This is a genomic window from Herbaspirillum sp. LeCh32-8 (assembly GCF_017814915.1).
Taxonomy (GTDB): Bacteria; Pseudomonadota; Gammaproteobacteria; order Burkholderiales; family Burkholderiaceae_D; genus Herbaspirillum.
Genome location: NZ_JAGIPZ010000002.1, coordinates 155,084 through 591,199 on the forward strand (window position 1 = coordinate 155,084; position 436,116 = coordinate 591,199).

Sequence of the window (436,116 nt, forward strand, 5' to 3'; positions counted from 1 at the left end):
TCGCAACGACAGACTCCCATCCCATTTAATCCGTCATCCCTGCGAAGGCAGGGATCCAGCGTCGTTCGTTGTGCGGCGATAGTGGTTGACCACCATCGCCGCCAGCCGCGATTTCGCGTATCCTGCTCCGCTCCCATTGCAATCAACACGGAACCCCGCATGACCTCGCAACCTCGCATCTACATGGCCGGCCCGGATGTCTTTCAGCGCGACTATGCGCAGCACAAGGCGCGCATCAAGGAGTGGTGCGCCGAGCTGGGGTTGGTGGCATTGTGTCCGGGGGATGACGAGGTGACGGGCGAAGGCAAGGCGGAGGTGTCGCGCGCGATCTTTGAGGTCAACATGGCGCTGATCGAGTCGGCCGATTACGTGGTGGCGAACGTCTGCAATTTCCGCGGACATGAGCCGGATTCGGGGACGGTGTTCGAGATCGGTTATGCGGTCGGGCGCGGCAAGAAGGTGTGGTGCTACAACACCCCGGAGCATGATCTGCTGGCGCAGGTGCCGCAGGTGGAGCCGGGCTTTTGTCGCGACGGCATGCTGATCGAGGACTTCGGCCTGCCGCGCAACCTGATGCTGGCGCATGCCTGCGAACTGGTGCGCGGTGACCTGCGCGCATGCCTGGAGCTGGCGGCCCGCTGGCACGCGGCGCAAGGGTGAGCGCTTACTGCAGCGGCGCCCGGCCCATCATGTAGAACTCATCATTGGGCCGCATGCTGGTCACGTTGGCCAGGCGGTTCGACATGCCGAAGAAGGCCGCGATGGCGGCGATGTCCCAGGCTTCCTCCTCTTCCAGACCGTGCTGCTTGAGCACGGCGAAATCCGTTTCATTGACCGCCCAGGCGCTGGTCGAGACCTTCATGGCGAAGTCCAGCATGGCCTTTTGCCGCTCGGTGATGTCGGCCTTGCGGTAGTTGATCGCGACCTGGTCGGCGACCAGCGGGTCGTTGGCGCGGATGCGCAGGATCGCGCCGTGCGCGACCACGCAGTACTGGCATTGATTGGCGTTGCTGGTGGCGACCACGATCATCTCGCGCTCGGCCTTGGTCAGCTTGCCGGGTTTGTCCATCAGGGCGTCATGGTAGGCAAAGAAGGCGCGGAACTCGTCGGGGCGGTGCGCCAGCACCAGGAACACGTTGGGGATGAAGCCGGATTTTTCCTGCACCGCCAGGATCCGCGCGCGGATGTCCTCGGGCAGATCGTGCAGCTCGGGAATGGGGAAACGGCCGATGGGCGGCTGGGGCATGAGGGTCTCCTTGACAGGTATCTGCCGGCGTCGTTGATGCGCCGGCTTGCCGTCAAGTTACCACTTCCCGACGTCCTGCAATGTCGCGGGGGTGACGTTGGCTGTTCTTTTTTTACCTGTGCCATTCCGGCAATCAATGCCGTTCTTTCGTGCGTTACGAAAGGCACTGGGTCCCTGCTTTTGCAGGGACGACAAGTTAACTGAAATTTATCCAATGTCGCCCCTGCGAAAGCAGGGGCCCAGTGTCGTTCAGCGCACCACCAGCCGCCATCACATGTTGGACGGCGCGATCATCTCCGCATAGTCGTACAGCGCGCCCAGGATGTCCTGGGTGCGTTCGTCGTCGTGCTGCTCCTGCAGGGCATCGATCTGTTCAAACAGCTGGGCCACGGTGCGGGCGCCGCCTGCGCCTTCGAACAGGCGCGCGGCGCGGTGTTCTTCCCAGTGCTGCGCTTCCTCGGCGCTGAGCGTGTCGGGGAAGTTGCGTGCGCGGTAGCGGAACAGGATTTCATTCAGGCGCGCATCGTCGAAGGCGACGCTGGCGCGCGCCAGTTCCTGCGCAGGCAGGGCGCGCAGCTGCGTCAGCTGGCGACGGTCGCCGTTGCCGATGAAGCCGCCGTAGAGGTCTTCGTCGACGTCGGCCGGGCCTTCCGGCTCGCGCTGATAGACCTCGCGCCACAGCATGGAGAGATCGGGCAGGGCGGCCGCAATCTCGGCGTGGCGCAGCGCGCCTTCCACGTCCACGCCCAGTTCGGCGGCGCGCGCGGCGGAGAGGGTCTTCAGGCTGCCGACCACCATCGGCGACTTGTTCAGGTGGATGCTCTTGACCGGCAGGCGGGTGACGCCCTCGGGCAACTCATCGCGCTTGCTGAACATGCGCAGGCGCACGGTGGCCGCGTCCAGCGTGGCCAGTTCGGCCGGATCGGCCGAGAGGTCCCAGGCGATCACTTCGTTCTTGTTGGTCGGGTGCATGGCCAGCGGCCACATCAGCGCCAGGCAGCCGTTGACCGCCGGGAACATGCCCGAGACGTGGATGAAGGGGCGGTTGGTCGGCAGGCCGATCTCGGAGGCGGCCTTGTCCTTCTTGTGCAGCGCCAGCGCGAAGTCGAACAGGCGCGGGTTCTTTTCGCGGATCAGGCGCGCCAGCGCGATGGTGGCGCGCACGTCGGAGAGCGCGTCGTGCGCCGCCTCGTGCACCAGGCCGTTGGCCTTGGACAGGTGCTCCAGCTTGAAGCTGACGCTGCCGTCTTCCTTGGTCGGCCAGTTGATGCCTTCCGGGCGCAGCGCGTAGCACAGGCGCACCACATCCAGCAGGTCCCAGCGGCCGCAGCCGTTTTGCCACTCGCGCGCATACGGATCGATCAGGTTGCGCCAGAACATGAAACGGGTCACTTCATCGTCGAAGCGGATGGTGTTGTAGCCCACGCCGATGGTGCCGGGTTCAGCCATGGCCTGTTCGATCTGCGCGGCGAACTCGTGCTCGGGCAGGCCCTGCTCCAGGCAGTGCTGCGGCGTGATGCCGGTGATCAAGCAGGACACCGGGTCGGGCAGGTAGTCGGGGGCCGGCTTGCAGTAGATCATGATCGGCTCGCCGATCTCGTTCAACTCGGCATCGGTGCGTACCGCAGCGAACTGGGCCGGGCGGTCGCGGCGCGGGACCACGCCGAAGGTTTCGTAGTCGTGCCAGAGGAAGGTGTGGTTGGACATCGCGGAGTCTGTGAAAGTCGATCGCGCGATTATAGAGGGTTCGCAGCCGCGCGCCTGCTCCCAAAGGGCGGCAGGCGGCGATGGACGGGATTATTCGAAGACGGTGGAGGCGGGCCCGGGCGGCGTGCGCCGGGCGCGGGGCTTACTGCAGCGGCGGCGTGTCGCGCTTGAGAAGCTTGCGCAGCGTTTCCTGCAGGTTGCCGCTGCGCAGGGGCGCGGCGCCGCCGGCGTACTCGATGTTGTCGATCACCCAGCCGCGGGCGTCGCGCGTCATCTGTACCTTGTCGACCCACTTGGCGGGCGACTTGAGCTTGGCGTCGCTGAAGATCAGCTCCACCGAGCAGCTGCTTTCGCGCTCCTGCATGTCGCACTGGACGATGCGGAAGGTGGAGGCGCCGGCCGGGTAGGCGGTGAAGATGTCGCCCTCGAACAGCGGCGGCAGCGGATCGGCGGCCGACTGGGCCACGCGGGTTTCTTCGGCGGCCGAGACATCCTTGAGCAGGTCAAACAGCGGCACCGACAGGAAACGGCGGAAGGTAATCAGTTCTTTCAGCGTCAGCGCGCCGGAGGGGTGGGCGGTCTGGTGCGCCTGGTAGAAATCCTTGAGCAGCTCTTTCGCCTTGCCCTCGTCATTGCCCGAGCAGGCTGCCAGCAGCAGGCCTGCCGCGACGATGAGAATGTTGCCGATGCGCTTCACTATCCGTTCTCCCTGGCGCCGCGCCCAGCCCGATGCGGGGTGCGGCATGCATTGCTTGTCATGTCCGGCGCGCGAACGCGCAAGCGGACGCCCGGCGTTGGTGCCGGACGTCCGCCATCTGGTTGATTGCTGAGGGTGCCGCGACGACGCGTCCGGCGTATCCCCTTGCCGGAGTGCGGCGTGGCAAAACAACAAGTATTCCTTGCGGCAAGCTTACCCCGGCCGGTCTGCCGATCAGGCCGAGAACACATCGCCAAAATCCCGCCAATTCCCGCTGCGGGCCGCGGTGAGACGGGGCGGTTCGCCTGAGGGAGTGGCGAGTTGCTGAAAAGTAAATGCCGGAGGTGAAGACCGATGCCGCGCTTCTGCTTATTGCGTTTCCTTGATGGCGTCGGTCAGCGTGTCGGTCAGGTATTCGCGCTGCGAGGACTGGTCGTTGCCGATGAACTCGATGTCGTCGACGCGCCAGTGCTGCTCCTCGCGCACCAGCAGGATCTTGTCGTTCCAGGATTCGGAGGCGCCGTCCTTGCTGTACTTGAAGGCCACCTGGCAGGAGGCGCGCTGGCCGTCCTGCCGGTTGCTGCGCTCGTCACCGCGGTCGTCCCCCGTCTCGCAGGAGTCGACCGAGAACGAGGTCGCGCCCTCGTAGAGCGAAGTGAACAGGTCGCCTTCGACGATCGGCGGCGCCTGGGGGCCGGCCAGCGCGTGGTAGCGGGCGTCGGCGGCCTCGGCCTGGGTCAGCAGGGTGAACAGCGCCCGGCTGACCAGCGGCTGGAACTCGCGCAGCTCCTCGGCCGACGGCAGTCCGGGCGCGTTGTTCTTGATGTGGATACGGTAGAAGTTGCCGATCACCTCGGCCTGGCTTTTCTCGTCGCCGCTGAAGTTGTTGCAGCCCGCCAGCGCCAGCGCGGCGGTGAGCGAGCAGGCGCCGGCCAGCAGGCGGGCAGGTCGGGAGCGAGAGGAGCGGGTGGAGGGGAAGCGGGGCTGCATGATCATCCGGTGGTTCCTGGCGCGCGGCGAGGCGGCGCTCTTGTTGTGGCTGGGGGCGGCGTGCGGGTGTGTCCCGGCCCGGCTTGTCATTCAGGCAAGGGCGGGCAGGGCTTGCAACGCCGGTTAGTCCGGACGCCGCCGCAATCGTTCAATATCGTCCTGCCTGGCGCCGCAGGCCCCGGCGACGGGCGTGCCTGCGGATACGCGTGAGGATATCAGGCCGATTCGGTCAGCAGCGAGAAATGCTCGACATTGGGTGCGCCGGCGAAGAAGGGGCCGACGATGCCGCGCCATTCGGTGAAGGCGGGCGACTCGCGGAAGTCGACGGTGTGGTTTTCCAGCGTGGCCCAGTGCACCATCAGCAGATAGCGTTCGGGCGACTCCACGCCCTTTTGCACCTTGTGGCCGAGGTAGCCTTTGGACTTGGCGATGGTCTGCGCGATGCCGCGCTGGATGGCTTCGTCGAATTCGGCCTGCTTGCCGGGTTGGATGCGGATGTCCGCCAGTTCCAGAATCATGTGTGTCTCCATTGTCGAGGGTGGGCCTGGCCGCGCAGCGTGGCGCTGCGGGCAAGACCGGTCGATTATCACATTTTCGCCGGGCGGCCGCGTTCAAGAAAATTCGCGGCCCGATGAAAACGCTTCATTCGGACGGGCGACGCAGCGGCTTGGCGGTCGACAGTTTTTGCGCCATGTCTTCCAGGGTGATCTCGATGGCGCGGGTGCTGATCATGATTTCCCACAGCGACACCAGCAGCGAGAGCACCAGCAGGAACAGGCTCAGGCCGAAGAACAGCTCGGCCAGGTGGTCACGCTCGACAAAGATCAGGAACATCGACACCGCGCACATGATGAAGCTGGACACGCCCAGCGCCTGCATGTAGCGCGTGAGCACGATGCGCTTGCGCAGGTTGAGGATCTGGCGGATCACCAGGTCGCGGCCGTCGTCCTTGTCCTGCGTCTGCAGGTTGCGGATCAGCTGGGCCAGCACCAGGAAGCGGTTGGTATAGGCCAACAGCAGCAGCGAGGTGGCGGGAAACAGCAGGGCGGGGGTGGTGAGGTTCATCATTTGCATCTTTTCTGTGGCTCTTTGGTACGGCGTGCGGCGGCGTGATTCTAACCTCTCCGCAGGCGCAAGAAACATGCCCATGCGGGGCGCGCGACAGGTTCTTGCGCACATCGTCGCCCACGTCTTTTTTGGGGCGACGGCATGCACCACGCCTGCTTTTTGCACCGCCGGGCAGCACGCTGCGGGCGCCGGGAAATCTTTTTCATCTTTTTTATGGCGCCGGCCGCCAGACCAATTGTTATTTGGCTTGGCGCTCAATACACTAGCCCCCGTTCAAGCAAAATCCAATAATCCATAACGAAAGGGATATCCATGTCGGGTTCTTATTTCCCCCAATGGCGGCTGCGCAGCGGCACCAACGACGGTCAGGGGACCGTCATCGCCGCCGATGAGCGCCTGCCGGCGCCGCAGACGCTGGCCATGGGCGTGCAGCACGTGGTGGCCATGTTCGGCTCGACCGTGCTGGCGCCGCTGCTGATGGGTTTCGATCCCAACCTGGCGATCCTGATGTCGGGCGTGGGCACGCTGCTGTTCTTCCTGCTGGTGGGCGGCCGCGTGCCGAGCTACCTGGGCTCCAGCTTCTCCTTCATCGGCCTGGTGATCGCCGTGACCGGCTATGCCGGCTCGGGCGCCAACGCCAACCTGGGCGTGGCGCTGGGCGGCATCATCGCCTGCGGCGCGGCCTATACCGTGATCGGCCTGATCGTCTCCGGCGTGGGCACGCGCTGGATCGAAAGCCTGATGCCGCCGGTGGTGACCGGCGCGGTGGTGGCGGTGATCGGCCTGAACCTGGCGCCGATCGCGGTCAAGGGCGTGACCGGCAACAGCTTCGATGCATGGATGGCGCTGGCCACCGTGCTGTGCGTGGGCTTCGTCGCGGTGTTCACGCGCGGCATGCTGCAGCGCCTGCTGATCCTGGTCGGCCTGCTGCTGGCCTACGCGCTCTACGCGCTCCTGACCAACGGCGCCGGCCTGGGCAAGCCCATCGATTTCTCCGGCGTGGCCAATGCCGCCTGGTTCGGCGTGCCGCATTTTGCCACTCCGGTGTTCCAGGGCAGCGCGATGGCGCTGCTGGCGCCGGTGGCGATCATCCTGGTGGCGGAAAACCTGGGCCACATCAAGGCGGTGTCCGCCATGACCGGCCAGAACCTGGACCGCTACATCGGCCGCGCGTTCATCGGCGACGGCCTGGCCACCATGCTCTCGGGCAGCGTGGGCGGCACCGGCGTGACCACCTATGCCGAGAACATCGGCGTGATGGCCGTGACCAAGATCTACTCCACCCTGGTGTTCGTGGTGGCGGCGGTGATCGCCATCCTGCTGGGCTTCTCGCCCAAATTCGGCGCCGTCATCCTGACCATTCCGGGCGCGGTGCTGGGCGGCGTGTCGATCGTGGTGTTCGGCCTGATCACCGTGTCGGGCGCGCGCATCTGGGTGGAGAACAAGGTTGATTTCTCCAACAACACCAACCTGATCGTGGCCGCCGTCACGCTGGTGCTGGGCGCCGGCGACTTTACGCTGAAGCTGGGCGGTTTTGCGCTGGGCGGCATCGGTACCGCCACCTTCGGCGCCATCATCCTGCATGCGCTGCTCAAGCGCCGCGGCTGAGGCCGGAAGTGAAGACGAAACAGTGATCGTCTTGTCGTGATGGAAAGAAGGCCGGTCAGACAGACCGGCCTTTTTTTCTTGATGTAAATTTTTATGGCTGAAGTGGCAACTTTACGCAGCGTTTGGCGGAGTATGCGGTGATTTACAGAATATTCCCATTGAGCAATCAGCGCCGGATGACTATACTTTGCGGCGTTGCAGCGAGCCCGCCGACGATTCAGGCGCCCCGGGGAGGGAGGTCGGATCATCGGGCTCGGCCAACATTGCCTATCAAGGGGAACATCACATGAACCAATTCATCCGCCTGGCAGCGCTGCTGTGCGTCGCGCTGCCCGTGCTGTCTGCCTGCGACGCCGTCGCCGGCAAGAAGGACTACGCCTACTTCCGCCAGCACATCGACGAAGCCAAATCGGTGGCCGACCAGTGCTCGCTCAACGGCACCTCCGGCATGAGCAACGCCCAGATCAAGGTCTGCGACGCCGCGCGCGAAGCCTACGGCAACCGTAGTTTCAGCTACTGATCGCCGTACGACATCTTCTCTCTGCCCGGGCCGCTCGCTGATGGGCCCGTGCGTCTTGCGCCGGGCCGGCGGCATGCGCTTGCCCGGCGCGACTATTTCTCTGCGCCGCCCCAGCGGAAGGACAGGTTGCTGCCCTTGCCGCCCATCACGCTGACCGATTGGGTCTTGGTTTCCTCCTTGTAGGTCGCGATCACCTTGTACTTGCCGGCGGCCAGCCGCACGTTGGTCATCGGGCCGGCCGAGGGCAGGGTAAAGGCCGTGCCGCCCTTGGCGTCGGTGATCTCCAGCTTGACGTCGCTGATGTACTCGCCATTGTTCTGCGAGAACAGCAGGTGCAGGTTGTAGTCCGCAGCGGCGGCCTTGATCTTGTCTTGCTCGCCCTCGCCGATGCCGCCATTCATGTAGGGTGCGGCGGACTGCGCCAAGGCGCTGTAACAGAGCGCGCCCAGGCACAGGCATGTCAATGTGGAGATCAATTTCTTGCGAATGAACATGATGCGCTCCTCGATCCGGGTTGAGATGGCCAGGCCGGTTGCGGCCTCGCGCTTGCTCTTGATGCGATAGGGATTCGCGGGGAAAGTTCAGGTGCGGTGTCGCGGGCCATGTGCGAATGCAAGATGCCCGGCCTGCACAGGAAGCGGCGGCATCTGAGGCAGAGCGCCTGTGTGTCAGGCCGGTCGGCTCAATGAGCCGGTGCAGTCAGATGTTCATCCAGGCAGTCCGGATTCAGAGCGTGCAACAGCTGCTTTGCTCGCGTAATCTGTGCCTCTTCGCCGTGTGCGATCAGCAAGAATCTGCCGGCTTTGACCTCGCTCTCGTATTGCAGCACGGAGTCGTGCGGGATCCCGATCGACGCCAGCGCGCCCCCCAAGGCGCCGACGGCGCCGACGGCGCCGCCGAGCGCGGCGCCTCCCGCCAGATTGGTCAGCGCACTGGCCAGCGCGCCGAGGATGACCAGATGCCCGACACCCGGCACGACGATCAGCGCGGAGCCAAACAGGATTCCACACAGGCCGCCCCAGAGCGCGCCGAATTTTCCGCCGGACTTGGCGCGATCGGCAATATTGACGTATCCAACCGGGTGTTCTTCGCTATGGTAGTCCTGACCGATCAGCGACAGCTGTTTCATCGGGAAACCCTTGTCCTGCAGTTGACGGATGGCGTCTTCCGCTTCGGCGTGGGTCGTAAAGATGGCGACAAGTTTGATCGGGTGTTCCATGTTGTTCCCTTTTTTGAATTGATTGCGTAGCGCCACGCTGGTGGCGTGGCGCTATGGTGGACATCAGGACTTGGCCGGACGGCTCCAGTGGAACGACAGGTCATGCCCTTGCTTGTCGGTAATGGTGACTTGTTGGATTTCGGTCAGGCCCTTGAAGCTGGCAGCTACGCGGTAGCGGCCATCGGGCAGCTGGAGGTTGGTCAGCGGGCCGGCGGATTGCAGATTGAAGACCAGGTTGCCGGCGTTGTCGAAGATACTGAGCCTGACGTCGCTGATGTACTCGTTGCTTTTCGCTTCGGAGAAGCTCAGTCGCAGGTTGAAGTCCTTCGCAGTCTTGCGCATGTAAGCCTGCTCATCGCTGCCGATGCCGCCGTTCTGGTAAAGCACCGGTCGGGCGGCTTCAAGCACCACGATTTCCTCGGCGTGCGCCGGCAGGACTGCGGCAGATACGCTAACCAGCAGCAGGCTGGAGAGGAGGGCATGTTTGATGGACATCGTTATTTCCTTTTTCTTGAGTGGCAGGTGGGGCGCCGGGCGCGTCCCGTGTCGTCGGCCGCCAGTCCGTTCGTCGCCGGTTGCCGATGTAGGAATGCTAATTTCCTGACACTTAAGCCAGCCTTAACGCAGGGGCGAAGAAATTGGAGATTTCCGGTGAAGAGTCGGGCGTGTCCATGGTGTTCATCCCCGGCGTCATCGGCCTGTCACAAATTTGTCAAAGTCGCTCGTTAGAATGCCTCGTCCTTCTTCCAGACCTTGGCTGCCCATGCACAACCCGCCGGAAAACAATCAGGCCCTGCACCTGCTCTACGAGCCGGCAGGGTTTATCTGCGCTTTCCGTTTCGATGAAAGCCGGGCCAACCAGATGAAGTGGAACGAGGTGCTGGACTACCGGCCGACCTCGCCGTCATTCTCCTGGGTCCACGTGAAGACGGCCGATGTGAAGATCCAGCACTGGATGGAGCATCACAGCGGCATTCCCGAATACATCACCGAGTTCCTGCTCAGCAGCGATACCCACCCGGGCCTGCACGCCACGCCCGACGGTGTCTACGGCACGCTGACCGACATGAAGATGGAGATTGGCGATACCGGCACCGAGAAGGGGGCGCTGCATTTCTACCTGGACCGCACCCGTTTGCTGACGCTGCGCACCCAGCCGCTGCTGTCGACCAATATGCTGCGCCAGAAGGTGCTGGACGGCGCCGAGTTCGACACCACCATGGATCTCTTCGCCGAGCTTCTGCGCTGCCTGGCCGACGGTTTCAACGCGCGTCTGGATAACCTGAACGACAAGGTCGACGACATCGAATTCTCGGTGCTCTCGGATCGCCGCCCGGAAGACCGCGCCGAGCTGTCCGGCATCCGTCGCCAGCTGGCCGAGCTGCGCCGCTTCATTGCGCCGGAGCGTCGCATCCTGGCGCAGTTCAACCGGCTGCGCCCGTCCTGGGTGCCGCTGGAGGCGATGGAAGACCTGACCCACGCGCTGGACGAGCTCAACGAGCTGCATTCGACCGTGGAAGCCGTCTATGAACGCGCCAAGCTGCTGCAGGAAGAGATCGCCTCGCAGATGTCCGAACAGATGAACCGCAACCTGATGGCGCTGTCGATCCTGACCGCGCTGTTGATGCCGGCCACGCTGGTGTCGGGGATTTTCGGGATGAACGTGGCGGGTTTGCCCGGCCTGCACGACGAGGCGTCGTTCTGGATCGTGATGGGCGTGATGGGCGGCCTGGGGGTGGCGACGGTGGCCTTTCTCAGGTGGATGAAGATCTTCTGACGCAAAAAAAATCGAGCCGGTCGTTGCGACCGGCTCGTTTCATTCGGGGCGGGAAATGTGGGCAGGCGAACCGCGACGGTCCGCACCAGCGCTCAGTCGCGCTCGGCCATCGCTTCTTCGCTCTCGCGAATCAGGCGGTCGATGTCGAGGTTGTCGACCGCTTCCACGCGCAACGTCACCGGACGCCACAGCGAGTACAGCCACAGCCCGATGGTGCACAGCGTGCCCAGGAACAGCGTGACGAAGCCGGACAGAAACAGGCCGATGAATGGCGACGCGATCAGGCCGTCATAGCCGATCAGATGCTTGCCATCCCAAGTGATGGTCTGCGCGCCGAACAGCGACATCACCCCCATCAGCACGGAAAACGGCACCAGCGAAAACGTGGTGCCAATAGCCAGCAGCTTATAGATGGTGCCCATCGACATGCGCTGGATCTTGATTTGCTCGAACATGAGCTTTCCCCTCTTGCGTACCTGCGATCGACGTATCGTGGTTTGGCGTCGTGCGCTGTGTTGTGCGCCGGGGCCGCACATGCTGCGCGGCCCCGGCGATCCTGCCTGCGATGCTTGCCGGCTTATTTGCCCCAGCTATCCTTGAGCGTGACGGCGCGGTTGAACACCGGCTTGCCGTCGGTCGAGTCGACGCGGTCGGCGACGAAGTAGCCGTGGCGCTCGAACTGGTAGATCTCGCCGGCCTTGGCGGTCTTCAGCGTCGGCTCAAGATAGGCGGTGATCACTTCCTTCGAGTTCGGATTCAGCGCGCTGAGGAAGTCCTTGCCGCCGGCATCCGGATGCGGGTCCGAGAACAGGCGGTCGTACAGGCGCACTTCGGTGGCCAGGCCGTGCTCGGCGCTGACCCAGTGCAGGTTGCCCTTGACCTTGTAGTTCGAGCTGCCTTCGGTGCCGCTCTTGCTGTCTTCAAAGTAGTTGCAATGCACGGCGATGACGTTGCCGTTCTCGTCCTTGTCGCAGCCGGTGCATTCGACCACGTAGCCGTAGCGCAGGCGCACCTTGTTGCCGGGGAACAGACGGAAGTAGCCCTTGGTCGGCTCCTCCATGAAGTCTTCGCGCTCGATCCACAGTTCCTTGGTGATCGGGAAGTGGCGATGCGCGGTGTCGTGCTCCGGGTGGGCCGGCGGGTAGACCGGTGCGCTGCAGTCGATGCTCTGGCCTTCGGGGAAGTTGTCGATGATCAGCTTCAGCGGGCGCAGCACCGCCACGGCGCGCGGCGCCTTGGGGTCCAGGTCTTCGCGCAGAGCGCCTTCCAGCACGCTGTAGTCGATCCAGCTGTTGTTCTTGGACGCGCCGGTGCGGTCGCACATCAGGCGGATCGCCTCGGGCGTGTAGCCGCGGCGGCGCAGGCCGACGATGGTGGGCATGCGCGGGTCGTCCCAGCCGGACACGATGTTTTCGTCCACCAGCTGGCGCAGCTTGCGCTTGCTGGTGATGATGTAGGTCAGGTTCAGGCGCGCGAATTCGTACTGGTGCGGCAGCGGCTTCTTGAAGAAACCTTCTTCGGCCAGGTGCGCCAGCAGCCAGTCGTAGAACGGGCGCTGGTCTTCGAACTCCAGCGTGCAGATCGAGTGCGAGATGTTTTCCAGCGCGTCCTCGATCGGATGCGCGAAGGTGTACATCGGGTACACGCGCCACTTGTCGCCGGTGTTGTGGTGGGTGGCGTGGCGGATACGGTAGATGGCCGGATCGCGCAGGTTCATGTTGGGGCTGGCCATGTCGATCTTGGCGCGCAGGATCATAGAGCCGTCCGGGTGCTTGCCGTCGCGCATTTCCTCGAACAGGCGCAGCGATTCTTCCGGCGCGCGGTCGCGCCACGGCGAGTTCTTGCCGGGTTCGGTCAGGGTGCCGCGGTTCTCGCGCATCTGCTCGGCGTTCTGTTCGTCCACATAGGCCAGGCCGCGGCGGATCAGCGCCTGGGCGCTGGCGTACATCACATCGAAGTAGTTGCTGGCGTAGTACAGATGCGACTTGCCGTCATGATCCCAGGAGAAGCCCAGCCATTTGACGGTGTCGAGGATGGTGTCGACGTATTCCTGTTCTTCCTTCTCGGGATTGGTGTCGTCGAAACGCATGTGGCAGCGGCCGGCGTAGTCGGCGGCCAGGCCGAAGTTCAGGCAGATCGACTTGGCGTGGCCGATATGCAGGTAACCGTTGGGTTCGGGAGGAAAACGGGTGACCACCTGCGGCAGCGCGTCTCCATCCTTGCCGCTGCGTTCGGCATAGGTGCCTGAAACCAGGTCGGCCTCGATGATGCCGCGCAGGAAATTGGTGGAGGGCGCAGGGGTATGTCCGTTTTTCAGTTCGTTGCTCATGGGATGAATCGGGAGGAATGCCTATTTATGCAGATTGAGGCATTTTACCGCACACGCCCGTTTTCATCGGGCTTTGCGGCGGTGCGAAAGGGAAATTTGCCGGGCTTCAACACCGGCCCGGCCTTCATCCTGTTACAGATGATACGGCTGCGAATTACCTGTCATGACGCGCCGGTGGCAATCTGCCTGCGTGGTCCGGCGACTTTGCCGGACCGGATTCATCGCTTAGCCTCAAACCAAGGAGGGCATCATGAAAAGAATCGCCAAACTGCTTATTGCGTCCTGCGTCGCTGCCGCCACCTTATCCGCCTGCGTGGTGGTGCCGGCCGGCCCGCCGCACCCGCACTACTACCGTCCTTATTACGGACCGGGCTATTACTACGGCCGTTGAGCCGGTCACGCCGGCGGCATAGCGTAATCCTTGCAGCGAATTCTCCGTGTTGGCCGCATCGTCCTGGTGACGATGCGGTTTTTTTATGCGCGAGGCCTGTGGTCGGACAGATGGGCGTGGCGACTTACATTTGCCGGAACAGGTGGGCGAACAGCCGGCTGACCGCCAGCTTCTCCGGCCGGTTGCGCAGGATCAGCGAGATCTTGCCGGCCTCGTCGCGCTGCGCCGCCTGCACGTGGCGGATCTGCACCACGGTGCCGCGATGCACCTGCCAGAACTGTCGCGCATCGAGCTGCGGGATCAGCTCGCGCAGGCTGGTGCGGATCAGGGCTTCGCCGTCGGCGGTGACGACGTTGACGTATTTGTCGGTGGCTTCGAAGTAAATCACCTCGCTGATCGGGATCAGGCGCACCTGGTTGCCCACCGCGGCGCGGATGATCTCCAGCGGCGCGTCTACTGCGGCCTGGGGCTGTATGGCATCAATCGCGGCCAGCCGGCGCAATTGCGCCAGCGCCTGCTCCAGGTGCTGCTCGGGATGGGCGGCGGCGCGCTGTTCCAGCTGCTGCTTCAGGCGCTGCACCGTCACCGTCAGTCGGGCCTGGTTGACGGGTTTGAGCAGGTAATCCACCGCAGCGTGCTCGAAGGCTTCCACGGCGTAGTTGTCGTAGGCGGTGACGAACACGATCAGCGGGAAAGGGCGCTGTTCAGGCCAGGCGTCGGCCAGGTCGCGCGCGACCTCCAACCCGCTGCGCCCGGGCATGCGGATATCCAGGAACAGCACATCGGGCAGTTGCGCCAGCGCCTGCGCCAACGCGGCGTCGCCGTTGGCCGCCAGCTGGGGCGGGCCCAGCTCCGGCCAGCAATCCTGCAGCGCCTGGCGCAGCGCATTGGCCAGCAGCGGCTCGTCCTCGGCGATCAGTGCGGTGATGGACGGCATGCCGGCGGCTCCTGTCAGTGATGGTGCGCGCGGGCGCCCTTGGCGGGACGGTGCGCGGCCTTGAGCGCCTTGAGCGGGATGGTGATCTGCGCCATCGCGCCGGCCGGCACGTTGTGGGTGATGATCAGCTCCGACAGCGGGCCGTACAGCGTGACCAGGCGCTCGCGGATATTTTCCAGGCCGAAGTGCATGCCGATCGCAGGTTCCTTCTTGCCGGTCACCGCCGCCAGCTCGGCCTTCGGCGAGGGCTGGTTGAAGCTCACGCCGGTCGGCAGGCCCACGCCGGTGTCGAACACCGAGAGCACCAGCATGTCGTTGTGGGTGGCGGCGCGCACGGTGCAGTTGCCGCCCTCGACCTTGGGCTCCAGGCCGTGCTTGATGGCGTTTTCCACCAGCGGCTGCAGCAGCATCGGCGCCAGGCGCAGGCGGCCCAGGTGTTCCGGCAGCTGCAGCGTGTACGACAGGCGCATGCCCATGCGCAGCGACATCAGGCCCAGATAGGCCTTGATCAGGTCGAACTCCTTTTGCAGCGAGGTGCTGTCGGCGCGCGAGGCCGACAGGGTGGTGCGCAGGTATTGGATCAGTTGATCCAGCATCTGCTGCGCGTGCAGCGGCTCGGTGGCGATCAGGGTTTGCAGCGTGGCCAGGGTATTGAACAGCATGTGCGGCTCGATCTGCGCCTGCAGCATCTGCAGCTGGGCCTGGGCGGCGTGCTTCTCGACTTGGCTGGCGTGGGCTTCCAGGGCGGCCATTTTCTGGCGGTTCCAGAAGAACAGCGTGGCGCCGAAGCAGGCCAGGAAGGTCAGCACGATCACGGCGATGATGTTGTCGCTGCGTTCGGGCAGCAGCGAGGTGATCGGCTGTCCCATCAGCTTGCTGGCCAGCAGGCGGCCCAGCAGCACGGCCGTGGGCGCCAGCACCAGCAGCAGCGCCGCGAAGCCCAGCTTGTGCGGCGCGGCGTCGCCCCAGATCAGCACGCGCGCGCCGTTGATGAGTAGCGTGGCCAGCAGGCCGATACACATCGCGACCTGCAGGTTGGCGTAGAAACCGTCGCCGATGCGCATCAGGTAGGTGACCGCCAGCGCGCACAGCAGGTTGATCACCAGCGTGGGCAGCAGCGACTGCGCCAGCTCGCGCAGCAGCAGGATCAGGCGGGGCGGGACGGAGGTATCTCGTTGATTCATTCTTGTGTGATTCGGTAAGGCTGCGCCGAAATGCAGGCTTGGCAGGCGCGGGCGTGAATAGTATCCCGATTCCCCGCCCGGCAGTCCAGCCGCAACGGCGGTGCAGGCAATGCGCGATGGTGCCTGATGGTGCAGCGCAGTGCCAGCGGCAGGCGACGAAATGCGCGGGCGGCGGTGCGAAGCGCTTGAAGCGCGGCGCGATCTGCTCTACCTTATGGCCCGGCCGGCAAGCGCGCCGGACGATCACAACGGAGATGCGATATGTGGCCCTATCCCAAGATTCTCGCCCACCGCGGCGGCGGTACGCTGGCGCCGGAAAACACGCTGGCCGGTTTTCGCACCGGCCTGCAGTTCGGTTACCGCGCTGCCGAGTTCGACGTCATGCTCACCCGCGATGAAGTGCCCATTCTGATGCACGACCCCAAGCGCGGTCGCACCTTGCCCGGCGTCGGCCAGATCGGCGAGACCGACTGGGCCGAACTGCGCGAGCTCGACGCCGGCGGCTGGCTGGACCCGGCCTTTGCCGGTGAGCGCCTCTGCACGCTCGAGCAGGGACTGGACTTTTGCCTGCAGCACGGCATCTGGATGAACGTCGAGATCAAGCCGGGCGCCGAGCAACAGGCGCGCCGCACCGGCGAGCTGGCGGCGCAAGCGGTGCGCAGGCGCTTCACCGAGGCCCTGGACGCCGTGCGCGAGAACCCGTCGGCGCCGCAGGCGGCGAGCTTGCCGGTGTTGTCCTCATTCTCCTTTGATGCGCTGATGGCGGCCAAGGATGCGGCCCCCGACCTGCCGCGCGGGTTTCTGGTCGATACGATTCCTGCCGACTGGGAGGCGCGCCTGGCGCAGCTGCAGGCAGTGGCGCTGCACACCAGCCACAAGAACCTGACGCCCGAGTTGGCCGCGCAGGTGAAGGCCGCCGGCTACGGTCTGTTCTGCTACACCGTCAACGACCCGGCGCGCGCGGCGGAGATCCGCGAATGGGGCGTGGACGCCTTCTGCACCGACCGCGTCGACCTCATTTCGGCCCACGCCTGGTGAACTGCCGGCGGCGCTGCGTCGAATTGAACCGAAAATCTCGCTCTTACCGGCGGACTGAATCCGTGCGCGCTGGCTATGATCACCTGCAAGCCGGTATTGGCGTTTTCACGGAGGGGATGCGGTGAAAACGCTGTCAACGATAGCCCGGCGAGTGCGTTAAAGAAGCACAAGGCCGGCGATGTGAGCGCCGGTGGACTTGTGGTACACAACACTGAGAGATAGAGGAAAACGATGAAGATCAACAAACTGCTGGCCGCCGTACTCGTTGCCGCCTTCGCCATGCCCGTGATGGCCCAGCCCGCACCGGCCGCCGCTCCTGCCGCCGAAGCGCCTGCCGCCAAGCCAGCCAAGCACAAGAAGCACAAGAAGCACGCCAAGAAGGCGAAGAAGCACAAGAAGCACGCCAAGAAGGCCGCAGCTCCTGCTGCCGGCGCCTGATCGGATCGACAGCGCCGGCTCGCGCCGGTCGCTGCACGTATTACCGGAAGGGGAGGCCGGCGCTGTTAAGGGCCGCGGGCGCAAAGCAGCGCGCCCTGCGGGGACCGCCTTCCCTGTAACCCATCGGACATGTCCGATGGGTTTTTTTTCGTCCTTTTTCGGCAGTCTTCACGTTCGTTGGATGATGTCTGGCGGGCAACGTCCCGCAAGCTGCCGGGCGGGCTGCTTATGGCGCGCAGTATCACGTATAATCGTCGGTTCGCAATCATTTTTTGCACCGTCTATTACCTAGTCTTCGAACATGAACTCAGCCGAAATTCGCGATAAGTTTCTGAAATTCTTTGAATCCCAAGGACACACCATCGTCCGGTCGTCCAGCCTGGTTCCCGGCAACGATCCGACCCTGCTGTTCACCAACTCCGGCATGGTTCAGTTCAAGGACGTGTTCCTGGGCACGGACAAGCGCAACTACGTGCGCGCCACCTCGGTGCAGCGCTGCCTGCGCGCCGGCGGCAAGCACAACGACCTGGAAAACGTGGGTTACACCGCGCGCCACCACACCTTCTTCGAAATGCTGGGCAACTGGTCCTTCGGCGACTACTTCAAGCGCGATTCGCTGAAGTGGGCCTGGGAGCTCTTGACCAAGGTCTACGGCCTGCCGGCCGAGAAGCTCTGGGCTACCGTCTACGAAACCGACGATGAAGCCTACGACATCTGGACCAAGGAAATCGGCGTGCCGCCCGAGCGCGTGGTGCGCATCGGCGACAACAAGGGCGCGCCGTACGCGTCCGACAACTTCTGGCAGATGGCCGAGACCGGCCCCTGCGGCCCCTGTTCCGAAATCTTCTACGACCACGGCCCGGACGTCTGGGGCGGCCCCCCGGGCAGCCCGGACGCCGACGGCGACCGCTATATCGAGATCTGGAACAACGTGTTTATGCAGTTTGACCGCCAGCTCGACCCCGCCACCGGCCAATACACGCTGACCCCGCTGCCGGCCCCCTGTGTCGACACCGGCATGGGCCTGGAGCGCCTGGCCGCAATCCTGCAGCACGTGCACAGCAACTATGAGATCGACCTGTTCCAGGCGCTGATCAAGGCCGCCGCGCGCGAGACCGGCGTCACCGACCTGGCCAACAATTCGCTGAAGGTCATCGCCGACCACATCCGCGCGACTTCCTTCCTGATCGTCGACGGCGTGATCCCCGGCAACGAAGGCCGCGGTTACGTCCTGCGCCGCATCATCCGCCGCGCGCTGCGCCACGGCCACAAGCTGGGCCAGACCAAGCCGTTCTTCTACAAGCTGGTCAAGGACCTGGTCGAACAGATGGGCGCCGCCTATCCGGAGCTGCCGGAAGCCGCCCAGCGCGTCGAGATGGTGCTCAAGCAGGAAGAAGAACGTTTCGGCGAGACGCTGGAACACGGCATGAAGATCCTGGAAGCCGCGCTGGCCGCCAACACCGGCAAGCTGGACGGCGAAACCGCCTTCACCCTGTACGACACCTATGGCTTCCCGCTGGACCTGACCGCTGACATCTGTCGCGAGCGCAACGTCGAGCTGGACGAAGCCGGCTTCAACGCCGCCATGGAACGCCAGAAGAGCGCCGCGCGCGCCGCCGGCAAGTTCAAGATGGCGGCCGCCATCGAATACACCGGCGACAAGACCAGGTTCGTCGGCTATGAAGCGCTGGCGCAAGAAGCCAAGGTGGTTGCGCTGTACGTGGCCGGTTCACCGGTGCAGAAGGTCGAGGCCGGCCAGGACGCCATCGTGGTGCTGGACACCACCCCGTTCTACGCCGAATCGGGCGGCCAGAGCGGTGATGCCGGCGCGCTGGAAGCAGTCGGCGGCCTGTTCGCCGTGGCCGATACCCACAAGATCCAAGCCGACGTGTTCGGCCACCACGGCCAGCTGATCAAGGGCAGCCTGTCCGTGGGCGACACCGTGCAAGCCAAGGTTGACGCCGACCAGCGCGCGCGCACCATGCGCAACCATTCGGCTACCCACCTGATGCACAAGGCCCTGCGCGAAGTGCTGGGCGTGCACGTGGCTCAGAAGGGTTCGCTGGTCGACGCCGACAAGACCCGTTTCGACTTCAGCCACAACGCGCCGATGACCGCCGAGGAAATCCGTCGCGTGGAAGACATCGTCAACCGTGAAGTGCTGGCCAACGTGGCCACCGGCGCCAAGCTGATGGGCTACGACGACGCAATCGCCGCCGGCGCCATGGCGCTGTTCGGCGAGAAGTACGGCGACGAGGTGCGCGTGCTGTCGATCGGCACCTCCACCGAACTGTGCGGCGGCACCCACGTCGAACGCACCGGCGACATCGGCCTGTTCAAGATCGTCTCCGAAGGCGGCGTCGCCGCCGGCATCCGCCGCGTCGAAGCCGTCACCGGTGAAGGCGCGCTGGCGCTGGTGCAGTCGTTGTCCTCGCGCGTGGCCGAAGCCGCTGCCGCATTGAAGACCCAGCCCGAAGAACTGCTGCCGCGTATCGGCCAGGTGCAAGACCAGGTCCGTGCGCTGGAAAAGGAACTGGCCGCGCTGAAGTCCAAGCTGGCCTCCAGCCAGGGCGACGAACTGGTGACCCAGGCCGTCGACATCAAGGGCCTCAAGGTGCTGGCCGCGACTCTGGAAGGCGCTGACGTCGCTACCCTGCGCGAGACCATGGACAAGCTGAAAGACAAGCTCAAGACCGCGGCCATCGTGCTGGCCTCGGTCAAGGACGGCAAGGTCAGCCTGATCGCCGGCGTCACCGCCGACGCCACTTCCAAGGTCAAGGCCGGCGAGCTGGTGAACTTCGTGGCCCAGCAGGTGGGCGGCAAGGGCGGCGGCCGTCCCGACATGGCGCAAGCCGGCGGCACCGAGCCGGCCGGCCTGCCGGGCGCGCTCCAGGGCGTGGCCGACTGGGTGGGCGCCAAGCTCTGATCGTCATTCACTGATCCGCAATCCCATCAACAGGCCACGGAGAGCCCGATGAGCGATTTCAAGTTTTGCCCGGTCTGCGCAACTTCCCTGGAGTTGCGCGCCGACGAAGGGGAGGCCGGCAAGCTGCGCCTGGCTTGCCCCGACGGTCACTGGACCCATTGGGACAATCCCCTGCCGGTGCTGGCCGGGCTGGTTGAAATCGACGGCAAGATGCTCACGGCGCGTAACGCGGCGTGGGCCGAAGGCCGCTTCGCGCTGATCACCGGTTTCATGGAGCGCGGCGAGACGCCGGAAGAAGGCATCGCCCGCGAGCTGAAGGAAGAGACTGACCTCGACGCGCAGCACATCGAGCTGATCGGCGTCTACGAATTCATCCGCAAGAATGAGCTGATCATCGCCTACTACGTCAAGGCGACCGGCGCCATCAAGCTGTCGCCGGAGCTGGTGGAATACCGCCTGTCCGACCCGGCCGACCTGCGCCCTTGGCCGGCCGGCACCGGCCATGCAGTGGCGGACTGGATGCGCGCGCGCAAGCTGCCGGTGCAGTACGTTGAATTTGCCGGATCCAGCACGCCGATCGAGACGCCTCACGTCGCAAAATAAGTGAATATCCGATCTGATTTTTCTTGGTCGGATGTCAATTGTCGAAGCGCCAAATTATTGCTTCTGCACAAGCTTAGTGCGGCGAATACAACATATCTTGTGCGACGCATCAACTCGGCACATCTTTGCAGTAAAATCGTTTTCGTTGTGTTCCATTTTGAGTCGAAGTAATGGCCATTGAATTTCACCGGGAACTGGATGCGCGCGGTTTGAACTGTCCGCTACCTATCCTCAAGACCAAGAAGGCGTTGGCCGATATGGCGAGCGGCCAGATCCTCCGGGTCACCGCCACCGATACCGGTTCGGTGCGCGATTTCCAGGCATTTGCCAAGCAGACCGGCAACGATCTTCTTGAGCAGTCGCAAAACGACGAGCACGAGTTCATCTTCTTCATGAAGCGCAAGTGACGCCGTTGTCGCCGGTGCGAATGATGCTGTAGTGCAAGTGCAGCAAATTACGTCGGCTCCCGCGACCCGCTGTCTTAAAAAAGCCCGCAGATGCGGGCTTTTTTGTTGCGCGGAAGAATTGTCGGGGCGGTGTGCTCCGCGGCTCAGAATTCCGGGTGGAAGCTTTCCGCGCGGGCGATCGGCCAGAATTTCTCGTAGACCTGATAGCGATAGTTGCCATCCACCAGGTCGTTGGGTTCCAGATACTTCAGCACATTGGACATCAGCTGGATCTCGTGGTCGTTGATACGACGCACGATGTGGTGCGGGCGCAGCGCCGAGGTATGCGGCAGGCCGGCTGCCTGCACCAGTTCCTGCAGCGCGTGCAGTGTGCTCTGGTGGAAGCGGTAGACGCGCTCGGCCTTGTCCGGCACCACCAGCGCGCGGGCGCGGTGGGCATTTTGCGTGGCCACGCCGGTGGGGCAGCGGTCGGTATGGCAGCTCTGCGACTGGATGCAGCCCAGCGCGAACATGAAGCCGCGCGCCGAATTGCACCAGTCCGCGCCCAGTGCCAGCGTGCGCGCCAGGTCGAAGGCGGTGACGATCTTGCCGCCGGCGCCGATCTTCACCTTGTCGCGCAGGCCGATGCCCACCAGGGTGTTGTGCACCATCAGCAAGCCTTCCTGCAACGGCATGCCCACGTGGTCGACGAATTCCAGGGGCGCGGCGCCGGTGCCGCCTTCGGAACCGTCCACGGTGATGAAGTCAGGCACGATGCCGGTTTTCAGCATGGCCTTGGCGATGCCGAAGAATTCCCACGGGTGGCCGATGCACATCTTGATGCCCACAGGCTTGCCGCCGCTGCGCGTGCGCAGTTTCTCAATGAATTCCAGCAGGCCGATCGGGGTCGAGAACGAGGAATGCACCGCCGGCGAGATGCAGTCGATGCCCATCGGGATGCCGCGCGTCTCGGAGATCTCCGGGGTGATCTTGGCGGCCGGCAGCACGCCGCCGTGACCGGGTTTGGCGCCTTGCGAGAGCTTCACCTCGATCATCTTGATCTGCGGCGCCTGGGCCTGGGCGGCGAATTTTTCTTCATCGAAGCTGCCGTCCGCATTGCGGCAGCCGAAGTAGCCTGACGCCACCTGCCACACCAGATCGCCGCCGAACTCGCGGTGGTAGGCCGAGACCGAGCCCTCGCCGGTGTCGTGCGCGAAGTTGCCTTTCTTGGCGCCGTGGTTCAGGGCGCGGATCGCATTGGCCGAGAGCGAGCCGAAGCTCATCGCGGAGATGTTGAATACCGACATCGAATACGGCTGGGCCCGGTCCTCGCCGACGGTCACGCGGAAATCATGGCTGGCGATCTTGGTGGGCGAGAGCGAGTGGCCGATCCATTCGTGGCCGCCTTGCTGCATGTCCAGTTCTGTGCCGAAGGGCCGGCTGTCCACATCGGCCTTGGCGCGCTGGTAGACGATGCTGCGCTTCTTGCGCGAAAACGGCCGGCCGTCCATCTCGCCTTCGAAGAAGTATTGGCGGATCTCGGGACGGATCGATTCGAACATGAAGCGGAAATGTCCGATCAGCGGATAGTTGCGCAGCACCGCGTGGCGGCGCTGCACCAGGTCGCGGATGCCGATGACGGACAGCGCCAGCGGGATCAGCGCCCATCCCCAGCTGATGAATTGGCCCGCGGCCAGCAGGATCAGCGCGGCGGTCAGGATGATGACCGACCAGAACACGAAATAACGGTTTGCCCACATGGTGAAAAGTCCGCTTGTTGTCGTTGTATATCGTTGTGGCGCCGAGACGCTCCGGCTTGGCTGCGCCTGGCAAGAAGTTTTCAGAATTCTAACGCTGCCGCCGAGCTGTCGAGTGGGTCGAACTGAGGGGTCTTTACCTGCGATTTGCCCGGACGGAGCCATCAGGTACAGCTGCAGGCGCGAAAAGCGGGTCAGTGGCATCGTTATTGCTTGAGTGGATTCAACAATAAAGCCGCCCCAAGACGAGGGCGGCCCGACCATGTCACCCATCACACCCGCCGCGGGGAAGAGACGCGCGAAGTACTACTTATGAAAACAGCAGCATCACCGGCCTATCAGGACGGGCAGGCGCCGGCCGTGCATTCCATCGTGCGTCCGCCGCGCCTGCTTGAGACCCTGCTGGCCAATCTGGACGGCGTGGTTTATCGCTGCCGCGACGACGCGCAGTGGAGCATGGAGTTCGTCAGCGAAGGTTGCCTGGAACTGACCGGCTACCTGCCCGAAGACCTTCTGCTGAACCAGCGGCTGTCCTTCGACGAGCTGATTCACGCGGACGACCGCGCCATGGTGCGCGCCCACGTGGCCGACTGCCTGAGCGAGAAACGTCGCATCGACATCGAATACCGCATCGTGCGCGTGGATGGCCAGTCGCGCTGGGTGTGGAGTCGCGGCGTGGGCATCTACGGCGCCGGCGGCAAGGTGGAGGCGATCGAGGGTTTCCTGCAGGACGTGACCGAGCGCAAGGAGGCCGCGCAGGCGCTGCAGGAGGCCGAGCGGCGCTATCGCAGCATCTTCGAGAACGCCATCGAGGGCGTGTTCCAGACCACGCCGGACGGCACCTACATCGCCGTTAATCCGGCGCTGGCGCGCATCTATGGCTACCGCTCGCCTGAGGACCTGATCGTCGGCTTGCGCGACATCAGCCACCAGCTCTACGTCGAACCCGAACGGCGCGGCGAGTTCATGCGGCTGATGGAAGAGCGCGGCGTGGTGTCCAACTTCGAGTCGCGGGTGTACCGGCGCGACGGCGACATCATCTGGATCTCCGAGAACGCCCGCGCCGTGTGCGACGAGACGGGCAAGCTGGTGTGCTACGAGGGCACGGTGGAGACCATCACCGAGCGCAAGCAGTACGAGGCCGAGATGCGTCACCAGGCCACGCACGACGCCCTGACCGGGCTGCCCAACCGCAACATGCTGCACGACCACCTGCAGCGCGCTATCGGCGCCACGCGCCAGAAGGGCGGGCTGACCGCGGTGGCCTTCGTCGACCTCGACCAGTTCAAGTTCATCAACGACAGCCTGGGGCACCAGGTCGGCGACGAATTGCTCAAGACAGTGGCGCAGCGCCTGCAGTCCTGCCTGCGCGACACCGACATGGTGGCGCGCCAGGGCGGCGACGAATTCGTGCTGGTGCTGCAGAACCAGACCGGCGAGGCCGGCATCGCCGAGGTCATGCAGCGCATCCTGGCGGCGGTGTCGCGGCCATGGCAAGCCGGCGAGCGTGAATTCCACATCACCTCCAGCATCGGCGTGAGCCGCTATCCGGCCGACGGCCGTGATGTCGAGACCTTACTCAAGAACGCCGATTCAGCGATGTACAAGGCCAAAGAGCAGGGGCGCAACAACTTCCAGTTCTTCGCGCCTTGGATGGACACCCAGGTCAGCAACCGCCTGGAAATGCTGATCAGCCTGCGTCGCGCGCTGGATCAGCAGGAGTTCAGGCTGTTCTACCAGCCCAAGCTGAGCCTGAAGGATGGCCGCATCGTCGGCGCCGAGGCGCTCATCCGCTGGGAGTCGCCCGAGCAGGGCATGATTTCCCCGGACCGATTCATTCCGTTCGCCGAGGAGGCCGGACTGATCGTGCCCATCGGTGAATGGGTGCTGCGCAGCGCCTGCAGCCAGAACAAGGCCTGGCAGCAGGCCGGCTTGCCGCCGATTCCGGTGGCGGTGAACCTGTCGCCGCGCCAGATGAACCAGGCCCTGCCCGATTTTGTGGCGGATGTGCTGGCGCAGAGCGGGTTGTCGGCGGCTTGGCTTGAGCTGGAGATCACTGAAAACGTTGTCATGAAGGATGCCGAGAAGACCGTGGCCACGCTGCACACCTTGAAGCGGCTGGGCCTGCGCATCTCGGTGGACGACTTCGGCACGGGTTACTCCAGCCTGTCCTACCTGCGCCGTTTCCCGGTGGACGCGCTCAAGATCGACAAGTCCTTCGTGCGCGACATCGCGCGCGACGCCGACAGCGCCGCCATCGTCAAGGCCGTGATCTCGCTGGCGCACATTCTCAACCTGCGGGTGATCGCCGAAGGCGTGGAAGACGAGGAGCAGCATGCTTTCCTGAGGGAAAACGGCTGCGACGAAGTACAGGGTTATTATTTTGGCAAGCCCATGAGCGTGGCCGACTTCACCGAGCGCCTGCAGCGCGAGTCGCAACGTCCGGCCGGCGACTGACGCTGAGCTGACATGGCTGCGCAAATAATTGTCTGAGGGCCGCAACAGCCTCCAACCCCGGAAATCTTTGTGCTAAACTCCGCGCAGTACTTTTTATGCCTTGCGCCCCGACCGCCGCAACCCTTGCGGCAAACAACGGCTCCATGACGCAAGGCCGGTAATTGACAAGGTGCAGATCGGCCGTCCGCAGCTCCGCGACATGACGGCTTTGCGAAGGTGCGCTATCCACGCACCGCCGATTTGACCAAGTCTTAATTTCCAGCGCATCCAATCTCCTAAAAATCGGGCACCGGAAAGCAGCGCCAATCGCATTACGCAAGCGCAGCTGATTCGCCGCACCCGGCGCATGATCGCCATGTACAGGCGCATCCATGCCGGACCGGGTACAGGCTACAAACAAGCTACAAGCCGAACTTTTGTTTAACAACAAGACGCACAAGAGTCGTACATGAATATTGCTGAGGCCAAGAAAGTCCTCGAAACTGCACTGCTTTGCACGCATGAGCCCTTATCGATCAATGACCTGAAGAAGCTGTACGTCGATCCCGAGAGCGAACAGGTCAGCGAGATCACGGGCGACAACATCCGCCAGATGCTCGAAGAGCTGCGCGAGGAATGGGTCGACAAGGGGGTGGAAGTGGTCAGCCTGTCCACCGGCTGGCGTTTCCAGAGCCGCCGGGAGATGAAGGTCTATCTGGAGCGCCTGAACCCGGAGAAGCCGCCGAAATACACGCGCGCCACGCTGGAAACCCTGGCCATCATCGCTTACCGCCAGCCGGTTACGCGCGGCGACATCGAAGAGATCCGCGGCGTCGCGGTGAATTCGCAGACCATCAAGATGCTGGAAGAGCGCGGCTGGATCGAATCGATCGGCCATCGTGACGTGCCGGGGCGCCCGGCGTTGTTTGCCACCACCCGCAAGTTCTTGGACGACCTGGGACTGAGCTCGCTGGAAGAATTGCCGCCGCTGCAGTCGGTCGGCGGTGAAGCCGCCGTCCAGGGCGCACTACTCGAGCTGCAGGCGCTGGAAGGCGGCGCGGCCGCGCTGGAGGCCGCGGTAGGCGAGCTGACCGCAGGCGAAGAGGCGGATGGCCAGCTGGAACTGGCCGAGGCGGATGCCGGAGAAGTGGCAGACGATGCCACCGGCGCCCAGGCCGAACACGAGGAGGCGCACAGCGCCGCCTCCGAAGAGCAAGTCATGAGCACCGATGCCGCCGAACAGGCGGCCGAGGGCGAAGAACAAACCGATGCCGCCGGGGTGCAATCCGATGCGGCGCACGCGGACGGTGCGCAAGCCGATGGGGAAGCGGTGGCGCACGGCGAAGACGCTTCTGAAGAAGCGCAAGAACCTTTTGCACAAGACGTTGCCGTAACTGGCACAGACGCCCAAGAGACCGCCGAAGAAGCGACGGGCGAGCACATCGACACCACCGACGACCAGGCCGCAGAGGGTAAAGACAAAGCCGAGCCGGGTCTGAACCATCACGATTCGAAGAATGAAACCAACTAGTTCCAAAGACCAGCAGAGCGTCGAGCTTGCTGCAGCTGATGCAGCCGCAACCGACAAGCCGGTAAAAAAGCGCGCCCCGCGCAAGACTGCGGCCAGCGCCGCAGCGGCTGCTGAAGCCGTTGTCGCTTCGCCGGCGGCGGATGCCGCAGGCGATGCGCCCGCGCCGAAGAAGCGCGCTTCCCGCGCCAAGAAGGTGGTGAGCGAAGACGCGCCGGCCGAGGCCGTGGCTGCAGCCGCTGCGCCTGTCGAGCAGGCCGCCCCTGCCGCCGAGAAAAAGCCGCGCGCCGGCAAGCCGCGCGCCAAGAAGGCCGATGACGAGGCAGTCCCGGCCCCGGCCGCCAAGCCGGCACGGAAGTCGGCGCGCGCAGCCCAGATGAGCCTGGACATGGACGCCCCGGCGCAAGCCGCCGCGGTGGAAGCGCCCAAGGTGATCGTCACCGTCGGTGATGAAGTCGTGGCGCCGCCGGTGCTGTTGGATGCGCCAGCCGATCCGAATCGCGCCAAGCCGGCGCGCCGTGGCGTGCGCGGCCCGCGCGCTTTGCGCAACAATCGCGCCGCGCAACGTGCCGCCGCGGGTGCTGAAGGCGCCCAGCAAAAGGGCGGCGAGGCCGGTGCCGGTCCTGCGTCGGAAGCGCGTGGTCAATTCAAGAACCAAGGCCAGCCGGGCCAGGGCGGCCAGCAGGGCAAGAAGAATTTCGACAAGGGCCACAAGAAGCCCAAGGCGCCACAGCTGGGCCTGCGCGCCGAGCAGCCGGGCGACGATATTTTCTCCTACGTCACCTCGGAAGCCTTTGACCGTGACGAAGGCGGCAAGAGCCAGAACCGTCACCCGCACCAGCTGCGCGGCAAGAATGGTCGCCGCGACCTGACCGCCGAGGACGACGCGCCCAAGCTGCACAAGGTGCTGGCGGACGCCGGCCTCGGTTCGCGTCGCGACATGGAAGAGCTGATCGTGGCCGGCCGGGTGTCCGTCAACGGCGAGCCGGCCCACATCGGCCAGCGTATTCTGCCGACCGACCAGGTTCGCATCAACGGCAAGCTGCTGCAGCGCAAGGTTTCCAAGCGCCCGCCGCGCGTGCTGGTTTATCACAAGCCGGCCGGCGAGATCGTCAGCCATGCCGATCCGGAAGGTCGCAGCTCGGTGTTCGATCGCCTGCCGACCATGAAGGCAGGCAAGTGGCTGGCCGTGGGCCGCCTTGACTTCAATACCGAAGGCCTGTTGCTGTTCACCACCTCCGGTGATCTGGCCAACCGCCTGATGCACCCGCGCTACAACATCGAGCGCGAATACGCCGTGCGTACCCTGGGCGAGCTGGAAGAGGGCATGCGCCAGAAGCTGCTGCACGGCGTCGAGCTTGATGACGGTCCGGCGCAGTTCTCCCGTATTGCCGACGGCGGCGGCGAAGGCGTCAACAAGTGGTATCGCGTGACCATTGGCGAAGGCCGCAATCGCGAAGTGCGCCGCATGTTCGAGGCGGTGGGTCTGACCGTGTCGCGCCTGATTCGCACCCGCTACGGCGCCATGTCGCTGCCGCAGACCTTGAAGCGCGGTCGCTGGGAGGAGCTGGAAGAAAACGCCGTGCGCAACCTGTTGGTGGTCTGTGGTCTGGAAAAGCAAGGCGGCGAGCAGAAGTCGTCCGGCAACGGCGGCAACCAGGGTAAGAGTCAAGCTCAGGGCCCGCGCGGCAACCAGATGCAAAACCGCGGTCCGCAAAAGGGGCGCGGCGGCAATGGTGGTAACGGCGGCAACTATGGCAATGGCGGCGGCAAGAGCGGCGGCCAACCCAAGAGCCGCCAGCCGGACCCGCTGCAGACGGCATTGGGCTTCCCCGATGCCGGCCAGCGCCGCAATAACCGTCCGCAACGCGGCAACGGCATGGGCGGCAACTTCGCCCTGGGCGGCCTGCCGGGCATGAATCGTCGCGGTGGCGGCGGCCGCGGGCGTTGATCGGATTCGGATCAGCCGACTTGCCGTGCGGCAAGCGGCTGTGCCGGATGGTGTGTCGCGAGCGGTGGCGTCTCTGGAGTGCGCGTTATTTGGGCGTTTTTGGCGCGTCCGCTGCATTTCGGCGCATTCATGAATTGCCGTGCATACCGTAATCGGTTATAATGTGCAAGTTAAACGCAACCTGCCGCGAATCGCATATGTGCTAATTCATTGAAAGATCCGCCTGCGCCACGATTTGTTGGATAGATCGTGAAGTCATTGGCGGTTCGCGTGAAGTGTGATCTCGAAGTTGCGTAAAAGAGATAACAAAAGATGGGCGGATGCCCATTTTTTTTTTGCTGATCAATTTCGACGTCGGTGGTCACGCCGGCGTCAAAACGGAGAAATAGTCTTGCAATTGCTGGAGCTGATCGAATCCACCCTGTCGGGCATGGGCTACGAACTGGTCGAGTTCGAGAAGGCGCCGCGCGGTCTCGTGCGCGTTTTCATCGATTTTCCGTTCGACCCTGCCGCTGAAGAGGCGCCTTCGATCACCGTCGAGGATTGCGAGAAAGTGACGCATCAGCTGCTGCACGTCTTCACGGTCGAAGAGGTGGTGTACGAGCGTCTGGAAGTTTCCTCGCCGGGGCTGGATCGCCCCCTGAAGAAGTTGTCGGATTACGTGCGTTTCGCCGACTGCGAGGCAATCGTCAAGCTGCGCGTGCCGCTGCCCGATACGGCCAACCGCAAGACCTACGAAGGCACCCTGCGCAGCCCCGATGGCGAGAATCTGATTTTGGAATTTGAAGCAAACGATGGGTCGGCCGCCGTGTTGAATTTCACGCTGGCCGACGTGGATAAGGCACAACTCGTGCCGCAGGTCGATTTTAGGAGTCGCAAAGGATGAGCCGCGAAATTTTGTTGTTGGTCGATGCGCTGGCGCGCGAAAAAAACGTCGATAAGGAAGTCGTCTTCGGCGCCTTGGAGCATGCGCTCGCGCAGGCGACCAAGAAGCGCTACGAAGGCGAAGTCGACATTCGCGTCTCGATCGACCGCGAAAGCGGCGAGTTCGAATCGTTCCGTCGCTGGCACGTGGTGCCCGATGAGGCCGGCCTGCAGCTGCCCGACCAGGAGGTGCTGCTGTTCGAAGCCAAGGAGCAGTACGCCGATATCGAAGTCGATGAATACATCGAAGAAGCGATCGAATCCGTCGAGTTCGGTCGTCGTTTTGCCCAGGACACCAAGCAAGTGGTTCTGCAGCGCATCCGCGATGCCGAGCGCGAACAGATCCTGGCTGACTTCCTGGCCCGCGGCGATGCACTGGTCACCGGCACCATCAAGCGCATGGAACGCGGCGACGCCATCATCGAATCGGGCAAGATCGAAGCGCGCCTGCCGCGCGACCAGATGATCCCGAAGGAAAACCTGCGTATCGGTGACCGCGTGCGCGCCTTCATCCTGCGCATCGACCGCAGCGCCCGTGGCCCGCAGGTGATCCTGTCGCGCACCGCGCCGGAATTCATCATGAAGCTGTTCGAGCTGGAAGTGCCGGAAATCGAACAAGGCTCGCTGGAAATCAAGTCGGCTGCGCGCGACCCGGGCGTGCGCGCCAAGATCGCGGTGTACACCGCCGACAAGCGTATCGACCCGATCGGCACCTGCGTGGGCATGCGCGGTTCGCGCGTGCAGGCAGTGACCGGCGAACTGGGCGGCGAGCGCGTGGACATCGTGCTGTGGTCGGAAGACCCGGCGCAGTTCGTCATCGGCGCGCTGGCGCCAGCCAACGTCACCTCCATCGTGGTCGATGAAGAGAAGCATGCCATGGACGTGGTGGTCGACGAAGAAAACCTGGCCATCGCGATTGGCCGCGGCGGCCAGAACGTGCGCCTGGCGGCTGAACTGACCGGTTGGCAAATCAACATCATGACCGCCGAGGAATCGGCCGACAAGTCGGCCGCTGAAACCGCTTCGATCCGCGTGCTGTTCATGGAAAAACTGGACGTCGACCAGGAAGTGGCCGACATCCTGGTCGAGGAAGGTTTCTCGACCCTGGAAGAAATCGCCTACGTGCCGATCAACGAGATGCTCGAGATCGAATCGTTCGACGAAGAGACCGTCAACGAGCTGCGCAACCGCGCCCGCGACGCCCTGGTGACCGAAGCGATCGCCTCCGAAGAAGGCCTGGAAGGCATGGACGAGGAGCTGATCAACTTCGAAGGCCTGGATCGTGTGCTGGCCGGCAAGCTGGGCCTGGCAGGCGTGAAGACGCTGGCAGGCTTTGCCGGCCTGGCGTATGACGAATTCGGCGCGATCCTGGCACTGCCTTCCGAGCGCGCGCGCCAACTGATTGAAAATGCATTTGAAGATGTGACCGACGATGAAATGAAGCTCATCGATTCCAAATACGATGAGCGCGCCAAGGCGTTGCAGGCCAAGGCATGGAGCGCGACCGAAGCCCGCTGATCAGCGGACTTTGCGATTCCACATCATCTGCCGAGCACATAGAAAAGAGGACTGAATGGCGAGTACCAACGTTGCCCAATTTGCCACCGAGCTGAAAATGCCCGCCGACCTGCTGTTGACCCAGCTGCGTTCGGCCGGCGTTGAAAAGAGCTCCGAATCTGACTCCCTGTCGAAAGAAGACAAGGACCGCCTGCTTGAACACCTGCGCAGCCTGCGCGGTGCCGCGCCGGAAGGCGAGAAGAAAAAGATCACGCTGACCCGCAAGGAAACCAGCGAGATCAAGCAGGCCGATGCGACCGGCAAATCGCGCACGATCCAGGTGGAAGTGCGCAAGAAGCGCACCTTCATCAAGCGTGACGAACCTACCGTTGAAGAGACCGCGGCGCGCGCCGCGGCGATCCAGCGCGAGCAGGTCGAGGCGCAGGAACGTGAGCAGGAAGAGGCTCGCCGTCAGGCTGAACTGAAGGCGCAGGAAGAGCGCCTGGCGCAACTGGAGGCCGAACGCGCCGCCCAGGCACAGGCCGCCGAGCTGGAGCAAAAGCGTGTGCGCGAAGCCGCCGAGGCCGAAGCCGCGCGCGCCGCCGCAGAAGCCGCTGCCGAAGCCGCCAAGTCCAAGGCTGCGCCGGCTGCCGCACCGAATCCTGCGGAAGACGAAAAGAAACGCGCTGCTGCCGAAGAAGCCAAGAAGAAGGCTGCCGAAGCTGCCAAGGAAGCGGCCGATCGCGCTGCCGCCGCCGACCGCGCCCGCAAGGCCGTGGAAGATGAAGTGGCCCAGATCAAGGCCATGATGAATGCGCCGCGTCGCGTCATCAAGGCGCCGGAACCGGCGCCTGCGGCCAAGCCGTCGGAAGGCACGCTGCACAAGCCGGCCGACAAGAAGGCTGCCGACAAGAAGCCGGGCGACAAGCCGGCTGCGCCGACGGCAGACAAGAAATCGATCAAGTCGGCCAACGTGGCGTCGACCTGGCAAGATGACGCCAAGAAGCGTGGTGCCGGCGGCATGAAGTCGCGTGGCGGCGCCACCGGCGGCGGTCGTGACGGTGGCTGGCGTGCCGGCGGCAAGGGCCGTCGTCATTCGCACGGCGACGATTCGCGCGAAAGCAACTTCCAGGTGCCCACCGAAGCCGTGGTGCATGACGTCTACGTGCCGGAAACCATCACCGTGGCGGAAGTGGCACACAAGATGGCGGTCAAGGCATCCGAGGTCATCAAGCACCTGATGAAGCTGGGCCAGATGGTCACCATCAACCAGGTGCTGGATCAGGAAACCGCGATGATCGTGGTGGAAGAAATGGGTCACCGCGCCCATCCGGCCAAGGAAGACGATCCTGAAGCACTGCTGGTCGAAGGCGAAGAGCACGCGAATGCCGAAGCTCTGCCGCGCGCACCGGTGGTCACCGTCATGGGTCACGTCGACCACGGCAAGACCTCGCTGCTGGACTACATCCGTCGCGCCAAGGTTGCCTCCGGCGAAGCCGGCGGCATTACCCAGCACATCGGCGCCTACCACGTGGAAACCCCGCGCGGCATGATCACCTTCCTGGATACCCCGGGCCACGAAGCGTTTACCGCAATGCGTGCCCGCGGCGCCAAGGCGACCGACATCGTCATCCTGGTGGTGGCGGCCGACGACGGCGTGATGCCGCAAACCAAGGAAGCGATTGCCCACGCAAAGGCCGGCGGCGTGCCGCTGGTGGTGGCGATCAACAAGATCGACAAACCGGGCGGCAATCTGGACCGCGTCAAGCAGGAACTGATCGCCGAAGGCGTCGTGCCGGAAGAATACGGTGGCGAATCGCCGTTCATTCCGGTGTCGGCCAAGACCGGCGAAGGCATCGACTCGCTGCTGGAAAACGTGCTGCTGCAAGCCGAAGTGCTGGAACTGACCGCGCCGGTCGACGTGCCGGCCCGCGGCCTGGTGATCGAAGCCAAGCTGGACAAGGGCCGCGGCCCGGTGGCAACGATCCTGGTGCAGTCCGGTACCCTGAAGCGCGGCGACGTCGTGCTGGCAGGTTCGGCCTACGGTCGTGTCCGTGCGATGCTGGACGAAAACGGCAAGAACATCACCACCGCGGGTCCGTCCCTGCCGGTCGAGATCCAGGGTCTGACGGAAGTGCCGTCGGCTGGTGAAGAGGTGCTGGTCATGTCCGACGAGCGCAAGGCGCGCGAAATCGGTCTGTTCCGTCAGGGCAAGTTCCGCGACGTGAAGCTGGCCAAGCAGCAAGCCGCCAAGCTGGAAAACATGTTCGACCAGATGACCGAAGGCGAGGTCAAGAACCTGCCGATGATCATCAAGACCGACGTGCAAGGTTCGCAGGAAGCGCTGGTGCAATCGCTGCAAAAACTGTCCAACGCCGAAGTGCGCGTTCAGGTGGTGCATGCGGCAGTCGGCGGCATTTCCGAAAACGACGTCAACCTCGCGGTGGCATCGAAGGCCGTCATCATCGGCTTCAACACCCGTGCCGACGCGTCGGCGCGCAAGCTGGCCGAAGCCAACGGCGTGGACATTCGTTACTACAACATCATTTACGATGCGGTGGATGAGGTGAAGGCGGCGATGTCGGGCATGCTGGCTCCGGAAAAGCGCGAACAGTCGCTGGGCCTGGTGGAAATCCGCCAGGTGTTCGTGGTCAGCAAGGTTGGCTCGATCGCCGGCTGCTACGTGCTGGAAGGCCTGGTCAAGCGCGGTTCGCAAGTCCGCCTGTTGCGCAACAACGTGGTGGTCTGGACCGGCGAGCTGGACTCCTTGAAGCGCTTCAAGGACGACGCCAAGGAAGTCAAGTCGGGCTTCGAGTGCGGTCTGTCGCTCAAGGGCTACAACGATATCCAGGTGGGCGACCAGCTGGAAATCTTCGAAGTCCAGGAAGTGGCTCGTACCCTGTAATGCAGTTACGCCGGCGCGAATCATCTTCGCGCCGGCCTCATTTGAAAGGTCCGTCGCAGCAAAGTGGGAATTGGTCCCTCTAAGCCCCCGACGGATTGTTTTTTTAAAGCATGGCAAAACACAGCAAATCCATTCCCGGACGCGGCTTGCGCGTCGCCGACCAGATCCAGCGCGACCTGTCGGAGTTGATCGCCTTCGAGCTGAAGGATCCGCGGGTGGGCATGATCACCATCACCGAAGTGCAGGTCACTCCGGACTACGCGCACGCCAAGGTGTTCTTCACCACGCTGGTGGACAATCCCGACGCGGTCAAGAACACGCTGGCCGGCTTGCGCAAGGCCGGCGGTTTCCTGCGCACCCAGCTCGGCCGTCGTCTGACCATTCACACGCTGCCCGAGCTGCATTTCGTGCATGACAACTCGACCGCGCGCGGCATTGAAATGTCGCGCCTGATTGACGAGGCCAACGCCACTCGCGCCAAGGATGCGGACGACGAGGCCTGAGGCGCTCATTGGCCTTTGGCGGGACTGAACCCGGCTCGACACCTGTAGTACTGATAATCCATTTCGCCGGCCCGCACGTATCGTGCAGGGCCGGCAACGCATTTATGGCAGACAATATTCCGGCGCACGAAGCGTCCCCTATCGACGACAGCAACCAGAAGCGCGGCAAGCATGGGCAGGCGCCGCGCGCGCCGCGTCCGCCACGCCTGCCGGTGCATGGCGTGCTGTTGCTGGACAAGCCGGTCGGTTTGTCGTCCAACGACGCGCTGATCCGCGCCAAGCGCATGCTCAATGCGCCCAAGGCCGGCCATACCGGCACGCTCGATCCGTTCGCCACCGGCCTGTTGCCGCTGTGCTTCGGCGAAGCCACCAAGTTTTCGCAGGATCTGCTGGAAGCCGACAAGACCTATGAGGCCGTCGTGCATCTGGGCGTGAAGACCGACACCGGCGACACCGAAGGGCAGGTCATCGGTGAACACGCGGTGGATGTGAGCGTCGAACAGATCGAGGCTGCGCTGGCGCGTTTTCGTGGCCCCATCAGCCAGGTGCCGCCCATGCATTCGGCCTTGAAGCGCGACGGTAAGCCGCTGTACGAATACGCGCGCGCCGGCATCACGCTGGAGCGCGAGGCGCGGGACGTGATCATTCACCATCTGGAGCTGCTGGACTACCAGGCGCCGATGTTGCGCATCCGCGTCACCTGCAGCAAGGGCACTTACATCCGCGTGCTGGGCGAGGACATCGGCGAGCAGCTCGGCTGCGGCGCCCATCTGAATGCGCTGCGTCGCACCGGCGTCGGCCCGCTTACGCTGGACGGCGCCATGACGCTGGAGCGGTTCGAGGCAACCGGCGAGACCGAGCAGCGCAAGGCCGCGTTGTTGCCGGTGGACGGCCTGCTGCAGAGTTTCCCCGCGGTGCAGCTACCCGATGAGCTGGCGCGTCGCTTCCTGCACGGCCAGCGCTTGCCGCTGGCCAAGGAAGGCGTGGCCGCGCCCGAGCAGCAGGGGCGGGTGCGGGTCTACCGGACATCCGACGGCGCGCTGCTGGGCACCGGGCTGTTGCAGGAATACGCCATTCTTGCGCCGGAGCGTCTGGTGTCCACGGCGTAAGTCCGGGGCAAGGACAGAGCAGGGACAGAGCAGGGACAGAGCTTTAGCCGGTGTGGTCTTTAACGCCACACCAAAGCGGCAGCAAGCCGTTGAAAATACAGGTTTTTTCAAATTTCATGCGTCGCAACATGCTATAATGCGCGCCTTCCGAGAATCGGCTTCCAACCCACATTCACCATGTCAAACAATATCCGCGCAATTCGCAACATCGCCATCATCGCCCACGTTGACCACGGCAAAACCACCCTGGTCGACCAGCTGCTGCGCCAGTCCGGCACCTTCCGCGACAACCAGCAAGTGGACAACCGCGTGATGGACTCGAACGACATCGAAAAGGAACGCGGCATCACCATCCTGTCGAAGAACTGCGCGGTCGAGTATAAGGGCACCCACATCAACATCGTCGACACCCCGGGCCACGCCGACTTCGGCGGTGAGGTCGAGCGCGTGCTGTCGATGGTCGACAGCGTGCTGCTGCTGGTCGATGCGCAGGAAGGTCCGATGCCGCAGACCCGCTTCGTGACCCGCAAGGCGCTGGCGCTGGGCCTGAAGCCGATCGTCGTGCTCAACAAGATCGACCGTCCGGGCGCGCGTCCGGAGTGGGCCATCAACGCCACCTTCGAACTGTTCGACAAGCTGGGCGCCACCGAAGAACAGCTGGACTTCCCGGTGATCTACGCGTCGGGCCTGAACGGTTACGCCGGCCTGGACGCCGACGTGCGCGGCGGCAACATGGAACCCCTGTTCGACGCCATCCTGAAGTACGTGCCGGCGCGTGAAGACGATCCGAACGCTCCGCTGCAACTGCAGATCACTTCGCTGGAATACTCGTCCTACGTCGGCAAGATCGGCGTCGGCCGTATCCTGGCCGGCCGCATCAAGGGCGGTCAGGACGTGGTCTGGATGAACGGTCCGCAAGACAAGCCGACCAAGGCTCGCATCAACCAGGTGCTGACCTTCAAGGGCCTGGAGCGCGTGCTGGTTGACGAAGCCCTGGCCGGCGACATCGTGCTGATCAACGGTATCGAAGAAATCGGTATCGGCTCCACCATCTGCGCACCGGACGCCCCCAACGGCCTGCCGATGCTGAAGGTCGACGAACCGACCCTGACCATGAACTTCATGGTCAACACTTCGCCGCTGGCCGGCCGCGAAGGCAAGTTCGTCACCACCCGACAGATCCGCGACCGACTGGAAAAGGAATTGAAGTCCAACATGGCGCTGCGCGTTGTGCAGGCTGAGAACGACGACTCGACCTACGAAGTGTCGGGCCGCGGTGAGCTGCACCTGACCATCCTGATTGAAAACATGCGCCGTGAAGGCTTCGAACTGGCCGTTTCGCGTCCGCGCGTGGTGTTCCGTATGGTCGACGGCGTGCGCGAAGAGCCGTACGAAAACCTGACCGTCGACGTCGAGGAAGCCAACCAGGGCGGCGTGATGGAAGAACTGGGCCGTCGTCGCGGCGACCTGCAGAACATGGAACCGGACGGCAAGGGCCGTGTGCGCCTGGAATACCACATCCCGGCGCGTGGCCTGATCGGCTTCCAGGGCGAATTCATGACCCTGACCCGCGGCACCGGCCTGATGAGCCACGTGTTCGATGACTACAAGCCGGTCGACACCACCAAGGGTGAACTGGCGGGCCGTCGCAACGGCGTGCTGATCTCCCAGGACGACGGCGCTGCCGTGGCCTACGCGCTGTGGAAGCTGCAAGACCGCGGCCGCATGTTTGTCAGCCACAACGACCCGGTGTACGAAGGCATGATCATCGGCATCCACTCGCGCGACAACGACCTGGTCGTGAACCCGATCAAGGGCAAGCAGCTGACCAACGTGCGCGCCTCCGGCACCGACGAAGCGGTGCGCCTGGTGCCGCCGATCGAGCTGTCGCTGGAATACGCGGTCGAGTTCATCGAGGACGACGAACTGGTCGAAGTGACGCCGAAGAGCATTCGCCTGCGCAAGCGTCACCTGAAGGAGCACGAGCGTAAGAAGGCATCGCGCGAAGAAGCGATGTAATGCGGGAAGGGCGGCTACCCCCTCGGGTGGGCCGCCATGGAGATGGGTGCCGGCGTGTGTTGATATGTTTGTGGTGAATATCAGATATCAGCACAATAAAGCAGACAGCTATGATGCGCTGCCATATAGTTACACCTGTCTCCTCCAATTTCCTCCTAAAGAATTGGATTCAAGCCCGCAACCTCGGTTGTGGGCTTTTTTTTTGTCGAATCGTTTGAAGTGCCGTTTTTATCGGCATTTGCGCTGGATAAGCTTACAGCAGGCGATGCGCCGGATTCCTAGGCGATGATAGCGTGAGGGGTGGACTTTCTCGGCAAATTTCGCGGAGGCACTATTTTTGTGCATTGCGAAATGACGCCTGCGGGATTGTGGTGCAGAATCGTGTCCGCTGTATAAAAATCCTATCTCACAGAGGATAGAGGGGACACCAGCCCGCAACGCGAAAGCCTTGCGGGCTTTCTATTTGCGTCATGGCCGCCTTGTCCGTCTTGTCGCGCCGGCTGCCATCGCCGACACTGGGTACAGGCTGTGCATGCGCACGACTTAGCTTCGCCGGCAATATCGGGCATCATCGGCCGATATGTCCGGGATGCCTTTCGTTCGGATGTCTTTTTGGCATCCGCCTCATCCGCGAGGCCAGCATCAAGCGGAAACGATTTACAGATTCACGATTTCGCCAGCACATGAAGAAACCTTTGCCCCCGCGCACCCTGAGCGTCGCCCCCATGATGGACTGGACCGACCGGCATTGCCGCGTCTTCCATCGTCAGATCACGCGCCATACCTGGCTGTACACCGAGATGGTGACCACCGGCGCGTTGCTGCATGGCGACGTGCCGCGCCACCTCGACTTTAATGACGAGGAGCACCCGGTGGCGCTGCAGCTGGGCGGCAGCGAGCCGGCCGACCTGGCGCAAGGCGCGAAGCTGGGCGAGCAGTGGGGTTACGACGAGATCAACCTGAACTGCGGTTGCCCCTCGGAGCGCGTGCAGAAGGGCGCGTTCGGCGCCTGTCTGATGGGCGAGCCGGAACTCGTGGCCGACTGCGTCAAGGCCATGCGCGACGCGGTGTCCATCGACGTCACGGTCAAGCACCGCATCGGCATCGACAGCGTAGAGTCCTACGACTTTGTGCGCGACTTCGTCGGCAAGATCGCCGATGCCGGTTGCCATACCTTCATCGTGCATGCCCGCAACGCCATCCTGAAGGGCCTGAGCCCCAAGGAGAACCGCGAGATCCCGCCACTGAAGTACCACTACGCCTACCAGCTCAAGAAAGACTTTCCGGATCTGGAGATCCTGATCAACGGCGGCATCAAGACCGTGGCCGAGATCGACGAGCATCTGCAGCACGTGGACGGCGTCATGCTGGGCCGCGAGGCGTATCACAACCCCTACCTGATGGCCGGCTTCGACGCGCGTTATTACGGCGATTGGGACGGCGGCTTGGATCCCAGCCGCGAAGACGTGATCGCAGCCATGTTGCCTTACATCAAGCGCCAGCTGGAGTTGCACGGCGACAATGGCCGCGGCCTGCGCCTGAACAGCATCACCCGCCATATGCTGGGCCTCTTGGCCGGGGTGCCCGGCGCGCGCGCTTTCCGCCAGGTCCTGTCGGACTCGAAGAAGCTGGCCCTGGGCGACCCGGCGCTACTGCAGGAAGCGCTGGCGCGCACGCAGGCCGTCTCGCTGGCGACACTGGATCAATAAAACCCTGCAAAGCGCGCCGCAGGCTGGGTGTGGACTCCCGCAATCCTTTAAAATAGCGGGTTCCAAATGGGAAAAGAAAATCATATGCCACTCGCAACAACAGAAGAAATCGTCGCCGAACTCCGTGCCGGACGCATGGTGATCCTGGTCGACGAGGAAGACCGCGAAAACGAGGGTGACCTGGTGCTGGCCACCGATTTCGTCACGCCCGAGGCGATCAATTTCATGGTCACGCATGCGCGCGGCCTGGTGTGCCTGACGCTCACCGAAGAACACTGCGACCAGCTCGACCTGCCCATGATGGCGTCCCGCAACGGCACCCAGTTCGGCACCAACTTCACGGTATCGATCGAAGCTGCCGAAGGCGTGACCACCGGCATCTCCGCCGCCGACCGCGCACGCACCGTGCAGGTGGCCGCCTCGCGCAGCGCCAAGCCGTCCGACCTGGTGAACCCGGGCCACATCTTCCCGCTGCGCGCCCAGAAGGGCGGCGTGCTGATGCGCGCCGGCCACACTGAAGCCGGCTGCGACCTGACCGCCATGGCCGGCCTGACCCCGGCCTCGGTGATCTGCGAGATCCTGAAGGAAGACGGCACCATGGCGCGCCTGCCGGATCTGATGGAGTTCGCCGACAAGCACCAGCTGAAGATCGGCACCATTGCCGACCTGATTCACTACCGTAGCCGCAACGAGAGCATCATCGAGCGCGTCGCCGAGCGCGAGATGCAGACCGTGCACGGCAGCTTCAAGGCCGTCGCCTACCGCGACACGCCGTCCGGTGGCGCCCACCTGGCGCTGGTGCGCGGCGACATCCAGCCCGGCCAGGAAACCCTGGTGCGCGTGCACCAGCCGGTGTCCATCCTGGATCTGCTGGAATCCGAAGTCACCACTCATTCGTGGAACCTGGCTGCCGCCATGAAGGCGGTGCAGGACGCGCCCAGCGGCGTGATCGTGCTGCTCAACTGCGAGGAATCGGCGCAGCAGATGTTCGATCAGTTCGGCGCGCTGAACAAGGTCGGCACGCCCGCCGCCGCCAAGCCGGCGCGCGCTGACCGCATGGACCTGCGCACCTACGGTATCGGCGCGCAGATCCTGAAGGATCTCGGCGTATGCAAGATGAAGCTCCTGGCCAGCCCGCGCAAGATGCCGTCGATGGCCGGCTTCCAGCTGGAAGTCACCGGCTACCAGGCGCGCAGCGACGTTTGAACCCAATTCGACCGGCAATCACGCAAGTCAATCATCAATAAGGAACAGCCATGACCATTGGAACATTTGAAGCAGATCTGAATGGCGAAAGCTTGCGCATCGGCATCGTGCAGGCGCGCTTCAACGAAGACGTCTGCCACGGCCTGCTGGCCGCCTGCCTCGCCGAGCTGAAACACCTCGGCGTGTCCGACGAGGACATCCTGCACGTGACCGTGCCGGGCGCGCTGGAAATCCCGCTGGCGCTGCAGAAGATGGCCGAGACCGATCAGTTCGACGCGCTGATCGCGCTGGGCGCGGTGATCCGCGGCGAGACCTATCACTTCGAGCTGGTCTCCAACGAATCCGGCGCCGGCATCACCCGCATCGGCCTGGATTTCGGCCTGCCCATCGCCAACGCCGTGCTCACCACCGAGAACGACGAACAGGCCGAAGTGCGCATGGCCGAGAAGGGCGCCGATGCCGCACGCGTGGCCGTCGAGATGGCCAACCTGTCCATCGCCCTGGAAGAACTGGCGCAAGCCACCGAAGAAGAGTAATCGCCACTGCCGCGCCCGTTGTCCCGGGCGCGGCGGCGTTGCCGCTTCCGCTTTTTACCCAAGTAAAGTTTAAGGCTCAGGCCGCATTCATCATGTCGAACAAATCTCAACACGCCAATTCGAACAAGAACCGCACCCCGCGTCACCGCGCGCGCGAGTTCGCGTTGCAGGGCTTGTACCAGTGGCTGCTCAACCACGAGGATACCGGCGCCATCGAAGCCAACATCCGCGAAGCCCACGGTTTCGATAAGGCTGACGCCGAGCATTTCGATACGCTGCTCTCCGGTGCCATCCGTGACGCCGAGGCCCTGCGCGCCAGCCTGACGCCGCTGATCGACCGTCCGATCAAGGAACTGTCGCCGGTGGAGCACGCCGCGCTGCTGATTGGCGCCTATGAGCTGCAGAACCACATCGAGATCCCCTACAAGGTGGTGATCAACGAAGCCGTGGAACTGACCAAGTCCTTCGGCGGCATCGACGGCCACAAGTACGTCAACGGCGTGCTGGACCGTTTCGCCGCGCAGGCGCGCAGCACCGAAGTCGAGGCCGGCCGCCGCTGAGCGGGGCCTCGGGCGGCCGCATCGGAATCGATGGCGGCCGCTGCGGATCGCTGCTTGCCGGCGTCGCGGCTTACCGCGTTGTCCGGCAACACGCGATCCATCACTCCTTTACCGCGCAGCGCCGTTCGCGCGCCTGCCGCCACCAGTGTCCGGATTCGCCCATGAACCTGAACGAACTCGCCTCCCGTCTGCAGAACATCGCGCCCTTCCACGTCATGGAGCTGGCCAAGAAAGCCGCCGCGCTGGAACAGCAGGGCCGTCATATTATCCACATGGGGATCGGCGAGCCTGATTTCACCGCGCCGCCGGCAGTGGTGGAAGCCGCCACGCGCGCCATGGCCGACGGCAAGATGCAATACACCTCCGCCACCGGCTTGCCGCAGCTGCGCCAGGCAATCTCGGACCACTACCTCCGCGTCTACGGCCTGACGATCGGGCCTGAGCGCATCGTGGTCACCGCCGGCGCCTCGGCTGCCTTGTTGCTGGCCTGTGCGGCGCTGGTGGAGAAGGGTGCGCAAGTGCTGATGCCCGATCCCTGCTATCCCTGCAACCGCCATTTCGTGGCGGCATTCGAAGGACAGGCCAAGCTGATCGCCAGCGGCCCCGAGCATCGCTTCCAGCTGTCGGCGCAGATGGTGCGCGAGCAATGGTCGCCGGCCACGCGCGGCGTGCTGCTGGCGTCGCCGTCCAATCCGACCGGCACCTCCATCCTGCCCGAGGAGCTGCGCGCCATCGTTGGCGAAGTGCGCGAGCATGGCGGCTTCACCATCGTCGATGAGATCTACCAGGGCCTGTCGTACGAAGGCGAGCCGTTCTCGGCGTTGTCGCTGGGCGAGGACGTGGTGGTGATCAACAGCTTCTCCAAGTACTTCAACATGACGGGCTGGCGCCTGGGTTGGCTGGTCCTGCCGCCGGCGCTGGTACCGCAGATCGAGAAGCTGGCGCAGAACCTGTTCATCTGCGCTTCCTCGATCGCGCAGCACGCAGGCGTGGCGTGTTTCTCGCCGGAGTCGATCGCGATTTACGAAGAGCGCAAGGCCGAGTTCAAGCGTCGTCGCGACTACATCGTGCCGGCGCTGGAAAGCCTGGGTTTTACGGTGCCGGTGGTGCCGGACGGCGCGTTCTATGTTTACGCCGATTGCAGCGCGCTGTCCGACGATGCCGACCAGCTGACCCTCGATATGTTGAACGAGGCCGGCGTGGTGCTGGTGCCGGGACTGGACTTCGGTCCTTTCACCGCGCGCGGCTACATCCGCCTCTCATATGCGACCTCGATGGAAAATCTGCAGGAGGCGGTGGCGCGTCTGAAGGTCTTCTTCGACAAACGCAAGGCCGCCTGAAAGCCTTGGTGGTAAAGGCTTTCAGGTGTAAGCCTCGGCAAGCCGCAAAAAGAAAAAGGAGCCCGAAGGCTCCTTTTTTGCGTTTTGAATACCGGTAATATTCAATCGCAACACGCTCATAAAGCAGCGAGTTGTTCTTCCGCCTTCGGCTTGGCCGCCGAGGCTACATTGTTGGTGGCCGGCTTGGGCTGTTCGGCGGTAGCCGAGACTGCCGGGGCTGCCGGCGGCAGTTTGATGGTGGCCGTGGTGTAGATGGAGATGTTCTTGCCCATCGCGACCTGCTTCAGGTTCTGGTACTCGGACAGCACCTTCACGCCGTAACCACCGTCGTTGGCCATTTCAGCCGCGCCGACGTAGGTCTTCAGGCCGGCCTCGACGGATCCGCCGCGGGTGACGTATTCCTTCAGGATCTGCGAACCGACGCGGATGTTGGCCACCGGATTCAGGGCCGCCTTGATGCCACCCAGTTCCTGGAATTTGTCATGGTGCACCTTGGACATCACCTGCATCAGACCCTGCGCGCCCATCGGGCTTTCGGCGAAGGGATTGAAGCGCGACTCGATGGCGATCACCGACAGGATCAGCAGCGGATCCAGCTTGATGTCGCGCGCCGTCAGGTAGGCGGCCGAGACCAGCATGTCGGCCGCGTCGCTGGCCACGCGATAGCGCTTGGCCAGCCATTCGGTGACCAGCTTTTGCTGGCGCGGCGTGCCCAGCAGCTGACGCTCTTCCGGCGACATCGCCTGCGCGGAGATGGCCGGCACCGAGGCGGCAGCGGCAGCGCCGGCGATCACCGGGACGGTGGTCACTGCGGTCGCGGGCGACATCAGTTGGGCCAGCGGCGGGGTTTCCGGCGCGTCGGCGGCCATTTCATCCGTCGAGTCGGAGAAGGGCGACATGCTGATCAGCTTGTCGGCCAGGTCCGGATTGAAGAACATCAGGCCCAGTACAAACAGGGCGGCGACGCCGAGTACCGTCAGTGCACGGTGGGCGACGCTGAAAAATTGACCAATGCGGGCGTTACCGGATGAGCTCGGGAACGCGGCGCGGCGAACCATCTGCGGGGCGCCCTCTAAAGGCGCCTCGGTAGCTTGGTTGGACATTGAACCTCCTGCGTTATTGCGGCAAATACAGGGCTTACCGGCCAAGAAGTGAAGACCGGGTTGCTGGACTGACATCGCTGCAATCTATTACGTTACCGTCGCAAGGCGTTACGGCAAGGCCATCCGCGAGGCCTGCTGGCCATGCCGTCGGATGACAGTGTTTCGGGGAGTAAGGCTGACGCCTTGGATGCACTTCTTGAGTTGCTGGGACCCCGTGTCCCTGGATACCTTGCGGCTTGTTATGGTTATTTCAAGCCTCGATGAGCTCCGTGAAGCTCGTCCCCTTCGATCAGGGTGCGCGCATTGTAGAAGCCACTTTATATCGAGTCAATACTATTTAGATCGATCTTTATAACTTTTGTGTCTCATTTTGGTCGTGGCCTTTCTTCAAAAATCAATAGAATCAAGCGTTTGCCGGGGATACCTGATCCGGCTGTGATGCAAAAAGAAATTTGTTAAAAAGTATGAAATACACGGATTTGCGCGATTTTATTTCTCAGTTGCAACAAAAGGGTGAGCTGAAGCGCGTATCCATCCCGGTTTCTTCTCATCTGGAGATGACCGAGATCTGCGATCGCACCCTCCGGGCAGAAGGTCCGGCGCTCCTTTTTGAGCGCGTCGACGAGAAAAATATCCCGGTTCTGGCGAATCTTTTCGGCACTCCGCGCCGAGTCGCGCTGGGCATGGGCGCTGAAGATATCGGCGAGCTGCGCCGCATCGGCCACCTGTTGGCAAAGCTGAAAGAGCCGGAGCCGCCCAAGGGTATCAAGGACGTGCTGGGCCTGGGATCGATGGTCAAGTCGCTGTGGGATATGGCGCCCAAGGAGCGCAGTTCGGCGCCGTGCCAGGAGGTAGTGTGGGAAGGCAAGGATGTCGACTTGTCGCGTCTGCCGATTCAGCATTGCTGGCCGGGCGACATCGCGCCTCTTATTACATGGGGCCTGGTGATCACCAAGGGGCCGAACAAGAAGCGCCAGAACCTGGGCATCTATCGCCAGCAAGTGCTGGGCCCGAACAAGGTCATCATGCGCTGGCTTGCGCATCGCGGCGGCGCGCTGGATTTCCGCGAGCACTGCATTGCCAACCCGGGCCAGCCGTATCCGGTGGCCGTGGCCCTGGGCGCTGACCCCGCTACTATATTAGGCGCGGTGACGCCGGTGCCGGACAGCCTGTCGGAGTATCAGTTCGCCGGCCTCCTGCGCGGCAGCCGCACCGAACTGGTCAAGGCCATGGGCAGCGAGCTGCGAGTGCCGGCTTCGGCCGAAATCGTGCTGGAAGGGCATATCTACCCGGATGAAAATCATCCGTCCGGTTACGAGCATGCGCTGGAAGGTCCCTATGGCGACCACACCGGTTACTACAACGAGCAGGACTGGTTCCCGGTGTTCACCATCGACCGCATCACCATGCGGCGCGACCCGATCTACCACTCGACTTACACCGGCAAACCGCCGGACGAGCCGGCGGTGCTGGGCGTGGCGCTGAACGAAGTGTTCGTGCCGCTGCTGCAGAAGCAGTTCTCCGAGATCACCGATTTCTACTTGCCGCCGGAAGGCTGCAGCTATCGCATGGCGGTGGTGCAGATGAAGAAGTCCTACGCCGGCCACGCCAAGCGCGTGATGTTCGGGGTGTGGAGTTTCCTGCGTCAGTTCATGTACACCAAGTTCATCGTGGTGGTGGATGAGGATGTCGACATCCGCGACTGGAAGGAAGTGATCTGGGCCATCACCACGCGTGTGGATCCGGTGCGCGATACGGTCCTGGTGGACAACACGCCGATCGACTATCTCGACTTCGCCTCGCCCATCAGCGGCCTGGGCAGCAAGATGGGCATCGACGCCACCAACAAGTGGCCGGGCGAAACCAACCGCGAATGGGGCACCCCGATCGCGATGAGCGACGACGTGAAAAAGCGTGTCGACGACATCTGGCAACAGCTGGGCATCTGAGTTAGCGTCGCCTGTTCAGGGCAAAAAAAGCCGCGCAAATTGTATAAACAATTGCGCGGCTTTTTCATTGTCGGGCGGATCGGTTTTTGAATTCGCTGGCAGGGTGGGGCCGAAGTGCGGTACAATTCGCGCCGGCGGGCCCCTGCGCATTGTGGCATGGTCAACCTGGTCAGGTCGGGAACGAAGCAGCCACAGCCATTTCCCGCAAGTGCCGCAGACAAGGCTCGCCTCTATTTTCTTTCTTCCGAAGTTCTCGCAAGAATTCCCCCGCATTGCCTGTAGTTCCCGCATGCCCGCATCCCGTATTGCCCGCGGCATCCGTTCAGGCTTTCGCCTCGCGCGACAGCGACAGGCTCACCACCAGCATATCCACCACCAGCAAGAACAGCGTGCGCGAGAGCATCGGCATCTGGGTCGCCGCATCTTCGTCATGCTCCACCGCCAGCGCGTGATGCGCGCGTCGGGCCAGCTGCGATTGCGCCGGCGCCAGCGCTACCACGGTAGCGCCTGATGCCAGCGCCAGCTCCATCGTGCGCGACAGGTGGCCCAGCTTGCCGGAGTCCGAAATGAACAGCGCCAGGTCGCCCGCCTTCAGGCGCGAGGCCGACACTTCCTGTAATTGCGGATCGACGTAGGCGCCGCAGGCCATGCCCAGGCTGAACAGTTTTTGCTGCGCATCCTCGGCCACAGTGCCGCAGCTGCCGAAGCCGTAGAGCTCCACGCGCGCGGCCCGGCGCAGCTCTTCCACCACCCGCGCCAGCGTGTCGGCGTTGATGGTGTCGCGCAGCTCCATGATGGCGGCGATGGTGTTGTCGGCCACCTTGGCCGCGAGATCCAGCGGCGCATCGTCCTCTTGTACCGGGCTATGCGACACCGGCAGATTGCCGGTCACGCCGGAGGCCAGCTTCAACTTGAAGTCGGCCAGTCCCTCGCAGCCCAGCGTGCGGCAAAAGCGAATCACCGTCGGCTGGCTGACCTGGGCGCGCCGCGCGATTTCGGAGATCGGCTCGGCCGACACCACGCGTGGATGCGCCAGCACCAGCGCCGCCACGCGCTCCTCGGCCGGAGAGAAGGCGGGACGCAGGCGGCGGATGCGCTCCAGGATGGGCACGCCGCCGGCGCTGCCCAGCTTTTCGTCCAGAATGGCGGACACGCCGATGAAGGCCGGATACTCGGCGGTGATCACATAGGTGGGGATCTTCTTGGTCAGCGCCGACATGCGGCCCTTGTTCTCAAAGCGCGCGCGGAAGGGCGAGTGCGCAAAGTATTCGCCCAGGTGCGGCACCACGCCGCCGCCGATATAGATGCCGCCGCGCGAGCCGAGCGTCAGGGCGAGGTCGGCTGCGACCGTGCCCAGCATGCTGCAGAAGAGATCGATGCTTTCCTTGCACAGCGCATCGTCGTGCTTGAGGCCGCGCTCGACGATCTGCGCGGCCTTCAGCTCTTGCGCCGGGTGGCCGTCGATGGCCAGCAGGGCGCGGTGAATCATTTCCAGCCCGGGGCCGGAAACCAGCCGCTCGGCCGACAGATGTTCATAGGTCTGCCAGCCGTATTGCAGCACCGCCGCCTCGCGCGCATCTGCCGGAGCGAAAGCCACGTGGCCGCCTTCGCTGGCCAGCGGCAGCCAACGACCGTCGCCATACACCAAGCCACCCACGCCCAGCCCGGTGCCGGCGCCGACAAGTCCGATCGGCTGTTGCGGCTCGGCTTCGCCGCCGCCGATCTGCCACAGGTTGGCGGGTTTGAGCTGCGGTACCGCCATCGACAGCGCCGTGAAGTCGTTGACCACCAGCAGCGTCTCCAGGCCCAGCAGCTGGCGCGAGGCCTCGATCGAGAAGGCCCAGTCGTGGTTGGTCATCTTGATCTGGTCGCCCTGCACCGGATTGGCGATGGCGACCACCGCGTGCCGCACCGGCGGTTGTCCGGCCTGTTGCAGGTAGGCCTGCACGGCGTCGGTGAATTGCTTGTAGTCGGCCGCGGCGAGCGTCTTGATCTGTTCGATCCGACCCGGACCCGGTTCCAGCGCGAAGCGCGCATTGGTGCCGCCGATGTCGGCCAGCAGACGTGGGCCGTCGGCATGATCGGCGCCGCCGGTGTGAATGGTCGAGCTGTTGAGTTCTCCGGTCTGCATGCCTGTTGTCCTTTTATCGTTGCCGGCCGTCGCCGCGTGGCGCGGCCGGCCGTGTTGTAGTCAGGGATGGGCGGATTGGTGAAGCTTCCCTACATGCTATGAGGCAGTCGGGCGGGCCAGGTTCCGGCGTGATGCGCCATGGATGAGCTTGGCGGTCCCGGCAATCGCCGGCGCCGGGCAAAAAAAACGGATTGCCCGGGCGGGGCAATCCGTTTGCTCAGCCGTGCAGGCTTACTCGCCGGCCAGGTGTGCCGCCAGCGCCTCGCGCATCTGCGCCACGACCTCGCTCCAGTCGCCCGGTGCGCTTTGGCGGAAGATCGTGAAGTTCTGGTACCACGGCGTGTCGGTGCGTTCCAGCTGCCAGCGCCAGCAGGTGTTGAAGCGGTTGAGCAGCCAGACCGGCTTGCCGATGGCGCCGGCCAGGTGGCACACCGCTGTATCGACGGTGATCACCAGGTCAAGGTTGGCGATCAGGCCGGCCGTCTCGGAGAAGTCGCGCAGCTCGGACGAATGGTCCTTCACATAGGCGGCCAGCGGATGGCGTTGCAGCTGGCCGGCGGCCTTGTCGCCCACTTGCAGCGAATAGAATTCCACGCCGCCCTGGTCGCGCGCCAGTTCGACCAGCGGCGCCAGCGTCTCGAAGTCGGTGGAGCGCAGCGAGTCGATGCGGTTGGCGGCGGGATTGTTGGCGCGCGGGTTGCCCGACCACACCAGGCCCACACGCAGCGCACGGTTTTGCGGCAGGCGGCGATACCATTCAGCCCACTTCTTGGGTTCGGCCGCCAGATAGGGCGCGCGCGGGATGTCGTCTTCGCTGGTCATGCCGCAGGCCAGCGGCAGGCTCATCATCGGGCAGTGGTAATCGAACTGCGGGCGCGGGAAGTCCTTGCTCGAGATCACCTGGTACACGCCGGGCAGATTGGCCATCAGGCTCTTGAGCTCGGGTTGCACTTCCAGGATCACCCGTGCGCCCTGGTCGGCCAGGATGGGGGCGAAGCGGGCGAACTGCAGGGTGTCGCCATAGCCTTGTTCGGCGTGCAGCAGGATCGCCTTGCCTTGCAGCGGCTCCTTGCCCAGCCAGAGCGGTTGCGGGAAGCGGCGCTCGTAGTCGCGCATCTGTTCGGTGGACCAGCGCCATTCGTACTTTTGCCAGCCGCTGGCGAAGTCGCCCATCAGCAGTTGCGTGAGGCCTTCGTTCCAGTGCGGCGAAGCCGAGTCCGGGTCGAGCTGCTGCGCGCGCTGGTAGCTGGCGATGGCCTCGTCGAAGCGTTGCAGCGCTTCCAGCGTCGAGCCGCGGTTGAACCACAGGTCGGAAGAAGTATCGTCCAGCGCGGCGGCGCGCTCGTAGCTTTCCAGCGCCTCTTCGGAGCGCTTCAGCAGGAACAGGGTATAGCCGCGGTTGCTCAGCGCCTGGGCAAAGTCGGGCGCGATCGTCAACGCCTGGTCATAGGCCTGCAGCGCCTGCTCGAGTTGCTCGTCGTCCTTGAGCGTGTTGCCCAGGTTGAACCAGGCCTCGGCGAAGTCCGGGCGCAGCTCGGTTGCCGAGAGGTAGCTGTTGGCGGCGTCGTGATAGTTGCGTTGCTGGTGCTCGGCATTGCCGCGCTGGAACCAGGCGTCGGCATTGTCGGGGGCGATAGCCAACGCCTGTTGGTAGCTTTCCAGCGCAGCCGGGATGCGGCCGACGGCGCGCAGGCTGTTGCCGCGCAGGACCATGGCATCGGCAAAATCGGGCTTGAGCGCGAGCAGGCGCTCCAGGGTGGCGATGGCTTCCTGGTGGCGCTCCAGGTGCTGCAGCGCGGTAGCGTGGTCGAAGTAGGTGTCCACGTGCGCGGGATTGAGCTCGATGGCGCGGCCCAGCTGCTCGGCGGCGTCTTCCCATTTCTCCTGATGCAGCTTGAGCATGCCGTACAGGTAGTTCGTCTCGAAGTGCTCAGGCGCCTTGGCCAGCGCCTTCTTGTAGAGATCTTCGGCGGGCGCCATCTGGCCCTTCTGGTGCAGTGCCAGTGCCTGTTGCAACAGGACTTGGGCGGCGTTTGCTTGCGGAGGCATGGATATCGTGTTCTTGGTCTGGGGCAATGTGAATGCAGCATGCCCGGCCTGGCCGGAGGGGCTGCGCGTTGTGCTGACGCAAGTGTCCCAAATTCGCGCCCTTTTATCCAGCGGATTACAGGCGGAATTGCCGCCTATATCTCGGCCCGTGCGCAGCGCAAGGCGGCATGGTAGGTGCCAAGCGGGCAAACGGCTTTTCTTTTAAACTTGTCCGCTGCGCAAGAGCCGTCGTCACGGCTGCATTAAGGACTGCCGTCCGGCGCACAAGAAAAACGGCCGGCCGACCGGCCTTCATCCACTACGGAGTCTTCCCGATGAGTTTCGCCATTCCTGCCCCCGCCCAGTCCACCGTTGCCGTCGTGGGCGGCGATCCCTTCCCGGTTCGCCGCATCTATTGCGTGGGCCGTAACTATGCAGCCCACGCCCGCGAGATGGGCCACGATCCCGACCGTGAACCGCCGTTCTTCTTCACCAAGCCGGCCGACGCCGTCGTGCCGACCGACTCGGTGGTGCCGTATCCGGCCGCCACGGCCGACTACCATCACGAGATCGAAATGGTGGTGGCGCTCAAGGGCGGCGGCCGCGACATCCCGGTGGAAAAGGCGCTGGAGCTGGTCTACGGCTATGCCGTCGGCCTCGACATGACCCGCCGCGACATCCAGGCGCAGGCCAAGAAGATGGGCCGCCCCTGGGACATGGCCAAGGGCTTCGACCAGTCGGCGCCGTGCGCGCCCATCGTGCCGGTGGCCCAATCCGGCCATCCCGACAAGGGGGCGGTCTGGCTCAAGGTCAACGGCGAACTGCGCCAGCAGGGCGACCTGTCGGACCTGATCTGGAGCGTGGCCGAGACCATCTCCTATCTGTCCGGCCTGGTGGAGCTGTTCCCAGGCGACCTGATCTTCAGCGGCACGCCGGAAGGCGTGGGCGCCGTGGTCAAGGGCGACAAGCTGCAGGGCCATGTCGACGGCCTGCCGGACATCAACATCACCATCGGCTGATCGGGCGTTCCCGGTCGCCCGGGCCGGCGCCGCATCGCAGGAAGCGGCGCTGGCATCGATGATCAAAATGCAACGTTTGGCGTTCAAACGGCCCGATTTTGGCCGCATTTGTCGCCTGCGGCCTGGCCCGGACACCAAACTGTCATGAAGCCCGGTGCGATGCGGCGTATAATAGCTGGCTTCCGGGCAATGGCAGGAGCTGGCCCGGTCAGCATCTGTAGCATCATCCGAAGCGGGCGGCCGCGCAGACCGGGCCGATTTCCGCGTATGACCTCGCGTGATACTTCACGTAATACTTCAACACTGAAAGCAACTGAACCTGTGCGCATGCACCCCATGCACCGGAGCCGCCGTAGCGGTTGCCGCGGCGCTGTCGCACCGTTCGTAATACACCATGTCCGACACCACGTCCGCGTCCGCAGCACCGGCTGCACCCGCCGTCCGCTTTGAAGATTTCGGCCTCTCGCCCGACATCCTGAAGGCGCTGGCCGAGCAAGGCTACGTTCATCCCACCCCCATTCAGGCTCAGGCCATTCCTGTGGTCCTGCAAGGGCGTGATGTAATGGGCGCCGCGCAGACCGGTACCGGCAAGACCGCCGGCTTCTCGCTGCCGATCATCCAGCGTCTGCTGGCGCATGCCAGCCACAGCGCCTCGCCCGCGCGTCACCCGGTGCGCGCGCTGATCCTGACGCCGACCCGCGAGCTGGCCGACCAGGTTGCCGACAACGTCAAGGCCTACTCGCGCTTCACCCCGCTGCGCGCCACCGTGGTGTTCGGCGGCGTCGACATGGCGCCGCAGACTGCGGCGTTGCGCGCCGGCGTCGAGATCGTGATCGCCACCCCGGGCCGTCTGCTGGACCACGTGCAGCAAAAGACCGTGAACCTGGGCCAGACCCAGATCCTGGTGATGGACGAGGCCGACCGTATGCTGGACATGGGCTTTCTGCCCGACCTGCAGCGCATCATCAACCTGCTGCCCAAGCAGCGCCAGAACCTGATGTTCTCGGCCACCTTCTCGCCCGAGATCAAGAAGCTGGCCGCCAGCTTCCAGAACAACCCGGTCACCATCGAAGTGGCGCGCAGCAACGCCACCGCCGAGACCGTGACCCAGACCATCTACAAGGTCGACGAGTCGGCCAAGGCCGATGCCGTCAGCTACATCATCCGCCAGCGCGAGTTGAAGCAGGTGATCGTCTTCTCCAACACCAAGATCGGCGCCTCGCGCCTGGCGCGTACGCTGGTCAATGAAGGCGTCAAGGCTTCCGCCATTCACGGCGACAAGACCCAGGGCGAGCGCATGGCGGCGCTGGAGTCGTTCAAGCAGGGCCAGATCGAAGTGCTGGTGGCCACCGACGTCGCCGCGCGCGGCCTGGACATCGCCGAGCTGCCCTGTGTCATCAACTACGACCTGCCGTACAACGCCGAAGACTACGTGCACCGCATCGGCCGTACCGGCCGCGCCGGCGCCTCGGGCGACGCCATCTCCCTGTTCTGCGACAAGGACGAGCGCTTGCTGGTCGATATCGAAAAGCTGATCAAGAAGAAGTTCGAGCGCGCCGAGCTGACCGGCTTTGCGCCGCGCGCGCGGTATGAACGTGCCGAGCGCTCGGAGCGTTCCGAGCGCGGCGGCCGCGGCGAGCGCACCGAACGTGCTGATCGCGGCGGCGAACGTAGCAGCCGCAGCCGTGATGGCGGCGCGTCGCCGTCGCGTCGCGAGAAGGTGGACCCGTGGTTCCTGAAGCCCTACGAGGCCAGCACCGAAGAGGTCGTGTCCACCAAGCCGGAACTACCCAAGTCCAATCGCCCCAAGCCCAAGGTGGCGGCGCTGCTGGGCGGTATGCCCAAGCGCTGACCGGCGCCATTCCGGTTGCAAAAAAAAAGCCCGCATCGTGCGGGCTTTTTTCATGCGCGAGCGGCTCAGGGCCTGGGGCCGAAGCGTGCGTTCCAGCCGGCCAGTGCCAGCGTCCAAAACGCCTCGCGGTCGCGCGCGGCCTGCGTTTCCAGCCCGAGGAAGCCGGCCGCGCGCTGCAATTCTTCCAGCGGCCGGGCCAGATCCAGCGCCTGCGCGCCGTTCTGCTTGGAAAATTTCTCGCCCACCTCGTTCATCAGCAAAGGCAGGTGCAGATAGCGCGGCGTCGGGTAATCCAGCTGGCCCTGCAGATAAATCTGGCGCGCGGTCGAGTCCAGCAGATCGGCGCCGCGCACGACATCGGTCACGCCTTGCTCGGCATCGTCCACCACCACCGCCAGTTGATAGGCCCAGAAACCGTCGGCTCGCTGCAGCACGAAGTCGCCTACGTCGGTGGCCAGGTGCTGCGACTGCCGGCCCAGCCAGCGATCGTCGAAGCGTACCAGTTCACCGGCCTGGCCGGCGTCGGGCACGCGCAGGCGTAGCGTGCGCGCCACTTTTCCCGGCGCCAGGCCATGGCGGCAGGTGCCGGGGTAAAGGGCGGCGCCGTCGCTGGCGGTACCCACGCGCGAATCGGCAATTTCCTTGCGGCTGCAGCCGCAAGGGTAGGCCAGTGCGCCGAGCCGGTCGCGCGCCAGCTGGTAGCGGTCCTTGCGCCGGCTTTGCACCAGCACCGGGCCGTCGGAGGGCATGTCCAGCGCCGCCAGGGTGTCGATGATGTCGTCGGCGGCGCCTGCCACGGTGCGGGTCTCGTCAATGTCTTCGATGCGCAGCAGCCAGCGCCCGCCATGCACGCGCGCGTCCAGGAAGCTGGCCAGCGCCGCCACCAGCGAACCCGCATGCAGCGGGCCGGAAGGCGAGGGCGCGAAGCGGCCGATGTAGCCGGTGACGGTCGTCATGCCTTGCTGCGGGCCGCCACCGGGCCGATCAGCGACTGCCGCACCTCGGGTCGCGCCAGGTAATTGATGAACCACTTGAGCGACTTGCCCTGTTCCGCCTTGGGCCACGCGACCATGAAGTTGTCGTTGGGTTTGGCGGCCAGCGTCTGCTTTTCCACCAGCGCGCCGCTGGCCAGATGCGGTTCGGCCCAGATGCGCGGCAGGTGGCCGCAGCCCAGGCCCGCCAGCTGGGCGTCCAGCTTGTCGGCCACGGTGGCTACCGTCAGGGTTTCCTGGCCGGACAGCAGTCCCATGGTCAGCGTCGGCAGCGATTGGCTGTTGTCGCCCACCGCGATCGCGCGGTGACTGCGCACCAGCTCGGCCGACAACGGTTCGGCGGCCTGCGCCAATGGGTGTTTGGGCGAGACCACGAACACCCAGTCCACCGTCCCCAGCTCCTGCATCTGGAAGCGTCCGCTGGTGCGCACCACCTCCGGGCCGTCGAGGGTGACGCCCACGACCAGGTCGGCGCGTCCCTCGATCAGCTTTTCCCAGGCGCCGGTCAGCACGCCGGGCGTGAAGCGCAGCCGCGTGCCCGACTGTTCGCGGTCGAAGGCTTCGATGATGGGCACCATCTTGTCGAAGGGAATCAGGCTGTTCAGGACGATGTGCAGCTCGGTCTCGCGGCCGGTGGCGGTGCGCTTGACGCGTTGCTCCAGGTCGCTGGCGGCCAGCAACAGGTGGCGTCCCTCCTGCAGCAGCTGCAGGCCGGCCGGGGTCAGCTGGGCGCGGTGACCGCGGCGGTCGAACAGCAATACGTCGAGGTCGTCCTCCAGCTTGCGCACGCTGTAGGTCAGTGCCGAGGGTACGCGGTCCAGCGCCACGGCGGCAGCGGCGAAGCTGCCTTTGCGGTCGATCATGTCGAGGATCAGCAGCGATTCCAGGGTCAGGTTCACGTCGGGTCCACTTGTTTAAAATTTTTGAATAATCCCTACGGATTTTAGACCTTATCTGAGGAAAAGATAGTGCCTATAGTGACGACATCGACAAACAATTTGTACGAATCGATCCAGAAACGTACGTCACTTGAAGAAAGAGGTGTTGACATGATGCAACTGCGCAAAGCGAACGATCGTGGCCACGCCAACCATGGTTGGCTGGATTCCTTCCACAGCTTCTCCTTCGCTGATTACCACGACCCGCAGCACATGGGCTTCGGTCCGCTGCGCGTGATCAACGAAGACCGCGTGGCCGCCGGCCAGGGCTTCGGCACCCACGGCCACCGCGACATGGAGATCATCTCCTATGTGCTGGAAGGCGAACTGGCCCACAAGGACAGCATGGGCAACGGCAGCGTGATCCGCCCGGGTGACGTGCAGCGCATGAGCGCCGGCACCGGCGTGCGCCACTCCGAGTACAACCACTCGCAGGACGGCACCACGCACTTCCTGCAGATCTGGATCATGCCCGACCAGGCCGGTGCCGAGCCGGGCTATCAGGAAGCGCACTTCACCGCCGCCGACAAGGACGGCAAGCTGCGCCTGGTGGCCTCCAAGGACGGCCGTGACGGTTCGGTCAGCATGAACCAGGACGCCCAGCTCTACGCCGGCCTGTTCGACGGCGAGCAAAGCGCCAGCTACACGCTGCCGCAAGGCCGCCTGGGTTATGTGCACGTGGCCCGCGGCAAGGTCACCGTCAATGGCCAGGCGCTGGAAAGCGGCGACGCCGTGAAGCTGTCCGCGATCGACAAGGTCGAGATCAGCGGCGGCGAAAAGGCTGAAGTGCTGCTGTTCGACCTGCCGCACTAAGCCGTTGAAGACGTATTGAAGTTGTTGCAACACCCGCCGGTACCGATCACACCGGCGGTCTTTCTCCATCCACACTCTCTAGAGAAAAGGAATCACCATGAGCAAAGTCGCCATCGTCTACCACTCCGGTTACGGTCACACCAAGAAGCAGGCTGAAGCCGTGCAAGCCGGCGCGGCCGCCGTCGCCGGCGCCACCGTCGACCTGATCGCCATCAACGCCGAAGGCAACATCACCGACGCCGAGTGGGCCACGCTGGACGCCGCCGACGCCATCATCTTCGGCTCGCCGACCTACATGGGCACCGTGTCCTGGCAGTTCAAGAAGTTCGCCGATGCCACCTCCAAGCCCTGGTTCAGCCAGAAGTGGAAAGACAAGATCGGCGCCGGTTTCACCAACTCGGCGACCATGAACGGCGACAAGCTGTCGACCCTGCACTACCTGTTCACGCTGGGCATGCAGCACAGCATGGTGTGGGTGGGCACCGGCCTGATGCCGGCCAACAGTAAGGCCGCGCAACGCAACGACATCAACTTCGTCGGTTCCTTCTCGGGCCTGATGGCGCAAAGCCCGTCGGACTCCTCGCCGGAAGAAGGCCCGCTGCCGGGCGATCTGGAAACCGCCAAGCTGTTCGGCGCACGCGTGGCCGAGACTGCCGCCAAGTTCCGCAAGTAATCTGCTGCAGGCGCGCATGAAAAAAGCCCACCGGAAGGTGGGCTTTTTTTATTGTCGCGAGGCGCGGCGAACGATGAGCGATGAACGACACTGGGTCCCTGCGAACGCAGGGATCCGGCGTCGTTGAACCGAGGTAAAAAAGCGCGAAGAGCCAGCCGGCTCAGGCTTGCGCCGAGACACCCTCGGCCGCGGCGCGTTGCCTGGGCGCGCAGTGCGGGCACGATTTGCCCGGCACGTAGTCGGGCGACAGCTGCTCGCGCGGCGACACCACGGCGCGGCAGGCGAAGCATTGCGCGGTCTGGCTTTCCTTCAGGTCGGGGCTCAGCGCGGTGCGGTAGTCGAACACGAAGCAGTCGCCGCTGTAATGCGCGCCGCCGACTTCTTCAAAATACTTGAGGATGCCGCCTTCGAGCTGGTAGACGCTGTCGTAGCCGATGTTTTGCATGTGGATCGCGGCCTTCTCGCAGCGGATGCCTCCGGTGCAGAAGGTCACCACGGTCTTGCCCTCGAAATCGGCCTTGTGGTCTTCGATCACCTGGGGAAACTCGGTGAACTTGCTGATGCGGTAGTCGACCGTATTGTCGAAGGTGCCCACATCGACCTCGAAGCCGTTGCGGGTGTCCACCATCACCACCGGCTTGCCGGCATCGTCATGGCCCTGGTCCAGCCAGCGCTTCAGATCCTTGGGCTCGACGAAAGGCGCGCGGCCGTCTTCCGGCTTGATCAGCGGATGCTTCATCGTGATGATCTCGGCCTTGAGCTTGACCAGCATGCGGGTGAAGGGCTGCTTCTCGGAGAAGCTTTCCTTGACGATGATGTCGGTGAAGCGGGCATCGGCGCGCAGCCAGGTCAGGTAGGCGTCGATCTCGTGGCGCAGCCCGGCCAGGAACATGTTGATGCCCTCGGGCGTGAGCAGGATGGTGCCGCGCAGGTTGTTTTTTTGGCAAATCTCCAGAAATTCGGCGCGCTTCTCGGCGGTGTCGTCGAAGCTGATGAATTTGTAGGCGGCGATATTGACGTAAGGTGTATCCGGGGACTGCATGATTCTTTGCTCTAAGTCTTTGAATTGTCAGCATTATATACGTGCGAGGGGTGTTGCCGCAGCTATTTGCCGCATCCCTGATGCAGATCAAGCGGGCTTGCCGCGGGGTATGGCGGCGGTCGCGCCGGGCGTCGTCGGTCGCTCGTAAAAAGCGGGCAAACCGGGGCCGGCCGGATTCCAACCTCCGGTAAAATGTGACCCTATGACTACACCGCAATTCGTACACCTCCGGATGCACTCGGAGTACTCCATCGTCGACGGCCTGGTGCGTATCGACGACATCGTCAAGGCCGCCGCCAAGGATGGCCAGGCCGCCCTGGCCATCACCGACCTGGCCAACCTGTTCTGCATGGTGCGCTTCTACAAGGAAGCCCGCGGCAAGGGCGTCAAGCCCATCGCCGGCTGCGACCTGTGGATCACCAATGACGCCGACCGCGAGAAGCCGTTCCGCCTCCTGGTGCTGATCAAGAGCCGCCACGGCTACCTGCAGCTGTGCGAGTTGCTGTCCGAGGCCTGGCTCAACAACCAGTACAAGGGCCGCGCCGAAGTGCGCATGGAATGGCTGGACGCGCTGCGCCACCAGGAAGGCGGCAACGGCCTGATCGCGTTGTCGGGCGCCTCGCAGGGCGACATCGGCCAGGCCATCGACAACGGCAACATGGCGCTGGCAGAAGAATGCGCCAAGCGTTGGGCGGCGATTTTCCCGGGCTCGTTCTATCTCGAGCTGCAGCGCGCCGGCCAGGCCAACATGGAAGTCCAGGTGCGCCAGACCGTAGCGCTGGGCGCCAAGCTGGGCCTGCCCAGCGTGGCCACGCACCCGATCCAGTTTCAGAGCGCCGAAGAATTCATCGCCCACGAGGCGCGCACCTGTATCGCCGAAGGCGAGATCATGGCCAACGCGCGCCGCGTGCGCCGCTTCAACGACCAGCAATACTTCAAGTCGCAGGCCGAGATGGCCGAGCTGTTCGCCGACCTGCCGGGCGCCATTGCCAACAGCGTGGAAATCGCCAAGCGCTGCAACCTGGTGCTGCAGCTGGGCAAGCCGCAGCTGCCGGACTTCCCCACGCCGGACGGCATGACCATCGACGACTTCCTGGTGGCCCAGACCAAGGCCGGCCTGGAAGACCGCCTGAAGCACCTGTTCCCCGACGAGGCCGAGCGCGAGAAGCAGCGCCCGCGCTATGAGGCGCGTCTGGAGTTCGAGAACAACACCATCATCAAGATGAAGTTCCCGGGCTACTTCCTGATCGTGGCCGACTTCATCCAGTGGGCCAAGAACAACGGCGTGCCGGTCGGCCCGGGACGGGGTTCCGGCGCCGGCTCGCTGGTGGCGTATTGCCTGTTGATTACCGACCTGGACCCGCTGCGCTACAACCTGCTGTTCGAGCGCTTCCTGAACCCCGAGCGGGTATCGATGCCCGACTTCGACATCGACTTTTGCCAGGAAGGCCGCGACCGCGTCATCCAGTACGTGAAAGATCGCTACGGCAAGGAGGCGGTCTCGCAGATCGCCACCTTCGGCACCATGGCCGCCAAGGGCGCGGTGCGCGACGTGGGTCGCGTGTTGGACCTCGGCTACAACTTCTGCGACGGCATCTCCAAGCTGATCCCGTTCAAGCCCGGCAAACTGGTGACGCTGGCCGACGCCATCGAGGAAGAGCCGCTCCTGAAGGAGCGGCTCGAGAACGAAGAAGAAGTGAAGCAGCTGATGGGCCTGGCCCAGCAGGTCGAAGGCATCGCCCGCAACATCGGCATGCACGCGGGCGGCGTGCTGATCGCCCCCGGCAAGCTGACCGATTTCTGCCCGCTCTACACCCAGGGCGGCGACGCCGGCGTGGTGTCGCAGTACGACAAGGATGACGTGGAGGCGGTCGGCCTGGTGAAGTTCGACTTCCTGGGCCTGACCACGCTGACCATCCTCGACCGCGCGGTGCGCTACATCCGCATGCTCGATCCGGCCAATGCCAACTTCGAGCTGGAGACGCTGCCGCTGAACGACCGCCCGTCCTACGAGCTGCTGACCAAGGCCAAGACGGTCGCCGTGTTCCAGCTTGAAAGCCGCGGCATGCAGGGCATGCTGAAGGACGCGCGTCCCGACCGCTTCGAGGACATCATCGCGCTGGTGGCCTTGTATCGCCCGGGCCCGATGGATCTGATTCCCGACTTCTGCAAGCGCAAGCACGGCGAAGCCTTCGACTATCCCGACCCGCGTACCGAGGGCATCCTCTCCGAGACCTACGGCATCATGGTGTATCAGGAGCAGGTGATGCAGATGGCGCAGGTGATCGGCGGCTACTCGCTGGGCGGCGCCGACTTGCTGCGCCGCGCGATGGGCAAGAAGAAGGCCGAGGAAATGGCCAAGCACCGCGAGCTGTTCCGCGAGGGCGCGGCCAAGAACGGCCTGTCCACCGAGAAGGCCGACGAGATCTTCGACTTGATGGAAAAGTTCGCCGGCTACGGCTTCAACAAGTCGCACGCCGCCGCCTACGCGCTGCTGTCGTACTACACGGCCTACCTCAAGGCCCACCATCCCGCCGCGTTCATGGCCGCCAACTTGTCGCTGGCCATGGAAGACACCGACAAGGTCAAGATCCTGATCGAGGATTCGCTCGACATCTGCAAGCTGACCATCCTGCCGCCGGACATCAACCAGTCCGACTACCGCTTCATGCCGGTCGGCGAGCCCGGCAAGAAGGCCACGCAGGTGCGCTACGGCCTGGGCGCGGTCAAGGGCGCCGGCCAGAATGCGATTGAATCCATCATCGAAGCGCGCAAGAGCGGCCCGTTCAAGGACCTGTTCGACTTCGCCAAGCGCGTCGACAAGAAACAGATCAACCGCCGCACCATCGACTCGCTGATCCGCGCCGGCGCCTTCGACTGCTTCAAGGTCGACCGCGCGGTGCTGCAGGCCTCAGTCAACCTGGCCTGGGAAAGCGCCGAGCAGGCCGAGAAATCGGCCAACCAGGTCAGCCTCTTCGGCGGCGACGACAGCGACCTCGAAGCGCCCCTGGAATACGTGCAGGTGCCGCCGTGGAGCGACAAGCAGCGCCTGACCGAAGAGAAGGGTGCACTCGGCTTCTACCTCTCGGGTCACCTGTTCTCGGCCTACGAAAAGGAAGTGCGGCGCTTCGTGCGCACCAAGATCTCCAACCTCGAACCCTCGCGCGAGCCGCGCAGCCTGGCCGGCATCATCACCGGCGTACGGGTGCAGATGACCCAGCGCGGCAAGCTGGTGATCTGCACGCTGGACGACGGCACCGGCATCATCGAGGCCAGCATCTACAACGAGGTGTTCGAGCCGTTCAAGAGCATCATCAAGGAAGACGAGCTGCTGGTGGTGCAGGGGCGCGTCTCGGAAGACCGCTTCAACGGCGGCCTGCGCGTGTCCGTCGAGAAGGTCATGGACCTGGGCGCGGCGCGCATCCAGTATGGCGTGCGCATGGTGGTCTCGATCAACAAGGCGGTCGACGCCAACCTGCTGCGCGACACCTTGTCATCGCACCGCCAGGACCAGGGCCTGCCGTTCGTGATGCGCTACCTGCAGCCGGACGCCGGCTGTGAGGTAGTGCTGGGCGACGCCTGGCGCGTCAATCCCAGCGACAGCCTGCAGAGTTCGCTGGTGGCGTCGTTCGGCAAGGAAGCCGTTGTGGTGGAGTATTGATGTTCTCGACAGCGATGGCCGCAGTGGGGGCTGACACTTGAGCAAGTCGTTCCTCAACGGGGGCATCGCCTTGTTGCTGCTGCTGTTCTCCACGCTGGCGCTGATCGTCCCTGATCTGTCCAACGCCTGCCTGTTCCTGCTGGTGCTGTGCGGCGCGGCCAGCCTGCTGATGCCGGCGTCTCCTCAAGCGCTCCCGCGCGCCGTCGTGTGGCGGCGTTACTGGCCGCTCCTTCTTGCGCTGGCGCTGCCGGCCCTTGCCGTACTGCTGCATCAGGTCGGGGCCGGCGACTACAACGGACGCGACTACGACCGTCCGTTGCGCCTGGCCATGTTCCTCTTCGTTTTCCTGGCGGTGCGCCGGTTGCCCGCCGGGCGGCTGGACTGGTTGCCGTGGGCCTGGACGTTGGCCGCGGTGCTTGCCTGCGGCAAGGCCTGGATCGTCACCGACGGCGGCAGCATCCCCAATACCGGCAGCCTGGGCTTCGTGCCGGGCGTGGTGTTTTCCAATGTGGCGCTGCTGTTGGGCGTGTGGCTGCTGTTGTCGTTGCGCCTCGGTCAAAGTCGCTGGCTGCTGGTGTGCAAGCTGATCGGCATCGTCGCCGCCTGTTACGTGACCTTCATGATCAAGACCCGGGGCACCTGGCTGGCGTTGCCGTTCTTTGCAGTTTTCTTCGTGTGGTACCTGCGGTCGCTGAAAGCTTGGCAAAAAGCCGCGATCCTGCTGATTCCGCTGGTGCTGCTGGGCGCCGGCGCCATGCGCAGCGACGCCGTCGGCGAACGTCTGGCCGGCGTGCGCAACGATTTGACGGCGTATGCCGATGGCGGCAATCGCGACACCTCGGTCGGCCAGCGGCTGGAAATCTGGCGCGCCTCCTGGCTCATGTTCCGTGAGCAGCCCTTGTGGGGCGTGGGACGGCAACAGTTCAAACCGGAGCTCTACCGTCTGGCAGGGGAAGGAAAGGTCAGCGCGTCGATTGTCGAGCTGCCGCATGCGCACAACGGCTTGATGTTCCAGATGGCCTTGTGGGGCAGCGGCGGATTGATCGCCTGGATGCTGGTCTACCTGGCGCCGATGGTCTATTTCGCGCGTGCGCTGCGGCACGCCGACGACGTGGTGCGGACATGGGCCGCCATGGGCATGTGCCTGTGCATCGGCTTCATGGTGTTCGACATGACCGACGTCATGTTCTTCTGGGTCATCCTGAATGGCTTCTACGCAATCAGCCTGGCGATCTTCCTGACGGCCATCGACCACCGCAAGGCGGCCTTGCCGGCTGACCCGTCCGGCGTCTGAGCGCCGCAAGCCATTGGCCGGCGACGGCTGCCTTCACGAATTCACGAACACGCCGACGGCGATATCCGCGCTAGTGCAGCAGGGCGGCGTTTTGCGCCGTGGGCTGCGTGTGCGCGGCGCTTTCGTTCGCTTTTTCTTGCGACCACTGCAGCACGATCTGCGCCGTTTGTTCGGGAGAAATCTCCTTCATGCAATTGCAGGTGCGGCTGGTATTGGTGGCGCACTCGGCGCACGCGTGGTTGCTGCAGAGGTTGACCGAATGCTCGCCCAGCGCCGCCCAGCGACCCGGATGCATGGGCCGCGTGGGCGGAAACAGGCCGATGGTGTGTTTTCCCAGCGCGCCGGAAAGATGCAAGGGACCGGTTCCGCTGGCAATCAGCGCATCGCTCTCGTTGATGAACACGGCCAATTGTTCCAGGCTGAAACGACCGCACACATCGGTGACGTTGGGCTGCGCCAGCAATGACGCCGCATTGGCGCGCAGCCATTCGCCCTCCGCCGCGCTGCCGGTCAGCCAGATCCTGATGCGATGATCCGTCGCCAGCAGTCGCGCCAGCTGCTCGAAATGCTCGACCGGCCATTCCCTCCCATGACCGTTCGAGCGCGGATGAAAAATCAGGTTGAAATGCTCGCCGCAAAGCAGGGAGCTCATTCCCTGGTCCGGCGTCGGCAGGTCGAAGTGCTGATAGTGGGAGACTTCCTCCAGCGTCGGTATGGCGTCGTCGCCGAAGGGTTTGAGGAATTCGAAATTGATCTGCGCTTCATGATGATCCGTCAGGCGCTTGCTGAATCGGACCCATCGGTTGCAGAACAGCATCAGGTAGAGCTTCTGTCGCGCATTGCCGATCCGGTTGCGGATGCCCGCGCGAAAGGCCGCATGCACCAGCATCCGGTTGGGTTGGGCGAAGATGACCGTGTCGATGTCGGAGTTTTTGAAGAAGGCCACCGGATCCTGCTCGATGTCTTCCAGCACGACGACCTCATCGATGCAACTGCTGAGCTTGGCGACATCGGCCACGTAGCTGCGGCAGAGCAGGCTGATCCGGGCGCCGGGGTTCAGTTCATGCAGCCGTTGCGCCATCGGCAGGGTCAGCACCACATCGCCGATGTTGTCGGTGCGGCAGATCAGGATATGCGAGCTACTGATGAGTTTGCGGTGCGATGCCATGACCTGTCTTCCTTTTGGAGTCTCTGGGGATCCAATATGGAGAGAGGCGAAGCGGCTTCGGTTCCGGGGAAGGCGATAAGTTTGTGTAAAAGCAGGTAGGGACGGTGCGGTGCGTCTCGTCGATTGCGAGCCGGAGGGGATTTTGTCGGGCGACGGCGACACGGGCAAGACCGCCTCATTATCGCCTCGCCCGGCGTGGCCGCGATGTTACTTCGATGCGCGCTTGCCCAGATAACGCAGATACCAGCGCAGGCTTTCCAGCGGCTTGCCCTGGCGGTACATGAAGCGCGAATGCATGCGCAGCTCCTTGGTGTTGCGTGGTTCCGTATCCAGCGACATGTCGGCCCAGGGCGAGATGTCGAGGTAGCGGCGGAACAGCTCGCAGGCTTCATGGCGGCTCCACGCGGCCCATGGCTTCACGGCGCCGGCGAAGTGCACGAAGATGGCTTTGCCGACCGGCTTCAAGGCGAACTTGTTGACGTTCAGGTCGTGAATCAGGTCGTACAGATAGTTCCACTTCGGCGAGACGTAGCGCGCGCGGCCGTTGAGCACGATGTTGAGCGCGTCCTGGTCGTTGAAGCGCATGTCGGTCTTGCTGGTCAGCAGGGTGTCGAGCGTCTTGGCCGTGATGTCCTCGGCCAGCCATTTCTCGATGTTGATGAAGAACACGCCGCCGTTGAAGTACTCGTTGTGCTTCAGTCCCAATGCGGCCACCCGGCGCTGCAGCGTGACCGGCGCATCCGGCACGACGACCGCGATGTCGCTGGAGATGTCCATGTCCACCAGCTCGTCGAGCTTGTTGAAGCAGAGGATGTCGGCGTCCAGATAGAGCACGCGGTCGGTCACGCCGCGCAGCACGGTGGGGATCACCAGGCGCGTGAAGATGGACAGCGAATAGTGGGAGTGGCCGATGAAGTGCGAGAACTGGGTGAACGAAGACAGGTCCAGCAGGTGCAGTTCGGTCTTGACGCGGTACATCTGCTCCAGTTGCTTCAAGCGGCGCTGGTGGTCTTCGGACACCTCGAAGGCCAGCACGTGGAACGTGAAGTGCTGCCCGGGGTTGTTGGCGACGATGGAGGCGATGGTGCCGCCCATGGCGCGGAAGTAATTGTTGTCGACGCAGAACGCGATATGGAAGGAGGGCTTGCCGTTGGACGGCTGGGCCATGATTTCTGCTGTGGTCGGGACCTTCATCGGATGGCTTCCATGACTTGTTCTACGGATACCGCCTTGACCCAGTCGCGACGGTGCGGTGCGGTGATGACCGTGCTGTTGGCGCGGTCGATCGGCACCCATTCGGGATTCTTCTGGCGCATCAGCGCAATCACCGGCACATGCACCGCATTGGCCAGGTGCATCACGGCGGTCTCCACCGAGATGATCAGGTCGCAGCGTTCCAGCACGGCCGGCAACTGGAAGAAGTTGTCTTCGGCGCTGAACAGTTCGGTGCGCTGCAGGCCGTAGCGGCCGATCACCTCACGCGCATTGGCCAGCTCCTGCGGCACGGCATTGACGATGAAGCAGGCGTCCTGCCAGCCGGGGCGGGCCTGCATGGCCTGCACCAGCGCGGCGACATGCTCCAGCGGCCAGCAGCGCTTCCTGGTCTTGGCGTAGGGGTTGATGAACACCAGCTTGCCGGTGCGCGGGGCGAAATTCCAGGCGGCCAGTTTCTCTTCGGCGTATTGCCGCCACTGCGGCGGGATCTCCACGAAGGGGAAGCGCGCGGCTTCGCTGACTTCCAGCCCGCTCAGCTGGCCGAACCAGTGCGCGTAGACGTCGCTGATGTGGTGCTCCTGGCCGCTCGCCTGATACGGCGGCACGGCCGCGTCCAGCTTGCGGTAGGCCAGCAGGTGGTGCGGCTCGAAGAACTTGACCTTCTTCTTCATGCCGATCACCAGCCCCTGCGGGCTGATCTCGCGCGCCAGGCCGGCATACAGGTGCGGGCGCAGCGTCGCCAGCGAGACCACGATGGGATAGTGCTCGCGGCGCGCCTCGTCAATCGATGCGCGGTACAGCTCCGGGCTGTAGGTCTGGTTGTAGACCTTGGCGAAGAAGGGGCAGGCCGCGGTCCAGTCGTACAGCGAATATTTTTTCAGGTGCGGCCACTGGGCGGCGTCGGCGGTGCGGCGTACTTCATCCACCCACAGGTGCACCTTGAGATGCGGGTTCTGCTCGGCGAAGGCCTTGAAGAAATTTTGCAGGTAGGTGAAGTCGCCCAGCGCCAGGTGGGCGATGAAGAGGATCTTGTCCGACTTCTTCAGCAGGTCCGTTGGGATCAGTGTGGTTTGCATGCCGGTGTGCGGGTCAGGCTTCTTTTTGTTGGGAGAACTGCAGGCGATACAGGTTGGCGTACACGCCTTCCCGGGCCAGCAGTTCCTGGTGGCTGCCGATCTCGGCGATCTGGCCGTGCGCCAGCACCACGATGCGGTCGGCGCGTTCGATGGTCGACAGGCGGTGCGCGATCACGAAGGTGGTGCGGCCCTGCATCAGGCGATCCAGCGCGGCCTGCACCGCGCGCTCGGACTCGGTATCCAGCGCCGAGGTGGCCTCGTCCAGGATCAGGATGGGCGCGTCCTTGTAGATCGCGCGGGCGATCGCCACGCGCTGGCGCTGGCCGCCCGACAGGCGCGAGCCGTTATCGCCGATGCGGGTCTGCAGGCCGTCCGGCAGGCCCTGTACGACGTCGCCCAGGTGCGCCGCTTCCACTGCGGCGGCGATGCGCGCCGGGTCCGGGGTGTGCTCGCCGTAGGCGATGTTGGCGGCCAGGGTGTCGTCGAACAGCACGGTGTTCTGGTTCACCATGGCGATCTGCTGGCGCAGGCTGTAGAGCGAGATCGATTCGATGGGGCGCTCGTCCAGCAGGATCTGTCCCTGCGTGGCGGAGTAGAAACCGGGGATCAGGCTCACCAGCGTCGATTTTCCGCCGCCGGACATGCCGACAAAAGCGATGGTCTCGCCGGCCTCGACATTCAGGTTGATGCCTTGCAGCGCCGTTTTTTCCTGGCCCGGATAGGTGAAGCCGACATCCTCGAACTTCAGGCGCCCCTGGGCGCGCGCCGTCAGGGCTTGGCCGGTGCTGCGTTCGATTTCCTTGTCGATCAGCTTGTAGACTTCTTCGGCCGCCGCCATGCCGCGCTGCAGCGGCCCGTTGACTTCGGCCAGCTGCTTGAGCGGCGTCAGCAGCATCAGCATGGCCGTGATGAAGGACACAAAGCCGCCCACCGTGATCTGCCCGTTGCCCGACTGGATCAGCGCCATCACGATCACGATGGCGACCGCGCAAGCGGTCATCAGCTGGGTGATCGGTACGGTGGAGGAGAACGCCGCGGTCATGCGCATGGTGTAGCGGCGCAGGTTCTCGGCGCGCTCGTGGAAGCGGGTCTTCTCGTAGTCCTGGCCGCCGAAGATCTTGATGACCTGCTGGGCGCGGGTGGTTTCTTCGATGACCTGGGTCAGTTCGGCATTGACGGCCAGCGAGTCGCGGTTGAGTTTCTTCAGGCGCTTGCCGGTGCTGCGCACCACGATGGTCACCAGCGGCAGCAGCACCAGCGTGACGATGGTCAGCGCCCAGTTCAGGTACAGCAGCCAGGCCAGCAGGCCCACCACGGTCAGGGCCGAACGCACGATGGAGGTGAACACCTTGGTCACCATGTCGATGATCTGCTGTACCTCGAACATCATGGAGTTGATGACCTTGCCCACGGTGTTGTTGGCGTAGAAATGGATGGGCAGGTCCAGCATGCGCGCAAACATCTGGCGTCGCAATTCGTTCAGTACGCGGGTCGATACCCAGGTCATCATGTACGAGCTGGTGAAGGTGGCGATGCCGCGGATGAAGAAGATGCCGATCACCGCCGCCGGCACCAGCCACAGCGAAAAGGCCGGCTTGCCGACGAAACCCTTGTCCAGCAGCAGCTGGAAGATGTAGGGCACCACCGGCTCGGTGGCGGCCGTGACGATCATGCCCAGGAAGGCCAGCGCCAGGCGTTTGCGGTAGGGCCAGTGCAGGGCGGCCAGGCGCTTCATATTGGGAGGCAACATCCTCGCTCCTTGTTTGCTGCGGGGCGACGATGCCGGTGCATCGGCGCCCAAGTGTATGGTTAGGCGAAAGTCGTCGGGTGGGCCGGGGTCGTGCGCACCTTGGCCCACAGGATCGCCATCAGGAAGGCCAGGATCATGACGCCGTTGTTGTGCGTCAGGAAGGCCTGGGTCAGGCCGAACATCATGTAGCTGACCACCAGCAGGATGCCGGCCAGCGCGTACTTGCGCGGGCCTTCGCCGTCGCGCAAATGGCGCGCGAACAGCACCAGCGGTACGCCGTACAGGATGAAGACGGCCAGCAGGCCAGGGATGCCGCGCTTGACCAGCGCGTCCAGGTATTCGTTATGCAGGTGCGAGTGATCCAGCACGCCCGGAGAGGCCAGGCCTTGCTCCACCAGTTGCGCCTTATGGTCCATCAGGCCCTTCTTGCCCCAGCCAGTCAGCAGGTGGCCGGAAAGCATGCCGACGCCGACGCGCCACATTTCCAGGCGCGCGCCGACCGAGGTCTCGGCGACCTCGGCGTTGTTCTTGTGCATGTAGTTGCTGGTTTCGGAGACGGCAAGCTCGATGCGCGCCTTGAAGCCGGTCTGCGGCACCGCCCACAGCACGACCAGTGCGGCGATCAGCACGATGGCGGCGTTGCGCACCAGGGCGCCGGTATGGCGGCGCGACGCCAGGACCACGGCCAGCACCACGCAGGCGGGCAGGGCCATCCAGCTGCCGCGGCTGCCGCTGATGAACGAGGCGGCCAGGCCGGTGATGGTGCCCAGCAGCAACAACAGCGTCCATGCCATCGCGCGCTGCTGATGCCGGGCCCACGCCAGGCCGCAGGCGCAGGTGGTCGCCAGGACCAGCGCGATGTTGCCGTACTGGATGGGGTTGGTGCTGCCGCCCGGGCGTTCGATATGGCCCACGCGCAGTTGCCACAAGCTGAGGACGATGGCGCCGATCCCGCCCAGGGCCAGTCCGGCCCAGAATGCGCTTGCGCGCGGCGGATAGGCGAGCAGCAACAGCAGCGCCGGGATGGCCAGCACGAAGCGCAGGTGCTGGTCGTATTCGTTGCCGGCCGCATGATGCAGCACATTGAGCAGCGTGTTGATCAGGAAGTACAACGCAAAGGCCAGCATCAGGGCCTTGTCCTCGCCACTGAGGCTAAACCGGGCGGCATTGCGCCTGAGCAGGCACAAGGCGCCGAGGACCAACATGACGGCGCCCAGCGAGAAGCCGCTCGGCACGATCAGGGCGATGGCCGAAAACAGCAGGACCGCCAGCGATGTATAGAAGGACATGGAGTGCAAGTCGGGAGGGCCGGCCGTGCGGCCACCTCTCGGGAGTGAGAAAACCCAGCATTTTAATGCATGGCACGCCCGGCGGCGGCGGCTTTACCCCGAATTCGTTGTCCGCCGCCGTCATCTTGCCCGGATGGCTACATCAGGATGATGTCGTACTGCTCCTGCTGGTAATCGCTCTGCACCTGCAGCGAAATCGGCTTGCCGATGAAATCCCCCAGCATCGCCAGGTGCTGCGACTCTTCTTCCAGGAACATGTCCACCACCACCTGCGAGGCCAGGATGCGGAATTCGCGCGGGTTGAACTGCTTGGCCTCGCGCATCACTTCACGCAGGATCTCGTAGCATACCGTGCGCGAGGTCTTGACCTGGCCGCGGCCCTTGCAAGCGGGGCAGGTCTCGCACAGGATGTGGGCCAGCGACTCGCGGGTGCGCTTGCGCGTCATTTCCACCAGGCCCAGCGTCGAGAAACCCGACACCGAGATCTTGGTGCGGTCGCGATGCAGCGCCTTGCCCAGCTCGGCCAGCACCGCGTTGCGGTGCTCGGTGCTCTCCATGTCGATGAAGTCGAGGATGATGATACCGCCCAGGTTGCGCAGCCGCAGCTGGCGCGCGATGGCGTGCGCCGCCTCGAGGTTGGTCTTGAAGATGGTGTCGTCGAAGTTGCGGCCGTTGACGAAACTGCCGGTGTTGACGTCGATGGTGGTCATCGCCTCGGTCTGGTCGACGATCAGGTAGCCGCCCGATTTCAGGTCGACCCGCCGACCCAGCGCGCGTTCGATTTCCTCTTCCACGCCGTAGAGCTCGAACAGCGGGCGCTCGCCGCGGTAGTGCATCAGTCGCTGCAGCACCGACGGCGTATAGGTGGCGCCGAACTCCTGCAGCATGTGGAAGTTCTCGCGCGAGTCCACCTGGATGGTCGAGGTGTCGTCGCTGACGAAGTCGCGCAGCACCCGCTGGGCCAGCGAAAGATCCTGGTGCAGCAGGGTGGGGGCGGGATTGGTCTTGCTCTGCTTGACGATGGTGGACCAGGTCTTGCGCAGGTATTCCACGTCCATCTGCAGGTCGGAGTCGGACGCGTCCTCGGCCATGGTGCGGATGATGAAGCCGCCTTTTTCCTCGGGCGGCAGCAGCGCCTGCACCTTGCTGCGCAGCAGCTCGCGCTCGGCTTCGTTCTCGATGCGCTGCGAGATGCCGATGTGCTTGTCCTGCGGCAGGTAGACCAGCATGCGGCCGGCGATCGAGATCTGCGTCGACAGGCGCGCGCCCTTGGTGCCGATCGGATCCTTGATCACCTGTACGGTTACGGTCTGGCCGTCGTGCAGCAGTTTCTCGATGGGGATGGCCGGGGCGTTCTGGCCGTCATGCGGCCGCGCTTCCCAGATGTCGGCCACGTGCAGGAAGGCTGCGCGCTCCAGGCCGATGTCGATGAAGGCCGATTGCATGCCGGGCAGCACGCGCACTACCTTGCCCAGGTAAATGTTGCCCGCCAGGCCGCGCGAGAGCGTGCGCTCAATGTGCAGCTCTTGCACTGCGCCCTGCAGGACCAGCGCCACGCGTGTCTCCTGCGGGGTGATGTTGATCAGAATGTCTTCGCTCATAGGATCCGAACGCCCGCTTTTTGTAATAGTTGAGCCGTCTCGAACAGCGGCAACCCCATGATACCGGAATGGCTGCCCACGATATTGCTGATGAACATGGAGGCCAGGCCCTGGATGCCGTAGGCGCCGGCCTTGTCGTAGGGCTCGATGGTGTTGCAGTAGGCTTGGATGGCCTCGTCGGTCAGGTCGGCGAAGCTGACGTCGGACTGCTGGGTGATCTGCCAGATCTCGGTTTCCACACCCATGGTGAGTCCCACGGCGACACTGGTCAGCACCTGGTGGGTACGGCCGGACAGGCGCGAGATCATCTGCACCGCTTCATCGTGATCGGCCGGCTTGCCCAGGATCAGGTGGTCGATCACCACCGTGGTGTCGGCCGACAGCAACGGGCGGTGCGGCAACTGGCGCAGGATCATGGTCTGCTGCGCGCTGTGCAGTTTGTCGCGGGTGACGCGCGCGACGTAGTCCAGCGGGCCTTCGTTGGGCAACACGCTTTCGTCGACTTCCTTTTCCGAGAGCAGCAGTTCGAAATCGATGCCGATCTGGCGCAGCAGCTCACGCCGGCGCGGGCTCTTGGAAGCCAGGTAGATCTTCTGTTCCGCTTGTTTCATGGGCACTCGTTTCTGCGCCGGTCGTGGCCGGCGGCCATGTGAGATGGGCAGATCTCAGGCGCGGTGATACGGATGGTTCTGGGTGATCGACCACGCCCGGTACAGTTGTTCAGCCAGCATGACGCGCACCATGCCGTGCGGCAGGGTCATGCTGGAAATGCGGATCAGGGTGTCGGCGCCGGCCTTGAAGCCGGGATCGAGTCCGTCCGCGCCGCCGATGACGAAGGCGACGTCGCGTCCGTCCTGCTGCCACTGGACCAGGTTTTGCGAGAGCTGCACCGAGGTCCAGTCGCGGCCGCGTTCGTCGAGGGCGATAATGCGCGCGCCCTTGGGCAGCGCCGCCTCGATCTTCTCGCGCTCCTGCGCCATCACGGTTTCGGCCGTGCGGCTGCCGGAGCGTTCAACGGGTTTGATTTCTTTCAACAGGATCCGGCATTCAGGCGGCATGCGCTTGGCATATTCCTGAAAGCCGGTTTCGATCCACGCCGGCATCTTGTGGCCGACTGCAGCGATGACCAGCTGCATCAAGCCTTGGAGACGCGTTTGGACGCAGGCTTCTTGGCCGAGTTGCTCTTGGCTGCTGCCACGCGCACGGTCTTGCCGGTCGGGGTCTTGGGTGCTGCGGCCTTCTTGGTTGCGGGCTTGGCGGCCGACTTCGCAGCAGGCTTTGCCGCTGCAGTACCGGCCTTGGCCGCGCTGGCGCGGGTGGTGGTGGTCTTGGCGGCGGTGGCCTTGGTGCCGGTGGTGCGCGTGGTGGTGCCGGCGCGCGGGGTGCGGGTGGTCGTGGCGGCAGCTGCGGTGGCGCGCGGCTTGCGTGCCGGCTTCTTCGGCTCGTCGTCGTCATCCAGTGCCTGGCTGGCTTCGACCGCTTCGGCCTGGGCCTTGGTGCGGCGCATCTTCGGGGCCGGGCCATCCTCGGCGGCGGCGCGCTTGGCAGCGGCGGAGGTGCCGGTGCGTTTGGCGGCGCCCAGTTTCACTTCCTTGTCGCCCCAGATTTCTTCCAGGCGGTAATAGGCGCGGATGGCCGGCTGCATGATGTGGACGATCATGTCGCCCAGGTCGACCAGCACCCATTCACCGGTGTCTTCGCCTTCCATGCTGACGACATTGCCGCCCTTGGACTTGACCTTGTCGCGCACCGAGGCGGCCAGCGCCTTGGTTTGACGGTTCGAGGTGCCGGAGGCGATCGCCACGCGGTCGAACAGGCTGGTCAGGTGGGTGGTGTCGAAGATGCGGATTTCTTGCGCCTTGACGTCTTCAAGGGCGTCCACGACCAGGGTTTGCAGTTTTTTGATGTCCATTAGATTAGCTTTGGTACAGATGTTGTTGTTGGATATAGTCTAGCACCCCCGCCGGAATCAGCGAATCGGGGCGCAGGCCTTGTTGCAGCTGGGCACGGATTTCGGTCGACGAGATGTCGACCGCCAGCCCGGAGGCCAGGTAGCCGTATCCGTGCGTGGTGCTGCGAATGTCTTGGGGGCTGCCGGCGCGACGCTTGAACTCGTCCATCACCGCCGGCGGCACGTGGGCTTCGGCCAGCTCGAAGCCGGGGCGCGAAGCCGCGCACAGATGTGCGTAATCGAATAATTCCTGCCAGTGCTGCCAGGTGTCCAGGTGCAGCAGCTGGTCGGCGCCCATCAGAAATACGATGGAGACCTCGGGACCGAGTTCCGTACGCAGCGCGCGCAGGGTGTCGATGGTATAGGTCGCGCTGGTGCGGCGGATTTCCTGCTCATCAATGAACACCGGCACCTGCTGGGCGCTGAAGGCGCGCCGCACCATTTCCACCCGGTCGGCCGGGGTCGCTTGCAGGCCGTGTTTCTGCCAGGGGTTGCCGGCAGGAATCACGCGCAGCTCGTCGGGTTGCAGCAGTTGCACGAAGTGCTCGGCCAGCAGCACGTGGCCGGTGTGCACCGGATCGAAGCTGCCGCCCAGCACGGCGACGCAGCGCTTGGCCGCGCGCGGCGCCATTACAGCCATTCCTTGTGCACCAGGAAGTCGGAATACAGCTTTGCCTCGGCGCTGCCCGGTTCGGGATGCCAGTCATAGCGCCACTTCACCAGCGGCGGCATCGACATCAGGATGGACTCGGTACGGCCGCCCGACTGCAGGCCGAACAGCGTGCCGCGGTCGAACACCAGGTTGAATTCCACGTAACGTCCGCGGCGATAGGCCTGGAAGTCGCGCTCGCGTTCGCCGTAGGGCGTATCGCGGCGCTGTGCCAGGATGGGCAGGTAGGCGTCCAGGAAAGCGTCGCCCACGCTGCGCTGCATGGCGAAGGCTTGCTCGAAGGGCAGGGCGTTGAAATCGTCGAAGAAGATGCCGCCCACGCCGCGCGGCTCCTTGCGGTGCTTCAGGTAGAAGTACTCGTCGCACCATTTTTTGAAGCGCGGGTACAGCTCGTTGCCGTAGGGCTGCAGCGCATCGCGGCAGGTGCGATGGAAATGCTGCGCGTCCTGTTCGAAGCCGTAGTAGGGCGTCAGGTCCATGCCGCCGCCGAACCACCAGACCGGCTCTTCGCCTTCGGCATGGGTGCTGAAGAAGCGCACGTTCATGTGCACCGTCGGGATGTAGGGGTTGCGCGGATGCAGCACCAGCGACACCCCCATCGCCTCCCAGGCGCGCCCGGCGATCTGCGGACGGTTGGCCGCCGCCGAGGGCGGCAGGTTCTTGCCCATCACATGCGAGAAGCCCACGCCGCCGCGCTCCAGCACATTGCCTTCTTCCAGCAGGCGCGACGTCCCGCCGCCGCCTTCCGGGCGTTCCCAGGAATCGGAAAGGAAGGACTTGCCGTCCGCCTGTTCGAGGGCGGTGACGATGCGGTGTTGCAAATCCTGCAGGTAAGCTTTGACGGAAGAGGTGGCGCTTTGTGCGTTTGGGGAGGTGGTCACGGCGTGTCGCTCGAGGGCACGGTTACAAATACCCCGCGATTGTACCTTGCCGGGCCTGCTCCGGGGCGCTCAAACGAAAAGCCCGGCGGGCGCCGGGCTGGTTTGGTGGGACTTTCGGTCAGCTCTGCGGCGGCTGCGCCACAGGCACCGCCACCTGGTAGGTCGCGGGAGCCGGCCAGCCTTCCTTCAGGCAGACCTCGGCGATGGCGTTCTGTACGTCGTTGTAGACCTGGCCGAAGTTGGGCGTGGGGGCGTGGATGCGCAGCGCAATCAGGGTGCCGGTGGCGTTGAACTCCTGGATCGCGATGCCCGGCGCCGGGGTTTCCAGCACGTTGGGGATCTGCTTGATGCGCGCCATCAGCTTGGCCATGGCCTCCTGCGGGTCGACGCTGTAGGCGATCTGGCAACGCAGGTCGGTGCGGCGGGTGGCGTTGACGTTGTAGTTGATGATGTTGTCGGAGAACAGCTTGTTGTTGCCGATGATCACGCGCAGGTTGTTGTCGGTGGTGATGATGGTGGTCACCAGCCCGATGTCGGACACCGTGCCGGTCTGGCCGGCGGCGGTGATGTAGTCGCCCACCTTGAACGGGCGCAGCACCACCAGGAAGATGCCGGCCGCGAAGTTGGCCAAGAGGCCCGACCAGGCCACGCCCAGCGCCACGCCGACGGCGCCGATCATGGCGGCGAACGAGGTGGTGGGGATGCCGCACACTTCCAGGATGCCCATCACCAGCATGATGCGCAGGATCACGTGGATGGCCGAGATGGCGTAATTGATCAGCGTGGTCTCGAACTGGCGCGCGCTCAGCACGCGGCGCACCACCTTGGCAAAGGTGTTGATCAGCATGCCGCCGATGATCCAGATGGCGAGCGCGGCGAGCACCTTCAGGCCGAAGGGCACCAGGTAGAGGTTGATGAGCGTGTCGAGGTTCAGGAGGTGTTGTTGCATGCGGGGTTCCTTTTCTGCTTCTTGTGCTGGGAGGTGGCCGGCGGCGCGCTTGCCGCGGCGACAAGTCCGGGCCGTCCGGCAAGAGCTGTTTAGTATGCGCAGCGGCGCTTTTGTTGCAATATGCCCGCAATTTTAGGGGAAGAATCGTACTGGAACCAATCGCCTGTTCTGGTCGGCGCGGCTAACATCATGGACGCAATGCGCCGGCGCCGCAGGACGAACGCGCCTGCCGCCGGACCGGCGCAGCATGATTTTTTATCAACTACACCGGAAAAGATGATGAAACGAATGACATCGTGCCTGATCGGCATCACCGCGGCCATGAGCCTGACCGCCGGCGTCGCGCACGCAGGCAACACCGCGCAGGAAGAAGCCAACAAGAAGGCCGTGGTGGCCTTCTACGACATGGGGCTGAACCAGAAAAAGGCGCAGGAGGCGATCGACAAGTACGTGGGCAAGCAATACAAGCAACACAATCCCGGCGCGGCGGACGGCCCCGAGGGCTTCGTGAAGTTCATCCATTTCCTGAAAGAGAAATATCCCCAATCGCATAGCGAGATCAAGCAGGTCTTTGCCGACGGCGATTTCGTCATCCTGCACGTCCACGCAGTGCGCGAGCCGGGCACGCGCGGCAGCGCCATCATCGACATCTTCCGGTTGGACAACGGCAAGATCGTCGAGCACTGGGACGTCGTCCAGCCCATTCCCGACAAGACAGCCAACGACAACGGCATGTTCTGATCGCCTTTAGCGGCAGGGCCGTCGGCGTCAAGCCGCCTTGGGCCGACAAGAAAAATCCCCCGCGAAGCACGTAGCCTCGCGGGGGATTTTTTTGTTGCCAGCACTGTGGCCGGCTCACGCCGGCCTTCAGGCTTGGCGCTTAGCGCTTCAGGGCGCGCCAGCCGATGTCGCGGCGCATCTGCGAGCCTTCGAAATGGATCAAGTCGGCGGCGTCGTAGGCGTGCTTCTGCGCCACCTTCACGCTGTCGCCCAGGCCCACCACGCACAGCACGCGGCCGCCCGAGGTGGTCAGCTTGTCGCCGTTGAGGGTGGTGCCGGCGTGGAAGGTCACGCAGTCCGGCGTTTCGGCCGGAATGTCGGTGATCAGGTCGCCGTTGCGCGGGGTGTCGGGATAGTTGTAGGCGGCCATCACCACGCCCAGCGCGGTGCGGCGGTCCCACTCCAGCTCGACCTTGTCCAGCGTGCCCGACACCGCGTGCTCGAACACCGTCAGCAGGTCGGTCTTCAGGCGCGCCATGATGGGCTGGGTTTCCGGGTCGCCCATGCGGCAGTTGAATTCCAGCGTCTTGGGATTGCCTTCGGCGTCGATCATCAGGCCGGCGTACAGGAAGCCGGAGAACGGGATGCCGTCCTTGGCCATGCCTTGCACGGTGGGGACGATGATTTCGCGCATCACGCGCGCATGCAGCGCCGGGGTCACGATCGGGGCCGGCGAGTAGGCGCCCATGCCGCCGGTGTTGGGGCCCTGGTCGTTGTCCTGCAGGCGCTTGTGGTCCTGGCTGGTGGCCAGCGGCAGGATGTTCTTGCCGTCCACCATGACGATGAAGGAAGCTTCTTCGCCGGCCAGGAATTCCTCGATCACCACGCGTGCGCCGGCGTCGCCCAGCTTGTTGTCGGACAGCATCATGTCCACCGCCTGGTGCGCTTCTTCCAGCGTCATGGCGACCACCACGCCCTTGCCGGCGGCCAGGCCGTCGGCCTTGATCACGATCGGCGCGCCCTTCTTGGCGATGTAGTCATGCGCGGCGGCGACGTCCGAGAAGGTCTGGTACTCGGCGGTCGGGATCGCGTGGCGATGCATGAAGGCCTTGGCGAAGTCCTTGGAGCTTTCCAGCTGGGCCGCTTCCCTGGTGGGGCCGAAGATCTTCAGGCCGCGGGCGCGGAACACGTTGACGATGCCGGCTGCCAGCGGGGCTTCCGGGCCGACCACGGTCAGCGCCACGTGCTCCTGCTCGACGAAGTCGGCCAGCGCAGTGGGGTCGGTGATGGCGATGTTCTGCAGGCGCTCGTCCAGCGCGGTGCCGCCGTTGCCGGGAGCAACGAAGACCTTCTGGATGCGCGGCGACTTGGCGATGGACCAGGCCAGGGCGTGTTCACGGCCACCGGAGCCGACAACTAGGATTTTCATGTGGATTCGCTTTAAAAATGGAGCCGAGGGACGAGGCTGTTACTGGTTATTCTTCAATGACGGCATTGGTATAGAGCTCCTGGGTATCGTCCAGGTTCTCCAGCGCGTCCAGCAGCTTTTGCATCTTCACGCCGTCTTCGCCCGCGAACACGGTCTCGGTCGAGGGCTTCATGGTGATCTCGGCCACTTCGGCCTTGAAGCCGGCGGCTTCCATGGCGGCCTTTACAGCGGCGAAATCGTTGGGGCCGGTCAGCACTTCGATACCGCCTTCGTCGTCGGTCACCACGTCTTCGGCGCCGGCTTCCAGCGCAGCTTCCATGACGGCATTCTCGTCGGTGCCCGGGGCGTACATCAGCTGCCCGCAGTGCTTGAACAGGAAGGCCACCGAACCCTCGGTGCCCATGTTGCCGCCGAACTTGGAGAAGGCGTGGCGCACTTCGGCCACGGTACGCACGCGGTTGTCGGTCATGCAGTCGACGATGATGGCGGCGCCGTTGATGCCGTAGCCTTCATAGCGCACTTCTTCGTAGTTCACGCCGTCCAGGGCGCCGGTGCCGCGCTGGATGGCGCGGGTCACGTTGTCCTTGGGCATGTTGGCGTCGGAGGCGCGATCCACGGCCAGGCGCAGGCGCGGGTTGGAGTCGATGTCGCCGCCGCCCATGCGGGCCGCCACGGTGATTTCCTTGATCAGGCGGGTCCAGACGCGGCCGCGCTTCTCATCCTGACGGCCTTTACGGTGCTGAATATTGGCCCATTTGCTGTGTCCAGCCATGTTGAATCTTTCCTGCGAGATGGGGGTGATGCCAGAACGGAACTGATCAGAGGCCAATTTCGAAGATCTTGCGGCCATGTTCTGACTATAATCGGGCGGGCATTTTACCATACCGCCTCCCTCCGATTTCTCCCATGAATGGCTTGTTGACATGACAAATCCGCTCCCTATCGCCAGCAATTCCGACGGGCAACTCTGCCTGCTCCCGCAACTGGCCAACCGCCATGGCTGCATCACCGGCGCCACCGGCACTGGCAAGACCGTGACCCTGCAGGTGCTGGCCCAGGCTCTCTCGGACATCGGCGTGCCGGTGTTCATGGCCGACGTCAAGGGCGACCTGTCCGGGCTGGGCCGTGCCGGCACCGCCTCGCCCAAGGTCAGGGAGCGCCTGGCGCATCTGGGCATGGCCGAGCCGGCCTGGGCCGCCGCGCCCGTGGCGTTCTGGGATGTCTACGGCCAGAAAGGCCACCCGGTGCGCGCCACCATTTCCGACATGGGCCCGCTGATGCTGGCGCGCATGCTGAACCTGAACGACACCCAGCAGGGCGTGCTGCAGCTGGTGTTCAAGATCGCCGACGACAACGGTCTCTTGCTGCTGGACACCAAGGACCTGCGCGCCATGCTGCAGCACGTGGGCGAACACGCGGCCGAGTTCAAGACCGAATACGGCAACATTTCGGCGGCCAGCATCGGCGCCATCCAGCGCGGCCTGATCGCCATCGACGAGCAGGGCGGCGACCAGTTCTTCGGCGAACCGATGTTGAACATCGAAGACTGGATGCAGACCGATGCCAAGGGACGCGGCATCATCAACATCCTCGCCGCCGACCAGCTGATGAACGCGCCGCGCCTGTATTCCACCTTCCTGCTGTGGATGCTGTCCGAGCTGTTCGAGCACCTGCCCGAGGTAGGCGACCTCGACAAGCCCAAGATGGCCTTCTTCTTCGACGAGGCCCACCTGCTGTTCGACGAGGCGCCCAAGCCGCTGCTGCAAAAGATCGAGCAGGTGGTGCGCCTGATCCGTTCCAAGGGCGTGGGGGTGTACTTCGTCACCCAGAACCCGCTGGATATCCCCGACACCGTGCTGGGCCAGCTCGGCAACCGCGTGCAGCACGCGCTGCGGGCCTACACCCCGCGCGACCAGAAGGCGGTGGCGGCTGCGGCCGATACCTTCCGCGCCAATCCCAAACTGGACACCGCGCAAGCCATTACCGAGCTGGGCGTGGGCGAGGCGCTGGTGTCCTTCCTTGACGAGAAGGGCCGTCCCAACGTGGTCGAGCGCGGCTACATCCTTACACCGGCGTCGCAGATCGGTCCGGTCACCGACGATGAACGGCGCGCGCTGATGGCCGCCTCGCTGGTGGCCGGCATTTACGAGCAGGCGATCGACCGCGAGTCGGCCTACGAGCGCCTGAAGGGCCGCGCCGCGCAGCAGCCGGCGCCGTCTCAGGTACCCACGCCGACGCCATCGTCACCGGCCGACGACAATGCATGGGGCGCCTCTGCCGGTCGGGCGCAGACGTCGCCGGCGCAAGGTGCGCGCCCTTCCGGCGGCATGGCGCGTCCGGCGCCGCAGCAGCAATCCCAACCGCCGGGCCAGCCGCAAGATCAGGGTGGCGGCCTGGGCGACCTGCTGAAGGACGCCGCCGGCGGCATCTTCGGCAACGGCGGCGGCAGCCGCCGCAGCGACTCGCCGCTGCAGGCCATGGTGAAGTCGGCCGCGCGCAGCATCGGCTCGCAGGTCGGACGTGAGATCATCCGCGGCGTGCTGGGCTCGCTGATGAAGCGACGCTGATCCGCGGCGCGTTTCGGGCCGTCCGGCGCGTGAGCGACGGACGGTTTACAATCGCGGCCATGACCGCCATCGCCCAAAACGCTTCCCAACGCCAGGCCTTCCTCGGCGGCCTCCTGCTCGCCATCGTCGGCGCCATCTTCTTTTCCGCCAAGGCCATCGTCGCCAAGCTGATGTATCGCTACCAGGTCGACGCCGTGATGGTGATCACGCTGCGCATGGTGTTCGCCTTCCCGATGTTCTTCGCGGTCGCGATCTGGAAATCCCGCACCAACCCGCCGCTGGCGCGTGCCGACTATCTGCGCATCACGGTGCTGGGTTTGATGGGCTACTACCTTTCCAGTTTCCTCGACTTTCTCGGCCTGCAGTACATCTCGGCCGGGCTGGAGCGGCTGATCCTGTTTCTCACGCCGTCCTTCGTGATGCTGATCGCCTTCCTGTTTTTCAAGCGCCGTGTCGGCTGGATCGAATGGGCGGCGTTGCTGGTTTCTTATTTCGGCACCGTGCTGGTGCTCATGCACGACCTCAACACCGGCGGCAGCAACGTCATGCTGGGCAGCGTGCTGGTGCTGGGTTCGGCCTTTACCTATTCGATCTACCTGATTTCCTCCGGCGAGCTGGTGCGCCGGGTCGGCGCGGTGCGCTTGGTGGCCTACGCCATGTGCGTCTCCAGCGTGGCCTGCGTGATCCAGTTCTTTATCCTGCGCAGCCCAGGCGAGCTGTTCACTCAGGTGGCCGGCGTCTACCAGTTGTCGCTGTTCAATTCGGTGTTCTGCACCGTGCTGCCGGTGTTCCTGACCATGGTCGCGGTGGAGCGCATCGGCGCACCGACCGCGGCCCAGGCCGGCCTGGTCGGCCCGGTGTCGACCCTGTTCATGGGCGCGGCGCTGCTGGACGAACCGATCACCGGCATCCAGTTGACCGGCACCGCCCTGGTGCTGGCCGGCATGTGGCTGCTGTCGCGCAAGAAGGTATGACGGCCTGAAGACGCAATGCGGGTCGCTTGATTTATCCACATCCGAATTTCGATCGAAACGAGAAGGAGACAGACATGGCAAAAGCAATCCGCATCAACAAGACCGGCGGCCCTGAGGTGATGGAGTACGTCGACGTCGAAGTCGGCGAGCCGGGGCAGGGCGAGGTGCGCATCCGCCACGGCGCGGTGGGCCTGAACTTCATCGACTGCTACTTCCGCTCGGGCCTGTATCCGCAACCGCTGCCCGGCGGCCTGGGGCAGGAAGCCGCCGGCACCATTGAGGCGGTCGGGCCTGGCGTGACCGATTTCAAGGTCGGCGACCGGGTGGCCTACGCCGGCCGCCCCAACGGCGCCTATGCCGAGGAGCGCGTGATGCCGGCCGACATCCTGGTCAAGCTGCCGGACTCGATCAGCTTCGACACGGCCGCGGCCATGATGCTGCAAGGCATGACCGTGCAATACCTGCTGCGCCAGACCTATCAGGTCAAGGCCGGCGACACCATCCTGTTCCACGCCGCCGCCGGCGGCATCGGTCTTATTGCTTGCCAGTGGGCGCGCGCGCTGGGCGCGAACCTGATCGGCACCGTCAGCAGCGACGAGAAGGCGGCGCTGGCCAAGCAGCACGGCGCAGCCCATGTGATCAATTACAAGACCGAGAATTTTGTCGAGCGCGTCAAGGAAATCACCGGTGGAAAAGGCGTGCCGGTGGTGTACGACTCGATCGGCAAGGATACCTTCACAGGCTCGCTGGACTGCCTGCGCCCGCGCGGCATGATGGTCAGTTTCGGCAACGCCTCCGGCCCGGTGGCTCCGTTCGGCGCGTCCGAGCTGGCTTCGCGCGGCTCACTGTTCCTGACCCGTCCGTCCCTGGGCAATTACATCTCCACCCGCGAGGAGCTCAATGCCACGGCCGGCGACCTGTTCGCCATGGTGGAGAGCAAGCAGATCAGCATCGAGATCAACCAACGTTACGCCTTGAAGGACGTCGGCCAGGCGCACGCCGACCTGGAAGGCCGTCGTACCACCGGTTCCACCATCCTGGTGCCTTAAGGCGGGCGCCATGGACGGTCAACGGGATTCCCGACCCGGCCACCCGCCGGAGCAGCCCACCGGAGTCGACGGCGTGCCGCGCTTCGGGCGGCTGCTGGTAGTGCTGATCTGTGCGGTCTTGCTGATCGTGTTCATCACCTTCGCCAGTGAAGCGTATTTTTCGTGAGAATCTAGAATTTTTTAGATTTTTGGTGATGTTTTGTTGATTTTTCGATGCTGATGCGTGTAATTGGCGCTTTTTTCTGTCGCTGACTCGTCGTTTGGCGAAAGTGTTGCTGTCATATCTTGCTCTTGTTTGGACAGCTGCATTTTCGCGGAGGCGGTAAATGGGATGGTTGGCGAGATATCGCGCATGTCCAGTACTGTGCATGTTGTGGGCGCTGCTGGCATTCGCCGATGCGGATGCCGGCGCCAGGGACGGCGTCGGCGATACCCAGATACTGCTGGGCCAGTCCGCGGCACTGTCGGGGCCTTCCGGCGAATTGGGCAAGCTGTTCCTGGAAGGCGCCCGAAGCTACTTCGACAAGATTAACGCCCAAGGCGGCGTGCATGGCCGCAAGATCCGGCTGCTCAGCCTGGATGATCAGTACGAACCCGACAAGACCGTCGTCAACACCCTGCAGTTGATCCATCAGGAGAAGGTGTTCGCGTTGTTCGGTTACGTCGGCACCGCCACCGTCGCCGCCGCCATGCCGTTGATCGAGGGGGCCGGCGTGCCGCTGTTCGCGCCCATGTCGGGCGCGCGTTTCCTGCGCGAGCCTTTCAATGCACTGGTGTTCAACGTGCGCGCCAGCTACGCCCGCGAAACCGATTATCTGCTGCGCCAGCTGCAAGGCAACGGTCATCGCAACATTGCGGTTTTCTACCAGAACGATGAATTCGGAAAGTCTACTTTAGAGCTCCTGCGCGGCCGGGTCGACCGATATGGCCTGAAGCTGGTCGGTGCAGTGGCGGTCGAGCGCAATAGCGAGGACGCCCGGACGGCCGCAAAAGCGCTGCTGGCGATGGGGCCCGAAGTGGTGATCCTTGTGGCTTCCTATCCATCGGCGGCGGCGCTGATCACGCGCATGCGGCGCGCCGGCTACTACGGCGGCTTCTCCAACTACTCTTTCGTGGGCAGCCAATCCCTGTCCGCACGTCTGAAGCACGGCGGCGCCGGCATCGTGGTTACGCAGGTGGTGCCGTTTCCGTGGAAGCCGCACCTGCCGATCGTCTACGAATATCAGAAGGCCTTCGGCCAGGCCGAGGGCGGGCAGTACAGTTTCGTCGGGCTGGAAGGATTCATCGCTGCGCGGGCGCTGGTGGAGGGCTTGCGGCGCGCCGGCCGTCAGCTCACGCGCGAGGGGTTGCAGCGCGCGCTGGAAACCATCAATCCCGCTAACTACGACGGCGGCGGCTTCCCGCTGCGCTTTTCGCCGGGCAATCACAACGGCTCCGACTTCGTCGACCTGACCGCGATCGGCCAGGACGGACGCTTCATCAACTAGCCGGCTGCCCGGTTCAAGGGGCCGGCTTGCCGTCCTTGTCTACCTTGATCGAGATATGGCGCGTCACGCCGCTGGGGCCGGGAAAGTCAGAGAAGGCAGCGCGCACCATGTAGGGCATCGCGGCCGCCAATCCGCCGCGGCTGCCGTCGCTATCCACCACCACGTCATACAGCTGCTTGCCGTCGCCGGCGTTGGCGATGCCGATCTGCAGCCGGCGCAGGAACACCGGATAGCTGGTGGTCTGCATCGGGCCGCCGTACCAGAGCGGATCGTAGAAGGGGCCGTAAGGGCCGTAAAAACCGTAAGGGCGCGGGCCGAAACGGCCCCAGCCCGGCGGCGGGCCGTAGAAGAAGGGATCGTAGGCCGGGCGGCTGACCACCACCTGTTCGGTGTTCATGCCGTAGCGAAAGCTCACCGTCAGCTGGGCCGCCTTGCGATCCGGCGCCTCGGAAAAGCCCAGCGCCTGTAGCTGTTGGCGGATCAAGCGGGCATAGTTGTCATATTCAAGATTGCCTTCCTGTTCCTTGGCGGGGGTGAAGACATAAGACTTTCCGGTGGCATCGGCGGGCCAGGCATGGAAGGCGGTGACGTTGCTTTCGATCACGGAGGCACAGCCGGACAGCAGCAGGCTGGCGGCCGCGATGAAGGAAAAGAGCCAGCGTTTCATGGAAATCTCCAATACAAGGTACGCAGTTGCGAGGGGCCGGGCGGCAGGCTGGGCGGAACAAAGTGGTGGTGGCCGTGACGGCCCGATGCGGGTTCGACCCGCATGGCGCGCTTTTTATCCCGTCAGGCTGCTCAAGGTGGGGCGAGGCGGCGGCGCGCAAGCTCCATTGTAGTGCGTCGGCGCGCGGCAGGCGCATGGCCGGTGTCCGGCCGGCGTCAATTCCCGTAAAAACCTTCCCGCCGGGCGGCAAGCGCGGCGAACGATCGCCGCGCCGGCTGGTCAGTCAAGCAGGCACAGGCGCGGATTTGTAAGCGCGCACGCCGCGTTGATTGGTAAAATCGGGCCTTGGCCGCATTTGCTATCCCGTGCTATCCGTTTTCCATCCGCCGTGATTGCGCCGTGATCGCCACCGCAGTTCAATCGCCGTACTCCCAATTCATTTCCCGGACAGGTTTCCATGCGCACCGATACGCCTCAGACGATCTACCGTAAAGACTACGCCGCCCCCAATTTCCTGATCGACACCGTCGAGATGGGCTTCGACCTCGATCCCGCCGCGACCCGCGTGGCCACCCGCATTTCCATGCGCCGCAACCCGGCCGCCGCCGCTAGCGACATCGTGCTCTTCGGCGAAGAGCTGGAGCTGGTCGCGTTGCGCGTGAACGGCAAGACGTTGGCCAAGGGCGCCTATCGCCTGGCCGGCGGCGTGCTGACCATCCCCGGCGCCCCGGCCAAGGCCGTGCTGGAGATCGAGACCATCACCCGTCCCGAGCAGAACACCTCGCTGATGGGCCTGTATGTCTCCAACGGCAACTTCTTCACCCAGTGCGAGGCCGAGGGCTTCCGCAAGATCACCTACTTCCCGGATCGCCCGGACGTGATGGCCAAGTACACCGTCATGCTGCGCGCCGACCGCGCCAAGTACCCGGTGCTGCTGTCCAACGGCAACCTGATCGAAGAAGGTGAGCTGCCCGACGGCCGTCACTACGCCAAGTGGGAAGACCCGTTCAAGAAGCCGTCCTACCTCTTTGCCCTGGTCGCCGGCAACCTGGTCTGCCAGGAAGAAACCGTGCGGCTGAAGTCCGGCCGCGACGCCCTGTTGCAGGTGTGGGTGGAAGCCGGCAACCTGGACAAGACCCAGCACGCGATGGATTCGCTGAAGAACAGCATCGATTGGGACGTCAAGCGCTTCGGCCTGGATCTGGATCTCGACCGCTTCATGATCGTCGCCGTCGGCGACTTCAACATGGGCGCGATGGAAAACAAGGGCCTGAACATCTTCAACACCAAATACGTGCTGGCCAACCCGCGCATCGCCACCGATGTCGACTTCGCCAACATCGAGGCGGTGGTCGGCCACGAATATTTCCATAACTGGACCGGCAACCGCGTCACTTGCCGCGACTGGTTCCAGCTGTCCCTGAAGGAAGGCCTGACCGTCTTCCGCGACCAGGAATTCTCGGCCGACATGATCGGCACCGACAGCGGCCGCGCCGTCAAGCGCATCGACGACGTGCGCGTGCTGCGCCAGGCGCAGTTCCCGGAAGACGCCGGCCCGATGGCGCACCCGGTGCGTCCCGACTCCTACGTCGAGATCAACAACTTCTACACCGTCACCGTGTACGAAAAAGGCGCCGAAGTGGTGCGCATGTACCAGACCCTGCTGGGTCGCGACGGCTTCCGCAAGGGCATGGACCTGTACTTCGAACGGCATGACGGCCAGGCCGTCACCTGCGACGATTTCCGCGCCGCCATGGCCGACGCCAACAAGCGCGACCTGAGCCAGTTCGAGCGCTGGTACAGCCAGTCCGGCACGCCGCAGGTCGACGTCAGCACCCGCTATGACGCCAAGGCACAAGTGTTCGAGCTGACCCTGGAGCAAAGTTGCCCGCCCACGGCCGGCCAGAAGAAAAAGCAGCCCTACCACATCCCGGTGGCGGTCGGGCTGCTGGACGCCAAGGGCCGCGACCTGGCGCTGACGCTGGAAGGCGAGAAGCCGGCCGGCAAGTCCGCCGCCACCACCCGCGTGCTGGAACTGACCAAGGCCAAGCAGACCTTCCGCTTCACCAACGTCGCCGAAAAGCCGGTGCCGTCCATCCTGCGCGGCTTCTCCGCGCCGGTGGTGCTGAAGTACGACTACAGTGACGCCGAACTGGCCTTCCTGATGGCGCACGACAGCGACGCCTTCAACCGGTGGGAAGCCGGCCAGCGCCTGGCCACCCGCCGCCTGCTGAACCTGACGGTGGCGGTGCAGGCCGCACGCCAGTCGGGCCATGTGGTGGCGGTCGATACCGTGCTGAACAACATCGAGCAGGACGGCGCCCTGGCCGACGCGCTGCGCGCCACGCTCAACGACGCCGCGCTGGATCCTGCCTTCCGCGAGCTGGTGCTGACCTTGCCCTCCGAGACCATGATCGCCGAGCAGATGGAAGTGATCGACCCGCACGCCATCCACGTGGCGCGCCAGTTCCTGCGCCGCTCGCTGGCGCGCGAGCTGCGCGACGACCTGCTGGCCGTTTATCACGCCAACCAGACCCCGGGCGACTACAGCCCCGACGCCGGCTCCTCCGGCCGCCGCGCGCTGAAGAACGTGGCGCTGTCCTACCTGGCCGAACTGGATGATGCCGAGGCGCTGAAGCTGGCTCAGCAGCAGGACGTCGCCGCCAACAACATGACCGACCGCCTGGCTGCGCTGTCGGCGCTGGTCAACAGCGCCGCCGCCGGCAAGAGCGAGGTGCTGCAGCGTTTCTACAGCGAGTTCGAGGACGAAGCGCTGGTCATCGACAAGTGGTTCACGCTGCAGGCCACGGCGCGCAACGCCGACGTCAACACCGTGCGCACCCTGATCGAGCACCCGGCGTTCACGCTCAAGAACCCGAACCGCGCGCGCAGCCTGATCTTCAGCTTCTGCAACGGCAATCCCTCGGCCTTCCACGCGGCCGACGGCAACGGCTACAGCTTCTGGGCCGAGCAGGTGATCGCATTGAACGCCACCAATCCGCAAGTCGCCGCGCGCCTGGCGCGCAGCCTCGACCGCTGGCGCAAGTACACTCCGGCGCTGCAGGAAAAAATGCGCCTGGCGCTGCAGCAGGTGGCGTCCGCGCCCAAGCTCTCGCGCGATGTCTCGGAAGTGATCACCAAATCGCTCTCCAACTGAACGAATTCATTCAATAAACAAGGAAGACCACCATGAAACGCATCAGCCTCACGCAACACCTGATCGAGCAACAGCGCCTGCACAACAAGATCCCGTCCGAACTGCGCCTGCTGATCGAAGTCGTCGGTCGCGCCTGCAAGTCGATCTCGCACGCCGTCGGCAAGGGCGCGCTGGGCGAGGTGCTGGGCACCGCCGGCAGCGAGAACGTGCAGGGCGAAGTGCAGAAAAAGCTGGACGTGATCTCCAACGAGATCCTGCTGGAAGCCAACGAATGGGGCGGCCACCTGGCGGCCATGGCCTCCGAGGAAATGGAGACCATCCACCGTATCCCCAACCGTTACCCCAAGGGCGAATACCTGCTGATGTTCGACCCGCTGGACGGCTCCTCCAACATCGACGTCAACGTCTCCATCGGCACCATCTTCTCGGTGCTGAAGGCGCCGGACGGCATGACCGAGCCGACCGAAAAAGACTTCATGCAGCCCGGCACCAAGCAGGTTGCCGCCGGCTACGCCGTCTACGGCCCGCAAACCGTGCTGGTGCTGACCACCGGCGACGGCGTGCACTGCTTCACGCTGGACCGTGAAATGGGCGCCTGGGTGTTGACGCAAAAGGATATCCAGATCCCGGCCGACACCAAGGAGTTCGCCATCAACGCCTCCAACCAGCGCCACTGGTTCCCGCCGGTCAAGCGTTACGTGGACGAAATGCTGGAAGGTTCCACCGGCCCGCGCGGCAAGGACTTCAACATGCGCTGGATCGCCTCCATGGTGGCCGACGTGCATCGCATCCTGAACCGCGGCGGCATCTTCATGTACCCGGCCGACGCCCGTGAACCGGGCAAGCCGGGCAAGCTGCGCCTGATGTACGAAGCCAACCCGATGGCCTTCATCGTCGAGCAGGCCGGCGGCGCCGCCACCGACGGCAACCAGCGCATCCTCGACATCCAGCCCGAGAAGCTGCACCAGCGCGTGGCCGTGTTCCTGGGCTCGAAGAACGAAGTCGAGCGCGTCACCTCGTATCACAAGCAGTAATCAGCAACAGGAACCCCGGCAGCATCGCGCTGCCCGGCCGAATGAAAAACGGCGCCCGCGGGCGCCGTTTTTTTTACAGGTAGAGCATGGTCTCAGCTCGCCGGCCGGCGCATCAGGCGCACGCTGTGCAGCGCGGTCAGCGCCACCGACAGCCAGATCGGCACGTAGGTGCCCAGTTGCGCCGGCTGCAGCGATTCGCCCAGCACCGCCATGGCCACCAGCACCAGCAGCACCGGTTCGACATAACCGAGAATGCCGAACAGGCCCATCGGCAGCAGCTTGCCCGAGCGCAGGTAGCAGGCCAGCGCCACCATGCTGACCACACCCAGGCCGGGCAGCAGCAGGTACATCGCCGGCGTTTGCACGGTCGCCGCGAAGGAGCCGTTGAGCGCCAGCGCGACAGCTGCCACCGGCACCAGCAGCAACAGCTCGATGGCGAAGATCATCAGCGAGTCCATGCGCAGGCGGCGGCGCAGCACGAAGTAGGGTGGATAGCCCAGCGCCACCAGCAGCGTCGGCCACGAGAAGGCGCGCGTCATCCACAGTTCATGGGCGACGCCGAGCAAGGCGCACAGCACCGCCAGGCGTTGCACCAGATCCAGTCGCTCACCGTAGTAAAAGCGTCCCACCAGCACCATGGCCAGCGGCAGCAGGAAGTAGCCAAGCGACACCTCCAGCGCGCGCCCGTTCACCGGCGCCCACAGGAACAACCACTGCTGCACGCCCAGCATTGCCGCCATCGCGACCAGCGCCAGCAGCTTGCGCGGCTGGCAGAACACTTCGGCGCAGGCGGCGCGCAGCTGGTCGCCGTGGCGGCGCCAGGCGATCAGCACCAGTACTGCGATGGTAGTGCACAGGATGCGCCAGGAAAAGATATCCAGGCCGTCCAGCGGCGCCAGCAGGCGCGTGTAACCCGAGAGGAAGGCGAACAGGGCCGAGGCGAACACGGACAAGCCGATGCCGCGACTGATTTCATGCTGGTTCATTGAGTGCCGATCGATGCCGCCCGCGCCGGATGGCGCAGGCAAAGCGCGATTTTACGGCATGCAGCCGGATCGGCCTCTTCTTGTTTCCTGCTTCCCGCCTTTCGCGCCTTGAACGGAGCGCGGCGGTACGGTCAACCGCGCTCAGCTGTTTTCCGCGCTGCGCGAGGGCTTGGACTTGCGCGGCTCGTCGCGGGAGTTACTCTTCAGATTGGCCGGATAGGTGACGATGCGGTCGCGCCCGCTTTGCTTGGCCTGGTACAGGGCCTGGTCGGCATGCTCGATCAGGGTGAGCACACTATCGTTCTCCTGCACCGGGTGCAGCGAGGCGACGCCGATGCTCACCGTCACGTGGCCGTTCTTGGCGCCGGAGTGCGGCAGGCGCAGTTCCGCGATGGACTGGCGCAGGTTGTAGGCAATCGACATGGCGCCGTGGATATCGCAGTCCGGCAGCACCAGCGCGAACTCCTCGCCGCCATAACGTGCAGCCAGGTCGCGCGAGCGCTTGCGCGCCGCGCCGATGGCGCGCGCCACGGTCTTGAGGCATTCGTCACCCTTGGTGTGGCCGTAGATATCGTTGTACAACTTGAAGTGATCGACATCGATCATCACCAGCGACAGCGCGCCCTTGTCCTTGCCCTGGCGCAGCAGCTCGGCGGCCAGCGTGCGGTCGAAGTGGCGGCGGTTGGGCAGGCCGGTCAGACCGTCGTGCATGGCCAGCTGGACCAGCGTGGCATTGAGCTGATCGGACTTGGTGCGGGCCGTCACCGCTTCATATTCGGAGCGCACCTGCGTCTTGATCTGGCGCACCATGCGTCGCCCCATGGTGGCCAGCACGCCCGCCAGGAACAGCACGCCGATGGTGCGCAGATAGGCGTCGTGTCGCCAGTTGGCCAGCACTTCATCCTTGGACACCGCAACAGTAATGAACATCGGATAGCGGCGCAGGTGAACGAAACTGTTGATGCGCAGTTCGCCGTCCGACGGCGCCACCAGCTCCACCGTGCCGCGATCGCTCTTGGAGGCGTAGTCGCGGAACAGCGGGACGTTGGTGAGATCCTTGCCGGTTGTGGCGCTGTCGCGTGTGCGGCGGATCAGTGAGGTGCCGCTGTTGAGCGCGAACAGCACCGCGCCGCGACGACCGACGTCGAAGTTCTGGTAGTAGTTCTTGAAGTACTCCAGCGACAACGTGGCCAGCACCACGCCGCCGAAGGCGCCATCCGGCTTGTTGATGCGGCGGCTGATCGTGAAGATCCATTCGTCGGTGGAGCGGCTTTGCACCGGCGGGCCGACGTGCGGCAGCGGATCGCTATGCGTCTTGTGATAAATGAAGTAGGCGCGGTCGGAGTTGTTGTACTGCGTCTGCAGCGTGCGTTGCGAGCTCACCAGCCAGCGGCCGCTCTCGTCATAGACGAAGATGCCATGCAGCTGCGGCAACTCGTTGACTTGCGACATCAACTGACGGCCGATGCGCTGCAGCGAACGCTCGTTCAGGCCATCCTCGGCCACATGTTCCAGCAGCACCTGCAGCGCCAGGTCGGCTTCGTGATAGGTCTGGTCGGCATGCTGCGCCAGGCCCTGCGCCATGTTGGAGGTATCCACCCGCGCTTCCTTGAGCAGGTCCTCGCGCGCCTGCCAGGTGCGCCAGCCGTCCAGCCCGACCAGGGCGAGGCAGGCCAGCACCACGAAGAGTGTGGCGATGCAGACAGGTGAAGTTCTCTTTTTGAAGAACATGACGGACCCCTTGGCGGGTTTGGCTTGGACGATGGTCGGTGGCCGCGGCCTTGTCGGCGCTGTCATCGATGCTGTCCAGCAGCTTAGTAGATGGCCCGCATTTTTGGCATAGGGGTTTACCTGAGCGTTGGAGGCAGCGCCCCGATCAGGGAAATCCCGATGTTGTTTTACCACCTTCGTCATTACGCTCTCATTTGTCAACGGCCATGTGCCGAAGGAGCCACGATGAATACCACCGACAAGAAAGTCAGCAAGCGCGCGCTGAAGAACGTTTCAGTACAGCAATTGGAAACCGCCATTGCCGCAGCCCTCTACAAGATCACCGCCGAGAAATACCACGTCGACATCAAGCGCTTTGATCTCGATATCGCCATGGGCCTGGCACACCACGATGGCGCCGTTATCGAAATGAGCATCGTCGATACGCCGCTTACCTGCCCCGTCAGCGAAGCCCTGAAAGCCAAGCCGGAATGTGTGCCCGAGCCGCAGCAGGGTTGAGTTTTCCCCGGGAAATTCTCCGATCCCTTTCGCTCACGCCCACCCTAACTTTGCCTGCGCTCGCCCGGCCGCAGCGCGTTCGCCGTGTGGCGAAAGGACCGTAGACATCATGCATCAGCAGGAACAACAGCAACCTGCGCAGGACAGCTTGCTGGACGGTGAAGCAGTGCGCCAGATAGAAGGCCGCTTCCAGTGCAGTATGGCCGGAAGGAAATACGAATACCTGGCCAGCTATGTCGGCGAACGTTCGGTTGACTGGCATGCCACGATACGTTGCGGGTATTGTTTTAGCTGGTTCTCTGGCACGTTGTCGCACAACACGCATCGCGGCGCGCAATTGGAGCAGGCGGTGCGTGCGCACGTGCTGGCTGCGATCGCGTTGATGGACGTGTGCCGTGAAGTTTGATCTTCGTCAGTGAGCCGGTTGGGCGGGCGATGTACTACCGAGGTATCCGGCACGAAAAAACATGAAAAAAAGCCCCGTTGAGACGGGGCTTTTTCACGACGGCAACGGGACGTTGATACCGCCCGAGCGAGGGGTTGCCTCACTGGCTACCGGTGCCGGCTGCCGGTTGCGGCTTGGAGGAGGTCTCCGCCGGGCCGTTGGCGCCGTTCTGGTTGCGCTCACGCTTCATCTGCTTGCGCTGTTTCTTCTGCTGCTTTTTTTCCTGCTTCATCTGCTTGGCGGAGTCCGCGCTCTGGGCCGAACTGTCGCTGCCGGCAGCAGGCGCCGGTGCGGCGCTTTGCGCCATGGCGCCGGTGCTCAGCGCGCCGGCGGTGAGCAGGACGCCCAGCAGTTTAATGTGATGTTTCATTTCGTTCTCCCGTCTTGTGGGTGGAGTCGGTTACCGGAGCGCCATGCGCCCCGGCGTTGTTGCTTTTACTGATCGATCAGGAGCCCGGCGAAGTGCCCATCGGGCCGTCCTTCATGTCGCGTGCGTAGTTGTTGGGACGGCCGCGCATCTCGGAATTGCTATGGTCAACGTACTGGCCGTTCTGACCCTGCTCCTGCGAGTAGCTCGGCGAGGTGGTCGGTTCGCCCTGATAGTTGTAGTACTGCGTCTGGCTGCTGGTCGAATCGTATTGCTGCTGCGGCGCCGAACGGGCGCCGTAGCCGCCCTGGTCATAGGACTGGGCGTAAGCGCCGGTGGCAAAAGCGGCGCCGGCCAACAAAGCTGCAGTGATGATCTTCTTGGACATGGCTGTTCTCCTTTCGTTGGTCGCTCCGCTGTCTGCGGAAACGTAAAGTCATGATAGGAAAGCGCCGAGCCTGCGACAGTCGGAAACTCCAGCTTGTTCATGTCGGACGATTCTTGCGCGTCTGACAGCAAAGCCGGGCCGTAAGACGGCGACACGCGCCTCGATGATGAACCCTTCAAATCGAGGCGCCGATCGCGGTTGTCCCGCAACGCCGCGACAGCGCAGGGATTGCGGGCCACGCAAATGCGAACTCGGCAGCAACGCATCGCCTGGTTGCCCTGGCAAGCCGATGCTGACAACAGCGCCGCGTTTCGTTACAAAACATTACGGCGCAGTGCGACGCACAGTCGCTTCGCACAAGGCAGAGTCCTATTCAGGCGTTACACTGCCGGCACAAGAACCAGACAGGAGACGCGACAATGGATATCCGATACGTGCAGAGCTTCGTGGCGGTGGTGGAGGGCGGGTCGCTCGCCGCTGCCGCGCGCAAGCTCGACCTCACTGCAGCCGCGGTCGCGGCGCGCGTGCGCTCATTGGAAGAAGATCTCGGCGCGGCGCTGATCCAACGCTCCGGGCGGTCGGTGCGGCCCACCGCGCAAGGCATCAAGGTGCTGGAGAGCGCACATGTGCTGCTGCGTTCGGCGCGCGACATGCAGGCGCTGGCGCGTGACGGCCAGGCCGAGGTCGGCGAGCTGCGGCTGGGTGTATTTTCATCGGCCATGACCAATGTGCTGCCTTCGTTGCTGCAAGGTTTCTACCGCAGCTATCCGCACGCCAGCCTGTACGTCGAGCCGGGCGCCTCGGTCGAGTTGTGCAGCCAGGTTGCCGCCGGCGAGCTGGACGCGGCGGTGGTGGTGGAGCCGCAGTTCGCCATCCCCAAGACCTGCGAATGGATCGTGTTGATGGAGGAGCCGCTCGTAGTCATTGCCCCGGCCGGCGTCACCGGCAGAGACGCCCATGCGCTGCTGCGCAACGAACCCTTCATCCGCTACAACCGGCATGTGCTCGGCGGTCAGCTGGCCGACCGCTACCTGCGCGACCACGACATCGTGCCGCACCAGCGGCTGGAGATCGACAGCCTGCTGGCCATCGCCGCCATGGTGGGCAAAGGGCTGGGGGTATCCCTGTTGCCGGACTGGTCGCAATTGTGGGAGGGTGGGCAATCGCTGGTGAAGATCGAGCTGCCGGATCGCCCGCCGGTGCGTCGCGTCGGCCTGATCGTCGCCAGCCAGTCGCCGCGCGTGGCGCTGGCGCGAATGTTCGCCGAGCAGGCCTTGCTGGCTTTCGGCAACAACGCTGGCGCGGCCACGGCGGTCGAGCGGGCCGGCTGAGAATCATCTAGCCACGCTTGCCCTGCAGTTTTTCCGCCAGCAGAAAACCAAAATCCACGCCCTGGTCGGCCTGGGTCACGCTCTCCAGAAACAGCTTGCGATATCCGCGCCCGGCCGATGGCCGGGTGATGGGCTGCTCCACGCGACGACGCGCCAGCTCCTGTTCCGTCACCAGCAGAGACAGCTCGCGCCGCGCGACCGACAGCCGGATGCGGTCGCCGCTGCGCACATAAGCCAGCGGCCCGCCGATGGCCGACTCCGGCGTCACGTGCAGCACGATGGTGCCGAAGGCGGTGCCGCTCATGCGCCCGTCCGAAATGCGCACCATGTCCTTCACTCCCTGCCGCGCCAGCTTGCGCGGGATCGGGATATAGCCCGCCTCAGGCATACCGGGCGCGCCCAGCGGGCCGATGTTCTTCAGCACCAGCATGTCGTCGGCGCGCACGTCCAGCGCGTCGTCGTCGATGCGCTCGGCCAGATCTTGCAGGTTCTCGAACACCACGGCGCGGCCCTCGTGCTCCATCAGTTCGGGATCTGCCGCCGACTGCTTGATGATGGCGCCGTCCGGCGCCAGATTGCCGCGCAGCACCGCCAGGCCGCCCTGCGGGTAAATCGGATTGGCGAAGCTGCGCACCACCTCTTGCGCAAAGCCCGGGCCTTGCGCTTCCAGCTGCTCGCCCAGCGTGACGCCGTTGACGGTCATCGCGTCCAGGTGCAGCAGCGGCTTCAACTCGCGCAGCAGCGTGGCCACACCGCCGGCCTTATGCAGGTCTTCCATGTAATGCGCGCCGCTGGGTTTGAGGTCGAGCAGCACCGGCGTTTCGCGGCCCATCGCATCGAGCCTGGCGAGATCGATCTCCAGGCCGACGCGCCCGGCGATGGCGGCGAGGTGGACGATGGCATTGGTCGAGCCGCCGATGGCCAGCAGCATGCGTAAGGCGTTGTCGAAGGCCTTTTCGGTCAGGATCTTGCCCACCGTCAGCGCGCTGCCGGCCAGCGCCACTGCGCGCGCGCCGGTCTGTTCGGCCATGCGGATACGGTCGGCCGTCACCGCCGGCGGCGAGGCGCCGCCCGGCACCGTCATGCCGATGGCCTCGGCGATGCAGGCCATGGTGCTGGCCGTGCCCATTACCGAGCAGGTACCCACGCTGGCCACCAGCTGGTTGTTGACGTCGGCGATCTCGTCGTCGTCGATCTCCTCGGCGCGGTACTTCGCCCAATAGCGGCGGCAATCGGTACAGGCGCCCACGCGCTCGGCGCGGTGCGAGCCGGTCAGCATGGATCCGGTGATCAGCTGGATCGCCGGGATGTCGGCCGAGGCCGCGCCCATCAGTTGCGCCGGCACCGTCTTGTCGCAGCCGCCGATGAGCACCACGGCATCCATGGGCTGGGCGCGGATCATCTCTTCGGTGTCCATCGACATCAGGTTGCGCAGGTACATTGAGGTCGGCGCAGCGAAGCTTTCATGGATGGAAATGGTGGGGAAGTCCATCGGCAGCCCACCCGCCAGCATCACGCCGCGTTTGACCGCCTCGATCAGCTGCGGCATGTTGCCGTGACAGGGGTTGTAGGCGCTGCCGGTGTTGATGATGCCAATCACCGGGCGCGCCAGCGCGTCGTCGGTATAACCCGCGCCCTTGATGAAGGCTTTGCGCAGGAACAGCGAAAAGCCTTGGTCGCCATACGAGGTCAGTCCGCGGCGCATGCCTGCTGCGGGCGCTTTGTTGTCTTTCTCCGGCTTGCTGCTCATCTTGTCTCCGCTGTGTTTCGGTCAGCGCCAAGTATTTCAAAAAGAGCGCGGGCAAAGATGCGGTCGCCGGCATCTTCACACCATAAAGATTTTTTGGTCTGGATGACAACGCTGTTGTAGCGCCGCGCCGCTTGCGGGGGGAATATCGCCGGCGCGCTTGCGCGGACGCATGGTGCTGTTATGCTGGGTCATAACAACAATAAAGAATGCAATGCTGGCGGCAGCGCGCCGCCGCGCAAACAGGAGACGCCATGAAGACCTTCCTGCCGGCCCTGCTGCTGGCGACTGTGGCTGTCACCACGCCGGCCCGCGGGGCCGAGTGCGCGAAGTTGGTGGTCTCGGCCGATTCCGACTACGCGCCCCTGCATTGGTACGACGGCAAGCGCCTGACCGGCGCCAGCATCGAGATCGCCAGGCGCGCGCTGACGGCGCTGGATATCCCGTTCGAGGTGCGTTACGTCGGTCCCTTCCATCGCGTGCTCAAGGACGCCGAGACCGGCGAGGTGGCGATGGTGGCCTCGCTGAAGAACACGCCCGAGCGCCAGCAATATCTGGCCTACACATCGACGCCGCTGTTTGCCAACCCGATCGCCGTCTTCGTCGCGCGCGACCGCAACTTCACCTACACCGGCTGGACCGACCTGATCGGCAAGCGCGGCGCCATCACGCTGGGAAACCAGTTCGGCGGCGGCTTCGACGAGTTCCTGCGCGCCAACCTGAAGATCGAATCGGCTCAAAAGGCCTACATGAACTTCAGCAAGCTCGACGCCGGCAGCATCGACTACCTGGTCACCGGCTATTACAGCGGCATGATCTACCTGAGGGAAAGCAACCAGTCCGACCGTTTCGTGGCGCTGCAGCCCTACGTCAGCGAGACCGACAATTTCATCGCCATGAGCCGCGCCAGTCCCTGCGTCAAGTACCTGCCGCGCATCAACGCCCAGCTTGAGATCATGCAAAAGCGCGGCGAGCTGCGCGCGGTGCTGGAGCGCTACGCCGCCGAAGTGAAGGTGGAGGCGCACGTGGTGAAGGCAACGCCGCCATCGCCGAAGTGAGGTGATGTGAGCTAACGGCAACCCCGGGGCGCGGGATGAACTGTGCGATTACTGCGGCGTCAGCCCATGCTCTTGCAGCGCCTTGCGCGCGGCCGCTTCGGAGAACATCGTCAGGAAGGCGCGCGCCGCAGCCGGCGACGCGGCATGCGAGGACGCCGCGCCGGCATAGGTCGTGTAGTTCTGCACCGCGGCCGGCAACGGCCCCACCAGATGCGCTCCCTTCACCTGCAGGATCTCGCTCTCCTGATGCAGTGCCAGCGCGGCGCTGCCGTCGACCAGCTTTTCCGCCACCAACCCGCCCGGCACCAATACCTGCTTGGCGCGCATCTGCGCCGCGATCCCCAGCTTGTAGAACAGCCGCTCCAGATAAATCCCGCTGGAGCCGCCGGCCCTGGGGTCGATCAAGGCCACCGAAGGCGCATCCAGCAGCGTCCGGCGAAACTGTGCCACCGTCCCGATCGCCGGCGCCGGCGCGCCTTCCTTCACCGCCACGCCGATGCCTACGCGCGCAATCGGCCGCGCAGTCTTGGCATCCACATAACGATCCTGGCCCAGTTTCCCGAGCACGCCGTCCGGCACCACCGCCACGTCAAACGCATCGCCGCCGCGAATGCGCTTGTCCATCACACCGGCGGTCGCGTTCTCCACCGTCACATGCACGCCGCTGCGCTGCTCGAAATCCGCAGCGACGGTGCGCACCACCGGCGCGACGGCGCCGGCGGCCAGGATCTTGAGGTCGTCGGCGTATGACGATGCCGGCAGGGCGACGGCGCACAGCGAGAGGGAAAGCGCGGCGCAAGCGGCGGGCAGGGAAAGGTGGGGGATGAACATGTCTGGCTCCGGTGTGTGGGCGTCTTGATCGGGGGATGTGCGATGCTGCACGGTACGGCATTATTGCAGTTCAATCTGAGAGTTTCGTGACGCAGGGCTTCACTGACGGGACCCGGATGGCACGCAATGCGTCGGAGAAGAAAAAAGCAGCGTGCATTGCTGCAAGCTGCTTTTCAATTGCTTCAGGACCGGCGGTCTACTCCACGTCGAGGGCGCCGCGCGACATTCGTGGTCTGCACATCGTTATCCGCTTGTCATCAAGGGAAAGTCAGATCCAACCCGAACATCTTGGCCAAATCGTAGGTGACCAGTCCCAGGCCGAGCAGCAACAGGATGAAGATGACGGCCACCTTGACGCTCGCGCGCAGCACTGCGCGCCGCTCCTGCACCTTCCCCTTTTTACCTTGATCGTAGTGCCACTTGACGGCGAAGAACATGCCCGTGCAAAGCACGATCACCTTGAACGTAACGAAAATTACAGGGATCCAGTCGATCATTTTGAGTATTTCCAGGCCATTGCGTGACGCTATCCAAACACGTGTTCACGTGTTGGTGAATTTTAACCAAGCAAGCGGTTCCAGATCCAGAAGACAAGATCCATACAAATGCATCTGCGACGCAGACAAAAATTAATCATTGCATGGCTGGCATCAGCTGAGAACTAGGCCGATCCGCAGCAGCAGAGCGTAGCGAAGACAAAAAAAGCGGCCCACATCTCTGTGGGCCGCTTTTCATATTTCTGGTGCTGATGGGCGGAATCGAACCGTCGACCTACTGATTACGAATCAGTTGCTCTACCAACTGAGCTACATCAGCGGAAAGTCCGCGATTATAGCGGGTTCTTTGCCATTCTTCCAGTCGCTCCTGTTTTGATGCCCGGATTGCGGCGGCTGAAATCTCATCCGGCGGTCCGGCGCTTCATTTGTCGAGCTTCTTGTCCTCCCGCTTGGCCTCGGCCATGGCGTCCGGTTCCAACTCTTCCGCGGCACGGTTGCAGTAGATGAAGATGCCCCAGGCGGCCAGCAGTACGCCTGTGCCGGCCAGCAGGGCGCCGGCGTAGAGCAGTTGCTCGGGTTCTTCGTGTACGGCGCGGAAGGTGGCGACCAGGCCTTCGATGGCGAGTGCGACGATCACGACCACGAAGAAGCGCGACAGGAAGCGGCGTACGCGGGTGGGGGCGCTGATGTTGGCGTCGCGCACGACTTCTTCTTCGGTGATGGTCTCCGCGATCTGGAAGGCGACCACGGCGGCGGCGAGGATACCGACGGCCTCGATCAGCGCCTGGGCTTGCTGCAGATCCAGGCCGTCCATCATCGCAAGCACGCCCATGCGGGCGGCGATGACGATCAGGGCGATGGCGGCCAGCGCGAACAGGAAGGCGATGGCGCTGTGCACGGCCCCGAACAGGGTCATCATTTTTTTCATTTATTTCCCCTTTTGTCTGTTGGTTTGGCAGTTGGACTGGTGCGGCGGGGAAAGGTTGTGCACCGCAGTTGTGCCTTGACCGGGATCGGCGCATGATGCGAATTGCCGTGCGGCATCAGAATTTCGCGCGGACTTCGCTGTCTATCGATCTTGAACTCTAATAATGTTGACTGTCTATTAATCAATGCACTAATGGATAGTTCGTCAATGCGTGGCGCCCACGAAGTGCCGCGTGCAGCAGAGCAAGGAGCAGACATGCCGCATACCGGAGAAAAATTCAGGAGCTTTTCGGCCGACTACACCCGCGAGGTCGGCGGCGAGCAGTATTCCTACGTCGCCCGCTTCACCTTGGGCGACACGATCAGCTGGAACGCCGACGTCAGCCGTGGCGACGTCATCAAGGGCCATCTGTCGGGCAGTTTCGACCGCGACGGCTTCGGCGAGCCGGAGGTGGTGGGGGCGTTGAAGGTGCTGATCGAGGAAGAGATCGAGACGCTGAACGGCATCGACGAGTAGGCTCCGGCACGCAGGAGCTGATCAGCAAGTCCACCGGGAGGAGGTCGTGAGCAAGAAGAAGATCACCGAGGACGAGTACATCCACGAGATGAACCGGCGCCTGCGCGCGCACCCGGATTACATCGGCGGCATGGAATTTCTGCCGCACCCGCCGGGATCGGTGGGGGAGAGCATTCTGGGCATCGCTTGGGCAGGCATCGTGTTCCATCAGGCTTACCGCGAGGTGCTGGAGTCGATGGAGCATGACTTCGAGCTGGAGCATATCCGCCGTCGCTTTTGAGGCGAGCATGCTTGTAGGCGTTTGCCTGGGTTGCCGGTCGGCATTTCCTACAGCAGGATCAGCCGACGGCGGATGGTGAGCGCATGCCGGCGCTTCTAAGATGATGTGACCGTCATCGGAGAAGCAGGGAGGTCGTCATGCCCCAGACCGCATGGAGCAACAAGCGCGAGCGCCAGTACGAGCACATCAAGTCCGGCGCGCTCAAGCGCGGAACCAGCGAGAAGCGCGCCGAAGAGATTGCCGCGCGCACCGTCAACAAGGAGCGCGCCCAGCACGGCGAGGCGCGCAAATCCACCAAGAGCCTGACTCAGGATATGTCGCCGTCGCGCCGCGGCGGTTTGCGCTCGCACAAGGGTTCGGGCGGCCGCACTTACCAGCAGCTCTACGCTGAGGCTGCATTCCGCAATATCAAGGGACGTTCCAGCATGAGCAAGGCCGAGCTGGAGAAGGCGCTGGCGCGGCACTGAGGCGGCACTGACACAGCCCTGCCGAAAAAGCACGAAGGCAGGCATCGCATGCGCTGCTGCGGCGAAGAGCGTCCGGCTGGCTGGAGCGCTCTTCTTTGCTTTGCCGGGTTGCGGTCTGCTGCCTGGGGCAGCAGCGTGCTGTTGACGTTGGCTGTCGTTGTCCATCTTTGCAGTGCGGCGTGCGCTGACGTCGTTCCTACACCACTGATTGTTCCGCCCACGTACTGCGCCATATCACCCTCGTCGTCACGCCGCATCCTTACTACTTGGCCGCGATGCATTCCATCTCAACCCGTGCGCCCAAGGCCAGGCCGTTGGCGCCGAGTGCGCTGCGCGCCGGATACGGCTTGCTGAAAAACGTCTTGTAGATTTCGTTGAACATCGGCCATTCGGACATATCCGCCAGTAATGCCGTGCATTTCACCACGTCGCTCATGCGGTAGCCGTTTGCAGCGAGTGTGCCTTGAATGTTCGACAAAGTCTGGCGAGCTTCGGCCTGCATGCCGCCGGGCGCCAGTTTGCCGGTGCTGCCGACGGTTCCTAGTTCCCCCGACAGGTAGAGGGTGCCGCCTACCCGTACTGCCTTGGAAAAGGGGTACGGAGCTGCGCCGGCGGGGTTGAAGAATTCGATCCTTTCCGAGGGCGCTGCCGGCTTTGCCAGATGAACTTCTTCAGCGCAGGCAATGCTGAACGGCAGCATGCCGGCGCAGATGCCGAGTACGATGTTTCGCATATTGTTTTCTTTGGTCAATGAGGGTAGTAGGGAAGAAGCGGTATCAAAAGGTATGTAACACGGCCATGCGCAAGTCAGACTGTTTGTTGCTGCTGGAAGGCGCGAACACGCCGCCGATCACGGCCTTGGTGCCGGATGAGGCGCGCAGGTAGTCTCCCGATAAATAGAGCGTGGTTCTTTTCGAGAGCGCGTAGCTCAGTTGCAGGCTCAACTGATTCCAACGAGTAGATTCAGCGCGCGTGTGCTGATAGCTTGCGGCGAGCGTGGTGCGTTCGGTCAGCTGATGGATGTCGCTGACTTCATAGACGCGCACGTGCGAGCTGCGGCCGTATCCGTCGAAGCGCGTATCGATGGTATCGGCGGCCAGGGTGAATTTTCCAAAGTTATAGGAGCCGCCCAGGCCCCATGTGTCCTGCCTGTCGACCCGGAAGGGATTGGCCGGGGAGTAGCGGCTGACGACCTGGCCGGTGGCCGGGTCGGCCGAGACAAGCGACTGTCCCAGGAAGGACGACATGCCGGTCGAACGATATGGATTGGAGATCGCGCCCACCGGGCGTTCATGCCGACTATAGCCAACGCCGATGCTGGCAGATCCTTGTTCGTACTGCGCGCCGACGTTCCAGCCTTTGTCGCGCTGCGCGGTGCCGCTGCCGAATCCGTAGGTGGCGCCGTAGCGGAATCCATTCATGCTCGGGCTCTGGTATTTCAATGAATGCCGCAGCCGGTCGCCGCTCACGTTGTCATAACTGCCCTGGTGGAAGGCGTAGCCGCTGGCGCACAGGCCGGTGTACCAGACCAGGAAGTCGGTGAGCGAGCTGTACTGGTTGCCCAGGGTGAGCGTGCCCCAGTCATTGCGCAAGCCGATATACGATTGACGTCCGAACAGGGCGCCCCCCTGCAAGGCCCGTCCGTCGCCGAGGGAGAAGCTGTTCTCCAGCACGAACAACGCCTGGGTGCCGCCGCCCAGGTCTTCCTCTCCCTTGAAGCCGATGCGATTTGCGCCATACACGCCATCGTCAAGCCGGTAGTTGCGTCCCCCCGCTTCGTTGCTGACAGTGGTGACGCCGGCATCCAGTCGTCCGTAGATGGAGACCTTGGTGTTGGAGATGTTTTCTGCTTGTGCTTGAAACACCGGCATTGACGTTGCCAAGGCGGCAATTGCCATTCCGATTTTTTTCATGTCGATCGATTCCTTGTGAGAAAAGCGCCCGCATGACGCCCGTTTTGGGCAAAGGCGTGCCGGCGGATGGTCCGCTGGTTATGCGGACCATCCGTTATCCCGATTGCGGGTGGAGCGGGTGGGGGAGTGAGCTGTCCGTCGCTGGACGGCGGTGGTTTATTTTTTCAACAATGTGGTCAGCATGCTGCTCTCGGCAGCGATGGCGACCTGCAACGCCGTTTGGTAGAAGGGGATGAACAGCGGGGAGTGGGGGCCGGGAAGCGGCTCGCCCTTTTCCTTCGCGACGGCAAGCGCCTTGGGATCGGCCGCGCCGACGATGAGCATGGCCGAGGGCACGCCGGCTTGGGCGTAATACTGGGAGAAATCCTCCGACGGTGTCTTCGGTCGCACTTCGACGACGTTCTGGCTGCCAAGCGTGACACGCAGCGCGTCGGTTACCCGCGTCACCAGGGCTGGATCGTTGTAGACCGAAATGGCGCCCGGCTGCACTTCCACTTTCGGCATCGCCGGTGCATTCATCGCCATGGCTTCGCCCCTGGCCTGGCGTTCGATGGCCGCCATCACGCGCTTGCGCACGGCGGGATCAAACGTGCGTACGGACAACTGCAGCTTGACCTCATCGGGAATGATGTTGGCGCGGGTGCCGCCGTGGATGCTGCCGATGGTCACGATCGTCGGATCCATGGGATCGATCTCGCGTGAAACGATGGTCTGCAGGCCGGCCACGATGCGTGCCGCCAGGACGATCGGGTCGACCGTGTTCTGGGGCATCGCGCCATGGCCGCCGCGGCCGTACACGGAGATCTCGACCACATCCGAGGCCGCCATGAAGTAACCCGCGCGGTAGCCGATCTGCCCTGCCGGCAGATCGGAGTCGTCATGCATGGCCAGCGCATAGTCAGGCTTGGGGAAGCGCTCGAAGAGGCCGTCCTTGAGCATGGCATTGGCGCCGCCCACCAGCTCTTCGGCGGGTTGACCCACCAGCATCAGCGTGCCGCGCCATTTGTCCCGATTTTCCGCCATCAGGCGCGCCGTGCCGTACCAGGCAGCCATATGGAAATCGTGGCCGCAGGCGTGCATCGCCGGTACTTCCTGGCCGGAGGCGTTCTTGGTTCGCACCTTGCTGGCGAAGGACACGCCGGTCTTTTCCAGCACCGGCAGCGCGTCGAGATCGGTGCGCAGCATGATCGTCGGGCCGTCGCCGTTCTTCATCAGCGCCACCAGGCCGGTGACGCCGACGCCGGTCGTCACCTCATAACCCAGCTTGCGCATCATGTGCGCCAGTTTCTCGCTGGTGCGCCACTCTTCGAAGCCGAGCTCCGGATGCTGATGCAAGTCGCGATACAGCGCTTCCACTTCCGGGTACATGGCGGTGATCTGGGGGGATACGGCGGGCGCGCCGGCCGACGGCGGCTGCGCCGAGGCGGTAGCGACAAGGCACAGCAGGCCCAGACAGGCGGACATCCTGAGGATGGGGGCAGGCATGAAAACTCCTTAAGCAAATCGTATTGAGGCCGGACACTCAGGCTGGGAACATAGACGGGCGGGCGGACGAAACGGCAATGCGCAGCAGGGCCGAGGCAGTTGGCGGCGGATATGTCGGGGCGGGTTCGGATCGAGCACGGATGTTAGTTTTTTGATAACTATCGATCAAGCCGTAAAACGGCGTTTTCCGCGCTGATGAAGAAGCAGATTTTGTTTTTCGTTGTTTGACGAAGCGGGGCTCATCAATATCGCTCGCGGTCCTCACTGAGCAGCCAGACCTGCCATGCGATGGAGCCTGATGTCGTGCCGACGGCGCAGTAATGTGTCTGAGTGGCCCGGACATGCACACAGAAGGCGGGGCGGCATCGGTCCTTGATGGGGCGCGTCGTTTGGGCACAGGCGCGCACTCGGATAGGGGAGAAGAGAAGGGCGGGGGCACATCCCTTGACGGCAAAAAGCAAAAAGCCTTGGCTGGGCCAAGGCTTTTCGGTCATTCGGCGCCCGCGGAGGCGGGCGCTGTTCATGCAAGCAGGATTACTTGGTCACAGCCAGCAGGGTGCGTTGACCGCCCTTGTAGGTGTACAGGGTCAGCGAACCGTCCTTGATGTCGCCCTTGGCGTCGAAGGCGATCACGCCGGTCACGCCCTTGTGGTTGGCCTTGGCCAGTTCCGGCAGGTACTTCTTCGGATCAGCCGAGCCGGCCTTGGCCATGGCTTCGGCCACGGTCATGGTGGCGTCGTAGGCGTAGGCGGCGTTATAGACCACGTCGATGCCAAACTTCTTCTTGTAGGCAGCGCGGAAGTCGTCCATGCCCTTCTTGCCGGCTTCGTCCACGCCACCGGCTTCGGCGCAGACCACCTGGTCTTCGCCCAAGCCGTCACCGGCCAGGCCCGGCAGGGAACCGGTACAGATGCCGTCGCCGCCCATGAACTTGGCGGTAATGCCCAGCTGTTTCATCTGGCGCAGCATCGGGCCGCCGACCGCGTCCATGCCGCCGAAGAAGACTACTTCAGGCTTCTTGGACTTGATCGAGGTCAGGATGGCGTTGAAGTCGGTAGCCTTGTCGTTGGTGAACTGCTTGCCGACGATGGTGCCGCCGGCAGCTTGCGCGCCCTTGGCGAATTCTTCAGCCACACCCTGGCCGTAGGCGGTGCGGTCGTCGATCACGGCGATCTGCTTGGTGCCCAGTTTCTGCACGGCGTACTTGCCCAGGGCTGCGCCCAGCTGCGCATCGTTGGCCACCACGCGGAAGGCGGTCTTGAAGCCTTGCTGGGTGTACTTGGGATTGGTTGCCGACGGCGACACTTGCGGGATGCCGGCGTCGCTGTAGATCTTGGAGGCCGGGATGGTGGTGCCCGAATTCAGGTGGCCGATCACGGCGGAAACCTTCTGGTCGACCAGCTTGGTGGCCACGGCGGTGGCTTGCTTCGGATCGGAGGCGTCATCTTCGCCGGCCAGTTCGAACTTGACCTTCTTGCCGCCGATGGTGAAACCCTTGGCGTTCAATTCGTCCACGGCCATGCGGGCGCCGTTTTCGTTGTCCTTGCCCATGTGGGCATTGGGGCCGGAGAGCGGTCCGACGTGTGCGATCTTGACGACTTCCTGGGAGTAGGCTGCACCTGCGAAAGCCAAGCCGATTGCTGCGGTCAACGGAATGATTGCGCTCTTGAGTTTCATAAAATTCCTCTGTAGATTGAATTGACTACTTTTAAGTTTTATTTCTTTTGTCTCTCGTTCCAAGCTTTATTCAGATCCTGGGGTGGCAGGCATGGCGCACTGCTTTTGCCTTTGCCGCCGACTTTCTGAATAATGCAGACGGTACAACATAAGAATCGGCTTCGCCAAGTTTTTTTTACCGGCTCGCCTAAAAATTTCCATACCCAATTTGCCCCATGCCCGCCAAACATCACACGCTCGACAAGGTTGATCGCAAGCTGCTCAACATGCTGCAGAAAGACAATCAAATCTCGACTCGCGTGCTGGCCGAAAAACTGCACATCTCCCAGCCCACCTGCCTGCGCCGTATCCGCGAACTGCGCGAGGCCGGGATCATCAGCGCCGAGGTGGCGATGGTCGATCCCTTTGCGCTGGGTTACGGCATGCTGGCGTTCCTGGAGATCTCGCTGAACAACCAGTCGGACCAGCATATGCAGGACTTCGAGCAACGCATGTCCAAGGAGGCCGAGGTCATGCAGTGCTACTTTGTCTCCGGCGAGTACGACTACTTCCTGGCGGTGCACGTCATCGATATGGACGCCTATTACCAGTTCGTGCGGCGGGTCATTTCCGGTTCGGGCAACGTGCGGCATTTCCAGTCGCGCTTCCCGATGAAGCGCGCCAAGTTCACCACCCGTATCGCCTTCGACGAAAAGGCTGCCGAAGTCCTGGTGCGCGTGCCGGGCTGAACTGCCTGCCGTCGTGGCCGGCGGGCAGGATCCCGGCACGCGCGGCTTCCATTTAGCAGTTTTCGTGCCTGCCTTCGCGGCCCAACAGGTCAACTGGTCACACCAATTAGCGCGACGGGGCCGCACCGGGTAAGCCGCCGACGCGCGGGGATCGCTGTGCCCTGCCGCTGCAAGCGGGGATTGCGCATTGCGGCCGGCTTGCCTCCTGTGTTATTTTCGGAAACATCCGATGACCGGCCGGCCGATTGTTCCGACTTGTTTTGCCGACTTGTCATTGCGGCCACACCGGCCGCGGGCATCAGGACGCACCAAGAGCGGACGCAGATCAGCACAAGCGCCGGCCAGCCGGCATCAGCCAAAATCCCGATCATCCACCCAGGCGGCGTAGAGCCGCTGCGGCGTTGCGCACCCCGTGGTGCAGCGGCGCTGCAAAATGGCGCACGTTCGGACCATCACAACTCAGTATCCCGACCAGAAAGGAACCCCCGCACGATGCACGAAGTCGAGCTATTCATCCAGGACATGGCGATCATCATGCTCATCGCCGGTATCGTCACCGTCGTCTTCAACAAGCTGAAGCAGCCGGTGGTGCTGGGCTATATCGTCGCGGGCGTTATCATCGGCCCGCATACCCCGCCCTACGACCTGATCCAGGATGAGAAGACCGTGCACATCTTGTCCGAGCTCGGGGTGATCTTCCTGCTGTTTTCGCTGGGGCTGGAGTTCAGCCTGAAGAAGCTGGCCAAGGTCGGCGCCACCGCCTTCATCGCCGCCGCCGCCGAGATCCTGCTGATGATCTGGATCGGCTACGAGATCGGCCTGTACTTCGGCTGGAGCCGGATGGACGCCATCTTCCTGGGCGCCATGCTGGCCGTGTCCTCCACCACCATCATCGTGAAGGCCTTGAACGAGCTGGGCATGAAGAACGAGAAGTTCGCCCAGATCATCTTCGGCATCCTGATCGTGGAAGACATCCTGGCCATCGGCATGATCGCGCTGCTCTCCGGTATCGCCACCAGCGGCTCGGTCAACTCGGGCGACGTCTTCACCACCGTCGGCAAGCTGGTGCTGTTCATGATCGTCTCGCTGGTGGTCGGCATTCTGGCGGTGCCACGCCTGCTCAACTTCATCTCGCGCTTCAAGAGCCATGAAATGCTGCTGGTGGCGGTGCTGGGCATCCTGTTCGGCTTCTGCCTGCTGGTCATGAAGCTGCAGTACAGCGTGGCGCTGGGCGCTTTCCTGGTCGGCGCGGTGATGGCCGAATCGCGCCAGCTGCATCGCATCGAGCGCCTGGTCGAGCCGATTCGCGACATGTTCTCCGCCATCTTCTTCGTCGCCATCGGCCTGATGTTCGACCCCACCGTACTGGTCAAATACTGGATGCCGATCACCGTCATCACGCTGGCCGTGGTGTTCGGCAAGCTGATCAGCTGCGGCCTGGGCACCTTCGTGGCCGGCCAGAGCGGACGCACGCCCATGCGCGTGGGCATGGGCCTGGCGCAGATCGGCGAGTTCTCCTTCATCATCGCCGCGCTGGGCGTAAGCCTGAAGGTAACCAGCGAATTTCTCTACCCCATCGTGGTGGCGGTCTCGGCCGTCACCGCCTTGCTCACGCCTTACCTGATCAAGGCAGCCGACCCGCTCTCGGCCAAGGCGGTGACGCTGGTGCCGAGCAAGGTCTCGGGGCTTCTGGGGATGTACTCGCGCTGGCTGGAAAGCCTGCAGCCGCAGGGCGACCGCGCCGAGCTGACCAAGATCATCCGCCGCATCCTGATGCAGGTGCTGGTCAACCTGGCGCTGGTGATCGCCCTGTTCCTGGGCGGCGCCTTCTTCGTCGATGGCCTGAGCAAGTATTTGTCCGGCTGGACCCCGGATCCGGACGTGCAAAAGGCCATCATCTGGGGCTGCGCACTGGTGATTTCGCTGCCGTTCCTGATCGCCACCTACCGCAAGCTGCAGGCCCTGTCCATGCTGCTGGCCGAGGTCGGCGTGAAGCCCGAGTTCGCGGGAGCGTATACTTCGGGTGTGCGCAAGGTCATTTCGGAAGTGCTGCCCATCATGTCGATCGTCGGCATCATGCTGCTGATCTTCGTGCTCTCGGCCAGCATCCTGCCGCCGCTGAACCTGCTGGCCTTTGTGCTGGCGGCCGTGGCGGGGCTGATGTGGCTGCTGTGGAGCAAGCTGGTCAAGCTGCACTCCCGGCTGCAGATCGCGCTCTTCGAAACGCTGGACGAGCAGCCCGACGACGAGCATTGAAACGGCGCGGCTTGCGCCGCATCCCTACAGAATTATTTACGTTTGACTAACACATCATGACTCAAGACGAACTGAAACAGGCGGTCGCCAAAGCCGCCATCGACTACGTGGTCGACGGCGAAATCATCGGCGTGGGCACCGGCTCCACCGCCAACTTCTTCATCGACGAACTGGGCAAGATCAAGCATCGCATCAAGGGCGCGGTGGCGTCCTCCGAGGCGACGGCAGAGCGCCTGCGTTCGCACGGCATCCAGGTGCTCGACCTGAATGACGTCGACACCATGCCGGTCTACATCGACGGCGCCGACGAGATCAACGGCGGCGGCGCCATGATCAAGGGCGGCGGCGCGGCGCTGACGCGCGAGAAGATCGTCGCCTCGGTGGCGCAGAAGTTCGTCTGCATCGCCGATGGCTCCAAGCTGGTGGACGTGCTGGGCAAGTTCCCGCTGCCGGTGGAAGTGATCCCGATGTCGCACGCCGTGGTCGCCCGCAAGCTGGCCGCGCTGGGCGGCGAGCCGCGCCTGCGGCTGAAGGACGGCAAGCCGGTCGTCACCGACAACGGCTGTTACATCATCGACGTGCTGGGCCTGGCCATCACCGATCCGGCCGATGTCGAAGACAAGATCAACAACATCGTCGGCGTGGTCACCAACGGCCTGTTCGCGCGCCAGGGCGCCAACGTGTGCCTGCTGGGCACCTCGGAAGGCGTGAAGAAGCTGGAGTTCTGATGCGCCGATGAGCGATTCTTGCGGGCCGCTCCGGGAATGAAAAAGGCCGTGTCCATGGACACGGCCTTTTTGCTTGGTCACCTCAAATTTTTAATCCCTCATTCCGGCGCAGGCCGGAATCCAGTGGCGTTCGTCATGCTTCGCCAGCCGTTGAACGACGCTGGGTTCCTGCTTTCGCAGGAACGACGAGGAAGAAGGGGCTAACAACTTTCGTCGTTCCAGTTTTCTCTTGCCTGTCATCCCCCGCGAAGTCGGGAGGGCAGTGGCGTTCATTGGGCATCGCCGACCGTTGAACGGCAGGGCGGAGGGGCTGGCACCTTCTGGCGTTCGAGGTTCTCTCCTACGCGTCGTCTCTGCGAAAGCAGGGACCCACTGTCGTTCGTTACTTATGGCCGGCGATTGGGCGAAGCCAATTGCGGCCGGCCTACTTCTGCCCCGCCTTCGCTTCGTCCCGCGCAATCACCACGCTCATCTTCGCCGGATCGATGTACTTGCGCAGCGCCGCGTTGACCTGCTCCAGCGTCAGGTCGGCGATCTTCAGGTCCAGCTGCTGCTGCCAGACGAAGCTGCGCTCGAGGTTGAGCAGCGAGGTCCAGCCGCTGGCGATGCCGCCGTCCGAGGCGCGTTGCTGGTTGCGTTGCTGCAGGATGCCCGACTTGGCGCGCAGCAGTTCGTCCTGGGTGAAGCCGTCCTTCACCACGCGCGCGATTTCTTCGCGCACGGCGGCGTCGACGCGATCCAGGTTTTGCGGCGCGGCGATGGCGCGCACCGTGAAGTTACCGGCGTCGCTGATGGCGCCGATATTCAGGCCTGAGTAGATGCCGTAAGACAGGCCGTCCTGCTGGCGCACGCGGTCGGCCAGGCGCGACTTCAGGCTGCCGCCGCCCAACAGGTAGTTGGCCACGGCCAGCGCCGGGTAGTCCGGGTTGCTATCGAGCAGGCGCACGTTCTGGCGCGCGTAGTAGACGCCGTTTTCCTTGTCCGGGGTATTGACCACCTGGCGCGTGGCGGCGATATCGGCCCAGGTCGGCAACACGCGCGCATACGGCGCGGCGCTGTCCCAGCCGCCCAGCGCCTGGTCGATGGCGGCGCGTGCGGCGACGGCATCGAAGTCGCCAACCACGGCCAGTTCGCCGTTGTTGGCGCCGTAGAAGCGGCGGTGGAATTCCCTGACCTGCTCCAGCGTCACCGCGCGGATGCCGGCGATGCGTTCATCCAGCGTCTGCGCGGCGCGCCAGTCGCCCGCCGGATAGTGGTTGAAGTGCAGCGCCAGGGCCTCGGCCGCGCGCGCTTCGGGTTCGTTGCGGGAGGCTTCCAGCGAGACCAGGGTTTCGCTCTTGAGCTGCTCGAACTCGGAGGCGTCGAAGCGCGGGCGGCGCAGCACCTCGCCCACCAGCGCCAGCGACGGCGCCAAGTTCTCGCGCGTGGTCTGGAAGTTGTAGACGTTGCCGCTGATCTTCAGGCGCGCGAACTCGTCGGCCAGCTGGCGACGATCCAGGCGCTCGGTGCCGCGCATGAGCATGGCGGCGGTCAGTTGGGCCACGGCGCGCTGACCGACCAGGGTTTGCGCGTCGCCGAACTCCAGGTTCATGCGCACCGAGACCGTCTCGCCGCGTGACTTCTTGGGCAGCAGCGCCAGCTTCAGCGCGGTGTGCGGCGCCTGGCCGGGCGCCACCAGCGTGGTGCGCTGCTCGATGTTGCCCGGCGCCGGCTCGAAGGCTTCGCCGGCGGCCACCGGTGGACGCGGCTGGTACTGCGCCAGCAGCGAACCGACGGTGGGCGCGGCCGGCACGTCGGCGCGCTGCGGCTGGTCTTCCGGCACATACAGGCCGACGGTGCGGTTGTCGCGGCGGAAATACTTGGCCGCCGCGGCGGCGACGTCGGCCGAGCTCACGCGCTGTTCCTCATCGCGGTCAAAGAACAGCAGACGCCAGTCGCCCAGCGCGATGGCGGAGGACATCGCCACCGCCAGCTGCTGCGGATTGTTCTGCAGCTTTTCGAAGATGTTGCCGCTCTCGCGGCGCAGGCGGTTGATTTCCTCGTCGCTGGGCGGGGTGGCGGCGAAGGACTCGATGGAGGCGATCAGCGCCTGCTTGACCGGTTCGATATCTGCGCCCGGCTTGACCACCGCCACGATCATCTGCAACCCCGGCGCATAGCCGTTCAGTTGCATCTGGTAGATGCCGCTGGCTTTGCCGGTTTCCACCAACGACTTGTGCAGGCGGCCATTGGGCGTGTCGGCCAGGATGGCGCCGGCGAAGGCCAGCGCGTTGGCGTCCGGGTGCAGCGAGGAAGGCATCTTGTAGGCCACCGCCACCAGCTGGATGTCGCCCTTGCGGCGGATCACGAACTGGCGCTCGCCGTCCTGGGTCGGCTCCACGGTCCAGAACTCGGGCAGCTTGCGCTTGGGTTTGGGCATGCGGCCGAAGCTCTGGTTGACCCATTGCAGCGCCTGCGCCGGGTCGAACTTGCCGGCGATCAGCAGCACCGCATTGTCGGGCTGGTAATAGGTGCGATAGAAGGCCTGCAGGTTCTCGATCTTCACGTTCTCGATGTCGCTGCGCGCGCCGATGGTGGCGCGGCCATAGCTGTGCCAGTCGTAGGCCACGCTCTGCATGCGCTTCAACATCACGCTGGTGGGCTGGGTCTCGCCGCTTTCGAACTCGTTGCGCACCACGGTCATCTCGCTGTCGAGGTCCTTGCGCGCGATGTTCGAATGCAGCATGCGGTCCGCTTCCATGGCGATGGCCCAGCGCAGGTTGTCGGTGCCGGCCTGGAAGGTCTCGTAGTAGTTGGTGCGGTCCAGCCAGGTGGTGCCGTTGAAGTTCATGCCGCGCTTGCTGAACTCCTGCGGGATCGCCGGGTAGTTGGGCGAGCCCTTGAACATCAAGTGTTCCAGCAGGTGGGCCATGCCGGTTTCGCCGTAGTTTTCGTGGCGCGAGCCGACCAGATAGGTGATGTTGACCGTGACCGTGGGCTTGGAGTCATCCGGGAACAGCAGCACCTTGAAGCCGTTGGCAAAGCGATACTCGGTGATGCCCTCGGCCGATGGCCCCTGCGTGACGCCGGGCGGCAGCGACGATGCTACGGCCGCAGCGTTGGTCGCAGCGACCTTGGCGCGCGTCGGCGGGGTGGTCGTGGTATCGGCGGCAAAGGCGGGCAGGCTCAGCAGCGTAGTCGAGAGGCTGATGGCGAGGACGGAAAGGCGCGGTGCTCGGAAGGGCAACTTGTTCTCCTGCGGGAATGACATGGAAGGGGCATTGTAGTGCCTGTTGATGCAAGGCATCAGTCCCAATAAAAAACGCCGCCGGGGACAATCCTCGGCGGCGTTGTTGTGCGTAGTACGTCGTGCAGTACGGCTTACTCGCTCGGCGGCACGTAGCCCTGGGCGGCGTCGGCGCCGTCGCCGAAGAAGTGCTTTTCCATCTGCGTGGCCAGGTACTTGCGGGCGCGGGCGTCGGCCAGCATCAGGCGGTTTTCGTTGACCAGCATGGTCTGGTGCTTGAGCCAGGCGGCCCAGGCTTCCTTGGACACGCTTTCATAGATGCGCTTGCCCAGTTCACCCGGGTACGGGGGGAAGTCCAGACCTTCGGCTTCCTTGTTCAGTTTGATGCAGTGGACCATGCGTGCCATGTCGATTCCTTGTTCAGTTGGGGTGTTGCGCCGGCGGGCTCTGCGTCGTGTGCTTCCCGTCGAGCCTGATGCCGGCAGTGATTCGGTTCAATACAGGTTCTTGATCAGCACCTGCGACTTGCGCTGCCAGTTGTAGATCTGCTGGCGATCCTGCGGCAGGTCACTCACGCCGGACAGCACGAAGCCGCGCTTCAGGAACCAGTGCGAGGTGCGCGTGGTGAGCACGAACAGCTTGGTCAGTCCGGCTTCGCGCGCGCGCGTTTCGATGTGCTTCAGGATACGGTCACCGTCGCCCTGGCCCTGCACTTCTGGGTTGACGGTGAGGCAGGCCATCTCGCCCATGCGTTCCTTGGGGAAGGGGTAGAGCGCGGCGCAGCCGAAGATCACGTTGTCGTGCTCGATCACCGAGAAGTAATGGATCTCGCGCTCGATCAGCTCGCGGCCGCGCTTGACCAGCGTGCCGTCGGCTTCCAGTGGCTCGATCAGCTTCAGGATGCCGCCCACGTCCTCGATGGTGGCCTGGCGCAGGCTCTCCAGGTTCTCGTAGGTGACCATGGTGCCAACGCCGTCGTGGGTGAACAGTTCCAGCAGGGCCGAGCCGTCGGTGGCGAAGGGCACGATGTGCGCGCGCGAAACGCCGGCGTTGCAGGCCTTGACCACGCTGGCCAGGTAGAACGCGGCGTCGGCCGGCAGGAAGCCCGCCGACAGCACGGCCTCGGCCTGGTGCGAGGACAGCTCGCGGATCTCGGCGCCGCCGGCGTCCTTCATCAGCGGCGTTTCCGACAGGAAGATCAGCTTCTCGGCGCGCAGCGCGATGGCCGCCGACACCGCCACGTCTTCCATGGTCAGGTTGAAGGCCTCGCCGGTGGGCGAGAAGCCCAGCGGCGACAGCAGCACGATGCCGCCGGCGGTCATGATCGGCTGGATCACGTCGGCGGCGATCTTGCGCACCACGCCGGTCAGCTGCAGGTCGACGCCATCGATCACGCCCATCGGGCGCGCGGTGACGAAATTGCCGGAGATCACGCGGATCGCGGCGTGCGCCATGGGCGTATTGGGCAGGCCCTGGCTGAAGGCGGCCTCGATATCCAGGCGCAGCTCGCCGGCGGCTTCCTTGGCGCATTCCAGCGCGGCCGGATCGGTCACGCGCAGGCCGTTGTGAAAGCGCGCCTCGACGTTGCGCAGCGCCAGCTGCTCGGCCACTTGCGGGCGCGAGCCGTGCACCACTACGATGCGGATGCCCAGCGCCAGCAGCAGCGACAGGTCCTGCGCCAGCACCTGCAGGCCGCCGGCGGTGACCAGCTCGCCCGGGAAGGCGACCACGAAGGTCTTGCCGCGGAAGGCGTGCACGTAGGGTGCGACTGAGCGCAGCCAGTTGACGAATTCGGTCTGATTTTCCATGACGCGCATTATAACCAGCGACGGCGCCGGGCGTGGATTTGCGGCGCATTGTTGCAAATCCGGTCGCAGACGCCGCCGCCGATCCGCCCGGCCGCCCGGGAAGGCGCGCCCAGCCTGCCCGGCATAGCCGCGGCGGGTATAATGTCGGCCTCATGTCAGTTACCAAAGCACCTACTCCTTCGCCCTCCGGAAAACCGCAACCGGACGCCCAGCGCCGCCCGCGCCAGCCCAACCGGCCGGCCGCCGCCGAGAACGCCGCGCCGCCGGTGCGCAATCCCTTGCCGCCGGTCACTTTTCCGGAAGAACTGCCGGTATCCGGCCGTCGCCATGAAATCGCCGAGGCCCTGCAGAAACACCAGGTCATCATCGTCAGCGGCGAGACCGGCTCCGGCAAGACCACCCAGCTGCCCAAGATCTGCCTGGAGCTGGGGCGCGGCGCCAAGGGCCTGATCGGCCACACCCAGCCGCGCCGCATCGCCGCGTCCTCGACCGCCAAGCGCATCGCCCAGGAATTGAATTCGCCGCCGGGTGAGCTGGTCGGCTACAAGGTGCGCTTCAACGACACCTTGTCCAAGGGCGCCTGGATCAAGCTGATGACCGACGGCATCCTGCTGGCCGAGACGCAGACCGATCCGCTGCTGCGCCAGTACGACACGATCATCATCGACGAGGCGCACGAGCGCAGCCTGAACATCGACTTCCTGCTGGGCTACCTGAAGCAGCTGCTGCCCAAGCGCCCCGACCTGAAGGTCATCATCACCTCGGCCACCATCGACGCCGACCGCTTCGCCCGCCATTTCGGCCGCGAGGTGAAGGGCGCAGAGGGTATGGAGGTGATTCCGGCGCCGGTGATCGAGGTCTCCGGCCGCCTGTATCCGGTGGAGATCCGCTATCGCCCGATCGACAATGCCGACCGCAGCGGCGTCTCGGCTGAAGTGGCGCAAGCGCGCGCCCGCGCCGAAGGGCGCGCTTCGCAGGCGCAGAAGGATCGCGAGCAGCGCGACCTGATGGACGCCGTGGTCGACGCCGTCGACGAGCTGGCGCGCATCGGCTCGGGCGACGTGCTGGTGTTCCTGCCGGGCGAGCGCGAGATCCGCGACGCCGCCGAGGCGCTGCGCAAGCACCATCCGCCGCATGTGGAAATCCTGCCGCTGTTCGCCCGCCTGTCGGCGACCGAGCAGGAGCGCGTGTTCAAGATCAGCAACGCGCGCCGCATCGTGCTGGCCACCAACGTCGCCGAGACCTCGCTGACGGTGCCGGGCATCCGCTACGTGGTCGACGCCGGCCTGGCGCGCGTGAAGCGCTACAGCTACCGCAACAAGGTCGAGCAGCTGCAGATCGAGCCGGTGGCGCAGTCGGCCGCCAACCAGCGCGCCGGCCGTTGCGGTCGCGTGGCCGCAGGCGTGTGCATCCGTCTGTACGACGAACAGGATTTCCAGCAGCGCGCCAAGTTCACCGACCCCGAGATCCTGCGCTCCTCGCTGGCCTCGGTCATCCTGCGCATGAAGTCGCTGCACCTGACCGATGTGGAGAGCTTCCCCTTCATCGAGCCGCCGCCGGGCCGGGCGATTGCCGATGGCTACCAGCTGCTGCAGGAGCTGGGCGCGGTGGAAGAGCAGGGCGGCGTCAACCGCCTGACCTCGCTCGGCCGCCAGCTGGCCAAGCTGCCGCTGGACCCGCGCGTGGGCCGCATGATCCTGGCCGGGCGCGACAACGCCTGCCTGACCGAGCTGCTCATCATCGCCGCCGCGCTGTCGGTGCAGGATCCGCGCGACCGGCCCATGGACGCGCAGAACGCCGCCGACAACGCCCACAAGAAGTTCGCCGACGAGAAGTCCGAATTCAGCAGCTACCTGAAGATCTGGAAGTGGTTCGAGGATGCCATCGAGCACAAGAAGTCCAATCGCCAGCTGCAGGACCACTGCCGCGAGAACTTCCTCTCGCAGCTGCGCCTGCGCGAATGGCGCGACGTCCACTCGCAGCTGCTGACCATCGTCAAGGAACAGGGCTGGCGCATGAACGAAGCCGCCGCCACCTACGACCAGCTGCACCTGGCGCTCCTGACCGGCCTGCTGGGCAACATCGGTTTCAAGGGCGAGGACGACGCGCAATACCTCGGCGCGCGCGGCATCAAGTTCAACATCTGGCCCGGCGCCCACCTGACCAAGAAGCCCGGCCGCTGGGTGATGGCGGCCGAGCTGGTGGACACCGCGCGCCTTTACGCGCGCTGCAACGCCAACATCCAGCCCGAGTGGCTGGAAAAGCTGGGCGGCCACCTGCTGAAGAAGTCCTGGGGCGAGCCGCGCTGGGAAAAGCGCGCTGCGCAAGTCACGGCTTCCGAGCGCGCCACCTTGTATGGCCTGGTGGTGTACAGCCAGCGCCGCATCAATTACGGCAACATCAATCAGGTCGAGGCGCGCGAGATCTTCATCCGCGATGGCCTGGTGGGCGGCGACTTCGAGACACGCGCACCGTTCTTCGCGCACAACCAGAAGCTGGTGCGCGAGATCGAGAACCTGGAACACAAGTCGCGCCGCCTGGACGTGCTGGTGGACGACGAGCTGATCATCGGCTTCTATGACAAGCTGATCCCGGCCGAGATCTGCAACGGCGTTGATTTCGAAAAGTGGCACAAACAGGCCACGGCCGCCGATCCCAAGCTGCTGTACCTGAACCGCGACGACCTGATGCGTCACGAGGCGGCCGGCGTCACCACCGAGCTGTTTCCCAAGACCATGAACGTGGCCGGCATCGCCATGGCGCTGTCGTATCACTTCGAACCGGGCGCCGCGCGCGACGGCGTGACCTTGACGGTGCCGCTGTACGCGTTGAACCAGGTCTCGTCCGACCGCTGCGAATGGCTGGTGCCGGGCATGCTGAAGGAAAAGGTGCACCTGCTGATCAAATCGCTGCCGCAGAAGCTGCGCCGCCACTGCGTGCCGTTGCCGGACTATGCAGCCAAGTTCTGCGAGCGCCAGGAGGAACGCAAGACCTTCGGCCGCGGCAACCTGATCGACGCCATCATCGCCGACATCCGCGAGCAGATCACCATCCTGGTCAAGGCCGGCGACTTCAAGCAGGAGACGCTGTCGGCGCACCACCAGATGAATTTCAAGATCATCGACGAGCACGGTCGCCAACTCGACATGGGCCGCAACTTGGCGGCGCTGCAGGCCGAGTTCGGCGGCCAGGCGCGCCAGCAGTTCCAGAAGCTGGCCGAGCAGGTGGCGATCGCTCCGCGTGACGATGACGAGGGCACCGCAGCGCCGGCCGCTGCTGCCGCGCCATCCGCATCCGCCAAGCCTGCACAAGGCAAGGCTGATGCCGCATCCGCAGCGGCCCCGGCTTCTGCCGGCGAGTACAGCAACCTCACCGGCTGGAGCTTCGGCGAACTGCCAGAGCTACTGGAGATCACGCGCGGGTCCGGCAAGCAGGCCGCCACGCTGATCGGCTTCCCGGCGCTGGTGGACCGCAAGACGCATTGCGACCTGGAAGTCTTCGACGACCCGGCCGAGGCGGCGCGCTTCCACTTCGCCGGCCTGCGGCGGCTGTTTGCGCTGCAGATGAAGGAGCAGCTGAAGTTCCTGGAGAAGAACATCCCCGGCCTGCAGCAGATGGGCATGCAGTTCATGGCGCTGGGCTCGCAGGAAGAGCTGCGCGAGCAGATCCTCAACGCCGGCCTGGAGCGCGCCTTCCTGCAGGATCCGCTGCCGCGCAACGCCGACGAATTCAACAAGCGTCGCGACGAGGGCAAGGCGCGCCTGAGCCTGCTGGTCAACGAGATCGCCCGTCTGTGCGCCCTGGTGCTGGCCGAGTACTATTCGCTGCCCAAGAAGCTGCAGGGCATCAAGGCGCATCCGCAGGCCGCGGCCGACATGCAGTCGCAGCTTGCGCAGCTGGTCGGCAAGCGCTTCGTGGCCGAGACCGACTATGGCAACCTCAGCCACTACCCGCGTTACCTCAAGGCCATCAACGTGCGGCTGGACAAACTGCGCGCCGATCCCGCGCGCGATACGCGCCTGCTGGCCGAGTGGAACCAGGTGGCCTTGCCGTACCAGCGCGCCCTGAAGGACCGCGCCGGCCGCGTCGATCCCAAGATGACCGAGTTCCGCTGGATGCTGGAAGAGCTGCGTGTGTCGCTCTATGCGCAGGAGCTGAAGACGCCGATGCCGGTGTCGGTCAAGCGGCTGCAGAAGGTGTGGGAGAGCATGCAGCGCTGATGACCTGCGCGTGGCGCTGACGGCGGTGCGCTGATGTGCAGGCGCCTGCGCTGCTGTTAGAGTGGCAATCTGCCGTCGCGCGCGTGCGCGGCGCAGGATCAATCGACAACAAGGGGGACGCATGTTGCACCGACTCAGCAGTGCCCGGCCCGCGGCGCGGGCATGGTCCGGAAAGATCTCCATACTGGCCGCGGCGGCCGCCTTGTCGGCCTGCGCCGCCAAGCAGATCGACACCCAGACCTTCGTCGACGTGCCGGTGGAGGTGCCGCGCCTGCTGGTGGTGTACCAGCCCAACCAAGCGGCTGCGGCCGAGCCGGTCGCCGAGGCAGCGGACAAGGCTGCCGGCGAGGGTATCACGCCGGCGGCGGCCACCGTCGCTGCCACGCCGGCCGCCACCATGGCAGCCCGCCAGGCTCAGCGCGAACGCGTCAGCGACGCCCTGGGCGATTCGCTGGAAGAGCGCCTGCCGTCCGGGCTGGCCGCAGCCGGCATCAATGCGCTGTTCGTGCGCGCCACCAGCGTCACCACCGTACTGAACTCCAAAACCGCGCGCGCCTCGGTCTCGCATGTGCTGTACCTGCGCATCCAGGATGACAAGGAAGACTGCGGCCCCAGCGGCAATTGTTCTTACCGCGTCACCCTGCGCGCCACGCTGCTGCGCTCGGGCGCGGCGCCCACGCTGTGGCGCACCGACCTGCAGGAGGCGTATTTCACCTCGTCGCGCATCGATGTGGCGCGTTTCGACGATCTGTCCGAGCACTTGGCCAGGGCGGTCGCGCCCATGCTCAGGATGCCGGCCGGGGAGAGCGCGCCTCGCTGAATGCGGGAAATGCCGCGCAAAATGGCGGGCTGGCCGCAATCCCGCGTCAGACGGGGATTTTTCGCGTAAAATCACGCATCCTTTGAAATTGTCGAAATACCATGTCCATCAAGTCAGATAAGTGGATCCGCCGCATGTCGGAGCAGCACGGAATGATCGAGCCCTACGAGCCGGGCCAGGTGCGCCTGGCTGCCGACGGCAGCAAGATCGTCTCCTACGGTACCTCGTCCTACGGCTACGATATCCGCTGCGCCGACGAATTCAAGATCTTCACCAACATCAACTCGACCATCGTCGATCCCAAGAACTTCGACGAGAAGTCCTTCGTGGACTTCAAGGGCGATGTCTGCATCATCCCGCCGAACTCGTTCGCGCTGGCGCGCACGATGGAGTACTTCCGTATCCCGCGCAGCGTGCTGACGATCTGCCTGGGCAAGTCGACCTACGCGCGTTGCGGCATCATCGTCAACGTCACCCCGTTCGAGCCGGAGTGGGAAGGCTACGTCACGCTGGAGTTCTCCAACACCACGCCGCTGCCGGCCAAGATCTACGCCGGCGAAGGCTGCGCCCAGGTGCTGTTCTTCGAGAGCGATGAAGTCTGCGAGACCTCCTACAAGGATCGCGGCGGCAAGTACCAGGGCCAGCACGGCGTGACGCTGCCCAAGACCTGATCGGTCTGCTCTTCCTGCTTGTTGAGAGCATCAAAAAAGGCCTCCGGATGGAGGCCTTTTTCGTTTTCGCGGCCAACGCCGCAACCTGCAACCGCAAACGCGTCAGCGCCGCACTTGCGGTTGCAGCGTTTGCCTTAGCGGCGCTTTGCCGCCGCGCCCAGCTTGTGTGCCTCTTCCCGCATCAGCGCCGCCGCGCCGCTGATCTCGCCTTCGCGGTAGGCCAGGTGCAGCGGCGCTTTCAGCTCGGGCGCGTCGTTCAGCTTGAGGTAGGCGATGCCTTCGGCGTTGACGCGTGTGAGCGAGGCCGGGATCACCGACACCCCCAGGCCGGCCGCCACCAGCGACAGCGTCGACAGGTTCTTGCTGGACTCCTGCATCACCCGCGGCGAAAAGCCGGCGGCATGGCAGGCGGCGATGATGGTGTCGTACAGGCCGGGGCCGCTGGGGCGGCGCGTCATGATGAAAGACTCCTCGGCCAGCGCGGCCAGGGCGATGCTCTTCTTGCGTGCGCCGGCGGCCAGCGGATGGTCCACCGGCAGCGCCGCCACCATCTCCTCGACCAGCATGGTTTCCATCGTCAGGCCGCTGGCGTCGCCCACCGGCGAGCGCACGAAGGCCAGGTCGAGCCGTTTCTGGCGCAGCGACTCAACCAGTTCGTGGGTGTTGGTCTCTTCCACCTTCAGGGCGACGTCGGGCGCGGCGGCGCGGAAGGCGCGGATCACCGCATGCACGAAGGGGTGCAGCGACGCCGATTCGGTGAAGCCGACCGCGATGCGGCCCATCTTGCCTTGGGCGATGCGGCGCACGCCGGCTACGGTTGACTCCAGTTGCGCCAGGATGGCGCGCGCGTCGGCCAGCAGGGCGACGCCGCTCTCGGTCAACTCCATGCCGCGCGGCAGGCGGTTGAACAGCGTCACGCCCAGCTCCTTCTCCAGCACGCGGATCTGCTGCGACAGCGGCGGCTGCTGGATGCCGATGCGTTGCGCGGCCTTGGTCAGGTGGCCTTCTTCGGCGACGGCGATGAAGTAGCGCAACAGGCGCAAATCGATATTGGGTGACATATCGTATAAATATGAATTAAGTATTTGACATATATTAGACAAAAACCCTCCCCAAGAGTAGCCTTTCATCCATGCCGCCGATCCGGCGCGACATCAAGCTGAACCACCGTAGTCACTGCAAGACGAGATCAACATGAGCACTCCCGCACCCGCACCCGCACCCGCATCCGCCCCGGATACCCCGGCAGCCGCCGCAGCAGCGACGGCGGCGGTCCCCACCTCCAAAGAACTGTTCCTCGGCTTTCTCGGCCTGGGCATGACCGCCTTCGGCGGCGCGCTGCCGCTGGCGCACCGTATGATCGTCGAGCGCCGCCGATGGTTGTCCGAACCGGAGTTCGTGCAACTGCTGGGCCTGTGCCAGTTTCTGCCGGGCGGCAACATCATCAACCTGTCGGTCGCGCTGGGGATGAAGTTTCGCGGCGTGAAGGGCGCGCTGGCGGCCATCTCCGGCCTGATCGCGGTGCCCTCGGCGGTGGTGGTGCTGCTGGGTATGATCTATCAGCACTTCCAGCACGACCCCAACGTCAAGCACCTGTTCGCCGGCCTCGCGGCGGCCGCGGCCGGCCTGCTGATCCAGATGGCGATCAAGATCGCGCTGCCGCTGCGCAAGAACCTGGTGCTGGCGGCGGTGGCGGTGGTGTGCTTCATCGCGATCGCGCTGCTGCGCATTCCGCTGGTGTGGGTGATGCTGGTGATGACGCCGATCAGCGTGTTGCTGACGGCGCGCTACGGCGACCGTTTTTCGGCCAAGCCGCAGGTGAAGGAAGTATCGAAGGACACCGCGAAGGAGGGCGCAAAATGAGCCAGACCCTGATCGCATTGGCCGTCATCATGACCCAGCTCTCGGTGCTGGCCTTCGGCGGCGGCAATACCATCCTGCCGGAGATGCAGCGCCAGGTGGTGGAGGTGCATCACTGGATGACGGCCGAGGATTTCAGCGCGCTGTTCGCGCTGGGCCAGGCCGCGCCGGGGCCGAACCTGATGGTGGTGACGCTGGTCGGCTGGCATGTGGCCGGCTTCTGGGGGATGCTGGTGACCACCTTCGCCAAGTTCGGTCCGTCCTCGCTGATCACCATCGTCATGCTGCACGTGTGGGAGCGCTTCAAGGACAAGCCGTGGCGCCGCCACGTGCAAGCCGGCCTGCTGCCGGTGACCGGCGGCCTGGTGGCGGCATCCGCGCTGCTGATCGCCCAGGCCTCGATCACCCACGGCTTCCTTGCCGCGATCACGGCGGCCACTGCGGTGATCGCATTGAAGACCAAGATCCATCCGCTGTGGCTGCTGTTCGGCGGGGCGCTGGCGGGCTTCTTCTACCTCGGTTCGTTCTGAGCCGGATTTAAAAAAACGACCTGCTTACTCCGGCCTGAAGATGTCTTCGATCTTCAGGCCGAAGGCCTTGGCCATTGCAAAGGCCAGCGGCAGGCTGGGATCGTAGCGGCCGGTCTCGATGGCGTTGACGGTCTGGCGCGAGACGTTCAGGCGCAGCGCCAGGTCGGCCTGGCTCCAGCCCAATTGGGCGCGCAGTGCGCGCACATTGTTTTCCATGATTTGCCTGATCAGTGCTTGGGGCGATTGCTGATCGCCTCTTTCACGCTGAGGAAGCACCACACCGCGCCCATCACGGGCCACACTGTGAACATGCTGAGCTTGGGGAAGCCGGCGTTTTCCAGGAAGCCGTAGGTGAAGGTCCAGCCGGCCGTGACGCCGGCGGTGATGGCCAAGTGCTCGACCGAGATCTTGCGCATGAATTCGTCCGAGCGGCGGATCTGCCGCACTACGGCCCAGATGGCCAGCAGGAAGGGCAGCATCGGCGCCAGGTAGACCACGGTCTGCAGCGGCCCGTGTTCCAGTCGCATGCCATAGCGCAGCGACAGGATCAGCACGATCACGTAGGCGACCATGGCGCCGCCCATTTCCCTGTAATAACGATTGTAAGGCTTGAGTTCGGACATGACTGACTCCTGTGCGATGTAAAGGATGCTTTACATCGTAGTCAGCCTTCGCGACCGTGTCAAGTTTGCTTTACACCGAAATCGGCAAGGTAAGAAAAAAGCCGACACCGGAAAACGGTGTCGGCTTTCTCTTTTCTGGCACGCAGCGAGGCGGCCGAGGCCGCCTGCGCGAGACAGGTTTTAACGCTTCACGCAATCCACGAAGTAATCGCGGCGGCCGTTGACTTCGCGCTTGACCAGGCCGTGCACGTCGGTTTCGAAGCCCGGGAATTTCTCGTTGAAGTCGCGAGCGAATTTCAGGTAGTCGACGATGGTCTTGTTGAAGATCTCGCCCGGGATCAGCAGCGGGATGCCCGGCGGATACGGGGTCAGCAGGATTGAGGTCACGCGGCCTTCCAGCTCGTCCAGCGGCACGCGTTCGATCTCGCGGTGCGCCATCTTGGAGAAGGCGTCCGAGGGCTTCATCGCGGGCTGCATGTCCGACAGGTACATCTCGGTGGTCAGACGCGCCACGTCGTAGGCGCGGTAGGTCTCGTGGATCTGCTGGCACAGGTCGCGCAGGCCCAGGCGCTCGTAGCGCGGGTTGCGCTGGGCGAACTCGGGCAGGATGCGCCAGATCGGCGCGTTCTTGTCATAGTCGTCCTTGAACTGCTGCAGCGCGGTCACCAGCGTGTTCCAGCGGCCCTTGGTGATGCCGATGGTGAACATGATGAAGAACGAGTACAGGCCGCACTTCTCGACGATGACGCCGTGCTCGGCCAGGTACTTGGTCACGATCGAGGCCGGGATGCCGGTCTCGCCGAACTGGCCGTCCAGCGCCAGGCCCGGGTTGACGATGGTGGCCTTGATCGGGTCCAGCATGTTGAAGCCCGGCGCCAGGTTGCCGAAGCCGTGCCAGTTGTCTTCGGCCTTGATGACCCAGTCTTCGCGCTCGCCGATGCCGTCTTCGGCAAACTTGTCCGGGCCCCAGACCTGGAACCACCAGTCATTGTCGAATTCCTGGTCGATCTTCTTCATGGCGCGGCGGAAGTCCAGCGCCTCAAGGATGGATTCTTCCACCAGCGCGGTGCCGCCCGGCGCTTCCATCATGGCCGCAGCGACGTCGCAGGAGGCGATGATGGAGTATTGCGGCGAGGTCGAGGTGTGCATCAGGAAGGCCTCGTTGAAGGCGTCCTGGTCCAGCTGCACGGTTTCCGATTCGCGCACCAGCACCTGCGAGGCCTGCGACAGGCCGGCCAGCAGCTTGTGGGTCGACTGGGTGGCGAAGATCATCGACTTCTTGGCGCGCGGGCGGTCGCGGCCGATGGCGTGCATGTTCTTGTAGAAGTCGTGGAAGGTGGCGTGCGGCAGCCAGGCTTCGTCGAAGTGCAGGGTGTCGATCTCGCCGTCCAGCATTTCGCGCAGGGTCTCGACGTTGTAGACCACGCCGTCGTAGGTCGACTGCGTGATGGTCAGGATGCGCGGCTTCTTGTTCTTCGCTTCGCGGGCGAAGGGGTTGGCTTCGATCTTCTTCTGGATGCTTTCCAGCGTGAACTCTTCCAGCGGGATCGGGCCGATGATGCCCAGGTGGTTGCGGGTCGGCATCAGGAACACGGGGATTGCGCCGGTCATGATGATCGAGTGCAGGATGGACTTGTGGCAGTTGCGGTCCACCACCACGATGTCGCCTGGCGCCACGGTCGAGTGCCAGACCATCTTGTTGGAGGTCGAGGTGCCGTTGGTGACGAAGTAGCAGTGGTCGGCGTTGAAGATGCGCGCGGCATTGCGTTCCGAATTGGCGATCGGGCCGGTGTGATCCAGCAGCTGGCCCAGTTCTTCCACGGCGTTGCAGACGTCGGCGCGCAGCATGTTTTCACCGAAGAACTGGTGGAACATCTGGCCCACCGGCGACTTCAGGAAGGCCACGCCGCCCGAGTGGCCGGGGCAGTGCCAGGAGTAGGACCCGTCGTTGGCGTATTCCACCAGCGCGCGGAAGAACGGCGGCGCCAGGCCGTCGAGGTAGGACTTGGCTTCGCGGATGATGTGGCGCGCCACGAACTCCGGGGTGTCTTCGAACATGTGGATGAAGCCGTGCAGCTCACGCAGCACATCGTTGGGGATGTGGCGCGAGGTGCGGGTTTCACCGTACAGGTAGATGGGAATGTCGGCGTTCTTGTGGCGAATCTCGCCGACGAAGGCGCGCAGGGCTTTCAGTGCGAAATCGGTTTCCTCGTGGGAGCCGGCGCCCAGCTCTTCATCGTCGATCGACAGGATGAAGGCGGAGGCGCGCGATTGCTGCTGCGCGAACTGCGCCAGGTCGCCGTAGCTGGTCACGCCCAGCACTTCCATGCCTTCGGCCTGGATGGCGTCGGCCAGCGCCCGGATGCCCAGGCCTGAGGTGTTTTCGGAGCGGAAGTCTTCGTCGATGATGACGATGGGGAAACGGAATTTCATTGTGTTCTCCAGGGCTTGAGCGCTACAGCGCCGGAGGCGTTACGCGCTCAGGGGTGAAAATAAGCTGCAGAAGACTGCAGGAACTGCGCCTGGGCTGGCAGGGCTTGCGCGCCGAAAAAAAAGAAAGCCGGATTGTCGCAGATATGCGCCGAAGGCGTACGCCGTCAACAAAAAAATACGGAAAAAACAACGGCGGAGGGCCGCCGCGGCTCAAGGTCTTTCGTATGTCACAAAAGCGTAGTTGAATCCACCGGTTTCAGCGCGGTGTTCTTCGCGCGCCGTTTCCTTCCATTGCTGCGGATCCAGCGCCGGGAAGAACGCGTCGCAATCGAATGCGCGTTCGATGCGCGTGATGATCAGGCGGTTCACCAGCGGCAGCGCTTCGGCGTAAATCTGGGCGCCGCCGATGACGAAGGCCGGCGCCGATCCGGCCAGCTCGGCCGCAGCCTGCAGCGAAGAGGCGGTTTCCACGCCGGCGTGTTGCCAGCCGGCATTGCGGGTGATCACGATGTTGCGGCGGTTGGGTAGCGCGCGGCCGATCGACTCGAAGGTCTTGCGGCCCATCAGGATGGCGTGGCCGGAGGTGGTGCGCTTGAAATGCGCCAGGTCTTCCGGCAGATGCCAGGGCAGGGTGTTGTTGATGCCGATGCCGTTGTTCTGGTCGGTGGCGACGACGATGGTGAGGTTGCCTGCGGAAGTGCTCATGCGCGCGTGATCCGGGTGTGGGTTGGAAAGCTCGGCGGGACAGCGGGACAGCAGCCCGTCGCAAACACGGAATGTTACAGGAGCCATGCTGCATCACGGAACTTTCTGTTCCACCGCCGCCCTTATACCTGACAGTGCATAGATCGAAAACAGTTTCGACGTAGAGCTAAGGCCGCACAGGGAGCGATGCGACGGGTCCGCCACCGCGTATCGCGCAAGGGGTTGCGATGGCAGTTCGACGCAGGCAGCGCCTTCAGGCGGCCCGGCAGTCCCGTCAGGCGGGCTTGCTGGTGAGCAATATCTCCGGTCAATGCCGGATTCAAGCCATCCGCACGAACAATTCACGCAACATTTGGGTAAACTAGCGCCTGCTTTCCAGGCTGGGGTCGGGCGGTGCATGCCGCCGGTCCAGGGCCGGAACAGACCGGCGAGGGCGTCATTGCCGTCCCGGGGAAAGCATTCCAACCAGAAAATTGCATGTCAGACAAAACAATAATGCCGCTTCACACCACATCATGGCCTGCGACGGGATCCCCATCGCCGCGCAGCGCCGCAAGACCGTCCTGGTGGCGCCGTCTTGTTGTTCCGGCAACCCTGATGGGTTTGCTGGCGCTCCATCAGGCGGCATTCGCCTTCGATTTCAATACCGTGGCCGCGCGCGCCAAGGCGCTGGCCGGCAAGTCGTACAAGAAGCCGTCCGACGACCTGCCCAAGTCGATCAAGGACCTGAGCTACGAGCAGGCCAACCAGATCCATTTCCGCGCCGACAAGGCCTACTGGCGCGCGCAGAAGCTGCCGTTCGAGCTGTCCTTCATCCACCTCGGCGGCAATTTCAACGAGCCGGTCAGGGTCAATGAAGTAGTCGGCGGCGCCGTGCGCGAGATCAATTTCAGCCCGGCCCTGTTCGACTACAGCGCCAACCGCAACATCGACCCGCGCCAGCTGCGCAACGTCGGTTTCGCGGGATTCCGCATCCGCTATCCGGTCAACTCGTCCAAGGTCAAGGATGATGTGCTGACCTTCCACGGCGCCAGCTACTTCCGCGCCATGGGCAAGGGGCAGGGCTACGGCCTGTCGGCGCGCGGTCTGGCGATCGACACCGCGCTCTACTCCGGCGAGGAGTTCCCGCGGTTCACCGAGTTCTGGCTGGAGCGCCCCTCGGCTGAGGCCAAGGAGCTGGTGGTCTACGCGCTGCTGGATTCGCCGCGCGCCACCGGCGCCTACCGCTTTGTGTTGAAGCCCGGGACTGACACGGCGATGGACGTGAAGGCGCAGATCTACCTGCGCAGCAACGTCACCAAGCTGGGCATCGCGCCGTTGACCAGCATGTTCCTGTTCGGCGAAAACCAGCCGGGCCCGGGCGACGACTTCCGTCCCGAGGTGCATGATTCGGACGGCTTGCTGATGCAGTCGGGCACCGGCGAATGGCTGTGGCGTCCGCTGGTGAACCCCAAGCGCCTGTTGGTGACGTCGTTCTCGTTCGACAACCCGATGGGCTTCGGCCTGATGCAGCGCGATCGCGAGTTCTCCAGCTACCAGGACCTCGATTACAACTACCAGTCGCGCCCCAGCGCCTGGGTCGAGCCCAAGGGCAAGTGGGGTGCGGGCCGCGTGGAGCTGGTGCAGATTCCCACGCCCGACGAGACCAACGACAACATCGTCGCCTACTGGATCCCCAACACCATGCCCAAGCCGGGCCAGCCGTTGAACGTGGAATACCGCCTGCTGTGGCAGAAGGACAATGAAAAGCGTCCGCCGCTGGCCTGGGTCACCCAGACCCGCTTCGGCCATGGCTACCGTCCCAAGCAGGAAGGCAAGCAGGACGACACCCAGGCCCTGGCCATCGACTTCGACGGCGGCAGCCTGAAGAAGCTGCCCGCCAGCGCCCGTGTGGAAGGCGTGGTGGAGGCCGATGCCAACGGCAAGATCGCGAGCGTCACTACGCGCAAGAACGATATGACCGGCGGCTGGCGCATTGAAGTCAAGCTGCGCCGGGTAGAAGATAACAAGCCGGTCGAGCTGCGCGGTTTCCTGCGCAACGCCAATGGCGGCACAACCTTGTCAGAAACGTGGAGCTACATATTACCCCCCAACTAAGGCAGACATCGGCGGCATCCCAGGCGCTCGAGGACTATCTCGCGCGCCTGCCGTTGTCGCCTGAGCAGCGCCACGAGCTGGCCGCACGGGCGGGGGCGATTGCCTCCGGCGACCCGGTGGCCGACCTTCACCGCGTGCTGGCCGAAGCCTCCGGGCGCGCGGCCGGCGAATCGATCACCCCGGCCCAGGCCTCGGTCGACGCCCGCCTGCACCTGATGTATCCGGCTGCCGGCGATGCGCCTGCCGCCGCCAGCGTGCCGCCGATCGGCGAAGATCGCGGCGAGCCGCATATCGCCGTGGCGCCGCCGCTGAACCGCAAGTCCATGGTGCCGCGCCCGTGGGGCGAGCTCAATCCGTTCTCGCGCTGGGTGGAGGAAGAGAACCGCCGCCTGGAGCGCCGCCCCAGCCGCTGGCGCCGCAAGAAGAAGGCCGCCGCGCCCGAGCATCCGCCCGAGCCGCACTACGTCGAAGACCACCTCGACAAGTCCGACGCGCCCGACCCCAAGGGCCACTGGCAGCACACCGGCAACATCCGCCGCATCACGCTGCTGATCCTGATGGTGCTGCAGACCTCGATGGCCACCTACTTCATGAGCGACGTGCTGCCGTATCACGGCACCAAGCCGCTGGAGATGCTGGTGCTGGGCCTGTTCGCGCTGCTGTTCCTGTGGGTTTCGGCCGGTTTCTGGACTGCCATGACCGGTTTCCTGGTGCTCATGCGCGGCGATGACGAATACCTGATCTCGCACGAGAAGGCTGGCAACAAGGACATCGCCCGCGATGCCCGCACCGCCATCGTCATGCCGATCTGCAACGAGGATGTGGCACGCGTGTTCGCAGGCCTGCGCGCGACCTACGAGTCGCTGGAGCGCACCGGGCAGCTGGAGCACTTCGACTTCTTCATCCTCTCCGACAGCGGCGAGGCCGATATCTGCGCTGCCGAGACCGCGGCCTGGGCGGCCCTGTGCCGCGAGACCGGCGGCTTCGGCCGAATCTTCTATCGCCACCGTCGCCGCCGCGTCAAGCGCAAGAGCGGCAACCTGGACGATTTCTGCCGTCGCTGGGGCGCCGACTACCGCTACATGGTGGTGCTGGACGCCGACAGCGTCATGACCGGCGACTGCCTCACCAAGCTGACCCGCCTGATGGAAGAGCATCCCGGCGCCGGCATCATCCAGACCGCCCCGCGCGCGGCCGGGCGCGACACCATGTACGCCCGCATCCAGCAGTTCTCCACGCGCGTGTACGGTCCGCTGTTCACCGCCGGCCTGCACTACTGGCAGCTGGGCGAGTCGCACTTCTGGGGCCACAACGCCATCATCCGCCTCAAGCCCTTCATGAAGCACTGCGCGCTGGCGCCGCTGCCGGGCCGCGGCAACCTGTCTGGCCCCATCATGTCGCACGACTTCGTCGAGGCTTCGCTGATGCGGCGCGCCGGCTGGTCGGTGTGGATCGCCTACGACCTGGACGGCAGCTATGAAGAGATGCCGCCCAACCTGTTGGATGAGTTGAGTCGCGACCGCCGCTGGTGCCAGGGTAACCTGATGAACTTCCGCCTGTTTCTGGCGCGCGGCATGCACGTGGTGCATCGCGCGGTGTTCGTCACCGGCGTCATGGCCTACGTGTCGGCGCCGCTGTGGGCGCTGTTCCTGATCCTGTCGACCATCCTGCTGGCGGCGCACACGCTGATCGATCCGCAGTACTTCACCTCGCCGCGCCAGCTGTTCCCGATCTGGCCGGAGTGGCATCCGGAGAAGGCGCTGGCATTGGTCTCGGCCACCGCCACCATCCTGTTCCTGCCCAAGATCCTGGCGGTGCTGCTGTTCGCGGTGAAGGGCGCGCGCGGTTTCGGCGGCGCGCTGGCGCTGTTCGTCAGCATGGTGATCGAGCTGCTGTTCTCGATGGTGCTGGCGCCGGTGCGCATGCTGTTCCATACCCGCTTCGTGCTGGGCGCCTTCCTCGGCTGGAACGCCGGCTGGAAGTCGCCGCCGCGCGCCGACAACGAAACCGGCTGGGGCGAAGCGATGCGCCGCCACGGCTGGCATTCGGTGCTGGGCCTGGTGTGGGGCGGGCTGGTGTACTGGCTCAACCCGTCCTTCATCTGGTGGCTGATCCCGATTGCCGGGTCGCTGGCGGTGTCGGTGCCGGTGTCGGTGCTGTCCTCGCGCGTGAGCTTCGGCCGCGGCTTGCGCCGCGCCGGCCTGTTCAAGATCCCGGAAGAGACTTCGCCGCCGTTCGAGCTGCTGGAGACCGTGCGCCACTTCAACGAGACGCCGGCGCTGCCTGGCTTCGTCGAGGCCGTGGTCGATCCCTCCTTCAACGCGCTGGTCTGCGCCACCGCGCACGCCCATCCGACGGTGCCCAAGCTGACGCAGCACCTGCGCGACAAGCTGGTGCGCACCGCCTTGAAGGACGGTCCGGACGCCCTGAACGACAAGCAGAAGAACAGCCTGCTGGAAGAACCCGGCCTGCTCTCGCAACTGCACCAGGCGGTGTGGAGCGGCGTGCCGGAGGTGCATGCCGACTGGCTGGCGGCGATGCGCAACACGGCTGAGATGCCGGACGTGGCGCCGCAAGCATTGGCGGCCTGAGGGAGGCCGCACGACCGACGATGCGGCCGGAGTAATCCGGCCGTCATCTTTTTCTGAAATCATTATTCGCCGTCCACGCAAGCCATCATGACCGAGCCGCACGACAACCCGCAGCATCAGGATCAGCCCCACGCGCACGCTTCGCGCAAGCGCGCGCTGATCGGCGGCGGCGTGCTGGTGGCGGCGCTGGTGGCCGGCGGCGTGGTGTTCTGGCAAAACCGCCCGGCGCCGCAGCCGCCCAAGCCGGTGGCCGTCAAGCTGGAAACGGTGAAGGTCGAGAAGGCCGACATCGAGCAGGTGGTCAACGCCACCGGAAACGTGGTGGTGCAGAACTACGTGGACGTCGGCGCCAAGGTCGCGGGCCAGATCGCCGATGTCGACGTCGCCATCGGCGAGACGGTCAAGGCCGGCAAGTTGCTGGTGACGATCTCGCCGGCGGTGCAGAGCAGCCGCATCGAGAACAACCGCGCCCAGCTGGCGCGACTGAAGGCCGAACTGGCCGGGCAGAATGCCCAGCTCGACTTCGCCCAGCTGCAGTTCCAGCGCCAGACCCAGCTGAAAGCCGAGAACGCCACCCGCGAGGAGTCGTACGAGTCCTCGCGCATGAACATGTACGCCGCAGCCGCCCGGGTCGACGCCACCAACGCGCAGATTCAGCAGACCGAGGCCGCCATCCGCGACGATGAGGCGATCCAGAAGCAGAACCGCATCGAAGCGCCGGTGGGCGGCACGGTGGTCACCATGAACGCGCGTCCGGGCCAGATGGTCGGCGCCAACCAGGAAGCGCTGATGCGCATCGCCGACCTGTCGCGCATGACGGTGCAGGTGCCGGTGGCCGAAGAAGATGTGACGCGCCTGCAAAAGGGCATGACCGCCTACTTCAGCACCCCCGGCTACCCCGGCAAGCGCTGGAGCGGCAAGCTGCGCCAGATCATGCTGTTGCCCACCGACGACTCCGGTCGTCATGGCAAGAAGGCTTTCTACACGGTACTCTTCGACGTCGCCAATCCCAGCCGCGAGCTGATGAGCGGCATGACCGCCGACGTCTACTTCGTGCTGGCCCGCGTCGAGCACGCGCTGACGATTCCGCTTTCGCTGGTGACCAAGCCCGCGCTGGACGGCACCCAGGGCGTGAAGGTGGTGCTGGACGGCGGCAAGCTGGACGCGCGCCGCATCAAGATCGGCATTCGCGACGGCGAGCGCGCGCAGGTGCTGTCCGGCCTGAAGGAGGGCGAGCAGGTGCTGCTGCCGGCCAATCCGGCGCCGGCCGGCGCGCCGCAGGGACAAGCTCAGCAGTAAGCGTGGGCGCCCGGCTTGGGCCGCGCGCGCAGATTCTTTAAAATGGAGGTCGGCATTCAGGGGATTGCATGCCCGCCATGGATCATCACCTGATCCCGGCTTCGTCGCTTCACTACCCATTGACCTGACCACAACCCGTCCGGCCCATGACATTGCGCAGTTCACATTCAGCTTCACGATCGACCTTGCCAGGCCTGCGGCCGCTGGCGCTTGGCCTTGCGCTCACCTTCGCGCTGGCCGGCTGCGCCACGCGCGAAGTCGAGGTCGACCCGGTCACCGCGATGCAGGTGCCCGACAAGTGGGGCGGCGGGGCCGTCGCCGACGTTACCCGCGCCGAGCAGCTGTGGCCCGACTCCGACTGGTGGAAGCAGTTCGGCAGCACCGAGTTGTCGACCCTGGTGGATGAAGGGCAGAACAACAACTTCGAGATCGCCGCCGCATTTTCCCGCGTCAGGCAGGCCGAGGCGCGCGCCCGCATCGCCGGCGCGCCGCTCTTGCCAAATGCCAGCCTCAGCGCCAACGCCGCGCGCGACCTGCCGATCTCCGGCGGTTCCCCTACCAATTCGGCCGACGCCACGCTGCAGGTCAGTTATGAAATCGACTTCTGGGGCAAGAACCGCGCCGGCGTCGACGCCGCCGAAGCCTCCCTGCGCGCCAACCGCTACGACCGCGAGACGGTGGCGCTCACCGTGACCAGCGGCATCGTCTCGACCTATCTGCAGGTACTGTCGCTGCGCGACCGGCTGGAAATCGCGCGCCAGAACATCGGCAACGCCGAGCGCGTGTTGAAGCTGGTGGAGGCGCAAAGCCGCGCCGGCTCCGCCTCGCCGTTGGATCTGGCGCGCCAGCGCTCGGCACTGGCCAATCAGCGCCAGCTGATCCCCGACCTGCAGCAACAGGAGCAGGACGCGCAGACCGCGCTGGCGATCCTGCTGGGGCGTCCGCCGCAGAATTTCATGGTGAAGGAAAAAGGCCTGGCGCAGATCCAGATGCCGCGCATCTCGGCCGGCCTGCCGTCCGAACTGCTCACCCGTCGTCCCGACATCCGCCGGGCCGAAGCCAACCTGGCCGCGGCCAATGCCAACGTCGCCGTGGCGCGCGCGGCGCTGTTCCCCAGCATCAGCCTGACCGCTTCCACCGGCGCGCAGAGCAATGCGCTGCTGTCGCTGTTCGACGGTCCCAACCTGTTCGCCCGCATCGGCACCGGCCTGATCGCGCCGATCTTCGACGGCGGCCGCCTGCGCAACCAGCGCGACCTGGCCATCGCGCAGAAGGAGGAGCTGGTGCAGGTCTACCAGCAGAGCGTGATCAACTCGCTGTCGGAAGTGGAGAAGGCGCTGGGCGCGATCCGCAGCCTGGAAGAACGCTATCGCCTGAAGAACGGCGAGGTCGACCAGGCGCGCTTCGCCTTCGAGCTTTCCGAGATTCGCTACCGCGCCGGCGCCGAAGACCTGATGGTGGTGCTCGACACCCAGCGCACCCTGTCCGAGGCGCAGAACCAGCTGGGCCAGATCAAGCTGCAACGCCTGCAGGCCACCGTCTCGCTGTACAAGGCGCTGGGCGGCGGTTGGCACGACAACGCGCCGGGCAACGGCGCGGTGGCGCCCTGAGGATGGCAGGCCCGGACGGCCATAAAAAAAGCCCGCATCTGCGGGCTTTTTTATTTGCGCAGCGACGCAGCGTCTTGCCTGCGATCACACTGCCATCGGCGCGGTCAGCGGCGCGTGGTGCTGGTAGTTCTCCAGCGAGAAATCGCCGGGTTCGACCAGCTCCAGCCATTCCGGTTGGTACTTGCCGGTGACGGCGAAGTCCGGCACGCGGTCGGAGATGACCAGCTGCGGCGCGGCGAAGGGCTCGCGCTTCAACTGCTCGGTCACCATCTCGATGTGGTTCTCGTAGATGTGGGCATCGCCGACGAAATAGGTGAACCAGCGCGGCTTGTAGCCGGTGAGGCGGGCCACCAGGTGCAGCAGGGCGGCGCCTTCGGCCAGGTTGAAGGGCGTACCCAGGCCGATGTCGTTGCTGCGCACGTACAGGCACAGCGAGATTTCCCTGGTTGCCTGGTTCGGCAGGAATTGATAGAGCAGGTGACAGGCCGGCAGCGCCACTTCGTCCAGCACCGCGCAGTTCCAGCCATGGAACAGGATGCGGCGGCTGCTCGGGTTGTTGACGATGGTGTCCAGGCACTCGCGCAGCTGGTCCACCGCCTTGTACATCAACACCTTGTTGCGGCCGTTGTCGGTGAGTGCGGAAACCAGGCTGAAGCCCTTGCGCTGCGCCGCTTCGATCTGCGCGGTCTGGTCTGCGTCGATCACTTTGTAGGCCGGCCATTCGCGCCACTGAACGCCATACACCGGACCCATGTGATTTTATCTACTGCGTTTTTGTCCATTACCTGACTATATATGGGATTTTTAAGGAAAGTCAACTAAACATTTTATTGAGTTGTTCAATACGGGCGCTGGCTGTGGATTAGGAAGTTGTTTCTCTGCCATTTATTGTATAGAGGCAGTCTTAAATGTCATTTCAGCCATATAACTTCACTCTACCATCGGCGTCAGGCAAGGTAGCGTTCCTGGCCTTATACTCTTGGTATCCGCATTTGAAAGAACCTTCCCGTGAAGCAATATCTTGAGCTCTTGACCGACATCCTGGAGAACGGCGCCCAGAAAGGCGACCGCACCGGAACCGGCACCACTTCTGTCTTCGGCCGTCAGATTCGCCACAACCTGGAGAAGGGCTTCCCCCTCCTGACCACGAAGAAGCTGCACTTCAAAAGTATTGCCAATGAGCTAATTTGGTTCTTAAACGGCGATACGAACATCAAGTGGCTGAATGAGAACGGCGTCACCATCTGGAACGAGTGGGCGACCGAGGATGGAGAGCTGGGACCCGTATACGGCAAACAGTGGACCGCCTGGCCGACGAAGGATGGTGGCACCATCAACCAGATTGACTATGTCGTTGACGCCCTGAAGAACAACCCGAACAGCCGCCGCATCCTGTTCCATGGCTGGAACCCGGAATTCCTCCCCAACGAGCGCCAGAAGCCCCAGGACAACGCCAAGGAAGGCCGTATGGCTCTTCCCCCGTGTCACCTCCTGTATCAGTTCTACGTGGCTAACGGCAAGCTGTCGTCCCAGTTGTACATCCGCAGCTCGGACAGCTTCCTGGGCCTGCCGTACAACATTGCGTCGTTAGCGCTGTTGACCCACATGCTGGCGCAGCAGTGCGACCTGGTGCCTCACGAAATCGTTGTGAGCATCGGCGACCTGCATGCGTATTCAAACCACATGTCCCAGATTCAGGAGCAACTGACGCGCGACACTCGTGCACTGCCGCAGTTGGTTATCAAGCGCAAGCCTGAATCCATCTACGACTACAAGTTTGAGGACTTCGAGATTGTCGGGTATGACCCGCATCCGTCGATTAAGGCGCCTATTGCTGTGTGACGTAGGTGCTGGATAAAAATGAAAAGGAGGCTTCGGTCTCCTTTTTTGTCGCTGATTTTCGCAAGCACCTATTTGTAGACTTCTTCGGTCTTCATTTGAATTGAACCTGACAGTTTTTTTAGTGTGACCAACACATGACGAAAGTACGTCGCGTCAATTTTTAGTTCCTCCCCTTGGTTGCCGCGACTTTTGTTGCCGGCCTTTTTGAGATATGAATCGTTGATGAGTCCACTGTTATGAACAATGATGTCGCGAGAAGCCTTTATTTCAAAGAAATCAGTCAGTAGGTCAGCATCCAACTCAATTGAAAGTACCTCGCCAGTTTTTCTCATGTACTCGGCAGGTTTGGAATACATCAACTCTTCGCTCTTCATGATGGCGAACCGACGAATTACTTCCTCTCTGCTTTCTGTGCCCAAGAAAAGGTCTAGTGGAACGCCGGTCTTGCCGTCGACTAAGAGACCAAGTTTCTTCGGGTGAGAAATTGCTACGAGAGCAATGCAGTCCTGAATGAAGGCCTCTACGCGAGAGACCATTGAGATGATATTGGTTTCAAATATTCCACGGTCATGTTGAGAAGTGAATAGTGTGCCAATGTCTTTGTCGAGCCGCCGACTGAAGACAACCCCGCTACGTTTCGGTACTGAGTACCGCCTCTTTGCTTTGCTTTTTGACTCCAGTAGTAATTTCGCTTGAGACTTTAGTGAGGGCCTCAGAAGGTCTGTAAAAATCCATGCATTGTTAAGGTATCGATAAAGGGCAATGTGCTTCCGATATATTCCTATCGAAACCGGGCTATCTCGCATGGTTCATAACTCCGTAGGCTGCGATGTTCATAAAGTATCCAACCCCAGGTCATATCAGATGAATCGCCTCAAGCGGCCGCGCTTTTAGGAACACTGTCGGCGTCATTGGGTTAAAAGTATGCTTATCAGCCCGCTCGGAAGTTTGAATAGAATTTCTGGCCTTTGCCAACATATCTTTGCCTCGACGTTGTGATGCTGGAAGAGGAATTTCTTTACTCATTAAATCCGTTGCGCTCGGAGCTTTGTCGCGATTGTTCTTGTAGTGTTGCTGTACTACTTCGCTTCGCTTCTGAATGAATGTCGCAACCAAGTCGTTGTGCGAACCTTTTGCGAGGTCATCTAACCACTTTACGACTGCGGCAATATCCGCCTGCAGTAGCGTAGCCAGATGCTCCGGATTCAGGAAGTAGCTTTCAACATCGCTACCTTCTGTAATGAATGGCGTGGCGCCTACTGCAAGGATTTTCTTCGATACTTCCGAAACTTCTTGGTCAGTCATAAAATCACGGTCACGATGGATAACTATTTTTGTCCCAGGATATTCTGCGTGAAGAAATTCAGCCAATATCAATGCAGAATCTAGTCGACTAGATGTTCTGTAGCTATAGAACAAGGTTTCCTTCTCTGAAAAGCCATTCGCGAATACGAGCGTTCGGATGAACGAAAGAATCGTATCTTCAGTAAGAAACACTGTCTTAATATGGCCTGCGCGGATTTTGTCAAAATTATCAATCGCGCCAAGGTCTAGCAGAATCGGGAGGATATCTGGTGCTATACCTTGCTGGAAAACCTTTCCTTCTTTGAGCCAAACGAAATTTGAATCCTCATATAGCGATTCAACAAGATGTCGACTGTGTGTTGATATCAAAATCTTCGTTGCCGTCTCTTGGGCGACTAGCCTTAAGGCCGCTGCAAGTAGGACTTGATTGTCTGGGTGAAGATGTGAATCCGGCTCGTCTAAGAGCAGTAGTTTTGGAGCCCAGAGAGTGACATATGCAAATATCTGAAGAGCCTGAAGGACACCAGTCCCAACTAATTCTAGTGGTCGTCTACCAGCCGGTCCGGTTGTGGACACCCAGACCTCGATGTAGATATCGCTCTTCTTATCAAAATTGACCAGAAGGTAGAAGTTCGGAAACAGTAAACGCATCCGTTGGACTAAAAGCGTCATTAGGTCACGCTCTTTGATGATGAGGAGGACGTTTCGGAGGTAGAGATTGGCATCGCCGCTAGCAACTCCTCGCCGAACTACGCTCTCTGAACGAAACTGCTCAACCTGTGGAATTCCTGCCAGTCCAGGAACATAGATGGTAAACATCGCATCGGCGTTTGCCATGGCTTGTCCAAGCTTTGTCGCGCCCGTTCTGACGCAGCCAACGTTTCCTTCGTTTCGTCCGCGATATATCCGAATTAGATGAGCCAGTTCTGCATTGTCTTCGGGGAAGCGCGCCTTGATTTCAAGAAAACCAAAATGACTTTGGTTTGAATATGGAGCGCCATGGCGTAAGTGTTCGAACTGTCGTGCAGGGCAAAAGAGAAGTGAGTCCTGTGGAAACGTCTGCTTCTCTGCCATTTTCGCTGCAATCGCTGCAGCTATAGAAAAGTGAATCCCTTGCAGAACACTGCTTTTCCCAGAATTGTTTCCCCCAACTAAAACGTTGATGCCTCGTAATTGAATTTCGGCTTTCTGTACCTTCTTGAAGCTTTCTAGCCTCAATGACGTCAATTCCATTGCCATCCCTTTTTCTTGTGTTTTTGGTACCCCTATGTAAAAAATATCATAGTTTCATCTACCCTTCGTAGCTAATCTATCGCACTGGCGTGAACAAAAAGGGGATATGAGAATGAATAAAGACTTGAGTGCGCAGGATTTTGAATTGCTCAAGGGGGAATTGGTCATCGCTTTGGGTGAGGCTGTGTGGGCTTTCTCACTTGTTGAAAAACAGTCGTATTTCTATATCAAGGCATTCTCCGAACTGCCTATGCTTCAGATACTGGCAGGCCAATCATTTGGTGCGCGAGTTAAGGCAATTGGCTACTTGGTTCAGGCTGGTTCGTGTGAGGACTACCACCGGAACAAGATTAAGAAATTGTTCGAAGATGCGTTGAAACTTGCCAAACGGCGAAATGTGCTAGTCCACAGTCCTTGGAGCATATGGATTGACCCGCGGTCAACGGAGTTGCGAGACCATGTGCAAGATGCAAAACAGCTTGAGAATGTGAATTTGGAATCGGTACGCTCATTTGCAACGGAGGCGCGCGAACTAGCTGAGCTACTTGCCTTGGCACTAGCTGAAGTTCGGAAATGGAACTATCCGGAAAATGAGCCAAAGGTGCTGCGGTAGGCTACGCAGGCCGGCACATGCTGACCCAGCGCTGCAGGTCGCCGTACTGGTGCATATCAAGCGCCAAAGCACTATCTCGGGCGAGCATGCTGGCGAAGCGTGCGAGAGTTTTCTCGGTGGAAGAGCCGATTCCCTCAACCCCGAGCATTCCTGGTTCTCCGGAATCTGCCAGGACTCGGCGTCCATTGCCATCTATGAAGCTGGCTGGGGAGAGTTGCTCGGCCTTGTCAGGGGAGTGAGCGGCCTCGCTCGCTAGCGCAATCCAGCGGCTCAGGTCGTCAAATTGCTGGCCGTTGAGTACGCCGGCGGTCCAGTCCGAAAGGTGAGACGCGAAAAGCGCCAAAATCAATTCGGTCGTGGACCCCATTCCCTCGCGCCCGTCCATCCCTGGCTGCCCCGACTTGGTCAGCACTCTACGGCCATTCCGGTCGATGAAGCTTTCTGCGGGAAACACGCCGTCTTTCCTGTTCATCTTCGCAGCTCCTTTGATTTTTTCTTGAGGCTCAAAAACGCCAAAAATTGTATCAGAGGAAACTGCGAAAATTGGTGTAACATTAAAATAAGGCTCGTGTTTAAAATAGAAAAGTAGTATATGAAAAGTTTAGCAAAGGTTTTGTATTTTTATGCCGATATGTCTGCATAAAAACACCGTATATATGGGGTGTAAAGGCATATTTTGCAAAATTTATACTGCTGAATATTTTATACGAGGTATAGTATTTATCTCGTGTTTGTAATTGCTTAACTCGAGATATTTAAATTATGACTCGCATTTAATTTGTTGAGAAAACGCAACAATTCAATTTCTGTAAAAGAATTAAAAACTGGCTAATTCGACTCAACAAAAATTGTGTCAGCAGGCCTAAAAATCCAGCTCTTTGAGTTCTGCTGCAGATAGGTCTCGTGTGCGCTGTGTCGATTCCCGAGCACGCAGAAGAATGAGCGCCGGGTCGGACTCCAGAATCAGACTGGCAAATGTGGCGCCTGGCGCAATCGCATCTAGGTACCGTAGCACCTGTCCAATGGCCAAGCCGGGGTCGCCCTTCTCTATGCGGTAGGCCGTATTGCGCGATATTCCCGCACGCAGGGCCGCATCGGCCTGCTTCATCCTTCGCGCGTGACGCAAACGAGCAAGACGCTCCCCGAGGTGGACCAACTTTTGTTTGAGGTTCGGGTGCGCGGTGAGCATCACTGATTGCCGTACTTTCATGTTCGTTTAATCAATCGCTATGCCATTAAGGTTCGATTTAACGAGCATGCTTGTCTCAGTTATCGCAGCCACGTCTCAGCTGTTTTCCAGTCCCGCCGAGGGCGTGTCATCCCAGCCGTCGACACGCGGCAGCCCTTGCGGCATCTCTACCATCAGGTCGGCCAGCTTGTGTCGTAGGCGGGGTGGCGCTCCTATGAGCCTATGCGCTTGCATGGCCGCATAGGTCGCAATACTGCCAACGAGCTCCCGTTCGGGGGCGGTGTAGTCGGCGACATTCACGAGCGTCGGCGCCAGGTCCTTGATTGCTGTCGCCATCTTGGCTAATTCGTGCATCAGCTCCCCGTCCGTAATGCCTGCGACTGCAGCGAAACTGAGCAAGTCTGCTTCGCCAACCTGGTGCCCCAGGAACTGGTCCCCGAATGCCATCGCCATCTCCTGGAGCATCTTCTCGCCATACACCTGGACTGATACCAGGTCATAGAACGGCGCCGGCATAATGCCGCGGGCGGACTGTCGGAACGAGATGTTCTTGCCATGCGCGTCCGAGTTGCCAATCATCAGGTTGAACAGAGCCCATCGAACAATAGTCATCTTGGCGGCCGACGCATCCTCAAAAAGTGGCGCCAATCCGAAGACCTTCTCAAAGCTGACTCCGTACCGCCGCTCAGGGGGCCGGTCGTCATGCCCCCCGAGACATTCGTATTTTCTCCAGCTGGGCATATCCAATGCTTGGCATGCGTCGATGATGTGCGTCCTGCCGACCTTTCCTGGCTGCAGCACGTCGACGCCCGGAGCGTATGTCCGGTCGAAGCGCTCAATGAGCAAGACCGCCTCTGGGACTCGGTGGATTTGGACACGAGGCACGTCAAGGCCAACAGCCGCTGCTAAGGACATGCAGAAGTGTTCGTTGGCGACCAGGTATGGAGTTCTTTGCCTTTGAGGTTCTGGTTTCAACAGGTGGGTTGAAGTGAGTGAGCCACCGGCCAAGAACAGTCTTCCGTCGTGCCAAATGACTTGGAGCTTGTCCTGAACGCCCGCTAGTGACTGGTACCAAACACCGTCCCACTGCGCAAACGGGATGCACCGGTGGCGCGCTTGGATGCGCTCTGAAAGCTCTTCATCGTCGATTTTCCGGAGAAATGGAGCTTGAGCCGCTGGCAGAGCAGCCGTACCGCTGTGAAAGAAGAAGCTTGCGGCGCCGGCCGGTTCGGCACCAAAAAGGCGGCCCATGGCGAACAAGTTGTCGGCGCTCAGTCGACTGTATTTCATTACCGCCATTCGAGCATCGCCTTCGGGCAGTAAGTTTTCGACGAAGCCGTAAGTCGCTCGCCATTTGAATCCTTCCGCAGTCAAGCCAAAGTGCGGCGACAGAGGGAATGACTCGGTGGATGCCTGCCAATGTGGGTAGTAATAGAAGTCGAAAGCCGAGCGATGTAGTTCGCAACGAATGTTCCCGATTGCCTGTGCATAGCTGGTGACCAAGAGATGGCGTATCGCGCTCATGGTCTCTCCAGGTGCCAAATCCCGGCATAGCGTTCGGACGACCGGCGATACGACCATTCGAAGATATCTGCCGCGATGGAGGCGTCTCCAAACTCGTAGAAGCCTAGCATCGCCATCATGTAGTCGTGGACGTCGATATCGATGAATGCAATGGGGGCGCAGCGTGCCTTCACGAGCGGGATGTTCGCCACCACGCGACTAGCCTGCTTATTTCCCTCGATGAACACCTGCAGGTAGGCAATGTGCAGCCATAAAAAGAATGCGGCCTCTATGGGATTCCGGATTTCAGCTGACTGCGCGCATGCGAGCGCCAGCATCGCATCGATGTCTGGCACTCTGCGCAATGGCCGATACCGGGATTTTCCAACTTGCGTATGGACCGTTCTTGTACGCCCGAGATGGCGCGTGGACAGCATATCCTTCATGATTTGCACATGCGAGTTTCGGATGAAATCGATGGATAGTGGCCACTTTCGTCCGTATCGCAAGACCATCTTGATAGCGTCAGCGTTCGATACCAGAACCGCCTCGTCTCGCCATCCCGGGGCATCTTCTTCAAGTATCTTCTTGGCCTCCTCAAGCGACATTCGTTCGCGCTCCAGACGGCATGATGCCCATGAGAACTCCAGGACAAACTTATCCATGACCAGCGTGGGCATGAAGTATTCCTGGGCTGCACGCTGTTCACCAAGCGCAGCCAACTCCTCAGCCACTCCAGGTGGGAGCAATGAATCCACATTCGGACGATACTGTTTCAGGAGCTCCGGCCGATAGCTAGTAACTGGACGCTCCTCCCAGGGTTGGTCCAACGCAGCGAATAGCCTCTTCGCGGCCAGACTCCAAATTGGGTGCTCCTCATTCTTCATTGGGGGCATTCCGATACGCGTATGGGTTACGGCTTCTTGAGCCCGAACCTTATCGAGCACAATGTCTACCCGAGTTTTCACCGCTGGCTTCGCCGGCTCAAACAGTGAGCCCACCGCCTTTGACGCTGCCTCAGGGACGACGAGTACCTCTAGGTGCGCGCCATCCAGAAGTGCCAACAAGGTCGACACGTTGCAATCTTCCTGGCCAGCCAGTACACGGTGCACGACCGCTGGTGTGAGACCCGAGCGTGCAACGATGCTTTCTTCGCTAATGCCGTGCTGTTCCATGAAGGCCTGGACGGATGAGGCAATGTCTCCTGTTGTTCTCACCATATTTAGCGTCGTTTCAACTCGGGATTCCATATGCCTTCGAGGCAAAAGCCAGGATATCGCCGGGCAGATTGCATATAGGCCCAAGTGAACAGGTCCGCTGCAATTGATGTATCTCTGAACTCATAGAAGCCGACCTTAGCTTTCTGGTAGTCGATTTTGTCCACGTTGACGAAGGTGATAGGTACAAGGCCGGCCTTCAGCAACGGGATGTTCATGGCAGCGCGGCTCGTGCGATGGTTGGCCGTATCGAAGGGATGTAGATACGCCAGATGCAGCCACAGGAAGAAGGCGGCCTCGATGGGATTGCTAATGGCACATGCTTTCTGGATGAGTATGTCCATCATCTCCGCTAACATGAACGCATCGCTAAGAGGGAAATACTGGCTGCCAGGAATGTTGGTGGCGTGCTTGCGGAAGTCGCTTTTGCTACTCGGGTCGAAGTGACCTTCAATATGTTGCGAATTTATTGTCAGGATTCTGTCGCAGGTCAGGTCGAGACCATCATTCCACCAAATCAGATTGTTATGGACAATGAAGTGATTCAGCACATCAAGAGTGTCCAAATCATGTCGCAGTTCTTTTGACGAGAGCACTTTCCGAGCACCATAGCGTGACAAACTGCTACCTCTCAGGCGAGTGCCGCCCCAGATAAAGTCCATCATGAACAAGTCGCCCACGTCTTCATCGGTGTCACGACGGCCTACGGCGGCAGTTGATGCCTGCAAGAGTTCGTGCGCCAACTCCGGTGGCAACATGAAGCTGACGTTCGGCTGGTACTCGTTGAGGAACCGGTGATTATATTTAACAGCTTCTCTCTCATCGAGAGGGGTAGCAAGGCGTTCGAATAGTGCTTCTGAAGCTGCTGACCAGACTATGTCACGCTCAGTGCCTCTGGCGCCACTGAGTTGACGAAGGGAGTTTTGCCGGCCAATGCGAAGCAGCGACCGCAGGCCCAGGTCAATTGCCTCTTTTCTGGTTTTTATGCCGCACTCACGTTGGACATCTGCCATGAGGCCCACGTCGATTTCGATATTCGTGCGCATGTTTATCCCGGACGCATTCCCGCAAGCTGCATCTCGATAATGCGTTGCGACTCAGCCTTCAATATCGCGGCCTGCTCTGGCTCAAATCCAAGGTCGGCGAATACATTGCCCTCTGTGGGCGTTACGTGCGCGGAGTGGGTCTCGGTAGGTGTCATGCGACCAGCATGAGCGGTTTCGCTGACTAAAAAAAGATGAGCGCCGAAATAACAATTAATGGGGCTTTTCGTAACCGGAAAGATTGTTCCGGTACTGCCGATTTTGAGCAGATTCAGGAAAGTTTTTGCCGCTTCGTACGAACGGTAGAGCGTCGTATTATTTCAACGCCTTAGAGAAAAACGGCTTTTCGCCTAATGATTGCGGTTCTAATGCCTGCTTGGTAAGCTACATTGCAGGACCTCTTGAGCCGACTCGCGAGGTCGCCCGCCAAGTTCTGCTTGGCCTAGCAACCGCTAGGTAAGAGGAATCGGACCCGATGGACCAGAAGCCCCGCTCGTCGGGGCTTCTGCATTATTGCTCATTAAGTGAGCAATTCCGAGGCTGCCAATCTGGAGGCAGCGTGCCGAGACGGCAATAGAGGTTATCCACAGGCTTATCAAGTACAAATGGGGATAACGGCTGCCTGCCGTAAAACAGGCAGTGGTAGGGGTTAATGCCGCCCTAATCAAGTGAAGTTCTCGGTTTTCTCGAATCTCGGTAGAATCGCTCCCGAATCAACGGAGCTTACGTATGCCAAGAAAGCCAGTAAAACAGTCTGTGTCTGACATCGATGCTGCACCAGGAGGTGCCGCAGCGGTGGACCGTGCCCTGTCTATTCTGTCGGTGTTTGGAGTTGAAACAGAAACTTTGAGCCTGGTACAGATTGCCGAAGCGACAGGCCTATACAAAAGCACGGTTCTTCGACTGCTTGCGTCATTGGAGCATGGCCGTCTGATACAAAGATTAGATGACGGGCGCTATTCACTCGGTGTCGAGATAGCTCGACTATATTCCGCGTATTCGCATTCCTTTGCGTTGTCCGAGGTGGTTATGCCGGCGATGAGCCGGTTGGTAGAGGTGACCCGTGAAAGTGCGTCCTTCCACGTTCGTCAGGGGGACCAGCGGCTTTGCCTCTACCGAGTAGATTCTCCGCAGCCAATTCGTGACCATATTCGTGCGGGTACCTTGCTGCCATTGAATCGCGGCAGTGGAGGCCGAGTTTTGCTTGCATTCGAAGGCGAGCCTGGCGAACCATACGAGCAGATTCGCAATGACAAGCAGATGTCTTCTAACGGCGATAGACAGGAGGGTGTTTCGGGTATTTCATCTCCAGTCTTCGACGCAACGGGAAAGCTTGTTGGTGCCATCACGTTGACTATGCCATCGACGCGATTTAAGGAGACGCACAAAGACGCTGTTCTATCGGCAGCCAAAGAGATGACGCAGGGGCTTGGCGGTTCAACGCGGCTCTATGACAAATAAGCAGAAATGCTCAATATTATTTCCTCACTTCAATAGACGCTTTGGCAAGACCTAGTCTTTCACTGCATCTGCACCACACTCTTTAGGCCGCTTAGCGGCCTATTTTTTTGCGCCGAACCTTCTCTGGACGCCGCATTTCTCCCTATATCCAAGCCAATTTAATCTTGAAATTGCCGCTTCACTTTGCTGCTTTGCAGCGTGAAGTCGCCAGCGAATTCCATTGACAGCCCATTTGACGACTTCCATAATGTTCCTAAAACAGAACGACGTTCTGTAAGATAGAACACGGAGAAATGATGGAAAACATCTTGGTGAGCGAGGTTGGTCCACGTGACGGGCTGCAAGCCCTGTCGCGGGTGATGCCTACTGAAGCGAAATTGAAGTGGATTTCGGCCCTGGCGGCGGCCGGCTTGAAGGAAATTGAAGTCGGCTCGTTCGTACCGCCGAAGCTGTTGCCTCAAATGGCCGACATCGCCGAGGTGGTTGCATACGCGAAAACGATTCCTGGGCTGCACGTAACTGCGCTGGTCCCAAATCTGAAAGGGGCTGAGAAAGCGTTTGAGAGCGGCATCCACAAAATCACCCTCCCTGTATCCGTGAGCGAACCTCATTCCCTTTCCAACATCCGCAAGACCCATGAGCAGGTCATCGCAGAGGTGCGCGGAGTGATGGAGTTGCGGGACGCAAAGTACCCAGGCATTCATGTCGAGGCCGGACTGTCGACTGCGTTCGGCTGCACGATTCAAGGTGTCGTGCCTGAAGACGATGTGATTCGCTTGGCTGAAATCATGGCCGAACTTGGTGTGGATGAGATTGGCCTGTCAGACACGTCGGGTTACGCGAACCCTGCGCAAGTGCGTCGCCTTTTCCCGCGGCTGCAGCGCGCAGTCGGCGCACGTGCAGGTGGCGCGCACTTCCACAACACCCTGGGCCTCGGCTTGGCGAATGTGTTGGCGGCACTCGAGGTCGGTGTGACGACCTTCGATGCGAGCCAAGGCGGCATTGGTGGATGCCCGTATGCCCCAGGAGCAACCGGAAACATCGTCACGGAAGACTTGGTGTTCCTGTTGGAGTCGATGGGTATCAACACCGGCATCGATATTGAGAAATTGGTGGCCGCACGAGCTGTGCTGCTGGGCGGTCTGCCGGGCGAGGAGCTCTATGGATTCGTTTCGAACGTCGGACTTCCTAAGGGTTTTGAATACGGAGTGACACACGCATGAGCAACGAACAGCAAGCAAGCCTACCCCTGCAGGGTATCCGCGTCATCGAGTTTGTCCACATGGTCATGGGACCGACCTGTGGTCTCGTTCTGGCGGACCTCGGCGCAGAAGTCATCAAGGTCGAACCTGAAACCGGTGATAACACCCGTCGGCTGATGGGCTCTGGTGCCGGATATTGGGTCACTTACAACCGCAACAAGAAGAGCGTGGCAGTGGACCTGAAGTCCGAGTCTGGAATGGCGTTCGTGAAAGAGCTGATTGCTTCCGCTGACGTCGTCACCGAGAACTTCCGCCATGGCGCGATGGAGAAAATCGGACTGGATTACGAATCGCTGAAAAGCATCAAGCCAGACCTCATCTACTGCTCGATGAAGGGATTCTTGCCGGGGCCATATGAGAAGCGTGCGGCTCTGGATGAAGTCGTTCAGATGATGTCGGGTCTTGCCTACATGACGGGCCCGGAAGGGCGCCCATTACGCGCGGGTGCGTCAGTCAATGACGTCATGGGCGGGATGTTCGCCGCCATCGGCATCCTGTCGGCGGTCATTGAACGCGCACGCACAGGCAAAGGCCAGCTGATTCGCTCCGGGCTTTATGAAAACTCGGCATTCCTGGTTGGCCAGCATATGGCGCAGGAACGTATCACCGGCAAGCCTGTGGCGCCGATGCCTAACCGGGTTTCTGCGTGGGCCGTCTATGACGTCTTCAGCGCGAAGGATGATGAACAGGTATTTATCGGGGTGGTCAGCGATACCCAATGGAAGCAGTTCTGTGACGTGTTCGGCTTGACTGAATTGGCTGCTGACCAATCTTTGGCTCTGAATAATCAACGCGTCAAGGCCCGAGACCAGTTCATGCCTTATCTCCGCGCGAAGTTCGCGGCGCTGAGCAAGAGCGAACTGATGGCGCTGTGCGAGGAAGCTGGCTTGCCATACGCGCCAATCAAAAAACCTGTCGAGTTGTTCGAGGACGAGCACCTGCTGAAGTCCCAAGGACTGACAGCCGTCTCCATCCAAACCGGAGAAAGAATCTCGATACCTGCTCTCCCCTTGGAGATGAACGGGCGCCGCTTCGGAACACGAATCGATGTGCCCAGCATCGGAAGTCACAATGAAGAGTTGGCCAAAGAAGCCGGCGTGACCTACGAGAAAAATCCTGAATTGAGCGAAGCCCGATAGGCCTGTCGTTCAACTTTCACAAGAATCAATGATGACAAAAATGGAGACAGTTCATGGAAAGTATACGCAAGGGAAACGCAGTCGAGCTGCGTGAAGTCGCCGTCAAATTTGGCGACTTCACCGCTGTTAAAGAGGTCAATCTTGAAGTCGCAGATGGAGAGTTCGTGGCCGTCGTGGGGCCTACCGGCTGCGGCAAATCGACCATCCTGAATCTGGTGACAGGACTGCTGCCCGCTGCGGCAGGTACCGTCAACATATTTGGAAAAAAGCTCGCCGGCCTGAATGATGTGGCAGGTTACATGCTGCAGCAAGAAGCGCTGCTTCCATGGAAGACGGCCTTGGACAACGTCGGCCTGGGCCTGGTTTTCCAGGGCTTGTCTGTGGAGGAAGCTCGTAAGCGCGCAGCGCCTTGGCTCGCCAAGGTGGGACTCAAGGGCTTTGAGCATCGCTACATTCACCAGCTCTCCGGCGGCCAGCGCAAGCGCGTAGCCATGGCGCAGACGCTGATTATGTCTCCGAAAATCGTCCTGATGGACGAGCCGTTCTCGGCGCTTGACGTGCACACGCGCCGGCTGATGCACCGCATCCTCCTCAATCTCTGGCAGGAAGATAAGCGCTCCCTGATTTTCATCACCCACGATTTGGAGGAAGCCATTGCGTTGGCTGACCGAGTCGTGGTGATGTCTGCAGGCCCTGGCTCTCGCGTCGTTGGAGAAGTGAAAATTACTTTGCCGCGACCGCGTGACGTCAGCGAGCTGGCGACCACGAACGAGTACCTGAAGCTGTATCGCGAACTCTGGGCCCTGCTGGGCGCAGAAGTTGAGAAGAGCTATGGCAGCCAGGACGTAAAAATCGATAAGGTCGAAATCAAGGAGACAGAACATGCGGCGTAAGTCAAAAATTAAAGCTACTCAACTGGTGCTGCTCGTCGGGGCATTGTCGCTGTGGGAGTGTGGTTCTCGAATGGGATGGATTGACCCATTCTTCTTCCCGGCGCCATCAAGCATCATGGGGCGTCTCGCGGAGTGGTTTTCGTCATCGGATATCTGGTTCGATTTGGGTGTCACGCTGCTCGAAACCGTCCTGTCCTTCGTATTCGGCATCACCGGCGGCATTGTTCTGGGTATTTGGTTGGGCCTGGCGCCATTCGCACGCGCCGTTCTGAATCCGTTTATCAAGGTCTTCAATGCAATTCCCCGCGTCCTCTTGGCGCCTATCTACGTGCTGTGGTTCGGCCTTGGCCTTACTTCCAAGGTCGCCTTGGGCCTGACTTTGGTGTTCTTTGTGGCGTTCTTCAACACGCTTCAAGGTGTGCGCGAGGTCAATCCTGTGGTCTTAGCTAACGCGCGTCTGCTGAAGGCTAGCAAGGGGGCACTTCTGCGCCACGTGTATCTGCCGTCTGCCACTAGCTGGATTTTGTCCAGCCTCCGGGTATCGGTCGGCCTGGCAGTGCTGGGAGCGGTGGTAGCGGAGTACCTGGGTTCGTCGATGGGCCTGGGACACATGATTGCCCAAGCTGAAGGCGTGATGGATGCAACGGGCGTGTTTTCAGGCTTGGTGTTGTTGTCGGCCTTTGTAGTCGCCCTGGATGCCATCGTCGACCGGATGGAGAAACGTCTCCTGGTCTGGCGCCCCAATCAAGACAACGAAGAAGCCGAATTGGCTACGCGATAAAAAAATCTATTAAGTGAGGAGAACGACATGTTGAAGACCTTCAAGAAGCTCCTGGTACTCGCTTCGTCTGTTGTGTTCAGCGTTGCGGCACATGCTGCAGCACCAGAAAAACCGGAAATCAAGATTGCCGTAGGCTCGGCCATTTTGGGCTACTCGCCAGCTCCCCTGGCAAGCACACTCGGTTTCTTCAAGAAAGAAGGGCTGGACGTAACCCTTGAGAATTTCCAGGCCGGCGGTAGCAAGGCATTGCAAGCGCTCATCGGTGGTTCGGTGGACCTGGTGGTCGGTTCCTACGACCACACCATTCAAATGCAGGCCAAAGGCAAGGAAATCGTAGGTGTATTCTTGCTCAACGAAGTGCCTGGTATCGTGTTCAACGTGCGAGCCGACTTGGCTGACAAAATCAAGTCCGCAAAGGACCTGAAGGGAATGCGCGTTGGCATTACAACTCCTGGTTCGTCGACCGATATGATTGCTCGATACTACGTCGCCCGTGCCGGCCTGACGGACCGCGATGTGAAGTTCATTGGGGTTGGCTCCGGAGCGCCTGGTATGGTTGCTTTCGAGGCGAAGAATGTCGATGCGCTTCTGGCCTATGACCCGGTGGTAACGCAGTTGTCCCGGAAGAAACTGGCTGTTCAGCTCTTCGATGCTCGTACTGTCGAAGGTTCGAAAGCGGCCTTCGGTGGCGCCTATCCCTTCGCCTGCGTCTACGTTACCAAGGACTTCCTGGAAAAGAACCCCGAGACCGTTCAGCGTGTAGCCAATGCGTTCTTGCGCACGGTCCGTTGGATTGACGCAAATACTCCAGCGAAAATCGTGAAAACTCTGCCCAGCAACTTCAAATTGGGGGAAGCTTCTCTCAATGAGGAAATCTGGGGTTCTTCGAAGGCCATGTTCTCGAAGACGGGCCTGTTCTCTGAAGAGGCTGTGAAGACTCCGCTCTCAGTGCTGAGTCAGTACGACCCTGGAGTGGCTTCCGCAAGAATCGACTTGAAGAAGACGTACACGAATCGATTTGCAGAAGCAGCAGCGCAGCAGGTCAAATAACCTGCAATCAGTGGGCAGCGCTAGTTGCTGCCCAATCCTCTTTGTCCTTTGTTCGCCGAGTTCGCCATGATGTATCTTGATAATCCTCCCCGCGTCATTCAAAGTCGCGTTTATACCTCTATGCCAGAGGAGTTTCGCCGACGTGGAACGTCGCCGGCTTGGGCAAAGGCGAACAAAGGCGGGCATCCCGTCGACTGTTTCATTGAAGGGCCGTCGTTCGACAAGGACGGAAATCTCTATATCGTAGACATCCCCTACGGCCGTATCTTCCGTATTTCACCAGACCTCAAATGGACCCAGATTGCCGAATACGATGGGCAACCCAATGGTCTGAAATTCCATCCTGATGGCCGCATTCTGATTGCTGACTATGCAAGAGGCCTGTTGGAGTTGAATCCCGAGACCGGCGACGTGTCCACAATCCTGTCCGGACGCAATGGTGAGTCATTCAAAGGTATTAACGACCTGAACATCGCCTCAAACGGCGATATCTATTTCACCGACCAGGGACAAACTGGTCTGCAAGACCAGACCGGCCGTGTTTATCTGCTGAAAGCCAATGGCGACTTGCAGTGCCTGCTGAATACCGGTATCTCGCCCAACGGCCTTACTCTCGACCGTACTGAATCTGTTCTCTTCGTCGCGATGACACGCGACAACGCAGTCTGGCGCATGCCGCTGACAACTCAAGGCGGGACGGCCAAGGTTGGTCGCTTCTGTTCCATGTTCGGCACCAGCGGCCCGGACGGTGTAGCCCTCGACAATGACGGCAACATCGCGGTCGCCCATGCCTCCTTGGGCCACGTCTTCTTGTTTGCACCTAATGGTGAACTCATCGCCCGCGTTCGCTCGGCAGCGGGCCCCACGTGCACGAATGTGGCGTACGGTGGCCCCGAGCGAAAACAGCTGTTTATTACTGAATCGTCGACGGGAACCGTGCTGGTTGCCGACATGGACGTTCCAGGATTCCCCCAGCCGCGCGCTTAAGCGAGCTTACCAATTCCATATAAGAATGGCCCGCCTTCAGGGGTGGGTCACGCCATAGTCATGCCGTCTCAAGCATAAGGAGACAAATATTATGAAAACTGCCGCCGCATCCAAAGCGCAGATACCCCAAGAGGTTACTGCCGATTTCACCCCTGAAGAGAACGCAGCTCTGCGCAAGGCAGCCTGGCGACTGATTCCGCTGCTAGCACTCGCCTACTTCTTCAACTACTTGGACCGTACTAGCGTGGGTTTTGCCGCGCTGACGATGAACAAAGACCTGGGGCTGACTGCAGCACAGTTCGGGATTGGCGCCGGCATCATGTTCGCCGCGTATTGTCTCTGCGAAGTGCCATCAAATCTGGCGATGTATCGCTTTGGCGCTCGTAAGTGGATTGCCCGCATCATGATTACCTGGGGCTTGGCAGCGGCTGCTACCGCGCTGTCCGTGGGACCCAATAGCTTCTATGTCTTCCGACTGTTGCTCGGAGTCGCCGAGGCTGGATTTTTCCCGGGCGTCATTTTTTTCCTGACGCTTTGGTTCCCGGCCAAGTACCGTGCACGCGTGCTCGCATGGTTCACGGTTTCGACTCCTTTGTCTTCGCTCATTGGTGGCCCTGTCGCCGTCTGGCTGCTACAGTTTGACGGTGTGATGGGACTGACTGGCTGGCAGTGGATGTTTATCGTGACAGGTTTGCCTGCGTGCCTTTTGGGCCTGGTGGTGCTGGCCGTTTTAGCGGACAAGCCAGTTGATGCTAAGTGGCTCACCGAATCGGAGCGCAATGCGCTTCAGCGGCTGCTCGAAAAAGAGGGGGTTTCAGCCAAAACGAAGAAATCCATGAAGGGTGCTCTCAAAGACCCGCGGGTCTATCTGATGGCACTCATCTCATTCAGCTTCACCTTGGGGTCCTACGGGATTGGCATCTGGTTGCCACAAATCCTGAAAACTCATGGTGTCAGCATGGGGGCTACGGGTTGGGTATCGGCGATTCCTTACTTCTTCGCGACTATCGGATTGATTTGGTGGGCTGCACACGTTGATAAAAATGGGCGTGCTATCAAAAATCTGGTTATCGCCTGCTTGCTAGCGGCGGTTGCCATGGTCTTCTCGATTTCGTTCGCTAATCTGGTTCCAGCGATGGTCGGAATCACTTTAGCGCTGGTTGGCACGATTTCGGCACGAACCATTTTCTACACAATTCCCGGGAAGTTCTTGTCCGGAGAGGCTGCGGCCGGTGGTCTGGCCTTTATCAATTCAATCGGTGCGTTGGGTGGTTTTGCTGGGCCCTACCTGGTCGGCTATCTAAAGGACCTTACCGGTAGCTTCGCTGCTGGAATGATTGGAATGGCCGTAATTCTTACGCTCGCCGCGGGCATGTCTATGAGTATTCGGCTCTTCATGAAAGACAATTGAAACCCTAAGCAGTAGAACAGAAGCCCTGCGTGTCAGGGCTTCTGCATTTTTGTGTCAGGAATACACCCACTGGCGAATAAAGCACGGGTCGACACTCGAAAATACGTGCGGTTTGGCTGTGATAGCCTTGTATTCGCTGGGGGAATATGAAGAACAATCAAAAGGTTTTTACATATCGGAACTCTATTGCCATTTGCTTGGGCACCGTTTTTAGGGCGTGGCTATCCACAGGCTTTTCCAACGGAAAAGCGGATAACAAGTGCCGATGAATGGTCTTGGTGGATTGCAGGCTGCAGGTCAACAGCAGGCAGAGGCCTGCGCCCCATACTTTTCTCAGCATAGTTATCTCTTTGGTTTGATGACTGTGACGTCTGGGAGGCGTCGTGCCTTTATCGGCCTGAGTGCGTCGCTTGCACCTGGGTGACGCAGCACCCTCTTGGCTGGGGTGTGAGATGCGTCGAGCATGATTCCCCCCGGAATCGATGTTTTCCTTGCTTCGTATATGAGAAAACGCCAGTTTTGCGATTTCGTTGAAGAAAGTCTACGTATTTCGTAGAGATTTCGCAAGCGTATTCTACGAATATCGCAGGATGTCAAAAAAGGCCCCATCAACTGTTTTCGGGGTTCGTCTACGGCAGGCGCGCCTGCATGCGGATATTCCGCAAGACCGGTTGGGTGTTCAAATCGGCTTGGACGAGACCACGGCCAGTGCGCGCATCAGTCGCTACGAGACTGGCGTACATGAGCCGCCGTTTGAAGTGGCCAAAAAGATTGGGGCCGCACTATCTATACCGGCGGCTTTTTTCTATTGCGAGGATGATGCCCTAGCGGATGTGGTTCTGGCTTGGGGCATCTTGAAAAAGAAAGAGCGTGAACGAGCTAAGGTTCTGCTGCAAGAGTTATCCGGCGCAAAATAGTATTCGTTTAATCTAGCCACTCGAATGAAGTAGAGATGGCTCACCTTCTTGGAGCTTCATGTCCACTTTGATGTGCACGTTGTAATCTCGTTTGGATTGGAATTCTTCGCTTCCGTTGTTATCGCAGCATTTAACTTTGTGGAGGGAACTATGCAAAATTCAATCGCCGTTATTTTGAAACTGATGGCAAGTATTTGGTGCGGAATGGCGTTCCTGCGGAGCTCTGGTGAGTAAATTCCAATCTGAATGAGAGATAGACGGGTATTGATTTGTGAGATGTGCCAATGAGGAGCGCATGAGGTTCGATTCCTCCACTCCGCACCAATTTTAAAAATCAGACCTTTTTGTGGGTATGAAAGTAGGTTAGCGTATTCTCCTTGCTGTTCGTAACCTTGAGATTGACACGCTCGTTTTGGTTGAGCGGCATCAGGTTGCCGTCGACGAAATAGCCAATCGATTCTTCCAGGGTGCTTAGTTCAAGCCTGGAGATGGTAGTCAGTGTATCTAATGCTTCTCCAAGGCCGGTCATAGGCGCCTCTGAATTGACGAGGCGGAACCAAGCGTAGTTTGCAAAGACATCCGACGTAGGATAGAGCGTGTTGGTTGACCTGCTACCGTGATAAATTTCTAAGTCCCAGCGAATCGCAAGGTCCTCAAGAGTGGCCCTTACGTCATTTAATTCTGGATAGTGCATGAAGTGTTTGTTACGCCCCATGCGAATCCACTTTTCAGTATTGAACTGTTCTAGTAGCTCTGCCACTCTCGTGCTCCCGGACTGCTCGTCTCCTGGTCGGTAGTTCTTTGTTATGAACTGCCGTAAAAGAGAATTCTGTGGACTGAGAAGCTTCGAAAACTCGAACAATTTTCCGAAGAATAACCGAGCGAGCATTAAAGACTGCATCATCTGGGCTTGGCGCTGCGCCTCGTGCCTAAATTTGGCTTCTCGCGTCGCGACGAACGCCATCCGTTGAATCCAATTCAGTTCATGGTGGATGTGTCCCATAAGGAGCAGGCAATAACGCTGTTCAATGGGAAGAGCGATAAATTGCTCAGCAGGTATCTTTTGATAGTAGAGCGTGACGGAGTTTTTCCCACTGCCTTGCGCAACTAGCTTCTTTTTGCGCCGCGTTGAATGCCGCATACGAAGCTCCTATTGAATTTTCTGTCACAGGTCGTGGGCAAGAATATCTGTAGCGAGGTCTCTGACGACCTTCGCTCTGTCAGTCAGCCCTAGTTCCCTCATGTGGGCATGTTGGTATGCGTCGCTTCCTTCAGCAATTTCAAATACGAGGTTGAGATTAGCTAGGGCGATAGGAAGCATGGTAACGGCTTGAATCATATTTGGTGATGGGATGTCCATGACCGGAATGCCTCTAAACAAGTCGCGATAATGCAAGATTACTGCAGGATTGAAATCGTCAAAGAAGGCTGCGTTTTGTGCTTCGTCTTCTTCCAGCATTGCTTCGGCCATATCTCGAACAGCTCTCGCTATACCCTCGAAAAGCACGCTTCGACGTTTACTTTCCCGATTTTCCTTTTCCGTTTCTAAGTCGCGCTGACGCTTAACTTGCCTTTCAATTGCCAGGAACACTGCGCCGAGTGCAAGCACCGAACTAATAGCCTGAATCCATGTGGCGACGTCGCCGTCGCCAATGCCACCATTCTCGATTGCAGTTTTGGTTCCGACGATAAGAAACGCAAATAGCAAAATAACTGCGCTAATCAGGATTTGCTCGAGAAGTCTAGTGAAGAGAGTTGAGATAAATGCCTTGCTCATTTCATCTTTCCTGGAAAATGGTTGGCACATCAGCCGGACGACTGGCTAGATGAAGTAGCCCAGCGTGTTCACGTAGTGGGTATTCGAGGTCATGAATATACTTTGTTTCATATCGTGCGATAGGTGCGCCGACGCTGCGGCTGAACAGAAGAATATCCGGTGGTAAGATTCAGCGCCGAGGTGGAGGAAATATGGTTGATTCAAACGATAAAGAGATAGAGATTGACCATGTGGTCTATTCTTTCGCGTCTAGCGCTATGGCCCGGGCGTTCGTGTCGTGTTTGCACACCGCTACGTTGGCCACTTGCAAAGAGAGTTGGCAGCCAATCGGAATCTATCCACCCCCTGTTTTGCAGATAAATGCTCTTTAATTTAGCGTGCCGATTGCACAGTGCGGCTCTCTTGAGCTGTACGTGTTAACGTTCTGCTCCCTGGAACGGCAGGCCTAAGAACAGTCGACGACAATATTGAATATGTCCAATGCAACGAAGTTGGAAGAACTCATATCTCAGGAACACTCTACCGAGGTCCAATGTGGGAAATTTCTTTCGGAAATCGCACATTTTTTAGTCCCTCAGCAGATTTCTCCATCCGACGTTCTCATGAGCGATACCGAAGAGCGCTCCCGAGTTGGTGATAGCGATTTCGTTGTATCCGTCAAGATTGATGCTGGCGGTGTATTCCCGCGCCATATCGCATATGTTTGGGAGCTCAAAGCTCCGTAAAAGTATTTGTTCCAGTTTGACCGTGCAGAAAATCGAGTCCGGCCAAGCGACGAATTGTATGGCGCTGAAAATCAGCTCATAAATTACGTCTCCGAATTAGGTACGAGCGAAAGCTTTCGCGCGAAGTACCAAGTTGAAAGCACATTGGACGACATCCGACCTGGCGGCATCATCATTGGTCAGAACGCGCGTGTAGTCAAGGCATCAGAACGCGACGAGGATGCTGCTATGAGCCAAGCGAGGCTCGCTTATGCGAGGAGAGAAGCATATTTCTGGTCACCGTCCGGCATCAAAGTGCATACGTGGGATTGGGTGCTTGAGCGACTGCGTATGGTTGAAGGTTTGGCGCCGAAAGCGGCTCCTGGGAAACGGGAGAAGAAGCGCACGGAAACAATTCGCTCGCCATCCGATGGGCCTGAGGTTTCTAGTTTCGGATTCCTTCAGTTGGCTATGCAGAATTATGTGGGCAGTAACCAGTCAGCATTGCGCCTAGCTGCTGTCGCCGCCTTTGCTGCCGTTGAACAAAAGCTGACCGTCGGTGGATTCGTACGTAATGCTAGGGATTCCACTGAATTATTCCGAGTCCGCTTTGTACGTGGGGACCTGGACTTAAAATTTCGACGCTTGCGAGACATAAGAAACAAGAGCGTCCATCTCTTTTCCGAGGAAGTCACTGCGGAAGAAGTTTCTTACGCAATAGATGTGTCCAAGGAGATATGTAGTTATTTGGAGCAGGAAGGTGGTGGTCTCGTGCTTCGTGGGGCCTGACCGACCTGCCGGACGGTGAGACACAAAATCAAAATAGCGACCCTGTTTTTGGGTAGTTATCTTTCTTTTCTGTAGCAGATTTCTTCGCCACTGGCTGTTTCGTCTTGACTGATTTCGGACGCGGTGCCGGCCACGCCACTGCACTTCAATCGGACTTTTGAGGATGCAATGCCCAGTCTCAGAAAAATAATTGAGGGGTGATAGAAAGTGATTGAGATGGGGATGGACGCCCGTTCACCAAGGGAGCGAACTATTGGATAATGGTAACTGGTAGTTACGTAGGTAAGCTGCCGTCGAAAGCCTAAAAATACAAATGGGGGAATTCAATGCAATTAGAGCCGTTAGTATCGTCACTTAAGGACCTTAAAGCAGCACTTCAACATCTGAAACCCAATAGTAGAAGTTTCGCATTGATGTCCCTGACACCAATGGATATCGCAGTTTCAGTCACGGCGTTAATTGAATTCACTGAGGCGGCTGATTGGAGTTCTCTTGATGAGAGCCGGCATTCTTACTTGAATTCTCTGGCTGAGAAGGTTACTAAGATGTCGGAGTCTGTCCCAAGCTTCTTCAGCCAGAATTCATCTAACGCGCCGGTGGCACTTTGTTCTTTCCTTTCTACGTTGGAAGTGCTGCTATCTTCAAGTGCTGGAATGATGGAGATGAAGGCTCCATTGCGTTTGCCAGCGGGGTTGAGGAAGAAGGTCAAACTCGCACAAGAGCAGCTCGATTGGTCTACTGCGAACATGAAAGACATCGAGAAGAAGCTGCAGCAAATTCAGAATGCTTATGATGCTGCGGACAATCTTCCAGCAACTCAGAAGGATTTGGCTGATGCTTTGTTGGAGCTTGAGCGGACAAGGAAATCTGCGCAATCAAGCGAACTGGAGGCAAAACTTAGTGCAGAAGCCTCAGAGAAGCATAAGGTGCAACTGGAAGAAGATGCGAAGCAGGCACAAGCAATTCTGAAGAATATTAACGATGTCTATCGTGCGGCAACTTCACAGGGTCTTGCGCAGGCTTTCAAAAAGAAAGAAGAGACACTGAACAAATCGACGACGATTTGGGTATTTTTGCTGCTGGTTTCACTCCTCGGCGCAGTTGGCATCGGTCATCTTCGATTCCCAGTCATTCTTGCAGCTCTATCGGGAGACCCGAAGTGGGGGATAGTTGGAATCCACATGGTCATTTCCGTACTTAGTCTCGCCCCGGCAGTTTGGTTTGCCTGGATGGCCACTATGCAAATTGGCCAACGATTCCGTCTTGCTGAGGACTATGGATACAAAGCTGCCCTTGCTACGGCCTATGAGGGTTATCGTAGCGAAGCCGCTCGCTTAGACCCGCTGCTCGAGGCGCAGCTGTTTGCCACGGCAATCGGGCGACTTGATGAAATTCCCTTGCGACTGGTGGATAACGAAGTGTCTGGCAGTCCTATGCACGAACTAATCCGGTCCGATGAATTCAAGACGGCCTTGTCGGTTGTTCCAGGTCTGAAGGATGCGACTGTAGCTTTCCTGAATCGCTTCCGTTTTAAGCGGGAAGCGCCCAAAGTCCGTACCCTCGAAAACGCCGACGGCTAAACGGACGCTAGCCTAAAAGGTGGATTCAATAGATTTTCGAGCGGCCTGGGCCTTCCAGGCCGCGGCAGCCTCCGATATTGTCGGGCCGCTAGTTTCGATTTGGCTGCTATTGAAAAAGTCCCAGGCGCGCCAGCTGGATTTGCCGGCTGGAGCTACCCAAATCTCCATTTCAACGTCGTGAACGATTACGGTTGTCCGCTGCGATGTGCTTTTGGTTTTCACGTTGGATTTCAAAATGCCGACCAAAATTTGGTAAAAATAGTTGATGAGAAGGGAGTGTGGCCGAACATACGGCGCTTTTATTCTATTGAGCCGTGAAGAATTCGCCAATTCCAGTCTGAATACGATTCCTCTCGCTCGAGAATCGTGAGTTCCCAAAAATGTTGAAGCCTATAGCCATGCCCAGGAGCGATATTCTCGAGGGGCTCCTTCTTCATGACCAGCGAGACTCCACATGGGGTACTTGCATCGCGAGGATGACTGGCTTTCCATTGTTGGTTCCAGTAATTTAAGTAACCTATGGCTTCATCACCCATTTTGAGAGTTAAACCACCAGCCGCGGGAACTGCATTGATAACGGTGTCTTCGCTGTAGGGAACCGGAAGGTGTGGGAAGCGCGGAATTAAGTCAGTAGTGAGATAACCGATATTGTGCATGGGGGCAGGTGCTATTGCCGGAAGTGCTCTTGCACCGTTATTGAATTGCATCGGCTGTATAGCGATTGATGGAATCTGCATCTCGTCTGCGTCTTCTTGAGCAAAAGTGATGTATTTGTTCAGAAAGTAGTCATGCATTCTCATAGCCATTTTTGGATTGGCCGAGGGCCCCTCGGTATAACATGCGGCTATCCGTAAATCAGCGCAAAACACTTCGCTCCTTTGCAGAGGTGAGTTCAAATGCAGCAGTGTGTCGCCGGCGTCAGCACATTCTTTAATCAGCGCACGAACTAGCGTAGAGCAATCGGTTTCTTCGGTCACTTGTGTAGATGCTAGTCGGCCAGCCCAAGAGGGGCGTTCACCTGGTGGCATCTGTGTGTAGATAAGACTTCCGGGTATGACGTACGCTGCCTCTTGATAGACTTCATCTTCGGGCATGCCCCACTTGTCAAAAGCCAACGAGAGAGTTCTTAAATAGGCAGACCGCGCATAATGACAAGGTCGTGGAATGACCTGAGTCACGCTGCCAGAGCCTTCGGTCCAGTATTCAAACGACCCGGTAGCCGGTTGTCCAAAACGAGCAATAAGACGCTCCACTTCATATTCCCATTGACGCACGAATGGGTAGCCCGACATCTCCTCCAGGCCGGTAAGCCTGGTCTTTACTATTGGCGGGACTATTCGAGGATGCGTTATCGCAGTAGCTTCTTCTGCAATTGCATAAAATTTTGGCACTTCGCCAGAGTGGGCCTTTGACCAAAGGTTGATGAGCGGCGGTTGGCCAGACATTTCCATCAAAATATAGTCAGATATTGGAGACGGTGCGGTCAATGCTTGCCGAAGCGCAGCAGTGCTTACCAATGGCGATTTTCTGGCGAGGAAAGCAACCATGAGTGCCTCCGCGGCCTCAGACTCAAGCGACAGACTGGAAAGGTGTGCGAGATATTCTTTCCAGACAAGTTCGCCTTTGTCGCTCTGTAAGGCCTCCGCTAAGGAGTGGATGACCTTGAGCTTTACAGGCGGGAGAGGATGTCGGAGGCGATAGAGACCGAGCCGAATGAAGTGCTGTTCATCCATCTTCAGTTTCCTTTGTACCAAGCCGGAACAGGTAGTGGGATGTCGCTGATTTCATCCACGGTCGACTGAACCATTTCTCTTGTGATTTTCTTTGCCTCATCGTGCTGCCCGACGATAGTCAGGAATTGAACCAGCCGGCTATGCGGAATCATTAGTGGCTCCCTACCGAAGCTAGTATCCTGCACCGTGCTATCGGCGATGAAGTCTTTCCACCTGTTCTGGAAGTGTTTCGCGAACAGATGAAAACGCGCAGTCGATTCCTCCTGGTGATAATACTCCTGCCAACCTTGGCGATGGATTTGGGCCGCTACAATCCAACGGTAAGCCTTGTTTTTTCCTTCAAGCTTGATGCTGACGGGCAGCATCTCATCGAAGACGCCCGTGGCGCCGTATGGAACCTTTCCATCAGACAGGTACTTTTCGAGCGCTTTGAGGAGCTCCGTTCCTTTTCCTTCTTTGAGCCAATAGGAAATCCATTCACTAACCAAGCGGTCCCCGGACCGGATACGTATGTCCGTGCCAAACGAGGCGACCATAGTGTCTAGTTCATGTGGTGCGAAGGCCGATACATCTACCTTGTGGCTGTCGGCAGTGTCTGGTGAGCTACTACCAGAGTCATCCTTTCCTAGCTCGTCAACGGGCTGGTCGAGATATTGCGCATTCTGACTGAGAATATCGTTGGCGCATTCTGAACCGGCTCTCGCTGCATCTCTGATTTCTCCCAGACATTCGGAGTCCCAAAGGGAGGGAGCGATAACTTGGCGAGCGACTTCACTTTCGATGATTGCCGGCACGGCTACTGAAAGAGTTTTCTCGGAGCGATACCATTCACCGGTCTCTAAGTTATGCCCATACATCGCGACATAGCTATTGGGCATGTATGTTGCCAACATTTTTGCCATGTCGGTCTGAGCATGTCGTGTGCCGTCGCCGTCGGTTATTTCATTGATGTTGGCTACCATCGCGCACAAACTGCCCAGCATCTCTTTGGCGAATTCGGCGTCGTTGGGGGCAACGAGTTCGATTGCTTCAAGTACATGATGAATCGCCGCGTCTTTTCTCCAGCCGTACCCCATCACACACGACAGCGCACGATGAAGAAGCTCTCGACCTATATCTTCGAGAGACTCGGTTTGGCAAGCTAACTCGCAGAGCAATAGATAGTTGTCGGCCCGGTCGTTAAATTGCGATATTGAACTAGATATCTCGTCCATTCTCTCCTTCAGCTCAGTTTCGAGCGTGGCCGGAGAAACAATCACCATATGCGTTCGGAGGCAATCCTTAAGCCACCCATGGAACCAGAAATTTGGAGATTGCGATGCTCTGCGCCATTCGGCATCGCTGACCAATCTGAACTCTTCAAGTTGGCTACCCAGGTGGAAGAGGTCTTTCGATATGCTAATTAACGCGCGTTGGAACGTGAATTGGTCCGAAACGTCCTCATAGCCATTTGTTTCCCGAATCTTTCCAAGTGCCGTGAATATGAAGTCGAATTTGGGGCGTTCCCTGCGGGCGAGCAGTCCGCCAGCCAACTTCGCGCACCTCACGATTTCAGGAAATAAGCTGTTTATCCAAGGGCGATGCCGGGTCGATGGCATATCGAACGGTACGTCAGCTCCTTGGGCTTCGATGACTTTGGCTACGACGTGGAAGAAAAGCCTGTGGAAATACGATTCAAGTAACTCCGCAGGCACGTCGTAATGGCGCTCTTTATTGAAGGCGCTTGTGTCGCCATTGAATGGTACGGAAAGCGATGTTCCGGGAGAGTAGAGTCGCGCCCAGCATTCTGTCAGTGGGTGCCGGCCGAAACTGGAGAACTCCGTTCGCTCGTGGATATGAATGGATTCGATGGCAGAGAGCCGAATTACCTGAAGCTCCAGACACTCGCGCATCTCATCAGATAACTTTGCAGGAAGCCAGTCAAGCAGAAGGTCTACCTCCCGTAGCCGGCTGAGTTCGTCCATGAAGAAGCTAAATCGTGCATATCCATTCCTGTGCTTGAACAGCGTCACCAGCCTGTCACGCTTGAATGAGTTTGTTGCAGCCAGGAGTTCCAGCATGGCCTCCACATCGGACTCGTGGTTTTGTCGGTCTATTGTCCCTGACCTGACTGCATCCACAATTCTCATATTTATCGCCTTCGCGCAATCGATGACGTCGTCGTTTCTCTTGACGCGAAGTAATTGACGTCCCAGAAGGAGTAGGTCTCCAATTTCTGCTGTGCGGAAAGACGTAGAGAGCGCTTTTAAGGGATAGTCATCATCTGTCAGTGCGAGAGCACAAACATCTATGCGGAATGAGTCATCGATTTGGAACTGAGGGCCATTGTGAAGACGCGTCTTAAGCCACCTCAATCTGACGGCGCGCGCATAGTCTTGTCGTTCAAATGCAATAGATTCCGCTTTCCCCAGAATTTTGTTCATCTGGTGCTCGGGGTATGCCTTGCTCATGCTCTCGATAATCCATTCCCGGGAAGGCTGAGAAATCAGATTTTCTGGCGAGCCAACTTTCGCCTGGAACAGCCAAAGCCATCCCCATCGGTGGTACGGTGGGGCGCTGTCCGCGAGCCATGCGACCACTTTGGGAGCCAGATGCGATGCACGTTTCGCATGTTCGGCGATTTCCCGGACGAAGGCAGGAAGGCTTCCGTGGAATGGGATGAGACCAGCTTCCGCATCGTAGAGAAGATGGCGAATCTCTGTTTGTAGAGTTCCGGAGCGTATTCCTAGTGTTTCTTCCAAGCTCAAGACAGGCCACGCAAAGTCACAATCTGCGACCAGGTGCAGAGCGTCCCGTGCGTCGTGGCTCAGGCGAACCCACAACGCATGATAGTAGGTTCGGATGTCACCGTCGGGGCAAGCCGGAAGCTTAGCCACGTCCTCGGGAAGGAATAGCCTATGCTGTAGCTTCAGTGCCTCAAAGCTATAAGTGAGATGTAGCGGGTGCCCCTTGGATATATCGTGGAAGGCGGTTGTCAGGTGGGCGATTGGTTCGATGCCGTCATGTGAGGGCTGGTCTCGAATCTCGAATTGGTCACCTTCAAGGCGTTTCTCAAGCCAGGAGCGGATAGACGGTAGTGACATGCGAGGAAGTTCATGCCAGTCGTCAGCTGGCACATGGGTCGCCAATCTTGACGGAAGCTGCTCTTCACTTACCCGTTGTGTCCCCAAGACCAAGACTCCGTTCTCAGGGACGGGAATCAAGTGCTTGAATAGCGCCTCCAGCGGCGCAAGGTCTTTGGCATTCTCTCGCCAGACGTGGTCTAGGCCATCAACAATGACGACAAATCTCTTGTCTTCGCTTCCGTACCCGTCTGCGCAGGCCTCAATCCAATCACGAAGATTCTCTGGGGCGTTCGGCAAGCCGGTTACGAGTCGGCTGTGGTAAAGCTCCATCTGGGTCATGAGGGAGTTCGCCACGGAAACCAGAGAGAATCGCTGCTCAACCTCCTGTTGGTTCAGATAATAGTGATGCCTGATGTACGGAGTCTTGCTATGTTCCAGTTCCTTGCACAAGTAGCTTAGATATGTACTTTTTCCCTGCCCTGGCGAGCCCCACAAAACAGAGGCGACACCCGGTTTGGCCAGGATATGGGCATAAAACTCTTTGTGGAATTCCTCATTGGGAGGTTGGTAGTCATCGGGAACGTCGAATGATTGCTTTAACGGCTTTGGCCGGCGCCTGTCGAGTTCGCCACGCAGAATGCCGAGGGTGATTTTTCCGTCGGGAGCGGGAGTGTTCTTGCGAATGGCCCAGTCTACGGTTGCGTGGAACAAACAATGCCAGCCGTGATAGGTTGTGTGCTGACCTAAAACGAGCCTGTCAATCAATACGTCCTGCAGGCGCAAGTAGTCTTGATGCGAATGCTGGAAAACGAAGTCTCGGAAGAATGCCTCGATTCTCGGCTGCTCCGGTACTTGCTTCAGTATCTCCGCTTTGACGTTATCGGGAATTTTCTCGAAATCGATTTTCGTACCATCAGCGTTCAGGCACGTTTGGAAGTCCCTGTGTGGAAGTCGATTGGTGACGAGTGCTGCTAAGTGAATAGGAGTTGGGGCCACGCTTTCCCATGCGGAAAACCACTTCTGGATGAGGGACTTGCCCTTGGGCGTATGCTGTAACAGCCAATCCCACGTCAGTTCATAGGCTGGATTGAGTGGGTCCACCGTGAACTTGACCTGGTAGAGAACCAAGGACCCATCGCTACGCTGGGCGACAATATCGTCCAGGCCTTTCGGCGACTCTGCGTCATCCGCTTCAAATTTGACCCAGGAATACAGAGAAGGGTCGTCAAGCCAGTCACAGAGCAGCTGAATGCCAACGAAGTTCTGATAAACGTATCCACCCAAGGTGATGGTGGTGCTCTTGATAGTTTTGTTCGCCACTTTGTATGTGTTCGTTTATGTGGATAGAAATCGCTGCTCTACCATTTGAGGGCAGACAGCTGTTCTTAAAGTCGATGAAGGCCAGCCAGGATAGGCACCGAATGCCTATCCCGGTGAACGATTCAATTTTCAGTCGCTAGGCCGCCCCTTACTTTGCTTGCGTTTGGCTAAGAAATCGGTCGGCTGTTTGTTTCTAGGGAACGCTCGGCATAAGGCGGCGCCGGTAATTCGTTTCATGTCCAGAAGTTCTGATACTTCAGTTTCCCAATCAATGACTCGATTGGAAATTAAGAACTCATCGATTTCTTCATCACGCTGTACAGCACTAGCGGTGTCGCTGGATTTGATGAACAGGTCGCTGACTGTGAAGTTTCCCTGGCGTCCGGTTATTTCAATAGTGGTTGCTAGCGCGATGACGCGGTCAATGACCTCATTTCCATCAATTTTTGATGGAAAGCGCATTGCTCTCCAGTAGATTTCCGAGACATCCGTAGTCCCGAACGTCGTGGAAATCAGCATGGCGTCCGAGCTGATTTCCATTATTTCGTCATCGTCGGCATAGACTGGGTTGAAAATCATGCGTCGATACCCTTGGGCATACGCGCTCTGCAACGATGGCAAATATGGAAGTGCACGAATGGCTTCAGGAACGTCCCAGTCTTTTGACGGAGTGGAGCGATTTCGAGGCAATATGCGTGCAGCAGGGCCGACGTGCTCAGTGAGTCCAAGAACATCAGCTGCAAGGTCCATGGCTGCAAATTCTTCTATTTTTGCGGAGCCAAGTGCAATGTAGCCTGACTTGCGGGGCTTCAGGGCCGTTGAAAGATAAGAGAGCAAGTTTGCTGGTGCCTTGGCATGGGCGAGCGATGGCTTTGACGGCCGAGGCGCCGGCCAAGATGCAAAGAAATCACTGCGTGCTTCCAGTTCCCCTTTCTCAGTCACGACGCCTCTAAGGGTTTCCTTTGCCAGTTCGTGGCCATCCTGTTGGGCGGAGACCATGAGGCATATATCTTGGGGAAGTGTGTCGTGGGCCGGCGTCTCGCACAAGACGGCGATTCGATGTCCATAGTTGGCTGCACGTAGACACGCCATCTCCAGCCGTTCTGAACTACTTTTCCACGACTGCTGATTGAGCTCCAGCGGGCCGATGACGATAAGCGTGCCGGTCGGAACCCGGTCTAGCCCCGAAGACCACAGGCCTCCGTCCCCCAGGTCAATTGAATTTCGATGCGCTCCAGCTCGTTCGGCGTACACCAAAGCGCCATCGGTAGCGTCTTCATATGACTCTAAAAGAGCCTCGATGGCCTTGGAGGATGTGGTGATATATACGCCTGCTGCTGGGCCTGCTGGCCAGATATGCGGCGCGTAGGCCGCAACAGGGGTTCCTGAGGCGGCAAGTTGTGCCAGCATCTCTTGAGCAGAGTATTCGACGTTGAATAGCTTTTGCAGCCGGAAGGCCAAGCGGCCAGCTGATGCCTGGTCGAGTTCACATCTCGCGACCTGAGGAGGGAAAGCCAGTACCTCCGGCCAATTTCGAAGACCAGGCAGCGCCGCGATGAGGTCAAGCGACTTGTTGTGGCCGATGGTGTGATTGCGTTGTTCAAGAAGACCGCGGACGTGCGCGGCCAAGAGCTTCAATTGCTCGATGTCCATTGCTTTCTCCAGGGCGGGCTATCCGGTGCACGCTTTGCGGGGCCGCCCATTGAAAACAATGACAGGAATGGGGGGGGGCTGCAGTGTTACATCGTCTTCGTCGTACCCTTTCGGGCGCGTGCGGCAGGCGACGATTGCCTGCAAAGATTATAGGCGAAACGAGGCCCGGTGGCGCGAGCACCTTCTCAGCTGGCCAAAAGTTTGATTAAAATGCGCCCGGGGATATTTCCGTAGGGAATTGTTGATGTTCGAAGACATTTTTGGTGCTAAATGGGGGCGCTTTGTAGCGGCTTTGGTAGTTATGGCTTTGCTGCTGGCGGGATTCTGGAACTTCGTTACCGGAGAGCCTTTTTATTTCAACGGGCAGCCTATGGGATTCACAGATGATTTCCGGAATCTGAAGAAGGCCTACGGAGAGCAGGCTGAATATGTGAAGTCGCTTGAAAAAAAACTTGAAGCTGCAAATGTAGAGATTCGTCGGCGGGATAAAGCGGACGAAGGTGCGTCTCCGTGGGCTTTTGTCGACCGCGTGTCGTTTTCAACTGATGGGGAGTTTCATGGCACTAAGCTCAGTGGCAACGGCCGCTGGAGCGCGCCGCAAAGCAATGTCTGGTTTAAGTTGAGCTCGCTGAGCGACGAAGAGGCGGTGTTTGATACTAATTTCTCGGCACCGTTTGATACAGGCATGCGATTCACAAAAGTGACGAATAGCTACGAATGGAATGATGGCCGGTATCAGCTTTCGGTGAGTGCCATGCTCAGACCTGATTTGGGTAAAGTGACTTTGCTAGTGGAGCGCCGGCTGAAGGCCGTACAGTAGTGTCAAGTAACGCGCTTTCGTCCAGCACACTTTGTCGCTAGTCATTAAGCTAGGTAAGGGGAAATCCGCACCTTGCGCGGTCATGCGGATTTTCTTCTCGGTCATTCGTCGATGTGGATGCTTATCCATGGCGCATCTGGTTTGACTTCAAACGTATCCACAAACTCTTGATATTCCTCTTTTGCCTGTTCAAGGTGAACCGCATTAGGGAGTAGCCGGGGTTGGGCATTGTCGGGCAATGCTTTTATTAGAGTGGCATGAACCAACCCAGGAAAGAGAGGAACATACCGCTCTCGGTCACGAATCAACTTCGATGGTGTAACGGTCGAGTCCGATTCTTCCATGCAGAAGTAAAGTGCAGGAAGCGCGGCATCATACTCCGGGGCATAAAGTTGAGTCACCCAACATTCGGCACCTTCCGGTACCTGTATTAATGCCCGAGCCAGGCTAGCAATCCAATCGGCAGCGCTGTACTTCAGAAGTTCAGAAGGCGACTTAGGGACGAAAATTGATTGCAGCTTAAAAGCAATGCTCGTAGGGGGAATGCGCTCCGCATACGCTAGTTGGCGCGGTGAATTGTCACCCATGTATGGTGCGCTGGCGCTAATGCTGTAACAGGAATTGTGTTTTAGCTGCCTAGATATAGCCTCGATGTTGATAGAGCCCTTTCCAAAGGGTACGAGGTGAGGTTTCTTGCCCTCGCTTTGCGCTAGTAAGGCCTTCCATGTCTCGAAGCCTTGTTCACGCGCCACGAGGTTAAGAGTGGTTCTAAAGCTCAAGCCTTCTGCTCGTGCCCGGCGCTTTGCCTCACGTTTCAGTTGAGCGATTTCTTTTGCGGAAAATTTCTTTGACATAGGAGCTCTCCAAAGTGCCACCTGCCTTAATTTCGTCCACTGAATTAAGAGCGGCAGCTCTAGGGAAAAACTCGCTATGGTTGGAGTGCGCACGTTGCCTTAGGCTTGGTCTGTGGACGAACGGGCCGACGTGTGGCGGCTCATGCCTAAAACATACAAGACGGCGGTGTCGTTGTAAAGAGGCGCTACTCTACAGTCTTGGCGCGAGGCTTGAACACACGCTTGCGCTGCTTCACTTTTCTCGTCACGACGACGGGATTGAGTACCTCTGGCGCCGCGGAGAGCAGCCAGGAGAAACGGTCCATGCCCGTCATGACCAGAACGAACGTCCGCAATGAACTTCCATTTCCGCTCTCCAAATTTCGTAAGGTGCGTTCGCTGATGCCTGCGTGCGCCGCAAACGTCGCTTGGTCCATCCGCAACATATTGATGCGGAAGCTCCTCAGGCGTGCTCCCAGTAGCGCTTCTTTTTCTTCAGGAGACATTTCTAAATGCTCCTACGATGTGGCGCATCCTCCACGACTTTGACGGATGTGTGGCCTGGCTAAGCAGCAGAATATTGCCGGTTGTTGAGCGTCGTGCGCCGTACCGGCAAGAAATTGCCGATGGTGTCGAGGAGCGGAGATTGCGGCCGATTGAGTGGGATGAGCGCTGCTGCAACAATTGCGGCATGAGCAATCGCACACGTGAAATTTTCGATGCAATCCACCGGGCGCCGGCCAACGGACGACAGGTCCTGGCGCTTTCGAGGGCAGATGCGGAACAACTCCCGCTGATTGACGGCGTCGCCATGATTTCCATCACGGCACCCGAGCGGCCGCCTGCACAACTTCCGGAGCATCCCTTTCTCCTGCGAATGAGCTTCGCTGATGTCGATTTCTTGTCTACTGACCTTTCAGAGCGAGCAAAAGCCAAGCTTCCAGATGCCATGACCAAGCGGCAGGCGGCGGAAGTATTAGAGTTCGCTAGGACGCTCCCAGATTCCGTCAAGACGCTATTGGTCCACTGTGAGGGGGGATTTTCTCGAAGCTGTGGAGTTGCGGCTGCTTTGGGTGAAATATTCCAATATGAAGTGGAAGCGACGCGGCTCGGGGGCGCGAACCCCAGTGTGAAGAAGTTGCTGCTGCAAGAGGCCAAGGGGGACAACAAGCGGAAGCGCTCCCGGTAGCCACGACGGAAGTTGTGGAAAGATGGCGGTTGTTCTCCGCCATCGAGAGCCAGCAGGCAGAGATGTAGTGTACGGATGGGTGACATGTGGAAAGCAACGGCCAGCGTGCTCCAACCGTGGAGAGCCAACCATTGTGCTGTATATCATCAAATGAATTCTACGAATAACGTAGAATTCGGGCAAGCTAATTTGACGAGCCGTGCGGGACGGAGTCAGCGCGAGCATGCGCCGCTTCCTGCATTTATACCTGGTACGCTATGTAGAAACGAAGTAAGAAATCCACGAGCTTCCTAGCCTTTAGTCGTGTCACTCGGAGCAGGACTCGCGGATGCAAAGGGGATGACCTGAGCTTTGGTCTGGCTACTGGCGGCGGATGCTAGTTTGAGAGCTTTGAGCTCGGCTTCATACTTCTCTGCAATATTTTTCCATCTGTCTCGCTGCCCTTCGATGGTTTTCATGGCCTTTTTTAGGTCGTCATGTTTGAACTTCCACATCAATAGTTCATCACGATTCTTCCCAAGTTGCTCTTGAAGGCGCTCGACCTGAGTAATGTCTTTTGCCGAACGAGGCGGCGCTTCTTTTGCTTTTGCCTTTTCAATTTTGTACTGTTTGGCTTCCTCCACCAGCTTATCCAGGGCCTCAAGTGGCCATTTGCGGTTTCGCAAGGTGCCGCGAGTGCAGCCCGATAAGGCCGCCAGATTTGCCTGAGTTCTTTTTTCCTTTCTGTCAGCAGCCATCTTTTCAAGCGCAGCAAATATGCGCTTAGTCAAGACGTCAAAATCAGCCACATTGCGTTGGTCAAACGCAAAGGACTTCGTTGGAATTTTTTCAGTCATACAACACCTAAATTTTTCAGGATTCCATGTGCTCGCTGTGCGGTAGAAAGAAGGCCCTCAGCTGCATGCTGCATGTCGGGACGCGCGGCAAGCTCTTTGTTTTGGAATTCAACTTTCTTCCAGACGCCGACATGACTCATGGTTATCAATGCGTTTCCACATTTGTCGGGAGCACATTGGAGCGAACCAATACAAGGAGGTTTCTGTACGGTCCCATCCTTGTTCTTTATGTCGCGTTTCCCAAGGCAATAACCCATGCCTACGCTCGAGAATGGCATCTGTTGTTTCGAAATCTCGGCAAGAATATCGTCGACCGTCATGCCCTCTGCCATCTTTCCTTCGAAGTATTGCTTGCGGTCTCTCTTGAACTGCTCCGCACCGCCGCCAGCGACAGGTGCATCGGGATGATAGAGCGATTTTGCAAGTTCAAACTGCGCCATCGGGCGACTCAACGCTTTCTCGAAAACCATCTCTGGTATCGACCCATAGGTCAACGTTACTTGTGGAATGGTCGACCGCAAAGCACTATGCATATGTTTTAAATGGTAGGAAATATACGGTAGGCCCAGGTCGGCTCTTGCAAGCTGATGGGCCAAAGTATTTCGGCAGCGCTGGGTTGAAATAGGAATGTTTGCCCAAGTGCCGCTCGTATCGATTGTCCTTACGTAACGGGTCAATGCTGCCGACAATCCTGTGGAGGAATATGCTTGCCCTCCATCAAACGCAGTATTCGGAGTGGAAAGCAAATACTGATTCCCAGAGATGGAGCAAATCAATTCCAAGCATTTGAGTGCATCGCGCATTGCAGGAATGGCTGGCCATATGTCATTGTCTGCCGGCTTGTCCAAACTCTCATGTTTGATGTGAGTGCCAACCAGATACCAGGCACCACGTATTTGCTGCAAACAACCAATCTTAAATCCGGTCAGGTCGCTGTACCTGGCACCTGTGTAAAGGCCGATGACGGAGCATGCGGCCTCATGGACTCGTCTGATGTAATCCCAGACATCTCCCAAGGTACAACCGCAAGATTTCAGCACATTTGATTTGGCATGTTTTCCTTGACCATAAGGAGCAGGACTGTATTCGTAAAGGAATGCCGAGTGGGCGCTTCGACATTCTGAATATGTCTCGAAAATGAGTTGCCCCTGTGATTTCAAATTGTCGAACGGCGGCGGAATTACGCCCGGTACGCCGGAAGCTGTTCCTTCGCCTATAAAGCGAAGGAATCCAGTTACATCATCGGTCGCAGAATTGCTAATCAATCGGAACAATGGGGCCGGGAGAACAATATTTGACCTATCCCTTGGGACCGATGGTTTAAAGTCCATCGTTTCAATATCGGCGGCCGTCCATGCTGGAGCGAAGCCATGACAGATTTTCTTGATTACATCGGACGCTAGATACGTCAAAACTCGTCGTAGCTCTGCACCGGTTCCCAATTCCCAATCACGTAATGATTCGCGAATATGCTCAGCAGTAATTTCACTCGGTGATTCCGCGGGAGGTAAAGTTCCTCCGATAAGTTCTGATTTGCTGTGAATATGGGCAAAAAAAAGCAGAGCGTAATAGAGCGCCTGAACTACTGTCTTTGGATTGTTCGCTGACTCCAATTGCTTGCGCTTGATGCCGACGGTGGCAGGAGCATATAAATACAAAAAAGCGAATATCTTCAGAAGCTGCATGGTTGCTTCGGGAACATCCGTGCTAACGTCAGCTCGTTCCGGCCACCAGTCCAGTGTGAGTTCGCCATCAGAGACATATGCCATGCGCGGATTCTTTGAGTCTTTGAAATACCAGCAGCGGTCTCCGAATTTTGAATGGATTGAGACAGGTGTATCTGGAGAAATACCATGTGTAATAAGCTGCTTCAGAACCTCATTGTCGAATTTTGCAAAATCGAAAATCACGATATGCCTCCAGGATAGACAATCGGGTCAATGACCAAGTCAAGAAGCTCAGATGCTGCCACTGCTTCGTTAAGTACGGACTCGTCAAATTCGCTAGTGTCTGGGTCGAAGATCTGGTCCAACACAGACAAGGTTTTTTGATAAAAATGAATGTGCGGCAAATCCACACCGTCCTTTTCGGTTGCTACGCGTATCTGAGTGCGATAAAGAGCCAGAATGGGGAGGTGTTCTTCCATGATGACGATGTTCTTGCATAGCAAGCACATATTGAAGCGAGTACAGCCTTGGCCTTCAACATAGTCCGCCGAAAGTTTGACGATGTTTGGCGGGTCGAAGACGTTCTTGCAATTACTGATTAGGCCGTGGAATGGGGACGTCGCCGACGGTGGCTGATATGAAGATTCCTGTGGCTTGAACTCGTTGTGGTTCTTCCAGATAACGACCAGATGCTCGTTGACTTCGCGATTGGCTGCGTCGTCCAATACCCTCTTCTCGATGTAGATGAGCGTGGTGCCGATGTGCTTATGGCCTGCTGCTTGCTGGATTTCGAAGATGTCCTTCCCCTGAGCCGCCATTTCGGTCAGTCGTGTGGGCCTAAAACGGACTGGAGTGAAAGTTATCCGAGCGCCGTCTGGGGTGCGGAGGTCATGGAGCTCTCCAATTTTCTTGCACCACTGATGGTATTTCCAGAATGACAGAGTTTGAATCTCGCCAAAGCAGTTCTTACCGGAGGACTGATAGACGAACAGCTTGTCTCTCATTTTTTTAGGACACGCTGGGTTTTCACGCACCGCTTGCGTTAGTCTCAGGATTTTGTCGATGCACCGCTGTACGAGAATTGAGTGGTCTCGCTTGAGAGGTATCTCGACATATTCATAAGCATCAGCTGGCACCTCTTTATTATTGAGGAGCTCCAGAAGTAGTTCTTTTTCGCCCTCAGAGCGCAGCTTGAAGTATCCGAGCACCGGGGTCCCTAAGAGAGGATGCTGTGAAAGGCAGTCGAATTTCAACTCCGCGAGCGATTCTGGATTTAGGCCCGTGAGATATCCCAACTGGACGGCCAAGGGCCAAAGCACTTCTCGGTCAATGTGGACGGTTACCCCCCATTCTCGATATAAAGCCGGATAACCTCCGTGGTAATTTGAGGCGCTTGATAGGAATCGTTGGTGTGTCGGTCCATCCGGATGAACGCGAGAAACCGGCACACACTTCATGACATTTTCGAAATACCAATGCATGTTTTCAGGTAATACCCACCCGTAACCATTTTGAGGATAGTACCGAGGTGCAATCCCTGAACCTTTTGGCGGGCGTTCTCTCGGGTCACGTCCTACATTACGGTGCTTATAACCAGCAAGAACTGCATTGGTGTATTGCATCTCTGAACGGACCAATTCAAGAATTGCTGCCAATTCTTCGTTGGAGTATGCATCGTGAGCGTTGGTCTCGCGCACTGGTACTGCCATGCTAACTTGGAGGATAGTTTCTGACGCAATCAGACCCAGAAACTGGGCTTCTTGCAGCACTTGCCTGACGCAACTGACAATTGTGACTCTCCAAGCGGCACCAATCGGCCTATCACCATTTTCATCTCGGAGGGCATTCATCCAGCTAACATATTGAATGAGAGAAAATAGACCCCACCGTTCCTTCAGAACAAATGGTCTATTACCTTCTGTTTCCTCTATGAAGCGCAGATAGTATTGAAGTGCGCTCGCATAGTTCTTCTTGCCGCTGTTTGAAGGTGTGCGCTTCCGTCGTTCTTCGAAAATCCACTTAATTTGGGCAAATGGGTCCTCATCGGTCGCCTTGGGGAGACCGAGTATGGTGGCCTCATCGAAGAGGACAACCTTGCCGCTCACGATTTCTTCCCAATTCTCTTCTTGGTCGGTTCCCGTTTCTGGGGACGATATGTGGCATCGAAGATGCGTTGGGCTTCCTCGAAAACTGTCCGTGCTGTGTCGGTATTCTGTTTGTCATACAGCCGTTGCTGAATGATTGCCGGGATATTGGAGTAGGTAGTCTCTGTAGTTTCGATACTGCTGTGGCCGAACATCTGCTGCACAAGAACCAGATTTTCCAGAAGCGATGAGCCGAGCTCGCTCGTAGCGATGGAAAACGCTGTTCCATGCCTCAGCTTATGGGGACTAGCATTGGCTAAACCAGCACGGTTACCCGCGCGCGTAACCATGGCCTGGAGCGCCTTCTCCGTCCAAGGTTCGTTAAAGACATTCAGGAGAGCCGGCTTTTCGTCCTCTTCAAATGCGAAATTGAATAGGTATCCGTGAGTGTTATGGTATTTGGCCATGCGAGAGAGCATCGGCCGAGAGATGATGGTGTTTCGCTCTTTGTATTCTTTGTTGCGTCCCTTTGACCCCCGCACGAACAATGGGAAGTACATCGTACCTTCGGGAAAGTGCCTCCAATCCGGCAAATCTTTTTTCAGGATGCGAGGGACCTCCGAAACTCGCACTCCAGTGTCATACATGAATTGGACTGCAATTCTTTGCGCTTCGAAGTGCGCACCGATGATTAATGCTATGACTTGGTCGGCGTTGAGCGAGCGCGGCATCTTGCGAGTGGGCGCAGCCACTAGCCCGGCGGAATTTTGGGGGTAGACAGGGCGCTCATGAACATAGTGAGCCTCATCCGTATTCAGCCAGTCCATGAACTTGCGAACGGCTGCTTCCGCCAGCTTGATTGTGGGTGATGCCTGATGAGTTGCCAGGGAATTGAAAAAATCCTGCAGCACTGGCCTGCGTATCATCGCAATAGCGTCGTCAAGTCGGACGCTTCCATATACGGGATGATGTTCTAGGAATGTCCCTAAGTCGCGATTTTTCTCTGCATACCTATCTAAGGTTTTGTCTGCCAGCTTCTTGGTCTTATTTGTGACAAGTGAGCGAAAAAAATCTGTTGGTAATTCAACAATTCGCTCTTCGTCGTCAAGGAAAAGGTAATGTGTCTTTCCATCGTAAGTTGTTTTGTGTATTTGCATTTCGTAAACTTTTTATCGAATTGAGCAAATTAACTTGGAAGGATTTTAAACCTGTATCCAACAAAAAAGTTGCCCATTTTAGCCGTACTGAACAAAAAGCGTTACGGTAGATAAAAAGGTCGTCCACGCCCTCGCGGAACGGATTGGCCAGCCACTCGGCGTTTTCATTGGCGTTCTGATCCCAGACCTTGCATCCCAGTTCGCGGAAGGTGGCGGCGCTGCGCGTGGCGCGCAGGAAGCCGACCAGCTCGCCCACCACCGACTTGAAGGCCAGGCGCTTGGTCGTCACCGCCGGAAAGCCCTTTTGCAGGTCGAAGCGCATCATCGCGCCCGGCACCGAGAGGGTGCGGATACCGGTGCGGTTTTCTTGCCAGCTGCCGTTGTCGAGGACGTCTTGGATCAGGTCTTGATATTGTTTCATCGGGTGTGGTGTTCGGTTGCTGAGGTGGCTTGCGCCGCGCAGGAAGTCCGCGTGCACTGCGGCCCGGTGCGGCATGCGCGACCCGCGTTGGCACAGGGAAACGACGCATTCAGGCATCAATCGGATGGGGGAGATTGTAGCCTATCCGCCCGGGCGTCTGCCGATGTTGGCGCGGTGTTGTCCTGCCGGCAAATGTCATCCCGACGGCTGCCAGCAAAAAGGCCGGAGGCGGCGAACCGCGCTCCGGCCTGGATGGCAGCTGAGGCTCTGGTGATCAGAAGCCCACGTTGTTGCCGCCCTTCAGTTTCAGCATCTCGCGCGCGTCGTCCGGCGTCGCCACTTCCAGCGACAGCGCCTCGATTACGGTGCGGATGCGCTTGACCTGGTCGGCGTTGCTCTTGGCCAGTTGGCCCGGGCCGTCCCACAGCGAATCTTCCAGGCCCACGCGGGTGTGGCCGCCCATGGCTGCCGACATGGTGGCGATCGGGATCTGGCCGCGGCCGGCGCCCAGCACCGACCAGAAGTAGTCGTCACCGAACAGGCGGTCGGCGGTGCGCTTCATGTGCATCACGTCTTCCACGTCGTTGCCGATGCCGCCGCGCAGGCCGAACACCGACTGGATCAGGAACGGCGGCTTGATCAGGCCGCGGTCGATGAAGTGCGCCGCGGTGTAGAGGTGGCCGATGTCGTAGCACTCGATCTCGAAGCGGGTCTGGTTGGCGCTGCAGGATTCGAGGATGTAGGCGATGTCCTTGAAGGTGTTGCGGAAGATGCGGTCGTCCGACTCCGCCAGGTAGGGCTTTTCCCAGTCGTACTTGAAGTCCTTGAAGCGGCCCAGCATTTCATACAGGCCGAAGTTCATCGAGCCCATGTTCAGCGAGGCGACTTCGGGTTTCAGCTGCAGCGCCGGCTGCAGGCGTTCTTCCACGCCCATGGTGGGTGCACCGCCGGTGGTCAGGTTGATGACCACGTTGGACTTGGCCTTGATGCCCGGCAGGAATTTGCGGAACTCGGCCGGGTCCTGGGTCGGCTTGCCGTTTTGCGGATCGCGCGCGTGCAGGTGGACGATGGCGGCGCCGGCTTCGGCGGCGCCCAGCGCGGCGTCGCGGATTTCGTCCGGCGTCACCGGCAGGTAGGGCGACATCGAGGGGGTGTGGATGGCGCCGGTGACGGCGCAGGTGATGATGACTTTGCGGGATTTGGCCATGGTGGTGTGCTCCTTTAGGTGTTTGTTGTGGTGCTGGTTTTTGGTCTGCTTGGTTGCTTCTTTGTTGGGTAGTCTGGTCTCGCTGAGTGCCGATGTACTGGCTCTGTCTCTATCTTTCTCCGGTCGGAACGGAGCGCCGGGGGGCGGCCCGGCAGCCGCTCACTTTTCTTGCTCCGCCAAGAAAAGTAAGCAAAAGAAGGGTTGGAGCACTGCTCCAACAAAACCTAAGTGCCAGCCCCCTTCGGGGGTTCCCGGCGGAGCGCACTGAAAAATGGGCAAGGCAAAGTCGCTGCGCTCCAATTGCCTTGCTGATCCATTTTTTACCGCACCCCGTCGGCTGGTCCACAAGGGGAAACCTGTCCGGCTCGCCTGCGGCATTGCCCAGTCTCATACTCGCCTTCGGCATCGCGCTGTCTCTTCCTCGCCTGCGGCATCGTCCAATCTTGCGGCATAGCCTTTGCTCTTTCTCGCCTGCGGCTTCGATGTGCCGGCTCGCGATCTCATGTAATCCGTCATCCCGGCGAAGGCCGGGGTCCAGTGTCGTTTGTCGCGTTTCCCGGCATCGGCACCGGCATCCATCACTCAAGCCGTATCAAGCTCCAACGGTGGTCGTCAAGACAGCGTTGCTATTTCACTTAATCCGTCGCCCCTGCGAAAGCAGGGGCCCAGCGTCGTTCGTTGCGCGTCCTTCAGCGTTTGATACGTTCGAGCACTGAATCTCAACTCGGCTGCTTGCGTTTGTGCGCCACCAGCCCCATCAGTCGGTTGTCGCGCCAGCGCGCGCGCTCGCCCAGCTTGTCGGCCGGCAGCGCGGCGCGCCTTTCTTTCTCGATCTTGGCCAGCGTGTCGGCCTGCCATTCGTTGGGCGGTTGGGTCTTGGCGACGTCGCGGTAGGTGTGGCCGTAGCGCTTGGCATAGTCCAGCACGCCTTCCGGCGCGTTGAGGTCGATGGTTTCGAACGGGCCCATGAAGGACCAGCGCAGGCCCAGGCCGTCTTTGAGCACCTTGTCCAGATCCTCGGAGGAAGCATAGCCGTTTTCGTACAGGTTCAGAGCTTCGTTCAGCACCGCCCCCTGGATGCGGTTGAGCAGGAAGCCGGTGATCTCCTTGTTCAGCACCACCGGCGACTGGCCGGCGCGGGTGTAGATGTCGCGCGCGCGTTCCACCGTGGCCTTGGAGGTCCAGGGCGCCGGCGCCAGTTCCACCAGCGGGACGAGATAGGGCGGGTTGACCGGGTGCGCCACCAGGATGCGCTCGCGGCCGGGCAGCTGCTCGGAGAAATCGGAGGTGGGAATCCACGAGGTGGAGCTGGTCAGGATGGTGCCGGGGCCGGCCAGGCGATCCATCTCGGCGAAGATCTCGCGCTTGACCTCGACCGTTTCCTTCACGTTTTCCTGCACCAGCGCCGCGTCCTTCAAGGCGTCGGCCAGGCTGGCGGCCGGCTTGATGCGTTCCAGCACGGCGTCCACGCTTTCCTCGATCAGCCCGTGCTTGTGCAGGTCGCCGACGTTGTCGCGCAGAAGTTGCTGGCAGGCTTGCAGCGCCTGCGGCACGGCGTCCCAGATGGCGACCTTGAAGCCGGCGCGGGCAAACACGATGGCCCAGGCGCGGCCGATCAGGCCGGCGCCGACGACTGCGATCTTTTCGCTCATGTCCGTCTCCTCAGCTCAGGGTTTCGACGTTGCCGCACACCGACAGGCTGCGTCCGCTGATGGACGCGCCGGCCGGCGAGCAGATGAAGATGATCTGGTTGGCGATGTCCTCGGCGGTGACCATCTTGCGCATCGAGACCTTCGACAGCACGCGCTCGCGCATCTCTTCATGGTCGATGCCGTAGGACGCGGCCTTGGCCGCGATCACGCGCTCCTGGCGTGCGCCGGCCACCACGCCCGGCAGCACGGCGTTGACGCGGATGTTGTCCGGCCCCAGTTCGATGGCCCAGCTTTCGGTCAGGCCGATGATGCCGTACTTGGAGGCCGAGTACGGCGTGCGCTGGGCAAAGCCCAGGCGACCGGCCACCGAGGAAATGTTGACCACCGAGCCGCCGCCGTTCTTCTTCAGCATCGGCACCGCGCGGCGCGCGCACAGGAAGGGGCCGGTCAGGTTGACGGCGATGGTCTGGTCCCAGGCCGGCAGGTCGACGTCTTCCACCCGCGCGGTGGGGCCGGCGATGCCGGCGTTGTTGATCAGCACGTCCAGCTGCCCGTTCCACTTCGTCGACAGCTCGACGAACATGGCGTCGACCTGCTTTTCATCGGTGACGTCGGTATGGCTGTAGCTGACCGGGGCGTTGTTGAATTGCTGGCGCGCGGCGGCGAGGAATTCGTCGCTGACGTCGCAGATGTGCACCTGCGCGCCGGCCTCGACGAAGGCGGCGGTGATGGCCAGGCCGATGCCTTGCGCGCCGGCGGTGACGATGACTTTCTTGTCCTTGAGGTTCAGATCCATGATGCGTGAGTCCTTGTTGCTTGAGGGGAGGGGAAGGCAATCATTCGGTGTGGAATCAAAGCCAGAGAATCTTCTTGCGGTACGCCAGGTCGGTCAGCAGCGGCTCGGCCGGGCCGGTGTGGAACACCGCGCCGCGCTCCAGCGCGAACACGCGGTCGGCCAGCGCCAGCACCAGGTCGAGGTTGTGCTCGACGATCACGATCGAGACTTCGCGGCGCAACTGGTCGAACACCGTGAACAGCTCCTGCACCACGGCCGGGGCCAGCCCTTCGAAGGGCTCGTCCAGCAATAGCAGCTTGACGTTGCCCGACAGCGCGCGCGCCACCGCCACCATCTGTTGCTCGCCGCCGGAGAGGAAGTCGGCGTGGGTATGCAGACGCTCCTTCAGGCGCGGGAAGTAATGCAGGATCTTTTCCTCGCTCCAGGCCACGCCGTCGCTGCTGTCGGTCTTGCGCGCCAAGCGGCCCAGCGCCAGGTTCTCGGCCACCGTCATGCCGGCAAACAGGCCGCGACCCTGCGGCACGTAGCCGATGCCCAGGCGCGCGATGTCAGGAGCAGAGAGGCCGGCGATGTCGCGGCCGTTGTAACGGATCGCCCCCGAGGCTGGTTTCAGCAGGCCGGTCAGCGCTTTGAGCAGTGTCGACTTGCCGGCGCCGTTGCGGCCCAGCAGCGCCACGATCTCGCCCTGGCGCACTTCCAGCGTGGCGTCGTTGAGGATATGGCTCTTGCCGTAGAAGGCGTTGACCTGCTCGAAGGCCAGCAGCTGCGCACGCTCCTGCGCATCGCCGGCAATGCGGCCGGTGACCGGCGGCGTGCCGTGACCGGTGTAGATCTCCTGCACGCGGGTGTCGGCGCGGGCCTCGTCGGGCGTGCCGGCCATCAGCACGCTGCCCTGGTTCATCACCGTCACTTTTTGCGAGAAGGCCAGCACGCGGTCGATGTCGTGCTCCACGATCAGCACCGGGATGTTGGAGGCGATGATCTTCACCAGGCGCGACACGCGCTCGCGCTCGGCCGCGGCCAGGCCGGCCAGCGGCTCGTCCATCAGCAGCACGTGCGGCTTGGAGCCCAGCGCAATGCCCAGGTCCACCAGGCGCTGGCCGCCGTAGGAGAGCGCGCCGCCTTCGATCTCGTCGATGCCCTTCAGGCCCAGGAAGCGCATCAGCTCCTCGGTCTCGGCGTGGATCTCGGGGTAACTGTCGACGTCCTTCCACATGTTGTAGCGCGAGGCGTGGCGCGCCTGCAGCGACAGGCGCAGGTTCTCGTAGATCGACAGGCCCTTGAACAGGTTGGTGATCTGGAACGAGCGCGCCAGGCCGCGCTGGCAGATTTGGCTGGGCGGCAGGCCCTGGATTTCCTCGCCGTTCAGTTTCACGGTGCCACCGTTGGGGGCGAACATGCCGGAGATCAGGTTGAAGGTGGTGGTCTTGCCGGCGCCGTTGGGGCCGATCAGCGCGTGGATCTCGCCGGCGTGCAACGCGATCTGTGCGTTCTTCACCGCCTGGATGCCGCCGAAGCGGATCTCGATGTCCTTCGCTTCCAGCACCAACCCCTGCTGCGCCGGCGCCTGCAGGAAGCCCGGCAGCGGCAGGCCGTCGACGATCTGGCGCGCGCTCATGGCTGCGCCGACCTCCTCGGGCGGACGCAGGCGGCGCACGATCTGGCGATAGATACCGACCAGGCCGGTGGGCGAGAACAGGATGAAGGCGACGAAGGCCAGGCCGAACCACAGCAGCCAGTTCTCGGTCCAGATCGACAGGCATTCGCGGAACAGGATGTAGAACAGCGCGCCCAATGCGGGACCCAGGAAGCTGCGCATGCCGCCGATCACCACCATCGCCAGCAGTTCGCCAGAGAAGGCCACCGAGGTCGGCTCGGCCGAGGCGAAGCGGTGATGGAAGGCCAGCAGGCCGCCGGCAAGACCCGTCACCGAGGCCGAGATGATGAACATCTGCAGCTTGTAGACAATGGTGGCGTAGCCTTGGAAGCGCGCGCGCTGTTCGTTCTCGCGGATGGCGACGATGGTGTGGCCGAACGGCGAGCGGATGATCCGGTGCAGCACGTACAGCACCAGCCAGGCGATCACGCTGACGAACACCAGGTAAGGAATCGACTGGTCGAGGTCGATGCCGGCCAGCGCCGGGCGCACCACGCCGCCCAGGCCCGATTCGCCGCCGGTGAAGTCGGTCCAGCGGAAGGCGATGGCAAACGTCAGGGCCGACAGCGCCAGCGTCAGCAGCGAGAAGTACACGCCGCGCCGGCGCAGGATCAGGAAGCCGATCACCCCCGCGCACAGCGCGATGAAGACGATGGTGAACAGCAGCGGCAACAGGATCTGGCCGGGGAACCAATACTTTTGCGACAGCGCCGCCGCGTAGGCGCCCACGCCGAACCAGGCGCCGTGGCCGAACGAGGTCAGGCCGGTGTAGCCCACCAGCAGGTTCAGGCCCATGGCGGCGATGGCGTAGATCACTACGTCGGTGGCCGAAGTGGTAGTCAGTCCCAGCAGTTGCAGGATGAAAGGCGTGACGACCAGCGCGGCCGCCGCGATCAGCAGGGGTTGATGTTTCTTGTTCATGTCGGCCTCGTCATTCGAAACGTTCGATGCGCTCGCCCAGCAGGCCGCGCGGGCGGAAGATCAGCACCAGCAGCATCAGGAGGTACATCGATGCCTCGCCGGCCGGCGCGTAGAACTGGATGGTGATGCCGCGCACCACACCCACCAGCACCGCCGCCAGCACCACGCCCCAGAAGCTGCCCAGGCCGCCGATCACCACCACCACGAAGGCGGCGGTCATGATTTCCGCGCCCATGGCCGGATGCACCCCCGAGATCGGCGCGAACAGCACGCCGGCCAGCGCCGCCAGGCCCACACCGAGCATCACGATGGCGGTCATGTAGGGCTGCAGCTTGATGCCCAGCACCGCCACCATGTCCGGCTTTTGCACGCCGGCGCGCACCACGCGGCCGAACGAGGTCTTGTTCAGCAGCAGCCAGATCAGCGTGAGCGCCACCAGCACCGTGGCCAGCATCAGCAGGCGGTATTTGGAATACATGAAGTCGCCCACCATGATCTGGCCCTTGAACGCCGACGGGATCGAGGCCGGCAGCGGCGACGCGCCCCAGACGATGCGGATCAGCTGCTCTGCCACCATCGACAGCCCGAAGGTGAGCAACAGGCCGAGGATGGGATCGGCCGAGTAGAAGCGACGCAGCAGGAAACGTTCGAACAGGATGCCCAGCAGCGCCACGATGACCGGCGAGATCAGGATCGCGCCAGAGAAGCCGAGATGCTTGGTGATCTCTACCGCGAGATAGGCGCCGATCGCATAGAAGGCCCCATGCGCCAGGTTGACGATGCCGCCCAGGCTGAAGATCAGCGACAGGCCCAGCGCGATCAGCAGGTAATAACCGCCGACCAGCAGGCCGTTGAGTATTTGTTCCAGCAGAAAGACGATTTGCATTGATGCTCCGTAGAGGGCGTCATCGCGGCGCTACGGCCGCGAAACGACGCTGGGTCCCGGCCTGCGCCGGGACGACACGGAGGAGGTGGCTTGTTCCTCCGTGCGGTCGATTCAAGCTATTGCCTGTCGTCCCAGCGCAGGCCGGGACCCAGTGTCGTTGGCGGTAATGCGAGCATCGTTTTACGCCACTGGGCCCCTGCTTTCGCAGGGGCGACGGCAGGTGGAGTTCAGACAGTCTGTCGTTCCAGCAGAATCGGAAATACCGCGCAGGAACCCAGTGTCGTGTTATCCGTTGTCGCTCAGGTGAACTTGCAAGCGTTCTCTTGCATGGTCGGCGCAATCGAATCCAGCGATCCGCCCGGTCCCGGCACGGCCGCGCCCAGCTGCAGGAAGTCCCACTGGTCCTTGGCCTTGCCCTTGGGTTTGGGCGATAGCGTGTACATCTCTTGCAGCAGCTGGTGATCCCAGGCGCGGTAGACGCCCTTGCGCGCTTTGAGGCAGTCGACCTCGGCGCCTTTCTCGAAGTATTCGATCAGCTTCATCGTATCGAGCGACTTGGTCTCAGTGATTGCCTGCACCACCGAGCGGAAGGCGACGTATTCGCCCCAGGCCTGGTTCTCCGGCGGCTTGCCGTACTTTTTGGTGAAGGCGGCGACGAAGGCCTTGGCCGACGGCGCGTCGACGTCGTGGTGCCAGGTGGTGGGCCAGGTGCCGGCGAAGTTGTCGGCGCCGGCGCCCCAGGCGGCCACGGTGTCGAAGCCGAAGCCCGACATCGGGAACGGCAGGCCGAATTCGGAGTACTGCTTGATGAAGTTGGTGATCTGGTTGCCGGCCAGGTTGGAGATCACCAGGTCCGGCTTGGTCTGGCGGATCTTCAGCAGGTAGGGGCTGAAGTCGGTGGCGTCGGTGGGCACCAGCTCGTCGTTGGCGATGGTGCCGCCGTTGGCCGAGACGAACACCTTGGCCGTGCGCAGCAGGTCATGGCCGAAGGCGTAGTCGGCAGTCAGTGCATAGAGCTTCTTGCCCTTGATCAGGCCGTTGGCCAGCAGCTGCTGGCCGCAGGCCTTGACGTAGGTGGAGTTGGCCGCCTCGATGTGGAACATGAAGCGGTTGCAGCTCTTGCCGCGCAGTTCGTCCGAGTTGCAGCCGGTGTTCATGAAAATCTTCTTGTTGCGCTGGGCGACCTGGGCGATGCCCAGCGCCGAGGCCGAGGAGATCTCGCCGATCAGCACCGCGGCGCCATCGCGCTCCAGCAGGCGCTGCGCCTTGGAGGAGGCGGTGGGCGGGTTCACCGAGTCTTCCGAGATCAGCGTCAGCTGGCGACCCAGCAGGCCGCCGGCCTTGTTCTGCTCTTCCACGGCGAGATTGATGCTCATCACGGCGTATTCGCCCATGGGGCCGAGGAAGCCGGTGCGCGGCGTCAGGTGGCCGATGATGATCTTGTCCGACTGCGCCCGGACGATGGCCGGGAATCCCAGCGCCGAAGCGCCGGCCGCGGCCGCGCCTGCCTTCAGGATGCTGCGTCGGCGCGGCGAGGCGATGTCGTGGTTGTCCGTGCTGCCGTGCTTGTTCTTGTCTTGCTCCATGGTGCGATCCTCCTAAATGTCCGGCCGGGGCCGGTGTCTCGTGGGAACTGCGTTTTTTGAGCATTGCGGCCGGACTGGCGCCGGCTTGTTGCAGCAGCAGGGTGGAGCGGCCGAACCGGCCATTCGCGCGCATCGGGTACGACATGAGGCGGGGAGATGCGGGGAGATACGACGCCGCCGGCCGCACATCGCTGCAAGGCCTGCATCGCCGGAAAGCTGGGTTATCTCCTGAAGCCGTCACCGCTGCGGCGGGGATGTTGGGTGAAAACCGCATCCTGCCACGCCGATCCGTTTTTTATTCTGCTGATGTCATTTATTTGACATGTGATCAAATGTATTCGATAGAATCGGAGGCGTCAACGGGAAATCGGGCCGCTTGCCGATGCCGGGGCGATTGCCCGGGAACGGCGGCAAGGCGCGCCCCTGCTGGCGTTGCACCCGGGGCAGTAGGCCGCTCTCCGGGTTCTTCACCGGCCTCTTATATAATCCGCGAAAAATTTTCACGCATCGCCATGGATCAGACCTTAATCGCCGACCTCTCCAACATGCGCAAGATCCAGCACGCCACGCTTTCCGAGCGCGTGTACCAGGACTTGTGCGAACTGATCCAGGCCGGCCAGGTGCGCCCCGGCCAGAAACTGACGTTGAAGGGCCTGGCCGACGCGCTCGGCACCAGTCCCATGCCGGTGCGCGAGGCGGTGCGCCAGCTGGCCGCCGAAGGCGCGCTGGAGATCCTACCCAACCGCGCCATGCGGGTGCCGCTGATGACCAAGGACAAGTTCCGCGAGCTGCTGAAGATCCGGCTGGCGCTGGAGGGGCTGGCCGTGGAGCACGCCGCGGCCCACATCGGCAAGGAAGGCCTGAAGGAAGTGGCCGACCTGCACGACAGCCTGTGCGTGGAAATGAACCGCAAGAAACCCAACGTTGACGTCATCATCCGCCTGAACAAGGAGCTGCACTTCGCCGCCTACCAGGGCTCGGGCATGCCGACGCTGGTGGACCTGATCTCGGGACTGTGGCTGCAGGTGGGGCCGGTGATCAACCTCGACCTGCGCGCCGGCTCGCGCCGCCTGTCGGAGGCGCCGGCGCTGTTTCACCACGGCGTGTTGCTCAAGGGCTTGCAGGAAGGCTCGCCGGAGAAGGCGCGCGAAGGCCTCTCCGGCGATCTCTTGAGCGCCGCGCAGATGATCCTGGCGGGAGACGGTCTGCCCGATTGATGCGGGCGGGAAGGTGGGAAGGAAGGCGGGCGGGGATCCGTTCAGCTCGGCGCAGCCTGGCGCGCAGCGTGAACCGGCGGGCGATTCAGCGGCGTGGCGAAGCGGCGTGCGGGCGGGAGGAACGGATCGTCGCCGGTCCTTCCTGGAGAGGCGTCATCAAGGGGCAATCCTCAGGAGCGGTTGTCGAAGTCGTAGGTGGCGCGCAGCAGGGCTTTGCGGCGCTCCAGTTCACGCTGGCGCAGTTGGCGCTGACGCTCGCGGGCCGCATTGCCGCGCATGCTCCAGCCGAAGGCCAGCAACACCGCCGACAGCGGCAACAGCGCCACCGCGCCGGCCAGCATCTCCATGTTGGCCTGGCGCAGCACGTCGCGCAGCGTGCCCGAGAATACGCACACCAGCACCGTCACGCCCACCGCCGCGCCGGTCATCGGCAGGGCATCGAGAGTTTTGTCCAGCACCTTCATCAGTTTGCTTTTCATGATCCGCTCCATCAGTTCGAAGAAAAAAGACCCGCCATCGCGGCGCCGATGAATCAATCGCACCGCTTGAATCAGGTATCGGAACGGCGCTCGACAACTTGCGGGGGCGCGGCGGTAAAGAAACGTAAGATTGGGTGGGGAGCGCTTTGCACTTCACCAGGGGCAACAGGAACCCTCGCCGGCGCGGCTTGTCGTAACGCCATGCTGCAGGGCACAAGCGGGCGCTGCGCAGTTGGTACAATGCCGCTTTTCCTTACCTGCGGGCGCCATGGACATCCTTCTGTTTCTCGTCGACTTCATCGTTCACATCGACCGCCACCTGGCGGAGCTGGCGGCTTCCTACGGCCCCTGGCTGTTCCTGATCCTGTTCCTGATCATCTTTTGCGAAACCGGCCTGGTGGTCACGCCCATCCTGCCCGGCGATTCGCTGCTCTTCGTCACCGGCGCGCTGGCCGCCACCGGCGCCTACGACATTCACCTGATGGTGCTCACCCTGATCGTGGCCGCCATCCTCGGCGACAGCACCAATTACCAGATCGGCAAGATGCTGGGGATCAAGGTGTTCGACAAGCCGAACTCAAGGATCTTCAAGAAGGAGTATCTGGACAAGACCCATGCCTTCTTCGAAAAGCACGGCGGCAAGGCCATCATCATCGCCCGCTTCGCCCCCATCGTGCGCACCTTCGCCCCCTTCGTGGCCGGCGTGGGCGCGATGACCTATTCGCGCTTCTTCCTGTTCAACGTGATCGGCGGCATCGCCTGGGTGGCCAGCTTCTCCTACGCCGGTTATTTCTTCGGCAACCTGCCCATCGTGAAGAAGAACCTGAGCCTGCTGATCGTGGCCATCGTGATCCTGTCCATCCTGCCCGGCATCATCGAGTACTTCCGCCAGAAGCGACGTCCCGGCTGAGACGCCGTTCCCCTCGCGCGGCGGGCATGCCGTCATGCCCGCCGCCGCCATCGCCGCTCCCGAGTCTTCTTCGCAACGATTCCGGTCCGGCGCTGTTCAGGCAAAGCGGCCCTGTTCCTCCGTCTGCGGGCAGGGCACAATGCCGCCTCCTTCGTTTGATCCATTGCAAGTCGCCGGATGAATCCTTCAGTCTTTCTTTCGGGCATGGCCATGGGCCTGAGCCTGATCATGCCCATCGGCGCCCAGAACGCCTTCGTGCTCAAGCAGGGCCTGCGCAACGAATACATCTTCACGGTCTGCCTGATGTGCGCGCTGTCGGACGCGGTGCTGATCGTCGCCGGTGTTTCCGGATTTGCCCGGGTCGCCGCATGGTTGCCGTGGGCGGAGCCGGTCATGCGCTACGGCGGCGCCGCTTTTCTCGCCTGGTATGGATTCAGGAGCCTGCGCGCGGCCTTGCGTTCGGACGCCGCACTGCGCGCGCACGCCGAGGCCGACAGCGAGCGCGCGCCCTTCGGCCGCATCGCGCTGGCCTGCCTGGCGCTGACCTGGCTTAACCCGCATGTCTACCTGGATACGATGGTGCTGCTCGGTTCGGTCTCCAGCCAGTTCGGCGAGCAGCGCGCGGCCTTCGCCGCCGGCGCGGCCAGCGGCTCGTTCCTGTTCTTCTTCTCGCTGGGATATGCCGCGCGCTGGCTGCGCCCGGTCTTCGCCAGGCCGCTCGCATGGCGCGTGCTCGACGGCGTGATCGTGGTTGTCATGTGGAGCATTGCCTGGCGCCTGGTGACGGGCGCCTGAGCATGAAAAAAGCCCGCGCATGCGGGCTTTTTTCATATGCGCGACCAGGGCTCAATCCAGCTCGGCGCCGTAGTCCACGTCGGCGCGCAGCGGGGTCTTGCTGGAGGCGGCGCGCACGTATTGCGGCGGCCATGCCACGTTTTCACGCAACTGGTCGGCCGCATGCAGCGGCCAGTACGGGTCGCGCAGCAGTTCGCGCGCCAGCAGCACCAGGTCGGCCTGGCCGGTGCGCAGCACGTGCTCGGCCTGGATGGCGTCGGTGATCATGCCGACCGTGCCGGTGGCGATGCCGGCCTCGGCCTTCACGCGCGCGGCGAACTCGGTCTGGTAGCCGGGGCCGGTCGGGATCGCCGCAGCCGGCAGGTTGCCGCCGCTGGAGACATCCACCAGGTCCACGCCCAGCTCGCCCAGGCGTTTGGACAGCGCCACGGTCTCGTCCGGCGTCCAGCCGCCTTCGGTCCAGTCGGTGGCCGACAGGCGCACGAACAGCGGCAGTTCCTTGGGCCATACCGCACGCACCGCGCTGGTCACTTCCAGCAGGAAGCGGATGCGATTCTCGAACGAGCCGCCGTACTGGTCGTTGCGCTTGTTGCTGAAGGGCGAGAGGAACTCATGGCCCAGGTAGCCGTGCGCTCCGTGCAGCTCGACCACCTTGAAGCCGGCCTGCAGCGAGCGCTTGGCGGCCTCCACGAAGGCTTGCACCAGGCCCTTGATTTCATCCACGGTGAGCGCATGCGGCTCGGTGTAGGTGGTGTCGAAGGCGACCGCCGACGGCGCCACCGGCAGCCAGCCGCCTTCGGCCTGTGGCACGCTGCCCGGCGCGCCGTCCCACGGCCGCAACGCGCTGGCCTTGCGGCCGGCATGGGCCAGCTGGATGCCGGGCACCGAGCCTTGTTGTTCGATGAAGCGGGTGATGCGGCGCAGCGGCTCGATGTGCTCATCCTTCCAGATGCCGAGGTCGGCTGCGGTGATGCGGCCCTCCGGCACCACGGCCGTGGCTTCCATGATCACCAGGCCGGCGCCGCCGACGGCGCGTGCGCCCAGGTGCACCAGGTGCCAGTCGTTGACGAAGCCGTCCTGCGCCGAATACTGGCACATGGGGGAGACGGCGATGCGGTTGGGCAGAGTGACGCCGCGCAGCGTCAGCGGCGAAAACAATTGGCTCATCGTGAAACTCCTGTAAGACGCGTTGTTGTTCTGGTGGGGGTAAATGCAGCAGGCAGTCTATTGGATTTCTGCAAATCGCGTCGGCGCGGGCTCAAGCGCTTCACCCATCCTCGGTCGCCCCTGGGAAAGCAGGGGCCCAGTGGCGTTTGCTGTGTACCGCGGATGCTATTGAGGCGCGACGAACGACGCTGGGTCCCTGCTTTCGCAGGGACGACGGGAGGTGGTGCGCGGACTTCTCCCGTCTGTCTGTCTGTCTGTCTGAAGGATTACTGCACGTTGAACTGCAGCGCCGCCAGGCTGGCATACAGCCCGTCGCGCGCGATCAGCTCGGCGTGGGTGCCGGTCTCGACGATGCGGCCGTGCTCCAGCACGATGATGCGGTCGGCGCTTTGCACCGTGGCCAGGCGGTGCGCGATGACCAGCGTGGTGCGCCCGACCATGGCCGCTTCCAGCGCGGTCTGCACCAGTCGTTCGGATTCGGCGTCCAGCGCGCTGGTGGCCTCGTCCAGCAACAGCAGCGGCGGGTTCTTCAGCAGCGCGCGGGCGATGGCGATGCGCTGGCGCTGGCCGCCCGACAGGCGCACGCCGCGCTCGCCGAGGAAGCAGTTGTAGCCTTCCGGCAGGCGCTCGATGAACTCGTGCGCGGCGGCCATCTGCGCCGCCGCGATCACCTCGGCGTCGCTTGCGCCGGGGCGGCCGAAGCGGATGTTTTCCATCGCGTTGGCCGAGAAGATCACGGTGTCCTGCGGCACGATGCCGATGGCCGCGCGCAAGTCCTGCAAGGTGAGGAAGCGGATGTCGACACCGTCCAGGCGGATCGCGCCGGCCTGCGGATCGTAGAAGCGTAGCAGCAGCTGGAACAGCGTGGTCTTGCCGGCGCCCGAGGGGCCGACCACGGCCACCGTCTCACCGGGCCTGACCTGCAGCGACAGCTGTGAGAGCGAGTTGCTGCCGGGACGCGAGGGGTAGTGGAACGCGAGGTCAGCGATCTCCAGCGCGGCGCCGTTGGCGGTGCGCGGCGGCAGCTTCTCGGGCAGCAGCACCGACTGCACCGGCGACTGCGCCGCCAGCAGGTCGAGCAGGCGCTCGGTGGCGCCGGCGGCGCGCTGGGTGTCACCCATGACTTCCGAGAGCGCGCCCAGCGAGCCTGCCACCAACGAGGCGTAGAGGATGAACTGGCCGAGTTCGCCGCCGCTCATGCTGCCTTGCATGACCGCGTGCGCGCCTAGCCACAGCACGAACACGATGGCACCGAACACCAGCAGGATGGCCACCACGGTCAGGATGGAGCGCGCGCGGATGCGTTCCATCGCGGTCTCGAATGCGCGCTCGACCGAGCCGCCGAAGCGCCGGGCCTCGATCTCTTCATGCGTGAAGGCCTGCACCGTCGGCATCGCGTTGAGGATCTCGCCGGCGATCGCCGAGGCGTCGGCCACGCGGTCCTGCGAGGCGCGCGAGAGCTTGCGCACGCGGCGGCCGTAGAACACGATGGGCAGCACCACCGCCGCCAGCATGACGATGATGATGATGGTCAGCTTGGCGCTGGTGATGAACAGCATCGCCAGCCCGCCCAGGAACAGCAGCGCGTTGCGCAGCGCCATCGAGATACTGGTGCCTACCAGGGTCTGGATCAGCGTGGTGTCGGTGGTCAGGCGCGAGAGCACTTCGCCGGTCTTGGTGATTTCGAAGAACTCCGGGCTTTGCTGCACCACGTGTGCGTACACCGCGCGGCGCAGGTCGGCGGTGACGCGTTCGCCCAGCCACGACACCATGTAAAAGCGCAGCGCCGTGGCCACGCCCAGCACGCAGGCTACGCCGAACAGCGCGACAAAGTACAGGTTGATGTGCTGCGCGCTCTTGCTGCCGGCCGCGCCGAAGCCCAGGTCGATCATCTGCTTGAAGGCGTAGGGCACCGCCAGCGTGGCGCAGGCCGCCACGATCAGGGCCAGGCCGGCCAGCAGGAATTGCTTCTTGTAGGGCGCGAGGAAAGGCGCCAGGCCGCGCAGCGTGGCCAGGGTGCTTTTTCTTGCGGAGAGGGAGGCGGTTTCCGCCGTGGCGGTCAAGGATGAGCTTGGCGTGGAAGACATATTGGGCTGGCGTGTTGTCGTGGCGGCAAGCAGGGCGGGGTTGTCGTTTCAGCCACCTTTGCTGCCGTCGAGAAAATCTTATTGCTGCGTTGAACCACCGCGGTGCACATAAGTCGGAAGCTTCATAAGTATATGCAGGCCGATCATAAGAGGCAGGCGACCGTGCACATCTGCGGGGCGGTGCAAAGTGTAGCGCAGAGTTTCCCGGCGCACATTGCCTGGACCCGATGTGCTGTCTACAGTGGCTGCACGGCGGTGGAGCCGCGTGCACTTGCCTTATTGCAATACCTGCTCATACCGAGACAATATCCGGCAGCATCCACGCAAACGCAGCATCAACGGCAAGGAGACCAGCTTGGCCCAACTCGCTCGCTTGATCCAACGACCCTGGCAGCAGACTCCGGAAGAGCGCGAAATCCGCGCCGAACTCGAGGCCGGGCTGACCGCGCCGCAGGCCGCCATTTCTCCCAAGTATCTTTACGATGCGCTGGGCAGCAAGCTGTTCGAGGCGATCTGCGAATTGCCCGAATACTATCCGACCCGCACCGAGGCGGCGATCTTTTCCGCCCATGCCGAGGACATCGCCGCCGCCGTCGGCACCGGCGTGACCCTGATCGACCTGGGCGCGGGCAACTGCGCCAAGGCGGCCGGGTTGTTCCCGGCGCTCCGGCCGCGCCAGTATGTGCCGATCGATATCTCGGCGGAGTTCCTGCACGGCGCGGTGAACGGCCTGCGCCAGCGTTTCCCGGATATCCCGATGCACGAAGTGGCGATGGATTTTTCCGCGTCGCTGGAGCTGCCGGCCACCGTGAACCGCGACCGCCGCCTGTTCTTCTATCCGGGCTCCTCGCTGGGCAACTTCGATCCGCAGCAGGCGCTGGCCTTCCTGCGCCGCATGCGCCACGCCCTGCAGATCGGCGAGGCCGGCGGCGTGTTGCTGGGGCTGGACCTGGTCAAGGACAGTCGCGTGCTGGACGCCGCCTATGATGATGAACTGGGCGTCACCGCGGCCTTCAACCTGAACATGCTCAACCACGTGAACCGCCTGATGGGGGCCGACTTCAATGCGCGCGACTGGCGTCACGTCGGCTTCTACAACGTCGAGCTGCAGCGTGTGGAGATGCACCTTGAAGCGCGTCGCGACCTGATCGTGCGCTGGGACGGCGACCGCCGCACCTTCCGCCAGGGCGAGCGCATCCATACCGAGAACAGCCATAAGTTCACGCCCGAAGACATCTTGAGCATGCTGGAAGACGCCGGCTTCGGTGATGTGCGCATGTGGACGGATCCGCAGCGCTGGTTCGCGGTCTGCCATGCGCGGGCGCGCTGAAGACGGCTTCACCTCGACAGGAAATATCGCATGCCCCATACCGCTACCGCCCTCGCCGATCCCGCCATGGAGGCGGCCATCGACGCCGTGATCGACGCCGCCATCAAAGAGGTCAACCACCACGCCGACGAGCGCGGCACGGGGACGGGCCGCATGAGCGAGCGCTACCGGCGCGTGCGCCGGCAATCGCAGGCGATCGCCGAGCCTTTGTCGGCCGAGGATTGCTGCGTGCAGTCCATGCCCGACGCCAGTCCGATCAAGTGGCACCTGGCGCATACCACCTGGTTCTTCGAGACCTTCATCCTGGAGCGTTTCGAGACCGGCTTTCACGCTTTCCACCCGCAATTCCGCGTGCTGTACAACTCCTACTACGAGGGCGTGGGCGACAAGTTTCCGCGCGCGCAGCGCGGCCTGTTGACGCGTCCTTCGCTGGAGGAGGTGCAGGCCTACCGCGCCAACGTCGACCATCGCATGCTGTTGCTGATCGACGCGCTGGAGGCCGGCGAGGCCGCGCCTGATGAGGCGCAGGAGTCGTCGCACGCGCGCCTGCAGGCGCAGGCTGCGGACTTGCGCGAACTGCTGGTGCTGGGTTTGCAGCATGAGCAGCAACACCAGGAGCTGATGCTGACGGACGTCAAGCACCTGCTGTCCATCAATCCGCTGAGGCCGGCGTATCAGGAGTTGCCGCAGACCGTGCAGAGCGGCGACCCGGCCGAGCTGCCGTTGCGATGGCATCGCATCGACGCCGGCGTGGTGGAGATCGGGCATGAGGGCGAGGGCTTTTGCTTCGACAACGAGACGCCGCGCCACCGGCAATTCGTCGAGGCCTATCAGTGCGCTTCGCGCCTGGTGAACAATGCCGAGTACCAGGCCTTCGTCGAGGACGGCGGATATCGCGATGCGTCGCTGTGGTTGTCCGAGGGCTGGGAGTGGCGCAAGCAGCTGGGCCTGGAGCACCCCATTTATTGGCAGCGCGATGATGCCGGGCGCTGGAGCGAATTCACCGAATACGGCCTGCAAAACCTGGAGCCGCACCGCGCCGCAGTGCACCTGTCTTACTACGAGGCCGATGCCTATGCGCGCTGGGCCGATGCGCGCCTGCTCTCCGAGGCGGAGTGGGAACATGCGGCGGGCCGGCTGCAGGGCAGCGGCCGTGAATTCTTCGGCGTGGCGTGGCAGTGGACCAGCAGCAGCTACGCGCCGTATCCGGGCTACGCGGCGCCGCCGGGGGCGGTGGGCGAGTACAACGGCAAATTCATGGTCAACCAGTACGTCTTGCGCGGCTCGTCGTCGGCTACGCCGCTGAACCATGCGCGGCTGACGTATCGCAATTTCTTCCCGGCGCATGCGCGCTGGCAGGTCACCGGCATCCGCCTGGCGCGCTCGGTTTGATCAGCGCAGGCGCGGCTGCAGCAGCACCGCGCCGTAGCGCGCCACGAACATCAGGAAGGCCAGCGTCCAGCACGCCGCCGACGCGCTCAGCAGCAGGGGCGCCGGCAGCAGCGCCGCGCCGATGCGGCACAGCGCGGCGGCGCTGACGGCGATGTAGATGCCGGTCGTCATGCGGTCGGCTGCCAGCGGGCGTCCGGTGTGTCCCAACGAGACCCGCGTCATCACGCCCAATACCATCGTTCCCATCGCGCCGGCCGTGAGGGCGTGGATCGCCGCCACCTGCAGCCAGGCCATGCCCAGTTGGCTCAGCCCCAGCAGCGCCGCGCCGGCGACCAGCCACAGATACCCCAGATGCAGGATTGCCAGCAGCGGCTCGCCCAGCGTGGCGCGGCCGGCCCAGCGCAGCGTGCGCCACAGGTTCAGCGCGGCGGCCGCCAGCAGGAGCAGGCCGATCGCGCGCACTTGCGGCAGCATCGCCCACGCCAGCAGGCCGCCGTGCAGCGTGGCGGTGGCGGCGATGTCCAGTGCGCGCGAGCCGGTCGGCTGCGCCTGGATACGTTTGGCCGTCAGCCAGTTGCGGGTGAAGGCGGGAATGATGCGCGCGCCGATCACCGCGATCAGGATGCTGACGGCCGCCATCGCCAGGCGCCAGCCGAGGCCATCGGCGATGGGAATGCCGAGGTCGACGCCGGCCTGTTGCAGGTGCATCAGCAGGCTGGCCACGCCCAGCAGCGCAACCGGGATCGGCATCGGCAGGTTGCGGCGATTGCCGGCGCCGACGATCTCACGCCACGCCAGTGTGCACACCATCGCGGGGAAGGCTACATCCACCGCCGCCGCCAGCCACCACGGCAGGTACAGCGACACCGCACCGACGATTCGTCCCAGCAGCCACACCACGGCCAGCGCGCCGAGCATTGCGCCGCGCACGGGAGGGCGGCCGGTCCAGTTGGGAATGGCGGTCAGCAGGAAACCGGCGACCGCGGCAAGGATCCAGCCGAACAGCATTTCATGGATATGCCAGGACAGCGGATCGAAGCGGCTGGGCAAGATCAGGCCGCCATGTAGCATGCCCATCCACAGGATGATGGAGACGGCGGCCCACAGGCTGCCGAGCAGGAAGAAGGGGCGAAACGCCAGCGTCAGCAGCGCCTGGCGCCAGGTGGCGTTGGGGTGGTTCATGCAGATCTCCCGCGATGGCTTGAAGAGGGCAGGGGACGAGAGAGGCCCATGCGCTGCCGGCATCGGGCATGCATGAACGACGTCCAGTTTGGTCTGCTCCCATTCTAAGGACGTCCGCGCACGCTGGATTTGCGCTGTCGCAAACGCCGTGCATGCGGCAGCGCAGGTGCGCATGGTTGTCATCCATGCGGTCCGATGCGGGGACGCGGGGGATGAACTGCGCGGGAGGCGCTTATTCCTTGAGGTAGTTGGGGAAGCGCTGGCGGATGTCATCCAAGTGCGACAGCGTGCCCGAGAGGTGTTCGCGCAGCGCTGCCTGGGCGGCGTCGCTGTCGCCGGCGGCGATGGCGTCGACGATGGCGATGTGATCGGCGATCACGCGCCGGGTCTTGCCGGGGATGGGAATGTGCAGGTTGCGCAGACGGTCTAGGCTGCCGCTCTGGCGACGCACCATGGTCCACAGTTCCGGCACCTGGGCCGCCTCGTACATGTAGCGATGGAAGGCCTGGTCCGCCAGCACGAACTCGGCGTAGTTCTCCCGCTCGGCCAATACTTTTTGCAGCTCGATGCTGTCGCGCAGCCGCGTCACCAGCACCGGTGAGGGGGCCTGGGCCAGCGTATGCACGATCTCAAGTTCGATGGAGCGGCGCAGGAAATGCGCTTGGCGCGCCATCGACACATTGACCGCACTGACCACCGTCGCATGCTGCGGAAAGATATCCACCAGACCTTCTTCACCCAGCTTGATCAGGGCATCGCGGATCGGCGTCTGGCTCAGGCCGTATTGCGCGGCGAGGTCGGCGCGCTGCAGGACGGTGCCCGGCGCGATGCGGACGGTGACGATCTGCTCGCGCAGGTGCTCGAAGACTTGCGGCGCGGCATGACGCGAACGGTCAAGCGTCAGCGGCACGAGGCCGGATGGGGCGGGTTCCGTGGTGATGGTGCTCATGGTCGAACGATGTTTGTTTCAGGACGAACCTTGCAGGGCGATGGTCTTGGGCCGTCTTCCAGGTGGGTGGAAGCGGTGGGACGTTGCCTGCAAGTCCATGAATGGTAACCGTTTTATGCATGTTGACACACTAATATATTAGTGTTTTAATGAATCCGCCAACAAGAAAACAAGACGAGGAGACCCTCTTGAATACCGCCAAGCAAGTCGCGTCCGACCCTGTGCATCCGGCCGACGGCGCCATCGCGCCGTCGGTGCTGGCGCAGGCGGTGAGCAAGATCAAGCAGCGCGTGTTGCCGCTGTTCGTGATCATGTTCATCGTCAACTACATCGATCGCGTCAATATCGGTTTCGTGCGCAGCCACCTGGCGGCCGACGTCGGCATTGGCACCGCGGCTTACGGGCTCGGGGCAGGGCTGTTCTTCGTCGGCTATGCGATCTTCGAGGTGCCGTCCAACATCCTGTTGCAGCGTTTCGGCGCCAAGGCCTGGCTGACCCGCATCATGGCCACCTGGGGACTGGCGGCCACCGCCATGGCCTTCGTCCACAACGAGACCACCTTCTATCTGCTGCGCTTTTTGCTGGGCGCGGCCGAGGCTGGATTCTTCCCGGGCGTGATCTATTACTTCACGCAGTGGCTGCCGGCCAGCGAGCGCGGCCGCGCCATGGCGATCTTCCTGTCCGGTTCGGCGCTGGCGTCGATCCTCTCGGGGCCGGTGTCGGGCGGCTTGCTGCAGCTGGACGGCGGCGGCCTGCATGGCTGGCAATGGATGTTCATCATCGAAGGCATGGCCTCGGTGCTGCTGTGCGGCGTGGTGTGGTTTTGGCTGGACTCCATGCCCTCGGATGCCAAGTGGCTCTCCGCCGCCGAGCGCGACGCGGTGACCCAATCGGTGCTGGCCGAGCAGCTTGAGCGCGTGAAGCACCGGCCGGCCCACGGCTCGCCTTGGCGCCTGCTGGGCGACATGCAGATCCTGGTGTTCTGCTTCATCTACTTCTCGATCTCGCTGACCATCTACGGCGCCACCTTCTGGCTGCCCAGCATCATCCGCAAGATGGGGCAGTACAGCGACTTCCAGGTCGGCCTGTTCAACTCCATTCCCTGGCTCATCTCGATCGTGGCCATGTACGCCTTCGCCGCGCTGGCCGCGCGCTTCAAGCACCAGCAGGCCTGGGCCGCCACCGCGCTGGTGATCGCCGCCATCGGCATGTATGTCTCCACCTTCGGCGGGCCGGTGTTCGCCTTCGTCTCGATCTGTTTTGCGGCGGTCGGGTTCAAGGCGGCGTCCTCGCTGTTCTGGCCGTTGCCGCAGTCGTATCTGGATGCGCGCATCGCCGCCGGCGTGATCGCGTTGATCAACTCCATCGGCAACCTCGGCGGCTTCGTGGCGCCGGCCACCTTTGGCTTCCTTGAGCAGCGCACCGGTTCCATCGAGGGCGGCTTGCTGGGCCTGTCCGTCACCTCGCTGGTGGCGGCGGTGGTGGTGTTCTATGCCCGCGCCCGGCCCGGGCGCAAGTCATGAGCGCCTGACCACCTACTTTCCTCATTCCAAGCAAAGAGCACAACATGAAAATCACCCGCGTCACCGTGACCCCGATCGCCTTCAAGGACGGCCCGCTGCTCAACGCCGCCGGCATCCACGAACCCTATGCCCTGCGTTCCATCATCGAGATCGAGACCGACAACGGCTATCTCGGCCTGGGCGAAAGCTACGGCGACGCGCCGGCGCTGGCGCTGCTGGACAAGGTCAAGGGTGAGCTGGTCGGCCTGGATCCGTTCAACCTCAACGGCCTGCGCGCCATCGTGCGCCGCGTAGTGGCGGGCATGGCGCCGGCCAGCGCGCCGGGCGCCGAGCTGGCCCCCGGTTCGCACGCCAGCAAGGCGGTGTCGAATACTTATTCCGCGTTTGAAGTGGCGTGCCTGGATGTGCAGGCGCACTACCTGAAGGTGCCGCTGGTGGACTTGCTGGGCGGCGCGGTGCGCAAGGAGGTGCCGTTCAGCGCCTATCTCTTCTTCAAGTATGCGCAGCACATCGATACGCCTTATGCGCCGGATGCCTGGGGCGAGGCGCTGAGCGAAGAGCAGATCGTGGCGCAGGCGCGCAGGATGATCGATGCGCACGGCTTCGAGAGCATCAAGCTCAAGGCCGGCACGCTGCCGCCGGAGCATGAGGTGGCCTGCATCAAGGCGCTGAAGAAGGCCTTCCCCAACGCGCCGCTGCGCATCGACCCGAACGGCAACTGGTCGCTGGAAACCGCCATCCGCATGGCCGAGTTGCTGGGCGACGACCTGCAGTACTACGAAGATCCCACCCCCGGCCTGGAGGGCATGGCCGAATTGCACAAGCGCACCGGCCTGCCGCTGGCCACCAACATGGTGGTCACCGACTTTGACGAACTGCGCCGCAGCGTGGCCCTGAACAGCGTGCAGATCGTGCTGGCCGACCACCACTATTGGGGCGGCCTGCGCGACACCCAGCAACTGGCGAAGATGTGCGACGTGTTCGGGCTGGGCGTGTCGATGCATTCCAACTCGCACCTGGGCATCAGCCTGATGGCCATGTCGCACGTTGCGGCCGCGGTGGAAAACCTGTCCTATGCCTGCGATACGCATTACCCCTGGCAAGAGGCCGACGAGGAAGTCATCAAGGGCGGCAAGCTGCCCATCCGCAACGGCTGCGTGCAGATCACCGATGCGCCCGGCCTGGGCGTGGAGCTGGATCGCGACCAGCTGGCCAAGCTACATGAGCTCTACCTCTCCTGCGGCATCCGCCAGCGCGACGACGTGGCGCAGATGCGCAAGTACAAGCCGGACTGGAAGGCGGTCAAGCCGCGCTTCTGAGGCGGTTGCGCAGGCTGGCATCCCCATCAACTCAAGTGTCGTCACCAGAACAGAACAAGACACGAACGGAGACAACGATGATTTCAGACGAAGCAGCATCAGCAGCACCAGCAACATCGGCAGCAGACAAGACCACCAGGGCAGACGCAGCGGCCGCAGCGCTGCCCCGCACCCGCAAGCGCTACATGGTGCTAGCGACCATCCTGCTGCTGGCCACGATTGCCTACGCCGACCGCGCCATCCTGTCGGTGGCGGCGCCGGGCATCGTCAAGGAGTTCGGCTTGACGCCGGTGCAGCTGGGCTATGTGTTGTCGGCCTTCAGCTGGGCCTATGTGATCGGGCAGATTCCGGGCGGGCTGCTGCTGGACAAGGTCGGCAGCAAGAAGCTTTACCTGTTCACACTGGTGGCCTGGTCGGTGGCCACCATCCTGGTGGGCTTCGTCGGCGAGGTCACCACTGACACCTCGATTGCGCTGAGCCTGCTGTTTGCGCTGCGATTCGCGCTGGGCTTCATCGAGGCGCCGAGCTTTCCTGCCAACAGCCGCGTCACCGTGATGTGGTTCCCGAAGCAGGAACGCGGGCTGGCGGCGGCGCTGTTTGCCTCCGCCTCCTACTTCGCGGTGGCGATCTTCACGCCCATCGCCGGCTGGCTCTCCGGCAAGTTCGGCTGGCCCGCGCCGTTCTTCGTGCTGGGCCTGTTCGGCATCGCGGCGGCCGGCGTGTGGATCGTGGTGATGCACGAGCCGCACAAGCATCCGAAGATCTCCAGATCCGAACTCGACTACATCGTCGAGGGCGGCGCCATGGTCGACATCGACACCCTGGTGACCCGGCACGCGCGTCCCGCGCTGTCGTGGAAAATGGTCGGGGTGCTGTTGAGCAATCGCATGCTGTGGTGCTCCTACATCGGGCAATACTGCGTGATCGCGCTGAGCTACTTCTTCATCACCTGGTTCCCGATCTACCTGGTGCAGGCGCGCGGCATGAGCGTGATGCAGGCTGGCGTCTCGACCGTGTTGCCGGCGGTGGCCGGCTTCATCGGCGGCATTTCCGGCGGCATGATTTCGGACTGGCTGATCCGGCGCGGCTGGAGCCCGTCGTGGGCGCGCAAGACGCCATACATCGTCGGCATGCTGATCGGCTGCTGCCTGGTGCTGGCCGCCTTCGCCCAGAGCAATATGGTGATCGTGGTGCTGATGACGCTGGCCTTCTTCGGCAAGGGCGTGGCCACCGGCGCCGGCACCTGGGCCATCGCCTGCGACACGGCGCCGCGCGAGGCGCTGGGACTGGCCGCATCGATCTTCAACTGCGTCGGCAACATCGCCGGCATCGTCACGCCTATCGTGTTCGGCTACATCGTCCAGGCCACCGGCGGCTATACCGCAGGCCTGTACTTCGTCGCCGCCCATTGCCTGGTGGCCGCGGTGGTGTATCTGCTCTTCATGGGCAAGATCGAGCGGGTCGAGATATCCTGAACGCCGCTTCATCCACATTCCACCCATTGCACACCATGACCACCAAGCCCACCATTCTGCTGGCAGCCGATCTGCCGGACTGGACGCAACAAGAGCTGCATGCGCTCTTCGACGTGATCGAACTCTCCGCCGACGCCGCCGCTGCGCAGGCGCAACTCAAGCAGCACGGCCCGCACATCCGCGGCATGGCCTTGCGCAAGACCAAGGTCAACGCCGCCTTGCTGGACCAACTGCCGGCGCTGGAGATCATCTCCAGCTACAGCGCGGGTTTGGACAATGTCGACGTGCCGGCGGTCAAGGCGCGCGGCGTCGTGCTGGAAAATACCTCCCACGTGCTGGCCGAAGACGTGGCCAACACCGCGCTCGGCCTGGCGCTGGCGGTCACGCGGGACTTCATCAACGCCGACGCGTTCGTGCGCAGCGGGCGCTGGCCGGAGCATGGCCATTACTCGCTGGGACATTCCATCTCGCGCATGAAGGTCGGCGTGGTCGGCATGGGAACGATAGGCTCGGCCATCGCGCGCCGCCTGGCGGCCTTCGGTTCGCAGGTGGCCTACTACGGGCCGAACCGCAAGCCGATCAACCTGCCTTATTACGATGACGTGGTGCGCCTGGCGGCCGACTGCGACATGCTGATCCTGACCTGCCCGCTGTCCAAAGAGACCCATCACCTGGTCAACACCGAGGTCCTCGCGGCGCTCGGCCCGCGCGGCTTCCTGGTCAATATTGCCCGTGGTCCGGTGGTGGACGAGGCGGCCCTGGTCGCCGCGCTGGCCAACGACAGCATCGCAGGCGCGGCGCTGGATGTGTTCGAGTACGAGCCCGAGGTGCCGTCGGCTTTCATCCAGGACCGCAGGCTGGTGCTGACGCCGCACATCGGTTCGGCAACGCAGGAGGCGCGCCGCGGCATGGCGGAGCACGTGGTCGATACGCTGGCCAGGCATTTCGGCCTGGCCGGCCCGCGTGCGCCGGCGGCGCATTCCTGATGGCAGGGCCGCAGCGGCAGCGCTTGCGGCAAAGATTTTTCGTCTGATTGGGAGCGGTTCTCCGGCTCCTTTATGCCAGATTCCGATGCATCGGAATCTGGCATTTTTTATGGCCGGGAGCCAAGGGGAGGGGCAGTGACCCGTGCCGGATGCGGCGGCATGCAGCAGAATCCGGCGCGCCAGGAGCCAAATGCAGCAAGCGCCAACAAACAAAAACGCCGACCTGTAGGTCGGCGTTTTTTTCAGGAGCAGTCGCCGGGATCGCCGGCGGTTTTCCGTGAGCGGTGAATACGCTGTGCGATCAGGCCGCCTTGGCGCTGGCGGAGCCGCCCTGGTTGGCGCTCTCGCTGATGGCGATCTGGCGGTTCACGGCCGACAGCACAGCGCGGAAGGACGCGGTGACGATGTTGGCGTCGATGCCCACGCCGAAGCCGGTCGGCGCTTCGTTCAGGCGCAGCTCGATGTAGCTGGCCGCCTTGGCATCGGCGCCGGCGCCGATGGCGTGCTCATGGAAGTCCATCAGCTTGATGTCCAGGCCCAGCGCATGCACGAAGGCGTCGATCGGGCCGTTGCCGCTGCCGCGCACGGTGACCGGCTGGCCGTTGCGCACGATGTCGACTTCGATGTTGATCGACTCCGCCTTGGAGGAGTCTTCCGACATGCGGTGCGCGCGGTAGACGTAGGGCTCGCTGCGGTCCAGGTACTCGCTCTTGAAGATGGAGTAGATGTCGGCCGCGTTGATTTCCTTGCCGGTGGCGTCGGCCTCGCGCTGGATGGCGCGCGAGAATTCGATCTGCAGGCGGCGCGGCATGGCCAGGCCGTATTCCTGTTCCAGCAGGTAGGCCATGCCGCCCTTGCCGGACTGGCTGTTGACGCGGATCACGGCGTCGTAGCTGCGGCCCAGGTCGGCCGGATCGATCGGCAGGTAGGGGACTTCCCAGATGGCGTCGGCCTGTTGCTTGGCGAAGCCCTTCTTGATCGCATCCTGGTGCGAGCCGGAGAAGGCGGTGAAGACCAGGTCGCCCACGTACGGATGACGCGGGTGGACCGGGATCTGGTTGCACTCCTCGACCACCTGGCGCACCACGTCGATGTCGGAGAAGTCCAGGCCCGGGTTCACGCCCTGGGTGTACAGGTTCAATGCCAGTGTGACCAGGTCGACGTTGCCGGTGCGCTCGCCGTTGCCGAACAGGCAGCCTTCGACGCGGTCGGCGCCGGCCATCACGGCCAGCTCGGCCGAGGCGATTGCGGTGCCGCGGTCATTGTGCGGGTGCACCGAGATGATGGCGGACTCGCGGTGTTTCAGGTTGCGGCACATCCATTCGATCTGGTCGGCGTAGACGTTGGGGGTGCTGCACTCGACGGTGGAGGGCAGGTTCAGGATGATCTTGCGCTCGGGCGTGGCGCCCCAGGTTTCGCAGACGGCGTCGCAGATGTCCTTGGAGAAGTCCAGCTCGGTGGTGCTGAAGGATTCCGGCGAGTACTCGAAGCGCCAGTCGGTGCCCGGACGCGCGTCGGTCAGTTCTTTGACCAGCTTGGTGCCGGTGACGGCGATGTTCTTGATCTCGTCGCGCGACATGTTGAAGACGATCTTGCGGAAGGCCGGCGCCACCGAGTTATACAGGTGGACGATGGCCTGCTTGGCGCCTTCCAGCGACTCGACGGTGCGGCGGATCAGTTCTTCGCGCGACTGGGTCAGCACGATGATGGTGACGTCGTCGGGGATGCGGTTTTCGGTGATCAGCTTGCGCACGAAGTCGAAGTCGGTCTGCGAGGCGGAGGGGAAGCCGACTTCGATTTCCTTCAGGCCGGTCTTGAGCAGCAACTCGAAGAAGCGCAGTTTGCGCTCGGCGTTCATCGGCTCGATCAGTGCCTGGTTGCCGTCGCGCAGGTCGGTGCTCATCCAGATCGGCGGGGTGGCGATGACCTTGGACGGCCAGGTGCGATCAGGCAGGTCGATGGCGGGGAAGGCGCGGTACTTGGCGGCAGGGTTGCTTAACATCATGATGAACCTCTTTGGTCTTTGATTCGTGAATCTTCAATTCGGTGGAACGGCGTCAGATGTGGCGGATCGGGTTGCCTGGCTGCCACGTGCGCGTGGCCAGGCAACCCGTCATAGAGCCAGAAGCGGGATCACTCCATGCGCGCGCCGGGCATGCTGTGTGCGGTTGGTGCGAGTTGTCGTCGACATCGGATGCATGATGGCTTCGCTTGGTATTGCGGTGACGGCAACTGGTGCGCCACTGCGGTTGTACTGCAAGGGTGCTGCGTTTGATTTTTGTATGCCGATGCGCGGAACTCAGCGGACTCTCGGCAAACTAGCGACTGCGGCGGATTAGCGCGAAGCTAGTAGTAGCGACACTGGTAGCAACGCTAGCAGGGCGCTGGCGCTGTTCAGTAGTAGGAAGAATTTTGCTGCGGAAATCATCTGATGACTGTAGAAGATTGCCGCTTGGCTTGTCAAGCGCTATCTTCTTTACAAGCGCAAATGCATTCCAATGCGCAATATATTTGTTGTTAGAATCGTCAGGTAAATTACCTGTCGGTCATTAATTGTTGATGTGCTTGTTTGTTGCGTCAGGCCGAACAAGCAAAATATCGATCAATTGAACGCGCCGCGTCGATTTCGCTCAAAATGGAGCGCTGCACTGCTGCCACGAATGGCCGACGCCGCCGATAACAATAGCCAGAAAGCCGATCAAGTCATCCATGCAGAAACGCCCGGATCTCATCGTTTGCGAAGAATGTGACGCCGTCTATCACCGTCCCCGCCTGGGGCACTGTGAAGTCGCGCGCTGTCTGCGCTGCGACGCCGAGCTCGACCGCGACACCGGCAAGCGCCTGGAGCGCCTGCTGCCGCTGACGGCCGGGGCGCTGGTGCTGTTCGTGATCGCCAACGCCTTTCCCATCGTTTCCATCGAATTGCAGGGCCTCTCCAGCGACACCACGCTGTTTGGCGCAGTGCTGGCGCTGGCGCGCGACGGCATGTCGGAGGTGGCGCTGCTGGTCGCGGCCACCACCTTGCTTTTCCCGCTGATCCAGATGCTGGTGCTGTTCTACCTGCTGCTGCCATCCTCCCGGCTGGAACGCCCGCCCGGCTTCGTGCTGCTGCTGCGCCTGATGCAGGCGGCGCGGCCGTGGGGCATGATCGAGGTGTTCATGCTGGGCATCCTGGTGGCGCTGATCAAACTGTCCAACATGGCCGAGGTGATTCCCGGCCCGGCCCTGTGGTCGTTCGGCGCGCTGACCGTGCTGCTGACCGTGGTGGTGTCGTTCAACCCGCGCTACATCTGGCATATCTGCGAGCAGAAGCAGGTGCTGCGCGAGGCTGTCGAGGAGCATTCCGCATGAGCGGCCCCGCGCAAACCGGGGCGCTGGAGCCTTCCACAGGCGCGCCCGCTACGGCGGCTGCGGCGCCGGTACAGGATGCCATCGAGCTGGGCGTGATCGGCTGTCACCATTGCGGCACCGTCTGGGAGGGCGCGCGCCCCAACGAGCGCTGCGGCGTGTGCGATGCGCCGCTGCATGTGCGCAAGATCGACAGCCTGAACCGCACCTGGGCGCTGCTGATCGCCGCCTGCATCATGTATATCCCGGCCAACCTGATGCCGGTGATGATTACCCGTACGCTGTTCGACGAGCAGCGCGACACCATCCTCTCCGGCGTCATCTATTTCTGGACCTCGGGCGAATGGGGCCTGGCGCTGGTGGTGTTCGTGGCCAGCTTCCTGGTGCCGTTGTTCAAGCTGGCCGCGCTGATCATCCTGGTGCTGTCGGCGCGCCGGCGCACCAGCTGGCAACGGCTGCAGCGCGCCAAGTTGTATCGCGTGATCGAGACCATCGGCCGCTGGTCCATGCTGGACGTGTTCGTAGTCTCGGTGCTGACGGGCCTGGTGAAGATCCATGGGTTCGCCGACGTCCACGCCGGCATCGGCATCGCCGCCTTTGGCGCGGTGGTGGTGCTGACCATGCTGGCGTCGCTGGCCTTCGATCCGCGCCTGATCTGGGATGATGCGGACGCCCTCCAGCGCAAGGAACAAACTGCCGACGTGGCCGCCATCGATCAAGAAATCGCACAAGAAATCGAAAACCTGAAGGAACGCAATGACTGAACCGCACGACGAAAAACCGGCGCTGCTGCAGCCCAGGCGAGAGCGCCGGCGCAACTGGCTGCCTTCGCTGGTCTGGTTGATTCCCATCATCGCGGCCATCGTGGGCCTGACCTTGGTGGCCAAGATCCTGGTCGACCGCGGCCCGGTGGTGACTGTGAGTTTCCGCTCGGCCGAAGGCCTGGAAGCCGGCAAGACCAAGGTCAAGTACAAGGACGTGGACATCGGCCAGGTGCAGGCGATCAAGCTGGCCGAGGACCGCTCGCACGTGCTGGTTTCGATCCAGCTGACCAAGGAAGCTTCGGGCTTCAACGCCGAGGACACCCGCTACTGGGTGGTGCGCCCGCGCATCGCGGCTTCCGGCATCTCGGGCCTGGGCACGCTGCTGTCGGGCGCCTATATCGGCGTCGACGCCGGCGCCTCGGACGAGACCCGCAAGGAATTCGTCGGCCTGGAGCAGCCGCCCATCGTCACGCGCGATGCTTCCGGCCGCCAGTTCGTGCTGCACACCGCCGACCTCGGCTCGCTGGACATCGGCACGCCGGTGTTCTACCGTCGCATCAAGGTCGGCCAGGTGATGGCCTATGATTTGGACGAAGACGGCCGCGGCGTGACGCTGCGCGTCTTCGTCAATGCACCCTACGACAAATTCATCACGCTCAATTCGCGCTTCTGGCACGCCAGCGGCTTCGACATGGAGCTCAATGCCAGCGGCTTCAAGCTGCATACGCAGGCGCTGTCCACCGTGGTGCTGGGCGGCATCGCCTTCCGCGACCGCGACGAGGACGTCAAGGCCGAGCCCGCCAAGGAGGGCACTGAGTACCAGCTGGTGGACGACGAAGCCACCGCCATGAAGGATCCGGACGGCGCGCCGCAGACCGTGCTGCTGTACTTCGACCAGTCGCTGCGCGGCCTGCAGCCTGGCGCCACGGTCGACTTCCGCGGTGTGGTGCTGGGCGAGGTGAAGAACATCGGCATCGAGTACGACCGCAGCAAGGGCGAGTTCCGCATGCCGGTGACGGTGCAGATCTTCCCGGATCGCCTCGGCCGCCGCTTCAACCAGGAGGTCAACGGCCCGCGCCATCCGGCCGCCGAACGCTTGAAGTTCATGGTCAAGCGCGGCCTGCGCGCCCAGCTGCGCAACGGCAACCTGCTGACCGGCCAGCTGTACGTGGCGATCGATTTCTTCCCCAAGGCCAAGCCGGTGCAGATCGATACCGACAAGGTTCCGCTCGAGCTACCCACCATCCCGGGCAGCCTGGACGAGCTGCAAACGCAGCTGGCCGACATCGCCGGCAAGCTGGCCAAGGTGCCGTTCGACGAAATCGGCCGCGACCTCCAAACCACCGTGAAGACGCTCAACAAGACGCTCTCCACGGCCGAGCAGACCGCCGCGCGTATCAACAACGACATCGCGCCGGAAATGATGGCCGCCATGAAGGACGCGCGCAAGACGCTCAACGCGGCCGAGCGCACGCTGTCCGACGATGCGCCGCTGCAGCAGGACGTGCGCCAGACCATGCAGGAACTGTCGCGCGCGGCCGCGTCCATCCGTATCCTCACCGATTACCTGCAGCAGCATCCGGAATCGCTGATTCGCGGCAAACAGGAGCCATGATGTCCCATCACAAGAACAATTCCCTGAAGTCCCTGGCCGCCGCCGCGCTGGCCGCTGCGGTGCTGGCCGCCTGCGGCAGCTCGCCGCCGGCGCAGTTCTATACCTTGTCGGCGCCGTCGGCCAACGTCGGCGCGGTGCGGGCGCAAGGCCCACAGACCTTCATCGAAGTCATGCCGGTGGCGGTGCCCGACCGCCTGGCGCGGCCGCAGCTGGTGGTGCGCAGCGATGCCGCCAAGCTGGACGTACTGGAGCAGGAACGCTGGTCCTCGCCCTTCAACAACGAACTGCGCGATGCGCTGGCCTCCGGTGTGGCCGCGCGCCTCGGCGCGATCGACGTTTCTCGCAGCGGGCGCCCGGCCGACCAGGCCAGCTACCGCATCAACGTCGAACTGCGCGACATGGACGCCGTGCGCAACGACAAGGTACAGGCCAGCTTCGGCTGGACCGTGACGCGTTCGGACGACCGCAAGAGCGCGGTGTGCCGCATGACTGTGGTGGAGCCGGTGTCCGGCGGCAGCGCCGGCGACGTGGTGCTGGCGATGCAAAAGGCGGTGGGCAATGTGGCCGACGCCATTGCCGCCAATGTGCGGGCCTTGCAGACGGGGCAGGGTGCCCAGTGCGCCGGCTGATGCCGGCTCTGGATCCAGGGTTTGCGCCCATGAAAAAAGCCGCTTCATTCGAAGCGGCTTTTTTGTTGGTGCGGTCCTGCCTTGGCGCAGAACCGTCGGCCGGCGATCAGCGGTCGCCGTAGGAGCGACGCGGGCCGTCCGAGCGGAAGCCGCCGCCGTTGCCCTTGTAGCCGCCGCCGCCGCCGCCTTCGCGACGCGGGCCGTTGCCGGCCGGCTTGCCGCCGAAGCTGCGGTTGTCACGGTTGCCGTAGCCGCCTTCGCGGTTGCCGCCTTCACGGTTGTAGCCGCCTTCGCGCTGGCTATGGCCGCCTTCACGATTGCCGCCGTAGCCGCCGCCTTCGCGATGACCATGACCGCCGCCGCCTTCGCGGTTACCGAAGCGCGGGCCGTTGCCGTGATGGCCGCGGCCGTCGCCCGGACGCCAGTTGTTGGGCTTGCGCGGACCGCGCGGAGCGGCCGCTTTCTTCGGCTCGTAGCCTTCGACCACGTCAACCGGAATGCTTTGCTTGGTGAAGCGCTCGATGCGCTTGACGTGCATGCCTTCGGAGTGGTTCACCAGCGAGATCGCCACGCCCTTGCGGCCGGCACGGCCGGTACGGCCGATGCGGTGCACGTAGTCTTCGGCGAACTTGGGCAGGTCGTAGTTGAACACGTGGGTGATGCCCGGCACGTCGATGCCGCGCGCGGCGACGTCGGTGGCCACCAGCATGCGGACCTGGCCGCGGCGCAGGCTGTTCAGGGTGCGGTTGCGCGCGCCCTGGTGCATGTCGCCGTGCAGAGCGGCAGCGGCGAAGCCGGCGATGTTCAGGCGGTCGGCGATGGTGTCGGCGTCACGCTTGGTGGCGGTGAAGATCACGGCCTGGTCGATCGAGGTGTCGCGCAGCAGGTGATCCAGCAGGCGGTTCTTGTGCGACAGGTCGTCCACGAAGTGCACGCGCTGCATGATGTTCTCATGGCGGGTCGACGAGCTGGCGATCTGGATGGTCAGCGGATTGTTGGTGATGCGCTTGGCCATGTTGCCGACGACGCCGTCCAGCGTGGCCGAGAACAGCATGGTCTGGCGCGTGGCCGGGGTGGCGGCGACGATCTTTTCGATGTCGTCGATGAAGCCCATGTCCAGCATGCGGTCGGCTTCGTCCAGCACCAGGATCTGCAGTTGCGAGAAGTCGATCTTGCCCGACTCCATATGGTCGATCAGGCGACCCGGGGTCGCGACCAGGATTTCAGGGTTCTTCGACAGCAGTTGCATCTGCTTCGGGTAAGGCATGCCGCCCAGGATCGACACGGCGCGCACGCGGCGCATGTACGAACCGTACTTGTCGGTGGCGGTGGTCACTTGCAGGGCCAGTTCGCGGGTCGGGGTCAGCACCAGCATCTTGGGCTGCGCCGGGGTGTAGCGCGGACGCTCACCGCGGGCGCGGCTGGCCTGGCGTTCTTGATTAGGGGTGCGTGCTGCTTGCGGCGCCTGCGGCAGGTCTGCCAGCTTGTGCAGTGACGGCAGCATGAAGGCGGCGGTCTTGCCCGAGCCGGTCTGCGAGGAAACCAGCAGATCCTGGCCGTCGATGGCAGCGGGAATGGCCTTTTCCTGGACCGGGGTCGGGTTGGTATAGCCTGCTTCGGTCAGTGCTTTGATGATCGAAGGGTTCAGGCCAAGTGCTTCAAAAGTCATAATCTCTTTCGTGAATGTGAACGTCAGGCACGACTCCGCAGGCGCGTGCAAACGCGCCGGGCATCAATGGCCTGAACGAAAAAAAGCAACGCCAACCGACGAAATGACTATGAAAAATACAAAGAAATTTCGGCACAAAAGCTTTGCGCCGGGACGGCATCATCGAACGATGCCAGGAGGCGGGGGGCTTTTACTGAAAACTTGTCTTGCTGACAGGTAAGGCTTGCGAAGCTGCTTGGGCGATATCGGCTGGAAACATGCTCAGAGGCGGTATTTTCACGTCCGATTCGCTTGTGCATCGGTTTATTGCGATGCACAAGCAGGATCATACAGTAAAACGTCGAATTTAGCATCATGCCAAATCGACAATCTGTCGCTTATTTGCGGCTGCGGCACTGTCGGCTGCAGCCGCCCGGACTGCGATTACTCTGCAATACCGCCGACCACGCGCGAGAAGCCGCCGTCGACATAAGTGATTTCACCGGTGATGCCCGAAGCCAGGTCCGACAGCAGGAAGGCCGAGGCGTTGCCCACGTCTTCGATGGTCACGTTGCGGCGCAGCGGGGCCGTGGCGGCGACCGCGCCCAGGATCTTGCCGAAGCCCTTGATGCCGCTGGCGGCCAGGGTCTTGATCGGGCCGGCCGACACGCCGTTCACGCGCACGCCCTTGGGGCCCAGCGCTTCGGCCAGGTAGCGCACCGAGGCTTCCAGCGAGGCCTTGGCCAGGCCCATGGTGTTGTAATTGGGCACCACGCGCTCCGAACCCAGGTAGGTCAGGGTCAGCAGGGCGGCGTTGGGCGACAGCAGCGGCACGGCGGCCTTGGCCATGGCCGGGAAGCTGTAGGCCGAAATGTCGTGGGCGATCTTGAAGCCTTCACGCGAGAAGCCTTCCAGGAAGTCGCCGGCAATCGCCTCGCTGGGCGCGAAGCCGATGGCGTGCACCAGGCCGTCCAGCTGGCTCCAGGACTTGCCCAGGTCGGCGAACAAGGCGTTGATCTGCTCGTCGCTGGAGACGTCGCAGTCGAAGATCAGCTTGCTGTCGAATTCTTCGGCGAACTTGGTGATGCGATCCTTGAAGCGCTCACCGACATAGGTGAAGGCCAGTTCCGCGCCTTCGCGCTTGCACGCCTCGGCGATGCCGTAGGCGATGGAACGGTTGGACAGCAAGCCGGTGATCAGAATTTTTTTGCCTTGCAGAAATGCCATGATGACTCCGTATGGTCCGCCGCGCCGCGCTCGCCGGTGATCCGGGCGGGCGCGCCAAGCGGCCGGTGGTGGTAGCGGCGGCCGCGCAGTTGAGGTGTTTCGCGCAGCGCCGGACTGGAACAGGCCAAGATTGTAGGGGCTAGCGCCGGGCGGGGCAACCTCTGCGCCGGTATCGCCCCCCGCAGGGCGCCGGTTCGGCTCCTGTCGGCGCTGGAACTTGCAGGCATCGGCGGTCTCGGAATACAGAGGCGGACAACGCGCTTGCATAGCCGTTTTAATTGCTTCCCTGTCTTCGCCCATCTATTTACAATGCCCCGGAACGAAATCGTTTCCAGCCTGGCGGGCACGGGACTTGCCTCCACGGATGACAGCGAAGAACAAGCCACCGAGAGCGCAGACAACCACCGCATGGTCAAAACCCTACTTTCCTGCCTGCTGGCCGCAGCCCTGGTCCACAGCCTTCCCGCCAGCGCGGAGCACGCCTTCTCGCTGTACGACACCCCCAAGTATCCCGCCGGTTTCACCCATTTCGGCTACGTCAATCCGGATGCCCCCAAGCGCGGCACGCTGTACCTCGCCAACCCGGATCGCCGCACCAGCTTCGACAAGTTCAATCCGTTGTCGATGAAGGGCGTCTCCGCCGCGGGCATTGATTCGCTGATGTTCGAGACGCTCACCACGGCGTCGGCCGACGAGGTCGCCACCGTCTACGGACTGCTGGCCGACGACATGCGCCTGGCGCCGGATCGCATGTCGATGACCTTCCACCTCAATCCCAGGGCGCGCTTCAACAATGGCGACAAGGTGACGGCCGCGGACGTGAAGTATTCCTTCGACACCATCCTGGCCAAAGGGGCGCCGCAGTACAAGTCGGTGTTTGCCGACGTCAAGGGATGCGTGGTGGTGGACGCCGATACCGTGCGTTTCGATTTCGCCAGCCAGAATCACGAGCTGCCGTTGATCGTGGGCAGCGTGCCGGTGTTTTCCCGCAAGTGGGCGCAGGGCACGCCGTTCGACCAGATCCAGCTGACGCCGCCGATCACCACCGGTCCCTACCTCATCGAGAGCTACGACACCGGCCGCAGCATCACCTACAAGCGCAACCCCGACTATTGGGGCAATGACGCCCCGGTGCGGCGCGGCATGTTCAACTTCCAGCGCATCGTGTACCGTTTCTACAAGGATGACCTGGCACGGCTGGAGGCCTTCAAGGCCGGCGAGTTCGACGTGGTGGTGGAGTACAGCGCCAAGAACTGGGCGCGCAGTTACAACGGCCCGCAGTTCCGCGACGGCCGCATCATCAAGAAGGAATTCAAGCATTCCAACGGCGCCGGCATGCAGGGCTTCGTCATGAATCTGCGGCGCGACCAGTTCAAGGACGCGCGCGTGCGCCAGGCCATCGGCCTGGCCCTGGATTACGAGTGGATGAACCGCCAGCTGTTCTACAGCCAGTACACGCGCATCTACTCCTACTTCAACAACAGCCAGCTGGCCGCCACCGGCGTGCCGGAGGGCGACGAGCTGGCGCTGCTCAAGTCGATTCAGGCCAAGGGCGGCAAGGTCGACCCGGCCGTGTTCGGACCGGCGCCGATACCGCCCAATACCAACCCGCCCGGATCGTTGCGCGCCAACCTGAAGAAAGCACGCGAGCTGCTGGCCGAGGCCGGCTGGGTCTACCGGGACGGCGCCGTGCGCAACGCCCAGGGCGTGGCGTTGTCGTTCGAAATCCTGGACGACCAGAGCTCGATGTCGCGCGTCATCAGCGTGTTCGCCCGCAACCTGCGCACGCTGGGTATCGACGTCGTCCAGCGCAGCGCCGATTATGCTTTGGTGGCCAAGCGCATGGAGGATTTCGACTACGACATGACCAGCATCCGCTTCCCCGACACCAGCAGCCCCGGCAACGAGCTGTTCGACATGTTCGGCTCCAAGGCGGCCGACGAGAAGGGCTCCAACAACGTATGGGGCCTGAAGGATCCGGTGGTGGACCAGCTGGTGCAGGCGGTAGTCGCGGCAGACACCCGCGCGCGCCTCACCGCAGCGGCGCGTGCGCTGGATCGCGTGCTGCTGCACAAGTACATCGTGGTGCCGCACTGGTATTCGTCCACCCACCGCATCGCCTACCAGAACCGCTTCGGCATTCCCGCTGTGGCGCCGTTGTACTACCAGGCCGACCCGTATGTGATCGGCAGCTGGTGGGAGGAGAAGGCGCGATGAAACATATGGCAAGCACCGGCCGCGCCGGTGATCAACAAGGATGGCCGCAGGCATGAATATCTGGTCTTACATATTGAAGCGGGTGCTGCTGATGGTGCCCACGCTGTTCGGCGTCATCGCGATCACCTTTGCGGTGATCCAGTTCGTTCCCGGCGGGCCGGTGGAGCAGGCCATGCTGGAGATGAAGGGGCGCGGCGGCGGCGGTGAAGCCTCCGGCGGCGGAGCCGCTACCGGCGCCTCGGCTTACCGCGGCCGCCAGGGCATCGATGAAGAACGCATCGCAGAAATCAAGAAGCTGTACGGCTTCGACAAGCCGCCGGCAGAACGCTTCTGGGTCATGCTCAAAGGCTTTCTCAGCTTCGACCTGGGGCGCAGCTTCTATCACCACGGCGACGTCTGGGAACTGGTGAAATCCAAGCTGCCGGTGTCGATCAGCATCGGGCTGTGGACCTTCTTCCTGAGTTACCTCATCTCGGTTCCATTGGGCATCGCCAAGGCAGTGCGCGAGGGCAGCCGTTTCGACGCCGCCACCACGGCGCTGGTGCTGGTGGGTTACTCCATTCCCGGCTTCGTGCTCGGCGTGTTCCTGCTGGTGGTGTTCGCCGGAGGCGGCTTCTTCCAGTGGTTCCCGCTGCGCGGGCTGACCTCGGACAACTGGGCCAGCCTGTCGCTGATGGGCAAGCTCACCGATTACCTGTGGCACATCACGCTGCCGGTGGCGGCCTCGGTGATCGGCGCCTTCGCGGTGATTACCATGCTCACCCGCAACACCTTCCTGGAGGAGATCCGCAAGCAGTATGTGCTGACCGCGCGCGCCAAGGGATTGTCGGAGCGCAAGGTGCTGTACAAGCACGTGTTTCGCAATGCGCTGATTCCGCTGGTGACCGGTTTTCCGGCGGCCTTCATCGCCTCCTTCTTCACCGGCAGCCTGCTGATCGAGACGCTGTTCTCGCTGGACGGCATGGGCCTGCTGGCCTATGAGTCGGCCATCCGTCGCGACTATCCGGTGGTGATGGGCACCCTGTATCTGTTCACGCTGATCGGCCTGGTGGTCAAGCTGGTGGGCGATCTTTGCTATGTGTGGGCCGACCCGCGCGTCCAATTCGAAAGTCTGGCCAAATGACGACCCTGCAAACATCCTCCATCCCGGCCGCGCCGTCGGTGTCGCCGGGCCGGCGCATCTGGCAGCGCTTTCGCGCCGAGCGCAACGGCTACTGGAGCCTGGTGATCTTCGCCATCCTGTTCGCGGTGAGCCTGGGCGCCGAGCTGGTGTCCAACGACAAGCCGCTGGTGGCGAGCTACAAGGGGCAGCTGATCTTCCCGATGTGGAACGACTACTCCGACAAGAGCTTCGGCGGCGACTTCGATTCGCCGGCCGACTATCTCGACCCCTTTATTCAGGACCAATTCAAGAAGGACGGCAACTGGGTCGTCTACCCGCTGAACCGCTACGGTTACAACACGTTGAACTACTTCGCCAAGGAGCCCAACCCGGCCGCGCCCTCGGCTGACAACTGGCTGGGCACCGACGACCGCGGCCGCGACGTGTTCGCGCGGCTGCTGTACGGCTTTCGCGTGTCGGTGCTGTTCGGGCTGGCGCTGACGGCCATCGGCGTGGTGCTGGGCATCGCCGCCGGCGCCGTGCAGGGTTACTTCGCCGGACGCACCGACCTGATTACGCAGCGCCTGCTTGAGATCTGGGGTTCGATGCCGGAGCTCTACCTGCTGATCATCTTTTCCTCGATCTTCCAGCCCAGCCTGGGCTTGCTGCTGGTGCTGCTGTCGCTGTTCGGCTGGATGGGACTGTCGGACTACGTGCGCGCCGACTTCCTGCGCAACCGCAATCTTGAATACGTGCAGGCTGCGCGTGCGATGGGCTTGCCCGACCGGCTGATCATCTGGCGCCACATCCTGCCCAACAGCATGACCACCGTGGTGACCTTCCTGCCGTTTCGCATGAGTGCGGCGATCCTGGCGCTGACCAGCCTGGACTTCCTCGGCCTGGGCGTGCCGCCGTCCACGCCGAGTCTGGGCGAGCTGCTGGCGCAGGGCAAGAACAATCTCGATGCGTGGTGGATCGCGCTGTCGACCTTCGTGGTGCTGACCGTTACCCTGCTGCTGTTGACCAATGTCGGCAATGCCCTGCGCAATGCCCTGGACGTGCGGAGGAAGGCATGAGCGCGCCCCTGCTGGAGGTGCAGAACCTCACCATCCGCTTCGGCGACGCCACTGTGGTCGACGACATCAGTTTTTCGATTGCGCCGGGCGAAAAGTTCGCGCTGGTCGGCGAGTCCGGTTCGGGCAAGTCGGTGAGCTCGCTGGCCGTGCTGAGGCTCAATCAGGACGCCGCCTATGGCGGGCGCATTCTGTTGAACGGCGACGATATCCTGCAAAAGAGCGAGCGCCAGATGCAGCAGGTTCGCGGCAATGAGGTGGCGATGATCTTCCAGGAACCGATGACGGCCTTGAATCCGCTGTTCACCATCGGCAACCAGATCGCCGAGGTGCTGATGCGCCATGAGGGCATCAACGCCAAGGAGGCTGCGCTGCGCACCGTGGCGCTGCTGGAAAAGACCGGCATTCCCGAACCCGCGCGGCGTGCGCTGGCTTATCCCCACGAGCTTTCCGGCGGCCAGCGCCAGCGCGCCATGATCGCCATGGCGCTGGCCTGCAAGCCGAAGTTGCTGATCGCCGACGAGCCGACCACCGCGCTGGACGTGACCATCCAGGTGCAGATCCTTGAACTGCTGAACCAACTGCAGCGCGACGAGAACATGGCCGTGCTGATCATTTCGCACGACCTCAACCTGGTGCGCCACTTCGCCGACCGCGTAGGCGTGATGGAAAAGGGCAAGCTGGTCGAGACCGCCCCCACCGCCGAGCTGTTCGCCAACCCGCGCGAACCGTACACCAAGAAGCTGCTGCAAAGTCGCCCGCAGCGCAGCGTCGCCGAGGTGGCGCCGGATGCGGCGGTGGTGTTGCAGGCCGAGCAGTTGCGCTGCACTTACCAGATCAAGGAAGGCTGGTTCAAGAAGCGCCAGTTCCAGGCGGTCGACGGTGTCGACTTGCAGCTGCGCCGCGGCGAAACCTTGGGCATCGTGGGCGAGTCGGGCTCCGGCAAGTCGACGCTGGGCATGGCGCTGCTGCGTCTGTCGGGCGCGCAGGTGTCGGGTGCGATTCGTTTTGACGGTGATGCCATTGACGAGCGCAGCAGCCGCGAATTGCGGCCGATGCGCGCGCGCATGCAGGTGGTGTTCCAGGATCCGTTCGCCTCGCTGTCGCCGCGCCGCACCGTGGAGCAGATCGTCGGCGAAGGGCTGGCGCTGCATCACCCTGCGCTGAGCGTCGATCAGCAGCGCCGCACCATCGTCGACGCGCTGGCCGAAGTGGGTTTGCCCGAGTCGACGCTGAGCCGCTATCCGCACGAGTTCTCCGGCGGGCAGCGCCAGCGTATTGCGATTGCGCGCGCGCTGGTGCTGCAGCCCGAGTTGCTGTTGCTGGACGAGCCGACCTCGGCGTTGGACGTCACCGTGCAGCAGCAGGTGCTGCAGTTGCTGTCGGAGCTGCAGCGCCGCCACGGCATGGCCTATTTGTTCATTACCCATGACCTCGCGGTGGTGCGCGCAATGGCGCACCAGGTGCTGGTGATGAAGGACGGCAAAGTAGTGGAGGGCGGCGCCGCCGAAGACGTGATGCAACGGCCGCAGCATGTCTACACGCAGCGCCTGCTGGCGGCGGCGACGTATACCGCCGATGTGGCGGGGGCGGCATGAGCGGCTTGTTCACGGCCTTGACGCGACCGACGTCGTGATGTCCTGACGCCGCAATGAAAAAGCCCCGCAGTGCGGGGCTTTTTCGTTTCTTGTTGTGTCGTAGTGCAGTACTGGTCTTGCGTTTTGTGGCAGTCGGGCTGCTCTGGGTCTCCTCCGGTCCTCCGGATTTCCTGCCGGCGCGGTCTTTGCCGCGCCCGGGTTATGGCTTGTGTCTGCTTATTGCTTGCGTCCGCCGTTGCCGGAGGCCAGCGTGATTGGCTTGCCGGCGGCGACCTTGCGTGCCGGCGCCGGGGCGGCCTTGCGCACCGGAGCCTTGGCTGCGGCCACCTGGCGGCGCGCGGGGGCGACATGGCGGGCGGCCACGCGGGTCGGCGCGGCGTGAGCCACGTTGGGCACGTTCAGTTGCAGGCTCTGGCCGGCGGCCAGGGTGTCGCGCTTGAGGCCGTTCCATTCCTTTATCTGCGCCACGCTCACGCGATAGCGACCGGCGATGCCGGCCAGGGTGTCGCGCTTGCCGGCCTTCACATAGATGCGACGGGTTTCCGGCGCGTCCGGCGCGATGGCCAGGCGGGCGTTGTCGGCGATTTCAGGCGTCAGTTCGGTGTCCAACGAGGTGGTTTCCTCGGTCTTGGGCACCAGGATGGTGGAGCCGGCCTTCAACACCATGCGCGGCGGGATCTGGTTCACGCTGCGGATCACTTCCGGGGTGGTGCCGAACTTGCTGGCGATGGTCTCGATACGCTCGCGGGCGCTGGAGACGGTGTGCGCGGTCCAGGTCGAGAAGGCCTGGGTCCACTTGGTCATGTTGGTCTTGAACTTCTCGGCGTTGGATTCGGGCAGCAGGATCTTGGTGTCCTCGCCGCCGATGATCACCGGGCGGTTGAACTGCGGGTTCAGGGCTTTGAATTCGTCCAGCGAGAGTTCGGCCAACTGGGCGGCGACCTTCACGTCGATGTTGCGGGTCTTGCCGATGGTGACGAAGTAGGGCTGGTTGTCGACCTTGGGCAGGGCGATGTCGAACGAGGACGGATTTGCGATGATGTTCTTGACCGCCTGCAGCTTGGGCACGTAGTTGCGGGTCTCGTTGGGCATCTGCGCCGACAGGGTGTTGAAGTCGATCGGCAGACCGGCCGCGAGATTGCGGTTCACCGCGCGCTGCACCGAGCCTTCGCCCCAGTTATAGGCCGCCAGCGCCAGCTGCCAGTCGCCGAACATGCCGTACAGCTTTTGCAGATAGGTCAGCGCCGCATCGGTCGAGGCCAGTACATCGCGGCGCTCGTCGGTGAACATGTTCTGCTTCAGGTTGTAGTCGCGCCCGGTGGAGGGAATGAACTGCCACATGCCGGCCGCCTTGGCGGTCGACAGCGCTTCCGGGTTGAACGCGGATTCGATGAAGGGCAGTAGCGCCAGTTCGGTCGGCATGCCGCGCTTTTCCAGTTCCTGCACCACGTGGAACAGATAGCGCGAGGCGCGCATCGTGGTGCGCTGGATGTAATCCGGGCGCGAGCTGTACCACTGGGTCTGGCTCTCCACCAGGTTGTTGTCCAGATCGGGAATGCCGAAGCCCTTGCGGATGCGCGTCCAGATGTCGATGTCGTTCATGCCCGGCAGCGCATTGCCTGCCAGTTCCGGATTGATCGCGTTGAAGGGCGCGGGGTAGATCGAGATGTCGTTGGCTTGGGAGAGCAGCGGGGTGCTAGCGCAAAACAGTGCGGCAATAGCGAGTTTCTTCAAAGTACGCTGCATGAGGGCGATGTCCTGTGCCAGAGGCTAAAGTTTGCTGTCGGCGCTTCCGTCGCAGAGCTGGTCAGTAAGCTCGAAGCCTCCCGCCGGGAAACGATTTCATCGCAAGGATGAGCCGTTCAGCAGTGTTGGCGGCAATGCAAGGTGGAAGCTGCGGAATTCCCCTGGAGCACGAATCGCTTTGAACGCTGGCTAGTAAAAATACGTAAAAACCAGCGCTCCAAATTGGGGAATGCAGCGAGTGTACGGAAGACCCTTTTCCACAGTCAAGTAAAAAGTGCCCTCTGTTACAAAGCCAAGTCCTTGATTTGCTTGGAATTTGGCCTCAAATCGGCGCGATCTTCGTGCTACTTGTAGGTATTCTTCCATTCGCGCAGCGCCGCGAAGCTGGCAACTTCGTTCAACTCCGTCAAACGGCCGGCGTTCTGCAGCGATTGCAGGATTTCCTTCTGCGTGGCGCGCAGGAAGGGATTGGTGGCGCGCTCCAGCGCGATGTTCGACGGTACCGTCGGTACGCCGCGCTCGCGCTTGGCCTGATCGTCCTTTATGCGGACTACCAATTCCGCATTGCCGGGCTCGACCGCGGCAGCGAACTTCAGGTTGGAGAGGGTGTACTCATGCGCGCAATACACGGCGGTGTCACCGGGCAAGCTTGCCAGTCTGGCAAGCGAGTCCACCATCTGCGCCGGCGTGCCTTCGAACACGCGGCCGCAGCCACCGGCGAAAAGCGTGTCGCCGCAGAACAGCAGCGCCTGATCCGCGGCGTGATAGGCGATGTGGCCCAGCGTATGGCCGGGCACCTCGATCACCGCCAGCTGCAGCGCCAGTTGCGGGATCGCTACCAGGTCGCCGTCGCGCAGCGGCACGGTCAGGCCGGCGATCTTGTCCTGCTCGCGTGCCGGGCCGTAGACTGGGATGTCGGGGATTTCTGCGCTGGCCGCGCGCGCGACCAGCTCGACCACACCGCCGACATGGTCAGCGTGGTGATGAGTCAGTAGAATAGCGGCCAGCGTGAGGTCGTTCGCCTGCAATGCCGCCAGTACCGGCGCGGCGTCGCCTGGATCGACCACGGCCGCGTGGCGTCCGTTGTGGATCACCCAGAGATAATTGTCGCTGAAGGCCGGAACGGCCAGGACCTCCAATGCAGTTTTTTGATCCGGTGCGGCTGGCTTGGCTGGCTGTGCGGTCATAGGGCTTGAAAGTATAGATGGCTGAAACTCCGGAAATTATAGACCTCGCCGCCTGGTTGCAGACGCCGACCGGCGCTTACCTGCGCGCCTGGGAGCAGCGCCACCTGAATGCGCTGACGGCCGACATCTTCGGCTTCAACGCGGTGCAGATCGGTTCGCCGCAGATTCATGCGCTGGCCGCCAACCGTATGCCGTATCGCTGGCTGACCGACAACAGCATGCCGGGTGAAAGCCAGTCCGAGCTGGAAATCCCGCAAGTGGTGACCCACGATTTCTGTGAGCTGCCGTTCGCCAGCCAGAGCCTGGATCTGGTGGTGCTGCCGCACGTGCTGGAGTTCGCCGCCGAGCCGCACCAGGTGCTGCGCGAGGTCGAGCGCGTGCTGATCCCGGAAGGGCAGGTCATCATCTGCGGCTTTAATCCCAGCAGCCTGTGGGGCATGCGCCAGGCGGCCGGTCGCCTGACCGGCGCGCACTTCCTGCCGCGCGACGGCGAGTTCATCCGCCTGCCGCGCCTGAAGGACTGGTTGAAGCTGCTCAACATGGAGGTCAATCGCGGTCATTTCGGCTGCTATGCGCCGCCGTGCCAGACCGCGCAATGGCTGGATCGCTTCAGTTTCATGGAAAAGGCGGGCGACCGCTGGTGGCCTTACTTCGGCGCGGTCTACATCGTGCAGGCCATCAAGCGCGTGCCGGGCATGCGCCTGATCGGTCCGGCACTGAACCGGCAAAAGGTCAAGGCGCCGCGCGGCGTGCCGGCGACCAATCGCATCCACAAGTCCGAATGAGGCAATGAGGCCGTCACGGAGCACCGCCGCCGGATCGGGTATGATCGCGGCCCCGGCGCCATCCGATTTTCGGGCAGGGCGTCAAGCAACAGATTCACGTAAAGACAAGCAAGCATGGATAAAGTAGAGATCTATTCCGACGGCGCCTGCAAGGGCAATCCCGGCCTCGGCGGTTGGGGTGCATTGTTGGTGGCCGGCGGCCAGGAGAAGGAAATCTTCGGCGGCGAGCGCAACACCACCAACAACCGCATGGAGCTGATGGCTGTGATCCAGGCATTGAACGCCCTGAAGCGCCCCTGCGACGTGGTGGTCCACACCGACAGCCAGTACGTGCAGAAGGGCATCAGCGAGTGGATCCACGGCTGGAAGGCGCGCGGCTGGAAGACCGCCAGCAAGGAGCCGGTCAAGAACGCCGACCTGTGGCAGGCGCTGGACGCCGCGCAGGCGCAGCACACCGTCGAATGGCGCTGGGTGCGCGGACACAACGGCCACGCCGGCAACGAGCGCGCCGACCAGCTCGCCAACCGCGGCGTGGACAGCATCAAGTAACGGAACAGCACTATGCGCCAGATCATCTTAGATACCGAAACCACCGGCCTGTCGCCGCGCGCCGGCAACCGCATCCTTGAAATCGGCTGCGTGGAAGTGTTGAACCGCCAGCTCTCCGGCAATAATCTGCACTTTTATATCAACCCCGAGCGCGACTCCGAAGAAGGCGCGCTCGCGGTGCACGGCCTGACCACCGAGTTCCTGGCCGACAAGCCGGTGTTCTCGAAGATCGCGCCGGAATTCCTCGACTATGTGCGCGGCGCGCAGATCATCATCCACAACGCGCCCTTCGACGTCGGCTTCCTTGATGCCGAACTGGCGCTCCTGGGCCTGCCGCCGTTCAAGGAACATGTAGCCGAAGTGGTCGACTCGCTGCAGATGGCCAAGGAGATCCACCCGGGCCGCCGCAACTCGCTTGATGCGCTGTGCGACCGCTACGGCATCTCCAACGCCCACCGTACCCTGCACGGCGGCCTGCTGGATGCGGCGCTGCTGGCCGAGGTCTATCTGGCCATGACGCGCGGCCAGAATTCGCTGACCATGGATCTGGCGGGTGGCGAAGAAGAGGGCGATGGCGCCGGCGCGATGGAACTGGCGCCGCTGGCCGAGGTGATCGTGGTCGCCGCCTCCGAGGACGAACTGGCCTTGCACGAAGACGTGCTGAACCAGCTCGACAAGGAGGCGCGCGGCAGCTGCGTATGGCGTTTTGAGCCGCCGCCGCCCGAGGCCGCTGAGGCGTCCCCGGCCTGATGCGCTGTGGCCGACAAGCCGCGTATTGACGGTGGGTGATAAAAAAATTCAGCAATTATTTACGCAGCGCTTGCCTACTCTCGAAAAGTTTGCCATAATCTTGCTTCTCGATTGGCAAGCAATACAAAACGCCGGTCAGTATGGAAGGTTAGCTCAGTGGTAGAGCACTGCATTCACACTGCAGGGGTCGCAAGTTCAAACCTTGCACTTTCCACCAGATTCTAGAAAAAGCCGACTTCGTGTCGGCTTTTTTCATTTCGGCGTTCCAGTTTTTCGTTCCATCTCTCTTGCGGCTGTGAAGGTTCTCGCCGCTCCGCATTCCATCCGTCTTTAGCTTCAGCCGTCTCTTCCGTTTTTCCGGGGCATTCCTGCGCCTGAGCCAGATGCCATGCATGGATCAGGCTTGCGCCTGACCGTCCTCCGGCAAGGCCGGCAGCCTCACTGTCGCCACCAGGCCGCTGCCGTCCTCGGGCGTGTCCAGCGTGATCGTGCCTTGCGAGGCTTGCACGATCTCGCGCACGATCGCCAGGCCCAGGCCGGAGCCCGGCTGGTCCGGGGCAGCGTTGCGGTAGAAGCGTTCGAACACGCGTTCGCGCACCTCGGCTGGAATGCCGGGACCGTTGTCGCTGATGCTGGCCACGTAGTGGGCGGGTTCGCCGACCTCGCGCGCCAGGCCGACGGTGACCTTGCCGCCTTCCGGGGTGTAGCGCAGCGCGTTGTCGATCAGGTTCATCAGCATGCCGGCCAGTTGCGCTTCGTTGCCGTTGACCAGCGCGCTGTCGAGTTCGGTTTCCATCCCCAGGTCGATGCGTTTTTTCAGCGCCAGGCCGGCCAGTTCTTCCAGCACCGTGGCGGCCACTGCCACCAGGTCGACAGGGCCGCGCGGAAAAGCGCTGCTGTTGGAGGCCTCGGCCTGCGACAGTTGCAGCAGCTTGTTGGTGAGGTCGGTCATGTTGCGGCTGCCTTCGTGCAGCGCCGCCAGCACCTGCGGCAGGCGCGCCGGATCGTCGAGCTGGCGCGCGAACTGGATCTGCGAATCGATGACCGTGAGCGGCGTGCGCAACTGGTGCGCGGCATCGGCGACGAAGCGTTTTTGCACCGTGACCTGCGCGTTCAGTCGCTGGATGTACTGGTTGATCGCTTCCACGATGGGGCGCAGCTCCACCTGCAGCTGGCCGGCGCGCAGCGGCGTGAGCGAGTTGGGGTCGCGCGCGGCCAGTTCGTCCTTCACCGAGAGGATGGGGCGCAGCTCGATGGTCAGGCCCAGCACCACCAGCGCCACTGCCAGCAGCAGCAGCACCAGCTGGCGTCGCAGCGAGGGCTGCCACAGTTCGCTGATCATCTGCTGGTGGCCCTGCATGGTCTGGCCCACCGAGACGGCCACCATGCGCAGCGTGCCCTCGTCGTACAGCGCGCGGATATAGCTGACCACGCGCAGCGGGCGGCCGTCGAAGTCGGTGGTGTTGTAGGCGGGATGGATCGCGGCGAAATCGGGCTCGGCCGGGAAGTCGGGGCGGCCGGCCAGGAGCGTGTTGTCGTCCATCAGCACCTGGTAGTAGACCGCGTCCTGCGCCGGCGAGGCGAACATCTCCAGCGCCGCCGGCGGGATCGACACCACCGGCGCGCCGTCCTGCCAGGCGACCTGGCCGGCCATCATGCGCGCCGAGGCGACCAGCGCGCGATCCTGGATCAGCGTGGCGCTGGAGACCGCGTTGTCGTAGGCGTCGCTGGCCGACAGGCCGACGTAGACCGTCATCGGGATCAGCAGCCACAGCAGCAGCCGCAGGCGCAGGCTATCGATCATTGCCTTATTCGTCCTTCTGCTTGAGCAGGTAACCCAGGCCGCGCAGCGTCATGATGGCGGCGCTCGACTGCTCCAGTTTCTTGCGCAGGCGCGAGATATAGATTTCGATGGCGTCGGCGCTGGGCTCTTCGGAGAGGCTGAAGATGCCTTTCATCAGCGCCGTCTTGGAGACCGTCTTGCCTTGCTTGAGCATCAGGATTTCCAGCACGTCGTGCTCGCGCGCCGGCAAGGCCAGCGTGGCGCCGGCCACCGCGAACTGGCGCGTGTTGCTGTCGTAGACCAGGTCGCCGCAGTGGATCTCGGCCGCCTTGTCGGGCGTCTGGCGACGGATCAGCACCTTGATGCGCGCCACCAGCTCGCGTACCTCGAAGGGCTTGACCAGGTAGTCGTCGGCGCCCGCGCCCAGGCATTCGACCTTCTCGTCGATCGAGCCGCTGGCGGTCAGGATCATCACCGGCACGCCGTTGTGGCGCTCGCGCAGCCGGCGCAACACGTGCTTGCCATGCAGCTTGGGCAGCATCAGGTCCAGCAGCACCACATCGTAGTTTTCATCGCGCAGCACCTGGTCGGCAATCTCGCCGTCGGCGGCGATGTCGACGCTGAACTTGTGTTCCTTGAGGATCTGTTCCAGCCAGTGGGCGAGCTGCGGATTGTCTTCGATGAGGAGCAATTTCATGCAAAGGTCTCAGTATTTTTTGTTGCGCTGCAAATAAAAAAGCCGTTTTTTGGAAAGCTGGATGAAGGTTTCGGCTTCTTAGAATAGTCCCGCAAATCAATAAGAATTCAACAAGAAGCAGAAGATGGCGATCGACCATCCCACCAAAAGGAGACAATCATAATGCGTCGTGACGCTCGTGTGTTCCAGGCATCCAAGACTTTCCCCCTGCGCCGTTCGCTGCTGGCCCTGGGCGCTACCGCCATCGCCGCCGCCGCGTTGTCGCTGGCGGCCCCGCAGGCGCGTGCCGCCGACAAGATCACCATCATGGTGGGCGGCATCAACAAGCTGATCTACCTGCCGCCCAAGCTGGCCGAGAACCTGGGTTACTTCAAGGAAGAAGGCCTGGACGTCGAGCTGCAGTCGCAGCCGGCCGGCGTGGACGCTGAAAACGAATTGCTGGCCGGCGCCGTGCAGGCGGTGGTCGGTTACTACGACCATTCCATCGACTTGCAAAGCAAGGGCAAGGAAATCACCTCGATCACCCAGCTGCTGCTGGTGCCAGGCGGCATGGAGATGGTGCGCTCGGATCTGGCCGGCAGCGTCAAGAGCATGGCCGACCTGAAGGGCAAGACGCTGGGCGTGACCGGCCTCGGCTCTTCCTCCAGCTTCATCGCGCAATACCTGGCCAGCCGCGCCGGCCTGAAGTCGGGCGACTACTCGATGTTGCCGGTGGGCGCGGGCAATACCCTGATCGCCGCCTTCAAGCAAAAGCGCATCGACGTGGCCTGGACCACCGAGCCGACCACTTCCATCCTCCTGGCCTCGGGCGACGCCAAGGTGCTGGTCGACATGAGCAGCGTGGACGGCACGCGCAACGCGCTGGGCGGCCTGTACCCGGCCTCCAGCCTGTACGTCAACCGCGCCTGGATGAACAGCCACAAGGCCGAGTCGCAAAAACTGGCGCGCGCCTTCGTCAAGACGCTGAAGTACATCCAGACCCACACGCCCGAAGAGATCGCCGACAAGATGCCCAAGGACTACTACGGCGGCAACAAGGCCATCTACGTGCAGGCGCTGAAGGCCTCGATGCCGATGTACTCGCCCGACGGCAAGATGCCGGCCGGCGGTCCCGAGCAGGTGCTCAAGGTGATGGCCGGCTTCAACCCCAACATCAAGGGCAAGAACATCGACCTGTCCAAGACCTACACCAACGAGTTCGTGGACCAGGTCAAGTGATCCACCGGGCAGGCAAAACAGACCTGCCCGATAAGACATAAAATCCGCATCCATCTTCAGGAGACAAGAATGAGCAAGAACATGCGCCGCACCGTCCTTTCGCTGGCCGTAGCCGCCGCTGCCCTGGCCGCGCTGCCGGGCCAGGCCTCGGCAGCCGACAGCAAGATCACCATCATGGTGGGCGGCATCAACAAGATGGTCTACCTGCCGGCCAAGCTGGCCGAGCAACTGGGCTACTTCAAGGAAGAAGGCCTGAACGTCGAGCTGCAGTCGCAGCCGGCCGGCGTGGATGCCGAGAACGAACTGCTGGCCGGCGCCGTGCAGGCGGTGGTGGGCTTCTATGACCACTCCATCGACCTGCAGACCAAGGGTAAGGAAATCACCGCCATCACCATCCTCGGCCAGGTGCCGGGCGAAGTCGAACTGGTCGGCACCAAGGCCGCCGTCAACTTCAAGAGTATGGCCGATGCCAAGGGCAAGACCCTGGGCGTGACCGGCCTGGGTTCGTCGACCAACTTCCTGACCCAATACCTGGCCTCGCGCCACGGCATCACCTCCAAGGAATTCTCGGTGCTGCCGGTGGGCGCCGACAATACCTTCATCGCCGCCATGAAGCAGGGCCGCATCGATGCCGGCATGACCACCGAGCCGACCGCCTCGCAGCTGCTCAAGACCGGCGACGCCCAGGTGCTGATCGACATGCGCACTGTCGAAGGCACGGTCAAGGCGCTGGGCGGCCTGTACCCGGCTTCCAGCGTGTACGTGCAGCGCAGCTGGCTCAACGGTCACAAGGACGACGCCCAGAAGCTGGCGCGCGCCTTCGTCAAGACGCTCAAATTCATCCACACCCACAGCGCCGAGCAGATCGCCGACAAGATGCCCAAGGACTACTACGGCAACAACAAACCGCTGTACGTGCAGGCGCTGAACAATTCGTTGCCGATGTATTCGCCGGACGGCAAGATGCCCAAGGGCGGTCCTGAAACCGTGCTGTCGGTGCTCGCGGGCTTCAACCCGAACGTCAAGGGCAAGCATGTGGATCTGTCGAAGACCTACACCGACGAGTTTGTGAACCAAGTGAAATAAGCACGCCGGGGCGGCGACATAGCCACCTCATAGAGGCTGCCATCCCTGCGAAAGCAGGGATCCAGTGGCGTACATGGCGCACCACGGGCCGAACGACACTGGGCCCCTGCTTTCGCAGGGGCGACGCAGCCTGGATCAAACGCAGTCAGTTTTTACTACCGGACTATTTACCAGCCATGATGCGTGTTGTCGCGTCAGGGCCTTCTTCAGCCTGAGAAAGAGCCATCGAGATGAATGCGATCAACCAAAACGCCTTCGCCAAACCAGCCGGAGGCGCACAAGAAACGCCCGCCATCGAACTGCGCAACGTGACTTGCCGCTTCATCACCGCCGACGGCAAGGCCACCGTGGCCCTGCGCGACTTCTCCATGAGCGTGGGCCGCGGCGAGTTCGTGGCCGTGGTCGGCCCCACCGGTTGCGGCAAGTCGACCACGCTGTCGCTGATCACCGGCCTCTTGAAGCCGACCATGGGCGAGGTGCGCGTGATGGGCCAGCCGGTCAACGGCATCGACCCGCGCATCGGCTTCGTGTTCCAGAACGACGCCGTGTTCCCGTGGCGCAGCGTGCGCGAGAACGTCGCCGCCGGCCCCATGTTCCGCGGCAAGCCCAAGGAGCAGGCGCACGCGCTGGCCGATGAGTGGATCCGCCGCGTGGGTCTGGACAAGTTCGGTGACCACTATCCGCACCAGCTGTCGGGCGGCATGCGCAAGCGCGTGGCGCTGGCCCAGACCTTCATCAACAGCCCCGAGATCCTGCTGATGGACGAGCCGTTCTCGGCGCTGGACATGCAGACCCGCACCCTGATGCAGGACGAGCTGCTGCGATTGTGGTCGGCCCATTCCGGCTCGGTGGTGTTCGTCACCCACGACCTGGAAGAGGCGATCGCGCTGGCCGACAAGGTCTACGTGCTGACTGCGCGCCCGGCCACGCTGAAGAGCGTCTACCCGATCGACCTGCCGCGTCCGCGCGTCATGGAAGAGGTGCGCTACGAGCAGCGCTTCATCGACATCTCGCGCAAGATCTGGGCCGATCTGCGCGAAGAAGTCCACATCGCCTGAGCGCGGCGTGACCGAACCGAATTCAAGGAAAAACAGGTGAGCAACATGACACAAGCAAACGCAGCACAAGCAACCCAGGGCGCGGCATCGATGGACATCGCCGCGGTGGAAGCAGAAGCCCAGCGCAAGATCCGCGCGCGCCGCAACCTGGTGATCGGCCTGCGCATCGCCATCCTGGTGGTGGTGCTGGGCGGCTGGGAACTCTTCGCCCGTATCGGCTGGATCGATCCCTTCTTCTTCTCGCAGCCTTCGCTGATCGTAATCCAGATCTATGACTGGATGGTGGAAGGCACCTCGCAGGGCCCGTTGTGGACCCAGGTGCTGGTGACGCTGGAAGAGACCGTGCTGGGCTTCCTGATCGGCTCGGTGGCGGGCGTGATCGCCGGCATCGTGCTGGGTCGCAACAAGCTGCTCTCCGACGTGTTCAGCCTCTACATCCAGATCGCCAACTCGATCCCGCGCGTGGTGCTGGGCTCGATCTTCGTGATCGCCTTCGGCCTGGGCATGGCCTCCAAGGTCGCGCTGGCGGTGGTGATGGTGTTCTTCGTGGTGTTCGCCAACGCCTTCCAGGGCGTGCGCGAAGCCGACCGCTACATGATCGCCAACGCCCAGATCCTGGGCGCCTCGCGCCGCCAGGTGACGACCGCGGTGGTGATCCCGTCGGCGCTGTCGTGGATCCTGGCCAGCCTGCACGTGAGCTTCGGCTTCGCCCTGGTGGGCGCGGTGGTGGGCGAGTTCCTGGGTTCCAAGCAGGGTATCGGCCTGTTGATCTCGACCGCGCAGGGCGCGTTCAATGCCAGCGGCGTGTTTGCGGCGATGATCGTGCTGGCGGTGGTGGCGCTGGCGGCGGACTGGCTGCTGCATGCGCTGGAGCGTCGCCTGCTGAAGTGGCGTCCGCAGTCCTTCCAATAAGCCGGCGGCAAACGCTTTAAAATAGCGGCTACTGCTTCGAAGAGAGCAACACCGACACACGCGGGGACACCGAGGCACAGGCTTCCGTGTCCCCGCCGCCATTTCCGCGCCCAGATTCCAGTCCATGTCCGCCCAACGCCCCGACCCGCTGTCAGAACCGCCCACCAAGCCTTCCGCGCAGTCGACTGCGCAGTCTTCAGATCTTTCGCAGCGCGCGCTGCTGTGGATCGTCGCCTCCGGCTTCTTCATGCAGACGCTGGACACCACCATCGTCAACACCGCCTTGCCGGCCATGGCGCACAGCCTGGGCGAGCCGGTGCTCAACATGCACCCGGTGGTGGTGGCCTATACGCTGACGATGGCGTCGCTGACGCCCGCCTCGGGCTGGCTGGCCGACCGCTTCGGCACGCGCAAGATGTACTTCGCCACCATCCTGGTGTTCGTGATCGGCTCCATTCTTTGCGCTACCGCGCACACCTTGCCGCAGCTGCTGGCCGCGCGCGTGGTGCAGGGCATCGGCGGGTCGATGCTGCTGCCGGTGGGGCGGCTGGCGGTGCTGAGAAGCGTGCCGGGCGCGCAGTACATCGCGGCGCTGGCCTCGATTTCGATCGCCGGGCAGCTGGGGCCGGTGGTCGGCCCGGTACTGGGCGGCTGGTTGGTGGAGAGCCTGTCCTGGCACTGGATCTTCCTGATCAACGTCCCCATCGGCACGGTCGGCATGCTGGCGGTGCTGCGCTTCCTGCCCAATGACCTGCTGCCGGCCGCCCCGAGGTTCGACGTGCTGGGCTGCGCCTTGTTGTCGGGTTGCATGGTGGCGTTCTCGCTGGCGCTGGATGTGCCGTTCGACACGTATCGCGGCGCCTGGAGCGCGGCCTTGTTTGCGCTGGCTGCGCTCACCGTGTGGCTGTACTGGCTGCATGCGCGCCGCCATGAGCGGCCGCTGTTCCGACTGGGTCTGTTCGGGGAGCCCAACTTCAGCATCGGCCTGGCCGGCAACCTGGTGTGCCGCGTCGGTTCTTCTGCGGTGCCGTTCCTGCTGCCGCTGCTGCTGCAGGTGCGGCTCGGTTATTCACCGCTGCACGCCGGCCTGGTGCTGCTGCCGGCGGCCATCGCCGGCACCATCGCCAAGCCCTGGATCGCGCCGCTGGTCAAGCGCTACGGCTACGACAACTTCCTGCTGGTCAACACCATCGTGGTGGGCGGCGCCATCGTCTCTTTTGCGCTGATCACACCGGACTGGCCGATCGCGGTGGGCATCGCCCAACTGGCGGTGTTCGGCGCGGCCAACTCGATGCAATTCGCGGCGATGAACAGCGTCACCCTGAAGGGATTGAACAAAAGCGACGCCGGTAGCGGCAACAGCCTGTTTTCGATGGTGCAGATGTTGGCCATCGGACTGGGGGTGACCATTGGCGGCACCCTGGTCAACCTGTTCAAGGATCCCTCGGGCGCGGCCACCAGCTTCAGCTTCCAGATCACTTTCGTCATCGTGGGCGTGATCACGCTGCTGTCGGCGTGGGTGTTTCGCAAGATGGATCCGCGCTACTTCAAATAATCCACAGGACGTAAAAAAGCCGCCCTCGGGCGGCTTTTTTGCTTTCACCATTTTTCTACCGGCGAAAGCGCATCAGGTATCGCTCCACTGCCGCAGCAGGTTGTGATAACAGCCCACCAGCGTGCGCCGCGCCAGCGCATCGGCGTCGCTCTGGTTCAGGCGCTGGATGGCGTTGTCCATGTCAAACAGCATGTTGCGCCGGCCGTCGTCGCGCACCAGGCTCTGCACCCAGAAGAAACTCGCCACCCGCACGCCGCGCGTTACCGGGGTGACCGTGTGCAGGCTGGTGGCCGGGTACAGCACCAGGTCGCCGGCATCGAGCTTGACGGTGTGCATGCCGTAGGTGTCGTCAATCTGCAGCTCGCCGCCGTCGTACTCCGCGGCGTCCTTCAGGAACAGCGTGGCCGAGACGTCGGTGCGCAGCTTGCGGCCGCTGTGCGGGTGAATGCGCACACTGCCGTCCACATGCGCGCCGAAGGTCATGCCTTCGCCGTAGCGGTTGAACATGGGCGGGTAGATCAGGTTGGGCAGGGCGGCGCTGATGAAGCGCGGATGGCGTTCCAGCGCGCCGACGATGATGCGCTGGCATTGCAGCGCCACGTCGGAGCGTTCGTCGATCTGCTGGTTGAACTTCACCGGCGCGCCCTGGTAACCCGCAGTCACGCGGCCGTCCACCCAAGCGTCGCCGGCATCGTCCAGCAGCCGTCGCACGGCCTTGACCTGTTCATCGTCGAGCAGCTTGGGGATGGTGATCAGCATGGGTGGCGGCTTCCTGTCTTCCTGGTTACATGCGGTAGTTGACCGACAGCATCGCGGTGCGGCCCGAACCCGGGACCGAGCGACCGCCGTCGGACTGGATCAGCGCATCGTAATACATCTTGTTGCTCAGGTTGAACAGGTTCAGGCGGATGTCATAGGCCTTCTGCGTGTAGGCCACGGTGGCATCCCAGCGGGTGTAGCCGCCCACCTGGACGGTATTGGTGGCGTTGGCGTAGCGCTGCGACATGTAGGTCGCGCCGCCGCCGACTTGCCAGTGCGGGGCGACGTCGTAGGTGGTCCAGGTGGTCAGCGTGTGCTTGGGCGTGTTGACCGGAATCTTGCCCAGCGTGCCGTCAACTGCGGAAGCGCCGATCACCTGGGCGTCCAGGTAGGTGTAGTTGGCGGCGACCTGCCACTCGCGGGTGATGCGACCGGTAGCGCCGGCGCGCGCGCCGTTCACGCGCACCGTGCCTTGCAGCTCGTAGACGCCGGTCGAGACCTGGCTGCGCGCGTTCTGCTTGGTGATCTGGAAGGCGGCGGCGTTCAGCGCCAGGCCTTGCGCCACGTCCCACTTGCCGCCGAGCTCATAGGAACGGTTCTTTTCCGGATCCAGGTTCTGCTGGCCGGTGGTGCCGGTCAATTGTTCCAGCGACGGGTTGAACGAGGTGCCGTAGGAGACGTAGTAGGACTGCGCCGCCGTCGGTTGCCAGATCGCGCCGGCGCGCACCGAGAGGAAGTTCACGGTCTGGCTGGCGGAGGCCAGCGCGGTGTTCTTGGCCGCAGCCGGGGTGTTGCCCGAGTTCAGCGAGTTGGTGATGCTGGCGATGTAGCGGTCAAAGCGCAGGCCGCCCACCAGCTTGAACTGCTTGTTCAGCTCCAGCGTGTCGCCGGCGTAGGCGGCGATGGTGTTGGCGCTGCCGCCCTGGCGGTTGCCGGCGACGTCGGCCACGCTGGCGCCGGCGGCGCTGTAGGTCGGACTGACCACGGCGATACAGTCGGCATAGCCCGAGGTCGGGGTGCTGGCGCCGGTCAGGGCGACGCCGTTGCAGCTGCCGTTGCGGTAGTAGTTCTGGTTGTCGTAACCGTCGTGGCCGACTTCAACGCCCACCAGCGCGTCATGCTTGATGCCGCCGGTGCTGAACTTGGCCGAGAGCTCGGTCTGGTTGAAGATGGAGTAATCGTGGATGTCGCGGTCGTGGCTCTGCGCGCGCACGTACAGGCTGGACAGCGGCAGGCTGCTGAAGGGCGTGGTCAGTGCGGTATAGCCTGCGCCGGACACGGTGCCGATGCCTTGCGGCGCGGTCTCGATGGCGTTGGTGTGCACATAATTGAACTGGGTCTGGTTGCGCAGCACGACGTCGGGCGTGATCTTGTGCTTGATGCCTGCGTTGAGCGAGACCACATCCTGGTCGGTGCGGTCGCTGTTCAGGCCGTAGGCGGTGTCGCGGTCGACGCTGACCGGATGGCCGTTCAGCGGAGGCAGGCCGTAGTCGGGCTGGTCGTGGTTATGCTGGATCAGTGCCGACAGCGTGATCTCGGTCGGCGTGCCGATGCCCATCACATAGGAACCGGCCAGGCCGAAGTCCTGCACATTGGTCTGGTTGCGCGTGCTGGCCGCGCCGTTTTGCGCCATCGCCTCGATGCGCATGGCCGAGGTGTCCGACAGCGGGTGGTTGTAGTCGGCGGTGGTGCGCACCAGGCCGTTGGTGGTGACCGAGGCCGAGACTTCGGTAGACTGCTTCAGGTTGGCCTTCTTGGTCACCTGGTTGATGATGCCGCCGGTCGAGCCACGGCCGAACAGCATGGAGGACGGGCCCATCAGGACCTCGATCTCATCCATCGCGAAAGTGTCGCGGTAGTATTGGCCGCGGTCGCGGAAGCCGTCGAGGTAGATGTCGGTGCGCGCCGAGAAGCCGTTGAGGTTGATGTTGTTGCCGATCTGGCCGCCTTCGGCGCCGCCCAGCGTGATACCGGAGACATTGCGCAGCGCGTCCGACAGCGAACCCACGCCTTGCGACTGCATCTGCGCCTTGTTTACTACGGTGACCGACTGCGGCACGTCGTGCAGGTCGGCCGGCAGCTTGGTGATGGCGGTGGTAGTGGCGCCGAAGTCGTCGCGGCGACCCTCGACGGTGACCGGCGCCAACTGGCCGGCAGCGGAGGCATTGTTGGAATCAGCCTGCTGCGCATGCAGCGGCAGGGGAGCGGCGAACGCGGCGACCAGCGCAGCGGCAATCGGAGTGAGACGGTTCATTTCTTATGGTCTTTATGGAGTTGGCGCGGAAGGGGAAACCCTCGCCTGGCGGCGGGGAATTCTCGTGGCTGGCTAATCCGACCTGATGACCGTTTGGCTGGCGAAAGCGGTACGACGGGTGTTGCGATGCTGCAGGCGGCAAATGAGGTGGATTCTCATTCGCATGGTCGGCTAGGCTAAAGGCGTGCGCTGACGAAAGGCTGTCGTTTTGCTGACAAACTGCTGAGTGTGATGAAAATGAAACATTTTCGATCCTGTTCAAGGGCTCTGGGGCAAATCCCGATTTGCAGCATTCTCGGCCCTGCAATACGATGCTCCGGTTCGCAGATGTTTTTGCGCTGTTTTCCTGAACTGAAGTCCCTATGAACGTTCTGCTGGTCGAAGACGACCCGGTGCTTACCGACGGCCTGTCGCGTGTCCTCAATTCCCACGGATTCACCGTGCATACCGTCAACAACGGTCTCGACGCGCTGTCGCAGCGCTTCAACGCCTCGGTGCTGGTGCTCGACATCGGCTTGCCGGGCATCGACGGCTTCGAGGTGCTGCGGCGCATGCGCGCCACCGGCAACAACACGCCGGTGCTGCTGCTGACCGCGCGCGACACCATTCCCGACCGCGTGCACGGCCTGGAGCTGGGCGCCGACGATTACCTGGTCAAGCCCTTCGCCACGCCCGAGCTGGTGGCCCGCATCAAGGCGCTGATCCGTCGCAGCGCGCCGCAGCCGGCGCAACTCTCGGTGGGCGGCCTGTCGCTGGACAACGCCACCAAGCGCGCCGACATCGACGGCCGCAAGATCGAACTCTCGCTGCGCGAATGGACGGTGCTGGAATACCTGATGCAGCACGCGTCGCGCGTGGTGTCCAAACAGCAGATCATCGACGCCGTGCTGCCCTGGGGCGAGGACTTCACCATCAATGCGGTGGAGGTCTACGTCTCGCGCATCCGCCTGAAGATCGCCGATTCGGGCGTAGCCATCCGCACCATCCGCGGCTTCGGCTACATGCTGGAGAAGAGCGAGGGCTGAGGCCCGGGCTCGTCCACGCCGCCCCGACGCATCACTGCCTGCGCGCATGCCTCTTCTCCACACCAGCATCCGGCGCGACCTCCTCAAGTGGCTGATCGCGCCGCTGCTGCTGATCAACCTGGTGGCCGCAGGCATCACCTACTGGCTGGCCTGGCTGCCGGCCCAGCATGCGTTCGACCAGAACCTGATGGATTCCACCTGGGGCCTGTACGCCCAGGTGCGCCATCGCCAGGAGCGCACCACTGCCGAGCTGACCCAGCAGGCCGAGCAGATCCTGCGCAGCAACCATTCCGACACCACCTTCTTCGCGGTGCGCAACACCAGCGGCCAGATCGTGGTGGGCGACAAGGGCTTCCCGCCACTGCCCGACAGCGACGTGTTCGAACGTCCCATCAACTATGACGCCGAGATGCGCGGCGAGCCCGTGCGCATCGCCGCGCTGCAGGTGCGCGTGAAGAACGGCGTGATCTCGGTGGCGGTGGCCGAGACGGTGCGCAAGCGCAACCGCGCGCACTACACAATCCTGCTGTCCTTCCTGGCGCTGGACGGCGTGATCACCTTCGTTTCCATCAGCGCGGTGCTGTTCGCCGTGGGGCGCGGCCTGCGTCCGCTGAAGTCCTTGCAGCGCAATCTTGAGCAGCGCGGCCACGGCAATCTGGGCGCCATCGACGGCAGCGGTTCGCCGGTGGAACTGCAGCCGCTGATCGGCGCCATGAATGAACTGATGAAACGTATCAGCTCGGGTGAGCAGGCCCAGCAGAATTTCCTGGCTGACGTCGCTCACCAGCTGCGCACGCCGCTGACCGGGTTGAAGCTGCAGCTGGAGCTGCTGCACGACAAGCACCAGGATCAGCCCGACACGGCGCGCTCGCTGGAGATGATGAATTCCTCGGTGGAGCGCATGATCCGCCAGAGTCGCCAGCTGCTGGCGCTGGCGCGCTCCGAGCCGGGCCTGTTCGAGCAGCGCAAGCTGGAAGACCTGTCGCTGGACAAGCTGGTGGAAGAGTCGGTGCAGCACTTCATCGAAGAGGCCGACAAGAAGCAGATCGACCTCGGCTTCGACCTGCGCCAGGGGCGCATGCGCGGTGACCGTTTCCTGCTGCGCGACCTGATCGACAACCTGATCGACAACGCGGTGCGCTATTCGCCGCCGCACAGCACCGTCACCGTGCGCTGCCAGGAAGAGGACGGCGCCACGCTGCTGGCGGTGGAGGATTCCGGCCCCGGCATCGCCCCCGAGCATCGCGAACTGATCTTCGACCGCTTCTACCGCGCCAACGACAAGGTGGCCGGCAGCGGCCTGGGCCTGGCCATCGTGCGCGAGATCGCGCACGACCACGGCGCAGTGATCAGCCTCGACTGCGGCGACGAAGGGCAGGGGACGGTATTTACCGTGCGCTTCCCGCTGGCGGCCTGAGACCGGACTTGCCGGGTTGGCCTGATTGGCCCGGCTGCTGAAAATTTCCTTTCGTCAACTTTTCGAACCTCGAGCGCAGCCCTGTGTCCAACCGGTTCCATCCCGATCGACACCGGAGGCAGCATGACGGACAAGGTTTTGCAAAGCGGTACCCATATCGCCCGCTATGACGCGGTCGAGAAGCCTGACCACGCTTTTGAGGCGCAGGTCTTCGTGCGCCTGACGCGCGAACCCGAGGTCGCTGAGACCTATATCCCGGCCGGCATCTTCCCGACCGAGGAAGAAGCCCTGGCCGGCGCCCGCGAGCGCGCCCAGCGCGCCTTGAAGGAGCACGAATTTTGAGCGCCGCAACCCCCGCCTTTGTGACCTCCTCGCTGCGCCGTCGCACCCTGGCGCTGGCAGCAGCCGGCGCCGCCCTGGCGATACTGGCCGGCTGTGCCGGCAGCGGCGCGCTGTCCAAGTCCAGCCCCTTTGAGCTGCGCGGCGCCACCACCGTGCCGACCGAGGGTTGGGTCAAGGCCGAGAGCAGCGATATTCCCGGCAACGTGGTGTACCTGTCTCCGAAGGTGATCGTGACCGGCGCCGACGTGCAGCGCGCCACCGCGCAGAAGGACGCCGCCGGCCGCGCCATTCTGGTCGTCCAGTTTTCGCCCGCCGGCACCGCGCGGCTGACTGCCGGCACCCGTGAGCTGATCGGCCGCCAACTGGCTGCCGTGGTCGAGGGGCGCGTGACCAACATGGCCAGCGTGCAGGAGCCGATGACCGTCAACACCATGGCGTTGACCGGTTTCAAGAGCTTTGACGACGCGACCCGGGTGGCGCATCTGATCTCATCGCCCAGGTAAGTTCAGCGGTTTTCCATCCCCAAGTCAGCGTACGGTCAGGGAGGGCGTGCCGAAGCGTGCTATGTTTCGGCATCCCCTTGCGCCGCATTGCGGCTCCCGCAAAGAACAACATGTCCGTTGCCCGCCACATCGTCCAGGTTCATCCCCGCCTGCTGATTGCCATCGCGGTCGGCCTCGTCGCCGGCCTGATCATTCCCACCGGCTCCTTCGTCACGCATTGCCTGATCGGCTGGAACGCCGGCGTGTGGACGTATCTGCTCACCATCTGGCTGATGATGGTTCGCGCCGACGCCGACGACGCCAAGCGCCTGGCCGAGACCGAGGACGAAAGCGCCCAGCTGGTGCTGTGCATGGTCTGCGTGGCGGCCATCGCCAGCCTGGTGGCGATCCTGCTGGAGCTTGCCGGCAGTCACGGCGATGCCGGCAAGCTGGCGCGCTACGCCTTCACCGGCGCCACCGTGCTCGGTTCCTGGCTGCTGATCGGTACCATCTTCACCTTGCACTATGCGCGCCTGTTCTACGCCGAGGACGACGATCAGCAAGCCCTGCCGCTGCGCTTCGCCGACGGCCGCGCCACACCCGACTACTGGGATTTCCTGTACTTCTCCTTCACCATCAGCGTGGCGGTGCAAACTTCGGACGTGGGCGTGGCCACCCGCGCGCTGAGAAAGGCCGTGCTGGCGCATTCGCTGATCTGCTTCCTCTTCAATGCCGCCATCATCGGCTTGTCCATCAACATCGCCGCCGGCCTGGCGGGAGGCTGAACGCGCGCAAGCGACATGGTCACCATGGACTGTAGTGCGGGTTGAACCGAGCTGTCGCTTTCCGGTCACAGCCGAGGTCGGCCGCGCGATAAAAATGCGTCGCAGCCGGCGCAACAAGGATTAGGCAGCACGCAGCGGCTCCGGCGGCGGAGTTGACAAAGTATAATCAGTGATTTTTGCTGCGTAGCAATGTCAAGGGGAGGGGGACTCGCACCCCCACAGCTCACTTATTACGATTCCAAGAATGGAGCGCGCCGTGCCGGGTTTTTCCAGCCAAGCAGAAGAACACATTGCCACTTTCAAACGCCAGGGTAAGGGCGCTTTCAACGGACCGCCGCTTCCGCCGGGGCCGCTGATCGGTTTCGGCGTCGCCATCCTGGCGCTGATCCTGATCTCGCTCTTCACCTACCAGGCCTCGGTCACCCGCGCCGATGCCGCCCGCGCCGTGTCGCACACTATCGAGGTGCGCGAGCAGCTGCAGGTGCTGGTGTCCACATTGAAGGATGCCGAAACCAGCCAGCGCGGCTACCTGCTGGCCGGCACCGAGACTTATCTGGCGCCCTACAACCAGGCCAAGGCCGCATTACCGGGCGAGTTCGACAAGTTGCGCAGGCTGGTGTCGGACAGCCCGGACCAATTGCAGCGCCTGTCGCAGGTCGAAGGCATCGCCAAGGAAAAGATGGACGAGCTGGCCGAGACCATCACCCTGCGCCGTAACGGTGACGCCGCCGGCGCGCTGGCGATGGTGCAGTCCGACCGCGGCAAGATGGCGATGGATCGCGTACGTGCGGTGGTGCGCGAGATGGAAAGCCAGGAGCGCGACCTGCTGGCCTCGCGCCAGTCCGACTGGCAGGACGCGGTGACCTTCTCCTCCGCCATCACCTGGGGTGGTTCAGGCTTGTTGCTGGTGCTGATCCTGGGCTCGGCGGTGATGACCTCGCGCGACTATCGCAGCCGCGAAAAGCAGGTCTGGATCCGTGCCGGCCAGACCGGCCTGGGCGAACGCCTGCAGGGCGAGCAGCGGCTGGACGTGCTGGGCGACAACACGCTGTCCTTCCTCGCCGGCTACCTCAATGCCCAGGTCGGCGCGATTTACCTGCGCAAGAACGGCGACGACTTCGAGCGCTTCGGCTCCTACGCGCTGGATCGCGCCAGCGGCCCGGCCACGCTGCAGAACGGCGAGGGCCTGCTGGGCCAGGCCGTCAAGCTCAATCGCGCCATGCACGTCAAGCAGGTGCCGGAGGATTACCTGAGCGTGGCCTCCGCCGTCGGCCGGCGCAAGCCGCTGGAGCTGCTGATCGTGCCGGCCGCCTCCGACGGTGTGGTGCAGGCGGTGTTTGAGCTGGGCTTCCTGCGCCATGTGCGCCCGGAGGAAGAAGAATTGCTGGCGCGCCTGTCGGATCAGGTCGCGGTGGCCGTGCGCTCCTCCAAGGATCGCACCCGCCTCGAAGAGCTGCTGGAAGAGACCCAGCGCCAAGCCGAGGAACTGCAGGCGCAGCAGGAAGAGCTGCGCGTGAACAACGAAGAACTGGAAGAGCAGGGCCAGGCGCTGAAGGCCTCGCAGCTGCGCCTGGAGACGCAGCAGGCCGAGCTGGAAGAAACCAACGCCCAGCTGGAAGAGCAGGCCCAGCTGTTGGAAACCCAGAAGGACGATCTCTCCAAGACCCAGGTGGTGCTGGTCGACAAGGCTACCGAGCTGGAGCGGGCCAACCAGTACAAGAGCGAGTTCCTGGCCAACATGAGCCACGAGCTGCGCACCCCGCTGAATTCGACGCTGATCCTGGCCAAGCTCCTGGCCGACAACAAGCAGGGCAACCTGACCGACGAGCAGGTGCGCTTCGCCCAGACCATCTCCTCGGCCGGCAACGACCTGCTGGCGCTGATCAACGACATCCTCGACCTGTCCAAGATGGAGGCCGGCAAGCTGGACATCGTGGCCGAGTCCTTCGCCATCGCCAAGCTGGCCGAGGAGCTCAACGCGGTGTTCTCCGTCACCGCGCAGCAGAAGGGCCTGGGCTTCAAGGTGCAGCTGGAGCCGGGCCTGCCGGTGCGCATGGAAACCGATATGCAGCGCCTGGGCCAGATCCTGAAGAACCTGCTGTCCAACGCCATCAAGTTCACCGAAAAGGGCGAGGTGACGCTGTCGGTGCACACCGCCGCCGACGGTCGCGTGGCGTTCTCGGTGCGCGACACCGGCATCGGCATCGGCGAGGACCAACATCAGTTCATCTTCGAAGCGTTCCGCCAGGCCGACGGCAGCACCCATCGCAAATACGGCGGCACCGGCCTGGGCCTGTCGATCTCGCGCGACCTGGCGCGTCTCTTGGGCGGCGACATCCGCGTGCAGAGCCGTCCGGGCGAGGGCAGCATCTTCACGCTGACGCTGCCGCAGATTTATGCGGCCGAGCGCGTCGTGGCGCGCCCCGAGCTGGCGCCGCTGCCGGCATCGGTGTCGGCGCTGCAGGCGGCACAGGCCGCCACTGCGCCCGATGTGCGCGTGGCGCCGTCCCAGTCGGGGGCGCAGCGCCTGCAGGACATCGCCATTGACGACGACCGCAATCGCCTCGACGTTTCCTCGCGCCTGATCCTGGTGATCGAGGACGACAGCTCGTTCGCGCTGATCCTGCGCGACCTCGCGCACGAGATGGGCTTCCAGTGCGTGATCACCCATTCCGCTAACGAAGGCGTGGCCGCGGCCGAGATGTATCGCCCCAGCGCCATCCTGCTGGACATGAACCTGCCGGACTTCTCGGGCCTGGGTGTGCTGGACCAGATCAAGCGCAATCCCAAGACCCGCCACATCCCGGTGCACGTGGTGTCGGTGGCCGACTACTCGCACGAGGCGCTGGAGCGCGGCGCCATCGGCTACGCCCTGAAGCCGGTGCAGCGTGAAGAACTGATGGGCGCGATCCGCAAGCTGGAAGCCAAGTTCCTGCAGGACCTGCGCCACGTGCTGGTGGTTGAGGACGATGTTCGCCAGCTCGACAGCATCCGCCAGCTGCTGGGCGGCCAGAACATCAACATCGTCGGCGTGCACACCGCCGGCGACGCGCTCAAGCAATTGCAGCAGACCACCTTCGACTGCATGGTGATGGACCTGAACCTGCCCGACCTGTCCGGCTACCAGTTGCTGGAGAAGATGGCCGAGCAGGAGCACGTGGCCTTCCCGCCGGTGATCGTCTATACCGGCCGCTCGCTGTCGGCGGAGGAGGAGCAGAACCTGCGCCGCTTCTCGCGCTCCATCATCATCAAGGACGCGCGTTCGCCCGAGCGCCTGCTGGACGAGGTGACGCTGTTCCTGCACCAGGTGGAAACTACGCTGCCGCCGGAGAGCCAGCGCCTGCTGAAGGTCGCGCGCGACCGCGAGACGGTGTTCGAAGGACGCCGCATCCTGGTGGTGGAAGACGACGTGCGCAACATCTTCGCGCTGTCCTCGGTGCTGGAGCCCAAGGGCATGAAGCTGGAGATCGCCCGCAACGGCCGCGAGGCGCTCGAAGCGCTGGCGCGCAGTCAGGAGGCGGGCAAGCCGGCCATCGACCTGGTGCTGATGGACATCATGATGCCCGAGATGGACGGCATGACCGCCATGCGCGAGATCCGCAAGAAGCCTGAATGGAAGCGCCTGCCCATCATCGCCCTGACCGCCAAGGCGATGAAGGACGACCAGGAGAAATGCCTGGCCGCCGGCGCCAATGACTACATCGCCAAGCCGCTGGACGTCGAGAAGCTGCTCTCGCTGGTGCGGGTGTGGATGCCCAAATAAGCCGCGTTTGCCATGACCACCAAACACTTCGACATCGAGATGCAGCTGCTGCTTGATGCGATCTACCTCAAGTATCACTGCGACTTCCGCGGCTACGCCGGCGCGTCGCTGAAGCGCCGCCTGGCCACCGCCATGGGGCGCTTCGGCTGCGCCACGCTGTCGCAGCTGCAGGACAAGGTGCTGCACGATCCGACCGTGTTCCCGGCGTTGATGGATTACCTGACGGTGCAGGTCAGCGAGATGTTCCGCGACCCGACCTATTTCCGCTCGCTGCGCGAGAAGGTGGTGCCGCTGCTGCGCACCTATCCGTCGCTGAAGATCTGGGTGGCCGGCTGCAGCGGCGGCGAGGAGGTCTACTCGCTGGCCATCCTGCTGCGTGAGGAGGGCCTCTTGGAACGCAGCCTGATCTACGCCACCGACATCAACCAGGCGGCGCTGAAGAAGGCCGAGGCCGGCGTCTACGAGCTGGATCGAATCGCCGGCTTTACCAGTAACCACCAGAAGTCCGGGGCCACCACGTCGCTTTCCGATTACTATACGGCTGCATACGGTGCGGCCGTGTTCGACAAATCGCTGCGCAAGCACATCGTGTTCTCCGACCACAGCCTGGCCACCGACAGCGTGTTCGCGGAGATGCACCTGGTGTCCTGCCGCAACGTGCTGATCTATTTCAATCGCCAGCTGCAGGAACGGGCGCTGGGATTGTTCCGCGATTCTCTGTGCCGCAAGGGTTTCCTGGGTTTGGGTTCGAAGGAGTCGCTGCGCTTTTCCGAGCATGCCGGCGCCTTCGATGAACTGGTGCGGGAAGACCGCATCTTCCAGAAGAAGGGCGACCTGTGAGCGCGCCTGTCTTTCCGGAACTGGCCGGCCGCGCCTTTGACGCGGTGGTGATTGGCGCCTCCGCCGGCGGCGTGGAAGCGCTGTCGGAAATCCTGCCGGCATTGCAGGCAGGCGCTACGCTGGCCACCATGGTGGTGCTGCACATCCCGCGCGAGCGGCCCAGCCTGTTGGCCGAGATCTTTGCCGCCAAGTGCGTACAGCCGGTGCGCGAGGCGCAGGACAAGGAGCCGGTGCTGGCCGGCACGATCTATTTCGCCGCGCCCGATTACCATCTGCTGGTGGATGCGTCGGAGCAGGGGCCGCTGCTGGCCATGTCCAATGATGAGGCGGTGAATTTTTCGCGGCCCGCCATCGACGTGCTGTTCGAGTCGGCTGCCGACATCTACGGCGCGCGCCTCCTGGGCGTGGTGCTGACCGGCGGCAATCAGGACGGCGCTGCCGGCCTGCAGGCGATCCGCGCCGCAGGCGGCGTCACGGTGGTGCAGGATCCGCAACAGGCCCAGGCCCCCTATATGCCTGAACAGGCATTGGCGGCCGGGAATATCGATTACGTGCTGACGCTCGGGCAGATCGCCGATCTGTTGCGTACCTTGGGCGTTCAGGGAGAAAGGTAAGCTGGTGAATAACAATCAGAACTCAGCGGATCTGCCAAAGGTGAAATTCCTGCTGGTGGACGATCTCGACGAAAACCTCCTCGCGCTGTCGGCGTTGCTGCAGCGTGACGACGTCGAGCTGCTGCAGGCGCGCTCCGGTTTCGAGGCGCTGGAGCTGCTGCTGGTGCATGACGTGGCGCTGGCTTTCGTCGACGTGCAGATGCCGGACATGGACGGCTTCGAGCTGGCCGAGCTGATCCGCGGCAGCGAGCGTACCCGCAACATCCCGCTGATCTTCGTGACGGCCGGCACGCGCGATGAGCATCGCCTGTTCAAGGGCTACGAGACCGGCGCGGTGGACTTCCTCTACAAGCCGATCGAGCCGCACATCCTGCGCAACAAGGCCGAGGTGTTCTTCCAGCTGTATCGCCAGAAGCAGCAGCTGGCGCTGGAGCTGCGCGAGCGCACCGAAACCCTGCGCCTGAACGAGATGTTCGTGGCCATCCTCGGCCACGACCTGCGCAACCCCTTGGGCGCGGTGCTGATGGCGGCCACGCTGCTGCAGCGAACCTATCGCGAAGAAGTGGCGCAAAAGGCCACGCAGCAGATCATCAACAGCAGCAAGCGCATGGCCAAGCTGATCGAGAACATGCTGGACCTGGCGCGCGCGCGCCTGGCCGGCGGCATCGCGGTGGCGCGCGACAGCGCTCGCCTGGGCGAAGTGGTCGAGCGGGTGGTGCAGGAATACCAGGCGACCTACCCGGAGCGCGTGATTGAACGCAAGATCCAGGGCGAAGACGCCGGCCACTGGGACGCCGAGCGCCTGGCGCAGGTGGCCGCCAACCTGCTGGGCAACGCCTTGCAGCACGGCGCGCCGGGGCGTCCGGTGCGCATCGGCATCGACGGCCGGGAAGAGCAGCAGCTGGTGCTGACGGTGGCCAACGAAGGCGTGATCCCGGCGCAGCTGTTGCCCAGCATCTTCGACCCGTTCCGCGGCGGCGAGCGCGAGATCGGGCGCAAGGATGGATTGGGACTCGGGCTGTATATCGCCCAGCAGATCGTGGCTGCGCACGGCGGCGAGATCGAGGTGACGTCCGGCGAGCAGACGCAGACGGTGTTCACGGTCAGGATCCCGCGCCGCTGAACGGCGGGCCGGACGAAGGCGAAAGAGCGGCCGCTCAGGCGGCGTTCTCGCCCAGGGCGTGTTGGATCGACGCTACCACGTGGGCGCGTACCAGCTCCTGCAGCGAGTGGCCGCTGAGGATGTTGTGCGAGATCGAGCCCACGCGCGAGAGCGCCTGGGTCTGGCCCCAACTGACGCTGGCGCTCCAGGCGATCGAGTCTGCGCCCTGATAGCTCGCCTTGTACTGATAAATCTTGCCGTCGGACACGCTCTTGTACGTGCCCTCGCAACTACCGCTGTTGTGCATGATGCCCCCCCGTTTGCAAGTGATCTTGTGTGATGTTTCCCCAGGCTGCGAAGCTTAAGATTGCCGGCCGCATCGCACCATCGGGAAATACCTGAGTCGCTTTCACATCGTCGTGCTTTCGCTGTTTCTCCAATGCTTCGCGCCGTCCTCTGCACTGTCCCGCGTTGCCGTTCCGGAAATGAAAAAAGGGTTGCCCTCGTCGGGCAACCCTTTTTTGTCCGGCCTTGCGGCCGGCGTTTGCGACCGCTTACTGCCAGCCGTAACGCTTCGAATACCAGCCCTTCATGCCCTGGATCAGCACTGCATAGGCCACCAGGATGGCGATCAGCCACGGGAAGTAGGACAGCGGCAGCGCCTCCAGCTTGAAGTAGTGCGCCAGCGGCGACATCGGGATGATGATGCCGATGGCCATGATCACCAGCGTCATGCCCAACAGCGGCCACGAGGCGCGGCTCTGGAAGAAGGGGATGCGCTTGGTGCGGATCATGTGCACGATCAGCGTCTGCGACAGCAGGCCTTCGATGAACCAGCCGGACTGGAACAGAGTCTGGTGGTCGGCCGAGTTGGCACCGAAGATGTACCACATCAGCGCGAAGGTGGTGACGTCGAAGATCGAGCTGATCGGGCCGAAGAACACCATGAAGCGACCGATGTCGGCCGGATCCCAGCGACGCGGCTTCTCCAGGAACTCCTTGTCGACGTTGTCGAACGGGATGGAAATCTGCGACACGTCGTACAGCAGGTTCTGCACCAGCAGATGCAGCGGCAGCATCGGCAGGAACGGCAGGAAGGCGCTGGCGATCAGCACCGAGAACACGTTGCCGAAGTTGGAGCTGGCGGTCATCTTGATGTACTTCAGCATGTTGGCGAAGGTCTTGCGGCCTTCCAGCACGCCTTCTTCCAGCACCATCAGGCTCTTTTCCAGCAGGATCAGGTCGGCCGCTTCCTTGGCGATGTCCACTGCGGTGTCCACCGAGATGCCGATGTCGGCCGCGCGCAGCGCCGGGGCGTCGTTGATGCCGTCGCCCATGAAGCCCACCACGTGACCCTTGTCGTGCAGGATGCGCACGATGCGTTCCTTGTGCGCCGGCGACAGCTTGGCGAACACGGTCACCTTCTCGGCGGCCACGGCCAGTTCTTCGTCGCTCATCTTCTCGACGTGCGAACCGAGCAGCATGCCGTCCACTTCCAGGCCCACCTCGCGGCAGATCTTGGCGGTCACCAGCTCGTTGTCGCCGGTCAGGATCTTCACCGACACGCCGTGTTCGCGCAGCGCGGCCAAGGCCGGCGCGGTTGATTCCTTCGGCGGGTCGAGGAAGGCGATGTAACCGATCAGCACCAGATCCGACTCGTCGGCCAGGCTGTAGGTTTCCTTGGTCGGCGGCAGGTCCTTGGCGGCCACGCCCACCACGCGCAGGCCTTCGGCGTTCAGGCTGCCGGTGGTTTCGCGGATCTCGGCCAGCAGTTCCTCGCTGAGCGGCACGATCTGGCCGTTCAGGCGCGCACGGGTGCAGACCGAGACGATTTCCTCGACCGCGCCCTTGCAGATCAGCTCGTGGTGGTCTTCGCGTTCGGACACCACCACCGACATGCGGCGGCGCTGGAAGTCGAAGGGGATTTCATCGACCTTGCGGTAGGCCTGGGCGATCGACATCTCGCGCTGCAGTTCGGCGTGTTCCAGCACGGCCACGTCCAGCAGGTTCTTCAGGCCGGTCTGGTAGTAGCTGTTCAGGTAGGCGTATTGCAGCACTTCGTCATCGAGCTCGCCGCGGATATCGGTGTGGCGCTCCAGGAAGATCTTGTCCTGGGTCAGGGTGCCGGTCTTGTCGGTGCACAGCACGTCCATGGCGCCGAAGTTCTGGATCGCGTCCAGGCGCTTGACGATCACCTTCTTGCGCGACAGGGCGACGGCGCCCTTGGCCAGCGTCGAGGTGACGATCATCGGCAGCATTTCCGGGGTCAGGCCCACGGCCACCGACAGGCCGAACAGGAAGGCCTCGACCCAGTCACCCTTGGTGAAGCCGTTCAGGAAGAACACCACCGGCGTCATCACCAGCATGAAGCGGATCAGCAGCCAGCTGACCTTGTTCACGCCGGCCTGGAAGGCGGTCGGCGAGCGGTCGGTGGCGGTCACGCGTTCGGCCAGCGCGCCGAAGTAGGTGCGCTTGCCGGTGGTCAGCACCACGCCGGTGGCCGAGCCGCTGACCACGTTGGTGCCCATGAAGCACAGGTTGTTGAGCTCCAGCGGGCTGCTGGTGTCGAGGTTGGTCGGCACCACGAACTTTTCCACCGGCAGCGATTCGCCGGTCATGGCGGCCTGGCTGACGAACAGGTCCTTGGCGGCCAGCAGGCGCATGTCGGCCGGGATCATGTCGCCGGCGGAGAGCAGCACGATGTCGCCCGGCACCAGGTTCTTGATCGGCACTTCCACGCGGCGCGCGCCCTTGGGATGCAGGGTGACGTCGAAGTAACGCTGCGCCTCGGCGGCGATTTCTTCCACCAGGTCGTGACGCATCACGGTGGCGGTGTTGCTGACCATTTCCTTCAACTTGTCGGCGGCGGTGTTGGAGCGCGCCTCCTGCACGAAGCGCAGCAGGGTGGAGACCACCACCATGGTGCCGATCACGATGGCGGCCTTCATGTCCTCGGTGTAGAAGGACACCGCGGCCAGCAGCGTCAACAGCAGGTTGAAAGGATTCTTGTAGCAATGCCACAGATGCACCGGCCAGGTCAGCGGCTTCTCGTGCTCGACCTCGTTGGGGCCGATCTCGGCGCGGATGGCGTCGGACTCGGCCTCGGTCAGGCCGTCCACGCGCGACTTCAGTTGCGCCAGCAGGGGCGCGGCGTCGCTGCGCGAGGCCTCGGTCAGTTGCTGGGCCAGCGATTGGGAGACTTCCTTGGTCACGGGCGCGCTGCGGAACATGTCCATTCCGAGGCGGCGGAAGTGGCGGTCCATTCCGCGGGCGCGGATGAAGCTGACGAAGGTTTCTTTCAGCAGGTTCAGGTTCATGGCGTACTTCTTTTCTCTGTTTTCTTCATCCCGCAGCGCCTTCAGGAAGGGGCGGCGGGCGAAGTGGCTGTTGGTCCGATGCGAAGCCGGTGGCCGCATCGCCGTGGTGGTCTCAGGTCTCGCGCGTCAGGGACTGTAACGAGCCTGCTTGACGGATCGATGACAAACATCGCGTCTTCATGTTGTTTTCTGTCGCATGGCAGCCTCCGCTAGGTTGAGCGGAACCCCTGTCATCGGCGCCTGATGGCGCATGCAGACACCTGCAGGGCATGGCGTAAGGCCATGCTGTCAGCAAATCGTCAGGGTGCGACGGCGCAAGTCGAGCCGCTCTCCGGCGCTGACGCGGGAGAGCGAAGTAAAAACTGAGCCGTGCGCCGTGACGCAAGTCTGCGGCGGTCGATCGTCGATCTGTCGTTGTGAGGGAATGTCGATGCGTAGGAGGCGGAGCGTGAAGTGCGAACCTCAGTGCTGAGGCTGCCGCGCCGCCGGCATCGATATGCCGCCATCTGCCTGGTGCAAGATGACGGCAGGAGGAATCCTGCTGAAATGCTTGCCGAGGCTTAACCGGTCATAGACCGGCAACAACTGTCACCCGAACAAGTGCCCATGAGAGGGACTCCAAAAAATGAGAACGGGCGAATTCTACGCTCGCGCTTAAAACAGGGTCAAGGCAATTCGCCCGCATTGCCGAAAATTTGTGCATCCGCAACACAGGCTCATCGCGCACGGGATGTGGCCACACGGCAAAACTGCGCTGCTATGCAGCAACGATAGTCGGAATGGCATGCTTGTCTTATGCGACACGCGGCCTATACTCAAGCCAGAAAGACACACCGGACAAGGCTGGCAGAGCGGTTCCAGGCCCCGGCAGGATGTAAATAATTTGAATGAGAAGGCTGAAGGAGGAGACGCATCATGCCTAACATCATCATGAACAACCTGATGTTCTTTATCCCGATGACGCTGGCGGGCTTGTTGTTGTGCGGCGAAGTACCTGTCGCCTCGCGCGTGGTCAGGACCAGTTTGAGGGCAGTGGGCGCAGTGTTCGGCGCGCTGCTCGCGCTTTTAGTACTGGAGGCTCTGCCAGTACTAATTTAGCGGGTTTTATGCAGCCCGCTTTGCCGCTCGTTGCGGCAGTGGCAGGGGCATCGGCGGAGACTCTTCCCCCTGGGAAAACGTCTGTCACTGAACGCCGATCGCTCCGCCCTTGATTTCCCTAGGTCGATGTTTTCACAGTGGTCTCGTGGCGGCCCCGAAAACATCGGCCTTTTTTGCGTCCGCCGGTTTTGCATCGGCGCCTTGCGCACTTAGACCTCTTCCAACGACGACATTGCAATCAGGCAGCCTGCACGCGGCCGGCGTCGCGTTGTTCTCGATGCAGGCCGGCATCCCACATCACCAGCCGGTCGCGTCCCTGTTCCTTGGCGCAATACATCGCGTGGTCGGCGCGCTGCAGCCACACATAGTGCGCGTCCATGTCGATGGTGAAGGGCACCAGGCCGATGCTGGCGGTGCATCCCCACAGGCCCAGGTCGTCGCAGGATTGTCGGCGCACGTCGTCGATCAGTCGCTGCGACAGCACGCGCGCATCCGCCATCGAGGTATTGCGCAGGATGACCACGAATTCCTCGCCGCCATAGCGCCCGATCAGGTCGTCCTCGCGCAGGTTGGCGCGCAGCAGCTGCGAGAAGTTGCGCAGCACGGTGTCGCCCATCAGGTGGCCGTGGGTGTCGTTGACGCGCTTGAAGTGGTCGATGTCGAGCAGCAGCAGGCAGGCCTCATTGCCGCCGCGGCCGGTGTTGCGCCGGCAATGGCCGAACTCTTCGATCAGCAGGCTCTCCCAGTAGCGGCGGTTGAAGAGGCCGGTCAGGCCGTCGGTCTGGCTGACGATTTCGAATTCGCGCGAACGCTCGGCCAGCTTCTTGGACATGTCATAGGTCGACTTGCCCAGCGCCAGCGGATAGAGCGCGAGCATGGGAAGGCAGGCCACGATGGTGGCGATGTCGGACTGCGGCATGAAGTGAAAATCCAGCACCAGCCAGCCCAGGGCGAAGCAGGCTAGGCTGGCGTAGACGCCGCGCATGAACAGGCGCACACCGCCGGCGGCGATGTTGTCCATCGAGAGCATGGAGATGATCACCGCGCTGGGCACCAGGTTGCCGTTCATGGCGGCAATCCAGAAGCCGCCGAAGCCGGCGTCGATCACCAGGTTGCGGCGCTCGGCGCGGTAGGGGATCTTGCTGTGCAGCGCCCACTGGCGCGCCACATGCGGCCAGATGAAGCCATGGAAACCCATCAGCGCCCACAGCGGCCAACCCACAGGGTTTTGCACGAAGCCCGCGGCCACGCAGAAAAAGCCGATGCCAAGCCCGATGGCGCGCAGCACATAGATGCGGTTGACGAAGCGCACGCCCTTGCCGATCAACTCCTCCGGCGACGGATCGTCGGCGCGCGCCGGGCGCTTGCGGTACAGCGCCAGCGGATTGAGCAAGGCCAGCACGGCGGCCAATTGCCGCTGCCGTCTGCTCCTGCCGGTGCGCCGTGCTTTGGTGCTGCTGGAAGACATGATGCCGTTTCTTTCTCGTCCTGCCGCCGGCCTTGGCCCGACTGCCTGGAACGTGAGCGCATTTCCCTGGCGACGCCCCCTGCGTACGGGTAAATGCGTTTTGTTGTGTGACTCAGCGTAACTCCATTGTCGTCGTACTTGCAATACGACGGCCTGCTGCGGCGACATCCCGGGTGCAGCGCCGGGGCCATCACGGCGTCGCCATGATGTCGTTATGGCAACGTCGACCGGCGCCATTCTCGCAGATATTGCACTGCAAGTGCCTGTTCCGTGCGGGCGTCAGCCGGCCCTGATGCTTCACCCTATAATGGGCCATCTCCATTTTCGGTTGAATCATGCTGCGTTTCCTATCAGGCTTTTCCTTGCTTGTTCCTCGTTTTCCGTCCTCCCGTCTTCTTTCCCCGGCCATTGCCGTTGCACTGCTAGGCGCCGCCACTGCGGCGTCGGCCCAGAGCTTGCCGCCGCCGGTGGTGGGCGCGTTGCGGGTGGCGCATATTCCCCAGCAAAACGTCGGCGTGCTGGTGCTCGATGCCGACACCGGCAAGCGCGCGCTGGCGGCAGTCAATGTCACCCAGCCGTTCAACCCGGCCTCGGTGATGAAGCTGGTGACGACCGATGCGGCGCTGGAGCTGCTCGGCCCGACCTATTCCTGGAAGACCCAGGCCTACATCGACGGCGCGCTCGATCAGGGCGTGCTGAACGGCGACCTGATCATCAAGGGCGGCGGCGACCCCAAGCTGGTGATGGAGAATTTCTGGCTGTTCCTGCGCCAGCTGCGCGCGCGAGGCGTGAAGGATATCCGCGGTAACCTGGTGCTCGACCGCAGCTATTTCGCCGAGTCGACCTATGATCCTTCGCAGTTCGACGGCGACCCGCAAAAGCCGTACAACGCCGGTCCGGATGCGCTGCTGATCAACTACAAGACCCTGGCCTTCCGCTTCGAGCCCAATCCCGCCGCCGGCACCGTGTCGGTGACTATGGATCCGCCGCTGGCCGGCTATGCCATCACGCCGCCGCGCCTGTCGCAGGAGCCGTGCGGCGACTGGCAGGGCAAGCTGATGCTGTCCAATGAGGCGACGTCGGCCGCCTTCAACGGCAGCTTCTCGGCCGACTGCGGCCCCAAGGTCTGGTACGTGCATCCGTATCGCATGAGCAGCGCGCAGTACGCCGGCGCGATGTTCGCGCAGATGTGGGCCGATCTGGGCGGCAGTTTTTCCGGCCGCGTGGTCAACGGACTGGTGACGCCGTCGGCGCGGCTGATGGCGGAGTCGCAGTCGCCGACGCTGCCGGAAGTGATCCGCGACATCAACAAGTACAGCAACAACGTCATGGCGCGCCAGGTCTTGCTGACGCTGGCAGCAGAGATGAGCGGGCAGGCCGGCGATACCGTCGGCGGCGCGCGCGTGGTGCGTTCCTGGCTCAGCGACAAGGGGCTGGACACCAGCGGCCTGGCCATCGAGAACGGCGCCGGCCTGTCGCGCATCGAGCGCGTCACGCCCGCCTTGCTGGCCGGCATGCTGGCCCAGGCCTATCGCTCGCCGCTGATGCCTGAGTATGTGTCGTCGATGCCGCTGGTGGGTTACGACGGCACCATGCGCCGCCGCCTGAAGACGCAAAGCGTGGCAGGCCAGGCGCACATCAAGACCGGCACTCTGAACGATGTGCGCTCCATCGCCGGCTTCGTGCAAGCCGCTTCGGGCAAGTCGTATGTGGTGGTGTTCCTGATCAACCACCAGAACGCCCCGTCCGGGCAGAAGGCCCAGGATGCGCTGTTGCAATGGGTGTATGAGAACGGTTGAGCGTCGCCGGCATTCATGAAAAAACGCCGCCGGGGGTGATGCCACGGCGGCGTTTTTCATTGCGGCAGATGATGCCCGCAGGTGAGCGTCTTCAGAGCACCAGCGGCTTGTCGGACAGCTCGTTGTGCTCCCGGGTGTCGCCATCGCGCGGCATGACGTGGGCCAGCACGGCGTGCAGCTGCCCCAGCGCGGCCAGCGTGCTGTCGCTGTAGTCGCCGCGGGCGTAGCCGGTGGTCATGGCCTGGCAAATGTCCTGCCATTGCTGGCGCGTGACCAGGCGCGCCACGCCGCGGTCGGCGACGATCTCCACCTTGTGGTCGGCCAGGTTCAGGTAGACCAGCACGCCGCAGTTTTCCTCCGTGTCCCAGATGCGGTAACGCGCGAACAATTCGTGCGCGCGCTGGCGCGAAGTTTCGCCGCGCCAGACGGCGCCCAGCGACAGCGCAGCTTCGACGATCAGCTTCACTTGCGCGCGGTGGCGCTGTTCGCCGTCGGCGATGCTGGCCTGGATGGCCTTGAGGGCAGGGGAGGGGAACAGGCGCCGCGCCGTGGCCTTGGTGCTCTGCAGATGGCGCAGCGCGCGGGTGGGCAGCGATGGCTGTGTGTTGTTCCGGTTCATCTCACCAATCCCCCGAGGCGCCGCCGCCGTCGAATGTGCCGCCGCCGCCCGAGAACGAATCGCCGCCGGAAGAGAAGCCGCCCGACGAGCCGCCGAATCCGCCCGAGCTCGTGAAGCCGCCGGAGCGGCCCGACGACGCATTGCGCGCGGCCTGTTCGAGGATGCTGCCGATGATCACGCCGGCGCCGTGGCCCCAGTCGTTACTGTTGAGGTTGTTGCGGGCATGGCGGCGCGATCTCAACAGCACGGTGAAGAACACCGCCAGGAACACCAGCACCACGATCAGCGCCACCCAGCCGCCGCCGTCATCCTGCGCCGCCGGCGCATGGCGTTGTGCGGCCGGCAGGTTTTCCTTGTCGAGCAGGCCGGCGATGGCGGAGACGCCGGCCGCCAGGCCGCCATAAAAATCGTTCTGGCGGAAGTGCGGCGCGATCACGTCTTCCAGGATGCGCTTGGATTGCGCATCGGTCAGGCTGCCCTGCACACCGCGCCCGGCTTCGATGCGCAGGCGTCGCAGCGCCTTCGGATTGTCTTTGGCGACGACCAGGATCACGCCGTCGTCGACGCCTTTGCGCCCCAGCTTCCAGGCCTCGGCCACGCGGATGCTGTATTGCTCGATGGCTTCCGGCGCGGTGGTGGCCACCAGCAGTACCGCGATCTGGCTGCCGGTGCGGGTTTCGTACTCGGCCAGCACGCCTTCCAGCGAGGCGCGCTGCTGGGTGGACAGCATGCCGACCTGGTCGGTCACGTGGGTCGACAGCGGCGGGACGGCGACGAAGCCGTCATCGGCCGCCACGCAGCTCAGCGTCCACAACAGGGCCGGCAACAGGAACAGCCGCAGCAAAAGCGTGCGCATTGCCGGCGCTTACTTGCCGAAGTTGACGGTGGGCGCGGTCGAGATGGCTTTCTCGTTTTCCACCGTGAAGGACGGCTTGACTTCATAGCTGAACAGCTTGGCCGTGATGTTGGTGGGGAAGCTGCGCGCCAGGATGTTGTACTCCTGGACCGAGGCGATGTAGCGCTGGCGCGCCACGGTGATGCGGTTCTCGGTGCCTTCCAGCTGCGACTGCAGGTCGCGGAAGCTGGTGTCGGCCTTCAGCTGCGGGTAATTCTCGGAGACCGCCATCAGGCGCGACAGCGCCGAGGACAGCTCACCCTGCACCTGCTGGAATTTCTTGAAGGCCTCCGGGTTGTTCAGCACTTCCGGGGTGATCTGGAAGCTGGTGGCCGCGGCGCGCGCCTTGGTGACGGCTTCCAGCGTGTCCTTCTCGTGGGCGGCATAGCCCTTGACGGTGTTGACGAGGTTGGGGATCAGGTCGGCGCGGCGCTGGTACTGGTTCACCACTTCACCCCAGGCGGCCTTGGTGGCTTCGTCCTTGGCCTGGAAGTCGTTGTAGCCGCAGCCGGAGAGCGTGAGCGCCAGCACGGCGACGGCCAGCCAGGCGAACGGTTTGAACGGTGTCTTCATGTTGTTGTTCCTCGTCAGAAATAGAAGCGTTTGAGACCGGCAATGCTGCCAGAGGTGCCCGATTTCCCCTGAAATGCGGTGAAAATCCGGTAAAAATCGCGGTTCGGGCAGGCCGGCGCGATACAATAGCGCATCTTCAAGCTTAAGGCATCACCGTGACATTCATCGAGAAACTCAACGCCGCGTGGACTTCGCGTAACTCCCTGCTGTGCGTCGGCCTGGACCCTGACGTCAAGAAATTCCCCGAGGAGCTGCAGGGCAAGCCCGACGCTATCTACGAATTCTGCCGCGCCATCATCGACGCCACGGCCGACACCGCCTGCGCCTTCAAGCCGCAGATCGCCTACTTCGCCGCGCTGGGCGCGGAAGAGCAGCTGGAGCGCATCTGCTCCTACCTGCGCACCAATTATCCCGACATCCCGCTGGTGCTGGACGCCAAGCGCGGCGACATCGGCGCCACTGCCGAGCAGTACGCGCGCGAAGCCTTCGAGCGCTACAACGCCGACGTCGTCACCGTCAGCCCTTACATGGGCTGGGACTCGGTTTCGCCCTACCTGGAGTGGAAGGATCGCGGCGTGATCGTGCTGTGCCGCACCTCCAACGCCGGCGGCTCCGACCTGCAATTCCTGGAAGTCGAGGGCAAGCCGCTGTACCAGCACGTGGCGCGCCTCGTGGCCGAGAAGTGGAACACCAACGGCCAGTGCGGCCTGGTGGTGGGCGCCACCTTCCCGCATGAACTGGCGCAGGTGCGCTCCATCATCGGCGACATGCCGCTGTTGGTGCCGGGCGTGGGCGCCCAGGGCGGCGACGTGGAAGCAACCGTCAAGTCCGGCAAGACCGCCGCCGGCGCCGGCATGATGATCAACTCCTCGCGCGCCATCCTGTACGCCAAGCGCGAAGCGGGCGAGGACTTCGCCGCCGCAGCGCGCCGCGTGGCCATCGAAACGCGCGACGCGATCAATCTGCATCGTTGATCTGATCAGATGACGGTCATCCCTGCGAAGGCAGGGATCCGGTGTCGTTCGCACACCATCCGCAGCTTGATGCGAGAGGAAAGCCGCCGGCTTCCTGCTTGCGCAGAATGACAGGAGTACCAAAAGAAACAGGCCGCGCTGCCAAGGCAAGCGCGGCCTGTTTCTTTTGTACGGTCGTGTTCAGTCAGCCAGCAGTTTCAGCAAGCCCTTCAAGGCATGTTCCACCGTCTGCTGGCGCACCGCCTGGCGGTCGCCGGAAAACACTAGTCGTTCGGTATAGGTCTTGTCGCCCAGGCGCCAGCCGAAGCAGACGGTGCCGACCGGCTTGCCGGGCACCGCGCCGCCCGGGCCGGCGATGCCGGTGGTGGAGACCGCGATATCCGAGCTGCTGTTGGCAACCGCGCCTTCGGCCATGGCGCCGGCGATCTCTTCGCTGACTGCGCCATGCTGCGCGATCGTGGCTTCGGAAATGTCCAGCAGTTCGTTCTTGGAGGCGTTGGAGTAGGTCACGAAGCCGCAGTCGAACCATTCGGAAGAGCCTGCGATCTCGGTGATGGCGTGTGCGATGCCGCCGCCGGTGCACGATTCGGCGGTGGCTAACAGCAGGCCCTTGGCCTTCAAGGCCTGGCCGACGCGTGCGGCTAAGTCAATCGTGGTGTCCATGAGTGTCATCCCTGGTTGTGCCTGCAGCCCCTTCCGATGACTGCGGCCGGTTGATCATGAGCATGCACGAACTAGCATACTCCCTCCGCCGGGTTTGTTGAACCGGCTTTCTTCTTCAGCTGCCGATCAGGAATACGCGCGCCAGAACGCGAACACCAGCAGCGTGTAGAAGGCCGCCACGATGTCGTCCCACATCACGCCGAAGCCGCCTTTAAAGCGGCGGTCGAACCAGGCGATCGGCGGCGGCTTGACCATGTCGAAGAAGCGGAACACCACGAAGGCCGCGAACTGCACCTTGAGGCTGGCCGGCGTTACCAGCACCAGCACTAGCCAGAAGGCGATGATCTCGTCCCACACCATGCTGCCGTCGTCGGGCGAATTGAGCGCACGGCCGGTGCGGTGGCAGGCCCAGATGCCGACCACGAAGCCGGCCACGATGATGGCCAGCCAGTTGGCGGCGGTGAAGATGTGCGGCCAGCGTGCGGAGAGCACGGCATACGACAGCCATGCGAACAGCGTGCCCGCGGTGCCCGGCATGATGGGCGAGAGCCCGCTGCCGAAACCCTGCGCGATCCAGTGCGCGGGATGGGCCAGCATGAACTGCGAGGTCGGCTTGCGTTTCTTCGCCGCCGGCGGCGGTGGCGGGGGAAATGCGGTGGTCGCGGAGGAGGGCGTTGGTTCTTGGTTCATGTGCGGAAATGGTCGAAGGACGCGAGGTCCAGTTGCAGCGCTTGGCCGGATGCGTCCACCAGCCGCAGGCCGGGTTCGCTGTCGATGACGCCCACGCGGGCCACCTCGACGCCGGCCGCGTGCGCGGCTTTTTCCACCGTCTCGCGCAGGCGCGCCGGCGCGGTGAAGCAGAGTTCGTAGTCGTCGCCGCCGGCCAGCGTGAAACGGCGGCGCAGTTCGGCGTCGCGTTGCTGCAGCGTATTGCCGGGCGGCAGGGCGTCCACGTTCAAGGTCGCGCCGTGGCGCGAGCGCGCCAGGATATGGCCGAGATCGCCGACCAGGCCGTCGGAGATGTCGATGGCGGCGTGGGCGATGCCGCGCAGCGCCACCCCCAGCTCCACCCGCGGCGTCGGCTCGTGCAGGCGCGGCGCGGCCTGCAACAACTCGGTGTCGGACAGCGGGAATTCATTGCGGTAACCGGCCAGCGCCAGGCGCGCATCGCCCAGCGAGCCGGATACCCAGATGTCATCGCCCACGCGCGCGGTGTCGCGGCGCAGCGCCTGTTGCGGCGGCACTTCGCCGAACACGGTGATGCTGATGGTCAGCGGCCCCTTGGTGGTATCGCCGCCGATGAGTTCGCAGCCGTGGCGGTCGGCCAGCGCCAGCATGCCCTGCGAGAACGGCGCCAGCCACTCCGGATTGGCCTCGGGCAGCGCCAGCGCCAGCGTGAAGGCGATCGGCTGCGCGCCCATGGCGGCCAGGTCGGACAGGTTCACGGCCAGGCACTTGCGGCCCAGCGCCAGCGGATCGGCGCCGGGGAAGAAATGGCGGCCTTCCACCAGCATGTCGCTGGAGATGGCCAGCTGCATGCCCGGGGCCGGCGTCATCAGCGCGCAGTCGTCGCCCACGCCGAGCGCCGTGCGGCTGTCGGGAGCGGGCGGGCGGCTGAAATAGCGCGCGATGAGTTCGAATTCGGTCAGCATGGGGCGATTGTAACCAATCCGTCATGGCTTCTGGAGGACAATAGCGTGGATCGTTCATCGCGGGGATGAGGGCATCTGCCCCATGTTGCGTCGCAGCATGTGCGCCAAAATCGCGCAGCCGCGATTTGTCGCGGCGCAGCGTCCCGTGCACCGCCGGCGGCATGGCAACGCAGCCCCGGCAGCTGCCCGCAACTCGGCTCAACGGCAGCGTCGATGCGCCGATCAGCGCAGCGGGCGGCCTCCTGATGCGATAAGGACTTTCCACAAGTCGGCCGCCAGGGCGCGGCAAGCGAGCAAAGATTCGTCATTGCAGCGCTGTGCCCAACGTGCGCCGATCACACCGCAAACGGACGTCATTTGCACCGTCAAAGGGCATGTTCGCGGACATCACGCACCGCCAGTGAAAGCCCGCAAAGCCTTTTCCGGACTGGCTTTGCGCGGAGCAGCATGGCGTCGGCGGCCTATGATTGAGGGCCGACCTCTGCTAGAATCGGCGGTCTTCGCAAGTCAACATAGAGAATACAGAGTTATGGATTCGATGATCAGTAAGAAAGAAGAAGTGCGTCAGCAACTTCGTCAGGCAGCGCTGGATTACCACGAGTTTCCGACCCCGGGCAAAATCAGCGTCACTCCCACCAAGCTGCTGACCAACCAGCGTGATCTCTCCCTGGCCTATTCTCCCGGCGTGGCCGCGGCTTGCGAAGAAATCGTCGCCGACCCGCTCAACGCCTTCAAGTACACCGCCCGCGGCAACCTGGTCGCCGTGATCTCCAACGGCACCGCCGTGCTCGGCCTGGGCAATATCGGCGCGCTGGCCTCCAAGCCTGTGATGGAAGGCAAGGGCGTGCTGTTCAAGAAGTTCGCCGGCATCGACGTCTTCGACATCGAAGTCAACGAAACCGACCCGGACAAGCTGATCGACGTCATCGCGGCCCTGGAGCCGACCTTCGGCGGCATCAACCTGGAAGACATCAAGGCGCCCGAGTGCTTCTACATCGAGCGCAAGCTGCGCGAGAAGATGAAGATCCCGGTCTTCCACGATGACCAGCACGGCACCGCCATCATCGTCGGCGCGGCCATCCTGAACGGCCTGAAGGTGGTTGGCAAGAACATCAAGGAAGTCAAGCTGGTGGTCTCCGGCGCCGGCGCGGCCGCGCTGGCCTGCCTGGACCTGATCGTCGACCTCGGCTTCCCGATCGAAAACATCTACGTCACCGACTTGGCCGGCGTGGTCTACAAGGGCCGCAAGGAACTGATGGATCCGGACAAGGAGCGCTTCGCCCGCGAAACCGACGCGCGCACCCTGGCCGAAGTCATCCCCAATGCCGACATCTTCCTGGGCCTGTCCGCCGCCGGCGTGTTGAAGCAGGACATGGTCAAGCAGATGGCGCCGCGTCCGTTGGTGCTGGCGCTGGCCAACCCGACCCCGGAAATCCTGCCGGAAGACGTCAAGGCCGTGCGCGACGACGCCGTCATCGCCACCGGCCGTTCGGATTATCCGAACCAGGTCAACAACGTGCTGTGCTTCCCCTACATCTTCCGCGGCGCGCTGGACTCCGGCGCCACCACCATCACGCGCGAGATGGAGATCGCCACCGTGCACGCCATCGCCGAACTGGCGCAGGCCGAGCAGTCCGACATCGTGGCCGCCACCTACGGCGTGACCAACCTGTCGTTCGGTCCTGAATACATCATCCCGAAGCCGTTCGACCCGCGCCTGATGATCAAGATCGCGCCGGCCGTCGCGCGCGCCGCCGAGACTTCCGGCGTGGCCGCCCGTCCGATCCAGGACATGGACGCCTACATCGAGAAGCTGGAGCAGTTCGTCTACCACAGCGGCACCTTCATGCGCCCGATCTTCCAGGTCGCCAAGAAGGCCGCCGAAGCGAAGAAGCGCATCGTCTACGCCGAAGGCGAAGAAGAACGCGTGCTGCGCGCGGTGCAGGTGATCGTCGACGAAAACCTGGCCAAGCCCATCCTGGTGGGCCGTCCGGAAGTGCTGGAACAGCGCATCAAGAAGTTCGGACTGCGCCTGCGCGCCGGTTCCGACTTCGAGGTGATCAACCCGAACTTCGACGAGCGCTATCGCGACTACTGGCAGACCTTCCTCGAGATGTCGCGCCGCAAGGGCGTCACCGAGCAGTACGCCAAGCTGGAGATGCGCCGCCGCCACACCCTGATCGGCTCCATGGCGATCCACAAGGGCGACGCCGACGGCATGATCTGCGGCACCTACGGCACCACCCAGCTGCACCTGCACTACATCGACCAGGTGCTGGGCAAGCGTGACGGCGTGAACGTCTACGCCGCCATGAACGCGGTGATCCTGCCGAACCGCCAGCTGGTGCTGGTCGACACGCACGTCAACGAGAACCCGAACGCCGCCGAGCTGGCCGAGATCACCGTGCTGGCCGCTGACGAGATGCGCCGCTTCGGCCTGCATCCGCGCGCCGCGCTGCTGTCACACTCCAACTTCGGTTCTTCCAACAGCGAGTCGGCGCGCAAGATGCGCAACGCGCTGGCGATCCTGCGTGAAGTTGCGCCGGACCTGGAAGTGGACGGCGAAATGCACGGCGACACCGCGCTGGACGTCAAGCTGCTGAACGCGGTGATCCCGGATTCGCCGTTGAAGGGCGACGCCAACCTGCTGGTCATGCCCAACATCGACGCCGCCAACATCGCCTACAACCTGTTGAAGACTGCATCGGGCAACGGCGTGGCGATCGGCCCCATCCTGCTGGGTTGCGCCAAGCCGGTCCACATCCTGACGCCGTCGGCCACCGTGCGCCGCATCATCAACATGACGGCGCTGTGCGTGATGGACGCGCTGTCGGAGCGTTGATCGCCGCGTGAGCTGAATTCTCAGCATCAGCAAGACCGCAAAAGCGGCGCATGTCGAAAGGCATGCGCCGCTTTTGTTTTGCCCGCAGCCGGGCTCGCTGCGTCAGAAGGAGGTGCGCAATCCGGCGGTGACGGCCCAGGGATCGAAGCCCGGCGTGACCGTGGCGGAAGCCGGACTGAGCAGGCCGAAGCCCTGCGTCGACCGGCCATTGTTGACGATGCGGGTGGCATAGCCATACAGCTGCGTGCGCTTTGACAGGAAGTAGACATAGCCGGCGCTATAGGCCGTGGCCCTGGCGTCGCCCTGCTGCGCGCGGCGCGAGACGCCCAGGTTGATGTCGCCGGGGCCGGTGGCAATCCTGGCGTTGAGCATCACGGCCGAGCTGAACCAGGCGCCGGGATCGGTGCGCTTGGAATAGAGGTAATTGGCGCCCAGCATGTTGCCGCCCACGTTGAAGGTGGCGGCGACCACTTGCGTGAGCTGCGAGATATTGGGCAGCGACGCGGCTGCCGTGCCCGGATCGTAGCGGTGGCGGTTGACGCCATAGCCCAGCGTGACCGGGCCGCGCGCATATTGCAGGTTCATGCCGATGTTGCGGCCGTTGCTCAGGTTACTGCTGTCTTCTGCCCCGAACGAGTAGCCGATCTCGCTGGTCAAGCCATTGAACAACACCGGCGTGCGATAGCGGATGGCGTTGGAATAGAAGCCGCCGGTGCCGGACTTGCCCAGGGTGGAGGAGTGCTCCAGCGACATGATGGCCGACGGATTGGCCAGGCCATAGGTGGCGACATCCGAGCCGAGAAATACCCAATAGATCGGCAAATACAAGGAGCCGACATCGATACTGCCGTAGTCCGCGCTGGACAATCCCACCGCCGCGCCGCGGTTGAACAGGGTGGTGCCGCCGCCGACGCCGGTGTCGATGCTGAAGCCGGTCTCCAGCTGGAAGTTGGCGCGATATCCAGCGCCCAGATCCTCGCTGCCGCGAAAGCCCAGGCGCGAGGCTTGCAGGTTGCCGCTGGCCAGCGCCGCGCTGGCGCCGACGCCCTTGTCGAACTTGCCGTACTGGAGCGCGGCGTCCACGATCCCATACAGCGTCACGCTGGAAGGCGCCTCCACGGCGCGGGCGTTTTGCGTCAGGCCTGCCGCGCCCAATGCCATGGCGCAGAGCACGCGTCCATGTCGCGCGAGTGAGCGCCATGGCCGGCGCTGGCGCGCGGATGCTGCAGGATTTTTTTTGTATTGCTGGGCGGTCACGATGTCTCCTTGTTTTTTTCAGGGTGGCGTGGCGGGAATCAGTTGCACATCAACGGGTAATCAGCCGACCACCGACACCTGCGCCAGCCCCGCATCCACCAGCAGGTTCTGGCCGGTGATGGCGGCGGCCTGGGGACTGGCGAGGAACAGTACGCTGTCGGCGATATGCTTCGGTTCGACGCGCAATTTCAGGCATTGCAGGTCGATGAATTGCCGGTCGGCGCCGGCATCGCGCCAGAGCGCGGTTTGTCGCTCGGTCACCACCGCGCCCGGCAAGACCGCGTTGACGCGGATGCCGTGCTCGCCCAGCTCGCGCGCCAGGGTGCGCGTCAGGCCGGAGATGCCGGCTTTCGAGGTGGTGTAGCCGATCAGGTTGGGCCGTCCGCGCAACCAGGAAATCGACCCCAGATTGATGATCGCGCCGCCGCCGGTGGCGCGCATGCCCGGCGCCACGCACTGGGTGGCGAACACATGGTGGGTCAGGTTCACCGCCAGCATTTCGTTCCACATGTCGATGTCCAGTTCGTCGAGGCTGTGGCGCGTATCGCGGCCGGCGTTGTTGACCAGGATGGACACCGGGCCGAGCGCGCGCGCGGCGTCCTCCAGCACCTGGCGATAAGCCTCGATATCGCGCACGTCGCACGCCGCGAACCATGGGGGCAAACGCCGCACCGCGCTGCCGACCGGGGCGGCCTCCAGCCGCTCGCACAGCGCCGCGCCGCGTTGCGCATCGAGATCGCAAAACGCCACTTGCGCGCCTTGCTCCCAGAAGGCTTGCACCAGTGCTTCGCCGATGCCGGACGCGCCGCCGGAAATGAAGGCGACTTGCCCCGCGAGTCCGGGGTAGAGGGGGCTGGGTGGATTCATCGTGGTCTCCTCGGGGTGTTCATGGATGGTTAGGCATTGACGTGGGGGCAGTAGCGCAAAGCGTCAGCGAGACGCGCGCCGACAGGCTCGCGCCGGGCTCGAGCACATGCATCGCAGGCAACTGGCCGTGCAAGGCATTGTTCGCGTGCGATACCGGTTCGAAGGCAAAGAAGGCTTGTCCTTCGGGGCGGAACAGCACCGCGCAGCACAAGGTGTCGCTGGCGGTGAGATGGATCGTGTGGCGGGGCGCGCTGATCGTGGCTTCGCGCGTCCAGCCGGTGAAGCAGTTGTCGATCACCGTGTCGTCCAGCGCGCCCAGGGCCGGCGGGGCGACTGCTGCGCGCGGCAATTTGTCCGGGCCGTTGAGCAGCATCGACGACCAGCCGGTGTGCAGATGGGTGGGGCCGCGTGCGCTGTCCAGCGGGAAGAAGGGATGCCAGCCCAGGCCGCAGGGAGCGCGCTGCGCGGACCGGTTGGTGAACTCCAGCGCCAGCGTCAATGTGTCGCCGTCGACGCTGATGTGCTGGTGCGCCAAAAACGCAAACGGCCAGGCGCGGTCGGGCTGGTGCTCAAGCGCCAGCGTGATGCTGCCCGCCTCCTGCCGAACCACCTGCCAGGGGCGCTGGAACCCGACGCCGTGGATCGCATGCGGCTCACCCGGGAAGTTGGCCAGCAGGGCATGGCGTGCGCCTTCAAACGTGAAGCCGGCATGGGCGATCCTGTTGGAAAACGGCAGCAACGGATAGCAGGCGGTGCGGCGCACATTGCCCTGGGCCAGGTCGGCCTCGGCGGTGGCGCGCAGCACGTCCTGGCCGCGCCAGCGCGCGCTCGTGATCGATCCGCCCAGCGTCGGCGCCAGCGTCACGCGCCAGTCGCCGCTTTCCAGCGTGCACAGCGGCGTCACGGACAAAGTGTCGGACATGACGGCCGGGCTCAGTAAGGGCCACCGGCATTGGCCTGCGCCGCGCCGCCGGTCAACTCCGACAGGAAAGCCGCGGCCTGGCGCATCAGCATGCCCATGTCGGACGCGACCGCGACGAAGTCATAGCCCATCCGGATGAAATCGCCCACCATTGCCGGCGTCGGGCCGACGATACCGATCGGCTTGCCGATCGCCCGGGCGCGGCGCGCGCAATCGGCCAGCACGGCTTGCAGCTCTGGGTCGTTGATGGCGCCGATCTTTCCCAGCGCCGCCGACAGGTCGCCCGGACCGACGAAGAGCGCATCCACGCCCGGCACGGCGGCGATGTCTTCCAGCCGCGCGATGGCCTCGGGCGTCTCCAGCTGCACGATGCAGGCGGTGGCGTCGTTGGCGCGCCGGCTGAATTCACTCCACGTGCCGTAGCGGCTGGCCCGGTGCATGGCGGCAAAACCACGCGTGCCCAGTGGCGGGAACTTGGTGGCGGCGACTGCCGCGCGCGCCTCCTCGACCGTCTGCACAAAGGGGAACATCAGCGTTTGCGCGCCCATGTCGAGGGCGCGCTTGGCCAGGGTGGCGTCGGTACGCGCCAGCCGTACGACGGGGGCGGCGCGGCCGCAATCCACCGCGCGCAGGAGGTGCTGCATGTCGGTGAATTCGAAGGGCGCGTGTTCCATGTCGATCAGCAACCAGTCGAAGCCGGCATGCGACAGCGCCTCGGCCGTGGCCGGGGCGCCGGACATCAGCCAGGTGCCGACGGGGACGGCGCGCACATCGCGCACATCGCGCACATCGCCCATGCCGGGGCCGGACAGCAGTTCGCAAAACGCATTGCGGGTAGGATCTTGCCGTGTCATCTCAATTCCTTTGTCAGTGTTCAGAAAATCGGCGGCTCGACCGGCGTTTCGTAGCCGGTGAGGAAATCGAAGTCGCAGCCCTTGTCGGCTTGCGACACGTGCTCCACATAGAGCCGGATGTAGCCGCGCTGGCGCGGCAGCGGCGGCGGCTGCCAGTCCTCCCGGCGGCGCGCCAGCTCTTCGTCGGACAAGGCCACGTTGAGCTGGCGTGCTGCAACGTCCAGTTCGATGATGTCGCCGGTACGGATCAGCGCCAGCGGGCCGCCCGCCGCCGCTTCCGGCGCGACGTGCAGCACGCAGGTGCCGTAGTGGGTGCCGCTCATGCGGGCGTCGGAGATGCGCAGCATGTCGCGCACGCCGGCGGCCAGCAGCTTTTTGGGAATCGGCAGATTGCCCCACTCAGGCATGCCGGGCGCGCCGATCGGGCCGCCTCCGCGCAGCACCAGCACGGTGTCGGCATCGACGTCGAGATCGGGGGCGTGGATGCGCGCGTTCATCTCCGCCACCGAGTCGAACACCAGGGCGCGGCCGCGATGCTTCAGCAGGTGCGCGCTGGCCGCACTGGGCTTGATCACCGCACCGTTGGGGGCAAGGTTGCCGTGCAGTACCGCCAGCGCCGCGCCCGGCGTGACCGGCTCGGCCAGCGGACGGATCGCGGTTTCGCCCTGCACGCGTCCCCGTCCGGTGAATTGCGCGATGTTCTCGCCCAGCGTGGCGCCGGTCACGGTCAGGCAGTCCAGCGACAGGCGCGGCTTCAATTGCGCCAGCAGGGTCGGCAATCCGCCGGCGTAATAGAAATCCTCCATCAGGCGCTTGCCGGAAGGGAAGACGTCGGCCAGCACCGGTACGCCGGCGCCGATGCGCGCGATGTCGTCCAGGCTCAGCTCGACCTGGCCGCGCCCTGCGATGGCGATGGTGTGGATCGCGGCGTTGGTGGAGCCGCCCAGCGCCATGTAGGCCACGATGCCGTTCTCCACCGAGGCGCGGGTGAAGAAGCGGCTGGGCTTCAGGTCTTCCCACACCATGCCGACGATGCGCTCGGCGCTGGCCGAACACATGCGCGTGTGCGCCGAATCCATGGCCGGGATGCTGGTGGCGCCGGGCAGGGTGAAGCCCATCGCCTCCACGATCGAGGTCATGGTGCTGGCCGTGCCCATCGTGTTGCAGGTGCCGGGCGCGCGCGTCATGCGCGCTTCCAGCGCCACCCATTCTTCCTGCGGGATGTTGCCGGCGACGTATTCATCCCAGAATTTCTTGGTGTGCGTGCCCGCACCGACCGCCTGGCCACTGTAGCGGTCGCTCAGCATCGGCCCGGCGGGAACGTAGATGCAGGGCAGGTCGGCCGACAGCGCACCCATCAGCAGCCCGGGGGTGGTCTTGTCGCATCCGCCCATCAGCACCGCGCCGTCGACCGGCAGCGAGCGCAGCAGCTCTTCGGTTTCCATCGCCAGGAAATTGCGGTAGATCATCGTCGTCGGCTTGACCATCACCTCGCCCAGCGACATCGCCGGCAACTCCGCCGGCAGGCCGCCGGCCATCAGGATGCCGCGCTTGACCGCCTCCGCGCGCTCGCGCAGGTGCGCATGGCAGGGCGACAGGTCGCTCCAGGTATTGATGATTGCGATCACCGGCCGCGTCATGAATTCGTCGCGGCGCAGCCCCATTTGCTGCAGGCGCTGGCGATGCGCGAAGGAGCGCATGTCGTCGGGGGAGAACCAGCGCTGGCTGCGCAGTTCGGCGAGGGTTTTGAGTTTGTCTTGCACCATGGGATCGGCCGTAGGTCTAGCGGGGTTGAATGGGAGAGGGCGACGTCACGGCCGGCTCGTGCGTTACCGGCAGCAGCAGGCTGGCACCGGCGGCCAGCAGCAGCGCAAACACCGCGCCGCGCATGGCGGCCGGCGGCCAGTCGGGCGGGTAGCGGCGCACCAGCCAGGTGACCAGCAGCACCAGCGGCAGGGCTTCCAGGCTCAGCATCAGCGACGCCGCGTCGAAGCGTCCCTGCGCCAGCACGATCAGCAGCCGCAGCACGGCGTTGACGGCGAACAGCAACACCAGCGTGTCGCGCACCACCAGGCGATCGAGCGGCTGGCGGTACAGGTGAAACACCATCGGCGGCCCGGCGCTGGCGAACACGCCGCCCATCACGCCGGACACCGCGCCGAAAAACGCGAAGGCGCCGGGAGAGGACAGCTGCGTGCGCGTCCGGGTCTGGATCACCAGCAGCACGCTGCAGGCCAGGATGGCGATGCCGAGGGCGATGCGGGCGGCGCCGATGGCGTGGTCGGACAGCCAGGCCAGCAGGCAGGCGCCCAGCGCCACGCCCGCCAGGCTGCTGCCGAACGAGGGCAGCAGCAGCCGGCGTGGCAAGGCCGGCAGGCGCCGCACCAGCAAGGCGGCATTGGCCAGCACCATCACCGTGACGACGTTGGCCGCCACCGGCAGCGGCGCCAGATGGAAGGCCGCCACCAGGCCCAGTAGCACCAGGCCGAACGCAAAGCCGGTCAGGCTTTGGGTGAAGGTGGCCAGGATGACGCAGGCCGCGAACAGCAGATGATGCTGGACCAGGGATCCGCTCATCAAAGGCTTCCCGCCAGCGTCAGCAGGGCGGGCGCGCACGCTGCGCCGTCGCGCACGAACACCGGCGGCTCGCCGATGGGGGCGGCGACGTCCACGCGCCGCCCGCCGTCGAAACGCGCGCCGCTCCACAGATGGATCCAGCGATCGCCGCGCGGCAGATAGGGCTGCCAGCGTTCCTGGCCGGCCTGATGCACCGGCGCCACCAGCACATCGCGACCGTACAGGTATTGGTCCTGGATGGCGTAGGTCGCCGCGTCCTGTTCGTAGTGCAGGAACAGCGGGCGTTGCAGCGGCAGGCCGCGTTCGGCGGCTTCGGCCGCCAGGGCGCGCACGTAGGGTTTCAGGCCGACGAATAGGCGCGTCATGCGGGCAAAATGGGCCAGCACCGCATCGTCCTGCCAGAACTGGAAATTTTCGTCCGGGCGGTTGCCTTCATGGGTGCGCATCACCGGCGTGAACGCCGCCATCTCGGCCCAGCGCTGGAACAGTTCGGGCGTACGGCGATTGCCGAACAGGCTGGTGTAGCCGCCGATGTCGCTGTGGTGGTAGGCATTGCCGAGCAGGCCGGAGGAGAGCGCGCCGCAGATGACGGTCTGCAGGCCGTCATGGCGGGTGAAATCGACCGACTGGTCGCCCGCCCACAGCAAGGGGCAATGCGCCTGCACGCCGGTGTAGCCGGCGCGCATGAAGAACATGGCGTCGCCGGTGCGGCCGGCGGCGGCGATGGCGCGCGCATTGACCTCGGCCCACAGCGTCGGCCAGGCGTTGTGCATCAGCATCGGGGACACGCCGTTGGCCAGCGTGACGTCGGTGGGCAGGTATTCGCCGAAATCGGCCATCCAGCCGTCCAGGCCTTGCGCCAGCATCTCGTCGCGCAGGATGCGCTGTTCGAACCAGCGTGCCGCCGCCGGGCTGGTGAAGTCGACCACGCCGCAATCGAATTCGCCGAAATCGACCAGGTAGTCGCCGTCATCGGCCTGCGTCGCCAGGTGGCCCAGCTCGCGGGCTTCCTGGTACAGCTGCCCGTCCACGCACAGATAGGGATTCACATAGCCGAGGAAGCGCACGCCCTCGCGCTTGAGTTGACGCACCCAGTCCTCGTGGCCGGGATAGCGCGCCGCGTTCCAGCGCCAATCCCAGAACAGGCGCTTGCCGAACGAGGTCTGGCGGATGCCGACCCAGTCCTCGCACCACAGGCCGCTCACGGCGACGCCGGCGGCGCGGCTTTGCTCCATGATGTGCGCGGCGTGCTCGCGGCCGTTCTTCAGGCCCAGCACGGCGCCGTCGGACAGCCACTCGGGCAGCATGGGTTGGCGGCCGAAGCGGGTCGAGACGTGTCCGACCAGGGTGGGGAAGTCCTCCGCGAGGATGAATTCCAGGCGCTCCGGAATGGCCCAGAACTGCAGCTCGTGCCAATCCGCGTGACGAAAATCGAAGTCGGCATACGCGCTGGTCTGCGCATGCAGGCAATAGCGCTGGGAAGACAGGAAGCTCGGTTGCGGGTAATTGGTGTGGTAATAGTCGCCGCCGGCGCGGCCGCTCACGTCGGCTTGCCAGGTCAGCTGCGTGGTCTTGTCGCGACCCACGCCGGGCTCGGACGTCCACAGCGGGAAATGCCGGCCGCGCATGTCGAAATACGACATCTGCTCGCCGCAGCCCCACACGTGCTCCTGCGCCAGCGCAGGCACGCGCCACCACAGGCGATTGATGCCCTGCGCGCCGCTCAACATGAGGTGGGCGCCGGTGGCGGTGATCCGGGCGGTGATCGTGATTTCCGTCGCCGCGTCGGCGTGGCGGGCCAGCTCGATGCGCACCTGTTGCGGGCCGTGCTCGGTGATGCGCGCTTGGCGCAGCGCGACGCGCTCTTCCACGTAGTCGCTGATGTCGAAATTGCCGCGATACATCTCCACCTGTTCACGCCCGTGTCCGATGAATACGCAGGGGGTGTCGGGATGGTGTTTGAACAGCGTGCGACCGGCGAGTTGCAGCGTCAGCCGGCCGTCGGCGTCTTGGGTCCAGTTCATGTTGTGAGATTCCATGTCGGGCTTGGTCAATGATCCGCAGCCTTGGCCAGCTTCGGTCCTGCGGACGAACGTCCGGCGCTCATACGTGCGATGTGCGCGTGGTGATAACGGCGCGACACCACCAGCAGCACCAGCGCCGCGATCCAGGTGAGGGCCATCCACACGAGATAGTCGGAGGTCACGCCGCCGTGGCGGGCAATGCCCAGCGGCGAGAAGGTCAGGTAGATGCTCACCAGCAGCGCGATCAGCAGCACGCTCATGGTGCTGGCATGGCGCCACGGTGTCAGGTCGCCATGCTCGCGCGAGCGCGCCTGGTAGGGTTGGACGCGGCGATAGCGCCGGCCCAGCAACAGCATCAGCGCGACCTCGCAGACAAACAGGATGCCCATGATGTGGATGAAGTTGATGCCGTAGACCTTGTCGACCTTGAACACGAAGATCAGCAGGGTGTAGACGATCACGTGCAACAGCAGCACCACCTTGGCCGGGAAGGCGTCGATGCGGCGGCTGAAGAAGCCCACCAGCACCACCGCGATGATGGGGATATTGAAGAAGCCCGTGAAGCGGCGCATCACGGTATAGATGCCGTCCGGCGCAAACATCAGCAGCGGCGCGATCAGCAGCGAGACCATGGCGATGGCGATGCTGGCCACCTTGCCGACGCGGATCAGGCGCTCGTCGCTGGCGTCGGGCTTCCAGGCGCGATAGAAGTCGAAGGCGACCAGCGTGGCGGTGCTGTTGATGACCGCGTTGAAGTGACTCATGATGGTGCCGAACAATACCGCCACGAAGAAGCCGCGCGCCCACCACGGCAGCACATCGGCCACCAGCTGCGGATACGCCAGGTCGGGGCGGCTCAGCGGATTGTCCGCATACAGGTGGTAGGCGATCACGCCCGGCAGCAGCATCACCAGCGGCACCATCAGTTTCAGCAGGCCGGACAGCAGGACGCCTTTTTGTCCCTCGGCCAGGTTCTTGGCGGCGAAGGTGCGTTGCACGATCGACTGGTTAGTGCACCAGTAGAACAGGTTGGCGAAGATCATGCCGGTAAACAGCGTGCCGAACGGGACCGAATCGTTCGGGCCGCCGATGGCGGAGAGTTTTTCCGGGGCCTGCGTGCCGATGATGTGCAAGCCGGTGGAGAAGTCGCCCTTGCCCAGCGCGACCAGGCCCAGCACCGGCACCATCAGCCCGGCCACCAGAAGGCCGACGCCGTTGATCGTGTCCGACACCGCCACCGCGCGCAGGCCGCCGAAGATGGCGTACAGCGCGCCGATGATGCCGGAGATCCAGACCAGCAGCGTGATGGTGGTCGGATAGGACGTGCCGAACATTGCCTGCACGCCGAACACCTGGTTGAAGGTGATCGCGCCCAGGTACAGGCCCGACGGATTGACCACCAGCATATAGCCGACCACGAAGAAGGCGCTGACCACGCGCCGGGTGGTGGCGTCATAACGCTCCTCCAGGAATTGCGGCAGCGTCGAGAAGCCCCCGCGCAGGTAACGCGGCAGGAAGAACATCGCCAGCGCCACGGTGGCGATCGCCGCGGTGCATTCCCAGGCCATGGCCGACAGGTTGTGCGCGTAGGCGTCACCGTTGAGGCCGACCATCTGCTCCACCGACAGGTTGGTGAGCATCATGGAGCCGGCGATGAACCAGCCGGTCAAGCCGCCGCTGGCCATGAAGTAGCCGCGCGCGCCGTGATCCTTGGCGCGACGGGTGAAGAGGTACGACACATAGCCGACCAGCGCCGTAAACAGGACAAAACTCAGGATGGTAAAAATGATCGTCTCCTTATGGTCTCTTTTTTATGCGACAGCGTCCCCGCAATCTCGTGGCGACGCGCTTTCCGGCGTTGTCGGATTTCTGGCGATCCGCTTGCGCCGATGGTTCAGTTGGCAGTATTCACGGCCTCAGCAGCCGCGCCAGCGCGGTTCGATCAAGCCCGGCACAGCGGTGCGCAGCGCGAACAGGCCGCCGGCCTGCGGCTGACCGGCGAGCTCCGCGGGCGGGCGGCCTGCGCGCGCGGTGGTGATGTAGAGCGTGCGCAGATCAGGCCCGCCGAAGGCGCACATGGTCGGACACTGCACCGGCAGCGGGTACATCGCATCCACTTTTCCCGCCGGCGTGAACCGCACGACCCGGCCGCCTTCGTAGAAGGCGCTCCAGTAGCCGCCTTCGGCGTCTACCGCCGCGCCGTCCGGGCGTCCGCGATCCTCGGCGGTGGGTGCGATGCTGACCCAGGTCGCGCGTGGGCCGCATGCCCCCGTCGCGACGTCGTAGGCCGAGCGATAGATCGTGAAGTTGGGGGTATCAGCGTGGTACATCCAGCGGCCGTCAGGGCTGAAGGCCAGGCCGTTGGAGGTCAGCAGGCCGTGGCTCAGCACCTCCAGGCGTTGCTGCGACAAGCGGTACAGGTGAGCGCGGCCGCCGGCCTTGGGTTCGTCGATCGTGCCTGCGATGAAGCGGCCGCGCGGGTCGCAACGTCCGTCATTGAAGCGGCTGGTGCGGATGTCTTCCGGGTTGGCGCACAGTTGTTCCTGCGGACGGGCCTGGGCGTCGAGGCGCCAGATGCCGGAGCGCAGGCCCGCGATGAAGCCGCCGTCTTCAGCCAGCGCGAAGCAGCCGATGGCCTCCGGCAAGGCGAACGTGACATCGCTGCCGGTGGCAGGGTCGAAGCGGTGCAGGGCCTGGCCGAGGATGTCGACCCAGTACAGCACCTGCCGGCGCTCATCCCAGCGCGGGCATTCGCCCAGCTGGGCGCGCGCGTCGAGTACGCACAGGGGGGAAGCGTTGCTTGATGTGTTGGTCTGCATAGCGAGCAATGAACAAGCCGGGCTGTTGCTGTGTGCCTGAAAAATGGTGAGCCGGAATTGCCGGGAAGCGCCGATCGCGCTTTTGCGCCTGCCTGCCGCCGAACCGTGAATCCTGCTTGGATTCATTCAAGGTCATGTTTGTTTGGCAACAAATTAAAAATAATAGCGCTGCGAAATTATAGCGCTGCGATTTTTGATTTGTCCAATGGAGATTGGCTTGCGCCAAGACATGACGTGCTGCAACGCAGCGTTTAAAATAGCGTTCGTTCCCACCCCAGCGGGGGCTTCCTGGATGCGCACGGATGACCGACACCACTAAGAATTCCTCAAAAAATGCCGCCCGCAGCCGCCGCGGCACCAATCGCGTCACGATGGATGACGTCGCCGCGCGCGCGCGGGTTTCGGCCAGTTCCGTTTCGCTGTTCCTGCGCAATCCCGAGGCCGTGTCGGCGCGCATTGCGCCGCGCATCAAGCGCGCCATTGAGGTGCTCGGTTACGTGCCCAACAAGCTGGCGGGCAGCCTGGCCGCGGCGCGCACGCGCGCCATCGGGGTGGTGGTGCCGGCGCTGGGCAATGCCTTCTTCGCCGAGACGGTCGCGGCCATGCAAAGCGAATTCGACCGCCACGGCTACCAGCTGTTGCTGGGCGCGAGCGAGTACGACCTGGAGCGCGAGGCGGAGCTGGTGCGCGCCTTTCTTTCCTGGTCGCCCACCGCCCTGGTGGTCACCGGCTGTCATCACAACGAAGCGACCCACACCTTGCTGCGCCAAGCCAATGTGCCGGTGGTGGAGATGTGGGAGACCGGCGAGCAGCCGTTCGACCTGCAGGTCGGTTTTTCCCACCGGGCAGTGGGCGAAGCTCTGGCCGCGCACCTGCATGGATTGGGCGCGCGCCGCATCGCCTTCATCGGCGCGCGTATGGAAAAGGACATGCGCGCCGGTCAGCGGCGCGACGGTTTTTGCGACTGGTTCAAGGCGCGCGGGATCGACGCGCTGGCGATCAACCAGCCGGTAGAGGCCTCGCCCACCGCCGGCGGCGCAGCCCTGAACGCTGCGCTGGACGCGATGCCGGATCTGCAGGCGGTGGCCTGCTCCAACGACGTGATGGCGCTGGGTGTGCTGTTCGAGGCCCAGCGGCTGGGGATCGCGGTGCCCGATCGGTTGGCGGTCACCGGTTTTGGCGACCTGCCTTTCAGCCAGGCGTGCGTGCCCTCGCTGACCACCATCGAGCCGCGCGCGAGTGTGATCGGCCTGAGGATCGCGCAGGAATTGCTGGCCCGTCTGGACGCCGAAGCGCAGGGCGAGGACGCGCCGGAACCGAAGGTGGTGGACGTGGCCTTCGAGCTGATGGTGCGGGATAGCAGCCGCCGCGGCCCGGCGGATTGAGGCGCCGCCGCCCGGCCGTTCTCATGCAACGGCGGCCCGATGATGGGGGGGAAGGTCGGCCCGGCGCCCGTCGGCTGGAATTTCGCCCGCGCCCCTGCGGCACATTCCGGGAATCCGCACGAATGCTGCATTGCGGCATATTTTTCTTCCGAAAAAAACCTTTGAAAACAAGGGTTTGTCGGATTTCTTCAAGGTGCCATTCGCTGGCACGAAGCCTGCAATACCTCCCGCACAAGTAAAGCAAAACGGAGACAGACACGATGCGCCCCGCATCCCGCACGCGTTCGCGTCGCGCCTTCCTGCCGGCCTTACCCATTACCCGTTACACATCGTCCATCCGCAGCATTCGCGTGTCAGCCAAACGGCCGTTCGAGCCGGAGCGCGCACCGGGATGACAGGACTTACCCGGCCGCCAAATCACAGAGGGAGGAGGCGGCCGTCACAGGAGATATCCATGAGCGACATCCAGAGCACCAGCCTGAAAGCCGGCCAGCAGGCGCCCAAGCAACTGAGCGCGGCAGACTACCGCAAGCGCATCTTCGCCATCCTCGGCGCCTCGTCCGGCAACCTGGTCGAGTGGTTCGACTTCTACGTCTATTCCTTCTGCGCGATTTATTTCGCGCCAGCCTTCTTCCCCAAGGGCGACCCCACCACCCAGCTGCTGAACACCGCCGGCGTGTTCGCCGCCGGCTTCCTGATGCGCCCGATCGGCGGCTGGCTGTTCGGTCGTATCGCCGACAAGCATGGCCGCAAGACCTCCATGCTGATCTCGGTGCTGATGATGTGCGGCGGCTCGCTGGCCGTCGCCATGCTGCCGACCTACGCCACCATCGGCGCCTGGGCGCCCGCGCTGTTGCTGCTGGCGCGCCTGTTCCAGGGCTTGTCGGTGGGTGGCGAATACGGCACTTCGGCCACCTACATGAGTGAAGTCGCGCCGCAGGGCCGTCGCGGCTTCTTCGCTTCCTTCCAGTACGTGACGCTGATCGGCGGCCAGTTGCTGGCAGTGCTGGTGCTGTTCGGCATGCAGCAGTGGCTGACCAAGGCCGAGCTCATGGACTGGGGCTGGCGCGTGCCGTTCGTGCTGGGCGCGGTCGGCGCGCTGGTGGCGATGTACCTGCGCAGCTCGCTGGCCGAGACTGCCTCCGAAGGCAGTCGAAAGAAGAAGGAAGCCGGCACCCTGAAGGGCCTGCTGCAGCACAAGCGCGCCTTCATCAACGTGGTCGGCTTCACCGCCGGCGGCTCGCTGATGTTCTACACCTTCACCACCTACATGCAGAAGTACCTGGTCAACACCGCCGGCATGGATCCCAAGGTCGCCAACGGCGTGATGACCGGCGCGTTGTTCGTCTACATGATCCTGCAGCCGATCTTCGGCGCCATCTCGGACAAGATCGGCCGCCGCAACTCCATGCTGTGCTTCTCCTTCCTCGGCATGATCTGCACTTTCCCCATCCTGCACCTATTGAAGGACGTCACCAGCCCCTACGCCGCCTTCGGCCTGGCGATCCTGGCGCTGACCATCGTCAGTTTCTACACCTCGATCGGCGGCCTGATCAAGGCCGAGATGTTCCCGGCCGAAGTACGCGCGCTGGGCGTGGGCCTGTCGTATGCGGTGGGCAACGCCATCTTCGGCGGCTCCGCCGAGTTCGTGGCGCTGTCGCTGAAGTCGGCCGGCATGGAGTCGAGTTTCTACTGGTACGTCACCGCGCTGTGCCTGGTGGCGCTGGTAGTCACGCTGCGCATGCCTGACCCGCAGCGCGACGGCCACCTGCACGAGGACGTCGATATGGAACATGACGACGCCGCTCCCCAGGTCGACAGCCTGAAGCAGCACAAGCCGGCCTGATCCGGCGCGCCGGGGCGGCATGTGCGCCGCCTCGCGCTATCATTGGGGACTTCGATCCCGTTGCAGCGAGCGGCGCCTTTCGGGGCGCCGCGTCGTATCTGCGCCGGATCTTTCTCCTGTATTCCGATTTCTGTCATCCCGCGCATGAAAGCCCGAAGAAACCTGCTGCTGTTCGTCGCCTTCGTGGCCGCCACGCTGGTGGTGTGCGTCGTCACCTACCGGCTCGCCCTGAACAAGGCTCGCGCCGACCAGAAAAACCTGGGCGAGGCCCAGCTGCAGATCGTCGCGCTCGACCTGGAATCCATCCTGCAGAAGTACGAGACGCTGCCGTTCGCGCTCGGCTTCCAGTCCGACGTGCGCCAGGTGCTGAACCATCCCGAGGACGCGCTGGCGGTGGATCGCCTGAACCGCGCCTTCAAGACCATCCAGCAGCAGTCGCGCGCGGTGCACATCTTCATGCTCAACGCCCGCGGCATGACGCTGGCCTCCAGCAACTGGGACGACGAGTTCAGTTTCGTCGGCCGCGATTTCGGTTTTCGTCCCTACTTCCGCGAGGCGGTGCTGGGCCGGGCAGGGCGCTTCTACGGCATCGGCAATATCTCCAGCGAGCCGGGCTACTTCATCGCCCAGCCGATCTACCGCCGCCAGGATCAGGCCGAAGGCGACCTGCCGATCGGCGTGATGGTGGTCAAGGTCGACCTCGCCGAGTTCGAGCACACCTGGCGCAGCAGCGACGACCCGATCACGCTCACCGACGCCGGCGGCGTGGTCTTTCTCAGCAACCGGCCGGAGTGGAAATACCACAGCCTGCGCCCGCTGACCGGGCCGATGCAGCAGGAGCTGGCCGGTACCCATCAATACGCCGACCAGCCGATCACGCCGGTCTCGGCCTTGCCCGCGCCGCTGCAGCGCGGCTTCGGCGAGCATGTCTCGCGTCCGGTGGGGCGGCTCGGCTGGCAACTGATGCTGTTCCCCTCGCAGGCGCGCATGGCGCGCTCGGCCACGCTGTCGGCGCTGGCCGCTGCGTTGGCCATGGCGGCGCTGGCGATCTCGCTGCTGGCCTGGTACCAGCATCGTCGCCGTGTGCAGGAGCGGCTGGAGTCGCGCGACGCGTTGCGCCGCGCCGCCGAGGAGCTGGACCAGAAGATCGCCCAGCGCACCGGCGAGCTGACTGCCGCCAACCAGGCCATCGCCGCCAAGTACGACAAGCTGCAGCAGACCGAGAGCCTGCTGCGCACCACCCAGAACGAACTGGTGCAGGCCGGCAAGCTGGCCATGCTGGGCCAGATGGCTGCCGGCGTGACGCACGAGCTGAACCAGCCGCTGGCGGCGATTCGCGCCTTCGCCGACAATTCGGTCAAATTCCTGGCGCGCGGGCAGACCGCGCAGGTGGCGGAAAACCTGGAGCACATCAGCAGCGCCAGCGCCAACATGGGCAAGATCATCGGCCAGTTGAAAGGCTTCGCGCGCAAGAGCGGCGAGCTGGTGTCGGCGGTTGACCTGCGCCAGGCCACCGAGGCGGCGGCGCTGCTGCTGGGCAGCGAGTTCCAGAACCACGGCGTGGAGATCGTCATCGACGTGCGCCACGCCGCACGCGTGACCGGCGACGCGGTGCGCACCGAACAGGTGTTGATCAACCTGCTGCGCAACGCCCTGGACGCGGTCGAAGAGCGCGACGTCAAGCGCGTGCGCGTGCTGCTCGACATCGAAGGCGCACAGGCCGTGGTACGCATCCGCGACAGCGGCGCCGGTATCCCCGACGAGGTCGCGCCGCACCTGTTCGAGCCATTTTTTACCACCAAGTCGTCCAGCAAGGGGCTGGGGTTGGGGCTGGCGATTTCCTCGTCCATCGTGCAGGCAATGAACGGCCAGCTGAGCGCACACAATCATGAAGAGGGCGGCGCCGAGTTCGTGGTGCGCCTGCCGCTCTTGAAGGAGACCTGATGGAACAAGCCACCGGCGCCGCGCGCGCCATCCTTATCGAAGACGAACAGGCCGTGCGCCGCGCCACCGCGCAGACGCTGGAGCTGGGCGGTTTCGACGTCACCGCCTGCGCCAGCGCCGAGGAGGCTTTGCCGCTGCTCACGCGCGACTACGCCGGGGTGCTGGTGACCGACGTGCGCCTGCCCGGCATGTCCGGGCTGGAGGTGCTGGAGCATGCGGTGGCCATCGACGCCGGCCTGCCGGTGATCGTGGTCACCGGCCATGGCGATGTCGGCATGGCGGTCGAGGCCATGCGCGCCGGCGCCTACGACTTCGTGGAAAAACCCTTCAGCTCCGACCGCTTGCTGGAGATCGCCCTGCGCGCCCAGGACAAGCGCAACCTGGTGCTGGAGAATCGCCGCCTGCGCGAGGCCTGGGCCAGCAACCCCGAGCTGCCGCCGCTGGTGGGCCAGTCGCCGGCCATCGAGCGCGTGCGCACGCTGATCCACAGCCTGGGGCCGGCCGACGTGGATGTGCTCATCAACGGCCAGACCGGCACCGGCAAGGAAGTGGTGGCGCGTCAGCTGCATGCTGCCAGCGGACGCAAGGGCCCGTTCGTGGCGCTCAATTGCGGCGCCTTGCCGGAAACCGTGTTCGAGAGCGAGATCTTCGGCCACGAGGCCGGCGCTTTCACCGGCGCCCAGAAGCGTCGCATCGGCAAGCTTGAATACGCGCATGGCGGCACGCTGTTCCTGGACGAGATCGAGAGCATGCCGCTGGCGCTGCAAGTCAAGCTGTTGCGCGTGCTGCAGGAGCGCCGGCTGGAGCGCCTCGGCGGCAACGAGTCGGTGGCCGTCGATTGCCGCGTGGTGGCGGCCAGCAAAGCCGACCTGCTCAAGCTGTCGGCCGAAGGCCTGTTCCGTGAAGATCTGTACTACCGCATCGGCGTGGTCGCCATCGACCTGCCGACCCTGAAGCAGCGCAGCGAGGACATCCCGCTGCTGCTGGCGCATTTCTGCCAGGCTGCCGCGGTGCGTTACCGGCGCGAGGTGCCGGCGTGGACCGCGGCGCAGCTGCAGCAGTGGCAACAACGCGCCTGGCCGGGCAACGTGCGCGAGCTGCGCAACTTCGCCGACCGCTGGGTGCTGGGCGTGGAGCAGATAGGCGGCGTCGGCGGCACGGCCGCATCCGCACCGAGCGGTGACGCCGTGCCCCTGCCGCAGCAGGTGGAAAGCTTCGAGGCAGGGCTGATCGCCGCCGCGCTCAAGCAGGCCGACGGCAGCGTCGCCAGCGCCGCCGAACGCCTGGGAATGCCCAAGAAGACGCTGTACGACAAGATCAAGAAGTACGGCCTGGGCGGCGCCTGAGCCGGGATTGAAAATAAAAAGCCCGCTGTATCGACAGCGGGCTTTTTTCATGCAGGGCGGGCAGGTGTTACCCCCCAGGCCGCTCAGTCCAGTTCCGGACGCAGCATGTCCTGGAACTGTTCGGTCTGGAAACCGCGCACGGCGCAGCCGATGCGGGCGCCGGGGAAGGCAGGATCGCGTGAGGCTTCGATCACCAGCGTGCGTTCCCCGTTCAGGTTGGCCTGGCCGCGGTAGTAATCGAAGCGCGAGGTGCGGTGCCAGCCGTTGCGCTCGAAGATTTCCATGCGGGTGTAGGTGCCGCTGATCTCCTTGCTCATGCGCTTGAAGTTGGGGATGGCCGTGCCCAGCACTGCGGCGGCCTGGTCGGGGCTGGCGGTGGTGGTGAAGCCCCAGACCATTTTTTGCAGCGTGCCGTTGATGTCGGTGCTTTCTTCGTAGTAGCCCGACAGCGTCAGGCCGTAGACCTTGGCCGGTGCGGCCGGCGCCACGATGTTGCGGCCCGGGGTCTTGCGGTCAGGCACTTCGATGGAGGCGGTCTCGCCCTTGACGGTCACCTGGAAGCTCGGGCTGATCTCGGCCGCGAAGCGCTTGAGCGTGGCGCCGAAGCTGGCGTCGCAGGCAGCCAGCGCCTTGACGGCGTTTTCCAGCGGGGCGCGCTGGTCGGTGACCGGGCCGCCCGGGGCCGGCGCGCCGCGCGCCTGGTCGCGGTTCTGATTGCGCTCGGCGAGGCGTTGCGCCTTGAGCTCCAGGCGTTGCTGTTTGATCTGCATCTTGGCCATGCGCTCTTCGGGCGTGGCGCAGGCAGTGGCGAGCAGGATGGTAGAGGCTGCAAGCAGCCAGGTGCGTGACATGGACATGGATCCCCCGGTTGGTGTATTTTTTTGTGCCTTTGCGGCCAAGGGGATTTTGGCTCAGGCGGCGGACAAATTCAACAGCCGATCACACTCGAGGTGTTCCACTGAATGGCGCGTGGGCGTCGCGGCGCTGCACAGGCACAGATGGTAATCGGCTGTAGCGTCGTGGCGCAGGAATGCATCCGGGGCGCTGATGGCCTGCGCAGCGTCGCCCTCATTGACACCGCTATCGCCACTGTTATCGCCACCGCATTCCAGCTCGGGCAGCTCCTGCATGTCGCGCAGGCCGCTGTTGTGGCGCAGCTTGTAGAGCGCCTCCTTGGCGCACCACAGACGGTAGAAGGCCGCTTCATACGCCGGCTGTCGCTCCAGCCAGGCCAGTTCCCGCGGCGAGAAGGCCAGTCTGGCCAGCGCAGCCAGGTCGCGCTGCGGCGACGGCGCTTCGATATCCACGCCCACCGCGCACCGCTCGCCCACGGCGCACGCCAGCCAGCCGCGGCTATGTGAAATGCTCAAGCCGGGCAACGCCACGCCGTCGGCCGCATGCGCGCCGATGGTGACCAGCGGCGAGGCGCCGTGGCGTTCGGTGACGGTGATCTCGGAAGGCGCGCAGGCCAGGGTTTGCACCAACGCATGACGCAGCAGCAAGCGACCCAGCAGGAATTCGCGCGCGCGTTGCGGTTTCAGAAAGCGCTGTAAGCGCGCACGCTCGCCGTCGGACAGCAGGGCGGCGAACGCGGGGGGGACGGCCGGCACTTCGTCGGCGCCGGCCCGGAAATGGCGGCCGTCCACGATCCAGATGCGGGTGGACGGCACTTGAGGCTCTTACTTCAGCTTGACAATGTCACCCTTCAGGGCGACGCCGGCGATGGTGGCGCCGGCATGGCATTCGAACTGGGTGGCGCTGGCCATCTCGTTCTTCTTGTAGTAGCTCACGATATTGACCACGGCGTTGCCGCCCAGCTGCTGGGCCTTCTTCTGCAGCTGCACCAGGGCCGACAGGAACACCCACTTGCAGGCCTCTTCATCGGACTTGCCCACGGCGTTGGTCTTCTGGTTGGTCACGTCGGTGGAGAGCTTGGTGGCCACGGCCGGGGTCGACTGGCCGGCGAAATAGAACTTCACCGAACCGTCCAGCACGCCTTCCTTGTCCTTCATGGCCTGGGCTTCTTCGATCGACAGCAGGTGCTTGGTGTCGCGCGCCTGGGCCGACAGGGACGACAGCGCCAGCACGGCGGCGGCCAGGACGAGGGAAGTTTTTTTCATGAGTGAGGCTCCTTTATTGTTGGTTCGTTGGATCGTGGTGGGGAGTGATGCACTTGCTCTTTTTGTCATAAAACCAGGGCTTACGCCCAGCGCCTGAAGATCAGCGAAGTATTGATGCCGCCGAAAGCGAAGTTGTTCGACATCACGTATTCGCAATCTATCCCGCGACCCTCGCCGGCGATGTAATCGAGCTCACCGCACTCCGGGTCGACCTGGTTCAGGTTGATGGTGGGCGCAAACCAGCCCAGGCGCATCATCTCGATGGTCATCCAGGCCTCCAGCGCGCCGCAGGCGCCCAGCGTATGGCCCATGTAGCTTTTCAGCGAGCTGATCGGCGCGCGCCGGCCGAACACGCGTGCGGTGGCGGTGGTCTCGGCCACATCGCCCTGGCGGGTGCCGGTGCCGTGAGCATTGACGTAGCCGATGGCGTCGGCGATGAGGCCGGCATCGGCCAGCGCCATTTCGATAGCCACCTGCATGGTGGCCGCGTTCGGATTGGTGACGTGGCTGCCGTCGCTGTTGGTGCCGAAGCCGACGATCTCGGCGTAGATGCGTGCGCCGCGTGCCTGCGCGTGCTCCAGGTCTTCCAGGATCAGGCTGCCGGCGCCTTCACCCAGCACCAGGCCGTCGCGGTCCTTGTCGAACGGGCTGGGCGTCACCTGCGGCGTGTCGTTGCGCACGCTGGTGGCGTACAGGGTGTCGAACACCGCTGCCTCGGTGGCGCACAGCTCCTCGGAGCCGCCCGCGATCATCGCGGTCTGGCGGCCGCTGCGGATCGCCTCGAAGGCGTAGCCGATGCCCTGGCTGCCGGAGGTGCAGGCGCTGGAGGTGGTGATGATGCGGCCGGTAATGCCGAAGAACACGCCCATGTTGACCGGCGCGGTATGGGCCATCATCTTCAGGTAAGTGTTGGCGTTGATGTCGCGCGTGTTCTTCTCGGCGAACATCATGGCGAAGTCGGCGATCGCATTGGGCGTGCCGGCCGAGGAGCCGTAGGAGATGCCCAGTTTGCCGCTTTTCAGCAGCGGGTCGTCCAGCAGGCCGGCGTCGGCCAGCGCCCATTCGCTGGCGCGGGTGGCCATCAGCGCCACCCGGCCCATGCTGCGGGTGGTCTTGCGGTTGTACTTCTCGGACAGCGCGAACTCCGCCGCCGGCGCGCCCAGACGGGTATGCAGGCCGACGTATTCGTCCCAGCCCGGCATGCGCTGCACGGCGTTGCGCAGCGTTTTCAGGTGCGCCAGCGCGCTGTCCCAGTCGTTGCCGATGGGGCTGATGCCGGCCATACCGGTGACCACCACCCGGCGCGGGGCGAAATGAGCGCTCATGCCAGCCCCCCGTTGACCGAGATCACCTGGCGCGTGACATAGGCGGCGTCGGGCGACATCAGGAAGGCCACTGCGGCGGCGACTTCCTCCGGCTTGCCGGCGCGGCGCGCGGGGATCAGTTTCATGATTTCCTCCATCGGCGCGTCCTGCGCCATGTCGGTGTCGATCAGGCCCGGCGCCACGCAGTTGACGGTGATGTCGCGCTTGGCCAGCTCCAGCGCCAGCGCCTTGGTGGCGCCGATGATGCCGGCCTTGGCCGCGCTGTAATTGACCTGGCCGCGATTACCGATCAGGCCCGACACCGAGGCCAGCGTGACGATGCGGCCCGCCGCGCGACGACGCACCATCGGCATGGTCAGCGGGTTGAGCACGTTGTAGAAGCCGTCGAGGTTGGTGCGCAGCACGCTGTCCCAGTCTTCGCCGGGCATGGCGGGGAAGGCGTTGTCGCGCGTGATGCCGGCGTTGCAGACCACGCCGTAGTAGCAGCCGTGCTGCTCGACGTCCTGCAGCAGCACCTGGGCGGCCTGCTGGCGATCAGCGATGTCGAACTGCAGCACGCGCGTCGCGCGGCCCAGCGCCGCGATCTCGCGCGCGACTTCGTCGGCCGCCTCGCGCCGCTGGTGGCAGTGCAGGACGATGTCGTAGCCGTCGCGCGCCAGCCGCAGCGCGATCGCGCGGCCGATGCCCCGGCTTGAGCCGGTGACGAAGATGGTGTGTTGCCCCGGGTGTGTCATGCCATGCCTTCTTGAAGATAGTTTGTTGCGTCGTGCGGCTGGAACACCGACACGTTGGCGCGCGCCAGTTCCTGTCGGGTGGCGGCGTCGATGATGGCGCAGTCGAACGAGCCCAGGCCGTTCTCGGCCTGCAGCAGCAGTTTCACCGTCACCTTCAGGCGCGTGCCGTTGGCGAATTCCGGGACGGCGCATTCATAGCGGCGCGATCCGAGCAGAAATCCGATTTTCACGTCCTCGCCGCGTTGTCTTGCGTGATAGCCGGCCCAGGCGGCGATCGCCTGCGCCATGTATTCGACCCCGACCCAGGAACCCACGCCGGCGCCGCTGTTGAACAGGCTCTCGGGCCGGATCTGCACATCGGCTTCCAGCGCGTCCGCGTCCACCGCCGTCACGCGGTCGATCAGGATCATCGGCGCCGCGTGCGGCAGCAGCTGTTCGATCGGCGCGATGGGCTGGGTCGCCTGCGTTGATGGCGTCATCTCAGTCCTCCACCCGCGAGAGCACCAGCGCCACGTTGCTGCCGCCGAAGGCGAACGAGTTCGACAGCACATGGCGCGGTGCATGGCCCAGCGCGCGGCCGGCGGCGGCCACGTCCAGCACCGGCAGCGCCGGGTCGGCCACGCCGTCCCACAGGTGCGGCGGCAGCAGGCCGGCGTGGTTGTCGTCCTGCATCGCCAGCCAGCACAGGCCGGCTTCGATGGCGCTGGCCGCGCCCAGGGTGTGGCCGGTGAACGGCTTGGTCGAGCTGACCGGCACGCCGGCGCCGAACAGCGCGTGCAAGACCTTGGACTCCATCGCGTCGTTTTGCGGCGTGGCGGTGCCGTGCAGGTTGATGTAGTCGATCTGCGCTGCTTGCAGGCCGGCGCGTTGCAGCGCCTGGGCGATGGCCAGCGCGGCGCCGTGGCCTTCCGGATCGGGCGCCGAAATGTGATGAGCGTCGGACGACTCGCCCCAGCCGGACAGCGCCACGCGCGCGTTGTCGCGACTCATCAGGAACAGCGCCGCGCCCTCGCCGATGTTGATGCCGTGGCGGTTGACCGAGAGCGGGTTGCAACGCTCGGCGCTGACCGACTCCAATGCCGAGAAGCCGGCCACGGTGAAGTCGCACAGGCTGTCGACGCCGCCGCAGATCACCGCATCGCACAGGCCCATGTTGAGCAGGCGCGCGGCGCTGGCCATGGCCTTGCCGCTGGAAGAACAGGCGCTGGAATGGACATAGGCCGGCCCGCCCGTGCCCAGCGTCGCGGCCAGCGCGGCGGCAGGCGAGCCCAGTTCTTGCTGGCCGTAATGGTAGCCGGCAGGGAAGGCGCAGCCGTTGCTGTCGCCGTGGCTGCCGGGCGAGCGATGGCGAAATGCGTGTTCGCCCTCGGCGATGCCAGAGGTGCTGGTGCCCAGCACGATGCCCACGCGGTGCGCGCCGAAGCGCGCGATGGCGGCGTCCACCTCGGTGCGGATCGCGGCCAGCGCGGCCAGCGCGATGCGGGTGTTGCGGCTGCGCTCGCGCAGCGGCAGGTGCTCGTCGCCCGGCAGCGCGATGTCGGCGGCCAGCGCGCCCAGCGCCAGCGCCTGGCCGGCCGGGTTGCGGCGGCTTAGGTCGGGCAGCACGCCGCTCTGGCCGGCGAACAGGCGCGCGCGGATGGCGTCGTTCGTGTGGCCGAGCGGGCAGATCATTCCCAGGGAGTTCAGATAGATGCTCATGCGCTGCTGCTTCATTCTGAGGTGACCACCGACTGTATGGTCAGTTTGTATCGGTAGCGCAGATTGTTCAGGACGACCGTGCCACCCCAAGCGCGGCCGTCGGGATAGTCGATCACGGCGATTGTTTCGCCGTCGAGCAGGAGGGTACGTTGACCTTGGCTTTCGCGCAACTCCCAGCCGGCGGGAAGCGCCTCCCGGATCGCCTCGGCCGGCCACAGGGTCAGTTGTACATCTTGCAACACATCGTCGCCCTGTACCTGCTTGGGCAGCATGAAGTGGCGCCAGACCTGCAATTCGTGACCGTCATAGTGCAGCGACATGACGCGCTGGCCAAAGGCCAGGCCGACCAGGTCGAGGTGCTCGGCATCGATTTCCAGCGCGGTGTCGAGCTGGTCGGTGCGGCCTTCGCGCTCCACCGTCAGGTGCTGCTGCAGGTTCAGGGTGCGGCCCAGCGCGGCCGGCGCCAGGCGCAGATGCAGGCGCGCGTCCTGGCTGGCCGGCGCCGGCGCGGTGGCGCAGCCGGCCAGCAGCGTCGCCGCCAGCGCCAGCAGGGCCGGCCATTGGCATCGCAAGCTCAGGCGCACAGCGCCTCCAGCGCCGTCAAGCGGCGTTTGCTTTCGGCCACGAAGGGATTGCTGAGATCCCAGGCATAGCCGGCCAGGATGGAGGAGATCATGCCGCGGATCTGCGGCTCCTGCTCCTCGTGGAAGATGACGTCCTGGAAGCCGCCGGCGTACCACGACTCCACAAAGGTGCGGAAGGTGTCCATGCCGCGCTTGAGCGGCTGCGCGTAGTCCTGCTCCCAGTCCGGCTGCTCGCCGCCCAGCAGGCGGTGCACGGCCTTGCTGGCCAGGCTGGCCGACTTCATCGCAATCGTGACGCCGGAGGAGAAGATGGGGTCGAGGAACTCGCCGGCATTGCCCAGCAGCGCATAGCCGGGCCCGTGCAGCGAGGTGACGTTGGCGGCGTAGCCGGTCAGGCGGCGCGCCGGGGTGTCCCACTCGGCGTCGGCCAGCAGCGCGCGCAGCGCCGGGTCTTCGTGGACCAGCGTGCGCAGTTTTTCGGTTTCGTCGCCGGTCATCTTTTCGATGAAGCCGTCCGGCGTCACCACGCCGATCGAGCTGCGGCCGTTGGAGAACGGGATCAGCCAATACCACACGTCATGGTGGCGCGGATGTACGGTGATGCGGATCTTGTTGCGGTCGAAGGCGCCGCCCGAGCCCGGGATGCCGTCGCGGATGTGGGTGAAGTGCGCGGTGCGAACGGGGAAGGCGCTGGGACGCTCCAGCTGCAGCAGGCGCGGCAGCACGCGGCCGAAACCGCTGGCGTCGAGCACGAAGCGGGCGTGCACGGTGTAGGCAGGCTGGCCGTCGGGCGCTTCGATGCGAATGCGCGGCTGGGCGCTGAGATCGGCCTCGGTCACGCGGTGGCGATAGCGGATCTCCACGCCCTGGCGCGCCGCTTCCTTGGCCAGCAGGTGGTCGAAGTCGGCGCGTTGCACCTGGTAGGTGGTGCCCCAGCCAGGCGTATGCTTTTCACGGAAATCGAAGGCGGTCTCTTGCTCGCCGCGCACGAACGACGCGCCGTTCTTGAACTGGAAGCCGTGCTCCACCACCGCGCGCAGCATGCCGGCTTCCTCGATGAACTCCATGCTCTGCGGCAGCAGGCTCTCACCGATGGAAAAGCGCGGGAATTCCTCGCGCTCCACCACCAGCACCTTGTGGCCCTGGCGGTGCAGCAGCGCTGCGGCGATGGAGCCGGACGGGCCGGCGCCGATGATGAGGACGTCGTGATGTTCAATGTACATGGTCATCGTGTTCGTTGCCTTCGTGTGCTCGATGTTGTCGATTCGGGAAAGTGAAGCAGGGCGCCAGCAGCCATACCAGCAGCATGCCGCACAGCATGGTCAGGCCGAAGGCGTGCAGCGGCGGGCTGCCGCTCAGCGCCAGCAGCCCGAACGACAGCAGGGCGCTGACCGCCGACAGGCAGACCGTCAGCCAGGCGTAGCGGCGCTCGCGCCGGGCCGGCTCCAGCAGGAAGATGCCGTAATCCACGCCCAGGCCCAGCACCAGCAGCGCGGCCAGCACATGGAACAGCTGCAGCGGCAGGCCCAGCCAGCCGAACAGGCCCAGCGTCAGGCCGGTCGCCAGCAGCGGCGGCGCCAGCGCGCGCCAAGCGCGGCGGCGATAGCGCAGCGACAGCAACGCAAAGATGGCGGCGTAGGCGGCCAGCAGCGCCCAGCCCATGTATTGGCGGTAGTACTTCAGGACCGACGAAATCTCGCCGACCTTGTCCACCCATTGCACACCGGGCACCTTGGCGGCGACCTCGGCCAGTTCGCCCAGGCGGCGATAGTCGGACAGGCCGCGCAGCGCCACGATGCTGGCGTAGCCGCCGTCAACCTTGCCCAGCCACAGGTGGCGGGTGGCCTCGCCGGCGGCGGAGGCGAGGAAGGCGTCGGGCGTCATCGGGCGTGCGCGCTCCAGCAAGCGGGCGCGCATGCCCGCCACCCATTGCGACGACTCGCCGATGGCCTCGGCCACCTGCGCCAGCGCGGCCGGCTGGCCGTCACGCGCGTCCAGCAGCGACTGTTGCAGCAGCGCCAGGTTGCGTTGCTGCATGGCCTGCGACGGCACCCAGTTGGACACCGCCTGCACGCCGCTGATCAGGTGCGCGTCCACCAGCGGCTGCAGCCGCTGCGCCAGTTGTTCTTCTTGCTGCAGCACCGCGTCGGCCGACTCGCCGCGCACCAGGTAGAACTGCACCGGCGCGGCCATGTCGAGCAGTTTGCCGATCCTGATCTGATCATCCAGTAAGGCTTGCGGGGTTTTTTGCAGGGCGCGGATGTCGTCGCTGGCCTGCAGCTTCACCAGGCCGGCCAGGCACAGGCCGATCACGCCGACCGCGGCCGGCAGCATCAGGTGCCAGGCGTGGCCGCCGAGGAAGTCGGGCCAGCGTTCGATGCTGCGGCTCAAGGCATCGGCGGCGCGGGTGGCGCGCAGGCTTTTGGGGCCGACCAGTTGCGGGAACCAGCAGGCCACCGTCAGCCACGCGAACACCAGGCCCAGCGCCGAGAACACCGCCATCTGCTGCAGTCCGGGGAAGGGCGTGGCGGCCAGGCCCAGGTAGCCGATCACCGCCGCCAGCAGCATCAGCGCCAGTCCGGGCAGGAGCTGCCTGAACAATTGCGGTGAGCTGACGCTCTCGGCCGTGCCCAGCCGCGCGCACAGGAAGTAGATGCCGTAATCCTGCGCGATGCCGATCAGGCTGGCGCCGAACACCAGCGTCAGCAGGTGCACATGGCCGAACAGCAGCATGCTCACCGACAGCGCGCCCAGGCAGCCGACCGCGATCGAGGCGGCGATGTAGAGGATGGGTTTGAGCGAACGGAACGACAGCCACATCAGCAGCAGGATGCCGATCAGCGAGCCGGTGCCGATGGTGGCCATCTCGCCGCTGGCCTGTTCGCCGGCGGCCGCCGCATGCAGCACCACGCCGCCGGTGACGACCTCGGCCGCCTGCGCCTGCGCCAGCGCCGCCTGCCGGGCATTCGCCAGCAGCGGCACCACTTGCTCCTGCGCCTGCAGGGAGAATGCGGACGCCTTCAGCTCCAGCAGCAGCAGCACGTAGGACTTGCCGTCGCGCTCCACGAACAGGCGGCCGTCGCGCGGACGCACCGGGGTTTCGCGCGCGCGTTCCTGTATCCAGCCGGCGAACAGGCCGAAGGGATCGTCCTGCCAGGCGCCCAGCTTGGGGCCGCCGAACGCGCCGTACATGCCGGCCAGCGCCTGCTGGCTCCACTGCTGCGGCGAGGCTTGCGCCAGTTGCGCGCGCTGGGCCTCGGTCAGCAGCAGCGTGCGGCTGTTGCCGAACACGTTCAGCCATTGCTCCTGCAACTGGGCCGAGCCCGCCATCGGCGCCACCAGCGCGGCCTGCGGGCGCAGCGCGGCGAGGTAGGCGTCGGCGGCGCGGGTGGCGCGCTCCCAGTCGGCGTCGCCGACCAGCACCACCACCTTCTGCTGCGAGGTGTCGACCATGTGCGAGAAGGCTTGCTGCAGCACCGCGTCGTTGCGCGAGGACGGCAGCAGGGCCAGGATGTCGGTGTCGGGGCTGGCGCGCTGGCCCAGCCACAGCCAGGCGTTGTGGCCGGCCAGCAGCAGCACGGCCAGCAGCCACAGCGCCGCCAGCCGGCGCTGCAAGGATCCTGCCTTGGGTCCGGACTTAGTCAAACATCGCCCCTTCTTCGGCCGTCAGCGCGGACTCGCCGGTCTTGATGGCGGAAAACACGATGTCGGTGCGGTCGCCGCCGGCTTCCTTCATGCCGACGCGCTCGACGTAGGCGCCGCCGTCCAGTGTGATGTCGCCGATGGCCTTGGCCAGCGCCGGCTGGCGCGCCTTGAGGGCGACATGCCACGGGCCCTTGCCGTTGTTGCCGATCTCGCCGTCCAGCTCGAACAGCGAATCGAGCTGGCTCAGGTCACCGGCCAGCAGCGAAAACAGCACGCTGTTGATCATCTTGACCACCGGCTCCTGCTGCGCGTCCAGCTTCATCGCCACGCGGCCGTTCTGCATCTGGACGATGGCGTCGCGCGTGATGCGCAGCGTGTTGGGGAAGGGCTGCAGCGTCTGCCACAGGATGCCACGGCCTTTGAGCACGCAGAAGCGGCCGTTGGATTGCAGCGGCTTCTTGATGCCGGTCAGCTGCTTGGTCTGGTCGAAGCGGCCGCACATCACGGCCGGTTTGGCCAGTGCGGCCTGGATATGCTGCACCGGGGCGGCGGCGCGGGCCGGCAATGCGGCGGCCAGCGTTGCGCCCAGCAGCAGGGAGGTGAAAAGGGGTTTGCAGGAAATCATGGGGCGGGGGGAATCAGTCCGAGCTTGTGCCACAGCACCGGCGGCGACACGAAGCACATCTCACGGTTGGAAATCTGCACCGCCACCTGAACGGTGGCGGCGCGCGTCAGGCGGGCGCCGGTGACGGCGTCGCTGACCTGGTAATCGATCTTGAGGCGGTTTTCCCACTCGACCACGGCCGCCGCGACCTTGATGCGCTGGCCGAAGGTGGCCGGCGCCGCATAGCGCAGGTGCAGGTCGATCACCGGCCAGGCGTAGCCCGAGTCCTTCATGGCCGGGTAGTTGTAGCCGAGCTTGTCGAGCAGGGCGCAGCGCGCGGTTTCCAGGTACTCGACGTAGCGGCCGTGCCAGACGATCTCCATCGGGTCTAGGTCGTAGAACTGAATCTGCAGCTCGACCTCGGCCTTCCACGGCGAATTGGCCAGCGTCAATTTGCCCGAGGGCAAGCTGGTGCGGGCCTGATGGGCCAGCGGTGAAACGGGGGCGTCACTCATACAGCGTCCAGGCCTGTTGGCGGATACGTTGGAGCAGCAGGCGCAGGTCGGGTTCCAGCATGCGGTCTTCGTCGACCACCGCGATGTCGCGCGCCAGCGCCTCCTGCATGGCGGCCAGGCGGCCACCCGGCAGGTCGCCCAGCGGGGTGTCGCCCGGCTGCTGGCGTTGGCTGCGCAGCCAGGCACCCTGGCGCACGGTGATCAGCAGCGCCGCCGCCACCTGCTCGGTCAGCTCCAGCACGCGCAGGCAGTCGCGTGCGGCGATGGTGCCCATGCTGACCTTGTCCTGGTTGTGGCACTCGGTCGAGCGCGAGAACACCGAGGCCGGCATGGTCAGCTTGAGCGCTTCCGCCGTCCAAGCCGAGGCGCTGATCTGCAGGGCCTTCAAGCCATGGTTGATGGACGCGCGCGGGCCGGTGGCGCCGGAGAGATTGGAGGGCAGGCCGTTGTTGTAGCGGTTGTCCACCATCAGCGCCATCTGGCGGTCCAGCAGGTCGGCGATGTTGGCCACGGCGGTCTTCATGCTGTCCATGGCGAAGGCGATGTGGCCGCCGTAGAAGTGGCCGCCATGCAGCACGCGCTCGCCGTCCGGATCGATCAGGGGATTGTCGTTGGCGCTGTTGAGCTCGTTTTCGATATAGCTGCGCAGCCACGGCAGGGCATCGTTCAGCACGCCGATCACGTGCGGCGCGCAGCGTACCGAATAGCGGTCCTGCAGGCGCTTCTCGTTGCGGTGCGGCTGGTCGCACGGCAGGTCGGCCTGCAGCCAGGCGGCAACCTGCTGCTGGCCGGGGTGCGGCTTGGCCGAGAACAGGGTGGCGTCGAAATGGTGGGCGTTGCCGTCCAGCGTGAAGCTGGCCATGGCGGTGATGCGCGTGGCCAGGCGGCACAGGTATTGCGCGCGGTCGTAGGCCAGGCAGGCCAGCGCGGTCATGACGGCGGTGCCGTTCATGATGGCCAGGCCTTCCTTGGGGCGCAGGCGCAGCGGCGTCATGCCGGCATCGGACAGGGCCTGCGCTGCGGGAATCTGTTGGCCGTCGCGCCAGACGTCGCGTTCGCCGCACAGCACCGCCGCCAGGTAGGACAGCGGTGTCAGGTCGCCGCTGGCGCCGACCGAGCCCTCGCTGGGGATCAGCGGCAGCAGGTCGTGTTGCAGCAGCGCTTCGATCTGCTGCAACAGCGCCACGCTCACGCCCGAGAAACCTTGCGTGAGCGAGTTCAGGCGCGCGGCCAGGATGGCGCGCGTCTGCTCGGGCGAGAACAGCGCACCCAGGCCGCAGCCGTGGTAGGTGTAGAGATGGTGCGGCAGCTCGGCCACCAGTTCCGGCGGTACGGTGACGGTGCAGGAGTCGCCGTAGCCGGTGGTGACGCCATAGATGGTGCCGTCTTCGCGCAGCAGGCGGTCGAGGAAGTCGGCGCCGCGGCGGATGCGGTCCAGGAACGGCGCCTCGCCGGACAGCGCGGCGCGGCCCTTGCGCTGCGACAGCGCGACCACGTCTTCGATGGTCAGCGTGCGTGCGCCGAAAATGATGTTGGGGGAATCAGTGTGGGACATGTTGGTCATCGAGGGCGGAGTCCGCCCAGAAATCGTAGAAGTTGAACCACTGGAAAGGCGCCTGCAGGCAATGGAATTCGAGCCGGGCCGCGTAGTCTGCGGCCAGCTCGTCCAGGCGTTGGTCGCGCTGTTTGCGCGGCAACTCGACCAGGTCGCGGAAGAATTCGAAACTTACTTCGGCGCCCTGCGCGGTGCGCCGCGAAAACATCAGATACACCGGGCAGCGCAGCAGCGAGGCCAGTACGTAGGGGCCGACCGGGAAGGGTGCGCTGCGTCCCATGAAGGCGGCGCGCGCCACGCGCGGATTGGGCGAGACCGGGATGCGGTCGCCCGCGATCACCACGAACTCGCCCTGCGCCACCTTGTCGGCCAGCATCATGGCGGTGGCCGGCGACATGTCGGTCACCTGCATCAGGTTCAGCTGGCTGCGCGGGTCGAGCTGGGCCAGCATGCGGTTGAAGGCCTGGGCGTGCTTGGTGTGCACCAGCACGGTCAGCTTCACCTCGGGATGATCGCGCCCCATCACGCGGCACAGCTCCAGGTTACCCAGGTGGGTGCAGATGATGAGTCCGCCGCGCCCTTGCTCCACGGCGGCGGCAATGTGTTCCTGGTCGCGCAGCGTGACGCGGTCGGTGCGAAACAGTCCGCCCCACAGCAGCATCTTGTCCAGCAGGCTCTCGCCGAAGGCGGCGAAGTGGCGGAACACGCCGCCGATGCCGGCCGGAAGACACAGGCCCGGACGGTAGGCCTGCACCTGCAGCAGATAGGCGCGCGACGCCCGCCGCGCGCGGCCGTTGGCGGCGATGTACCAGCACAGCACCGGGTATAGCATCAGGCGAAACGGCAAGCGGCCGCACAGCCGGTAGACCGTAAACAGCAGGCGCATGCCGGCCACGAAGCTGACCTCGTTGATCTGCGCCCAGTGGCGCGTCTGTTTGTGCGCCGTCATCGCGGCGGCCCCGCCAGCGCGCGGCCCAGTTTGCGCGCCAGCAGCAGCGGCGAGCGCGGCAGCATGCCGAAGAACAGCCGCGCATGCATGCGCGAGATCAGCACGTTGTCCAGCCACACCTTGAAGTGGGAGACGCCGTCGGTGGGGTAATGCACGCGCGTGGGCTGGTCGAGAATGCGCAGCCCGCGCCATTGCAGGCGCACCAGGATCTCGGTGTCGAAATCCATGCGGCGGCCGATGCGCACGCTATCCAGCAGTTTCAGCACGGGCGCCAGCGGGTACACACGAAAGCCGCACATGGAGTCGCTGATTTCCAGCGACAGGGTGTTGATCCAGACCCATACATGGGTCAGGTAGCGCGCGTACAGGCGGCCCTTGGGGATGCTCTCGTCGTAGACCGGCTTGCCGTTGATGACCGCGCGCGGCGCGGCCAGCGAGGCGGCCAGGAAGCGCGGGATATCAGCGGCGTCGTGCTGGCCGTCGGCGTCGATCTGCAGCGCATGGCTGTAGCCGGCCCGGGCGGCGTGGCGCAGGCCGGTGATCACGGCGCCGCCCTTGCCCTGGTTGACGGCGTGGACCAGCAGCGTGACCTGTTGCGGATGGGCTGCGGCGATCTCGCGCAGCACCTGCGCGCAAGCCGCGCTGCAGCCGTCGTCGACCAGCACGCAGTGCAAGCCGTGGGCCAGCACCGCATCCACCACGGCGCCGATGGCGTGCTCGTGGTTGTACACCGGGATGACGGCGGCGGTGGTCGGGGCGATGGTCAGGGCGTCATTCATTGAATCAGTCATTGCGGCCCCAGCATAAAGCGCCCGCTGGCATGCTGCCCGCCTTCGGAATGCAGGCGGAAACTCAGCGCGCTCTTGGCGGCGTCGTATTGCAGTTCCAGCGTCACGACGGCGCCGGGCACGACCACGCGCTGGAACTTCAGCGCCGCCACACCCAGAAAGCGCGGCGGCATCTCGAAGTAGCGGCGGCCCAGCAGCAGCGCCCAGTCGGTCTGCACCACGCCGGGCAGGATGGGCGAGCCGGGGAAGTGGCCCTCGAAATACAGCAGATCAGGCGGGATGCGCAGCGACAGCCGCACTGCGTCGACGTCGCGTTGCAGCTCGGTGATGTCGGGCAGCGTGGGGCGGGGCGATGCGGCGGGGGCGGACGTTGCCGGTTCTAGCAGCGCGGTCAGCGCGGCCACGGTGATCTTGCCTTGTTGGTTCACCGGCATGGCGTCCAGGTAGCGCCACAGGCGCGGCAGCGCGATGCCTTCGATGGCGCCGGCCAGCGCCGTGCGCAAGGCGGCGTTCATGGCCGGCTTGCCGCGTTGCGCCAGTAGTTGCCGGCCGTCCGCGGTGGGCACCGCGAAGGCGGCGATGAACTGGCGCCCGCGTTTGCCCTCGTGCACCAGCACGCGCGCCTCGGCCACCAGCGGCGAGGCCAGCAGCAGGCGTTCGATCTGATCCAGCGAGATGCGTTTTTCTTCCAGCTTGACGATGCGGTCGGCGCGGCCGTGCAGGGTGAAGCCGCGGTTGGCGCCATCGCGCATCTCGGCGCGGTCGGCCATGGCGAACCAGCCGTCGTCGGGCAGGTGCGGCGAGCGCACTTCCAGCGTGCCCTCGGCGTTCACGCGCGCGTCCACGCCGGGCATGGCCTGCCAGCGCTCTTCGCGCAGCGCCGGGTCATGGTGCGGCTGGCGCCAGGCGATGCCGCCGGTCTCCGAGCTGCCGTAGATTTCCAGCGGGCGCTGGTCGAACAGCTGCCAGGTCTGGCGCGCGGCTTCTGCCGGCAACGGACCGCCGGAAGAAAATACCGCGCGCAGCAAGGCGGCATCGGGCAGCGTCGGTTGTTCGGGAAAACGCTTCAGGTGCGCCGGGCTGGAGAGCAGCGCCCACGGCCGCGGCGGCACCATGCGCTTCAAGTCTTCGGGGAAGAAGGCGCTTTGCGCATGCACCGCGCGTGCAGCCGGGATCGGCCACAGCACCTTGAACAGCAGGCCGTAGATATGTTGGTGCGAGACGGTGGCGACGATCTCGGCATCGTCCAGGCGATCACCGAACAGCGCCTCCAGCGTGGCGACTTCATTGGCCATCTGCGCCAGCGTCTTGGGGATGGCTTGCGCCTGGCCGGTGCTGCCGGAGGTGTAGACCACCAGGCCCGGGAAGCCGGCCGGCAGTACCGGCCAGGGGGCATCGTCACCGGCCGTCGGCGCCAGGTGCGACTCGCTCAGGCGCAGCGGCTGCCAGGCCGCGTCGATATCGCCGACCAGGCCGTCGACTTCGCCTTGCAGGGCGCAGCAGGTGTCGGGCAGGGCGTCACTGGGCAGGTAGACCGTCTTGCCGGCCAGCCAGGCGCCGAACAGGGCCGCGGCGAAATGCAGGGAGTCCGTATGGAACAGCGCGAAGCGGCGTCCCGCGCTGGACTCCAGCAACCGGCGCCAGCCGAGGATCTCGCGACGGAACTGCGCGTTGCTCACGCTTGCGCCGTCGCGCCAGCCGATGACGTGCTCGGCGGGGAAATGTTGGAAGGGCAGTTGCAGCAAGTTCAGCGGCGTCGCGCCGCCCGCCTCACGCATGATGGCGGCGCCGCACGTGCAGGCGCACCAGGTATTCGCCGGCGAACAGCACGCCCATGGCGACATAGGAAATCACGCCGGTGTACATCGACCACACCGCAGGCGAGGCCCACAGCGCGGTGGCGAAGGCGATGGCGCCGTTGGCGGCGAAGAACACGCACCATACCTGCGTCACGCGGCGGGTATAGGCGATCGCGAAGGGCGGCAACTCCGGGTCACGCAGGCGCGCCAGGCGCTCGATCATGGACGGCGGATTCAGCAGGCTGTAGCCGAACAGCGCCAGCATGCCGATGCTGATGGCGACCGGATAGAGCTTGAGCGGCAGCAGCGCGTTCCAGTACAGCGCCGGCGCGGCCAGCGCCAGCGCGGCGATACCGGTCCAACGCACATGGCGGGAGAGGCGGCGCGAGGTCAGCAGCCGCACGCCGCCGATGGCCAGCAGCAGCAGCGCCAGCTGGCGAGGCTCCAGCCGGCCGTGCGCGCTCCAGATCAGCAGCGGATAAAGCAGGATCAGCAGCGTGCCGAGCAGGGTCGACAGCTCAGGCCTTTTCATCCGTACCCATCAGCGTGGCCAGCACGTCGACCACGTCCTGCACGGTGCGCACGGTACGGAAGACGTCCGGCTGGATGCGCTTGCCGGTCATCTGATTGAGCTTGACCACGATGTCGACGGCGTCGATGCTGTCGATGTCGAGGTCGGTGTAGAGGTTGGACTGAGGCGTGATCGCAGCCTTGTCGAGCTCGAACATCTCATGCAGCATGTCGACGATCCAGGAGTAGATCTCGTCCTTGTTCATGGTGGGGGCCAAAGTGGTCATCATGAGCCTTTATTTGTTTCTCGTTGCCGTTATTGCTTGTGGCTGGCGACCAGCGCCGCCAGCGCCTGTACCGAAGCGAAATGCTTGCGGGTTTCTTCCGAATTTGCCGACAGCGTGATGCCGTAGCGTTTTTGCAGCGCCACGCCCAGTTCCAGCGCGTCGATCGAGTCCAGTCCCAGTCCTTCGCCGAAAAGCGGCGCGGCGCTGTCGATGTCAGCAGGGCCGATGTCTTCCAGTTCCAGAACCTCGATGATCAGTTCCTTGATTTCTTCTTCGAGCTTTTGCATCGACTAGCTTTCTTTCATGAAGTGCTGTTGCAGGTAAGTGGTCAGCTGGCGCGCGGCCAGTGTCGGGTTGTCGGCGCACGCCGGCGCATCGGCGCCGATGGCGTGATCGATGTGGATGTCCTGGCCGATCTGCACGGAAAACAGCGGGATCGTGTCCGGCACGTCCCACCATTTCTCGCCCTTGCTCAGCGTGAGCGGGGTGCAGCGGATGTATACCGGCGTGATCGGGCATTCGCCGCGCACCGCGACGTTGGCCGCGCCGCGCTTGAAGGTCATGTTGCCGTCGATGGGCGTGCGCGTGCCTTCCGGGAAGATGATCAGGTTGCCGCCGCCGCGGATGGAGTCGATGCAATCGTCGATCAGGTCCGGGCCCTGCTCGTTGCTGATGTAGCCGGCCGCACGGATCGGCCCGCGCGTGAAAGGATTGCGCCACAGCGCATTCTTGACGATGCAGTCGGCATGCTGCACGAAGGCCATCAGCAGCACGGTGTCGATCAGTGTGGGGTGATTGGCCAGAATCAGCAGGCCACGACGGCGCAGGCGCTCCAGTCCGGAGATTTCATAACGGATCACGCCCAGCGCGCGCATCATCTCGACGAAGCTGCGAAAAGCCAGGCGAATCACCTGGCGCGCCAGCAGCACGCGGCGCCGACGGTCGCGTACGGCCAGGTCCAGCAGGGGAAAGACGATCAGGCGCAGCATCAGTCCGCCCAGGCCGAACATGGCGAAGGAAAAGCCGGTGCCGGCCACGCGCCAGCCGCGGTTGAGGCGTTTGCCGAGCTGCTTGGTGGTGCGCTCAATCATGGCGCATCCAGTGCCAGCGGCGGCCGTCGGCCTGGCGCACCATGCCGTCCCGGTCGCGGGCAAGGAAAAAACGCAGCACGTCGATGCCGCCGGGAGCGGCGTCGGGCACGGCCGTCTGGCCGGCTTCGGCAGCGCTCCACTGCAGAGACAGGGTGGGCAGCGGGCCGTCCTCGTCGGCGGCCTGCATCAGCCAGGCCCAACCGAAGGGCTGCTCGCGGCAGTCGGCGTAGTCTTCAAACGCCTCGGGCAGCGGGCCGTCGGCCGCCACCAGCAGCACCTGCGGGGCGCCGTCGGCCAGCAGGCCGCAGGCCTCGATCACGGCGTGTTCGACGGTGCTGTGGCCGGCGGCGATGGCGATGCTGTTGCCGCGCGCGCGGCGTGCGATGGAAAACAGGCCGGCGTTGGCGTTGTGCACCGACAGGCTGAACGCGGTCGGCGACAACGTGGTCCCGTTGGACAACTCCTCAAGCAACTCGACCGAACGCGAGCATTCGCCGTGGCGCGAGGCAAATACAACGGGGGTGTCTTCGGCGATGCCGTGCGCAGGCAGGGCGGCATAGGCGGCTTCCAGGGCGATCTTGCCGGTCGCGCTGGCGCGACGGCGCAGCATGGGCGGCATGGCTTTGACCGCCGGTTCTCCCGAACCGGCTGCCGACAGATTGCCGCTGACCCATTGCTGCCAGGCTTCTGCGGAATCGATTCCCGGAACCCATGCCGCATGCGATGCAACAGTAAAACTGACATCCCCAAAAAGCATATCTTCAAAAAGCGGCGAGGCTTTTGTCTTAGCTGTAATTCATTGGCCGGATCCATCCTCCCTCATGCGAACCGTTTTTTGACGAGAGATTCTGCAGCAGAGGCCCCCAGCCCGTTTTTGTTGTTGATGTACGGGCCGAATCCGGTGGCGAAAAAGTTAAATTTTGTAAGCGGGAATGGTACGACAAAACACCTGAATAAACACGAATTTACACTGAAAACTCAGGCCAAAAAAAAGGCAGGAACGAGATTATCGTACCCACCTGATTTTTGTTGTCCGCGCGAGACGATAACGTCCAGCGCCAAACGATTGTCTGCAGCCATTGCTTATGCAATTTTTGCTGGTGCCGGGAGCCGGAATCGAACCGGCACGCCTTGCGGCGCGGGATTTTGAGTCCCGTGCGTCTACCTATTCCGCCATCCCGGCAACGCAAGCCGAACATTATGACGCGTTTTGCCACTGCGAGCAAGAGGTGCGGCCATCGGCCGCCGGGGATTATTTGCCGCAGACGGCCTCGATGGCGCGTTCGCCGGTCGAGCCGGGGATGGGGTCTTGCAGCTTCACGTCCGCATAGGCCAGCTGGGGCGCCAGCAGCAACTGGCCCTTGCCGTCCGGCTGGGCGTACATCTTGCGGCTGCCGAAGCCGAGCTGGCGATTGTTGCAGTCGAAATAGGCGGTCGAGACTTCCGACGAGTAGTAGGTCTTGCTGCCCTGGCCCATCAGCAATTGCGGCCGGGTCCAGTTCAGCAGGATCTGCGCCTGGCGGATGCTGCGGGTGACGACGATGCTGTTCTTGTCGACGAAGAAGCTGCCGATGGTGTTGTCGCCCAGCGGCGACCATTCCGCATGCGCGGAGGCGGCGACGCAACACAGCGCCAGCGCGGTCGCCATGCGTGCCGACGCGCGCAGGACGGAGGAGGGGGAAATCTGTACATCCATATCGGCAGAGTGCGCCGCGATCACCGGGTGCGACGGCATCAGCTGAACATCACGGCCAGCATGGCCACGTCGTCTTCCAGCAGCAGCGCCAGCGTGACACCCCAGAACAGCGTTTCCGCCGCCAACAGGTGCCACGTGCGCTGCAGGTTCGAATGCTTGTTCAACACCGGGATCGCGAAAGTTTGAGTTGCAGCAATCCTAACATGCGCGCGACGAACGGTCATCGCACGCGGCGGCGGGGCGGCCCGCCGCCGCTGCGCTGCCGCCAGGCTTACTTCAGTCCGGCCGGGTCGCGCCCGATGGTGGTGAAGATCTCCGTCATCAGTTCCTTGCCCACGCGCTTTTCCATCTCGTGATAGACCGGCGCCTGTGCCTTGCGCCATTCGTCCTTGTCCTGCGCGGTCATGGTCAGGATCTTGGTCTTGCCGGTCTGGCGGATTTCCTCCAGGGCGTCGTCGTTTTCCTTTTTCGAATTGCTGTTGAAGTAGGTGGTGGTGTCCGTGACAGCCTGGTCCATGATGGGACGGAGGTCGGCCGGCAGCGCATCCCAGAAGCGCTTGTTGGCGATCAGCACGTAGCCGTGGTAGCCGTGTTCGGAGACCGTCAGGAATTTTTGCACCTCATAGAACTTGGAGGTGCTGACGATGGACGGCGGATTTTCCTGGCCGTCCACCACGCCGGTCTGCAGGCCCTGGTACACCTCGGCGAACGCCATCACCTGCGGCAGCGCACCCACCGCGCGGGTGCGCGCGTCGATCACCTTGGAGGACTGGATGCGGATCTTCATGCCCTTGATGTCGCCCGGCTTGACGATGGGACGGTTGGAGGTCCAGTCGAGGAAGCCGCTGTCCAGCATGGCCAGGCCGGTGATGCCTTTGCTGTCGAGCTTCTTGAGCAGCTTGTGGCCGATCGGGCCTTGCGTGACCTTCTGCGCCTGCTCCATGTTATCAAACAGATAGGGCAGGTCGAACACCTCGAACTCGCGCACGCCGATCGGGCCGAACTTGCCGAAGGTCGGGGCCAGCATCTGCACCGAGCCCAGCTGCAGCGCCTCCAGCTCTTCCTTGTCCTTGTAGAGCTGGCTGTTGGCGTAGACCTCCACCTTCACGCGGCCCTGCGTGCGTTCTTCCACGATCTTCTTGAAATACTCGGCGGCCTTGCCCTTGGAGGTGTTGGTCGCCACCACATGGCTGAACTTGATGACGATGGGTTGTTGGGCGAGGGCGGAGCCGGCGCCCACGGCCAGCTGTGCAAGCAGGGCGAGCGCGCCCAGGGTCTTCCAGGACTTCATCTTTGTCTCCTTCGTTATTGTCATGGCGGCACGGCGCCGCCTGCGGGCCTGCAATGCTGCTGCTCCGCTCTGCGGCGGATGCGTGAACAATAGGGTGATGACGGGATGCTGCGTATTGCCTGATGTTGCCGGATGTTGCCTGCTGCGGTGGGGCCGGCGGGCGCGAGCCCGCCGGTGAAGCGGCGGCCGGGAAGCCGCCTGGAGTGTGTTGCCGTCGGCTCAGATCGCCGCGGCGATCGCCTTGCCGACGGTGGTGGTGTCGCCCTTGCCGCCCAGGTCAGGCGTCTTGGGGCCGTCCACCAGTACGCGTTCCACCGCGGCCAGGATGGCGTCGTGCGCCTGCTTGTACTTGGCGTCGCCGTTGCCGAGGAAGTCCAGCATCATCGCGCCCGACCAGATGGTGGCGATGGGGTTGGCGATGTTCCTGCCGAAGATGTCCGGCGCCGAGCCGTGCACCGGCTCGAACAGCGAAGGCAGTTCGCGCGAGGGGTTGATGTTGGCCGACGGCGCGATGCCGATGGTGCCGGCGCAGGCCGGGCCGAGGTCGGACAGGATGTCGCCGAACAGGTTGGAGGCCACCACCACGTCGAAGCGATCCGGGTTCAGCACGAAGTGCGCGGTGAGGATGTCGATGTGGTACTTGTCGCGCTTCACGTCCGGATACTGCTTGCCCATGGCTTCCACGCGCTCGTCCCAATAGGGCATGGTGATGGCGATGCCGTTGGACTTGGTGGCCGAGGTCAGGTGCTTCTTGGGACGGCTTTGCGCCAGGTCGTAGGCGAACTTCAGGATGCGGTCGGTGCCCTTGCGGGTGAACACCGATTCCTGGATCACGGTCTCGCGCTCGGTGCCCTCATACATGCGGCCGCCGATGGAGGAATATTCGCCTTCGGTGTTTTCGCGCACCACGTAGAAGTCGATGTCGCCGGGCTTGCGGTTGGCCAACGGGCAGGGCACGCCGGGCATCAGGCGCACCGGACGCAGGTTGACATAGAGGTCGAACTCGCGGCGGAACTTCAGCAGCGAGCCCCACAGCGAGACGTGGTCAGGCACCGTGGCCGGCCAGCCGACCGCGCCGAAGAAGATGGCTTCAAAGCCTTTCAACTGGTCGAACCAGTCGTCCGGCATCATCTTGCCGTGTTTTTCGTAATAGCCGCAGTGGGCCCAGTCGAAGTGGGTGTACTCGATCTCGATGCCGAACTTCTTGCTGGCGGCCTCGACCGCGCGCAGGCCTTCGGGAATCACTTCCTGGCCGATGCCGTCGCCGGCGATGACTGCTACCTTGTGCTTGTTTGCCATGCGTCTTTCTCCTCGATGATGCGGCGCCTTGGCTGACGGAGTCTGGCGGCGCCTGTCGGAAGAAGATCATAAACGCAATCGCGCGGCGATCATGCACGCAATGGTGGTTCCATGAAACACGATTCGTGAATAATTGAGACGTGAAGCCAAGACGTGAAAAAGGCACTGCCGCGCAGTGCCTTTTCCTGTCCTGCTTTGATTGCGACGCCGTCTGCCGCTCAGCCGCCCAGCGGCTCCGCCCACAGCGCCACGCCCATGCTGTGTTCCTCGCCGGGCGCCAGCTCCACCAGGTCTTCCATGACGTTGGCGGTCTCGATGCACAGCATGCGCTGCCAGGCGTCGTCGGCGAACTGCGACAAGCGGCGTGCCTTGCTGGCCCAGGGATTCCACACCACGGCCGAGGTCGAGCCGCTGGCCTCGATGCGGATGCGGCGGTTCCAGCCGTCGTCGCGGATGGCCAGCTGCGGCGGCAGGTCGAGGTAGATGCGGTCGGTTTCGCTGCTGACCACCAGCGCGCGCTTTTGCAGGCGCTCGGCCCAGCCCTCCAGGGTCTCGATGTAGCGTTGGCCTTCCAGGCCTTCCACCGTCGCGTTGTGGATGCTGCTGACCGCAAAGTAGCTGTGCAGCGCCTGTGACAGGGCGATGTGCTGCTCGCTGCCGTTGCGGGTGGCCAGGTTCAGGTGCAGGCGGTCGTCCAGCACGATGTCCAGGCGCAGCTCCAGCCCGTGGGGCAGGTGGCGCAGGCTGGGCGAATCGGTGACCGGCGGGATCGCCAGCGACAGGCGCACGGTGTCGCCTTCGATGGCGTTCTCCACCAGGATCCAGTCGATGCCGCGCACCAGGCCGTGCGCCGGCAGGCGGCCGCCCGAGTGCAGCGCCTGCACCTGCGGCGGATTGCGCATCAGGTCGCCGAACCAGGGCCAGCAGACGGGGATGCCGCCGCGCACCGAGTTGCCGGCCTCGAAGGCGGCTTCCTCGCTCATCCAGATCACCGGCTCCTGGCCGAACACCTGGTAGCGCAGCACCTGCGCGCCTTGCTCGGCGATCAGCAATTCGGCGCGCGAGGTCTGCACCCGCAGGCATTGCAACTGGTTGACTTCGATGCGCTGGATATGCGGCACTTCGGGCGGGACTTCTTGCTCCTCTGTGAAGATCATGCTGGGAAACTCCGAAAGATCATTGCGATACTGCAAGCCTGCCACATTTCAGCCATGCGCGGGAGGATTTGCCCCAGGCAGCGGCGGCGGATCATGACAAAACGGCAAATGTCGGCGACGCCGGGCGCTGACTATAATCCACGCATCGTAGACCTGATCCGACACATAACGTGAACAATTCCCCGATGCTCGAAGACCTGCGCCTGTTCTGCGTGGTCGCCCGCCGCAGCAGCTTTGCCGAGTCGGCCAAGGAAGTCGGCGCCTCGCCGGCCTACATCAGCAAGCGCATCGCGCTGCTGGAGCAGGCGCTGGGCGTACGCCTGTTTCACCGCACCACGCGCAGCGTGGTGATGACGGAAGAGGGCGGCAACGTGCATGAGTGGGCGCGCCGTATCCTGGACGACGTCGAGCAGATGATGGAAACCGTCAGCAGCGCCAAGCGCGTGCCGCGCGGGCTGCTCAAGATCAGCACCAGCTTCGGGCTGGGGCGCAAGTTCGTCTCGCCGATCCTGTCGCAGTTCGCGGCGCTGCATCCTGAGCTGAAGATCCAGCTGGAGCTGGTGGACCGCCAGATCGACCTGGTCAACGAAGGTATCGACCTCGACATCCGGGTCGGCCCGGTGCACGAGCCGCAGCTCTTTTCCAAGCGTATCCTCCCCAGCCAGCGCGTGCTCTGCGCCAGCCCCGCCTATCTGAAGCGGCACGGCGTGCCGACCGAATTGTCGGCGCTGCGCCAGCACCAGTGCCTGGTGATCCGCGAGCGCAACCAGTCTTTCGGCATCTGGCGCATGATGGGCCCCAAGGGGCAGGAGACGGTGAAGGTGTCGGGCGGGCTGGCGTCCAACCACGGCGAGATCATCCACCAGTGGGCGGTCGACGGCCACGGCATCATCCTGCGCTCGATCTGGGACGTGGCCGAGAGCATCAAGCGCGGCCGCCTGGTGCGGGTGCTGCCGCAGTATTACCAGGAGGCCGATCTGTGCGCGGTCTATCCGCTGCAGTTGAAGAATTCAGCCAAGGTGCGCGAATGCGTGCGCTTCCTGCAAAAGCACCTGGATGTGAATGCGCCGGCCTTGAACCTGTAGGGACGTCGCTGCGCCTCAGCGGCCGGCAAGCTGCTGGCGCACCACGCGCTCCAGTACATCGGCCACATGCATGACGGCGATGTCGTCATCGCTGCGCTGGTGGCGCTGCAAGTGCAACGACAGCCCGGCCACCGGCAGCGGGGGACGCAGGCAGCTCAGCGGCACCGGATGCGCGGCGGTGGCCGCCGGCACGCAATACATCGGCATCAGTGCGATCAGGTCCGAGCCTTGCAGCAGCGGCGCGGCCATCAGGAAGTTAGGCACCGTCATGCCTACCCGCGGCGCCAGGCCTTGCGCGGCCAGCTGCTCGTCCAGCATCTTGTTGAGCGTGTCGTGGCTCGATACCCGCAGGTGCGGATAGGCCAGCCATTTCTGCAAGGTCAGCTGCTGCGCCGCCGGATGGTCGTGCCGCATCACCGCCACGCAGCGCTCCTGCAGCACCTCGCGACTGCGTACCGGCGCCTGCGCGCGTGCGGGGGAGCCGATCACCAGTTCGGCCTCGCCGCGCTCCAGGCTGTCGGCTGCGGCCGCATCGTTTTTCCATGGCAGGAATTCCAGATCCAGCAGCGGCGCACTGGGGTGCAGCTCGGCGTACAGCGCCTGCGCCACGACCTGCGCGGGGTAATCCGCCATCAGCAGGCGTACGCGCCGCTGCATGCCGGCGACGCCGGCTTCCTGCTCGCGCGCGCCGTGGCCGATGGCCGCCAGCGCCTGCTGCAGCGGCGCGCGCAACGCCTTTGCCGCTTCGGTCAGCCGCATGGCTTGGCCGCCGTCTTCCAACAGCGGATCCCGGAACAGCTGGCGGCAGCGCTCCAGCGCACTGGCGGCGGCCGGCAGCGGCAGGCCGATGCGCGCGGCGCCGCGCGCCAGGTGCGCCTCGTCGAGGACGGCGTTGAGCAGTTGCAGGAGTTTGGGATCGATGGCGGAGAGATTCATGAAACGGGATGGTCTGGGGCACCCAGTCCCGTGCAGCAGGGGATTGCAGCCGGTTGGGGCGCGGCAGTGTAGCCTGATCAAGTGCGTCGGACAAGCAGCTTTGCACAATATTGCTGATAGAATGATATTTATTCTCATTCTCAACATTCCGGCGTCGCCGCTCACCAAGCCACGCAACAAGCGCGCGCCGCCGGTTTTCGGAATCCTACAATCGCGTCCCGACACCGGCTCATGTCTACTACCGATCCTCAGCATCGGCATCTGGAGATGCTCTACAGCGACCATCATGGCTGGCTCAAGGGCTGGCTGCGCGCCAAGCTGGGATGCACAGCGGACGCCGCGGATCTGGCGCAGGACACCTTCCTGCGCCTGCTCAATCGCGACGAGCGGGCCGACGGCGGTGATGGCGCTGCGCCGGCGCGCGACCTGCGCCAGCCGCGCGCCTACCTGACCCGCATCGCGCAAGGCCTGGTCATCGACCACTGGCGCCGGCGCGACGTCGAGCGCGCCTACCTCGACGCGCTGGCCAACCAGCCCGAAGCGGAGGCGCCGTCGCCCGAGACGCGCGCGCTGATCATCGAGACGCTGGTGCGCATGGACGCCGCGCTCGATGCGCTCAAGCCGCGCACGCGCGAGGCTTTCCTGCTGGCCCAGCTGGATGGCATGACCGGCCCCGCCATCGCGGCGCGGCTGGGCGTGTCGCTGGCTACCGTCGAGCGCGACCTGGTCGCCGGCTGGCAGCAGTGCTACCGGGTGTATTTCCTGTGAACGCCTTCGCCCATCTCGATCCCAAGCTGGTGGACCAGGCGATCGCCTGGAGCGTGCGCTTGCGCCTGCATGCGGGCGATCAGAAGCAACTGCAGGCGTTTCATGCGTGGCGCACCACCGACGCCCGGCACGAGGAGGCATGGCGGCGCATCGAATCAATGCAGCAGGCCATTGCGGCCTTGCCTCCCCAGCTGGCCGGTCAGGTGTTGGCGGCGCGCGCGGCGCAGAACGCGGGCCGCGCAGGTCGCCGCAACGCCTTGAAGCTGGCGCTGGGCGCGGTCATCGTGGGGGCGGCAGCCTATGCCGGCCGCGATACCCCGTGGATGGAAGAAGCCATGGCCGACTACGCCACCGGCGTCGGCCAGCGCCGGCAAGTGGTGCTGGATGACGGCACCGAGCTGCTGCTCAATACCGGCACCGCGATCAATGTTCGCTATGCGGCGCAGCAGCGCGTGGTGGAGGTGCGGCGCGGCGAGGTCATGATCACCACCGGGCGCGACCCGTCTTCGCCCACGCATCGCCCGTTCCTGGCCAGTACCGACGACGGCGTCATGCTGGCCAAGGGCACGCGCTTCCTGGTACGCAAGGACGGTGAGCACACCCGCCTGACCGTGCTGGAGCACGCAGTCGAACTGAATAACGGCAGCAGCGCGCCGGTGCTGGCGCAGGCGGGGGACAGTTACTTCATGTCGCGCGCCGCGATCTGGAAGGCCGGCGTGGCCGAGTTCGATCCCAGCGCCTGGACTGAGGGCCTGATCGCCGCGCGCGAGATGCCCATGGCGCGCTTCGTCGCCGAACTGTCGCGCTATCGCCCAGGCCTGCTGCGTTGCGACCCGTCGGTCGCCGATTTACCTGTCTCGGGTATTTTCCAGCTGGCCGATACCGACCGCACGCTGGAGGTGCTGCTGGCGACCCAGCCGGTGGCCGCCCTGTACCGCACGCGCTGGTGGGTCACGATCATCCCGCGGCGGCCTGAATAGGCCGTGGCGCCGGGCAGATAAAAATATTTTAAAAAACATGAGGGGATTGTCGAAGTGCCCCGGCATACAGGTTGAAGCTCCCATCAACCTGACCAGTGCCACCCTCGAACTCCATGTCCATCCGATATCAAGCGCCGGCCGCGTCTGCTGCCACGATTTGCGCCTCCTCCGCCGTTCCCGTCCCTCGTCCGCTGGCTCACGCCGTCGCCGGCGCCTTGCTGGTGCTGGCGTTCGGCCTGCCGGCGGCGCAGCCTGCCTGGGCGCAGGCTTCCACCGGCAGCGCCGCCGCGCATGCCTACCGTATCCCCGCCGGTCCGCTGGACGCCACGCTGGACCGCTTTGCCCGCGAAGCCCGCATCACCCTGGCCTATGACGCGGCCAGCCTGCGCGGCCTGCAAAGCGCAGGCCTGAACGGCAGCTATACCGTCGACGCCGCCCTGGCCGCGTTGCTGTCCGGCAGCGGCATGAGCGCGGTGCGCCTGGCCGAGGGCGACTACACGGTGCGCGCGGGCGGGGTAACACCGGCGGCAGCGCCGGCGTCAACATCGCTGCCGACCGTGATCGTGAAGGACCGCGCCGAAGCCGAAACCGCGCTCACTCCAGTGGTCGGCAACGTGGCGCGCATCAGCCGCGTCGGCACCAAGACCGATACCTCGCTGAAAGAAACGCCGCAAGCGATCTCCGTGATCACGCGCGACCAGCTCGACGCCCAAGGCGTGGAAAGCCTGGCCGAAGGCCTGCGCTACACGCCCGGCGTGGTCACGCAATACGGCAACACCGACCTGCGCTACGACTGGCTGACGGTGCGCGGCTTCGTGCCGGGGCGTTACCTGGACGGCCTGCGCCTGCCGTTCGGCTCGCGCGGTTACGCGCAGCCGCGTATCGAACCCTTCGGCCTGGAGCGCATCGAGGTGCTGAAGGGGCCGTCGTCGCTGCTCTATGGACAGGCGGCGCCGGGCGGGCTGGTCAACATGGTCAGCAAGCGCCCCACCACCGAGACCGTGCGCGAGGTCGAGCTGCAATACGGCAACAACAACCGCAAGCAGCTGGCGGTGGACCTGGGCGGGCAGTTCGACGAGCACAGCGATCTCAGCTATCGCCTGGTCGCGTTGGGACGCAAGAGCGACACCTCGTATGACTATGTGAGCGAGGAACGAACCTACTTCGCACCGTCGCTGACCTGGCGTCCGAATGCCTCCACCCAGTTCACCCTGCTGGCCCAGTATCAGAAGATCGATTCCAAGGGCGGCGGCGGCGCGCCGGTGCTGCCGGCCAACGGCACGCTCTACACTAGCGTCTATCCGGCGCTGTCGCGCAGCACCTTCGCCGGCGAGCCGAACTACGACCGCTTCTCCAACGAGCAGTATTTCGTCGGCTACGAATTCGAGCACCGCTTCAATGACGACTGGAGCGTGCGCCAGAACCTGCGGGTGGGTGAGGTCAATACCGAGACCAGGCGCGTGCAGGCGTTCTGCCTGTCCGCCGCCTCGTGCAATCCGTCGTCGCTGCAGCGCTACGCGTGGGCCTTCCCTGAGACCTCGCGCATGTGGACCATCGACAACCAGCTACAAGGCAAATTCAGTCTGGGCGCCACCCGCCACACCCTGTTGCTGGGCGCGGATTACTCTTCCGAGAGCAGCCACTACGAGGAAAGCAGCCTGAGCGTGCTGGCCGGCTCTTTCAACGCCTACGCGCCGGTCTATGGCCGCTACAGCGGCACGGTGCCGCCGGTGGCCACGCGCATCCAGCAGGATCGCGACCAGTTCGGCCTCTACCTGCAAGACCAGATCCGCCTGGATCGCTGGACCCTGGTCGCCGGCGGCCGTTACGACTGGGCCGATACCGATACCCTGACCACCACCAGCACCACCCGCACCCCGGTGCGCCAGCGCGACAGCGCCTTCACCGGCCGTCTCGGCCTGCTGTACAGCTTCGACAACGGCATCACGCCCTACGTCAGCTATTCCACCTCGTTCCAGCCGACCATCGGTGTGAGCCGCACCAGCGACCCGTTCAAGCCGACCAAGGGCAAGCAGACCGAGGCCGGCGTGAAGTACCAGCCGGATGGCTCGCGCACCATGGTCACGCTGTCGACGTATGAGATGACCCAGCAAAACGTGACCACGCCCGATCCGCTCAACACCAACTTCAGCGTGCAGACCGGTGAAGTGCGTGTGCGCGGCGTGGAGCTGGAGGGCAAGGTGCAGATCGACAAGGGACTGGACCTGATCGCCTCTTACGCCTATACCGACAGCAAGATCATGAAGGCCAACACCAGCGGCGGCGTCAACACCACCGGCAACCGCCTGGCCTTCGTCCCGCAGAACCAGGCCAGCGCCTGGCTGGACTACACCGTGCAGGATGCGGCGCTGGCCGGATTGGGCGGCGGCTTCGGCGCGCGTTACCTGGGTGAGAGCTTCGGCGACAACGCCAACCTCTATCACACGCCCGGCGTGACCCTGTTCGACGCGGCGCTGCGCTACGACTTCGGCAAGACCAATGCGCAGCTCAAGGGCCTGCGCATTGCACTGAACGCCTCCAACATCTTCAACAAGACCTACGTCGCCGCTTGCCTGAGCGCGGCCGGGTGCTACTACGGTGACGGCCGCAGTGTCTACCTGACCTTGAAGTACGGCTGGTAAGCAAGTCTGAAAGCACCGCCGGCAGGCGTTCAATGCCGGCGCATATGAGAATGGCGCGGATGCAAGTCCGCGCCGTTTTTTATTTGTCCACAGCAATGGGGCAACTCAGCCGAAGGCTTCCTTCAGCGTCTGGATCTTGCCGGTGTCGGTGGCGTCGTAGCCGGCCAGGCCGTTGACCACGTTGCGGAAGGATTCCGACTGCAGGATGTCGATCACCGAGCGAACCAGCGGATCGTGCAGCGAGGCCGCGGGCAGGGCGAAGAAGTAGCGCTCGCGCACCAGCGGGATGAATTCCAACCCGAAGCGCTGCGACGCGGTCTGCACGCCGAAGCCGACGTCGGCCATGCCGCTGGCGATGAAGGCCGCCACCGCCGAGTGCGTGAACTCGGTGTTCTCGAAGCCGTTGATCTTCTTGTGGGCGATGCCGGCGTCGGCCAGCATCAGCTCCAGCAGCATGCGCGTGCCCGAGCCGGCCTCGCGGTTGACGAAACGCAGGTCGCTGCGCGTGAGGTCTTGCAGCGAATGCACGTTCTTGGGATTGCCCGGCTCCACGAACAGGCCCTGGGCGCGCACCGCCAAGTGGATCAGGCAGTCGCTGCGCTTGTTCAGCCACTTGGCGTAGGTGGCGATGGCCGGTTTTTCGAATTCGCCCAGCGGCACATGGAAGCCGGCCAGGTCGCATTCCTGGCGCGACAGCGCGGCCACGGCGTCGGTGCTGTGGCGATAGCGCACCTCGACCGGCAGGCGCGCCTCGTTGATCTTGCCCAACAGCGCAGCCACCGCGAAGCCGTGGCTGGCGTTCAGGCGCACCGTCTCCGACTTACCTTCCACCGTCTTGCCCAGCTCGATCTCCAGCTCCGAGGCCAAGGTGTCCAGGGTGGGAGAGAGGCGGGCCGTCACCAGGCGGTCGGCCCACAGCAGTTTGCTGGCGAAATCGGTCAGTGTTGTGCCGCGCCCACGGCCGCTCTCGATCAGCGAGTTGCCGAAAATACGCTCGGCATCCCGCAGCAGGCCCCAGGCGTGGCGATAGGAGTAGCGGATCTGCTGGGCGGCCTGGGCGATCGATCCGCTCTGCTGGATGGCGGTCAACAGGGTGAGCAGGTTGGCCGTGTCCAGCGGCGCCTCGTTGTCGTAGGCGATTTCCCAGTGGGGTTTGATGTGGACTTTATACATTTATGAAAAAGATAGCATATTAGGCTCGTCATTTTTAGGCGATAATTTCGCCGCAGTCTGCATAAATGATAAAAAATATATGCAGTGTTGTACATATATAAACAGAGAGGGATTTCACCGCAAACAGATGAGGCCGGCCTCCACCCGGTCTTTTCGGCCTTGCCGCGGTCTCCCTCCCGATCCACACCACACATATAAATATTCGGAGGAATAATGGCTTTCGATTTCCTGAACAAGGAACATACAGTCGCCAAGCCTGGCTTCAACCGTTGGCTGGTACCGCCGGCCGCGCTCGCAATTCACCTTTGTATCGGCATGGCCTACGGCTTTTCCGTGTTCTGGCTGCCGTTGTCGAAGGCCTTGGGCGTCACCGCGCCCATCGCCTGCGGCGCTGATGTCGGCTTCTTCGCCCAGATCTTCTCGTCCACCTGCGACTGGAAGATCTCGATGTTGGGCTGGATGTACACCATGTTCTTCGTCCTCCTGGGCATTTCCGCCGCGATCTGGGGCGGGTGGCTGGAACACGCCGGTCCCCGCAAGGCCGGTGTCGTGGCAGCGATCTGCTGGTGCGGCGGCCTGCTGATCTCCGCGCTGGGCGTGAAGACTCACCAGCTGTGGCTGATGTGGGTCGGCTCCGGCGTGATCGGCGGCGTCGGCCTGGGCCTGGGGTATATCTCGCCCGTCTCGACCCTGATCAAGTGGTTCCCTGACCGTCGCGGCATGGCCACCGGCATGGCGATCATGGGCTTCGGCGGCGGCGCGCTGGTCGGCACCCCGCTGGCTGACGCCCTGATGAAGAAGTTCGCCACCCCGACCTCGGTCGGCGTGTGGGAAACCTTCGTCGTCATGGCGATCATCTACTTCGTGTTCATGATGGCCGGCGCCTTCGGCTACCGCGTTCCGCCTTCGGGCTGGAAGCCGGCCGGCTGGACCCCGCCTGCCGCCAACAACAGCGGCACCATGATCACCCAGAACCACGTGCACGTCTCCAAGGTCTGGGGCATTCCCCAGTTTTGGCTGGTGTGGCTGGTGCTGTGCCTGAACGTGTCGGCCGGTATCGGCGTGATCGGCATCGCCTCGCCGATGCTGCAAGAAGTGTTCGGCGGTCACCTGCTGGGCCTGGACGTCGGCTTCAACGACCTGTCGGTTGAGCAGAAGGCGGCGATTGCCGCACTGGCGGCCGGCTTCACCGGTCTGATCAGCCTGTTCAACATCGGCGGTCGTTTCGCCTGGGCCTCGTGCTCGGACTTCTTCGGCCGCAAGATGACCTACGCGATCTTCTTTGTGCTGGGCTTTGTGCTGTATGTCAGCCTGCCGTGGTCGGCCAAGGGCCACAGCATCGCCCTGTTCGTCGGCGCGGTCTGCATCATCCTGTCGATGTACGGCGGCGGCTTCGCCACTGTGCCGGCTTACCTGGCCGACCTGTTCGGCACCCAGATGGTGGGCGCCATCCACGGCCGCCTGCTGACCGCGTGGGCGACCGCCGGCATCCTGGGCCCGGTGGTGGTGAACTACATGCGTGAATACCAGCTGTCGCTGGGCATGCCCAAGGACCAGGTCTACAACACCACGATGTACATCCTGGCCGGCATGCTGGTGCTGGGTCTGATCTGCAACCTGCTGATCCGCCCGGTTGCCGCCAAGCACTTCATGACGCCGGAAGAACTGGCCCATGAAAAGAAGCTGGCGCACGAGAAGTCGGCTGCCGAAGCGGCTGCCACCGCGTCCTCGGACGACATGTCCAAGATCGGTTCCGGCGGCAACCCGCTGGTGATCGGCCTGGCATGGGCCGCAGTGGGCATCCCGCTGATCTGGGGCATCACCCTGGTGCTGCAAAAGTCGGCCGTGCTGTTCCGTTGATCGACGACTGAAGCAAAAGCAATACCGCCGGCGTCCGCAAGGACGCCGGCAAGCGGCGAAAGCCGCTGACACAACCCGCAAGGGGAGCGCATCCGCAGGCGGGTTGTGTCAGCGACTATCAAGAAAAATAGCAAGCAGGAGCGAGGCTCGCCCGATCGAAGGCGGCCCGCATCCAAGTGTTCAGTACCAACCGACAAGGCAGGGAGAACATGCAACGACGGAGACAAGCTGTATCCATACGCGGAGCCGTTTCCCATGGCTTCGCGCTGCGCGCGTCATGGCGATGGCCATGGCGGACGCGCACGCCATCCTTTTTCCGTGTTCCCCATCTGACGTGTTTCAAGCAGGTCGACCCTTAGTCAAAGGGGCGACCTTACCCGGTTTCATTTGAAATTCGCGGCCGGCCACCAAGATCCCGAAGGGACGACGGCCGCACCAACGCAAGGCAGGAGACTTCAATGAACAGGCAACAGGTTTTCGACGTGGCGGCGGTGCGCGGCATCATCGCCGAACGTAAAGGGATGGCGGGCGCGATGCTGCCCATCCTGCACGGGATACAGGAGAAGGTCGGTTACGTGCCGGCCGACGCCGTGCCCATGATCGCAAGCGAGCTCAACGTTTCGCGCGCCGAGGTGCATGGCGTGATTTCCTTCTACCACTTCTTCCGCCAGCAGCCGCCGGGCAAGCATGTGGTGCAGGTGTGCCGCGCCGAGGCCTGCCAGGCGCGCGGCGCAGAAGCGCTGGCCGAACATGCGCAAAACGTGCTGGGCTGCGGCTTCCATGAAACCAGCGCCGACGGACAGTTCACGCTGGAGCCGGTCTATTGCCTCGGCCAGTGCGCCTGCGGCCCCAACATCGTGATCGACGAGGAGCTGCACGCCCGTGTCGGCGCCGACAAATTCCAGCGGCTGGTGCAGGCCAAGCGGGAGGCGACATGAGCGCCGATCTCAACAACGCCATCACCGTCTACGTCCCGCGCGACTCCACCGCGCTGGCGCTGGGCGCCAATGACGTGGCCGCGGCCATCGTCGCCGAGGCCGGCAAGCGCGGCATCAACGTCAACCTGGTGCGCAACGGATCGCGCGGCATGTTCTGGCTGGAGCCGCTGGTCGAGGTAGCCACCACGGCAGGCCGCATCGGTTACGGCCCGGTCGAGGCCGGCGATGTGGCATGCCTGTTCGATGCCAATTTCCTGAGCGGCGGCGAGCATCCACTTAAGCAGGGCGAGGTCGACGCCTTGCCCTACCTGAAGAACCAGGAGCGCCTGACCTTTGCCCGCGTCGGCATTACCGATCCGGTTTCGCTCGACGATTATCTGGCGCACGAGGGCTACGCCGGCCTGACCCGCGCGCTGGCCATGGAGCCCGAAGCGATCGTCCAGGCCGTGCTCGACTCCGGCCTGCGCGGGCGCGGCGGCGCGGCCTTTCCGACCGGCATCAAGTGGCAGACCGTGGCCGGCGCCAAGGCCGACCGCAAGTACGTGGTGTGCAATGCCGACGAGGGCGACTCCGGCACCTTCTCCGACCGCATGGTGATGGAAGACGACCCGTTCATGCTGATCGAGGGCATGACGATTGCCGGCCTCGCCGTAGGTGCCACGCACGGTTACGTGTATGTGCGTTCCGAATATCCGCACGCCATCGCCACCCTGAACGAAGCCATCGCCATCGCCGAGCAGCGCGGCTACCTGGGCGACGACATCCAGGGCTCCGGCAGGCAGTTTCACCTGGAGGTGCGCAAGGGCGCCGGCGCCTACATCTGCGGCGAAGAAACCGCCATGCTGGAAAGCCTGGAAGGCAAGCGCGGCGTGGTGCGCGCCAAGCCGCCGCTGCCGGCACTGGAGGGCCTGTTCGGCAAGCCGACGGTGATCAACAACCTGATCTCGCTGGCGTCCGTGCCCATCATCCTGGCGCGCGGCGCGGACTTCTACAAGAACTACGGCGTGGGCCGCTCGATGGGCACGTTGCCGTTCCAGCTGGCCGGCAACATCAAACACGGCGGCCTGGTGGAGAAAGCCTTCGGCCTGACGTTGCGCCAGCTGCTGGAAGACTTCGGCGGCGGCAGCGAGAGCGGCCGCGCCATCCGTGCGGTGCAGATGGGCGGCCCGCTGGGCGCCTACATGCCGCCAAGCCAGTTCGACACGCCGCTGGACTACGAGGCCTTCGCCGCCATCGGCGCCATGATCGGCCACGGCGGCCTGGTGGCCTTCGACGATACGGTGGACATGGCCAGGCAGGCGCGCTACGCGATGGAGTTCTGCGCGGTGGAATCCTGCGGCAAGTGCACGCCGTGCCGCATCGGCTCGACCCGCGGGGTGGAGGTGATCGACAAGATCATCGCCAACCAGGAGCGGGCGCAGCAAGTGCACCTGCTGCGCAGCCTGTGCGACACCATGGTCAACGGCTCGCTGTGCGCCATGGGCGGCATGACGCCGTTCCCGGTGCTGTCGGCGCTGAACCACTTCCCGGAAGACTTCGGCACGCCCCATGAGAAGGCGGCCTGATCCACTTATCGCATTGCGGAGGTTTGCATCATGAATCAGCTTAACGAAACCGATTACGGCACCCCGGCGCGGGTGTCCGAACAGGAAGTCACGCTGGAGATCGACGGCGTATCGATCACGGTGCCGGCCGGCACCTCGGTCATGCGCGCCTCGGTCGAGGCCGGCATCAACGTGCCCAAACTGTGCGCCACCGACAGCCTGGAGCCGTTCGGCTCCTGCCGCCTGTGCCTGGTGGAGATCGAGAAGGACGGCCGCAAGATGAAGGGCTATCCGGCCTCCTGCACCACGCCTTGCGAGCCGGGCATGAAGGTCAGCACCCAGACGCCCAAGCTGGCCGAGATCCGCCGCGGCGTGATGGAGCTCTACATCTCCGACCATCCGCTGGATTGCCTGACCTGCCCCACCAACGGCAACTGCGAGCTGCAGGACATGGCCGGCGCCGTCGGCCTGCGCGAGGTACGTTACGGCTACGAGGGCGAGAATCACCTGGAGATGAAGAAGGACGAATCCAACCCGTACTTCACCTACGATCCGTCCAAGTGCATCGTCTGCAACCGCTGCGTGCGCGCCTGCGAAGAGACGCAGGGCACCTTCGCGCTGACCATCAACGGCCGCGGCTTCGAGTCGCGCGTGTCGGCCGGGCAGATGGACAGTTTCATGGAGTCCGAGTGCGTCTCCTGCGGCGCCTGCGTGGAGGCCTGCCCGACCGCCACGCTCACCGAGAAGAGCGTGATCATGATGGGCCAGGCCAAGCAGAGCGCGGTCACCACCTGCGCCTACTGCGGCGTGGGCTGCTCGTTCAAGGCCGAGATGAAGGGCAACGAGGTAGTGCGCATGGTGCCGTACAAGGACGGCCAGGCCAACCACGGCCACTCCTGCGTGAAGGGACGCTTCGCCTGGGGTTACGCAACCCACAAGGATCGCATCCTCAACCCGATGATCCGCAAGAGCATCAATGACCCGTGGCAAGAGGTGTCGTGGGAGGAAGCGCTGGCGTATGCGGCCAGCGAGTTCCGCCGCATCCAGGCCAAGCACGGCAAGGATTCCATCGGCGGCATCACGTCCTCGCGTTGCACCAACGAAGAAACCTACCTGGTGCAAAAGCTGGTGCGCGCCGCCTTCGGCAACAACAACGTCGACACCTGCGCGCGGGTATGCCACTCGCCCACCGGTTACGGCCTGAAGCAGACGCTGGGCGAGTCGGCCGGCACCCAGACCTTCGACTCGGTGATGAAGTCGGACGTCATCATGATCATGGGCGCCAACCCGGCCTCCGGCCACCCGGTGTTTGCCTCGCAGATCAAGCGCCGCGTGCGCCAGGGCGCCAAGCTGATCGTGATCGACCCGCGCTCGACCGAGATGGTGAAGTCGCCCCATGTGCAGGCCGACTACCACCTGAAGCTGCGCCCCGGCACCAACACCGCCATCATTACCGCGCTGGCGCATGCCATCCTCTCCGAGGGGCTGCAGCAGGAGGATTACATCCAGGAGCGCTGCGACGTGAAGTCCTACGAGGACTGGAAGGCCTTCGTGCTGCGCCCGGACAATTCGCCCGAAGCCATGGCTGAAGTCACCGGCGTGCCGGCCGAGGCGATCCGCGGCGCCGCGCGGCTGTTCGCCACCGGCGGCAACGCGGCCATCTATTACGGCCTGGGCGTGACCGAGCATGCACAGGGCTCGACCACCGTGATCGGCATCGCCAACCTGGCCATGTGCACCGGCAACGTCGGCCGTGAAGGCGTGGGCGTGAACCCGCTGCGCGGCCAGAACAATGTGCAGGGTTCGTGCGACATGGGTTCCTTCCCGCATGAGCTGCCGGGTTACCGCCACATCTCGGACTCCACCGTGCGCGGCCAGTTCGAGCAAGCCTGGGGCGTGACGCTGAACCCTGAGCCGGGCCTGCGCATTCCCAACATGTTCGACGCCGCGCTGGAGGGCAGCTTCAAGGGCCTGTACTGCGAGGGCGAGGACATCGTGCAGTCCGACCCCAACACCCAGCACGTGGCCGCCGCGCTGCAGTCGATGGAATGCATCGTGGTGCAGGACCTGTTCCTGAACGAAACGGCCAAGTACGCCCACGTGTTCCTGCCGGGTTCTTCCTTCCTGGAAAAGGACGGCACCTTCACCAACGCCGAGCGCCGCATCTCGCGCGTGCGCAAGGTGATGCCGGCCAAGGCCGGCAAGTCGGACTGGGAAGTTACGGTGGCGCTGGCCGAAGCGCTGGGTTACCCGATGCCGTACAATCATCCCTCGGAAATCATGGATGAAATCGCCGCGCTGACGCCAAGTTTCCACGGGGTCAGCTACGCCAAGCTGGAGAAGCTGGGCAGCATCCAATGGCCGTGCAACGACGCCGCGCCGAAAGGCACGCCGATCATGCACATCGGCAGCTTCATCCGCGGCAAGGGCAAGTTCCTCAACACGCAATACTTCGCCACCGACGAGAAGGTGACGCAGCGCTATCCGCTGATCCTGACCACTGGTCGCATCCTGTCGCAGTACAACGTCGGCGCGCAGACGCGCCGCACCGAGAACTCGCAGTGGCATAGCGAGGACGTGCTGGAAATCCACCCGCACGACGCCGAGGATCGCGGCATTCGCGAAGGCGACTGGGTCGGCATCGAGTCGCGCGCGGGCCAAACCGTGCTGCGCGCGACCGTGAGCGAGAAGGTGCAGCCGGGCGTGGTGTACACCACCTTCCACTTCCCGGAGTCGGGCGCCAACGTGATCACCACCGACAACTCGGACTGGGCCACCAATTGCCCCGAGTACAAGGTGACGGCGGTGCAGGTGCTGCCGGTGACGCAACCGTCGGAATGGCAGCGCCACTACCAGCGCTTCAACCGCGAGCAGCTGGATTTGTTGAAGGGGGAGAAGGCGGCGGAGCCGTTGGTGACGAAGTGACAGGCTGATGCGGTAGTGACGCGCCCCGCAGTATTGGTACTGTGCTCACATCCCGCTGCTGTCGACATATCACCCGTCATCCCGGCGCAGGCCGGGATCCAGCGTCGTTCAACGGCCGTTGAATCACAGCGAACGCCACTGGGTTGCGGCCTTCGCCGCAACGACAGGGTTATACGGATCGGCCGCGATTTATCCGCATTATTTGTCAGCATCGTTACATCATTGAACAGAACCGCAGGAAGGCATGAACGCACGCACCACCCCAAGCCCGAACATCGACGAAACCACCGGCGACTACGCCACCTCCGCTCGCGTCCAGGTAGACCGCTGGCGCGACGGCAAGCGTGAGACGGTGGACGACGTCGTCGCCGAGGAAGTGCCGATCGCGCTGGAATACAACGGCATCTCGCACGCCGTGATGATGGCCACGCCGGCCGACCTGGAAGACTTCGCGCTCGGCTTCTCGCTGACCGAAGGCATCGTCGCCGATCCGAGCGAGTTGTATGAATGTGAAGTGGTGAGCGGCTGTGAAGGCGTGCAGGTGCAGATGCGCATCGCCACCGAACGCTTCGTGGCCTTGAAGGAAAAACGCCGCAACCTGACGGGCCGCACCGGCTGCGGCCTGTGCGGCGCCGAGACGCTGGAACAGGCGGTGCGTCATCCCAAGGCGGTGGCCGCCGGCGGCGCCGGCTTCACCATCACGCAGATTCACGCCGCGCTGGAAGCAATGCAAGGCGGCCAGCAACTGCAGCAACTCACCGGCGCCACCCACGCCGCGGCCTGGCTGGGCACCGACGGCAAGATTGCCCTGGTGCGCGAGGACGTCGGCCGCCACAACGCGCTGGACAAGCTAATCGGCGCGCTGGCCGAGGACGGAGCCGACTTTTCGCAGGGCGCGGCGATCATCACCAGCCGCGCCAGCTACGAGATGGTGCAAAAGGCGGCAACGGTGGGCATCGGCTTCATCGCCGCCATCTCGGCACCGACCGCGTTGGCGATCAGGCTGGCCGAAGAGACCGACGTCACGCTGCTGGGCTTCGTGCGCAAGCAGGGCCACGTGGTCTATGCAAGGCCGCACCGGTTGCGCTGAACGAGACAAAAGTCAATCAATAGATAAAACCAGGACGCAGGAGACAGAAAATGAACACCGAACACCTGATCAAGATGGCCAACCAGATCGGCAGCTTCTTCTCCACCATGCCCGACCACGAGCAGGCGGTGGCCGATTTGGCCTCGCACCTCAAGCGCTTCTGGGAGCCGCGCATGCGCAAGGCTTTCGTGGCGCATATTGAACAGACGCAGGGAGAAGGGCTGGATCCTATCGTGCTGGAGGCGGTGAGCAAGCATCTGCAGAAATTGGAAGCCTAGCTTGCGCTGTTCTCCGATGCTGCAGCATGGCACCTCTAGCGTTGCGGCGTGTCAGGAAACATCGTCGCGGGGGCTGCGCAGCCATAGGCTCTGATGCGGTTAAGCAGTTGATTAACTGGCTCCCGCTTCAAGATATCGGTGCGCAGCACGGAAGCCGACAGACCTGAATTTCTTAACTCTTGCGTCAAGCCGTAGAAATCCGCGGGTGATAACTGACGTATCCCACATGCGGCATAAAGGCGTGCTTCGGGTGATGCTGTGGGGGAGCTCAATATCCTCGTCAATGTTGCCAAGGCACCATCCGATTGCATGATGGCCCGGTAACGTACTTCCCCCTCACTGATGTGAGCGACGAAACCTACCTGTCCAAGGGCGAAGACGTTGGTCTTCTCAAAGACTGTTATCTCGCTGGCAGGGATTTCACCAGCTTGCGCCAGCAATGCTGGATAAGCGAAGGCCGCAATCATGAGGCATTTTCTATATGAGAAGCGCCTCAATGCTTCATTGATCAATCGGTTCATGGGTTTTCGGTTCATGGTTTTTTCTTAAGCCGAGATGCGCCGGGCATCACGATTGATTTCCTCCAGTCTGCCGTTTTGGATTGACACTACACGTTCAGCAGCGGCAATGGTCTCGGGCCGGTGGGCGATCACAATTCTTGTCGTTCGCATCTGCGCCAGGGCCGCATTAACTCGCCGTTCGTTATCCACGTCCAGATGGCTGGTGGCTTCATCCAGCGCCAGAATCCGAGGTTGTTTGTACAGGGCTCGCGCGAGGAGAATTCTCTGTTTTTGCCCGCCGGACAATGTGCTTCCCATGTCTCCCACCAACGTTTGATATCCCATCGGCATGGCCGCAATTTCGTCGTGAATTGCCGCCAGGGTTGCGCATTGCTGGACGCGCTGCGTGTCGAGCGGGGACGAGAAAAATGCGATGTTGTCCAGGATTGAGCCCGCCAGCAAGGTGTCGTCCTGCATGACTGTGCCGATCAATTTCCTGTAGTGCTGAAGGCCGATGTGGCGAATGGGAATTCCGTCGATATAAATTTCACCTTCGGTTGGAACGATCAAGCCCAGGATAATTTTGCAGAGTGTGCTCTTTCCAGAGCCGCTTGGGCCAGTGATGGCCAGCGATTGTCCCGCCGGAATCTCCAGGCTGACGCCATCCACGATCCAGGGTTCGCCCTCTGCGTAGCGAAAGCGAATGTTGCGCAGGGTAATGTCACCTTTCAGTCTGTCGATATCCGATTCAATTGCGGCGCTTTCTTCCACTGGTTCCATGACGATGTCGGCCAGTCTTTCTGCATGCATGTTCAGCATTTTCAGATTGATCGCCAAATCGACAAGGGTGAACATGCGGCTGGAGAACGTTGATGCATAGCTGCTGAAGGCCATCAACATGCCGACCGTCAGGGTGTTCTGCATGATCAGTCCGGCCCCCAGATAAAACAGCGCCAGGCCTTGTGCACCGAAGATCGCAGTATTGGAAAGTTTGAACAGGATGCCCAGTTTTTGGGTTCGCACATCTCGATTGAGGACATCCTGTTTCAGGTTCTGCCAGCGGGCGCAGCGTTCCGCCTCGCGTCCAAAGAGCTTGACGGGAATGGAGGCACGTACGCTCTCAAGGAAATACGTATTTTCCTTGGCGGCCAGTAGCAGCCGCTCCTGGGAGGCTTCGCGAAACGGGCCGTAGAAGAAACTTCGTAGCAGAACGTACGCCAGCACGGCGATCAAGACGACAACGCTTAGTTTCGGGCTATAGAGCAACATCATGCCCAGCGCCAGCAGTGCCATCAGGCCATCCAGTGCGCTTTCGGCAAACAAGCTGGTTAACGTGGATTGGATGGTGCCGATGCTGCCGAAGCGGGAGACGATGTCGCCGATATGCCGCTTCTGAAAATACACCGCAGGCAACCGGCACAGATGTGCGAACACCCTGGTGCTCCATTGAAAGCTGATATCCATGCTCCAGCGCATTAGGAGCCAGCTTCTTCCCAATCCGATAATCGTCTGGATAACCAGCATCAGGCCGAAGCCAATCACCAGGACCGAGAGCAGGTCACGATCGCCGCTGACGATGACTTCGTCGATGACGAATTGATTGAACAAAGGCGCGCACACAGCGATTGCCTCTAATCCAAGCGCCAGGACAATGGCCTGAACGGCAGCAGTGCGCAGGCCGGAGATGCGGCCAGTCAACTGCTTGATGGAAAGCTGCTTGCGTTCGTCGCCAGGTATGAATTCCGCCGTAGGCGTCAGTTCAAGGGCCACACCGGTGAAATTGCCCGAAATGGCCTGTAGGGGTAATGTGACTTCTCCCAGTGACGGATTGAGAATGGTGACGCGTTGCTGGCCCAACAGGTTCCTGTACACCCTTTTCATCACTACAAAGTGATTCAAGTTCCAGTGCAGGATGCACGGCGTTTTCAGGTGGCCAAGCGTTTCCAGTTCCACGCGCAGCGGTCGCGCCGCCAGATGCAGACTTGAGGCGCAGCGCATCAACTGCGCAAGGGTGGCGCCATTAGCGCTGACCAGGAAGCGCCGTCGCAGATCGGCCAGGTCGAGATGATGACCATGGTAGCTGGCGACCATGGCCAGGCAGGCCAGGCCGCACTCGCTGGTTTCGGTTTGTCGTATGAAACGCATCAGGCTCACTTGAACAGGATGGCTGACTGATGGTCCTTGAGAATCGCTTCGGCGACGGGCATCCAGGATCGGAGTTGTGCCGGCGTGCAGACATGTGAAGCCAGCGGGCGATCCAGCACGCGTCGTACGATGACGGTGTTTCCTTCACGGTGGTAGCTTGCAAGATAACTCACGCCGCCGCTGTGCACATTCACATCCGGCGGCAGCGTCTGGACTCGCATACTCTTGGGGAAGGTCAACCGATAATCGAGTTCGACAGTCTTCCCCGGGCATATCGCATCCAGCTGCCGCTGCTGTCGTGCCTGCACGTTGCGTGCATAGACGGTCATGTCATTGGCTCTGGGCAGACGAGGGATGTTCAGGAACTTTCCTTTGACATTGGTAAGGTGCTCCAGACTTCCCTTCCATCGTACAGTGTAGGGGGACTTCAGCGGGCTGGCGGGATCATCCTCGACGGAGAGCTTGCCGTTCATTTTGCTTGCTTCCAGTAACGACTTTTCCCTTTCGCCGGTACTTTGCGTGGCGACGGCAATCCGGTACTTTGCGGACTCATAGCCGGCCATTTCCTTGCTTGCATTCACTGTTGCATTGCCTTTCCCGTCAAAGGCAACGTCCGCGCGAAAATGAGCGAAGGTATTGGACGATGAATGCGGCGGCGTCTTTTTGACTTCTCCTGTCTGGGTCAGCAGGGTAGGCTTGTCGCCCAGCGAGAAGGGGAGCTCTCCGAATGCGGCGTACTTGTTGGTGGCATCAACGAAGAGATCGAATTCAGGCAAATGCGTGATGATGTGATTGAACAGCGTATTGCTGAGCGCAACATTAGGCATGCGATACGCCTCTCCCGCGTTGATCAGCGCTGGGGACGATTTGATACCTTTCGCGCGCAGCAACGCGGCCAGCAAGGTTACGTGATCTTTGCAGTCTCCATATAGGTTCGCCAAAATGACTGGCGCTTCATGTGGAACCACCGGGCCGGCGCCAAAATAGATCGCCACGTAGCGCAGATTCAGATTGACCCAGTTGTACAGCAAGCGGGCTTGTTCCCGGCGATCATTGACACCTTGTGTAATCTTGTCAGCCAGTTCCTGGATGGCGGGCGTCACCGTCGCCTTGTCTGCTGCACGTGATTGATACTGCGCGGCGAATTCAGCCCAGTTGGAGAATGTGCTGACCACCAGCCTGGGGCCGGTGTCCAGTATCGAAGTCTCGCGGATTTCCTCTGGCTTCTCAGTCCATGGCGATGTATAGCGCCATTCATATTGTTTCCAGCCACCACTGTCGACGAGCTTGGCCGGTTCGATATCGACCTGCTCCAGATTCAGTTTCAGATTGGCTGGCGCACGCAGGCTGATACGAGCATCTCCATATTGGAGCTCTTGCGGGAACACCGTCGTGAAACTGAAGGAGCCGGGAAACATCGATTCCTTCTCATGCAGGGAGTAACGCAACCGGATGCTGTCGCCAACCTCCAGTGCAGGGAAGACGACACTCTTGACGTACATCTGGCTGTACATCGGAGCTTGCATGGTTACGGGAAGTGGCTGGTCAAACACGCCCTTGTCTTTGTCAACGTCAATGATGCGACCATCCGCCTTGATGGTCTGAGCAGCATGTACCTCGACTTCGTTCATGCCCTTGATGTATGGCACAGGTATTTGACCGGATTGCTGAACACCTCTGATGGTATTGAGCTTGATGACCATGTCGATGGTCTGGTCTACATGACGTTGATCGTCTAGCTGGATCTGGTTGTCCAGTTTGGTGATGGTGTAATCGTAGGGCGCTGCCAGAGAGAGTTGTGCGCAGGTGAAAAGCGCCAGGGCGGCGCAGGATTTAATCAGGGGATGTGTGTACATAGCCGATCGTGGGGAGTGATAGTCGATGGCTGGCTATGGGCTGGCGTCGGTTGTGAAGGGAGGAGAGTGTGCCGTTCAGGACTAGGACTTGGCTGCGCTTATCGTTCTCTCGTATTTAAAATCGGCCTTACTTTCTTATTCGATAAAGTAGAAGCTGATTCTACAAAGCGTATAAGTTACGCAAAGAAAGGTAATCAGCTGAAAAAGGTGCTTCGGCATACACCGAGTAATTGTCTCTCCTTTTTCCGATTGCACGAACAGATAGGCTAGAGACGCACAAAATGGAAGCGTCTTCATGTAAAGGAAAAATTGATCCACCTTAATTTCAATTCTGGTAAGAAGTTATTTCTTTTGCTGAGAGCCACTCGTTTGGGTACTTGACTCAAAGTGATCGTATACGGCCACAATTGACGCTCCTATCGCTACCGCAGCGACACCTACTGCTCCTCCTAGGGCACCCCCTATAGCGATGGCGTCTCCAGCACCGACCATAGCAGCTCCTCCTGCTACCGAGCTTAACAAACCTGCTGTTCCTCCAGCGGCAGCACCCATGGTAAGTCCCTCTCCATATGATGCACCTTGCTCAACATTGGCTGTAACAGTTATCGTTGGCAGTGGCGTGTCTTGTGTGGGAACGTCATCCCCATCTTCGTCATATCCTCCGCCAACAAATGCCAGTTCCTCCTGGGTCAGTTCACGATATCCCCAGTACTGAGAGGCGATGTTTTCCTGCTTGGAATGTTGATTGAAGAATTTCATAGTTGCTCCTTTTTGCAAATAAAGATGAGGACGACAAGTGTTTGGTTGTACGGTGTATCGCTGTTACATTCCGCCATAGAACTCTTCATCATCCGTTTCTGCGCTCGCCAATTTTGTTTTGAACATCAGCGTCACCCGGATGGCGGGGCAAATACGACTAACCCCGCGCGCAGCGTGAAGAACCCTGTTGTCGAAAATGGCGACGCGCCCCGACTTTGGCAGAACCGCTTGGATAATGTCGCTCTCTTCATTGAAGAACACGGTCTCTCCCGCCCATTCAGGTTTCCAAATCGGGTTGAGATAAAGGATTGCGGTGAAATTGCCTGGTCGTCTTGAATCCACGTGCGGATAACCCTCTACTCCGTAGCTGTGTGCATTGGCATAGCAGCGGACCAGATGGTGATTACGCAGAAATGAATTCTTTAGTTTTTTCCAAACCATATTGACTGGGGAGAGCGAAGGGTCTTGGGCCAGCAGAGATGATTGATCATCCTGATTGCTCTTGTGGGTCTTGAGGATGTCATGATTCCAATGTCCGAATACCATCTTGTCGCTGGCAGATTTCCAGCCATATTTCCAGAAAACATGTTCTTGGAAGTATTCCTGTAATGCTCCCAACTCAGTGTCGGTGAGTAGATTGTCTATTCGCACAAAGCTGCCATCGAAATTTTGTATGGGAGTATCTGCTGGCGGTTGAGCAACGCACGGATCATCGATAAGCATGTTTAATCTCCTTTAACTCTGCGTTGCAGAGCAGGTTGAATTTTTTTTCCGCAATAGAGGTTCCGATGCCATTGCAGCAGCTTACTTTTCCTGATGCGGTTCTAATTTTTAGAAGTGTCCGATCTTCCATGGGTGTTCTCCAGTTCGTCCGTTGAGTAATAAAAAGCTGCTTTCTTTATTTAACTTTTGCGCTGCCGAGGTTTAACGATAGAGATGTCGGAAGTACATATTCAAGATGAATTTCTTTTCCCGTCAGGCGTAAAGAGGCCGAAATGAAACCAATTAGAACGGGTATGAGTGCCATCGTTACGTGAAACCATGTTGAAGATGAATTGAAAACGGGGCGACGCGTCTTTCCCCATATGGAAACGACAGGAAATCCGAGGGCGAGAGCGAAAAAAGAGTATTTGCAATAGGTAAGGAATGCTGAATTCAGGAACGCATAAAAGAAGAGCAGTAAAAGGGCGAATCCAATGGATTGCGTGAAGATGTATATCGAGAGATAGTTTTTTTTCATGCGCCAAGATTGATCAATAACTGTGATGGGTGGTGAACTTAAGGCGATTGTCGATCGGGCGCCGTATGTTGCGCGATGAAGTACACAACTGCGCCGACAAAAATCGGCGCTATTGCCAGAGATAGCGCTCGCCAAGCCACGTTTGGATCTTGTCTGAACGCGCCATAAAGAACAGTAAAGAAAAGATGGGGGGCGAACAGAAGCGCCGTTACGATCAAGAGGAAATGCCGATGCCTCTTCAGGCACCAAGGCATCCATCCGCCAGTAAATGCTCCTAGGAGATAGGCATTTAAATAAGCAAAAGAGTGTTCCAGGTAGAAGTTCTCAATCCAATGCATTTGGCGTTCCTTTGTCATGCCTCTTTTTCAGCGGCAATGTAGCGATATGGTTCTAAGTGGCGAATCTATGTGTGAGTACTCCTTGGTTGATTTTTGAAAGGGCTAGGCAGGTATTGGGCGACCACTTCTTCCTGCAAATAGCAAAGCGCCAGCGACGTAGGGAAAGAGCGCGAATGCTATGGAGAGCGAGAGTTTGTATTCACTCTGGATGTGAAGAAAAGTCGAGAGAAATATGTGGATCGAGAGAAGCGGAGCCAAGATGACTAATTCCCTGCGATATGCCCGTAACCATGTATGCAGAAATGAGCCGCACAGCAGGTTGGCAAAGAGATAGCCAACCAGGAAGTTAAAGAGAAAGAGATTGTGCTTCGCATAGAAGGTGGTAATGGATTGCATCAATTTGGTTTTCCTCCGTTATTGAGTGAACTATTCGGTTCGAGCGACCGCGAGCAGCGGCTCCGCCACCCACTCCCAAATCGCACGTCGGTCTTGCTTCACATCAGCGCTCAAGGTCATGCCTGCTTTCAGCTGTTTGGGTTGGCCGTAGGCATCGATAGCCTGCCGATTGAGCCGAACCTTGATGCGATAGAGCGCCTCCGTCGGTGCGGCAGAGGCCGTTGCGACAAGCTGCTGTGATTGCCCGATGATTGTGCTGGCCAGATTTGCCGGGAGCTCGCTGGGGGCAAATGGTGTCCGGCTTACATCAACGACGGTCCCTTGCTGTAATCCAAATTTCTGATACGGGTAGGCGTCATAACGGATGGCCACTTTTTGCCCTGCGTCGACAAACCCTGCGGTGCGGCTGGTGGCATACAAGTGAGCTTCCAGCGTGGGTGAAGCGGCTGGCCGATCTCCGGCATGCAGCGGGATGAGCGTTGCCAGCATTTGTCCCGGCGCTACGGTTTGTCCGCTCTGGTAGGAAATGGCGGTGATGGTCCCCGCTTGTGGGGCGGTGATCAGGGTGGAGTGTCGGCTGTGGTTCTCGGCGCTTTCTTGCCGAAGGCTGGCCAGTGAGCGTTCGATTTGGGCGAGATCGGTAGCCAGCTCTGTTTCGGTTGAGGCCAGTTCTGATTTCAGTGCAATGCGGTTCGCGGACAATTGGACCTTGCTGCGTTCCAGCGCATTGAGCTTACCTGTGACGTCGAGCAGATCTTCTTGCTTCTGTTGAAGTTGGGCATGTGACACGTAGCCGCTTTGCTGCAGCACTTCATATTTCGATAAGGTTTGGCGTGCCAGTTCTTCGCGGCGTCTTGCGAGGGCGATCTCTTGCTCTAGTTTGTCAGTCTCCGCCCCCAGGTTTTGCTGGCGCTCCCGTATGTTCTGGGTCTTGTCGCGATACTGGCTCTGGCGGAGTCGTCGCTCCGATTCCAGTGATGCCTGTCGCGTGGCAAGTTGCTGGGCAATCAATTCGCTTAGTTCGCCCTCTTTACCCTGTCGCTCAGTGGCCAGTTCGAACAGCGGCTCCTCTGCCGCGACGGCGTCGCCCTCACGGACATATATCCGTTTCAATACACCAGCAGTGGCTGCTGCGACGGTGGCACTGCCATCTATAGGAACAATGACGCCGGCAATGTGCGCCTTTCTCGTGACGGAGCCGCAAGCGACAAACATCCCGATTGTGGCAACGGCGACCAATGACGCGGCCACGATAAGCCAGCCTGCCAATGGGCGTGCAAGCCGTATCGAACCGGCCATACCATCGGTGTGGGCAGATAGTGCCTCCGCCCGAAAGAGCGGAAGCCTGGAGGATGTGTCTGGAGAAGTGATTTTTATCGGCTCTCAAGCAGGGCGCTTGGCTGACTGGCCGAAAAAAGTGGCGGGCTGGCGGCGTAAAAATAGATGCCGCGCACAATGCCATAAGACGCACCGAATGAGGTCGATATTGCTCTGTATACGCTAAGAAATGCTCCGCCCTTCGAAGTATGTCGAGAAGATGTTCTTCGGGGAGAGCAGAGCCATTCTTTTCACTATTTTAGTAGCGATACCCCAACGTCAGCATGACGGTACGATCGTCCCCCAGCGCCACGGCGCGTGCGAGGCCGCCGCTGTAGTACTGGGTGTTGAAGATGTTCTTCACGTTCAGCGCCGCGCGCCAGCGATCGGCGTTGTAGGCCACGCCGGCGTCAGCCAGCACGTAGCCGGGCAGGGTGTAGCCGTTGGTGCGCTGCATGCTCTGGCCGTGCACGCCGCCGTTCAATTCCCAGCCGTTCAGTTGACCCTTGAAGCGATAGCGACCGCTGGCGTTGAAGGTATGGCGCGGGACGTTGTCCAGCCATTGGCCGTTGGTGATGGAGCTGTTGCCGAGGTTGTCCACAGTGATGGAGGCAGTGTAGGCGTAGCCGGCGGTCAGGCTCAGGCCGTTGCTGAAGTCGCTGGTGATGCCGATTTCGCCGCCTTGCGAACGCTGGTTGCTGGCGATCTTGAAGTTAGTGTTGCTGGGATCGCTGCTGAGCACGTTATTGCGGCGCAGGTCGAACACCGCCACGTTCAGGCTGGTGCGGCCGCCGTCGAGGTCGAACTTGACGCCGGCTTCCCATTGCTTGCCGGTCTCCGGCTGGAAGGTGTTGCCGGAGATCGAGGTGCCGACGTTGGGGTTGAACGAGGTGGTGTAGCTGACATAGGGGCGCACGCCGCGCAGGATCTCGTACATGACTGCCGCCGAGCCGGTGGTGGCCGAGGCCGGCGTGTCGGTGTGCACGCGGGTCAGCAGGTTGTCGGAGTAGGTCGAGGTGATGTCATGGCGCAGGCCGGCCAGCAGCTGCCAGCGCTGGCCCAGCGAGAGCGTGTCGCGCAGGTAGAGGCCGGTGTCGCGCACCGAGGTGGAGGTCCGCGTGTTGGGCGTGGCCGGGCAGGTCACGCGCGTGTACACCGGGTTGTACAGGTTCAGCGCAGGGACCGTGCAGGTGTAGGAGACCGCATCTTCGCGCGTGTTCATGTAGTCGGTGCCGAAGGTCAGCGCGTGCTTGCCGAAGTCGGTGTCGAAGGTCTTCTGCAGGTTGGTGTCCATGACGAAGGTCTGGCCCGAGAAGGTCTGGTCGGTGGCGGTCCGGGTTTCGGTGGCGCCGGTCGCGGTGGAGACGTTGTTGGCCACCAGCTGGCCGCTCATGTTGAACTGTTGCCAGCGCAGGTTGTGGTTCAGGGTCCAGCCGTCGTCAAATCGGTGCACCAAGGCATAGCCCAGGCGCGTCTCGGTGGCGTTGTAGGGACGCGCGCCGGTTTCGCCGGTGAACAGCGAGCGCGGCAAGCTGCCGTTGCGGTTGCTGTAGATCGAACCGTACAGCGGCAGCCCCTGCTGGCGCACGTAGCCGCGTTCCTGGAAGCTGGTGAGGATGGTGAAGTCGGTGCGTGGGCCCAGGTCCAGCGACAGCGAGGGCGCGATGTAGCGGTTCTTGAACCAGACGTGGTCGGTCGCGTCGTTGCTGTTGGAAATCAGGCCGTTGATGCGGAAGGCCTGCTTGCCGTTTTCCGACAGCGACTTGTTCAGGTCGAGCGTGGCCTGGCGGAAGTCGTGGCTGCCCACGGTCACGTCGGCGTTGGCGAAGCTCTCGGCCTGCGGGCGCTTGCTGACCATGTTGACCAGGCCGCCCGGCAATACCTGTCCGTATAGCAGCGAGCCGGGACCTTTCAACACTTCCAGTTGCTCCAGCCCGAAGATCTGCTCGGCCACGCGGCTGGAGGTGGTGGTGCGCAGACCGTCGAGGTAGAGCGAGTCCGAGGCTACCTGGCCGCGGATGATGAAGTCATCCCAGCCGCGCCGGCCGTACTGGCCCGAGACCACGCCGGGCACGTTCTTCAACGCATCGGCGACGCTCACGGCTTGCTGGCTGTCCAGCATGGCGCGGGTGACGACGGTGATCGACTGCGGCGTTTCCGACAGGGGCTTGTCCGATTTGTTGACCTGCGCGCGCTTGGCCTTGAAGCCGGCCGGCGCGTCGCCTTCGGCGGTCACGTTGACCGTGGGAAGCTGGGTTGCTGCGGATGGACTGTTGTCGGCGGTCGCTGCAGTTGTATCGGCAGCGCTGGTCTGGGCTGCGGCAAGCAGCGGCGGAAATGCGAGCAATACGGCGAGCGTAGTGCGGGTGAGCAAGAAGGGCATGTTATTTTAGATGAGAATAATTTCTATTTATCATATCGTATTTGTGTGCGTCGCAACAAAGATTTACACGATCCTGATGACCAGCACCTGCCCGTGCCCCTGCTGACGCCATGACCTGCAATCGCAGTGCAATATCAATGTCAGTGCGTCTTGCCACCTGAGAATCCGGCGGGGGCGGTGAGGGTGGATTACCTTCCGGCATGTTTTTTTGCGGTGGTCGGCTTCATCGCAGGGCCTCAAATTTTTCATCTGAAAACCGTTTGCCAAACATTTTTTGCGCTGCTATCTTGGAACCGGTTCCAAAAGATTCAATAAATGAGCAGCCCGGAACCCAGGAAGCACAAATCGAGCAATATCGATCAACAGAGCGATCAACTGATTTGGCGGGCAACAGTGAGACAAAGCACAAAGACCGGCACCGACCGGGTCACGATCGCGCAGGTCGCGCGTGAGGCCGGGGTGTCGAAAACCAGCGTATCGCGTTACCTCGGCGGCGAATTCGACGCGCTGTCGGTGCGCCTGCGCGACCAGATCGGCAAGACCATCGCGCGCCTGGGCTATCAGCCCAGCCAGATGGCGCGCGGCCTGAAGGGCGGGCGCACGAAACTGATCGGCATGCTGGTGGCGGACATCCTGAATCCTTATTCGGTGGCCGTGCTGCACGGCGCCGAAGCGGCCTGCCAGAAGCACGGTTACACGCTGATGCTGTGCAATACCGGCAACGATGAAGAGCGTGAGAAGCAGTCGCTGGCCGCCTTGCACTCGTACAGCGTCGAAGGCTTGCTGTTCAACACCCAGGGACGCAACGTGACGCCGCTGAAGGAGCTCGGGCAGGCGGCCTTCCCGGTGGTGCTGCTGGACCGGCGCATCGAGGGCTGCGACTTCGACCTGGTGGGGCTGGACAACGTCAAGGCCGCGCAGCTGGCCACGCGGCATCTGCTGGCGCAGGGCTATACCGATATCGCGCTGGTGGTGCAGCCGCTGTATGGCGTCAGTTCGCGCCAGGGGCGCCAGGCCGGTTTCTTGCAGGCGATGGCCGAGCGCGGCGATTGTCACGGCGAGACGCTGGAAGTGCATCTGGACCAGCCCGGCCATACGGCCACGGTGCTGCGCGAGTTCTTCGAGCGTCGCCGCGACAGCCGCGGCCGCATCGCGATCCTGGCCGGCAACGGCATGGTGTCGCTGCAGATCGCGCTGGCGCTGCAGAGCATGAAACTGAATTTCCCGCAGGATGTGGGCTTGCTGTGCTTCGACGAATTGTCTTGGTCACCGCTGGTCGGCAGCGGCATCAGCACCATCGAGCAGCCGACCTACGAGATCGGCTTTACCGCCATCGAGCGCCTCCTGGTGCGCATCAACGGCGAGCGCTCGGTGCGCATGGAGATTTTGCTGGACGGCCGCCTGATCAGTCGCGGCTCCAGCCGCAGCGTGGCCGGCAACGACGAGATGGCATTGAGCAGCATGGTGGCGCAGAAGATGGCGCGCGCGGGGGCGGAAGGCATTGTTGCCGCCTGACTGATGTCGGCGCTGCCTGGTACCGGTTCCAGCCGGGCACGCATCGTCGCCTTTCAGGGCGGCATTGCGCCCCGGTGGTAAGACCTTAAAACGCGACCCGATAGTTTGGCGCATTCAACGATTTGCAGAAGCAGGGCCGGCTCGCAAGGCCGGGAAACAGACCTGAGAGATATCAGGCATCGCAGCAAAGAGGGGCAGAAGGGCCCGCCGGGTCCGGAGCCGCACGGACTGCCGTGATCGTGACTGGCACGGCGCAATTTCAGGAGACTAGGATGAGCATCAAAAAGCTTTTCAGCACCAAATTCATCGCGCTGACCCTGGCCGCGACCTGCGCGGTCGCCGGTGCCGCCAGCGCCAGCGCGCAGAGCATCGCCGAGCTGACCAAGAAGGGCAAGATCACCATCGGCGTGGTCAGCGGCACGCCGCCGTTCGGCAGTGTCGACGCCAAGGGCGTGCCCATCGGCTATGACGTCGATGTTGCCAACCTGATCGGCAAGTACCTGGGCCTGCCGGTGGAAATCGTGCCGCTGGTGCCGCCGGCCCGTATCCCGGCGCTGGAGTCGGGCAAGGTCGACATGCTGGCCGCAACGCTGGCGCCGACCCCCGAGCGCGCCAAGGCGGTGCTGTTCACCATCCCTTACAGCGGCTTCGAGCTGTCCATCGTCGGCCCGGTCGGCTCCAATTACAAGAAGCTCGATGACCTGGTGAAGAAGAAGGTCGGCGTCTCGCGCGGCTCCACCAACGACACCGCGCTGACCCGCCTGGCGCCTCCCGGAACCACGCTGGTGCGCTTCGAGGATGACTCCACCGTGACCCAGGCGCTGCTGTCCAACCAGGTGGATGCGATCTCGATCCCCAACACCATGGCGACCGAAATCGTGAAGACCCGCGGCCAAGGCAAGATCGAAGTGAAGTTCCCGTACTCGGTGCAACCGAACTCGATGACCGTGCGCAAGGGTTCCTATGAACTGCAGCAATGGCTCAACAACTTCATCTATTACGTGAAGCTGAACGGCGAGCTGGATGCCATCTCGCGCAAGTGGGCCGGTCCGCTGCCGAACCTGCCAGTGTTTTAAAACTTGTCTTATGTCCTACTGCGAGACTGCCAACGTGGCGCATGCGATGCTCGGCATCCTCATGTACTTGAGTACATTCCGGTGTCTGCGCTTCTCTGCACCACGCTGGCAGCCTCTCGCTACGGACCTAAGACAAGTTTGATGCATTTGGCCGATGTGACTATTCGGCATTGAAGAATCAAGCAAACCGGCGCTGTGTTGACGTATTCACGGCGCCGGACTTGCGCCCCCGGTTTGCCGGGTGTCGGGCGAGGAGTTAACGATGCATTACGATTTTCAGTTCGCCTTCATCTTCCAGCATCTCGACCAGTTGCTGATGGGCGCGCTGCTTACCATCCGGTTGAGCGCGCTGTCGATGATCTGCGGTTTGGCGGTGGGTATCTTCGGGGCGATCGTGAGCATTCACGGCAGCGCGCCGGCCCGCTTTGCGGTGACGTCCTATGTGGAGCTGATCCGCAGCACGCCGTTCCTGGTCCAGTTGTTCATCATTTTCTTCGGCCTGCCGTCGATCGGCGTGCAGGTCGATGCCAACATCGCCGCGCTGGTGGCGATGACGGTCAACCTCGGCGCTTACTCCACCGAGATTGTGCGCGCCGGCATGATGGCCATCCATCCCTCGCAGATCGAGGCGGCGCAGGCGCTGGCCATGACGCGCGGGCAGGTGATCCGCCACGTGGTATTGACGCCCGCGCTGGAGAAGGTTTACCCGGCGCTGGCCAGTCAATTCACGCTGATGATGCTGGCCTCCAGCATCGTCTCGGCCATCTCGGCCGAAGAGCTGACCGCCACCGCGAACCTGCTTGACGCCGAGACCTTCCGCAGCTTCGAGATCTACCTGGTGGTGATGTTCCTCTACATCGCGCTGGCGCTGCTGTTCCGCCTGGCCTTCTGGCTGATCGGCCTGATCGTGTTCAAACGCCGTCGCCGTCTGGGCGTGGCTCGTCCGAGGAGAATGTAATGCTCGCCGAATTTTCCTTCGATAACTTCCTCTTCCTGCTGGAGGCGGCGCAGTGGACCCTGCTGTTGTCCGCGCTGGCCTTCGTGGGCGGCGGTATCGCTGGCTTCATCGTGGCGCTGATGCGCACCTCGCACATACAGGCGCTGCGCTTCCTGTCGGCGGTCTACATCCAGATCATCCAGGGCACGCCGGTGCTGATCATCCTGTTCCTGTCGTTCTACGGACTGGCGATCTTCGGCTACAAGCTGCCGCCGATGGTGGCCGCGACGATTGCCATGACCATTTACTCCAGCGCCTACCTGGGCGAGATCTGGCGCGGATGCATCGAGGCGGTGCCGGTGCAGCAGTGGGAAGCCTCCACCGCGCTGGCCATGACGCGCTGGCAGCAGCTGCGCTACGTGATCCTGCCGCAGGCGGTGCGTATCTCGCTGCCGCCGACCGTGGGCTTCCTGGTGCAGATCGTCAAGAACACCTCGATCGCGTCCATCATCGGCCTGGTCGAACTGGCGCAGGCCGGCAAGCTGGTCAGCAACGCCACCTTCCAGCCGTTCCTGGTGTTCCCGATTGTTGCCGGTATCTACTTCGTTTTCTGCTATCCGCTGTCGCGGTTCAGCTTCGCCCTTGAGAGGAAATTACATGCCCATCGTTGAGATTGACAACATCACCAAGAGCTTCGGCAGCAACCAGGTTCTCAACGGGATTTCGCTGTCGGTCGAGCGCGGCCAGGTGGTGGCGATCATCGGCCGCTCGGGCTCGGGAAAAAGCACCATGCTGCGCTGCATTAACGGCCTGGAAACCATCGACGGCGGCAGCATCACAGTGGCCGGCCACAAGCTGACCAACAAGCACGAACACCTGATCGAGCTGCGCAAGGACGTCGGCATGGTGTTCCAGCACTACAATCTGTTCCCGCACCTGACGGTGGAGGAGAACATCATGCTGTCGCCGCGCATCGTCAAGAAGATCGCCACCGAGAGCACCCGCGAGACCGCCATCAAGGTGTTGAAGCAGGTCGGTCTGGAGCACAAGCGCGACGCTTACCCCGAGCAGCTCTCGGGCGGCCAGCAGCAGCGCGTGGCGATCGCCCGCTCGCTGGCGATGGAGCCGCAGGTGATGCTGTTCGACGAAGTGACCTCGGCGCTGGATCCGGAACTGACCGCTGAAGTGCTGAAGGTGATGGAAGAGCTGGCGCGCGGCGGCATGACCATGCTGCTGGTCACGCACGAAATGGAATTTGCGCGCCGCGTGGCCGACCTGACCGTGTTCATGCACCAGGGCAAGGTGTGGGAGGCGCGCCCGTCCAAGGAGTTCTTCGCCGACCCGCAGACCGCCGAAGCCAAGCAGTTCATCGGCGCGGGCTCGATCAAATGACGCCGGTCCTGGTCGCCGCCTCCGCCTACGGCGCCGACCTGGTGCGCCGCGTCGGCCATGCCGACCTGGTGCACATGGTGGCCGGGGCTGGCGCGGCCGGGCTGGAGATCCGGCGCGAGCTGTTCGCCGGCGAGGGCACGGAAGACCTGCCGGCGCTACGCGCCTTGCTGGAGCAGCACAAGCTGTTCTCGGTGTATTCGGCGCCGTTCGAGCTGTTCGGCGCCGACGGCAAGTTCGACCGCGAGCAGATCGCCATGGCGATGGAGGAAGCCGAGCAGGTCGGAGCGCGCTACCTGAAGGTGTCGCTGGGGCATTTCTCGGCCGCCAGCGATTTGCCCAAGCTGTTGCGCTATCTCTCCAACGCCCCGACCGAGGTCTTGCTGGAGAACGACCAGACGCCGCAGGGCGGCCGGCTGGAGCCGATCGTCAGTTTCCTGTCGCTGTGCACCGGCAACGGCGTGTCCTTCGGCATGACCTTCGACATGGGCAACTGGCGCTGGAACGGCATCGATCCCGAGCTGGCGGCGCGCACGCTGGCGCCGCACATCCGTTACGTTCATTGCAAGGGCGTGCGCGAGGACAAGGGCAAGCTCAAGGCCGTTCCGCTGCAGCCGCAGGACGCCGACTGGCAAAGCCTGTTCGGATATTTCCCCAAGGGCATCATGCGCGCCATCGAATTTCCGCTGGTGGGCGCCGACCTGGAAGAAGTGACGCGGCGCCACGTGGCGATGCTGGCCACGGTATGACAAAGAGGATGCGATGAGCGAGAACGCAGTACAACTGGACGTGGCGACCTATGGCGAGGCGCTGGCCTTGCTGGTGGCCGACGAGGTCGGCGTCTTCGAGGATGTCGAAAAGTACACGCGCCGCCTGGCCGGCGCCGAGACCAACGTCGCCATCGGCCTGGCGCGGCTGGGCCTGAAAGTGGGCTGGGCGAGCCGGGTGGGCAACGATTCCTTCGGGCGCTTCATCAGGAAGCGCGTTGCGCAGGAAGGCGTGGACGTCAGTCGCGTGATCACCGACATGGAGTTTCGCACCGCGATCCAGCTGAAGGCCAAGGCGGTGGACGGCGCCGACCCCGCCATCGAGTATTACCGCAAGGGCTCGGCCGCCAGCCATCTGTCGGTGGCCGATTTTGACGAGGGTTACTTCGGCAACGCGCGCCACTTGCACGCTACCGGCATTGCCCCGGCGCTGTCGGCCAGCACCATGCAGTTCGCCCATCACGCGCTGGACTTCATGCGCGCGCGCGGCAAGACGATTTCCTTTGATCCCAACCTGCGCCCCATGCTGTGGTCGTCGCAGCAGGTGATGGCGCAGCAGCTGAATGCGCTGGCCTTCAAGGCCGACTGGGTGTTGCCCGGGCTGTCTGAAGGGAAAATTCTGACCGGGTACACTGAGGCCCGCGATATCGCCGCCTTCTATCTGGAGCGCGGCGTGTCCATGGTGGTCATCAAGCTGGGCGCCGAAGGCGCCTACTGGCGCAACGCCATGGGCGAAGGCACGGTGGCCGGCGTCAAGGTGAAGGAAGTGGTCGACACCGTCGGCGCCGGCGACGGCTTCGCGGTGGGCGTCATCAGCGGCATGCTGGAAGGCCTGCCGGTCGAGCAGGCCGTGATGCGCGGCAACCGTATCGGCGCCTTCGCCATCCAGGTGGTGGGCGACATGGAGGGCCTGCCGACCCGGGCCCAGCTGGAGGCCGCCGGCTGAACCCGATCAATTCAAAAACACAAGGACAGGAAGACCGATGAAACAGCGCGTGGTGGTGTACAAGACTTTGCCGGAACATCTGAACGAGCAACTGCGCGCTGAATTCGACGTCACGTTCTTCGACCGCATCAACGACGGCAATCGCGCCGCTTTCCTGGACTCCCTCAAGACCGCGCACGGCCTCCTCGGCGCCAGCCTGCCGATCACCAACGCCATGCTGGACGGCGCGCCGGCGCTGAAGATCGCTTCCACCGTCTCGGTCGGGGTCGACAACTTCGACCTGGATTACTTCAAACGACGCGGCCTGATGCTGGCGCACACCCCCGGCGTGCTCAACGAAGCCACCGCCGACACCATCTTTTCGCTGATCCTGGCCAGCGCCCGCCGCGTGGTGGAGCTGGCCGAATTCGTCAAGGCCGGGCAATGGAAGGGCAGCATCGGCGAAGCCCAGTTCGGCGTGAACGTGCACGGCAAGACGCTGGGCCTGATCGGCATGGGGCGCATCGGCAGCGCGGTGGCGCGCCGCGCGCATCACGGCTTCGGTATGAAGATCCTGTACAACAATACCCGTCCCAATCCGGAGGCCGAGCGCGATCTGTCGGCCACCTTCGTCAGCAAGGACGAGCTGCTGGCGCAGGCCGACTTCGTCTGCCTGATGTTGCCGTTGACGCCCGAGACCGAGCGCATGTTCGGCGCGCGCGAATTCGGCCTGATGAAGCGCAGCGCCATCTTCATCAACGCGTCGCGCGGACGCATTGTCGATGAGCAGGCGATGATCAAGGCCTTGCAGGACAAGACCATTTACGCCGCCGGCCTGGACGTATTCGAGGTTGAGCCGCTGCCGGGCGACTCGCCGCTGCTCAAGCTCTCCAATGTGGTGGCGCTGCCGCACATCGGCTCGGCTACGCACGAGACCCGCGTGGCGATGGCCGAGCTGGCCGTGGCCAATCTGGTCGCCGGGCTGCGCGGCGAGCAGGTGCCGCATCTGGCGGTCTGAACGCTTAATTACCTGATCGTCATATTTTCACTGCCGCTTGCCGCGCCGATTCCGATCCGTGCAGCGAAACCGCCGCTGCGTGCTTGTGGTTTATGCTGCCGTGGGCGGAAACCATGGGGCGGGTTTGCGTGTCTTCCAGCAGGCTGCCGTGTGCCGCAGGATCGGATATTGCGGTGCGGTATCGCGCCTGCCGTCAGGTTCAAGGCCGAGCCCGGCCTCACTCCTTCGCGAAGTTTTTTCGGCGGCGGCCAGTTTTTGCTTCCGCTCGTATAAATTAGTGTGTATGCTTCGAATATTAAAAAGAACGATCGTGCTAAATTTCGGTGGCCGCTTCGTTTTGCTTTTATAATTCCGCAGAAGTTTACGTTTACGTCAATTTGTTTTTTCAAGGGCCATGCGATGAAAGTATTAGTACCAGTCAAGCGCGTCGTGGATTACAACGTCAAGGTGCGCGTCAAGAGCGACGGCAGCGGCGTGGATATCGCCAACGTCAAGATGTCGATGAACCCGTTTGACGAAATCGCGGTGGAAGAAGCCGTGCGTCTGAAAGAGGGCGGCAAGGTCACTGAAGTGATCGCGGTGTCCGCCGGCGTGACGCAGTGCCAGGAAACCCTGCGCACCGCCATGGCCATCGGCGCCGATCGCGGCATCCTGGCCGAAGTCGGCGCTGACGTCGAGCTGCAGCCGCTGGCCGTGGCCAAGATCCTCAAGGCGCTGGCCGACAAGGAACAGCCGCAGCTGATCATCCTGGGCAAGCAGGCCATCGACGACGACTGCAACCAGACCGGCCAGATGCTGGCTGCGCTGCTGGGCTGGCCGCAAGCCACCTTCGCCTCCAAGGTCGTACTGGAAGACGGCAAGGTCACTGTGACCCGTGAAGTGGACGGCGGCCTGGAAACCCTGGCCCTGACCCTGCCGGCCATCATCACCACCGACTTGCGCCTGAACGAGCCGCGTTACGTGACGCTGCCCAACATCATGAAGGCCAAGAAAAAGCAGCTGGACACCGTCAAGCCCGACGAGCTGGGCGTGGACGTGGCGCCGCGCGTGAAGACCCTGAAGGTTGCCGAGCCGCCCAAGCGCAGCGCCGGCGTGAAGGTGCCGGACGTCGCGACGCTGGTGGCCAAACTGAAAAATGAAGCAAAGGTGATCTGATCATGACCGCACTCGTTATTGCCGAACACGACAACGCCAGCCTGAAGGGCAGCACCCTCAACACCATCACCGCCGCCACGCAAGTGGGCGGGGACGTCCACGTCCTGGTTGCCGGCGCCAACGCCAAGGCCGTCGCCGACGCCGCCGCGCAAGTCGCCGGCGTGGCCAAGGTCTTACTGGCCGACGGCGCGCAGTTCGCCGACGGCCTGGCCGAGAACGTGGCCGAGCAGGTCCTGGCGATCGCCAAGGACTACAGCCACATCCTGGCGCCGGCCACCGCCTACGGCAAGAACATCCTGCCGCGCGTGGCTGCCAAGCTGGACGTGGGCCAGATCTCCGACATCACCAAGGTCGATTCGCCGGACACCTTCGAGCGCCCGATCTACGCCGGCAATGCGATCGCCACCGTGCAGTCGCTTGATGCCGTCAAGGTGATCACCGTGCGCACCACCGGTTTCGACCAGGCGGCGCAGGGCGGTTCTGCCACCGTGGAAACCATTTCGGCCGTGGCCGATTCGGGCAAGTCCAGCTTCGTCGGCCGTGAGGTGGCGAAGTCGGACCGTCCGGAGCTGACCGCCGCCAAGATCATCGTCTCGGGCGGTCGCGGCATGGGCTCTTCGGAAAGCTTCAAGATCCTGGAACCTCTGGCCGACAAGCTGAACGCCGCCATGGGTGCCTCGCGCGCCGCGGTGGACGCCGGCTACGTGCCCAACGACTGGCAGGTCGGCCAGACCGGCAAGATCGTCGCGCCGCAGCTCTATATCGCCGTCGGTATTTCCGGCGCGATCCAGCATTTGGCCGGCATGAAGGACTCCAAGGTGATCGTGGCGATCAACAAGGATGAGGAAGCGCCGATCTTCTCGGTGGCCGACTACGGCATCGTCGGCGACCTGTTCGAGGTCGTGCCCGAGCTGGTCAAGCAGCTGGGCTGATCCTTCGGTCCGACGCATCCACGGCAGTTTCTACCCCGGCGCTTGCCGGGGTGTTTTCATCCGGCGCCGCTTTCATTGTCGGCTGCGCGCCGGAGGCTTTTTTCGCAAGCAAGGAGCGACGTCAGATCGCTTCAGTTTTACTCAGGAGGTTGGAGATGAGTTATACCGCGCCATTGAAGGATATGTTGTTCGTCATGAACGAGCTGGCCGGCCTGGCCGAAGTCAGCGCCATGCCGGGCTGCGAGGACGCCACGCCGGAGACGGCCGAGGCCATCCTTGAAGAGAATGCCAAGTTTTGCAGCGAGGTCGTGGCGCCGCTGAACCATTCCGGCGACCAGGAGCCGAGCTCCTGGTCCGACGGCCGCGTCACCACCAGCCCCGGTTTCAAGGAAGCCTTCAAGCAGTTCGGCGACGCCGGCTGGCAGGGCGTGCAGCACCCGGTGGAGTTTGGTGGCCAGGGCTTGCCCAAGCTGCTGGCCACGCCGTGCATCGAAATGCTGAACTCGGCCAACCTGTCCTTCGCGCTGTGCCCGCTGCTGACCGACGGCACCATCGAGGCGTTGATGACCGCCGGCACCAAGGAACAGCAGGAGACCTACATCGCCAACTTCATCTCCGGCAAGTGGACCGGCACGATGAACCTGACCGAGCCGCAGGCCGGCTCCGACCTGGCGCTGGTGCGCACGCGCGCTGTGCCGCAGGGTGACGGCACCTTCAAGCTCTCCGGCACCAAGATCTTCATCACCTACGGTGAGCACGACATGGCGGAGAACATCGTGCACCTGGTGCTGGCGCGCACGCCGAACGCGCCGGAAGGCGTGAAGGGCATCTCGCTGTTCATCGTGCCGAAATTCCTGATCAATGCCGACGGCTCGCTGGGCGAGCGCAACGACGTGCATTGCGTGTCGATCGAGCACAAGCTGGGCATCAAGGCCAGCCCGACCGCAGTGCTACAGTTCGGCGACCATGGCGGCGCCATCGGTACCCTGGTGGGCGAAGAAAATCGCGGCCTGGAATACATGTTCATCATGATGAACGCCGCGCGCTTCGCGGTGGGCATCCAGGGCTTGTCGGTCTCCGAGCGCGCTTACCAGAAGGCCGTGGCGTACGCCAAGGATCGCGTGCAGTCGCGCGACCTGGCCGGCTCGGCCGGTTCGGTCACCATCATCCATCAGCCCGACGTGCGCCGCATGTTGATGTCCATGCGCGCCCAGATCGAAGGAGCGCGGGCACTGGCCTACGTGGCCGCCGCCACTTCCGACGCCGCGCACTTCCATGCCGACCCCGAGACGCGCAAGGCCAACCAGGCCTTCTATGAATACCTGGTGCCCATCGTCAAGGGCTGGTCGACCGAGCTGGCCATCGATGTCACCTCCACCGGCGTGCAGGTGCATGGTGGGATGGGCTTCATCGAGGAAACCGGCGCCGCGCAGTATTATCGCGACGCACGCATCTTGTCGATCTATGAAGGCACCACCGCGATCCAAGCCAACGACCTGGTCGGCCGCAAGACCGTGCGCGACGGCGGCGCCGTCGCCAAAGGCATTATCACCCAGGTGCGCAAGACCGCAGCCGAACTGGACGGCGGCGACGCGCAACTGAAGGTGATCGGCGCGCGCCTGAACGAAGCGGCCGGCGCGCTGGAAGAGGTGGTCGACTACGTGGTGGCCAATATCAAGGGCGAGATCAAGTCGGTGTTCGCCGGCAGCGTGACCTACCTGAAGATGGCCGGCATCGTGCTGGGCGGCTGGCAGATGGCGCGCGCCGCCGCGGTGTCCGCGGCGAAGCTGAAGGCAGGCGAGGGCGACGTCAAGTTCTACGACGCCAAGCTGGCGACCGCGCGTTTCTTCGCCGACCAGATCCTGCCGCAGGCATTGGCGTATCGCACCGCCATCGTGGAAGGCGCGGAGTCGGTGCTGGCGTTGTCCGAAGATCAATTCTGACGCAGCCGTCCCGCCATCGTGCGGGCAGCGGGTGATGCGCAAGAAAACAAAAAGCCCGGAGATTATCCGGGCTTTTTGCTTGGGCGAAAGGGGCTCGGCGTCAGCCGAATGCGCCGCCGGTAAACAGCAGGTCAAAGCTGCGCGCCAGCAGGGCGATCAATCCCATCGCGCCCAGGCCGACTGTCAGCACGATGATCACCGCCAGGATCCAGTGCGACTCCGATTGCCTGCCGCTGCCGGCGTTGTGCTTCAGGTCCCATTTGTCGTCGGGCGTGAGGCCGATCACCAGCGCCTCCAGGCAGCCGCACAAGATCGAGATGACGAAAGGCAGGCCGGTGAACAGTTTGGGCGCATCGGGATTGGCCGCCATCAGCGCCAGCGACAGCGGGATGGCGAGGATGTGCAGCCAGCCGAAGCGGTCGCGCATGCCGTGCAGGTAAAAACGATGGAGGCCGATGCCGCCGGTGACGGCCGCGATCAGGGTGGCCAGGGTCTTGTTCTTGTGCTTGCCGGTCTGCTGCATCTGGTGGGGTCTCGGGGTGGCCGTCGGGTTTGCCGGCGGCGATGTTGTTATGGAAGTATCGGATGAGTATAGCGTATCGCGCGTGGCGGATTCCCCGGCAGCAAGAGGCGTACACGCTGGGGTCGCATCTTGTCATCCGGGCATGAACCGCGGTTTTGTGGGCGTCCAAACGGCGGCGGGGCGCTTGCCCTGATGTAATTTCACATCAGAATCGGCGCTGTTTGCCCGCTTTCTGCGTTGGATAAGTACACAAAAGCGGTAAGCAGGTTGCCCAGTTGGCCGGAAGTCCGTTATAATTTGCGGCTTTTCCGTGTCCGTATTCTTACTGGAACCATTATGGTCGTTATTCGTTTAGCTCGTGGCGGCGCCAAGAAGCGCCCCTTCTACAACATCGTTGCAACTGACTCGCGCAACCGTCGCGACGGTCGTTTCATCGAGCGTATCGGCTTCTACAACCCGGTTGCATCGGGCAAGGAAGAAACCGTTCGCGTCGCTGCAGACCGTCTGGCTTACTGGCAAGGCGTTGGCGCACAACTGTCGCCGACCGTCGCTCGCCTGGTTGCTGACGCTGCCAAGAAGGCTGCCTAATTAAGGTCTCAGGTCTGTTTCACGCGTCCGTCGGACGCATGGACGCAGGCCAGGTTCGGCGCATCAGTGAATAATCCAGTCCAGTCCGGCTTCTCCGCACCCGATGATCTTGTGACCATCGGTCATGTGACAGGGGCCTACGGCATCCAGGGTTGGATTCGCGTGCGTCCGTATTCGGCCGAGGCGGATGCCTTGCTGAGTGCGAAGACCTGGTGGCTGGAGAAATCCGGCGCACCGAAGCAGGACGTTGAAGTCATGCAGTCCAAGGGGCACAGCGGCGATGTCGTTGCGCGCCTGACCGGGGTAGCCGACCGCAATGCGGCCGAGGCCTTGAAGGGAACGGTGGTCTACGTTTCCCGCAAGCACTTCCCGGTGCTGGATGACAACGAATTCTATTGGGTCGATCTGATCGGCTCATCGGTTGAAAACCTGCAGGGCGAACAGCTGGGCGTGGTGTCCGACATGATGGACAACGGCGCTCACCCGATCCTGAGGGTGGTCATGCCGGTGCAACAAGCTGCACCGCAGACCGCAGACGCCGACAATGCCGTGCCGGCAAAGAAGGGCGACAAGGAGAAATCCTCAGCCGCGCCCGAAATGCTGATTCCGTTTGTCGACCAGTTCGTCAAGACGGTGCAGGCAAAAGAAAAGAAGATCATCGTCGATTGGGGCATGGATTACTGACTGCGGTCAGTTTTTTCATTTCCGGCGTCGGTGGTGTTTCAACAAGATTCATTGGGGATGGAGGCGTGATGCAGTTCGATGTCGTCACTCTGTTTCCCGAGATGTTCGCTGCGCTGACGCAGTCCGGCATTACCCGCCGGGCGCTGGAGCAAAAGCGCTGGGGCCTGTCGCTGTGGAATCCGCGTGATTTCACCACCGACAATCACCGCACCGTGGATGATCGGCCGTATGGCGGCGGTCCCGGCATGGTGATGCTGGCCAAGCCGCTGGAGGCTGCCATTGGCGCCGCCCGGCAGCGCCAGCAGGAGCTCGGCGTGGCCCGGCCCCGGGTGATCTACCTGTCGCCGCAAGGCGCTCCGCTGACGCATGAGCGCGTGGTGGGCTTGTCGCAGGAGCCCGGCGTGGTGTTGTTGTGCGGCCGCTATGAAGCGATCGACCAGCGCCTGCTCGACAAGTGCGTGGACGAAGAAATCAGCATCGGCGATTTCGTGCTCTCCGGCGGCGAGTTGCCGGCGATGGCGTTGATGGATGCAGTGATCCGTTTGTTGCCCGGCGCGTTGAACGACGGCGCTTCGGCGGTCGAAGACAGTTTCGTCAACGGCCTGCTGGATTGCCCGCATTACACGCGGCCCGAGGTCTACCAGGACGAGCCTGTGCCGGCCATCCTGCTGGGCGGCCACCATGCCGAGATCCTGAAGTGGCGTCGCCAGCGCGCACTGGAAGCGACGCAGGCCAAACGGCCCGACCTGATCGCCAAGGCCCGCGCAAGCGGCTTGCTGAGCAAGGCGGACGAAAAGTTTTTGAGCGGTTTGCAGTAAAATGCGGGCCGCGGATGCTAGGCATCCCGAAAGAAGTAGTAGCAAGCAGTATTGCCGGCATGCCGGCAGCAACGTGCAGCGGTTCGGCCGCTGTGATTGAAACCCCATCCTCTACCGGGCATACGGAAGGTCGCAAGACCCCAGGCGCCGGCAAGATGGTTACAGGAGCAAAAAATGGATCTGATCCAGCAACTCGAGCAAGAAGAGATCGCGCGTCTCGCCAAGAACATTCCCGACTTCGCCCCCGGCGACACCGTGATTGTCAGCGTCAACGTGGTTGAAGGCACCCGCAAGCGTGCTCAGGCCTACGAAGGCGTCGTGATCGCACGTCGCAATCGTGGTCTGAATTCGAACTTCATCGTTCGCAAGATTTCGTCCGGTGAAGGCGTCGAGCGTACTTTCCAGCTGTATTCGCCGCTGATCGCTTCGATCGAAGTGAAGCGTCGTGGTGACGTTCGCCGCGCCAAGCTGTACTACCTGCGTGAGCGTTCGGGCAAGTCGGCTCGCATCAAGGAAAAGCTGCCCAGCCGCGCTGCAAAGGCTGCAGAGTAATTTCAGGCATGCTAATGCTTCAGGAAAAAGGGGTGTCTCACGACGCCCCTTTTTTCATTTCCGCTCTGCTTTAACGAGCTTACCGTTACGCTGAACCGATCACGCCGTGGCCAGTTTTGATCCAGTCAATTTGCCAGTGGACGCCGTTGCCGGCGAGGGCGCGCTCGATGCTGCGCGCCTGAACGCCGACTGGTTGCGCCGCCGCTTCGCCGACCCGCCGCGCTGGGAGCCGGAGCACAGCGGTGACCAACTGGCACGCCTGGCGGAATCCAAGGGGCGTTTTCGCCTGGCGTCGGTGCTGATCCCCATCGTGCTGCGTCCGGAAGGGCTGACCGTGTTGTTCACCCAGCGCACCGCCGACCTCAAGGATCACGCGGGTCAGATCAGCTTCCCGGGCGGCCGCCGCGAGGACTACGACAGCTCGGCCATCGAGACCGCGCTGCGCGAGACCGAGGAGGAAATCGGCCTGGGCCGCGCCCACGTGGAAGTGATCGGCTCGCTGCCCGACTACTTCACCGGCACCGGTTATCGCGTTACTCCCGTGGCGGGCCTGATCGCGCCGCCGTTCGAGACCGTGCCCGAATCGCGTGAGGTGGCCGAGATCTTTGAGGTGCCGCTGTCTTTCCTGATGGACGGCGTCAATCACCAGCGCCGCTCGGTCGACCTGCCGCAGCCGGCCGGCCGCCGCAGCTTCTACACCATGCCTTACCAGCGTTACTTCATCTGGGGCGCCACCGCCGGCATGCTGCGCAATCTCTTCCATTTCCTGCGTACCTGATTTTTGGCGTCCCCGACGCGGTTCGTGGGATGCGAAAACAGCCTAAATACGCGATCAATGCATGATTGACCGGCGTCAACGAATCAATTGTTTGATTCCCATCATGCACTGCGCTATCGTACCGGCTATAGAGACATATAAGGCCGTTTGATGACATTCCTCTCCATTCTCTTTGCGCTGTTAATCGAACAACTCAAACCACTGCGTGCGGACAATCCGGTTTATGCATCGATCAAGTCTTTCGCCGGCAGTATAGAGGGCTGGTTCAACGCCGGCCACGCCCATCACGGGCGCCTCGGCTGGGCCGTGATGGTCGGCGCGCTGACCGTGCCGGTGGCGCTGATTTACTGGCTGTGCGTGCACATCAGTCCGATCGCCGCGTTCGCCTGGAACGTGCTGATCGTCTACCTGACGCTGGGCTTCCGCCATTACAGCCACTATTTCACCTCGATTCAGCTGGCCCTGAACAGCGGCGATGAAATGACCGCGCGCGCGTTGCTGGCCGAGTGGACCAAGCAGGACACCGCCGGCATGGACGTCAGCGAGATCTCTCGCATCGCTTCCGAGCGCGCGCTGATCACGACTCATCGTCACGTGTTCGGTGTGTTCTTCTGGTTCCTGATGCCCGTCGGCCCGGCGCTGGCCGTGATGTACCGCGTGGCCGAATACCTGTCGCGCGCCTGGAACGAGCCGGACCACATGAAGTTCGAGGCCTTCGGCCGCTTCGCCGCGCGCGCCTTCTACTGGATCGACTGGATCCCGGCCCGCCTGACCGCCGCGGCCTTCGCCGTGGTCGGCAACTTCGAGGATGCCATCTACGCCTGGCGCAACTTCGCCAGCCGCTGGGACGACGAAGCCGCAGGCATCATCCTGGCTGCCGGCGGCGGCGCCATGGGGGTGCGCTTCGGCACGCCGAAGGAGGCTGCGGCAGGCATCATCCTGCCGGCTGATGCCGCCACGGTCGATTCCATGCCCGAAGAAAGCGACGGCCTGCCGGGCGACACGCCCACACCGCGTACCTTGCAAAGCACGGTCGGTCTGGTCTGGCGCGCATTGCTGCTGTGGATGTTCCTGTTGCTGCTGCTGTCTGTCGCAGTGTGGATGGGTTGATCCAGCGGGATGTTCAGATAAGCGGGCTTAGGCCCGCTTAGTTTTTTGCAACGCAAAATCTCCGTCCCGGTATACTTCCGGTTTGTGCACAGGCGCCGCCGAGGATTCATCCCCATGCGTCTGATGCATGAATGGCAAGAGCCCGGGCAAACAGACCCAAGCGGGCGGAGCGGCGGGAAGACCGGTAGAAGCCAAGTCTTCTATAAGATATAATACTCAGTAGAGCCGCAGGCACCCACGCGGATGATCGCGAAGGCACCTCGGATTCAGGGCTCCGGTCCCACCAGGACAAGGGCATTCGGTTGCAAGCGCTTTAGAAGAACTGCATGTATGGCTGATCCCATCAAACCCACCGCGCCGGCGAAAGAATTCATCATCTTTGGAAAGACCAAGGATGGCAGGCAGTTCCGCCCCAGCGACTGGGCCGAGCGGCTGTGTGGCGTGATGTCGTGCTTCCGCCCCGAGGGCAGCGGCGGTCGCAATGCCCACCTGCAATATTCCCCCTACGTGTTGCCGACCCATATCGATGGCGTGCGCTCGGTGGTGGTCAACGAGGCCCTGCGCGACCTCGACCCGCTGGCCTATCACTTCGTCGTCAACTTCGCCAAGGACAACGACCTGCAAGTGCTGGACGCCTGTGTCCTGCCGGATCCGCCGAAGGACAAGCAGGGCTGAGCAGTTCGCAAAATCGCAGCCCACAGCCCACAGCTCACAGCCCCAATCCATGACCGTCGCCGCGCGCGCCGGTTCGCCGCAGCACCGACACGCCAGCTCCCCCAGTCGCCCGACCATGCAGGCGGCCTCGCCAGCAGTTAAACTAAACAGGTTTTCATTCGCCGCCGCCGGGCACCAGCTAGCGCGCGGCATCGGTTTCAGCATCTCATATTGCTCAGCCGGCAGTGCTTAGCCAGAGCCGTACGGGGTTATCGGGCCGTTCCCGGCCCTTACAATGACGGAGAAGAAGCATCATGAAACACCGCATGGAGCGCGACACCTTTGGCCTGATCGAAGTCCCCGATGACCGGCTCTGGGGCGCGCAGACCGAACGTTCGCTGCATCACTTCCACATTTCCACCGAACGCATGCCGACCGAGCTGGTGGTGGCCCTGGCTGCGGTCAAGCGCGCCTGTGCCGCGGTCAACCGCGACCTCGGCAAGCTCGACGCCAAGAAGGCCGACGCCATCATCGCCGCCGCCGATGAGGTGATCGCCGGCAAGCACCCGCTGGAATTCCCGTTGTCGGTGTGGCAGACCGGCTCCGGCACCCAGAGCAACATGAACATGAACGAGGTGCTGGCCAACCGCGCCTCGGAGCTGCTGGGCGGCGTGCGCGGCGAAGAGCGCGTGATCCACCCCAACGACGACGTCAACCGCGGCCAGTCCTCCAACGACATCTTCCCGACCGCTATGCACGTGGCGGCCTGCATGGCTGTGGCGACGCACCTGATTCCGTCGCTGCACAAGCTGCGCGCCACCCTGCAGGACAAGTCCGGCAAGTTTGCCGACGTGGTCAAGATCGGCCGCACCCACCTGCAGGACGCCACGCCGCTGACCCTGGGCCAGGAGTTCTCCGGCTACGTCGCGCAGCTGGAGCATGCCGAGGCCGCCATCATCGCGACGCTCAACGGCGTGTCGGAACTGGCCGCCGGCGGCACCGCGGTCGGCACCGGCCTGAACGCCCATCCGGAATTCGGCTCGCGCGTGGCAGCCGAGCTGGCCAAGCACTTCGGTTTCCCGTTCAAGACCGCGCCCAACAAGTTCGCCGCACTGGCCGGCCATGATGCGTTGGTGGCGTCGCACGGCGGCCTGAAGACGCTCGCGGCATCGCTGATGAAGATCGCCAACGACGTGCGCTGGCTGGCTTCCGGCCCGCGCTCCGGCCTGGGTGAGATCACCATTCCCGAGAACGAGCCGGGCAGCTCCATCATGCCGGGCAAAGTCAACCCGACCCAGTGCGAGGCGCTGACCATGCTGTGCGCCCAGGTGTTTGGCAACGACGTCGCGCTCAACATCGGCGGCGCGTCCGGCAACTTCGAGCTCAACGTGTTCAAGCCGTTGATCATCCACAACTTCCTGCAGAGCGTGCGCCTGCTGGCCGACGGCATGGCCAGCTTCGAGGAGCACTGCGCGCGCGGCATCGAAGCCAACCGCGAGCGCATCGGCGAGCTCATGGAGAAGTCGCTGATGCTGGTGACCGCGCTGGCGCCGCACATCGGCTACGACAAGGCCGCCAAGATCGCCAAGCAGGCCCACCACGACGGCACCACCCTGAAGGAGGCTGCGCTGGCGCTGGGTTATGTCACCGAGCAGCAGTTCGCCGAGTGGATCAAGCCGGAAGAGATGACCCGCCCGGGCTGATCTCCCCGCCAAGAACCTGAGGCAGGACGGGACATGGATGCATGCCATCCATGTCCCGTTTCATTTGGCGCGGCGGACGATCCTCCATGCATCCTGGAAAGCCTTGCCGGGCCCCGGATTGCAAAGGATGCGCAGCCTTATGTATAGCAATATTGATTTGGGTTACGAATTGAAACAACTCAGGCTTTCCGGCAGGCTGCGGCGTATATTGTTTTCATGCGCTCAATGCGTGCGCAGGCAGCCCGTGCAAGGCTTGCCGGCGAGCCAGGGGATGGCGGGCAGACAGCGCGACAGCAATGCAACAACCAACGCGACAAGCAGCGCGACGCCGCAAGGCAAGCAAGGAAAGCCGGCCGTCATCGGCCGTACATGGGCAATTCCCAAAGGCAAATCATGAAGAAATTAGCGGCAATCGGAATCTGCGGCGCGCTCGCCGTGGCCGGCCTGATGGCCAGTGCGTCGACTTACGCGCACACGCGCTTTTACGGCGGCGTGGTGATCGGCGGCCCGGTGTGGGTGCCGCCCCCGGTCTACTATCCGCCGCCGGTCTACGTCGAGCGCGTGCCGCCGCCGGTCTATATCGAGCCGCAGCCGCGCCAGGACTACTGGTACTACTGCCAGGAGTCCAAGGCGTACTACCCCTACGTCCAGAGCTGCCCCAGCGCCTGGATGAAGGTGGTGCCCAACACGCCGACGCCGCCGGGCTACGGTCCGCCGCAATAAGCCGGGCCCACGCCGATAACGACTCAACGCCATGCCGCTGAAGCGGCCAAAGGAAACATCGTGAAACCCATCTACAAGACAGCTACCGCAGTCACCGCCGTGGGCGCCATGCTGGCGCTGGGCGGCTGCGTCAGCGTGCCGACCGGTCCCTCGGTCATGGCCATGCCGGGCAAGGACAAGACCTATGAACAGTTCCGCGCCGACCAGCAGCTGTGCCAGCAATACGCCCAGGACGCCATCGGCGGCCAGGCCCAGCAGACCCAGAACAACACCGCCAACAGCGCCGCAGTCGGCACTGCCGTAGGCGCAGTGGCCGGGGCCCTGATCGGCGCGGCTTCCGGCAATGCCGGCGCGGGTGCGGCAATCGGCGCCGGCGGCGGCCTGCTGGTGGGCAGCGCGGCCGGCAGCAATGTGGCCGCGGGCGGCAACTATTCGATGCAGCAGCGCTACGACATGACCTACACCCAATGCATGTACAGCAAGGGCAACCAGGTCGAGACCCAGCGCCAAGCCACTGCCTACACCTATCATCCGCGCCGCTACTATTACGCGCCGCCGCCGCCTCCGGGCTACTACGGGCCGCCGCCGGTGTACTACGGCCCGCCGCCGGGCGCGTATTGAGCCCGGCGCGCGCGGGCAGCAAGAAGAACCGCATCCGGGGATGCGGTTTTTTATTGCCTCAAGGACAAGGCGCGCCGTCCGGGCCCCGGCTTTTTCCGCGCCAACGCGCGATGCGGCGCAACATCGGCGCACGGGAGTGCTATACTCGCCGCCATGCTTTGCCGAATTCAACTTGCGAAAATCCAGCATTGGTGGCGCGCCTGACCCGGGCGGCCAGCGAAGTAATTCGCTTTCACACAGTTTGACCATGTGATGCCGCCGGTTCCGGCGGCATTGTTTTTACGCTTCGGGACCGGCGGCATTCCAGACAGATACTCGATCAGGAATGACCATGTCTTCGAACGCACCAGCCAGCACCTCCACCGCACATCCCACCGTCCTCACCGGCGACCGTCCCACCGGCCCGCTGCACCTCGGCCACTACATCGGCTCGCTCAAGTCGCGCGTGGCGCTGCAGGAAAGCGCCAACCAGTTCCTGCTGCTGGCCGACACCCAAGCCATGACCGACAACGTCGGCCGCCACCAGAAGGTCACCGACAACGTGCTGGAAGTAGCGCTGGACTACCTGGCCGTCGGCATCGATCCGGAGAAATCGACCATCTTCATCCAGTCGCAGGTGCGCGAGCTCTACGAGCTGTCGATGGTGCTGCTGAACCTGGTGACGGTGTCGCGCCTGGAGCGCAACCCCACCATCAAGGAAGAGATCCGCCTGCGCGGCTTCGAGCGCGACATCCCGGCCGGCTTCCTGACCTACCCGGTGAGCCAGGCCGCCGACATCACTGCCTTCAAGGGCCAGCTGGTGCCGGTGGGCAGCGACCAGTTGCCGATGATCGAGCAGACCAACGAGCTGGTGCGCAAATTCAACGCCACCGTCGACCGCCAAGTGCTGGTCGAGTGCAAGGAAGTGCTGTCCGAAACCGGCCGCCTGCCCGGCATCGACGGCAAGGCCAAGATGAGCAAATCGCTGGGCAACGCCATCGCGCTGGGCGCATCGGCCAAGGAAATCAAGCAGGCCGTGCACCAGATGTACACCGACCCCAACCACCTGCGCGTGGATGATCCGGGCCAAGTCGAGGGCAATGTGGTGTTCACCTTCCTGGACGCCTTCGATCCTGACCGTGACGCCGTGGCCGAGCTCAAGGCGCACTACACCCGCGGCGGCCTGGGCGACAGCGTGGTCAAGCGCCGCCTGGAAGGCATCCTGCAGGAAATGCTGGAGCCGATCCGCACCCGCCGCGAAGAGTTCGCCAAGGATCGCGGCGAAGTCATGGCCATCCTCAAGCGCGGCACCGAGCGCGCTAGCGCAGTGGCGGCGCAGACCATGTCGGAAGTGAATGCAGCGCTGGGCTTGAATTACTTCGGCTGAAGCTGCTGAGTTTCCATGTAAAAAGCCGCACTGCCCGGGAGGGGAGTGCGGCTTTCTTTCTTGTTGCGTCGATTTGACAGCCAACGACGCCGGGCCCTGCTTTCGCAGGGGCGACGGAGGTGAAAACATAGGTAAGGAACGCACAGATAAGCTGTCGTTCCTGCGAAAGCAGGAACCCAGTGTCGTTCAGCCTGCGCCAACGATACCGCTCAAGCCCGCTTCGCCGCCGGCATCACCGGCAACTCCAGCAACACCTCCAGCCCGCCCTCCGCCAAGTTGCGCAGCTGCAGCCGTCCATGGTGGTTCTCGGCGATGTTGAGCGCAATCGTCAGGCCCAGTCCGGTGCCGCCGGTGTCGCGCGAGCGTGAGGTCTCCAGGCGGTAGAAGGGCTCGAACACCGACTCCAGCTCGGCCTCGGGAATGCCCGGCCCGTGGTCGCGGATGCGGATGGCAACCTTCTGCGATTCCAGTGCGATGGTCACGCGCGCGGCCTGGCCGTATTTGCAGGCGTTGTCGATCAGGTTGGTCAGGCAGCGCCGCAGCGCGCCGGTCTGGGCCATGACAAAGGCACGGGTGGCGCCCTCCAGCATCACGTCCTGGCCGGCATCGGCGGCATCGGCGCACACGCTGTCGAGCAGCGAATCAATATCCAGCGCCTGGATCTTTTCGGACGAATCCATGCTGCGCGCCAGATCCAGGCCCTCGCGCACCATGCCGTGCATGACGCCCAGGTCGTCGATCAGCTTTTGCTGCAGCTCCCGGTCAGCCACCTTTTCCAGGCGCAGGCGCATGCGCGTCAGCGGCGTCTGCAGGTCGTGCGTGATGGCGGCCAGCATGTGCGTGCGGTGCTGGATCTGGCGCCGGATGCGCGCCTGCATGGCATTGAAGGCGTGCGCCGCCTGGCGGATCTCGGTCGGGCCGGCCTCGGCCAGCGGCGGGTGGTCGATGTCGCGGCCCAGCTGCGAAGCTGCCTGCGCCAGCTGGCGGATCGGACGGGTCGCCATGCGCGCCACCAGGTAAGCCAGGATCGCGATCAGGATCAGGAACAGCGCAATGTACTGCGCGCCGAAGAAGCCTTGGCCGTGCCCACGCAGCGCCGGCGGCTCGCCCGGCTGGTGCAGGCGCAGGCGCATCAGCGCCTGGTCGTGCAGGCTGATGTAGATCACGCGGCAGGTCTCGCGGCGCGGGCCCTCGCGGCCGTCGGGCCGGCGCGGCGGCGCGCATTCGGTCTCGCGCTGCACCGCCACGCTGCGCTCGCTGCCCAGGCGCGCCTTGAGGATGTCGACCATCGGGCTGCTGCTGGCGTTGGCGCCCACGGCATCGTTCATGTTGTCCACCATGCTGGCTTCGAAGCCGAAGTTGGTGGCGGCCTGCAGCACGATGGGGCGCTGCTCGGCGGGAATGTCGTCGACCGCCTGCACGATCTGCTCGACGCGGTCGGCCAAATGCTGGAAGCGCACTTCGCGCAGCGTGTTCTTGCGTTCGTTGGAGGCTAGCCAGGTAGTGGCCAACACCGACAGCACGATGCCGGCCAGCAGCAGCACGAAGATGCGGTTGCCGATGGAGCCGAGGACGTCTTTCATGATGCGCGGCCCGGGGTTTGTCCCGCATTGTCGGCGGCCACGCTGGTGGCCAGTACGTAGCCTTCATTACGCACCGTCTTGATGATGGTGGGTGTGCGGGCGTCGTCCCCCAGCTTCTGGCGCAGGCGGCTGATCTGGATATCCACCGAGCGGTCGAACGGGTCGGACTCGCGGCCCTGGGTCAGCTCCAGCAGCTGGTCGCGGTTGAGCACGCGATTGGGATGGTCAAGGAAGACCTTGAGCAGGCGGAACTCGGCGCCCGACAGCGCTACCACCACGCCGTCCTGGTTCACCAGGTGGCGCGCGGTCAGATCCAGCGTCCAGTTGGCGAAACGCATCGCGGCCACGTCCGGTTGCGCCATGTTGGGCGGCAGCGCCTGGGTGCGGCGCAGGACGCTGCGGATGCGCGCGAACAGCTCGCGCGGCTCGAAGGGCTTGGCCAGGTAATCGTCGGCGCCCATCTCCAGGCCAAGGATGCGATCCAGCGGCTCGCCGCGCGCGGTCAGCATGATCACCGGCACATTGGAGGTGGCGCGCAGGTTGCGGCACAGGGTCAGGCCGTCCTCGCCGGGCAGGGTCAGATCCAGCACGATCAGGTCCACGCGCGACTCTTCAAGCGTCTTGCGCATCTCCGTGCCGTTGGTGGCGGTCAGCGTGCGCAGGCCGTTGCCGTCCAGGTATTCGGCCAGCAGGGTGCGGATATCGCGGTCGTCGTCGACGATGAGGATGTGAGTATTTGTATCCATGAGCTGAATTATGCCGAACTTGTTAAATCGTGGACGCGGGATTTGTATCGCCTCTTAACAAGCGTCGTCACCGACATAAAACGATACTCGGCGGCGCCGGGAATATACAAAACGATACAAATGCCGCCACAGGGGAAAAATTGGCGTTACACGCGGCCGGTTTAATGGGAACCGTGCAAAGACAGCACGAAACAGAGAGACGGTTTCTTTGTGAAGCGGTCTCCAGACACACCGAAAGGAGCAATCATGTTGAAATTCAAGACCCGCATCCTGGCCGGCATCGCCGCCGTGAGCATCAGCGCCGTGACCGCAGCCGCCTTCGCGCAGGTTCCGCCGCCGCCGGGAGGCCCGCACGGTCGAGCTCCCAGCGCCGAGCAAATCGCCAAGTTCGAGCAAATGCGCGCCAAGCACCAGGCTGAGCTGCACGACAAGCTGAAGATCACCGCGGCACAGGAAGCCGGCTGGAAGCTGTTCCTGGACAAGACCAAGCCGGCCCCATTCGACGCCGCCGGCCGTCCCAACAAGGAAGAGTTCGCTAAGCTGACCACCCCGGAACGCCTGGACAAGAAGCTGGAACTCATGCGCAAGCGTGAAGCCTTCGCCGAGCAGCGCATCGCGGCCACCAAGGACTTCTATGCGACCCTGTCGCCGGAACAGCAGAAGACCTTCGACGCCGAGTTCGCCAAGATGGAGCGTCACCGCTTCGATCACATGCGTCATGGCGATCGCAAGGGCCCGCCGCACGGCAAGCCGGGCGCACCTGATGCAGCAGCGCCGGCCGCCAAGTAAGGCAAGCGAGAAGGCGCAAAAGAACGCGCCAGGCATCATCCGCCCGCCGGCTTTGCCGCCGGCGGCGGATCTACCCAAAAGCCTTGCGGTCAATACGCAAGGCTTTTGCCGTACTGGCCCCTGGCGTCATTGTCGATCTCTCGCGGGAGATGGCGCGCTTTCCGCCCCTTGTTGTCCGTGGCGCAAGCCGGGTTTGCTGGGTACACTGCCTGCCTGTCCACTGCGGGCGCGCCGGATGGCGTCGGCGCCGGGCACCTCCGTGGCGAGGATAGCGGCAAGAAGAAACAGAATGTTGCAATGATGTAAGGTTGTTGCGGGAAAATACCGGATGGCGGCTCCGAGGGCGCGACAAGGCGCGTGGCCGCCATCCCGTATCTTTTTGCTTGCAAGCAGCGTCGGCTCGGCCATGGGCCCGGCCGCGCTACCGTGATCAGTTCGTTGGCCCCCCAAAATGACAAACACACCAAATTCCGGACCGCAATCTTCCTCCAACCCGACCCCGCCGCAAGGCGGCCGGCCTCCTTCGAAGGGCAGCGTGTTGCGGCGCTGGTGGTTCTGGGTGCTGGTGGCGGCGCTGGCGGCCGGCGGCGGCTACAAGTACTGGAGCAAGAAAAAAGCCCAGCAGGAGCAGATGGCCGCCATGGGCGGCGCTCCCGGCGGGCCGGGCGGACGTCCGGGCGGCATGCGCCCCGGCGGCCCGGGCGGCGCAGGCGGATTCGCCCAGACCATGCCGGTGGGCGTGGCCAAGGCCAAGATCCAGAACGTCGACGTCTACCTCAACGGACTCGGCTCGGTTACGCCGACCGCCACCGCCACGGTGCGTGCGCGGGTGGACGGCCAGCTGATGAAGTTGCATTACACCGAAGGGCAGGTGGTCAAGGCCGGCGACCTGCTGGCCGAGATCGATCCGCGCGCGCTGCAGGCCACCGTCACCCAGGTCGACGGCCAACTGGCGCGCGACCGCGCGCTGCTGAACTCGGCGCGGCTGGACCTGAAGCGCTACCAGACCCTGCTGTCGCAGGATTCCATCGCCAGCCAGCAGGTCGATACCCAGGCCGCGCTGGTCAAGCAGTATGAAGGTACGGTCAAGGCCGACGAGGGTTCGCTGGCCAGCGCCAAGCTGCAGCTGTCGTTCACCCGCGTGATCGCGCCGATTTCCGGCCGCCTCGGCCTGAAGCAGGCCGATGTGGGCAACAACATCACCACCAGCGACACCAACGGCCTGGTGATCATCACCCAGCTGCAGCCGATCACCGCCATCTTCAGCATCCCCGAAGACAATATCCCCAGCGTGCTGCGCCAGCTGCAAAGCGGCCGCAAGCTGCCGGTCGAGGCCTGGGATCGCGAGCAAAAGAAAAAGCTGGCCGAGGGCGTGCTGCTGACCATCGACAACGTGGTCGACGCCACCACCGGCACCGTCAAGCTGAAGGCGCAGTTCCCCAACAAGGACTACGCGCTGTTCCCCAGCCAGTTCGTCAACATCCGCCTGCTGCTCAACACCGAAGACGGCGCCACCGTGATCCCGACCGCGGCCATCCAGCGCGGCTCCAAGGGCCTGTTTGTCTACGTGGTCAAGGAAGACAACACCGTCACCGTGCGCAATATCAAGACCGGAGCGGTGCAGGGTGACCTGACCGCAATCACTGACGGCGTAGCCGCCGGCGAGACCGTGGTCATCGACGGCATCGACCGCCTGCGCGAAGGCGCCAAGGTGGAAGCCGTGACCCGCGGCGGCGCTGATGACCCGGCCAACAAACTCTCCACCGAGAACCCGAACGCACGCCGCCACGGCAAGCGCGGCCAGGGACCGAACGGACAAGGCGGACAAGCGGGGCAGGGCGCACCCGGCGCGCAGGCAGGCCAGGGCGGCCAGGCCGACATGAGCCCGGAAGAGCGCCAGAAGCGCTGGGCCGAGATCAACAAGCGCATCGACGCCGGCGAGTTCGGCGAAGAAATCAAGAAGCTGCCGGAAGACCAGCGCCGCCAGAAAATGATGGAGCTGCGTCGCAAGCAGCAGGAGAGCGGCGGCAACGCGGGCGGTAACTCCGGCGCCAATGCAAAGTAAGGCGGCAGCATGAATCCCTCCCGCCAGTTCATCCTGCGGCCGGTCGCCACATCCTTGCTGATGCTGGCGATCCTGCTGGTGGGCATTGTCGCCTACCGCTTGTTGCCGCTGTCGGCCTTGCCCGAAGTCGATTACCCGACCATCCAGGTCACCACCCTCTATCCCGGCGCCAGTCCGGACGTGATGACGTCGTCGGTCACCGCGCCGCTGGAGCGCCAGTTCGGCCAGATGCCGGGCCTGAAGCAGATGTCGTCCACCAGTTCGGGCGGCGCCTCGGTGATCACGCTGCAGTTCAACCTCGACCTTAACCTCGACATCGCCGAGCAGGAAGTGCAGGCCGCCATCAATGCCGGCGGCAACCTGCTGCCGTCCGACCTGCCGATGCCGCCGGTGTACAGCAAGGTCAACCCGGCCGATACCCCCATCATCACGCTGGCGGTGACCTCCAGGACCATGCCGCTGCCCAAGGTGCAGGATCTGATCGACACCCGCCTGGCGCAGAAGATATCGCAGCTCTCCGGCGTCGGCCTGGTCAGCCTGTCGGGCGGCCAGCGCCCGGCCGTGCGCATGCAGCTGAACCCTCGCGCCATTGCCGCGCTCGGCCTGAACCTGGATGACATCCGCACCGCCATCGGCAACGCCAACGTCAACCAGGCCAAGGGCAGCTTCGACGGCCCCACGCGCGCCTCCACCATCGACGCCAACGACCAGCTGCGCTCGGCCGATGAATACAAGAACCTGATCATCGCCTACAAGAACGGCGCGCCGATCCGCGTCTCCGACGTGGCCGACGTGGTCGACGGCGCCGAGAACGTGCGCCTGGGCGCCTGGGCCAACGAGCAGGCCGCGGTGATCGTGAACATCCAGCGCCAGCCCGGCGCCAACGTGATCGCCGTGGTCGACAGCATCAAGAAGATCCTGCCCTCGCTGCAGGCCAGCTTGCCAGGATCGATCGACGTGCAGATCCTGACCGACCGCACCACCACCATCCGCTCCTCGGTGGCCGACGTGAAGTTCGAGCTGCTGCTGTCGGTGATGCTGGTGGTGATGGTGATCTTCGTGTTCCTGCGCAACGTGCCGGCCACCATCATCCCCAGCGTAGCCGTGCCGCTGTCGCTGGTGGGCACCTTTGCGATCATGTACATCGCCGGTTTCTCGATCAACAACCTGACGCTGATGGCGCTGACAATCGCCACCGGCTTCGTGGTCGACGACGCCATCGTCATGATCGAAAACATCTCGCGCTACATCGAAGAGGGCATGCAGCCGATGCAAGCAGCGTTGAAGGGCGCCGAGCAGATCGGCTTCACCATCATCTCGCTGACCTTCTCGCTGATCGCGGTGCTGATCCCGCTGCTGTTCATGGGCGACGTGGTGGGCCGCCTGTTCCACGAGTTCGCAGTGACGCTGGCGGTCTCCATCCTGATCTCGGCCGTGGTGTCGCTGACGCTGACGCCGATGATGTGCGCGCGCCTGCTGCGTCACCAACCGGAAGAAGAGCAGGGCTGGTTCTATCACAAGAGCCAGCTGTTCTTCGACCGCGTGATCGCCCGTTACGGCGTCATGCTGGAGTGGGTGCTGGAGCGCCAGAAGCTGACCCTGCTGGTGGCCGTCGGCACGCTGGTGCTGACCGGGCTGCTGTACGTGTTCGTACCCAAGGGCTTTTTCCCGCTGCAAGACACCGGCGTGATCCAGGGCATCTCGGAGGCGACGCAATCGGTTTCCTTCGGCGCCATGGGCGAGAAGCAGCAACAGCTGGCCAAGGTGGTGCTGCAGGACCCGGCGGTGGACAGCCTGTCGTCCTTCATCGGCGTCGACGGCACCAACGCCACCTTGAACAGCGGCCGCATGCTGATCAACCTGAAGCCGCATGAAGACCGCGACGTTTCCGCCTCGGACGTGATCCGCCGCCTGCAGGTCAAGCTGGCGCAAGAGGTGCCGGGCGTGACGCTGTACATGCAGCCGGTGCAGGATCTGACGATCGAAGACAGCGTCTCGCGCACCCAGTACCAGTTCACGCTGGAGGATGCCGACCCGGATACGCTCAGCGAGTGGGTGCCCAAGCTGATCGCCCGCCTGCAGCAGCAGCCCGAGCTGGCCGACGTGGCCAGCAACCTGCAGGACAAGGGCTTGCAGGCCTACATCCAGATCGACCGCGACGCCGCCTCGCGCTTGGGCATCACCACCGCCGCCATCGACAACGCGCTCTACAACGCCTTCGGTCAGCGCCTGATCTCCACCATCTACACCCAGTCCAACCAGTATCGGGTGGTGATGGAGGTCAAGCCTGAATTCCAGCGCGGCCCGCAGGCGCTCGACAGCATCTACCTGGTGACCTCGGCCGGCCGCCAGGTGCCGCTGTCGTCGATCGCCACCGTCACCGAGCGTACCGCGCCGCTGGTGGTGAACCACATCGGCCAGTTCCCGGCCGCGACGATTTCCTTCAACCTGGCCAAGGGCGCCGCGCTGGGCGAGGCGGTCAAGGTGATCAAGGCGGCCGAGCAGGAAATCGGCATGCCGGCCTCCACCGTCACCAACTTCCAAGGCGCGGCGCTGGCCTTCCAGGCCTCGTTGTCCAACACGCTGTGGCTGATCCTGGCGGCGATCGTGACCATGTACATCGTGCTGGGCGTGCTCTATGAGAGCTACATCCACCCGATCACCATCCTCTCCACGCTGCCTTCGGCCGGCGTGGGCGCGCTGCTGTCGCTGATGATCTCGGGCACCGACCTGGGCATCATCGGCATCATCGGCATCATCCTGCTGATCGGCATCGTCAAGAAGAACGCGATCATGATGATCGACTTCGCGCTGGAAGCCGAACGGCATGAGGGCAAGAGCCCGCGCGAGGCGATCTACCAGGCCTGCCTGCTGCGCTTCCGGCCGATCCTGATGACCACCATGGCCGCGCTCTTGGGCGCGCTGCCGCTGATGCTGGGCACCGGTGTGGGTTCCGAGCTGCGCCAGCCGCTGGGCATTACCATGGTCGGCGGCCTCCTGGTGTCGCAGGTGCTGACGCTGTTCACCACGCCGGTGATCTACCTCGGCTTCGACAGCCTGGCGCGCCGCATGCGCGCGCGCTTCGGCCAGCGCGAGCCGGGTCATGGCGACGACGGTGACGACGACGACCATGCGCATCCGGCCTCGCTGCCGCCGGCGGTGTAAGCGGAACGGCAATGAACATCTCGCTTCCCTTCATCCAGCGGCCCATCGCCACCACGCTGCTGACCATCGGCATCGCGCTGGCCGGCATCGTGGCCTTCCGCTTGCTGCCGGTGTCGCCGCTGCCGCAGGTGGATTACCCCACCATCTCGATCTCGGCCTCGATGCCCGGCGCCAGCCCGGAAACCATGGCCGCCACCGTGGCCACGCCGCTGGAGCGGGCTATGGGCTCGATCGCCGGCGTGACCGAGATGACCTCGACCAGCTCGCAGAACTCCACCCGCATCACACTGCAGTTCGACCTCAACCGCGACATCGACGGTGCCGCGCGCGACGTGCAGGCGGCCCTGAACGCGGCGCGCAACCTGCTGCCGTCGGGCATGCCGAGCAACCCGACCTACCGCAAGGTGAACCCGGCCGACGCGCCCATCATGATCCTGGCCATGACCTCGGACACCATGACCCAGGGCCAGATGTACGACGCCGCCGACAGCATCGTCGCGCAGAAGCTGTCGCAGGTGCGCGGGGTGGGGCAGGTGAGCGTGGGCGGCAGTTCGCAGCCGGCGGTGCGCATCGAGTTGAACCCGACCGCGCTCAACAAGTACGGCATCGGCAGCGCCGACGTGCGCACCGCGGTGGCCGCCACCAATGCCAACCGGCCCAAGGGCATCCTGGAAGACGGCGAACGCAACTGGCAGATCTACGCCAACGACCAGGCCAAGACCGCCGCCGAATACGCGCCGCTGATCGTCTCCTATCGCAACGGCACGCCGGTGCGCGTGCGCGACGTGGCCGAAGTGCGCGACTCCGTGGCCGACGTGCGCAACGCCGGCTCGGCCAACGGCAAGCCGTCCATCCTTGTGATCATCAATCGCCAGCCCGGCGCCAACATCATCGAGACGGTGGACGCCGTCAACGAGCTGCTGCCGCAGCTGCAGGCCTCGATCCCGGCCGCCATCGACATGAAGACGGTGATGGACCGCACGCCCACCATCCGCGCCTCGCTGAAGGAGACCGAGTTCACCCTGATCATGTCGGTGGCGCTGGTGATCATGGTGGTGTTTTTGTTCCTGCGCAGCGCGCGCGCCACGCTGATCCCGGCGGTGGCCGTTCCGGTGTCGCTGATCGGCACCTTCGGCATCATGTACCTGGCCGGCTTCAGCCTGGACAACCTGTCGCTGATGGCGCTCACCATCGCCACCGGCTTCGTGGTGGACGACGCCATCGTGGTGCTGGAAAACATCTCGCGCCACATCGAGGCCGGCATGAAGCCGGTCAAGGCGGCGCTGCTGGGCGCGCGCGAAGTCGGCTTCACCGTGTTGTCGATGAGCATCTCGCTGATTGCCGTGTTCATCCCCATCCTGATGATGGAAGGCATCGTCGGCCGCCTGTTCCGCGAGTTCGCCATCACGCTCTCGGTGGCCATTTTGGTGTCGCTGGTGGTGTCGCTGACCACCACGCCGATGATGTGCGCGCGCCTGCTGCGCCATGACCCCAAGGCCGATGAAGAGCGTCGCCGGCGCCGCCATCCGTTGCTGCAAAAGCTGGCCGACCAGACCGAGCACATCTTCAACGACCTGCTGCTGGGCTACGAGCGCACGCTGGCCTGGGCGCTGCGCGCGGCGCCGTTGATGATGCTGATCCTGGTGGGCACCATCGCGCTGAACGTGTATCTCTACAAGGCCATCCCCAAAGGCTTCTTCCCGCAGCAGGACACCGGCCGGCTGGTGGGCGGCATTCGCGGCGACCAGGCGATTTCCTTCCAGGCGATGAAGGTCAAGCTCAACGATTTCATCGAGATCGTGCGCGCCGACCCGGCGGTGGCCGACGTGGTGGCCTTCACCGGCGGCCAGCGCCGCAACGGCGGCAACATGTTCGTGACCCTGAAGCCGCTGTCGGAGCGCAAGGAGTCGGCCGACCAGGTGATCGCCCGGCTGCGCGTGAAAACCGCCAAGGTGGCGGGCGCGCGCGTGTTCCTGGTGCCGGTGCAGGACATCCGCATCGGCGCGCGCCAGAGCGATTCGCAGTATGAGTACTCGCTCAAATCGGACGACGTCGCGTTGTTGCGCGTGTGGGAACCCAAGATCCGCGCCGCGCTGTCCAACCTGAAGGAGCTGGAAGACCTCAGCACCGACCAGCAGGACAACGGCCTGCAGACCACGCTGACCATCGACCGCGAGACCGCGATCCGCGCCGGCGTGACGCCGCAGCTGATCGACGCCACGCTGTCGGATCTGTTCGGCCAGCGCCAGATCTCCACCATCTACAGCGGTATGAACCAGTACCACGTGGTGATGGAAGCCGCGCCGCAGTATTGGCAAAGCCCGGAGATCCTGCGCGACACCTACGTCAGCCTGGCGGGATCGTCCAACCTGTCGCCGACTACCTCCACGCTGTCGACGCCGCCGGCGCTGTCGGCGGCTGGCAAGCTGAACTCCAACACCGGCCTGGCGCAGACCATCTCCACCGCGGCCTCGACCCAGATCCCGCTGGCGGCCTTCTCCAGCTTCGCGCCGACCACCACCGCGTTGTCGGTCAGCCATGAAGGGCAGTTCGTGGCCTCGACCATCTCGTTCAACCTGGCCGAGGGCGTGTCGCTGTCGCAGGCGACCGAGGCGATCGACCGCGCCATGGCCTCGCTGGGCGTGCCCACCGGCGTGCACGGCACCTTCGCCGGCACCGCCAATGCCTTCCAGTCCTCGCTGTCGTCCCAGCCGCTGCTGATCCTGACGGCGCTGCTGGCGGTGTACATCGTGCTGGGCATCCTCTACGAGAGCCTGATCCACCCGATCACCATCATCTCCACGCTGCCCTCGGCCGGCGTGGGCGCCTTGCTGGCGTTGCTGGTGACCGGCACCGACTTCAGCCTGATCGCGCTGATCGGCGTGATCTTGCTGATCGGCATCGTCAAGAAGAACGCCATCATGATGATCGACTTCGCGCTGGACGCCGAGCGCAACCGCGGCCTGTCGCCGCGCGACGCGATCTTCGAGGCCTGCAAGCTGCGCTTCCGCCCGATCATGATGACCACCATGGCGGCCCTCTTGGGTGCGATCCCGCTGGCCATCGGCCATGGCGACGGCGCCGAGCTGCGCCAGCCGCTGGGCATCGCCATCGTCGGCGGGCTGGTGGTGAGCCAGCTGCTGACGCTCTACACCACGCCGGTGGTCTACCTGTATATGGAAAGGCTGAGCGCGTGGGGACATCGCAAGTTCGGCCGCAAGAACAAGACGCAAACCTCGGCCGCCTGATCCCGCACCGGGACGGCTGCCACGGAGAGAACCATGAAACATCAAGAAACTCAGCAACGCCAGCAACAACCGAACATCAAGCCGCTGCTGCTGGCGCTGGCCGCATCCTTTGCGCTGGCGGCCTGCTCGGTCGGTCCCGACTATGTGCGTCCGCAGATGCAGGAGGCCGGCGCGCCGGCCGTCTTCAAGGAAGGCCAGAACTGGCAGCCGGCGCAGCCGCGCGACCTGGCGGCCGACGGCAAGTGGTGGGAGATGTTCGGCGATGCGCAGTTGAACGCGCTGGTGGACCAGGTGGAGATTTCCAACCAGAACCTGGCGCTGGCCGAGGCCAACTTCCGCAGCGCCATGGCGCTGGTGCAGAGTTCGCGCGCGGCCTACTCGCCGACGCTGGATGCATCGGCTTCGGCCACCCGGTCGCGTTCCGCTTCCGGCAGCACCTCGTCGTCCAGCACCGGCGTGCGCAACGCTTACTCGTTCGCATTGAACGCCTCGTGGGAGGCGGACATCTGGGGCCGCGTGCGGCGTGACGTCGAGGCCAGCTCGGCCAGCGCCCAGGCCAGCGCTGCGGATCTGGCCGGCGCGCGGCTGTCGGCCCAGGCGTCGCTGGCGCAGAGCTATCTGCAGCTGCGCGTGCTGGACGCCCAGCAGAAACTGCTGGACGAAACGGTCGAGGCGTACCAGCGCTCCTACCAGCTGACCCAGAACCAGTACGCCGCCGGCATGGTGGCCAAGTCCGACGTGATCCAGGCGCAGAGCCAGCTGAAGTCGGCGCAAGCCTCGGCGCTGGACAACGGCGTCTCGCGCGCCCAGGTCGAGCACGCCATCGCGCTGCTGGTCGGCAAGACGCCGTCCAACTTCAACCTGCCCAAGGCGCCGCTGGCGGCTGGTGCGCCGCCGATCCCGCAGGGCGTGCCGTCGATGCTGCTGGAGCGCCGTCCCGACGTGGCCGCGGCCGAGCGTCGCGTGGCCTCGGCCAACGCCAGGATAGGCGTGGCCAAGGCGGCCTATTTCCCCAGCCTGACGCTGTCGGCCTCGGGCGGTTACCAAAGCTCCAGTTTTGCCGACTGGTTCTCCTTGCCCGGCCGGGTGTGGTCGCTGGGCCCGCAGCTGGCGCAGAGCATCTTCGACGGCGGCGCCCGCCGCGCGGCCACCGATCAGGCCATCGCCACTTATGACGGCACCGTCGCCACCTACAAGCAGACCGTGCTGACCGCCTTCCAGGAGGTGGAAGACAACCTCGCCGCGCTGCGCATCCTGGAGCAGGAAGCCGCCGTGCAGGACGAGGCGTTGCAGGCGGCAAGGCAGGCAGTGACGTTGGTGACCAACCAGTACAAGGCCGGCACGGTCAGCTACGTCAACGTCATCACCGCGCAGGCCACGGCGCTGTCGGCCGAGCGTACTTCGCTGGACATCCTGAACCGCCGCATGTCGGCCAGCGTGCTGCTGGCCAAGGCCCTGGGCGGTGGATGGAATGAGGCGAGCCTGGCGGATCTGCAGCCGCTGGCGGAGCAGAGTGGGGAGAAAGCCAAGTCGCTGAAGGAGAATGCGGCGTTGCGTTGAGGCAGCCTAACGACGCTGGGTCCCGGCCTGCGCCGGGACGACAGGAGAGAGAGACTCGACCAACCAAGGGTTCAAGCTACCTCCTCAATGTCGTCCCGGCGCAGGCCGGAACCCAGTGTCTTTTGTCATGCCGCGATGACGTCAGCCCAGCGTTGCCTTGAGCGCACCGCGTAAAGCATTGCAGATAACGATCTCTCCCGCCGCCAGCAATTCCACGCGACTCACAGTCCGCTCAGCGGCATCCCAGGCCGGATCTTCCAGCAACATCGCGCGCATGACACCCGGCAGTACACCTGCTGACAACGGCGGCGTCACCCAGCGTCCGTCAATTTTCACGAACACATTGCTGCGGCCGCCTTCGGTCAATTCATCGCGCTCATTGAAGAACAGCATGTCGAAGCCGCCGCGCCGCTCCGCTTCCTGCCACGCCGCATCGTAGACTGCGCGGCGCGTGCTCTTGTGGCGCAGGAACAGGTCGTCGCTGGCGCTGCGCTGATCGGCCAGGAACACGTTCACCTCGTCGCCCAGCGGCGCCAGCGGCGCATGCTGGAATACGACGCCGCCTTGCGCGTCCAGCGCCAGCTTCATGCGGTGCGCGCAGGCAGGATCCAGCGTCGCGCAGAGTTGCTCCACCTGCGTCCGGATCGCCGCCTCGTCGAAGGGGATAGCAAAGGCCCGCGCCGATGCGCCCAGCCGGCGCAGGTGCCGCTCCAGGTGGCGGCACCCTTCGCGCGTGGCGTGCATGGTCTCGAACAGGCCGAATTCATGTCCCAGCCCCGTCAGGAACGCCGCCTTCAACTGGCACTCGGCAAATTCCGACGCCGCCTCGCTGTCGTAGACGATGCCCGCGCCCACGCCCAGCACGCCGCGGCGCAGTCCTTGTGCCGGCGGTTGCAGTTCCAGCGTGCGGATCGGTACTGACAGGCAGAAGTCGCCCACCGTATGGCTGCCTGCGCGCGGCGCCTCGAACCAGCCGATGGCGCCGGTGTAGAGGCCGCGCGGGGTCGATTCCAGTTCGTCGATGATTTGCATGGTGCGGCGCTTGGGCGCGCCGGTGATGGAGCCGCAAGGGTAGAGCGCGGCGATGGCGTCGGCCAGCGTCGCGTCCTTGCGCAGGCGGGCGCGGATGGTGGAGGTCATCTGCAGCACCTGGCCGTAGCGGCGCACGTCGAACAGGTGCGGCACCTGCACCGAACCCGGTTCAGCTACGCGGCCCAGGTCGTTGCGCAGCAGGTCGACGATCATCAGGTTCTCGGCGCGGTTCTTTTCGTCCGCGGCCAGCGCCAGCGCGCGGCGCGCATTGATGGCGTCGGCGTCGGCATCGCCGGGCGTCGCCGCGCGCGCCGTGCCTTTCATCGGTTTGGCCTTGAGCGTGCCGCCGGCATGCGCCACAAACAATTCCGGCGAGAACGACAGCACCGCGCCGCCGTCTTCGGCCAGCACCAGCGCGCCGTAGGGCACCGGCTGGCGTGCGCGCAGGCGGCGGTACAGGTCGACGGCATCACCGTAGGCGTCGAAGTGTAGCCGATAGGTGTAGTTGACCTGATAGGTGTCGCCGGCGGCGATGTAGTCGCGGATGCGGCCGATGGCGGCGGTGAATTCGGTTTCGTCGACGCTGGCGCGGACGTTGGCGACGCCGGCCGGCTGGCCGTCTGCGCGTTGCAGCAGCCAGGCGTCGACCTGCGCGGCGGTAACAAGCTCGCAGCGCTCGAACAGCATCACCCGCGCCAGCGGCTCATTGATGGGATGGTGCGGCAGCGCCTGCATGGCCGCGCCCAGTTCGTAGCTCCACAGCGCCACGGCCTGGCGGCCGGCGGCGAGCTCGGCCTCCATCTCGCCCAAGAGCGCCGCAAAACCCGCGGCGTCGTGGCAGGCCAGCGTGCGCAGGTAGCCGGTGAACAGGCGCGAGCGCGGCTCGGCCGGCGTGGCAAGGTGGTCGTCGAGGAGGGCGAAGCAATCGGTCATGGTGCGGCGGGCAGGGCAGGTGGCGCAGGGCGGGGCCGGGGCAAGTCAGGGGAATCGCCCCGGCAGCATCATAGCGTAAAAGGTATACTTGACGGCTCTGCATGGCATCGCGGCATGGCGGGCTAATGGCCTTGGTTGCCCTGATGGCCCCGGCCGCTCCGTGCTTCGCGCCTCACATAACAAACTGCCAACACCTGATGTCCATCCCCCGCACCTTCATCATCCCGCTGATCGTCGCCTGCGCGCTCTTCATGGAGCAGATGGACTCCACCGTGATCTCGACCTCGCTGCCGGCGCTGGCGCTGGACATGCACGTCGACCCGATCTCGCTGAAGCTGGCACTGACCTCCTATCTGGTCAGCCTGGCGGTGTTCATCCCGATCTCCGGCTGGATGGCCGACCGCTTCGGCTCGCTGACCATCTTCCGCTCGGCCATCTGCGTGTTCATGCTGGGCTCGATCCTGTGCGGCGTGTCGTCGACCTTGCCGGAGTTCGTCGCTGCGCGCTTCTTCCAGGGCATCGGCGGCGCCATGATGGTGCCGGTCGGCCGGCTGGTGATCCTGCGCAGCGTGGAGAAGGTCAACCTGGTCAAGGCGCTGTCCTACCTGACCATCCCCGCGCTGTTCGGCCCGGTGCTGGGCCCGCCGCTGGGCGGCTTCATCACCACTTATTTCCACTGGCGCTGGATCTTCTTCATCAACATCCCGATCAGCATCCTCGGCCTGTACCTGGCCACGCGCTTCATTCCCGATCTCAAGGCCGATGAAGTCGCACCGCTGGACTGGCCGGGTTTCCTGCTCTCCGCGCTGGGCTGTTCGCTGCTGATGATGGGGCTGGCCACCGCCGGCCGCCACCTGATCTCGGGCCAGGTCTCGCTGGCCTGTGTGGCCGGGGGCGTGCTGTTCCTTGCGCTCTATGTCTGGCACGCGCGTCGCGCCAAGGCGCCGCTGATCGACCTGACGCTGCTGAAGATCCCCACGCTGCAGGCCGGCGTCTACGGCGGCTCGTTGTATCGCATCGGCATCGGCGCCATTCCCTTCCTACTGCCGCTGATGCTGCAGCTGGGCTTCGGCTACACGCCGTTCCACTCCGGCTTGCTGACCTGCGCCTCGGCCGCCGGCGCCATGTTCATGAAGACCATCGCGTCGCGCTTCCTGCAGCGTTTCGGTTTCCGCAAGGTGTTGCTGGTCAACGGCGCGCTGGGCATCCTCGGCTTGTGGGCGATCGCGCTGTTCACGCCGCATACGCCTTACATCGTGATGATGCTGGTGCTGCTGGTGGGCGGCTGCTTCCGCTCGCTGCAGTTCACCAGCCTGAACGCCATCTCCTACGCCGACGTCGACAAGGTTCGCCTGAGCCAGGCCACCAGCATGGCCAGCGTGGCGCAGCAGTTGTCCATCGGCATGGGCGTGGTGCTGGCCGGCTTCGCGCTGCAGGCGTCCAACGAGATCCAGGGCCACGCCGCGCTGGTGGCGGCCGACTTCTGGCCGGCCTTCCTGACGGTGGGCGCGGTGGCATCGTGTTCGCTGTTCATGCTGCGCCGCCTGCCGCCCAACGCCGGCGCCGAGATGGCCGGTCGCAGCGCCGTCGAACCCGCCAAACCGGCCTGAGCCCCTCCTTGAAGAGAGACCACGCATGCAACTGAAATACATCTGGTTCCCGCTGGGCGCCGTGCTGATCTGGGCCGGCAACACCGTCATCAGCAAGATGGCCGCCGGTGTCATCGCGCCGGAAGACATTTCCTTCTACCGCTGGGTGCTGGCGGCGCTGCTGATGTCGCCGTTCCTGGCCCGCCAGACCTGGCGCGACCGCGCGCGCATCCGCCCGTATCTGGGCAAGATCGTGGTGCTGGGGCTGCTGGGCATGGTGCTGTTCCAGAGTTTGGCGTATTTCGCGGCGGCCACGTCCTCGGCCACCAGCATGGGCATGATCGTCTCGCTGATGCCCCTGCTGACCTTGCTGCTGAGCATTCGTCTCCTCTCCGAGCCGCCCACGGTAGGCACCGTCGCCGGCGGGCTGGTGTCGCTGGTGGGCATTGCCATCCTGATCGGTCGCGGCCATCCGCTGGATCTGTTCGACCACGGCGTGGTGGTGGGCGACCTGCTGATGCTGCTGGCCGCGGTGTTCTACGGCCTGTATGGCGTGCTGCTGCGCCGCTGGGCCTTGCCGCTGCCGACTTGGCAGTTGCTCTACATGCAGGTGCTGACGGCGGTGGTGCTGCTGTTCCCGGGCTTCGTGATCGGCCATCATTCGCCGATCACCGCCGACAACCTGCCCATCCTGCTGTATGCCGGCATTGCCGCGTCCATCATTTCGCAGTTCCTGTGGATGCGCGGGGTCGCCCACCTGGGTGCCAATCGCAGCTCCATCTTCGTGAACCTGATGCCGGTTTTCACCGTCATAATTGCCATGGTGGCGCTGGGCGAGGAGCTGCACGGCTATCACGCCGTGGGCGGCCTGATCACGCTGGCCGGCGTGATCATGGCCCAGCTCCTGAAGCAGCGTCTGGGTCTGCGCGCCAAGGCCGGCTGACACGCCTGGGGGCGGCGTCGCCGGGCCGGCAATAACGAGAACAGAGGAGCCAAACATGATCGACGCCAACATGATCGTCAACTGCACGGTCTACAAGAAGGGTAAGAAGCTGCGCGACATCTCGCTCGACGAAATCAGCGACGTGCTGGAGGAAGAGGGCACCTTCGTCTGGCTCGGCCTGCTCGAGCCCAACGTCGAGCTGATGAACAAGATCAAGGAAGAATTCAACCTGCACGAACTGGCGGTGGAAGACGCCTACGCCGCCCATCAGCGTCCCAAGATCGAGGAATACGGCGACACCCTGTTCGTGGTGCTGCACACCGCCCAGCTCTCCGGCGGCGAGGTGCAGTTCGGCGAGACCCACATCCTGACCGGCCCGCGCTTCGTGGTGACGGTGCGCCACGGCGCCTCGCGCAGCTACGCCAAGGTGCGCGAGCACTGCGAGATGCTCCCCGAACGCCTGGGCCGCGGTCCCAGCTTCGTGCTGTACGCCATCATGGACTTCGTGGTCGACAATTACCGCCCGATCATGGACGACCTGGAAGCCAAATTCACCCAGTACGAAGGACAACTGTTCGATCCCGCCGCCAACACCGGCAAGGAATATTTGCAGGAGCTGTACCAGCTGAAGCGCCAGCTGATCCGCCTGCGCTCGGCGGCCTCGCCGCTGCTGGACGTGTGCACCCAGCTGCTGCGCTTCCACGAAGGCCTGATCACCAAGGAAGGCAAGGCCTACTTCCGCGACATTTACGACCACGTCGTGCGCTTCATCGACACCGGCGATCGCCTGCGCGAAATGGTGGAGTCGGCGGTGCAGATCAACCTGGCGCAGGTCACTATCCATCAGAACGAAATTGTGCAGACCCTGGCCGGCTGGGGTGCGATTCTCGCCATCCCGACCATGGTGTTCAGCCTGTACGGCATGAACTTCGCCAACATGCCGGGGCTGTCCTGGCAGTGGAGTTTCCCGGTGGTGCTGGTGGGCATCTTTACCTGTTGCTCGCTGCTGTGGAGGCGCTTGCGCAAGGCCGGGTGGCTTTAGTACGCCGTCGGGCAGCCGCGCACGTGTGCAGGTACGACACGCAGAAACGCCCGCGCAGGCGGGCGTTTTCGTTGGCGGGCGGCGTGCGCGGCGTTGCTCACTCCTGATCCTGCGCGCGTTGTAGCCAGTGCGACAGCATCTCGGCGGCCGCCGTCTCCAGCCGGCTGCCAACTGCGCCGGCCTCGGCGCGCAGCGTGCGCGGGTCGATGCCGCATTGTCCCAGCTCGCCGGCGTGGCCGACCAGCCAGCGTTCGATGGTCCGGGTTTGCGCCTCGACGTGGAATTGCAGGCCCAGCACTTTCTCCCCCAGCGCAAACGCCTGGTTGGCGCCGATTGCCGTGGCCGCGAGATGGTGGGCCCCGGCGGGGATGTCGAACTGGTCGCCGTGCCAGTGCAGCACCGGCACGCCGGCCAGCGCCGCCAGCGGCGAGGCCTCGCCCTGCGCGGTGAGCGTCAGCGTGCCGTAGCCGATTTCCTTCACGCCCATCGGATAGACCCTGGCGCCCAGCGCCCGCGCGATCAGTTGCGCACCCAGGCAGATGCCCAGCAGCGGCCGGCCGCAGTCCAGCCGTTTGCGCACCAGGGCGAGTTCTGCTTCCAGGAAGGGGTAGAGCGCATCGTCGAAGGCCCCAATCGGCCCGCCCAGCACCACCAGCAGGTCCGGCGCGGACGCGTCGATGGCGCGCAGGTCGTCGACGGCGGCGTCGACATACTCGATACGATAGCCGCGCGCTTGCAGCAGCGGCGCCAGGCTGCCGAGGTCTTCGAAATGCACGTGGCGGATGGCGAGGGCGGTACGGGTCATTCTGTTTCCTTGTCGGGGGAGTGGGGCTCGTCTTGCGGCCAGTAGTGGCTGTCCGGTGTGCTGCGTGCGCCGAAGATGGCCTGGCCGACGCGCACCACGGTAGCGCCTTCCTCGATCGCCACTTCATAGTCGCCGGACATGCCCATCGACAGTTCATCCAGAGCGAGGCCGGGCGCCAGCTGCGGGCGCAATCGGTCGCGCAGCTCGCGCAACCGGACGAAGCAGGCGCGTACCCGGTCGATGTCGCCGGAGAAGATCGCCAGCGTCATCAGTCCGCGCACGCGCAGCGACGGGCAGGCCGGCAACTGCGCCAGGAAGGCCGGCACATCCTCGGGGGCGAGGCCGAACTTGCTGGCTTCGCCCGAGGTATTGACCTGCACCAACACATCCAGTGTACGGCCTTCGGCCTGCAGCCGGCGTTCCAGCGCCTCGGCCACGCGCAGGCTGTCCAGCGCCTGGAACTCCGCGGCAAAGCGCGCCACCAGTTTGGCCTTGTTGGTCTGCAAATGGCCGATGACCGACCAGCGCAGGTCGGCGAGGTCGGCCATGGCCTCCCATTTGCGGCCGGCTTCCTGCACCTTGTTCTCGCCCAGCGAACGGCATCCGGCGGCATACGCCAGCCGGATGCGCGCCTCAGGCACCGTCTTGCTGACCGGCAGCAGCCGCACCGAGGCCGGATCGCGGCCGGCGCGCACGCAGGCGGCCGCGATCCTTGCCTGCACCTGCGCCAGGTTGCGGCGCAAGTCTTCCACCGACTCCGCCGGCGGCCAGTGCTGCTGCTTGCCCTGATGGAAGTACTGCGTCATTACTTCAGCGCGATCTTGGGGAAATCGACCGGCACGTCGAAGGCCACGTTCACGTAGTTGGTGAACAGGTTCAGCGCGATGTGGGCCATGATTTCCACCACCTGCTCGTCGCCGAAGCCGGCCTCGCGCAGGGCGGCGACATCCGCGTCGCCGACTTGGGCGCGCTGCTCCACCACCTTCAGCGCGAAGGCCAGCGCGGCGGCGGTGTTGACATCGGTCGAGCGGCCGACCTGCGCTTCACCCATCTGTTCGGCGCTGGCGCCGGCGTTCTGGCCTAGCACTGTGTGCGCGGCCAGGCAGTATTCGCAGCGGTTGCGATTGGCGATGGCCACCGCGATCTGCTCGCCCAGCAGTGCGCCGATGCTGCCCTTGCCGAGCGCGCCGAACGCGGCCCACATGCTTTGCAGCGCGGCCGGCGAGTTGGAGACCGCCTTGAACATGTTGGGCGTGGCGCCGAAAGCGCCGTGGATCTGCGCCAGCAGCGGTTGGCTGGCGGCGGGGGAACGTTGGGTATCGAGGTTGACGCGGGACATGGGGCTTGCCTTTCGTTGGTGATGCAGCGGTGAGTAGGAGGCCTCAGTATCGGCAAACAGAATGTACAATTGGGTTCATTTTGTAAAATAAACATACCAATTCGTACTGACACACTGATGCAGCCCTCGCAGCCTTTACCTCCCATCGACCGTCTCTCCGGCATCCTCGAACGCTTCCGTGTGCAGGCGCAGCTGCATCACACCGGCGCGCTTTGCGGCCATACGCATTTCGACGCCGGCGCGGGCTTCGGCTATCTGCACTTGCTGCGCCGGGGCGAGCTGAAGGTGTCCCATCCGGGCGCGCGCGACGTGCCCAAGTCGATGCGCTTTGACGAGCCGACGCTGCTGTTTTACCCGCGCCCCTTCACCCATCATTTCCACAATCCGCCCAAAGAGGGGGCGGACTTCACCTGCGCCCGCCTGATCTTCGACGGCGGCGCGCACAATCCGCTGGCGCGTGCCTTGCCGTCGTTGATCGCCTTGCCGCTGGCCACCGTTCCCGGGCTGGATCTGGCGCTGGAGCTGCTGTTTGCCGAGACCGACCGGGTGCGCTGCGGCCAGCGCCTGCTGGCCGACCGCCTGTTCGAGGTAGTGGTGTTGAAGCTGCTGCGCTGGCTGCTGGACAACCCGCAGCAGGCGGGGATACAGCCGGGACTGGTGACCGGCATGTCGGATCCGCGCCTGTCGCGCGCGCTGGTAGCCATGCATGAAGACCCGGGCCGGGCCTGGACGCTGGACCGTATGGCCGAATGCGCAGGCATGTCGCGCACGGCGTTCGCCAATGTTTTTCGCGAGACGGTGGGGCAGACCCCGGCCGACTATCTCGCCAACTGGCGCATCGCGCTGGCGCAGGCGCGCCTGCGCGAGGGACGACCGATCAAGCTGCTGGCCGCGGAGCTGGGCTACGCCAATCCGTCGGCGCTGTCACGCGCCTTCGCCGCCCGCATCGGCATGTCGCCGCGCGACTGGCTGGCCAGGGATGGCGCGCCGGTCGCGGGCCTGAGCACCACGTTGCGGTGAGCACCGCGCTCAGCCATCTTCCGTCATCTCAGTCATAGCGACGGTTGAACAGGATGTTCAAGCCGTTGATCGTGCCGGCGCGCGCCACCACCGACCAGCGACGCGAGATCTGCCAGGTGGCCTTGGCCACGCTGGCCGCGCCCTGCAGGCTTTGCTCGTAGCCCAGCGTGATCTTCTCGGTGATGGCCTTGCCCAGGTTGACGACCTGGTCGTCGGTCAGGCCCGATTCGCTGGAGCCGATCGAGAACTGGTCCAGACCGATGTCCTTGGCGATGCGCTTGCCGCCCATATTGCCCACCAGCGCCAGGGCCTGGCTGCTGGCGCTGCGCTGGCCGATGCTGGAGCTGTCGGTGCCGTGGCCGAACATCATCCACGAGAGCTTTTCGTCGTCCGGCACGTTGGGCTCGGACACCAGCTGCACGCGCGGCTGGTTGGCGTTGCCGGTGACCGAGACGCCGGCTTCCACATCCTGGTTGCGGCGCATGGCGAGGATGTTGATGTTGGGGTTTGCAATCGGCCCCTGGAAGTTGATGATGCCGCGCTCGATGTTGAGCTTGGTGCCGAAGGCCTCGTAGGTGCCGTCGGCCACGTGGATGGTGCCGGTGGCGCGCAGCGGCGAGAGCGGCTCGCTGCGCACCATCATGTCGCCGGTCAGGCGCAGGTCGGCGCCGCTGCCGCGGAAGCGGAAGTCGTTGCCCAGGTCCACCGCCAGGGCGATCACCGGGGCGAATTTGCCGGCCGGCTTTTCGGTGGCGGCCTGCAGTTTTTCCTTCGAGCTGGCGTTGGCGCCGACCTTGGCCTTGCCGTCGCGCCTGATCACCACCACGTCGTCGCCCAGCTTGGGCGCGCTGCTCTTGGGCAGGTCGAACAACGCCTTGTCGACGCGGAACTTGCCGTCCACGCGCAATTGCTCCTTGACGTTGGCGATCGTGCCCTGGCCGGACAGCATCAGCTGGCGGTCCGGGCTGGCAAAGAGCTCCAGCCGCTCGGCGGTGATGGTGGCGTTCAGGTCCGGATTCTCCGCGTCCAGCTGCACCTTGCCGCCGGCCTTGAGCGTGCCGCGTCCGCCATGGAATTCGATTTGCCGCAGGTCGATCACGTTGTTATCCATGACGATGCGCACGATGCCGTCCTTTAACTGGATGCCCTGGTCGAATTGCGTCACTGCCAGGTTGTCGCCGTTGATCGCGCCTGACAGCTTGGGTTGGCCGAGCGTGCCGGCGGCGCTGAGCTCGGCGCCCAGCTTGCCGTTCAGGCTCACTTGCGGGCCGATCAGGTCTCCCACGCGCTTTACCTCCGGCACGTCCAGCCTGGCCTTCAGGTTCAGCGGCGAGCCGTCGGCCAGCGTCAGCAGCCGGTCGATACGCTGCAGGCCGATGTCGCCGCCCAGGTCCAGCGTGCCGATGCGCCCGGCATTGACGCGGCCGTTCACGCGCATCTGCTGGCCCTGGAAGTCGCCGCGCAGCCGCAGTTCGGACAGGCCGAGGGCGGCTTCGCCGTTGCTGGTGGTGACTCGCATGTCACCCGACTTGCGCTGGACCTGCAGGTGGCCGGAGGCGCTTTCGGCCAGCGAAAAGTCCCAGTCGGCGTCCAGCACCAGGTCGGTCTTGAGCGGCGGCGGGGTGCCGGTGAACTCTTGCACGATCTGCAGGATGCGACCGATATCCAGCGCGTTGGCCTGGCCGGCCGAGGCGATGCGGCCCTGCTGGTACGAGAGGTGTTTCAGGTCGACCGCCATGCGGTCGATCGCGATGCGCGTGCTGCCGGCTTCGACTGCATCGGCGGCCACGTCCAGCGTGAGCGGGCGGTCCATGGCGATGCGCGGGAAGCCCTTGTTCTCCAGCTTGGCGATGGTGCCGGCCCAGCCGTAATTTCCTTTGGTCTTTTCCGTCACCTTGCCGTGCGCGCCGAAGGCGAGGTCCAGCGGGTGATCCAGCAACTTGCCCTTGGTCTGCAGGTCCAGCGTGTGATCGGCCCAGGTGCCGGAGAGGTTCAGCGAGAGCTTGTCCAGCGCGGCCTGCGGGCCGCTGTAGCCGTCGCCTTCCAGTGTCAGCGAGAGCCGGTTGTCCGGCGAGGCGACGCCGGCGGCGAGGTTGGTGCGCAGGTCGGCGTCGCCGGCCAGGTGGCGCAGCTTGTGCGGGCCGAAGGCCAGTTGCTCGGCGCGATAGCTGGCGCGCAGGTTGGGGCGCTGCTGGGTGCCGGTGAGCTGGCCGTCCAGCTGCAGCAGGCCGGACAGGCCGTAGCCCAGGCGCTGCAGTTGCGGCGCGTCGATCTTGAGGTTCAGCCGGTCGGCGGCGGCGCCGAAGCTGCCGTCCAGATCCACCGTGTTGCCCGCGATCTGCAGATTGGCCTTGCTGGGCAAGAGCCGTTTGCCGGCCAGGCTGATGTTGCCCTTGCCGCCCATGGGCAGCTCGCCGTAGCTGCTGTCGTGCACGGCGAAGGCCAGTTTCAGGCGCAGTTCGGGCGATATGTTGCCTGCCGCATCGAAGTCCATGTTGATGCGGGCCTGCACCGGCTTGGCGGGCGCGGCTGCGGCGTTGGCATTGCGATGGCCTTGGGCCGGCGCCGGCGTCACCGCCTGCAGCACCGCGGTGGGGTCGAAGTCCACCAGCTTGCCCTTGATGGCGTAGTCCATCGCCTCCACGGTCTTGAGCGTACCGGTCGCTTCCAAGCGCGACTTGCCCGCGGTCAGCCGGGCCTGCGCCAGTTCCACCTGGTCCGGCTTGATGGTGCTGTCCAGACGCAGTGTCAGGTCGCGGTCGTCCAGCGCCAGCTTGATCTGTTGCGCGCCGGGGGCCAGTGTGAGCTCCAGCGGGCCGGCCAGTTGCGTGGGTTTGAGTTGGCGGTGGATCTGGCTCAGGTCGAGGCCGGCGATGCGCAGCGCGAACTTGCCGCCCATGTCTTCTTTCTTGCCGGCGTCGTCGCTGCCCGGGCGGAACGTGCCGCCGCCTTCGATGCGCGCGTTCTTCGGCAGGCGGATGTCGAGGTTGGCGATCTTCTGTTCTTGCAGGTCGAGCGCGACATCGGCCTTGGCCGAGATCAGCGGCAGCAGCTGCTGATCGATGCTGCCGGGCTTGGCGTTGTCGATGGCGATCTTGCCGGCCACCTTCAGCGCATCGCCGGCGCCACCCGCTTGCTGCGGCCTAAGATCGGCGCGCAGGCGCAGGTCGGCTTGCGGCGCGCCGGCGCTGAAGGCTTGCGGATTGATGTGCTGCAGATCGACCCTGGCGCTTTTCAGCGGCACCGGCGCGAACGGCGTGGCCTGGATGTCGGCGGTGCCGTTGAGCTTGTCGCCGCTGGCTTTCAAGGCCACGCCCAGCTCATGCAGCGAGCCCGAGAGCTGGGCTGCCAGCTGGTATTTCTCCTGCAGGCTGGCGTTCTTGTATTCGCCGGCGAGCTCCAGGCCGCCGCTGACGGCGAACGGTTGCCGGCCGTTCAGGTGCAGCAGCGCGGTGGCGTCGCCATAGGGCGTGCTCAGGCTGTCCAGCACCAGCGTGTGCTCGGTGCCGTCGGAGTCGCCGTGCAGCCGCAGCTTGGAGAGCTCCGTGGTGGAAGTGCCCTGCGTGAAGCTGAGCTTGCCCAGTGCAACCTCGCCGATGTCCAGCGCCAGCGGGATTTGCAGAGAAGCGGGCGGCGGCGTGTCGGGTTCGGGGGGCGAGGGCTGCTGGTTCAGGGCGACCGTGCCCACGTGCAGGTAGCGTACCGACAGCTTGCGTTGCATCAGCGAGAGATGCCAACTGGCGTCGATGCTGTCGATGTCGAGGATGCGCTTGTCGTCCTGGTAATGCAGTGCGCGCAGGCGCAGGCCATCAGCGATGGTGCCGCCCAACAGGCGGCCGGAGAGTTTTCCGCCCAGCGCATTGACGGCGCCGTTCCATGCCAGGCGCGTGCCGCTTTCAGTTTTCAGCACGTAGACGGCGGCACCGGCTACGGCCAGCGCCAGCACGGCGACGGTGCCGCCTGACCAGAGGGCGATCTTGCGGCCGCGGCGATGCGCCGGCGCGTTGTGCTGCAGGTTCTGATCCTGCGGCGATGGTGGTTGCGGTTCGGTCATGCGCGTTCGTTGTTCAAAGCGTCGTTCAATTGCCCGGCGGCGTCAGAAGGCGATGCCCAGCGAGATGTGCGGGCGGATCTGCTTTTTCTGCACGCCGTAGGCCAGGTCCAGGTTCAACGTGCCGACCGGGCTGCGCCAGCGCGCGCCGGCGCCGACGCCGTTATAGAAGGTCTTGTTGTTCCAGTTGTCGGCGGCCGCGCCGATGTCGTAGAACACCGCCGCGCCCCAGCTTTCGGTGAACCAGTGCTGGTATTCGCTGCTGCCCACGGCCAGGTACTTGGTCGGATAGACCGTGCCGTTCTGCTCATTGCCGATGCTCTGGTAACTGTAGCCGCGCACCGAGTCGTTGCCGCCGGTGCGAAACAGCAGCGAGGCCGGCACCGCCGAGGCGCGCCCGGCCGTGAACACGCCGCCCAGTTCGGCGCGCAGCAGCACCACGTCGCGCCGGCCGACCGGCACGAACTGCTTGAAGCGGCCGTACAGGCGGCCGAAGCTCTGGTCGGTCAGCACGCCCTTCACGGCGAAGCCGGCTTCCAGCGTCAGCAGGTTGCCTTTGCGCGGGAAGATCGGGTTGTCGACATTGCGGCGGGCCCAGGCGAAGCCCGGCACCAGCGCGCGGTGCTTGCCCGGCGTGACGATGGTGTTGGTCGGCACGGTGGCGCCGTCTTCCTGCGTCAGCTCATCGCGGTAATAGGTGAGCGAGTAGGTGGTGTCGTAAAACTCGCCGGTGCGCGCGCGCTTGAAGCCGAGCTGCTGGCTGCGCAGGTCGATGCCTTCGAGGCGGGTGCGGTCGTAGGTGGTGTTGATGCTGTTGACGAAGGATTTCTGGTCCGGCGGCATGGCCAGCGACAGTTGGCCGTACTGGCGTTTTTGCTCGAGCCGCGCCTGACTGTCGAACACCCAGGCCTTGTTGAACACGTTGTAGTGCGAATAGCGGCCTTCGACCTGGGCGCCGGTATCCGTGCCGTAGCCCACGCCGGCGCGCACGCGCTGGGTCGGGAATTCCGTCACCTGCACCTTCACCGGCGCCATGTCGGGATGCTCGGGATCATCGTCGATGCCGACGATGGCGTTGGAGAAATAAGGGGTGTTCTGGATCTGGCGCTGCAGCGACAGCAGGCGGTCGACGTCGTAGGGCTCGCCCACCACCAGCGGATTGACGTTGCGGATGATGGATTCCGGATAGCGCCGGGTGCCGGTGATCTGCAGCGGGCCCAGGGTGAAGGCCGGGCCGCTGTCGTAATGCACCGTCAGGTCGGCGCGGCGCTCGTCGGGATCGACCTCGGCTTGCGACTGCGCGATGCGGGCGGCGGCGTATTTCTTTTGCTGCAGCTTTTCAAGGCCGGCGTTCTTGGCCTTGTCCCAATCTTCCTGGCGAAACGGTTTGCCGACGGGTAGGCCCCAGTCGTTGCGGATCTCGGCGATGCGGGGGGCGTCGTGCTGGCCCGCGGCTCCGGTCACGCCGATGTCGACTGCGCCGATCACGCTCAGCGGGCCGGGGGCGACGGTGACCGTTACGAGCTTGGCGCCCGGCTTGCCGTCGCTGCCGGGTTCGGTTTTCAGGCCCACTTTGGTGGTGGGGGCGAAATAGCCTTCGGTCGAGGTGAGGTCGCGCACCTGGTCGCCGGCGGTGTCGATCATGAACTTCAGCTGTTCGTCGCTGATGTCGTCACGATCCTGGTAACGCGAGAGGTCGAGGAAATCCTTGAGCAGCGACTGCACCGGCTTGGGCGCTTCGATATCCACCTTGTAGGCGGCATGAGCTGTATCGGCGGCGCACCATAGAAACGCGATGGCCAGGCTGCAGGTCCATTTCATTGAATCACTTTATCGTCGGTTGAAGCGGCCGGCCGGGCGCGGCAGGGAGGCGCCCATGCAAAGTCGGGTACGATGACGTATTCGGGACGGCGCTCCAGCATGGCTGACCCGGGCACGGCGGGGATGGTTCCTGAGCCGGTTGTCGGCTGCGTCGGTTTCGCCGGGCCGGCATCGGCTGCCTGGCGCCGATTTCCATGTCCATACGACCGTGGCCGGTTGCTAGTATCTGCCGCCATTGTAATGCGCGGCATGGCCGAAACGGATGCCGGACGCGATTTTTGAGAGTTTTCTTGGTTTCCCCAGGAAGACAAGGACAAGCAAGGAGAAGCAGGGTGAGTGTTGATGTTTATTCGGAAAAGGCCAGTTGCGAGCGTTTGCTGTCGGTGCACCGCTGGACCGACAAGCTGCTGACCTTCCGCACCACGCGTCCGGCCGGCTATGCCTTCACGGCCGGCCAGTTCGCGCGGCTGGGGCTGGAGATCGACGGCGAGATCGTCTCGCGCGCCTACTCGATCACCTCCGCCGTGGACGAGGACCAGCTGGAGTATTACGCGATCGTGGTCCCGGGCGGCAAGTTCACCACCCGCTTGGACGCCCTGCGCCCGGGCGATCCGGTCTGGGTGGAAAAGCTCAGCTACGGCTTCATGACGGCCGATCGCTTCACCGACGGCAAGCAGCTCTGGATGCTGGCCACCGGCACCGGGCTGGGGCCGTATCTCTCCATCCTGCAGCAGAAAGAGGTGTGGGAAAAATTCGACGACATGGTGGTGGTACATGGCGTGCGCCAGCGCGAGGAACTGGCCTATGCCGACAAGTTCGAGGCGTTGCGCCAGCAGGCAAAGTCCCAAGGATTGCCGGGCCGGCTGCATTACCTGCGCGCGGTGACGCGTGAAGAGGTGACTCCCGACAGCGGCCTGCTGCACGGGCGCATCACCACGCTGCTGCGTGACGGCACGCTGGAACGCACCACCGGCCTGGCGATCGACGCAGCGCAATCGCGCCTGATGGCCTGCGGCAATCCCGAGATGGTGACCGAGGTGCGCGAACTCCTGCGCGAGCGCGGCATGACGCCGCTGCGACGCGCCGGCGGTGGGCAATTCGTGACCGAGGACTACTGGTAATCGCGGCAGAAGCGCCGCAGGCGCCCCGCCACCCGAGCAGCCGCATGACGGCTGCTTTTTTTTTGCGCAAGCGGATGACGAGGTCGGCCCTGTACGGCCGATCAGTGGTAGTCGAGCGCGATCAACAGTTCTCCGTGGGCCTTGCTCTGCGCGTGCCCGGCCGGATCCGTGTTGCTGGCACTGTCCTGCAAGCGCGTGTCGATGCGGATGCGTTGCTGGCTGCGCGCGGCCAGCGCCAGTGCAGTCACTTCTCCGGGCGGCAGCGGCTTGCCGTCGCGGCTCATGCTCATGGTCACGCCGGTGACGCCGGTATCGAATCCGGCGCGCGTTTCACGTCCGCCTTGCAGGAAGGAGAGGCGCACGGCCTGGCGGGAATGGCAACGCACATCCAATTCCAGCGGTGCGGCAAGTTTCTGTTTGTCCTGGTAGTGGATGGGCGCAGTCGAGAAGACACAGGGCGGCTCGACGATTCTCCCGTAGAACTGCAGGGTGCCGCCGCTGTCGGCCTGGCAAAGGGGAGATAACAGAATGGCAGCGCCGCAGAAAAGGACGCGTTGGACGAGACTGGACATAGGAAATGCTCCTGGTTGGTTGCCCCCCCTGGGCCCAAGACATTCGCGCGGTACCGCGACATTCCTATTCATCGGCGGAAATTATTTGTATATCGCCTAGAAATATGTTGAGAAGTATAGCAGTTAATGGCAGATCCGCATTTGCATTGCAGCAATTGTTGTTTTTTTCTGAGACCTATCCCGCCACGTTTTCCGCCACGTTTTCTAATTTTTCTTCGCGCCTCTGCTCATAGGGAAATCGCGCATTTGCGGCGTAAGCGGAAAAAATGATCGGGAACCAAGCTCGACCTTCCCAAGTCGAGGACATGTGTCGGGCGCGGTCGCATCACGGGGGTGATCACCGCGTTTTCAACCAGACATCATCACCGCATTCATCATGCAATCCAGTACACAGTCATCCAATTGGGGGTAGTCCTATGAACATGAACAAAGTCCTGCACGTCGCCATCGCCGACGATCATCCCGTGGTTCTCGGCGCGCTGCGCACCGAGCTCGGCCGCTTGCCCGAGGTGCGCATCGACCTGGAAGTCGAGACCGGCGACGCGCTGATCAGCGCGCTCAAACGCTCGCCGTGCGAAATCGTGATCACCGATTTCACCATGCCGGCCGAGGAGAAGGACGACTCCGACGGCTTCTCGCTGATCAAGCGCATCAAGACCGATCATCCTTCCAGCAAGGTCATCGTCTACACCGCCATGACCAACAGCGCCGTGGTCAAGCGGCTGTACCGCATGGGCGTGTTCTCGGTCATCAACAAGCGCGAGAAACCGGAGGAGTTGATCAACGCCTGCCTGGCCACGCAGAGCAGCAAGCAGGTGTATTTCCCGGTGTCGCTGCGCGGCGAGCTGGAAGTCAGTTGGGCCCAGGGCGAGGCCTTCGCCGCCAGCAAGGAGATGACGCTCAGCGAGCTCGAGGTGGTGCGCCTGTTCGTCGACGGCAATTCCTTGTCCGACATCTGCAAGCGGCTGTCGCGCACGCCCAGCACCGTCAGCACGCACAAGAACAACGCCATGCGCAAGCTGGGATTGAACTCGGATGCAGAGCTGATCAAGTATGCGTATTCGACCGGACTGATCTGAGCAGGCTGCCTGCCAGGGAAAAAAACAGCGGAATTTTCCGCTGTTTTTTTTCGTCTTCGGCCAAAGTTTAATAGAAATTTTTCGTGCGTGAAGGCGCATAAATTTTGGGGGGGATTGAGAGGTGGGACGCTCCGATTTTTGTGCGTGAATTCATTTCCAGACAATTCTCATATCAGCGGAAATACCCCATCGATATGATCCGTTTGTCTCTTGAAGAGCCTGTTCCCTTCCTCTCCGAAACACTGGTCGGTGAAGAGCGTAGTGCAGCTTCAGGAGATCGGTGGTTCCACATCACGGACTGTGTCACAACGTGCCGGGGGATGGAGCTGAATGTAAAGCCGATGTGGTCGCATGCAAACAGAAAAGCGATACGTCGGAACTCAAATGATCTATTGGAGTAATCAAGAATGAAAAAGGTATTTATCGCTTCCCTGATGGCAGCTTCCCTGGCACCGGTGTTCGCCCACGCAGCCGACGGCACCCTGCAGTTCAACGGTAACGTCGCCGCAACCACCTGCCAGCTGAGCGCCGGCCCCGGCGGCACCCTGGCCTTCACCATGGCTGATGCACGCGTCGATTCGCTGTCCAAGCAGGGCGACCACTTCAAGGGCGGCAACTTCAACGTGAATCTGGTCAAGTGCGGCGGAACCGCTCGCACCGTGCAGCTGGGCTTCGACGCGAACCTGGTCGGCATCAATGCCACCAGCGGTCGTATGCTCAACACCGGCAGCGCCACCAATGTGGAAGTTGCACTGCGCGCCACGGACGCCGATCTGACCGATCTGAAACTGGGTACCGGCAATGCCCGTAGCGCTACCGTGACCTCCGTCGTGACCGGCACCGGCGCTACCGCAGACAGCACCGCTGTCGTTCCGCTGATCGCTTACTACGTCGCCACCGCCGATGGCGTGACCGCGGGTACCGTCAAGTCGCAAGTTCAGTTCAATATCTATCAGCCGTAATCAGCGCCTGATAACCCGACCGTCCGGTCGGGTTCATCTCCACCAGTCTTGTTCTACATGGCGATGCAAATCTCGCCCTGGTGGAGGTTTTTTTCTTTAGCCAGGGAGGTTCAAATGAAAAAGAAGATGTTTTGGATTGCCGCAGTCTGCGCGCTGGTCGCTTCGTTAAGCGCCAATGCGTCAGTGGTCATCGTGGGCACGCGACTTGTCTTTCCATCCAATGAGCGTGAAATTACCGTGCGCCTGAGCAACGAGGGCAAGGAGCCGGGTTTGATCCAGGTCTGGATGGACGACGGTGACGAGAAGTCCACGCCGGAACAGGCCCATGTGCCGTTCGTATTGACGCCTCCCTTGTTCCGTGTCGATGCCGGCAAAGGACAGTCTGTGCGCATGCTGTATAACGGCCAGCCTTTGCCGCAGGATAAGGAAACGCTGTTCTGGTTCAACATGCTTGAGGTGGGCCCCAAGCCGACGTTCGATGCCGACCAGAACTACATGCAGGTCGCATTCCGTACCCGTATCAAGGTGTTCTATCGCCCTAAGGCACTGAACACCCAGGAGCAACAGGATGAGGCGATTGAGAGCCTGCGCTGGACCTTGAAACGTGCGGACGACGGCGGCTATTCGCTGGTGTTCAACAATCCTTCCCCATATTTCATCACCGTGATCAAGGCCGGTCTGATCGGCGCGGATGACAAGCCGCTGGCCGAGGTGGATCAGGCCGCGATGGCCGATCCGGGAAAAGCCGCAACGATCTCATTAAAGGATCTGCGCTCGGCGCCTTCCGGAAAATTCAAGGTGCGCTTCACCTACCTGAATGACTTTGGTGGCACGGTGGTCAAGGATGTGGAGTTGGCCGACGCGGCCAAGCAATAAAACCAGAACAAATCGATGCCGGGCAAGAGTTTGCCTGGCGTCCGTGTAAGAAGTATGTCGCCTGAGCTGAGTAGAGAAATGAATTCCCAGAGCATTCCCCGACGAACGAAGTTGTCAGCCGCGATTTTTGGCGCTCTGGCGTTCTTTTTGTCCATGTCCGCCATGGCGGAAAAGAAGGTGTCACTCGCTCAGGTCGAATTCGGTTCGGATTTTCTGCGCGGGTCGGGCAGCACTCAATTGGATGTTTCCCGCTTCGATAAAGCCAATCCCATTGCGCCTGGTAGCTATCGCGTCGATTTGTACGTGAATCAGGTTTGGAAGGGGCGGCAAGAGGTGGTCTTCCGTACACGCGAAGGCGAAGCATCGGCTGAGCCCTGCTTCAATCGCGCGATGCTCGAGATCGCAGGCGTGGATATGGACAAATTGTCCGAGGCGGTTCGGGCGGCGTTGGTCAACGCCGGACCGCAGGCCTGCCTGCGTGTGGAGGACCTGGTGCAGGATGCCACCGCGGATTTCGACGGCGGCGAGCTGCAACTCAATGTGAGTATTCCACAGGTGTCTCTGCGCCGTTCTGCACGTGGTTATGTGAGCCCCGAGCTTTGGGATAAAGGCATCAACGCAGCCTTGCTGAACTATAACTTCAACACTTACAGCACCAGCACAAACAGCCAGACCAACACCTCATATTATCTGGGGCTCAACAGCGGTCTTAACCTTGGAGACTGGCACTTCCGTAATAATTCTTCCGCCACCTGGCAATCCGGGGGGCAGACCCGCATACAAACGATCGCCTCCTATGCCCAGACCAGTATTGTTCCCTGGCGCAGCCAGCTGACGCTCGGCGATGCCTACACATCGGGTCAGCTGTTCGATGGCATGTCTTACCGCGGCATACAGTTAGGCTCGGATCAGCGCATGTTGCCTGATTCGCAAAATGGTTACGCGCCTATTGTTCGTGGCATCGCCAGAACCAATGCGAGAGTGCAGATTTCTCAGAACGGCAATGTCATCTATGAAACCACGGTGGCACCGGGTCGTTTTGAAATTACCGATCTGTATCCCACCGGCTATGGCGGCAATTTGCATGTGGTGGTGACCGAGGCGGATGGCAGTCGTAACAGTTTCGATATTCCCTACGCGTCGGTCGCGCAGATGCTGCGTCCCGGTACGCATCGCTACAACGTCACGGCCGGGCGCACTCGCAGCAACGGCACGGCTGGTATAGAAGCCAATTTCGTGCAGGGTACTTACGAACACGGGATCATCAATGACCTGACCTTGTTTGGCGGCGCCACCGTCGCCAATGACTATGTCAGCCTGTTGGGTGGTTCCGCCTTCAACACGCCCATCGGCGCAATGTCGGCGAGCATTACGCATTCGCAGGCAAAGGTCGCGGCCGGCGACAGCCGTACCGGGCAGAGCGTAAAGATCGACTACAACAAGTTGTTGCCTGACAGCGGCACGAATTTCTCCGTGGTCGCTTACCGCTATTCGACCGACGGCTATCTGCGCTTGGCGGATCTGTTGAATCTGAAGGCTGCTGCGGCGCAGGGCTTTTCATCAAGCCAGGCCGACCGGCCTCGAAGCCAGCTCAATCTGAGTCTTTCACAGACATTGGGTGAGGGACGGGGAACGTTTTACGTCAACGGATCGACCCAAAACTATTGGAACCGTGGAGGAAGCGGCACCCAGTACCAGTTCGGCTATAGCAATACCTGGCGTTCCATTTCTTACAACTTCTCGGTGCAACGGCAACGGGATCTGCAGACCGGCAGCACGGACACGCAGTACATGTTCCAGATGTTCATGCCGTTGGGTAAGGAAGTCCGTTCGCCCTCGCTCAGTGTCGGCGTGAACCGCGACGCTCGCGGCGGAAATTCCCTGCAGACCTCCTTGTCAGGAACCGCAGGTGCAGATGGCAACTTGAGTTACGGTGCAAACTTCTCGCGTAGCCCAGGTAACAGCACCTCGTCCGTCAATGGCGAATATCGCGCGCCATACGCGGTGCTCGGCGGCAGCTACAGCTATTCCGGCGGCAGCCGTCAAATGTCCGCGCAGGCCAGGGGCGGCGTCGTGGCGTATGCCGGCGGCGTGGTGCTATCGCAGGACATGGGCGACACGATTGGCATCGTCGAGGCTCGCGGCGCCGGCGGCGCGGAAGTGAACGCCGTTGGCGTGCGCCTGGATCGTTCAGGTTATGCCGTGGTGCCTTCTCTTTCGCCGTTCCGCATGAACGAGGTGGAGCTCGATCCCAAAGGGACGTCCACCGATGTCGAGCTGAGCAGCACCAGCCAGCGCGTGGCCCCCTATGCAGGAGCGGTTGTCTTGCTGAAATACGGCACCGTGACCGGTCGCTCGGTGCTGATCAATGCCCGCAGCTCCAGCAACACCGTGATTCCCTTTGGCGCTGAAGTGCTCGATGAGAAGGGCTCATCGTTGGGCATTGTGGGGCAAGGTGGCGTCATCTTCCTGCGCGCCAACGAAGACAGCGGTCGCCTGACCGTGCGCTGGGGGCGCGAGCGCAATGCGCAGTGTGTGCTCCAGTACGCACTGGGGCCGCGTGATCCGAAGGCGGAAAGCACCTTCGACCAGATCACCGCGACCTGCGAGACGCCGGCCGACCTCGCTCGAAAGAAGGGCGGCACACCGGTGGTCGGGAATGCCGGGGATGCAAGCGGAGCGCGCAGCGGTTCGTGATGAGCGCTTGCCGGTGACAGCAGGGACGGCATGATGGAGCGTCGATACCCTGTTTTCCGCTCCGTAATTCAGCCCCATGTCCGACCAGGACTGTCGGCCACAAAGCATGCGTTAAAAAGTCTGTAAAAAGCCGTCAAAAAAGCCCCCGTGACTTCAGGTCACGGGGGCTTTTATCTGGCCGATTTCAATCGACTGCACTGGCGCGCGTACCGGCCGCCAGTGTCAGACGTGGGTTACGCCAGGGCGCCGTGCGCCTGGCCGGCAGCCAGCTGAATTTCCAGCTTGCCGGCCTGCGGGGCCAGTTCATTGCCGGAGGACATGGCGCCCGGCACGTTGGAGGTGGCCATGGCTTGCGTCAACAAGGCTGCCGATTTGCTTGCGGCGGCCGTTGCCGTTTGAACCTGCGGTTTGTTCAACTGCTTGTTGATGTCGGCAGCCGTCCATTTCACGCCATCGGAGAACTGGAATTCCTGAACCGGGTCGGTCACTTCCCGGGGCTTTCCGCCAGGGCCCTTGAGCTTGAAGGTGGTGAAATACTTTTCAATGGTCAGGCTGTCCGAGACGCCATACTCCAGCACCAGCGACTCACCCCGGCGCTGCACGCCGCGCAATTGCGTGGATGCGACGTCGGTGAATTTGACGACGTCCCGTCCGGCCTTCAGCAGATCCTGGTACTCATGGCGGCTGCCGAAGTTGGCCCGGGCGATCACGTCGTTTCCATCTCCTACGCTGAACTGGAAAACATCGGTGTTCATGCTGTTGAGCAGCACGTCGTTGCCGCGGCCGCCGATCACGGTGTTGCCGAGAGCGCCATATTGCCCTGCACGCAGCACATCGTCGCCGTTGGTGCCGCGGGTGACGACACGGCCTTGGTCGATAACGATACCTGGATAGTGCTCCGGTCTGCCTTGTGTCGGCGGTGTATCCACCTTGTTCCGGCTCACATATTCATCCCACAGATTGTATTTTTTCTGCGCATCGCCGAGTTGGACGGAAACGTCCCGATCATTGAAGGAGAAATTCCCGTCTTCATCCGAACGGAATACGTCGATCACCCGAACGCTGTCGGCCTCGCCATAGCGCAATACCAGATCGGTGCCTTCCCGGATGATGGTCTTGATATCCACCAGGGAGGAGAGATCCTTGAATTGCAGAGTGTCCTCGTTTCCCCATGCGTCTTTTGCCTTGCCCAGATAGACGGTATCGTTACCGTCTCCGCGTTCAAAGACGTAGGTATTATCGCCGGCGCCGCCTTCAAGGTAGTCATCGCCTTTGCCGCCGATCAGGGTATCGTTCCCGTCGCCGCCGTACAGCTTGTCGCTGCCGGCTCCGCCGACCAGCAGGTCATTGCCATCGAGGCCGCGCAGCGTGTCGCCGTTGTCGCTGCCGTGAAGCTCCTGGTTGAAACCGATCTTCTCGTATTGCTCCTGGAGGCTGAAGGTCATCGATCCGTATTGCTGGTAAGGATATTGCACATAGACGCTCGGACGATCACTGCGGAATACCCAGCCGATATGGTCATCGAAGCGGAACATGTCCTTCAGGGTCACGCTGTCCGAGGCGCCATAGTGCAAGACCAGGTCGGCATCGTTGCGGACCATTTTTATATCGTTCAGGGAGGAAATGTCCTGGAATCGCAAGGTATCGGTCTTGCTCAATCCCGGCCTCAGCGAGACCAGCTCTAGCGTATCGTTGCCGCTGCCGGCGCCGAATACATAGGTATCGAATCCCAGGCTGCCGACCAGGTAGTCATCACCTGTTCCACCGATGATCAGGTCATTGCCGAGGCCGCCGACGATTGTGTCGTCGCCGGCGCCGCCTACCAGGATATCGCCGGCATTGCCGCCGACGATATAGTCGTCGCCGCTGCCGCCGTCAATGTAGTTGCGGGAATTGGAATCGCCTTCCAGTTCATCCGGGACTTCATCATCGCCGACGAGGTGTTTGTAGGCCGGGACAATCTCGTCAGGATTGTAGTTGTCGCTGAGCAGGGCATTGAGCGTCGCGTCGGTAATGGCCGGATGAGGGATGACGACGGGTTGATTGACGAGGGGTTTTTTCGGGCGAGCCATATTTGTTTTCCTATGCAAGAGGGATGTGTTTCAGCAATGAATATTGCGATCAGCTTGCAGATGCATTTCACGCTGTTGCTTGCGGGTAATGTCTGCAGCATTGAAAATAAATCTTGTTCCCCTGGAAATCAGATATCGGCGATAAATATTGCTCAAAATACAAATAAGTTCTTGGTAAATTCCAAGTTGATTGGCAGGTTTGCCCGTGAGCGAGTGTTCACCTGATTTCTTGCGATGTCGTCGAACATGAAGAAGGCGACTGCCAGAGCCAAGCGAACGCTGCAAAGCTGCATCGACGACGAAGGTTGACGCAGTTTTGCGGACGAGGAGGAGGGAGTGTGATGGCGAGAGCGCCGACGTTTGCGTGACCATCTCCGGATGCAAAATGGCGCAAAAGCGACGACAGGGAAAACGGCGAACGTATCAACATGGATGGCACCGGACGCTGCGATGAGAAATGGGGGGCGAGGGAAAAGCAGGATCGCAGGCTTCGCGAAATGCGCGCCGCCTGTGCCGACGATGAACAAGGAGGGCGCGATGTGATGCGGGAAGGGTACGTTGACGTCGACGGTGTTTCGATGCGTCCACGCACAAATAAAAACAGGCGCCTAAGCGCCTGAATTCAGATAAACCTTTTGGGGTGGCTGATGGGACTCGAACCCACGACAACAGGAATCACAATCCTGGACTCTACCAACTGAGCTACAGCCACCATTGATGTGCGGGAAAAACTTCTCTCCGTCACCAGTGAAGCCAACGATTATACAAAGTCCTGTAGGGGATAGCAACACAATTTATGAGCTTGTCGAAAAAACTTTCGATAAGGCAGCTCAGGACTGGCCTAGCGCATGCACCGGCGGATCCAGTCGCAGCAAGTTGGCGAAGGCATGCGCCAGCGTGGAGCTGCTGGCAGTGGTAAAGCCGGCCAGCGATCCGGGGCTGGCGGGTCGGCGCAGCGCGGCGCTGTCCAGCAGGCGCAGCAGCTGGCGCGTGACGGCTTCGCCGGTGTCGACGATGGCCGGCGTGTTGCCGCTCAACCGGCGACATACGTCCTCGATCGCTTCGCGCACGAAGGGGTAGTGGGTGCAGCCCAGTACCAGCGTGTCGGCGCCTTGCTCCAGCAGCGGCGCGAGATAGCGCTCCAGCAAAATCACCGTGGCCGGCGAATACAACTCGCCCTTTTCGATCAGGTCCACCAGGCCTACGCAGGCTTGCGGCAGGAAGCGCGCCTGATGACTGCTTTCCATCTGTTCGCGCAGCAGCGCGAAGCGCTTGCTGGCCAGCGTGCTGCGCGTGGCCAGTACGCCCACCGTGCCGCTCCTGGTCAGTTGGGCGGCCGGCTTCAGTCCGGGTTCGATGCCCACCACCAGCAGTGCCGGCCAGCGTTCGCGGATGGCCTGGATGGCTGCGGCGGTAGCAGTATTGCAGGCCACCACCAGGGCTTTGGCGCGCTGGTCGATGAAGAAGGCGGCGATCGCCAGCGAGCGCGCCACGATCTCGTCTTCGCTCTTGTCGCCATAGGGCGCGTAGCCGGAGTCGGCGAAGTACAGCAGCTTCTCGTGGGGCAGGGCGGCGTGGATATGGCGCAGCACCGACAGGCCGCCGATGCCGGAATCGAAAATGCCGACGGCAGCGTCGGCTGCCGTCGGCACGGAGGGTGTTGCTTGCGTCATCGACGTCATCGAAGAAGAAACCTCGGAACCGGATTGCTGCATGTTACTGGGTTTTCTCCCGCGATGACGATGGGCGCTCGGCCGCTTAGGCCGTGGTGACGGGGATCTTGGACAGCGACACGCTCTGCGCGATCTTTTCCTTCCACTCGGCGGGACCGGTGTTGTGCACCGAGATGCCGTTGGCGTCGACCGCCACCGTCACCGGCATGTCCTTGACGTCGAACTCGTAGATCGCTTCCATGCCCAGGTCGGCGAAGCCCAGCACCTTGGCCGACTTGATCGCCTTGGACACCAGATAGGCCGAGCCGCCCACTGCCATCAGGTAAGCCGACTTGTGCTTCTTGATCGCCTCGATCGCGGCCGGGCCGCGCTCGGATTTGCCGATCATCGAGATCAGGCCGGTCTGCTCCAGCATCATGTCGGTGAACTTGTCCATGCGGGTCGCGGTGGTCGGGCCGGCCGGGCCCACCACTTCGTCGCGCACCGGGTCCACCGGGCCGACGTAGTAGATCACGCGGTTGGTGAAGTCCACCGGCAGCTTCTCGCCCTTGGCCAGCATGTCCTGGATGCGCTTGTGCGCGGCATCGCGGCCGGTCAGCATCTTGCCGTTCAACAGCAGGGTCTGGCCCGGCTTCCAGGAGGCGACTTCTTCCTTGGTCAGGGTGTCCAGGTTGACGCGCTTGGACTTCTCGGTGTCCGGCACCCAGTGCACTTCCGGCCATTCCGACAGCGACGGCGGTTCCATGTAGGCCGGGCCCGAGCCGTCCAGCACGAAGTGGCCGTGGCGGGTGGCGGCGCAGTTGGGGATCATGGCCACCGGCTTGGAGGCAGCGTGGGTCGGGTGCATCATGATCTTCACGTCCAGCACGGTGGTCAGGCCGCCCAGGCCCTGGGCGCCGATACCCAGCGCGTTGACCTTGTCGCACAGTTCAATCCGCAATTCTTCGGTCTTGTTGTTCGGGCCGCGCTTCTTCAGCTCGTACATGTCGATGTCGTCCATCAGCACTTCCTTGGCCATCAGCATGGCCTTCTCGGCAGTGCCGCCGATACCGATGCCCAGCATGCCCGGCGGGCACCAGCCGGCGCCCATGGTCGGCACGGTCTTCAGGACCCAGTCCACCAGGTTGTCGGACGGGTTCAGCATGACGAACTTGGTCTTGTTTTCCGAGCCGCCGCCCTTGGCGGCGATGCGCACGTCCACCGTGTTGCCCGGCACCAGTTCCATGTGGATCACGGCAGGGGTGTTGTCCTTGGTGTTCTTGCGCTCGAACTGCGGGTCGGCCACGATGGAGGCGCGCAGCACGTTGTCCGGGTGCATGTAACCCTGGCGCACGCCTTCGTTGACGGCGTCGGCGATCGAGCCGCTGAAGCCTTCGAAGCGCACGCCCATGCCCACCTTCAGGAACACGTTGACGATGCCGGTGTCCTGGCAGATCGGGCGCTTGCCCTCGGCGCACATGCGCGAGTTGGTCAGGATCTGCGCGATGGCATCCTTGGCAGCCGGGTTCTGCTCGGCCTCATAGGCGCGCGCCAGGTGCTGGATGTAGTCCACCGGGTGGTAGTAGCTGATGTACTGCAGCGCGGCGGCTACGGATTCGATGAGATCGTCTTGCTTGATGATGGTCATGGCTGGTTCTCTCAGGGTTTGGAATAAGGCGTCGTCAGTGTGGCTTGTCGGGCGAATCCGACGGCGGCGCGGGATGGGCCATCAGCTTGTCGCAGTAGGCGATGGCCATGGCGGAAACGAGGAAGGTCACGTGGATGCCGGTCTGGGCCAGCAGCGTCTTGACGTCGTACAGGTTGGCGTTGATGAAGGTCTTCAGCAGATGGATCGACGAGATGCCGATGATGGCCGTGGCCAGCTTCACCTTCAGCACCGAAGCGTTCACGTGCGACAGCCATTCAGGCTGGTCGGGATGGCCTTCTAGGTTCATGCGCGAGACGAAGGTCTCGTAGCCGCCCACGATCACCATGATCAGCAGGTTGGAGATCATCACCACGTCGATCAGCGCCAGCACCACCAGCATGATGGTCTGTTCATTGAGCTTTTCCGGGCGCGGCGCGCCGCTGATGGCCACCGCATCCAGGATGTGATCCAGCGAGGCGGCGTTGCCCATGGCCGCGCCGATCAGGTCCGACAGCTCGACCCAGAAATGGTAGACGTAGACGCACTGCGCCAGGATCAGGCCCAGGTAGAGCGGCAGCTGCAGCCAGCGGCTCATGAAAATCAGGTTGGGCAGAATGCCGATCTTGCGGGGAGCTTGGTTTTTCGGGGCTGTCATGAAGTCAACGTGCGATTGATTCCGGCGGGTTCTGGCGAAGTATGGCTGGATTCGATTATCGGCTCGAATTTGGGGCCGTATTTTACACGGCCTTGGCGTCGCTCTCGCGGCATCGCGCAACAGAAATCTCGGCAAAAACACGAGCCCGGGCATGCCTGCGGGAAACAGCCGCCTGTGCCACAATGAACGGGCTGTGAACATCTCGACATCATTCCAGTCTCCTGAATGAGGCACCCGTCGGATTTCAACCGGCCCGGCCTTCTCGCCGGTACCGTCCATCGGCCGCAAAGCCCTGTCCCATCTGCGTTCCCGCCCGGGAACATTGCCAGTTGTGTAAGGACTGAGTAAGTGAAGCGGCCTATGGTTTGCGACAAAGCAAAAATTATCCTCTGGAGACTACCGTGGCAGACATCGAAACTTTCAAACAAGAGAACCGCGTCTTTGCACCGCCCGCTGATCTGGTCAAGAACGCCGCCATTTCCGGCATGGACGCCTACCAGGCGCTCAATGCCGAATTCGAACGCGACTATGAAGGCACCTGGGCCAAGCTGGCCAAGGACAACCTGAAGTGGCACAAGCCCTTCACCAAGACGCTGGACGAGTCCAACGCGCCGTTCTACAAGTGGTTCGACGACGGTAAGGTCAACGTCTCCTATAACTGCCTCGACGTCAATCTGGAGAACGGCAACGCCGACAAGACCGCCGTCATCTTCGAGTCCGACGACGCCAAGGTCACCAAGGTCACCTATCGCGAGCTGCACCAGAAGGTTTGCCAGTTCGCCAACGGCCTGAAGTCGCTGGGCATCAAGAAGGGCGACCGCGTCGTCATCTACATGCCGATGTCGGTCGAAGGCGTGGCCGCCATGCAGGCCTGCGCGCGCATCGGCGCCACCCACTCGGTGGTGTTCGGCGGCTTCTCCGCCAAGTCGCTGCAGGAGCGCGTGATCGACGCCGGCGCAGTGGCCGTGCTGACCGCCGACTACCAGGTCCGCGGCGGCAAGCAGTTGCCCCTCAAATCCATCGTCGACGAAGCCCTGGCCATGGGCGGCTGCGACACCATCAAGAACGTCATCGTCTACAAGCGCGCCGGCGCCGAGATCAACTGGGTCGAAGGCCGCGATCGCTGGCTCTCCGACGTCGTCGCCGGGCAGAGCGACGTGTGCGAGCCGGAATGGGTCGACGCCGAGCATCCGCTGTTCATCCTCTACACCTCCGGCTCCACCGGCAAGCCCAAGGGCGTGCAGCACTCTTCGGCCGGCTACCTGCTGTGGGCCGTGCTGACGATGAAGTGGACCTTCGACATCAAGCCCGATGACGTCTACTGGTGTACCGCCGACATCGGTTGGATCACCGGCCACACCTATATCGCCTACGGCCCGCTGGCGGTGGGCGCGACCCAGATCGTGTTCGAAGGCGTGCCGACCTATCCCAACGCCGGCCGCTTCTGGGACATGGTGGCGCGCCACAAGGCCACCATCTTCTACACCGCGCCGACCGCGATCCGCTCGCTGATCAAGGCCGCCGACGCCGACGAGAAGGTGCATCCCAAACAGTACGACCTGTCCTCGCTGCGCATCCTCGGCTCGGTCGGCGAACCGATCAATCCTGAAGCCTGGATGTGGTACTACAAGAACGTCGGCGGCGAGAAGTGCCCCATCGTCGACACCTTCTGGCAGACCGAAACCGGCGGCCACATGATCTCGCCGCTGCCGGGCGCCACGCCGCAGGTGCCGGGCTCCTGCACGCTGCCGCTGCCGGGCATCACCGCCGCCATCGTCGATGAGACTGGTCACGACATTCCCAACGGCAGCGGCGGCATCCTGGTCGTCAAGCGCCCGTGGCCGTCGATGATCCGCACCATCTGGAACGACCCGGAACGCTTCAAGAAGAGCTACTTCCCCGAAGAACTGGGCGGCAGGATTTACCTCGCCGGCGACGGCGCCGTGCGCAACAAGGACACCGGCTACTTCACCATCACCGGCCGCATCGACGACGTGTTGAACGTCTCCGGCCACCGCATGGGCACGATGGAAATCGAATCGGCCCTGGTCGCCAACAGCCTGGTGGCCGAAGCCGCCGTGGTAGGGAAGCCGGACGAAACCACCGGTGAATCGATCTGCGCCTTCGTGGTCCTGAAGCGCCCGCGCCCCACCGGCGACGAAGCCAAGCAGATCGCCAAGGAACTGCGCGACTGGGTCGCCAAGGAAATCGGCCCCATCGCCAAGCCCAAGGAAATCCGCTTCGGCGACAACCTGCCCAAGACCCGCTCCGGCAAGATCATGCGCCGCCTGCTGCGCGTGCTGGCCAAGGGCGAGGCCATCACGCAGGACGTTTCCACGCTGGAAAACCCGGCCATCCTGGATCAGCTGAAGGAAGCGCAGTAAGCCGCAGCCGGTAGTCAGCGGCTCGCACAAGGCCGTGGTGACGTGCAGCGCAATTGAAGAAGCAACGCGTCCTTGAGCGAACCTCAAGGACGGAAAGACCGGCGGAGCAGGGCGAAGCAACATCCCAGCCCATCCGCCGGTCTTTTTGATGGCCAGCAGGAAAAATTACGCCAAAAAGGCTTGGCATCCTGAGAAACCTTGCTATAATCAGCGGCTTCGCAAAACGCGACCAGAATCCAGGAGAGATGGATGAGTGGTTGAAGTCGCACGCCTGGAAAGCGTGTATAGGTTAATAGCCTATCGGGGGTTCGAATCCCCCTCTCTCCGCCAGTATAGATAAGCCCCTGATTTCGCTGAGAAATCGGGGGCTTTTTCTTTTTCGCTACCGCTGGCCGCTGCGCTCCGGGGATAGTTCAGGGATATTTCCGTGCAAAGATGCCTCGATTTTTTGCATTTCGCGGTCATTGTCGGCACCATCAATCCAGTCGGCATAGATGTCGAAAAACACCTTTACCGAGTGGCCCAGCTGCTTGGCCAGGTATGCTGGGTTCGCCCCCGCCATCAGTCCAATTGTCGCGTACGTGTGCCGCATGTTGTAGGGCCGGCGATAGCGGAGCCCGGTCTGCTTGATCGTGCGAGCCCAGAACGTGCGTGTGTCAGTGATTTTTTGATAAGCCCACGTCTTTCCGGTCTTCGGGTCGTGGAAGATATGCCCGCCGGCAAGGAACGTGAAGCTCTTCTGCTTCGTCAGCGCTTCAAGGGCAGCACTGTTCAGCCGGACCTTGCGAGCCTTGTGGGTCTTGGTCGTGGCCGTTTCCTCATCGTAGACAATGCCGCCTTCGACCTTGATTTCGTTGTGCACGAAGTCCACATCACCCCATTTCAGGCCGATTCCCTCGTTTGTCCGAAGTCCGGTGAAAAACATGAACTGGGTGAAGTTGGCCACTTGCTCTGAGTAATTTTTCTTGATGAAGTCGAGCATGATATGCACCTCCTTCAGCGCGAAGGGATCCGGCGGCGGCCGTTGCCACGAGGCCCGCTCCACATCGTCGCACGGGTTTGCTTTCAGTAGCCCGTCCCGTTTGGCGAATTCAAACATGCCGCGAATCATCGAGAGCTCGTTATTCCGGCTCTTTCCGCTAGACCATGCCCCTTTGCCCAGCGCCTCCAGAATGTCGGAATAGCGGGTTTGGTCGATCGGGCCATTCTTCAGATGGATTTTCCAAAAATGATCAAGCCGCCGCTTGTACTGCGTCAACGTGGACGCTTTCAGGCTGAGCAAGGAATGCCATCGGCGCATCCATCGGGCTGCCTGCGCTCTCCGTGCGAAATTTCATGATGTGCGTGGAGACCATCGCATGTTTGACGCCGCCGGCGACGACCGTACCCAAGGGATCCGCGACATCATGAGTGCGGGGCTGTTGGCCGATCCGAAGTCGCAAGACAGTCGACAACATGCGCTGGGCCATCCTTGCCAATGATCCTGCTGCCATTGTTCCGCCCAGTAAGGAGCATTTCCGCCCGCGAAGAGAAGACTCGTGTCAATCAGATTCGAAGTTTGCAGTGCCATCGGCTGAACTGAATAGGCACCGGGGTGCATGATGGTTAGTTCGGCGGTCGTGACGGTTGGCTTGCGAATGTAGATGCCAAGATCGCGGCTTTGCGAAAAAGCCTGCAAGACTAGCGAGTGCCAACAAGCTGCGTTATTGCGTAAAATTGCGTAGATTTTTTGTTTAGCAATGTAACGTCAATACGTAACTTATGGGTATTCTTAGATTCTTGCTCGCTTTATCAGTAATCGTGATGCACGCAGGGCCGGTGTTCGGCTTGAATTTCTCGACAGGAGTTCAGGCTGTCGAGGCATTCTTCATGATTTCAGGGTTCTATGTCGCACTCATACTCAGAGAGAAATATGTAGGGTCTGGGTATTACTGGAGGTTTATTGGGAATCGTGCGTTGAAAATATTCCCCATGTACTGGGCAGTTCTAGGACTATTGGTGATCTATTGCTCGCGCGCATATCTCAGGTCAGGAAACTTCGGCCCGATGAATATTTACCTGGAATTCCCTGAGGTCATTTCCGCAAAATTTCTAGTTTTGTCGGCGCTGTCAAACATCCTGATTTTCGGGCAGGATGTAGCGATGTTCTTAGGCTTTAATGAGGCCTCTAATGGCCTTGAATTTACTGCGAACTTCGCTGCGTCGTCGCCGCCAGTATTTCGATTTCTTTTGATCCCTCAAGCATGGACGCTTGCTTTGGAGCTGATGTTTTATTTGATTGCTCCATTCTTGGTGAATCGTTCTAACCTGTTGTTGTTGGCAATCGTGGCTTTAGGGGCATGTCTGCGATTTTGGTTTGCGCAGCACAACTATTTCAACTCCGATCAATGGCTATATCGTTTTTTTCCATTGGAGCTTCCATTCTTTTTAGTCGGAATTCTTCTCTATCGGATTTATAGCAAATTGAAGTCCATTGAGATTCATCGAGTTCTGTTGCTATGCACGGGCATGATGGGGTTAGTTGCTGCCGCGTTGCAGATCCCGCTGGAGATGAATAAGTGGATTTTCTATTTGATAGTTGCAATTGCAATTCCGTGCTTGTTTATTTTGTCTAAGAAGAGTGCTCTTGATCGGTGGATAGGGGATCTATCGTATCCCATCTATATCTCTCATCTGTTTGTGATGTGGGTCTTATCGGCCTCAGATATGTTCCAGAAAACTGGGATCGATAGGGGAACGCTTACGGCGATATGTACGGTTTGTTTTGCGGTCGCCCTGGTTCATTTATTTAGGCCGATAGAATCATTCAGGCAGCGTCGAGCTGTAAGAGTCTGAAGGCAGCTGATAAAACGTAGATAGAAGAAGCCGCATCTTGCGGCTTTTTTTATGCCCGCCTTGTGCGGGCTTTTTTATTGGGGAGACGATGTCGGAACCAACAACGGGGGCATATGCCGTGGCAGTGGGCACGGTGACGATCACCGGATCATTTCTGGGGCTGCAGTACGACCTGCTGCTGGTCGGCCTGGCCGGCGGCCTCGTGGTGCAGTCGCTGATGCGTCAGGTGTCAGTGGTGCGCATGCTGGTGTCGATCATCACCAGCGCGCTGGCGGCCGGATATATCGGCCCGGTGCTGGCGGCGGCCATCCCGGAATACGTGGCCTGGGCGGCCAAGATTCCGGACCAGATCCGCTGGTGCAGCGCATTCGTGTGCGGCATTGGCGCGCAGACGGTGGTGCAGCTGGCGCTTCGCCAGCTGTGCACACGATTCGGAGGGGGGGAACCAGGACCGGAGGCTTCCCAATGACCGCGCTCATCGCAATCACGGCCCAGTACATCGAGGCCAACTCGCTGTTGTTCATCAACCTGCTGGCCAGCATGCTCCTGCTAGCGCACGGCCTCTTCCAGATCAACAAGATGGACAAGAGCAGCAACCATGCCGTGCGGGTGTTCTGCTACATTGAAGTAGCTTCGCTGGCACCCCCGCGCCATTCGGAAATGCCGATCCAGTTGGGGCGTGAACAGCCACTGAGTCCCATCTCCCCCGATGAGGCTTGGGGGCTTTTTTCTGGGGTTGGGCGTTCGTGGAGGTGGTAGGGCGGAAGGGATGGGGCGTGGCGATGGATCGCCACGCCTTACCTCAGGTCACGATGATCAGAACGAACAAGAGCAAATACCAGAGGCATTTGGCCGCATCGACTTTCACATCCACCTTAACACTCACTTTCGCCATGATTTTGGTCCGGAGAAAGCTCGTGCCGGCACGAGCAGTTAGCTCGTAATTTGTTTAAGGCGCCTTGACCAGGCGCCTGCCGTAACGCTACCTAGGATTGCATTACGACTGTCAGCCAATACAACGCAGGGGTGTCCCTTGGCTGATCGGCTCATCGGGGTCGGAACGTGCAAAAGCCACCTTCATGAACGCGTGGCGGAAAAGCGCTCACCACGCAGGGGGATGACCCTTGGCAATTTGCAGGAACTGTCGCGTCGAATCACCTTCTGCCACCTGGCGAGGGGGCAGGCACCCTCTGCCTGAAGGTGCGTTCGTAGTATATATCGGCGTGCCTGACGTGATGCTATCTGATGCCAATTTGTTGAGTGATCTGCAACGCTGGCAGCTGCAATCAATTGCAGCTGCAGCAGCCAGCGCAATTACAGGCTTTGCGGCCAGTTTGCAATCAGCCAGCGTTCGGCATCGTCTTCGGTGTGCACATACCCGGGAAGATGTGCGTAGATCATGCGGCGTACCTTTTCAGCCGCCTCGACCGAGCCGGGATGATGCTTATCGCGGAAATTCAGACTGAAGGAAAAAATAGCCCAGTGATTTGGGAATAGAACGGTTGAGTTAGCACTTTTATTACTCCTATAGCAATAGTTGTCAAAGGAGTGAGGACGTCAAGGGCCTGAAACAATTTAAATGCGTTGACGTGCAGCCGGCAAAAAGCGAAACTCAAAGCTCTCACACAGTGGTCTTCGTTCAATGTCGACTGCTCATTCCGGCGGGTTCGCCCGCCGGAATACCTCACTATCTCTTCTGAATATCCCCGCTGTTTTATCTACATGCGGTATCAATTCATCAAGATGGGTCTAATCCTAGTATTGGCATCCTGATGTTGCAACCGCTATTTCTCGAATTTTTCGTTGGCCGCCGCTTGACTTTCGGGAAGCCCTGAAGGGAAGGGCAATTGCGCGCCGTTAATTATTTTCGTGAATTCACACACCTGGCCGCAAAATCGCTTGGGGCGCGGGTTCTTCCATTCGCAGCCATTTTATTTGAGCAAAAAAAGAGCCCGCAAATGCGGGCTTGAGATGACACGATTAGTTACGCATGGGCGTGTTCATCGGTACGTTCTTTCTCGTCGTGATCCAATTGGCGGAGTGCTGCACGTACGAGGAAGCCGCTGCGCGTCTCATGGCGATCATCTACGTGACTATCAATTTTGCTTAGGACAAACCGCGGCAGGCTTACATTGATTCGCTCCGGCGTCTTGTCAATTCGCTTGTCATCGATTTCAACGAAGACATAGCGATCATTGGGGAATTCTTCTTGAACCTCATCAAGGGATAGGGGATCCACATTGACTTCGCTACCAGTTTCCAGGCTGGTTTCAATATGCGCTTCGATGGCTTCGCGAGCGTTCTTTACCGCCTCTTCAATTGTATCGCCCCACGAAAAACAGCCCTTGATACTCGGCACGGTTACGCCGTAGGTGCTTCCCTCATCCTTTTGGATTACCAGCAGGATTTCCATAACTAGCTCACTTTCTCGACTTCTCGATTCTCGAATTTAAGATTTTTAGATAAAGAGTATGTAGATTTAACGAATAAGATTTTTGAGTTTTCAGCGTTCGAATCGTAAGTTTGCGATCTGGTGGCGAAATACAGTCGGACTCATTTGAGTCCGGCTGCTTTCAAGATGCTGTTTGCTGTTCCGATCGGTAGGTCTTTCTTAGGGTGAGGCACCGTTAGTACGAACCCATGATCAGGGTGCTTAAATTGATGATGGCTGCCTTTCACTCTTACCGACCGCCAGCCCGCATCTTCCAGCATCTGTATAACGCTTTTTGAATTCATATTCTCGTCTCCAGATGTCTGTGTGTAATTATACACACGATGCTGCTGATTGCAATGATTTGTGTATTCGTGTGTATGTTTCTGTTCGTGATTTGGGTTGCGCGAAAAATTGGTGGCGATATACTGTATAAATATACAGTATAAAAGATGTCATCATGGTAAGCCTAACTTATCCAGTCGTACCTTCCGCGCACATCGCCAGCCGTCTTATTCCCGCGACTGATTTCAGCCCGGAACCGCATGCGCTGCAGATCTTCCATAAAATCCCCGCCGGCTTTCCCAGTCCAGCGGCCGACTACACGGCCGAGCCGCTCGACCTGAACCAGTATTTGGTCGACCGGGTGACCTGCACCTTCTTTTTCGAGGTAGTCGGGCGGCTACATGGTTGTCGAGGATATTCCGGAACGCACCATTTCAGTCTGGCAGGGCCTGAGCCGTATGTTGGGTGATCAGCGAGGAACGCTGATCAAGGCAAATTACGCGTACATGTACGTGTGGAAAAAGCCCTGAAGTCAGTCTTCAGGAAAGAAAAGCCGCATGTTGCGGCTTTTTTTATGCCCGACTGATACGGTCTGTATTTTTATTGGGGCGTTGAGCCTGATGACTGTCCCATGGACGGCCGATGTGCATCCGAGGGGAGGCAACAGGATGGATTGGCAGGCCCGCACGAAGCTGATCACAGCTTCGTGCAAAGCTTTGATCAGCGGCTGAAGGCGACGATGTTGCCGACGCCGATTTTGCCGGACTTGAAAAGCTGGTGAATTTCGTCCGGGCCGCTCACTTCACCGATGTGAGAGGTTGGGATTCCGGTACGGCCGAACAACACAAATTCGTCGAATCCCTTTGCTCGCAGCATCGACATGCATTCGTCAATGCGCTCCATATCGAGCGACACCTCGAACATCAGTGCGGTAGCAGAGAGGGACGAGTCGCAGAACGACTGGATGACATTGGCATCGTGTCCTTCAACATCAATCTTGACCAGGTCAAATCGGGCGCCTCGTTCGATGCCAAACTCGCTGGCCATATCGTCGACGGTCAGGCATCGGATTTCCAGGCTGCGGCTGTCCTTGAAATCTCGGGAAAAAGACTGGACCCAGTTCTGATTGCAGGTGAAGAGGGTATCCGTATGGCCGAGGTAGAAGGTCTTTACTTCGCTGACGTCGGAAACACCGATAGGCAGGATGCTGGCCTTGACGTTCGGGTATTTCTTGATCTTCTTTTCGATCTCCCGGCGGTTCTGCGCAAGCGGCTCAACGCAAAAGACCTGCCAGTTGTGCCAATGGTTGAAGGTGCCGAAGATGTCGAGGAATTCGCCATGATGAGAGCCGATGTCCAGGATGCGAAGCAGGCGCTTGTCGACCACGCGCGAAAGCGCGAAGTCCACTTCCATGTGCTCGATGATCTTCTTTGGGGGCGGGTTATTGCGGCGGTCGCGGTAGGCGAAGTACCCGCCTAGCAGGGATTTCGGAATGACGCTTTTCAGTACAGCCTTTGCCAGCAATTTCCGCTCCTGAGGTCAGTTTTGCCGAAATATTAACCCAACTTTTTATGTTTTACTTACTTTTTCACCGACTTGCACGGCACGGGGAATAAAGGCGCATAGGGCTGCGCCGCAGCCACGGGCGGTCTGGACCAAATGCAAATTTCCTTGTCCTTTTAATTGCAGCAATGGCAACGCTGTCCGCCCTCGATGCCGACCATATTTTGCCGCCGACAATACCCACGGCCGACAGCCCGAATCCCCCGCCGGAGGCGACCCTCCGCCCGAAATGAAAACAATTCCCTGATTGCCGTATGGAAATCGGAGTGCTATGCTATGGCCTCGTTTCCTGCGCCTTTTCTGCAAGCGCCCGGCAACGTCGCGACGTAATTCGCAGCTCACGAGAACAGAGGGTCTTGCACATGCAAAATAACGAGCCCGACTTAGAAGACGCCAGATATCAGGTTTCGTCCAAGCGAGAGATCATCGCGTTGCTGAGCACGCTGATGAAGGAGAACCTCGAGCTGTCCATCCGCCTGCGCGATACCGAAGAAGCGATTGCCACCTCCATCCTGCGCATGGAGGACGACGTGATGTTCGTCAAGGCGGCGCCGGATCCGACGCTGAACAAGGCGATCACCGAGAGCAGCGACGTGGTCTTCGCGGCCAATCCGCGCAACGCCCTCATCAAATTCTCCGCCAAGCACGTGCACCACACCGAGGTGGAGCATTACCTGGCGCTGAAGCTGGATATCCCCGAGCAGTTGGTGCGCATCCAGCGCCGTGAATTCTTCCGCATCGCGGTGCCGGCCAGTTCGGCCCTGCGCTGCAAGATCAGCTTCACCACGCCCGAGGGCAAGTTCAACCTGGTCTGGGTGGCGATCAGCAACATCAGCGCGGGCGGTATCGGCATCATCGACAAGAACGCCGCGCTGCCGCTGGACACCAATGTCGTCTACGACGACTGCCAGCTGGAGCTGGGCGTGGCCGCGTCGGTGCGGGTGCGCCTCAGGGTGCGCTCCAGCTTCCGCGAAGAGCCGGCTGTGGGCGATCCGCTGCACCATTTCGGTTGTGAATTCGTCGAGACCCCGCGCGCGGTGCTGGCGTCCATTCAGCGCTTCATCCTGCAGCTGGAGCGCGAGCAGAACGCCCAGAAGATCAAGGTGAAGGATCATCCTTCCCAGTAAGTGCGTCGGCGGTGACGACGATGTCGCTTGCCCGCCATTCACCATTCATTCCGACAAGAACAAGAACTGGCGATTGCGCCGCGTGCTTAGAAGTCGAATGCGCCCTGCGTATCGGCGGGTTGTTCCTTGGGCTTGGGTTTGATCGGCTTGACGGTCTTTTTCGGCGCGCCGCCATAGCCTTGCTGCGCCGGCCCGGCCGCCATCAGTTCGGCCGGATACAGGTCCAGCATGGACTCCGCCGCCTGGGGCGAGCCGGCGTTGAGCCAGTCCCGGTAGCGCGACCTCGGCACGATCACCAGGCTGCGCCGTTCATCCCCCGGTTTCTGGAAGCGCTGCATCAGCGGATGCCGGTCGGCGTTGACCGTGATCTGGGTGAAGGAAAACGAAAAGCCTCCCTCGGCTTCTTCCCACGCCCGCCACAGCCCCGCCACGCAAAACGGCGCGCCGTTGGCCATGCCGATGGCCCAGCGCTCGGCGCGGCCCGATTCGTAGTTGGGTTCGCAGAACCATTCCATCGGCAACAGGCAGGTTTGCGCACGGCGCCACGGCTGGGCGTAGCTGCGCCGTTCGGCGATCGACTCGGCGCGCGCGTTCATGGTGGAGATGCGTACACCAGGCTCCATCTTGCGCTTGGGGATCATGCCGTAGGTGCCGACGATGAGTTGCGGTGCACCGCGCTCGTCGGCGCGCACCACGGGTGCGGCGTAGTCCTGCCAGGTTTCGTCAGGCCAGTCCTGGGTGCCCGAGATGTCGGCATCGGTGAGTTCGGCGACGGTCTCTTTGGGGGTGGGTTTGTAGTTGACGCACATGCTGGGCTTCTGGCGGGAGGAGGCCCGATTTTGCCACAAAGCTCAGCCGTGACGGCGCGTACGTCCTGGCGGCGAGTGCGCCGAACGGGCGACAGGCAGGTGCGTCGGCCATGCGCGCGCATGAAAAAAGTCCGGCCGCGCTGAACGCGTCCGGACATGAAAAGCAGTGACCTGTTCGCATCAATCACTGCCGGCACTGCGGAGCGTGCGGCTGATGTCGGGCCGCACGCCCCCCCCTCAAGAACTGCGGTACTGCGAAGGATGACGACGATGCCGCGTGCAGGCGGCATCGCCTAGGCATCAGAACTTGTGACGGATACCGATGTTGAACAGGTTGTCGGCGGCGCCCACGCGGTCGGACTTGTAGTTCACCGCGTAGTTATTGGACAGGCGCGCCCAGCTGCTGTAGATGTTGGTGCGCTTGGACAGGGCGTGGCTGTAGCCCAGGGCGATCTGGGTAGCGTCGCTATGGGCGGCGAACTTGTCGTACTTGTGCATCAGTGAGCTCATGATGACGTCGTTGGGCGTCAGGTTCACGTTCAGGCCGATCAGCGCGTCGCGGGTGTCCAGCGTGCCGGTGCCCTTGTTGATCGCGTAGGCGACGAAGGGTTGCAGCAGGCCGAAGTTGTAGTTGCCGCCCAGGAGGGTGGTCTTGGCGGCGTCGGAGCCGGTGGCGTTCTTGGTGTTCTGGTGGGTCAGCACCACTGCCAGCGGACCGGCGGCGTAACCGATGGCGCCTGCCACGGTGCGGTTGGCGCTGTTGCTGCCGGCGACTTCACCGAAGCTGTAGGCGACCTGCCCGTTGATGCCGTTGGCGGCCGAGTAGCTATAGTTGACGGTGTTGTCGGTGCGGCTGCCGCCGTAGTTGAAGATGCGCGCCGAGTCGCCGGCCAGGGTATCGCCGAACGGGTCGAACACGGAGGCGTTGGAGTAGACCACGGTGTTGATGCGGCCCAGCTTGACTTCGCCGAAGGCGCCCGACAGGCTGACGTAGGACATGCGGTTGAACAGCACGCCGGCCGTCGATTGCGCGCCGTTATCGGCGTTGAAGCCGGCTTCCAGCACGAAGTTGGCCTTCAGGCCGCCGCCCAGATCTTCCGTGCCCTTGAAGCCGACGCGGCTGCCGCTCTGGTTGCCGCTGTCCATCGACAGGCGCGTGCCCGAACCGGCGTTTTCCACCTTCAGGCCCATGTCGACCACGCCATAGATGGTGACGCTGCTTTGCGCCGAAGCGGCGCCGGTGATGGATGCGAGTGCGGCGAATGCCAACAGCGATTTCTTCATTGATTACCCCTGTGAGTTGAACGTCATTGAACGTCATGTATATGCGCCGCATGCCCATCCTCCGGCGGACCGGCGATGCCCTCGCATGCGGCTTGCGCTGTCACCCGTCGCCTCGCGGCCACGGGTGCTGCCTGGTACGCCCGTCGCCTTGGCAACGGTATGCGATCACTGGTTTGGTGCGGCTGCCGGCGGCTGCTGGCGGGCCGTTCCTCCCGATGAATTTTTGTTGAGGCGATGGTAGGGAGGGCGCCGCAGCGGGGCGATAGACAGATCGGCAGTGAGTTGCCGTGCCTGTATCGGCGAGGAATCGATACAGGCAACGGATAGGCGGAAGCGTGAGAGAGGAAGGCCGTGCGCTGCGCATGTATGGCGAGGCCGGATAGGGCAATACAGATGATGTAAAGGCGCCGAAGCGTGATCCGGGCAAGCGGGAGATTCTTGCCTGCGCCAGTGGTGGCGCAACAACAATCTTATAAAACATTTATCGACACACGCTGCGCGCGCCCACGGCGACGCCAGGCCGCGCCGGCTATGCGCGGTTGCGCGTGCACAGCAAGCAGGCTAGGCTGCACCTGAAACGCGCGTACCGAAGTATCAACGCGCTCAATCTGCACACAAAAAAAAGCCGCGCCCGAAGGCGCGGCAACAGAGGGTGACTTATAAAAAAGTCGCCAGGGAACCGGTAGGGTCAGCGCGGTCGCGCCAAGGGATCGAGGGCGCGCACGATGCGCCGCGCCGCGCTGGTCAGTGCGCTACCGTCGAGCGTGGGCAGTACGGGAATGTCGAAGCGATGGCCGCCGGTCTCCAGCAGGTAGCGGCCGAACAGGATGCCGACCACGATATCGATGTCATGGTCGAACACCTGGTGTCCCGCCACGGCGCAGCTCAGGCGCAGCGTGAAGGCGGGGCCGTCGAAATCGTCGTCCGGCGCCAGCGCGATGAAGCGCCCATGCGCGTCATGCCGGCCGATCACGCAGGCCTCGCTGCCGAGATAAAGCTGCTCGACGATCTTTTGCTGCAGCACTTGCGCCATGTAGATGCGCGGGAAGCCGAACTTCAGCGGCGGCATGGATGCAGGATGCGCCGCCGGGGCATGTTGGTGCGAGCTCAGAAATGACACGCCGTTCTCCATGGACAGGTGGTCGCCGCGCGCATTCATGCATGCGGCGAGGGGCGATTGGAATTGCGGCAAGTGTAGGCAGGCCGGCTATGCTTGAAAATTACTCTATTTGCATAGTATCCATACCTTACAGGCATGGGCGCTTGCGCCCCGATCGCCATGCAGTATAGAAGTCGCGCCGGCCCGCGAATTGCGTTTTCGGCACAGGGGCGTGCCGATTGCGTCAGGCTGTTTCACTGCGCGGGAATGATGGAGGGGAGCGCCGGATCAGGCGTGCAGCCCGGCCAGGAACCGATGCAGCGTCGGCTCCATGCAGTAGGCCACGTTGAGCCGGAACCACGGCGTGGCCTGCAGGTTGTTGCGAAATACCTTGCCCGGGGCGATCAGGATGCCGGCTTGGGAGGCGCGCTTCCAGATCTCTTCCGAATCATCGATGCGTCGATGACGGGCCCACACGAACTTGCCGCCCAGCGGCCGGCAGAACAGTTCGAAATCCTCTGCCTCCAGCATGTCGCAGGCCAATTGCGAGGCGCTGGCCAAACGGTAGCGCAGGCGCTCGATGCTGCGCCGGTACTGGCCTTCGGTCAGGGCGTGATACACCAGGCGCTCATCGACCTGGCTGCCGGTAATGGACGCCACCATCTTGCGATTGCACAGCTCGCCCACCGCCTGCGCGGCGCCGGCGACGAAGCCCACGCGCGTGGCCGAGGACAGCGTCTTGGAAAAGCTGCCGATGTAGAACACCCGCGCCAGCTGATCCAGCGTCGCCAGGCGCGGCAGCGTCAGGCCCAGCATGTCGCAGTAGACGTCGTTTTCGACAATGCGAAAGTCATGTTGCTCGGCCAGCTTGAGCAGGCAATGCGCATTGGCCGGCGAGATGCTGGAGCCGGTCGGCGCATGCAGCATCGATTGCAGGAACATCATCGCCGGACGATGTTCGCGCGCCAGCGCGTCGAGCTGTTCGAGGTCGGGGCCGTCGGGTTTGCGCGGCACCGGAATCGGGCGGATGCCGTGCTGGTGCAGGTTGCTGAACAGGTTGAAATAACCCGGGTCGTCCACCAGCACATGGTCGCCGCGCTTGAGGAAGCTGCGCATGATCAGGTCGGCCGCCTGGGTGGCGCCGTTGGTCAGCAGGATCTGCTCCGGCTGCACGTGGATGCCCAGCCCCAGCAGGCGCGTCTGCAGCAGCCCGCGCAGCGGCGCATAGCCATAGGGATCGCCGTACTGCGCCAGGCTGGAGTCGGCCTTGGCGGCGAGCGACTTCATGCCGCTCTTGATCAGGTCGATGTCCAGCCAGTCGGGCGGCATGCGTCCGCTGGACGCGCCCAGCCGATCATGGCGCGAGGTGAAGTGTGTGCGCAGCTGCCACAGATGGTCAGGCTCCATCGCCGCGTCCTGGCCGGCGCTGACGTGTTGCGCGTAGACCAGCGGTTTGGAGATGAAGAAGCCGCTGCGCGGGCGCGACAGGAAATAGCCCTGCGCCACCAGGCGTTCGTAGGCCTCGGCCACGGTGTGCGCACTGATGCGGTGGTCGCGCGCGAACGCGCGTATCGAGCTAGCGCGGCTGCCGTCACGCACCACGCCGTTGTCGATCAGCAGCCGCATTTGTCCGACGATCTGTTCTACCAACGAGAGCCCTGAACTCCCGGAAATACTGATCAGCGCCATTGAACCCCTTTGCGTTGATATGGACCGTGCGCCCGTACAGGAGCGGGCGACGAGAATGGCTGTACTGCCGCGCCGGCAGTACAGATGATGGATGAAATCGACAGGCGCGCCGATCGAGGGCGGTGCTGCCTGGAAATGATTTGTCAGCTATTTGCAAGCTTCATGCCAATGCATGAGAAGCCTGCGCCTGCGTCGTGCGGCCCGGTGGGAAAGGGCTCAGGCGTGTTTGGATTCGCGCGGTCCGGAGGTGCTCATGACCCGGGCGAATTCCCGCAGGATGGGGCTGTCGGCGTCGCTGCGCATGACCAGTTCGACATCATGCACATCCGACAGATCGGGATGGTGGTGCAGCACCACTTCCTTGGGGCAGTTGTACTTTGAAATTTCGGTGACGATGGAATAACCCATGCCGGCGGCGACCATGCCCAGCGTGGTGACGACATCGCTGCCAATGGGCACCAGCCGCGGCGACAGGCCGGCGCGCTGGCACTGATGGATGAGGTAGTCGTGGTACACCGGCGCGCGCTCGCGCGGGAACCACACGCAGGGTTCGTCCCTCAGGTCGCGCAGGCGCGCCGGCGGTTTCTTGGCGTACTTGCTGTGCGAGGGCACGGCCAGCAGCAGCCCGGAACTGAGCACCTTGATGCCGCACAGTTCGGCATCGTTCGGGTCGCGCAGCGCGATGAAGCCGCCGTCGATGCGGCCCTCCTTGATGCGCGTCAGCTGTTGCGTCGACAGCGACGGCTCCAGCATCAGTGCGACATTGGGGAAGGCGCGCTGGAAGCGGCGCAGGCGCTGCAGGATCAACGGATGCCAGGTGTGGTTATGGGAGATGCCGATGCGCACGCTGCCTTCCAGTCCGGCGGCGGCGCGCAGCGCGCGCTCGCAGGCGGCGTCCAGTTCGGCCAGCAGTTTTTGCGTGTCGCGCTCGAACTGCTTGCCGGCCGCGGTCAGCTGCACGCCGCGCACGCTGCGTTCGAACAGCGGGGTGCCCAGATGCTCCTCCAGATCATGGATCTGGCGGCTCAGCGCCGGTTGCACGATATTGAGCTTGCGTGCGGCCTGGGCCACGCTGCCGTGTTCGGCGACGGCCAGGAAATAACGCAGGTGGCGGATTTCCATGTTCTCTCCCTATGCCTGAAAGGCATATCGTTTATACCAATATAGTAATTTTCAAGCATATGCGGCGCTGCCTACACTTTGCCACAAGCTCTGCCTGCGTTTCAATCGGCGCAGCAGCGGATCCACCGAGCAACCGAGTCGCATCCCGTATGAACCTGATCACCGAAATAGAACATTCCCGCGCGCAATTCCAGCGCATCCGGCGCGACCTGCACGCCCACCCCGAACTGGCCTTCGAGGAACGACGAAGCGCGCAGGTCGTGGCCGACCTGCTACAGCAGTGGGGCATTCCCCATCACACCGGCCTGGCCGGCACCGGCGTGGTGGGCATCATCAAGGCCGGCAACAGTTCCCGCGCCATCGGCCTGCGCGCCGACATGGACGCGCTCCCCATCCAGGAAGCCAACAGCTTCGATCACGCCTCCCGCCATCCGGGAAAAATGCACGCCTGCGGCCACGACGGCCATACCGCCATGCTGCTGGCCGCAGCGCATCATCTGCAAAACACCCGCGACTTCGACGGCACCGTCTATCTGATTTTCCAGCCGGCTGAAGAGAAGGGCGGCGGCGCCCGCCGCATGATCGAGGATGGGCTGTTCGAGCGCTTCCCGATGGAGTCGGTGTACGGCATCCACAACTGGCCGGGCATGCCGACGGGTTTCTTCGGCGTCAATTCGGGCGCCATCATGGCGTCCTCCAGCGAGTTTCGCATCATCATGCGCGGCAAGGGATCGCATGCGGCCTTGCCGCACAACGCCATCGATCCGGTCTCCGCCATCGTGCAGTTGGCACAGTCCTTGCAAACCATTTTGACGCGCAATAAGCGTCCAACCGATTCGGCCGTCATGTCAGTCACGCAGATCCACGCAGGTGAAACCAGCAACGTCATTCCCGACAGCGCCTGGCTGGGCGGCACCGTGCGCACCTTCTCGCTGGAGGTGCTGGACCTGATCGAGGGGCGCATGCGCGAGCTGGCGCAGCACACCGGCGCCGGTTTCGGTTGCGAGGCCGAGGTGGAGTTCAGCCGCAACTACCCGCCCACCATCAATCACGCCAAGGAGACCTCGGTCTGCGTCGAGGTGATGCGTGAGCTGGTCGGCACGCACAACGTCGAGGCGGATCTGGAGCCGCCGATGAGCGCGGAGGATTTTTCCTTCATGCTGCAGGCGCGGCCCGGTTGCTACGTCTTGCTGGGCAACGGCGACGGCGGCCACCGCGAGCACGGCCATGGCGCCGGACCGTGCATGCTGCATAACACCAGCTACGATTTCAACGACGACTTGCTGCCGATCGGCGCAAGTTACTGGGTGAAGCTGGCGCAAAAAATTCTGGCGAAAACCGTATAGAGCAGGACCGAAGCAAAGCAGGGCGAAATATCATGCAGGGCAGAGGGTAACCACAAGAAGCAGCATCCAACCACGCGGAACAGAAGGGCCGACAAGACCTTCCACCGCATTCATCGTGCTTTTCAAACAGGGGAAATCCATGAAGTTCGTCAAGACCGTACTGGCCGCATCCATTGGCCTGATGACCGTGTTCGCCGGCGCCGCCAATGCCGATACACTGGCCGACATCCAGAAGGCCGGCGTGGTGAAGATCGGCGTGCCGCAAGACTTCGCGCCTTACGGTTCGGTCAACGCCGACCTGCAGCTGCAGGGGCTCGACATCGAGGTCGCCAGGCTGGTGGCCAAGGGCCTGGGAGTGAAGGCGGAGCTGATTCCGGTGCCGATCTCCAGCCGCATGGCCTTCCTGCAGACGCACAAGATCGACATGATCATCTCCACGCTGGGCAAGAACGCAGAGCGTGAGCGCGTGATGGATTTCTCGCAGGGCTATGCGCCGTACAACAACAGCGTGTTCGGGATCGGCGCGATCAAGGTGGCCGGGCCGGCCGACCTGGCGGACAAGACCGTGGGCGTGGCGCGCAGCACCTTCGAGGATCTGATGCTCACCGACAGCGTGCCCAAGAGCACCGTCATCAAGCGCTATGAAGACAACAACAGCCTGATCGCCGCGTATGTCTCGGGCCAGGTGCAGATCGTCGGCACCGGCGACTTCGTGGCCTATGCGTTGGCGGAGAAGACGCCGACCAACAAGCCGCTGCTGAAGTACATCATCAACGTCTCCACCTGTTATGTGGGCATGAACAAGGGCGAGACGGCGCTGGTGGCCAAGGTCAACGATGCGTTGACCGCTTCCAAGAAGAGCGGCGAGCTCAACGGCATCGTCAAGAAGTGGCTCAACGTCCCGCTGTCCGAGAAGATCGCCACCACTTACCAGTAACACCGCAGCCTGTCCCTCCGCCGCGTCCTGCGGCGGATTTCCCATCCCGCGGGGCGTCATGCCCTCTCGTGTCGCCGAGGCGCTTGCGCGCCTGCGGCGCGAGCCTTACCGCCTCATAGGTGGGTACGTTTCTTGCTGGCAATGTGCGACGGCAAGCGCGCGATGCCAGCCTGTCGGCAGCATCGCCCGTCGCACCATGGACAAAACAAGGGGAGCATAAATGAAGGTTTTTCACAGCATGAAGATAGGCAGCCGTCTGGCGATCGGGTTCTCGGTCGTGCTGGCGCTGTCGGTCCTGATCATGGCCATCGGCGTGTGGCGCCTGCAGGTGGTGTCGGACGTGACGCATGAGATGGTTACCCAGTCGGTGCGCAAGGAGCGCCTGATCTCGGCTTGGTACGGTAACCTGCGGGCGGCCATCCTGCGCACCATCGCCATGTCGCGCAGCACCGACCCGACGCTGAACAACTTCTTCCTCAACGAGGAACTGGCCTCGACCAAGGAGAGCGCCGACCTGCAGAAGGAGCTGGTGACGCTGTTCGACACCGACGAGGAAAAGTCGCTGTATGCCCAGATCGAAGGCATGCAGAAGGACTACAAGGCGGTCTACCTGAAGATGCTGGACATGAAGTCCACCGGCGACCAGGACGGCGCCAACAGCGTGCTGATCCAGGAGTTCATGCCGCTCTCGCGCAAGTACCAGGGCGCCATGCAAAAGCTGCAGAAGGCCGAGCAGAGCGAGATCGACGATGCCTCGCACAACATCGAGCAGCTGGCCCGCCAGAGCCGCATCCTGTTGATGGCGCTGGAGGCGGCGGCGCTGGTGTTCGGCGTGCTGTGCGCCTGGCTGCTCACGCGCGGCATCGTGCGCCCGCTCAAGCAGGCCGTGGCCTTGTCGCGCCGGGTGGCGGAGGGGGACCTGAGCGCGCAGATCAAGATCGGCTCGCGCGATGAGGTGGGGCAACTGTTGAGCGCCCTGCAAGACATGAACGCCCGCCTGCGCGACATCGTCACTCGCGTGCGCCAGGGGACCGATGCCATCGCCACCGCCTCCGGGGAGATCGCCGAAGGCAACCAGGATCTGTCCGCGCGCACCGAGCAGCAGGCCGGCGCGCTGGAGGAAACCGCCTCGGCCATGGAAGAGCTGATCTCCACCGTGCGCACCAACGCCGACAATGCCCATGAGGCCAGCCGCCTGGCGGCGTCCGCCTCCGGTATCGCCAGCGAGGGCGGGGCGGTGGTCGGCCGCGTGGTGGCGACGATGGACGAGATCAACGGCTCCTCGCGCAAGATCGTCGACATCATCAGCGTGATTGACGGCATCGCCTTCCAGACCAATATCCTGGCGCTCAACGCGGCAGTGGAGGCGGCGCGCGCCGGTGAGCAGGGGCGCGGTTTTGCGGTGGTGGCCTCCGAGGTGCGCTCGCTGGCGCAGCGTTCGGCGGCGGCCGCCAAGGAGATCAAGCAGCTGATCGACGACTCGGTGCAGAAGGTCGGCGCCGGCAGCGCGCTGGTGGAGCAGGCCGGGGCGACCATGAGCCGGGTGGTGGAAAGCGTGCAGCACGTGAACGCCATCGTCAACGAAATCAGCGTGGCCAGCGCCGAGCAGACCGAGGGGATTCAGCAGGTCAACGACGCCATCTCGCAGCTGGACGACGTGACCCAGCAGAACGCGGCCCTGGTGGAGCAGGCGGCGGCGGCCGCCGCCTCCATGCGCGGCCAGGCCGGCAACCTGACGCAGCTGGTCAGCGTCTTCAATGTCGACGGCAAATCCGGCGGCGAGCTGGTGCTGGAGGCGCAAGAGAAACCCGCGCGACGGCTGCCGCTGTTCTCGCGCAAGCGTGCGCTGCTTCAGGCCTGAGGATCGGTCGCGCCGCAGGCGCTGGACCGATCACGCCTGCGATCGGTGGTGCGCGCTGTTTCGACGGCGCGTACCGGGCAAAAAAAACGGCGGACCATGTCCGCCGTTTTTCATGCGCGCCCGATTCGCATCAGGCGGGCCTCACTGCATCACTGGAAGGTGGTCGCCATCTTTTGCGGCAGCGGCACGTTGAGCCATTTCTTGACGATGCCGTTGATCTCGCCGCTCTTCTTGGCGGCAGTGATCACTTCGTTGACCTTGGCCAGCAGGGCCGGTTCGCCCTTGTTCAGGCCGACGCTGCAGCTCGACTCGTTGATGATGTACTTCAGCACCGGCTTGTTGTCCGGCGCCTTTTCACCCAGCGCGTAGGCGACGAAGTCACCGGTGCCCACCAGTTGCACCTGGCCCGAGACATAGGCCGAGATCATGGCGTTGTTGTCTTCATAGCGCTTGATGGTGGTGCTCTTGGGCGCGGTGTCGGTCAGCTGGATGTCCTGGAAGGTGCCGCGGGCCACGCCCACGGTCTTGCCGGCCAGGTCGGCGGCATTGGCGACCTTGACGCTGGCCACGCCGAACACGCTGTTGTTGTACGGCGCGTAGGCTTGCGAGAAGTCGATCACCTTTTCGCGCTCGGCGTTCTTGCCCAGGGTGGAGATCACCAGGTCGGCCTTGTGCGTCTGCAGGTAGGCGATGCGGTTGGCGCTGGCCACCGGCACCAGTTGCACCTTCACGCCCATCTTCTGCGCGATCAGCTTGGCCACGTCGATATCCAGGCCTTGCAGTTGCAGGTCGGCGTTGACCGAACCGAACGGCGCAAAGTCTTGCGGCACGGCGATCTTCAGCACGCCCGACTTCTGGATGTCGGCCAGCGCGTCGGCGTGGGCATTGATGGCGATCATGGACAGCAGGCCGAAGGAAGCGGCGAGCACAGGTTTTGCAAACTTCATAATTTCCCCTTGAAAGTGGAAGCCCATGTCATGGTCGGTGGACTTCCGGTTTCCTGATGTTGCGACGCCGGCCGGTGGCCGGTGTCGCCCATTCGTGCAGATCGCGACAGGGATGCGTCCTGTCCGACCGCGCCGCGGTATCGGCTGGCTTGCATGCCGCCGCGGGTGGTGCGGCGTCTGGCGCGCCGCCTGTGAGAGATGGGTCTCTTCTGTCAGCGTGCGATCGATCGTCCCAGCCTTACCACGGTGACGCCCGGCCCGATATGCCGCAAGGAGGGCATGACCAGGGTGCAGTCGTCATAGGGTGTGGTGATCGCGCGCCCATTTTCATTTGCAATGACCGTGCCAGCCTTGGCGATGACTTCCATGCCGCGATAGTCGTCGGCAAATTCCAGCGCCATGCCTTGCGCCACCACCGGCTCGGTGACGCCGATGAAGCGTTGCGCCGGCAGCTCGCCGGGTTGTAGCAGCGCGGCGACGTCGGCCTCTTCGACCACGCCGGCGGCCAGCAGGAAGCGCGCCGCCACGTCTTGCGCCACGCGTTCGCTGGCGGCCGAGAAGTGCTGGCCGCACTCCACCAGCAGCGCATTCTTTGCGCTGGCCGGGTCGCCGAAGCCGGCGTAGTCGCGCATGCGCACGCCGTTGGGATGCCCCTTGTCGACCACCACGTGTTGCGGCGTGCCCAGGCGCGCGGCGAACTCCATGCCCTTGTCCAGCGGGCCGCTGACGATCAGCGGCGGCGCTGCTTCGTGCATCGAGTGCAGGTCCAGCATGAAGTCCACCGTATCGATGACGGGACGCAGTTCGCGCGCGCGGCGCAGCTCGCTGGAGTCCTCGTCACCATCCAGTCGCGCGGCGGTCCAGACGCGGTTCATGTCTTCGTCGATGTAGCGCGAGGCATCGGCGTCCTGGGGGTTGAAACGGGCGTAGGCGGTGACGTTGCCGAAGCCCAGCGTGACGCGGCCCTTGATCGGATGCAGGCCTTGTTTGAGCAGGCGGTCGACGGCGATGGCGCCGCTGACTTCATTGCCGTGCATCAGCGCCAGGATCATCACGTGCGGGCCGTCGATGTGGCTGTCGAAGGTGTGGACGAAGTCGACGCCGGTATTGCCGAAGCGCCAGCGGTCGATGTCGGGGAATTGCACTTCTACGGGGTATTGCGGCAGCGCCGCGCGGATCTGCTCCAGGGTCTTCATGCATGCTTTCGTTGTGACGATCGCCAACGAGTATAGGCAGGGCGTCATGCGATCCCGTGCCGTTTCGGCACAGGCCTGTGCCGTTTGCTTTCAGCATGCCCGCGATGTGGGCACGCGCGGCGACGGCGCGCGAACTTGGGGCGTGTTCTCACCAAGAGCGTGCCTGCTCGCAATGGGATCCCGCGGAGTGGGAATGTGTGTGGGATACGTGTGCGATGCGTGTGCGATTTGCGTGGAAGCCGATGAAGATTGCGGCGTTCAGTTGTCGCCGGCGGCTGCCTCGGCGTAGTCCCAGATCGCGTTGACCAGTGCATTCGTGCTGCCGCGCACGCGATACAGCGAGACATCGAACCGGATGCGCAGGTTCTGTTCGCCGGCCACCAGCAGGCGACCCTCGGCCAGGTCCTTGTGCACCAGCCGCTGCGGCAGCCAGGCCACGCCGGTGCCGCGCACCGCCATCTCCTGTATCGCCTCGTAGGAGTCGGCCTGGTAGACCATCTTCAGCGCCGGCTTGTGCTCCAGCTCGGCCAGGTGCTTGGCCAGCACGCCGCGCAGCGTCAGCGTCTGCGAGAAGGCCAGCCAGGGCGTGACGCCGACGCGCGCGCCGGAGCCGGTCTCCAGCCGGTACAGCGGCTTGCCGCGCTTGTCGGGGGCCGACACCGGCAGCAGCAGTTCATGCGCGATGGTCTGCGACTCATAACGCTGGTGGTCGATCAGCATGCGCGTGGCGGGGCTGGAGTAGATCAGCAGGATGTCGGCCTCGCCGGCGGCCAGTTTCATGATCACGTCCTGCGCGCCGCCGGTGGTGACCGAGACGGGGAAGCTGCCGCAATGCTGCTTCACGCCTTCGTACCAGTCGGGGAAGAAGGTCTGCGACAGCGTGCGGCCGGTGGCCAGGCGCAGTACGTTTTCGCTCTCGGCCGGCGCTTCTTGCAATTGCGCGCGCGCTGCGTAGAGCACGTCGACCGAGTTGTGCGCGGCGTCCAGGAACAGCTTGCCGGCGCGCGTGAGCGTCACCGGCTGCGAGCGCGTGACCAGCTCCGCGCCCACCCATTGCTCCAGCGCCTTGATGCGGCGGCCGAAGGCGGGGTGAGTGACGAAACGGTTTTCAGCCGCGCGCGAAAAGCTGCGCGTACGCGCCAGTTCGATGAAATCTTCCAGCCAGACGAGATGCACTTGCGGTTCCTTTGCCTGATGCGCGCAGGCGCGCGCGGGTGAGTCGGTGCCGAAGGAGCAAGACCTGTTCCAAAGCACGGACCGTCCTGCATTGGAGCGCGATTGTAGCGCCAAACGGCGGTCACGCCGGGCAGGCCGGGCCGCGCGGGCTGGCGCACGCCTCGGACGGGCAAAGAAAAAGGGCCACGGATTGCTCCGTGGCCCGCAGTGAAATGCACCGGCTGGGCGCTTCGCGCGCTTCTGCGGCCGTTGTTCAGGCGGCCGGCCCGTGCTGCAGGGAGGTGGTCAGTCTCAGAACGCCGGGACGATGGCGCCCTGGTACTTCTCTTCGATGAACTTCTTCACGTCAGGCGAATTCAGCGCGGCGGCCAGCTTCTTGATGGCGGCGCTGTCCTTGTTGTCTTCGCGCGCCACCAGCAGGTTGGCATAGGGCGAATTCGCGTCTTCGATGAACAGCGAGTCCTTGACCGGGTTCAGCTTGGCTTCCAGCGCGTAGTTGGTGTTGATCAAGGCAACGTCGACCTGGTTCAGCACGCGCGGCAGGGTGGCCGCTTCCAGGGCGCGGAACTTCAGCTTCTTCGGGTTCTCGGTGATGTCCTTCTGGGTGGCCGAGATGCTGGCGCTGTCCTTCAGCTTGATCAGGCCGTTGCGGGCCAGCAGCAGCAGGGCGCGGCCGGAGTTGGACGGATCGTTGGGGATCGCGATGGTAGCGCCGTTGGGGATGTCGGCGATCTTCTTGTACTTCTGCGAATAGGCGGCGAAGGGCTCGACGTGGACCTTGGTCACGGACACTTCAACGTCGTTCTTGTGGGCCTTCTTGAACTGGTCGATGTACGGCTGGTGGGCAAAGAAGTTACCGTCAACCTGCTTCTCGTTGGTCTGCGCGGCCGGCTGCACGTAGTCGGTGAAGACCTTGATCTGCAGGTCGATGCCTTCCTTGGCCAGGGCCGGCTTGATGTGTTCCAGGATTTCGGCGTGCGGCACCGGGGTGGCGGCGATCACCAGCTTGTCGGCAGCGTGCGCACCGATGGAAAACGCCAGTGCGGCGCCGGCGAGCAGGGGGGAGATCAGTTTGCGGGACATGTGTTTGCTCCAGTCTTGTTGTGGGATTGAACGTCTGTTTTCGTTGAAAAATTACTTGCGGGTAAAGCGCAGCACCAGGCGGTCGCCGAAGTACTGCAGCAGCTGCACCAGCACCACCAGGATGGCCACGGTCACCACCATCACCTCGGTCTGGAAGCGCTGGTAGCCGTAGCGGATGGCCAGGTCGCCCAGGCCGCCGCCGCCGATCACGCCCGACATGGCGGCGTACGACATCAGCGTGATGGCGGTGATGGTCACCGCGGCCAAGAGCCCGGGCAGGGCTTCCGGCAGCAGCGCGCCGAAGATGATCTGGCGCCGGCGCGCGCCCATGGCGGTACAGGCCTCGATCACGCCGCGGTCGATTTCGCGCAGCACGCTTTCGGTCAGGCGGGCGAAGAACGGCGCGGTGCCGATGACCAGCGGCGGGATCGCGCCGGTCACACCCAGCGAGGTGCCGACCAGCCACAGCGTGAACGGGATCAGCACGATCAGCAGGATCAGGAAGGGCACCGAGCGCAGCACGTTCACCAGTAGCGACAGCACCAGATAGAGGCCGCGCTGCTCCAGCAGCTGGCGGCGGTTGGTCAGGAACAGCAGGATGCCCAGCGGCAGCCCCAGCAGGATGGTGAAGAACAGTGAGCCGCCGGTCATGGCCAGGGTTTCCAGCGTGGCGTCCCAGACTTCGCTCCAGTCGATCTGCGACAGCGAGGCTTGCAGCACGTCGATCAGTGCGCTCATGCCAGCACCTCATGTTCGATCGCGGAATCGCGCAGGCGCTCCAGCACTTGCGCCACCGCCGCCTCGCCGCCGGAAAACTCCACCAGCAATTGCCCGTAGGGCGTGTCCTTGATGCGCGAGACCGTGCCTTGCACGATGGTCGCCAGCGCTGCGGTGGAGGCGGTCAGCTGCGACAGGATGGGTTGCGCCGCCAGTTCGCCGGCGTAGGTCAGGCGCACCAGCTTGCCGTCGGCGCGGCGCTCATAGAAGCTGCCGCTCTCGTCCCAGGCATGGCTCTCGGCCAGCAGCGCGCGCGTGACCTGATGGCGCGGGCGCAGGAAGATGTCGACCACCTTGCCGTGCTCGACCACGGCGCCGGCGTCCAGCACCGCGACGCGGTCGCAGATGCTGCGGATCACATCCATCTCGTGGGTGATCAGGACGATGGTCAGGCCCAGCTTGCGGTTGATCTCCAGCAGCAGGCGCAGGATGGACTGCGTAGTTTCCGGGTCGAGCGAGGAGGTAGCCTCGTCGCACAGCAACAGGCGCGGCGTATTGGCCAGCGCACGGGCAATGCCCACGCGCTGCTTCTGGCCGCCGGACAGTTGCGACGGGTATTGGTCGCGATGCGCTTCCAGGCCGACCAGCTGCAGCAGCTCATCCACACGTTGCGCGCGTTGTTCGCGGGTGTAGCGGCCGGTGATTTTGAGCGGCCAGTCGATGTTCTGGGCGACGGTCTTGGCGTTCAACAGGTTGAAGTGCTGGAACACCATGCCGATGCGCTGACGCAGCTCCAGCAGGCCATCATGGCCGAGCTGGGTGATGTCGTTTCCGTCGATCAGAATGCGGCCGCTGTCGGGACGCTCAAGCAGGTTGAGGGTTCGGATCAGCGTGCTCTTGCCGGCGCCGGAGCGGCCGATGATGCCGAAGATTTCGCCCTGGGAGATGTCCAGGGTGATGTCTTGCAGGGCGATGATGTCGCGCTTGTTGGCTTGGTAGCTCTTGTGGAGGTGCTCGATGCGGATCACGGTTGCGGGGTGTTGATTTGATGAGTGAGTCTAACTTTTGGTTATTTGGCCGGGAAGTTCTTATTAGTTTTTTGCTTATGAGGAAAAACGATTAAGGATGGGGTAGTTGTTGTTTTGACATTGAGAGGGGATGGTTTTTTTAGGGGACGCGGCCGGTGTGGGACGGGATGTTGGGGCGGAGTGACGTTGCTGATGAGCCGGCCAATACCACCGTCATCCTGCCGAAGGCCGGGATCCAGTGCCGTTCATTGCGCTTCTTCGGCGTCGACGGTGATCCCCAGGCTGCATCAAGCTTCATCAGTCATCGTCAAGGCAGTCTCGCCATCCATTGAGTCCGTCGTCCCTGCGAAAGCAGGGATCCAGTGTCGTTTGTTGGGCTTCACCGGTGCTTGCTTGGTGCGGTGGGTAGTCTGGCCTTGCTGCATGCAGATGTACTGGCTTTGTGCTTTTCTTTCTCCGGTCCGAACGGAGCGCCGGGGGCGGCCCGGCAGCCGCTCACTTTTCTTGCTCCGCCAAGAAAAGTAAGCAAAAGAAGGCGGCCCCTAAGTGCCAGCCCCTTTCGGGGTACCCGTCGGAGCGAGCTGAAAAATGGGCAAGGCAAAGTCGCTGCGCTCCGCTTGCCTTGCTGATCCATTTTTCACCACGCTCCGCCGGCTGGCCCACAAGGGGAAATGCCATCCGCCTCGCCTTCGGCATCGGGATTGGAGCTCGCCTGCGGCTTCGATATGTTGGCTCGCTATCTTCTGTAATCCGTCGTCCCTGCGAAAGCAGGGACCCAGCGTCGTTCGTCGCGCGTCACCGAAGGGCGCTCAGGAGGCCGACCGCCGCACTCCCACGTCTGGCCATAGACCCGCTATCTCAATTAACCCGTCATCCCGGCGAAGGCCGGGATCCAGCGTCGTTCGTCGCACGTAACCGAGGAGCGATCAGGGTGTCGACCTTCGCATCCCGCGCGTCGAAGCACAGACTCCCCAACTTAGTTAACCCGTCGTCCCTGCGAAAGCAGGGACCTAGTGTCATTTTTCACGCATCAAGGAAAAGCGAGACGCAGGCCAGCCCTATGACGCGCGGAACGGCCAGCAGGCGATCGGATGCAACCCATCATCCCTGCAAACGCAGGGACATGGCGTCGTTGTCGTTCAGCGCCCAATGGCGCTGAAGAAGAGGAGGAATACTTACTGAACCGTTTCCAGCGCCAGCACCTGCGTCACCGTCGCGACCACATAGTCGATCTCGGCTTCGGTGGTGTCGCGGCCGAGTGAGAAGCGTACGGCGTTGCGGGCGACGTCGGGGGAGCGGCCGATGGCGAGGAGGACGAAGGACGGCGCCGCTGCCGCTGAATTACAGGCCGAGCCGGCGGAGACGGCGATGCCCAGCAGCTGGCCGCCTAGCGTGCCGTAGCGCGTGGGCGGGAAGCTGACGTTGAGGTTGTGCGGGACGCGGTTGACGGCGCAGCCGTTCAGTTGCACGCCGGGCAAGGCGGCGATGCCGCTCCACAGACGGTCGCGCAGGGTGCGGATGCGCTGGCTTTCGGCGGCGAGCAGTTCGCCGGCGAGGGCGAAGGCTTCGCCCATGCCTACGATCTGGTGCGTGGCCAGGGTGCCGGAGCGCATGCCGTTTTCATGACCGCCGCCGTCGATCTGGGCTTCCAGCTTGAGTGCGGGATTGTGGCGCACGTACAGCGCGCCGATGCCCTTGGGGCCGTAGGCCTTGTGGGCGGAAAACGACATCAGGTCGACCTTCAGCTGCTTCAGGTCGATGGCGATCTTGCCGGCCGCCTGCACGGCGTCGACGTGGAACACGATGCCGCGCTCGGCGCAGATCTCGCCCAATTCTGCGATCGGCTGGATCACGCCGATCTCGTTGTTCACATACATCACCGAGGCCAGGATGGTGTCCTGGCGCAGCGCGGCGCGGAACTGCTCGGGTGTGATCAGGCCGTCGGCGCCGGGCGTCAGGTAGGTGACGTCGAAGCCGGCGCGTTCCAGCGTGTCCATGGTGTCGAGCACGGCCTTGTGCTCGGTGGCGACCGTGATCAGGTGCTTGCCGCGACCCTGGGCGCGCAGCGCGTAGGCGGTGCCTTTCAGGGCCAGGTTGTTGGATTCGGTCGCGCCCGAGGTCCAGACGATTTCCGCCGCCTGCGCGCCGACCAGGCCGGCCACCTGCGCGCGCGCCTTGTCCACCGCACGGCGCGCTTCCCAGCCGAAGGAGTGGGAGCTGCTGGCGGCGTTGCCGAACTTGTCGGTGAGAAAGTCGCACATCACCTTGGCTACGCGCGGGTCGACCGGCGTGGTGGCGCCGTAATCCAGATAGATGGGGAACGTGAGGCCGGCAGGCGGTCGACAGGGATAAGGCGGTGGGGCGGTCATGACGGGGCGAATCCAGAAAATGCTGCAAAAACGGTTTTACGGTTCTACATTACGCCGCGTCTCTTATTCGGAAAACGAACTTAAATTCATTTCTATATATGAATTCAGCTTGCCTATAAAACCGAACGGGGCTGGCGGGGCGTGCTTGCCTGCGATGAAGCGGCGCTCCCGCCCGGCCTCGCGGCCGATGGCGCAAACGCAAGCCTAGCGTGGAATCGGGCCAATTCCCGGTCGACCCGAACATCCAGCATTAGCTTATACAAAATTATTATACTGAAATAGAATAAATACAAACCTATAATCCGAAAATCATATGCAAGGATCCGGATCAAGGATTCTTCAGGATCTCCGGAATATTTCATGGATTTGAACCAGCTCGAGGCGTTCGCCGCGGTGATGACGATAGGCAGCGTGACCGGCGCCGGGCGTAGCCTGGGGCGTTCGCAGCCAGCCATCAGCAAGGCCATCGGCGATCTCGAGGCGGAGCTGGGCTACGCGCTGTTCGACCGCAACGGCCCGCGCGTCACGCCGACCGGCAAGGCCTTCCTCTTGTATGAGGAAGTCGAGCGCTCGCTGGTCGGCCTGCGCAGCATCCGCGAGCGCGCCGCCGAGATCGGACGCGAAGAAGCGCAGCCGGTGCACCTGGTGGCCACGCCCGCGCTGGCCTCGACCATCGCGCCAGCGGCCTTGCAGCAGGTGGCGCAGAGCGGGATCGAGTTTCCCGAGCACATTCACCTGCGCAGCGCATCGGCCGAGCAGGTGGTGCATGCGGTGCTGCACCGTACCGTCAGCCTGGGCCTGACCAGCCTGCCGGTGGCGCATCGCGGGCTGGAGCTGCACTGGATCGGCGAAGCGCCGTGCGTGGCCGTGCTGCGCGCGGATCATCCGCTGGCCAGGAAGGACAAGATCACCCGCGCCGCGCTGCGCTGCGAACGCGTGATCACCATGTCCAACCGCTATCGCCTGCGCCAGCGCATCGAGACCGCGCTGAGGGACGACAAAGGCGACCAGCCGCTGGATGTGGCGATCGACACCAACACTTCGTTCAACGCCATCATGGCCGCGCAGGCCGGTCTGGGCGTGGCGCTGGTGGAGCCGATCACGGCGTTGGGCATGCCCATCGAGGGACTGGTGGTGAAGAAGCTGGCGGTCGATATTCCGTTTTACTTCGGCGTGGTGACGCCGTTCGGCAAGCCGGTGGAAGGCATCACGCGCGCGTTGATCGACGCCGTGGAAAGCTCGGCGCGCAACATCCTGCACGGCTTCGTCAAGCGCGATGCGGCCGAGCACGACGATTTGCTGTGACGGCCGAATCGGAGCGGCAGGGAAATGAAGCACGGCGGGTGCGCCGGGTAAGCGCCGCCGGGCAGTAATAGCCGGGCAGTAATACATAGCAGTAGAAGCGCCAACGAATAACCAACAAGAGACAGCGGTGGCCGCGCAGCGATGCGGGCCGCGGCGTCTCTTTCATGCATTGAAGGGGCGAGATGCTCAATACCGACACCACGGGCGCGATCGGACTGGACGCGCTGGAAGCGCGCCTGCGCCAGGACCTGGAATGGCTGGCGCTGCCCGGCAAGTCGTGGACGCCGAAAGTCGAGCGCGACGGCGCGCCGGTGATCGACGTCGCCATCATCGGCGGCGGCCAGGCCGGCATGGCCGCCTCGGTTGCGCTGTCGCACCTGGGCATCCCCAACGTCATCTACGACCAGTCGCCCAAGGACTTCGAAGGCCCCTGGGCCACCACCGCGCGCATGGAAACGCTGCGCTCGCCCAAGACCCTGACCGGCCCGGCACTGGGCTTTTCCACGCTGACCTTCCGCGCTTGGTTCGAGGCGCAGTTCGGGCTGGCCGCGTGGGACGCGCTGGACAAGATCCCGCGCCTGCAATGGATGGATTACCTGCGCTGGTTCCGCCGCGTGATGCAGCTGGACGTGCGCAACGAACACCGCGTGCTGGCCGTGCTGCCGCGCGCCGACGGCGTGGTCGAGCTGAAGCTGCAATCGCCCCAGGGCGAATCCACCGTGCTGGCGCGCCGCGTGGTGCTGGCCACCGGTCGTGACGGCCTGGGCGGCGCCTATCTGCCGCCGCTGGTGGAGCAACTGCCGCGTGATCGCTGGGCGCATTCCTCCGACGTCTATGATTACGCGCAACTGAAGGGCAAGCGCGTGGGCGTGGTCGGCGGCGGCTCGTCGGCCATGGACAGCGCGGCCACCGCGCTGGAGCAGGGCGCCGCCCGCGTCGACCTGCTGATCCGCCGCAAGGAGCTGCCGCGCATCAACAAGGGCAAGGGTTCCGGCAGCCCGGGCTTGGTCAACGGCCACCAGCACCTGCCGGACGCCTGGAAGTGGCGCATCCGCCATTACGTCAACATCCAGCAGGTGCCGCCGCCGTCGGGCAGCACGCGCCGCGTGTCGCGTTTCGACAATGCGCGTTTCCTGCTGGGCACCTCGATCAACAGCGTCAGCATCAAGGATGACGGCGCGCTGTTGCTGCAGACCAACCGCGGCCCGCTGGAGCTGGACTTCCTGTTCTTCTCCACCGGCTTCCAGGTCAACTGGGGCGCGCGCGCCGAGTTCGCCGCCATCGCCCCGCACATCCTGTCCTGGGGCGACCGCTACACGCCGCCCGCCGGTGAAGAGGATGCCGAGCTGCGCGACATGCCTTACCTCGGCCCGGTGTTCGAGTTCCAGCAAAAGACCGCCGGCGCCTTGCCCGGCCTGGAACGCGTACACTGCTTCTGCTATCCCGCCACCGCCAGCCACGGTACCGTCTCCGGCGACATTCCCGCCATCAGCGACGGCGCCTATCGCCTGGCCCAAGGCATCGCCTCGCTGCTGTACGGCGAGGACGTCGAGTATCACTACCGCAATATCGAAGCCTACGAAGAACCCGAGCTGGTCGGCGACGAATGGACGCCCGCCGAGTGGGCCCTGCCGGAGCTGCCCGGATGAGCATGGCGATTACGAAAAGCGTGTTGCAGGCGCTGATGGTGGTGCTGTTGATGACGGTGATCGTCTTCTTCGGCCTGCACCTCATCGGCAACCCGGTCGACATCCTGATCGGCCAGGACGTCGACCAGGTCGACCGCCTGCGCATCATCAAGGAGCTGGGCCTGGACCAGCCGGTCTGGATGCAGTACCTGGCCTTCCTCAACGGCGCGCTGCACGGCAACCTGGGCAACAGCTTCGTCTACAACTCGCCGGCCATCCTGCTGATCTTCCAGCGCCTGCCGGCGACTCTTGAGCTGGCCTTCGCCGCGCTGATCCTGGCGCTGCTGGTGGGTATTCTGCTGGGCCTGTTCGCCGGCCTGAAGCCTGACCATCCGTTCTCGCGCCTGGTGATGACCGGCAGCATTCTCGGCTTCTCGCTGCCGACCTTCTGGATCGGCCTGATGCTGATCATGGCCTTTTCGGTCTCGCTGGGCTGGCTGCCTTCGGGCGGGCGCGGCCAGACGGCCGAGCTGTTCGGCATCCAGTGGTCGTGGCTCACCGCTGACGGCTGGCGCCACATGATCCTGCCGGCGGTGAACCTGTCGCTGTTCAAGATCTCACTGGTGATCCGCCTGACCCGCGCCAACGTGCGCGAGGTGCTGCCGATGGACTTCGTCAAGTTCGCGCGCGCCAAGGGCCTGTCGTCCTCGCGCGTGGTGCTGATGTATGTGCTGCGCAATACTCTGATCCCGCTGGTGACCGTGGTCGGCCTGGAGTTCGGCTCCACCATCGCGTTTGCGGTGGTGACCGAGAGCATCTTCGCCTGGCCCGGCGCCGGCAAGCTGATCCTGGACAGCATTAATGCGCTGGACCGCCCGGTGATCGTGGCCTACCTGATGGTGATCGTATGCATGTTCGTCACCATCAACCTGGTGGTGGACGTGCTCTACAAGATCCTGGATCCGCGCGTGCGGGTGGAGGCCAAGGCATGAGCGCGCAGGAGCCGATCATGACTCAGGAGCAGGTGAGGGCGCGCGTGGCCGAACTGTCGGCCTTCCACGCGCCGCGCCGCGAGTCGCCGTGGCGCCGCGTGGTGCGTCACTTCATCGCCTCCAAGTCCGCCATGCTGGGCCTGGCCATCGTGCTGCTGCTGATCGTGGGCGCCATCGCCGCGCCCTGGATCACGCCGCAGAATCCCTACGACCTGATGCAGCTGGACGTGCTGGACGCGCGCCTGTATCCCGGCACGGCCAACGGCGCCGGCACCTTTACCTACTGGCTGGGCACCGACGGCCAGGGCCGCGACCTGGTCTCGGCCATCCTCTACGGCCTGCGCATCAGCGTGGGCATCGGCGTCGGCTCGGCCTTGATCGCCGGCGTGATCGGCACGCTGGTTGGCCTGCTGGCTGCTTACGTCGGCGGCAAGGTCGATACAGTGCTGATGCGCCTGGCCGACCTGGTGCTGTCGTTCCCGTCGATCCTGGTGGCGATGCTGATCCTGGCCTATGTGGGCAAGGGCATCTTCAACGTGATGATCACGCTGGTGGTGCTGGAGTGGGCCTATTACGCCCGCACCGCGCGCGGCCAGGCGCTGGTCGAGCGGCAAAAGGAATACGTGGAAGCCGCGCGCGGCCTGAACCTGTCGTCGTGGCGCATCATGGTGCGCCACATCCTGCCCAATTGCCTGCCGCCGCTGATCGTGATCGGCACGCTGCAGGTGGCGCGCGCCATCACGCTGGAGGCGACGCTGTCCTTCCTCGGCCTGGGCGTGCCCATCACCGAGCCTTCGCTGGGCCTGCTGATCTCCAACGGCTACCAGTACATGCTCTCGGGCGAATACTGGATCAGCTTCTATCCCGGCATCACCCTCCTGGTGGTGATCGTGGCGATCAACCTGGTGGGCGACCGCCTGCGCGACATCCTGAACCCGAGGTGGCAGAAATGAGCGCGCCCCACAACATTCCCACATTGGAAGTGCGCAACCTGCGCACCCATTTCTTCACGCCCGACGGCGTGCTGCCGGCGGTGGATGACGTCTCGCTGTCGATCGGCCGCGGCCGCATCCTGGGCCTGGTCGGCGAGTCCGGCTCGGGCAAGAGCGTGACCGGTTTCTCCATCCTCGGCATGGTCGACGCGCCGGGCCGCATCGTCGGCGGCGAGATCCTGTTCCAGGGCCGCGACCTGGTGAAGATGGACAAGACCTCGCTGCGCGAGCTGCAGGGCAACCGCATCGCCATGATCTTCCAGGATCCGATGATGACGCTGAACCCGGTCCTGAAGGTCGAGGCGCAGATGGTTGATGCCGTGCTGGCGCACAGCAAGGTCAGCAAACAGCAGGCGCGCGAACTGGCGCGCGACACCCTGGGCATGATGGGTATCGCCAGCCCGGAAGAGCGCCTGCAGGCCTATCCGCACCAACTCTCCGGCGGCATGCGCCAGCGCGTGGCGATTGCCATCGCCATGCTGCACAAGCCCGACCTGATCATCGCCGACGAGCCGACCACCGCGCTGGACGTCACCATCCAGGCGCAGATCCTGTCGGAGGTGCAAAAGATGGCGCGCCAGCATGGCACCGCGCTGATCTGGATCACCCACGACCTGTCGGTGGTGGCGGGCCTGGCCGACGAAGTGGCGGTGATGTACGCCGGTCGCATCGTCGAGCAGGGCGCGGTCGACACCGTGCTCGATGCGCCGCTGCACCCCTACACGCAAGGCCTGATCGGCAGCCTGCCCAGCAACAACCGTCGCGGCGCGCGCCTGCGCCAGATTCCCGGCATGACGCCCAACCTCATGCACCTGCCGCCGATCTGCGCCTTTGCCGCGCGTTGCGAGCGGGTCAGCCAGCAATGCCTGACGGCGCCGGCCATCACCGAGCCGCTGCCCGGCCACCTGGTGCGCTGCTTCCATCCGGCGCAGCAGGCCAGCCATACCGTACTGAAGGCGCACCATGGATAAGGCCCTGACACCGATTATTGAAACCCGCGCCGTCAGTCGCCGCTTTGGCGAGCGCCGCCAGGGCTGGCTGGACCGCCAGCTGCAGCAGCGCGGCTGGGCGCGTCCGCCTGCCGTCACGCGCGCGCTCGATCATGTCGACCTGAAGGTCATGCCCGGCGAGGTGGTCGGCCTGGTCGGCGAATCCGGCTGCGGCAAGTCCACGCTGGGCCGCATCGCCTGCGGTTTGCTGGACCCGTCCGACGGCCAGGCGCTGGTCAATGGTCGTGATCGCGCCGCATTGACCAGCGCCGAGCAGGACGCCGCGCGCCTGCAGGTGCAGATGATTTTTCAGAATCCCTACGCCAGCCTCAACCCGCGCCTGCGCATCGACCAGATCGTCGGCGAGGCGGCCCAGGTCAACGGCAAGGTCGAGGGTGACCTCGACGACTACGTCTGCCGCCAGCTGCTGCGCGCCGGCCTCGACCCGGCGCTGCGCGACCGGTATCCGCACCAGTTTTCCGGCGGCCAACGCCAGCGTATCGGCATCGCCCGCGCGCTCGCGGTGCAGCCCGAGATGCTGGTGTGCGACGAGGCAGTGGCGGCGCTGGATGTGTCGATCCAGGCGCAGATCCTGAACCTGTTCATGGACCTGCGCGAAGAGCTGGGCCTGACCTATCTCTTCATCAGCCATGACCTGGGCGTGGTGGAGCATGTCTCCGACCGCGTGGTGATCATGTATCTGGGCCGGGTGGTGGAGAGCGCACCGGTCGGCGAGCTGTTCGGCCACCCCAATCACCCGTACACCCAGGCGCTGCTGGCCGAGGTGCCGCGCATGTCGGCGCGCAAGAAGGAGTTCACCGCCATCAAGGGCGAGATTCCCAGCCCGCTGCACCCGCCCACCGGCTGCCATTTCAACCCGCGCTGCCCGTATGCCACGCAGCGTTGCCGCGACGAGCAGCCGGCGCTGCGGGAAATCGCGCCAGGCCACATGAGCGCCTGTCATCTCAATGACGGCTGAGTGATAGTTGAACATGCGGACCCAGCCCATCGTTTTTGCAGTACCGAAGTAAAGAACAAGAGCACCAGACAAGACCGCCCGATTGCTTTCAACCTGACCAACACAGAGGAAACAGCATATGAAGAAAACCCTCCTGACCCGCCTGCTGGCGGTCGCCCTGACCGGTGTGGCGCTGGCCGCCGCCGCCGACGCCGCGCATGCCCAGAACCTCAACATCGCCTTCGCCGATCCGCTGTCCTCGCTGGATCCGCAGTTGAACAACCACGCCGGCGACCGCTCGGTGGACCTGCACTTCTGGGACCTGCTGGTGCAGAACGACTACAACAAGCTGGTGCCGGGCCTGGCGGTGAGCTGGAAGAACATCGACCCCAAGACCTGGGAGTTCAAGCTGCGCCCGAACGTGAAGTGGCAGGACGGCAAGCCCTTCACCGCCGACGACGTGATCTTCTCCTACCAGCGCGCACGCGCCGTGCCGGGCAGCGTGGCGACCTTCGCCGGCTACCTGCGCACCGTGGAGTCGGTCACCGCCAAGGATCCGCTGACCCTGGTCATCAAGACCAACATTCCCAATCCGGACCTGCCGCTGAACCTGGCCTCGGTGCACATTGTCAGCAAGCACGTGGGTGAGAAGTCGCAGACCGAGAACTACAACAGCGGCGCCGCCGTGGTCGGCACCGGCCCGTACAAGTTCGTCTCCTACACCCCGGGCGACCGCGTGGTGATGCAGCGTAACGACGAGTACTGGGGCGGCAAGGCGCTGTGGGAGAAGGTCAACTACCGCTACATCAACAACGGACCGGCACGCACCGCCGCGCTGCTGTCGGGCGACGTGGACGTGATCGACAAGGTCTCCGTGTCCGACCTGGCCAAGCTGAAGCAGTCGCCCAACGTCAAGGTCTATCCGTACAACGGCCTGCGCGTGCTGCTGATCCAGCCGAGCTTCCACCAGGGCCCGAGCCCGTTCATCACCGACAACAACGGCAAGCAGCTGGAGAAGAACCCGCTGCTGGACGTGCGCGTGCGTCGCGCCATGTCGCTGGCGATCAACCGCAAGGCCGTGATCGACCGCATCCTGCAGGGCGCGGCGACCGAGGCCAACCAGTGGATGCCCTCCGACACCTTCGGCTACAACCCGGAGATCAAGAACATCCCCTTCGATGCCACCCAGGCCAAGAAGCTGCTGGCCGAAGCCGGCTTCCCGGACGGTTTCAAGCTGACCATCCACGTGCCCAATGACCGCTACCCGCAAGCGCCTGAAACCATGCAGGCAGTGGCCCAGTTCTGGACCCGCATTGGCATCAAGACCCAGGTAGAAGTGCTGCCGTGGGCCTCGTACTCCTCGCGCGCCAACAAGAACGAGTTCGCCGTGTCGGTGCTGGCATGGGGCAACGGCACCGGTGAAGCCAGCTACGCGCTGGTGAACGTGCTGGGCACGGTCGACGCCAAGAAGGGCATCGGCGCCTCCAACTGGAACCACTACAGCAACCCGGCCGTGGACAAGGCGCTGGCCGACTCCACTGCGGAGTTCGACGCCGCCAAGCGTGAAGCCATCCTGCGCAATTCCGCCAAGCTGGTGTCCGACGACGTCGGCGTGATCCCGCTGTACCACTACCAGAACATCTGGGCGGCCAAGAAGGGCCTGAAGGTCACGCCGATCAGCAGCGACCGCACCACCGCCATGATGGTCACCCAGGAAAAGAAGTAAGGCCATGCCAAACTTCTCGATCGACGTCACCCCGGAGGACGACCTGATCGACGTGCCGCGCCGCATCGTGGTGCGCGGCGCGCACCCCGGAGAGCCGGTGCGGGTGTCCTCGTCCACCGTGCGCAACGGCGCCGAGTGGCGCAGCACGGCCTGCTTCATCGCCGACGCTACCGGTTGCGTGGACCTCAGCATGAGCCCGGCGGTCGATGGCGATTACCACGGCATCGACCCCATGGGTTTGCTGTGGTCGCAGCAGCCGGTGCAAAAAGGAAAGCGCGACAACTTCCACCCCGATGTCACCGCGCCGCTGGCGACCACGCTGACGGTGTCGGCGGTGACCGAGCTGGGGCTGACGCAATGCCGGCCGGCCAGCGCGCAGCTGGTGCAACGCCTGGCCGCTGACGGCGTCACGCGGCGTGAGGTGCGCGAAGAAGGCCTGGTCGGCACGCTGTTCCTGCCGGCCACGCCCGGACCGCACCCGGCGGTGATGATCGTCAACGGCTCCGGCGGCGGCATCAACGAGCCGCGCGCGGCACTGTATGCGTCCCGCGGTTACGCCGCATTTGCGCTGGCGTATTTCAAGGCGCCCGGCCTGTCCGACTACATCTCCAACACCCCGCTGGAATACTTCGAGCGCGGCCTCGACTGGCTGCGCGCCGAAGTACAGCCGCTGCACGACTTCGTCGCCATCAGCGGCCAGTCGCGCGGCGGCGAGCTGGTGCTGTTGTTGGGCGCGACCTTCCCGCAGAAGGTCTCGGCGGTGCTGGCCTACGTGCCCAGCGCGCTGGTGCACAGCGGCCAGAACGCGGCCGACCCGGCGGTGGGGCGCGAAGGCCCGACCTGGTTGTTGCGCGGCCAGCCGCTGCCGCACCAGTGGCAAGACAACCGCAGCGCGAGCTGGGCGCCCTTCGACGAAGGCCCGTCGCCGCACCGCCACGAGCTGGCGATGCTGACGGCGCTGGAAGACGAAGACGCGGTGGCGCGCGCCCGTATTCCGGTCGAGCGCATCGAAGGCCCGGTGCTGCTGTTGTCGGCCACCGATGACGGCTCCTGGCCCTCCAGCATCTATTGCGACATGGTCAGCAGCAAGCTGGCCGAGGTGGAGCATGCCTGGCCGGTGCTGTGGAAGAACTATGCCAACGCCGGCCATTCCATCCTGTTCCCGTTCGTGCCGACCACGCAGACCACCTACGCCCATCCGGTGTCCGGCCGCATCAGCACCGGCGGCGGCGAGCCCTCGGCTAATGCGCGCGCGGATCTCGACTCCTGGCAGCAGGCGCAGCAGTTCCTGCGCGATGCCGTCTCCAAACATTCGCTCCGAAAGGAAAACACATGAGCACTCCCGTCTACGACATCGATAGCGATGTCATCGACCAGCTGTCCGGCATCGCCGCAGGCAGCCCCTTGCACACCCTGCGCCACCAGCGCGAGAAAGTCGCCGTGGCCTCGCAAGGCAGCTTCGACACCCTGTTCGACCCGACGCTGGAAGGCATCGGCCTGGACGAGCGCCTGCTGGTCGCGCTGTACGCCAGCCGCCTGGCCGGCGCCGCCGACCTGGCCAAGTACTACAGCGAGCGCGCCCAAGCCGCAGCGGCCGACGCCGCGCAACTGGCTGCCGCCGAATCGGGCGAGCCGGAACAGCTGGACGGCGCACAGCACACCCGCGTGCGCGCCATGCTGGTGTTCACGCGCGCGCTGACCAAGCGCCCGGTGGAAGGCGACAAGGCCGCCATCGAGAAACTGCCGGCCGCCGGCATCAGCACCCCGGCCGTGGTGGCGCTGTCGCAACTGATCGCGTTTGTGTCCTACCAGCTGCGCGTGATCGCGGGTCTGAAGGCAATGAAACTGGCCGGCGTGTCTGCGCTCGCAGCCAACTGAGCAAAGGAACGGACATGACTGAGATCGTCAAATCGCACGGCTTCACCAACGAATCGCTGGAGTGGGACGCCTGGCTCGACGTGGTCGAACTGGACCGCGCCACCGAAGACCAGATCAAGGTGCTGGAAGAGAGCAACGTCAAGGCCAAGACCTCGGACTATTACCTGTTCCTGGTGCACCAGCCCGACATCCTGCGCCAGCGCTCCAACGCCTTCAACGCCATCATGTACGCTCCCGGCGGCATGTCGCGCGCCGAGCGCGAGCTGGGCTCGCTGGTGGTGTCGCGCATCAACGGCTGCGTGTATTGCGCCTCGGTGCACGCCCAGCGTTTCGAGCAATACGCCAAGCGCAACGACACCGTGCAGCAGGTGTTCGACAACCCTTACGGCTCCGGCATCGACGCCCGCGAGAAGGCCATCGTGCAATTCTCGATCGACCTGACCGAGCGCCCGGACGACGTGCGTCCCGAGCAGATCAAGGCCCTGAAGGACGTCGGCCTGACCGACATCGAAGTGCTGGACCTGATCCACTCGATCGCCATTTTCGCCTGGGCCAACCGCTTGATGCTGAATCTGGGCGAGCCGGTGTTCCCGGACGGCAGCAAGGCTGAAGCCTGATTTCTGATGACCAACGCAAAGGAGACCCCATGCTGATTCCCGATCATCTCGTCTATGCAGAAACTCATGAATGGGTAAAGGTGGAGGACGACGGCACGCTGGTCGTCGGCATCACCGACTTCGGCCAGGAGCAGCTGGGGACGCTGGTGTATGTGGACATGCCGGCCGTCGGCAAGCAGTTCAAGCGCGGTGGCGAGTGCGGCATCGTCGAGTCCAACAAGACGGCCTCGGACCTGCACGCGCCGGTGGACGGCGAAGTGGTGGCCATCAACGAGACGCTGGCCGACACGCCGGACGCCATCAACGACGCGCCCTACGACCAGTGGATCTTCAAGCTGAAGCCGGCGACGCCGTTCTCGCAAGAAGGCTTCCTGGATGCGGCAGGTTATATCAAGCTGGTTTCCTGATTCGACCTGTCGTCGTTTCTGCGCAGCCGTCGTTGCTCCCGCACTTCCACCGTCGCTCCTGCGAAAGCAGGAGCCCAATGTCGTTCGTTGTGCGTTGGCGGAGGTAGCCAAGCCGGGCGATGTCAGCTAACGGCACTGGGTTCCTGCTTTCGCAGGGACGGCAGTTCAGTGGTGGCTTCAAGCTTCATCGGTTCAAGCTACATCCACCGCGTCGTCCCGACAAAGGCCGGGATCCAGCGTCGTTCGTCGCGCATCGATGGTGACGGGGCAAGACAACCGTTACCATCAATGCTCTCATGATGCCGAACGCGCCGCACGGATATCGAATGCGCCGCCAGTCTGCGCCCGGTCACGCAAGGTGACCGATCGTTTTCCCAGCAGCGGGAACACCAGTTCGGCGAAGCGGATCGATTCTTCCAGATGCGGATAGCCGGACAGCACGAAGGTGTCCACGCCCAGGTCCACGTATTCCTGCAGCCGCTCGGCGACGGTTTGTGCATCTCCCACCAGCGAGGTGCCGGCGCCGCCGCGCACCAATCCCACGCCGGCCCACAGGTTGGGTGCGATCTCCAGCTTGTCGCGCCGGCCGCCATGCAGCGCGGCCATGCGCTGTTGTCCCACCGAGTCCATGCGCGCGTAGTTTTTCTGCGCGTTGGCGATGTCGTCGTCGGTCAGCTTGCTGATCAGGCGTTCGGCATCGGCCCAGGCTTCATCGTTGGTTTCCCGCACGATCACATGCAGCCGCACGCCGAAGCGCACGGTGCGGCCTTGCTTGGCCGCGCGCGCGCGCACGTCGGCGATTTTTTGCGCTACCGCCGCCGGCGGCTCGCCCCAGGTCAGATAGGCATCCACATGCTTGGCCGCGAGCTCGTGCGCGGCCTCCGAGGAGCCGCCGAAGTACAGGGGCGGATAGGGCTGCTGCACGGCCGGGTGGAACACCTGGCCTTTCCTGATGCGAAAATGCTTGCCTTCGTAATCCACTGTTTCGCCCTGCAGCAGGCGGCGCCAGATGGTGAGGTATTCATCGGCGGCTTCATAGCGCTCGTCGTGCTTGAGGAACACGCCGTCGGCTTCCAGCTCGGTGGCGTCACCGCCCGGCACGACGTTCATCAGCAACCGTCCGTTCAAGGCCTGGTCCAGCGTCGCCGCCTGGCGCGCCGACGGGCCGGGGCCGCCCAATGAGGTGCGCAGCGCCACCAGCAGCTTGATGCGCCGGGTCACCGGCACCAGGCTGGCTGCCACCACCCACGGGTCGAGGCAGGACGCGCCGGTGGGAATCAGCAGGCCGTCGTAGCCGAGATTTTCGCTGGTGACAGCGATCTGGCGCAGATAGTCGATGGTCGGCGCACGGCCGAAATCGGAAGTGCCGAGGTAGCGGGTGTCGCCGGAGGTGGGGAGGAACCAGAAGATGTCGGTGGCCATGCGGGGTGTTTCCTTGCCGATGCGATTGAGGGAGGGACCGCGCGGGCGGCCGATCCGTTATTAGATCGCCGCCCCCGGGCTGCTGCCCAAGAATGTTTTCGCATTAGCTCAGAAGGAAAATGCAGCAGGCCGCATCAGCTGATGACGCGGTTCTCCGCCAACCACTTGGCGAACAGCTGCGCCTCGGCGCCGGCCTGCGCGCCGAGGCCGAGGTAGTAGGGGGCCAGCGGCAGGCGCAGCTCGGGCAGCGGACATACCAGTCGGCCGGAGCGCAGGTCGTTGTCGGCAAGCGAGACCGGCGACAATGCCAGGCCCAGGCCGTCCACCGCAGCCTGCAGCACGAAGTGCACGTGATCGAAGTGCAGCATGGGTTGCTGCTTCGAGCGCTTCAGGCCGGCCAGTTTCTTCCATTCTTCCCAGTCGCCGCGCCGGCTGCGTGACAGCAGCAGGGTGTGCTCGGCGATCGCGCGGGCGTCTGCCAGCGGGGTTTGCTTGAGCAGCGCCGGCGAGGCCACCAGCAACAGTTCGTCTTCCATGAAGCGCTGCACCTTGAGGCTCTCCGGCCAGTTGGTTTCGCCGCGCCGGATGGCGATATCGAACGGCGCCGGGGCGCGGCTGACGATGGCGGTGCTGGTGACCACGCGCGGTTCGATGCCGGGATATCGCTCTACGAAACCGGCCAGGTGCGGAATCAGCCAGCGCACCGCAAACGAGGGGCGCACATTGATGTTGACTGTGCGGGTGGGGGCGTCGCGCATGACGCGGCGCGCGGCGCCGGCGAGCATGTCCAGCGCCGGGCTGGCTTCGTCGAAGAACTGGCGGCCGCGCTCGGTCAGCAGCACCTGGCGGATGCGGCGCTCGAACAGCGGCATGCCGAGGTAGTCTTCGAGGTTCTTGATCTGCCGGCTGACGGCGCCGTGCGTGACGTTGAGCTCTTGCGCGGCCAGCGTGAAACTCTGGTGGCGCGCGGCCGCGAGGAAGGCGCGGATGGCGTTGAGCGGGAGAGTGTGTTCGGCCATGCGTCAGATTTTATCACGCATGATCGGAATTAATATCGTTTGTCAGGTCCCGCGCGCGCGTCGCATGATGCCACCCATGACCCATCCAGACCCGTACCAGGCCGATCTCAAACGCGCCGACCTCGATTCGCGCCACGCCGCCATGTCGCTGGCGGCGGCCTTGCCCTGCGATATCGTGCTCTACCTGTTGCTGCCGATGTATGCCGAGCAGTTCCATGTGAGCCTGGCCGAGGTCGGCGTTCTGCTGGCGGCCAACCGGCTGGTGCGCATCGCCGGCTATCGCTGGGTGACGCGCTTCTACTCGCAGCGCGGCGATCGTCCGACCTGCTTCTGGGCGGTGTGTGCAGCCATCGTCTGTGCGCTGGGCTATACGGTGGCCAGCGGTTTCTGGGCGCTGCTGCCGCTGCGCCTGCTGTGGGGCATGGCCTTCGCCGGCCTGAATCTGTCGACCCAAGCCATGTCGACTTCCAACCCGATTGGCGCCGCGCGTCGCTCGGGGCGCTCGCGAGGCGTGATCGCCATCGGCCCAATGTTGTGGCTGCCGTTGGCGGCGTTGCTGGCCAGTCACTACGGGCCGCGCCCGGTGTTTGCGCTGGTGGCGCTAACGGCGGTGATCGGGTTGTTCGCCGCGCGTCGCCTGCCGCAGCATGCCTATCCGCCGCTGCCGGCGCGCCGCTGGAAGATGCCCAACGCGCTGGACTGGTGGTCCTTCCTGGAAGGCCTGACGCTGGACGGTCTGTTTATCGTCGGCCTGGCCTACATGAGCAAGCAGTCGTTCTCGGAGCATGCCGAGCTGATCGCCGGTGTGCTGATGGCGCTGCGCTATTTCGGCGAGATCGTGCTCAGTCCGCTGGGCGGCTGGCTGGCCGAGCGCTTCGGCGCGGTGAAGGTGCTGGTGGTGCTGTCGCTGACGACCTGCGCGGCGCTGGTCGGATTCGGGGGCGGCCTGCTGTGGTTGTTCGCCGGCCTGATCGTGATCCTGCGGGCCTTGCAACTGCCGTTGCTGCCGCCCATCGTGGCCGCGCGTACGCCGCCGTCGGAGCGCGTGCATGCGCTGGCCGGGCGCGCCATCTGGCGCGACATCGGCGCCGGCATGGGGCCGATGCTGGCGGGATTGCTGCTGCCGGTGATGTCCTCGCTGTGGCTCTACAGCGTGTCGGCCGCGGCGCTGGCGCTGGCGGCGGTGGCGTGCGGGCGCGAGCCGTCCCACGCGCGGGTGGCGCAGACGTCGCTCAAGCAATAGGGGGAGCCGACAGGGGCGGGCTTATGCGGCGTCCGGATATGCATGCGCAGATCGCTTCGTTCCCCGCGCGGGTGGATTTGCTTAGGATGGGTCATCGCAACCGGACCCGGAGCCCGCATGAACGATCCCAACCTCTTCCAGGAGCTCGGCGCCCTGGCGCTGGAGCCGATGCAGCCGACCGAGAAGAAACTGGTCGCAGCCATCTTCTTCATCGGCCTGGCGCTGCTGGGCGCGCTGTTCTTCCTGCAGCGCGCCTTTCCGCTGGCCGGCTGAGCGCCGGCCGCATTCTTCCTCTTACAGCTTCTTGCACTCGCTGAGCATTTCGGCCTGCGAGACATTGCTGCCCGGCGCCACGCTGTGCGTGAGCCAGACGTTGCCGCCGATGACCGATCCCTGGCCGATGGTGATGCGACCCAGTACCGTCGCCCCGGCGTAGATCACCACGTCGTCTTCGACGATGGGGTGGCGCGGGATGCCCTTGACCAGCGAGCCGTCCGGCTCCGACGGGAAGCGCTTGGCGCCCAGCGTGACGGCCTGGTACAGGCGCACGTTGCGGCCGATGATGGTGGTCTCGCCGATCACCACGCCGGTGCCATGGTCGATGAAGAAGCTCGGTGCGATCTGCGCGGCCGGGTGGATGTCGATGCCGGTGGCCGAATGCGCGATGTCGGCAATCAGCCGCGCCAGCAGTGGCGAACCCAGCTTGTGCAGCGCATGCGCCAAGCGGTGATAGATGATCGCCGTGGTGCCCGGATAGCACAGCAGAATTTCCGAAATGCTCGATGCCGCCGGATCGCCGTGATAAGCCGCCTGGATGTCGCTGACCAGGATGTCGCGGATAGCCGGCAGCTGATGCGCGAAGTCGCGCGTGATGACGGCGGCGCGGGCGCGCAGCTCTTCCTCGTCCTGCGGTTCGTCCGACGCGAAGTACAAGCCGCGGCGCACCTGTTCGCGCAGCGTGCACAGCGCGGCGTTGAGCTGGCTGCCCACGAAGAAGTCGATGGTCTCGTCGGACAGGTCGGTGTGGCCGTAATGCGTGGGGAACAGCGCCGCCTGCAGGTTCTGCAGCAGCTTTTGCATCGCCTCACGCGAGGGCAGCTCGCGGATCTCGCCGCGATAGCGGATCTTGTTGGTGACTTCACGCGAGGTGCGCAGCCCGGCCACGACAGCCGACAAGCCCAACCCTGCGGTATCGACCAAGGCGCTCAGTTCGGGGGTGTTGGAGGTATCCATGCCGGCATGCTATCAAAAATGCGCGGAGGGCGTCGGCCGGCTACGGCATTGTCTGTGCGGCAACTTCTGGTGCTTGCCCGGGCTGGCAAGCGCTGCATTGGAAGAAGAGGGGAGAGCGATTCGCAGCGCCCAGTTCTATCTGAAAAGTGGCGCTGCGCGTTGAATCGACTCTGGTGAAGACTTTAACCGCTGCGCAAAAGTTACGCCAATGCTCTTTGGAAATATCGATATGCGCCAGCGTGAATTTGTCTGCAAGCCTTGCTGCAGGCGGGCGTCGGCGATGAGTCGTGAGAGCGTCGGCGTATCGCCGTTGTGTCATTTTTGCGTAACTAGGGAATTTCCTGACGCATCCGGCAAGGTTCTCAGGATCCCCCCGATACTTGGCGGATCAACAAAAAACTAAAGTGTCTCCATACCCGCTGCACACAGAAGTTCTCGCACAGGGCGAGGACAGCGCAGGGACCCACTGGAGAGAAACATGTTTTTTGCCAAGAAAAATCGCTTCGTCTGCGCCACCATCGCCGCCGTCGTCCTGGCTTCCAGCGCACCTGCTTCCTTCGCCGCCACCGCGACCAGCTCGCTGACGATCAGCG

The 436,116-nt window shown here is 63.2% G+C and carries 366 protein-coding genes, 5 tRNA genes, 1 other RNA gene and 2 pseudogenes; 187 read left to right on the forward strand and 187 right to left on the reverse strand.

The features are described 5' to 3' along the window. Nucleotides 1-159 precede the first annotated feature (159 nt). Nucleotides 160-660 carry a nucleoside 2-deoxyribosyltransferase gene (locus J8I26_RS05860; RefSeq protein ID WP_209605086.1) on the forward strand — a complete coding sequence of 167 codons (501 nt, stop codon included), beginning with the start codon at nt 160-162 and terminating at the stop codon, nt 658-660. 4 nt (nt 661-664) lie between these two features. Here the strand turns inward: J8I26_RS05860 and J8I26_RS05865 are convergent, their stop codons facing one another. The 6 genes from J8I26_RS05865 to J8I26_RS05890 form a co-directional block, all read right to left on the reverse strand. Further along, nucleotides 665-1,246: a peroxidase-related enzyme gene (locus J8I26_RS05865; protein ID WP_209605087.1), complete on the reverse strand. Its 582-nt coding sequence runs from the start codon at nt 1,244-1,246 to the stop codon at nt 665-667. 270 nt (nt 1,247-1,516) lie between these two features. Then, nucleotides 1,517-2,953, reverse strand: coding sequence for an exodeoxyribonuclease I (gene sbcB, locus J8I26_RS05870; protein ID WP_209605089.1), 1,437 nt, complete (start codon nt 2,951-2,953; stop codon nt 1,517-1,519). A 142-nt stretch (nt 2,954-3,095) separates the two neighbouring features. After that, nucleotides 3,096-3,698 carry a hypothetical protein gene (locus J8I26_RS05875; protein ID WP_245200151.1) on the reverse strand — a complete coding sequence of 201 codons (603 nt, stop codon included), beginning with the start codon at nt 3,696-3,698 and terminating at the stop codon, nt 3,096-3,098. A gap of 321 nt (nt 3,699-4,019) precedes the next feature. Beyond that, a complete protein-coding gene (locus tag J8I26_RS05880) occupies nt 4,020-4,646 on the reverse strand; it encodes a DUF3828 domain-containing protein (protein WP_245200152.1) in 627 nt (208 codons plus the stop codon). A gap of 209 nt (nt 4,647-4,855) precedes the next feature. Continuing rightward, the gene (locus J8I26_RS05885) at nt 4,856-5,158 is read right to left on the reverse strand and encodes an antibiotic biosynthesis monooxygenase (RefSeq protein WP_209605091.1); all 303 of its coding nucleotides are present in this window, start codon (nt 5,156-5,158) and stop codon (nt 4,856-4,858) included. A 124-nt stretch (nt 5,159-5,282) separates the two neighbouring features. Next, nucleotides 5,283-5,708: a DUF2721 domain-containing protein gene (locus J8I26_RS05890; protein WP_209605093.1), complete on the reverse strand. Its 426-nt coding sequence runs from the start codon at nt 5,706-5,708 to the stop codon at nt 5,283-5,285. 312 nt (nt 5,709-6,020) lie between these two features. On the opposite strand from J8I26_RS05890, the gene J8I26_RS05895 reads away from it, so the two are divergent. Then, nucleotides 6,021-7,316: a solute carrier family 23 protein gene (locus J8I26_RS05895; protein WP_209605095.1), complete on the forward strand. Its 1,296-nt coding sequence runs from the start codon at nt 6,021-6,023 to the stop codon at nt 7,314-7,316. Between the two features lie 286 nt (nt 7,317-7,602). After that, the gene (locus J8I26_RS05900; RefSeq protein ID WP_209605098.1) at nt 7,603-7,836 is read left to right on the forward strand and encodes an EexN family lipoprotein; all 234 of its coding nucleotides are present in this window, start codon (nt 7,603-7,605) and stop codon (nt 7,834-7,836) included. A 92-nt stretch (nt 7,837-7,928) separates the two neighbouring features. On the opposite strand, the gene J8I26_RS05905 is transcribed toward J8I26_RS05900, so the two are convergent. From J8I26_RS05905 to J8I26_RS05915, 3 genes are all read right to left on the reverse strand, one after another. Continuing rightward, complete coding sequence (locus tag J8I26_RS05905) at nt 7,929-8,330, reverse strand: hypothetical protein (RefSeq protein ID WP_209605100.1); 402 nt, start codon at nt 8,328-8,330, stop codon at nt 7,929-7,931. A gap of 188 nt (nt 8,331-8,518) precedes the next feature. Then, nucleotides 8,519-9,055, reverse strand: a complete 537-nt coding sequence (locus tag J8I26_RS05910; RefSeq protein WP_209605102.1) for a general stress protein — start codon at nt 9,053-9,055, stop codon at nt 8,519-8,521. Between the two features lie 63 nt (nt 9,056-9,118). Continuing rightward, nucleotides 9,119-9,550 (reverse strand): hypothetical protein, encoded by a 432-nt coding sequence (locus tag J8I26_RS05915; RefSeq protein WP_209605104.1) that lies wholly within the window; start codon nt 9,548-9,550, stop codon nt 9,119-9,121. A gap of 268 nt (nt 9,551-9,818) precedes the next feature. On the opposite strand from J8I26_RS05915, the gene J8I26_RS05920 reads away from it, so the two are divergent. Next, complete coding sequence (locus J8I26_RS05920) at nt 9,819-10,832, forward strand: transporter (RefSeq protein ID WP_209605106.1); 1,014 nt, start codon at nt 9,819-9,821, stop codon at nt 10,830-10,832. 92 nt (nt 10,833-10,924) lie between these two features. Here J8I26_RS05920 and J8I26_RS05925 read toward each other — a convergent pair whose 3' ends face one another. Continuing rightward, complete coding sequence (locus J8I26_RS05925) at nt 10,925-11,287, reverse strand: hypothetical protein (RefSeq protein ID WP_209605108.1); 363 nt, start codon at nt 11,285-11,287, stop codon at nt 10,925-10,927. 122 nt (nt 11,288-11,409) lie between these two features. Continuing rightward, the gene (locus tag J8I26_RS05930; RefSeq protein WP_209605110.1) at nt 11,410-13,161 is read right to left on the reverse strand and encodes a glutamine--tRNA ligase/YqeY domain fusion protein; all 1,752 of its coding nucleotides are present in this window, start codon (nt 13,159-13,161) and stop codon (nt 11,410-11,412) included. A 250-nt stretch (nt 13,162-13,411) separates the two neighbouring features. Here J8I26_RS05930 and J8I26_RS05935 point away from each other — a divergent pair, with 250 nt between their 5' ends. Further along, a complete protein-coding gene (locus J8I26_RS05935; RefSeq protein WP_209605111.1) occupies nt 13,412-13,552 on the forward strand; it encodes a hypothetical protein in 141 nt (46 codons plus the stop codon). 124 nt (nt 13,553-13,676) lie between these two features. Here J8I26_RS05935 and J8I26_RS05940 read toward each other — a convergent pair whose 3' ends face one another. Beyond that, nucleotides 13,677-14,489 carry a LytTR family DNA-binding domain-containing protein gene (locus J8I26_RS05940; protein ID WP_209605114.1) on the reverse strand — a complete coding sequence of 271 codons (813 nt, stop codon included), beginning with the start codon at nt 14,487-14,489 and terminating at the stop codon, nt 13,677-13,679. 14 nt (nt 14,490-14,503) lie between these two features. Beyond that, the gene (locus tag J8I26_RS05945) at nt 14,504-15,673 is read right to left on the reverse strand and encodes a histidine kinase (RefSeq protein WP_209605116.1); all 1,170 of its coding nucleotides are present in this window, start codon (nt 15,671-15,673) and stop codon (nt 14,504-14,506) included. Nucleotides 15,674-15,934: 261 nt separating this feature from the next. Here J8I26_RS05945 and ugpQ point away from each other — a divergent pair, with 261 nt between their 5' ends. The 5 genes from ugpQ to J8I26_RS05970 all read left to right on the forward strand — a co-directional run bounded on the left by ugpQ (nt 15,935) and on the right by J8I26_RS05970 (nt 21,085). Beyond that, the gene (gene ugpQ / locus J8I26_RS05950; RefSeq protein WP_209605118.1) at nt 15,935-16,711 is read left to right on the forward strand and encodes a glycerophosphodiester phosphodiesterase; all 777 of its coding nucleotides are present in this window, start codon (nt 15,935-15,937) and stop codon (nt 16,709-16,711) included. Between the two features lie 231 nt (nt 16,712-16,942). Next, nucleotides 16,943-17,149 (forward strand): hypothetical protein, encoded by a 207-nt coding sequence (locus J8I26_RS05955; RefSeq protein ID WP_209605120.1) that lies wholly within the window; start codon nt 16,943-16,945, stop codon nt 17,147-17,149. A 301-nt stretch (nt 17,150-17,450) separates the two neighbouring features. Further along, the gene (alaS, locus tag J8I26_RS05960) at nt 17,451-20,075 is read left to right on the forward strand and encodes an alanine--tRNA ligase (protein WP_209605122.1); all 2,625 of its coding nucleotides are present in this window, start codon (nt 17,451-17,453) and stop codon (nt 20,073-20,075) included. A gap of 48 nt (nt 20,076-20,123) precedes the next feature. Continuing rightward, nucleotides 20,124-20,678: an NUDIX domain-containing protein gene (locus tag J8I26_RS05965; RefSeq protein WP_209605124.1), complete on the forward strand. Its 555-nt coding sequence runs from the start codon at nt 20,124-20,126 to the stop codon at nt 20,676-20,678. A 170-nt stretch (nt 20,679-20,848) separates the two neighbouring features. Then, nucleotides 20,849-21,085, forward strand: a complete 237-nt coding sequence (locus J8I26_RS05970; RefSeq protein WP_209605126.1) for a sulfurtransferase TusA family protein — start codon at nt 20,849-20,851, stop codon at nt 21,083-21,085. Nucleotides 21,086-21,228: 143 nt separating this feature from the next. Here J8I26_RS05970 and J8I26_RS05975 read toward each other — a convergent pair whose 3' ends face one another. Continuing rightward, nucleotides 21,229-22,824, reverse strand: coding sequence for an FMN-binding glutamate synthase family protein (locus J8I26_RS05975; RefSeq protein ID WP_209605128.1), 1,596 nt, complete (start codon nt 22,822-22,824; stop codon nt 21,229-21,231). Between the two features lie 309 nt (nt 22,825-23,133). Between J8I26_RS05975 and J8I26_RS05980 the strand changes: the two genes are divergently transcribed. The 14 genes from J8I26_RS05980 to J8I26_RS06045 all read left to right on the forward strand — a co-directional run bounded on the left by J8I26_RS05980 (nt 23,134) and on the right by J8I26_RS06045 (nt 43,044). Then, complete coding sequence (locus tag J8I26_RS05980; RefSeq protein ID WP_209605130.1) at nt 23,134-25,278, forward strand: bifunctional diguanylate cyclase/phosphodiesterase; 2,145 nt, start codon at nt 23,134-23,136, stop codon at nt 25,276-25,278. Between the two features lie 448 nt (nt 25,279-25,726). Then, a complete protein-coding gene (gene scpB / locus J8I26_RS05985; protein ID WP_209605132.1) occupies nt 25,727-26,788 on the forward strand; it encodes an SMC-Scp complex subunit ScpB in 1,062 nt (353 codons plus the stop codon). Further along, nucleotides 26,775-28,736 carry a 23S rRNA pseudouridine(2605) synthase RluB gene (gene rluB / locus J8I26_RS05990; RefSeq protein ID WP_209605134.1) on the forward strand — a complete coding sequence of 654 codons (1,962 nt, stop codon included), beginning with the start codon at nt 26,775-26,777 and terminating at the stop codon, nt 28,734-28,736. Before scpB ends, rluB begins: the two co-directional genes overlap by 14 nt. A gap of 391 nt (nt 28,737-29,127) precedes the next feature. After that, nucleotides 29,128-29,622 (forward strand): ribosome maturation factor RimP, encoded by a 495-nt coding sequence (rimP, locus tag J8I26_RS05995; RefSeq protein ID WP_209605136.1) that lies wholly within the window; start codon nt 29,128-29,130, stop codon nt 29,620-29,622. Next, complete coding sequence (gene nusA / locus J8I26_RS06000; protein WP_209605139.1) at nt 29,619-31,178, forward strand: transcription termination factor NusA; 1,560 nt, start codon at nt 29,619-29,621, stop codon at nt 31,176-31,178. The genes rimP and nusA overlap by 4 nt, the downstream gene beginning before the upstream one ends. A 55-nt stretch (nt 31,179-31,233) precedes the next feature. Further along, a complete protein-coding gene (gene infB / locus J8I26_RS06005) occupies nt 31,234-34,062 on the forward strand; it encodes a translation initiation factor IF-2 (protein ID WP_209605141.1) in 2,829 nt (942 codons plus the stop codon). Nucleotides 34,063-34,172: 110 nt separating this feature from the next. Beyond that, nucleotides 34,173-34,565, forward strand: coding sequence for a 30S ribosome-binding factor RbfA (rbfA, locus tag J8I26_RS06010; RefSeq protein WP_209605143.1), 393 nt, complete (start codon nt 34,173-34,175; stop codon nt 34,563-34,565). A 104-nt stretch (nt 34,566-34,669) separates the two neighbouring features. After that, nucleotides 34,670-35,674 carry a tRNA pseudouridine(55) synthase TruB gene (truB, locus tag J8I26_RS06015; RefSeq protein WP_245200154.1) on the forward strand — a complete coding sequence of 335 codons (1,005 nt, stop codon included), beginning with the start codon at nt 34,670-34,672 and terminating at the stop codon, nt 35,672-35,674. Between the two features lie 177 nt (nt 35,675-35,851). Beyond that, nucleotides 35,852-37,693, forward strand: coding sequence for a translational GTPase TypA (gene typA, locus J8I26_RS06020; RefSeq protein WP_209605145.1), 1,842 nt, complete (start codon nt 35,852-35,854; stop codon nt 37,691-37,693). A gap of 683 nt (nt 37,694-38,376) precedes the next feature. After that, the gene (gene dusA / locus J8I26_RS06025; protein WP_209605147.1) at nt 38,377-39,402 is read left to right on the forward strand and encodes a tRNA dihydrouridine(20/20a) synthase DusA; all 1,026 of its coding nucleotides are present in this window, start codon (nt 38,377-38,379) and stop codon (nt 39,400-39,402) included. Between the two features lie 84 nt (nt 39,403-39,486). Further along, entirely contained in the window at nt 39,487-40,608 is a 1,122-nt protein-coding gene (gene ribBA / locus J8I26_RS06030) for a bifunctional 3,4-dihydroxy-2-butanone-4-phosphate synthase/GTP cyclohydrolase II (RefSeq protein ID WP_209605149.1), read from the forward strand. Between the two features lie 50 nt (nt 40,609-40,658). Further along, nucleotides 40,659-41,144 carry a 6,7-dimethyl-8-ribityllumazine synthase gene (gene ribH, locus J8I26_RS06035; RefSeq protein WP_209605151.1) on the forward strand — a complete coding sequence of 162 codons (486 nt, stop codon included), beginning with the start codon at nt 40,659-40,661 and terminating at the stop codon, nt 41,142-41,144. Between the two features lie 92 nt (nt 41,145-41,236). Then, nucleotides 41,237-41,704: a transcription antitermination factor NusB gene (gene nusB, locus J8I26_RS06040; protein ID WP_209605152.1), complete on the forward strand. Its 468-nt coding sequence runs from the start codon at nt 41,237-41,239 to the stop codon at nt 41,702-41,704. 161 nt (nt 41,705-41,865) lie between these two features. Further along, the gene (locus tag J8I26_RS06045) at nt 41,866-43,044 is read left to right on the forward strand and encodes a pyridoxal phosphate-dependent aminotransferase (protein WP_209605154.1); all 1,179 of its coding nucleotides are present in this window, start codon (nt 41,866-41,868) and stop codon (nt 43,042-43,044) included. Between the two features lie 116 nt (nt 43,045-43,160). Here J8I26_RS06045 and J8I26_RS06050 read toward each other — a convergent pair whose 3' ends face one another. Further along, nucleotides 43,161-44,147, reverse strand: a complete 987-nt coding sequence (locus J8I26_RS06050; protein ID WP_209605156.1) for a lytic transglycosylase domain-containing protein — start codon at nt 44,145-44,147, stop codon at nt 43,161-43,163. A gap of 464 nt (nt 44,148-44,611) precedes the next feature. On the opposite strand from J8I26_RS06050, the gene ubiD reads away from it, so the two are divergent. Beyond that, nucleotides 44,612-46,096 carry a 4-hydroxy-3-polyprenylbenzoate decarboxylase gene (ubiD, locus tag J8I26_RS06055; RefSeq protein WP_209605158.1) on the forward strand — a complete coding sequence of 495 codons (1,485 nt, stop codon included), beginning with the start codon at nt 44,612-44,614 and terminating at the stop codon, nt 46,094-46,096. Nucleotides 46,097-46,229: 133 nt separating this feature from the next. Further along, an RNA gene (gene ffs / locus J8I26_RS06060) (signal recognition particle sRNA small type) lies at nt 46,230-46,328 on the forward strand. Nucleotides 46,329-46,418: 90 nt separating this feature from the next. On the opposite strand, the gene J8I26_RS06065 is transcribed toward ffs, so the two are convergent. After that, nucleotides 46,419-48,227: a glucokinase gene (locus J8I26_RS06065; protein ID WP_209605160.1), complete on the reverse strand. Its 1,809-nt coding sequence runs from the start codon at nt 48,225-48,227 to the stop codon at nt 46,419-46,421. Nucleotides 48,228-48,458: 231 nt separating this feature from the next. Then, a complete protein-coding gene (locus tag J8I26_RS06070) occupies nt 48,459-50,276 on the reverse strand; it encodes a tetratricopeptide repeat protein (RefSeq protein WP_209605162.1) in 1,818 nt (605 codons plus the stop codon). 314 nt (nt 50,277-50,590) lie between these two features. Between J8I26_RS06070 and J8I26_RS06075 the strand changes: the two genes are divergently transcribed. Further along, nucleotides 50,591-51,274, forward strand: coding sequence for a fumarylacetoacetate hydrolase family protein (locus J8I26_RS06075; protein ID WP_209605164.1), 684 nt, complete (start codon nt 50,591-50,593; stop codon nt 51,272-51,274). A gap of 394 nt (nt 51,275-51,668) precedes the next feature. Then, nucleotides 51,669-53,126 carry a DEAD/DEAH box helicase gene (locus J8I26_RS06080; protein WP_209605165.1) on the forward strand — a complete coding sequence of 486 codons (1,458 nt, stop codon included), beginning with the start codon at nt 51,669-51,671 and terminating at the stop codon, nt 53,124-53,126. Nucleotides 53,127-53,191: 65 nt separating this feature from the next. Here the strand turns inward: J8I26_RS06080 and gluQRS are convergent, their stop codons facing one another. Both gluQRS and J8I26_RS06090 read right to left on the reverse strand, forming a co-directional pair. Next, complete coding sequence (gene gluQRS / locus J8I26_RS06085; protein WP_209605168.1) at nt 53,192-54,082, reverse strand: tRNA glutamyl-Q(34) synthetase GluQRS; 891 nt, start codon at nt 54,080-54,082, stop codon at nt 53,192-53,194. Continuing rightward, entirely contained in the window at nt 54,079-55,017 is a 939-nt protein-coding gene (locus J8I26_RS06090; protein ID WP_209605169.1) for a LysR substrate-binding domain-containing protein, read from the reverse strand. The genes gluQRS and J8I26_RS06090 overlap by 4 nt, the downstream gene beginning before the upstream one ends. 150 nt (nt 55,018-55,167) lie before the next feature. Between J8I26_RS06090 and J8I26_RS06095 the strand changes: the two genes are divergently transcribed. Continuing rightward, nucleotides 55,168-55,869 (forward strand): pirin family protein, encoded by a 702-nt coding sequence (locus J8I26_RS06095; protein ID WP_209605171.1) that lies wholly within the window; start codon nt 55,168-55,170, stop codon nt 55,867-55,869. 97 nt (nt 55,870-55,966) lie between these two features. Next, nucleotides 55,967-56,542 carry an NAD(P)H-dependent oxidoreductase gene (locus J8I26_RS06100; RefSeq protein ID WP_209605173.1) on the forward strand — a complete coding sequence of 192 codons (576 nt, stop codon included), beginning with the start codon at nt 55,967-55,969 and terminating at the stop codon, nt 56,540-56,542. Between the two features lie 160 nt (nt 56,543-56,702). Here the strand turns inward: J8I26_RS06100 and J8I26_RS06105 are convergent, their stop codons facing one another. Then, nucleotides 56,703-57,584, reverse strand: a complete 882-nt coding sequence (locus J8I26_RS06105) for a sulfurtransferase (protein ID WP_209605175.1) — start codon at nt 57,582-57,584, stop codon at nt 56,703-56,705. 202 nt (nt 57,585-57,786) lie between these two features. Here J8I26_RS06105 and dnaE point away from each other — a divergent pair, with 202 nt between their 5' ends. Both dnaE and J8I26_RS06115 read left to right on the forward strand, forming a co-directional pair. Beyond that, nucleotides 57,787-61,245, forward strand: a complete 3,459-nt coding sequence (dnaE, locus tag J8I26_RS06110; RefSeq protein WP_209605177.1) for a DNA polymerase III subunit alpha — start codon at nt 57,787-57,789, stop codon at nt 61,243-61,245. 37 nt (nt 61,246-61,282) lie between these two features. Continuing rightward, entirely contained in the window at nt 61,283-62,539 is a 1,257-nt protein-coding gene (locus J8I26_RS06115) for an O-antigen ligase family protein (protein ID WP_209605179.1), read from the forward strand. 70 nt (nt 62,540-62,609) lie between these two features. Here the strand turns inward: J8I26_RS06115 and J8I26_RS06120 are convergent, their stop codons facing one another. The 12 genes from J8I26_RS06120 to J8I26_RS06175 all read right to left on the reverse strand — a co-directional run bounded on the left by J8I26_RS06120 (nt 62,610) and on the right by J8I26_RS06175 (nt 75,089). Continuing rightward, a complete protein-coding gene (locus tag J8I26_RS06120) occupies nt 62,610-63,638 on the reverse strand; it encodes a glycosyltransferase family 9 protein (RefSeq protein WP_348635285.1) in 1,029 nt (342 codons plus the stop codon). Nucleotides 63,639-63,914: 276 nt separating this feature from the next. Next, on the reverse strand, nt 63,915-64,901 hold the full coding sequence (locus J8I26_RS06125; protein WP_209605181.1) for a glycosyltransferase: 987 nt from the start codon (nt 64,899-64,901) through the stop codon (nt 63,915-63,917). After that, nucleotides 64,898-65,998, reverse strand: a complete 1,101-nt coding sequence (locus J8I26_RS06130) for a glycosyltransferase family 9 protein (protein ID WP_209605183.1) — start codon at nt 65,996-65,998, stop codon at nt 64,898-64,900. Before J8I26_RS06130 ends, J8I26_RS06125 begins: the two co-directional genes overlap by 4 nt. A gap of 13 nt (nt 65,999-66,011) precedes the next feature. Continuing rightward, on the reverse strand, nt 66,012-67,748 hold the full coding sequence (msbA, locus tag J8I26_RS06135) for a lipid A export permease/ATP-binding protein MsbA (RefSeq protein ID WP_209605185.1): 1,737 nt from the start codon (nt 67,746-67,748) through the stop codon (nt 66,012-66,014). A 59-nt stretch (nt 67,749-67,807) separates the two neighbouring features. Further along, nucleotides 67,808-69,037 (reverse strand): O-antigen ligase family protein, encoded by a 1,230-nt coding sequence (locus tag J8I26_RS06140; RefSeq protein ID WP_209605187.1) that lies wholly within the window; start codon nt 69,035-69,037, stop codon nt 67,808-67,810. A gap of 137 nt (nt 69,038-69,174) precedes the next feature. Continuing rightward, entirely contained in the window at nt 69,175-70,638 is a 1,464-nt protein-coding gene (gene rng / locus J8I26_RS06145) for a ribonuclease G (protein WP_209605189.1), read from the reverse strand. Continuing rightward, nucleotides 70,635-71,249 (reverse strand): Maf family protein, encoded by a 615-nt coding sequence (locus J8I26_RS06150; RefSeq protein WP_209605191.1) that lies wholly within the window; start codon nt 71,247-71,249, stop codon nt 70,635-70,637. Before J8I26_RS06150 ends, rng begins: the two co-directional genes overlap by 4 nt. Before the next feature lie 54 nt (nt 71,250-71,303). Then, nucleotides 71,304-71,774, reverse strand: a complete 471-nt coding sequence (rlmH, locus tag J8I26_RS06155; RefSeq protein WP_209605192.1) for a 23S rRNA (pseudouridine(1915)-N(3))-methyltransferase RlmH — start codon at nt 71,772-71,774, stop codon at nt 71,304-71,306. Continuing rightward, nucleotides 71,774-72,550 carry a ribosome silencing factor gene (gene rsfS, locus J8I26_RS06160; RefSeq protein WP_209605193.1) on the reverse strand — a complete coding sequence of 259 codons (777 nt, stop codon included), beginning with the start codon at nt 72,548-72,550 and terminating at the stop codon, nt 71,774-71,776. The genes rlmH and rsfS overlap by 1 nt, the downstream gene beginning before the upstream one ends. A gap of 4 nt (nt 72,551-72,554) precedes the next feature. Beyond that, nucleotides 72,555-73,220: a nicotinate-nucleotide adenylyltransferase gene (locus J8I26_RS06165; RefSeq protein WP_209605196.1), complete on the reverse strand. Its 666-nt coding sequence runs from the start codon at nt 73,218-73,220 to the stop codon at nt 72,555-72,557. Beyond that, nucleotides 73,220-74,140 (reverse strand): oxygen-dependent coproporphyrinogen oxidase, encoded by a 921-nt coding sequence (hemF, locus tag J8I26_RS06170; RefSeq protein WP_209605198.1) that lies wholly within the window; start codon nt 74,138-74,140, stop codon nt 73,220-73,222. Before hemF ends, J8I26_RS06165 begins: the two co-directional genes overlap by 1 nt. A 118-nt stretch (nt 74,141-74,258) precedes the next feature. Then, entirely contained in the window at nt 74,259-75,089 is an 831-nt protein-coding gene (locus J8I26_RS06175) for a mechanosensitive ion channel family protein (RefSeq protein ID WP_209605200.1), read from the reverse strand. 321 nt (nt 75,090-75,410) lie between these two features. Here J8I26_RS06175 and J8I26_RS06180 point away from each other — a divergent pair, with 321 nt between their 5' ends. After that, the gene (locus J8I26_RS06180) at nt 75,411-75,830 is read left to right on the forward strand and encodes a nuclear transport factor 2 family protein (RefSeq protein WP_245200189.1); all 420 of its coding nucleotides are present in this window, start codon (nt 75,411-75,413) and stop codon (nt 75,828-75,830) included. 139 nt (nt 75,831-75,969) lie between these two features. On the opposite strand, the gene purD is transcribed toward J8I26_RS06180, so the two are convergent. Together purD and J8I26_RS06190 are read right to left on the reverse strand one after the other, a co-directional pair. Beyond that, nucleotides 75,970-77,238 carry a phosphoribosylamine--glycine ligase gene (gene purD, locus J8I26_RS06185; protein ID WP_209605202.1) on the reverse strand — a complete coding sequence of 423 codons (1,269 nt, stop codon included), beginning with the start codon at nt 77,236-77,238 and terminating at the stop codon, nt 75,970-75,972. A gap of 46 nt (nt 77,239-77,284) precedes the next feature. Then, entirely contained in the window at nt 77,285-78,010 is a 726-nt protein-coding gene (locus J8I26_RS06190) for a YebC/PmpR family DNA-binding transcriptional regulator (RefSeq protein ID WP_209605205.1), read from the reverse strand. 151 nt (nt 78,011-78,161) lie between these two features. On the opposite strand from J8I26_RS06190, the gene J8I26_RS06195 reads away from it, so the two are divergent. The 4 genes from J8I26_RS06195 to J8I26_RS06210 all read left to right on the forward strand — a co-directional run bounded on the left by J8I26_RS06195 (nt 78,162) and on the right by J8I26_RS06210 (nt 81,994). Beyond that, nucleotides 78,162-79,805, forward strand: coding sequence for a helicase HerA-like C-terminal domain-containing protein (locus J8I26_RS06195; protein WP_209605207.1), 1,644 nt, complete (start codon nt 78,162-78,164; stop codon nt 79,803-79,805). Between the two features lie 59 nt (nt 79,806-79,864). Continuing rightward, nucleotides 79,865-80,779 carry a DMT family transporter gene (locus J8I26_RS06200; protein WP_209605209.1) on the forward strand — a complete coding sequence of 305 codons (915 nt, stop codon included), beginning with the start codon at nt 79,865-79,867 and terminating at the stop codon, nt 80,777-80,779. Between the two features lie 74 nt (nt 80,780-80,853). Beyond that, nucleotides 80,854-81,828 carry a quinone oxidoreductase gene (locus J8I26_RS06205; RefSeq protein ID WP_209605211.1) on the forward strand — a complete coding sequence of 325 codons (975 nt, stop codon included), beginning with the start codon at nt 80,854-80,856 and terminating at the stop codon, nt 81,826-81,828. Nucleotides 81,829-81,838: 10 nt separating this feature from the next. Then, the gene (locus tag J8I26_RS06210; protein WP_209605212.1) at nt 81,839-81,994 is read left to right on the forward strand and encodes a hypothetical protein; all 156 of its coding nucleotides are present in this window, start codon (nt 81,839-81,841) and stop codon (nt 81,992-81,994) included. A gap of 14 nt (nt 81,995-82,008) precedes the next feature. Here the strand turns inward: J8I26_RS06210 and J8I26_RS06215 are convergent, their stop codons facing one another. After that, nucleotides 82,009-82,182: a hypothetical protein gene (locus J8I26_RS06215; RefSeq protein ID WP_209605215.1), complete on the reverse strand. Its 174-nt coding sequence runs from the start codon at nt 82,180-82,182 to the stop codon at nt 82,009-82,011. Nucleotides 82,183-82,196: 14 nt separating this feature from the next. On the opposite strand from J8I26_RS06215, the gene J8I26_RS06220 reads away from it, so the two are divergent. Further along, the gene (locus tag J8I26_RS06220) at nt 82,197-83,315 is read left to right on the forward strand and encodes an ABC transporter substrate-binding protein (RefSeq protein ID WP_209605217.1); all 1,119 of its coding nucleotides are present in this window, start codon (nt 82,197-82,199) and stop codon (nt 83,313-83,315) included. 13 nt (nt 83,316-83,328) lie between these two features. Here the strand turns inward: J8I26_RS06220 and J8I26_RS06225 are convergent, their stop codons facing one another. Beyond that, nucleotides 83,329-83,982 (reverse strand): DUF4136 domain-containing protein, encoded by a 654-nt coding sequence (locus tag J8I26_RS06225; protein ID WP_209605219.1) that lies wholly within the window; start codon nt 83,980-83,982, stop codon nt 83,329-83,331. Between the two features lie 457 nt (nt 83,983-84,439). Between J8I26_RS06225 and pepN the strand changes: the two genes are divergently transcribed. Together pepN and J8I26_RS06235 are read left to right on the forward strand one after the other, a co-directional pair. Continuing rightward, on the forward strand, nt 84,440-87,139 hold the full coding sequence (pepN, locus tag J8I26_RS06230; RefSeq protein ID WP_209605222.1) for an aminopeptidase N: 2,700 nt from the start codon (nt 84,440-84,442) through the stop codon (nt 87,137-87,139). Nucleotides 87,140-87,171: 32 nt separating this feature from the next. Next, nucleotides 87,172-88,173 carry a class 1 fructose-bisphosphatase gene (locus J8I26_RS06235; RefSeq protein WP_209605224.1) on the forward strand — a complete coding sequence of 334 codons (1,002 nt, stop codon included), beginning with the start codon at nt 87,172-87,174 and terminating at the stop codon, nt 88,171-88,173. Between the two features lie 92 nt (nt 88,174-88,265). Here the strand turns inward: J8I26_RS06235 and rarD are convergent, their stop codons facing one another. Both rarD and J8I26_RS06245 read right to left on the reverse strand, forming a co-directional pair. After that, nucleotides 88,266-89,159 carry an EamA family transporter RarD gene (rarD, locus tag J8I26_RS06240; protein ID WP_209605226.1) on the reverse strand — a complete coding sequence of 298 codons (894 nt, stop codon included), beginning with the start codon at nt 89,157-89,159 and terminating at the stop codon, nt 88,266-88,268. Nucleotides 89,160-89,300: 141 nt separating this feature from the next. Next, nucleotides 89,301-90,890: a sensor domain-containing diguanylate cyclase gene (locus J8I26_RS06245; RefSeq protein WP_209605228.1), complete on the reverse strand. Its 1,590-nt coding sequence runs from the start codon at nt 90,888-90,890 to the stop codon at nt 89,301-89,303. Between the two features lie 225 nt (nt 90,891-91,115). On the opposite strand from J8I26_RS06245, the gene J8I26_RS06250 reads away from it, so the two are divergent. Together J8I26_RS06250 and J8I26_RS06255 are read left to right on the forward strand one after the other, a co-directional pair. Further along, the gene (locus tag J8I26_RS06250) at nt 91,116-91,388 is read left to right on the forward strand and encodes a hypothetical protein (protein ID WP_209605230.1); all 273 of its coding nucleotides are present in this window, start codon (nt 91,116-91,118) and stop codon (nt 91,386-91,388) included. 109 nt (nt 91,389-91,497) lie between these two features. Further along, nucleotides 91,498-91,794 carry a hypothetical protein gene (locus J8I26_RS06255; protein ID WP_209605232.1) on the forward strand — a complete coding sequence of 99 codons (297 nt, stop codon included), beginning with the start codon at nt 91,498-91,500 and terminating at the stop codon, nt 91,792-91,794. Nucleotides 91,795-91,933: 139 nt separating this feature from the next. On the opposite strand, the gene J8I26_RS06260 is transcribed toward J8I26_RS06255, so the two are convergent. Continuing rightward, nucleotides 91,934-92,203: a hypothetical protein gene (locus tag J8I26_RS06260; protein WP_209605234.1), complete on the reverse strand. Its 270-nt coding sequence runs from the start codon at nt 92,201-92,203 to the stop codon at nt 91,934-91,936. A gap of 76 nt (nt 92,204-92,279) precedes the next feature. After that, the gene (locus J8I26_RS06265; RefSeq protein WP_209605236.1) at nt 92,280-92,588 is read right to left on the reverse strand and encodes a hypothetical protein; all 309 of its coding nucleotides are present in this window, start codon (nt 92,586-92,588) and stop codon (nt 92,280-92,282) included. A gap of 419 nt (nt 92,589-93,007) precedes the next feature. On the opposite strand from J8I26_RS06265, the gene J8I26_RS06270 reads away from it, so the two are divergent. Beyond that, on the forward strand, nt 93,008-93,919 hold the full coding sequence (locus J8I26_RS06270) for a LysR family transcriptional regulator (RefSeq protein ID WP_209605239.1): 912 nt from the start codon (nt 93,008-93,010) through the stop codon (nt 93,917-93,919). Nucleotides 93,920-93,926: 7 nt separating this feature from the next. On the opposite strand, the gene J8I26_RS06275 is transcribed toward J8I26_RS06270, so the two are convergent. Continuing rightward, the gene (locus J8I26_RS06275) at nt 93,927-95,669 is read right to left on the reverse strand and encodes an IlvD/Edd family dehydratase (RefSeq protein WP_209605241.1); all 1,743 of its coding nucleotides are present in this window, start codon (nt 95,667-95,669) and stop codon (nt 93,927-93,929) included. 251 nt (nt 95,670-95,920) lie between these two features. Here J8I26_RS06275 and J8I26_RS06280 point away from each other — a divergent pair, with 251 nt between their 5' ends. Further along, entirely contained in the window at nt 95,921-96,724 is an 804-nt protein-coding gene (locus tag J8I26_RS06280) for a transporter substrate-binding domain-containing protein (RefSeq protein WP_209605260.1), read from the forward strand. A 48-nt stretch (nt 96,725-96,772) separates the two neighbouring features. Here J8I26_RS06280 and J8I26_RS06285 read toward each other — a convergent pair whose 3' ends face one another. The 4 genes from J8I26_RS06285 to J8I26_RS06300 all read right to left on the reverse strand — a co-directional run bounded on the left by J8I26_RS06285 (nt 96,773) and on the right by J8I26_RS06300 (nt 98,980). Then, complete coding sequence (locus tag J8I26_RS06285; protein ID WP_209605262.1) at nt 96,773-97,555, reverse strand: substrate-binding domain-containing protein; 783 nt, start codon at nt 97,553-97,555, stop codon at nt 96,773-96,775. Between the two features lie 257 nt (nt 97,556-97,812). Then, complete coding sequence (locus J8I26_RS06290; RefSeq protein ID WP_209605264.1) at nt 97,813-98,052, reverse strand: hypothetical protein; 240 nt, start codon at nt 98,050-98,052, stop codon at nt 97,813-97,815. A gap of 243 nt (nt 98,053-98,295) precedes the next feature. Then, nucleotides 98,296-98,371 (reverse strand) — tRNA-Thr (locus tag J8I26_RS06295). Nucleotides 98,372-98,473: 102 nt separating this feature from the next. Then, the gene (locus J8I26_RS06300) at nt 98,474-98,980 is read right to left on the reverse strand and encodes a hypothetical protein (protein ID WP_209605266.1); all 507 of its coding nucleotides are present in this window, start codon (nt 98,978-98,980) and stop codon (nt 98,474-98,476) included. Between the two features lie 255 nt (nt 98,981-99,235). Here J8I26_RS06300 and J8I26_RS06305 point away from each other — a divergent pair, with 255 nt between their 5' ends. The 3 genes from J8I26_RS06305 to J8I26_RS06315 all read left to right on the forward strand — a co-directional run bounded on the left by J8I26_RS06305 (nt 99,236) and on the right by J8I26_RS06315 (nt 100,243). Continuing rightward, a complete protein-coding gene (locus J8I26_RS06305; protein WP_209605268.1) occupies nt 99,236-99,496 on the forward strand; it encodes a hypothetical protein in 261 nt (86 codons plus the stop codon). 46 nt (nt 99,497-99,542) lie between these two features. Beyond that, nucleotides 99,543-99,776: a hypothetical protein gene (locus J8I26_RS06310; protein WP_209605270.1), complete on the forward strand. Its 234-nt coding sequence runs from the start codon at nt 99,543-99,545 to the stop codon at nt 99,774-99,776. A gap of 137 nt (nt 99,777-99,913) precedes the next feature. Beyond that, the gene (locus J8I26_RS06315) at nt 99,914-100,243 is read left to right on the forward strand and encodes a plasmid stabilization protein (protein WP_209605272.1); all 330 of its coding nucleotides are present in this window, start codon (nt 99,914-99,916) and stop codon (nt 100,241-100,243) included. Nucleotides 100,244-100,505: 262 nt separating this feature from the next. Here J8I26_RS06315 and J8I26_RS06320 read toward each other — a convergent pair whose 3' ends face one another. From J8I26_RS06320 to J8I26_RS06335, 4 genes are all read right to left on the reverse strand, one after another. Then, the gene (locus tag J8I26_RS06320; protein WP_245200155.1) at nt 100,506-100,976 is read right to left on the reverse strand and encodes a Rid family hydrolase; all 471 of its coding nucleotides are present in this window, start codon (nt 100,974-100,976) and stop codon (nt 100,506-100,508) included. A gap of 43 nt (nt 100,977-101,019) precedes the next feature. After that, on the reverse strand, nt 101,020-102,156 hold the full coding sequence (locus tag J8I26_RS06325; RefSeq protein ID WP_209605274.1) for a porin: 1,137 nt from the start codon (nt 102,154-102,156) through the stop codon (nt 101,020-101,022). Nucleotides 102,157-102,312: 156 nt separating this feature from the next. Then, nucleotides 102,313-103,641: an amidohydrolase gene (locus J8I26_RS06330; RefSeq protein ID WP_209605276.1), complete on the reverse strand. Its 1,329-nt coding sequence runs from the start codon at nt 103,639-103,641 to the stop codon at nt 102,313-102,315. A 534-nt stretch (nt 103,642-104,175) separates the two neighbouring features. Beyond that, nucleotides 104,176-105,318 (reverse strand): branched-chain amino acid ABC transporter substrate-binding protein, encoded by a 1,143-nt coding sequence (locus J8I26_RS06335; protein WP_209605278.1) that lies wholly within the window; start codon nt 105,316-105,318, stop codon nt 104,176-104,178. 215 nt (nt 105,319-105,533) lie between these two features. Between J8I26_RS06335 and J8I26_RS06340 the strand changes: the two genes are divergently transcribed. The 3 genes from J8I26_RS06340 (at nt 105,534) to rpiA (ending at nt 109,030) form a co-directional block, all read left to right on the forward strand. Beyond that, complete coding sequence (locus J8I26_RS06340; RefSeq protein WP_209605280.1) at nt 105,534-106,046, forward strand: Lrp/AsnC family transcriptional regulator; 513 nt, start codon at nt 105,534-105,536, stop codon at nt 106,044-106,046. A 492-nt stretch (nt 106,047-106,538) separates the two neighbouring features. After that, nucleotides 106,539-108,302: a cation:proton antiporter gene (locus J8I26_RS06345; RefSeq protein ID WP_209605282.1), complete on the forward strand. Its 1,764-nt coding sequence runs from the start codon at nt 106,539-106,541 to the stop codon at nt 108,300-108,302. Between the two features lie 56 nt (nt 108,303-108,358). Then, entirely contained in the window at nt 108,359-109,030 is a 672-nt protein-coding gene (gene rpiA, locus J8I26_RS06350; RefSeq protein ID WP_209605284.1) for a ribose-5-phosphate isomerase RpiA, read from the forward strand. Between the two features lie 424 nt (nt 109,031-109,454). Here rpiA and J8I26_RS06355 read toward each other — a convergent pair whose 3' ends face one another. From J8I26_RS06355 to argA, 3 genes are all read right to left on the reverse strand, one after another. After that, nucleotides 109,455-112,280, reverse strand: coding sequence for a pitrilysin family protein (locus tag J8I26_RS06355; RefSeq protein ID WP_209605286.1), 2,826 nt, complete (start codon nt 112,278-112,280; stop codon nt 109,455-109,457). A gap of 110 nt (nt 112,281-112,390) precedes the next feature. Further along, complete coding sequence (locus J8I26_RS06360; RefSeq protein WP_209605288.1) at nt 112,391-112,663, reverse strand: oxidative damage protection protein; 273 nt, start codon at nt 112,661-112,663, stop codon at nt 112,391-112,393. Between the two features lie 87 nt (nt 112,664-112,750). Continuing rightward, on the reverse strand, nt 112,751-114,064 hold the full coding sequence (gene argA, locus J8I26_RS06365) for an amino-acid N-acetyltransferase (RefSeq protein WP_209605290.1): 1,314 nt from the start codon (nt 114,062-114,064) through the stop codon (nt 112,751-112,753). Between the two features lie 152 nt (nt 114,065-114,216). On the opposite strand from argA, the gene hrpA reads away from it, so the two are divergent. The 3 genes from hrpA (at nt 114,217) to dcd (ending at nt 119,775) form a co-directional block, all read left to right on the forward strand. Further along, nucleotides 114,217-118,284, forward strand: coding sequence for an ATP-dependent RNA helicase HrpA (gene hrpA, locus J8I26_RS06370; protein WP_209605292.1), 4,068 nt, complete (start codon nt 114,217-114,219; stop codon nt 118,282-118,284). A gap of 121 nt (nt 118,285-118,405) precedes the next feature. After that, the gene (locus J8I26_RS06375) at nt 118,406-119,104 is read left to right on the forward strand and encodes a hypothetical protein (RefSeq protein WP_209605294.1); all 699 of its coding nucleotides are present in this window, start codon (nt 118,406-118,408) and stop codon (nt 119,102-119,104) included. A 101-nt stretch (nt 119,105-119,205) separates the two neighbouring features. Beyond that, complete coding sequence (dcd, locus tag J8I26_RS06380; protein ID WP_209605296.1) at nt 119,206-119,775, forward strand: dCTP deaminase; 570 nt, start codon at nt 119,206-119,208, stop codon at nt 119,773-119,775. 134 nt (nt 119,776-119,909) lie between these two features. Here the strand turns inward: dcd and J8I26_RS06385 are convergent, their stop codons facing one another. Further along, complete coding sequence (locus tag J8I26_RS06385; RefSeq protein ID WP_209605299.1) at nt 119,910-120,836, reverse strand: LysR family transcriptional regulator; 927 nt, start codon at nt 120,834-120,836, stop codon at nt 119,910-119,912. Nucleotides 120,837-120,969: 133 nt separating this feature from the next. On the opposite strand from J8I26_RS06385, the gene J8I26_RS06390 reads away from it, so the two are divergent. Both J8I26_RS06390 and J8I26_RS06395 read left to right on the forward strand, forming a co-directional pair. Further along, nucleotides 120,970-121,638, forward strand: a complete 669-nt coding sequence (locus J8I26_RS06390) for a chromate transporter (RefSeq protein ID WP_209605300.1) — start codon at nt 120,970-120,972, stop codon at nt 121,636-121,638. Continuing rightward, on the forward strand, nt 121,635-122,165 hold the full coding sequence (locus J8I26_RS06395) for a chromate transporter (protein ID WP_209605302.1): 531 nt from the start codon (nt 121,635-121,637) through the stop codon (nt 122,163-122,165). The genes J8I26_RS06390 and J8I26_RS06395 overlap by 4 nt, the downstream gene beginning before the upstream one ends. 24 nt (nt 122,166-122,189) lie before the next feature. Here J8I26_RS06395 and J8I26_RS06400 read toward each other — a convergent pair whose 3' ends face one another. The 4 genes from J8I26_RS06400 to J8I26_RS06415 all read right to left on the reverse strand — a co-directional run bounded on the left by J8I26_RS06400 (nt 122,190) and on the right by J8I26_RS06415 (nt 125,926). After that, nucleotides 122,190-122,381 (reverse strand): helix-turn-helix transcriptional regulator, encoded by a 192-nt coding sequence (locus J8I26_RS06400; RefSeq protein ID WP_209605304.1) that lies wholly within the window; start codon nt 122,379-122,381, stop codon nt 122,190-122,192. Nucleotides 122,382-122,392: 11 nt separating this feature from the next. Next, entirely contained in the window at nt 122,393-122,788 is a 396-nt protein-coding gene (locus J8I26_RS06405; protein WP_209605306.1) for a hypothetical protein, read from the reverse strand. A 180-nt stretch (nt 122,789-122,968) separates the two neighbouring features. Beyond that, complete coding sequence (locus J8I26_RS06410) at nt 122,969-125,221, reverse strand: arginine/lysine/ornithine decarboxylase (protein WP_209605308.1); 2,253 nt, start codon at nt 125,219-125,221, stop codon at nt 122,969-122,971. A 210-nt stretch (nt 125,222-125,431) separates the two neighbouring features. Then, the gene (locus J8I26_RS06415) at nt 125,432-125,926 is read right to left on the reverse strand and encodes a dihydrofolate reductase (RefSeq protein WP_209605310.1); all 495 of its coding nucleotides are present in this window, start codon (nt 125,924-125,926) and stop codon (nt 125,432-125,434) included. A 597-nt stretch (nt 125,927-126,523) separates the two neighbouring features. Between J8I26_RS06415 and J8I26_RS06420 the strand changes: the two genes are divergently transcribed. From J8I26_RS06420 to J8I26_RS06435, 4 genes are all read left to right on the forward strand, one after another. Then, a complete protein-coding gene (locus J8I26_RS06420; RefSeq protein WP_245200157.1) occupies nt 126,524-128,023 on the forward strand; it encodes a glucan biosynthesis protein G in 1,500 nt (499 codons plus the stop codon). Next, complete coding sequence (mdoH, locus tag J8I26_RS06425) at nt 127,996-130,614, forward strand: glucans biosynthesis glucosyltransferase MdoH (RefSeq protein ID WP_209605314.1); 2,619 nt, start codon at nt 127,996-127,998, stop codon at nt 130,612-130,614. Before J8I26_RS06420 ends, mdoH begins: the two co-directional genes overlap by 28 nt. An 87-nt stretch (nt 130,615-130,701) precedes the next feature. After that, the gene (locus tag J8I26_RS06430) at nt 130,702-131,913 is read left to right on the forward strand and encodes an efflux RND transporter periplasmic adaptor subunit (protein ID WP_209605316.1); all 1,212 of its coding nucleotides are present in this window, start codon (nt 130,702-130,704) and stop codon (nt 131,911-131,913) included. Nucleotides 131,914-132,059: 146 nt separating this feature from the next. Beyond that, nucleotides 132,060-133,523 (forward strand): efflux transporter outer membrane subunit, encoded by a 1,464-nt coding sequence (locus J8I26_RS06435; protein WP_209605317.1) that lies wholly within the window; start codon nt 132,060-132,062, stop codon nt 133,521-133,523. 84 nt (nt 133,524-133,607) lie between these two features. On the opposite strand, the pseudogene thyA reads toward J8I26_RS06435, so the two are convergent. Next, a pseudogene (gene thyA / locus J8I26_RS06440) lies at nt 133,608-134,282 on the reverse strand (thymidylate synthase); the annotation flags it as partial. A 249-nt stretch (nt 134,283-134,531) separates the two neighbouring features. Between thyA and J8I26_RS06445 the strand changes: the two are divergent. After that, nucleotides 134,532-135,365, forward strand: a complete 834-nt coding sequence (locus tag J8I26_RS06445) for a thymidylate synthase (protein WP_209605319.1) — start codon at nt 134,532-134,534, stop codon at nt 135,363-135,365. A 68-nt stretch (nt 135,366-135,433) separates the two neighbouring features. Here J8I26_RS06445 and J8I26_RS06450 read toward each other — a convergent pair whose 3' ends face one another. Both J8I26_RS06450 and J8I26_RS06455 read right to left on the reverse strand, forming a co-directional pair. Beyond that, the gene (locus J8I26_RS06450; RefSeq protein WP_209605321.1) at nt 135,434-136,171 is read right to left on the reverse strand and encodes a hypothetical protein; all 738 of its coding nucleotides are present in this window, start codon (nt 136,169-136,171) and stop codon (nt 135,434-135,436) included. A 49-nt stretch (nt 136,172-136,220) separates the two neighbouring features. Next, entirely contained in the window at nt 136,221-137,909 is a 1,689-nt protein-coding gene (locus tag J8I26_RS06455) for an AAA family ATPase (protein WP_209605323.1), read from the reverse strand. A 106-nt stretch (nt 137,910-138,015) separates the two neighbouring features. Here J8I26_RS06455 and J8I26_RS06460 point away from each other — a divergent pair, with 106 nt between their 5' ends. After that, the gene (locus tag J8I26_RS06460) at nt 138,016-138,516 is read left to right on the forward strand and encodes a hypothetical protein (protein ID WP_209605326.1); all 501 of its coding nucleotides are present in this window, start codon (nt 138,016-138,018) and stop codon (nt 138,514-138,516) included. A 1-nt stretch (nt 138,517) separates the two neighbouring features. Here the strand turns inward: J8I26_RS06460 and J8I26_RS06465 are convergent, their stop codons facing one another. The 5 genes from J8I26_RS06465 to J8I26_RS06485 form a co-directional block, all read right to left on the reverse strand. Further along, nucleotides 138,518-138,988, reverse strand: coding sequence for a hypothetical protein (locus J8I26_RS06465; protein ID WP_209605327.1), 471 nt, complete (start codon nt 138,986-138,988; stop codon nt 138,518-138,520). Between the two features lie 390 nt (nt 138,989-139,378). Next, nucleotides 139,379-139,726: a helix-turn-helix domain-containing protein gene (locus tag J8I26_RS06470; RefSeq protein WP_209605329.1), complete on the reverse strand. Its 348-nt coding sequence runs from the start codon at nt 139,724-139,726 to the stop codon at nt 139,379-139,381. Nucleotides 139,727-139,801: 75 nt separating this feature from the next. Continuing rightward, complete coding sequence (locus tag J8I26_RS06475) at nt 139,802-141,229, reverse strand: HipA domain-containing protein (RefSeq protein ID WP_209605330.1); 1,428 nt, start codon at nt 141,227-141,229, stop codon at nt 139,802-139,804. Beyond that, entirely contained in the window at nt 141,226-142,458 is a 1,233-nt protein-coding gene (locus J8I26_RS06480; protein ID WP_209605332.1) for a Fic family protein, read from the reverse strand. Before J8I26_RS06480 ends, J8I26_RS06475 begins: the two co-directional genes overlap by 4 nt. Next, nucleotides 142,431-143,471: a Fic family protein gene (locus J8I26_RS06485; RefSeq protein ID WP_209605335.1), complete on the reverse strand. Its 1,041-nt coding sequence runs from the start codon at nt 143,469-143,471 to the stop codon at nt 142,431-142,433. The genes J8I26_RS06480 and J8I26_RS06485 overlap by 28 nt, the downstream gene beginning before the upstream one ends. Nucleotides 143,472-144,197: 726 nt before the next feature. Here J8I26_RS06485 and J8I26_RS06490 point away from each other — a divergent pair. From J8I26_RS06490 to J8I26_RS06530, 9 genes are all read left to right on the forward strand, one after another. Further along, nucleotides 144,198-144,929 carry an IclR family transcriptional regulator gene (locus J8I26_RS06490; RefSeq protein WP_209605336.1) on the forward strand — a complete coding sequence of 244 codons (732 nt, stop codon included), beginning with the start codon at nt 144,198-144,200 and terminating at the stop codon, nt 144,927-144,929. 296 nt (nt 144,930-145,225) lie between these two features. Beyond that, nucleotides 145,226-146,152 carry a hydroxymethylglutaryl-CoA lyase gene (locus J8I26_RS06495; RefSeq protein ID WP_209605339.1) on the forward strand — a complete coding sequence of 309 codons (927 nt, stop codon included), beginning with the start codon at nt 145,226-145,228 and terminating at the stop codon, nt 146,150-146,152. Beyond that, nucleotides 146,149-147,330 carry a CaiB/BaiF CoA-transferase family protein gene (locus J8I26_RS06500; RefSeq protein WP_209605341.1) on the forward strand — a complete coding sequence of 394 codons (1,182 nt, stop codon included), beginning with the start codon at nt 146,149-146,151 and terminating at the stop codon, nt 147,328-147,330. Before J8I26_RS06495 ends, J8I26_RS06500 begins: the two co-directional genes overlap by 4 nt. A gap of 53 nt (nt 147,331-147,383) precedes the next feature. Beyond that, nucleotides 147,384-148,223, forward strand: coding sequence for an ABC transporter ATP-binding protein (locus J8I26_RS06505; protein WP_209605343.1), 840 nt, complete (start codon nt 147,384-147,386; stop codon nt 148,221-148,223). Then, nucleotides 148,213-149,004, forward strand: coding sequence for an ABC transporter permease (locus J8I26_RS06510; protein ID WP_209605345.1), 792 nt, complete (start codon nt 148,213-148,215; stop codon nt 149,002-149,004). Before J8I26_RS06505 ends, J8I26_RS06510 begins: the two co-directional genes overlap by 11 nt. Nucleotides 149,005-149,031: 27 nt before the next feature. After that, on the forward strand, nt 149,032-150,054 hold the full coding sequence (locus J8I26_RS06515; RefSeq protein ID WP_209605347.1) for an ABC transporter substrate-binding protein: 1,023 nt from the start codon (nt 149,032-149,034) through the stop codon (nt 150,052-150,054). 66 nt (nt 150,055-150,120) lie between these two features. Then, nucleotides 150,121-151,041: an SMP-30/gluconolactonase/LRE family protein gene (locus J8I26_RS06520; protein WP_209605349.1), complete on the forward strand. Its 921-nt coding sequence runs from the start codon at nt 150,121-150,123 to the stop codon at nt 151,039-151,041. 91 nt (nt 151,042-151,132) lie between these two features. Then, nucleotides 151,133-152,452: an MFS transporter gene (locus tag J8I26_RS06525; RefSeq protein WP_209605351.1), complete on the forward strand. Its 1,320-nt coding sequence runs from the start codon at nt 151,133-151,135 to the stop codon at nt 152,450-152,452. Between the two features lie 590 nt (nt 152,453-153,042). Further along, nucleotides 153,043-153,369, forward strand: coding sequence for a helix-turn-helix transcriptional regulator (locus J8I26_RS06530; RefSeq protein ID WP_209605809.1), 327 nt, complete (start codon nt 153,043-153,045; stop codon nt 153,367-153,369). Nucleotides 153,370-153,703: 334 nt separating this feature from the next. Here the strand turns inward: J8I26_RS06530 and J8I26_RS06535 are convergent, their stop codons facing one another. Both J8I26_RS06535 and J8I26_RS06540 read right to left on the reverse strand, forming a co-directional pair. Beyond that, nucleotides 153,704-154,510: a hypothetical protein gene (locus J8I26_RS06535; protein ID WP_209605353.1), complete on the reverse strand. Its 807-nt coding sequence runs from the start codon at nt 154,508-154,510 to the stop codon at nt 153,704-153,706. Between the two features lie 24 nt (nt 154,511-154,534). Continuing rightward, entirely contained in the window at nt 154,535-155,146 is a 612-nt protein-coding gene (locus tag J8I26_RS06540) for a hypothetical protein (RefSeq protein WP_209605355.1), read from the reverse strand. Nucleotides 155,147-155,877: 731 nt separating this feature from the next. Between J8I26_RS06540 and J8I26_RS06545 the strand changes: the two genes are divergently transcribed. Beyond that, on the forward strand, nt 155,878-156,639 hold the full coding sequence (locus J8I26_RS06545; protein WP_209605358.1) for a hypothetical protein: 762 nt from the start codon (nt 155,878-155,880) through the stop codon (nt 156,637-156,639). Nucleotides 156,640-157,052: 413 nt separating this feature from the next. Further along, nucleotides 157,053-158,219, forward strand: coding sequence for a hypothetical protein (locus tag J8I26_RS06550; protein WP_209605360.1), 1,167 nt, complete (start codon nt 157,053-157,055; stop codon nt 158,217-158,219). A gap of 299 nt (nt 158,220-158,518) precedes the next feature. On the opposite strand, the gene J8I26_RS06555 is transcribed toward J8I26_RS06550, so the two are convergent. From J8I26_RS06555 to J8I26_RS06565, 3 genes are all read right to left on the reverse strand, one after another. After that, nucleotides 158,519-159,952: a hypothetical protein gene (locus J8I26_RS06555; protein WP_209605362.1), complete on the reverse strand. Its 1,434-nt coding sequence runs from the start codon at nt 159,950-159,952 to the stop codon at nt 158,519-158,521. Nucleotides 159,953-159,954: 2 nt separating this feature from the next. Beyond that, nucleotides 159,955-164,337 (reverse strand): NACHT domain-containing protein, encoded by a 4,383-nt coding sequence (locus tag J8I26_RS06560; RefSeq protein ID WP_209605364.1) that lies wholly within the window; start codon nt 164,335-164,337, stop codon nt 159,955-159,957. Nucleotides 164,338-164,466: 129 nt separating this feature from the next. Further along, the gene (locus J8I26_RS06565; protein WP_209605367.1) at nt 164,467-165,990 is read right to left on the reverse strand and encodes a hypothetical protein; all 1,524 of its coding nucleotides are present in this window, start codon (nt 165,988-165,990) and stop codon (nt 164,467-164,469) included. 244 nt (nt 165,991-166,234) lie between these two features. Here J8I26_RS06565 and J8I26_RS06570 point away from each other — a divergent pair, with 244 nt between their 5' ends. Further along, nucleotides 166,235-166,810 (forward strand): hypothetical protein, encoded by a 576-nt coding sequence (locus J8I26_RS06570; RefSeq protein WP_209605368.1) that lies wholly within the window; start codon nt 166,235-166,237, stop codon nt 166,808-166,810. Between the two features lie 101 nt (nt 166,811-166,911). Here the strand turns inward: J8I26_RS06570 and J8I26_RS06575 are convergent, their stop codons facing one another. Together J8I26_RS06575 and J8I26_RS06580 are read right to left on the reverse strand one after the other, a co-directional pair. Beyond that, nucleotides 166,912-167,664 carry a hypothetical protein gene (locus J8I26_RS06575; RefSeq protein ID WP_209605370.1) on the reverse strand — a complete coding sequence of 251 codons (753 nt, stop codon included), beginning with the start codon at nt 167,662-167,664 and terminating at the stop codon, nt 166,912-166,914. A gap of 185 nt (nt 167,665-167,849) precedes the next feature. Beyond that, entirely contained in the window at nt 167,850-168,149 is a 300-nt protein-coding gene (locus tag J8I26_RS06580; protein ID WP_209605372.1) for a hypothetical protein, read from the reverse strand. A 17-nt stretch (nt 168,150-168,166) separates the two neighbouring features. On the opposite strand from J8I26_RS06580, the gene J8I26_RS06585 reads away from it, so the two are divergent. Beyond that, nucleotides 168,167-168,832 carry a hypothetical protein gene (locus tag J8I26_RS06585; protein WP_245200158.1) on the forward strand — a complete coding sequence of 222 codons (666 nt, stop codon included), beginning with the start codon at nt 168,167-168,169 and terminating at the stop codon, nt 168,830-168,832. Between the two features lie 290 nt (nt 168,833-169,122). Here J8I26_RS06585 and J8I26_RS06590 read toward each other — a convergent pair whose 3' ends face one another. From J8I26_RS06590 to J8I26_RS06640, 11 genes and pseudogenes are all read right to left on the reverse strand, one after another. After that, on the reverse strand, nt 169,123-169,668 hold the full coding sequence (locus tag J8I26_RS06590) for a hypothetical protein (RefSeq protein ID WP_209605374.1): 546 nt from the start codon (nt 169,666-169,668) through the stop codon (nt 169,123-169,125). Then, nucleotides 169,665-171,578, reverse strand: a complete 1,914-nt coding sequence (locus J8I26_RS06595) for a hypothetical protein (RefSeq protein WP_209605376.1) — start codon at nt 171,576-171,578, stop codon at nt 169,665-169,667. Before J8I26_RS06595 ends, J8I26_RS06590 begins: the two co-directional genes overlap by 4 nt. Further along, nucleotides 171,575-173,440: a site-specific integrase gene (locus J8I26_RS06600; protein WP_209605378.1), complete on the reverse strand. Its 1,866-nt coding sequence runs from the start codon at nt 173,438-173,440 to the stop codon at nt 171,575-171,577. The genes J8I26_RS06595 and J8I26_RS06600 overlap by 4 nt, the downstream gene beginning before the upstream one ends. Next, the gene (locus J8I26_RS06605) at nt 173,437-174,576 is read right to left on the reverse strand and encodes a tyrosine-type recombinase/integrase (protein ID WP_209605380.1); all 1,140 of its coding nucleotides are present in this window, start codon (nt 174,574-174,576) and stop codon (nt 173,437-173,439) included. The genes J8I26_RS06600 and J8I26_RS06605 overlap by 4 nt, the downstream gene beginning before the upstream one ends. A gap of 115 nt (nt 174,577-174,691) precedes the next feature. After that, nucleotides 174,692-174,997, reverse strand: a pseudogene (locus tag J8I26_RS06610) (thymidylate synthase); the annotation flags it as partial. A gap of 274 nt (nt 174,998-175,271) precedes the next feature. Continuing rightward, nucleotides 175,272-176,204: a 3-keto-5-aminohexanoate cleavage protein gene (locus J8I26_RS06615; RefSeq protein ID WP_209605382.1), complete on the reverse strand. Its 933-nt coding sequence runs from the start codon at nt 176,202-176,204 to the stop codon at nt 175,272-175,274. Nucleotides 176,205-176,923: 719 nt separating this feature from the next. Next, nucleotides 176,924-177,856, reverse strand: a complete 933-nt coding sequence (locus J8I26_RS06620; protein ID WP_209605384.1) for a 3-hydroxyacyl-CoA dehydrogenase — start codon at nt 177,854-177,856, stop codon at nt 176,924-176,926. 10 nt (nt 177,857-177,866) lie between these two features. Beyond that, nucleotides 177,867-178,652 carry an SDR family oxidoreductase gene (locus tag J8I26_RS06625; RefSeq protein ID WP_209605386.1) on the reverse strand — a complete coding sequence of 262 codons (786 nt, stop codon included), beginning with the start codon at nt 178,650-178,652 and terminating at the stop codon, nt 177,867-177,869. A gap of 55 nt (nt 178,653-178,707) precedes the next feature. After that, nucleotides 178,708-181,230: a branched-chain amino acid ABC transporter ATP-binding protein/permease gene (locus J8I26_RS06630; protein ID WP_209605388.1), complete on the reverse strand. Its 2,523-nt coding sequence runs from the start codon at nt 181,228-181,230 to the stop codon at nt 178,708-178,710. Between the two features lie 10 nt (nt 181,231-181,240). Then, complete coding sequence (locus J8I26_RS06635; RefSeq protein WP_209605390.1) at nt 181,241-182,116, reverse strand: branched-chain amino acid ABC transporter permease; 876 nt, start codon at nt 182,114-182,116, stop codon at nt 181,241-181,243. A gap of 299 nt (nt 182,117-182,415) precedes the next feature. After that, nucleotides 182,416-183,702: an ABC transporter substrate-binding protein gene (locus J8I26_RS06640; RefSeq protein ID WP_209605391.1), complete on the reverse strand. Its 1,287-nt coding sequence runs from the start codon at nt 183,700-183,702 to the stop codon at nt 182,416-182,418. A gap of 512 nt (nt 183,703-184,214) precedes the next feature. On the opposite strand from J8I26_RS06640, the gene J8I26_RS06645 reads away from it, so the two are divergent. Beyond that, on the forward strand, nt 184,215-184,919 hold the full coding sequence (locus J8I26_RS06645; RefSeq protein ID WP_209605393.1) for a GntR family transcriptional regulator: 705 nt from the start codon (nt 184,215-184,217) through the stop codon (nt 184,917-184,919). A 170-nt stretch (nt 184,920-185,089) separates the two neighbouring features. On the opposite strand, the gene J8I26_RS06650 is transcribed toward J8I26_RS06645, so the two are convergent. After that, nucleotides 185,090-185,398 (reverse strand): hypothetical protein, encoded by a 309-nt coding sequence (locus J8I26_RS06650; RefSeq protein WP_209605395.1) that lies wholly within the window; start codon nt 185,396-185,398, stop codon nt 185,090-185,092. Between the two features lie 268 nt (nt 185,399-185,666). On the opposite strand from J8I26_RS06650, the gene J8I26_RS06655 reads away from it, so the two are divergent. Together J8I26_RS06655 and J8I26_RS06660 are read left to right on the forward strand one after the other, a co-directional pair. Next, complete coding sequence (locus J8I26_RS06655; protein ID WP_209605397.1) at nt 185,667-186,308, forward strand: DedA family protein; 642 nt, start codon at nt 185,667-185,669, stop codon at nt 186,306-186,308. 177 nt (nt 186,309-186,485) lie between these two features. After that, a complete protein-coding gene (locus J8I26_RS06660; RefSeq protein WP_209605400.1) occupies nt 186,486-187,103 on the forward strand; it encodes a LysE/ArgO family amino acid transporter in 618 nt (205 codons plus the stop codon). A 51-nt stretch (nt 187,104-187,154) separates the two neighbouring features. Here the strand turns inward: J8I26_RS06660 and J8I26_RS06665 are convergent, their stop codons facing one another. Together J8I26_RS06665 and J8I26_RS06670 are read right to left on the reverse strand one after the other, a co-directional pair. Continuing rightward, entirely contained in the window at nt 187,155-188,270 is a 1,116-nt protein-coding gene (locus J8I26_RS06665; RefSeq protein ID WP_209605401.1) for an NADH:flavin oxidoreductase/NADH oxidase, read from the reverse strand. Nucleotides 188,271-188,536: 266 nt separating this feature from the next. After that, nucleotides 188,537-190,357, reverse strand: a complete 1,821-nt coding sequence (locus tag J8I26_RS06670; protein WP_209605404.1) for an ABC transporter transmembrane domain-containing protein — start codon at nt 190,355-190,357, stop codon at nt 188,537-188,539. A 355-nt stretch (nt 190,358-190,712) separates the two neighbouring features. Here J8I26_RS06670 and egtD point away from each other — a divergent pair, with 355 nt between their 5' ends. Beyond that, a complete protein-coding gene (gene egtD, locus J8I26_RS06675) occupies nt 190,713-191,687 on the forward strand; it encodes an L-histidine N(alpha)-methyltransferase (RefSeq protein ID WP_245200161.1) in 975 nt (324 codons plus the stop codon). A 30-nt stretch (nt 191,688-191,717) separates the two neighbouring features. Beyond that, a complete protein-coding gene (egtB, locus tag J8I26_RS06680) occupies nt 191,718-193,079 on the forward strand; it encodes an ergothioneine biosynthesis protein EgtB (protein WP_245200163.1) in 1,362 nt (453 codons plus the stop codon). On the opposite strand, the gene J8I26_RS06685 is transcribed toward egtB, so the two are convergent. Together J8I26_RS06685 and J8I26_RS06690 are read right to left on the reverse strand one after the other, a co-directional pair. Then, complete coding sequence (locus tag J8I26_RS06685) at nt 193,080-194,261, reverse strand: NnrS family protein (protein WP_209605406.1); 1,182 nt, start codon at nt 194,259-194,261, stop codon at nt 193,080-193,082. Nucleotides 194,262-194,493: 232 nt separating this feature from the next. Continuing rightward, complete coding sequence (locus J8I26_RS06690; protein WP_209605408.1) at nt 194,494-195,210, reverse strand: GntR family transcriptional regulator; 717 nt, start codon at nt 195,208-195,210, stop codon at nt 194,494-194,496. Between the two features lie 221 nt (nt 195,211-195,431). Between J8I26_RS06690 and J8I26_RS06695 the strand changes: the two genes are divergently transcribed. From J8I26_RS06695 to J8I26_RS06710, 4 genes are all read left to right on the forward strand, one after another. Beyond that, the gene (locus tag J8I26_RS06695; RefSeq protein ID WP_348635293.1) at nt 195,432-196,733 is read left to right on the forward strand and encodes an MFS transporter; all 1,302 of its coding nucleotides are present in this window, start codon (nt 195,432-195,434) and stop codon (nt 196,731-196,733) included. A 44-nt stretch (nt 196,734-196,777) separates the two neighbouring features. Then, nucleotides 196,778-198,052: a glucarate dehydratase family protein gene (locus J8I26_RS06700; protein WP_209605412.1), complete on the forward strand. Its 1,275-nt coding sequence runs from the start codon at nt 196,778-196,780 to the stop codon at nt 198,050-198,052. 77 nt (nt 198,053-198,129) lie between these two features. Next, a complete protein-coding gene (locus J8I26_RS06705) occupies nt 198,130-199,527 on the forward strand; it encodes an MFS transporter (RefSeq protein WP_209605413.1) in 1,398 nt (465 codons plus the stop codon). A gap of 35 nt (nt 199,528-199,562) precedes the next feature. Next, nucleotides 199,563-200,513 carry a 2-hydroxyacid dehydrogenase gene (locus tag J8I26_RS06710; RefSeq protein ID WP_209605415.1) on the forward strand — a complete coding sequence of 317 codons (951 nt, stop codon included), beginning with the start codon at nt 199,563-199,565 and terminating at the stop codon, nt 200,511-200,513. Between the two features lie 301 nt (nt 200,514-200,814). Here the strand turns inward: J8I26_RS06710 and leuA are convergent, their stop codons facing one another. After that, on the reverse strand, nt 200,815-202,518 hold the full coding sequence (gene leuA, locus J8I26_RS06715; RefSeq protein WP_209605417.1) for a 2-isopropylmalate synthase: 1,704 nt from the start codon (nt 202,516-202,518) through the stop codon (nt 200,815-200,817). A gap of 704 nt (nt 202,519-203,222) precedes the next feature. Between leuA and J8I26_RS06720 the strand changes: the two genes are divergently transcribed. The 4 genes from J8I26_RS06720 to J8I26_RS06735 are packed head-to-tail and all read left to right on the forward strand — an operon-like array spanning nt 203,223 to nt 206,869. After that, nucleotides 203,223-203,864: a paraquat-inducible protein A gene (locus J8I26_RS06720; protein ID WP_209605419.1), complete on the forward strand. Its 642-nt coding sequence runs from the start codon at nt 203,223-203,225 to the stop codon at nt 203,862-203,864. Then, nucleotides 203,861-204,625, forward strand: coding sequence for a paraquat-inducible protein A (locus J8I26_RS06725; protein WP_209605420.1), 765 nt, complete (start codon nt 203,861-203,863; stop codon nt 204,623-204,625). The genes J8I26_RS06720 and J8I26_RS06725 overlap by 4 nt, the downstream gene beginning before the upstream one ends. Next, on the forward strand, nt 204,618-206,240 hold the full coding sequence (locus J8I26_RS06730; protein WP_209605422.1) for an MlaD family protein: 1,623 nt from the start codon (nt 204,618-204,620) through the stop codon (nt 206,238-206,240). The genes J8I26_RS06725 and J8I26_RS06730 overlap by 8 nt, the downstream gene beginning before the upstream one ends. Further along, nucleotides 206,237-206,869, forward strand: a complete 633-nt coding sequence (locus J8I26_RS06735) for a PqiC family protein (RefSeq protein ID WP_209605424.1) — start codon at nt 206,237-206,239, stop codon at nt 206,867-206,869. Before J8I26_RS06730 ends, J8I26_RS06735 begins: the two co-directional genes overlap by 4 nt. Before the next feature lie 106 nt (nt 206,870-206,975). On the opposite strand, the gene J8I26_RS06740 is transcribed toward J8I26_RS06735, so the two are convergent. Then, nucleotides 206,976-208,538 (reverse strand): DEAD/DEAH box helicase, encoded by a 1,563-nt coding sequence (locus J8I26_RS06740; protein ID WP_209605426.1) that lies wholly within the window; start codon nt 208,536-208,538, stop codon nt 206,976-206,978. Nucleotides 208,539-208,961: 423 nt separating this feature from the next. Next, nucleotides 208,962-209,744 (reverse strand): enoyl-ACP reductase FabI, encoded by a 783-nt coding sequence (fabI, locus tag J8I26_RS06745; protein ID WP_079218774.1) that lies wholly within the window; start codon nt 209,742-209,744, stop codon nt 208,962-208,964. Between the two features lie 408 nt (nt 209,745-210,152). On the opposite strand from fabI, the gene J8I26_RS06750 reads away from it, so the two are divergent. From J8I26_RS06750 to J8I26_RS06765, 4 genes are read left to right on the forward strand one after another with little or no spacing between them, the layout of a single operon-like run. Then, nucleotides 210,153-211,961 (forward strand): extracellular solute-binding protein, encoded by a 1,809-nt coding sequence (locus J8I26_RS06750; RefSeq protein WP_209605817.1) that lies wholly within the window; start codon nt 210,153-210,155, stop codon nt 211,959-211,961. A gap of 52 nt (nt 211,962-212,013) precedes the next feature. After that, nucleotides 212,014-213,084: a microcin C ABC transporter permease YejB gene (gene yejB, locus J8I26_RS06755; RefSeq protein WP_209605428.1), complete on the forward strand. Its 1,071-nt coding sequence runs from the start codon at nt 212,014-212,016 to the stop codon at nt 213,082-213,084. Next, entirely contained in the window at nt 213,081-214,139 is a 1,059-nt protein-coding gene (locus tag J8I26_RS06760) for an ABC transporter permease (RefSeq protein WP_209605430.1), read from the forward strand. The genes yejB and J8I26_RS06760 overlap by 4 nt, the downstream gene beginning before the upstream one ends. Then, nucleotides 214,136-215,734, forward strand: coding sequence for a dipeptide ABC transporter ATP-binding protein (locus J8I26_RS06765; RefSeq protein WP_209605432.1), 1,599 nt, complete (start codon nt 214,136-214,138; stop codon nt 215,732-215,734). The genes J8I26_RS06760 and J8I26_RS06765 overlap by 4 nt, the downstream gene beginning before the upstream one ends. A 216-nt stretch (nt 215,735-215,950) precedes the next feature. Here J8I26_RS06765 and J8I26_RS06770 read toward each other — a convergent pair whose 3' ends face one another. Together J8I26_RS06770 and gloB are read right to left on the reverse strand one after the other, a co-directional pair. Next, nucleotides 215,951-217,480, reverse strand: a complete 1,530-nt coding sequence (locus tag J8I26_RS06770; RefSeq protein WP_209605434.1) for a transglycosylase SLT domain-containing protein — start codon at nt 217,478-217,480, stop codon at nt 215,951-215,953. 344 nt (nt 217,481-217,824) lie between these two features. Beyond that, the gene (gloB, locus tag J8I26_RS06775) at nt 217,825-218,619 is read right to left on the reverse strand and encodes a hydroxyacylglutathione hydrolase (RefSeq protein WP_209605436.1); all 795 of its coding nucleotides are present in this window, start codon (nt 218,617-218,619) and stop codon (nt 217,825-217,827) included. Between the two features lie 65 nt (nt 218,620-218,684). Here gloB and J8I26_RS06780 point away from each other — a divergent pair, with 65 nt between their 5' ends. From J8I26_RS06780 to J8I26_RS06795, 4 genes are all read left to right on the forward strand, one after another. After that, the gene (locus tag J8I26_RS06780; protein WP_209605439.1) at nt 218,685-219,452 is read left to right on the forward strand and encodes a class I SAM-dependent methyltransferase; all 768 of its coding nucleotides are present in this window, start codon (nt 218,685-218,687) and stop codon (nt 219,450-219,452) included. A 114-nt stretch (nt 219,453-219,566) separates the two neighbouring features. Further along, the gene (rnhA, locus tag J8I26_RS06785; protein WP_209605441.1) at nt 219,567-220,001 is read left to right on the forward strand and encodes a ribonuclease HI; all 435 of its coding nucleotides are present in this window, start codon (nt 219,567-219,569) and stop codon (nt 219,999-220,001) included. Nucleotides 220,002-220,013: 12 nt separating this feature from the next. Next, a complete protein-coding gene (gene dnaQ, locus J8I26_RS06790) occupies nt 220,014-220,751 on the forward strand; it encodes a DNA polymerase III subunit epsilon (RefSeq protein WP_209605443.1) in 738 nt (245 codons plus the stop codon). Nucleotides 220,752-220,893: 142 nt separating this feature from the next. After that, nucleotides 220,894-220,968, forward strand: a tRNA-Val gene (locus tag J8I26_RS06795). A gap of 180 nt (nt 220,969-221,148) precedes the next feature. Here the strand turns inward: J8I26_RS06795 and J8I26_RS06800 are convergent. After that, nucleotides 221,149-222,555, reverse strand: coding sequence for a sensor histidine kinase (locus J8I26_RS06800; protein ID WP_209605445.1), 1,407 nt, complete (start codon nt 222,553-222,555; stop codon nt 221,149-221,151). 4 nt (nt 222,556-222,559) lie between these two features. After that, nucleotides 222,560-223,231 (reverse strand): response regulator, encoded by a 672-nt coding sequence (locus J8I26_RS06805; protein WP_209605447.1) that lies wholly within the window; start codon nt 223,229-223,231, stop codon nt 222,560-222,562. A gap of 162 nt (nt 223,232-223,393) precedes the next feature. Between J8I26_RS06805 and J8I26_RS06810 the strand changes: the two genes are divergently transcribed. The 5 genes from J8I26_RS06810 (at nt 223,394) to mdtD (ending at nt 229,060) form a co-directional block, all read left to right on the forward strand. Further along, complete coding sequence (locus J8I26_RS06810) at nt 223,394-224,449, forward strand: ABC transporter substrate-binding protein (RefSeq protein WP_209605449.1); 1,056 nt, start codon at nt 223,394-223,396, stop codon at nt 224,447-224,449. Between the two features lie 69 nt (nt 224,450-224,518). Continuing rightward, nucleotides 224,519-225,535 carry an ABC transporter substrate-binding protein gene (locus J8I26_RS06815; RefSeq protein WP_209605451.1) on the forward strand — a complete coding sequence of 339 codons (1,017 nt, stop codon included), beginning with the start codon at nt 224,519-224,521 and terminating at the stop codon, nt 225,533-225,535. A 230-nt stretch (nt 225,536-225,765) separates the two neighbouring features. Beyond that, nucleotides 225,766-226,593 carry an ABC transporter ATP-binding protein gene (locus tag J8I26_RS06820; protein WP_209605453.1) on the forward strand — a complete coding sequence of 276 codons (828 nt, stop codon included), beginning with the start codon at nt 225,766-225,768 and terminating at the stop codon, nt 226,591-226,593. Between the two features lie 45 nt (nt 226,594-226,638). Beyond that, nucleotides 226,639-227,505 (forward strand): ABC transporter permease, encoded by an 867-nt coding sequence (locus J8I26_RS06825; RefSeq protein ID WP_209605455.1) that lies wholly within the window; start codon nt 226,639-226,641, stop codon nt 227,503-227,505. Nucleotides 227,506-227,629: 124 nt separating this feature from the next. Then, on the forward strand, nt 227,630-229,060 hold the full coding sequence (gene mdtD / locus J8I26_RS06830) for a multidrug transporter subunit MdtD (protein WP_209605457.1): 1,431 nt from the start codon (nt 227,630-227,632) through the stop codon (nt 229,058-229,060). A 72-nt stretch (nt 229,061-229,132) separates the two neighbouring features. On the opposite strand, the gene J8I26_RS06835 is transcribed toward mdtD, so the two are convergent. Both J8I26_RS06835 and J8I26_RS06840 read right to left on the reverse strand, forming a co-directional pair. After that, entirely contained in the window at nt 229,133-229,819 is a 687-nt protein-coding gene (locus J8I26_RS06835; protein WP_209605459.1) for a Fe2+-dependent dioxygenase, read from the reverse strand. A 25-nt stretch (nt 229,820-229,844) separates the two neighbouring features. Further along, the gene (locus J8I26_RS06840) at nt 229,845-232,073 is read right to left on the reverse strand and encodes a TonB-dependent siderophore receptor (RefSeq protein WP_209605461.1); all 2,229 of its coding nucleotides are present in this window, start codon (nt 232,071-232,073) and stop codon (nt 229,845-229,847) included. A gap of 362 nt (nt 232,074-232,435) precedes the next feature. Between J8I26_RS06840 and J8I26_RS06845 the strand changes: the two genes are divergently transcribed. The 9 genes from J8I26_RS06845 to J8I26_RS06885 all read left to right on the forward strand — a co-directional run bounded on the left by J8I26_RS06845 (nt 232,436) and on the right by J8I26_RS06885 (nt 242,464). Then, nucleotides 232,436-233,098 (forward strand): response regulator transcription factor, encoded by a 663-nt coding sequence (locus J8I26_RS06845; RefSeq protein WP_209605463.1) that lies wholly within the window; start codon nt 232,436-232,438, stop codon nt 233,096-233,098. A gap of 46 nt (nt 233,099-233,144) precedes the next feature. Next, on the forward strand, nt 233,145-234,515 hold the full coding sequence (locus J8I26_RS06850) for a sensor histidine kinase (protein ID WP_209605465.1): 1,371 nt from the start codon (nt 233,145-233,147) through the stop codon (nt 234,513-234,515). A gap of 123 nt (nt 234,516-234,638) precedes the next feature. Continuing rightward, on the forward strand, nt 234,639-234,857 hold the full coding sequence (locus tag J8I26_RS06855) for a hypothetical protein (protein ID WP_079218802.1): 219 nt from the start codon (nt 234,639-234,641) through the stop codon (nt 234,855-234,857). Then, nucleotides 234,854-235,360: a preprotein translocase subunit SecD gene (locus J8I26_RS06860; RefSeq protein WP_245200164.1), complete on the forward strand. Its 507-nt coding sequence runs from the start codon at nt 234,854-234,856 to the stop codon at nt 235,358-235,360. The genes J8I26_RS06855 and J8I26_RS06860 overlap by 4 nt, the downstream gene beginning before the upstream one ends. 110 nt (nt 235,361-235,470) lie before the next feature. After that, on the forward strand, nt 235,471-236,124 hold the full coding sequence (locus J8I26_RS06865; protein WP_209605467.1) for a DUF1345 domain-containing protein: 654 nt from the start codon (nt 235,471-235,473) through the stop codon (nt 236,122-236,124). A 256-nt stretch (nt 236,125-236,380) separates the two neighbouring features. Beyond that, nucleotides 236,381-239,887, forward strand: coding sequence for a response regulator (locus J8I26_RS06870; RefSeq protein WP_348635287.1), 3,507 nt, complete (start codon nt 236,381-236,383; stop codon nt 239,885-239,887). Nucleotides 239,888-239,899: 12 nt separating this feature from the next. Then, nucleotides 239,900-240,727 (forward strand): CheR family methyltransferase, encoded by an 828-nt coding sequence (locus J8I26_RS06875; protein WP_209605471.1) that lies wholly within the window; start codon nt 239,900-239,902, stop codon nt 240,725-240,727. Further along, nucleotides 240,724-241,341: a chemotaxis protein CheB gene (locus tag J8I26_RS06880; protein ID WP_209605473.1), complete on the forward strand. Its 618-nt coding sequence runs from the start codon at nt 240,724-240,726 to the stop codon at nt 241,339-241,341. The genes J8I26_RS06875 and J8I26_RS06880 overlap by 4 nt, the downstream gene beginning before the upstream one ends. A gap of 40 nt (nt 241,342-241,381) precedes the next feature. Beyond that, on the forward strand, nt 241,382-242,464 hold the full coding sequence (locus J8I26_RS06885) for an ATP-binding protein (protein ID WP_209605475.1): 1,083 nt from the start codon (nt 241,382-241,384) through the stop codon (nt 242,462-242,464). A gap of 34 nt (nt 242,465-242,498) precedes the next feature. Here J8I26_RS06885 and J8I26_RS06890 read toward each other — a convergent pair whose 3' ends face one another. Both J8I26_RS06890 and mgtA read right to left on the reverse strand, forming a co-directional pair. Beyond that, nucleotides 242,499-242,750, reverse strand: coding sequence for a hypothetical protein (locus J8I26_RS06890; RefSeq protein WP_209605477.1), 252 nt, complete (start codon nt 242,748-242,750; stop codon nt 242,499-242,501). Nucleotides 242,751-242,997: 247 nt separating this feature from the next. Further along, nucleotides 242,998-245,760, reverse strand: a complete 2,763-nt coding sequence (gene mgtA / locus J8I26_RS06895) for a magnesium-translocating P-type ATPase (protein ID WP_209605479.1) — start codon at nt 245,758-245,760, stop codon at nt 242,998-243,000. Between the two features lie 915 nt (nt 245,761-246,675). Between mgtA and J8I26_RS06900 the strand changes: the two genes are divergently transcribed. Further along, nucleotides 246,676-246,858 (forward strand): hypothetical protein, encoded by a 183-nt coding sequence (locus J8I26_RS06900; RefSeq protein ID WP_209605481.1) that lies wholly within the window; start codon nt 246,676-246,678, stop codon nt 246,856-246,858. A 238-nt stretch (nt 246,859-247,096) separates the two neighbouring features. On the opposite strand, the gene J8I26_RS06905 is transcribed toward J8I26_RS06900, so the two are convergent. After that, the gene (locus tag J8I26_RS06905; protein ID WP_209605483.1) at nt 247,097-248,326 is read right to left on the reverse strand and encodes a diguanylate cyclase; all 1,230 of its coding nucleotides are present in this window, start codon (nt 248,324-248,326) and stop codon (nt 247,097-247,099) included. A 407-nt stretch (nt 248,327-248,733) separates the two neighbouring features. Here J8I26_RS06905 and dacB point away from each other — a divergent pair, with 407 nt between their 5' ends. Further along, nucleotides 248,734-250,125, forward strand: a complete 1,392-nt coding sequence (gene dacB / locus J8I26_RS06910) for a D-alanyl-D-alanine carboxypeptidase/D-alanyl-D-alanine-endopeptidase (RefSeq protein WP_348635294.1) — start codon at nt 248,734-248,736, stop codon at nt 250,123-250,125. A 91-nt stretch (nt 250,126-250,216) separates the two neighbouring features. Here dacB and J8I26_RS06915 read toward each other — a convergent pair whose 3' ends face one another. Genes J8I26_RS06915 through J8I26_RS06925 form a run of 3 tightly spaced genes read right to left on the reverse strand, consistent with a single transcriptional unit; the run spans nt 250,217 to nt 252,212 of the window. Then, entirely contained in the window at nt 250,217-250,744 is a 528-nt protein-coding gene (locus tag J8I26_RS06915; protein ID WP_209605487.1) for a TPM domain-containing protein, read from the reverse strand. Between the two features lies 1 nt (nt 250,745). Then, nucleotides 250,746-251,600 (reverse strand): TPM domain-containing protein, encoded by an 855-nt coding sequence (locus J8I26_RS06920; protein ID WP_209605489.1) that lies wholly within the window; start codon nt 251,598-251,600, stop codon nt 250,746-250,748. A gap of 9 nt (nt 251,601-251,609) precedes the next feature. Beyond that, nucleotides 251,610-252,212, reverse strand: a complete 603-nt coding sequence (locus J8I26_RS06925; RefSeq protein ID WP_209605491.1) for a LemA family protein — start codon at nt 252,210-252,212, stop codon at nt 251,610-251,612. Nucleotides 252,213-252,367: 155 nt separating this feature from the next. On the opposite strand from J8I26_RS06925, the gene pyrF reads away from it, so the two are divergent. Then, entirely contained in the window at nt 252,368-253,186 is an 819-nt protein-coding gene (gene pyrF, locus J8I26_RS06930) for an orotidine-5'-phosphate decarboxylase (protein WP_209605492.1), read from the forward strand. Between the two features lie 180 nt (nt 253,187-253,366). Here the strand turns inward: pyrF and J8I26_RS06935 are convergent, their stop codons facing one another. From J8I26_RS06935 to thiL, 3 genes are all read right to left on the reverse strand, one after another. Next, nucleotides 253,367-253,849 (reverse strand): CinA family protein, encoded by a 483-nt coding sequence (locus J8I26_RS06935; protein WP_209605494.1) that lies wholly within the window; start codon nt 253,847-253,849, stop codon nt 253,367-253,369. 126 nt (nt 253,850-253,975) lie between these two features. After that, entirely contained in the window at nt 253,976-254,446 is a 471-nt protein-coding gene (locus J8I26_RS06940; protein WP_209605821.1) for a phosphatidylglycerophosphatase A, read from the reverse strand. Nucleotides 254,447-254,535: 89 nt separating this feature from the next. Continuing rightward, a complete protein-coding gene (gene thiL, locus J8I26_RS06945) occupies nt 254,536-255,501 on the reverse strand; it encodes a thiamine-phosphate kinase (RefSeq protein WP_209605496.1) in 966 nt (321 codons plus the stop codon). Nucleotides 255,502-256,030: 529 nt separating this feature from the next. On the opposite strand from thiL, the gene J8I26_RS06950 reads away from it, so the two are divergent. Next, nucleotides 256,031-258,343, forward strand: coding sequence for an NADP-dependent malic enzyme (locus J8I26_RS06950; protein WP_245200167.1), 2,313 nt, complete (start codon nt 256,031-256,033; stop codon nt 258,341-258,343). A 102-nt stretch (nt 258,344-258,445) separates the two neighbouring features. On the opposite strand, the gene J8I26_RS06955 is transcribed toward J8I26_RS06950, so the two are convergent. The 9 genes from J8I26_RS06955 to J8I26_RS06995 all read right to left on the reverse strand — a co-directional run bounded on the left by J8I26_RS06955 (nt 258,446) and on the right by J8I26_RS06995 (nt 269,663). Next, on the reverse strand, nt 258,446-259,600 hold the full coding sequence (locus J8I26_RS06955; protein WP_209605498.1) for a porin: 1,155 nt from the start codon (nt 259,598-259,600) through the stop codon (nt 258,446-258,448). A gap of 60 nt (nt 259,601-259,660) precedes the next feature. Continuing rightward, a complete protein-coding gene (locus J8I26_RS06960; protein ID WP_209605500.1) occupies nt 259,661-260,467 on the reverse strand; it encodes an SDR family oxidoreductase in 807 nt (268 codons plus the stop codon). Between the two features lie 19 nt (nt 260,468-260,486). Then, nucleotides 260,487-261,389 carry an aldose 1-epimerase gene (locus J8I26_RS06965; protein ID WP_209605502.1) on the reverse strand — a complete coding sequence of 301 codons (903 nt, stop codon included), beginning with the start codon at nt 261,387-261,389 and terminating at the stop codon, nt 260,487-260,489. A gap of 11 nt (nt 261,390-261,400) precedes the next feature. Further along, a complete protein-coding gene (locus J8I26_RS06970; RefSeq protein ID WP_245200168.1) occupies nt 261,401-262,243 on the reverse strand; it encodes an aldolase/citrate lyase family protein in 843 nt (280 codons plus the stop codon). Between the two features lie 20 nt (nt 262,244-262,263). Further along, nucleotides 262,264-264,009 (reverse strand): IlvD/Edd family dehydratase, encoded by a 1,746-nt coding sequence (locus J8I26_RS06975; RefSeq protein ID WP_209605504.1) that lies wholly within the window; start codon nt 264,007-264,009, stop codon nt 262,264-262,266. A 16-nt stretch (nt 264,010-264,025) separates the two neighbouring features. Continuing rightward, nucleotides 264,026-264,820: a TSUP family transporter gene (locus tag J8I26_RS06980; protein ID WP_209605506.1), complete on the reverse strand. Its 795-nt coding sequence runs from the start codon at nt 264,818-264,820 to the stop codon at nt 264,026-264,028. Beyond that, complete coding sequence (locus J8I26_RS06985) at nt 264,820-266,844, reverse strand: alpha-glucosidase (RefSeq protein ID WP_209605507.1); 2,025 nt, start codon at nt 266,842-266,844, stop codon at nt 264,820-264,822. The genes J8I26_RS06980 and J8I26_RS06985 overlap by 1 nt, the downstream gene beginning before the upstream one ends. Nucleotides 266,845-266,870: 26 nt before the next feature. Further along, on the reverse strand, nt 266,871-268,634 hold the full coding sequence (locus tag J8I26_RS06990; protein WP_209605827.1) for a solute:sodium symporter family transporter: 1,764 nt from the start codon (nt 268,632-268,634) through the stop codon (nt 266,871-266,873). Nucleotides 268,635-268,760: 126 nt separating this feature from the next. Further along, entirely contained in the window at nt 268,761-269,663 is a 903-nt protein-coding gene (locus J8I26_RS06995) for an SMP-30/gluconolactonase/LRE family protein (protein ID WP_209605510.1), read from the reverse strand. A 302-nt stretch (nt 269,664-269,965) separates the two neighbouring features. Here J8I26_RS06995 and J8I26_RS07000 point away from each other — a divergent pair, with 302 nt between their 5' ends. The 4 genes from J8I26_RS07000 (at nt 269,966) to J8I26_RS07015 (ending at nt 276,184) form a co-directional block, all read left to right on the forward strand. Beyond that, nucleotides 269,966-271,048 carry a LacI family DNA-binding transcriptional regulator gene (locus tag J8I26_RS07000; protein ID WP_209605512.1) on the forward strand — a complete coding sequence of 361 codons (1,083 nt, stop codon included), beginning with the start codon at nt 269,966-269,968 and terminating at the stop codon, nt 271,046-271,048. Nucleotides 271,049-271,502: 454 nt separating this feature from the next. Next, complete coding sequence (locus tag J8I26_RS07005) at nt 271,503-272,894, forward strand: MFS family transporter (RefSeq protein WP_209605514.1); 1,392 nt, start codon at nt 271,503-271,505, stop codon at nt 272,892-272,894. Nucleotides 272,895-273,038: 144 nt separating this feature from the next. Continuing rightward, a complete protein-coding gene (locus J8I26_RS07010; RefSeq protein WP_209605516.1) occupies nt 273,039-274,838 on the forward strand; it encodes an ATP-binding protein in 1,800 nt (599 codons plus the stop codon). Then, nucleotides 274,838-276,184: a sigma-54 dependent transcriptional regulator gene (locus J8I26_RS07015; protein WP_209605518.1), complete on the forward strand. Its 1,347-nt coding sequence runs from the start codon at nt 274,838-274,840 to the stop codon at nt 276,182-276,184. The genes J8I26_RS07010 and J8I26_RS07015 overlap by 1 nt, the downstream gene beginning before the upstream one ends. Before the next feature lie 83 nt (nt 276,185-276,267). Here J8I26_RS07015 and J8I26_RS07020 read toward each other — a convergent pair whose 3' ends face one another. From J8I26_RS07020 to J8I26_RS07150, 27 genes are all read right to left on the reverse strand, one after another. Next, the gene (locus J8I26_RS07020; protein ID WP_245200170.1) at nt 276,268-277,035 is read right to left on the reverse strand and encodes a hypothetical protein; all 768 of its coding nucleotides are present in this window, start codon (nt 277,033-277,035) and stop codon (nt 276,268-276,270) included. Between the two features lie 60 nt (nt 277,036-277,095). Then, the gene (locus tag J8I26_RS22860; RefSeq protein ID WP_209605522.1) at nt 277,096-277,854 is read right to left on the reverse strand and encodes a 4'-phosphopantetheinyl transferase superfamily protein; all 759 of its coding nucleotides are present in this window, start codon (nt 277,852-277,854) and stop codon (nt 277,096-277,098) included. Between the two features lie 9 nt (nt 277,855-277,863). Further along, nucleotides 277,864-278,304, reverse strand: coding sequence for an excinuclease ATPase subunit (locus J8I26_RS07030; RefSeq protein ID WP_209605525.1), 441 nt, complete (start codon nt 278,302-278,304; stop codon nt 277,864-277,866). 80 nt (nt 278,305-278,384) lie between these two features. Next, a complete protein-coding gene (locus J8I26_RS07035) occupies nt 278,385-279,629 on the reverse strand; it encodes a beta-ketoacyl-ACP synthase (protein ID WP_209605527.1) in 1,245 nt (414 codons plus the stop codon). Further along, entirely contained in the window at nt 279,626-280,363 is a 738-nt protein-coding gene (fabG, locus tag J8I26_RS07040; protein WP_209605529.1) for a 3-oxoacyl-ACP reductase FabG, read from the reverse strand. Before fabG ends, J8I26_RS07035 begins: the two co-directional genes overlap by 4 nt. Further along, on the reverse strand, nt 280,360-280,842 hold the full coding sequence (locus J8I26_RS07045; protein WP_209605531.1) for a hotdog family protein: 483 nt from the start codon (nt 280,840-280,842) through the stop codon (nt 280,360-280,362). The genes fabG and J8I26_RS07045 overlap by 4 nt, the downstream gene beginning before the upstream one ends. A gap of 1 nt (nt 280,843) precedes the next feature. Continuing rightward, entirely contained in the window at nt 280,844-282,061 is a 1,218-nt protein-coding gene (locus J8I26_RS07050; protein WP_209605533.1) for a beta-ketoacyl-ACP synthase, read from the reverse strand. A gap of 11 nt (nt 282,062-282,072) precedes the next feature. After that, nucleotides 282,073-282,645 (reverse strand): DUF3261 domain-containing protein, encoded by a 573-nt coding sequence (locus tag J8I26_RS07055; RefSeq protein ID WP_348635289.1) that lies wholly within the window; start codon nt 282,643-282,645, stop codon nt 282,073-282,075. Continuing rightward, nucleotides 282,636-283,874, reverse strand: coding sequence for an NAD(P)/FAD-dependent oxidoreductase (locus tag J8I26_RS07060; RefSeq protein ID WP_245200171.1), 1,239 nt, complete (start codon nt 283,872-283,874; stop codon nt 282,636-282,638). The genes J8I26_RS07055 and J8I26_RS07060 overlap by 10 nt, the downstream gene beginning before the upstream one ends. Further along, nucleotides 283,858-286,290 carry an MMPL family transporter gene (locus J8I26_RS07065; RefSeq protein WP_209605535.1) on the reverse strand — a complete coding sequence of 811 codons (2,433 nt, stop codon included), beginning with the start codon at nt 286,288-286,290 and terminating at the stop codon, nt 283,858-283,860. The genes J8I26_RS07060 and J8I26_RS07065 overlap by 17 nt, the downstream gene beginning before the upstream one ends. After that, on the reverse strand, nt 286,283-286,915 hold the full coding sequence (locus tag J8I26_RS07070) for an outer membrane lipoprotein carrier protein LolA (protein WP_209605537.1): 633 nt from the start codon (nt 286,913-286,915) through the stop codon (nt 286,283-286,285). The genes J8I26_RS07065 and J8I26_RS07070 overlap by 8 nt, the downstream gene beginning before the upstream one ends. Beyond that, the gene (locus J8I26_RS07075) at nt 286,912-287,409 is read right to left on the reverse strand and encodes an acyl-CoA thioesterase (protein WP_209605539.1); all 498 of its coding nucleotides are present in this window, start codon (nt 287,407-287,409) and stop codon (nt 286,912-286,914) included. The genes J8I26_RS07070 and J8I26_RS07075 overlap by 4 nt, the downstream gene beginning before the upstream one ends. Continuing rightward, nucleotides 287,402-288,964, reverse strand: a complete 1,563-nt coding sequence (locus tag J8I26_RS07080) for an aromatic amino acid ammonia-lyase (RefSeq protein WP_245200172.1) — start codon at nt 288,962-288,964, stop codon at nt 287,402-287,404. Before J8I26_RS07080 ends, J8I26_RS07075 begins: the two co-directional genes overlap by 8 nt. Continuing rightward, on the reverse strand, nt 288,951-289,913 hold the full coding sequence (locus tag J8I26_RS07085) for an acyltransferase (RefSeq protein ID WP_209605543.1): 963 nt from the start codon (nt 289,911-289,913) through the stop codon (nt 288,951-288,953). Before J8I26_RS07085 ends, J8I26_RS07080 begins: the two co-directional genes overlap by 14 nt. Then, on the reverse strand, nt 289,910-290,692 hold the full coding sequence (locus tag J8I26_RS07090; protein ID WP_209605545.1) for a glycosyltransferase family 2 protein: 783 nt from the start codon (nt 290,690-290,692) through the stop codon (nt 289,910-289,912). The genes J8I26_RS07085 and J8I26_RS07090 overlap by 4 nt, the downstream gene beginning before the upstream one ends. Before the next feature lie 8 nt (nt 290,693-290,700). Beyond that, entirely contained in the window at nt 290,701-292,479 is a 1,779-nt protein-coding gene (locus J8I26_RS07095; RefSeq protein WP_209605547.1) for an AMP-binding protein, read from the reverse strand. Beyond that, a complete protein-coding gene (locus J8I26_RS07100) occupies nt 292,472-293,032 on the reverse strand; it encodes a hypothetical protein (RefSeq protein WP_209605549.1) in 561 nt (186 codons plus the stop codon). The genes J8I26_RS07095 and J8I26_RS07100 overlap by 8 nt, the downstream gene beginning before the upstream one ends. After that, entirely contained in the window at nt 293,019-293,297 is a 279-nt protein-coding gene (locus J8I26_RS07105; RefSeq protein WP_209605833.1) for an acyl carrier protein, read from the reverse strand. Before J8I26_RS07105 ends, J8I26_RS07100 begins: the two co-directional genes overlap by 14 nt. Nucleotides 293,298-293,326: 29 nt before the next feature. After that, on the reverse strand, nt 293,327-293,584 hold the full coding sequence (locus tag J8I26_RS07110; RefSeq protein WP_209605551.1) for a phosphopantetheine-binding protein: 258 nt from the start codon (nt 293,582-293,584) through the stop codon (nt 293,327-293,329). Nucleotides 293,585-293,587: 3 nt separating this feature from the next. Beyond that, complete coding sequence (locus J8I26_RS07115; RefSeq protein ID WP_209605553.1) at nt 293,588-294,388, reverse strand: lysophospholipid acyltransferase family protein; 801 nt, start codon at nt 294,386-294,388, stop codon at nt 293,588-293,590. After that, complete coding sequence (locus tag J8I26_RS07120) at nt 294,381-295,145, reverse strand: beta-ketoacyl synthase chain length factor (RefSeq protein ID WP_209605555.1); 765 nt, start codon at nt 295,143-295,145, stop codon at nt 294,381-294,383. Before J8I26_RS07120 ends, J8I26_RS07115 begins: the two co-directional genes overlap by 8 nt. Before the next feature lie 341 nt (nt 295,146-295,486). Beyond that, a tRNA-Leu gene (locus tag J8I26_RS07125) sits at nt 295,487-295,571 on the reverse strand. Between the two features lie 69 nt (nt 295,572-295,640). Continuing rightward, the gene (locus J8I26_RS07130) at nt 295,641-296,036 is read right to left on the reverse strand and encodes a surface-adhesin E family protein (RefSeq protein WP_245200202.1); all 396 of its coding nucleotides are present in this window, start codon (nt 296,034-296,036) and stop codon (nt 295,641-295,643) included. An 86-nt stretch (nt 296,037-296,122) separates the two neighbouring features. Beyond that, entirely contained in the window at nt 296,123-296,248 is a 126-nt protein-coding gene (locus tag J8I26_RS22795; protein ID WP_280868430.1) for a hypothetical protein, read from the reverse strand. A gap of 107 nt (nt 296,249-296,355) precedes the next feature. After that, complete coding sequence (locus J8I26_RS07140) at nt 296,356-297,375, reverse strand: DctP family TRAP transporter solute-binding subunit (RefSeq protein ID WP_209605559.1); 1,020 nt, start codon at nt 297,373-297,375, stop codon at nt 296,356-296,358. A 219-nt stretch (nt 297,376-297,594) separates the two neighbouring features. Beyond that, nucleotides 297,595-298,674 (reverse strand): tartrate dehydrogenase, encoded by a 1,080-nt coding sequence (locus J8I26_RS07145; RefSeq protein ID WP_209605561.1) that lies wholly within the window; start codon nt 298,672-298,674, stop codon nt 297,595-297,597. Nucleotides 298,675-298,892: 218 nt separating this feature from the next. After that, nucleotides 298,893-299,831, reverse strand: coding sequence for a D-hexose-6-phosphate mutarotase (locus tag J8I26_RS07150; protein WP_209605563.1), 939 nt, complete (start codon nt 299,829-299,831; stop codon nt 298,893-298,895). 170 nt (nt 299,832-300,001) lie between these two features. On the opposite strand from J8I26_RS07150, the gene J8I26_RS07155 reads away from it, so the two are divergent. After that, on the forward strand, nt 300,002-300,916 hold the full coding sequence (locus J8I26_RS07155) for a LysR substrate-binding domain-containing protein (protein ID WP_209605565.1): 915 nt from the start codon (nt 300,002-300,004) through the stop codon (nt 300,914-300,916). A 15-nt stretch (nt 300,917-300,931) separates the two neighbouring features. Here the strand turns inward: J8I26_RS07155 and J8I26_RS07160 are convergent, their stop codons facing one another. Then, entirely contained in the window at nt 300,932-301,852 is a 921-nt protein-coding gene (locus tag J8I26_RS07160) for a LysR family transcriptional regulator (RefSeq protein WP_209605567.1), read from the reverse strand. 231 nt (nt 301,853-302,083) lie between these two features. On the opposite strand from J8I26_RS07160, the gene J8I26_RS07165 reads away from it, so the two are divergent. The 3 genes from J8I26_RS07165 to J8I26_RS07175 all read left to right on the forward strand — a co-directional run bounded on the left by J8I26_RS07165 (nt 302,084) and on the right by J8I26_RS07175 (nt 306,242). Further along, on the forward strand, nt 302,084-302,620 hold the full coding sequence (locus J8I26_RS07165) for a sigma-70 family RNA polymerase sigma factor (RefSeq protein WP_209605569.1): 537 nt from the start codon (nt 302,084-302,086) through the stop codon (nt 302,618-302,620). Beyond that, on the forward strand, nt 302,617-303,600 hold the full coding sequence (locus tag J8I26_RS07170) for a FecR family protein (RefSeq protein ID WP_209605571.1): 984 nt from the start codon (nt 302,617-302,619) through the stop codon (nt 303,598-303,600). The genes J8I26_RS07165 and J8I26_RS07170 overlap by 4 nt, the downstream gene beginning before the upstream one ends. A 113-nt stretch (nt 303,601-303,713) precedes the next feature. Further along, nucleotides 303,714-306,242 carry a TonB-dependent siderophore receptor gene (locus tag J8I26_RS07175; RefSeq protein ID WP_209605572.1) on the forward strand — a complete coding sequence of 843 codons (2,529 nt, stop codon included), beginning with the start codon at nt 303,714-303,716 and terminating at the stop codon, nt 306,240-306,242. Nucleotides 306,243-306,347: 105 nt separating this feature from the next. On the opposite strand, the gene J8I26_RS07180 is transcribed toward J8I26_RS07175, so the two are convergent. Continuing rightward, the gene (locus J8I26_RS07180) at nt 306,348-307,415 is read right to left on the reverse strand and encodes a substrate-binding domain-containing protein (RefSeq protein WP_209605574.1); all 1,068 of its coding nucleotides are present in this window, start codon (nt 307,413-307,415) and stop codon (nt 306,348-306,350) included. A 213-nt stretch (nt 307,416-307,628) separates the two neighbouring features. Here J8I26_RS07180 and J8I26_RS07185 point away from each other — a divergent pair, with 213 nt between their 5' ends. From J8I26_RS07185 to J8I26_RS07210, 6 genes are all read left to right on the forward strand, one after another. Then, nucleotides 307,629-309,275: an OFA family MFS transporter gene (locus J8I26_RS07185; protein ID WP_209605576.1), complete on the forward strand. Its 1,647-nt coding sequence runs from the start codon at nt 307,629-307,631 to the stop codon at nt 309,273-309,275. Nucleotides 309,276-309,733: 458 nt separating this feature from the next. After that, nucleotides 309,734-310,213: a formate dehydrogenase subunit gamma gene (locus J8I26_RS07190; protein WP_209605579.1), complete on the forward strand. Its 480-nt coding sequence runs from the start codon at nt 309,734-309,736 to the stop codon at nt 310,211-310,213. After that, the gene (locus tag J8I26_RS07195) at nt 310,210-311,778 is read left to right on the forward strand and encodes an NADH-quinone oxidoreductase subunit NuoF (RefSeq protein WP_209605581.1); all 1,569 of its coding nucleotides are present in this window, start codon (nt 310,210-310,212) and stop codon (nt 311,776-311,778) included. Before J8I26_RS07190 ends, J8I26_RS07195 begins: the two co-directional genes overlap by 4 nt. Nucleotides 311,779-311,808: 30 nt before the next feature. Next, nucleotides 311,809-314,682 carry a formate dehydrogenase subunit alpha gene (fdhF, locus tag J8I26_RS07200; RefSeq protein WP_209605583.1) on the forward strand — a complete coding sequence of 958 codons (2,874 nt, stop codon included), beginning with the start codon at nt 311,809-311,811 and terminating at the stop codon, nt 314,680-314,682. Nucleotides 314,683-314,926: 244 nt separating this feature from the next. Further along, entirely contained in the window at nt 314,927-315,772 is an 846-nt protein-coding gene (fdhD, locus tag J8I26_RS07205; protein ID WP_209605584.1) for a formate dehydrogenase accessory sulfurtransferase FdhD, read from the forward strand. Nucleotides 315,773-315,822: 50 nt separating this feature from the next. Beyond that, on the forward strand, nt 315,823-316,050 hold the full coding sequence (locus J8I26_RS07210; RefSeq protein ID WP_209605586.1) for a formate dehydrogenase subunit delta: 228 nt from the start codon (nt 315,823-315,825) through the stop codon (nt 316,048-316,050). Between the two features lie 35 nt (nt 316,051-316,085). Here J8I26_RS07210 and mchS3 read toward each other — a convergent pair whose 3' ends face one another. The 8 genes from mchS3 to J8I26_RS07250 all read right to left on the reverse strand — a co-directional run bounded on the left by mchS3 (nt 316,086) and on the right by J8I26_RS07250 (nt 326,984). Further along, nucleotides 316,086-316,571: an MchS3 family protein gene (gene mchS3 / locus J8I26_RS07215; RefSeq protein ID WP_209605588.1), complete on the reverse strand. Its 486-nt coding sequence runs from the start codon at nt 316,569-316,571 to the stop codon at nt 316,086-316,088. 24 nt (nt 316,572-316,595) lie between these two features. After that, nucleotides 316,596-318,695, reverse strand: a complete 2,100-nt coding sequence (locus J8I26_RS07220) for a peptidase domain-containing ABC transporter (RefSeq protein ID WP_209605590.1) — start codon at nt 318,693-318,695, stop codon at nt 316,596-316,598. A 5-nt stretch (nt 318,696-318,700) separates the two neighbouring features. Further along, a complete protein-coding gene (locus J8I26_RS07225; protein ID WP_209605592.1) occupies nt 318,701-320,551 on the reverse strand; it encodes a DUF3857 and transglutaminase domain-containing protein in 1,851 nt (616 codons plus the stop codon). A gap of 342 nt (nt 320,552-320,893) precedes the next feature. Then, nucleotides 320,894-321,310: a hypothetical protein gene (locus tag J8I26_RS07230; RefSeq protein WP_209605594.1), complete on the reverse strand. Its 417-nt coding sequence runs from the start codon at nt 321,308-321,310 to the stop codon at nt 320,894-320,896. Between the two features lie 63 nt (nt 321,311-321,373). Further along, nucleotides 321,374-322,033: a 2OG-Fe(II) oxygenase gene (locus J8I26_RS07235; RefSeq protein WP_209605595.1), complete on the reverse strand. Its 660-nt coding sequence runs from the start codon at nt 322,031-322,033 to the stop codon at nt 321,374-321,376. 555 nt (nt 322,034-322,588) lie between these two features. Further along, on the reverse strand, nt 322,589-322,906 hold the full coding sequence (locus J8I26_RS07240; protein WP_209605597.1) for a hypothetical protein: 318 nt from the start codon (nt 322,904-322,906) through the stop codon (nt 322,589-322,591). A gap of 408 nt (nt 322,907-323,314) precedes the next feature. Continuing rightward, complete coding sequence (locus J8I26_RS07245; RefSeq protein ID WP_209605599.1) at nt 323,315-324,583, reverse strand: biotin/lipoyl-binding protein; 1,269 nt, start codon at nt 324,581-324,583, stop codon at nt 323,315-323,317. A 277-nt stretch (nt 324,584-324,860) separates the two neighbouring features. After that, nucleotides 324,861-326,984, reverse strand: a complete 2,124-nt coding sequence (locus J8I26_RS07250) for a TonB-dependent siderophore receptor (RefSeq protein ID WP_209605601.1) — start codon at nt 326,982-326,984, stop codon at nt 324,861-324,863. 393 nt (nt 326,985-327,377) lie between these two features. Between J8I26_RS07250 and J8I26_RS07255 the strand changes: the two genes are divergently transcribed. The 11 genes from J8I26_RS07255 to J8I26_RS07305 all read left to right on the forward strand — a co-directional run bounded on the left by J8I26_RS07255 (nt 327,378) and on the right by J8I26_RS07305 (nt 338,641). Next, a complete protein-coding gene (locus tag J8I26_RS07255; RefSeq protein WP_348635290.1) occupies nt 327,378-328,499 on the forward strand; it encodes a LacI family DNA-binding transcriptional regulator in 1,122 nt (373 codons plus the stop codon). Between the two features lie 272 nt (nt 328,500-328,771). Next, nucleotides 328,772-329,575, forward strand: a complete 804-nt coding sequence (locus J8I26_RS07260; protein WP_079218844.1) for a transporter substrate-binding domain-containing protein — start codon at nt 328,772-328,774, stop codon at nt 329,573-329,575. A gap of 262 nt (nt 329,576-329,837) precedes the next feature. After that, nucleotides 329,838-330,533 carry an amino acid ABC transporter permease gene (locus J8I26_RS07265; protein ID WP_209605605.1) on the forward strand — a complete coding sequence of 232 codons (696 nt, stop codon included), beginning with the start codon at nt 329,838-329,840 and terminating at the stop codon, nt 330,531-330,533. Further along, nucleotides 330,533-331,183 (forward strand): amino acid ABC transporter permease, encoded by a 651-nt coding sequence (locus tag J8I26_RS07270; protein ID WP_209605607.1) that lies wholly within the window; start codon nt 330,533-330,535, stop codon nt 331,181-331,183. The genes J8I26_RS07265 and J8I26_RS07270 overlap by 1 nt, the downstream gene beginning before the upstream one ends. Beyond that, on the forward strand, nt 331,170-331,904 hold the full coding sequence (locus J8I26_RS07275) for an amino acid ABC transporter ATP-binding protein (protein WP_245200173.1): 735 nt from the start codon (nt 331,170-331,172) through the stop codon (nt 331,902-331,904). The genes J8I26_RS07270 and J8I26_RS07275 overlap by 14 nt, the downstream gene beginning before the upstream one ends. Next, the gene (locus J8I26_RS07280) at nt 331,901-332,650 is read left to right on the forward strand and encodes a TIM barrel protein (RefSeq protein ID WP_209605609.1); all 750 of its coding nucleotides are present in this window, start codon (nt 331,901-331,903) and stop codon (nt 332,648-332,650) included. Before J8I26_RS07275 ends, J8I26_RS07280 begins: the two co-directional genes overlap by 4 nt. Before the next feature lie 13 nt (nt 332,651-332,663). After that, entirely contained in the window at nt 332,664-333,614 is a 951-nt protein-coding gene (locus J8I26_RS07285) for a sugar kinase (protein WP_209605611.1), read from the forward strand. Between the two features lie 37 nt (nt 333,615-333,651). Next, nucleotides 333,652-334,611, forward strand: a complete 960-nt coding sequence (locus J8I26_RS07290) for a D-glycerate dehydrogenase (RefSeq protein ID WP_209605613.1) — start codon at nt 333,652-333,654, stop codon at nt 334,609-334,611. A 399-nt stretch (nt 334,612-335,010) separates the two neighbouring features. Beyond that, a complete protein-coding gene (locus tag J8I26_RS07295) occupies nt 335,011-335,766 on the forward strand; it encodes an electron transfer flavoprotein subunit beta/FixA family protein (protein WP_209605615.1) in 756 nt (251 codons plus the stop codon). Nucleotides 335,767-335,768: 2 nt separating this feature from the next. Continuing rightward, the gene (locus tag J8I26_RS07300; protein ID WP_209605617.1) at nt 335,769-336,698 is read left to right on the forward strand and encodes an FAD-binding protein; all 930 of its coding nucleotides are present in this window, start codon (nt 335,769-335,771) and stop codon (nt 336,696-336,698) included. A gap of 155 nt (nt 336,699-336,853) precedes the next feature. Then, entirely contained in the window at nt 336,854-338,641 is a 1,788-nt protein-coding gene (locus tag J8I26_RS07305; RefSeq protein WP_209605620.1) for an acyl-CoA dehydrogenase, read from the forward strand. Between the two features lie 100 nt (nt 338,642-338,741). Here the strand turns inward: J8I26_RS07305 and J8I26_RS07310 are convergent, their stop codons facing one another. Beyond that, a complete protein-coding gene (locus J8I26_RS07310) occupies nt 338,742-339,164 on the reverse strand; it encodes an NINE protein (RefSeq protein WP_209605622.1) in 423 nt (140 codons plus the stop codon). Between the two features lie 336 nt (nt 339,165-339,500). On the opposite strand from J8I26_RS07310, the gene rpsP reads away from it, so the two are divergent. From rpsP to trpS, 12 genes are all read left to right on the forward strand, one after another. Further along, the gene (gene rpsP / locus J8I26_RS07315; RefSeq protein ID WP_209605624.1) at nt 339,501-339,752 is read left to right on the forward strand and encodes a 30S ribosomal protein S16; all 252 of its coding nucleotides are present in this window, start codon (nt 339,501-339,503) and stop codon (nt 339,750-339,752) included. 66 nt (nt 339,753-339,818) lie between these two features. Then, nucleotides 339,819-340,436 carry a ribosome maturation factor RimM gene (gene rimM, locus J8I26_RS07320; protein ID WP_209605626.1) on the forward strand — a complete coding sequence of 206 codons (618 nt, stop codon included), beginning with the start codon at nt 339,819-339,821 and terminating at the stop codon, nt 340,434-340,436. A 68-nt stretch (nt 340,437-340,504) separates the two neighbouring features. Then, nucleotides 340,505-341,254 (forward strand): tRNA (guanosine(37)-N1)-methyltransferase TrmD, encoded by a 750-nt coding sequence (trmD, locus tag J8I26_RS07325; RefSeq protein WP_209605628.1) that lies wholly within the window; start codon nt 340,505-340,507, stop codon nt 341,252-341,254. A gap of 174 nt (nt 341,255-341,428) precedes the next feature. Beyond that, complete coding sequence (gene rplS, locus J8I26_RS07330; protein ID WP_141912584.1) at nt 341,429-341,806, forward strand: 50S ribosomal protein L19; 378 nt, start codon at nt 341,429-341,431, stop codon at nt 341,804-341,806. Between the two features lie 106 nt (nt 341,807-341,912). Beyond that, nucleotides 341,913-342,584 carry a CoA pyrophosphatase gene (locus J8I26_RS07335; RefSeq protein WP_209605630.1) on the forward strand — a complete coding sequence of 224 codons (672 nt, stop codon included), beginning with the start codon at nt 341,913-341,915 and terminating at the stop codon, nt 342,582-342,584. Nucleotides 342,585-342,734: 150 nt separating this feature from the next. Further along, nucleotides 342,735-343,694, forward strand: a complete 960-nt coding sequence (locus J8I26_RS07340) for a CobD/CbiB family protein (protein WP_209605632.1) — start codon at nt 342,735-342,737, stop codon at nt 343,692-343,694. Between the two features lie 330 nt (nt 343,695-344,024). Beyond that, complete coding sequence (locus tag J8I26_RS07345) at nt 344,025-344,369, forward strand: DUF3579 domain-containing protein (protein WP_209605634.1); 345 nt, start codon at nt 344,025-344,027, stop codon at nt 344,367-344,369. Between the two features lie 293 nt (nt 344,370-344,662). Continuing rightward, entirely contained in the window at nt 344,663-346,051 is a 1,389-nt protein-coding gene (gene fumC, locus J8I26_RS07350) for a class II fumarate hydratase (protein ID WP_209605636.1), read from the forward strand. A 37-nt stretch (nt 346,052-346,088) separates the two neighbouring features. Next, nucleotides 346,089-346,448: a hypothetical protein gene (locus J8I26_RS07355; protein ID WP_209605638.1), complete on the forward strand. Its 360-nt coding sequence runs from the start codon at nt 346,089-346,091 to the stop codon at nt 346,446-346,448. Beyond that, nucleotides 346,445-346,774 carry a hypothetical protein gene (locus J8I26_RS07360; protein ID WP_209605640.1) on the forward strand — a complete coding sequence of 110 codons (330 nt, stop codon included), beginning with the start codon at nt 346,445-346,447 and terminating at the stop codon, nt 346,772-346,774. The genes J8I26_RS07355 and J8I26_RS07360 overlap by 4 nt, the downstream gene beginning before the upstream one ends. Before the next feature lie 60 nt (nt 346,775-346,834). Further along, nucleotides 346,835-347,395 carry a glycine zipper family protein gene (locus J8I26_RS07365; RefSeq protein ID WP_209605641.1) on the forward strand — a complete coding sequence of 187 codons (561 nt, stop codon included), beginning with the start codon at nt 346,835-346,837 and terminating at the stop codon, nt 347,393-347,395. Between the two features lie 331 nt (nt 347,396-347,726). Then, nucleotides 347,727-348,761, forward strand: a complete 1,035-nt coding sequence (gene trpS, locus J8I26_RS07370) for a tryptophan--tRNA ligase (protein WP_209605644.1) — start codon at nt 347,727-347,729, stop codon at nt 348,759-348,761. Nucleotides 348,762-348,970: 209 nt separating this feature from the next. On the opposite strand, the gene J8I26_RS07375 is transcribed toward trpS, so the two are convergent. Together J8I26_RS07375 and J8I26_RS07380 are read right to left on the reverse strand one after the other, a co-directional pair. Further along, a complete protein-coding gene (locus J8I26_RS07375) occupies nt 348,971-350,344 on the reverse strand; it encodes an ATP-binding protein (RefSeq protein ID WP_209605646.1) in 1,374 nt (457 codons plus the stop codon). Then, a complete protein-coding gene (locus J8I26_RS07380; RefSeq protein ID WP_209605647.1) occupies nt 350,341-351,090 on the reverse strand; it encodes a response regulator in 750 nt (249 codons plus the stop codon). The genes J8I26_RS07375 and J8I26_RS07380 overlap by 4 nt, the downstream gene beginning before the upstream one ends. A gap of 246 nt (nt 351,091-351,336) precedes the next feature. Between J8I26_RS07380 and J8I26_RS07385 the strand changes: the two genes are divergently transcribed. The 5 genes from J8I26_RS07385 (at nt 351,337) to J8I26_RS07405 (ending at nt 361,917) form a co-directional block, all read left to right on the forward strand. After that, nucleotides 351,337-351,879 (forward strand): Spy/CpxP family protein refolding chaperone, encoded by a 543-nt coding sequence (locus J8I26_RS07385; RefSeq protein WP_209605649.1) that lies wholly within the window; start codon nt 351,337-351,339, stop codon nt 351,877-351,879. A 451-nt stretch (nt 351,880-352,330) separates the two neighbouring features. Next, nucleotides 352,331-353,944 (forward strand): MdtA/MuxA family multidrug efflux RND transporter periplasmic adaptor subunit, encoded by a 1,614-nt coding sequence (locus tag J8I26_RS07390; protein ID WP_209605651.1) that lies wholly within the window; start codon nt 352,331-352,333, stop codon nt 353,942-353,944. 9 nt (nt 353,945-353,953) lie between these two features. Beyond that, nucleotides 353,954-357,109 (forward strand): MdtB/MuxB family multidrug efflux RND transporter permease subunit, encoded by a 3,156-nt coding sequence (locus tag J8I26_RS07395; protein WP_209605653.1) that lies wholly within the window; start codon nt 353,954-353,956, stop codon nt 357,107-357,109. An 11-nt stretch (nt 357,110-357,120) separates the two neighbouring features. Then, nucleotides 357,121-360,357, forward strand: a complete 3,237-nt coding sequence (locus J8I26_RS07400) for an efflux RND transporter permease subunit (protein ID WP_209605655.1) — start codon at nt 357,121-357,123, stop codon at nt 360,355-360,357. A 33-nt stretch (nt 360,358-360,390) separates the two neighbouring features. After that, the gene (locus J8I26_RS07405) at nt 360,391-361,917 is read left to right on the forward strand and encodes an efflux transporter outer membrane subunit (protein WP_209605657.1); all 1,527 of its coding nucleotides are present in this window, start codon (nt 360,391-360,393) and stop codon (nt 361,915-361,917) included. 141 nt (nt 361,918-362,058) lie between these two features. Here J8I26_RS07405 and pabB read toward each other — a convergent pair whose 3' ends face one another. After that, the gene (gene pabB, locus J8I26_RS07410; protein WP_209605659.1) at nt 362,059-363,882 is read right to left on the reverse strand and encodes an aminodeoxychorismate synthase component I; all 1,824 of its coding nucleotides are present in this window, start codon (nt 363,880-363,882) and stop codon (nt 362,059-362,061) included. 197 nt (nt 363,883-364,079) lie between these two features. Here pabB and J8I26_RS07415 point away from each other — a divergent pair, with 197 nt between their 5' ends. Genes J8I26_RS07415 through J8I26_RS07425 form a run of 3 tightly spaced genes read left to right on the forward strand, consistent with a single transcriptional unit; the run spans nt 364,080 to nt 367,456 of the window. Beyond that, nucleotides 364,080-365,492, forward strand: a complete 1,413-nt coding sequence (locus J8I26_RS07415) for an MFS transporter (protein WP_209605661.1) — start codon at nt 364,080-364,082, stop codon at nt 365,490-365,492. A gap of 25 nt (nt 365,493-365,517) precedes the next feature. Continuing rightward, on the forward strand, nt 365,518-366,414 hold the full coding sequence (locus J8I26_RS07420) for a DMT family transporter (protein ID WP_209605662.1): 897 nt from the start codon (nt 365,518-365,520) through the stop codon (nt 366,412-366,414). 55 nt (nt 366,415-366,469) lie between these two features. Beyond that, a complete protein-coding gene (locus J8I26_RS07425) occupies nt 366,470-367,456 on the forward strand; it encodes a magnesium and cobalt transport protein CorA (RefSeq protein WP_209605664.1) in 987 nt (328 codons plus the stop codon). 97 nt (nt 367,457-367,553) lie between these two features. On the opposite strand, the gene J8I26_RS07430 is transcribed toward J8I26_RS07425, so the two are convergent. The 3 genes from J8I26_RS07430 to J8I26_RS07440 are packed head-to-tail and all read right to left on the reverse strand — an operon-like array spanning nt 367,554 to nt 369,600. Then, nucleotides 367,554-368,261 carry a glutamine amidotransferase gene (locus J8I26_RS07430; RefSeq protein ID WP_209605666.1) on the reverse strand — a complete coding sequence of 236 codons (708 nt, stop codon included), beginning with the start codon at nt 368,259-368,261 and terminating at the stop codon, nt 367,554-367,556. Next, nucleotides 368,258-369,067 (reverse strand): YggS family pyridoxal phosphate-dependent enzyme, encoded by an 810-nt coding sequence (locus J8I26_RS07435; RefSeq protein ID WP_209605668.1) that lies wholly within the window; start codon nt 369,065-369,067, stop codon nt 368,258-368,260. Before J8I26_RS07435 ends, J8I26_RS07430 begins: the two co-directional genes overlap by 4 nt. Then, entirely contained in the window at nt 369,067-369,600 is a 534-nt protein-coding gene (locus J8I26_RS07440) for a carboxymuconolactone decarboxylase family protein (protein WP_209605670.1), read from the reverse strand. Before J8I26_RS07440 ends, J8I26_RS07435 begins: the two co-directional genes overlap by 1 nt. A 117-nt stretch (nt 369,601-369,717) precedes the next feature. On the opposite strand from J8I26_RS07440, the gene J8I26_RS07445 reads away from it, so the two are divergent. Then, complete coding sequence (locus J8I26_RS07445) at nt 369,718-370,620, forward strand: AraC family transcriptional regulator (protein WP_209605672.1); 903 nt, start codon at nt 369,718-369,720, stop codon at nt 370,618-370,620. Nucleotides 370,621-370,648: 28 nt separating this feature from the next. On the opposite strand, the gene J8I26_RS07450 is transcribed toward J8I26_RS07445, so the two are convergent. Together J8I26_RS07450 and J8I26_RS07455 are read right to left on the reverse strand one after the other, a co-directional pair. Further along, on the reverse strand, nt 370,649-374,674 hold the full coding sequence (locus tag J8I26_RS07450; protein WP_209605674.1) for a translocation/assembly module TamB domain-containing protein: 4,026 nt from the start codon (nt 374,672-374,674) through the stop codon (nt 370,649-370,651). Between the two features lie 42 nt (nt 374,675-374,716). Next, a complete protein-coding gene (locus J8I26_RS07455) occupies nt 374,717-376,492 on the reverse strand; it encodes an autotransporter assembly complex family protein (RefSeq protein WP_209605676.1) in 1,776 nt (591 codons plus the stop codon). 332 nt (nt 376,493-376,824) lie between these two features. Between J8I26_RS07455 and J8I26_RS07460 the strand changes: the two genes are divergently transcribed. Then, complete coding sequence (locus J8I26_RS07460) at nt 376,825-377,613, forward strand: ferredoxin--NADP reductase (protein ID WP_348635291.1); 789 nt, start codon at nt 376,825-376,827, stop codon at nt 377,611-377,613. A 101-nt stretch (nt 377,614-377,714) separates the two neighbouring features. On the opposite strand, the gene J8I26_RS07465 is transcribed toward J8I26_RS07460, so the two are convergent. Beyond that, the gene (locus J8I26_RS07465; protein WP_209605680.1) at nt 377,715-378,185 is read right to left on the reverse strand and encodes a hypothetical protein; all 471 of its coding nucleotides are present in this window, start codon (nt 378,183-378,185) and stop codon (nt 377,715-377,717) included. A 416-nt stretch (nt 378,186-378,601) separates the two neighbouring features. Here J8I26_RS07465 and J8I26_RS07470 point away from each other — a divergent pair, with 416 nt between their 5' ends. The 4 genes from J8I26_RS07470 to J8I26_RS07485 all read left to right on the forward strand — a co-directional run bounded on the left by J8I26_RS07470 (nt 378,602) and on the right by J8I26_RS07485 (nt 383,799). Beyond that, nucleotides 378,602-379,264 (forward strand): response regulator transcription factor, encoded by a 663-nt coding sequence (locus tag J8I26_RS07470; protein WP_209605682.1) that lies wholly within the window; start codon nt 378,602-378,604, stop codon nt 379,262-379,264. Nucleotides 379,265-379,671: 407 nt separating this feature from the next. Next, nucleotides 379,672-380,226 carry a fimbrial protein gene (locus J8I26_RS07475; protein ID WP_209605684.1) on the forward strand — a complete coding sequence of 185 codons (555 nt, stop codon included), beginning with the start codon at nt 379,672-379,674 and terminating at the stop codon, nt 380,224-380,226. A 114-nt stretch (nt 380,227-380,340) separates the two neighbouring features. After that, on the forward strand, nt 380,341-381,102 hold the full coding sequence (locus J8I26_RS07480; protein ID WP_209605686.1) for a fimbria/pilus periplasmic chaperone: 762 nt from the start codon (nt 380,341-380,343) through the stop codon (nt 381,100-381,102). Nucleotides 381,103-381,180: 78 nt separating this feature from the next. Next, nucleotides 381,181-383,799, forward strand: a complete 2,619-nt coding sequence (locus J8I26_RS07485; RefSeq protein ID WP_245200179.1) for a fimbria/pilus outer membrane usher protein — start codon at nt 381,181-381,183, stop codon at nt 383,797-383,799. A 233-nt stretch (nt 383,800-384,032) separates the two neighbouring features. Here the strand turns inward: J8I26_RS07485 and J8I26_RS22800 are convergent, their stop codons facing one another. The 6 genes from J8I26_RS22800 to J8I26_RS07515 form a co-directional block, all read right to left on the reverse strand. Next, a complete protein-coding gene (locus J8I26_RS22800; RefSeq protein ID WP_209605688.1) occupies nt 384,033-385,871 on the reverse strand; it encodes a calcium-binding protein in 1,839 nt (612 codons plus the stop codon). Nucleotides 385,872-385,901: 30 nt separating this feature from the next. Further along, nucleotides 385,902-386,243: a hypothetical protein gene (locus J8I26_RS07495; protein WP_209605690.1), complete on the reverse strand. Its 342-nt coding sequence runs from the start codon at nt 386,241-386,243 to the stop codon at nt 385,902-385,904. A 264-nt stretch (nt 386,244-386,507) separates the two neighbouring features. Next, nucleotides 386,508-386,583 (reverse strand) — tRNA-His (locus tag J8I26_RS07500). Nucleotides 386,584-386,701: 118 nt separating this feature from the next. Then, nucleotides 386,702-387,544, reverse strand: a complete 843-nt coding sequence (gene murI / locus J8I26_RS07505) for a glutamate racemase (RefSeq protein WP_245200180.1) — start codon at nt 387,542-387,544, stop codon at nt 386,702-386,704. Between the two features lie 85 nt (nt 387,545-387,629). Beyond that, a complete protein-coding gene (locus tag J8I26_RS07510; protein ID WP_209605694.1) occupies nt 387,630-389,171 on the reverse strand; it encodes a fumarate hydratase in 1,542 nt (513 codons plus the stop codon). Between the two features lie 34 nt (nt 389,172-389,205). Then, a complete protein-coding gene (locus tag J8I26_RS07515) occupies nt 389,206-389,826 on the reverse strand; it encodes a YqhA family protein (protein WP_209605696.1) in 621 nt (206 codons plus the stop codon). A 401-nt stretch (nt 389,827-390,227) separates the two neighbouring features. On the opposite strand from J8I26_RS07515, the gene acs reads away from it, so the two are divergent. Both acs and J8I26_RS07525 read left to right on the forward strand, forming a co-directional pair. Next, nucleotides 390,228-392,210 carry an acetate--CoA ligase gene (gene acs, locus J8I26_RS07520; protein ID WP_209605698.1) on the forward strand — a complete coding sequence of 661 codons (1,983 nt, stop codon included), beginning with the start codon at nt 390,228-390,230 and terminating at the stop codon, nt 392,208-392,210. Nucleotides 392,211-392,449: 239 nt separating this feature from the next. Further along, nucleotides 392,450-392,540 (forward strand) — tRNA-Ser (locus tag J8I26_RS07525). 52 nt (nt 392,541-392,592) lie between these two features. On the opposite strand, the gene J8I26_RS07530 is transcribed toward J8I26_RS07525, so the two are convergent. Then, complete coding sequence (locus tag J8I26_RS07530) at nt 392,593-393,492, reverse strand: site-specific integrase (RefSeq protein WP_209605700.1); 900 nt, start codon at nt 393,490-393,492, stop codon at nt 392,593-392,595. Nucleotides 393,493-393,568: 76 nt separating this feature from the next. Between J8I26_RS07530 and J8I26_RS22805 the strand changes: the two genes are divergently transcribed. From J8I26_RS22805 to J8I26_RS07545, 4 genes are all read left to right on the forward strand, one after another. After that, entirely contained in the window at nt 393,569-393,691 is a 123-nt protein-coding gene (locus J8I26_RS22805; RefSeq protein WP_280868466.1) for a hypothetical protein, read from the forward strand. A 280-nt stretch (nt 393,692-393,971) separates the two neighbouring features. Continuing rightward, nucleotides 393,972-395,045 carry an acyltransferase gene (locus tag J8I26_RS07535; protein WP_209605702.1) on the forward strand — a complete coding sequence of 358 codons (1,074 nt, stop codon included), beginning with the start codon at nt 393,972-393,974 and terminating at the stop codon, nt 395,043-395,045. Nucleotides 395,046-395,133: 88 nt separating this feature from the next. Further along, a complete protein-coding gene (locus J8I26_RS07540; RefSeq protein WP_209605703.1) occupies nt 395,134-395,514 on the forward strand; it encodes a restriction endonuclease in 381 nt (126 codons plus the stop codon). Further along, nucleotides 395,511-395,804 carry a hypothetical protein gene (locus J8I26_RS07545; RefSeq protein ID WP_209605705.1) on the forward strand — a complete coding sequence of 98 codons (294 nt, stop codon included), beginning with the start codon at nt 395,511-395,513 and terminating at the stop codon, nt 395,802-395,804. The genes J8I26_RS07540 and J8I26_RS07545 overlap by 4 nt, the downstream gene beginning before the upstream one ends. A gap of 1,225 nt (nt 395,805-397,029) precedes the next feature. Here the strand turns inward: J8I26_RS07545 and J8I26_RS07550 are convergent. The 3 genes from J8I26_RS07550 to J8I26_RS07560 all read right to left on the reverse strand — a co-directional run bounded on the left by J8I26_RS07550 (nt 397,030) and on the right by J8I26_RS07560 (nt 399,285). Next, complete coding sequence (locus J8I26_RS07550; RefSeq protein WP_209605707.1) at nt 397,030-397,458, reverse strand: type II toxin-antitoxin system HicB family antitoxin; 429 nt, start codon at nt 397,456-397,458, stop codon at nt 397,030-397,032. A 140-nt stretch (nt 397,459-397,598) separates the two neighbouring features. Continuing rightward, complete coding sequence (locus tag J8I26_RS07555) at nt 397,599-397,781, reverse strand: type II toxin-antitoxin system HicA family toxin (RefSeq protein ID WP_209605709.1); 183 nt, start codon at nt 397,779-397,781, stop codon at nt 397,599-397,601. A 700-nt stretch (nt 397,782-398,481) separates the two neighbouring features. After that, nucleotides 398,482-399,285 (reverse strand): FkbM family methyltransferase, encoded by an 804-nt coding sequence (locus J8I26_RS07560; RefSeq protein ID WP_209605711.1) that lies wholly within the window; start codon nt 399,283-399,285, stop codon nt 398,482-398,484. Nucleotides 399,286-399,686: 401 nt separating this feature from the next. On the opposite strand from J8I26_RS07560, the gene J8I26_RS07565 reads away from it, so the two are divergent. Next, the gene (locus tag J8I26_RS07565) at nt 399,687-400,451 is read left to right on the forward strand and encodes a flagellar brake protein (RefSeq protein ID WP_209605712.1); all 765 of its coding nucleotides are present in this window, start codon (nt 399,687-399,689) and stop codon (nt 400,449-400,451) included. 86 nt (nt 400,452-400,537) lie between these two features. Here J8I26_RS07565 and J8I26_RS07570 read toward each other — a convergent pair whose 3' ends face one another. The 5 genes from J8I26_RS07570 to J8I26_RS07590 form a co-directional block, all read right to left on the reverse strand. Further along, nucleotides 400,538-401,260 carry an SOS response-associated peptidase family protein gene (locus tag J8I26_RS07570; protein ID WP_209605715.1) on the reverse strand — a complete coding sequence of 241 codons (723 nt, stop codon included), beginning with the start codon at nt 401,258-401,260 and terminating at the stop codon, nt 400,538-400,540. Nucleotides 401,261-401,560: 300 nt separating this feature from the next. After that, the gene (locus tag J8I26_RS07575; RefSeq protein WP_209605717.1) at nt 401,561-402,544 is read right to left on the reverse strand and encodes a porin; all 984 of its coding nucleotides are present in this window, start codon (nt 402,542-402,544) and stop codon (nt 401,561-401,563) included. Nucleotides 402,545-403,232: 688 nt separating this feature from the next. Beyond that, the gene (locus tag J8I26_RS07580) at nt 403,233-403,664 is read right to left on the reverse strand and encodes a hypothetical protein (protein WP_209605719.1); all 432 of its coding nucleotides are present in this window, start codon (nt 403,662-403,664) and stop codon (nt 403,233-403,235) included. 267 nt (nt 403,665-403,931) lie between these two features. Further along, a complete protein-coding gene (locus tag J8I26_RS07585; protein WP_245200181.1) occupies nt 403,932-405,269 on the reverse strand; it encodes a PLP-dependent aminotransferase family protein in 1,338 nt (445 codons plus the stop codon). 279 nt (nt 405,270-405,548) lie between these two features. Continuing rightward, complete coding sequence (locus J8I26_RS07590; protein WP_209605724.1) at nt 405,549-406,454, reverse strand: LysR family transcriptional regulator; 906 nt, start codon at nt 406,452-406,454, stop codon at nt 405,549-405,551. 149 nt (nt 406,455-406,603) lie between these two features. On the opposite strand from J8I26_RS07590, the gene J8I26_RS07595 reads away from it, so the two are divergent. The 3 genes from J8I26_RS07595 to J8I26_RS07605 all read left to right on the forward strand — a co-directional run bounded on the left by J8I26_RS07595 (nt 406,604) and on the right by J8I26_RS07605 (nt 410,598). Continuing rightward, the gene (locus J8I26_RS07595) at nt 406,604-407,800 is read left to right on the forward strand and encodes a M20 aminoacylase family protein (RefSeq protein WP_209605726.1); all 1,197 of its coding nucleotides are present in this window, start codon (nt 406,604-406,606) and stop codon (nt 407,798-407,800) included. A gap of 139 nt (nt 407,801-407,939) precedes the next feature. Beyond that, nucleotides 407,940-408,737 carry a transporter substrate-binding domain-containing protein gene (locus tag J8I26_RS07600; protein WP_209605728.1) on the forward strand — a complete coding sequence of 266 codons (798 nt, stop codon included), beginning with the start codon at nt 407,940-407,942 and terminating at the stop codon, nt 408,735-408,737. A gap of 220 nt (nt 408,738-408,957) precedes the next feature. Then, complete coding sequence (locus J8I26_RS07605) at nt 408,958-410,598, forward strand: methyl-accepting chemotaxis protein (protein WP_209605730.1); 1,641 nt, start codon at nt 408,958-408,960, stop codon at nt 410,596-410,598. A 149-nt stretch (nt 410,599-410,747) separates the two neighbouring features. Here the strand turns inward: J8I26_RS07605 and J8I26_RS07610 are convergent, their stop codons facing one another. From J8I26_RS07610 to J8I26_RS07640, 7 genes are all read right to left on the reverse strand, one after another. Next, nucleotides 410,748-411,545, reverse strand: coding sequence for a transporter substrate-binding domain-containing protein (locus J8I26_RS07610; RefSeq protein ID WP_209605732.1), 798 nt, complete (start codon nt 411,543-411,545; stop codon nt 410,748-410,750). Between the two features lie 212 nt (nt 411,546-411,757). Continuing rightward, the gene (locus tag J8I26_RS07615; RefSeq protein ID WP_209605734.1) at nt 411,758-412,741 is read right to left on the reverse strand and encodes a M14 family metallopeptidase; all 984 of its coding nucleotides are present in this window, start codon (nt 412,739-412,741) and stop codon (nt 411,758-411,760) included. A 258-nt stretch (nt 412,742-412,999) separates the two neighbouring features. Then, complete coding sequence (locus J8I26_RS07620) at nt 413,000-413,917, reverse strand: LysR substrate-binding domain-containing protein (RefSeq protein WP_209605736.1); 918 nt, start codon at nt 413,915-413,917, stop codon at nt 413,000-413,002. 291 nt (nt 413,918-414,208) lie between these two features. Beyond that, the gene (locus tag J8I26_RS07625) at nt 414,209-415,000 is read right to left on the reverse strand and encodes a MetQ/NlpA family ABC transporter substrate-binding protein (protein ID WP_209605737.1); all 792 of its coding nucleotides are present in this window, start codon (nt 414,998-415,000) and stop codon (nt 414,209-414,211) included. A 51-nt stretch (nt 415,001-415,051) separates the two neighbouring features. Next, nucleotides 415,052-415,738 carry a methionine ABC transporter permease gene (locus J8I26_RS07630; RefSeq protein ID WP_209605739.1) on the reverse strand — a complete coding sequence of 229 codons (687 nt, stop codon included), beginning with the start codon at nt 415,736-415,738 and terminating at the stop codon, nt 415,052-415,054. Next, nucleotides 415,735-416,745: an ATP-binding cassette domain-containing protein gene (locus J8I26_RS07635; RefSeq protein ID WP_209605741.1), complete on the reverse strand. Its 1,011-nt coding sequence runs from the start codon at nt 416,743-416,745 to the stop codon at nt 415,735-415,737. Before J8I26_RS07635 ends, J8I26_RS07630 begins: the two co-directional genes overlap by 4 nt. A gap of 1,175 nt (nt 416,746-417,920) precedes the next feature. Next, entirely contained in the window at nt 417,921-419,114 is a 1,194-nt protein-coding gene (locus tag J8I26_RS07640; protein ID WP_209605743.1) for an aminotransferase class V-fold PLP-dependent enzyme, read from the reverse strand. 360 nt (nt 419,115-419,474) lie between these two features. Between J8I26_RS07640 and J8I26_RS07645 the strand changes: the two genes are divergently transcribed. From J8I26_RS07645 to gcvH, 11 genes are all read left to right on the forward strand, one after another. Next, entirely contained in the window at nt 419,475-420,419 is a 945-nt protein-coding gene (locus J8I26_RS07645) for a LysR family transcriptional regulator (RefSeq protein WP_209605745.1), read from the forward strand. 182 nt (nt 420,420-420,601) lie between these two features. Further along, on the forward strand, nt 420,602-422,068 hold the full coding sequence (locus J8I26_RS07650) for an NAD(P)/FAD-dependent oxidoreductase (RefSeq protein ID WP_209605747.1): 1,467 nt from the start codon (nt 420,602-420,604) through the stop codon (nt 422,066-422,068). Further along, nucleotides 422,065-423,039, forward strand: coding sequence for an ABC transporter permease (locus J8I26_RS07655; protein WP_209605749.1), 975 nt, complete (start codon nt 422,065-422,067; stop codon nt 423,037-423,039). Before J8I26_RS07650 ends, J8I26_RS07655 begins: the two co-directional genes overlap by 4 nt. Nucleotides 423,040-423,056: 17 nt before the next feature. Next, nucleotides 423,057-423,992 (forward strand): ABC transporter permease, encoded by a 936-nt coding sequence (locus J8I26_RS07660; protein WP_209605841.1) that lies wholly within the window; start codon nt 423,057-423,059, stop codon nt 423,990-423,992. After that, a complete protein-coding gene (locus J8I26_RS07665) occupies nt 423,989-425,002 on the forward strand; it encodes an ABC transporter ATP-binding protein (RefSeq protein ID WP_209605751.1) in 1,014 nt (337 codons plus the stop codon). Before J8I26_RS07660 ends, J8I26_RS07665 begins: the two co-directional genes overlap by 4 nt. After that, nucleotides 424,995-425,999 (forward strand): oligopeptide/dipeptide ABC transporter ATP-binding protein, encoded by a 1,005-nt coding sequence (locus J8I26_RS07670; RefSeq protein WP_209605753.1) that lies wholly within the window; start codon nt 424,995-424,997, stop codon nt 425,997-425,999. The genes J8I26_RS07665 and J8I26_RS07670 overlap by 8 nt, the downstream gene beginning before the upstream one ends. A 118-nt stretch (nt 426,000-426,117) precedes the next feature. Then, nucleotides 426,118-427,704 (forward strand): ABC transporter substrate-binding protein, encoded by a 1,587-nt coding sequence (locus J8I26_RS07675; RefSeq protein ID WP_209605755.1) that lies wholly within the window; start codon nt 426,118-426,120, stop codon nt 427,702-427,704. A 4-nt stretch (nt 427,705-427,708) separates the two neighbouring features. After that, a complete protein-coding gene (locus J8I26_RS07680; RefSeq protein ID WP_209605757.1) occupies nt 427,709-429,040 on the forward strand; it encodes an acyl-CoA thioester hydrolase/BAAT C-terminal domain-containing protein in 1,332 nt (443 codons plus the stop codon). Further along, complete coding sequence (locus J8I26_RS07685; RefSeq protein ID WP_209605759.1) at nt 429,037-429,582, forward strand: CMD domain protein; 546 nt, start codon at nt 429,037-429,039, stop codon at nt 429,580-429,582. Before J8I26_RS07680 ends, J8I26_RS07685 begins: the two co-directional genes overlap by 4 nt. 14 nt (nt 429,583-429,596) lie before the next feature. Then, nucleotides 429,597-430,199, forward strand: coding sequence for a peroxidase-related enzyme (locus tag J8I26_RS07690; protein ID WP_209605761.1), 603 nt, complete (start codon nt 429,597-429,599; stop codon nt 430,197-430,199). A gap of 29 nt (nt 430,200-430,228) precedes the next feature. After that, the gene (gene gcvH / locus J8I26_RS07695) at nt 430,229-430,606 is read left to right on the forward strand and encodes a glycine cleavage system protein GcvH (protein WP_209605763.1); all 378 of its coding nucleotides are present in this window, start codon (nt 430,229-430,231) and stop codon (nt 430,604-430,606) included. 294 nt (nt 430,607-430,900) lie between these two features. Here the strand turns inward: gcvH and ssuD are convergent, their stop codons facing one another. Continuing rightward, entirely contained in the window at nt 430,901-432,028 is a 1,128-nt protein-coding gene (ssuD, locus tag J8I26_RS07700; RefSeq protein WP_209605764.1) for an FMNH2-dependent alkanesulfonate monooxygenase, read from the reverse strand. A 134-nt stretch (nt 432,029-432,162) separates the two neighbouring features. Beyond that, nucleotides 432,163-433,047 carry a LysR substrate-binding domain-containing protein gene (locus J8I26_RS07705; protein ID WP_209605766.1) on the reverse strand — a complete coding sequence of 295 codons (885 nt, stop codon included), beginning with the start codon at nt 433,045-433,047 and terminating at the stop codon, nt 432,163-432,165. Nucleotides 433,048-433,123: 76 nt separating this feature from the next. Between J8I26_RS07705 and J8I26_RS07710 the strand changes: the two genes are divergently transcribed. Both J8I26_RS07710 and J8I26_RS07715 read left to right on the forward strand, forming a co-directional pair. Beyond that, nucleotides 433,124-434,290, forward strand: coding sequence for an MFS transporter (locus J8I26_RS07710; RefSeq protein ID WP_209605768.1), 1,167 nt, complete (start codon nt 433,124-433,126; stop codon nt 434,288-434,290). 117 nt (nt 434,291-434,407) lie between these two features. Further along, nucleotides 434,408-434,563 (forward strand): hypothetical protein, encoded by a 156-nt coding sequence (locus J8I26_RS07715; protein WP_209605770.1) that lies wholly within the window; start codon nt 434,408-434,410, stop codon nt 434,561-434,563. A 21-nt stretch (nt 434,564-434,584) separates the two neighbouring features. Here the strand turns inward: J8I26_RS07715 and epsC are convergent, their stop codons facing one another. Further along, on the reverse strand, nt 434,585-435,523 hold the full coding sequence (epsC, locus tag J8I26_RS07720) for a serine O-acetyltransferase EpsC (protein WP_209605772.1): 939 nt from the start codon (nt 435,521-435,523) through the stop codon (nt 434,585-434,587). Nucleotides 435,524-436,116 lie beyond the last annotated feature (593 nt).

What these genes read in the sequence shown, in the direction of transcription:
- J8I26_RS06250 (WP_209605230.1), top strand. Translation starts at nt 91,116, where the DNA reads ATGAATACCACCGACAAGAAAGTCAGCAAGCGCGCGCTGAAGAACGTT.
- J8I26_RS06415 (WP_209605310.1), bottom strand. Translation starts at nt 125,926, where the DNA reads ATGAGCACTTCCGCAGGCAACCTCACCATCGTCGTCGCCACCGACCAG.
- J8I26_RS07275 (WP_245200173.1), top strand. Translation starts at nt 331,170, where the DNA reads ATGCCCATCGTTGAGATTGACAACATCACCAAGAGCTTCGGCAGCAAC.
- J8I26_RS06320 (WP_245200155.1), bottom strand. Translation starts at nt 100,976, where the DNA reads ATGCGAAACATCGTACTCGGCATCTGCGCCGGCATGCTGCCGTTCAGC.
- J8I26_RS07165 (WP_209605569.1), top strand. Translation starts at nt 302,084, where the DNA reads ATGTCTACTACCGATCCTCAGCATCGGCATCTGGAGATGCTCTACAGC.
- J8I26_RS06605 (WP_209605380.1), bottom strand. Translation starts at nt 174,576, where the DNA reads ATGCAAATACACAAAACAACTTACGATGGAAAGACACATTACCTTTTC.
- J8I26_RS07110 (WP_209605551.1), bottom strand. Translation starts at nt 293,584, where the DNA reads ATGCAAAAGCTCGAAGAAGAAATCAAGGAACTGATCATCGAGGTTCTG.
- J8I26_RS06270 (WP_209605239.1), top strand. Translation starts at nt 93,008, where the DNA reads ATGGATATCCGATACGTGCAGAGCTTCGTGGCGGTGGTGGAGGGCGGG.
- J8I26_RS07180 (WP_209605574.1), bottom strand. Translation starts at nt 307,415, where the DNA reads ATGTATAAAGTCCACATCAAACCCCACTGGGAAATCGCCTACGACAAC.
- J8I26_RS05920 (WP_209605106.1), top strand. Translation starts at nt 9,819, where the DNA reads ATGCACAACCCGCCGGAAAACAATCAGGCCCTGCACCTGCTCTACGAG.
- J8I26_RS07705 (WP_209605766.1), bottom strand. Translation starts at nt 433,047, where the DNA reads ATGGCCGAACACACTCTCCCGCTCAACGCCATCCGCGCCTTCCTCGCG.
- J8I26_RS06520 (WP_209605349.1), top strand. Translation starts at nt 150,121, where the DNA reads ATGATGTATCTTGATAATCCTCCCCGCGTCATTCAAAGTCGCGTTTAT.
- J8I26_RS06840 (WP_209605461.1), bottom strand. Translation starts at nt 232,073, where the DNA reads ATGAACCGTCTCACTCCGATTGCCGCTGCGCTGGTCGCCGCGTTCGCC.
- pabB (WP_209605659.1), bottom strand. Translation starts at nt 363,882, where the DNA reads ATGACCGATTGCTTCGCCCTCCTCGACGACCACCTTGCCACGCCGGCC.
- J8I26_RS06500 (WP_209605341.1), top strand. Translation starts at nt 146,149, where the DNA reads ATGAGCAACGAACAGCAAGCAAGCCTACCCCTGCAGGGTATCCGCGTC.
- J8I26_RS07645 (WP_209605745.1), top strand. Translation starts at nt 419,475, where the DNA reads ATGGATTTGAACCAGCTCGAGGCGTTCGCCGCGGTGATGACGATAGGC.
- J8I26_RS06165 (WP_209605196.1), bottom strand. Translation starts at nt 73,220, where the DNA reads ATGGCGCCGCGCGCGGCCAAGCGCTGCGTCGCCGTGCTGGGCGGCAGC.
- J8I26_RS07375 (WP_209605646.1), bottom strand. Translation starts at nt 350,344, where the DNA reads ATGAAAGACGTCCTCGGCTCCATCGGCAACCGCATCTTCGTGCTGCTG.
- J8I26_RS05955 (WP_209605120.1), top strand. Translation starts at nt 16,943, where the DNA reads ATGAAGATCAACAAACTGCTGGCCGCCGTACTCGTTGCCGCCTTCGCC.
- hrpA (WP_209605292.1), top strand. Translation starts at nt 114,217, where the DNA reads ATGTCAGTTACCAAAGCACCTACTCCTTCGCCCTCCGGAAAACCGCAA.
- ubiD (WP_209605158.1), top strand. Translation starts at nt 44,612, where the DNA reads ATGAAATACACGGATTTGCGCGATTTTATTTCTCAGTTGCAACAAAAG.
- scpB (WP_209605132.1), top strand. Translation starts at nt 25,727, where the DNA reads ATGAATATTGCTGAGGCCAAGAAAGTCCTCGAAACTGCACTGCTTTGC.
- J8I26_RS06045 (WP_209605154.1), top strand. Translation starts at nt 41,866, where the DNA reads ATGAACCTGAACGAACTCGCCTCCCGTCTGCAGAACATCGCGCCCTTC.
- yejB (WP_209605428.1), top strand. Translation starts at nt 212,014, where the DNA reads ATGAATATCTGGTCTTACATATTGAAGCGGGTGCTGCTGATGGTGCCC.
- J8I26_RS07230 (WP_209605594.1), bottom strand. Translation starts at nt 321,310, where the DNA reads ATGAAATTCTTCAATCAACATTCCAAGCAGGAAAACATCGCCTCTCAG.
- mgtA (WP_209605479.1), bottom strand. Translation starts at nt 245,760, where the DNA reads ATGAACCTGAACCTGCTGAAAGAAACCTTCGTCAGCTTCATCCGCGCC.
- J8I26_RS06335 (WP_209605278.1), bottom strand. Translation starts at nt 105,318, where the DNA reads ATGAAACTCAAGAGCGCAATCATTCCGTTGACCGCAGCAATCGGCTTG.
- J8I26_RS06050 (WP_209605156.1), bottom strand. Translation starts at nt 44,147, where the DNA reads ATGTCCAACCAAGCTACCGAGGCGCCTTTAGAGGGCGCCCCGCAGATG.
- thiL (WP_209605496.1), bottom strand. Translation starts at nt 255,501, where the DNA reads ATGCTGACCGAATTCGAACTCATCGCGCGCTATTTCAGCCGCCCGCCC.
- J8I26_RS06450 (WP_209605321.1), bottom strand. Translation starts at nt 136,171, where the DNA reads ATGCGAGATAGCCCGGTTTCGATAGGAATATATCGGAAGCACATTGCC.
- J8I26_RS06180 (WP_245200189.1), top strand. Translation starts at nt 75,411, where the DNA reads ATGAGCCTGACCGCCGGCGTCGCGCACGCAGGCAACACCGCGCAGGAA.
- J8I26_RS07115 (WP_209605553.1), bottom strand. Translation starts at nt 294,388, where the DNA reads ATGATTGAGCGCACCACCAAGCAGCTCGGCAAACGCCTCAACCGCGGC.
- J8I26_RS05975 (WP_209605128.1), bottom strand. Translation starts at nt 22,824, where the DNA reads ATGTGGGCAAACCGTTATTTCGTGTTCTGGTCGGTCATCATCCTGACC.
- J8I26_RS05915 (WP_209605104.1), bottom strand. Translation starts at nt 9,550, where the DNA reads ATGTCCATCAAACATGCCCTCCTCTCCAGCCTGCTGCTGGTTAGCGTA.
- J8I26_RS06245 (WP_209605228.1), bottom strand. Translation starts at nt 90,890, where the DNA reads ATGTTCTTCAAAAAGAGAACTTCACCTGTCTGCATCGCCACACTCTTC.
- J8I26_RS07060 (WP_245200171.1), bottom strand. Translation starts at nt 283,874, where the DNA reads ATGACCATGTACATTGAACATCACGACGTCCTCATCATCGGCGCCGGC.
- msbA (WP_209605185.1), bottom strand. Translation starts at nt 67,748, where the DNA reads ATGTTGCCTCCCAATATGAAGCGCCTGGCCGCCCTGCACTGGCCCTAC.
- J8I26_RS06535 (WP_209605353.1), bottom strand. Translation starts at nt 154,510, where the DNA reads ATGCGGCATTCAACGCGGCGCAAAAAGAAGCTAGTTGCGCAAGGCAGT.
- J8I26_RS06550 (WP_209605360.1), top strand. Translation starts at nt 157,053, where the DNA reads ATGTCCCTGACACCAATGGATATCGCAGTTTCAGTCACGGCGTTAATT.
- J8I26_RS06530 (WP_209605809.1), top strand. Translation starts at nt 153,043, where the DNA reads ATGTCAAAAAAGGCCCCATCAACTGTTTTCGGGGTTCGTCTACGGCAG.
- J8I26_RS06735 (WP_209605424.1), top strand. Translation starts at nt 206,237, where the DNA reads ATGATGTCCCATCACAAGAACAATTCCCTGAAGTCCCTGGCCGCCGCC.
- J8I26_RS05925 (WP_209605108.1), bottom strand. Translation starts at nt 11,287, where the DNA reads ATGTTCGAGCAAATCAAGATCCAGCGCATGTCGATGGGCACCATCTAT.
- J8I26_RS07030 (WP_209605525.1), bottom strand. Translation starts at nt 278,304, where the DNA reads ATGAAAAAAACTTCCCTCGTCCTGGCCGCCGCCGTGCTGGCGCTGTCG.
- J8I26_RS06765 (WP_209605432.1), top strand. Translation starts at nt 214,136, where the DNA reads ATGAGCGCGCCCCTGCTGGAGGTGCAGAACCTCACCATCCGCTTCGGC.
- J8I26_RS05875 (WP_245200151.1), bottom strand. Translation starts at nt 3,698, where the DNA reads ATGCCGCACCCCGCATCGGGCTGGGCGCGGCGCCAGGGAGAACGGATA.
- J8I26_RS07210 (WP_209605586.1), top strand. Translation starts at nt 315,823, where the DNA reads ATGAACACCGAACACCTGATCAAGATGGCCAACCAGATCGGCAGCTTC.
- J8I26_RS07465 (WP_209605680.1), bottom strand. Translation starts at nt 378,185, where the DNA reads ATGTCCAGTCTCGTCCAACGCGTCCTTTTCTGCGGCGCTGCCATTCTG.
- J8I26_RS06405 (WP_209605306.1), bottom strand. Translation starts at nt 122,788, where the DNA reads ATGTCCGAACTCAAGCCTTACAATCGTTATTACAGGGAAATGGGCGGC.
- ribH (WP_209605151.1), top strand. Translation starts at nt 40,659, where the DNA reads ATGACCATTGGAACATTTGAAGCAGATCTGAATGGCGAAAGCTTGCGC.
- J8I26_RS06385 (WP_209605299.1), bottom strand. Translation starts at nt 120,836, where the DNA reads ATGTCACCCAATATCGATTTGCGCCTGTTGCGCTACTTCATCGCCGTC.
- J8I26_RS06260 (WP_209605234.1), bottom strand. Translation starts at nt 92,203, where the DNA reads ATGAAACATCACATTAAACTGCTGGGCGTCCTGCTCACCGCCGGCGCG.
- J8I26_RS06925 (WP_209605491.1), bottom strand. Translation starts at nt 252,212, where the DNA reads ATGAAGACACCGTTCAAACCGTTCGCCTGGCTGGCCGTCGCCGTGCTG.
- J8I26_RS07050 (WP_209605533.1), bottom strand. Translation starts at nt 282,061, where the DNA reads ATGAGCATCTATCTGAACTCCCTGGGAATGATCTGCCCGCTCGGCCAC.
- J8I26_RS06400 (WP_209605304.1), bottom strand. Translation starts at nt 122,381, where the DNA reads ATGGAAAACAATGTGCGCGCACTGCGCGCCCAATTGGGCTGGAGCCAG.
- J8I26_RS06140 (WP_209605187.1), bottom strand. Translation starts at nt 69,037, where the DNA reads ATGTCCTTCTATACATCGCTGGCGGTCCTGCTGTTTTCGGCCATCGCC.
- J8I26_RS07485 (WP_245200179.1), top strand. Translation starts at nt 381,181, where the DNA reads ATGAATTCCCAGAGCATTCCCCGACGAACGAAGTTGTCAGCCGCGATT.
- J8I26_RS06315 (WP_209605272.1), top strand. Translation starts at nt 99,914, where the DNA reads ATGCCCCAGACCGCATGGAGCAACAAGCGCGAGCGCCAGTACGAGCAC.
- J8I26_RS07120 (WP_209605555.1), bottom strand. Translation starts at nt 295,145, where the DNA reads ATGCTTTTTGGGGATGTCAGTTTTACTGTTGCATCGCATGCGGCATGG.
- J8I26_RS06465 (WP_209605327.1), bottom strand. Translation starts at nt 138,988, where the DNA reads ATGAACAGGAAAGACGGCGTGTTTCCCGCAGAAAGCTTCATCGACCGG.
- J8I26_RS06410 (WP_209605308.1), bottom strand. Translation starts at nt 125,221, where the DNA reads ATGAAATTCCGTTTCCCCATCGTCATCATCGACGAAGACTTCCGCTCC.
- rplS (WP_141912584.1), top strand. Translation starts at nt 341,429, where the DNA reads ATGGATCTGATCCAGCAACTCGAGCAAGAAGAGATCGCGCGTCTCGCC.
- fabI (WP_079218774.1), bottom strand. Translation starts at nt 209,744, where the DNA reads ATGGCATTTCTGCAAGGCAAAAAAATTCTGATCACCGGCTTGCTGTCC.
- J8I26_RS06915 (WP_209605487.1), bottom strand. Translation starts at nt 250,744, where the DNA reads ATGAACCGGAACAACACACAGCCATCGCTGCCCACCCGCGCGCTGCGC.
- J8I26_RS06065 (WP_209605160.1), bottom strand. Translation starts at nt 48,227, where the DNA reads ATGCAGACCGGAGAACTCAACAGCTCGACCATTCACACCGGCGGCGCC.
- J8I26_RS06815 (WP_209605451.1), top strand. Translation starts at nt 224,519, where the DNA reads ATGAGCAAGAACATGCGCCGCACCGTCCTTTCGCTGGCCGTAGCCGCC.
- mdtD (WP_209605457.1), top strand. Translation starts at nt 227,630, where the DNA reads ATGTCCGCCCAACGCCCCGACCCGCTGTCAGAACCGCCCACCAAGCCT.
- J8I26_RS06100 (WP_209605173.1), top strand. Translation starts at nt 55,967, where the DNA reads ATGAGCAAAGTCGCCATCGTCTACCACTCCGGTTACGGTCACACCAAG.
- J8I26_RS06515 (WP_209605347.1), top strand. Translation starts at nt 149,032, where the DNA reads ATGTTGAAGACCTTCAAGAAGCTCCTGGTACTCGCTTCGTCTGTTGTG.
- J8I26_RS07395 (WP_209605653.1), top strand. Translation starts at nt 353,954, where the DNA reads ATGAATCCCTCCCGCCAGTTCATCCTGCGGCCGGTCGCCACATCCTTG.
- J8I26_RS07710 (WP_209605768.1), top strand. Translation starts at nt 433,124, where the DNA reads ATGACCCATCCAGACCCGTACCAGGCCGATCTCAAACGCGCCGACCTC.
- pepN (WP_209605222.1), top strand. Translation starts at nt 84,440, where the DNA reads ATGCGCACCGATACGCCTCAGACGATCTACCGTAAAGACTACGCCGCC.
- J8I26_RS07685 (WP_209605759.1), top strand. Translation starts at nt 429,037, where the DNA reads ATGAGCACTCCCGTCTACGACATCGATAGCGATGTCATCGACCAGCTG.
- J8I26_RS07020 (WP_245200170.1), bottom strand. Translation starts at nt 277,035, where the DNA reads ATGTCACGCACCTGGCTGCTTGCAGCCTCTACCATCCTGCTCGCCACT.
- J8I26_RS06575 (WP_209605370.1), bottom strand. Translation starts at nt 167,664, where the DNA reads ATGTCAAAGAAATTTTCCGCAAAAGAAATCGCTCAACTGAAACGTGAG.
- J8I26_RS06865 (WP_209605467.1), top strand. Translation starts at nt 235,471, where the DNA reads ATGTCCGTTGCCCGCCACATCGTCCAGGTTCATCCCCGCCTGCTGATT.
- J8I26_RS06725 (WP_209605420.1), top strand. Translation starts at nt 203,861, where the DNA reads ATGAGCGGCCCCGCGCAAACCGGGGCGCTGGAGCCTTCCACAGGCGCG.
- J8I26_RS07625 (WP_209605737.1), bottom strand. Translation starts at nt 415,000, where the DNA reads ATGTCCCGCAAACTGATCTCCCCCCTGCTCGCCGGCGCCGCACTGGCG.
- J8I26_RS05930 (WP_209605110.1), bottom strand. Translation starts at nt 13,161, where the DNA reads ATGAGCAACGAACTGAAAAACGGACATACCCCTGCGCCCTCCACCAAT.
- J8I26_RS06855 (WP_079218802.1), top strand. Translation starts at nt 234,639, where the DNA reads ATGACGGACAAGGTTTTGCAAAGCGGTACCCATATCGCCCGCTATGAC.
- dnaQ (WP_209605443.1), top strand. Translation starts at nt 220,014, where the DNA reads ATGCGCCAGATCATCTTAGATACCGAAACCACCGGCCTGTCGCCGCGC.
- rpiA (WP_209605284.1), top strand. Translation starts at nt 108,359, where the DNA reads ATGACTCAAGACGAACTGAAACAGGCGGTCGCCAAAGCCGCCATCGAC.
- J8I26_RS07090 (WP_209605545.1), bottom strand. Translation starts at nt 290,692, where the DNA reads ATGAATGACGCCCTGACCATCGCCCCGACCACCGCCGCCGTCATCCCG.
- J8I26_RS07565 (WP_209605712.1), top strand. Translation starts at nt 399,687, where the DNA reads ATGCAAAATAACGAGCCCGACTTAGAAGACGCCAGATATCAGGTTTCG.
- J8I26_RS06205 (WP_209605211.1), top strand. Translation starts at nt 80,854, where the DNA reads ATGGCAAAAGCAATCCGCATCAACAAGACCGGCGGCCCTGAGGTGATG.
- nusB (WP_209605152.1), top strand. Translation starts at nt 41,237, where the DNA reads ATGTCGAACAAATCTCAACACGCCAATTCGAACAAGAACCGCACCCCG.
- J8I26_RS07145 (WP_209605561.1), bottom strand. Translation starts at nt 298,674, where the DNA reads ATGGCAAACAAGCACAAGGTAGCAGTCATCGCCGGCGACGGCATCGGC.
- J8I26_RS06890 (WP_209605477.1), bottom strand. Translation starts at nt 242,750, where the DNA reads ATGCACAACAGCGGTAGTTGCGAGGGCACGTACAAGAGCGTGTCCGAC.
- J8I26_RS07080 (WP_245200172.1), bottom strand. Translation starts at nt 288,964, where the DNA reads ATGTCCCACACTGATTCCCCCAACATCATTTTCGGCGCACGCACGCTG.
- J8I26_RS07655 (WP_209605749.1), top strand. Translation starts at nt 422,065, where the DNA reads ATGAGCATGGCGATTACGAAAAGCGTGTTGCAGGCGCTGATGGTGGTG.
- J8I26_RS05860 (WP_209605086.1), top strand. Translation starts at nt 160, where the DNA reads ATGACCTCGCAACCTCGCATCTACATGGCCGGCCCGGATGTCTTTCAG.
- J8I26_RS06290 (WP_209605264.1), bottom strand. Translation starts at nt 98,052, where the DNA reads ATGATCGACTGGATCCCTGTAATTTTCGTTACGTTCAAGGTGATCGTG.
- J8I26_RS07690 (WP_209605761.1), top strand. Translation starts at nt 429,597, where the DNA reads ATGACTGAGATCGTCAAATCGCACGGCTTCACCAACGAATCGCTGGAG.
- J8I26_RS06555 (WP_209605362.1), bottom strand. Translation starts at nt 159,952, where the DNA reads ATGGATGAACAGCACTTCATTCGGCTCGGTCTCTATCGCCTCCGACAT.
- J8I26_RS07160 (WP_209605567.1), bottom strand. Translation starts at nt 301,852, where the DNA reads ATGAATCTCTCCGCCATCGATCCCAAACTCCTGCAACTGCTCAACGCC.
- J8I26_RS05945 (WP_209605116.1), bottom strand. Translation starts at nt 15,673, where the DNA reads ATGAATCAACGAGATACCTCCGTCCCGCCCCGCCTGATCCTGCTGCTG.
- J8I26_RS06345 (WP_209605282.1), top strand. Translation starts at nt 106,539, where the DNA reads ATGCACGAAGTCGAGCTATTCATCCAGGACATGGCGATCATCATGCTC.
- J8I26_RS06970 (WP_245200168.1), bottom strand. Translation starts at nt 262,243, where the DNA reads ATGACACGGCAAGATCCTACCCGCAATGCGTTTTGCGAACTGCTGTCC.
- J8I26_RS07130 (WP_245200202.1), bottom strand. Translation starts at nt 296,036, where the DNA reads ATGGCGACCGCGCTGGCGCTGTGTTGCGTCGCCGCCTCCGCGCATGCG.
- J8I26_RS06635 (WP_209605390.1), bottom strand. Translation starts at nt 182,116, where the DNA reads ATGCAAATCGTCTTTCTGCTGGAACAAATACTCAACGGCCTGCTGGTC.
- J8I26_RS06760 (WP_209605430.1), top strand. Translation starts at nt 213,081, where the DNA reads ATGACGACCCTGCAAACATCCTCCATCCCGGCCGCGCCGTCGGTGTCG.
- J8I26_RS07595 (WP_209605726.1), top strand. Translation starts at nt 406,604, where the DNA reads ATGAACCTGATCACCGAAATAGAACATTCCCGCGCGCAATTCCAGCGC.
- J8I26_RS07640 (WP_209605743.1), bottom strand. Translation starts at nt 419,114, where the DNA reads ATGACCGCCCCACCGCCTTATCCCTGTCGACCGCCTGCCGGCCTCACG.
- fumC (WP_209605636.1), top strand. Translation starts at nt 344,663, where the DNA reads ATGAAACACCGCATGGAGCGCGACACCTTTGGCCTGATCGAAGTCCCC.
- J8I26_RS07495 (WP_209605690.1), bottom strand. Translation starts at nt 386,243, where the DNA reads ATGGTCACGCAAACGTCGGCGCTCTCGCCATCACACTCCCTCCTCCTC.
- J8I26_RS07650 (WP_209605747.1), top strand. Translation starts at nt 420,602, where the DNA reads ATGCTCAATACCGACACCACGGGCGCGATCGGACTGGACGCGCTGGAA.
- J8I26_RS07220 (WP_209605590.1), bottom strand. Translation starts at nt 318,695, where the DNA reads ATGCGTTTCATACGACAAACCGAAACCAGCGAGTGCGGCCTGGCCTGC.
- J8I26_RS06200 (WP_209605209.1), top strand. Translation starts at nt 79,865, where the DNA reads ATGACCGCCATCGCCCAAAACGCTTCCCAACGCCAGGCCTTCCTCGGC.
- J8I26_RS07400 (WP_209605655.1), top strand. Translation starts at nt 357,121, where the DNA reads ATGAACATCTCGCTTCCCTTCATCCAGCGGCCCATCGCCACCACGCTG.
- infB (WP_209605141.1), top strand. Translation starts at nt 31,234, where the DNA reads ATGGCGAGTACCAACGTTGCCCAATTTGCCACCGAGCTGAAAATGCCC.
- J8I26_RS06825 (WP_209605455.1), top strand. Translation starts at nt 226,639, where the DNA reads ATGACACAAGCAAACGCAGCACAAGCAACCCAGGGCGCGGCATCGATG.
- J8I26_RS07105 (WP_209605833.1), bottom strand. Translation starts at nt 293,297, where the DNA reads ATGACCACTTTGGCCCCCACCATGAACAAGGACGAGATCTACTCCTGG.
- J8I26_RS22800 (WP_209605688.1), bottom strand. Translation starts at nt 385,871, where the DNA reads ATGGCTCGCCCGAAAAAACCCCTCGTCAATCAACCCGTCGTCATCCCT.
- J8I26_RS07305 (WP_209605620.1), top strand. Translation starts at nt 336,854, where the DNA reads ATGAGTTATACCGCGCCATTGAAGGATATGTTGTTCGTCATGAACGAG.
- J8I26_RS07675 (WP_209605755.1), top strand. Translation starts at nt 426,118, where the DNA reads ATGAAGAAAACCCTCCTGACCCGCCTGCTGGCGGTCGCCCTGACCGGT.
- J8I26_RS06070 (WP_209605162.1), bottom strand. Translation starts at nt 50,276, where the DNA reads ATGCCTCCGCAAGCAAACGCCGCCCAAGTCCTGTTGCAACAGGCACTG.
- ugpQ (WP_209605118.1), top strand. Translation starts at nt 15,935, where the DNA reads ATGTGGCCCTATCCCAAGATTCTCGCCCACCGCGGCGGCGGTACGCTG.
- J8I26_RS07355 (WP_209605638.1), top strand. Translation starts at nt 346,089, where the DNA reads ATGCATGCCATCCATGTCCCGTTTCATTTGGCGCGGCGGACGATCCTC.
- J8I26_RS06420 (WP_245200157.1), top strand. Translation starts at nt 126,524, where the DNA reads ATGGGTTTGCTGGCGCTCCATCAGGCGGCATTCGCCTTCGATTTCAAT.
- J8I26_RS06075 (WP_209605164.1), top strand. Translation starts at nt 50,591, where the DNA reads ATGAGTTTCGCCATTCCTGCCCCCGCCCAGTCCACCGTTGCCGTCGTG.
- J8I26_RS07670 (WP_209605753.1), top strand. Translation starts at nt 424,995, where the DNA reads ATGGATAAGGCCCTGACACCGATTATTGAAACCCGCGCCGTCAGTCGC.
- J8I26_RS07310 (WP_209605622.1), bottom strand. Translation starts at nt 339,164, where the DNA reads ATGCAGCAGACCGGCAAGCACAAGAACAAGACCCTGGCCACCCTGATC.
- J8I26_RS06750 (WP_209605817.1), top strand. Translation starts at nt 210,153, where the DNA reads ATGGTCAAAACCCTACTTTCCTGCCTGCTGGCCGCAGCCCTGGTCCAC.
- J8I26_RS06470 (WP_209605329.1), bottom strand. Translation starts at nt 139,726, where the DNA reads ATGAAAGTACGGCAATCAGTGATGCTCACCGCGCACCCGAACCTCAAA.
- J8I26_RS06255 (WP_209605232.1), top strand. Translation starts at nt 91,498, where the DNA reads ATGCATCAGCAGGAACAACAGCAACCTGCGCAGGACAGCTTGCTGGAC.
- J8I26_RS07615 (WP_209605734.1), bottom strand. Translation starts at nt 412,741, where the DNA reads ATGAAGACCCTGGAGCAGATCCGCGCGGCGCTGCCGCAATACCCCGTA.
- J8I26_RS07100 (WP_209605549.1), bottom strand. Translation starts at nt 293,032, where the DNA reads ATGAAAAGGCCTGAGCTGTCGACCCTGCTCGGCACGCTGCTGATCCTG.
- J8I26_RS06525 (WP_209605351.1), top strand. Translation starts at nt 151,133, where the DNA reads ATGAAAACTGCCGCCGCATCCAAAGCGCAGATACCCCAAGAGGTTACT.
- J8I26_RS07005 (WP_209605514.1), top strand. Translation starts at nt 271,503, where the DNA reads ATGAGCGACATCCAGAGCACCAGCCTGAAAGCCGGCCAGCAGGCGCCC.
- J8I26_RS06495 (WP_209605339.1), top strand. Translation starts at nt 145,226, where the DNA reads ATGGAAAACATCTTGGTGAGCGAGGTTGGTCCACGTGACGGGCTGCAA.
- J8I26_RS05940 (WP_209605114.1), bottom strand. Translation starts at nt 14,489, where the DNA reads ATGCCGTCCATCACCGCACTGATCGCCGAGGACGAGCCGCTGCTGGCC.
- J8I26_RS06845 (WP_209605463.1), top strand. Translation starts at nt 232,436, where the DNA reads ATGAACGTTCTGCTGGTCGAAGACGACCCGGTGCTTACCGACGGCCTG.
- J8I26_RS06130 (WP_209605183.1), bottom strand. Translation starts at nt 65,998, where the DNA reads ATGCAAACCACACTGATCCCAACGGACCTGCTGAAGAAGTCGGACAAG.
- J8I26_RS06820 (WP_209605453.1), top strand. Translation starts at nt 225,766, where the DNA reads ATGAATGCGATCAACCAAAACGCCTTCGCCAAACCAGCCGGAGGCGCA.
- epsC (WP_209605772.1), bottom strand. Translation starts at nt 435,523, where the DNA reads ATGGATACCTCCAACACCCCCGAACTGAGCGCCTTGGTCGATACCGCA.
- J8I26_RS06685 (WP_209605406.1), bottom strand. Translation starts at nt 194,261, where the DNA reads ATGAACCACCCCAACGCCACCTGGCGCCAGGCGCTGCTGACGCTGGCG.
- J8I26_RS05880 (WP_245200152.1), bottom strand. Translation starts at nt 4,646, where the DNA reads ATGATCATGCAGCCCCGCTTCCCCTCCACCCGCTCCTCTCGCTCCCGA.
- J8I26_RS22805 (WP_280868466.1), top strand. Translation starts at nt 393,569, where the DNA reads ATGTTTGACGCCGCCGGCGACGACCGTACCCAAGGGATCCGCGACATC.
- J8I26_RS06740 (WP_209605426.1), bottom strand. Translation starts at nt 208,538, where the DNA reads ATGACTTTTGAAGCACTTGGCCTGAACCCTTCGATCATCAAAGCACTG.
- J8I26_RS07475 (WP_209605684.1), top strand. Translation starts at nt 379,672, where the DNA reads ATGAAAAAGGTATTTATCGCTTCCCTGATGGCAGCTTCCCTGGCACCG.
- fdhD (WP_209605584.1), top strand. Translation starts at nt 314,927, where the DNA reads ATGAACGCACGCACCACCCCAAGCCCGAACATCGACGAAACCACCGGC.
- J8I26_RS06670 (WP_209605404.1), bottom strand. Translation starts at nt 190,357, where the DNA reads ATGTCTTCCACGCCAAGCTCATCCTTGACCGCCACGGCGGAAACCGCC.
- rarD (WP_209605226.1), bottom strand. Translation starts at nt 89,159, where the DNA reads ATGAACCAGCATGAAATCAGTCGCGGCATCGGCTTGTCCGTGTTCGCC.
- J8I26_RS06580 (WP_209605372.1), bottom strand. Translation starts at nt 168,149, where the DNA reads ATGTCTCCTGAAGAAAAAGAAGCGCTACTGGGAGCACGCCTGAGGAGC.
- J8I26_RS06800 (WP_209605445.1), bottom strand. Translation starts at nt 222,555, where the DNA reads ATGATCGATAGCCTGCGCCTGCGGCTGCTGCTGTGGCTGCTGATCCCG.
- J8I26_RS06850 (WP_209605465.1), top strand. Translation starts at nt 233,145, where the DNA reads ATGCCTCTTCTCCACACCAGCATCCGGCGCGACCTCCTCAAGTGGCTG.
- J8I26_RS07285 (WP_209605611.1), top strand. Translation starts at nt 332,664, where the DNA reads ATGAGCGAGAACGCAGTACAACTGGACGTGGCGACCTATGGCGAGGCG.
- J8I26_RS07575 (WP_209605717.1), bottom strand. Translation starts at nt 402,544, where the DNA reads ATGAAGAAATCGCTGTTGGCATTCGCCGCACTCGCATCCATCACCGGC.
- J8I26_RS06835 (WP_209605459.1), bottom strand. Translation starts at nt 229,819, where the DNA reads ATGCTGATCACCATCCCCAAGCTGCTCGACGATGAACAGGTCAAGGCC.
- J8I26_RS05885 (WP_209605091.1), bottom strand. Translation starts at nt 5,158, where the DNA reads ATGATTCTGGAACTGGCGGACATCCGCATCCAACCCGGCAAGCAGGCC.
- leuA (WP_209605417.1), bottom strand. Translation starts at nt 202,518, where the DNA reads ATGATGTTAAGCAACCCTGCCGCCAAGTACCGCGCCTTCCCCGCCATC.
- J8I26_RS06940 (WP_209605821.1), bottom strand. Translation starts at nt 254,446, where the DNA reads ATGCTGGCCCATCCCGCGCACTGGATCGCGCAGGGTTTCGGCAGCGGG.
- nusA (WP_209605139.1), top strand. Translation starts at nt 29,619, where the DNA reads ATGAGCCGCGAAATTTTGTTGTTGGTCGATGCGCTGGCGCGCGAAAAA.
- J8I26_RS06195 (WP_209605207.1), top strand. Translation starts at nt 78,162, where the DNA reads ATGACAAATCCGCTCCCTATCGCCAGCAATTCCGACGGGCAACTCTGC.
- J8I26_RS07340 (WP_209605632.1), top strand. Translation starts at nt 342,735, where the DNA reads ATGACATTCCTCTCCATTCTCTTTGCGCTGTTAATCGAACAACTCAAA.
- trpS (WP_209605644.1), top strand. Translation starts at nt 347,727, where the DNA reads ATGTCTTCGAACGCACCAGCCAGCACCTCCACCGCACATCCCACCGTC.
- J8I26_RS06975 (WP_209605504.1), bottom strand. Translation starts at nt 264,009, where the DNA reads ATGGTGCAAGACAAACTCAAAACCCTCGCCGAACTGCGCAGCCAGCGC.
- J8I26_RS06225 (WP_209605219.1), bottom strand. Translation starts at nt 83,982, where the DNA reads ATGAAACGCTGGCTCTTTTCCTTCATCGCGGCCGCCAGCCTGCTGCTG.
- J8I26_RS05905 (WP_209605100.1), bottom strand. Translation starts at nt 8,330, where the DNA reads ATGTTCATTCGCAAGAAATTGATCTCCACATTGACATGCCTGTGCCTG.
- J8I26_RS07290 (WP_209605613.1), top strand. Translation starts at nt 333,652, where the DNA reads ATGAAACAGCGCGTGGTGGTGTACAAGACTTTGCCGGAACATCTGAAC.
- J8I26_RS07445 (WP_209605672.1), top strand. Translation starts at nt 369,718, where the DNA reads ATGCAGCCCTCGCAGCCTTTACCTCCCATCGACCGTCTCTCCGGCATC.
- J8I26_RS07095 (WP_209605547.1), bottom strand. Translation starts at nt 292,479, where the DNA reads ATGCGTGAGGCGGGCGGCGCGACGCCGCTGAACTTGCTGCAACTGCCC.
- J8I26_RS07605 (WP_209605730.1), top strand. Translation starts at nt 408,958, where the DNA reads ATGAAGGTTTTTCACAGCATGAAGATAGGCAGCCGTCTGGCGATCGGG.
- mchS3 (WP_209605588.1), bottom strand. Translation starts at nt 316,571, where the DNA reads ATGAACCGATTGATCAATGAAGCATTGAGGCGCTTCTCATATAGAAAA.
- J8I26_RS06265 (WP_209605236.1), bottom strand. Translation starts at nt 92,588, where the DNA reads ATGTCCAAGAAGATCATCACTGCAGCTTTGTTGGCCGGCGCCGCTTTT.
- J8I26_RS07610 (WP_209605732.1), bottom strand. Translation starts at nt 411,545, where the DNA reads ATGAAGTTTGCAAAACCTGTGCTCGCCGCTTCCTTCGGCCTGCTGTCC.
- J8I26_RS06650 (WP_209605395.1), bottom strand. Translation starts at nt 185,398, where the DNA reads ATGAAAAGCAAACTGATGAAGGTGCTGGACAAAACTCTCGATGCCCTG.
- rbfA (WP_209605143.1), top strand. Translation starts at nt 34,173, where the DNA reads ATGGCAAAACACAGCAAATCCATTCCCGGACGCGGCTTGCGCGTCGCC.
- J8I26_RS07430 (WP_209605666.1), bottom strand. Translation starts at nt 368,261, where the DNA reads ATGACCCGTACCGCCCTCGCCATCCGCCACGTGCATTTCGAAGACCTC.
- rluB (WP_209605134.1), top strand. Translation starts at nt 26,775, where the DNA reads ATGAAACCAACTAGTTCCAAAGACCAGCAGAGCGTCGAGCTTGCTGCA.
- J8I26_RS05970 (WP_209605126.1), top strand. Translation starts at nt 20,849, where the DNA reads ATGGCCATTGAATTTCACCGGGAACTGGATGCGCGCGGTTTGAACTGT.
- J8I26_RS05865 (WP_209605087.1), bottom strand. Translation starts at nt 1,246, where the DNA reads ATGCCCCAGCCGCCCATCGGCCGTTTCCCCATTCCCGAGCTGCACGAT.
- J8I26_RS07185 (WP_209605576.1), top strand. Translation starts at nt 307,629, where the DNA reads ATGGCTTTCGATTTCCTGAACAAGGAACATACAGTCGCCAAGCCTGGC.
- argA (WP_209605290.1), bottom strand. Translation starts at nt 114,064, where the DNA reads ATGGAAAATCAGACCGAATTCGTCAACTGGCTGCGCTCAGTCGCACCC.
- J8I26_RS06490 (WP_209605336.1), top strand. Translation starts at nt 144,198, where the DNA reads ATGCCAAGAAAGCCAGTAAAACAGTCTGTGTCTGACATCGATGCTGCA.
- J8I26_RS07470 (WP_209605682.1), top strand. Translation starts at nt 378,602, where the DNA reads ATGAACATGAACAAAGTCCTGCACGTCGCCATCGCCGACGATCATCCC.
- J8I26_RS06960 (WP_209605500.1), bottom strand. Translation starts at nt 260,467, where the DNA reads ATGAATCCACCCAGCCCCCTCTACCCCGGACTCGCGGGGCAAGTCGCC.
- J8I26_RS05895 (WP_209605095.1), top strand. Translation starts at nt 6,021, where the DNA reads ATGTCGGGTTCTTATTTCCCCCAATGGCGGCTGCGCAGCGGCACCAAC.
- J8I26_RS06485 (WP_209605335.1), bottom strand. Translation starts at nt 143,471, where the DNA reads ATGCGCACGAATATCGAAATCGACGTGGGCCTCATGGCAGATGTCCAA.
- J8I26_RS06435 (WP_209605317.1), top strand. Translation starts at nt 132,060, where the DNA reads ATGACATTGCGCAGTTCACATTCAGCTTCACGATCGACCTTGCCAGGC.
- J8I26_RS05935 (WP_209605111.1), top strand. Translation starts at nt 13,412, where the DNA reads ATGAAAAGAATCGCCAAACTGCTTATTGCGTCCTGCGTCGCTGCCGCC.
- J8I26_RS06375 (WP_209605294.1), top strand. Translation starts at nt 118,406, where the DNA reads ATGTTGCACCGACTCAGCAGTGCCCGGCCCGCGGCGCGGGCATGGTCC.
- J8I26_RS06630 (WP_209605388.1), bottom strand. Translation starts at nt 181,230, where the DNA reads ATGAACAAGAAACATCAACCCCTGCTGATCGCGGCGGCCGCGCTGGTC.
- J8I26_RS06645 (WP_209605393.1), top strand. Translation starts at nt 184,215, where the DNA reads ATGGATCAGACCTTAATCGCCGACCTCTCCAACATGCGCAAGATCCAG.
- J8I26_RS06980 (WP_209605506.1), bottom strand. Translation starts at nt 264,820, where the DNA reads ATGAGCGGATCCCTGGTCCAGCATCATCTGCTGTTCGCGGCCTGCGTC.
- J8I26_RS07545 (WP_209605705.1), top strand. Translation starts at nt 395,511, where the DNA reads ATGACCGCGCTCATCGCAATCACGGCCCAGTACATCGAGGCCAACTCG.
- J8I26_RS06905 (WP_209605483.1), bottom strand. Translation starts at nt 248,326, where the DNA reads ATGTCTTCCAGCAGCACCAAAGCACGGCGCACCGGCAGGAGCAGACGG.
- dcd (WP_209605296.1), top strand. Translation starts at nt 119,206, where the DNA reads ATGTCCATCAAGTCAGATAAGTGGATCCGCCGCATGTCGGAGCAGCAC.
- J8I26_RS06690 (WP_209605408.1), bottom strand. Translation starts at nt 195,210, where the DNA reads ATGAGCACCATCACCACGGAACCCGCCCCATCCGGCCTCGTGCCGCTG.
- ribBA (WP_209605149.1), top strand. Translation starts at nt 39,487, where the DNA reads ATGCCACTCGCAACAACAGAAGAAATCGTCGCCGAACTCCGTGCCGGA.
- J8I26_RS06640 (WP_209605391.1), bottom strand. Translation starts at nt 183,702, where the DNA reads ATGGAGCAAGACAAGAACAAGCACGGCAGCACGGACAACCACGACATC.
- J8I26_RS07260 (WP_079218844.1), top strand. Translation starts at nt 328,772, where the DNA reads ATGAGCATCAAAAAGCTTTTCAGCACCAAATTCATCGCGCTGACCCTG.
- J8I26_RS06900 (WP_209605481.1), top strand. Translation starts at nt 246,676, where the DNA reads ATGCCTAACATCATCATGAACAACCTGATGTTCTTTATCCCGATGACG.
- J8I26_RS06355 (WP_209605286.1), bottom strand. Translation starts at nt 112,280, where the DNA reads ATGTCATTCCCGCAGGAGAACAAGTTGCCCTTCCGAGCACCGCGCCTT.
- J8I26_RS06950 (WP_245200167.1), top strand. Translation starts at nt 256,031, where the DNA reads ATGGATTCGATGATCAGTAAGAAAGAAGAAGTGCGTCAGCAACTTCGT.
- J8I26_RS06095 (WP_209605171.1), top strand. Translation starts at nt 55,168, where the DNA reads ATGATGCAACTGCGCAAAGCGAACGATCGTGGCCACGCCAACCATGGT.
- J8I26_RS06235 (WP_209605224.1), top strand. Translation starts at nt 87,172, where the DNA reads ATGAAACGCATCAGCCTCACGCAACACCTGATCGAGCAACAGCGCCTG.
- J8I26_RS06455 (WP_209605323.1), bottom strand. Translation starts at nt 137,909, where the DNA reads ATGGCAATGGAATTGACGTCATTGAGGCTAGAAAGCTTCAAGAAGGTA.
- J8I26_RS07550 (WP_209605707.1), bottom strand. Translation starts at nt 397,458, where the DNA reads ATGGAAATCCTGCTGGTAATCCAAAAGGATGAGGGAAGCACCTACGGC.
- J8I26_RS06210 (WP_209605212.1), top strand. Translation starts at nt 81,839, where the DNA reads ATGGACGGTCAACGGGATTCCCGACCCGGCCACCCGCCGGAGCAGCCC.
- J8I26_RS06125 (WP_209605181.1), bottom strand. Translation starts at nt 64,901, where the DNA reads ATGAAGGTCCCGACCACAGCAGAAATCATGGCCCAGCCGTCCAACGGC.
- J8I26_RS07600 (WP_209605728.1), top strand. Translation starts at nt 407,940, where the DNA reads ATGAAGTTCGTCAAGACCGTACTGGCCGCATCCATTGGCCTGATGACC.
- J8I26_RS07515 (WP_209605696.1), bottom strand. Translation starts at nt 389,826, where the DNA reads ATGACAGCCCCGAAAAACCAAGCTCCCCGCAAGATCGGCATTCTGCCC.
- gluQRS (WP_209605168.1), bottom strand. Translation starts at nt 54,082, where the DNA reads ATGACGACCGTCACCGGCTACATCGGCCGCTTCGCGCCCTCGCCTTCC.
- J8I26_RS07555 (WP_209605709.1), bottom strand. Translation starts at nt 397,781, where the DNA reads ATGAATTCAAAAAGCGTTATACAGATGCTGGAAGATGCGGGCTGGCGG.
- J8I26_RS07345 (WP_209605634.1), top strand. Translation starts at nt 344,025, where the DNA reads ATGGCTGATCCCATCAAACCCACCGCGCCGGCGAAAGAATTCATCATC.
- sbcB (WP_209605089.1), bottom strand. Translation starts at nt 2,953, where the DNA reads ATGTCCAACCACACCTTCCTCTGGCACGACTACGAAACCTTCGGCGTG.
- J8I26_RS06655 (WP_209605397.1), top strand. Translation starts at nt 185,667, where the DNA reads ATGGACATCCTTCTGTTTCTCGTCGACTTCATCGTTCACATCGACCGC.
- J8I26_RS06460 (WP_209605326.1), top strand. Translation starts at nt 138,016, where the DNA reads ATGAATAAAGACTTGAGTGCGCAGGATTTTGAATTGCTCAAGGGGGAA.
- J8I26_RS07085 (WP_209605543.1), bottom strand. Translation starts at nt 289,913, where the DNA reads ATGACGGCGCACAAACAGACGCGCCACTGGGCGCAGATCAACGAGGTC.
- J8I26_RS06700 (WP_209605412.1), top strand. Translation starts at nt 196,778, where the DNA reads ATGAAAATCACCCGCGTCACCGTGACCCCGATCGCCTTCAAGGACGGC.
- J8I26_RS07280 (WP_209605609.1), top strand. Translation starts at nt 331,901, where the DNA reads ATGACGCCGGTCCTGGTCGCCGCCTCCGCCTACGGCGCCGACCTGGTG.
- J8I26_RS07380 (WP_209605647.1), bottom strand. Translation starts at nt 351,090, where the DNA reads ATGGATACAAATACTCACATCCTCATCGTCGACGACGACCGCGATATC.
- fabG (WP_209605529.1), bottom strand. Translation starts at nt 280,363, where the DNA reads ATGACACACCCGGGGCAACACACCATCTTCGTCACCGGCTCAAGCCGG.
- J8I26_RS06705 (WP_209605413.1), top strand. Translation starts at nt 198,130, where the DNA reads ATGATTTCAGACGAAGCAGCATCAGCAGCACCAGCAACATCGGCAGCA.
- J8I26_RS06665 (WP_209605401.1), bottom strand. Translation starts at nt 188,270, where the DNA reads ATGAGCCAATTGTTTTCGCCGCTGACGCTGCGCGGCGTCACTCTGCCC.
- J8I26_RS06920 (WP_209605489.1), bottom strand. Translation starts at nt 251,600, where the DNA reads ATGCGCACGCTTTTGCTGCGGCTGTTCCTGTTGCCGGCCCTGTTGTGG.
- J8I26_RS07385 (WP_209605649.1), top strand. Translation starts at nt 351,337, where the DNA reads ATGTTGAAATTCAAGACCCGCATCCTGGCCGGCATCGCCGCCGTGAGC.
- J8I26_RS07435 (WP_209605668.1), bottom strand. Translation starts at nt 369,067, where the DNA reads ATGACGCAGTACTTCCATCAGGGCAAGCAGCAGCACTGGCCGCCGGCG.
- J8I26_RS07360 (WP_209605640.1), top strand. Translation starts at nt 346,445, where the DNA reads ATGAAGAAATTAGCGGCAATCGGAATCTGCGGCGCGCTCGCCGTGGCC.
- J8I26_RS06810 (WP_209605449.1), top strand. Translation starts at nt 223,394, where the DNA reads ATGCGTCGTGACGCTCGTGTGTTCCAGGCATCCAAGACTTTCCCCCTG.
- rlmH (WP_209605192.1), bottom strand. Translation starts at nt 71,774, where the DNA reads ATGCAGCTGGTCATCGCTGCAGTCGGCCACAAGATGCCGGCGTGGATC.
- rsfS (WP_209605193.1), bottom strand. Translation starts at nt 72,550, where the DNA reads ATGGACATCAAAAAACTGCAAACCCTGGTCGTGGACGCCCTTGAAGAC.
- rnhA (WP_209605441.1), top strand. Translation starts at nt 219,567, where the DNA reads ATGGATAAAGTAGAGATCTATTCCGACGGCGCCTGCAAGGGCAATCCC.
- J8I26_RS07195 (WP_209605581.1), top strand. Translation starts at nt 310,210, where the DNA reads ATGAGCGCCGATCTCAACAACGCCATCACCGTCTACGTCCCGCGCGAC.
- J8I26_RS06330 (WP_209605276.1), bottom strand. Translation starts at nt 103,641, where the DNA reads ATGCCTGCCCCCATCCTCAGGATGTCCGCCTGTCTGGGCCTGCTGTGC.
- J8I26_RS06625 (WP_209605386.1), bottom strand. Translation starts at nt 178,652, where the DNA reads ATGGATCTGAACCTCAAGGACAAGAAAGTCATCGTCACCGCCGGCGCG.
- J8I26_RS06615 (WP_209605382.1), bottom strand. Translation starts at nt 176,204, where the DNA reads ATGGCCAAATCCCGCAAAGTCATCATCACCTGCGCCGTCACCGGCGCC.
- J8I26_RS07070 (WP_209605537.1), bottom strand. Translation starts at nt 286,915, where the DNA reads ATGATTTCCTGCAAACCCCTTTTCACCTCCCTGCTGCTGGGCGCAACG.
- J8I26_RS06510 (WP_209605345.1), top strand. Translation starts at nt 148,213, where the DNA reads ATGCGGCGTAAGTCAAAAATTAAAGCTACTCAACTGGTGCTGCTCGTC.
- alaS (WP_209605122.1), top strand. Translation starts at nt 17,451, where the DNA reads ATGAACTCAGCCGAAATTCGCGATAAGTTTCTGAAATTCTTTGAATCC.
- J8I26_RS07390 (WP_209605651.1), top strand. Translation starts at nt 352,331, where the DNA reads ATGACAAACACACCAAATTCCGGACCGCAATCTTCCTCCAACCCGACC.
- J8I26_RS06660 (WP_209605400.1), top strand. Translation starts at nt 186,486, where the DNA reads ATGAATCCTTCAGTCTTTCTTTCGGGCATGGCCATGGGCCTGAGCCTG.
- J8I26_RS07425 (WP_209605664.1), top strand. Translation starts at nt 366,470, where the DNA reads ATGATCGACGCCAACATGATCGTCAACTGCACGGTCTACAAGAAGGGT.
- J8I26_RS06220 (WP_209605217.1), top strand. Translation starts at nt 82,197, where the DNA reads ATGTTGTGGGCGCTGCTGGCATTCGCCGATGCGGATGCCGGCGCCAGG.
- gcvH (WP_209605763.1), top strand. Translation starts at nt 430,229, where the DNA reads ATGCTGATTCCCGATCATCTCGTCTATGCAGAAACTCATGAATGGGTA.
- J8I26_RS07585 (WP_245200181.1), bottom strand. Translation starts at nt 405,269, where the DNA reads ATGCGGCTGCTGATCGACAACGGCGTGGTGCGTGACGGCAGCCGCGCT.
- J8I26_RS07265 (WP_209605605.1), top strand. Translation starts at nt 329,838, where the DNA reads ATGCATTACGATTTTCAGTTCGCCTTCATCTTCCAGCATCTCGACCAG.
- J8I26_RS07075 (WP_209605539.1), bottom strand. Translation starts at nt 287,409, where the DNA reads ATGAGTGACGCCCCCGTTTCACCGCTGGCCCATCAGGCCCGCACCAGC.
- J8I26_RS05965 (WP_209605124.1), top strand. Translation starts at nt 20,124, where the DNA reads ATGAGCGATTTCAAGTTTTGCCCGGTCTGCGCAACTTCCCTGGAGTTG.
- J8I26_RS07250 (WP_209605601.1), bottom strand. Translation starts at nt 326,984, where the DNA reads ATGCCCTTCTTGCTCACCCGCACTACGCTCGCCGTATTGCTCGCATTT.
- J8I26_RS06430 (WP_209605316.1), top strand. Translation starts at nt 130,702, where the DNA reads ATGACCGAGCCGCACGACAACCCGCAGCATCAGGATCAGCCCCACGCG.
- J8I26_RS07590 (WP_209605724.1), bottom strand. Translation starts at nt 406,454, where the DNA reads ATGGAAATCCGCCACCTGCGTTATTTCCTGGCCGTCGCCGAACACGGC.
- dusA (WP_209605147.1), top strand. Translation starts at nt 38,377, where the DNA reads ATGAAGAAACCTTTGCCCCCGCGCACCCTGAGCGTCGCCCCCATGATG.
- J8I26_RS07035 (WP_209605527.1), bottom strand. Translation starts at nt 279,629, where the DNA reads ATGAGCGCTCATTTCGCCCCGCGCCGGGTGGTGGTCACCGGTATGGCC.
- J8I26_RS06280 (WP_209605260.1), top strand. Translation starts at nt 95,921, where the DNA reads ATGAAGACCTTCCTGCCGGCCCTGCTGCTGGCGACTGTGGCTGTCACC.
- J8I26_RS07630 (WP_209605739.1), bottom strand. Translation starts at nt 415,738, where the DNA reads ATGAGCGCACTGATCGACGTGCTGCAAGCCTCGCTGTCGCAGATCGAC.
- J8I26_RS06305 (WP_209605268.1), top strand. Translation starts at nt 99,236, where the DNA reads ATGCCGCATACCGGAGAAAAATTCAGGAGCTTTTCGGCCGACTACACC.
- J8I26_RS06570 (WP_209605368.1), top strand. Translation starts at nt 166,235, where the DNA reads ATGTTCGAAGACATTTTTGGTGCTAAATGGGGGCGCTTTGTAGCGGCT.
- J8I26_RS06360 (WP_209605288.1), bottom strand. Translation starts at nt 112,663, where the DNA reads ATGGCACGCATGGTCCACTGCATCAAACTGAACAAGGAAGCCGAAGGT.
- J8I26_RS06150 (WP_209605191.1), bottom strand. Translation starts at nt 71,249, where the DNA reads ATGAAACAAGCGGAACAGAAGATCTACCTGGCTTCCAAGAGCCCGCGC.
- J8I26_RS06590 (WP_209605374.1), bottom strand. Translation starts at nt 169,668, where the DNA reads ATGACTGAAAAAATTCCAACGAAGTCCTTTGCGTTTGACCAACGCAAT.
- J8I26_RS06390 (WP_209605300.1), top strand. Translation starts at nt 120,970, where the DNA reads ATGAGCACTCCCGCACCCGCACCCGCACCCGCATCCGCCCCGGATACC.
- trmD (WP_209605628.1), top strand. Translation starts at nt 340,505, where the DNA reads ATGCAGTTCGATGTCGTCACTCTGTTTCCCGAGATGTTCGCTGCGCTG.
- J8I26_RS06540 (WP_209605355.1), bottom strand. Translation starts at nt 155,146, where the DNA reads ATGAGCAAGGCATTTATCTCAACTCTCTTCACTAGACTTCTCGAGCAA.
- egtB (WP_245200163.1), top strand. Translation starts at nt 191,718, where the DNA reads ATGCCCCATACCGCTACCGCCCTCGCCGATCCCGCCATGGAGGCGGCC.
- J8I26_RS06300 (WP_209605266.1), bottom strand. Translation starts at nt 98,980, where the DNA reads ATGAAAAAAATGATGACCCTGTTCGGGGCCGTGCACAGCGCCATCGCC.
- J8I26_RS06275 (WP_209605241.1), bottom strand. Translation starts at nt 95,669, where the DNA reads ATGAGCAGCAAGCCGGAGAAAGACAACAAAGCGCCCGCAGCAGGCATG.
- purD (WP_209605202.1), bottom strand. Translation starts at nt 77,238, where the DNA reads ATGAAAATCCTAGTTGTCGGCTCCGGTGGCCGTGAACACGCCCTGGCC.
- J8I26_RS05890 (WP_209605093.1), bottom strand. Translation starts at nt 5,708, where the DNA reads ATGATGAACCTCACCACCCCCGCCCTGCTGTTTCCCGCCACCTCGCTG.
- J8I26_RS07000 (WP_209605512.1), top strand. Translation starts at nt 269,966, where the DNA reads ATGACCGACACCACTAAGAATTCCTCAAAAAATGCCGCCCGCAGCCGC.
- J8I26_RS06720 (WP_209605419.1), top strand. Translation starts at nt 203,223, where the DNA reads ATGCAGAAACGCCCGGATCTCATCGTTTGCGAAGAATGTGACGCCGTC.
- J8I26_RS07660 (WP_209605841.1), top strand. Translation starts at nt 423,057, where the DNA reads ATGACTCAGGAGCAGGTGAGGGCGCGCGTGGCCGAACTGTCGGCCTTC.
- J8I26_RS07570 (WP_209605715.1), bottom strand. Translation starts at nt 401,260, where the DNA reads ATGTGCGTCAACTACAAACCCACCCCCAAAGAGACCGTCGCCGAACTC.
- J8I26_RS07680 (WP_209605757.1), top strand. Translation starts at nt 427,709, where the DNA reads ATGCCAAACTTCTCGATCGACGTCACCCCGGAGGACGACCTGATCGAC.
- rpsP (WP_209605624.1), top strand. Translation starts at nt 339,501, where the DNA reads ATGGTCGTTATTCGTTTAGCTCGTGGCGGCGCCAAGAAGCGCCCCTTC.
- J8I26_RS07450 (WP_209605674.1), bottom strand. Translation starts at nt 374,674, where the DNA reads ATGACCGAACCGCAACCACCATCGCCGCAGGATCAGAACCTGCAGCAC.
- J8I26_RS07300 (WP_209605617.1), top strand. Translation starts at nt 335,769, where the DNA reads ATGACCGCACTCGTTATTGCCGAACACGACAACGCCAGCCTGAAGGGC.
- J8I26_RS06190 (WP_209605205.1), bottom strand. Translation starts at nt 78,010, where the DNA reads ATGGCTGGACACAGCAAATGGGCCAATATTCAGCACCGTAAAGGCCGT.
- rng (WP_209605189.1), bottom strand. Translation starts at nt 70,638, where the DNA reads ATGAGCGAAGACATTCTGATCAACATCACCCCGCAGGAGACACGCGTG.
- J8I26_RS07235 (WP_209605595.1), bottom strand. Translation starts at nt 322,033, where the DNA reads ATGCTTATCGATGATCCGTGCGTTGCTCAACCGCCAGCAGATACTCCC.
- J8I26_RS07295 (WP_209605615.1), top strand. Translation starts at nt 335,011, where the DNA reads ATGAAAGTATTAGTACCAGTCAAGCGCGTCGTGGATTACAACGTCAAG.
- J8I26_RS07480 (WP_209605686.1), top strand. Translation starts at nt 380,341, where the DNA reads ATGAAAAAGAAGATGTTTTGGATTGCCGCAGTCTGCGCGCTGGTCGCT.
- J8I26_RS07190 (WP_209605579.1), top strand. Translation starts at nt 309,734, where the DNA reads ATGAACAGGCAACAGGTTTTCGACGTGGCGGCGGTGCGCGGCATCATC.
- J8I26_RS06395 (WP_209605302.1), top strand. Translation starts at nt 121,635, where the DNA reads ATGAGCCAGACCCTGATCGCATTGGCCGTCATCATGACCCAGCTCTCG.
- J8I26_RS07715 (WP_209605770.1), top strand. Translation starts at nt 434,408, where the DNA reads ATGAACGATCCCAACCTCTTCCAGGAGCTCGGCGCCCTGGCGCTGGAG.
- J8I26_RS06875 (WP_209605471.1), top strand. Translation starts at nt 239,900, where the DNA reads ATGACCACCAAACACTTCGACATCGAGATGCAGCTGCTGCTTGATGCG.
- J8I26_RS06770 (WP_209605434.1), bottom strand. Translation starts at nt 217,480, where the DNA reads ATGCAGCGTACTTTGAAGAAACTCGCTATTGCCGCACTGTTTTGCGCT.
- J8I26_RS06285 (WP_209605262.1), bottom strand. Translation starts at nt 97,555, where the DNA reads ATGTTCATCCCCCACCTTTCCCTGCCCGCCGCTTGCGCCGCGCTTTCC.
- J8I26_RS07405 (WP_209605657.1), top strand. Translation starts at nt 360,391, where the DNA reads ATGAAACATCAAGAAACTCAGCAACGCCAGCAACAACCGAACATCAAG.
- J8I26_RS06325 (WP_209605274.1), bottom strand. Translation starts at nt 102,156, where the DNA reads ATGAAAAAAATCGGAATGGCAATTGCCGCCTTGGCAACGTCAATGCCG.
- J8I26_RS07045 (WP_209605531.1), bottom strand. Translation starts at nt 280,842, where the DNA reads ATGACGCCATCAACGCAGGCGACCCAGCCCATCGCGCCGATCGAACAG.
- J8I26_RS06985 (WP_209605507.1), bottom strand. Translation starts at nt 266,844, where the DNA reads ATGAACTGGACCCAAGACGCCGACGGCCGGCTGACGCTGCAACTCGCC.
- J8I26_RS06565 (WP_209605367.1), bottom strand. Translation starts at nt 165,990, where the DNA reads ATGGACATCGAGCAATTGAAGCTCTTGGCCGCGCACGTCCGCGGTCTT.
- J8I26_RS07665 (WP_209605751.1), top strand. Translation starts at nt 423,989, where the DNA reads ATGAGCGCGCCCCACAACATTCCCACATTGGAAGTGCGCAACCTGCGC.
- J8I26_RS07245 (WP_209605599.1), bottom strand. Translation starts at nt 324,583, where the DNA reads ATGGCCGGTTCGATACGGCTTGCACGCCCATTGGCAGGCTGGCTTATC.
- J8I26_RS06480 (WP_209605332.1), bottom strand. Translation starts at nt 142,458, where the DNA reads ATGGAATCCCGAGTTGAAACGACGCTAAATATGGTGAGAACAACAGGA.
- J8I26_RS06105 (WP_209605175.1), bottom strand. Translation starts at nt 57,584, where the DNA reads ATGCAGTCCCCGGATACACCTTACGTCAATATCGCCGCCTACAAATTC.
- J8I26_RS07140 (WP_209605559.1), bottom strand. Translation starts at nt 297,375, where the DNA reads ATGAAGTCCTGGAAGACCCTGGGCGCGCTCGCCCTGCTTGCACAGCTG.
- J8I26_RS06780 (WP_209605439.1), top strand. Translation starts at nt 218,685, where the DNA reads ATGGCTGAAACTCCGGAAATTATAGACCTCGCCGCCTGGTTGCAGACG.
- J8I26_RS07455 (WP_209605676.1), bottom strand. Translation starts at nt 376,492, where the DNA reads ATGAAATGGACCTGCAGCCTGGCCATCGCGTTTCTATGGTGCGCCGCC.
- J8I26_RS06585 (WP_245200158.1), top strand. Translation starts at nt 168,167, where the DNA reads ATGTGGCGCATCCTCCACGACTTTGACGGATGTGTGGCCTGGCTAAGC.
- J8I26_RS06965 (WP_209605502.1), bottom strand. Translation starts at nt 261,389, where the DNA reads ATGTCCGACACTTTGTCCGTGACGCCGCTGTGCACGCTGGAAAGCGGC.
- J8I26_RS07540 (WP_209605703.1), top strand. Translation starts at nt 395,134, where the DNA reads ATGTCGGAACCAACAACGGGGGCATATGCCGTGGCAGTGGGCACGGTG.
- J8I26_RS06475 (WP_209605330.1), bottom strand. Translation starts at nt 141,229, where the DNA reads ATGAGCGCGATACGCCATCTCTTGGTCACCAGCTATGCACAGGCAATC.
- J8I26_RS07150 (WP_209605563.1), bottom strand. Translation starts at nt 299,831, where the DNA reads ATGATCTTCACAGAGGAGCAAGAAGTCCCGCCCGAAGTGCCGCATATC.
- J8I26_RS05980 (WP_209605130.1), top strand. Translation starts at nt 23,134, where the DNA reads ATGAAAACAGCAGCATCACCGGCCTATCAGGACGGGCAGGCGCCGGCC.
- J8I26_RS06080 (WP_209605165.1), top strand. Translation starts at nt 51,669, where the DNA reads ATGTCCGACACCACGTCCGCGTCCGCAGCACCGGCTGCACCCGCCGTC.
- J8I26_RS07225 (WP_209605592.1), bottom strand. Translation starts at nt 320,551, where the DNA reads ATGTACACACATCCCCTGATTAAATCCTGCGCCGCCCTGGCGCTTTTC.
- J8I26_RS07535 (WP_209605702.1), top strand. Translation starts at nt 393,972, where the DNA reads ATGGGTATTCTTAGATTCTTGCTCGCTTTATCAGTAATCGTGATGCAC.
- J8I26_RS07015 (WP_209605518.1), top strand. Translation starts at nt 274,838, where the DNA reads ATGGAACAAGCCACCGGCGCCGCGCGCGCCATCCTTATCGAAGACGAA.
- J8I26_RS06620 (WP_209605384.1), bottom strand. Translation starts at nt 177,856, where the DNA reads ATGAGCGAAAAGATCGCAGTCGTCGGCGCCGGCCTGATCGGCCGCGCC.
- J8I26_RS07510 (WP_209605694.1), bottom strand. Translation starts at nt 389,171, where the DNA reads ATGACCATCATCAAGCAAGACGATCTCATCGAATCCGTAGCCGCCGCG.
- dnaE (WP_209605177.1), top strand. Translation starts at nt 57,787, where the DNA reads ATGACTACACCGCAATTCGTACACCTCCGGATGCACTCGGAGTACTCC.
- J8I26_RS06215 (WP_209605215.1), bottom strand. Translation starts at nt 82,182, where the DNA reads ATGCGCGATATCTCGCCAACCATCCCATTTACCGCCTCCGCGAAAATG.
- truB (WP_245200154.1), top strand. Translation starts at nt 34,670, where the DNA reads ATGGCAGACAATATTCCGGCGCACGAAGCGTCCCCTATCGACGACAGC.
- J8I26_RS05910 (WP_209605102.1), bottom strand. Translation starts at nt 9,055, where the DNA reads ATGGAACACCCGATCAAACTTGTCGCCATCTTTACGACCCACGCCGAA.
- fdhF (WP_209605583.1), top strand. Translation starts at nt 311,809, where the DNA reads ATGAATCAGCTTAACGAAACCGATTACGGCACCCCGGCGCGGGTGTCC.
- J8I26_RS06805 (WP_209605447.1), bottom strand. Translation starts at nt 223,231, where the DNA reads ATGAAATTGCTCCTCATCGAAGACAATCCGCAGCTCGCCCACTGGCTG.
- J8I26_RS06935 (WP_209605494.1), bottom strand. Translation starts at nt 253,849, where the DNA reads ATGGACACCACGATTGACTTAGCCGCACGCGTCGGCCAGGCCTTGAAG.
- J8I26_RS06710 (WP_209605415.1), top strand. Translation starts at nt 199,563, where the DNA reads ATGACCACCAAGCCCACCATTCTGCTGGCAGCCGATCTGCCGGACTGG.
- ssuD (WP_209605764.1), bottom strand. Translation starts at nt 432,028, where the DNA reads ATGGCCACCGACATCTTCTGGTTCCTCCCCACCTCCGGCGACACCCGC.
- J8I26_RS07415 (WP_209605661.1), top strand. Translation starts at nt 364,080, where the DNA reads ATGTCCATCCCCCGCACCTTCATCATCCCGCTGATCGTCGCCTGCGCG.
- J8I26_RS07010 (WP_209605516.1), top strand. Translation starts at nt 273,039, where the DNA reads ATGAAAGCCCGAAGAAACCTGCTGCTGTTCGTCGCCTTCGTGGCCGCC.
- J8I26_RS05900 (WP_209605098.1), top strand. Translation starts at nt 7,603, where the DNA reads ATGAACCAATTCATCCGCCTGGCAGCGCTGCTGTGCGTCGCGCTGCCC.
- J8I26_RS06730 (WP_209605422.1), top strand. Translation starts at nt 204,618, where the DNA reads ATGACTGAACCGCACGACGAAAAACCGGCGCTGCTGCAGCCCAGGCGA.
- J8I26_RS07270 (WP_209605607.1), top strand. Translation starts at nt 330,533, where the DNA reads ATGCTCGCCGAATTTTCCTTCGATAACTTCCTCTTCCTGCTGGAGGCG.
- J8I26_RS07240 (WP_209605597.1), bottom strand. Translation starts at nt 322,906, where the DNA reads ATGACAAAGGAACGCCAAATGCATTGGATTGAGAACTTCTACCTGGAA.
- J8I26_RS07440 (WP_209605670.1), bottom strand. Translation starts at nt 369,600, where the DNA reads ATGTCCCGCGTCAACCTCGATACCCAACGTTCCCCCGCCGCCAGCCAA.
- J8I26_RS06505 (WP_209605343.1), top strand. Translation starts at nt 147,384, where the DNA reads ATGGAAAGTATACGCAAGGGAAACGCAGTCGAGCTGCGTGAAGTCGCC.
- J8I26_RS07175 (WP_209605572.1), top strand. Translation starts at nt 303,714, where the DNA reads ATGTCCATCCGATATCAAGCGCCGGCCGCGTCTGCTGCCACGATTTGC.
- J8I26_RS06175 (WP_209605200.1), bottom strand. Translation starts at nt 75,089, where the DNA reads ATGCAACAACACCTCCTGAACCTCGACACGCTCATCAACCTCTACCTG.
- J8I26_RS06995 (WP_209605510.1), bottom strand. Translation starts at nt 269,663, where the DNA reads ATGCAGACCAACACATCAAGCAACGCTTCCCCCCTGTGCGTACTCGAC.
- J8I26_RS06340 (WP_209605280.1), top strand. Translation starts at nt 105,534, where the DNA reads ATGCCCGCCAAACATCACACGCTCGACAAGGTTGATCGCAAGCTGCTC.
- J8I26_RS07420 (WP_209605662.1), top strand. Translation starts at nt 365,518, where the DNA reads ATGCAACTGAAATACATCTGGTTCCCGCTGGGCGCCGTGCTGATCTGG.
- murI (WP_245200180.1), bottom strand. Translation starts at nt 387,544, where the DNA reads ATGACGCAAGCAACACCCTCCGTGCCGACGGCAGCCGACGCTGCCGTC.
- typA (WP_209605145.1), top strand. Translation starts at nt 35,852, where the DNA reads ATGTCAAACAATATCCGCGCAATTCGCAACATCGCCATCATCGCCCAC.